The organism is Streptomyces sp. NBC_00846, assembly GCF_045207325.1.
Classification (GTDB): Bacteria; Actinomycetota; Actinomycetes; order Streptomycetales; family Streptomycetaceae; genus Streptomyces.
On the sequence record NZ_CP108846.1, the window covers coordinates 3674882 to 4136254 of the forward strand.

Annotated in this window: 398 protein-coding genes, 18 tRNA genes, 3 rRNA genes, 1 other RNA gene, 26 pseudogenes and 2 riboswitches (1 of these 448 running past the window's edge); of the genes and pseudogenes, 218 read left to right on the top strand and 228 right to left on the bottom strand. The window is 69.2% G+C overall.

Going from position 1 to position 461373, the window contains the following annotated elements; translation table 11 throughout:
- From OG936_RS16900 to OG936_RS16925, 6 genes are all read left to right on the top strand, one after another.
- On the top strand, positions 1 to 427 hold the 3' portion of the coding sequence (locus OG936_RS16900) for an FHA domain-containing protein (RefSeq protein WP_266747285.1). 89 nt of this gene lie to the left of the window's left edge; only the last 427 of its 516 coding nucleotides appear in the window; its start codon lies beyond the left edge, outside the window; it ends in the stop codon at positions 425 to 427.
- A gap of 129 nt (positions 428 to 556) precedes the next feature.
- Complete coding sequence (locus OG936_RS16905) at positions 557 to 2053, top strand: Stp1/IreP family PP2C-type Ser/Thr phosphatase (protein ID WP_406495668.1); 1497 nt, start codon at positions 557 to 559, stop codon at positions 2051 to 2053.
- A gap of 23 nt (positions 2054 to 2076) precedes the next feature.
- Positions 2077 to 3477 (top strand): FtsW/RodA/SpoVE family cell cycle protein, encoded by a 1401-nt coding sequence (locus OG936_RS16910; protein ID WP_406495670.1) that lies wholly within the window; start codon positions 2077 to 2079, stop codon positions 3475 to 3477.
- Positions 3474 to 4931, top strand: a complete 1458-nt coding sequence (locus OG936_RS16915) for a penicillin-binding transpeptidase domain-containing protein (RefSeq protein WP_406495672.1) — start codon at positions 3474 to 3476, stop codon at positions 4929 to 4931. Before OG936_RS16910 ends, OG936_RS16915 begins: the two co-directional genes overlap by 4 nt.
- Positions 4932 to 5098: 167 nt before the next feature.
- Positions 5099 to 7087 (top strand): Stk1 family PASTA domain-containing Ser/Thr kinase, encoded by a 1989-nt coding sequence (gene pknB, locus OG936_RS16920; RefSeq protein WP_406495673.1) that lies wholly within the window; start codon positions 5099 to 5101, stop codon positions 7085 to 7087.
- A gap of 616 nt (positions 7088 to 7703) precedes the next feature.
- Positions 7704 to 8333: a restriction endonuclease gene (locus tag OG936_RS16925; RefSeq protein ID WP_406495675.1), complete on the top strand. Its 630-nt coding sequence runs from the start codon at positions 7704 to 7706 to the stop codon at positions 8331 to 8333.
- A gap of 98 nt (positions 8334 to 8431) precedes the next feature.
- Here OG936_RS16925 and OG936_RS16930 read toward each other — a convergent pair whose 3' ends face one another.
- The 6 genes from OG936_RS16930 to OG936_RS16955 are packed head-to-tail and all read right to left on the bottom strand — an operon-like array spanning position 8432 to position 12975.
- Positions 8432 to 9166 (bottom strand): class E sortase, encoded by a 735-nt coding sequence (locus OG936_RS16930; RefSeq protein ID WP_406495677.1) that lies wholly within the window; start codon positions 9164 to 9166, stop codon positions 8432 to 8434.
- A 27-nt stretch (positions 9167 to 9193) separates the two neighbouring features.
- On the bottom strand, positions 9194 to 10594 hold the full coding sequence (locus OG936_RS16935; protein ID WP_406495679.1) for a class E sortase: 1401 nt from the start codon (positions 10592 to 10594) through the stop codon (positions 9194 to 9196).
- Positions 10591 to 11229: an aminodeoxychorismate/anthranilate synthase component II gene (locus OG936_RS16940; protein WP_266747293.1), complete on the bottom strand. Its 639-nt coding sequence runs from the start codon at positions 11227 to 11229 to the stop codon at positions 10591 to 10593. Before OG936_RS16940 ends, OG936_RS16935 begins: the two co-directional genes overlap by 4 nt.
- The gene (locus OG936_RS16945) at positions 11226 to 11408 is read right to left on the bottom strand and encodes a hypothetical protein (protein ID WP_266747294.1); all 183 of its coding nucleotides are present in this window, start codon (positions 11406 to 11408) and stop codon (positions 11226 to 11228) included. The genes OG936_RS16940 and OG936_RS16945 overlap by 4 nt, the downstream gene beginning before the upstream one ends.
- Before the next feature lie 56 nt (positions 11409 to 11464).
- A complete protein-coding gene (locus OG936_RS16950; protein WP_406495681.1) occupies positions 11465 to 12181 on the bottom strand; it encodes a class E sortase in 717 nt (238 codons plus the stop codon).
- A 26-nt stretch (positions 12182 to 12207) separates the two neighbouring features.
- A complete protein-coding gene (locus OG936_RS16955; RefSeq protein ID WP_406495683.1) occupies positions 12208 to 12975 on the bottom strand; it encodes a DUF881 domain-containing protein in 768 nt (255 codons plus the stop codon).
- A 140-nt stretch (positions 12976 to 13115) separates the two neighbouring features.
- Here OG936_RS16955 and crgA point away from each other — a divergent pair, with 140 nt between their 5' ends.
- Positions 13116 to 13370 carry a cell division protein CrgA gene (gene crgA, locus OG936_RS16960; RefSeq protein ID WP_265543105.1) on the top strand — a complete coding sequence of 85 codons (255 nt, stop codon included), beginning with the start codon at positions 13116 to 13118 and terminating at the stop codon, positions 13368 to 13370.
- Positions 13371 to 13671: 301 nt separating this feature from the next.
- On the opposite strand, the gene OG936_RS16965 is transcribed toward crgA, so the two are convergent.
- Together OG936_RS16965 and OG936_RS16970 are read right to left on the bottom strand one after the other, a co-directional pair.
- A complete protein-coding gene (locus tag OG936_RS16965; RefSeq protein WP_406495685.1) occupies positions 13672 to 14571 on the bottom strand; it encodes a rhomboid family intramembrane serine protease in 900 nt (299 codons plus the stop codon).
- Positions 14572 to 14725: 154 nt separating this feature from the next.
- Positions 14726 to 15253 carry a peptidylprolyl isomerase gene (locus OG936_RS16970; protein WP_406495687.1) on the bottom strand — a complete coding sequence of 176 codons (528 nt, stop codon included), beginning with the start codon at positions 15251 to 15253 and terminating at the stop codon, positions 14726 to 14728.
- Positions 15254 to 15753: 500 nt separating this feature from the next.
- On the opposite strand from OG936_RS16970, the gene OG936_RS16975 reads away from it, so the two are divergent.
- Complete coding sequence (locus OG936_RS16975; protein ID WP_406495689.1) at positions 15754 to 16497, top strand: DUF5324 family protein; 744 nt, start codon at positions 15754 to 15756, stop codon at positions 16495 to 16497.
- A gap of 204 nt (positions 16498 to 16701) precedes the next feature.
- Here the strand turns inward: OG936_RS16975 and OG936_RS16980 are convergent, their stop codons facing one another.
- On the bottom strand, positions 16702 to 17475 hold the full coding sequence (locus OG936_RS16980; protein WP_406495690.1) for an IclR family transcriptional regulator: 774 nt from the start codon (positions 17473 to 17475) through the stop codon (positions 16702 to 16704).
- 107 nt (positions 17476 to 17582) lie between these two features.
- On the opposite strand from OG936_RS16980, the gene hutH reads away from it, so the two are divergent.
- On the top strand, positions 17583 to 19118 hold the full coding sequence (hutH, locus tag OG936_RS16985) for a histidine ammonia-lyase (protein WP_266747300.1): 1536 nt from the start codon (positions 17583 to 17585) through the stop codon (positions 19116 to 19118).
- Positions 19119 to 19649: 531 nt separating this feature from the next.
- On the opposite strand, the gene OG936_RS16990 is transcribed toward hutH, so the two are convergent.
- Both OG936_RS16990 and OG936_RS16995 read right to left on the bottom strand, forming a co-directional pair.
- Positions 19650 to 20333: an ABC transporter ATP-binding protein gene (locus OG936_RS16990; protein WP_406495691.1), complete on the bottom strand. Its 684-nt coding sequence runs from the start codon at positions 20331 to 20333 to the stop codon at positions 19650 to 19652.
- The gene (locus OG936_RS16995; protein ID WP_406495692.1) at positions 20330 to 21418 is read right to left on the bottom strand and encodes an ABC transporter permease; all 1089 of its coding nucleotides are present in this window, start codon (positions 21416 to 21418) and stop codon (positions 20330 to 20332) included. Before OG936_RS16995 ends, OG936_RS16990 begins: the two co-directional genes overlap by 4 nt.
- A 238-nt stretch (positions 21419 to 21656) precedes the next feature.
- On the opposite strand from OG936_RS16995, the gene OG936_RS17000 reads away from it, so the two are divergent.
- Both OG936_RS17000 and OG936_RS17005 read left to right on the top strand, forming a co-directional pair.
- Complete coding sequence (locus tag OG936_RS17000; protein WP_406495693.1) at positions 21657 to 22865, top strand: sensor histidine kinase; 1209 nt, start codon at positions 21657 to 21659, stop codon at positions 22863 to 22865.
- Positions 22862 to 23497, top strand: coding sequence for a response regulator (locus OG936_RS17005; protein WP_406495695.1), 636 nt, complete (start codon positions 22862 to 22864; stop codon positions 23495 to 23497). The genes OG936_RS17000 and OG936_RS17005 overlap by 4 nt, the downstream gene beginning before the upstream one ends.
- A gap of 58 nt (positions 23498 to 23555) precedes the next feature.
- Here the strand turns inward: OG936_RS17005 and OG936_RS17010 are convergent, their stop codons facing one another.
- The gene (locus tag OG936_RS17010; protein WP_406495696.1) at positions 23556 to 23789 is read right to left on the bottom strand and encodes a hypothetical protein; all 234 of its coding nucleotides are present in this window, start codon (positions 23787 to 23789) and stop codon (positions 23556 to 23558) included.
- 84 nt (positions 23790 to 23873) lie between these two features.
- A tRNA-Ala gene (locus tag OG936_RS17015) sits at positions 23874 to 23946 on the bottom strand.
- A gap of 171 nt (positions 23947 to 24117) precedes the next feature.
- On the opposite strand from OG936_RS17015, the gene OG936_RS17020 reads away from it, so the two are divergent.
- Together OG936_RS17020 and OG936_RS17025 are read left to right on the top strand one after the other, a co-directional pair.
- The gene (locus OG936_RS17020) at positions 24118 to 24666 is read left to right on the top strand and encodes a DNA-binding protein (protein WP_406495698.1); all 549 of its coding nucleotides are present in this window, start codon (positions 24118 to 24120) and stop codon (positions 24664 to 24666) included.
- An 81-nt stretch (positions 24667 to 24747) separates the two neighbouring features.
- Entirely contained in the window at positions 24748 to 26085 is a 1338-nt protein-coding gene (locus OG936_RS17025; RefSeq protein ID WP_406495699.1) for a serine/threonine-protein kinase, read from the top strand.
- A gap of 53 nt (positions 26086 to 26138) precedes the next feature.
- On the opposite strand, the gene OG936_RS17030 is transcribed toward OG936_RS17025, so the two are convergent.
- The 3 genes and pseudogenes from OG936_RS17030 to OG936_RS17040 form a co-directional block, all read right to left on the bottom strand.
- Complete coding sequence (locus OG936_RS17030) at positions 26139 to 27575, bottom strand: hypothetical protein (RefSeq protein ID WP_406495700.1); 1437 nt, start codon at positions 27573 to 27575, stop codon at positions 26139 to 26141.
- Positions 27576 to 27760: 185 nt separating this feature from the next.
- Positions 27761 to 29087, bottom strand: a pseudogene (locus tag OG936_RS17035) (vWA domain-containing protein); the annotation flags it as partial.
- 235 nt (positions 29088 to 29322) lie between these two features.
- Complete coding sequence (locus OG936_RS17040; RefSeq protein WP_003958712.1) at positions 29323 to 29457, bottom strand: DLW-39 family protein; 135 nt, start codon at positions 29455 to 29457, stop codon at positions 29323 to 29325.
- A gap of 307 nt (positions 29458 to 29764) precedes the next feature.
- Here OG936_RS17040 and OG936_RS17045 point away from each other — a divergent pair, with 307 nt between their 5' ends.
- Positions 29765 to 30136 (top strand): DUF6344 domain-containing protein, encoded by a 372-nt coding sequence (locus tag OG936_RS17045; RefSeq protein ID WP_406495701.1) that lies wholly within the window; start codon positions 29765 to 29767, stop codon positions 30134 to 30136.
- 226 nt (positions 30137 to 30362) lie between these two features.
- On the opposite strand, the gene OG936_RS17050 is transcribed toward OG936_RS17045, so the two are convergent.
- From OG936_RS17050 to dnaA, 9 genes are all read right to left on the bottom strand, one after another.
- Positions 30363 to 30436: transfer RNA gene (locus tag OG936_RS17050), tRNA-Ile, on the bottom strand.
- Between the two features lie 70 nt (positions 30437 to 30506).
- Positions 30507 to 31103 carry a DUF3566 domain-containing protein gene (locus OG936_RS17055; protein WP_406495702.1) on the bottom strand — a complete coding sequence of 199 codons (597 nt, stop codon included), beginning with the start codon at positions 31101 to 31103 and terminating at the stop codon, positions 30507 to 30509.
- 93 nt (positions 31104 to 31196) lie between these two features.
- Positions 31197 to 33821, bottom strand: a complete 2625-nt coding sequence (gene gyrA / locus OG936_RS17060; RefSeq protein ID WP_406495703.1) for a DNA gyrase subunit A — start codon at positions 33819 to 33821, stop codon at positions 31197 to 31199.
- 46 nt (positions 33822 to 33867) lie between these two features.
- The gene (gene gyrB, locus OG936_RS17065; protein ID WP_406495705.1) at positions 33868 to 35973 is read right to left on the bottom strand and encodes a DNA topoisomerase (ATP-hydrolyzing) subunit B; all 2106 of its coding nucleotides are present in this window, start codon (positions 35971 to 35973) and stop codon (positions 33868 to 33870) included.
- A gap of 403 nt (positions 35974 to 36376) precedes the next feature.
- Positions 36377 to 36949: a DUF721 domain-containing protein gene (locus tag OG936_RS17070; protein WP_406500479.1), complete on the bottom strand. Its 573-nt coding sequence runs from the start codon at positions 36947 to 36949 to the stop codon at positions 36377 to 36379.
- 11 nt (positions 36950 to 36960) lie between these two features.
- On the bottom strand, positions 36961 to 38091 hold the full coding sequence (gene recF / locus OG936_RS17075; RefSeq protein WP_406495706.1) for a DNA replication/repair protein RecF: 1131 nt from the start codon (positions 38089 to 38091) through the stop codon (positions 36961 to 36963).
- 141 nt (positions 38092 to 38232) lie between these two features.
- Positions 38233 to 39111 (bottom strand): phosphogluconate dehydrogenase (NAD(+)-dependent, decarboxylating), encoded by an 879-nt coding sequence (gene gnd, locus OG936_RS17080; RefSeq protein ID WP_266747313.1) that lies wholly within the window; start codon positions 39109 to 39111, stop codon positions 38233 to 38235.
- 131 nt (positions 39112 to 39242) lie between these two features.
- Complete coding sequence (dnaN, locus tag OG936_RS17085; RefSeq protein WP_266747314.1) at positions 39243 to 40373, bottom strand: DNA polymerase III subunit beta; 1131 nt, start codon at positions 40371 to 40373, stop codon at positions 39243 to 39245.
- Between the two features lie 1061 nt (positions 40374 to 41434).
- Positions 41435 to 43243: a chromosomal replication initiator protein DnaA gene (gene dnaA / locus OG936_RS17090; protein WP_406495709.1), complete on the bottom strand. Its 1809-nt coding sequence runs from the start codon at positions 43241 to 43243 to the stop codon at positions 41435 to 41437.
- Between the two features lie 381 nt (positions 43244 to 43624).
- On the opposite strand from dnaA, the gene rpmH reads away from it, so the two are divergent.
- From rpmH to OG936_RS17140, 10 genes are all read left to right on the top strand, one after another.
- Entirely contained in the window at positions 43625 to 43762 is a 138-nt protein-coding gene (gene rpmH, locus OG936_RS17095) for a 50S ribosomal protein L34 (protein ID WP_030930485.1), read from the top strand.
- An 18-nt stretch (positions 43763 to 43780) separates the two neighbouring features.
- Positions 43781 to 44152: a ribonuclease P protein component gene (rnpA, locus tag OG936_RS17100; protein ID WP_383751976.1), complete on the top strand. Its 372-nt coding sequence runs from the start codon at positions 43781 to 43783 to the stop codon at positions 44150 to 44152.
- Positions 44149 to 44508, top strand: a complete 360-nt coding sequence (gene yidD / locus OG936_RS17105; protein WP_406495711.1) for a membrane protein insertion efficiency factor YidD — start codon at positions 44149 to 44151, stop codon at positions 44506 to 44508. The genes rnpA and yidD overlap by 4 nt, the downstream gene beginning before the upstream one ends.
- 3 nt (positions 44509 to 44511) lie before the next feature.
- The gene (gene yidC / locus OG936_RS17110; RefSeq protein WP_266747318.1) at positions 44512 to 45771 is read left to right on the top strand and encodes a membrane protein insertase YidC; all 1260 of its coding nucleotides are present in this window, start codon (positions 44512 to 44514) and stop codon (positions 45769 to 45771) included.
- A 14-nt stretch (positions 45772 to 45785) separates the two neighbouring features.
- Positions 45786 to 46295: a R3H domain-containing nucleic acid-binding protein gene (locus OG936_RS17115; RefSeq protein WP_114245516.1), complete on the top strand. Its 510-nt coding sequence runs from the start codon at positions 45786 to 45788 to the stop codon at positions 46293 to 46295.
- Between the two features lie 109 nt (positions 46296 to 46404).
- Positions 46405 to 47121 carry a 16S rRNA (guanine(527)-N(7))-methyltransferase RsmG gene (gene rsmG / locus OG936_RS17120; RefSeq protein ID WP_406495713.1) on the top strand — a complete coding sequence of 239 codons (717 nt, stop codon included), beginning with the start codon at positions 46405 to 46407 and terminating at the stop codon, positions 47119 to 47121.
- 293 nt (positions 47122 to 47414) lie between these two features.
- Positions 47415 to 48491, top strand: a complete 1077-nt coding sequence (locus tag OG936_RS17125) for a ParA family protein (RefSeq protein ID WP_383752465.1) — start codon at positions 47415 to 47417, stop codon at positions 48489 to 48491.
- Positions 48488 to 49588 carry a ParB/RepB/Spo0J family partition protein gene (locus OG936_RS17130; RefSeq protein WP_406495714.1) on the top strand — a complete coding sequence of 367 codons (1101 nt, stop codon included), beginning with the start codon at positions 48488 to 48490 and terminating at the stop codon, positions 49586 to 49588. Before OG936_RS17125 ends, OG936_RS17130 begins: the two co-directional genes overlap by 4 nt.
- A 301-nt stretch (positions 49589 to 49889) precedes the next feature.
- Positions 49890 to 50507 carry a GNAT family N-acetyltransferase gene (locus OG936_RS17135; protein ID WP_406495715.1) on the top strand — a complete coding sequence of 206 codons (618 nt, stop codon included), beginning with the start codon at positions 49890 to 49892 and terminating at the stop codon, positions 50505 to 50507.
- Between the two features lie 179 nt (positions 50508 to 50686).
- Complete coding sequence (locus OG936_RS17140) at positions 50687 to 51820, top strand: IS630 family transposase (protein WP_406495716.1); 1134 nt, start codon at positions 50687 to 50689, stop codon at positions 51818 to 51820.
- A 7-nt stretch (positions 51821 to 51827) separates the two neighbouring features.
- Here the strand turns inward: OG936_RS17140 and trxA are convergent, their stop codons facing one another.
- The 7 genes from trxA to OG936_RS17175 form a co-directional block, all read right to left on the bottom strand.
- Entirely contained in the window at positions 51828 to 52157 is a 330-nt protein-coding gene (trxA, locus tag OG936_RS17145) for a thioredoxin (RefSeq protein ID WP_266747322.1), read from the bottom strand.
- 46 nt (positions 52158 to 52203) lie between these two features.
- Entirely contained in the window at positions 52204 to 53166 is a 963-nt protein-coding gene (gene trxB / locus OG936_RS17150; RefSeq protein ID WP_406495717.1) for a thioredoxin-disulfide reductase, read from the bottom strand.
- Positions 53167 to 53300: 134 nt separating this feature from the next.
- Positions 53301 to 54257 carry a hypothetical protein gene (locus tag OG936_RS17155; RefSeq protein ID WP_406495718.1) on the bottom strand — a complete coding sequence of 319 codons (957 nt, stop codon included), beginning with the start codon at positions 54255 to 54257 and terminating at the stop codon, positions 53301 to 53303.
- Complete coding sequence (gene sigM, locus OG936_RS17160; RefSeq protein ID WP_406495719.1) at positions 54254 to 54961, bottom strand: RNA polymerase sigma factor SigM; 708 nt, start codon at positions 54959 to 54961, stop codon at positions 54254 to 54256. The genes OG936_RS17155 and sigM overlap by 4 nt, the downstream gene beginning before the upstream one ends.
- A 156-nt stretch (positions 54962 to 55117) precedes the next feature.
- Positions 55118 to 56836 (bottom strand): protein kinase family protein, encoded by a 1719-nt coding sequence (locus OG936_RS17165; protein ID WP_406495720.1) that lies wholly within the window; start codon positions 56834 to 56836, stop codon positions 55118 to 55120.
- Positions 56837 to 56962: 126 nt separating this feature from the next.
- Positions 56963 to 59128, bottom strand: coding sequence for a murein biosynthesis integral membrane protein MurJ (gene murJ / locus OG936_RS17170; protein ID WP_406495722.1), 2166 nt, complete (start codon positions 59126 to 59128; stop codon positions 56963 to 56965).
- A 49-nt stretch (positions 59129 to 59177) separates the two neighbouring features.
- A complete protein-coding gene (locus tag OG936_RS17175; RefSeq protein ID WP_406495724.1) occupies positions 59178 to 61475 on the bottom strand; it encodes a DUF6049 family protein in 2298 nt (765 codons plus the stop codon).
- A gap of 183 nt (positions 61476 to 61658) precedes the next feature.
- On the opposite strand from OG936_RS17175, the gene OG936_RS17180 reads away from it, so the two are divergent.
- A complete protein-coding gene (locus OG936_RS17180; protein ID WP_266747329.1) occupies positions 61659 to 63101 on the top strand; it encodes a CCA tRNA nucleotidyltransferase in 1443 nt (480 codons plus the stop codon).
- Between the two features lie 129 nt (positions 63102 to 63230).
- On the opposite strand, the gene OG936_RS17185 is transcribed toward OG936_RS17180, so the two are convergent.
- From OG936_RS17185 to OG936_RS17195, 3 genes are all read right to left on the bottom strand, one after another.
- Positions 63231 to 64508: an MFS transporter gene (locus OG936_RS17185; protein ID WP_406495725.1), complete on the bottom strand. Its 1278-nt coding sequence runs from the start codon at positions 64506 to 64508 to the stop codon at positions 63231 to 63233.
- A 124-nt stretch (positions 64509 to 64632) separates the two neighbouring features.
- Positions 64633 to 65715 (bottom strand): inositol-3-phosphate synthase, encoded by a 1083-nt coding sequence (locus OG936_RS17190; protein ID WP_406495727.1) that lies wholly within the window; start codon positions 65713 to 65715, stop codon positions 64633 to 64635.
- A gap of 61 nt (positions 65716 to 65776) precedes the next feature.
- A complete protein-coding gene (locus OG936_RS17195) occupies positions 65777 to 66484 on the bottom strand; it encodes a helix-turn-helix transcriptional regulator (protein WP_406495728.1) in 708 nt (235 codons plus the stop codon).
- A 389-nt stretch (positions 66485 to 66873) separates the two neighbouring features.
- On the opposite strand from OG936_RS17195, the gene OG936_RS17200 reads away from it, so the two are divergent.
- Together OG936_RS17200 and OG936_RS17205 are read left to right on the top strand one after the other, a co-directional pair.
- Positions 66874 to 69591, top strand: a complete 2718-nt coding sequence (locus OG936_RS17200; protein ID WP_406495729.1) for a transglycosylase domain-containing protein — start codon at positions 66874 to 66876, stop codon at positions 69589 to 69591.
- Between the two features lie 111 nt (positions 69592 to 69702).
- A complete protein-coding gene (locus OG936_RS17205; protein ID WP_406495731.1) occupies positions 69703 to 71196 on the top strand; it encodes a glycosyltransferase family 87 protein in 1494 nt (497 codons plus the stop codon).
- A gap of 57 nt (positions 71197 to 71253) precedes the next feature.
- Here the strand turns inward: OG936_RS17205 and OG936_RS17210 are convergent, their stop codons facing one another.
- The 3 genes from OG936_RS17210 to OG936_RS17220 form a co-directional block, all read right to left on the bottom strand.
- The gene (locus OG936_RS17210; RefSeq protein WP_093895066.1) at positions 71254 to 72285 is read right to left on the bottom strand and encodes an alanine racemase; all 1032 of its coding nucleotides are present in this window, start codon (positions 72283 to 72285) and stop codon (positions 71254 to 71256) included.
- A 104-nt stretch (positions 72286 to 72389) separates the two neighbouring features.
- Positions 72390 to 73508, bottom strand: a complete 1119-nt coding sequence (locus tag OG936_RS17215; RefSeq protein WP_266906057.1) for a peptidoglycan bridge formation glycyltransferase FemA/FemB family protein — start codon at positions 73506 to 73508, stop codon at positions 72390 to 72392.
- A gap of 206 nt (positions 73509 to 73714) precedes the next feature.
- Positions 73715 to 74035 (bottom strand): hypothetical protein, encoded by a 321-nt coding sequence (locus OG936_RS17220; RefSeq protein ID WP_383751933.1) that lies wholly within the window; start codon positions 74033 to 74035, stop codon positions 73715 to 73717.
- A 278-nt stretch (positions 74036 to 74313) separates the two neighbouring features.
- On the opposite strand from OG936_RS17220, the gene rpsF reads away from it, so the two are divergent.
- The 4 genes from rpsF to rplI all read left to right on the top strand — a co-directional run bounded on the left by rpsF (position 74314) and on the right by rplI (position 76026).
- Positions 74314 to 74604 (top strand): 30S ribosomal protein S6, encoded by a 291-nt coding sequence (gene rpsF / locus OG936_RS17225; protein WP_015609864.1) that lies wholly within the window; start codon positions 74314 to 74316, stop codon positions 74602 to 74604.
- A gap of 74 nt (positions 74605 to 74678) precedes the next feature.
- Positions 74679 to 75281, top strand: coding sequence for a single-stranded DNA-binding protein (locus OG936_RS17230; protein WP_384446688.1), 603 nt, complete (start codon positions 74679 to 74681; stop codon positions 75279 to 75281).
- Between the two features lie 43 nt (positions 75282 to 75324).
- On the top strand, positions 75325 to 75561 hold the full coding sequence (gene rpsR / locus OG936_RS17235; RefSeq protein ID WP_003967857.1) for a 30S ribosomal protein S18: 237 nt from the start codon (positions 75325 to 75327) through the stop codon (positions 75559 to 75561).
- Between the two features lie 18 nt (positions 75562 to 75579).
- A complete protein-coding gene (gene rplI, locus OG936_RS17240; protein ID WP_406495732.1) occupies positions 75580 to 76026 on the top strand; it encodes a 50S ribosomal protein L9 in 447 nt (148 codons plus the stop codon).
- A gap of 94 nt (positions 76027 to 76120) precedes the next feature.
- Here rplI and OG936_RS17245 read toward each other — a convergent pair whose 3' ends face one another.
- Positions 76121 to 77458, bottom strand: a complete 1338-nt coding sequence (locus OG936_RS17245) for an MATE family efflux transporter (RefSeq protein ID WP_406495734.1) — start codon at positions 77456 to 77458, stop codon at positions 76121 to 76123.
- A 477-nt stretch (positions 77459 to 77935) separates the two neighbouring features.
- Between OG936_RS17245 and dnaB the strand changes: the two genes are divergently transcribed.
- The 7 genes from dnaB (at position 77936) to OG936_RS17280 (ending at position 87536) form a co-directional block, all read left to right on the top strand.
- On the top strand, positions 77936 to 79396 hold the full coding sequence (gene dnaB, locus OG936_RS17250) for a replicative DNA helicase (protein WP_406500480.1): 1461 nt from the start codon (positions 77936 to 77938) through the stop codon (positions 79394 to 79396).
- 218 nt (positions 79397 to 79614) lie between these two features.
- The gene (locus tag OG936_RS17255; protein ID WP_406495736.1) at positions 79615 to 80319 is read left to right on the top strand and encodes a TnsA-like heteromeric transposase endonuclease subunit; all 705 of its coding nucleotides are present in this window, start codon (positions 79615 to 79617) and stop codon (positions 80317 to 80319) included.
- The gene (locus tag OG936_RS17260; protein ID WP_406495738.1) at positions 80316 to 82451 is read left to right on the top strand and encodes a transposase; all 2136 of its coding nucleotides are present in this window, start codon (positions 80316 to 80318) and stop codon (positions 82449 to 82451) included. Before OG936_RS17255 ends, OG936_RS17260 begins: the two co-directional genes overlap by 4 nt.
- Positions 82448 to 83038 (top strand): AAA family ATPase, encoded by a 591-nt coding sequence (locus tag OG936_RS17265; protein WP_406495740.1) that lies wholly within the window; start codon positions 82448 to 82450, stop codon positions 83036 to 83038. Before OG936_RS17260 ends, OG936_RS17265 begins: the two co-directional genes overlap by 4 nt.
- Before the next feature lie 105 nt (positions 83039 to 83143).
- On the top strand, positions 83144 to 84319 hold the full coding sequence (locus OG936_RS17270; RefSeq protein WP_406495742.1) for a tyrosine-type recombinase/integrase: 1176 nt from the start codon (positions 83144 to 83146) through the stop codon (positions 84317 to 84319).
- Positions 84319 to 86952: a tyrosine-type recombinase/integrase gene (locus tag OG936_RS17275; RefSeq protein ID WP_406495744.1), complete on the top strand. Its 2634-nt coding sequence runs from the start codon at positions 84319 to 84321 to the stop codon at positions 86950 to 86952. Before OG936_RS17270 ends, OG936_RS17275 begins: the two co-directional genes overlap by 1 nt.
- Complete coding sequence (locus OG936_RS17280) at positions 86949 to 87536, top strand: DUF6262 family protein (RefSeq protein WP_406495745.1); 588 nt, start codon at positions 86949 to 86951, stop codon at positions 87534 to 87536. The genes OG936_RS17275 and OG936_RS17280 overlap by 4 nt, the downstream gene beginning before the upstream one ends.
- A gap of 151 nt (positions 87537 to 87687) precedes the next feature.
- On the opposite strand, the gene OG936_RS17285 is transcribed toward OG936_RS17280, so the two are convergent.
- Positions 87688 to 88191, bottom strand: coding sequence for a GNAT family N-acetyltransferase (locus tag OG936_RS17285; RefSeq protein WP_406495746.1), 504 nt, complete (start codon positions 88189 to 88191; stop codon positions 87688 to 87690).
- Positions 88192 to 88240: 49 nt separating this feature from the next.
- Here OG936_RS17285 and OG936_RS17290 point away from each other — a divergent pair, with 49 nt between their 5' ends.
- The 3 genes and pseudogenes from OG936_RS17290 to OG936_RS17300 all read left to right on the top strand — a co-directional run bounded on the left by OG936_RS17290 (position 88241) and on the right by OG936_RS17300 (position 91157).
- On the top strand, positions 88241 to 88879 hold the full coding sequence (locus OG936_RS17290; RefSeq protein WP_406495748.1) for a hypothetical protein: 639 nt from the start codon (positions 88241 to 88243) through the stop codon (positions 88877 to 88879).
- Positions 88880 to 88990: 111 nt separating this feature from the next.
- Positions 88991 to 89269, top strand: a pseudogene (locus OG936_RS17295) (TniQ family protein); the annotation flags it as partial.
- A 1663-nt stretch (positions 89270 to 90932) separates the two neighbouring features.
- The gene (locus OG936_RS17300) at positions 90933 to 91157 is read left to right on the top strand and encodes a LysR family transcriptional regulator (RefSeq protein WP_406495750.1); all 225 of its coding nucleotides are present in this window, start codon (positions 90933 to 90935) and stop codon (positions 91155 to 91157) included.
- A 53-nt stretch (positions 91158 to 91210) separates the two neighbouring features.
- Here the strand turns inward: OG936_RS17300 and OG936_RS17305 are convergent, their stop codons facing one another.
- Positions 91211 to 91930, bottom strand: coding sequence for an MBL fold metallo-hydrolase (locus tag OG936_RS17305; RefSeq protein WP_406495752.1), 720 nt, complete (start codon positions 91928 to 91930; stop codon positions 91211 to 91213).
- A 204-nt stretch (positions 91931 to 92134) separates the two neighbouring features.
- Between OG936_RS17305 and OG936_RS17310 the strand changes: the two genes are divergently transcribed.
- The gene (locus OG936_RS17310; RefSeq protein WP_406495753.1) at positions 92135 to 92446 is read left to right on the top strand and encodes a hypothetical protein; all 312 of its coding nucleotides are present in this window, start codon (positions 92135 to 92137) and stop codon (positions 92444 to 92446) included.
- 345 nt (positions 92447 to 92791) lie between these two features.
- Positions 92792 to 92974: pseudogene (locus OG936_RS17315) on the top strand (hypothetical protein); the annotation flags it as partial.
- A 222-nt stretch (positions 92975 to 93196) separates the two neighbouring features.
- Here OG936_RS17315 and OG936_RS17320 read toward each other — a convergent pair.
- Positions 93197 to 93577, bottom strand: a pseudogene (locus OG936_RS17320) (IS3 family transposase); the annotation flags it as partial.
- 41 nt (positions 93578 to 93618) lie between these two features.
- Here OG936_RS17320 and OG936_RS17325 point away from each other — a divergent pair.
- From OG936_RS17325 to OG936_RS17335, 3 genes are all read left to right on the top strand, one after another.
- A complete protein-coding gene (locus tag OG936_RS17325; RefSeq protein WP_406495755.1) occupies positions 93619 to 94131 on the top strand; it encodes a SigE family RNA polymerase sigma factor in 513 nt (170 codons plus the stop codon).
- Between the two features lie 41 nt (positions 94132 to 94172).
- On the top strand, positions 94173 to 95360 hold the full coding sequence (locus OG936_RS17330; RefSeq protein WP_406495756.1) for a hypothetical protein: 1188 nt from the start codon (positions 94173 to 94175) through the stop codon (positions 95358 to 95360).
- A gap of 192 nt (positions 95361 to 95552) precedes the next feature.
- Entirely contained in the window at positions 95553 to 96935 is a 1383-nt protein-coding gene (locus OG936_RS17335) for a serine hydrolase domain-containing protein (RefSeq protein WP_406495758.1), read from the top strand.
- 94 nt (positions 96936 to 97029) lie between these two features.
- On the opposite strand, the gene OG936_RS17340 is transcribed toward OG936_RS17335, so the two are convergent.
- Positions 97030 to 97482 carry a GNAT family N-acetyltransferase gene (locus OG936_RS17340; protein ID WP_406495760.1) on the bottom strand — a complete coding sequence of 151 codons (453 nt, stop codon included), beginning with the start codon at positions 97480 to 97482 and terminating at the stop codon, positions 97030 to 97032.
- Positions 97479 to 98049 (bottom strand): annotated as a pseudogene (locus OG936_RS17345) (MarR family winged helix-turn-helix transcriptional regulator). Before OG936_RS17345 ends, OG936_RS17340 begins: the two are co-directional and overlap by 4 nt.
- On the opposite strand from OG936_RS17345, the pseudogene OG936_RS17350 reads away from it, so the two are divergent.
- Positions 98014 to 98330 (top strand): annotated as a pseudogene (locus tag OG936_RS17350) (MFS transporter); the annotation flags it as partial. The pseudogenes OG936_RS17345 and OG936_RS17350 overlap by 36 nt on opposite strands.
- 151 nt (positions 98331 to 98481) lie before the next feature.
- Here OG936_RS17350 and OG936_RS17355 read toward each other — a convergent pair.
- Positions 98482 to 99351 carry a GNAT family N-acetyltransferase gene (locus OG936_RS17355; RefSeq protein ID WP_406495761.1) on the bottom strand — a complete coding sequence of 290 codons (870 nt, stop codon included), beginning with the start codon at positions 99349 to 99351 and terminating at the stop codon, positions 98482 to 98484.
- Positions 99352 to 99378: 27 nt separating this feature from the next.
- Here OG936_RS17355 and OG936_RS17360 point away from each other — a divergent pair.
- Positions 99379 to 99819, top strand: a pseudogene (locus OG936_RS17360) (flavohemoprotein); the annotation flags it as partial.
- A gap of 58 nt (positions 99820 to 99877) precedes the next feature.
- Here the strand turns inward: OG936_RS17360 and OG936_RS17365 are convergent.
- Positions 99878 to 100357, bottom strand: coding sequence for an NUDIX domain-containing protein (locus tag OG936_RS17365; protein ID WP_266747346.1), 480 nt, complete (start codon positions 100355 to 100357; stop codon positions 99878 to 99880).
- Between the two features lie 63 nt (positions 100358 to 100420).
- Positions 100421 to 100922, bottom strand: a pseudogene (locus OG936_RS17370) (LysR substrate-binding domain-containing protein); the annotation flags it as partial.
- 124 nt (positions 100923 to 101046) lie between these two features.
- Between OG936_RS17370 and OG936_RS17375 the strand changes: the two are divergent.
- Positions 101047 to 102438: an IS1380 family transposase gene (locus tag OG936_RS17375; RefSeq protein ID WP_406495762.1), complete on the top strand. Its 1392-nt coding sequence runs from the start codon at positions 101047 to 101049 to the stop codon at positions 102436 to 102438.
- A 156-nt stretch (positions 102439 to 102594) separates the two neighbouring features.
- Here the strand turns inward: OG936_RS17375 and OG936_RS17380 are convergent.
- The 3 genes and pseudogenes from OG936_RS17380 to OG936_RS17390 all read right to left on the bottom strand — a co-directional run.
- Positions 102595 to 102987: pseudogene (locus OG936_RS17380) on the bottom strand (LysR family transcriptional regulator); the annotation flags it as partial.
- A gap of 196 nt (positions 102988 to 103183) precedes the next feature.
- Positions 103184 to 104314 (bottom strand): cystathionine gamma-lyase, encoded by a 1131-nt coding sequence (locus OG936_RS17385; protein ID WP_406495764.1) that lies wholly within the window; start codon positions 104312 to 104314, stop codon positions 103184 to 103186.
- A 66-nt stretch (positions 104315 to 104380) separates the two neighbouring features.
- On the bottom strand, positions 104381 to 104758 hold the full coding sequence (locus tag OG936_RS17390; protein ID WP_406495765.1) for a phage holin family protein: 378 nt from the start codon (positions 104756 to 104758) through the stop codon (positions 104381 to 104383).
- Positions 104759 to 104826: 68 nt separating this feature from the next.
- Here OG936_RS17390 and OG936_RS17395 point away from each other — a divergent pair, with 68 nt between their 5' ends.
- The 4 genes from OG936_RS17395 (at position 104827) to OG936_RS17410 (ending at position 107076) form a co-directional block, all read left to right on the top strand.
- Complete coding sequence (locus tag OG936_RS17395; RefSeq protein WP_406495767.1) at positions 104827 to 105144, top strand: cupin domain-containing protein; 318 nt, start codon at positions 104827 to 104829, stop codon at positions 105142 to 105144.
- 166 nt (positions 105145 to 105310) lie between these two features.
- Complete coding sequence (locus OG936_RS17400) at positions 105311 to 105523, top strand: DUF5326 family protein (protein ID WP_114249160.1); 213 nt, start codon at positions 105311 to 105313, stop codon at positions 105521 to 105523.
- A gap of 243 nt (positions 105524 to 105766) precedes the next feature.
- A complete protein-coding gene (locus tag OG936_RS17405; protein ID WP_406495769.1) occupies positions 105767 to 106537 on the top strand; it encodes an IclR family transcriptional regulator in 771 nt (256 codons plus the stop codon).
- Between the two features lie 101 nt (positions 106538 to 106638).
- Positions 106639 to 107076, top strand: coding sequence for an SsgA family sporulation/cell division regulator (locus OG936_RS17410; protein WP_266747352.1), 438 nt, complete (start codon positions 106639 to 106641; stop codon positions 107074 to 107076).
- A gap of 81 nt (positions 107077 to 107157) precedes the next feature.
- Here the strand turns inward: OG936_RS17410 and OG936_RS17415 are convergent, their stop codons facing one another.
- Entirely contained in the window at positions 107158 to 108480 is a 1323-nt protein-coding gene (locus OG936_RS17415; RefSeq protein ID WP_406495771.1) for a YibE/F family protein, read from the bottom strand.
- A gap of 70 nt (positions 108481 to 108550) precedes the next feature.
- A riboswitch (TPP riboswitch) is annotated at positions 108551 to 108684 on the top strand.
- Here OG936_RS17415 and thiC point away from each other — a divergent pair.
- Positions 108677 to 110491, top strand: a complete 1815-nt coding sequence (gene thiC, locus OG936_RS17420) for a phosphomethylpyrimidine synthase ThiC (protein WP_406495772.1) — start codon at positions 108677 to 108679, stop codon at positions 110489 to 110491. (Overlaps the previous riboswitch by 8 nt.)
- A gap of 145 nt (positions 110492 to 110636) precedes the next feature.
- Positions 110637 to 111224 (top strand): GNAT family N-acetyltransferase, encoded by a 588-nt coding sequence (locus OG936_RS17425; RefSeq protein ID WP_406495774.1) that lies wholly within the window; start codon positions 110637 to 110639, stop codon positions 111222 to 111224.
- A 76-nt stretch (positions 111225 to 111300) separates the two neighbouring features.
- Here the strand turns inward: OG936_RS17425 and OG936_RS17430 are convergent, their stop codons facing one another.
- The 3 genes from OG936_RS17430 to OG936_RS17440 all read right to left on the bottom strand — a co-directional run bounded on the left by OG936_RS17430 (position 111301) and on the right by OG936_RS17440 (position 114651).
- Positions 111301 to 112125 (bottom strand): hypothetical protein, encoded by an 825-nt coding sequence (locus OG936_RS17430; RefSeq protein ID WP_406495776.1) that lies wholly within the window; start codon positions 112123 to 112125, stop codon positions 111301 to 111303.
- 181 nt (positions 112126 to 112306) lie between these two features.
- Positions 112307 to 113365 carry a metallophosphoesterase gene (locus OG936_RS17435; RefSeq protein WP_406495778.1) on the bottom strand — a complete coding sequence of 353 codons (1059 nt, stop codon included), beginning with the start codon at positions 113363 to 113365 and terminating at the stop codon, positions 112307 to 112309.
- 173 nt (positions 113366 to 113538) lie between these two features.
- Positions 113539 to 114651: a LacI family DNA-binding transcriptional regulator gene (locus OG936_RS17440; protein WP_406495779.1), complete on the bottom strand. Its 1113-nt coding sequence runs from the start codon at positions 114649 to 114651 to the stop codon at positions 113539 to 113541.
- Between the two features lie 371 nt (positions 114652 to 115022).
- On the opposite strand from OG936_RS17440, the gene hisC reads away from it, so the two are divergent.
- The 5 genes from hisC (at position 115023) to OG936_RS17465 (ending at position 124524) form a co-directional block, all read left to right on the top strand.
- Positions 115023 to 116102, top strand: coding sequence for a histidinol-phosphate transaminase (hisC, locus tag OG936_RS17445; RefSeq protein ID WP_406495781.1), 1080 nt, complete (start codon positions 115023 to 115025; stop codon positions 116100 to 116102).
- 305 nt (positions 116103 to 116407) lie between these two features.
- Positions 116408 to 117916: a cytochrome ubiquinol oxidase subunit I gene (locus OG936_RS17450; RefSeq protein WP_406495782.1), complete on the top strand. Its 1509-nt coding sequence runs from the start codon at positions 116408 to 116410 to the stop codon at positions 117914 to 117916.
- An 18-nt stretch (positions 117917 to 117934) separates the two neighbouring features.
- Entirely contained in the window at positions 117935 to 118936 is a 1002-nt protein-coding gene (gene cydB, locus OG936_RS17455; RefSeq protein ID WP_406495784.1) for a cytochrome d ubiquinol oxidase subunit II, read from the top strand.
- A 190-nt stretch (positions 118937 to 119126) separates the two neighbouring features.
- Positions 119127 to 122645 carry a thiol reductant ABC exporter subunit CydD gene (gene cydD, locus OG936_RS17460; RefSeq protein WP_406495786.1) on the top strand — a complete coding sequence of 1173 codons (3519 nt, stop codon included), beginning with the start codon at positions 119127 to 119129 and terminating at the stop codon, positions 122643 to 122645.
- 172 nt (positions 122646 to 122817) lie between these two features.
- Complete coding sequence (locus OG936_RS17465) at positions 122818 to 124524, top strand: GAF domain-containing sensor histidine kinase (RefSeq protein ID WP_406495788.1); 1707 nt, start codon at positions 122818 to 122820, stop codon at positions 124522 to 124524.
- Positions 124525 to 124630: 106 nt separating this feature from the next.
- Here the strand turns inward: OG936_RS17465 and OG936_RS17470 are convergent, their stop codons facing one another.
- The 5 genes from OG936_RS17470 to OG936_RS17490 form a co-directional block, all read right to left on the bottom strand.
- The gene (locus OG936_RS17470; protein ID WP_406495790.1) at positions 124631 to 125497 is read right to left on the bottom strand and encodes a Cof-type HAD-IIB family hydrolase; all 867 of its coding nucleotides are present in this window, start codon (positions 125495 to 125497) and stop codon (positions 124631 to 124633) included.
- Between the two features lie 248 nt (positions 125498 to 125745).
- Positions 125746 to 126645, bottom strand: coding sequence for an LLM class flavin-dependent oxidoreductase (locus OG936_RS17475; RefSeq protein WP_406495791.1), 900 nt, complete (start codon positions 126643 to 126645; stop codon positions 125746 to 125748).
- Between the two features lie 241 nt (positions 126646 to 126886).
- A complete protein-coding gene (locus OG936_RS17480) occupies positions 126887 to 128119 on the bottom strand; it encodes an SWIM zinc finger family protein (RefSeq protein ID WP_406495793.1) in 1233 nt (410 codons plus the stop codon).
- A complete protein-coding gene (locus OG936_RS17485; protein ID WP_406500481.1) occupies positions 128116 to 130899 on the bottom strand; it encodes a DEAD/DEAH box helicase in 2784 nt (927 codons plus the stop codon). Before OG936_RS17485 ends, OG936_RS17480 begins: the two co-directional genes overlap by 4 nt.
- 184 nt (positions 130900 to 131083) lie before the next feature.
- Positions 131084 to 133327, bottom strand: coding sequence for a plasmid pRiA4b ORF-3 family protein (locus tag OG936_RS17490; RefSeq protein WP_406495794.1), 2244 nt, complete (start codon positions 133325 to 133327; stop codon positions 131084 to 131086).
- 233 nt (positions 133328 to 133560) lie between these two features.
- On the opposite strand from OG936_RS17490, the gene OG936_RS17495 reads away from it, so the two are divergent.
- Together OG936_RS17495 and OG936_RS17500 are read left to right on the top strand one after the other, a co-directional pair.
- Entirely contained in the window at positions 133561 to 133809 is a 249-nt protein-coding gene (locus OG936_RS17495; RefSeq protein WP_406495796.1) for a hypothetical protein, read from the top strand.
- A complete protein-coding gene (locus tag OG936_RS17500) occupies positions 133806 to 134207 on the top strand; it encodes a DNA-binding protein (RefSeq protein ID WP_406495797.1) in 402 nt (133 codons plus the stop codon). Before OG936_RS17495 ends, OG936_RS17500 begins: the two co-directional genes overlap by 4 nt.
- A gap of 41 nt (positions 134208 to 134248) precedes the next feature.
- Here OG936_RS17500 and OG936_RS17505 read toward each other — a convergent pair whose 3' ends face one another.
- The 4 genes from OG936_RS17505 to OG936_RS17520 all read right to left on the bottom strand — a co-directional run bounded on the left by OG936_RS17505 (position 134249) and on the right by OG936_RS17520 (position 138563).
- Complete coding sequence (locus OG936_RS17505) at positions 134249 to 134791, bottom strand: RNA 2'-phosphotransferase (protein WP_406495799.1); 543 nt, start codon at positions 134789 to 134791, stop codon at positions 134249 to 134251.
- A gap of 165 nt (positions 134792 to 134956) precedes the next feature.
- Positions 134957 to 135937 carry a MerR family transcriptional regulator gene (locus OG936_RS17510; RefSeq protein ID WP_406495800.1) on the bottom strand — a complete coding sequence of 327 codons (981 nt, stop codon included), beginning with the start codon at positions 135935 to 135937 and terminating at the stop codon, positions 134957 to 134959.
- Positions 135934 to 137715 (bottom strand): SDR family oxidoreductase, encoded by a 1782-nt coding sequence (locus tag OG936_RS17515; protein WP_406495801.1) that lies wholly within the window; start codon positions 137713 to 137715, stop codon positions 135934 to 135936. The genes OG936_RS17510 and OG936_RS17515 overlap by 4 nt, the downstream gene beginning before the upstream one ends.
- Positions 137712 to 138563: a M24 family metallopeptidase gene (locus OG936_RS17520; protein ID WP_406495802.1), complete on the bottom strand. Its 852-nt coding sequence runs from the start codon at positions 138561 to 138563 to the stop codon at positions 137712 to 137714. Before OG936_RS17520 ends, OG936_RS17515 begins: the two co-directional genes overlap by 4 nt.
- Before the next feature lie 272 nt (positions 138564 to 138835).
- Here OG936_RS17520 and OG936_RS17525 point away from each other — a divergent pair, with 272 nt between their 5' ends.
- The 6 genes and pseudogenes from OG936_RS17525 (at position 138836) to OG936_RS17550 (ending at position 143963) form a co-directional block, all read left to right on the top strand.
- On the top strand, positions 138836 to 139921 hold the full coding sequence (locus OG936_RS17525) for an ABC transporter ATP-binding protein (RefSeq protein WP_406495803.1): 1086 nt from the start codon (positions 138836 to 138838) through the stop codon (positions 139919 to 139921).
- Positions 139921 to 140829 (top strand): ABC transporter permease, encoded by a 909-nt coding sequence (locus OG936_RS17530; RefSeq protein WP_383751849.1) that lies wholly within the window; start codon positions 139921 to 139923, stop codon positions 140827 to 140829. The genes OG936_RS17525 and OG936_RS17530 overlap by 1 nt, the downstream gene beginning before the upstream one ends.
- Complete coding sequence (locus tag OG936_RS17535) at positions 140826 to 141737, top strand: ABC transporter ATP-binding protein (RefSeq protein ID WP_406495805.1); 912 nt, start codon at positions 140826 to 140828, stop codon at positions 141735 to 141737. Before OG936_RS17530 ends, OG936_RS17535 begins: the two co-directional genes overlap by 4 nt.
- A 30-nt stretch (positions 141738 to 141767) precedes the next feature.
- On the top strand, positions 141768 to 142487 hold the full coding sequence (locus tag OG936_RS17540) for an ABC transporter permease (protein ID WP_406495807.1): 720 nt from the start codon (positions 141768 to 141770) through the stop codon (positions 142485 to 142487).
- Positions 142488 to 142872: 385 nt separating this feature from the next.
- Positions 142873 to 143566 (top strand): annotated as a pseudogene (locus tag OG936_RS17545) (hypothetical protein).
- A gap of 309 nt (positions 143567 to 143875) precedes the next feature.
- Positions 143876 to 143963 (top strand) — tRNA-Ser (locus tag OG936_RS17550).
- 67 nt (positions 143964 to 144030) lie between these two features.
- Here OG936_RS17550 and OG936_RS17555 read toward each other — a convergent pair.
- From OG936_RS17555 to OG936_RS17595, 9 genes are all read right to left on the bottom strand, one after another.
- Entirely contained in the window at positions 144031 to 144828 is a 798-nt protein-coding gene (locus OG936_RS17555) for an HAD family hydrolase (protein ID WP_383751842.1), read from the bottom strand.
- Entirely contained in the window at positions 144825 to 146114 is a 1290-nt protein-coding gene (gene serS / locus OG936_RS17560) for a serine--tRNA ligase (protein WP_406495809.1), read from the bottom strand. The genes OG936_RS17555 and serS overlap by 4 nt, the downstream gene beginning before the upstream one ends.
- A gap of 852 nt (positions 146115 to 146966) precedes the next feature.
- Entirely contained in the window at positions 146967 to 147902 is a 936-nt protein-coding gene (gene pheA / locus OG936_RS17565; protein WP_389984272.1) for a prephenate dehydratase, read from the bottom strand.
- 27 nt (positions 147903 to 147929) lie between these two features.
- On the bottom strand, positions 147930 to 149165 hold the full coding sequence (efeB, locus tag OG936_RS17570; protein ID WP_406500482.1) for an iron uptake transporter deferrochelatase/peroxidase subunit: 1236 nt from the start codon (positions 149163 to 149165) through the stop codon (positions 147930 to 147932).
- Positions 149166 to 149314: 149 nt separating this feature from the next.
- The gene (locus OG936_RS17575) at positions 149315 to 151276 is read right to left on the bottom strand and encodes a copper resistance CopC/CopD family protein (RefSeq protein ID WP_406495811.1); all 1962 of its coding nucleotides are present in this window, start codon (positions 151274 to 151276) and stop codon (positions 149315 to 149317) included.
- A 14-nt stretch (positions 151277 to 151290) separates the two neighbouring features.
- A complete protein-coding gene (locus tag OG936_RS17580) occupies positions 151291 to 151740 on the bottom strand; it encodes a copper chaperone PCu(A)C (RefSeq protein ID WP_406495813.1) in 450 nt (149 codons plus the stop codon).
- On the bottom strand, positions 151737 to 152393 hold the full coding sequence (locus tag OG936_RS17585; protein ID WP_406495814.1) for an SCO family protein: 657 nt from the start codon (positions 152391 to 152393) through the stop codon (positions 151737 to 151739). Before OG936_RS17585 ends, OG936_RS17580 begins: the two co-directional genes overlap by 4 nt.
- Positions 152394 to 152481: 88 nt before the next feature.
- Positions 152482 to 153207, bottom strand: a complete 726-nt coding sequence (locus tag OG936_RS17590) for a YcnI family protein (RefSeq protein ID WP_406495815.1) — start codon at positions 153205 to 153207, stop codon at positions 152482 to 152484.
- Between the two features lie 208 nt (positions 153208 to 153415).
- Positions 153416 to 154219 (bottom strand): hypothetical protein, encoded by an 804-nt coding sequence (locus OG936_RS17595; RefSeq protein ID WP_406495816.1) that lies wholly within the window; start codon positions 154217 to 154219, stop codon positions 153416 to 153418.
- A gap of 259 nt (positions 154220 to 154478) precedes the next feature.
- Between OG936_RS17595 and OG936_RS17600 the strand changes: the two genes are divergently transcribed.
- Complete coding sequence (locus OG936_RS17600) at positions 154479 to 155006, top strand: ATP-binding protein (RefSeq protein ID WP_406495818.1); 528 nt, start codon at positions 154479 to 154481, stop codon at positions 155004 to 155006.
- Between the two features lie 64 nt (positions 155007 to 155070).
- On the opposite strand, the gene OG936_RS17605 is transcribed toward OG936_RS17600, so the two are convergent.
- Positions 155071 to 156534: an aminopeptidase P family protein gene (locus OG936_RS17605; protein WP_406495820.1), complete on the bottom strand. Its 1464-nt coding sequence runs from the start codon at positions 156532 to 156534 to the stop codon at positions 155071 to 155073.
- 140 nt (positions 156535 to 156674) lie between these two features.
- Positions 156675 to 158045 (bottom strand): PP2C family protein-serine/threonine phosphatase, encoded by a 1371-nt coding sequence (locus OG936_RS17610; RefSeq protein ID WP_406495822.1) that lies wholly within the window; start codon positions 158043 to 158045, stop codon positions 156675 to 156677.
- 621 nt (positions 158046 to 158666) lie between these two features.
- Here OG936_RS17610 and OG936_RS17615 point away from each other — a divergent pair.
- A complete protein-coding gene (locus OG936_RS17615) occupies positions 158667 to 159395 on the top strand; it encodes a bifunctional DNA primase/polymerase (protein ID WP_406495824.1) in 729 nt (242 codons plus the stop codon).
- A gap of 761 nt (positions 159396 to 160156) precedes the next feature.
- Here the strand turns inward: OG936_RS17615 and OG936_RS17620 are convergent.
- From OG936_RS17620 to OG936_RS17630, 3 genes are all read right to left on the bottom strand, one after another.
- Entirely contained in the window at positions 160157 to 161122 is a 966-nt protein-coding gene (locus OG936_RS17620; protein ID WP_406495826.1) for a DUF5926 family protein, read from the bottom strand.
- A 437-nt stretch (positions 161123 to 161559) separates the two neighbouring features.
- Positions 161560 to 162165 carry an ATP-binding protein gene (locus OG936_RS17625; protein ID WP_383751815.1) on the bottom strand — a complete coding sequence of 202 codons (606 nt, stop codon included), beginning with the start codon at positions 162163 to 162165 and terminating at the stop codon, positions 161560 to 161562.
- Positions 162166 to 162218: 53 nt separating this feature from the next.
- On the bottom strand, positions 162219 to 163052 hold the full coding sequence (locus OG936_RS17630) for a glycerophosphodiester phosphodiesterase (RefSeq protein WP_406495827.1): 834 nt from the start codon (positions 163050 to 163052) through the stop codon (positions 162219 to 162221).
- 219 nt (positions 163053 to 163271) lie between these two features.
- Between OG936_RS17630 and OG936_RS17635 the strand changes: the two genes are divergently transcribed.
- Positions 163272 to 164789, top strand: coding sequence for a S1C family serine protease (locus OG936_RS17635; protein ID WP_406495829.1), 1518 nt, complete (start codon positions 163272 to 163274; stop codon positions 164787 to 164789).
- A gap of 50 nt (positions 164790 to 164839) precedes the next feature.
- A tRNA-Ser gene (locus OG936_RS17640) sits at positions 164840 to 164929 on the top strand.
- Between the two features lie 210 nt (positions 164930 to 165139).
- On the opposite strand, the gene OG936_RS17645 is transcribed toward OG936_RS17640, so the two are convergent.
- The 8 genes and pseudogenes from OG936_RS17645 to OG936_RS17680 form a co-directional block, all read right to left on the bottom strand.
- The gene (locus OG936_RS17645; protein WP_406495830.1) at positions 165140 to 167377 is read right to left on the bottom strand and encodes a restriction endonuclease; all 2238 of its coding nucleotides are present in this window, start codon (positions 167375 to 167377) and stop codon (positions 165140 to 165142) included.
- 180 nt (positions 167378 to 167557) lie between these two features.
- Positions 167558 to 168961 carry a tyrosine-type recombinase/integrase gene (locus OG936_RS17650; RefSeq protein WP_406495832.1) on the bottom strand — a complete coding sequence of 468 codons (1404 nt, stop codon included), beginning with the start codon at positions 168959 to 168961 and terminating at the stop codon, positions 167558 to 167560.
- Positions 168955 to 169152, bottom strand: coding sequence for a helix-turn-helix transcriptional regulator (locus tag OG936_RS17655; protein WP_406495833.1), 198 nt, complete (start codon positions 169150 to 169152; stop codon positions 168955 to 168957). The genes OG936_RS17650 and OG936_RS17655 overlap by 7 nt, the downstream gene beginning before the upstream one ends.
- Positions 169149 to 170544: pseudogene (locus tag OG936_RS17660) on the bottom strand (replication initiator). Before OG936_RS17660 ends, OG936_RS17655 begins: the two are co-directional and overlap by 4 nt.
- A gap of 126 nt (positions 170545 to 170670) precedes the next feature.
- A complete protein-coding gene (locus OG936_RS17665; RefSeq protein ID WP_406495835.1) occupies positions 170671 to 171432 on the bottom strand; it encodes a DUF2637 domain-containing protein in 762 nt (253 codons plus the stop codon).
- Between the two features lie 46 nt (positions 171433 to 171478).
- Positions 171479 to 171631 carry a hypothetical protein gene (locus OG936_RS17670; RefSeq protein ID WP_406495836.1) on the bottom strand — a complete coding sequence of 51 codons (153 nt, stop codon included), beginning with the start codon at positions 171629 to 171631 and terminating at the stop codon, positions 171479 to 171481.
- 33 nt (positions 171632 to 171664) lie between these two features.
- Positions 171665 to 173077: a cell division protein FtsK gene (locus OG936_RS17675; RefSeq protein ID WP_406495837.1), complete on the bottom strand. Its 1413-nt coding sequence runs from the start codon at positions 173075 to 173077 to the stop codon at positions 171665 to 171667.
- Positions 173078 to 173241: 164 nt separating this feature from the next.
- A complete protein-coding gene (locus OG936_RS17680; RefSeq protein WP_406495839.1) occupies positions 173242 to 173628 on the bottom strand; it encodes a hypothetical protein in 387 nt (128 codons plus the stop codon).
- 159 nt (positions 173629 to 173787) lie between these two features.
- On the opposite strand from OG936_RS17680, the gene OG936_RS17685 reads away from it, so the two are divergent.
- On the top strand, positions 173788 to 174231 hold the full coding sequence (locus OG936_RS17685) for a GntR family transcriptional regulator (protein WP_406495840.1): 444 nt from the start codon (positions 173788 to 173790) through the stop codon (positions 174229 to 174231).
- Positions 174232 to 175341: 1110 nt separating this feature from the next.
- On the opposite strand, the gene OG936_RS17690 is transcribed toward OG936_RS17685, so the two are convergent.
- Positions 175342 to 176382 (bottom strand): hypothetical protein, encoded by a 1041-nt coding sequence (locus tag OG936_RS17690; RefSeq protein ID WP_406495842.1) that lies wholly within the window; start codon positions 176380 to 176382, stop codon positions 175342 to 175344.
- Between the two features lie 107 nt (positions 176383 to 176489).
- Here OG936_RS17690 and OG936_RS17695 point away from each other — a divergent pair, with 107 nt between their 5' ends.
- Complete coding sequence (locus tag OG936_RS17695; RefSeq protein WP_406495843.1) at positions 176490 to 176756, top strand: hypothetical protein; 267 nt, start codon at positions 176490 to 176492, stop codon at positions 176754 to 176756.
- 144 nt (positions 176757 to 176900) lie between these two features.
- Here the strand turns inward: OG936_RS17695 and OG936_RS17700 are convergent, their stop codons facing one another.
- The 5 genes from OG936_RS17700 to OG936_RS17720 all read right to left on the bottom strand — a co-directional run bounded on the left by OG936_RS17700 (position 176901) and on the right by OG936_RS17720 (position 179864).
- Positions 176901 to 177767: a GNAT family N-acetyltransferase gene (locus OG936_RS17700; RefSeq protein WP_406495844.1), complete on the bottom strand. Its 867-nt coding sequence runs from the start codon at positions 177765 to 177767 to the stop codon at positions 176901 to 176903.
- Positions 177768 to 177855: 88 nt separating this feature from the next.
- Positions 177856 to 178020 carry a hypothetical protein gene (locus OG936_RS17705; protein WP_406495846.1) on the bottom strand — a complete coding sequence of 55 codons (165 nt, stop codon included), beginning with the start codon at positions 178018 to 178020 and terminating at the stop codon, positions 177856 to 177858.
- Complete coding sequence (locus OG936_RS17710) at positions 178017 to 179141, bottom strand: radical SAM protein (RefSeq protein ID WP_406495848.1); 1125 nt, start codon at positions 179139 to 179141, stop codon at positions 178017 to 178019. The genes OG936_RS17705 and OG936_RS17710 overlap by 4 nt, the downstream gene beginning before the upstream one ends.
- Before the next feature lie 193 nt (positions 179142 to 179334).
- Complete coding sequence (locus OG936_RS17715) at positions 179335 to 179664, bottom strand: hypothetical protein (protein WP_406495849.1); 330 nt, start codon at positions 179662 to 179664, stop codon at positions 179335 to 179337.
- Complete coding sequence (locus OG936_RS17720; protein ID WP_406495850.1) at positions 179664 to 179864, bottom strand: hypothetical protein; 201 nt, start codon at positions 179862 to 179864, stop codon at positions 179664 to 179666. Before OG936_RS17720 ends, OG936_RS17715 begins: the two co-directional genes overlap by 1 nt.
- 123 nt (positions 179865 to 179987) lie before the next feature.
- Here OG936_RS17720 and OG936_RS17725 point away from each other — a divergent pair, with 123 nt between their 5' ends.
- On the top strand, positions 179988 to 181334 hold the full coding sequence (locus OG936_RS17725) for a hypothetical protein (protein WP_406495851.1): 1347 nt from the start codon (positions 179988 to 179990) through the stop codon (positions 181332 to 181334).
- Here the strand turns inward: OG936_RS17725 and OG936_RS17730 are convergent.
- A complete protein-coding gene (locus tag OG936_RS17730) occupies positions 181312 to 181845 on the bottom strand; it encodes an NUDIX hydrolase (protein WP_406495852.1) in 534 nt (177 codons plus the stop codon). The genes OG936_RS17725 and OG936_RS17730 overlap by 23 nt on opposite strands.
- Before the next feature lie 243 nt (positions 181846 to 182088).
- Here OG936_RS17730 and OG936_RS17735 point away from each other — a divergent pair, with 243 nt between their 5' ends.
- Together OG936_RS17735 and OG936_RS17740 are read left to right on the top strand one after the other, a co-directional pair.
- Positions 182089 to 182712, top strand: coding sequence for a hypothetical protein (locus tag OG936_RS17735; protein ID WP_406495854.1), 624 nt, complete (start codon positions 182089 to 182091; stop codon positions 182710 to 182712).
- Positions 182713 to 183017: 305 nt separating this feature from the next.
- A tRNA-Ser gene (locus OG936_RS17740) sits at positions 183018 to 183102 on the top strand.
- A 151-nt stretch (positions 183103 to 183253) separates the two neighbouring features.
- Here OG936_RS17740 and OG936_RS17745 read toward each other — a convergent pair.
- The 4 genes and pseudogenes from OG936_RS17745 to OG936_RS17760 all read right to left on the bottom strand — a co-directional run bounded on the left by OG936_RS17745 (position 183254) and on the right by OG936_RS17760 (position 186970).
- Positions 183254 to 183592 carry a hypothetical protein gene (locus tag OG936_RS17745; protein ID WP_406495856.1) on the bottom strand — a complete coding sequence of 113 codons (339 nt, stop codon included), beginning with the start codon at positions 183590 to 183592 and terminating at the stop codon, positions 183254 to 183256.
- A 47-nt stretch (positions 183593 to 183639) separates the two neighbouring features.
- Positions 183640 to 184271: pseudogene (locus tag OG936_RS17750) on the bottom strand (GntR family transcriptional regulator).
- A 213-nt stretch (positions 184272 to 184484) separates the two neighbouring features.
- On the bottom strand, positions 184485 to 184937 hold the full coding sequence (locus OG936_RS17755; protein WP_406495858.1) for a hypothetical protein: 453 nt from the start codon (positions 184935 to 184937) through the stop codon (positions 184485 to 184487).
- Between the two features lie 1109 nt (positions 184938 to 186046).
- A complete protein-coding gene (locus OG936_RS17760; RefSeq protein ID WP_406495860.1) occupies positions 186047 to 186970 on the bottom strand; it encodes a bifunctional DNA primase/polymerase in 924 nt (307 codons plus the stop codon).
- 319 nt (positions 186971 to 187289) lie between these two features.
- Here OG936_RS17760 and OG936_RS17765 point away from each other — a divergent pair, with 319 nt between their 5' ends.
- The 8 genes from OG936_RS17765 (at position 187290) to OG936_RS17800 (ending at position 195472) form a co-directional block, all read left to right on the top strand.
- Positions 187290 to 187601, top strand: coding sequence for a hypothetical protein (locus OG936_RS17765; RefSeq protein ID WP_383751804.1), 312 nt, complete (start codon positions 187290 to 187292; stop codon positions 187599 to 187601).
- A 234-nt stretch (positions 187602 to 187835) separates the two neighbouring features.
- Complete coding sequence (locus OG936_RS17770) at positions 187836 to 189011, top strand: acyl-CoA dehydrogenase family protein (RefSeq protein WP_406500483.1); 1176 nt, start codon at positions 187836 to 187838, stop codon at positions 189009 to 189011.
- A 5-nt stretch (positions 189012 to 189016) separates the two neighbouring features.
- Complete coding sequence (locus OG936_RS17775; protein WP_406495862.1) at positions 189017 to 189976, top strand: bifunctional MaoC family dehydratase N-terminal/OB-fold nucleic acid binding domain-containing protein; 960 nt, start codon at positions 189017 to 189019, stop codon at positions 189974 to 189976.
- A gap of 1 nt (position 189977) precedes the next feature.
- Positions 189978 to 191180: an acyl-CoA dehydrogenase family protein gene (locus OG936_RS17780; protein WP_406495864.1), complete on the top strand. Its 1203-nt coding sequence runs from the start codon at positions 189978 to 189980 to the stop codon at positions 191178 to 191180.
- Positions 191177 to 191620 (top strand): MaoC family dehydratase, encoded by a 444-nt coding sequence (locus tag OG936_RS17785; RefSeq protein WP_406495865.1) that lies wholly within the window; start codon positions 191177 to 191179, stop codon positions 191618 to 191620. Before OG936_RS17780 ends, OG936_RS17785 begins: the two co-directional genes overlap by 4 nt.
- Positions 191617 to 192783, top strand: a complete 1167-nt coding sequence (locus OG936_RS17790) for a lipid-transfer protein (protein WP_406495867.1) — start codon at positions 191617 to 191619, stop codon at positions 192781 to 192783. The genes OG936_RS17785 and OG936_RS17790 overlap by 4 nt, the downstream gene beginning before the upstream one ends.
- 142 nt (positions 192784 to 192925) lie before the next feature.
- Positions 192926 to 193678 carry a SigE family RNA polymerase sigma factor gene (locus OG936_RS17795; RefSeq protein ID WP_406495868.1) on the top strand — a complete coding sequence of 251 codons (753 nt, stop codon included), beginning with the start codon at positions 192926 to 192928 and terminating at the stop codon, positions 193676 to 193678.
- Between the two features lie 144 nt (positions 193679 to 193822).
- Positions 193823 to 195472, top strand: a complete 1650-nt coding sequence (locus tag OG936_RS17800; RefSeq protein ID WP_406495869.1) for a long-chain fatty acid--CoA ligase — start codon at positions 193823 to 193825, stop codon at positions 195470 to 195472.
- 97 nt (positions 195473 to 195569) lie between these two features.
- Here the strand turns inward: OG936_RS17800 and OG936_RS17805 are convergent, their stop codons facing one another.
- Positions 195570 to 199634 (bottom strand): PAS domain-containing protein, encoded by a 4065-nt coding sequence (locus OG936_RS17805; protein ID WP_406495871.1) that lies wholly within the window; start codon positions 199632 to 199634, stop codon positions 195570 to 195572.
- 181 nt (positions 199635 to 199815) lie between these two features.
- A complete protein-coding gene (locus tag OG936_RS17810) occupies positions 199816 to 200274 on the bottom strand; it encodes an SSI family serine proteinase inhibitor (RefSeq protein ID WP_406495873.1) in 459 nt (152 codons plus the stop codon).
- 198 nt (positions 200275 to 200472) lie between these two features.
- Here OG936_RS17810 and OG936_RS17815 point away from each other — a divergent pair.
- Both OG936_RS17815 and OG936_RS17820 read left to right on the top strand, forming a co-directional pair.
- Positions 200473 to 200563 (top strand) — tRNA-Ser (locus OG936_RS17815).
- Positions 200564 to 200770: 207 nt separating this feature from the next.
- Positions 200771 to 200843, top strand: a tRNA-Arg gene (locus tag OG936_RS17820).
- Positions 200844 to 201105: 262 nt separating this feature from the next.
- Here OG936_RS17820 and OG936_RS17825 read toward each other — a convergent pair.
- Together OG936_RS17825 and sigJ are read right to left on the bottom strand one after the other, a co-directional pair.
- Complete coding sequence (locus tag OG936_RS17825) at positions 201106 to 202302, bottom strand: NAD(P)/FAD-dependent oxidoreductase (protein ID WP_406495874.1); 1197 nt, start codon at positions 202300 to 202302, stop codon at positions 201106 to 201108.
- Positions 202303 to 202395: 93 nt separating this feature from the next.
- Complete coding sequence (gene sigJ / locus OG936_RS17830; protein ID WP_406495876.1) at positions 202396 to 203340, bottom strand: RNA polymerase sigma factor SigJ; 945 nt, start codon at positions 203338 to 203340, stop codon at positions 202396 to 202398.
- Between the two features lie 211 nt (positions 203341 to 203551).
- Between sigJ and OG936_RS17835 the strand changes: the two genes are divergently transcribed.
- From OG936_RS17835 to OG936_RS17850, 4 genes and pseudogenes are all read left to right on the top strand, one after another.
- Positions 203552 to 204433 carry a DUF2797 domain-containing protein gene (locus OG936_RS17835; protein WP_406500484.1) on the top strand — a complete coding sequence of 294 codons (882 nt, stop codon included), beginning with the start codon at positions 203552 to 203554 and terminating at the stop codon, positions 204431 to 204433.
- A 134-nt stretch (positions 204434 to 204567) separates the two neighbouring features.
- Positions 204568 to 205446, top strand: coding sequence for an amidohydrolase family protein (locus OG936_RS17840; protein ID WP_406495877.1), 879 nt, complete (start codon positions 204568 to 204570; stop codon positions 205444 to 205446).
- A gap of 121 nt (positions 205447 to 205567) precedes the next feature.
- A complete protein-coding gene (locus OG936_RS17845) occupies positions 205568 to 206308 on the top strand; it encodes a response regulator transcription factor (protein ID WP_406495879.1) in 741 nt (246 codons plus the stop codon).
- Between the two features lie 46 nt (positions 206309 to 206354).
- Positions 206355 to 206705: pseudogene (locus OG936_RS17850) on the top strand (glycosyl transferase); the annotation flags it as partial.
- 3 nt (positions 206706 to 206708) lie between these two features.
- On the opposite strand, the gene OG936_RS17855 reads toward OG936_RS17850, so the two are convergent.
- Positions 206709 to 207578 (bottom strand): endonuclease/exonuclease/phosphatase family protein, encoded by an 870-nt coding sequence (locus tag OG936_RS17855; RefSeq protein WP_406495881.1) that lies wholly within the window; start codon positions 207576 to 207578, stop codon positions 206709 to 206711.
- 146 nt (positions 207579 to 207724) lie between these two features.
- On the opposite strand from OG936_RS17855, the gene OG936_RS17860 reads away from it, so the two are divergent.
- Together OG936_RS17860 and OG936_RS17865 are read left to right on the top strand one after the other, a co-directional pair.
- On the top strand, positions 207725 to 209254 hold the full coding sequence (locus OG936_RS17860; RefSeq protein WP_406495883.1) for an MFS transporter: 1530 nt from the start codon (positions 207725 to 207727) through the stop codon (positions 209252 to 209254).
- Between the two features lie 162 nt (positions 209255 to 209416).
- Entirely contained in the window at positions 209417 to 210184 is a 768-nt protein-coding gene (locus tag OG936_RS17865) for a TetR/AcrR family transcriptional regulator (RefSeq protein WP_406495885.1), read from the top strand.
- 15 nt (positions 210185 to 210199) lie between these two features.
- Here the strand turns inward: OG936_RS17865 and OG936_RS17870 are convergent, their stop codons facing one another.
- From OG936_RS17870 to OG936_RS17885, 4 genes are all read right to left on the bottom strand, one after another.
- Positions 210200 to 210598 carry a pyridoxamine 5'-phosphate oxidase family protein gene (locus OG936_RS17870; RefSeq protein WP_406495887.1) on the bottom strand — a complete coding sequence of 133 codons (399 nt, stop codon included), beginning with the start codon at positions 210596 to 210598 and terminating at the stop codon, positions 210200 to 210202.
- 39 nt (positions 210599 to 210637) lie between these two features.
- The gene (locus OG936_RS17875) at positions 210638 to 211453 is read right to left on the bottom strand and encodes a YceI family protein (RefSeq protein ID WP_406495889.1); all 816 of its coding nucleotides are present in this window, start codon (positions 211451 to 211453) and stop codon (positions 210638 to 210640) included.
- A gap of 318 nt (positions 211454 to 211771) precedes the next feature.
- A complete protein-coding gene (locus tag OG936_RS17880; protein WP_406495890.1) occupies positions 211772 to 214294 on the bottom strand; it encodes an MFS transporter in 2523 nt (840 codons plus the stop codon).
- 23 nt (positions 214295 to 214317) lie between these two features.
- Positions 214318 to 214839 (bottom strand): MarR family winged helix-turn-helix transcriptional regulator, encoded by a 522-nt coding sequence (locus OG936_RS17885; RefSeq protein WP_406495892.1) that lies wholly within the window; start codon positions 214837 to 214839, stop codon positions 214318 to 214320.
- A gap of 564 nt (positions 214840 to 215403) precedes the next feature.
- Between OG936_RS17885 and OG936_RS17890 the strand changes: the two genes are divergently transcribed.
- Entirely contained in the window at positions 215404 to 215622 is a 219-nt protein-coding gene (locus tag OG936_RS17890; RefSeq protein ID WP_406495893.1) for a hypothetical protein, read from the top strand.
- Positions 215623 to 215663: 41 nt separating this feature from the next.
- Here OG936_RS17890 and OG936_RS17895 read toward each other — a convergent pair whose 3' ends face one another.
- The 9 genes from OG936_RS17895 to OG936_RS17935 form a co-directional block, all read right to left on the bottom strand.
- On the bottom strand, positions 215664 to 216512 hold the full coding sequence (locus OG936_RS17895) for a hypothetical protein (RefSeq protein WP_406495895.1): 849 nt from the start codon (positions 216510 to 216512) through the stop codon (positions 215664 to 215666).
- Between the two features lie 67 nt (positions 216513 to 216579).
- Entirely contained in the window at positions 216580 to 217446 is an 867-nt protein-coding gene (locus OG936_RS17900; RefSeq protein ID WP_266747420.1) for an RNA polymerase sigma factor SigF, read from the bottom strand.
- 236 nt (positions 217447 to 217682) lie between these two features.
- Complete coding sequence (locus OG936_RS17905) at positions 217683 to 218567, bottom strand: RNA polymerase sigma factor SigF (protein ID WP_266906038.1); 885 nt, start codon at positions 218565 to 218567, stop codon at positions 217683 to 217685.
- Between the two features lie 197 nt (positions 218568 to 218764).
- On the bottom strand, positions 218765 to 219058 hold the full coding sequence (locus OG936_RS17910; RefSeq protein WP_406495896.1) for a Dabb family protein: 294 nt from the start codon (positions 219056 to 219058) through the stop codon (positions 218765 to 218767).
- A 9-nt stretch (positions 219059 to 219067) separates the two neighbouring features.
- Complete coding sequence (locus OG936_RS17915; protein ID WP_406495898.1) at positions 219068 to 219232, bottom strand: hypothetical protein; 165 nt, start codon at positions 219230 to 219232, stop codon at positions 219068 to 219070.
- 495 nt (positions 219233 to 219727) lie between these two features.
- Positions 219728 to 219812, bottom strand: a tRNA-Ser gene (locus tag OG936_RS17920).
- Between the two features lie 45 nt (positions 219813 to 219857).
- A complete protein-coding gene (gene tadA / locus OG936_RS17925) occupies positions 219858 to 220286 on the bottom strand; it encodes a tRNA adenosine(34) deaminase TadA (RefSeq protein WP_406495900.1) in 429 nt (142 codons plus the stop codon).
- 177 nt (positions 220287 to 220463) lie between these two features.
- Positions 220464 to 221030 (bottom strand): hypothetical protein, encoded by a 567-nt coding sequence (locus tag OG936_RS17930; RefSeq protein WP_266752317.1) that lies wholly within the window; start codon positions 221028 to 221030, stop codon positions 220464 to 220466.
- 187 nt (positions 221031 to 221217) lie between these two features.
- Positions 221218 to 221436 (bottom strand): hypothetical protein, encoded by a 219-nt coding sequence (locus OG936_RS17935; RefSeq protein WP_383759878.1) that lies wholly within the window; start codon positions 221434 to 221436, stop codon positions 221218 to 221220.
- A 103-nt stretch (positions 221437 to 221539) separates the two neighbouring features.
- Here OG936_RS17935 and upp point away from each other — a divergent pair, with 103 nt between their 5' ends.
- Positions 221540 to 222175, top strand: coding sequence for a uracil phosphoribosyltransferase (gene upp, locus OG936_RS17940; RefSeq protein WP_266747425.1), 636 nt, complete (start codon positions 221540 to 221542; stop codon positions 222173 to 222175).
- 58 nt (positions 222176 to 222233) lie between these two features.
- Here upp and OG936_RS17945 read toward each other — a convergent pair whose 3' ends face one another.
- The 3 genes and pseudogenes from OG936_RS17945 to OG936_RS17955 form a co-directional block, all read right to left on the bottom strand.
- On the bottom strand, positions 222234 to 222827 hold the full coding sequence (locus tag OG936_RS17945; RefSeq protein WP_406500487.1) for a LytR C-terminal domain-containing protein: 594 nt from the start codon (positions 222825 to 222827) through the stop codon (positions 222234 to 222236).
- A 198-nt stretch (positions 222828 to 223025) separates the two neighbouring features.
- The gene (locus OG936_RS17950; protein ID WP_072488263.1) at positions 223026 to 223322 is read right to left on the bottom strand and encodes a type II toxin-antitoxin system VapB family antitoxin; all 297 of its coding nucleotides are present in this window, start codon (positions 223320 to 223322) and stop codon (positions 223026 to 223028) included.
- Positions 223323 to 223582: 260 nt separating this feature from the next.
- Positions 223583 to 223711, bottom strand: a pseudogene (locus OG936_RS17955) (Fe-S cluster assembly protein HesB); the annotation flags it as partial.
- A 230-nt stretch (positions 223712 to 223941) separates the two neighbouring features.
- Between OG936_RS17955 and OG936_RS17960 the strand changes: the two are divergent.
- On the top strand, positions 223942 to 224826 hold the full coding sequence (locus tag OG936_RS17960) for a DUF4157 domain-containing protein (RefSeq protein ID WP_406495902.1): 885 nt from the start codon (positions 223942 to 223944) through the stop codon (positions 224824 to 224826).
- Positions 224827 to 224832: 6 nt separating this feature from the next.
- On the opposite strand, the gene OG936_RS17965 is transcribed toward OG936_RS17960, so the two are convergent.
- Positions 224833 to 226167: a hypothetical protein gene (locus OG936_RS17965; protein ID WP_406495903.1), complete on the bottom strand. Its 1335-nt coding sequence runs from the start codon at positions 226165 to 226167 to the stop codon at positions 224833 to 224835.
- Between the two features lie 211 nt (positions 226168 to 226378).
- Between OG936_RS17965 and OG936_RS17970 the strand changes: the two genes are divergently transcribed.
- The 4 genes from OG936_RS17970 to OG936_RS17985 all read left to right on the top strand — a co-directional run bounded on the left by OG936_RS17970 (position 226379) and on the right by OG936_RS17985 (position 232132).
- The gene (locus tag OG936_RS17970; protein WP_406495904.1) at positions 226379 to 227005 is read left to right on the top strand and encodes a response regulator transcription factor; all 627 of its coding nucleotides are present in this window, start codon (positions 226379 to 226381) and stop codon (positions 227003 to 227005) included.
- A gap of 255 nt (positions 227006 to 227260) precedes the next feature.
- Entirely contained in the window at positions 227261 to 229255 is a 1995-nt protein-coding gene (locus OG936_RS17975) for a VWA domain-containing protein (RefSeq protein WP_406495906.1), read from the top strand.
- 28 nt (positions 229256 to 229283) lie between these two features.
- Positions 229284 to 230090 (top strand): DUF4255 domain-containing protein, encoded by an 807-nt coding sequence (locus OG936_RS17980; RefSeq protein WP_406495908.1) that lies wholly within the window; start codon positions 229284 to 229286, stop codon positions 230088 to 230090.
- Positions 230087 to 232132 carry an ATP-binding protein gene (locus OG936_RS17985; protein WP_406495910.1) on the top strand — a complete coding sequence of 682 codons (2046 nt, stop codon included), beginning with the start codon at positions 230087 to 230089 and terminating at the stop codon, positions 232130 to 232132. Before OG936_RS17980 ends, OG936_RS17985 begins: the two co-directional genes overlap by 4 nt.
- 68 nt (positions 232133 to 232200) lie before the next feature.
- Here the strand turns inward: OG936_RS17985 and OG936_RS17990 are convergent, their stop codons facing one another.
- The 3 genes from OG936_RS17990 to OG936_RS18000 all read right to left on the bottom strand — a co-directional run bounded on the left by OG936_RS17990 (position 232201) and on the right by OG936_RS18000 (position 237210).
- Positions 232201 to 232491, bottom strand: a complete 291-nt coding sequence (locus OG936_RS17990) for a helix-turn-helix domain-containing protein (protein ID WP_406495912.1) — start codon at positions 232489 to 232491, stop codon at positions 232201 to 232203.
- A gap of 115 nt (positions 232492 to 232606) precedes the next feature.
- The gene (locus OG936_RS17995) at positions 232607 to 233305 is read right to left on the bottom strand and encodes a hypothetical protein (protein ID WP_406495913.1); all 699 of its coding nucleotides are present in this window, start codon (positions 233303 to 233305) and stop codon (positions 232607 to 232609) included.
- A 47-nt stretch (positions 233306 to 233352) separates the two neighbouring features.
- Positions 233353 to 237210, bottom strand: a complete 3858-nt coding sequence (locus OG936_RS18000) for a hypothetical protein (RefSeq protein WP_406495914.1) — start codon at positions 237208 to 237210, stop codon at positions 233353 to 233355.
- A 233-nt stretch (positions 237211 to 237443) separates the two neighbouring features.
- Here OG936_RS18000 and OG936_RS18005 point away from each other — a divergent pair, with 233 nt between their 5' ends.
- From OG936_RS18005 to OG936_RS18070, 14 genes are all read left to right on the top strand, one after another.
- A complete protein-coding gene (locus tag OG936_RS18005; RefSeq protein WP_406495915.1) occupies positions 237444 to 238994 on the top strand; it encodes a phage tail sheath family protein in 1551 nt (516 codons plus the stop codon).
- Positions 238995 to 239059: 65 nt separating this feature from the next.
- Positions 239060 to 239503 carry a phage tail protein gene (locus tag OG936_RS18010; protein ID WP_266747442.1) on the top strand — a complete coding sequence of 148 codons (444 nt, stop codon included), beginning with the start codon at positions 239060 to 239062 and terminating at the stop codon, positions 239501 to 239503.
- Entirely contained in the window at positions 239503 to 239973 is a 471-nt protein-coding gene (locus tag OG936_RS18015; RefSeq protein ID WP_406495916.1) for a hypothetical protein, read from the top strand. Before OG936_RS18010 ends, OG936_RS18015 begins: the two co-directional genes overlap by 1 nt.
- Positions 239970 to 240113, top strand: coding sequence for a DUF6760 family protein (locus OG936_RS18020; protein ID WP_266747444.1), 144 nt, complete (start codon positions 239970 to 239972; stop codon positions 240111 to 240113). Before OG936_RS18015 ends, OG936_RS18020 begins: the two co-directional genes overlap by 4 nt.
- Positions 240114 to 240142: 29 nt before the next feature.
- Positions 240143 to 241969, top strand: a complete 1827-nt coding sequence (locus OG936_RS18025; protein WP_406495918.1) for a hypothetical protein — start codon at positions 240143 to 240145, stop codon at positions 241967 to 241969.
- 51 nt (positions 241970 to 242020) lie between these two features.
- Positions 242021 to 242458, top strand: coding sequence for a phage tail protein (locus OG936_RS18030; protein WP_093549687.1), 438 nt, complete (start codon positions 242021 to 242023; stop codon positions 242456 to 242458).
- A 5-nt stretch (positions 242459 to 242463) separates the two neighbouring features.
- Positions 242464 to 243270 carry a LysM peptidoglycan-binding domain-containing protein gene (locus OG936_RS18035; protein WP_406495919.1) on the top strand — a complete coding sequence of 269 codons (807 nt, stop codon included), beginning with the start codon at positions 242464 to 242466 and terminating at the stop codon, positions 243268 to 243270.
- Positions 243270 to 245264 (top strand): VgrG-related protein, encoded by a 1995-nt coding sequence (locus tag OG936_RS18040; protein WP_406495921.1) that lies wholly within the window; start codon positions 243270 to 243272, stop codon positions 245262 to 245264. Before OG936_RS18035 ends, OG936_RS18040 begins: the two co-directional genes overlap by 1 nt.
- A 36-nt stretch (positions 245265 to 245300) precedes the next feature.
- Entirely contained in the window at positions 245301 to 245594 is a 294-nt protein-coding gene (locus OG936_RS18045; RefSeq protein WP_406495923.1) for a PAAR domain-containing protein, read from the top strand.
- Positions 245595 to 245600: 6 nt separating this feature from the next.
- Positions 245601 to 246014, top strand: a complete 414-nt coding sequence (locus OG936_RS18050; RefSeq protein WP_389984076.1) for a GPW/gp25 family protein — start codon at positions 245601 to 245603, stop codon at positions 246012 to 246014.
- Positions 246011 to 247969, top strand: coding sequence for a putative baseplate assembly protein (locus tag OG936_RS18055; RefSeq protein WP_406495924.1), 1959 nt, complete (start codon positions 246011 to 246013; stop codon positions 247967 to 247969). The genes OG936_RS18050 and OG936_RS18055 overlap by 4 nt, the downstream gene beginning before the upstream one ends.
- A 5-nt stretch (positions 247970 to 247974) precedes the next feature.
- On the top strand, positions 247975 to 248508 hold the full coding sequence (locus OG936_RS18060) for a phage tail protein (protein WP_406495925.1): 534 nt from the start codon (positions 247975 to 247977) through the stop codon (positions 248506 to 248508).
- 281 nt (positions 248509 to 248789) lie between these two features.
- Positions 248790 to 249605 (top strand): discoidin domain-containing protein, encoded by an 816-nt coding sequence (locus OG936_RS18065; protein ID WP_406495926.1) that lies wholly within the window; start codon positions 248790 to 248792, stop codon positions 249603 to 249605.
- A gap of 103 nt (positions 249606 to 249708) precedes the next feature.
- A complete protein-coding gene (locus OG936_RS18070; protein WP_406495927.1) occupies positions 249709 to 250503 on the top strand; it encodes an SAM-dependent methyltransferase in 795 nt (264 codons plus the stop codon).
- A 124-nt stretch (positions 250504 to 250627) separates the two neighbouring features.
- Here OG936_RS18070 and OG936_RS18075 read toward each other — a convergent pair whose 3' ends face one another.
- From OG936_RS18075 to OG936_RS18085, 3 genes and pseudogenes are all read right to left on the bottom strand, one after another.
- The gene (locus OG936_RS18075) at positions 250628 to 251971 is read right to left on the bottom strand and encodes a diaminopimelate decarboxylase (RefSeq protein WP_406495928.1); all 1344 of its coding nucleotides are present in this window, start codon (positions 251969 to 251971) and stop codon (positions 250628 to 250630) included.
- A gap of 243 nt (positions 251972 to 252214) precedes the next feature.
- Positions 252215 to 253909, bottom strand: coding sequence for a PucR family transcriptional regulator (locus tag OG936_RS18080; protein WP_406495929.1), 1695 nt, complete (start codon positions 253907 to 253909; stop codon positions 252215 to 252217).
- A gap of 124 nt (positions 253910 to 254033) precedes the next feature.
- Positions 254034 to 254333: pseudogene (locus tag OG936_RS18085) on the bottom strand (FAD-dependent oxidoreductase); the annotation flags it as partial.
- Positions 254334 to 255089: 756 nt separating this feature from the next.
- Here OG936_RS18085 and OG936_RS18090 point away from each other — a divergent pair.
- The gene (locus OG936_RS18090) at positions 255090 to 255374 is read left to right on the top strand and encodes a hypothetical protein (protein ID WP_030973973.1); all 285 of its coding nucleotides are present in this window, start codon (positions 255090 to 255092) and stop codon (positions 255372 to 255374) included.
- Positions 255356 to 255769: a DNA-binding protein gene (locus tag OG936_RS18095; protein ID WP_366133204.1), complete on the top strand. Its 414-nt coding sequence runs from the start codon at positions 255356 to 255358 to the stop codon at positions 255767 to 255769. The genes OG936_RS18090 and OG936_RS18095 overlap by 19 nt, the downstream gene beginning before the upstream one ends.
- 87 nt (positions 255770 to 255856) lie before the next feature.
- Here the strand turns inward: OG936_RS18095 and OG936_RS18100 are convergent.
- The 4 genes and pseudogenes from OG936_RS18100 to OG936_RS18115 all read right to left on the bottom strand — a co-directional run.
- A pseudogene (locus tag OG936_RS18100) lies at positions 255857 to 255991 on the bottom strand (hypothetical protein); the annotation flags it as partial.
- Positions 255992 to 256487: 496 nt separating this feature from the next.
- A complete protein-coding gene (locus OG936_RS18105) occupies positions 256488 to 259922 on the bottom strand; it encodes a hypothetical protein (protein ID WP_406495930.1) in 3435 nt (1144 codons plus the stop codon).
- Positions 259923 to 260084: 162 nt separating this feature from the next.
- Positions 260085 to 260297 carry a hypothetical protein gene (locus OG936_RS18110; protein ID WP_406495931.1) on the bottom strand — a complete coding sequence of 71 codons (213 nt, stop codon included), beginning with the start codon at positions 260295 to 260297 and terminating at the stop codon, positions 260085 to 260087.
- A 79-nt stretch (positions 260298 to 260376) separates the two neighbouring features.
- Positions 260377 to 260625 (bottom strand): annotated as a pseudogene (locus OG936_RS18115) (endonuclease/exonuclease/phosphatase family protein); the annotation flags it as partial.
- Between the two features lie 514 nt (positions 260626 to 261139).
- Between OG936_RS18115 and OG936_RS18120 the strand changes: the two are divergent.
- Positions 261140 to 261601, top strand: a complete 462-nt coding sequence (locus OG936_RS18120; protein WP_406495933.1) for a hypothetical protein — start codon at positions 261140 to 261142, stop codon at positions 261599 to 261601.
- A gap of 404 nt (positions 261602 to 262005) precedes the next feature.
- Here the strand turns inward: OG936_RS18120 and OG936_RS18125 are convergent, their stop codons facing one another.
- From OG936_RS18125 to OG936_RS18140, 4 genes are all read right to left on the bottom strand, one after another.
- A complete protein-coding gene (locus OG936_RS18125) occupies positions 262006 to 262431 on the bottom strand; it encodes a PIN domain-containing protein (protein ID WP_406495934.1) in 426 nt (141 codons plus the stop codon).
- Positions 262428 to 262709 (bottom strand): CopG family transcriptional regulator, encoded by a 282-nt coding sequence (locus tag OG936_RS18130; protein WP_406495936.1) that lies wholly within the window; start codon positions 262707 to 262709, stop codon positions 262428 to 262430. Before OG936_RS18130 ends, OG936_RS18125 begins: the two co-directional genes overlap by 4 nt.
- A 78-nt stretch (positions 262710 to 262787) precedes the next feature.
- Positions 262788 to 263273 (bottom strand): plasmid pRiA4b ORF-3 family protein, encoded by a 486-nt coding sequence (locus tag OG936_RS18135; RefSeq protein ID WP_406495938.1) that lies wholly within the window; start codon positions 263271 to 263273, stop codon positions 262788 to 262790.
- On the bottom strand, positions 263234 to 263950 hold the full coding sequence (locus OG936_RS18140; RefSeq protein ID WP_406495940.1) for a hypothetical protein: 717 nt from the start codon (positions 263948 to 263950) through the stop codon (positions 263234 to 263236). The genes OG936_RS18135 and OG936_RS18140 overlap by 40 nt, the downstream gene beginning before the upstream one ends.
- A 30-nt stretch (positions 263951 to 263980) precedes the next feature.
- On the opposite strand from OG936_RS18140, the gene OG936_RS18145 reads away from it, so the two are divergent.
- The 8 genes from OG936_RS18145 to OG936_RS18180 all read left to right on the top strand — a co-directional run bounded on the left by OG936_RS18145 (position 263981) and on the right by OG936_RS18180 (position 269861).
- On the top strand, positions 263981 to 264703 hold the full coding sequence (locus OG936_RS18145; protein WP_406495942.1) for a hypothetical protein: 723 nt from the start codon (positions 263981 to 263983) through the stop codon (positions 264701 to 264703).
- A gap of 738 nt (positions 264704 to 265441) precedes the next feature.
- Positions 265442 to 265783: an ArsR/SmtB family transcription factor gene (locus OG936_RS18150; protein ID WP_406500489.1), complete on the top strand. Its 342-nt coding sequence runs from the start codon at positions 265442 to 265444 to the stop codon at positions 265781 to 265783.
- Entirely contained in the window at positions 265780 to 267495 is a 1716-nt protein-coding gene (locus OG936_RS18155; RefSeq protein WP_406495944.1) for a SulP family inorganic anion transporter, read from the top strand. The genes OG936_RS18150 and OG936_RS18155 overlap by 4 nt, the downstream gene beginning before the upstream one ends.
- The gene (locus OG936_RS18160) at positions 267492 to 267908 is read left to right on the top strand and encodes a pyridoxamine 5'-phosphate oxidase family protein (protein WP_406495946.1); all 417 of its coding nucleotides are present in this window, start codon (positions 267492 to 267494) and stop codon (positions 267906 to 267908) included. The genes OG936_RS18155 and OG936_RS18160 overlap by 4 nt, the downstream gene beginning before the upstream one ends.
- Complete coding sequence (locus OG936_RS18165; RefSeq protein ID WP_406495948.1) at positions 267905 to 268330, top strand: ATP-binding protein; 426 nt, start codon at positions 267905 to 267907, stop codon at positions 268328 to 268330. The genes OG936_RS18160 and OG936_RS18165 overlap by 4 nt, the downstream gene beginning before the upstream one ends.
- Before the next feature lie 34 nt (positions 268331 to 268364).
- Positions 268365 to 268835, top strand: a complete 471-nt coding sequence (locus tag OG936_RS18170) for an anti-sigma factor antagonist (RefSeq protein WP_406495950.1) — start codon at positions 268365 to 268367, stop codon at positions 268833 to 268835.
- Positions 268836 to 268840: 5 nt separating this feature from the next.
- Positions 268841 to 269194 (top strand): zinc ribbon domain-containing protein YjdM, encoded by a 354-nt coding sequence (locus tag OG936_RS18175; protein WP_406500491.1) that lies wholly within the window; start codon positions 268841 to 268843, stop codon positions 269192 to 269194.
- A 271-nt stretch (positions 269195 to 269465) separates the two neighbouring features.
- Entirely contained in the window at positions 269466 to 269861 is a 396-nt protein-coding gene (locus tag OG936_RS18180) for an ArsR/SmtB family transcription factor (RefSeq protein ID WP_406495952.1), read from the top strand.
- Between the two features lie 131 nt (positions 269862 to 269992).
- On the opposite strand, the gene OG936_RS18185 is transcribed toward OG936_RS18180, so the two are convergent.
- The 4 genes and pseudogenes from OG936_RS18185 to OG936_RS18200 all read right to left on the bottom strand — a co-directional run bounded on the left by OG936_RS18185 (position 269993) and on the right by OG936_RS18200 (position 272914).
- A complete protein-coding gene (locus OG936_RS18185; protein ID WP_331746122.1) occupies positions 269993 to 271384 on the bottom strand; it encodes an IS1380 family transposase in 1392 nt (463 codons plus the stop codon).
- A 283-nt stretch (positions 271385 to 271667) separates the two neighbouring features.
- Positions 271668 to 271907 (bottom strand): DUF6126 family protein, encoded by a 240-nt coding sequence (locus tag OG936_RS18190; RefSeq protein WP_406500493.1) that lies wholly within the window; start codon positions 271905 to 271907, stop codon positions 271668 to 271670.
- 374 nt (positions 271908 to 272281) lie between these two features.
- A pseudogene (locus OG936_RS18195) lies at positions 272282 to 272443 on the bottom strand (peptidoglycan bridge formation protein FemAB); the annotation flags it as partial.
- Between the two features lie 383 nt (positions 272444 to 272826).
- Positions 272827 to 272914 (bottom strand) — tRNA-Ser (locus tag OG936_RS18200).
- Between the two features lie 131 nt (positions 272915 to 273045).
- On the opposite strand from OG936_RS18200, the gene ffs reads away from it, so the two are divergent.
- The 6 genes from ffs (at position 273046) to OG936_RS18230 (ending at position 282125) form a co-directional block, all read left to right on the top strand.
- Positions 273046 to 273142, top strand: an RNA gene (gene ffs / locus OG936_RS18205) — signal recognition particle sRNA small type.
- A 73-nt stretch (positions 273143 to 273215) separates the two neighbouring features.
- On the top strand, positions 273216 to 275408 hold the full coding sequence (locus OG936_RS18210; protein ID WP_406495954.1) for a DNA polymerase III subunit gamma and tau: 2193 nt from the start codon (positions 273216 to 273218) through the stop codon (positions 275406 to 275408).
- Between the two features lie 201 nt (positions 275409 to 275609).
- Complete coding sequence (purD, locus tag OG936_RS18215) at positions 275610 to 276860, top strand: phosphoribosylamine--glycine ligase (protein WP_406495955.1); 1251 nt, start codon at positions 275610 to 275612, stop codon at positions 276858 to 276860.
- Between the two features lie 374 nt (positions 276861 to 277234).
- On the top strand, positions 277235 to 279052 hold the full coding sequence (locus OG936_RS18220; RefSeq protein ID WP_406495957.1) for a hypothetical protein: 1818 nt from the start codon (positions 277235 to 277237) through the stop codon (positions 279050 to 279052).
- A gap of 481 nt (positions 279053 to 279533) precedes the next feature.
- Complete coding sequence (locus OG936_RS18225) at positions 279534 to 280997, top strand: N,N-dimethylformamidase beta subunit family domain-containing protein (RefSeq protein WP_406495958.1); 1464 nt, start codon at positions 279534 to 279536, stop codon at positions 280995 to 280997.
- 213 nt (positions 280998 to 281210) lie between these two features.
- On the top strand, positions 281211 to 282125 hold the full coding sequence (locus tag OG936_RS18230; protein ID WP_406495960.1) for a phosphoribosylaminoimidazolesuccinocarboxamide synthase: 915 nt from the start codon (positions 281211 to 281213) through the stop codon (positions 282123 to 282125).
- A 154-nt stretch (positions 282126 to 282279) separates the two neighbouring features.
- Here OG936_RS18230 and OG936_RS18235 read toward each other — a convergent pair.
- The 8 genes from OG936_RS18235 to OG936_RS18270 all read right to left on the bottom strand — a co-directional run bounded on the left by OG936_RS18235 (position 282280) and on the right by OG936_RS18270 (position 287107).
- A tRNA-Gly gene (locus OG936_RS18235) sits at positions 282280 to 282352 on the bottom strand.
- A gap of 22 nt (positions 282353 to 282374) precedes the next feature.
- Positions 282375 to 282986, bottom strand: coding sequence for a response regulator (locus tag OG936_RS18240; RefSeq protein ID WP_383966148.1), 612 nt, complete (start codon positions 282984 to 282986; stop codon positions 282375 to 282377).
- The gene (locus OG936_RS18245) at positions 282983 to 284281 is read right to left on the bottom strand and encodes a sensor histidine kinase (protein WP_406500495.1); all 1299 of its coding nucleotides are present in this window, start codon (positions 284279 to 284281) and stop codon (positions 282983 to 282985) included. Before OG936_RS18245 ends, OG936_RS18240 begins: the two co-directional genes overlap by 4 nt.
- An 18-nt stretch (positions 284282 to 284299) precedes the next feature.
- Positions 284300 to 285070, bottom strand: coding sequence for an ABC transporter permease (locus tag OG936_RS18250; protein ID WP_406495962.1), 771 nt, complete (start codon positions 285068 to 285070; stop codon positions 284300 to 284302).
- Complete coding sequence (locus OG936_RS18255; protein WP_406500497.1) at positions 285067 to 286053, bottom strand: ABC transporter ATP-binding protein; 987 nt, start codon at positions 286051 to 286053, stop codon at positions 285067 to 285069. The genes OG936_RS18250 and OG936_RS18255 overlap by 4 nt, the downstream gene beginning before the upstream one ends.
- Positions 286054 to 286329: 276 nt before the next feature.
- Positions 286330 to 286402: transfer RNA gene (locus OG936_RS18260), tRNA-Gly, on the bottom strand.
- Between the two features lie 98 nt (positions 286403 to 286500).
- Positions 286501 to 286572: transfer RNA gene (locus OG936_RS18265), tRNA-Gly, on the bottom strand.
- 199 nt (positions 286573 to 286771) lie between these two features.
- Positions 286772 to 287107, bottom strand: coding sequence for an Lsr2 family protein (locus OG936_RS18270; RefSeq protein WP_406495964.1), 336 nt, complete (start codon positions 287105 to 287107; stop codon positions 286772 to 286774).
- Between the two features lie 389 nt (positions 287108 to 287496).
- Between OG936_RS18270 and purS the strand changes: the two genes are divergently transcribed.
- The 3 genes from purS to purL are packed head-to-tail and all read left to right on the top strand — an operon-like array spanning position 287497 to position 290680.
- Positions 287497 to 287757 (top strand): phosphoribosylformylglycinamidine synthase subunit PurS, encoded by a 261-nt coding sequence (gene purS, locus OG936_RS18275; RefSeq protein ID WP_124720043.1) that lies wholly within the window; start codon positions 287497 to 287499, stop codon positions 287755 to 287757.
- A complete protein-coding gene (purQ, locus tag OG936_RS18280) occupies positions 287754 to 288434 on the top strand; it encodes a phosphoribosylformylglycinamidine synthase subunit PurQ (protein ID WP_406495965.1) in 681 nt (226 codons plus the stop codon). Before purS ends, purQ begins: the two co-directional genes overlap by 4 nt.
- Positions 288431 to 290680, top strand: coding sequence for a phosphoribosylformylglycinamidine synthase subunit PurL (gene purL / locus OG936_RS18285; RefSeq protein WP_406495966.1), 2250 nt, complete (start codon positions 288431 to 288433; stop codon positions 290678 to 290680). The genes purQ and purL overlap by 4 nt, the downstream gene beginning before the upstream one ends.
- Positions 290681 to 290800: 120 nt before the next feature.
- Here purL and OG936_RS18290 read toward each other — a convergent pair whose 3' ends face one another.
- Positions 290801 to 290980: a hypothetical protein gene (locus OG936_RS18290; RefSeq protein ID WP_406495968.1), complete on the bottom strand. Its 180-nt coding sequence runs from the start codon at positions 290978 to 290980 to the stop codon at positions 290801 to 290803.
- Positions 290981 to 291100: 120 nt separating this feature from the next.
- Between OG936_RS18290 and OG936_RS18295 the strand changes: the two genes are divergently transcribed.
- Both OG936_RS18295 and OG936_RS18300 read left to right on the top strand, forming a co-directional pair.
- Positions 291101 to 291739, top strand: coding sequence for a TetR/AcrR family transcriptional regulator (locus OG936_RS18295; protein ID WP_406495970.1), 639 nt, complete (start codon positions 291101 to 291103; stop codon positions 291737 to 291739).
- 172 nt (positions 291740 to 291911) lie between these two features.
- Positions 291912 to 292712, top strand: a complete 801-nt coding sequence (locus OG936_RS18300) for a sterol carrier family protein (protein ID WP_406495972.1) — start codon at positions 291912 to 291914, stop codon at positions 292710 to 292712.
- 182 nt (positions 292713 to 292894) lie between these two features.
- Here OG936_RS18300 and OG936_RS18305 read toward each other — a convergent pair whose 3' ends face one another.
- Both OG936_RS18305 and OG936_RS18310 read right to left on the bottom strand, forming a co-directional pair.
- Positions 292895 to 293137: a hypothetical protein gene (locus OG936_RS18305; RefSeq protein WP_406495974.1), complete on the bottom strand. Its 243-nt coding sequence runs from the start codon at positions 293135 to 293137 to the stop codon at positions 292895 to 292897.
- Positions 293138 to 293207: 70 nt separating this feature from the next.
- A complete protein-coding gene (locus OG936_RS18310; protein WP_406495976.1) occupies positions 293208 to 294155 on the bottom strand; it encodes a hypothetical protein in 948 nt (315 codons plus the stop codon).
- 254 nt (positions 294156 to 294409) lie between these two features.
- Here OG936_RS18310 and OG936_RS18315 point away from each other — a divergent pair, with 254 nt between their 5' ends.
- Complete coding sequence (locus tag OG936_RS18315) at positions 294410 to 294598, top strand: hypothetical protein (protein ID WP_406495978.1); 189 nt, start codon at positions 294410 to 294412, stop codon at positions 294596 to 294598.
- A 71-nt stretch (positions 294599 to 294669) separates the two neighbouring features.
- Here OG936_RS18315 and OG936_RS18320 read toward each other — a convergent pair whose 3' ends face one another.
- On the bottom strand, positions 294670 to 296652 hold the full coding sequence (locus OG936_RS18320) for a Tn3 family transposase (protein ID WP_406495980.1): 1983 nt from the start codon (positions 296650 to 296652) through the stop codon (positions 294670 to 294672).
- A gap of 461 nt (positions 296653 to 297113) precedes the next feature.
- Here OG936_RS18320 and purF point away from each other — a divergent pair, with 461 nt between their 5' ends.
- Complete coding sequence (purF, locus tag OG936_RS18325) at positions 297114 to 298640, top strand: amidophosphoribosyltransferase (protein WP_406495982.1); 1527 nt, start codon at positions 297114 to 297116, stop codon at positions 298638 to 298640.
- 60 nt (positions 298641 to 298700) lie between these two features.
- Positions 298701 to 299768: a phosphoribosylformylglycinamidine cyclo-ligase gene (gene purM, locus OG936_RS18330; RefSeq protein ID WP_383759802.1), complete on the top strand. Its 1068-nt coding sequence runs from the start codon at positions 298701 to 298703 to the stop codon at positions 299766 to 299768.
- A 248-nt stretch (positions 299769 to 300016) separates the two neighbouring features.
- Here purM and OG936_RS18335 read toward each other — a convergent pair whose 3' ends face one another.
- Both OG936_RS18335 and OG936_RS18340 read right to left on the bottom strand, forming a co-directional pair.
- Positions 300017 to 300274 (bottom strand): DUF3073 domain-containing protein, encoded by a 258-nt coding sequence (locus OG936_RS18335; protein WP_406495984.1) that lies wholly within the window; start codon positions 300272 to 300274, stop codon positions 300017 to 300019.
- 316 nt (positions 300275 to 300590) lie between these two features.
- The gene (locus tag OG936_RS18340; RefSeq protein ID WP_406495986.1) at positions 300591 to 301688 is read right to left on the bottom strand and encodes a Leu/Phe/Val dehydrogenase; all 1098 of its coding nucleotides are present in this window, start codon (positions 301686 to 301688) and stop codon (positions 300591 to 300593) included.
- Positions 301689 to 301864: 176 nt separating this feature from the next.
- Between OG936_RS18340 and OG936_RS18345 the strand changes: the two genes are divergently transcribed.
- Both OG936_RS18345 and bldC read left to right on the top strand, forming a co-directional pair.
- Positions 301865 to 302710: a hypothetical protein gene (locus OG936_RS18345; RefSeq protein WP_406495988.1), complete on the top strand. Its 846-nt coding sequence runs from the start codon at positions 301865 to 301867 to the stop codon at positions 302708 to 302710.
- 523 nt (positions 302711 to 303233) lie between these two features.
- On the top strand, positions 303234 to 303440 hold the full coding sequence (gene bldC / locus OG936_RS18350; protein ID WP_003949541.1) for a developmental transcriptional regulator BldC: 207 nt from the start codon (positions 303234 to 303236) through the stop codon (positions 303438 to 303440).
- A gap of 476 nt (positions 303441 to 303916) precedes the next feature.
- On the opposite strand, the gene OG936_RS18355 is transcribed toward bldC, so the two are convergent.
- From OG936_RS18355 to hrpA, 3 genes are all read right to left on the bottom strand, one after another.
- Positions 303917 to 304234: a DUF6274 family protein gene (locus OG936_RS18355; protein WP_406495989.1), complete on the bottom strand. Its 318-nt coding sequence runs from the start codon at positions 304232 to 304234 to the stop codon at positions 303917 to 303919.
- A 147-nt stretch (positions 304235 to 304381) separates the two neighbouring features.
- Positions 304382 to 304456: transfer RNA gene (locus OG936_RS18360), tRNA-Asp, on the bottom strand.
- 115 nt (positions 304457 to 304571) lie between these two features.
- Positions 304572 to 308507 (bottom strand): ATP-dependent RNA helicase HrpA, encoded by a 3936-nt coding sequence (gene hrpA, locus OG936_RS18365; RefSeq protein ID WP_406495991.1) that lies wholly within the window; start codon positions 308505 to 308507, stop codon positions 304572 to 304574.
- A gap of 156 nt (positions 308508 to 308663) precedes the next feature.
- On the opposite strand from hrpA, the gene OG936_RS18370 reads away from it, so the two are divergent.
- Genes OG936_RS18370 through OG936_RS18380 form a run of 3 tightly spaced genes read left to right on the top strand, consistent with a single transcriptional unit; the run spans position 308664 to position 310819 of the window.
- Positions 308664 to 309080 carry a hypothetical protein gene (locus OG936_RS18370; protein ID WP_406495993.1) on the top strand — a complete coding sequence of 139 codons (417 nt, stop codon included), beginning with the start codon at positions 308664 to 308666 and terminating at the stop codon, positions 309078 to 309080.
- 57 nt (positions 309081 to 309137) lie between these two features.
- Positions 309138 to 309974, top strand: a complete 837-nt coding sequence (locus tag OG936_RS18375) for a DsbA family protein (RefSeq protein ID WP_406495994.1) — start codon at positions 309138 to 309140, stop codon at positions 309972 to 309974.
- Complete coding sequence (locus OG936_RS18380; protein WP_406495996.1) at positions 309971 to 310819, top strand: cytochrome c biogenesis CcdA family protein; 849 nt, start codon at positions 309971 to 309973, stop codon at positions 310817 to 310819. Before OG936_RS18375 ends, OG936_RS18380 begins: the two co-directional genes overlap by 4 nt.
- A gap of 38 nt (positions 310820 to 310857) precedes the next feature.
- Here the strand turns inward: OG936_RS18380 and OG936_RS18385 are convergent.
- The 3 genes from OG936_RS18385 to OG936_RS18395 form a co-directional block, all read right to left on the bottom strand.
- Positions 310858 to 310934 (bottom strand) — tRNA-Phe (locus OG936_RS18385).
- Between the two features lie 22 nt (positions 310935 to 310956).
- Positions 310957 to 311031: transfer RNA gene (locus OG936_RS18390), tRNA-Asp, on the bottom strand.
- 38 nt (positions 311032 to 311069) lie between these two features.
- A tRNA-Glu gene (locus OG936_RS18395) sits at positions 311070 to 311142 on the bottom strand.
- 330 nt (positions 311143 to 311472) lie between these two features.
- Between OG936_RS18395 and OG936_RS18400 the strand changes: the two genes are divergently transcribed.
- From OG936_RS18400 to OG936_RS18430, 7 genes and pseudogenes are all read left to right on the top strand, one after another.
- Positions 311473 to 311823 carry a metallopeptidase family protein gene (locus tag OG936_RS18400; RefSeq protein ID WP_266747485.1) on the top strand — a complete coding sequence of 117 codons (351 nt, stop codon included), beginning with the start codon at positions 311473 to 311475 and terminating at the stop codon, positions 311821 to 311823.
- 178 nt (positions 311824 to 312001) lie between these two features.
- Positions 312002 to 312592, top strand: coding sequence for a hypothetical protein (locus OG936_RS18405; RefSeq protein ID WP_406495998.1), 591 nt, complete (start codon positions 312002 to 312004; stop codon positions 312590 to 312592).
- Between the two features lie 209 nt (positions 312593 to 312801).
- Positions 312802 to 315054 (top strand): DEAD/DEAH box helicase, encoded by a 2253-nt coding sequence (locus OG936_RS18410; RefSeq protein ID WP_406496000.1) that lies wholly within the window; start codon positions 312802 to 312804, stop codon positions 315052 to 315054.
- 241 nt (positions 315055 to 315295) lie between these two features.
- Complete coding sequence (locus OG936_RS18415) at positions 315296 to 317431, top strand: FG-GAP repeat domain-containing protein (protein WP_406496002.1); 2136 nt, start codon at positions 315296 to 315298, stop codon at positions 317429 to 317431.
- On the top strand, positions 317431 to 319014 hold the full coding sequence (locus tag OG936_RS18420) for an FG-GAP-like repeat-containing protein (RefSeq protein WP_406496004.1): 1584 nt from the start codon (positions 317431 to 317433) through the stop codon (positions 319012 to 319014). Before OG936_RS18415 ends, OG936_RS18420 begins: the two co-directional genes overlap by 1 nt.
- A 247-nt stretch (positions 319015 to 319261) precedes the next feature.
- Positions 319262 to 320790, top strand: a pseudogene (locus OG936_RS18425) (amino acid permease).
- Positions 320791 to 320894: 104 nt separating this feature from the next.
- Positions 320895 to 320967, top strand: a tRNA-Lys gene (locus OG936_RS18430).
- Between the two features lie 34 nt (positions 320968 to 321001).
- Here the strand turns inward: OG936_RS18430 and xerC are convergent.
- A pseudogene (gene xerC / locus OG936_RS18435) lies at positions 321002 to 322388 on the bottom strand (tyrosine recombinase XerC).
- Between xerC and OG936_RS18440 the strand changes: the two are divergent.
- Positions 322293 to 322656: pseudogene (locus OG936_RS18440) on the top strand (transposase); the annotation flags it as partial. The pseudogenes xerC and OG936_RS18440 sit on opposite strands and share 96 nt — an antisense overlap.
- Positions 322657 to 323248: 592 nt before the next feature.
- Here OG936_RS18440 and OG936_RS18445 read toward each other — a convergent pair.
- The 5 genes and pseudogenes from OG936_RS18445 to OG936_RS18465 all read right to left on the bottom strand — a co-directional run bounded on the left by OG936_RS18445 (position 323249) and on the right by OG936_RS18465 (position 325960).
- Positions 323249 to 323641: a hypothetical protein gene (locus OG936_RS18445; RefSeq protein ID WP_406496005.1), complete on the bottom strand. Its 393-nt coding sequence runs from the start codon at positions 323639 to 323641 to the stop codon at positions 323249 to 323251.
- 306 nt (positions 323642 to 323947) lie between these two features.
- Positions 323948 to 324190 (bottom strand): hypothetical protein, encoded by a 243-nt coding sequence (locus OG936_RS18450; RefSeq protein WP_406496007.1) that lies wholly within the window; start codon positions 324188 to 324190, stop codon positions 323948 to 323950.
- Between the two features lie 410 nt (positions 324191 to 324600).
- Positions 324601 to 324831, bottom strand: a pseudogene (locus OG936_RS18455) (adenylyl cyclase); the annotation flags it as partial.
- A 62-nt stretch (positions 324832 to 324893) separates the two neighbouring features.
- Complete coding sequence (locus tag OG936_RS18460; protein ID WP_406496008.1) at positions 324894 to 325310, bottom strand: YeeE/YedE thiosulfate transporter family protein; 417 nt, start codon at positions 325308 to 325310, stop codon at positions 324894 to 324896.
- Positions 325310 to 325960 carry a YeeE/YedE family protein gene (locus tag OG936_RS18465; protein ID WP_406496009.1) on the bottom strand — a complete coding sequence of 217 codons (651 nt, stop codon included), beginning with the start codon at positions 325958 to 325960 and terminating at the stop codon, positions 325310 to 325312. The genes OG936_RS18460 and OG936_RS18465 overlap by 1 nt, the downstream gene beginning before the upstream one ends.
- A gap of 1428 nt (positions 325961 to 327388) precedes the next feature.
- Here OG936_RS18465 and OG936_RS18470 point away from each other — a divergent pair.
- Positions 327389 to 327763, top strand: a complete 375-nt coding sequence (locus OG936_RS18470; protein WP_406496010.1) for a hypothetical protein — start codon at positions 327389 to 327391, stop codon at positions 327761 to 327763.
- Here the strand turns inward: OG936_RS18470 and OG936_RS18475 are convergent.
- Positions 327718 to 328575 (bottom strand): hypothetical protein, encoded by an 858-nt coding sequence (locus OG936_RS18475; protein WP_406496012.1) that lies wholly within the window; start codon positions 328573 to 328575, stop codon positions 327718 to 327720. The two genes, OG936_RS18470 and OG936_RS18475, sit on opposite strands and share 46 nt — an antisense overlap.
- 121 nt (positions 328576 to 328696) lie before the next feature.
- On the bottom strand, positions 328697 to 329110 hold the full coding sequence (locus tag OG936_RS18480) for an SHOCT domain-containing protein (RefSeq protein WP_406496013.1): 414 nt from the start codon (positions 329108 to 329110) through the stop codon (positions 328697 to 328699).
- Positions 329111 to 329383: 273 nt separating this feature from the next.
- Between OG936_RS18480 and OG936_RS18485 the strand changes: the two genes are divergently transcribed.
- The 6 genes from OG936_RS18485 (at position 329384) to OG936_RS18510 (ending at position 335385) form a co-directional block, all read left to right on the top strand.
- Positions 329384 to 329605 (top strand): hypothetical protein, encoded by a 222-nt coding sequence (locus OG936_RS18485; RefSeq protein WP_406496014.1) that lies wholly within the window; start codon positions 329384 to 329386, stop codon positions 329603 to 329605.
- Positions 329606 to 329659: 54 nt separating this feature from the next.
- Entirely contained in the window at positions 329660 to 330859 is a 1200-nt protein-coding gene (locus tag OG936_RS18490) for an SPFH domain-containing protein (protein WP_406496016.1), read from the top strand.
- 209 nt (positions 330860 to 331068) lie between these two features.
- Positions 331069 to 331142: transfer RNA gene (locus tag OG936_RS18495), tRNA-Met, on the top strand.
- Positions 331143 to 331355: 213 nt separating this feature from the next.
- Positions 331356 to 332516, top strand: a complete 1161-nt coding sequence (locus OG936_RS18500; RefSeq protein ID WP_406496017.1) for a PP2C family protein-serine/threonine phosphatase — start codon at positions 331356 to 331358, stop codon at positions 332514 to 332516.
- Between the two features lie 279 nt (positions 332517 to 332795).
- Positions 332796 to 332948: riboswitch (cyclic di-AMP (ydaO/yuaA leader) on the top strand.
- An 11-nt stretch (positions 332949 to 332959) separates the two neighbouring features.
- Complete coding sequence (locus OG936_RS18505; protein WP_406496019.1) at positions 332960 to 334243, top strand: M23 family metallopeptidase; 1284 nt, start codon at positions 332960 to 332962, stop codon at positions 334241 to 334243.
- A gap of 197 nt (positions 334244 to 334440) precedes the next feature.
- Entirely contained in the window at positions 334441 to 335385 is a 945-nt protein-coding gene (locus OG936_RS18510; RefSeq protein ID WP_406496021.1) for an aldo/keto reductase, read from the top strand.
- A 58-nt stretch (positions 335386 to 335443) separates the two neighbouring features.
- On the opposite strand, the gene OG936_RS18515 is transcribed toward OG936_RS18510, so the two are convergent.
- The 4 genes from OG936_RS18515 to OG936_RS18530 all read right to left on the bottom strand — a co-directional run bounded on the left by OG936_RS18515 (position 335444) and on the right by OG936_RS18530 (position 341256).
- Entirely contained in the window at positions 335444 to 336955 is a 1512-nt protein-coding gene (locus OG936_RS18515; protein WP_406500499.1) for a PrsW family intramembrane metalloprotease, read from the bottom strand.
- A gap of 276 nt (positions 336956 to 337231) precedes the next feature.
- On the bottom strand, positions 337232 to 338044 hold the full coding sequence (trmB, locus tag OG936_RS18520) for a tRNA (guanosine(46)-N7)-methyltransferase TrmB (protein ID WP_383759754.1): 813 nt from the start codon (positions 338042 to 338044) through the stop codon (positions 337232 to 337234).
- Positions 338037 to 339293, bottom strand: a complete 1257-nt coding sequence (gene lhgO / locus OG936_RS18525) for an L-2-hydroxyglutarate oxidase (RefSeq protein ID WP_406496023.1) — start codon at positions 339291 to 339293, stop codon at positions 338037 to 338039. Before lhgO ends, trmB begins: the two co-directional genes overlap by 8 nt.
- Before the next feature lie 226 nt (positions 339294 to 339519).
- On the bottom strand, positions 339520 to 341256 hold the full coding sequence (locus tag OG936_RS18530; RefSeq protein ID WP_406496024.1) for a sporulation protein: 1737 nt from the start codon (positions 341254 to 341256) through the stop codon (positions 339520 to 339522).
- 1255 nt (positions 341257 to 342511) lie between these two features.
- Between OG936_RS18530 and OG936_RS18535 the strand changes: the two genes are divergently transcribed.
- Entirely contained in the window at positions 342512 to 344623 is a 2112-nt protein-coding gene (locus tag OG936_RS18535) for an asparagine synthase-related protein (RefSeq protein ID WP_406496025.1), read from the top strand.
- 69 nt (positions 344624 to 344692) lie between these two features.
- Here the strand turns inward: OG936_RS18535 and OG936_RS18540 are convergent, their stop codons facing one another.
- From OG936_RS18540 to OG936_RS18550, 3 genes are all read right to left on the bottom strand, one after another.
- Positions 344693 to 345076, bottom strand: a complete 384-nt coding sequence (locus OG936_RS18540; protein WP_406496026.1) for a hypothetical protein — start codon at positions 345074 to 345076, stop codon at positions 344693 to 344695.
- Positions 345077 to 345133: 57 nt separating this feature from the next.
- Entirely contained in the window at positions 345134 to 347113 is a 1980-nt protein-coding gene (locus OG936_RS18545) for a sigma-70 family RNA polymerase sigma factor (RefSeq protein WP_406496028.1), read from the bottom strand.
- A gap of 741 nt (positions 347114 to 347854) precedes the next feature.
- Positions 347855 to 348844, bottom strand: coding sequence for a TetR/AcrR family transcriptional regulator (locus OG936_RS18550; protein ID WP_406496030.1), 990 nt, complete (start codon positions 348842 to 348844; stop codon positions 347855 to 347857).
- A 340-nt stretch (positions 348845 to 349184) separates the two neighbouring features.
- Here OG936_RS18550 and OG936_RS18555 point away from each other — a divergent pair, with 340 nt between their 5' ends.
- Both OG936_RS18555 and OG936_RS18560 read left to right on the top strand, forming a co-directional pair.
- Positions 349185 to 350609: an NAD(P)/FAD-dependent oxidoreductase gene (locus OG936_RS18555; protein ID WP_406496032.1), complete on the top strand. Its 1425-nt coding sequence runs from the start codon at positions 349185 to 349187 to the stop codon at positions 350607 to 350609.
- A gap of 187 nt (positions 350610 to 350796) precedes the next feature.
- On the top strand, positions 350797 to 352539 hold the full coding sequence (locus OG936_RS18560; RefSeq protein WP_406496033.1) for a SpoIIE family protein phosphatase: 1743 nt from the start codon (positions 350797 to 350799) through the stop codon (positions 352537 to 352539).
- Between the two features lie 43 nt (positions 352540 to 352582).
- Here OG936_RS18560 and OG936_RS18565 read toward each other — a convergent pair whose 3' ends face one another.
- Positions 352583 to 353887: an MFS transporter gene (locus tag OG936_RS18565; protein WP_406500501.1), complete on the bottom strand. Its 1305-nt coding sequence runs from the start codon at positions 353885 to 353887 to the stop codon at positions 352583 to 352585.
- A gap of 154 nt (positions 353888 to 354041) precedes the next feature.
- On the opposite strand from OG936_RS18565, the gene OG936_RS18570 reads away from it, so the two are divergent.
- The 4 genes from OG936_RS18570 to rrf all read left to right on the top strand — a co-directional run bounded on the left by OG936_RS18570 (position 354042) and on the right by rrf (position 360430).
- Complete coding sequence (locus tag OG936_RS18570) at positions 354042 to 354599, top strand: MarR family winged helix-turn-helix transcriptional regulator (protein WP_266747519.1); 558 nt, start codon at positions 354042 to 354044, stop codon at positions 354597 to 354599.
- A gap of 689 nt (positions 354600 to 355288) precedes the next feature.
- Positions 355289 to 356814: ribosomal RNA gene (locus OG936_RS18575) — 16S ribosomal RNA — on the top strand.
- Between the two features lie 297 nt (positions 356815 to 357111).
- Positions 357112 to 360236, top strand: a 23S ribosomal RNA gene (locus OG936_RS18580).
- A 77-nt stretch (positions 360237 to 360313) separates the two neighbouring features.
- Positions 360314 to 360430, top strand: a 5S ribosomal RNA gene (rrf, locus tag OG936_RS18585).
- Together the 16S, 23S and 5S rRNA genes form the textbook arrangement of a ribosomal RNA operon.
- 71 nt (positions 360431 to 360501) lie before the next feature.
- Here rrf and OG936_RS18590 read toward each other — a convergent pair.
- Positions 360502 to 360582, bottom strand: a pseudogene (locus tag OG936_RS18590) (DNA-binding response regulator); the annotation flags it as partial.
- Between the two features lie 107 nt (positions 360583 to 360689).
- On the opposite strand from OG936_RS18590, the gene OG936_RS18595 reads away from it, so the two are divergent.
- Positions 360690 to 361253 carry a GNAT family N-acetyltransferase gene (locus OG936_RS18595; protein WP_406496036.1) on the top strand — a complete coding sequence of 188 codons (564 nt, stop codon included), beginning with the start codon at positions 360690 to 360692 and terminating at the stop codon, positions 361251 to 361253.
- Positions 361254 to 361292: 39 nt separating this feature from the next.
- Here OG936_RS18595 and OG936_RS18600 read toward each other — a convergent pair whose 3' ends face one another.
- The 7 genes from OG936_RS18600 to OG936_RS18630 form a co-directional block, all read right to left on the bottom strand.
- Positions 361293 to 362870 carry a type IV secretory system conjugative DNA transfer family protein gene (locus OG936_RS18600; RefSeq protein ID WP_406496037.1) on the bottom strand — a complete coding sequence of 526 codons (1578 nt, stop codon included), beginning with the start codon at positions 362868 to 362870 and terminating at the stop codon, positions 361293 to 361295.
- Position 362871: 1 nt separating this feature from the next.
- Entirely contained in the window at positions 362872 to 364287 is a 1416-nt protein-coding gene (locus OG936_RS18605) for an ATP-binding protein (RefSeq protein WP_406496039.1), read from the bottom strand.
- A 49-nt stretch (positions 364288 to 364336) separates the two neighbouring features.
- Positions 364337 to 365887, bottom strand: coding sequence for an SCO6880 family protein (locus tag OG936_RS18610; RefSeq protein ID WP_406496041.1), 1551 nt, complete (start codon positions 365885 to 365887; stop codon positions 364337 to 364339).
- A complete protein-coding gene (locus OG936_RS18615) occupies positions 365884 to 367236 on the bottom strand; it encodes a hypothetical protein (RefSeq protein ID WP_406496042.1) in 1353 nt (450 codons plus the stop codon). Before OG936_RS18615 ends, OG936_RS18610 begins: the two co-directional genes overlap by 4 nt.
- Positions 367226 to 368104 (bottom strand): hypothetical protein, encoded by an 879-nt coding sequence (locus tag OG936_RS18620; protein ID WP_406496043.1) that lies wholly within the window; start codon positions 368102 to 368104, stop codon positions 367226 to 367228. The genes OG936_RS18615 and OG936_RS18620 overlap by 11 nt, the downstream gene beginning before the upstream one ends.
- Before the next feature lie 179 nt (positions 368105 to 368283).
- Entirely contained in the window at positions 368284 to 368592 is a 309-nt protein-coding gene (locus OG936_RS18625) for a hypothetical protein (protein ID WP_018101695.1), read from the bottom strand.
- 317 nt (positions 368593 to 368909) lie between these two features.
- On the bottom strand, positions 368910 to 369548 hold the full coding sequence (locus OG936_RS18630; protein ID WP_406500503.1) for a DUF402 domain-containing protein: 639 nt from the start codon (positions 369546 to 369548) through the stop codon (positions 368910 to 368912).
- Positions 369549 to 370054: 506 nt separating this feature from the next.
- Between OG936_RS18630 and OG936_RS18635 the strand changes: the two genes are divergently transcribed.
- Positions 370055 to 371134 (top strand): MarR family transcriptional regulator, encoded by a 1080-nt coding sequence (locus OG936_RS18635; protein WP_406496045.1) that lies wholly within the window; start codon positions 370055 to 370057, stop codon positions 371132 to 371134.
- A 310-nt stretch (positions 371135 to 371444) separates the two neighbouring features.
- On the opposite strand, the pseudogene OG936_RS18640 reads toward OG936_RS18635, so the two are convergent.
- The 5 genes and pseudogenes from OG936_RS18640 to OG936_RS18660 form a co-directional block, all read right to left on the bottom strand.
- Positions 371445 to 371636: pseudogene (locus OG936_RS18640) on the bottom strand (Scr1 family TA system antitoxin-like transcriptional regulator); the annotation flags it as partial.
- Positions 371637 to 371840: 204 nt separating this feature from the next.
- A complete protein-coding gene (locus tag OG936_RS18645; RefSeq protein ID WP_406496047.1) occupies positions 371841 to 373034 on the bottom strand; it encodes an ABC transporter permease in 1194 nt (397 codons plus the stop codon).
- A complete protein-coding gene (locus OG936_RS18650) occupies positions 373031 to 373759 on the bottom strand; it encodes an ABC transporter ATP-binding protein (RefSeq protein ID WP_406496049.1) in 729 nt (242 codons plus the stop codon). The genes OG936_RS18645 and OG936_RS18650 overlap by 4 nt, the downstream gene beginning before the upstream one ends.
- On the bottom strand, positions 373756 to 374892 hold the full coding sequence (locus OG936_RS18655; protein ID WP_406496051.1) for a peptidoglycan-binding protein: 1137 nt from the start codon (positions 374890 to 374892) through the stop codon (positions 373756 to 373758). The genes OG936_RS18650 and OG936_RS18655 overlap by 4 nt, the downstream gene beginning before the upstream one ends.
- A gap of 2 nt (positions 374893 to 374894) precedes the next feature.
- Positions 374895 to 375422 (bottom strand): hypothetical protein, encoded by a 528-nt coding sequence (locus OG936_RS18660; RefSeq protein ID WP_406496053.1) that lies wholly within the window; start codon positions 375420 to 375422, stop codon positions 374895 to 374897.
- A gap of 181 nt (positions 375423 to 375603) precedes the next feature.
- On the opposite strand from OG936_RS18660, the gene OG936_RS18665 reads away from it, so the two are divergent.
- Both OG936_RS18665 and OG936_RS18670 read left to right on the top strand, forming a co-directional pair.
- Positions 375604 to 376260: a response regulator transcription factor gene (locus OG936_RS18665; RefSeq protein ID WP_406496055.1), complete on the top strand. Its 657-nt coding sequence runs from the start codon at positions 375604 to 375606 to the stop codon at positions 376258 to 376260.
- Positions 376257 to 377477, top strand: a complete 1221-nt coding sequence (locus OG936_RS18670) for a sensor histidine kinase (RefSeq protein WP_406496057.1) — start codon at positions 376257 to 376259, stop codon at positions 377475 to 377477. The genes OG936_RS18665 and OG936_RS18670 overlap by 4 nt, the downstream gene beginning before the upstream one ends.
- 7 nt (positions 377478 to 377484) lie before the next feature.
- Here the strand turns inward: OG936_RS18670 and OG936_RS18675 are convergent, their stop codons facing one another.
- Both OG936_RS18675 and OG936_RS18680 read right to left on the bottom strand, forming a co-directional pair.
- Positions 377485 to 377676: a DUF397 domain-containing protein gene (locus OG936_RS18675; protein WP_406496059.1), complete on the bottom strand. Its 192-nt coding sequence runs from the start codon at positions 377674 to 377676 to the stop codon at positions 377485 to 377487.
- 11 nt (positions 377677 to 377687) lie between these two features.
- Positions 377688 to 378533 (bottom strand): helix-turn-helix domain-containing protein, encoded by an 846-nt coding sequence (locus OG936_RS18680; RefSeq protein ID WP_406496061.1) that lies wholly within the window; start codon positions 378531 to 378533, stop codon positions 377688 to 377690.
- A gap of 203 nt (positions 378534 to 378736) precedes the next feature.
- Here OG936_RS18680 and OG936_RS18685 point away from each other — a divergent pair, with 203 nt between their 5' ends.
- The 6 genes from OG936_RS18685 (at position 378737) to OG936_RS18710 (ending at position 385508) form a co-directional block, all read left to right on the top strand.
- Complete coding sequence (locus OG936_RS18685; RefSeq protein ID WP_406496063.1) at positions 378737 to 379219, top strand: ATP-binding protein; 483 nt, start codon at positions 378737 to 378739, stop codon at positions 379217 to 379219.
- 9 nt (positions 379220 to 379228) lie between these two features.
- Positions 379229 to 379600, top strand: a complete 372-nt coding sequence (locus OG936_RS18690; RefSeq protein ID WP_406496065.1) for an iron chaperone — start codon at positions 379229 to 379231, stop codon at positions 379598 to 379600.
- Positions 379601 to 380401: 801 nt separating this feature from the next.
- Positions 380402 to 382705, top strand: a complete 2304-nt coding sequence (locus tag OG936_RS18695) for an alpha/beta hydrolase (protein WP_406496067.1) — start codon at positions 380402 to 380404, stop codon at positions 382703 to 382705.
- Positions 382702 to 383298 carry a hypothetical protein gene (locus OG936_RS18700; protein WP_406496068.1) on the top strand — a complete coding sequence of 199 codons (597 nt, stop codon included), beginning with the start codon at positions 382702 to 382704 and terminating at the stop codon, positions 383296 to 383298. Before OG936_RS18695 ends, OG936_RS18700 begins: the two co-directional genes overlap by 4 nt.
- A 138-nt stretch (positions 383299 to 383436) precedes the next feature.
- Positions 383437 to 384432 (top strand): bifunctional lytic transglycosylase/C40 family peptidase, encoded by a 996-nt coding sequence (locus OG936_RS18705; RefSeq protein ID WP_266752332.1) that lies wholly within the window; start codon positions 383437 to 383439, stop codon positions 384430 to 384432.
- Between the two features lie 344 nt (positions 384433 to 384776).
- The gene (locus tag OG936_RS18710; RefSeq protein ID WP_406500505.1) at positions 384777 to 385508 is read left to right on the top strand and encodes a phosphatase PAP2 family protein; all 732 of its coding nucleotides are present in this window, start codon (positions 384777 to 384779) and stop codon (positions 385506 to 385508) included.
- A gap of 60 nt (positions 385509 to 385568) precedes the next feature.
- Here the strand turns inward: OG936_RS18710 and OG936_RS18715 are convergent, their stop codons facing one another.
- Both OG936_RS18715 and OG936_RS18720 read right to left on the bottom strand, forming a co-directional pair.
- Complete coding sequence (locus OG936_RS18715) at positions 385569 to 387212, bottom strand: FAD-binding oxidoreductase (protein WP_406496070.1); 1644 nt, start codon at positions 387210 to 387212, stop codon at positions 385569 to 385571.
- Positions 387213 to 387355: 143 nt separating this feature from the next.
- Positions 387356 to 387544 (bottom strand): hypothetical protein, encoded by a 189-nt coding sequence (locus OG936_RS18720; protein ID WP_406496071.1) that lies wholly within the window; start codon positions 387542 to 387544, stop codon positions 387356 to 387358.
- Positions 387545 to 387676: 132 nt separating this feature from the next.
- Between OG936_RS18720 and OG936_RS18725 the strand changes: the two genes are divergently transcribed.
- Entirely contained in the window at positions 387677 to 388642 is a 966-nt protein-coding gene (locus OG936_RS18725; protein WP_406496072.1) for a hypothetical protein, read from the top strand.
- A gap of 168 nt (positions 388643 to 388810) precedes the next feature.
- Positions 388811 to 388999: a hypothetical protein gene (locus tag OG936_RS18730; protein WP_266752334.1), complete on the top strand. Its 189-nt coding sequence runs from the start codon at positions 388811 to 388813 to the stop codon at positions 388997 to 388999.
- A 27-nt stretch (positions 389000 to 389026) separates the two neighbouring features.
- Here OG936_RS18730 and OG936_RS18735 read toward each other — a convergent pair whose 3' ends face one another.
- Positions 389027 to 389398, bottom strand: a complete 372-nt coding sequence (locus tag OG936_RS18735) for a metal-sensitive transcriptional regulator (RefSeq protein ID WP_383760182.1) — start codon at positions 389396 to 389398, stop codon at positions 389027 to 389029.
- A gap of 200 nt (positions 389399 to 389598) precedes the next feature.
- Between OG936_RS18735 and OG936_RS18740 the strand changes: the two genes are divergently transcribed.
- Both OG936_RS18740 and OG936_RS18745 read left to right on the top strand, forming a co-directional pair.
- Positions 389599 to 390219 carry a DUF47 domain-containing protein gene (locus tag OG936_RS18740; protein ID WP_266416320.1) on the top strand — a complete coding sequence of 207 codons (621 nt, stop codon included), beginning with the start codon at positions 389599 to 389601 and terminating at the stop codon, positions 390217 to 390219.
- 5 nt (positions 390220 to 390224) lie between these two features.
- Positions 390225 to 391223, top strand: a complete 999-nt coding sequence (locus OG936_RS18745; RefSeq protein ID WP_406496074.1) for an anion permease — start codon at positions 390225 to 390227, stop codon at positions 391221 to 391223.
- A gap of 144 nt (positions 391224 to 391367) precedes the next feature.
- Here OG936_RS18745 and pstB read toward each other — a convergent pair whose 3' ends face one another.
- The 11 genes from pstB to mshD all read right to left on the bottom strand — a co-directional run bounded on the left by pstB (position 391368) and on the right by mshD (position 403226).
- Complete coding sequence (gene pstB / locus OG936_RS18750; protein WP_266747542.1) at positions 391368 to 392144, bottom strand: phosphate ABC transporter ATP-binding protein PstB; 777 nt, start codon at positions 392142 to 392144, stop codon at positions 391368 to 391370.
- A 28-nt stretch (positions 392145 to 392172) separates the two neighbouring features.
- The gene (gene pstA, locus OG936_RS18755; protein ID WP_406496075.1) at positions 392173 to 393258 is read right to left on the bottom strand and encodes a phosphate ABC transporter permease PstA; all 1086 of its coding nucleotides are present in this window, start codon (positions 393256 to 393258) and stop codon (positions 392173 to 392175) included.
- Complete coding sequence (gene pstC, locus OG936_RS18760) at positions 393255 to 394250, bottom strand: phosphate ABC transporter permease subunit PstC (protein ID WP_406496077.1); 996 nt, start codon at positions 394248 to 394250, stop codon at positions 393255 to 393257. The genes pstA and pstC overlap by 4 nt, the downstream gene beginning before the upstream one ends.
- A gap of 259 nt (positions 394251 to 394509) precedes the next feature.
- Complete coding sequence (gene pstS, locus OG936_RS18765) at positions 394510 to 395646, bottom strand: phosphate ABC transporter substrate-binding protein PstS (protein ID WP_406496079.1); 1137 nt, start codon at positions 395644 to 395646, stop codon at positions 394510 to 394512.
- A 222-nt stretch (positions 395647 to 395868) separates the two neighbouring features.
- Positions 395869 to 396315, bottom strand: a complete 447-nt coding sequence (locus OG936_RS18770) for an NUDIX hydrolase (RefSeq protein WP_406496080.1) — start codon at positions 396313 to 396315, stop codon at positions 395869 to 395871.
- Positions 396316 to 396386: 71 nt separating this feature from the next.
- Positions 396387 to 397391: a CHAD domain-containing protein gene (locus OG936_RS18775; RefSeq protein ID WP_406496082.1), complete on the bottom strand. Its 1005-nt coding sequence runs from the start codon at positions 397389 to 397391 to the stop codon at positions 396387 to 396389.
- Complete coding sequence (locus tag OG936_RS18780) at positions 397378 to 399633, bottom strand: RNA degradosome polyphosphate kinase (protein ID WP_406496083.1); 2256 nt, start codon at positions 399631 to 399633, stop codon at positions 397378 to 397380. The genes OG936_RS18775 and OG936_RS18780 overlap by 14 nt, the downstream gene beginning before the upstream one ends.
- 292 nt (positions 399634 to 399925) lie before the next feature.
- Positions 399926 to 400909 carry a hypothetical protein gene (locus tag OG936_RS18785; protein ID WP_406496085.1) on the bottom strand — a complete coding sequence of 328 codons (984 nt, stop codon included), beginning with the start codon at positions 400907 to 400909 and terminating at the stop codon, positions 399926 to 399928.
- Positions 400906 to 401802, bottom strand: a complete 897-nt coding sequence (locus OG936_RS18790; protein WP_383760198.1) for an ABC transporter ATP-binding protein — start codon at positions 401800 to 401802, stop codon at positions 400906 to 400908. The genes OG936_RS18785 and OG936_RS18790 overlap by 4 nt, the downstream gene beginning before the upstream one ends.
- The gene (locus OG936_RS18795; protein WP_406496086.1) at positions 401799 to 402209 is read right to left on the bottom strand and encodes a GntR family transcriptional regulator; all 411 of its coding nucleotides are present in this window, start codon (positions 402207 to 402209) and stop codon (positions 401799 to 401801) included. Before OG936_RS18795 ends, OG936_RS18790 begins: the two co-directional genes overlap by 4 nt.
- A 93-nt stretch (positions 402210 to 402302) precedes the next feature.
- Positions 402303 to 403226, bottom strand: coding sequence for a mycothiol synthase (mshD, locus tag OG936_RS18800; protein ID WP_406496087.1), 924 nt, complete (start codon positions 403224 to 403226; stop codon positions 402303 to 402305).
- Between the two features lie 332 nt (positions 403227 to 403558).
- Here mshD and OG936_RS18805 point away from each other — a divergent pair, with 332 nt between their 5' ends.
- The 3 genes from OG936_RS18805 to OG936_RS18815 all read left to right on the top strand — a co-directional run bounded on the left by OG936_RS18805 (position 403559) and on the right by OG936_RS18815 (position 406157).
- Complete coding sequence (locus OG936_RS18805; protein ID WP_406496088.1) at positions 403559 to 405358, top strand: bifunctional metallophosphatase/5'-nucleotidase; 1800 nt, start codon at positions 403559 to 403561, stop codon at positions 405356 to 405358.
- 164 nt (positions 405359 to 405522) lie between these two features.
- Complete coding sequence (locus tag OG936_RS18810) at positions 405523 to 405780, top strand: hypothetical protein (RefSeq protein WP_406496089.1); 258 nt, start codon at positions 405523 to 405525, stop codon at positions 405778 to 405780.
- Complete coding sequence (locus OG936_RS18815) at positions 405777 to 406157, top strand: hypothetical protein (protein WP_406496091.1); 381 nt, start codon at positions 405777 to 405779, stop codon at positions 406155 to 406157. Before OG936_RS18810 ends, OG936_RS18815 begins: the two co-directional genes overlap by 4 nt.
- Before the next feature lie 6 nt (positions 406158 to 406163).
- Here the strand turns inward: OG936_RS18815 and OG936_RS18820 are convergent, their stop codons facing one another.
- Both OG936_RS18820 and OG936_RS18825 read right to left on the bottom strand, forming a co-directional pair.
- Complete coding sequence (locus OG936_RS18820; RefSeq protein ID WP_406496092.1) at positions 406164 to 406310, bottom strand: hypothetical protein; 147 nt, start codon at positions 406308 to 406310, stop codon at positions 406164 to 406166.
- A complete protein-coding gene (locus OG936_RS18825; protein WP_406496094.1) occupies positions 406307 to 406531 on the bottom strand; it encodes an ATP-binding protein in 225 nt (74 codons plus the stop codon). Before OG936_RS18825 ends, OG936_RS18820 begins: the two co-directional genes overlap by 4 nt.
- A gap of 47 nt (positions 406532 to 406578) precedes the next feature.
- On the opposite strand from OG936_RS18825, the gene OG936_RS18830 reads away from it, so the two are divergent.
- Positions 406579 to 407361 (top strand): MFS transporter, encoded by a 783-nt coding sequence (locus OG936_RS18830; protein ID WP_406496095.1) that lies wholly within the window; start codon positions 406579 to 406581, stop codon positions 407359 to 407361.
- Positions 407362 to 407730: 369 nt separating this feature from the next.
- Complete coding sequence (locus OG936_RS18835) at positions 407731 to 408621, top strand: phosphatidylinositol-specific phospholipase C (protein WP_406496096.1); 891 nt, start codon at positions 407731 to 407733, stop codon at positions 408619 to 408621.
- A gap of 79 nt (positions 408622 to 408700) precedes the next feature.
- Here OG936_RS18835 and OG936_RS18840 read toward each other — a convergent pair whose 3' ends face one another.
- From OG936_RS18840 to OG936_RS18870, 7 genes are all read right to left on the bottom strand, one after another.
- Positions 408701 to 409684, bottom strand: coding sequence for a DUF1963 domain-containing protein (locus tag OG936_RS18840; protein WP_406496097.1), 984 nt, complete (start codon positions 409682 to 409684; stop codon positions 408701 to 408703).
- A 119-nt stretch (positions 409685 to 409803) separates the two neighbouring features.
- The gene (locus tag OG936_RS18845) at positions 409804 to 411231 is read right to left on the bottom strand and encodes a sensor histidine kinase (RefSeq protein WP_406496099.1); all 1428 of its coding nucleotides are present in this window, start codon (positions 411229 to 411231) and stop codon (positions 409804 to 409806) included.
- A complete protein-coding gene (locus tag OG936_RS18850; RefSeq protein WP_406496100.1) occupies positions 411228 to 411956 on the bottom strand; it encodes a response regulator transcription factor in 729 nt (242 codons plus the stop codon). The genes OG936_RS18845 and OG936_RS18850 overlap by 4 nt, the downstream gene beginning before the upstream one ends.
- 60 nt (positions 411957 to 412016) lie before the next feature.
- Positions 412017 to 412205 (bottom strand): hypothetical protein, encoded by a 189-nt coding sequence (locus tag OG936_RS18855; protein WP_406496101.1) that lies wholly within the window; start codon positions 412203 to 412205, stop codon positions 412017 to 412019.
- Positions 412206 to 412215: 10 nt separating this feature from the next.
- On the bottom strand, positions 412216 to 413226 hold the full coding sequence (locus OG936_RS18860) for a S1C family serine protease (RefSeq protein ID WP_406496103.1): 1011 nt from the start codon (positions 413224 to 413226) through the stop codon (positions 412216 to 412218).
- 170 nt (positions 413227 to 413396) lie between these two features.
- Positions 413397 to 414440 (bottom strand): LacI family DNA-binding transcriptional regulator, encoded by a 1044-nt coding sequence (locus tag OG936_RS18865; RefSeq protein ID WP_406496105.1) that lies wholly within the window; start codon positions 414438 to 414440, stop codon positions 413397 to 413399.
- Between the two features lie 24 nt (positions 414441 to 414464).
- Complete coding sequence (locus OG936_RS18870) at positions 414465 to 415268, bottom strand: response regulator transcription factor (protein ID WP_406496106.1); 804 nt, start codon at positions 415266 to 415268, stop codon at positions 414465 to 414467.
- A gap of 323 nt (positions 415269 to 415591) precedes the next feature.
- Here OG936_RS18870 and OG936_RS18875 point away from each other — a divergent pair, with 323 nt between their 5' ends.
- The 8 genes from OG936_RS18875 to OG936_RS18910 all read left to right on the top strand — a co-directional run bounded on the left by OG936_RS18875 (position 415592) and on the right by OG936_RS18910 (position 421314).
- The gene (locus tag OG936_RS18875; protein ID WP_406496108.1) at positions 415592 to 416494 is read left to right on the top strand and encodes an alpha/beta hydrolase family protein; all 903 of its coding nucleotides are present in this window, start codon (positions 415592 to 415594) and stop codon (positions 416492 to 416494) included.
- 41 nt (positions 416495 to 416535) lie between these two features.
- Positions 416536 to 416790, top strand: a complete 255-nt coding sequence (locus tag OG936_RS18880) for a MoaD/ThiS family protein (protein WP_406496110.1) — start codon at positions 416536 to 416538, stop codon at positions 416788 to 416790.
- Between the two features lie 10 nt (positions 416791 to 416800).
- Complete coding sequence (locus tag OG936_RS18885) at positions 416801 to 418294, top strand: hypothetical protein (protein WP_406496112.1); 1494 nt, start codon at positions 416801 to 416803, stop codon at positions 418292 to 418294.
- Positions 418295 to 418441: 147 nt separating this feature from the next.
- On the top strand, positions 418442 to 419131 hold the full coding sequence (locus OG936_RS18890) for a DUF2993 domain-containing protein (RefSeq protein ID WP_406496113.1): 690 nt from the start codon (positions 418442 to 418444) through the stop codon (positions 419129 to 419131).
- Between the two features lie 286 nt (positions 419132 to 419417).
- Complete coding sequence (locus OG936_RS18895) at positions 419418 to 419525, top strand: putative leader peptide (RefSeq protein WP_353962445.1); 108 nt, start codon at positions 419418 to 419420, stop codon at positions 419523 to 419525.
- Between the two features lie 171 nt (positions 419526 to 419696).
- Positions 419697 to 420542: a sulfurtransferase gene (locus tag OG936_RS18900; RefSeq protein WP_406496115.1), complete on the top strand. Its 846-nt coding sequence runs from the start codon at positions 419697 to 419699 to the stop codon at positions 420540 to 420542.
- Between the two features lie 77 nt (positions 420543 to 420619).
- Positions 420620 to 420907 carry a DUF1416 domain-containing protein gene (locus OG936_RS18905; RefSeq protein WP_030925040.1) on the top strand — a complete coding sequence of 96 codons (288 nt, stop codon included), beginning with the start codon at positions 420620 to 420622 and terminating at the stop codon, positions 420905 to 420907.
- 149 nt (positions 420908 to 421056) lie between these two features.
- Positions 421057 to 421314, top strand: a complete 258-nt coding sequence (locus OG936_RS18910) for a DUF3099 domain-containing protein (protein WP_383760227.1) — start codon at positions 421057 to 421059, stop codon at positions 421312 to 421314.
- A gap of 43 nt (positions 421315 to 421357) precedes the next feature.
- On the opposite strand, the gene OG936_RS18915 is transcribed toward OG936_RS18910, so the two are convergent.
- Entirely contained in the window at positions 421358 to 421720 is a 363-nt protein-coding gene (locus tag OG936_RS18915) for a DsrE family protein (RefSeq protein ID WP_266747572.1), read from the bottom strand.
- A gap of 105 nt (positions 421721 to 421825) precedes the next feature.
- Between OG936_RS18915 and OG936_RS18920 the strand changes: the two genes are divergently transcribed.
- From OG936_RS18920 to OG936_RS18945, 6 genes are all read left to right on the top strand, one after another.
- Positions 421826 to 422749, top strand: a complete 924-nt coding sequence (locus tag OG936_RS18920; protein WP_406496117.1) for a hypothetical protein — start codon at positions 421826 to 421828, stop codon at positions 422747 to 422749.
- Positions 422746 to 423555: a hypothetical protein gene (locus tag OG936_RS18925; RefSeq protein ID WP_406496119.1), complete on the top strand. Its 810-nt coding sequence runs from the start codon at positions 422746 to 422748 to the stop codon at positions 423553 to 423555. Before OG936_RS18920 ends, OG936_RS18925 begins: the two co-directional genes overlap by 4 nt.
- On the top strand, positions 423552 to 424586 hold the full coding sequence (locus tag OG936_RS18930) for a hypothetical protein (RefSeq protein ID WP_406496121.1): 1035 nt from the start codon (positions 423552 to 423554) through the stop codon (positions 424584 to 424586). Before OG936_RS18925 ends, OG936_RS18930 begins: the two co-directional genes overlap by 4 nt.
- A 261-nt stretch (positions 424587 to 424847) precedes the next feature.
- Entirely contained in the window at positions 424848 to 425420 is a 573-nt protein-coding gene (locus OG936_RS18935) for an FABP family protein (RefSeq protein WP_406496123.1), read from the top strand.
- A gap of 112 nt (positions 425421 to 425532) precedes the next feature.
- Positions 425533 to 426021: a Fur family transcriptional regulator gene (locus tag OG936_RS18940; RefSeq protein ID WP_406496125.1), complete on the top strand. Its 489-nt coding sequence runs from the start codon at positions 425533 to 425535 to the stop codon at positions 426019 to 426021.
- 43 nt (positions 426022 to 426064) lie between these two features.
- A complete protein-coding gene (locus OG936_RS18945; protein WP_266747576.1) occupies positions 426065 to 427030 on the top strand; it encodes a folate-binding protein YgfZ in 966 nt (321 codons plus the stop codon).
- Positions 427031 to 427151: 121 nt separating this feature from the next.
- Here OG936_RS18945 and dtd read toward each other — a convergent pair whose 3' ends face one another.
- Entirely contained in the window at positions 427152 to 427601 is a 450-nt protein-coding gene (gene dtd, locus OG936_RS18950) for a D-aminoacyl-tRNA deacylase (RefSeq protein WP_406496127.1), read from the bottom strand.
- A 131-nt stretch (positions 427602 to 427732) separates the two neighbouring features.
- Between dtd and OG936_RS18955 the strand changes: the two genes are divergently transcribed.
- From OG936_RS18955 to OG936_RS18965, 3 genes are all read left to right on the top strand, one after another.
- The gene (locus tag OG936_RS18955; RefSeq protein ID WP_406496129.1) at positions 427733 to 428395 is read left to right on the top strand and encodes an ABC transporter substrate-binding protein; all 663 of its coding nucleotides are present in this window, start codon (positions 427733 to 427735) and stop codon (positions 428393 to 428395) included.
- A gap of 46 nt (positions 428396 to 428441) precedes the next feature.
- On the top strand, positions 428442 to 429413 hold the full coding sequence (locus OG936_RS18960; RefSeq protein WP_406496131.1) for an asparaginase: 972 nt from the start codon (positions 428442 to 428444) through the stop codon (positions 429411 to 429413).
- Positions 429414 to 429477: 64 nt separating this feature from the next.
- Positions 429478 to 430728 carry a GNAT family N-acetyltransferase gene (locus OG936_RS18965; protein ID WP_406496132.1) on the top strand — a complete coding sequence of 417 codons (1251 nt, stop codon included), beginning with the start codon at positions 429478 to 429480 and terminating at the stop codon, positions 430726 to 430728.
- Between the two features lie 45 nt (positions 430729 to 430773).
- Here the strand turns inward: OG936_RS18965 and OG936_RS18970 are convergent, their stop codons facing one another.
- Entirely contained in the window at positions 430774 to 430941 is a 168-nt protein-coding gene (locus tag OG936_RS18970) for a hypothetical protein (RefSeq protein ID WP_406496134.1), read from the bottom strand.
- A gap of 272 nt (positions 430942 to 431213) precedes the next feature.
- On the opposite strand from OG936_RS18970, the gene OG936_RS18975 reads away from it, so the two are divergent.
- The 4 genes from OG936_RS18975 (at position 431214) to OG936_RS18990 (ending at position 435306) form a co-directional block, all read left to right on the top strand.
- Complete coding sequence (locus tag OG936_RS18975; protein ID WP_406496135.1) at positions 431214 to 432143, top strand: winged helix-turn-helix domain-containing protein; 930 nt, start codon at positions 431214 to 431216, stop codon at positions 432141 to 432143.
- Positions 432144 to 432253: 110 nt separating this feature from the next.
- Complete coding sequence (locus OG936_RS18980; RefSeq protein ID WP_406496137.1) at positions 432254 to 433009, top strand: HAD family hydrolase; 756 nt, start codon at positions 432254 to 432256, stop codon at positions 433007 to 433009.
- Between the two features lie 158 nt (positions 433010 to 433167).
- Positions 433168 to 434367 (top strand): phosphotransferase family protein, encoded by a 1200-nt coding sequence (locus OG936_RS18985; protein WP_406496138.1) that lies wholly within the window; start codon positions 433168 to 433170, stop codon positions 434365 to 434367.
- 261 nt (positions 434368 to 434628) lie between these two features.
- On the top strand, positions 434629 to 435306 hold the full coding sequence (locus OG936_RS18990; protein ID WP_406496139.1) for a TetR family transcriptional regulator: 678 nt from the start codon (positions 434629 to 434631) through the stop codon (positions 435304 to 435306).
- A 48-nt stretch (positions 435307 to 435354) separates the two neighbouring features.
- Here the strand turns inward: OG936_RS18990 and OG936_RS18995 are convergent, their stop codons facing one another.
- From OG936_RS18995 to OG936_RS19020, 6 genes and pseudogenes are all read right to left on the bottom strand, one after another.
- On the bottom strand, positions 435355 to 435876 hold the full coding sequence (locus OG936_RS18995; RefSeq protein WP_383760244.1) for a DUF2199 domain-containing protein: 522 nt from the start codon (positions 435874 to 435876) through the stop codon (positions 435355 to 435357).
- A gap of 82 nt (positions 435877 to 435958) precedes the next feature.
- Positions 435959 to 436963 carry a UDP-glucose 4-epimerase GalE gene (galE, locus tag OG936_RS19000; protein WP_406496140.1) on the bottom strand — a complete coding sequence of 335 codons (1005 nt, stop codon included), beginning with the start codon at positions 436961 to 436963 and terminating at the stop codon, positions 435959 to 435961.
- 167 nt (positions 436964 to 437130) lie between these two features.
- Positions 437131 to 438027, bottom strand: a complete 897-nt coding sequence (locus OG936_RS19005) for an oxidoreductase (protein WP_406496142.1) — start codon at positions 438025 to 438027, stop codon at positions 437131 to 437133.
- A gap of 49 nt (positions 438028 to 438076) precedes the next feature.
- Positions 438077 to 438373, bottom strand: a pseudogene (locus tag OG936_RS19010) (PP2C family protein-serine/threonine phosphatase); the annotation flags it as partial.
- 114 nt (positions 438374 to 438487) lie between these two features.
- Positions 438488 to 440878: an ATP-binding cassette domain-containing protein gene (locus tag OG936_RS19015; RefSeq protein WP_406496144.1), complete on the bottom strand. Its 2391-nt coding sequence runs from the start codon at positions 440876 to 440878 to the stop codon at positions 438488 to 438490.
- The gene (locus tag OG936_RS19020) at positions 440875 to 441276 is read right to left on the bottom strand and encodes a hypothetical protein (RefSeq protein ID WP_406496145.1); all 402 of its coding nucleotides are present in this window, start codon (positions 441274 to 441276) and stop codon (positions 440875 to 440877) included. Before OG936_RS19020 ends, OG936_RS19015 begins: the two co-directional genes overlap by 4 nt.
- A gap of 287 nt (positions 441277 to 441563) precedes the next feature.
- On the opposite strand from OG936_RS19020, the gene OG936_RS19025 reads away from it, so the two are divergent.
- The gene (locus OG936_RS19025; protein ID WP_406496146.1) at positions 441564 to 442442 is read left to right on the top strand and encodes a GNAT family N-acetyltransferase; all 879 of its coding nucleotides are present in this window, start codon (positions 441564 to 441566) and stop codon (positions 442440 to 442442) included.
- A 346-nt stretch (positions 442443 to 442788) separates the two neighbouring features.
- Here the strand turns inward: OG936_RS19025 and OG936_RS19030 are convergent, their stop codons facing one another.
- Positions 442789 to 443643, bottom strand: a complete 855-nt coding sequence (locus OG936_RS19030) for an alpha/beta hydrolase (RefSeq protein WP_406496147.1) — start codon at positions 443641 to 443643, stop codon at positions 442789 to 442791.
- Positions 443644 to 443787: 144 nt separating this feature from the next.
- On the opposite strand from OG936_RS19030, the gene OG936_RS19035 reads away from it, so the two are divergent.
- Both OG936_RS19035 and OG936_RS19040 read left to right on the top strand, forming a co-directional pair.
- A complete protein-coding gene (locus tag OG936_RS19035) occupies positions 443788 to 444018 on the top strand; it encodes a hypothetical protein (protein ID WP_406496148.1) in 231 nt (76 codons plus the stop codon).
- 260 nt (positions 444019 to 444278) lie between these two features.
- A complete protein-coding gene (locus tag OG936_RS19040) occupies positions 444279 to 445127 on the top strand; it encodes a putative RNA methyltransferase (RefSeq protein WP_406496149.1) in 849 nt (282 codons plus the stop codon).
- A gap of 549 nt (positions 445128 to 445676) precedes the next feature.
- Here the strand turns inward: OG936_RS19040 and OG936_RS19045 are convergent.
- Positions 445677 to 446756 (bottom strand): protein phosphatase 2C domain-containing protein, encoded by a 1080-nt coding sequence (locus tag OG936_RS19045; RefSeq protein WP_326630451.1) that lies wholly within the window; start codon positions 446754 to 446756, stop codon positions 445677 to 445679.
- Positions 446757 to 447286: 530 nt separating this feature from the next.
- Here OG936_RS19045 and OG936_RS19050 point away from each other — a divergent pair.
- From OG936_RS19050 to OG936_RS19060, 3 genes are all read left to right on the top strand, one after another.
- On the top strand, positions 447287 to 447757 hold the full coding sequence (locus tag OG936_RS19050) for a helix-turn-helix domain-containing protein (RefSeq protein WP_406496151.1): 471 nt from the start codon (positions 447287 to 447289) through the stop codon (positions 447755 to 447757).
- A gap of 51 nt (positions 447758 to 447808) precedes the next feature.
- Positions 447809 to 448513: a hypothetical protein gene (locus tag OG936_RS19055; protein WP_406496152.1), complete on the top strand. Its 705-nt coding sequence runs from the start codon at positions 447809 to 447811 to the stop codon at positions 448511 to 448513.
- A 123-nt stretch (positions 448514 to 448636) separates the two neighbouring features.
- Complete coding sequence (locus OG936_RS19060; RefSeq protein ID WP_406496154.1) at positions 448637 to 448969, top strand: DUF2516 family protein; 333 nt, start codon at positions 448637 to 448639, stop codon at positions 448967 to 448969.
- Here OG936_RS19060 and OG936_RS19065 read toward each other — a convergent pair.
- The 3 genes from OG936_RS19065 to OG936_RS19075 form a co-directional block, all read right to left on the bottom strand.
- Positions 448951 to 450348 (bottom strand): PP2C family protein-serine/threonine phosphatase, encoded by a 1398-nt coding sequence (locus tag OG936_RS19065; RefSeq protein ID WP_406496155.1) that lies wholly within the window; start codon positions 450346 to 450348, stop codon positions 448951 to 448953. The genes OG936_RS19060 and OG936_RS19065 overlap by 19 nt on opposite strands.
- Before the next feature lie 423 nt (positions 450349 to 450771).
- Positions 450772 to 451860, bottom strand: coding sequence for an NlpC/P60 family protein (locus OG936_RS19070; RefSeq protein WP_406496157.1), 1089 nt, complete (start codon positions 451858 to 451860; stop codon positions 450772 to 450774).
- A 246-nt stretch (positions 451861 to 452106) separates the two neighbouring features.
- Positions 452107 to 452898 (bottom strand): class I SAM-dependent methyltransferase, encoded by a 792-nt coding sequence (locus OG936_RS19075; protein WP_406496159.1) that lies wholly within the window; start codon positions 452896 to 452898, stop codon positions 452107 to 452109.
- Positions 452899 to 453095: 197 nt separating this feature from the next.
- Between OG936_RS19075 and mshA the strand changes: the two genes are divergently transcribed.
- From mshA to OG936_RS19090, 3 genes and pseudogenes are all read left to right on the top strand, one after another.
- A complete protein-coding gene (mshA, locus tag OG936_RS19080) occupies positions 453096 to 454448 on the top strand; it encodes a D-inositol-3-phosphate glycosyltransferase (RefSeq protein WP_406496161.1) in 1353 nt (450 codons plus the stop codon).
- Positions 454441 to 454983 carry a YbjN domain-containing protein gene (locus tag OG936_RS19085; RefSeq protein WP_266747606.1) on the top strand — a complete coding sequence of 181 codons (543 nt, stop codon included), beginning with the start codon at positions 454441 to 454443 and terminating at the stop codon, positions 454981 to 454983. Before mshA ends, OG936_RS19085 begins: the two co-directional genes overlap by 8 nt.
- A 68-nt stretch (positions 454984 to 455051) precedes the next feature.
- A pseudogene (locus OG936_RS19090) lies at positions 455052 to 455579 on the top strand (hypothetical protein); the annotation flags it as partial.
- A gap of 28 nt (positions 455580 to 455607) precedes the next feature.
- On the opposite strand, the gene OG936_RS19095 reads toward OG936_RS19090, so the two are convergent.
- Positions 455608 to 456657 (bottom strand): phosphotransferase family protein, encoded by a 1050-nt coding sequence (locus OG936_RS19095; RefSeq protein ID WP_406496163.1) that lies wholly within the window; start codon positions 456655 to 456657, stop codon positions 455608 to 455610.
- Between the two features lie 185 nt (positions 456658 to 456842).
- On the opposite strand from OG936_RS19095, the gene OG936_RS19100 reads away from it, so the two are divergent.
- Together OG936_RS19100 and OG936_RS19105 are read left to right on the top strand one after the other, a co-directional pair.
- Positions 456843 to 457637 (top strand): hypothetical protein, encoded by a 795-nt coding sequence (locus tag OG936_RS19100; RefSeq protein ID WP_406496165.1) that lies wholly within the window; start codon positions 456843 to 456845, stop codon positions 457635 to 457637.
- 95 nt (positions 457638 to 457732) lie between these two features.
- On the top strand, positions 457733 to 458053 hold the full coding sequence (locus OG936_RS19105; RefSeq protein WP_406496167.1) for an SCO0607 family lipoprotein: 321 nt from the start codon (positions 457733 to 457735) through the stop codon (positions 458051 to 458053).
- A 48-nt stretch (positions 458054 to 458101) separates the two neighbouring features.
- On the opposite strand, the gene OG936_RS19110 is transcribed toward OG936_RS19105, so the two are convergent.
- From OG936_RS19110 to OG936_RS19120, 3 genes are all read right to left on the bottom strand, one after another.
- A complete protein-coding gene (locus tag OG936_RS19110; RefSeq protein ID WP_383760276.1) occupies positions 458102 to 458344 on the bottom strand; it encodes a hypothetical protein in 243 nt (80 codons plus the stop codon).
- Complete coding sequence (locus tag OG936_RS19115; protein ID WP_114245784.1) at positions 458341 to 458589, bottom strand: hypothetical protein; 249 nt, start codon at positions 458587 to 458589, stop codon at positions 458341 to 458343. Before OG936_RS19115 ends, OG936_RS19110 begins: the two co-directional genes overlap by 4 nt.
- A gap of 369 nt (positions 458590 to 458958) precedes the next feature.
- A complete protein-coding gene (locus tag OG936_RS19120) occupies positions 458959 to 459519 on the bottom strand; it encodes a histidine phosphatase family protein (protein WP_406500507.1) in 561 nt (186 codons plus the stop codon).
- 115 nt (positions 459520 to 459634) lie between these two features.
- Here OG936_RS19120 and OG936_RS19125 point away from each other — a divergent pair, with 115 nt between their 5' ends.
- Positions 459635 to 461026 (top strand): IS1380 family transposase, encoded by a 1392-nt coding sequence (locus OG936_RS19125; RefSeq protein ID WP_331746122.1) that lies wholly within the window; start codon positions 459635 to 459637, stop codon positions 461024 to 461026.
- Positions 461027 to 461373: the final 347 nt, after the last annotated feature.

The window sequence follows — 461373 nt, forward strand, 5'->3', positions numbered from 1 at the left end:
CGACCTGTTCGGTACGCGCGTCACGCAGCGCGGCTCACGCCGCACCGCGAACGACGCACGACCGCCACAGACGCGCCAGAATCCTGCGGCACCGCCGCAGCAACGCCAACAGCCCGGCCGCCAGCGCCGGGGGGCACCCACAAAGCTGGTCGTCTCCGAAGGCACTCTCACCGGCACCACGGTGACGCTCCAGGGACAGACCATCACGCTGGGCCGGGCCCATGACTCAACGATCGTGCTGGACGACGACTACGCGTCCAGCAGGCATGCCAGGATCTACCCCGACCGTGACGGCCAGTGGATCGTCGAGGATCTCGGGTCCACCAACGGCACATATCTCGACCGGACCCGACTCACCACCCCGACGCCTGTTCCGCTGGGCGCGCCGATCCGGATCGGCAAGACCGTCATCGAGCTGCGGAAGTAGTACGACAATGAGCGAACGGAGCGAGCGAGCCGCGACAGCCCGGGCAACGGACCCGGCCCGGCTCCCGACCGGAGGGTGGGCAGTGTGGCTCGAGACCGGCTGTACCCCGAGCCGACGGGTGAGGTGCGCATGAGTCTTTCCCTGCGCTTCGCCGCCGGATCGCACAAGGGCATGATCCGAGAGGGCAACGAGGACTCCGGCTACGCCGGTCCGCGCCTTCTCGCCATCGCCGACGGCATGGGCGGCCAGGCGGCCGGTGAGGTCGCCAGCTCCGAGGTGATCTCCACGCTCGTCCAGCTCGACGACGACGTCCCGGGCTCGGACATCCTCACTTCGCTCGGTACGGCGGTCCAGCGGGCCAATGACCAGCTGCGCATGATGGTCGAGGAGGACCCCCAGCTGGAGGGCATGGGCACCACGCTCACCGCCCTGCTCTGGACCGGCCAGCGCCTCGGCCTCGTCCACGTCGGCGACTCCCGCGCGTACCTGCTGCGTGACGGCGTACTCACCCAGATCACCCAGGACCACACCTGGGTGCAGCGGCTGGTCGATGAGGGCCGGATCACCGAGGAAGAGGCCACCACCCACCCGCAGCGCGCTCTCTTGATGCGTGCGCTGGGCAGTGGCGACCACGTCGAACCCGATCTCTCCATCCGTGAGGTCCGGGCCGGCGACCGCTATCTGATCTGCTCCGACGGTCTCTCCGGCGTCGTCTCCCACCAGACGATGGAAGAGACCCTCGCCAGTTACCAGGGCCCCCAGGAGACCATCCAGGAGCTGATCCAGCTCGCTCTGCGCGGCGGCGGCCCGGACAACATCACCTGCATCGTCGCCGACGTCGTCGACGTCGACAGCAACGACACCCTGGCCGGGCAGCTCAACGACACCCCGGTCATCGTCGGCGCGGTCGCCGAGAACCAGGCCGCCCAGCAGAACGACGGCGGCGCCATGCAGACCCCCGCCGGACGAGCGGCCGGCCTCGGCCGTCCCGTCCCGCCGCCCGCCGGCGGCTTCGGCCCGCCCGGCAGCGGCGACGACGTCGGCTACGGCGGAATGCCGGACGGCTCCTTCGACGCGTACACCGACGACGACTTCGTCAAGCCCCGCGGCGGCCGCAGGTGGCTCAAGCGGTCCTTCTGCACCGTGCTCGCCCTCGCCGTCGTCGGCGGCGGTCTCTACGGCGGCTACCGCTGGACCCAGAACCAGTTCTATGTCGGCGCGAAGAACGAACACGTCGCGCTGTTCCGCGGCATCAGCCAGGACCTGGCGTGGGTCTCGCTCTCGAAGGTCGAGAAGGACCACCCCGAGATCGAACTCAAGTACCTGCCGCCCTACCAGCGCAATAAGGTCGAGGCGACCATCGCCGAGGGCAACCTCACCGCCGCGCGCGAGAAGATCGGCGAACTCTCCGTCCAGGCGTCCGCCTGCAAGAAGGACGCCCAGCGACGCGCGGCCGCGAAGGCCGGCTCCGACGAGGGCCAAGCCAGTGGCACGGACTCCGGCGCCGCCAAGACGTCCGGCACCTCCGACGCCACCAAGACCAAGCCGACCACAGCGACTCCCACTCCTGGTCCCAGCCTCTCGGAGGAAGAGAAAAAGCTGGTCCCGCAGTGCGGTAAGCAGTAAAGCCGTAGGGGGCCTTCAGCACCATGAGCGTTGTCACCAACACGACCACGATCGGCGCTATCGACGCACCGAGCCGTCGCAACACCGAACTGGTTCTGCTTCTCTTCGCCGTCTTCATCTCGGTGTTTGCGTACGCCAACGTGGGCCTCGCCCTCAACGGCGCACTGCCCTCCGGCATGCTCGGATACGGACTCGGGCTCGCCCTGCTCGCAGGCGTCGCACATCTCGCGGTCCGCAGATTTGCCCCCTACGCGGACCCGCTTCTGCTGCCGCTGGCCACCTTGCTCAACGGCCTGGGACTGGCGATCATCTGGCGCCTGGACCAGTCGGAAAGGTTCCAGGCACTGAAGACCTTCGCACCCGCTGCGTCCAAGCAGCTGATGTTCTCCGCTGTCGGCGTCGGACTGCTCGTCGTCGTACTGGTGGCCCTCAAGGATCACCGCATTCTGCAGCGCTACACCTACATCTCCATGCTGGTGGCGCTGTTCCTCCTGATCCTTCCCATGTTCTTCCCCGCCGTGAACGGCGCCAAGATCTGGATCAACATCCCCGGCGTCGGCACGATCCAGCCAGGGGAGTTCGCCAAGATCATCATTTCGGTGTTCTTCGCCGGCTATCTCATGGTCAAGCGCGACGCGCTGGCCCTGGCCAGCCGCCGCTTCATGGGCCTGTATCTGCCGCGGGGCAGGGACCTCGGGCCGATCCTCATGGTCTGGGCCTTCTCGATCCTCATCCTGGTCTTCGAGACCGACCTCGGCTCGTCCCTGCTGTTCTTCGGCATGTTCGTCGTCATGCTGTACGTCGCCACCGAGCGCACCAGCTGGATCGTCTTCGGCCTGCTGATGTCCGCAGCCGGCGCCGTGGGTGTGGCCGCATTCGAACCGCACGTCCAGCAGCGTGTCACCGCCTGGCTCGACCCGTTCGCCGGATGGGGCAAGCTGGACGCCAGCGAGCAGATGGCCAAGTCCCTGATGGCGTTCGGCTCCGGCGGCACGCTCGGCACCGGCCTCGGCCAGGGCAATTCCGACCTGATCGGCTTCGCCGCCAACTCCGACTTCATCCTCGCCACCTTCGGCGAGGAGCTCGGCCTCGCCGGGATGATGGCCATCCTCCTCATCTACGGTCTGATCGTCGAGCGCGGTGTCCGCACCGCGCTCGCTGCCCGCGACCCCTTCGGCAAGCTTCTCGCGATCGGGCTCTCCGGCTCCTTCGCCATTCAGGTCTTCGTCGTCGCCGGCGGTGTCATGGGACTCATTCCGCTGACCGGAATGACCATGCCGTTCCTCGCGCAAGGCGGATCGTCAGTGATCGCCAACTGGGCCCTGATCGGAATCCTGCTCCGTATCAGCGACACCGCGCGGCGGCCCGCGCCGGCCCCAGCCCCATCACCCGACGCCGAGATGACCCAGGTGGTCCGACCGTGAACAAGCCCCTTCGTAGGATCGCGGTCTTCTGCGGGCTGCTCGTCCTCGCTCTCCTGGTCCGTGTCAACTGGCTCCAGTACGTGCGTGCCGACGAACTGAACGCGAACGAGCACAACCGTCGCGTCCAGATCGAGCGGTACGCACACGAGCGCGGCAACATCATCGTCGACGGAAACCCCGTCACCGGGTCCGTCGAGACCAAGGGCAGCGACTTCAAGTACAAGAGGGTCTGGAAGAACGGTCCCATGTGGGCGCCCGTGACCGGCTACTCCTCGCAGGCGTTCGACGCGTCGCAGTTGGAGAACATCGAGGACGGAATCCTCACCGGCAACAGCGACCAGCTGTTCTTCAACCGCACGCTGTCCCTCTTCACCGGTGAGAAGAAGACCGGTGGCAACATCGTCACCACTCTCAACGCCGCCGCCCAGAAGGCCGCCTTCAAGGGACTCGGCGACAAGAAGGGGGCCGTAGCCGCGCTCGACCCGCAGACCGGCGCCATCCTGGCCCTCGTCAGCACCCCTTCGTACGACCCCTCGGTCTTCGCGGGCAATTCCCTCAAGGACGCGGAAGCCCGGCAGCAGCTGCTGAACGACAAGGACAAGCCGATGCTCAACCGGGCATTGCGCGAGACCTACCCGCCGGGCTCGACGTTCAAGGTCGTCACCGCTGCAGCCGCGCTGGAGAACGGGCTGTACACCAGCATCGACGAGGCCACCAGGTCGCCGCTTCCCTACCGGCTCCCGCAGACCACCGGCAACCTGGAGAACGAGGGCAGCATCCCGTGCAAAAACGCCTCGCTCCGGGAAGCGCTGCGGTGGTCCTGCAACACCGTCTTCGGCAAGATCAGCGATGACCTCGGTAACCAGAAGATGATCGACGAGGCCAATAAGTTCGGCTTCAACAAGGAGATCTTCACCCCGGTACGGGCCGACGCCAGCGTCTACCCCAAGGACAACCGGCCGCAGAACGCCATGGCCGGGATCGGCCAGGCGTCCAACCGCGCCACCCCGCTGCAGATGGCGATGGTCGCCGCCGCGGTCGCCAACGACGGCAAGCTGATGCAGCCGTACATGGTCGCCGAGCGCCAGGCCCCCAGCCTGGATCCGATCTACACCCACGAGAAGGAGCAGCTCAGCCAGCCCCTCTCGGGTGAGAACGCCCAGAAGCTCCAGCAGATGATGGAGACCGTCGTCGAGAAAGGCACGGGGCAGAACGCCAAGATCCCGGGCGTCACCGTCGGTGGCAAGACGGGTACGGCCCAGCACGGTCTGAACAACAGCGAGAAGCCGTACGCCTGGTTCATCTCGTACGCCAAGACCGACAGCGGCTCCCCGGTCGCCGTCGCCGTGGTCGTCGAGGACGGCCAGGCCAACCGTGACGACATCTCCGGTGGTGGTCTGGCCGCCCCGATCGCGCAGGCTGTAATGAAGGCGGTCATCGACAGCAGGAAGTGATGCCCATCACATGGGGTGCCATACCTGCACATTGGGATACCGGTCAGATATCAGGTCCGGACTCCGGGCCGATCAGGTAGTGCGCGGCCGGTAGCGTATGCGCGAGCAGCACACCGCCGGACCACACACCGGTGCGGTCGGGACTGACGGAGAGGGCTGGAACAGTTATGGAAGAGCCGCGTCGCCTCGGCGGCCGGTACGAGCTGGGCTCGGTGCTCGGCCGTGGTGGCATGGCCGAGGTCTACCTCGCACACGACACCCGGCTCGGCCGCACCGTAGCTGTGAAGACGCTGCGGGCCGACCTGGCCCGCGATCCGTCCTTCCAGGCCCGGTTCCGCCGTGAGGCCCAGTCCGCCGCCTCGCTCAACCACCCGGCGATCGTCGCGGTCTACGACACCGGCGAGGATTACGTCGACGGGGTCTCCATCCCGTACATCGTCATGGAGTACGTCGACGGATCGACGCTCAGGGAACTTCTGCACTCCGGCCGCAAGCTGCTGCCCGAGCGCACCCTCGAGATGACCGTCGGCATCCTCCAGGCACTGGAGTACTCGCACCGCGCGGGCATCGTCCACCGCGACATCAAGCCGGCGAACGTCATGCTGACGCGCACCGGCCAGGTCAAGGTCATGGACTTCGGCATCGCCCGCGCCATGGGTGACTCCGGCATGACGATGACCCAGACCTCGGCCGTCATCGGCACCGCCCAGTACCTCTCCCCGGAGCAGGCCAAGGGCGAGCAGGTCGACGCGCGTTCCGACCTGTACTCGACCGGCTGCCTGCTCTACGAGCTGCTGACGGTCCGGCCGCCGTTCATCGGGGACTCACCCGTCGCGGTCGCCTACCAGCACGTACGGGAAGAGCCGCAGCCGCCGAGCAACTTCGACCCCGAGATCACACCCGCGATGGACGCGATCGTGTTGAAGGCCCTGACCAAGGACCCCGACTACCGCTACCAGTCGGCCGACGAGATGCGCGCCGACATCGAGGCCTGCCTCGACGGCCAGCCGGTCGCCGCCACCGCGGCGATGGGCGCGCCCGGTTACGGCGGCTACGACGGATACGGCAACGACCAGCCGACCACCGCACTGCGTGCCGCGGACCAGAACGGCGCAGCCACGTCCATGCTGCCCCCGGTCAACCCGGACGACGGCGGCTACGGCTACGACGACCGACCGGACCGCAGGCGCCAGAAGAAGAGCAACATCTCGACGATCCTGCTGATCGTCGCGGGCGTCCTGGTGCTGATCGGCGCGATCCTGATCGGCCGGTCGGTGTTCAGCGAAAACAACAACGACAGCAGCAAGGTCGATGTGCCGAACATGGTCGGCTTGACCGTGCAGCAGGCAGAGAAACGCGCGGAGAACGCCGAGGTCATCCTCAAGGTCGACTCGAACGAACCCTGCGAGGACCAGCCCAAGGGTAAGATCTGCAGCCAGTCCCCGACCCCGACCACCGCGGACGGCAAGATGGCGAAGCAGGACACCGTCACGGTCGTCGTCTCCACCGGCGCGCCGAAGGTCGAGGTCCCGGCCGTCGTGGAGAAGACCGAGGCGACAGCCCGTAAAGAGCTTGAAGACAAGGGCTTCACGGTGAACGTCACCGCGGTCGAGTCCGAAATGACCGAGGGTACCGTCATCAAGCAGGACCCCGACGGCGGCGCCAAGGCCGAGAAGAACTCCGAGGTCACCATCACGGTCGCCAAGCAGGCCCTGCTGGACCTCCCTCCCGTGAAGGGTAGGACGTACGCGGATGCAGAGGCCCAGCTCAGGGGCATCGGGTTCACAAGCATTTCGCGTGTCGACATCGACTCGCCCGAGGCGGTGGACATCGTGGTCGAGCAGTCCCCCGGAGTCGGCAAGCAGGCCAAGGACACGCCGATCGTCCTGAAGGTCTCGAAGGGCCCGCCTCAGCCTGAGCAGACCACGGTTCCCGACCTCCAGGGCCAGACCCTCGGCCAGGCGAAGAACCTGCTGGCCCAGGCGGGCCTGCAGATCCAGGTGCCGGGTTCGAACGACGACAACGCGAAGGTCGTCAGCTTCCAGCCCAACGCGAACCAGCAGGTCGACAAGAACAGCGTGGTCACCGTCTGGACCGTGCAGGACGGTGGAGACGGCAACATCTTCGGCGGCCCGTCCGGCTCACGCCGGCGCTGACCCGAATCGCCCCGACTGCCAAAGAGCCCCGGCACCGCAATGGTGACCGGGGCTCTTTGCTGTGCCCTGCCACGACGCCTCCGGCCCGGCATACCGCACATGCAGCCGTAAACCGATCGTGTCTTCATATGTGCTGATTTGTTGGACAGATGGGGTGACATGGGGATCAGGCCCCACCCCCACTTCGCACCAACATCCGAGACGAGCCGAGAGGACACGAACGTGATCAACGATGCAGTACTGCTGGAGTCAAGGTCTCTACGAGTAAGCATCGTGGCGCGAACGGAAGTGCTGGACAGGGTCAAGGTGCTGTCCCTGCTGCCGGACGGTATGCATGTCACGACTGCGATGGTGGCGGCGTACTTCCAGGTCGGCATCAAAGCGATCGAATCCCTGGTAGTCGACCACCGGCAGGAACTGGAAGCCAACGGCTACCGAGTTTTGACAGGTGCAGAACTGACCTCCTTCAAGGAGGTCAGTGGGATTCAGTCCCGGTCAAGCGCTCTACTCAAGGCGCACCGTCCTCGACGTCACCATGCTCCTCCGGGACAGCGAAGTCGCACGTCAGACACGTACATACCGGCTCGATGTGGAATACGTGGCACGGAATCAGCCTGTGGATAACTCTGTCCACAGGGGACCGGAGTCCCTCGACGACCGCATCGACCGACGCATCACCCACATCCTCGGGACGACCGTCGTCCCCACGTTCAACGCCCTCATCGAGGCCTCCGGTGAGCACCGCAAGGAGCTGATCTTGCTCCGGGACGACGTTGAGAAAGTCGAGCAGAAGCTCTGCAATCACCATCACCGGCTGAGGCACCTTGAGCACGCCCAGGGCCCGCACCCGTACACCGGAATCATGGCGTCCATCGACGCCATGAACTGGCGGGAGTTCGAGCACCACGTCGCCGTACTGCTCCGCCGCGACAGCTGCTCGGACGTCGTGGTGCACGGCGGCCCCGGCGACCGAGGCGTGGATGTCACAGCGGTGACCGCGGACGGCCGCAGCATCGTCATGCAGTGCAAGAGCTTCGCGCCCTACCGTCCGGTGTGGAGCGGAGAGCTGCAGAAGTTCCTCGGCGCCTCTTTCGTCCAGCACGGGGCCGATGTGGCTCTCTTCGTCGCCACGACCTCCTTCACACCCGACGCACGCGCCATCGCCGAGACCTACGGCATCACCCTCGTCGACCGCGCTCACCTCGAAAAGTGGAGCGCCGGGGTGCCGCTTGCGATCCTGATGTAACCGTCACCAGGCAGAGCGGAGGCCCGAAGTCGCAAAGGCAAGTTGCGACTTCGGGCCTTCGCCATCCTAGAACGACTGAGCTCCTCGAAGGAGCTCAGTCACGATTGCCGCAGCTCCGCCGGCTTCGTGCGGTCCTTGTCCACCTTCTCCGTACGCACCAGCTCGCCCCACACGATGTAGCGGTACTTCGACGTGTAGACCGGTGTGCAGGTCGTCAGCGTGATGTAGCGGCCGGGCTTCTTCGCGCCCGATCCCTTCGGCACCGCCTGCAGTACATCGACGTTGTACTTGGACGTCTCGGGAAGCTCCTTGAAGACCTTGTAGACGTACCAGGTGTCCCTGGTCTCGAAGACGACCGCGTCACCCGTCTTCACCTTGTCGATGTTGTGGAACTTGGCACCGTGCCCGTCGCGGTGCGCCGCCAGCGTGAAGTTGCCCTTCTTGTCCCAGGGGAGAGCCGACTTCACCGGGTCCGTGTAGTAACCCGCGATGCCGTTGTTGAGGTTCTCGGTGTCGGTGCCCTTCTTGACGAGCACCTCACCGTTCTTCATCGACGGAACGTACAGGAAGCCGATGCCGTCCTTGGTGTCCAGCGCACCCGGTCCGCCCGCCCAGCGGTCCCGGACGGTGTGACCCTGCTTGGATGCCTCGCGGTCGGCGAGCACGTTCGTCCACCAGAGGGAGTAGGCGACGAAGAGACCCAGCACCAGGCCTGCGGTGATCAGCAGTTCGCCGAAGAAACTGACCGCCGTCGCGACCGGATGGCGTTCTCTGCGCCGCGGCGGGGGCGCGAACTCCCCGATTCGCTCTTCGTGCTCGGTCCTCGCTGCCACCGCACCCGTCCCTGTCGTGATGATGTTTCAGCCGACGAGCGCGTCGGGCTTGCCCTTGCTGCGCGGTCGTTCGTCGACCATCTTGCCCCAGACGATCAGACGGTACGTACTCGTGAATTCCGGCGTACAGGTCGTCAGAGTGACGTACCGCCCCGGGCCGGTGAACCCCGAACCGGGCGGAACCGGACCGATCACCGAAACGTTGGACGGCGAAGTCTGCGGAAGGGTCCTCGTCGCCTCGTACGTGTAGTACGCGTCCTGCGTCTCGACCACGATCAGGTCACCGGGGCGCAGCCTGTTGATGTAGCGGAACGGCTCGCCGTGCGTGTTGCGGTGGCCCGCCAGCGCGAAGTTGCCCTTCTTCGCGGACGGCATCGCGGTGCGCAGCGTGCCCTCGCTGTAGTGGCCGACCATGCCCCGGTCGAGGACCTTTTCCTTGCTGATGCCCTCAGCGATCGGAGCGACCACATCCAGTTTGGGGATGTGGATGATGGCGAATCCCTGCCCCGCCTCGAACGCACCCGGGTTGCGGTCACCCTTCGCCCAGTCGTCCTGGATCTTGTGCGTCTCCTTGCCGGCGTACTGGTCGGCGCGCACATTCGTCCACCACAGCTGGTACGTGACGAACAGCAGCATCAGCACACCGAGCGAGATGAACAGCTCTCCGACGACCCGGCTGGCGACAACGGCGGGGCTGTCCTTGGCCGCGCGCGCCGCGCGCCGTGCCTCGACGCGCGACATCGGTTTGGCGGCCGACACAGATGCTGGGGCCGACGCCGCGGATTCCGGCCGCGGTTCGGCACGTCGGCGGCCACGCCCCTTCGCGGCGCGTCGGCGCTCGGCACGGCCTCCGGTGCGCGGTTCCGGATCGGCCTTCTCGGGTCCCGCGCCCGACTCCGAGCCCAAGCCCGGCTCCGACACCGGCTCCGAAACCGACACCGGCTCCGGTTCCGGCACAAAAACCGGCTGCCGGACCGTCAACGCCTGATCGGCCAGGTGACGCGCGTCCGCAGTCCGCAGTCCGACCGTCTCGTCGTCCGGCGGGAGGGGAACGGGGGCGGGCTGCGCCCGGGGTACCTGCGCGGGCGCCTGCTGCCCGTACCAGTCCCGTTCGAACCCCTCGGGGTCGTACCACTCCCGCGGGGTCTGTTCGGGCGTCTGCGCCCCTTGTGGCGCCTGTGAGTGGGGCAGCCTTTGCGGCTGCGCCAGGGATGGCTGATCCGGCGCCCGGTGCAGTCCCCGCCCCGGCTCCTCCGACGGGATGCCGTCGGAACGGGACCACTGCGAGGCATGCTGCCCGGGCAGCGGATCGTTCAGCGGATCCGCCAGCTGGTCGACCGCCGCCTCGAACGCGCCCGCGGCCTCGTACGCTCCTTGCTCGTACGGGCCGTCCTGTCCGGCGTCGTGTTCGGGACGGAGTGCGGTCACGCGACGGCCTTGCCCACCACCGGCGCGAGCCCCGCCGACCTCGCGACGGCTCCTGTGTCGCCGCACTGCGCCAGCCAGTTGGCCAGCATCAGATGGCCGTGCTCGGTCAGCACCGACTCCGGGTGGAACTGCACGCCCTCCACCGCCAGTTCCCGGTGGCGCAGCCCCATGATGATGCCGTCGGCGGTGCGCGCGGTCACCTCCAGCTCCGCCGGCACCGTGTCGGGTTCGGCGGCGAGCGAGTGGTAGCGGGTCGCGGTGAAGGGGGACGGCAGTCCGGTGAAGACCCCGGTGCCCTCATGGGTCACCAGCGAGGTCTTGCCGTGCAGCAGCTCCGGGGCGCGGTCCACCACACCGCCGTACGCCACGGCCATCGACTGCATCCCGAGGCAGACCCCGAAGACCGGGACGCCCGTGGCCGCGCAGTGGCGGACCATCTCCACGCAGACACCCGCCTGCTCCGGGGTGCCGGGGCCGGGCGACAGCAGCACCCCGTCGAAGCCGTCCTGGGCGTGTGCCGTGGTCACCTCGTCGTTGCGCAGCACTTCGCACTCGGCGCCGAGCTGGTAGAGGTACTGGACGAGGTTGAAGACGAAGCTGTCGTAGTTGTCCACGACGAGGATGCGGGCGCTCACTGGCCGCCCCCCGTTCCGGTCGAGCCGTCCACCGTCACGTCGCCGAACGGAAGCAGCGGCTCCGCCCACGGGAAGACGTATTGGAAAAGCGCGTAGACGACAGCCAGCGCCAGCACGAGCGAGATGAGCGCACGCACCCATGCGTTGCCCGGCAGATGCCGCCAGATCCAGCCGTACATGCTGTCCCCTCCATTCGGTACGGGACCAGACTAAAGGGCCGGGGCACGAGCATGGGTCAGCTGTGGAAAGCCGCCGGCCTGCCGTCGCTCACGGACTGGGTCGCGTCGAGGTGCGCCCAGGCGATCAGCCGGTGGCCGCTGCCCCACTCGGGGTCGCAGGTGGTCAGCGTCAGATAGCGGCCGGGCCCGTCGAAACCGGACTTGCGGGGTACGGGATCGATGACCCCGATGTCGCTCGGCACCGTCCGGTAGGGCTTCTTGTCGATGCGGTACGTGAACCACGTCGTCCCGTCCGTCAGCAGCACCGCGTCGCCCGGGCGCAGCTTCGGGAAGTCCTTGAACGGGTCCCCGTACGTGCGACGGTGTCCGGCCACGGCGAAGTTGCCCGGCGCGCCGAGGCGGGCGGTCCCGCGGTAGTGGCCGAGCCCCTTCTGCAAGGTCCTGACCCCGGTGTTCTCCAGGACGGGCCACTCCCAGCCCTTGCCGAAGCGGGGGATGTACAGCATCGCGAACGGCTTGCCGTCGCGGTACGCCGCGGGGGCGGGCGGCGCCGACGGTGTCGGAGAGGTGCCCCGCGCCGGGGACGCGCCCGGCGCGGGGGCGGACACCGTGCCCCGCGCCCACTGGTTCTGCAGGGTGTCGATCTGTCCCTCGGTCGCGTCGGCGGCCTTCACGCCGGTCCAGAACAGCACGTACACCACAAAGAGCACGATCAGGGCGCCGACGGTGATGCAGAGTTCGCTGAACGTCCTCACGATCAGTCGCACCGACACCGCGTCGGCCTCCCCACAGCTGCTCGCTACTTCGCCGGCTCCGCATAGTGGAGATCCACTGTGCCCGAGTAGCCGGGAAGAGTCACCGCCTCGTGCTCGTCGACTTTCCAGCCGAGCCCATATGCCTTCACGTACAGCAGGTAGTTGCTGATCGCCTGGGAGTCGTCGAGGGCCTGCTTGAGCGCGGCCGGGTCACCCACTGCGGTGATCTTGTACGGCGGGGAGTAGACACGGCCCTGGAGGATCAGGGTGTTGCCGACGCAGCGGACCGCGCTGGTGGAGATGAGCCGCTGGTCCATGACCTGGATGCCCTGGGCACCACCCTGCCAGAGGGCGTTGACGACCGCCTGCAGGTCCTGCTGGTGAATGACCAGGTCGTTGGGTTGCGGGTCGGGGTAGCCGGGGTTCGCGGTGGCGCCCAGCGGTGCATCATTGAGCGTGACGGACACGGACCGGCCGGAGAGCTCTGTGGTGCCCGCGGTACGCGCGAGTTCCTTGAGGCGGGCATCCTCCGCCTCGGTGCTGCCGCGGTCGCGCCGCACGAGGGCGTCGATGTCCCCGCGCGCGGTGGAATTGGTCTCGTCCAGGTGGGCGTTCTTGCCGCTGCGCTGCTGGATGAGGTCGGAGAGCTTCAGCAGCGAAGAGTCCGTGCGGATGTTGGTGCCCTTGGCCGTGTTGGCGCTGGTGACGAAGATCAGCCCGGCAAGGGCGAAGACAGCGGCGGTGAGCACCCGGACCGGGTGCCGGAAGGTGCGCCGGACCGGCCCTCGGGAGGAGTCGGCAGAATTGCTCAACGTACCCTTATCTCCTTCGGCGCCACGGAAGCACTACGCTAACGGACGCCCGGGGGAGGCAGCATTCCCCCTCGCGCCCCGCCCGGCGCCAGCCACAGTTCCCTGCGCGGTCACGCAGCGCATCGACAGGAGAGTTCCTCGTGCCGAAGTCACGTATCCGCAAGAAGGCCGACTTCACGCCCCCTCCGGCGAAGCAGGCAACCAACATTAAGCTGACCAGCCGCAGCTGGGTGGCGCCGGTGATGCTGGCGCTCTTCCTGATCGGTCTGGCCTGGATCGTCGTTTTCTATGTGACCGACGGCGATCTGCCGATCAAGTCGCTGGGGAACTGGAACATCGTCGTCGGCTTCGGCTTCATCGCCGGCGGCTTCGGTGTCTCCACGCAGTGGAAGTAGGGCCGCAGGGCGCCTGATCCCACAGCGGGGTCCGGTTCCGCAACCCTTGCCCCGAGTTACCCACAGAGTTATCCACAGGCAGGGGAAAAGGCCAGACGATCTGTGGATAACTCCCTGACTGTTGACGCCGATGTGACTGCAGCCTCCCTCATCGAGGGATGGCACGCCCCTTGTCCCTGCTGGAAAAACCCAGCTCAGCGACAAGGGGCACAGTTGTTCCCACGGAATGCACAAGATCCGGCACGCGCTGTGGACAACTGACCGGGGGAACGCCCAGGGAGCGCCAGGGAACTGCGTCCGCTCAGGTCAGCGCGGCTGTTCTGGCGACGACGATGGCGACCACAGCCGCCAGGACCAGGGCGCAGGTGCCGTACTGCACCAGTGCGCGCCGCTCGCGGGGTGCGTGCACCATGCCGATCGCGATCAGCGTGCCCGCGATCAGACCGCCGACATGTGCCTGCCAGGCGATTCCGCCCCAGGGGTTGAAGGTGATGACCAGGTTCACCGCGAGAAGTACGAAGACCGGGCGCATGTCGTAATTCAGGCGGCGCATGAGCACGGCGGTGGCGCCCAGCAGGCCGAAGATGGCGCCGGAGGCGCCGAGCGAGGGCTGATTCGGTGCGGCGAGCCAGTAGGTGAGAGCGCTGCCCGCCAGGCCGGACAGCATGTAGAGCGTGAGGTAGCGGGCGCGGCCGAGCGCCGCCTCCAGCGGCCCGCCGAGCCACCAGAGACCCAGCATGTTGAAAACGATGTGCCACACCTCCTGGTGCAGGAACATCGACGTCACCAGCCGGTACCACTGGCCCTCCGCAACACCCTCCGGCGGGCCGCCGTAGTAGAGGTTGGCCCGGCCGAAGAGCGTCAGGTCCTCGAGCAGCGACCCCTTCACGTGCACCACGATGAACACGGCGACATTGAGAGCGAGCAGGATCTTGGTGATGAGCCGGGGGTCCGCCGTGACGGGGGCGCCGGCGACCGTGCGCGGCCGGGCGGCGCCCGGGCCGTGTCCCGTACCGGCTCCCTGCCGGGCGCAGTCCGGGCACTGGAAGCCGACCGAGGCGTTGACCATGCACTCGGGGCAGATCGGGCGGTCGCAGCGGGTGCAGCGGATGTGCGTACCGCGACCGGGGTGGCGGTAGCAGTTCAGCGAGCCGTCCGTGGCGGCGGCCCGGTCCTGGTCTCCCGGCGGCTGCTGGTCCATCGGTCCCATGATCTCCCGGTCCCCTCGGTCCTCGTCGTGGCGGCAGCACGCACGACGCCGCCCTGCTCATCCGCTATGTAACAAGTACGGACGACCAGGGCTGTTGGTTCCCGAAAGGAGAATCAGAACGTGATCACGTGATGACCAATAGTGATCATCGGTTCTCGATGGCGACCGACTCGATCACGACGTCCTGCAGCGGACGGTCGGTGCGGGAGTTGGTCTTGGTGGCCGCGATGGCGTCCACGACCTTCTGGCTGGCGGGATCGACGACCTCGCCGAAGATGGTGTGCTTGCCGGTCAGCCAGGCGGTCGGCGAGACGGTGACGAAGAACTGCGAGCCGTTGGTGCCCGGGCCGGCGTTGGCCATGGCCAGCAGGTACGGCTTGTTGAAGCCGAGGTCGGGGTGGAACTCGTCACCGAACTCGTACCCCGGGCCACCGGTGCCGTTACCCAGCGGGTCGCCGCCCTGGATCATGAAGCCGCTGATGACGCGGTGGAAGACGGTGCCGTCGTACAGCCGGTCCGTGGACTTCTTACCGGTCTCGGGATGCGTCCACTCACGCTCGCCCCGGGCGAGCTCGACGAAGTTCTTGACCGTCTTGGGCGCGTGGTTCGGCAGAAGCCGGATCTCGATGTCGCCCTGATTGGTCTTCAAGGTGGCGTAAAGCTGCTCGGCCACGATCTGCCTTCCGTAAGTCTTCGGTGAGTCTTCGGTGACGTCGGGTCCGCGAGGGATGACGTCAGGTCCGCGGTGACGTTCCACCGATCCTTGCACGGACCTTCCGCTCCGGCGCCCGGCCGCCACCCCGAACGCCCTCCGCTCACCTTCTTGCCCGATAGGGCGCCCGTTCTGCCCGTAGAACCGTCCTGCCCAATCGGGTGCCCGTCGCGCCGAGGCCGTGCCCGCCACCCTCTTCGCCTGCGGCTTCCCCGATGCCCCGTGCGTGCCGCTCCCCGCAGGAACAAATGCGGCCAAGTGCGTGACCAACCGGCGCGGGCTGGACCGAACCGTGGCATTGTCGTCGGCAAGCTCCCCTTGCACCGTATTGCCCGAAAACATCAGCCATGACCCCGGATGACCCGGATGCCTGCCCCGCATGCCGTGCAGGCCCTCGGCGGGCATGATCTCGAAATGGGTGGAAAGGCGGAGTACTACCCGCCACCAAGGAGGAGGATCCCGTGACCCGCATCGACAGCGTGCGCGCCGCAACCGACTCGGCCAAGGACAGCGTGCAGCACGCCGCGGAAGTGGTGGCGCCCTACGCCGACTCGGCCAAGGACCAGGCCGCACATCTCGCGTACGAGGCCCGCACACGGCTCGCGCCGAAGGTGTCGAGGGCAGCCCAGCAGGCCCGAGTGCAATACGGCGCGCATCTCGCGCCACGTATCGAACTGGCCCGTGCCCATGTGCCCCCCAAGGTCGACGAGGTGGCCCAGCGCGCCGCGCTCCGCACCCGACAGGTCGCGCGCAGCGCCGCGGACTACACCGTTCCGCGCGTCGAGCACGCGATGGCCGTCGCCCAGCCCGTGGCGGAGGAGGCCTCGGTCCGCAGCGCCGCCGCGCTGGCGGCACTGCGCGGGCAGGTCACCGCGAAGGAGATCAGGCGGCTCGCCAGGAAGCACGAGCGGCGGGCGAAGGCCGGCCGGTGCTTCAAGGGTTTCGCCGTGGCCGGCATCGTGGCGGCTGCCGCCTACGCCGCCTGGCGGTGGTGGGACAAGCAGGCCAACCCGGACTGGCTGGTCGAGCCGCCCGCTCCCACGGAGGTCTCCGACCGCGCCCCGCTGACCTCGGTCGACGGCAGCGGTCCGTCTTCGCTCGACCCGGAGGCCGAGGCCAGGCAGGCCGACGCGGAGAACAAGAAGAGCAAGGGGACAGACGGTCCGGAGGGTGTCGAAGGCACCGATCGCGACGACCGCCGCTGAGCAGTCCCCGGGCGGCGGAGCGGGCGTCGGAAGGCCTTGAGGTCTTCAGACGCCCGCTTCGCCGTCCGCGGAGTCCGCGGGACGCGGAAGCGACAGCGGAAGCGGAGACGGGACGGGGACGGGGACGGGGACGAGGACGGGGACGGGGACGGCAACGAGGGCGGTAGCGGCACCGGACAGCTCGCGAGGCCGGGTCGCGCGGCGTCATCGGGATGTTTTCGGGGCGCCCCCCACGCGGCGGGTCAGTTCGCGGGCGGTCTGCGCGACGTGCCCCGCGATCTCCAGGCGTTCGGCGGCACTCCCCGGCCGGCTCGGGAACGTGACGCACACGCCGGCGATCGGATGGGCGTGGTGATCGAACACGGGGGCGGCGATGGAGGACAGGCCGACGGTGATTTCGCCCTCCTCGGTGGCGTACTGCCTACGACGCACCTCGGCCAGCAGGGCACGCAGCGCGGTCAACGAGGTGGGCCCCGCGTCGTTGCGCTGGACGAAGGACGACCGGTCCGGGAAGAGCGCCCGCACCTGCGCGGCCGGCAGATGGGCCAGCACCGCCCGGCCGCTGGCGGTCAGCTGGGCCGGCAGCCGCACACCCACCTCACTGACCAGGGGGGTGCGGCCGGGGGCCCGTTCCTCGATGACGTAGATGACCTCGCGGCCGTGCAGCACCGCGAGGTTGGCGTTGTGCCCGGTGCGGTCCACGAGCTTGGCCAGCGGCACCCGGGCCAGCCGCTGGAAGGGCTCCTGGCGCGCGTACCCGGAGGCGAGCTCGAAGGCGCTGACGCCGAGACCGTAGCGCCGCTCCTCGGGCAGGTGGGAGACGAAGCCGTCGGCGGCCAGGGTGTCCAGCAGGTGGTAGGTCGTCGAGCGGGGCAGCCCGACGTCGCGGCTGATGGCCGCCGCGGGCACCGGGGCGGCCTGGGTCGCCAGATAGCGCAGCACGGCCAGGACCTGCGCGGCAGCCGGGACGATGCTCATGCTCCGACGATAGACCCGGCGTCGCGTGGACCCTGTGTCTGGGATCCCAGACACAACCTTGGGGCAGCCCGTCGCGGTGCGGCCCCCGCAACCGGCTTCATGGAGACATGACTGTTGATGTTGGTGTCGGCCCGCTCTCTGCCGACGATGTCGTGTCCGTTGCCCGCCTGGGAACTCCGGTGGCCCTGTCGCCGGAGGCATTGAAGGAGATCGCCCGCAGCCGCGAGGTGATCCGGGGCCTGGCCGACGAGGTGGTGCCGCACTACGGCGTCTCCACCGGTTTCGGGGCGCTGGCCACCCGCCACATCCCCGGCGAGCTGCGCGCGCAGCTCCAGCGCAGCCTGGTGCGCTCGCATGCCGCGGGTTCCGGCCCCGAGGTCGAGCGCGAGGTCGTCCGCGCGCTCATGCTGCTGCGTCTGTCGACACTGGCGACCGGCCGTACCGGTGTGCGCACGGAGACCGCCGAGGCCTATGCCGCGCTGCTCAACGCCGGCATCACCCCCGTTGTCCACGAGTACGGCTCGCTCGGCTGCTCCGGCGACCTGGCCCCGCTCGCCCACTGTGCGCTCGCCGTCATGGGCGAGGGCACGGTCCGCGACGCCGACGGCATGCTCAAGCCGGCCGCCGAGGCGCTCGCCGCCGCCGGGATCACCCCGGTCGTGCTGGAGGAGAAGGAGGGCCTCGCGCTGATCAACGGCACCGACGGCATGCTCGGCATGCTGGTGCTGGCCGCCCACGACCTGCGCCGGCTGCTGCGCACCGCCGACATCGCCGCCGCCATGAGCGTCGAGGGCCAGCTCGGTACGGACGCCGTGTTCGCGGCCGACCTCCAGGCGCTCCGCCCGCACCCGGGCCAGGCCGACAGCGCCGCGAACCTGCGGGCCCTGCTCGCCGACTCGGGCATCGTCGCCAGCCACCGCACGCCGGAGTGCACGCGGGTACAGGACGCGTACTCGCTGCGCTGCTCGCCGCAGGTGCACGGCGCGGTCCGCGACACCCTCGCGCACGCCGAGCTGGTGGCCGCCCGCGAGCTGGCGAGCGCCGTCGACAACCCGGTGGTCACGCTGGACGGCCGGGTGGAGAGCAACGGCAACTTCCACGGTGCGCCGGTCGCCTGTGTGCTGGACTTCCTCGCCATTTCCGTCGCCGACCTGGCCTCGGTCTCCGAGCGTCGTACGGACCGGTTCCTGGACCCGGCCCGCAACCACGGGCTGAACGCCTTCCTGGCGGACGACCCGGGCGTCGACTCCGGCCACATGATCGCCCAGTACACGCAGGCCGCGATCGTCTCCGAACTGAAGCGGCTGGCCACCCCCGCCTCCGTCGACTCCATCCCTTCCAGTGCCATGCAGGAGGACCACGTCTCCATGGGCTGGTCCGCGGCCCGCAAGCTGCGCCGCGCGCTGGACGGCCTCGGGCGCGTCCTCGCGGTGGAGGTCTGCACCGCGGCCCGCGCGCTGGACATGCGCGCCCCGCTGACACCGTCACCCGCCACCGCGGCGGTACGCGACGGCCTGCGCGAAACGGTCGAGGGCCCCGGACCCGACCGCTGGCTCGCTCCCGAGATCGAGGCCACCGTGCAGTACGTCGCCTCCGGCAGTGCGATCGCCGCCGCCGAGTCCGTCACCGGCCCCCTGGCCTGAACCACCTGTGCGCGCTGCCCGGCGAGTAACTCTCCGGGCAGCGCGCACAGGCATCACGGGGGCGTGCACAAGCCCCCGCCGCGGGGGCGGCGCGCCGGTTCGCGAGGTCGCCCACCTCGACGTCGCCTGCGTCCGGCGCGCGCAGCGGTCCCGGCAGCGCCATCGACGCGCGGGCGCGGCGCAGCACGCCCGGACCGGCCGCCGCGCCCCGGCGTCCCTTGTTGCGGCTTACGCCTTCGTCGCTGCGGAAGCCGACGAACGCCGCGTCCCCCCGGTTCGGCCCGGTCGGGGTCGAGGTGGACGGCGCGGTGCCGGCGCAGGTTGTCGGCGCCGGCCCCGTCGTCCCGGCCGGCCATGGCTCGGGGCTGCGGCCCCGGCGGCGGGGGCAGTCCGGCCCAACCGTGCGGAAGGCGGTGCTTCGTCACCCGTCCATCACGTCGTGCCCGGAGCGGCGCCACCATCGGGGAGGTCCGCGCGGGTCCGGGCGCGACCCGCCGGCCGCGCCCGGACCCGCCGTCGGCATCGGTGTGGTCAGCGGGCGGGTGCGGGCAGGGTGAGGCGTCCGTCGTGGACTTCGGCGATCTGGTCGACGGCGGTGAGGTGGGCGCGGTCGTGGGTGACGAGGACGGTGGCGGTGGCCTTTTGGTGGGTGAGCCGGGTGATCAGGTCGATGACGGCGGCACCGCGTTCGTGGTCCAGGGCGCTGGTGGGTTCGTCGACCAGGAGGACGGTGGGGTCGTTCATCAGGGCGCGGGCGATGTTGATGCGCTGGCGCTGGCCGCCGGAGAGCTGGTGGGGACGCCGGCCCGCCTGGTCGGCCAGGCCGACGGCGTCCAGCAGTTCCATCGCGCGCGGGCGGGCCCTGGACGGGGAACGGCCGTCGATCCCGGCCATGACCTGGAGCTGTTCGGCCGCGGTGAGGGAGGGCAGCAGGTTGGGCTGCTGGAAGACGATGCCGATCTTGTGACGGCGCAGGGCCGTCAGTTCGCCGCGGGTCATGCCGGTGGTGCTCACACCGTCGATGGTGACGGTGCCGGCCTCGGGGGTGATGAGGGTGGCGGCGACGGCGAGGAGGCTGGACTTCCCGGAGCCGGAGGGACCGACGACGGCGGTGAGGCTGCCCTTGGGGACGTCGAGGCCGACCCGGTCCAGGGCGGTGAGGCGGCTCTCGCCGTCGGGGTAGGTCAGGGTGATGTCGGTCAGGTTCAGGCTCATCGTGCGCTCCCCAGGGCGGTCAGCGGGTCGACGGAAGTGATGCGGCGGATGGACAGGGCGGCCCCGAGCGCGCCGAGCAGGACCATCACGGCGGCCGGGGCGAGGACGGTTGCCGGGGCGAGGAGGAAGGGCACGGCCGAGCCGGACACGACGGCGCCGACGGCGGCGGCGAGTCCGGTGCCGAGCAGGGTGCCGCCCACCAGGAGGACGACGGCCTGGCCCAGGGCGTCCTTCAACAGGTCGGCGGTGGAGGCCCCCAGGGCCTTCAGGACAGCGACATCACCGCTGCGCTGGATGGTCCACACCGTGAAGAAGGCGCCGATGACCAGCGCGGAGATGGCGAACAGGAAACCGCGCATCAGTTGCAGGGAGCCGTTCTCGGAGGTGTAGGAGCCGATCGCGGACAACGAGTCGTCCTTGGACACCGTCTTCGTGCCCACGGCCTCGTCGGTCGCGTCCACCTCGGCGCCCGACGTGGTCGTGAGGGCGATGACGGTCGCGACGGGGCCGTCGGAGCCGTTGGTGGGCGGGGCGATCCTCTGCCAGGTGGTGAGGCTGGTCCAGACGACGGGGGTGTGACTGAAGGACGCGTCCCCGCTCGTGGCGGCGACGGTCAGCCGCCGGCCGGCGACGGTGACCGTGTCGCCCGGCTCCACACCGAGACCGTCGGCGGCTGCGGTGGACAGCACCACCGAACGGTCGTCGATCTTCCCGCTGTCGGGGGCCAGGCCGGAGCCGGGCCGGACGCCGAAGACGGACACGCCCTCGTTCCGGTCACCCGCGGTGGCCCTGGTGGTGGAGATGCCCAGCGGCTCCGCGCTGCTCACCCCGGGCGCCTCGGCCCACCGCTGCCACTGCTCACGGGTGACCGTGGAATTGGAGTACGACACGTCCTGCCCGCTGCTCGGAGCGGCGAAAGCGATCCGGTCCGCGGACAGGCCCGTGATCGCGGAGATGTTCTGCCGGCCGAGCCCGGCGGTCAGCCCGGACAGCAGCCCGACCAGCAGCGTGATCAGCACGATGACGGTTCCCATCAAGGCGAAGCGCCCCTTGGCGAACCGGAGGTCTCTCCAGGCGACGAACATTTCAGGCCTGTCCTTTCACGCGGCGGAATCGGTACGTCTTCCCCTGTGGATTCGGTACGTCTCCACGTGTGGGATCGGTACATCTCCACGTGTGGGATCGGTACGTCCCCACTCTCGCCGCCGCCCCCGTGCCGCGGCATCGCGCCCAGGATCGGACTTTTGGAATCAAAGGACGGCGCCTGCCCTCCACCTTTTGATTGATGCCCGGTATGAGCCGTTTCCGTAGACTGGGTATCTCATGAGCACCCTCACTCCCACCACCAGGGCCCTGGCCTGGTGCCTGCACCTGCTGGTCATCGGCCTGCTCGCCCTGACCGTGGTCCGGGCCCTGGGCACGGGGGAATCCCGAACGGGCCTCATCGTCGCCGTCTGTACGGCGCTGGGGGTGGCGTACGCCGTGGGCCCGCTGCTGCCCCGTATCAGCGGCTCCCGCCGGGCCGCCGCCCTGTGGCTGGGCGCGGTGGGCGCCGTCTGGCTGGTTCTGCTGGTCCTGACCGCCGACGCGGTGTGGCTGGCGTTCCCGCTGTATTTCCTCCAGCTCCATCTGCTGCCCCGCCGCGGCGGCCTGATTTCGGTCGTCGCCACCGCCGTCGCGGCGATCGTGGCCTTCTCCGCCCACCAGGACACCTTCGCCGCGGCCACCGCGATCGGCCCGGCCCTGGGCGCGGCCGTCGCCGTGGCCGTGGTGTGGGGCTACCAGGCGCTGTACCGGGAGAGCGAACAGCGCCGACGGCTGATCGAGGAACTCACCACCACCCGCGCCGACCTCGCCGCCGCCCAGCACACCGCCGGCGTCCTGGCCGAACGCGAACGCCTCGCCCGCGAGATCCACGACACCCTCGCCCAGGGCCTGTCCAGCATCCAGTTGCTCCTGCGCGCCGCCGAACGCGCCCTGCCCACCCGGCCCGAGGCCGCCGAACGCTACATCGGCCAGGCCCGCCAGACGTCCGTGGACAACCTCGCCGAAGCCCGCCGGTTCGTCGCGGCGCTGACCCCGCCCGCCCTGGAAGGCACCACCCTGGCCGGAGCCCTGGAACGGCTGTGCGCCACGACCAGCACCCAGCACCCCCTCACCGCCCGCTTCCGCCTCACCGGCGAGCCCGTACCCCTGTCCACCGCCCACGAAGTCGCCCTGCTGCGCATCGCGCAGTCCGCGCTGTCCAACACCGTCCGTCACGCACACGCCACCACGGCCGAGGTGACCCTCAGCTACCTCGACGACGAGGTGGCCCTCGATGTCGTCGACGACGGCACCGGCTTCGACCCCACCCGCCTGCCGGCTCCTGATCCGGCCACCGGCGGTTTCGGACTGGCCGCCATGCGCGCCCGCACGCACGCTCTCGGCGGCACCCTCAGCATCGAATCCGCCCCCGGCCGAGGCAGCGCCCTCGCAGCGCAACTCCCCGCCCACCCGGCACCCCGACCCGACGACGAGGCCCAGCCATGACCGACACCCCCATCCGTCTGCTGCTCGCCGACGACCACCCCGTCGTACGGGCCGGACTGCGCGCCGTACTGGAGACCGAACCGGACTTCACGATCGTGGCCGAGGCCGCCACGGCCGAAGACGCGGTCACCCTGGCCGGCGAACTCGACATCGACGTCGTTCTGATGGACCTGCAGTTCGGCCGGGGCATGAACGGCTCCCAGGCCACCGCCGCCATCACCGCCCGCCCCGGCGCACCCCGGGTCCTGGTCGTCACCACCTACGACACCGACGCCGACACACTGCCCGCCATCGAAGCGGGTGCCACCGGTTACCTCCTGAAGGACGCCCCGCCCGAGGAACTGGCCGCCGCCGTACGGACCGCCGCCGCCGGGCGCACCACCCTCGCCCCCACCGTCGCCGACCGGCTCATGAACCGCCTGCGCACCCCCCATACCGCCCTGACCCGCCGCGAGACGGAAATCCTCGGTCTGGTCGCCGACGGCCTGTCCAACCAGCGCATCAGCGACCGGCTCAGCCTCACCCAGGCCACCGTCAAGTCCCACCTGGCCCACATCTACGCCAAGCTCGGCGTCGACTCCCGCACCGCCGCCGTCGCCACCGCCACCGACCTCGGCCTCATCCGCCGCTGACGGCCGGCGCATGACGGCCGGCGCATGACGGCCGTCAGCGGCGGATGAGGCCCCCTGTTCAGCTGTGCAGAGCGAGGTAGGGCGCGAGGGCGAACAGGGTGATGACCAGGGCGTAGTTCAGATCGCGCGTGGGCAGTGCGCGGGCGATCCTCCCTCCCCGCAGCACGCCGGCCGGCTCCGGGACGCCGACCGGAACGGCCAGGGGCCGGTCGATCGCACCCTGGGCGGGACGGCCCGCGGTACCCACGCCGACGCCGGGCGCTCCGCCACCGATGGCCCCCTCACCCGACACGTCATGAACACAAAAAGTGCCCCGAGCCACGCAAAAAGGTCCCCTGGCCGCGTTTCCGCAGTCCAGGGGACCCTTCTATCGATGTGGAGCCTAGGAGATTCGAACTCCTGACATCTGCCTTGCAAAGGCAGCGCTCTACCAACTGAGCTAAGGCCCCGAAAACGGACAGCACCGGACGCTTCAACGTCTCGGCGACCGCCGCAGACCAGAGTACCGGGTACCCCCCGGAATCTTGCAAAAAGACAGGGACTCCCGGTCCGCGACCACGCTCCGTAAGATGCTCGACGAGGTTCGCAGCAGCGAAGCCGCAGCGAAGGGGAGACGCGCCATGGATGCAGCTCAGCAAGAGGCAACAGCAAGAGCCCGGGAACTTCAGCGCAGTTGGTACGGAGAGCCTCTCGGGGCGCTCTTCCGCCGGCTGATCGATGATCTCGGCCTGAACCAGGCCCGGCTCGCCGCGATCCTCGGGCTGTCCGCCCCCATGCTCTCCCAGCTGATGAGCGGCCAGCGGGCGAAGATCGGCAATCCCGCGGTCGTCCAGCGCGTCCAGGCGCTCCAGGAACTGGCCGGTCAGGTGGCCGACGGCAGCATCAGCGCGGGAGAGGCCACCGACCGCATGGAAGAGGTCAAGAAGTCCCAGGGCGGCTCCGTCCTCACCGCCACCAGCCAGACCTCCCACTCCGGCGGCGCCCCGACCGTCCGGCGCGTGGTGCGGGAGATCCAGTCGCTGCTGCGGTCCGTCGCGGCCGCCGGTGACATCATCGATGCCGCCGACTCCCTCGCCCCGACCCACCCGGAGCTGGCAGAGTTCCTCAAGGTGTACGGCGCGGGGCGCACCGCGGACGCGGTGGCGCACTACGAGGGACACCAGAGCTAGGGCCTGCCCGACGGGCCCTGGGGCACTACCCCCGAGAACCGGGCACGAGCCGGAACAGGAACTGGGAGCGGGCGCAGCGCAATGGGTGAGGTCTTCGCCGGTCGGTACGAACTGATCGATCCGATCGGACGTGGTGGGGTCGGCGCCGTCTGGCGCGCCTGGGACCACCGGCGCCGCCGTTATGTGGCGGCCAAGGTCCTCCAGCAGAGCGACGCGCACACGCTGCTGCGCTTCGTCCGCGAGCAGGCGCTGCGGATCGAGCATCCGCATGTCCTCGCCCCGGCCAGCTGGGCCGCGGACGACGACAAGGTCCTGTTCACCATGGATCTGGTGAGCGGCGGGTCGCTGGCCCATGTCATCGGCGACTACGGGCCGTTGCCCCCTCGTTTCGTCTGCACGCTGCTCGACCAGCTGCTGTCCGGGCTGTCGACGGTGCACGCGGAGGGCGTCGTGCACCGGGACATCAAACCCGCCAACATCCTGATGGAGGCCACCGGCACCGGGCGGCCGCATCTGCGGCTGTCCGACTTCGGCATCTCCATGCGCAAGGGCGAGCCGCGCCTCACCGAGACCAACTACGTGGTGGGAACGCCGGGTTACTTCGCGCCCGAGCAGATGATGGGCGCGGAGCCCGACTTCCCCGCGGACCTGTTCGCGGTGGGGCTGGTGGCGCTGTATCTGCTGCAGGGGAAGAAGCCGGACGCGCAGGCAATCGTCGAGCACTTCGCCGCGTACGGAACTCCCAGCGCCCCGGAGGGAATTCCCGAGCCGCTGTGGCAGGTCCTCGCGGGGCTGCTGCAGCCGGACCCCCAGGCCAGGTTCCGTACGGCCACGGGCGCGCGCAAGGCGCTGACGGCCGCGGTCGACATGCTGCCCGAGCTCGGCGCCGACGACGATCCGGTGGAGGTCTTCGACCAACTCGGGCCGCTGCCCACCGGCTTCGGACCCGACGGACCGGTCACGCCCCCCAGAACAGCCGTGCAGGACGCGCACACCGTACAACCCGCACAGCCCGGCGCCGCGGCTCAGCACCCCGTACAGCAGCCCTACACAGCGCCTCCGGTCCCGATGTCGGAGACGGGCAGCTTCCATCTTCCGCCGCCTCCGCAGCAGCCCACGCCGATGCCCCAGCAGGCACAGGCAGCCACGCCTCCCACTCCGCTCCCGGCGCACGCGGCTGCCCCGTTCGCCGCGCACGCACCCGATCCCTCGCAGGCCCCCACCACCCCGGTGCACCACGAGCCGGCACTCACCCGGGCGTACACCGCCGGGCAGCCGCAGGTGCCCGCTCCGGGATCAGAGTTTGCCGCGCACATGCCGCAGAAGCGGCCGGGACCGCCCCCGAAGGTGGCGGTCCCGGTCCTGCTGGTGGCGCTGATCTGTTTCGCCGTGGGTGTCTGGGCGCTGACCCAGAGCTGAGTGCGTCGTCGGCCGGAGCCCCGCCGCCGTACGCGGCAGCGGTTCCGGCCCGGCTACCAGGCCTGCGGCGGGCCTCCGTAAGGCGGTTGTCCGCCCCCGCCCGGACCGCCCGCGGCCGGACCGTTCGAACCGGGCGGAACCGCCGGTCCCGCCGGAGCCTGCGCAGCCGCGAAAGCCTCCGGACCCGCCATGGCCGCCGGATCCATCGGGGCTGGCACCGCGCGGCGCCGTGCCAGCAGCGTCCACACGCCGAGCCCGAGCACCAACACGGCACCCGCGCTGATCCCGGCCGTGCCGACCGCCCTCATGGTGTTGCTCCTGGCGGCCTCGGGATCGCTCCGGCCGCTCTTGGCCATGTCCCTGTCGTTCTGCGTGACCGAGAAGGTCCCCGCGCCCCCCGCGTACGGCGACGTCTCCGCCTTCCCCTCCACCTTGATCTTGAGAACCAGCGGAATCGCCCGGTCACCGTACGACTTCGCGACCTTCGGACTGAGCGTCACCGACAGGTAGTACCAGCCGGCGAACCGCATGGCGCTGACGCTGCTGGTGGACGTGTAGCGGTTCTCGTACGCCACCGGGGGCAGCGGATCCAGCGATACGGACGTGGGCTTGCCGGAGTACGACAGCGGGCTCACGTCGTCGACGTGGCCGTGGGCCGGATTGTCCAGGGACATCGCGAGCGCGTTGCCGATGTACTCGTCCGAGGCGTTGTTGTTGCTCAGGTCGGCCGTGACGAAGATCTGCTGGCCCCAGTCCACCGGCACCCGGTAGAAGCGGGTCTGCCCCGGCGCGATGTCGTCACGCCACTCGCCGGTGTCCAGGCTGGTCGCGTTGTAGTAGCTGGTACCGCCGGAGCGCTTCTGCGGGGCGGCGGTGGGCGGCTCGGGGGAGGCCGACGGCCAGTTCTCCGGTGCCTCGGTCGGCATCGAACCGGCCGATTTCAGCTGCGGTTCCGACTCGTGGCGCAGCTCCAGGTCCCACTCGCCGGGTGACGAGGTCGCCTTGCTCTCCCGCTCGATCAGGACGTTGTACGTGCCCGCTTCCTGACAGGTACTGCTGTCCTTCTCCACGTTCCGGTAGGCGTACGCCGCGATCGGACGCGGGAATTCCGCCGACTCGAACCGGGCGTCCTGCGAACTGCACTGCCGGTCCGTGCTGTCCCTGATACTGACCTTGATGCCGTCCCCGTAGGCGACCTGGCCGCCGTCACTGGGCACGGCCACCGCCGAGACGTACGCGTCCGTCTTCGCATCGAGGTTCAGGCGGTAGTAGAGCTTCTCACCGCGCTTGATCGAGCTCTTGTAGACCGATCCGGGCGTGAGCGCCGACGCCTCGGTACTGACCTCCGCGCCACTGACCGTCTTCGCCCCGGGAGCGAAGGTGTACGCGGTGTCCTCCCCGGCCGCGTACGCCTGCCCCGGCAGCGCCGCCGCCGCGCACATCGCCGCGACGGCGGCCAGCGCCACCCGGCCCCTGTTGCGCTGCCTCATCACGCGCTTCCCCTCGTCGTCTGTGCGGCGCGCCCGCGACGCCCGCGCACGAACACGAACCCCGCGATCACCACCACGGCGCCCGCCCCGGCAGCGGCCGCAATGCCGGTCCATCCTGCCCCGCCCGTACCGCTGCTGTCTCCGACGGCGCTCGAATTGCCTTGCTTGTCCGCCTTCTTGGCCGCGGCAGCGGCATGGTGCTCGGGGCCGGCCGGCTCGTCGCCGAGCACCGACACCCGCAGCACCACTCCGATCCGCGTGTTCTGCGCGATCTCGGCGGGCCCCGCCCCCAGCGTCACCGAGATGGAGAAGTCGCCCCCGGCGTGCACGGGCTGGACGGCGGAGCGGTACTCGTACCGATTGGTCCAGGCGACCGGCACCCCGCCCATCCCGACCGCCGACGGACGGCCGTTGTACAGGGTCCTCGGGGTGACCTCGCGGCCACCGGTGAGCGGGAACCGAGCGGGGGTGAACAGCTGCGTCGCGCCGTACGAGTACGTGGCGACGCCCTCCGCACCGTGGGCTCGTCTCCGAACTCCACGTCGTAGCGCACCTGCTGGCCCCAGCCGGCCGGGACCTTGCACCAGAGGGTCTGCGACGGAAGGATCCGGTCGCGCCAGACACCCGGGCCGAGTTCCTCGGCGTCGTTGAAGCCGTACGCGATGCTGGTGCGCAGCGCGTCGAACGTGTCGACGGCCGCCCCGGGCTGCGGCACCGCCGTCACCGAGAAGTCCGCCGCCGAAACGGCATCCGGACCGACGGCGTAGTACCGCTTCTCACCGGGCCCGATGGTGTCCAGATACTGCCCGGGTACGAGCACGGGCGCCCCCGCACGCGTCACCGCGCCCCTCGACCCGCTCGCCCCGGAACCGGTAGCCGTCCGCGGAGAGCTGGGACGCCCGTTGCAGCTGCCGGGCCGGCGCGGCGGCGTCCGGCGCGTCGTAGTAGTGGCCGTTGCCCGCCACCGCGACGCATTCGAGCTGCTCGCGGTGGCGGGCCCTTCACCTGGAAGCCGACGGTGTCGATCCGCAGCCCGGTCCCCTCCCGGGCCGGCTGCTCGGCGACCTCGCAGGGCCGCGGCGCACCGCAGTTGTCCTCGCCGTCGGAGATCAGCAGGATCGTGCGCGTACCGACGACCCCTCCCGCGGGCCGTGGGAGGTCCTCAAAGGCCCTGCGGAGGGACAGCCCGACAAGGAGTGTCACCCCGGGGCTCCACGGCCGCCACGGCCTGCTTCACGGCCGCCCGGTCGAGCCTGCGGGCCGGCTGTACGGGCCTGGTGTCCGCGCAGCCCCGGGGGCGGTCGGCGCCGTACACCCGCAGCCCGGTCGGATACCCCTCGGGGAGGTTGTCGACGACGAAGCCGACGGCCGTACGGGCACTCTCCATCCGGGTGCGCCCGTACCGTCGTCGTCCGCCATGGAGCCGGACGAGTCGAGCACCATGACCAGGCTGCCGCCCGGACCGGCACCCGCCTCCCGCGAAGTGCCGGGCGTGGCCGCCGCGACCGGCATCGTCCCCGCCACCAGGGCGAGCAGCGCCCCGCCGATCCATGCCCCCCGCAACCGCAGTGCGGCGGCAGTGGTCCTGTGTCCTCACGCGTGCCCCCCGACCGAAAAAACCGACCCTTTTGCTCCAGCAACCCATTGATTTGCTTAGGTGAACTTACAAGCACAGGTGCCACGGTCCCGCAACAGCACGAAGCCCCGGCCGCTCAGCGACCGGGGCCCGCAATCAGGCTGTTCTGTCTCACACACCCGAACCTGCGGGCACGGAGTCAGTCGCCTCCGTCCACAGATCCTGCTCGGCGCGATCCGCCTGGATCTGGCGGTACACGAGGAGCCCGCCGATGGCGGCCAGTGCGACCAGGAGAAGCTTCTTCACCGCGCGACCTCGTCTTTCCTTGACGTAGGGGACTTCTGCCGCCCGACTATACACACCGGCCGATATCGATCGGTGACCTACCTGCGACCCAATTGGCGCCCGGGGAAAAGCGATCACGCGGGGAATCGCTCCGCCGGAGATCACGCCCCCGCCGACCGCCCCGTGCAAGCCCGTCGAGGCCGGTTGCACCAGACGAGTGGTGTTCATCCGAAGATCGGCGGATCCGCGGCGTCGGTCCGCGAATTCCAGGGCCACATCCACATCATCGGAAAGGTAAGCAAACCGGACTACCCGAAAGCGAGGGGCCATGAGCACCTTCAAGGCCAAGCACCTCTGGACCGCCTTCATCACCGCCCTCTTCGCCCTCCTCGCCGCACTGGGGCTCATGAGCACCCCGGCGGCGGCCACGGAGCAGAACACCCCGGAGCCGACCACCACGAACCAGGAGCACACGGCTGCGACCGCGGCAACCGCGACCACTCCGTCGGTCCGCTGGACCCTTCCGCGTGACAGGGCGCTGCCACCCACGACGAAGCAACGCATCCGCGCCGAGGCACACGGCTCCTCACCCGCCGCCCGCCAGCTGTCCGCCGACACGACGGACGCCGCGGAATCCAGGAACACCGCCCACGCCACCCACGGAGCCCCGGCGGGGGACGCGTCCCTCCTCCCCCCGTGAGAGCCGCACAACTGACGTACAGAGCCCCCGGGGTCGGTTCACACCGGACGGGGGCTTCTTCGCGCGCTCCACGCCCCGCCCGGCCCTTCCCGACGCGACGCCTCCACCCGCAACCCGCACTGCCACCCGTACCCGCACCGCCACCCGCACCAGGCGTGTACCGGCACCGATCACACGCAGAAGGCCCGGTGTCTCCGAGGAGATACCGGGCCTTCTGTTGTCACTGTGGGGCTAACAGGATTTGAACCTGTGGCCTCATCCTTATCAGGGATGCGCTCTAACCAACTGAGCTATAGCCCCGCCGCGCTGCGCGCTGACTTCTGAAGATTAGCGCACGTCGGGGCCAGTCCCAAAATCGATACTCCGCGCGCTACTCGTCCTCGGCCAGCGTGAGCTCGACGCCGCCCACGAAGCCCGCCGACAGGTTGTAGATGAAGGAGCCCAGCGTCGCCAGCGCGGTCGCCAGCACCACGTCGATCACCGCGATGACCGAGGTGAAGATGAGGACCCGCGGAAGCGACAGGAACGACTGAAGATCGAAGCCGCCGCTGTCGTTCGAACCGGTGGCCTCGCTGATCGTGCCGCCCACGGTCTCGAAGACGCCCATCGCGTCCATCACCATCCACAGCACCGCCGCCGCCACCACCGTGCAGATACCGAGCGCGATGGAGAGCAGGAAGCTCACCTTCATCACCGACCACGGGTCGGCCTTGGCCACCCGCAGTCGCGCCTTGCGGGTACGCGGAGTCGTCCGCGCCCCCGTCCGCGGCAGCCGGGACGCCTGCGCGGCGCCGGTGCCCTGCGTGCCGTGCGGCCTGCCGCCCTGGGTCCCGCCCGCGGGCGAGGGATACGCCTGCGGCGGGTGGTACGGCCCGCCCACCTGCCCCGCTGCGGGCTCGCGCTCACCGGGCAATGGCCCGGTCGCGTAACCCTCGTACTGGGGCTGAGGCCCCCGGGTGTCCGTCACAGTGCCCCCTTGGGTGCCCGTGGCAGGGCCACGGGCACCGCTCGCTCCAGTTCCGGAAGCGGCCGAACCGGCGCCCGTGGCTCCACTCACGCTCTACTCCTCGTGCTCCCCGGTCGAAGGCGAGGTGCCTTCGACATTGCCCTCGACCGTGCTCTCGGCAGCACCCGCCGCCGCGGCCTCGGTGTCCTCGGACCCCTCGACCTCTTCGGCCTCACGACCGGCTTCGGCGTTGCGTGCGATACCTACGACGGCATCGCGCTTGCCCAGATTGATCAGTTGGACGCCCATGGTGTCACGGCCCGTCTCCCTGACTTCATTGACTCGCGTACGAATCACACCGCCACCGAGCGTGATAGCGAGGATCTCATCCGTCTCCTCGACCACCAGCGCGCCGACCAGCGAGCCCCGGTCCTCCACGATCTTGGCGGCCTTGATGCCCAGGCCACCACGACCCTGAACTCGGTACTCGTCGACGGGAGTCCGCTTCGCGTACCCGCCGTCGGTGGCAGTGAACACGAACGTACCCGGCCGGACAACATTCATCGAGAGCAGCTCGTCGCCTTCGCGGAAACTCATGCCCTTGACGCCCGATGTGGCACGGCCCATGGGGCGCAGCGCATCGTCCGTCGCAGTGAACCTGATCGACTGGGCCTTCTTGCTGATGAGCAGCAGATCGTCCTCGGCCGACACCAGTTCCGCACCGATCAGCTCGTCGTCGGAGCCGTCCGCCGTCTCCCGCAGGTTGATCGCGATGACGCCGCCGGAACGCGGTGAGTCGTAGTCCTTCAGCGCGGTCTTCTTCACGAGACCGCCCTTCGTGGCCAGGATCAGATACGGCGCGGCCTCGTAGTCACGGATCGCCAGGATCTGGGCGATCCGCTCGTCCGGCTGGAAGGCCAGCAGGTTGGCGACGTGCTGACCACGGGCGTCACGGCCGGCGTCCGGGAGCTCGTACGCCTTCGCCCGGTACACCCGGCCCTTGTTCGTGAAGAACAGCAGCCAGTGGTGCGTCGTCGACACGAAGAAGTGGTCGACGATGTCGTCTTCCTTGAGCTTCGTACCACGCACGCCCTTGCCGCCGCGCTTCTGCGAGCGGTAGTCGTCCGTCTTCGTACGCTTCACATAGCCGCCGCGCGAGATCGTGACGACGATGTCCTCCTCGGCGATCAGGTCCTCGATGGACATGTCACCGTCGAAGGGCACCAGCTTGGAACGCCGGTCGTCGCCGAACTTCTCGACGATCGCCGCCAGTTCCTCGCTGACGATCTGCCGCTGCCGCTCCGGCGACACCAGGATCGCGTTGTACTCGTTGATCTTCGCCTGGAGCTCGTCGTGCTCGGCCGTGATCTTCTGGTGCTCCAGCGCGGCCAGCCGGCGCAGCTGCATCTCCAGGATCGCGTTCGCCTGGATCTCGTCGATCTCCAGCAGGCCCATCAGGCCCTCGCGCGCCACCTCGACCGTCTGGCTGCGCCGGATGAGGGCGATGACCTCGTCGATCGCGTCCAGCGCCTTGAGCAGACCACGCAGAATGTGCGCCCGCTCCTCCGCCTTGCGCAGACGGAACTTCGTACGCCGGACGATGACCTCGATCTGGTGCGTCACCCAGTGCCGGATGAACGCGTCGATCGACAGGGTCCGCGGCACACCGTCGACCAGGGCCAGCATGTTGGCGCCGAAATTGGTCTGCAGATCGGTGTGCTTGTACAGGTTGTTCAGAACGACCTTGGCGACCGCGTCCCGCTTCAGCACGACCACCAGACGCTGACCCGTGCGCGACGAGGTCTCGTCACGGACGTCCGCGATCCCGCCGATCTTGCCGTCCTTCACCAGGTCGGCGATCTTCTGCGCCAGGTTGTCCGGGTTGGTCTGGTACGGAAGCTCCGTCACGACCAGGCACTGCCGGTTCTGGATCTCCTCGACCGCGACGACCGCACGCATCGTGATCGAGCCACGGCCGGTGCGGTACGCCTCCTCGATGCCCTTGCGGCCCACGACGAGCGCACCCGTCGGGAAGTCCGGGCCCTTGATCCGTTCGATCAGCGCGTCCAGGAGCTCCTCCTGGGAGGCCTCCGGGTGCTCCAGGTACCACTGCGCACCGTCCGCGACCTCGCGCAGGTTGTGCGGCGGGATGTTGGTCGCCATACCGACCGCGATACCGGCAGAACCATTGACCAGGAGGTTCGGGAAACGCGCCGGCAGGACCGTCGGCTCCTGGTTGCGGCCGTCGTAGTTGTCCTGGAAGTCGACGGTCTCCTCGTCGATGTCCCGAACCATCTCCATGGACAGCGGCATCATCTTGCACTCGGTGTACCGCATGGCGGCGGCCGGGTCGTTGCCCGGAGAACCGAAGTTGCCGTTGGAGTCCACCAGCGGCATCCGCATCGACCACGGCTGCGCCAGTCGCACCAGTGCGTCGTAGATCGACGAGTCACCGTGCGGGTGGTACGTACCCATGACGTCACCGACGACACGGGCACACTTGTAGAAGCCCTTCTCGGGCCGGTAACCGCCGTCGTACATCGCGTACAGCACCCGGCGGTGGACGGGCTTGAGACCGTCCCGCACGTCCGGCAGCGCACGCGAGACGATCACGGACATCGCGTAGTCGAGGTAGGAACGCTGCATCTCCGTCTCGAGCCCCACGGGCTCGACACGCATGCTCACGCCGGCGGCGGCCGGCTCCTCTTCGGGTGTCACAGGGGTGTTCTCGTCGGCCATTGCTGGTCAAAGTCCTTTCGAGCGGCGGCTTGCTGGTACGGCCGACTCAGATGTCGAGGAAGCGGACGTCCTTGGCGTTGCGCTGGATGAACGAGCGCCGCGCCTCGACGTCCTCGCCCATCAGCACCGAGAAGAGGTCGTCGGCCTGCGCCGCGTCGTCCAGCGTGACCTGGCCGAGGACCCGGTGGTCGACGTCCATCGTGGTGACGCGCAGCTCCTCGGCGTTCATCTCGCCGAGACCCTTGAAGCGCTGGATCGAGTCTTCCCTGATCCGCTTGCCGTTCTGCTTGCCCAGCTCCACCAGGGCGTCGCGCTCCCGGTCCGAGTACGCGTACTCGAAGTCGTCCCGGCCCCACTTGATCTTGTACAGCGGGGGGCGCGAGAGGTACACGTGCCCGGCCTCGACCAGCGGACGCATGAAACGGAAGAGGAACGTCAGCAGCAGGGTGTTGATGTGCTGACCGTCGACATCGGCGTCCGCCATCAGAATGATCTTGTGATAGCGGAGCTTCTCGATGTCGAAGTCCTCGTGGACACCGGTGCCGAAGGCCGAAATCAGCGCCTGGACCTCGGTGTTCTGCAGGATCTTGTCGATCCGGGCCTTCTCGACGTTCAGGATCTTGCCCCGGATCGGCAGGATGGCCTGGTACATCGGATTACGGCCCGACTTCGCCGAACCACCGGCGGAGTCACCCTCGACGATGAAGATCTCGCACTTCGTCGGATCGTTGGACTGGCAGTCGCTCAGCTTGCCCGGCAGCGAGGCGCTCTCCAGGAGCCCCTTACGACGGGTCAGATCACGCGCCTTGCGGGCCGCGACACGGGCCGTGGCCGCCGCGATGCCCTTGCGGATGATGTCCGCGGCCTCGTTCGGATTCCGGTCGAACCAGTCCGTCAGCTGCTCGTGGACCACCTTCTGGACGAAGGTCTTCGCCTCGGTGTTGCCCAGCTTGGTCTTCGTCTGCCCCTCGAACTGGGGCTCGCCCAGCTTCACCGAGATGATCGCAGTCAGACCCTCGCGGACATCCTCACCGGTGAGGTTGTCGTCCTTCTCCCGCAGCAGCTTCTTGTCCCGCGCGTACCGGTTGACCAGGGAGGTCATCGCCGCGCGGAAACCCTCCTCGTGGGTGCCGCCCTCATGCGTGTGGATCGTGTTCGCGAAGGAGTAGACACCCTCGCTGTACTGCGTGTTCCACTGCATCGCGATCTCGGCCGAGAGGAGACGCTCCTTGTCCTCGGCCTCGATGTCGATCACCGACTGGTGAATGACGTCGCCCTTGCGGGAGTTGAGGTACTTCACGAAGTCGACGATGCCGCCCTCGTAGTGGTACGTGACCGTACGGACCTGCTCCTCCTCGGCGCTCTCGGCCACCTCGGCGACTTCCGCACCCGCCGTCGCCTTCGCCGACTCACGCTCGTCCGTGAGCCTGATCGTCAGACCCTTGTTGAGGAACGCCATCTCCTGGAAGCGGCGCGACAGGGTCTCGAAGGAGTACTCGGTGGTCTCGAAGATGTCCCCGTCGGCCCAGAACGTGACCGTCGTACCCGTCTCGTCGGTGGCCTCGTTACGGGCCAGCGGAGCGGTGGGCACACCCAGCTTGTAGTCCTGGGTCCAGCGGTAACCGTCCGTCCGGACCTCGACGGAGAGACGCGACGACAGCGCGTTCACCACGGAGACACCGACACCGTGCAGACCACCGGAGACGGCATAACCGCCGCCGCCGAACTTACCGCCGGCGTGCAGGACGGTCAGCACGACCTCGACCGCCGGCTTCTTCTCCGACGGCACGATGCCGACCGGGATACCCCGGCCGTTGTCGATCACGCGGACCCCGCCGTCGGCGAGGATCGTGACGTCGATCGTGTCCGCGTGCCCGGCCATCGCCTCGTCGACCGAGTTGTCGACAACCTCTTGCACGAGGTGGTGGAGGCCTCGCTCACCGGTCGAGCCGATGTACATGCCAGGTCGCTTGCGGACCGCGTCCAGGCCCTCGAGGACGGTGATCGCGCTGGCGTCGTACGAGGGGGTGACCTCGCCGGGAGCGGATGCCTCGGCCGAGGCGATCACCTCGCCGCTCTCACCGGGTGTGGACGGAATGTTCTCGTTGGGGTTGCCGGAATCGGCCACGAAGCGCCCTTTCTGGCACAGCACAGGCCGTTCTCCGGACAGTCGGGAGCGGCTGCGTCGTTCGGCTTGTATCGACGACTCCCGCGACGGTGCGGGATTGTTCACCAGTCTACCGGTAGCGCCGACACGAATGGGGGTTTGCCGGTACCTGAGTACGCATGTGCCGCCCTGGATGAGCGCCTGACGACTCCCCATATTCAGGAAGGGCTCCCAAGAGCCCCACGCGGGCATTAAGCGCTTCGGCCTGTCAACGATTCGCTACCGTGAGGGACGCCCCACTCCCCCCCGTACGCCCTCAACCACCACATACCCGTACAACATGGACGCGACGGACAGCGCCACCGAGAAGACGGCACCGCAATCCGACCGCCTCCGAACACGCCCCCACGCCTCTCAAGGACGCGAAAAACCCCAGCTCAGACGGCCCTCAGCCATACGTATCGCCAGGACCGGTGCTCCCCGGCGCCCGCAGTGGACCGAACCTGCGCTGCGGGCCCCCCGGCCCCAACACCTTGATCATCCGCACCGTGCCGTGCCCCAGATCCGCATTCAGCCGGGCCACCAGCTGCGGCGCCAGCAACCGCAGCTGCGTCGCCCACGCCGTCGAATCGCACTGCACCGTCAGCACCCGCTCGTCCGGATCCTCGTCGTACCGCAACGGCACACAGTGATTCGCCAGATCTTCACCCACGATCTGCGGCCAACGCCCCATCACCCCGCCCACCGCCGCCGGCGTCTCCCAGCCACGCTCAGTGATCAGACGATTGATCGCGGCCCCCAACGGCAACGGATCCCGCCCATCCGCCCGCGCCCCCGAACGCAGCCCACCACCCCGCCTGGCCTGCTTCTTCTGCTGCGCCGCGGCACCACGCGCCCGCGCCTGCTCCTTCGCCGCACGCAACGCCACCCGCGCCAGATCCACCCCCGACGGCTCCGGCTGCTTCCCCTCCACCGGCCGCCCCTGCGACGGCTCCCCAGAAGTCCCGGCGGTCCCGGACACCTCACGGCCGTTCACAGCCGCTCCACCTCACCCGCGGACACCACATACCGCGCCCCCGCCAGAACTCCCGGAACGTCGTCGTCCACCGCCGCCGTCACCAGCACCTGCTCACCCGGAGCCACCAACTCCGCCAACCGCTCACGACGACGCGCATCCAGCTCCGCGAAAACATCGTCCAGCACCAGCACCGGCTCATTGCCCTCGCTGCGCAGCAGATCGTACGAAGCCAGCCGCAGCGCCAACGCGTACGACCAGGACTCACCATGGCTCGCGTACCCCTTGGCCGGCATACCCCGCAGCCCCAGCAGCAGATCATCACGGTGCGGCCCGACCAACGTCACACCCCGCTCGATCTCCTGCTTACGGACCTCCACCAGGGCCGCGATCAGCTGCTCGTACAGCTCCTCACGCGTACGCGCCGAATCCACCCCCGCACCGACCGAACTCCGGTACTCCAACGCCACCGGACCACCGCCCGGCGCCACATCCCCGTACGCCTTGTCGGCCAACGGCTGCAACGTGGCAATCAGATCCAGCCGCTGCGCCAGCAGCTCCGCACCCACCCGGCCCAGATGCTGGTCCCACACATCGAGCGTCGACAGATCCATCGACCGGCCACCGTGCCTGCGTGCCATCGCCGCCGACTTCAGCAAGGTGTTGCGCTGCTTCAGCACCCGCTCGTAGTCCGAACGCACTCCCCCCATCCGCGGCGAACGCGCCGTGATCAGCTCGTCGAGAAAACGCCGACGCTCCCCGGGATCGCCCTTGACCAGCGCCAGATCCTCCGGCGCGAACAGCACCGTACGTACGATCCCCAGCACATCACGCGGCCTGACCTGCGACGACCTATTGATCCGGGCCCGATTGGCCTTGCCCGGATTGAGCTCCAGCTCGATCAGCTGCGAACGCTCGCCCTCTGTGACAGCCGCCCGGACGACAGCCCGGTCCGCTCCCATCCGCACCAGCGGCGCGTCGGAGGAGACCCGATGGCTGCCGAGCGTCGCCAGGTAGCCGACGGCCTCCACCAGATTCGTCTTGCCCTGCCCGTTGGCCCCCACGAAAGCGGTGACGCCCGGATCGAGAGGTACTTCGACCCGGGCGTACGAGCGGAAGTCGGCCAGCGAGAGATGCGTCACATGCATGGTGTACGCCGACCTTCCCGGCTTCCTGCTCCGTGCTCCGTGATGCGGGTCGGACCTGACGGCCCGGCCCGCTCCTCGTCGCGGTTACTTCGTGTTCTGCTTCTTGCCGATCAACTTCTTGTCGACCTGCTTCTCGCCGATCTACTTCTTGTTCTCGACCGCGTGGCCACCGAACTGGTTGCGCAGCGCGGCAATCATCTTCATCTGCGGGGAGTCGTCCTGCCGCGAAGCGAAACGCGCGAAGAGCGACGCCGTGATGGCGGGCAGCGGCACCGCGTTGTCGATCGCGGCCTCCACCGTCCAGCGGCCCTCGCCGGAGTCGGCGGCGAAACCACGGAGCTTGTCGAGGTGCTCGTCGTCGTCCAGCGCGTTGACCGCCAGGTCGAGCAGCCAGGAACGGATGACCGTGCCCTCCTGCCAGGAACGGAAGACCTCGCGCACATCGGTGACGGAGTCGACCTTCTCCAGCAGTTCCCAGCCTTCGGCGTAGGCCTGCATCATGGCGTACTCGATGCCGTTGTGGACCATCTTCGCAAAGTGGCCGGCGCCGACCTTGCCCGCGTGGACGGAACCGAAGTCGCCCTCGGGCTTCAGCGCGTCGAAGACCGGCTGGACCTTCGCCACGTTCTCGGCGTCGCCGCCGTACATCAGCGCGTAGCCGTTCTCCAGGCCCCAGACACCGCCGGAGACGCCGCAGTCCACGAAGCCGATGCCCTTGATGCCCAGCTCGACCGCGTGCTTCTCGTCGTCCGTCCAGCGGGAATTCCCGCCGTCCACGACGATGTCACCGGGCGAGAGGAGGCCGGCCAGCTCGTCGATGGTGGCCTGGGTCGGGGCACCGGCCGGCACCATCACCCAGACGACCCGCGGGCCCTTCAGCTTGCCCACGAGCTCTTCGAGGCTACGGACATCGGAGACGTCCGGGTTGCGGTCGTAACCGATGACGGTGTGGCCTGCGCGGCGGATGCGCTCGCGCATGTTGCCGCCCATCTTGCCGAGGCCGACGAGACCGAGCTCCATCAGAGATTCCTTAAGCGTTGTGCCGATTCGTACCCAAAGCCGAGCCTACGCCCGGCCGGGGACAGACCGACGGGCATGCTCGGCGCTGAGCGTGCCCGTCGGAAACTGTCCATGCGGGACCGATGGCTTGATCAGCCGGAAAGACGGACCGGCATGATCAGGTACTTGTACGCCTCGTCCGCCTCGGCGTCCACGGCCGGGCGGCCGCTGAGCAGCGCGGGCTTGGTGGACGTCGTGAAGGAGAGCTGGGCGGCCGGGGAGTCGATCGCGCTCAGCCCGTCCAGCAGGAAGGTCGGGTTGAAGGCGATCGAGATGTCGTCGCCCTCCAGCACCGCATCGACCCGCTCCACAGCCTGTGCGTCATCACTGGAACCCGCCTCCAGGATCAGCACACCCTGCTCGAAGCTGAGCCGCACCGGTGTGTTCCGCTCGGCGACGAGGGCCACGCGCTTGACGGCCTCGACGAACGGCGCGGTCTCGATGACCGCGACCGAGTTGAACTCGGTGGGGAACAGCGTGCGGTACTTCGGCAGATCGCCTTCCAGCAGTCGTGTGGTCGTGCGCCGGCCCGCTCCCTCGAAACCGATCAGCCCCTCACCGGCACCCGAGCCGGACAGCGCCAGCGTCACCGTGTCACCGCTGGTCAGGGCCTTGGCCGTGTCCAGCAGGGTCTTGGCGGGCACCAGGGCGACAGCCGACGCATCCGGGTTCTCCGGCTTCCAGAGGAACTCGCGGACCGCGAAGCGGTAGCGGTCGGTGGAGGCCAGGGTGACGGTCTCGCCCTCGATCTCGATCCGCACACCGGTCAGGACCGGCAGCGTGTCGTCACGGCCCGCAGCGATGGCGACCTGGGCGGCGGCCGAGGCGAAGACCTCACCGGGGACCGTGCCGGTCGCGGTCGGCATCGCGGGCAGCGCCGGGTACTCCTCCACAGGAAGGGTGTGGAGTGTGAATCGCGAGGAGCCGCAGACCACGGTCGCCCGTACACCGTCTGTGGAAATCTCCACCGGGCGGTTGGGAAGGGCCCGGCAGATGTCGGCAAGCAGCCGGCCGGAGACCAGCACCGTGCCGTCCTCCTCGACCTCCGCGTCCACCGAGACCCGGGCCGAGACCTCGTAGTCGAAGCTGGAGAAGCTGAGGACGCCGTCCTCCGCCTTCAGCAGAAGACCCGCAAGAACGGGCGCCGGCGGACGGGCCGGGAGGCTACGGGCCACCCAGGCCACAGCCTCCGCGAGTACATCGCGCTCCACCCGGATCTTCACCGGAACCGCCTCCTGCTGTTGCTCGCTCGCCCTGCTGGCCTTCGTCGTCCGATCGCGTCTCCCGCCGATGACAGCAGGAGGACGACGGGGACCAGTCTGACGTACGGCACCGACACTCGGTGCTGCTCGGGGTCAAGTCGCGACAACAGGCTCGGAGCGCCCCGGCCCCGAGTTGTGCACAGGCCCCACTTCGAAGCGGATTCCGGGCTAACTATAGGTGGCAGTAGTAGTAGGGCCTGTGGAAACGGTGGATAACGTCGTTTTCGCAGGTCAGGCCCAGTTTTTTGTCCACCGACCCTGTGGGTGGGGCCAGTGGACAACCCGGTGTTTCTGTGGACGGACGAAAGTTCTGCACACCCGGTACACAGGGCAAGGGGGTTTCTCCCCAGGGCTGTCCCCAGCTTTACCCAGGTTCCCCACAGCCCAACCGACCCTCTCGGTGTGACGCCTTTCACTCGGCACAGTGAAAGGCGTCGTCGCGTTGCCGAACAGTGGACAGGGATGTGGAGAAGCCCGATCAAGCTGGGGACAACACAGCCCGCGCTGTGGGCCGCCGGTGGACAACATCATCGACCCCCTGTGGACGAAGATGTTGTCCACAGGCTGTGGATCATTGTTGACCACAAATCCCCAGGCCCTTGACCTGGCCTGATGGAGTATCGGCAGTCGCCCCTGTGGAAGCAATATGGGACAACTTCTGGGTCCCCAGGCTGTGGAGGGGAAAATCTCCCCAGATCTGTGGAGAACGGGCGCCCGACGGCAGGTATTCGAACACCGCGACCGCTGCGGAGCCGCGGAGTCCGGCGTGGGAGGGGCTTCCGAGCGGGTTTCGCAACGGTCTCGGAGGGGGTGGAGTGACTCCGGAGTGGGCTTCGGCGGCTTCGGAGTCACTTTGGAGGGGCTCGGACGGGGCTTCGCAGGGGCTCCGGAAGGACTCGGAGGGGCTTCGGAGGGACTGCGGCGCGGGGCTCCGGACAACAAGAAGGGCGCCTGCGGAACCCGGTGAAGGTTCCGCAGGCGCCCTTCCGGCGCGTACGGGGCGTATGCGTGCCGGCGGCCCGTCAGCCGTTCTTGATGCGGTTGGTGAGCTCGGTGACCTGGTTGTAGATGGAGCGTCGCTCCGCCATCAGCGCGCGGATCTTCCGGTCCGCGTGCATCACCGTCGTATGGTCGCGGCCGCCGAACTGCGCCCCGATCTTGGGCAGCGAAAGATCGGTCAGCTCCCGGCAGAGGTACATCGCGATCTGTCGGGCCGTCACCAGCACGCGGCTGCGCGAGGTTCCGCAGAGATCATCCACCGTCAGACCGAAGTAATCCGCGGTCGCCGCCATGATGGCCGTGGCCGTGATCTCAGGGGCCGAGTCCTCGCCACCGGGAATCAGATCCTTCAGCACGTGCTCGGTCAGCCCGAGATCGACCGGCTGGCGATTGAGGCTCGCGAAGGCCGTGACCCGGATCAGTGCCCCCTCCAACTCCCTGATGTTCCGGGAGATACGGGAGGCGATGAACTCCAGTACCTCCGGCGGGGCGTTGAGCTGCTCCTGCACCGCCTTCTTACGGAGGATCGCGATCCGCGTCTCCAGCTCCGGCGGCTGGACATCGGTGGTCAGACCCCACTCGAAACGGTTCCGCAGCCGGTCCTCCAGGGTCACCAGCTGCTTGGGCGGCCGGTCCGAGGACAGCACGATCTGCTTGTTGGCGTTGTGGAGCGTATTGAAGGTGTGGAAGAACTCCTCCTGCGTCGACTCCTTGCTCGCCAGGAACTGGATGTCGTCGACCAGCAGGATGTCCACATCGCGGTAGCGCTTGCGGAAGGTGTCGCCCTTGCCGTCGCGGATCGAGTTGATGAACTCGTTGGTGAACTCCTCGGAGCTCACGTACCGCACCCGGGTGCCCGGGTAGAGGCTGCGCGCATAGTGCCCGATGGCGTGCAGCAGATGGGTCTTGCCGAGTCCCGACTCCCCATAGATGAAGAGCGGGTTGTACGCCTTGGCGGGCGCTTCGGCGACCGCGACCGCCGCGGCGTGCGCGAACCGGTTGGACGCGCCGATGACGAACGTGTCGAAGAGGTACTTCGGATTCAGCCGGGCCGCCGGCTCACCGGCGCCGGGCGCGGCGGCGGTCTGCGCGCCCATCGGCCCGGTGGCGCCGCCGGGCCGTCCGGTGCCGGCGCCGCCCTGCCGGTGCTGGGTCTGGGGGTCCTGCATGTCGTGGCGCTCGGGGCGCTGCTGCTCGTAACCCTGACGCTCGGACGGCTGCGGCCGGTAGTCGTGCTGCGGCTGCTGGGGACGGCCGCCGGCGTACGGCTCCCGCCACTGCTCCGCCGAGGTGTCGCGGTCCTGGAATCCGCCGAGCCGGGGCTGCTGCCAGGAGAGGTCCTCCTGGGTGCGCGGCCACGCACCGGGGTCGCGGCGCTGCTGCTGGTAGTCGGGGTAGGCGGGCCGGGCGGTCGGCATGCCGTCGTCCGAGGGCCGGTGCCCGTATCCGTCGTACGCGTCATTGTGCTGACGCTCATCGTGCTGCGGTCCCGGGTAGCGGTGCTGCTGAGGCTGCGGGGACTGGTGCATCGGGGGCGCGGGCGGGTTCGGAGGTTCGCCCGCGGAGTCGTCGACGGTGATCGCGATGCGGATCGGGCGGCCGCATTCGCGGCTCAGCGTCTCGCTGATGAGCGGCGCGAGCCGGCCTTCCAGTACGCGCTTGCCCCATTCGTTGGGGACGGCGAGCAGCGCGGTGTCGGCGACCAGTGCGAGCGGCTGGCAGCGCTCGATCCACTGCTTGTCCTTCGGCTCGATGCCCTGCTGGCCCTCCCCGAGGAGTTGCTCCAGCACTCGTGGCCACACTGCGGCAAGATCGGCAGGTACATCAGCCACAAGGCACGCTCTCTCGCTGGTCCCACGAATGTGTGGTTCTCGGGACGGGATGGTTCGGGATGGGTGAGGACCGGCAGGCAGGAAGAAAAAGAACCGGGGTTCAGCCACGGTAGTCAGGCGGACCCGCGTGGTTCAAGTTGTTGTCCACAGCCTGTGCATAGTGCGGGGTGCGCTAGAGCCGGTTTGACCGGGCGGCGTGGCCGCGCGTACCGTGGCCAGGTCGAGTTGTCGATGGCTGCTGCCGCCTGCCTCCGATGGGCAAAGATCACGATCTGTGATCGTGAAGCGGTGCACTAGAGCGTTTACGCGAGTCTCTCGTGGGCGCACGGTGACAGCCAGGCGATGTCCCGCCAACACACGAGTCATTTCTGGAGCCCCCGAGTGAGCAAGCGCACCTTCCAGCCGAACAACCGTCGTCGCGCGAAGACCCACGGCTTCCGGCTGCGGATGCGCACCCGTGCCGGCCGCGCGATTCTCGCGTCCCGCCGTGGCAAGGGTCGCGCCAACCTGTCCGCCTGATCGCTTACAGGTCATGACGTGCTGCCTACCGAGAATCGGCTGAGGCGGCGCGAGGACTTCGCGACCGCAGTACGTCGAGGACGCCGGGCCGGCCGCCCGCTACTCGTCGTTCATCTACGCAGCGGTGCAACGGACCCGCACGTGACTGGGGAGAGTGCTCCCCCGCCGCGTGCGGGTTTCGTTGTCAGCAAAGCTGTGGGTGGAGCGGTCGTACGCACAGCGGTGAAGCGCAGGCTTCGCCACTTGGTCCGCGAACGACTGGCCCTGCTGCCCCCCGGTAGCCTGGTTGTCGTACGAGCGTTGCCCGGAGCGGGTGACGCCGACCATGAACAGCTGGCCCGAGACCTGGATGCCGCTCTTCAGCGGCTGCTGGGAGGGGGCGTGCGATGAAGTACCCGCTGCTGGCTCTTATCAAGTTGTACCAGTGGACGATCAGCCCACTTCTCGGGCCTGTCTGCCGTTACTACCCGTCGTGTTCCCACTATGGATATACGGCGATCGACCGGCACGGAGCGATCAAGGGAACTGCGCTGACGGCCTGGCGCATCCTGCGGTGCAATCCGTGGTCACCCGGTGGCGTGGACCATGTTCCACCACGCAAACGTCCGCGTTGGCACGAACTGCTGCGTACTGCCATACGCGGTGGCAAGGGCGGGGACTCCGCCGCTGATGTGCCTCCCGGGGGGTCGGTTTCCGATTCCCCGAGCCCGGCCGCAGAGACCTCGCCCAATGCTCAAGGAGCTTGATTAGTGGACACGATTGCCAGTCTGTTCAGCTTTATCACCTGGCCCGTTTCATGGGTCATCGTCCAGTTCCACAAGTTGTACGGAGCGATCTTCGGCGATGACACGGGCTGGGCCTGGGGCCTGTCCATCGTGTCCCTGGTGGTACTGATCCGGATCTGCCTGATCCCGCTTTTCGTTAAGCAGATCAAGTCGACCCGGAACATGCAGGTGCTCCAGCCGAAGATGAAGGCGATCCAGGAGCGCTACAAGAGCGACAAGCAGCGTCAGTCCGAAGAGATGATGAAGCTGTACAAGGAGACGGGCACCAACCCGCTCTCCTCGTGCCTTCCCATCCTGGCGCAGTCGCCGTTCTTCTTCGCCCTGTATCACGTGCTCTCGGCCATCGCCTCGGGCAAGACGATCGGTGTCATCGACCAGCCGCTGCTCGACAGCGCCCGTAAGGCACACATCTTCGGTGCTCCGCTCGCTGCCAAGTTCATGGACAGCGCGTCGGACGTCAGCGCTCTCGGTGCCTCTTTGCTCGACGTCCGGGTCGTCACCGCGGTCATGATTGTGATGATGTCGGCGTCGCAGTTCTTCACCCAGCGCCAGCTGATGACGAAGAACGTCGACCTGACGGTCAAGACGCCGTACATGCAGCAGCAGAAGATGCTGATGTACATCTTCCCGCTGATCTTCGCCGTCATGGGCATCAACTTCCCCGTCGGTGTCCTCGTCTACTGGCTGACCACCAACGTCTGGACCATGGGTCAGCAGATGTACGTGATCAACCAGAACCCGACCCCGGGCAGCAAGGCGCAGGACCAGTACCTGGGACGTCTGCTGAAGAGCGTCACCGCTCACGGTGAGGTGCGTGGCAGGACCAAGCGCAATACGGTCAAGCGGATCGTGTCCAAGGGTCCGGACCGTAACGACATCGAGCGGAAGTTCATCACGGGACTGGCCAAGCTGGGCCTCGCCGCCCAGGAGGACGGCACGGTGATCAAGAGCGACACGGCTGTTGCCGAGGCCGAGGGCGGAGCCGCGCAGCGGCGTCAGCAGCCCAAGCGGCAGACCAAGGCCCAGCGCCAGACCGCCGCCCAGCAGGCCAAGGAGGCCGGTTCTGCCGAGCCGGAGTCCAAGACCTCCCTGGACAAGCGGGACGCATCACAGGACGACGACAAGCCCAAGCCGGCGGGCAAGCCCGCGTCCGGCTCCTCACGCCAAGCCAAGTCCGGACAGCGCAAGGGTCCGCAGCGGCCCAAGCACCCGTCCAAGAAGTAAGAAGGAGTCCATCCGTGACGGAAGGCACCACCTCCACGGCCGCTGAGGGCAGCGACACCTTGACCCGCCTCGAGCAGGAGGGTGAGATCGCAGCGGATTACCTCGAGGGTCTGCTCGACATCGCCGATCTCGACGGCGACATCGACATGGACGTCGAGGCGGACCGGGCCGCGGTCTCGATCATCAGTGACTCGGCACGTGATCTGCAGAAGCTCGTGGGCCGCGACGGTGAGGTGCTGGAGGCGCTCCAGGAGCTGACGCGGCTTGCTGTGCACCGGGAGACCGGTGACCGCAGTCGTCTGATGCTGGACATCGCCGGGTTCCGGGCCAAGAAGCGGGCCGAGCTCGCCGAGCTGGGTGCCAAGGCCGCGGACGAGGTCAAGAGCACCGGTGAGCCGGTGAAGCTGGACCCGATGACGCCGTTCGAACGCAAGGTTGTGCACGATGCGGTTGCGGCCGCCGGTCTGCGCAGCGAGTCCGAGGGCGAGGAGCCGCAGCGCTTCGTCGTCGTTCTCCCGGCCTGACCAGACCCTTGTTCTGTCGGCCCCGTCTGTTCGCAGGCGGGGCCGATCTTTGTCAGCCTGATAGTCAGCCACCCACAGTGCGGTAGTGCGGTATGGAAGGACGGTTCCCGTGACGGCGGAAGTAGAGCTTCCCCAGGCGCCTGAAGGCGCGCAGGCGGTTTTCGGCGAGTTCTTCCCGGAGGCTGTCCGGTACGCGGAACTGCTGGCGGATGCCGGAGTGAAACGGGGACTGATCGGTCCACGTGAGGTGCCGCGGCTTTGGGAGCGGCATCTGCTGAACTGTGCCGTGCTCTCCGAGGTCGTGCCCGAGGGCGTCACGGTCTGCGATGTGGGCTCCGGCGCGGGCCTCCCGGGTATTCCGCTCGCACTGGTGCGTCCGGACCTCAAGATCACCTTGTTGGAGCCCTTGCTGCGGCGGACGAATTTCCTTCAGGAGGTCGTCGAACTGTTGGGGCTGAGCCACGTGACGGTTGTGCGCGGTCGGGCCGAGGAGGTTCTGGGGACCCTTCAACCGGTTCACGTCGTTACGGCTCGGGCTGTGGCACCGCTCGACCGGCTGGCCGGCTGGGGCGTTCCGCTGCTGCGTCCGTACGGAGAGATGCTGGCGCTCAAGGGGGACACCGCCGAGGAGGAGATCATCGGTGCGCGGGCGGCCTTGAGCAAGCTCGGTGTGGTGGAGACCGAGGTGCTGCATGTCGGCGAGGGCATCGTCGATCCGATGTCCACGGTGGTGCGAGTGGTGGTCGGGGAGAGTCCGGGCGGTGTGAGGTTCGCCGCAAAGAGGGCCAAGGCCGCGAGGACGAGTCGTACGAGGCGCCGTCGCTGACACGCTCCGGCCACGTTGCGGAATCAGCCGTTACATGCAGTTTGCTCCGCCTGTTGGTGATGCTCCGGGTAAGCAGTCGTACGTGCCCCACGCGGAGTGTCGTGCCCCTGTAGCTACGCTGCGGGGGCATCGTGTTTCACGTGAAACGTCGCTCTCTGCTGCATGGGATCATCAGCCGCGGTCGTGCGGCTGCCGCGCCGCGGCATCGCAAGCCCGTTAGAGCTATGGAATTGTCCACAGAAGTGGATTCATCCACAGAAGAGCGGGCCTCGCTGGTTCACGACCCCGAAAGCATGGCAGGCTCTGTGCATTGTGAGCCTGAAGTCGAGGAGAGTGAATCCTTGCGGTCCGACGCCAACATCGCGGGACCGATGACCGACCCGGTCCCCGGTCCCCGAACCGAATCGGCGGGGGAGGGTGTTTCACGTGAAACACCGCCGCCGATGGATGACACACCCATCGGTCGCGCGGCCCAGCTGGCGGTCGAGGCCCTAGGCCGCGCCGGCGAGGGCCTGCCCCGTCCTGACCGGACGCGCGTCATGGTGGTGGCCAATCAGAAGGGTGGAGTGGGCAAGACGACCACGACGGTCAACCTTGCAGCTTCGCTCGCGCTTCACGGCGCACGTGTTCTGGTGGTGGACCTCGACCCGCAGGGGAATGCCTCTACGGCTCTGGGTATCGATCACCATGCCGAAGTTCCCTCCATCTATGACGTCCTGGTGGAGAGCCGGCCGCTCTCCGAGGTGGTTCAGCCTGTTCCGGACGTCGAAGGTCTCTTCTGCGCCCCCGCCACGATCGATCTCGCCGGTGCGGAGATCGAGCTGGTGTCGCTGGTGGCGCGGGAGAGTCGACTGCAGCGGGCGATCCAGGCGTATGAGCAGCCGCTGGACTACATTCTGATCGACTGCCCGCCTTCGCTCGGCCTGCTGACGGTCAATGCCCTGGTCGCCGGCGCCGAGGTACTGATCCCCATTCAGTGTGAGTACTACGCGCTGGAGGGGCTGGGGCAGCTGCTGCGGAATGTGGACCTGGTGCGGGGGCATCTCAACCCCGACCTTCATGTGTCCACGATTCTGCTCACCATGTATGACGGCAGGACCAGGCTCGCTTCGCAGGTCGCGGAGGAGGTGCGCAGTCACTTCGGTAAGGAGGTGCTGCGGACGAACATTCCGCGGTCGGTGCGGATTTCGGAGGCACCGAGCTATGGGCAGACCGTGCTGACCTATGACCCGGGTTCGAGCGGGTCGCTTTCGTACCTCGAAGCGGCGCGTGAGATCGCGTTGCGGGGTGTCGGGGTGCAGTACGAGGCCCAGCATGCCCACACGGGCAGCGGGAACAGCCAGCAGAGCATTTCGGAGGGGATCCAGTGAGTGAGCGCCGAAGAGGGTTGGGGCGTGGGCTAGGTGCCCTGATCCCCGCCGCTCCGCAGGAGAAGCAGGTGCCGTCTGCGGGGGCGGGATCGGCCTCTCCCGGGGCGGGGCCGGTGATGACGGCAGAGCGGGGGATGGCCGCTGCGAAGGTGGCCACTCTTGCGTCCGCTCCGGTTGTGCCGGAGCCGAGTGCGCAGGTTTCGGAGCCCGAGGCGTCCGCAGCATCGGTGGGAGCCGCAGGGGCGTACTTTGCCGAGGTTCCTCTCGGCTCCATCACCCCTAATCCGCGTCAGCCCCGTGAGGTGTTCGACGAGGACGCCCTTGCCGAATTGGTCACCTCCATCAAGGAGGTGGGTCTTCTCCAGCCCGTTGTCGTGCGGAAGACGGGTCCGGAGCGCTATGAGCTCATCATGGGCGAGCGGCGCTGGAGGGCGTGCCGGGAGGCGGGTCTGGAGCGGATCCCGGCGATCGTCCGGGCCACGGAGGACGAGAAGCTGCTCCTGGACGCACTTCTGGAGAACCTTCACCGGGCTCAGCTGAATCCGTTGGAGGAGGCGGCTGCCTATGACCAGTTGCTCAAGGACTTCAAGTGCACGCATGACCAGCTGGCGGACCGGATCGGGCGTTCCCGTCCGCAGGTGTCCAACACACTGCGTCTGCTCAGGCTTTCGCCTCCGGTGCAGCGCAGGGTCGCGGCCGGGGTCTTGTCGGCGGGGCATGCGCGGGCACTGTTGTCCGTGGACGACTCGGAGGAGCAGGACAGGCTGGCGCATCGCATTGTGGCCGAGGGGCTCTCTGTGCGGGCGATCGAAGAGATCGTGACCCTCATGGGGTCCAGGCCGACGAGTCCTGCCAAGTCCAAGGGGCCGCGGGCCGGTGGACGGGTGTCGCCGGCGCTGTCCGATCTTGCTTCCCGGCTCTCGGACCGCTTCGAGACCAGAGTGAAGGTCGACCTCGGGCAGAAGAAGGGAAAGATCGTCGTCGAGTTCGCGTCGATGGAGGATCTGGACCGCATTCTCGGCAGTCTGGCACCGGGCGAGGGGCGGGTGCTGGACCGGGAACCGTCTGAGGACCCTGCCGGGGACGACGAGGGCTGATCTCTGCCGGATGAGTGTTGGGGTGGGCTGTGTTCCGATGGATACCGGAACACAGCCCACCCTTTGCTTTCTCTCGGTGTCGGCTTGACCCCTGGGTGGATACGATGCGTTCTGGTATGGCACATCCGTTCTGAGCCACCTCGGTGGGGGGCCATGCGATCAGTGACCCACTGCCGACGGGTGGCAGTGGGGTTGGGCCTGGGGGTCGCTGTCGGAGGGTTCGCCGGCAGTCTGCTCCTGGAACGGAGTGCACTGACTGCCGCACACGATGCGGCGGGCGAAGGAAGCGAGGAGCAGCTTCATGGGGCGCCGGCTCGTACCGCTCACACTGGACAATCTTTCCGATCTCCCGAAGCGCTGCCGCTCGTGTGTCTTCTGGGAGCTTGATCCGGTCAGCGGCGAAGCTGCAGTAAAGGCGGGAACGCCCGAGCTGGAGAAAGAGTCGTGGATTTCGGCTGTTCTGCTGGAGTGGGGTTCGTGCGGTCGCGTTGTCCATGTCGACGATGTGCCGGTGGGCTTCGTTCTCTACGCACCACCGGCCTATGTACCGCGTTCGACTGCCTTTCCTACGAGCCCCGTCTCCCCCGATGCCGTGCAGCTGATGACTGCCTGGATCATGCCGGGGTACCAGGGGCAGGGGCTGGGCCGGGTCATGGTGCAGACCGTCGCCAAGGACCTGCTGCGTCGGGGATTCAAGGCGATCGAGGTTTTCGGCGATGCCCGGTGGAAGGAGCCTGCCTGCATGCTTCCCGCGGATCATCTCCTCGCGGTCGGCTTCAAGACCGTACGGCCGCATCCTGTCCATCCGCGGCTGAGACTCGAACTGCGGACGACGCTCTCCTGGAAGGAAGACGTCGAGCTGGCACTGGATCGATTGCTGGGTGCTGTCCAGAAGGAACCGGCGCTGCGGCCGCTGTGATCCGAACGAACATGACCATGAGTAACGGGTCCATCCCCTGCCAGGGGATGGACCCGTTTCACGTGAAACATCGAACCACGGCTCTTCTAGTGCCGTAGCAGACAACGTTTGCCCTGTTGTTATGTGACGCGCCGTCCGGGGTGCTGTGCCGGGCGGCACGTGGCCGTCACCCTGGCTGGGTGGCGGAACGAGTACATGTACGCGAGATCGACGATGACGAGGGCAGACGGCTCCTACGGATCATCCGCAGGGGCACTGGGTCGGTGGTGACCTGGCGGCGGGCCCAGATGGTGCTGCTGTCCGCGCAGGGCATGCCGGTCGCGAAGATCGCCGAGGTGTCGTTCACCAGCAATGACCGGGTCCGGGACGTGATCCACAACTTCAACACCGACGGCTTCGAGTCGCTGTATCCGAAGTACAAGGGCGGTCGTCCCAGGACGTTCACGCTGCCCGAGCGGCGCGAGATCAAGAAGATCGCGAAGTCCAAGCCGACCGAGCACGACCTGCCGTTCTCGACCTGGAGCCTGACCAAGCTGGCGGACTTCCTGGTTGCCGAGGGGGTGGTCGACGACATCAGCCACGAGGGCCTGCGCATCCTGCTCCGCGAGGAAGGCGTCTCGTTTCAACGCCTGAAGACTTGGAAGACCTCCGGCGATCCGGACTACGCGGCCAAGAAGGCCCGCGTCGAACACCTCTACGCGATCGCCGACGGCGAGGTCATACCCGAGGACGGCGAGCCCGAAGTCATCTTCTGTCTGGACGAGTTCGGGCCGCTCAACCTGATGCCTCACCCGGGTCGGCAATGGGCCGAGCGCGGCGGCAAGCACAAGGACTCCGACCGTGAACCACGCCGGCGACGGCGGGCGACCTACAACCGCTACGGCGGAGTGCGGCACCTGTTCGCCGCCCTGGACCTGGCCAAGGACAAGCTCTACGGCCACATCAAGCCGGTCAAGAAGCGGACGCAGTTCCTGGAGTTCTGCCGCTACCTGCGCACCCTCTACCCGCCGACGGTGCGGATCGCGATCGTCTGCGACAACTTTTCCCCGCATCTGACCACGAAGAGGTGCCAACGGGTCGGCACCTGGGCGGCGGCGAACAACGTCGAGATCGCCTACACCCCGACGAACTCCTCCTGGCTCAACCGCATCGAGGCACAGTTCACCGCCCTGCGCTACTTCACCCTTGACGGCACCGACCACGCCACCCACAAGGAACAGGGCAGCATGATCCGCCGCTACATCATCTGGCGAAACCGCCATGCCAGCGACCGGCACCTACGCGCCATCGTAGACAGGGCAAACGTTGCTTGATGCGGCACTAGCTGATGAAGCCTTCGAGGTCCCGGAGGAGCGCGGCCTTCGGCTTGGCTCCGACGATGGTCTTGGCAACCTCGCCGTCCTTGTAGACGTTCAGGGTCGGGATGGACATGACGCCGTACTTGGCGGCCGTGGCCGGGTTCTCGTCGATGTTGAGCTTGACGATCTCGATCTCGTCGCCGTGCTCGGCAGCGATGGCTTCCAGGGAGGGCGCGATCTGGCGGCACGGACCGCACCAGGCGGCCCAGAAGTCCACCAGTACCGGCTTCTCGCTCTTCAGGACCACCTCGTCGAAGGAGTCGTCGGTCACGTTCTTCAGGTCGCCGGCCACGGCGGCCTCCTAACTTCTTAGGGGTGTGTGGGGTGAGAGGCGCGGGTCAGACGGTGGCCGCGGCGGCCTTCTCGTCGTCGGCGAGCGCAGCGAGGAAGCGCTCGGCGTCGAGAGCGGCCGAGCAGCCGGTGCCGGCAGCGGTGATGGCCTGTCGGTAGGTGTGGTCGACGACATCACCGGCGCCGAAGACGCCGGTCACGTTGGTGCGCGTCGAGGGGACGTCGACCCTGAGGTAGCCCTCGTCGTCGAGTTCGAGCTGCCCCTTGAAGAGCTCGGTGCGCGGGTCGTGGCCCACTGCGATGAACAGACCGGTCACCGCGAGCTCGGATGTCGCTGCGGTCTTGGTGTTCCGAAGGGTCAGACCGGACAGCTTCTGCTCGCCCTGGATTCCCGCGACCTCGCTGTCCCAGGCGAACTTGATCTTCGGGTCGGCGAAGGCGCGGTCCTGCATGGCCTTGGAGGCACGCAGCGAGTCACGGCGGTGGACGATGGTGACGGACTTGGCGAAGCGGGAGAGGAAGGTTGCCTCCTCCATCGCGGTGTCGCCGCCGCCGACCACTGCGATGTCCTGGTCCTTGAAGAAGAATCCGTCACAGGTCGCGCACCAGGAGACGCCGCGGCCGGAGAGGGCGTCCTCGTTGGGCAGGCCCAGCTTGCGGTGCTGGGAGCCGGTCGTCACGATGACGGCCTTGGCGCGGTGCACCGTGCCGGCGGTGTCGGTGACCGTCTTGATGTCGCCGGTGAGGTCCACGGAGACGACATCGTCGGGGACGAGCTCGGCGCCGAAGCGCTCGGCCTGGGCGCGCATGTTGTCCATGAGCTCAGGGCCCATGATCCCGTCCTGGAAGCCCGGGAAGTTCTCCACGTCGGTGGTGTTCATCAGAGCGCCGCCGGCGGTGACGGCGCCCTCGAACACCAGCGGCTTCAGCGAGGCGCGTGCGGTGTAAAGGGCGGCCGTGTAGCCCGCGGGGCCGGAGCCGATGATGATCACATTACGGACGTCGCTCACGGGTTTCTTCCTCGTCTCTGCAGACTGCCTACTGTCCACGCCTGATGGGGTCGGTTCAACGACTCTCACCCCACCCAACGGATCCTACGGGGGATGCATTCCCGACGTGCCGGGGCGGCGTTCCGGCCGGATTCTCAGGGGCGCGCGTAGGCGTGGGTCAGCAGTAGTTTCGCTTTGGCAGCGGGCTCTTCCCGGACGCAGGCAGCGTCGACGACATACGCCTGGACGCGGGTCACGTCGGAGGGGTGCGGCAGGACGACGAGGAAGGCGTCTGCGCCCTCGTAGGTGCCTTCTTCGACGGCGAGGGCCGCGGTCTTCCGCCCGATGCCCTGCTCCACACAGAGCGGGACGGACACGACGGGCGCGCGCAACGGCGTTCGGGGCGACTCGGATCCGGGAGGGTCGTTCCTGGGCGTCGACTGGATGTCGACGGAAGGTGGTGCCTGCTTCTCGGGGTCGGTACCGTCCGGACCCGATGATTTTGTGCCGGCACTCAGAAGAAGTGTCTGGACCTGGCCTTCGAGGGTGGACGCCGTGAAGGTTCCTGTGCGCTTTGCCATGGAGCTGGAGCCGTGGTCCGCAGCCTTGAGGCTGGCATCATCCTGGGACGACTGGACGTTCTGCAGCATGAAGACGCTCATGCCGACCACGGCTGCGCCGAGGGCGGTGCCAAGCACGGCGGTGCGGCGGCGGCGCCGGGCCGACCGGCGACCGGGGCCGGTGCTCGCCCGGGGATGCCCGGCAGGGCGGTCCGAGAGACTGGGCTCCGCTTCTGGCTTCTGCGCGACGGAAGTCTTTGTTTCACGTGAAACATGCGGTGCTGCGCCGACAGGCGCCGTGGTGCTGAAAGCCTCGGCGGCGAGCGCGGTGTTGAGGCGGTCCACGACATCGTCGGGCATGTGCTGGGGCACGGGCACGGTGCCGAGCAGCTCGCGGATCTCCACGAGTGAGGCATGGACATCGCCGCAGAGCTCGCAGCCGTCCACATGGCCGCGTACCTCTGCCGCACGTGACGTCGGGAGCAGCCCCTCCGTGAGATCGGAGATCTCCGAGACATCAGGGTGCTGGGTCGTTTCGGTCGTTGATGTCATGCGCGCCCACCTCCGCCCTTCACTGCAGCAGGATCGTCGCTTGTCCCCGCGTCCCTCGGCCCCGATGCGGATGGGACGGATGCGCGCGGCGTCCGGTTCCTTCCCACGGCGGGTTCCTCGGCTTCTGCGCCCTCACCGCGTAGGTGGGTGAGCAGAGGAGCCAGCCGGGCTCTGCCCCGCGCGCAGCGGCTCTTCACGGTGCCTATCGGTACGTCGAGGATGCGTGCCGCCTCCGCCACGGGGTAGCCCTGCATGTCCACGAGGACCAGGGCGGCGCGCTGCTCCGCGGGGAGAGTGGCGAGTGCGGCCAGGAGCTCGCGGTGCAGGTCCCGGCGCTCCGCCGGGGCCTCCGCGGACTCGTGCGGTTCGAGGAGCTGGTCGAACCGTTCGGTGTCATCGACCGGCGAGGTCTTGCGGGTGGCCGCCTTGCGGACCCGGTCGAGGCAGGCATTGACGGTGATGCGGTGCAGCCAGGTGGTGACGGCGGACTGGCCACGGAAGGTGTGGGCGGCCCGGAAAGCGGAGACCAGCGCGTCCTGGACGGCGTCAGCGGCTTCCTCGCGATCGCCCAGGGTCCGCAGCGCCACGGCCCACAGCCGGTCGCGGTGGCGTCGTACGAGCTCGCCGAAGGCGTCGGGTTCACCGGCCACATGGCGAGCGAGGAGGTCTGAGTCGCTGAGTGGTTCCGACGGCTCGGCGGCCACCTCCCCCTCCCTCCCTCTCTGCGTCAAGGTGCGTCTGTCTATCACGATTCGAGTGGGCAGGGGCAGAGGGCGGAAGCCGAACAGTACGAGATCGACAGGCCGGCCCGGACGGTGCGCGAAAGGCCGGTGGGAGCGGGCTCCCACCGGCCTTTCGCGTCAGCCGAGTACCGAGATCTCCGAGATTCCGCCACGGAAGCCGTCGGACGTCCCGTCCGACGGCAGCTCCGTGATGTGAATCAGCACGTAGCGGGTCCGTACAGGCTTGGCGAGGGACTCCTTCAGTTCGCTCCCCACCGTCGCGAGCTTGGTGAGGCGCTGAGGGAAGTCCGAGAGGGACGACGGGGCCGATGCGTTCGCATCGGCCGCGAGTACTTCGGCCTTCTGCCCGCTGCGGAACATCTCGACCTTGATGTCCTTGACGTCCTGGACACTGCCCAGATCGACGACTATGCCGCTGCCATCCTTACGGGGCGCGAGATTGCCGAAATTCGCGTAGCCCCGGTAGCGGCGGGTGATCCAGGCGGTACTCGCACTGCCATCGATGGCGTTCGGCGCGTCCTCCGGCTTCATCCCCGAACCACTGGGCATGAACTCCGTCGCACCGGCTATCCGCAGCGGCTTGAGCGGGGCGGGAGGCTTGTTGTCGTCGTTCTCCGGGGTCGTCTGCGTGGTGTCGTCGTTTCCCGAGTCCTTGCTGTGGTCGAGGAGCGTCTCGGCGAGCTGCCAGCTGCCGAGGCCCAGTGCGGCGATGAGCAGCGCGGATACCGTCCACTTGAGGACCTTGCCGGTGCGGCTCTGGAGCGGGGCCGGGGGCACGGCGATCACCGGCTGCGTAGTGACACCGGGGCCGGCGGGCGGGCGCCCGTAGGTGCCCTGCTGGTAGGTCGTGCGCTGGTACTCCGGGGGCGCAGTGAAGGTGGGCTCCGGAGGGCGGATGCGGGGCATCGCAGCGACGGCCTTGGCCAGTTCGTCCGGGGTGGTGCACGGCTGCTCCTGCCGGGAGGCAGTGGCGCCGTCATTGACGAGTGCGCGCATGGCGATCTCGGACAGTCCACGGTGGACACCGGCCCGTACCTGGTCCGGCGCGATCAGCCCCACACCCTTGGGCAGGCCGGACAGACCGTAGGCATCGGTCTCGTACGGCCAGCGCTGGGTCAGTGCGGCGTAGAGCAGGGCGCCGATCGCCTCGGTGTCCGCGCGCTGCGGGCCGTCGGCGGTGATACCCCTCAGCGCGGCGTTCACCGCGAGACCGCGGATCCGGTACTGCCCGGTCGAGCTCCGCAGCACCGCGCCCGGGGTCAGCCTCAGATGCGCGAGACCCTCGCGGTGCGCGGCAGCCATGGCCTGGGAGACCTGGCTGACGAGCTGGTACGCGTCGTGCGCCTCCATCGGTCCCGCGGCCAGCAGCGAGGTGAGCTCGGTGGCGTCGGGAAGCCACTCGTGGACGACGTAGACGAGGTCGTCCTCCTCGACCGCGTCGAGCACCTGCACGAAGCGCGGATCGCCGAGCAGCGCGGAGGAGCGGGCCGCGGCCAGCACCGAACGGGCTCGGGGGTGGTCGGCGGGCAGCAGATGGACGCCGACCGCGCGGCGCAGTTTCTCATCGACAGCGCGCCAGCTGCTGAACCCGTCCAGACGGGTGACGCACTCTTCGAGCCGGTAACGTCTGGCCAGTTTGTGCCCGCTGTGCAGATCAGGGGTCGGCAGAGTGGCCTCGGGGCTGATGCGCTCACCGTCCGTGTCCTGAGGCTTGTTGCCCGTTGTGTCCTGAGCTTTCGCCGTCCCGTCGGTCGTGGCCTCGTCCGCCTTGGCGGCCAGCGGTTTATCACCGCTGTTGTCGGCCACGTCGACGGCAGCCGTGCTACGTTCCGCCACCGTCGTTCCTGCCTCCCCATCCGTTGCGCGATGCCAGCCAGCCCTGCACAGTCACGCCAATTGTGCCCACACTCCGGCGTTATGCACGACACGCAAGGGGCGGTGATGGTTGTGCGGCTGTGATCCTCAGCGCCCGAGCCGCCCTCGGACCATGCCGACCATGCCGTTGATCTCTTCGATCCGCATCCGCTTGGCGGCGACGAAGAAGACGCCCAGCAGAACGGCCCCACCGCAGATCAGCGCGACGAGTGAGCCGAAGGCGCTTTCGCCGAGGCCCATGAGAACAGCGAAGCCGACGCCGCCGCCGAGCGCCGCTGCCGGGATGGCGGCCAGACACAGGCGGGCGTAGGTGCGGACGACGTGTGCGCCGTCCAGATCGCCGCCCAGCCGGTTGCGCAGCCGTCGCCACGCGATGCCCACGCCGACGGCGTAGGCGAGTCCGTACGCGGCAGCCATGCCGACCACGGCCCACTGGGCCGGCAGGATCACGTAGCAGAGAGCCGAGGCGGCCGCGTTGACCGCGGCGACGATGACCGTGTTGTAGAAGGGCGTCCGGGTGTCCTCGTAGGCGTAGAAGCCTCGCAGCACCACGTACTGCACGGAGTACGGGATCAGGCCGAGACCGAATGCCATGAGGATGAAGCCCATGGACCGGGCCGCTTCGGTACCCGCGGAGGCATACAGCAGGGTGCACATCGGCAGGCCGAGGGCGAGGAACATGAAGGCCACCGGCACGATCGCCACGGCCGAGTTCCGCAGTCCCTGGGAGATGTCGTCGCGGACGGCGCCCGGGTCGTCGTCGTGGGCGGCGCGGGAGATGCGGGGCAGCAGGGCCGCCATGACCGACACGGTGATGATCGCCTGCGGCATGCCCCAGATGAGCTGGGCGTTGGAGTACGCGAGGATGCCGGTGCCGTCCTTGCCGGACAGTTTGCCCGCCGAGGTCGCGAGCTGGGTGACGACGAGCACGCCTGCCTGGTTGGCCAGCACGAACAGGACGGTCCACTTGGCCAGCTTGACCGTCTTGCCGAGCCCGTGTCCCTTCCAGTCGAAGCGCGGCCGGAAGCGGAAGCCGGCCTCGCGCAGGTACGGGATCATGGCCAGGGCCTGGACGACCAGGCCGAGCAGCGTGCCGATGCCCAGCAGCCGGACGCCCTCCGGCGGGATCGTCTGGACCCCCATCTGGGATTCGGCGGAGGTGCCGTAGACCCAGATGAACATGCCGAACGTGAAGATCATGACGATATTGTTGAGGACCGGGGTCCACATCATCGCGCCGAACCTGCCGCGGGCGTTGAGGATCTGGCCCATCACGACATGCACGCCCATGAAGAAGATGGTGGGCAGGCAGTAGCGGGCGAACGTCACGGCGACGCTGTTGGCGGCCACGTCCCCGGCGATCGTGGGCGACATCATGTGGATCAGCCACGGAGCGGCGAAGACCGCGAGCGCGACGATCACACCGAGCGCGACCATCACCAGCGTCAGCAGACGGTTGGCGTAGGCCTCGCCGCCGTCCTCGTCGTCCTTCATGGAACGGACGAGCTGGGGAACGAAGACCGAGTTCAGCCCGCCGCCCACGGTGAGGATGTAGATCATCGTCGGCAAGGTGTAGGCGATGGTGAAGCTGTCGCCGAGCAGTGCCGCACCGAGCGCGGCGGTGATCACGAGGCTGCGGACGAATCCGGTGAGCCGGGACACGAGCGTGCCGGCCGCCATCAGCGCGCTGGACTTCAGCACGCCGGAGGCGCGGCCACCGGACTTGGGCGGTGCGGACGCCGGGGCCGGGGCAGGCTCGGGCTCGTCCGGGACGGGGGAGGGGCCTGCCGGGCCCTCCTGGTCCCGGAACAGGTGGGCGAAGGCGTCAGGCTGTTCACGGTCGTGGGATGCCTGGCTGACGAGATCGTCGACCCCGACGAACTGGGTGGTCGCCGGGTTGTCGCCGTACGGCAGGTGCCGCGACGGTCCGTCGGGCTCGGGGGGTGGGGTCTGTGCCCAGATACGCGGGTCGGGCGGGTACTGCGCCGCGGGCGGCTGCTGGTAGAGCGGCTGGGGCTGCTGGTAGGTGCCAGGGGGCGGCGGCGGGTGCGCGGCGCGGTCGTACAGCGCCTCGGTCACCGGATCCTGGACGGACAGGTCCTGGGCCCGGTAGGGATCGTAGGCGTACGCGGACTGCAGGTACGGATCGCGCGTCGGCGGAACCTGGTCCGGTGCGGGAGGGGCCGGAGGCCCACCGGAAGACCCGGCTCCGCCCGCACCCTGACCGCGGTCATCGTCGTACGGCGCGTTCATCGAAACCCCACCTCATCGTCCCCGGCCGACCGGCCACGACAGACATCGCTCAACGTTCCACTTTCTCACCCGGGCCCGAAGGTGCCCCGCTTTCCGGACCGGTGTCCGGCGTCGGGTCACTCGGCTGCTCGGGATCGCTGCCGTCGCCGCCGGCCGCCCCACCGGCGTTGGCCCGCTTGCGCCGGGTGTACATCTTGATGCCTGCGAGGACCAGCAGCAGCAGCCCGCCGGCGATCACCAGCAGCACGGTCGGGGTGAGCTCGGAGACCTTCACGGTGAAGGTCATCTCTCCGCCGTACGGCGTGCCGTCCTCGGTGTAGAGCTGTGCGGTCATCTGCACCTGACCGTTGATGTTGGCCGCGGCGTCGAACTTCACGGACTGGCTGTGCCCGCCGGCGATCCGGATCGGCTGCTCCGCCACGGCCCCGCCGTTGTTCAGCTTGAGCCGCGTCGCGTTCTCCGACTTCAGCCGGAGGACCAGGTGGTCCACGCCCTGCAACAGCCTGTTCTGCACGGTCACCGGGATCGTGGCGCTGCGGCCGGACAGAGTGACGTCCGACTTCGAGATGAGCTGGACCTCGTTGATCAGGCCCTGCAGGTAGGTGCGTACCGAGTCCCGGTACTGCTGGGCCTCCAGCGGCCGGCCGCGCCACGACGTCGACATGGACCGGTTGACTGCGTTGCCGAAGGGGGTCACCACGCGCTCCGGCCGGGCAAGGATGACCTGGAAGTTGTTGAGCGAGGCCTGGGTGGACTTGATGTCCTGGAACGCCTGGGTGGGCAGCTCCTGGCTGCGGAGCCGCTTCGGGTACTTGGAGGAGCCGGGGACGCTGGTCGTCGCGTCCGCGTCGGGCTTCGCCTCGGCCGCGTCGACGAGCCCGAGGGGCTGGGTCCAGCGTTCGTCGTCGAGGGAGTGCAGAGCAGCGGCCATCGACTGGGCCTGGGCGACCGTCGGCATCCGCTGCGGCGCGACGACGATGCTCCGTTCCTCGTCCGTGTCCTGCTCGGTCAGGGCGAGGGTCTGCGCGAGGAACTTCTGTACGGCGAGGGTGGACTTCCCCGCTTTCGACATATCGCCCTGGAAGGCCGTGGAGAGCCGGTCGTCGGCGACGACGGCGGTGGTACCACCGCCGATGGGACGGGCCGAGGTCGGCGTGTACGGGAGGCTGCCGGTCTCCTGGAGGCTGTCGCTGCGGGCGATCACGTTGTGCGCGCCGGCGGAGGTGGCCACGTCGACGATCGACGGATCCACCGCCCCGTCGACGGGCCACGCGAAGTCGGTCGACGGCTTCACATGCAGGATGGTCTGCACCGTCGTCCCGGCCACATCCGTGGCGGTCTGCAGGTGGCTGAGGGTGCCCGACACGTTCTTGCCACGGTGTGCGAGGGACGCCAGATCGGGATCGGCGAACGGCAGCGCGACGACCTTTCCGTCCGACACCGCGGCTTCCAGCGAGGTGAGCCACTTCTTCGCGACGGCCTGGTTCTTCCCGGCGACGGTGGTGTCGCCGGACTTCACGCGGTAGTTCCGTGCCATCGCGTCGACGCTGGCCAGCAGATCCGGGTCGATGACCCATGTCACAGGCAGCTGGCTGCCCAGCGAGACCAGCTGTTCCAGGCGCCCGCCCGGCGCGAGTTCGGCGGCCAGGTCGTCATTCGCGAACACGGGTGTCTGCTGGTCGTCGGAGCCGGTTTCGGCGGTGACGTGGGGCGACGCGATGAGCGGCCAGAGATAGGTGACCTTCGTCCTGGAGTCACGCTCCTCCTCCTGCCAGGGCAGGAAGGTGCGCTGGATCCCCAGCACGTGGTCGTACCGGGCCCGGGAGGTCTGCCCCGACAGCGAGACACCGAGCTGGTAGACGCCGTCGTCGCCGAGCCCCAGCTTGTCGACCGGGACGGACAGCGTGAAGTCCTGACTGATTCCGGAAGAGAGCTTCGCGAACTTCACCGTGTACTTGCCGCCGAGCGGGGCGGGGTCGCTGCCGGGGACGTAGCCGGTGCGCTTGGCCGCGGTGTCGATCGACATCCTGCCGTAGAGCCTTGGCCCCACTCGCAGGTCGACCTCCGCCTGCGTGATCGTCTCCTTGCCCCTGTTGGTCACGGTGCCGGAGACAGTCAGCGTGTCCCCCTTCACCGGTGCGCTCGGAGCGAGAGTGTCCAGGGACACATCGACCATCTCGGAGCCGGTGGGGGCCTTGGCGGTCCCGCCGGCCTGCGCGGCGGACGCGGTCGGTCCGGCCAGCAGCACGGCGACGAGCGGCGCCCCGATGACCGTGGCGGCTGTGCGCCGCAGCCACCGGCGGGCAGGAGAGGGACCGATCCCCTGAATGTCTGCCGCCTCGGCCACGCGCCTACCCGTCCCTCGTCGTCGTCAGCTGGTGTCGATGGTTGTCGGTTGCTGCGTCCCCGCATGGTAACGATGTGCGCGGGTGCCAAGCGCTGGGGAGTCCGCTACATGATCGGAAGAGTCTTGCAGGGCGCGACGAAACCAGGACGACCGGGCCGGTCCGGGCACGTACCCTTTTCTGTTGTGTCGAACGCCAATGAAGACAGCTCCCGTGCCCTGACCCAGGTGCAGCACCGCGCAGTCAGCGAACTACTGCGGGTGTCACCGGTCGCCGACGATCTCGCACGCCGTTTCCAGGATGCCGGATTCACTCTCGCTCTGGTCGGCGGCTCGGTCCGGGACGCGCTTCTCGGCAGGCTCGGGAACGACCTGGACTTCACGACGGACGCCCGGCCCGAGGCCGTACTGAAGATCGTCCGGCCGTGGGCCGACTCGGTGTGGGAGGTCGGGATCGCCTTCGGCACCGTGGGTGCCCAGAAGGATGGCTACCAGATCGAAGTCACCACATACAGGTCGGAGGCGTACGACAGGACCTCACGCAAGCCCGAGGTGTCCTACGGCGACTCCATCGAGGAAGACCTCGTCCGCCGTGACTTCACGGTCAATGCCATGGCCGTCGCGCTGCCGCAGAAGGACTTCGTTGATCCTCATGGCGGTCTTGAGGACCTGGCCCGCCGCGTGCTGCGCACCCCCGGAACGCCGGAGGAATCCTTCTCCGACGATCCGTTGCGCATGCTGCGTGCTGCTCGCTTCGCCGCGCAGCTGGACTTCGACGTCGCCCCCGACGTGGTCACGGCGATGACGGAAATGGCCGGGCGTCTCGAGATCGTCTCCGCCGAGCGGGTCAGGGAGGAGCTCAATAAGCTGCTGCTCTCCGCCAACCCTCGCAAGGGTCTGGCACTGCTCGTCGGTACGGGTCTGGCACAGCAGGTACTGCCGGAGCTCCCCGCACTGCGTCTGGAAAGTGACGAGCATCACCGGCACAAGGATGTCTACGAGCACTCGCTGACCGTCCTGGAGCAGGCGATCGACCTGGAGGAGGACGGGCCCGATCTGGTTCTGCGCCTTGCCGCTCTCCTTCACGACATCGGCAAGCCGAGGACGCGGCGCTTCGAGAAGGATGGGCGCGTCTCGTTCCATCACCACGAGGTGGTGGGCGCCAAGATGACCAAGAAGCGGCTGACCGCGCTCAAGTACTCCAACGACACGGTCAAGGACGTCTCGAAGCTCGTGGAGCTTCACCTGCGTTTCCATGGTTACGGCGACGGCGAGTGGACCGACTCCGCGGTGCGCCGCTATGTGCGTGATGCGGGCCCGCTGCTGGAGCGGCTGCACAAGCTGACCCGCTCGGACTGCACCACGCGGAACAAGCGCAAGGCCGCCGCCCTCTCGCGGACCTATGACGGGCTCGAGGAGCGCATTGCGCAGCTGCGGGAGCAGGAGGAGCTGGATGCCGTCCGGCCCGACCTGGACGGCAACGAGATCATGAAGACGTTGGGTGTCGGTCCCGGGCCGGTGATCGGCAAGGCCTACGCGTTCCTGCTGGAGCTGCGGCTGGAGCACGGGCCGATGGAACACGATGTGGCGGTCGAGAAGCTCAAAACGTGGTGGGCCGCGCAGGGCTGAGGCGGCTGAAGGCCTGATCGGTCGGAGATCGGAAACGGGTGCGGTCATGTTTCACGTGAAACATGACCGCACCCGTTTCGGTGGGGGGCGCTGTTTCACGTGAAACAGCGCCCCTCGCCACAGCGCTTCTCACGTATGCCGGAGCGCCCTCTCGGCGCGGCTCCACCGGAACAGCGGCACGGCGACGACCGCATAGAGCACGGCCACTCCGATCACCACTGCGAACGACTGCCCGTCAGGAGGCAGCATCAGGGCGGAGACTGCGGCAGCGCCCACGAACGCCACGTTGAACAGCACGTCGTAGAGGGAGAAGACCCGGCCGCGGAAGGCGTCGTCCACCGAGGTCTGCACCACCGTGTCCGTCGCGATCTTCGCCCCCTGAGTGATGAGTCCGAGGACGAATGCCGCGACGAGTATCGGCGCGGGAACGAACCACAGCCCCAGCGCGGGTTCGAGGACGGCGGCCGCTGCCGCGCACACCGCCATCCAGCGGAACCGCCCGAGCCACCCCACCGCCCACGGTGTCACCACGGCCGCCGCGAAGAAGCCCGCACCCGATATCCCCACAGCCAACGCGAGGAGGGCCAGGCCTTCGGACTCGCTGTCGGACCAGGCATACCGGCACAGCATCAGCACCATCACGGTCAGTGCCCCGTAGCAGAAGCGGATCACGGTCATGGCGACCAGCGCGCGGGTGGCCTGCTTTCGCTCCGCCAGATGGCGCAGCCCGGCGGCGAGCCCCCGAGCTGTAATGGCCAGAGCCTTTCGCAGCCGGATGCGGCTCCCGTCCTGATCCGGTCCGAGGAGTCCGGTGGCCAGACTCAGGGAGGCCAGTGCCGAAGCGAGGTAGAGCGCCGCGCCCAGCAGCACCACCGCAGCGTCGGAGTCGGCGAGCAGTAGCCGCACGACGAACGCGAGGCCGCCACCGGCCGTGGCGGCGAGCGTGCCCGCGGTCGGCGAGAGCGAGTTGGCCAGCACCAGCCGGTCGCTGTCGACGACACGCGGCAGCGCGGCCGAGAGCCCGGCCAGCACAAAACGGTTGACCGCGGTGACGCACAGCGCCGAGACGTAGAAGAGCCAGTCGGGTGCGGCGCCGAGGATCAGGAATGCGGTGCAGCAGGCGAGTGCGGCGCGCAGCAGGTTGCCGTACAGAAAGACCTGCCGGCGTGGCCAGCGGTCCAGCAGGACGCCGGCGAAGGGGCCGATGAGCGAGTACGGCAGGAGCAGCACGGCCATGGCGGAGGCGATGGCCCCCGCCGATGCCTGTTTCTCGGGGGAGAAGACGACATGCGCCGCCAGCGCGACCTGGTAGACGCCGTCCGCCGACTGGGAGAGAAGCCGTACGGCGAGCAGGCGACGGAAGTTCCGAAGGCGCAGGAGTACGCGCAGATCACCGACGACTGGCATGTGATCAAGGGTCACATACGTTGAGGGTCCCCGGGCGGATGACCCGGGGACCCTCAACGGTGCGGAAAGGAAGGAGCGTTGCCGCTCGTCACCGAGCCGCGTCGACGCGCCGTGTCCGGTCGCGTCAGTTGGCGATCTCGCCCTTGATGAACTTCTCGACGTTCTCGCGGGCCTCGTCGTCGAAGTACTGGACCGGCGGGGACTTCATGAAGTACGAGGACGCGGAGAGGATCGGGCCACCAATGCCGCGGTCCTTGGCGATCTTCGCGGCGCGGACGGCGTCGATGATGACACCGGCGGAGTTCGGGGAGTCCCACACCTCGAGCTTGTACTCCAGGTTCAGCGGAACGTCACCGAAGGCACGGCCCTCGAGGCGCACATAGGCCCACTTGCGGTCGTCCAGCCAGGCCACGTAGTCCGACGGACCGATGTGGACGTTGTCCGCACCGAGCTCGCGGTCACGGATCTGGGAGGTGACGGCCTGCGTCTTGGAGATCTTCTTGGACTCCAGGCGCTCACGCTCGAGCATGTTCTTGAAGTCCATGTTGCCGCCGACGTTCAGCTGCATCGTGCGGTCCAGGATGACGCCCCGGTCCTCGAAGAGCTTCGCCATCACGCGGTGCGTGATGGTGGCGCCGACCTGCGACTTGATGTCGTCGCCGACGATCGGGACACCGGCCTCGGTGAACTTGTCCGCCCACTCCTTGGTGCCGGCGATGAAGACCGGGAGAGCGTTGACGAACGCGACCTTGGCGTCGATGGCGCACTGCGCGTAGAACTTCGCGGCGACCTCGGACCCGACGGGCAGGTAACAGACGAGGACGTCGACCTTGCGGTCCTTCAGGATCTGGACGACGTCGACCGGGGCCTCGGCCGACTCCTCGATGGTCTCGCGGTAGTACTTGCCCAGGCCGTCGTGGGTGTGGCCGCGCTGGACCGTCACGCCGGTGCTGGGAACGTCGGCGATCTTGATGGTGTTGTTCTCGCTCGCACCGATGGCGTCCGCGAGGTCGAGGCCGACCTTCTTCGCGTCGACGTCGAAGGCGGCGACGAACTCGACGTCCCGAACGTGGTAGTCGCCGAACTGGACGTGCATCAGGCCGGGCACCTTGCCGGCCGGATCGGCGTCCTTGTAGTACTCGACGCCCTGGACCAGCGAGGCGGCGCAGTTGCCCACGCCGACGATGGCTACGCGAACCGAACCCATTCCGGTTGCTCCCTGTGTGTAATGGATGTTCCCGATGAAGTCCCGCAGATCTGCGGGGACCTCACTTTGAGGTGTCGTCGGACGGATCCGGCAGGGTGTCACCCCGGTGCCGGGGCAGGCCGTCCGTCTCTCCTGCTGTGTTCTGCTGAGCTTCGCCCCCGGGCGAGGATCGTCGCTGATCCCGCCCCGACCGCTCGCTCTCGATGAGCTCGTTCAGCCAGCGCACTTCGCGCTCCACGGACTCCATGCCGTGTCGCTGCAGCTCAAGTGTGTAGTCGTCGAGGCGCTCGCGGGTGCGGGCCAGAGAGGCCCGCATCTTCTCCAGGCGCTCCTCCAGCCGGCTGCGCCGGCCTTCCAGCACCCGCATCCGCACCTCGTGCTCCGTCTGCCCGAAGAAGGCGAAACGGGCTGCGAAGTGCTCGTCCTCCCAGGAGTCGGGGCCGGTGTGCGAAAGCAGCTCCTCGAAGTGCTCCTTACCTTCCACCGTCAGCCGGTAGACGATCTTGGCGCGGCGCCCGGCCAGTGAGGAGGCGGGGGCGACCGCACGGCCGGCGGCGGGCGGAAGGACGGCCGGGGCTGTTCCCGGCTCCTCGATCAACCAGCCGTTGGCGACCAGCGTCTTGAGGCAGGGGTAGAGGGTGCCGTAGCTGAAGGCGCGGAAGATCCCCAGCGACGTGTTGAGGCGTTTGCGCAACTCGTACCCGTGCATCGGGGACTCGCGGAGCAGACCGAGAACGGCGAATTCGAGGATGCCGGAGCGTCTGCTCAACTTCGTCTCCTCCTTCTCCGAGTGCTCTCGCGGGGCCCTGTGCCGAGCTGATGTACCGAGCTGATGTATCGACTCGATACATCATGACGATAGATCGGTCGTCGCCCTGGGACAAGAGGGGGCTTCGTGAACGGCGTCACATCGCGAATTCATAGGCACCGACTTGCGTTGTTTGGGGTGAAGTTCGGCCCTAGGAGGGTTTTGACCGTGCGTAGTCTGTGCGGCATGCAGACCACCGGGAACCGCGAGACGGCCGCGCGCGTCAGTCTTCGCGGACCAGTCGGAGGTACTGCGGATGAGCCTGTCGCAGGGCTGGGCCGTCATTCGGGGGGACCGGATCTCAGCCGCCGCTTCCAGGCGTTCTTGCCTGCCCGAGGAGTAGTCGTTCCATGAGCGAGCACCGTCGCAAATCGCCCCAACCGCAAGGTGGCGGGCGGGCAGCGGCCAGACGAGCCGCCCAGCAGTCCTCCGGACGCCGAGCCGCTCCGTCACGCGGAGTAAGTTCCGAGTCACCGTCCGAGTCGCCCTCCGGTTCGCGGGGCGGGGACAGCCCGTACGGCGGGCGCGCGGCGGCCAGACGGGCCGCCCAGCGCGGCGGCCGTGACGGCGGTGGTGGAGGCGGCGGTCGTCGTCGCGGTGGTGGCGGTGACAGCGGACACGAGGGCCCGGGACGGGGGCGTGGCCGCGGTGGCCAGGGTCCCGTCAAGAAGCGCTTCATCGACTACCCGCGCGCCGGGAAGTACGGCGCGCGGCGCTGGGTGCCGTCCTGGAAGCTCGTCTCCAGCCTCTGCATCGGCTTCCTCGGCCTGCTCATGGGCGTGGCCGGCATCTCGTACGCATTGGTCGGCACCCCCGATGTGAACGACACCGCGAAAGCGCAGAACAACGTCTATTACTGGGACGACGGCAAGCAGATGGTCGCCACGGGTGGTGAGGTCAACCGTCAGATCATCGGTTACGAGCAGATCCCCGAAGCCATGCGGAACGCGGTCATCTCGGCCGAGAACAAGTCCTTCGAGCACGACAGGGGCATCGACCCCATGGGCATCGCCCGTGCTCTGTACAACATGGCGACCGGCGGCCAGACCCAGGGTGGATCGACGATCACCCAGCAGTACGTGAAGAACTCGCGTCTGTCTCAGGAACAGACCCTGAGCCGGAAGTTCCAGGAAATCTTCATCACGCTCAAGGTCACCAACGAGATGGACAAGAACAGGATCATCACCGACTACCTCAACATCTCGTACTACGGGCGAGGTGCGTCGGGGATCCAGGCGGCGGCCCGTACGTACTACGGCAAGGACGCCACGGAGCTGAACCCGAGCGAGTGTGCGTTCCTGGCCACGCTGCTCAAGGGCGCCACCTACTATGATCCGGCGGGCGCCGCCGAGGTCGATTCCAAGCAGGCCACCAAGGCGAAGAACACCGCACGGGCCAAGAAGCGGTGGAAGTGGATCCTTGACGAAGAGGTCAAGGACAAACGCCTCTCGCAGGCGGAGCGCGACAAGTACACCAAGTTCCCGATGCCCCTCCCGCCGAAGAAGAACGCCCAGCTGGGCGGTCAGATCGGTTACCTGGTCGACCTCGCCAAGACGTACGCCATCAGCAACGTCAAAAACATGACGGCGGAAAAGCTCGCCCAGGGCGGCTACGAGATCCACACCACGTTCAACCACACGAAGGTCGACGATCTCAACGCCGCGGTCAAGAAGGTCTACGACAGCAAGATCAAGCCGAAGGAACGCCCCGACACGGACACACACGTCGAGTTCGGCGGCGGGTCGGTGAATCCCAAGACCGGTGCCATCGAGGCGATCTACGGTGGTCAGGACGCGACCAAGCACTACACCAACAACGCCAACCCCACCGGTGCGCAGGTCGGCTCGACCTTCAAGCCGTTCGTGCTGGCGGCAGCGATGGAGTACGGCAGACGCGACCCCTTGAAGGGGGAGGACCAGGGTCTGTCGGACCGCGAGAAGGTCTCGCCACTGAGCATCTACAACGCCGACGACAAGTTGAAGATCAAGAAGTACAACGGCGAGATCTGGACCGACGAGAAGGGCGAGGAGTGGCTGCAGACCAACGACGGTCATGAGTCGAAGGGCAACATCACCCTTCGCGAGGCGATGCAGCACTCCGCCAACTCCCCGTACGTACAGCTCGGCATGGACGTCGGCACCGACAAGGTGAAGGCCGTCGCCATGGCCGCCGGGCTCAAGGACGACGACACCATGGCGGATTCACACGTACCGTCGTTCTCCATCGGTACGTCCTCGGCGAGTGCGATCCGTATGGCCGGTGCGTACGCGACCTTCGCCGCCAGCGGTATGCAGCGTGATCCCTACTCGGTCACCGAAGTGAAGTACGAGGGCGATGTCGTCTACCGGCACAAGGGTGTCCCCAAGCGCGCGTTCGAAGCCAATATCGCCGACAACGTCACCGACGTCCTGAAGAACGTCGTCGAGCACGGAACCGGTACCCCCGCGCAGCTTCCCGGCCGCGACGTAGCGGGCAAGACGGGTACGACGGACGGCAACAGGTCGGCCTGGTTCGTCGGCTACACCCCGCAGCTGTCGACGGCCATCAGCATGTACCGGCTGGACGACGACGAGAAGAACACCCACCGTGAGTTCGAGAAGATGTTCGGTACGGGTGGCGAGGAGAAGATCCACGGTGCCTCGTTCCCGGCTCAGATCTGGCATGACTACATGGCGGATGCGCTGAAGGGCGAGAAGGCCCTGAGCTTCCCGACGCCGACGCCGATCGGTGACAAGGTCTACGGCGGCGGTGCGCAGAGCCCCAGGCCCACGCCCACCGCCGTGGAGTCGCCCTCGCCGTCCGCCTCGGCGTCCGAGTCGCCCTCGATGACCCCGTCCCCGCCCGCTCCCGACCCCAGCGAAACCTGTCGCCCATGGGACAGGAACTGCCAGAACAGCAACGGCGGGACCAGTTCCGGTGCTGCGAACGGCGGAGACGTCGGCGGTCCCAGCACCGACCCGTCGACGTCCGCCTCTCCACCGGACGGCGGAAATGGCAACGGAAATGGCAACGGCAACGGGAACGGCAACGGGAACAATGGCGGGATCTTCGGAGGTCCGGGCGGCTGACGCCCGTCCGCCCGCAGAGACCGGCGACCCGGTCCGGTCATGAGGGCCGCCGCACCACACGGTGCGGCGGCCCTCGTCGTTCCCGCAGTCCCGTACGGCAGGATGAGCGGCATGCCAAGCGCAGAAGAGACGAGTGTGCACGAGGAACGGCCCGTCGTACGGCCCACGCACCAGGACGAGATCGCCGAGGCCGGCAGCGAGCTGATCGGCGGGCGGTCGGGGCGCTGGACACGGCTCGGCAGCACGGCACTCACGCCCGTGGGCGTCATCGCGCTGGTGGCCCTCGGGATGTTCGCGCTGGGCATGGTGCAGAAGCTGCCCTGCTACAACTGGGCGTGGTTCAGGGGCGCCGGCTCGCAGTACACGCACGCCTGCTACTCGGACATTCCGCATCTCTACGTGGCACGTGGCTTCTCCGAGGGCCTCGTACCGTACTTCGACCGGCTGCCCGGCGACATGCAGTACCTGGAGTACCCCGTTCTGACGGGCGTGTTCATGCAGATCGCGTCCTGGCTGACGCCGGGCGGATCAATTCAGCACCGTGAGCAGATGTACTGGATGGTCAACGCGGGCATGCTGATGATCTGCGCCGTGATCATCGCCGTCTGTGTTGCCCGTACGCACCGGCGCCGCCCCTGGGACGGGCTGCTCGTCGCCCTCGCGCCGGCCTTCGCGCTCACCGCGACGATCAACTGGGACCTGCTGGCTGTCGCGCTGACGGCCGCGGCGGTGCTCATGTGGGCCCGGGGACGGGCAGTGGCGTTCGGCATCCTCATCGGGCTCGCCACGGCTGCCAAGCTCTATCCCGTGCTGCTGCTGGGGCCGCTCTTCGTGCTGTGCTGGCGGGCGGGCAAATGGCGGGAGCTCGGCCTGGCGGCGCTCGGGACGGCGGCGTCCTGGCTGGTGGTGAACCTGCCCGTGATGGCCTTCGCGCCCGAGGGGTGGAACAAGTTCTACACGTTCAGTGAGGAACGGGGCATCGACTTCGGTTCCTTCTGGCTGATCATCACCCAGCGCACCGGCATCACGATCGAGGTCTCGACCGTCAACGACCTGTCGATCCTGCTGATGCTCGCGCTGTGCGCGGCCATCGGCGCGCTGACGCTGACGGCGCCGCGCAGGCCGCGCTTCGCACAGCTCGCCTTTCTCGTCGTCGCCGCGTTCATCCTCGTCAACAAGGTCTACTCGCCGCAGTACGTGCTGTGGCTGATCCCCCTCGCCGCCCTCGCGAGGCCGCGCTGGCGCGACTTCCTGATCTGGCAGGCGTGCGAGGTCATGTACTTCCTGGGTATCTGGATGTACCTCGCATACACGACAAGCGGGGACAAACACCAGGGGCTCCCCACGGAGGGATACCAGCTGGCGATCATCCTGCATCTGCTGGGCACGCTGTACCTCTGCGCCGTCGTCGTACGCGACATCCTCATGCCGGAGCGGGACGTCGTGCGACGCGACGGGTCGGACGATCCGTCCGGCGGGGTGCTCGACGGCGCCCGGGACGTGTTCGTACTGCGGCGGGCGGCGCATCCGCCACGCCATGCCGTGCCCGCCGTGGAGGGGCCGCGGGTGGACTGGGGCGAGGCGCACGGTCCGGTCGCGGACTGAGACGGGGCGCTCTCCGGAGTCCCGGACAGCGCCCCGGCGTGATCCGGACGAGCGGCCCTATCGGTCGACGAGGCGGTCGAACTGGGTGGTCGTGTGGCGCAGGTGGGCCACCAACTCGTCGCCCACCTTCGGTTCCTGCGCGTCCGAGGGAACGAACAGGATCGACACCTGCATGTGCGGCGGTTCGGCGAACCAGCGCTGCTTGCCCGCCCAGACGAACGGGGACAGGTTGCGGTTGACGGTGGCCAGGCCCGCGCGGGCGACACCCTTGGCGCGCGGCATCACGCCGTGCAGGGCCTTCGGGGCCTCCAGGCCCACACCGTGCGACGTCCCGCCCGCGACGACCACCAGCCAGCCGTCCGAGGCGGCCTTCTGCTGGCGGTAGCCGAAACGGTCGCCCTTGACGACGCGTGTGACGTCCAGAACGGCGCCGCGGTACTCCGTCGCCTCGTGGTCGCCGAGCCACAGCCGGGTCCCGATGCGGGCGCGGAAACGGGTCTGCGGGAACTGCTGCTGGAGCCGGCCCAGTTCCTCGGCGCGCAGATGGCTGACGAACATGGTGTGCAGCGGCAGCCGGGCCGCGCGCAGCCGGTCCATCCAGCCGATGACCTCCTCGACCGCGTCCGAGCCGTCCGTACGGTCCAGCGGCAGATGGAGGGCGAAGCCTTCGAGGCGTACGTCCTCGATGGCGGCGTGCAGCTGCCCCAGTTCCTCCTCCTTGACCCCGTGGCGCTTCATCGAGCTCATGCACTCGATGACGACCCGCGCGCCCACCAGGGCGTGCACGCCGTCCACGGAGGAGACGGACCGGATGACCCGGTCGGGCAGCGGCACCGGCTCCTCGCCCCGGCGGAACGGGGTAAGGACCAGCAGGTCGCCGCTGAACCAGTCCTTGATGCGCGCCGCCTCATAGGTGGTGCCGACGGCGAGCATGTCGGAGCCGAAGCGGATGGCCTCGTCGGCGAGGCGCTCGTGACCGAAGCCGTATCCGTTGCCCTTGCAGACCGGGACGAGGCCGGGGAACTGGTCGAGGACGGATTTCTGGTGCGCCCGCCAGCGCGCGGTGTCGACGTAGAGGGAGAGCGCCATGGCCGGTCCGGAACCCTTCTGGTGGCTGCGGTGTGTGGGAGGTGTACGGAGTCGAAGTCCCATTGAAACCAATGAAGCAGGTTTCGTCAGTGGGGCGATGCGTATCAGCGGCGCGACATGTAGATGTCGAGCGCCTTGTGCAGCAGCTTGTTGAGCGGGAAGTCCCACTCGCCGAGGTACTCGGCAGCCTGCCCGCCGGTGCCGACCTTGAACTGGATCAGGCCGAAGAGGTGGTCGGTCTCGTCGAGTGAGTCGGAGATGCCGCGCAGGTCGTAGACGGTGGCCCCCATGGCGTACGCGTCGCGCAGCATCCGCCACTGCATCGCGTTCGAGGGCCTGACCTCGCGCTTGTGGTTGGCGGACGCGCCGTACGAGTACCAGACGTGCCCACCGACGATCAGCATGGTCGCGGCCGCGACGTTCTCACCCTCGTGCCGGGCGAAGTACAGCCGCATCCGGTTGGGATCCTCGTTGTTGAGTGCCGTCCACATGCGCTCGAAGTAGCCCAGCGGACGCGGCCGGAAGTGGTCGCGTTCCGCCGTGATCTCGTACAGCCGCTGCCACTCGGCGAGCTCCGCGTAGCTGCCCTGGACGACCTCGACGCCGGCCTTCTCGGCCTTCTTGATGTTGCGTCGCCACAGCTGGTTGAAGCCCTTGTGGACGTCTTCGAGCGACCGGTTCGCCAGCGGTACCTGGAAGACGTAGCGGGGCTGTACGTCACCGAAACCGGCGCCGCCGTCCTCGCCCTGCTGCCAGCCCATCTTCCGCAGCCGGTCCGCGACTTCGAAGGCACGCGGCTCGATGTGGGTGGCCTCTACGTCGCGCAGCCGCTTCACGTCCGGGTCCTGGATGCCCGACTTGATGGCGGCCGCGTCCCAGCGACGGATGATGACCGGCGGGCCCATCTTCACGGAGAAGGCGCCCTGCTGCTTGAGATGCGCCAGCATCGGCTGCAGCCAGTCGCTCAGGTTCGGGGCGTACCAGTTGATGACCGGGCCCTCGGGCAGGTAGGCCAGATAGCGCTTGATCTTGGGCAACTGCCGGTAGAGCACCAGGCCGGCGCCAACGAGCTGTCCGTTCTTGTCGAACCAGCCCAGGCTCTCCGAGCGCCACTCGGCCTTCACGTCTGCCCATGCCGGGACCTGCATGTGACTCGCCGCAGGCAGATTCTGGATGTATGCCAGATGCTGCTCTCGGCTGATGGTCCTCAGGGTCAGGCTCATGCGGGGCGCTCCTCGGCAGGTGTGTCCCCATCGGTCAGGGGCTCCGGCTCTCGCGCCGAAGCCTACTGTGACCGGGGAGCGCCCCGTCTGGCCCTATGAGGCCTGCCCGTCCGGCCTGGACTGGAAGGGACGGACCGGCAAGGCCCCGTCCCTTCCGGGCGCCGGGCCTCGCGGTACCGGCTGTATTCGGTTGTGTCCGTCGCGGATCAGCCCACCACGCCGCCGAAGAGGCCGCCGTGGGCCATGCCCAGGAAGAACCCGATGGCGGACGCGCCCATACCGATGATCAGGGGGAACCGCTCCCGCGTGGTCACCGAGATGTACTGCCCGTACGCACCCGTCAGGATTCCGGCGAGTCCGGCCCACGAACTGACCAGATGCAGGTTGTGGAACATCGCCGTCACGAAGGCGAGCGCCCCGAGGACGAGCGTCACCGCGACCAGGGTTGTCTGGAGCGGATGGGGCCTGCCGTCCGTGGCGAGAAGAGAAACCCGGGGACGGGGACGGGATCGTGTGACCTGTGCCATGGAGACCTCCTGGGCCGGAAGGTGGCGCGATGTGGCGCCACTCACACCCGATGTATCCAGATTGCGTCTCTTGGGCACCGGATTTCAACCGGAAGCCGGTGTGCGGGTACTCTGTATGGTCTGCACCGGTGTCTGCCCAGGCCAGCATGTCAGCCCCCTCTCGATGGAGGGTGTTGTCAGTGGCGGCTGTTTTACTCGGAGACATCGATGCTTACGCATCACGACCCTCCTGCCACGGAACGACCGTGGCCGCTGAGTCCAAAGGAGGTGGGTTCCACATGCGTCACTACGAGGTGATGGTCATCCTCGACCCCGATCTCGAGGAGCGCGCTGTCTCCCCGCTGATCGAGAACTTCCTCTCCGTCGTCCGTGAGGGCAACGGAAAGGTTGAGAAGGTCGACACCTGGGGCCGTCGTCGTCTCGCTTACGAGATCAAGAAGAAGCCCGAGGGCATCTACTCGGTCATCGACCTGCAGGCCGAGCCTGCGGTCGTCAAGGAGCTCGACCGCCAGATGAACCTGAACGAGTCGGTCCTCCGGACCAAGGTCCTCCGTCCCGAGATCCACTGAGCATCTAGCTCAGCGGTCATCGGGTTCGAGTAGCAGCAAGCAGCCAGAAGCAATCCCCGCCGAGAGGTTCACCCATGGCAGGCGAGACCGTCATCACGGTCGTCGGCAATCTCGTCGACGACCCCGAGCTGCGCTTCACCCCGTCCGGTGCGGCGGTCGCGAAGTTCCGTGTCGCGTCCACTCCCCGCATCTTCGACCGGCAGACCAATGAGTGGAAGGACGGCGAAGGCCTGTTCCTCACCTGCTCGGTCTGGCGGCAGGCGGCGGAGAACGTCGCCGAGTCGCTCCAGCGAGGCATGCGCGTTGTCGTGCAGGGCCGGTTGAAGCAGCGGTCCTACGAGGACCGCGAGGGCGTCAAGCGCACGGTCTACGAGCTGGATGTCGAGGAAGTCGGCCCCAGCCTCAAGAACGCCACGGCCAAGGTCACCAAGACCACCGGTCGCGGTGGTCAGGGCGGCCAGGGTGGATACGGCGGTGGCCAGCAGGGCGGCGGCAACTGGGGCGGCGGTCCCGGTGGCGGTGGCCAGCAGGGTGGCGGCGGCGCTCCCGCCGACGACCCGTGGGCCACGAGCGCGCCGTCCGGCGGTCAGCAGGGCGGGGGCCAACAAGGCGGAGGCGGTTGGGGCGGAAGCTCCGGCGGTTCCGGCGGCGGCTACTCGGACGAGCCTCCCTTCTAGGGCGGCTCGTACCCCCACTTCTTGATCACACAGGAGAAACACCATGGCGAAGCCGCCTGTGCGCAAGCCTAAGAAGAAGGTCTGCGCGTTCTGCAAGGACAAGACCCAGTACGTGGACTACAAGGACACGAACATGCTGCGGAAGTTCATTTCCGACCGCGGCAAGATCCGTGCCCGCCGCGTGACCGGCAACTGCACGCAGCACCAGCGTGACGTCGCCACGGCAGTCAAGAACAGCCGTGAGATGGCGCTGCTGCCCTACACGTCCACCGCGCGATAAGGGAAGGGTGACCGAATCATGAAGATCATCCTCACCCACGAGGTCTCCGGCCTCGGTACTGCGGGCGACGTCGTCGACGTCAAGGACGGGTACGCCCGTAACTACCTGGTTCCGCGGGGCTTTGCCATCCGCTGGACCAAGGGTGGCGAGAAGGACGTGGCGCAGATCCGCCGCGCCCGCAAGATCCACGAGATCGCCACGATCGAGCAGGCCAACGAGATCAAGACCAAGCTCGAGGCCGTGAAGGTCCGCCTGGCCGTTCGCTCCGGCGACGCCGGCCGCCTCTTCGGCTCCGTGACCCCGGCCGACATCGCCTCGGCGATCAAGGCTGCCGGTGGCCCCGACGTCGACAAGCGTCGCGTCGAGCTCGGCTCGCCGATCAAGACGCTCGGCGGACACCAGGTGTCCGTGCGTCTGCACCCCGAGGTCGCTGCTCAGCTCGGCATCGAGGTCGTTGCTGCCTGATTTAGGGCACAGCTCACCAGAGCAGGTGAAGGGCCGTACCCCGTGGGGTACGGCCCTTCACTGTTTCACGTGAAACGGGGCGTCGCCCGGGGGCTCAGCGGGTGGCGCCAGTGACGATCCACCGGCCCGACCGGGTGCGCAGCCAGAGTGTGGCCATGCGGACGGTCATCATCAGGGCCATCGCCCACCACAGTGCGGTCAGGCCGCCGCCGAATACCGGCACCAGCAGAGCCACCGGGGCGAAGACCGCCAGCGTGACGAGCATGGCCCAGGCCAGATACCGCCCGTCTCCGGCACCCATCAGTACTCCGTCCAGGACGAAGACCACGCCCGCGATCGGCTGGGACAGTGCCACCACCAGCAATGCCGGGAGCAGTGTGTCCTGTACGGACCGGTCGCCGGTGAACAGGGGAACGAACAGTGGCCGGGCAAGGACGATCAGTGCCCCGAACACCACCCCGGAAGCGATGCCCCACTGCACCATGCGGCGGCATGCCTCGCGTGCACCCTTGGCGTCCTCGGCTCCCAGGTAGCGGCCGATGATGGCCTGCCCCGCGATGGCGATGGCGTCGAGCGCGAAGGCCATCAGGCTCCAGAGCGAGAGGATGATCTGGTGCGCGGCGATCTCGGTGTCGCCGAGTCGGGCGGCGACGGCTGTGGCGATCAACAAGACGGCGCGGAGCGACAGCGTACGGACCAGCAGCGGAACGCCCGCCTGGGCGCTGGCTCTGATGCCTGCGGCGTCGGGACGAAGCGAGGCGCCGTGCCGGCGTGCCCCTCGCACCACCACGATCAGGTAGGCGGCGGCCATGGAGACCTGTGCGATGACGGTGCCCCAGGCCGACCCGGCGATGCCGAGGCCGGCGCCGTAGACGAGTCCCGCGTTGAGGGCTCCGTTGGCTGCGAAACCTCCGACGGCGACATAGAGCGGGGTTCTGGTGTCCTGCAGTCCGCGGAGTACGCCGGTCGCGGCCATCACGATGAGCATGGCCGGTATGCCGAGGCTGGAGATCCTGAGATACGTGGTGGCGTAAGGGGCCGCTGTGTCGGAGGCGCCGAAGATGTCCACGAGCCAGGGTGCTGCGGGGAGCGTGAGGGCGATGACGGCGATGCCGAGCAGGAGGGCAAGCCAGATGCCGTCCATGCCCTGGCGGATCGCGGAGGCCAGATCGCCCGCACCGACTCGTCGCGCCACTGCCGCGGTGGTGGCGTACGCGAGAAAGACGAAGACGCTGACGGCGGTGGTCAGCAGGGCGGCGGCGACGGCCAGACCGGCCAGCTGCGGTGTGCCGAGATGGCCGACGATGGCGCTGTCGACCATCACGAAGAGCGGCTCGGCGACGAGTGCGCCGAAGGCAGGGACGGCAAGCGAGATGATCTCGCGGTCGTGCCGTCGGCGGCTGGGCGGAGAGGTTGCCGGGGCCTGGATCATGGGGGTCAATCTAATCTTCCACAGGTAATAGATGCAATGACTATGCGGCCCTTACATTTACTCACGGTCGGCGTTCTCTCGTGCGCTGTTTGTCGTGATCTTGTGCCGACTTGGAAAGTTTTTCTCCCCCACAGCCCGTGGATGGAGAAAGCCCAGGTCAGGGCCCTGCTGATGAGGGTGCTATGAGTTTGTCCACAGTGCTGTCCCCCGCTCCGTGCACAGGTTCTGCGGGGTTCTCCACAGCATCTGGTCGGTCGTCCACATGCCCTGTGGATAACCAGATTGGCTGACGGTGCTGAGCGGCCTACCGTGGTCCGGCGCCCGCACCCCGTTCCGGCCCTGGAACCCCGCAGAACTCGACGCGCCGGAACCGGAGTCGGGCGTCTTGTTTGTCGGTGCTGTGCCGTAAGAAAGAGTGGCATGGCGAGGTCCGCAGAGCGGACGGGAGGAGGCGGCCCGGTGAGCATTCCCGAGCCTTTGGACGACCCCTGGGCCGACACCGGTCCCAGCGACCGTCTGCCTGTCACCCGCCAGCGCCGTGGCGAACGCGGGGACCGCGCGGAACAGCACGAGCGCGGCCGGGAGAGCGGCGGATGGGAGGGCGGCTCCTCCGGTTTCGAGCGGGTGCCGCCCCAGGACCTCGATGCCGAACAGTCGGTCCTCGGCGGCATGCTGCTGTCCAAGGACGCCATCGCCGATGTCGTGGAGATCATCAAGGGGCACGACTTCTACCGCCCCGCCCACGAGACCGTCTACCAGGCGATCCTCGACCTCTACGCCAAGGGCGAGCCGGCCGACCCGATCACGGTGGCCGCCGAGCTGGTCAAGCGCGGTGAGATCACCAAGGTGGGCGGAGCTCCGTATCTGCACACCCTCGTCCAGTCCGTGCCGACCGCGGCCAACGCCTCGTACTACGCGGAGATCGTCCACGAACGCGCCGTCCTGAGACGGCTCGTCGAAGCCGGGACGAAGATCACGCAGATGGGATACGCGGCCGACGGCGATGTCGACGACATCGTGAACTCCGCGCAGGCCGAGATCTACGCCGTCACCGAGCAGCGCACCAGTGAGGACTACCTGCCGCTCGGCGACATCATGGAGGGCGCTCTCGACGAGATCGAGGCGATCGGTTCGCGCAGCGGCGAGATGACCGGGGTCCCGACCGGCTTCACCGACCTCGACGCCCTGACGAACGGCCTGCACCCGGGCCAGATGGTTGTTATCGCGGCCCGCCCGGCCATGGGTAAGTCCACGCTGGCGCTGGACTTCGCACGGGCCTGTTCGATCAAGAGCAACCTGCCCAGCGTGATCTTCTCCCTCGAAATGGGCCGCAATGAGATCGCGATGCGACTGCTCTCGGCCGAGGCGCGGGTGGCGCTGCACCACATGCGTTCCGGCACCATGACCGACGAGGACTGGACGCGGCTGGCCCGCCGGATGCCGGATGTCTCGGCCGCCCCCCTCTACATCGACGACTCCCCGAACCTCTCCATGATGGAGATCCGGGCGAAGTGCCGTCGCCTCAAGCAGCGCAACGACCTCAAGCTCGTGGTCATCGACTATCTGCAGCTGATGCAGTCCGGCGGCTCGAAGCGCGCCGAGAGCCGCCAGCAGGAGGTCTCGGACATGTCCCGAAACCTCAAGCTGCTCGCGAAGGAACTGCAGCTCCCGGTCATCGCGCTCTCCCAGCTGAACCGTGGCCCCGAGCAGCGCACGGACAAGAAGCCCATGGTCTCCGACCTGCGTGAGTCCGGATCCATCGAGCAGGACGCCGACATGGTGATCCTGCTGCACCGCGAGGACGCCTACGAGAAGGAGTCCCCCCGCGCCGGCGAGGCCGACCTGATCGTGGCCAAGCACCGTAACGGCCCGACGGCGACGATCACCGTGGCCTTCCAGGGCCACTACTCGCGCTTCGTGGACATGGCACAGACCTGAGCGCGGCCTGTGTAGGGTCTCAAATTTCGCGGCACAATCTCAGCTCCGATGGCACATCGGCGGCACTTATGCCGTCTCCGTGAGACTTGCTGGTCGAGGCCGTCACCTTTTCGAGTGACGGAGGCTCTGGAGCATTCCGCCCGATGATGCGGCGCTGACACCCTTGGCAACATGGGCTATTGCCCGTGGGCTGGGGGTGCGGGGTGGACAGTGCGGCTGTGACGGTGAGCGTTCGTCGGCCAGATGGCCCTCCCGCCGAGGACGAAGAGTGGGACTTGGCGCCCATCGGCCTCCTGCAGTCGGCTCAGCCCTGGCGGACGTTCCGCTGGTACAAGGGCCAGAAGCACTACTCGGGCACGTACTGGTCGGCGACGATGCGCGATCACGTGATCTACGAGTCGCGACTGGAGCTGTCGCGGTTGCTCTTCGCTGATTTCGATCGGTCCGTACGCGGCATCGTGGCCCAGCCCTTCTTGCTGAAGACGGTGCTGGAGGGGAAGGTCCGGAAGCACATCCCGGACTATCTCCTGCTCACCGGGCAGGTCCCGATGGTCGTCGACGTCAAGCCGCTGCACCGGTTGTCCAAGCCGGAGGTGGAGTTCACCTTTGGCTGGACTCGGCGGGCGGTGGAGTCACGGGGGTGGAAGTACGAGGTCTGGAGCGAGCGTCCGACCGTGGAGCTGGAAAACATCCGGTTCCTGGCGGGCTATCGAAGGGACTGGTTGTTCAGCCCCGAGGTTCTGGATGAGCTTCGGGGAGCTGACCTCGATGGTGTCTCTTTGGGGCAGGCTACGTGCTGTCTGCCGGATCGTCCGGAGCCTCAAGTGCGTTCTGCCGTCCATCATTTGCTCTGGACGCAGTCTCTCGTTACCGATCTCGATCGACCGCTCAGCCCTTCGCATGTTCTGAGGTGGGTGGCATGAGCAGGGCGGGGGCTCGGGTCGGGGTCGGTACGCGCTTCCGCTACGACGGAGAGACCGTCGAGGTGGTGGAGATGGCTGCGACCACGGCGGGCAATGAAGTGGTCTTGAAGGATGGACGGGGGAGGCTTCTGCGGCTGTCGCTTAAGGAACTGCTCTTCTCTGACCGTGCGGCCATCAGCCCTGATTACCCGGGGCCATCGGCGGACGACGAAGGCGAGATCGCTTCCGTGGTCCTGGGGCAACTCGATTCGGCAGAGAAGCAGAAGGTCCTTGAACGTGCTGAGCATGTCCGCGAGGTGCTGACGGGCTACCGGTCCGGCAGCCCAGAACTCGCACGTGACGACGAGCCTCGTCCCGAGTACTCGCCGGAGATGCCGTTGGAGGCCAGATACGCGGCGAAGATTGCCGAACTCGGAATGGGCCTGCGCACCTTGAAGCGGTGGGTCGCCGAGTTTCAGGCGCGTGGAGAGGCTGGGCTTGCCCCCAAGAAAGGACCGGCCCGGAAGTCTGAGATTGCGGCCGATGAGCGGTGGGTGGAGACCGCGCTGGAGGTGATGGCTGAGCGCACCGATCAGTCGAAGCCATCACGCACGTTGGTTATCGAGCGGACGCGGGCCCGAGTGATCGCCCGATTCGGACCGGATGTGGTGAAGCTACCGAGCCGGGCGACGGCCTTTCGGCTGATGGAGGAGTTGGAGCGGCGGCATCCGCTGTTTCGGCTGAGTACGAAGCGGAACAGGGATATCGCCGATCGGCCGAAGGGTCCGTACGGGAAGTTGCGGCCGACGCGGCCGGGTGAGTACTTGCTGATGGATACCACTCGGCTGGATGTGTTCGGATTCGATCCGTTCACGCTGAAGTGGGTGCAGGCCGAGCTGAGCGTTGGGATGGATTGGTACACCCGCTGCATCACCGGAATCCGGGTCACGCCGGTCTCCACGAAGGCGGTGGACGTCAGCGCGGTGCTCTTTCAGTCGTTCCGGCCGAGGCCGGCGGGGCGGGACTGGCCCCGGCACGCGGTCTGGCCCGAGCACGGCATCCCCCGCACCGTCCTGGTCGACGTCGATGCGGCCGAAGGCCCGGGGCTCGCGTCTCCTCCGTTGGTGCCGGAGACACTGGTCGTCGATCACGGCAAGGTCTACGTCTCGGAACATCTGACCAGCGTCTGCCGCCGGATGGGCATCTCGATCCAGCCCGCCCGGCTGCGAACGGGCCGGGACAAAGGGCCTGTTGAGCGCTATTTCCGGACCCTGCGTGAGGGGCTGTTGCAGGTCCTGCCCGGCTACAAGGGCCCTGACATCCGTTCCCGGGGCGAGAGTCCGGAAGATGACGCGTTCTTCTTCCTCGACGAGCTGGAGGCGATCGTCCGGGAGTGGACCGCGACGGTCTACCACTGCCGGCCGCATGCGAGCCTGGTCGACCCGGGGCTGCCGGGGCTGCGGATGTCCCCGGCGAAGATGTTCGAGCACGGCATGGCCAGGGCCGGTTACATCGAGGCACCCCGGGACCGCGATCTTGGCTTTGAGTTCCTGCAGACGAAGTGGCGCACGATCCAGCACTACGGCGTTGAGATCGACCGCCGCCGCTACAGCGGGGAGGGCCTGCCGGAGGCGGGTATCCGCAGTCCCTACGACGGTCCGGTGAAGAACGGCTGGCCGTTCCAGGTGGACCCCGACGACATCACCCGGATCTACTTCCGCAACCCCACGACCCGCGAGTGGCACACCCTGACCTGGGAACACGCACCGTCGGCGCGGATGCCGCTGAGCGAGGACGCGCTGGTCTTCGCCCGGCAGCTGGCCGCGGCGAAATACCGCTACCCCGACGACCGGCTCGCCGTCGCTGATCTGCTGGAGCGGTGGAACCTCGGGCTGGGCACCACTTTGGCGGAGCGGCGCATGGTCCTGCGGCTCTCGCGCGAGCAGGCCGCCATCGAACTTCCCCAGACCGAGGAGGAGACCGTCGTCTCCCTTCCCTCCGTACGCAAAGCCCTGGGGCAGGCCAAGGACCCGGAGGTGCCTGCTGAAGGGCCGCTGGCGGAGGGCGTCGAGATGGGTGATGACGACGAGGCCGATCTGGAGGATCTCGCCGCCGAGGACGACTTCTACGCGGACGCTCTGGAGGACGTGTGAGTACGGCAAGTCCGACGGGGCTGGGCAATCTGGCGCTGTCGCGGAAGGAGGACTGGAAAGCGTTCGCCGAGACCCCGCGCCGGATCCAGCCCGAACAGTTGAGCCGCCGCCAGGTGAAGGCTCTGGGCGAGGAGGCGAGAGGCGAGCGCGATCGGCTGCTGCGGGAATGGCACGCCAACTTGGGGCCGATCAAGACGCCTCAGCTGGCGGAACTGCACGAGGACTTGTGGGACATCGTCGACAGCAACGTGCAGGACGGCGACAAAGCGAAAGGCGCCGTGGCGGTCGACGCATTCCCCGGGCTGGGGAAGACCACCTCGGTGCTGGCCTTCCTCGGTGAGTTCCATCGCAGGGAGATCGCCGAGCGGGGCGCGTTCACCGACCAGGGACATGAGCGTCTCCCGGTCTGCCGGGTCGGGCTGACCGGCAATTCCGGGATGAAGGATCTCAACCGGTCCCTGCTGGAGTTCTTCGGCCACCCTGGGCGCAACCGCGGGACTACCGCCCAGTTCGGTCAGCGGGCCCTGGACTGCGTGGTGTCCTGCGAGGTCCGCCTGCTCGCACTTGACTTTACCGACCGCAGGTAGTCCTGCCCGTGATGTCCGTCTGGGACTGTGACCAGCATGTCCCGGGCTTGTTTACCGACCGTGTCCGGGATGTCTGTCATGTTCTGGAGTCGGTACGGAGGACGAGTGGCACGGCGCGTGGTGGTCGGGGACCTGAGGGTCCAGCAGATCGAACGGAAGGACGGGCGGCGGTCGTGGACGATTGTGTGGCCCGAGGGGACGGTCCACACGGAGGCGGAGCGGTTCCTGCGGCAGCATGAAGGCTCGGGGACGCAGAGGACGTACGCGTATCTGCTGGTGGACCATCTGCGGTGGCTGGAGCGGGAGTGCCTGACCTTCGGCAAGGTTCAACTGCGGGACCTTGAGCGGTACATGGGCATCGTGGGTGCCGAGGTCCGCATGCCGCTCGGCGAGCCGTGGCGGGTGGGCAAGCGACCCTACGGCCAGTCCGCGCTGTCGACTACGGCGGCTTGCCTGAAGGGCTTCTACCTGCACCAATCCTCCCTCGGCGTGAACGGGGGGCTCGGCAAGAAGCTCGACACGTCCCGGCTGCCGTCGCGGGTGGACCGGCGCCGCTCCTTCCTCGGGCACGTGAAATCATCGCTGCCCACCAACCCGCTCGCGCCGAAGGGCCCGCACCGCAGGCATCCGAAGATGCTCCCGGACGGCGCGAGGGAGAAGCTGCTGGCCGCTGTGAAAGCGGCCCGGGACCGGCTGGTGGTGACCTGGCTCGCGGACGGCGGCCTGCGGATCGGCGAACTCTGCGGGCTGCACCTGGCGGACCTGCACCTGCGCGAGAACGCGGCCTGCGGCGAGTGCCGCACCCCGCACCTGCACGTCTGCCACCGTCCGGGAAACCCCAACCGGGCCGAGGCGAAGACCAAGCATCCCTGGCGGGTCGAGCACGGCATTGTGACCGGCGGGCTGATCAAGCGGGTCAGCCCGGCGATGGTGCACACCTACTTCGAGTACGTCACCACCGAGTACCCGCGCGGCGCCGACCACGGCATGCTCCTGGTCCAGCTGCACGGCACCGACACCGGTCAGCCGTGGGCGCCGGTCGGGGCCCGGCGGATGCTCGGCCGGGCCGGGAAACGCGCTGGTCTCGGCATCGTGAAGCCCCATGCCTTCCGGCATTCGTTTACTTCCGCGGTTCTCGACGCGGCGGACGGCAACCTGCTGATCGCCCGGGACGCGGGTGGCTGGGCGTCGGCCGCGATGGTCGACGAGGTCTACGGGCATGTCGACGTCCACGATCCGGCGTTCGACGCCGCACTGCGCGCGGTCTGGGGTGAGGCGTGATGCGACGGCAGGAGTACCTTCGACCGCTGTTCGCCGAGCGTGAGGACCGGGTCGGCCGCGACCGGCTGGAGATCCTTACCGCGCTGATCGGCGGGCCGTCCTTCGACCCGATCTTCCGGCCGGACGTGATCGAGATCCCACCCGGCCACGCGGTCTACCGGTGGGCATGCGTCGTCGACCAGTGTGAACGCAGCCGGACGGGCGGGGCGGATCTTTGCTCGGAGCATCAGCGGCAGTGGGTCCAGGACAGCGAGCGCGGGGTGGGCAGGGCGGCCTTCGTGGCGGCCGCCCAGGGTCTGGATCGGCGCGTCGGGGCGGCGGAGACCATCTGTCAGATCTGCCCTGAACGGCCTGCGGCCCGCAACGATCTGCGGTTGTGTCAGCGGCATCTGAGCCGGTGGGCCGTGCGCAAGAACGAGGGAGACGACAGCGAGGCGTTCGCCGCTTGGGTGAGCGGCGAACAGGCGCGCCCCGGCTACGGGCTCTGCGGCGTGGTCGTCTGCCCGAATCTGGCCGACTCCCCGCTGGGGTTGTGCTCGTGGCACGGCACCCGCTACCGCCGTGACTGCGAGCCGGGTGGCGCCGCGATGCCGGCCAGCTGGTGGCAGCGATACGAGCAGTTCGGGAAGGCGGTCCCGATCGAGTGCGACGACCAGGCGGCGTTCCGGCGGTGGTGCGCTACCGTTCCCGCGCAACCGTGGCCGGGGCAGATCAACTTGCGTGGCCTGCGGCCCCTGGTGCGGGCCGAGATCCAGTGGGGACTGTTCGTCCATACTCAACGAGCCCGCCCGACCCGCTGGGACCTGGGCTGGATCCGGTCGCTGGTGACCACCTGCCGCACGCTGGAGGTGAACTCGCTGGTCGACTTCGAGTTCGGCTCCGGTGGTTCCGCGGCGTTCACCGGGGCGATCGCGAAGGAGATCCTGCACGAGCTGCGGCTGGTCTACTTCACCCCTGAGCAGGCCAAGGACGCTGGCTTCCTGGAGACCGAGCACTACGGGGTGCTGTTCCCACACCGGATGAGCCACGTCGACTTGACCGGCATCCCGCAGCGCTGGCTGCGGGATCTGACGTGGGACTACCTGGCCGATCTGCTGAGGTCACCGCGTTGCCCGCGCTCGGCCGGACCGATCGACGACCTTCGCAGGGCCGCCGTCGAGCTGGGAGTCTTCCTGGAGATCGAGGCTCCTGGCAGTGGCCATGACCCGGCGGTTCTCCGGGAAGAGCACGCCCAGCGGTTCGTCGCCGACCAGCGCCACCGCGAGCGCGAAGGGCTCCCCTCGCTGGCCGTCAAGCGGCCGGACGGGACCGCGAGCATCGTCACCACCGTCACCCGGTCGGTTGTGTTCAACGCCGTCCGCAAGCTGATGCGCGAGGCACTCGACACCGGTGCCGCGGAACGGCTGGGCCTGGAAAGGGAGTTCATCATCGTGTTCCCGACCGCCGGCGCGACCACCGGCCGGACCGCGCGTCGGCCCTTCCCCGACGAAGTCGCCCGGGCGCTGGCGGACGAGACGAATCTGGCCGAACTCGCCGCCACCTACGACGTCAACGACAACGGTGTCCGCGACATCTGGGAGACCACCGTCACCACCGGACGCCGCATCGGCGAGGTGCTCAAGGTGCGGTGGGACTGCATCGGCCGCTACGGCGGCCTGGCGATGTTCTGGCACGACCAGACCAAGGTCGGCAACTACGACGCCGCGATCCGCATACCCGAACGCCTTTACGGGATCCTCGCCGAGCGCCAACGCAAGACCCTGGACCGCTTCACCGCCCGCTACGGCTACCGGCCGACCGGAGCCCAACGCGCCGGGCTGGCCCTGTTCCCCACTACCTACCGCAGCAACGACGGGACGGTGCCGCTGACCCACCAGTGGTTCTACAGCCGGTTCCGACCCTGGGTGGACGCCATGGACCTCGGCCACTATGTCCCCCACCAGGCCCGCCATACTCTGGCCACCAGCCTGTTGCGCCACGGCGCCACCCTGACCCACATCCGCCGATACCTCGGACAGGTCAGCGATCGGATGGCGGAGCACTACGTCCACCTGACCAGCTCAGATCTGGAGAACGTCCTCCAGCACGTCTGGGTCGCCGGCCCCGGCACGGCCCAGCCCGGCGAACTCCTTGCCGGGGACTCCGCCCCGCTCACCCGCCAGCAGGCCCAGGCTCTGGCGATCGACCTGTCACGCCGCAGCACGCCGGCCGAGGGAGGGTTCTGCACCTTCCAGCCCGTCGTCGACGGCGGCGCCTGCCCCTGGAACCTGGACTGCCACAACTGCGACAAGTTCGTCCTGTCCGGCGCCGACCTGCTGTATTGGCGGCGCAAGCGTGAACAGTGGCGGCTGCTGGCTGAAGGTGCCCCCGACGACGCCACCGCCGACTACCTCCACCGCTACTTCGAACCCACCGCCCGCGCCATCGACGGCCTGGAGAAGGCCCTGGCCGGCCTCGGCCTCCTCGACGACGCCCTCGCCCTGGACCTGCGCAAACCCCAGGACTACTTCCACCGGGTGTGGTCCACCGCCTTCCGCGCCACCGACCTCGCCGACGCGGCCAACGACGAGCAGGGCGAGTACAGCGATACGTGCTCAGCCGACGGCGACGACCCCGAACAGGAAGCTGCATGAACACCTCCACCGTCCCAGAACCCCGCACTGCGGCGGCCCAGGCCGCCCGCCGCCGCAAGACCGAGAGCGCTCTCCAGCGCGTCCACGACGCCATCGCCCGGATCCGACGCGAGAAGGCCCAGGTCAGCGTCGCCGCCGTCGCCCGCCGAGCAGACGTCTCGCGCACCTTCCTCTACGACAACACCGAGGCCAGAGCCACGGTCGCTGCGGCGATTGCTCATGCCGGCGAACGCCGGACCCAGATGCTCGCCGACCAGGACGAGGAGCGCGAGGCGACCTGGCGAGAGCGGGCCCTGAACGCCGAGGACGCCCTCAAGGCCGCCCATACCGAGATCCTCGCCCAGCGCACCCGCATCGGTGAACTCCTCGGCCAGGTCCGCGACTTGGAAGCTGAATGGACTCAGGAAGCCGTCCAGCGGATCACCTCCGAGAACACCACCCTCAAGCAGCGCGTCCGCCAGCTCACCGCCGACAACCGGTCCTTCGACGAACGACTGCAGGCCGCCCGCTCCAACCTGCGGTTCCAAGACCGCCGCATCGCCGATCTCGAAGCGCACATCACCGATCCGGGAACAGCGAGGTAATCACGACCCGCTGACAAACCCACGGCGCGTCCACCGGGACGGTGGACGCGCCGTGGGTCGGATCGGAGAGACCGGACGCAAACGCCCAGGTGGGCAGTGACGGCTCTGCCGCCCCACCCCAAGGCATGACCTGCCTGCACGGATGTTGGCCTCAGCCTTGCCCGGTGGCCACGAGGTCCACCCACGCTGTGACAGAGTCGCCTTCGCGGACGAGGTCGACACCCATGGCCGCGAGTAGTCGTTGGCTGGCAGTGTTGTCGGGCTTCGTGCTAACGAACAAGGAATCGAATCCGTCGGCGCGGGCGAGGACCAGCAGGTGGCGGAGTACCGCACTGCCGACACCGCTACCGCGGTGGGAGCGTCCGATCCACACCCCCGCTTCGACCGCATGCTCCGCGCCCTCCAGAGGGCACAGCCGGGCAGCCCCCACCACGGCGTCCCCCACGACGATGGCATAGGTGGTCTCCGCCGGCTCTGCTGACAGAGACCTCGACTGATGGAACCGCGAGAACGCCGTCCGACGCTCGTCGGTCCACCCGGCAGGCCCGGCAACCGGGGGCATCACCTCATGGGGGTCCGCATCGACCACGGCCACATCCAGCAGGTCTTGAAGCAGACCCTCATCGAGCCGCCGCAGAGTGACGTCAGAGCGCATGCCCGCATCCTGCCATCGCGACCGCGTCATTCCCCAACGGTTTTCGGGAATGGCGCTGAACCACCGTCACGGACATGTAGTCTATGAATCATCGCAGTTCAGAGCCGGTATCCGAGCTCCTGCGGTCGGTAAACTGGACGATCTGCACTTCCTGAAATGGCGCAAGACCAGCGGCATCGAAGTCAGCAACCATCTCAAATGGATCGCCAACGAGTTCCCCGTCACCCTGCTGATGATCGGCGTCGGACTCGCCGACAAGGGCTTGTTCAGCGAGGGCGGCGCCACCGGTGACGCGGCCCTGGCCCAGACCGGCCGCCGCACCACCCGGCTGGGGGTGCGGCCCTTCACGATCACGGATGAACAGGGACGCCGGGAATGGCGGCAGATGCTGCTGGCCCTCGAACAGCGCATCGTCCTGGCAGACAAACACCCCGGCATGCTCGCGGATGACCTGTCCGACTACCTCTTCGCCCGCAGCACCGGACACATCGGCTCGCTGATGACGCTGATCAACCGCGGCTGCCAGCGGGCCGTCCGTGGCGGCGGCGAACGCCTCAGCCGCGACCTGCTGGACGGCGTGAAGAACGACGAGGCATCAGAGAAGGCCCGCGCGGAACTCGAAGCTGCCCTGGAGACACGGCGGCTGACCAGCCGCCCCCGGCCGTCCGGCCGAAAGAAGGCCGCGTGACGCAAGTCCCGAGGACTCTCCCGATCCGGCTGCGGCCTCTCCCCGGTGAGGCCCTCGACTCCTGGCTGGAGGCCCTGGCCGAGCGGCTGCACACGCCCCTGGGTCGAGGTGATGCGGCACTTCGGGCTCCCTGCCAAGGGCAGATCAGGGAATCATCTGCGAGGTATTCCTCCGGACTGGACGATCCTGCTGGGTGAGCAGGAGACCGCGGCCATCGCGCACGCGAGCGGACTGGACGTTCACACGGTCACGTGTCTGACACTGGCCCACTACGATCAGCGGGCCCTGCGGATCAACTTCGAGCGCCGGTACGTCAACCGATGGGTGCTCTGGGGCCGCGGCTGCGGCTCCCGTTTCTGCCCGGACTGCCTGAAAACCAGCGGCGGCCGCTGGCAGTTGGCCTGGCGTCTGGGCTGGGCCTTCGCCTGCCCGATGCACCATCGGCTGCTGGCGGACTGCTGCCCGAACTGCGGGCGCGTCCAGCGGCAGCGGCCCCGATCTGGCATCGCCATCCCCCGCCTTGGAATCTGCGGCAATCCGCCTTCCCGCCCGGACGGAGCCCCTTCAGGCGGCTGTGGCTTCGATCTCACCCAGACCCGCACGCTCACGCTGCCCACGGGCCATCCGGCGCTGACGGCCCAGGACCGGCTACTGGAGATCATCGATTCCGGGACCGCGTCCTTCGGTGCCTACGAGCTCAGCCCGCAACCAGCCCAGAGCGCCCTGACAGACATCCGCGCCATCGGTGGACGTGTCCTGGCAGACCTTCCAGACCACATCATCACGAGCCTGGCCCCATCGGATCTCACCGACCGGCACTTCACACCCGAGCCCGGATCCCGGCTCGCGGCTTTGGCCACCGAGCGGCCCGGCTTCATGGCCCCACCGAGGGTTGTGAGCACAGCCGTCGCCGCGATCATGGCGCTGCGGATTCTCGAGCACCGCGACATCCACCAGGGCGGAGAGATGATGCGCGGCTTGCTGGACGTGATGCGCGACGAGCTCTACCAGATCAGCGCCACCAGCCTCGACAGCTGGGGACGCGGCTTGAGCCCCGTCCTGAATGCGGTGCACCTGGCCGCCCTGGCCCCGTCATTCCGCCCCAGCGAACAGCTCCGATACCGCACCGCCACCGACATGCCCAGCCGCCCGAAGACGTCAGGCCGGGCGGTTGCACATCGGGCACGGAAGATCCCAAGCATGTTCTGGCCCTCCTGGACAGTACGGCTTGCCCCTTCCGAAGGTGTCTATCCCCGGGTCCTCGCTCTCGTCCTGGCCAGCTCACTGCTGATTATCGGCAGCAGGACCACTCTCGATGCCGCTGCCGGACACCTCGGGTCGTTCACCGACGGCCCGGACATCTCCCGCATCCTGCAACGGCTCGATGACCAGCCGCACTGGAAGGACACGGTCGTCGCCCTGGCCCGGCTGGCCGACTACCTCGACGCCCACGACATTCCAATCGACTACCAGCGGCGCCGCCGCCTCGACTACAGCCACCTGCTCCCGCACGAGCGCTGGCTGGACATCTGCCGTCGCACCGGCTCACCGGCCGGCACCGGCCGCCGCGAGCAGATCGTCCGCTGCCAGCTGTTCCAACGCATCAGCGGTCTGCCCGCCGAAGCCGCCCCCGGACATCGCACCGTCGCCGAAGCACACTTCCGGGTCGAGACAGCCCGCTTCGCGACCTTCCAAACACCCGAACTCGCTGCGGCGCTGACCGCTGAGGCTTACGACTTCATCGCCAACCGTCACATCCACGATGAGCCGGTGACCTGGAAGCCGCCCGCCTTTCTGCTCGACGGGCTCGACCTGCCCGGCCCCGATCCCGCTCTCATCGACATTCCACGCTTGCACCGGCTTGTCCGCCAGGACGAGAAGTCCGTTCAACGCATGGCTGAGATCCTCGGCACCAGCATCGAAGCGGTGCGGCAGGCCCTGACCGAACACCCCGCCCCCGCACTCCCACCGTCCGAAACCGCGGAGGGCCCTCACCAGCCCATACGCATGGCAGCGGCTCGAGCGCTTCACCGCTGCCGCTGCCTACCCCACGATGCGAGAGGCCGCCCAAGCCCTCGGTATCAACCAGCCCACGCTGGTGATCCAGATCAACCGGTTGGAGAAAGATCTGGGACAGCCCCTGCTCGAGCGCGCCGAACGCGGCCGAACCATGAGGCTGACCCCCTTCGGGAAGCGCGTGGCTGCCGCGGCCAAGACGATTCTCGAGAAAGAGTCGTATGACGCGGGCGGCGACTCATCACCCTGGTTTCGACAGTGAAAGGATCCCAGATCGGAGAGGGCTGATCCGAAATCAGTACAACGATCCTCGTTTCACACCCAGTCACCCTCCGGAGCAGCCGCCCGGAGCACCGCGCCCGCGTCTTCCATCAACGGCTCGCCGTGGGGCACGCACACTGTCTCCACCTCCAGCGCGGCCAACCGTCGGAAGGAAGCGATGGCCTCCTCTCTGTCCACGTTGAACGGACCGAGGATCGCCCGGTCATCCGCCGTGGCGACGATGTCACCTGGGAACAACACGCCGCTGGACGCGAGATGGAGCGCGATGCCTCCCGGAGTGTGACCTGGAACATGCAGGACGCGGACGGCCTCGGCCCAGCCGTCGAGGGTGTCGCCGTCGCGCAGCTCAATGTCCACCGGCACATGCTTCACAGGAGGCACATCCGCGTCGGCGAATCCAGCCGTGATCTGCTCATGAAGGGCGCGTTCCGAGGCAGTGAATACCGGCTCGGGTTCGGGGGCGGTGCCGCGGATGAACGGGGTGTCCAGCGCACCGGCCAAGACTCGGGCGCCCGTGGCCGCGACGAGATCCGCAGCCGAGCCCATATGGTCGAGGTGGGAGTGGGTCAGAACGATCTGCCGCACGTCTTGAGGACGGCCGCCGAGCTGATCGAGGGCCTCCAGGATCGCCGGGGCGGACCCCGGCACACCGGTATCGATCAGGGCGTATCCGTCCGGCAGACGCACGACGTGAACGTGCCCGACGGGGAAGGGCAACTGCCAGACGGCAGGGGTGATCTGGATGAGTTCCATGGCGCGACGCTAACGGGCGGCCGAGGAGCGGCCGGTCCCTTTGCGCTGCGGGCGAATTATGCGCAGCGTGAACGGCAGGCCACGGAACGCTGATGGCTTCTGGGGGCTGAAGGTCCCGTCGGCGGCGGACTTCCTCGCTCGGTACGACCGTCGGCTCGACCACGTGATCGGCGGGCAGGCCACAGGTTTGGGGGATCACAGACGATGCAATGGTTTCGCTGCTACTGGGACGAAGAGGACACCTGGTTCTACTTCGAAGTCGACGCTGAGGGCTGGGTCACCCGGCAGATCGAGCTCCAAGGTCCCGCGCTCACCCCTCTTGCCGCGGCATCCCTCGACGAATGGCAGCGGGCGCGAGATGCCGATCGCCTTGCCGACTACGAAGCGAAGTTCGGGGTCACCGCCGAGCTGCCCGTCTCACAGTGGGAAGGGCATGATCCCGAGTGGCTGACATCCGCACAGTTCGAGGAAGTATGGGACGGCACCCGACAGAAGATCGCTGTCCGTCCCGGCTGACCTGCGGCGCTGGCCGTGAAGAAATGCCACGGAACTGAGACACGAGTGCGGGGACATCGTCTGAGAGAACGGGGAAAACGGCTGGTCAGAGCGACGTCCTATGACACGGACGGTGAGAACCTACAGCCCCAGCTGTGGGGTCTCGCGATCCGTGGCGGAATCTTGTGGATCTAGGCGGATGCCCGGCGGATCGCGAGAAGCCCCAGGTCAGAAACTCGGGCTGGTCCGGTCGACGTGAGGAACTGTCATCATCGCGAGACGGCGGACGTCCGCCACGGCCTGAGACAGCGGACAACGTTCCTGTTCAGGGCCTCGGCGTCCGCCATCGGCGGCGAGACCCTACAGCTCGTCCACCGGCTCAGCCACCGTCCCGAACTGTCGCCACAGTCGAGGTGCCGGCTGCTGCTGACCGTCAGGATCGGCGAGCAGATCCGGGACCTGCTCGACGTCCTCCCCGACACCTTCGACAAGCTTTCGGAGACCTTGGACGTGGCGTCCAAGAAGGACATCGTCAGCCAGCTGGAGTGAATCGTTCCGGGTTCGATCGAGACTCCAGGTTCTGACTGTGACCTGGGGTTTCGCGGTAGTAGCTGGTCTCGTATTCGGCGGGCGGGATGTGCCCTGTCTCACCGTGGAGTCGGCGGTGGCAGTAACAGTCGGAGCGGTGGTGGCGAAGTCGCGGTCCACGAGGTCCGGGGCTCGTTCCACGCTCGCGTCCGGCACCGTGGTGATCACCTGTTTGCCGCGGACCGCGCCGGCCAGCCCGAGCCCGCGCATGAGCCGCTCGACGGTGCACCGGGCCACCGTGTGGCCCTGCCGGTGCAGCTCGCGCCAGACCTTCTCGTCCCGTAGACACGAAAGTTGGCCTGATGGACACCGCTGATCAGCTCCTTGAGCGCGGCGTCGCAACTGCCGGGCCGAGGGCCTGGCCAGGCGCTTCCCGGCCGCGTAATACGTGGAGGGGGCGATCTTGCAGGCGTGTTCGGTGAAGACCCTGCAGATCTCAAACGCGGTCTGAGCGCTGGAGGGGACCGGCACCTCGGTGGTCGCAGGACTGCGGGAACTACTCGCCGATGAGTTCGCGGAGAGAGAAAGCAACTCGGGTGAAACATCCCGCCGCCCCCACCGCATCTAAATGGTGTAGGCGACTGGCCAAGGGGGGAGGGCGGCGGATGAGACGGTCCCAGGAGAGCGCCTTCCGGGAGTTCGCGGCGGCCCGCATGGGGCATCTCTTCCGTTCGGCGTGCCTGTTGACCAGCGGCGACACCTATCTCGCCGAGGATCTGGTGCAGGAGACGCTGGGGCGGATGTATGTGGTGTGGGGTAGGTCGTCGAAGCTCGGCAATCCGGCGGCGTACGCGCAGACCGTTCTTGTGCGTGTCTTTCTGGCGCACCAGCGGCGGCGTTCGGCGGGAGAGCGGCCGAGCGACGAGATTCCCGAGGTCTCGGAGACGGCCGCGCAGGGTGACACCTCGCTTCGGCTCATGCTCTTGGACGCGCTGCGGAAGCTGCCGGCGAAGGACCGGGCGGTGGTCGTGCTGCGGTACTGGGAGGACCGGTCCGTCACGGAGACTGCGGACGTCCTCAACGTCAGCTCCGCAGCCGTACGCACCCGCAGCACCCGTGCACTCGCCCGGCTGAGGGTGCAACTGGGCGGCAGTATCGGAGAGTTCGCCGCGCACTGATCAGCCCGACTGACTATGACGAGAAATGGTGGTGGTTTGGCATGTCTGGAACGCAGGAGGACCTGGACGCGTTCGAAGGCGGGCTCGGTGACGCGCTACGCCGCACCGGGGAGGTCTTCTCCGTGGAGGGGCGCCCGCTGGTGGACGGCGGCGTCGTGCGCGGCCGGCGGGGGTTGCGGCGCAGGCGGGTCGCGGCCGTGACCGGCAGCGTCGCGGCGCTCGCCGTCGTGGGGTTCGGGGCGTCGTACGCCACAGGGGCGTTCGGCGGCGGCTCGGGGCAGGGCGGGGCGGGCGTGGCCGCGCAGCCGAAGGTGCAGGAGACCGGCCCTTCGACGAAGTCGTCGCCCGGCAAGGGGCCGCAGCTCTCGGCGCAGCAGGTGATCGAGAGGTTGGAGGGGCTGCTTCCGGAGGGGAAGGTCAGCGGGCGGGCGGGGCGCGGTACGGCCGACCGGTTCGGGCCATCGGCGCAGCTCGTCTTCGACGATGGCGAGGGCAAAGCTGCGATCGGCGTGAGCGTCGGCGCCATCGACCCGGACGGCACGGAGGCGGAGCAGCAGCTCGAATGCCCCGACAAGACCTTCGTGCCGTACGACTCCTGCCGGAATGAGACGCTTGACGACGGTTCGCGCCTGATGGTGTTGCGCGGGTACGAATACCCTGACAAGCGCGTGGACACCAAGTGGTGGCACGCCTATCTCGTGACCCCCGACGGATACACGGTCGATGCCAGCGAGTGGAACGCGCCCGCAGAGAAGGGCGCCGCCGTTTCACGGGCCGAGCCCCCGCTCACTGTTGGGCAGTTGAAGGGACTCGTCATCTCCGACGAGTGGCGGCCCGTGATGAACGCTCTGGGAAAGGCGGCCCCGGAGCCGGTACGGCAGCCGTCGGCGCGGGGGCAGGACGGCCGGGCGATCCTGAGAAAGCTCAAGTCGCTGCTGCCTGTGTCCGCGAAGGTAGCCTCCGAGCGCGGTGACGACGGATACGTGTACGTCGTGAATGATGGCAAGGGCGCGAGCCTGGTGCAGATCAACGTGCAGCCGAACATGTCGGACATGGAGGGGGAGCTGTTCGGGGCCGGGGCGGAGGTGCTGCCGGACGGGACGAAGGTCGTCACGCGTCAGGCCCCGGACAGGATGGCCGGCGCGGGCGTGGTGATGTGGACCGCCGACACCATCCGTACGGACGGCCTCCGGGTCGTGGTGTCCGCGTTCAACTCTGCCGGAAAGTAGGGCCGTGGGCAACGCGCCTGCTTGCGGTAGTTCGGGAGGCGGATCACCCTTCGGGGTCGCCGCCTCCCGCTTCGTGTTGTGTAGGTGAGCGTTGCGCGACGGTCGGGCGGCGACGACGGCGGTGGCGGGGCGTGGCTCAGGTGCTGTGAAATGCGTTCGCCACAGCTCGGGTTCTGCGGGTAGTTGTTGAACATGACCACCCCATCTGAACAGTTGCTCCCCGGTACGCAGCGCGCTCTGCTGCACCGCATCGCCACCGCGCAGTCGGAAGGCCGCGCGCCCTCGCTCGTCGCCGCGGTGCAGAGGCAGGAGCAGACCGTCTGGAGTGGCTCCCGCAGCTGCGTGGACGACCACGCCCCCGACGCCGACACACAGTTCAGGATCGGCTCGATCACCAAGACGTTCACCGCGGTGCTGGTCCTGCGGCTGCGCGACGAGGGGCTTCTGGACCTGGACGACCCGCTGGAGAAGCATCTGCCCGGCACGGGCGTCGGCGGAGTCACTGTTCACCAACTCCTGGGCCACAGCGCGGGACTGGGCGCCGAGTCGCCCGCCCCCTGGTGGGAGAGGACCCCCGGCGCCCTGCGACCCGAGCTCGCGGACGTACTCGGTGAGCGGACGAGGACGCACGCCCCGGGCCGCCGGCACCACTACTCGAACCCCGGCTATACCTTGCTGGGCGCGCTGGTCGAGAAGGTGCGCGGGGCGGGCTGGGCGGACGTGCTGCGACACGAGATCCTGGAACCGCTCGGCATGCACCGCACGAGCCACCAGCCGCATGCACCGCACGAGGGCGGCTGGGCCGTGCATCCCTGGGCCGATGTCATGCTGCCCGAACCGACCGAGGATCTCGGGCTGATGGCCGCGGCCGGTCAGCTCTGGTCCACCACCGGCGACCTTCTCCGCTTCGCGGCCTTTCTTGCCGAAGGAGACGACCGGGTGCTCTGCGCCGCCTCCGTGGAGCAGATGCGTGAACCGTCCGCGCCGATCGAGTCCGGCGACTGGGATTCGCATTACGGCCTGGGTCTTCAGCTCGTACGGAGGGACGGCCGCACGCTTTTCGGGCACACGGGCTCGCTGCCCGGCTTCCTGGCCGCGTTGTGGTTCAGCGTCGAGGACGATGTGACGGCCGTCGTCCTCACCAACACCACGTCCGGGCCGATGATCGGGGATGTCGCCGCAGACCTCGTGAAGATCGTCGCCGAGGCCGAGCCCCGCATTCCGGACCCCTGGTGCCCCCTGCCCGAGGCGGACGCGGAGCTTCTCGCGCTGACCGGCCCCTGGTACTGGGGCACGCGCGCGAACGTCCTGCGACTGACCTCGGACGGTGGGATGGAGTTTCAGCCCCTGCGAGGCAAGGGCCGAGGTGCCCGTTTCACCGCGCGGCCCGACGGCACTTGGGTCGGTCTCAACGGCTATTACGCAGGGGAGACGCTGCGCGTCGTCCGGAACGGCGACGGCAGCGTGAACCATCTCGATCTGGGTTCGTTCGTCTTCACGCGCGAGCCGTACGACCCCGCGGCGGCCATTCCCGGCGGTGTGGACGAAGGCGGCTGGCGAGGACTCGGAGCCTGAGAGCCACGCCACTTGAGAACGCCTCGTTGCCTGCGCACCACGCAGCCGGCCCCTGCCGTTTCACGTGAAACGGCAGGGGCCGGTCCGGCCCCGGTCACAGCGCGAGCTTGAAGCCCACGTGGCTGGCAGTGAAGCCGAGCCGCTCGTAGAAGCGATGAGCATCGGTCCGGGCTGCATCGGATGTCAACTGGACCAACTGGCAGCGCAGGCGCCGTGATTCGTCCACGGCCCATTCGATCAGCCGGGTGCCGAGACCGCTGCCGCGTTCGGCGGCATGGACGCGGACGCCCTCGATGACCGAGCGGGTCGAGCCGCGCCGGGAGAGTCCGGGGATCACGGTCAGCTGCAGAGTTCCGACGACGCGGTCCCCGCGCACGGCGACCACCAGGTACTGGTTCGGGTCGTCCGCCAGCCGCTGGAACGCGGCGTGGTACGGGGCGAGGTCGTCCGGTGACTCACGCTGTGCACCGAGTGGATCGTCGGCGAGCATGGCCACGATCGCGGGGATGTCGGTGCGGGCCGCGGGGCGTATTTCCAGATCGCTCATGATCGGCACCCTACGCAGTCCATGCGCATGGCGGATGATTTCCCGGCCTGTGCGGGGACCGGCCACGGTTGCGGGGCGACTCGTGCGACCGGTACGGGGGACTTGAGCTCTTCGACCGCCCGGACGAGCGGGGCCAGCTCGGGGTTCCTGGCGGCTTCGTCGAGTGCGGCGCGCAGCGCGGTGTCATTGGTCGACCGGGCATCTGCGAGCAGGGCGAGACCGGCCTCGGTGACGTCGGTGCAGATGCCCCGGCGATCGGTGTCGCAGAGGTACCGGGTCAGCAGTCCGCGGTCCTCGAGCCGGGTGACCAGGCGGGTGGTGGCGCTCTGGCTGAGAACGACGGCGACCGGCGACCTGCTTCATCTGAAGATGGCCGCCTGGGCCGCTGTGCTGCCTGCTCAGGACGTCGAGGAGGGGGTACTCCCGCACGCTGAGCCCGTGCCCGCTCTGCAGAGCCCGCTCGATACGGGCCTCGATCCTCCCGTGGAGCAAGGAGAGCGCGCACCAGCCCTGGGACAGGGCGGTCAGTGCGGGGGACTGGGCTTCGCCATCGTGCCGCCGCTGCAGAAGCGGGTGCTCGACCAGACCTCCGGTGCTCCGACTCTCGCATCCGCCGTCACCATCGGTGCCTTCAACCTGGGTAACGCGCTGTCGGCCCGGCTCGGCGGTCTCGTCATCGCAGCGGGCCTCGGCTCACCGCGCCCAACGGGGTCGGCGCCGTTCCGGCCGCTTCCGCCCTGGTTCTCGCGTTCGTCTCCAGTGCTCTGGAACATCGCACGGTCCCCCGGAGCCGACTTGTCGCCCGGCACAGTCCGGAACCGCTCGCGGCACCCACGGCCCACCACTGACGCTCTCACACCCACCAGGCACCGCATCGCGCCGCACCATGAAGTCACCCCATGAGCACCCTCACTGTCTGCGCCGCCCGCTGACGTTCCCGGACGCGGAAGTGCTCATCTCGGCGGCCCGCAGCGCCGCCGATTCGCCGAGCCGGGTACGTCAGCCCATCGCCACGGTCAGCGGAGCGTAGCGACGGGTCCAGTCGCCCGGCAGGTCCGAAGTCCCATACGTCATCACCGTGGTTCCGGAGCCCGCCCGCAGACCGCACTCCTTGAACCAGGTGAGCAGGTCCGCATGGCGTGCGTCGATGTCCGCGCGCAACGGCAGATCCGTCGCCTCGGCGAGCGAGGTGACGAGGGCCTGAGCCGTGGCCGTGTCGGGCGCGACCAGCGGGCCGACCACATGCGTACGGTCGCTCGGCCAGGTCGTCGCGTAACCGACGAGCTTTCCGCCGGCCTCCGCGATCCGGATGTGGTCGGCATACGCGGGAAGCCGGGCGAGGACATGTGTCCGGTCCGTGCCGAAGACGTCCGCGTCCAGCCGGACGATGGCTTGCAGGTCCAATGCCGTGGCCGGACGTACGGCCGCGGTAATCACCGCGTCCCCGGCCGGCCGGAAGAACCCGGTGACCCGCTGGACGCGGCCCAGGACCGAGAACCCGAGCTGTTCGTAGAGAGGTCGACCCGCAGATGTCGCGTACAGGCTGAGAGGCGTGTCCGCGGCCTCGTCCATGACATGACGCATCAGCTGCCGGGCCACTCCCTGCCTCGCGTACCGTTCGGCGACGAGCAGCATGCCGATGGCAGCCAGTCGCGGTCCGTAGGAGGTCACCACACAAGCGGCCATCAGGCCCTTGGCGCCGGGGTCGTCCAGGCCGTAGCCGGTTCCTGCGGAGAGGAGCAGGCCCCACCGGTGCTCATCGCGTGGCCAGCCGCGGTTCTCGCAGAGGTCGGCGCAGGCGACCAGGTCGCCCGGGCTGAGACGCCGGACAGGCAATGCGGCGAGCGGACGCGACTGTGGGACGGTCATGAAGGTCAGGCTGTCCGACGCGTTGATCGCTCGTCCACTCCTTTACCTGATCCGGTATCGGATCAGGCTTCCCACAGTGGTCTGCTCTGCCTGGGCGGTGGCACGGGCATCGCGCCCATCAAGGCGCTCATCGAGGATGTCGCCGAGCACGGCGACCGGTGACCTGTGGAGGTGTTCTACGGGGCGCGTACCGATCGCGATCTGTACGACATCGACACGATGATTCGGCTCCAGAAGACCTATCCCTGGCTCGCGGTCGGGCCGGTGGTCTCCACGGGCCCGGGAACGGCGGGCGGTCCGAAGGGGCTGCTGCCCGAGGCGGTGCGCGCGTACGGGCCGTGGCACGAGTACGACGCCTGTCTCTCCGGCCCGCCCGGCGTGATCCGCAGCAGTGTGGACGTGCTCAAGGGCATCGGCATGCCGGCCGAGCGCATCCGGCACGACGCAGTCGAGGAACTGGCGGCCACGGCCCCGCCTGACTCGAGGAGCAGCAGCCCACCGGCCACGCCCCACGAGCGGCAGCCGGTCAGCCCAGGTCAGGGGCATGCATCGCTCGTACGCCCTCGATATTGCCGTCCAGGTAGTGCCGCAGCGACAGTGGCACGAGATGAACCGCGGCGATCCCCATCCGGCTGAACGGCACCCGTACGACGTCGTACTCCCCGCAGGGGTCGTCGATCTCCGGGCCGTGGCGCCGGGACAGGTCCATGGACTCCAGCCGGCAGACGAAGAAGTGCTGGACCTTCACGCCCTTCACCCCGCCGCCCTCGATGTGCTCCACGGTGTCGACGAAGCAGGGAACCACATCGGTGATCTTGGCGCCGAGCTCCTCGTCCAGTTCGCGGTGCAGGGCGTCGACGACGGTCGCGTCCTCGGGCTCGACCCCGCCGCCCGGTGTGAGCCAGTACGGATCCACCCCGGGCTTGGTGCGCTTGATGAGGATGAGGTCGTTGCCGTCGAGCAGGATGGCGCGTGCGGTGCGCTTGACCACGGGACGTTCGGTCATGGCAAGAGCGTGGCCCACGGAACGGGTTCTGAAACACCTGACCCGTGCCGGGCCGCCCTGCGCTCACCAGTCGGCGGCGGCACGCAGCAGCCACTCGTGTGTCCGCGCGATGTGCGGCACTGGGAGCGTGCCGGTCCGCACGGCCAGGAAGTAGGTGCGCAGCGGGGGCACGGGGGGATCGAGGAGCGCCACCACCTCGCCGCGTTCCAGCGCCCCCTCGCACAGATAGCGCGACGGCGAGCCCGGCACCCGCCGCCGCGCATTCGAGGACCGCCCGGAGATCCGGTGCGATGACGGTTCCCGCGACGGCGGGCCGGCTGTCGAACACGGCGGCCCAGTATCGGGAGACGAGCGGCAGGCTCTCGTGCACCTCCACGATCGGCAGCTGGTCCAGCACCACGGGCCCTTTGTGCCGCAGCGTCCCAGGTCCCAGCCGCCCGGCCCAGCGCGGCGCCGCGATCAGTACATGCTCCTCGTCGCACAGCGGCGTCGCGGTGAGCAGCTCACCGCGCGGACGGGCCGTGGCAATGGCCAGGTCATGGTGCCCGGCGGCCAGCCCCTCTAACGCATTGATCCACCGATCTGGTGGCTGTGGATGACTCTTCGGGAAACAAGGAAGTGCCTTGTGACCTGCGATGATGGGAGTTCTTGAGGCTTCCAGCACGCACGATCGGCAAGGCACTTCCGAGATGCAAGTTTCCCATACTCCAGCGGCGGTCTCCGCCGCGTTCGATGACCCGAATCTGGTCGCGCATGCCGGGCTGGTTGCGGTGATGCGGCTGGCCGAACGGTGTGGACTGTCGGGCCTGGTGACGCAGAAGGTGAAGCTGACCGGGACGACGAACGGCGCGGGGGCGTCGGCGGACGCCAAGGTCAGCAGCATCGTGGCCGGCATGGCCGCAGGGTCAGACAGCATCGACGACCTCCACGTGCTGCGGCACGGCGCGATGCGGACCCTGTTCCGAGGGGTCCGTGCCCCGTCCACACTGGGTACCTTCCTCCGTTCGTTCACCCACGGTCACGCTCTCCAACTCCACGCTGTCCACCGCAGGTTCCTTGGCGAACTGGCCGCGCACACGCCGCTGCTTCCCGGCTCCGGCACGACGGCGTTCATTGATGTCGACTCCACCCACAAGCGGGTCTACGGCCGGACCAAGCAGGGCGCCGAGTACGGCCGGTTCAAGGGCATCCGCACCCTGCACCCCCTGCTCGCCACGATCTGCACCCCGCATTCCCGGCCGGTGATCGCCACAGTACGGATGCGCCGCGGCAAGGCAGCCGATTCCCGTGGGGCCCCGAAATTCGTGAGTGAGGCGCTGGCCACCGCCGTCGAGGCGGGCTGCACCGGCACCCGGATCCTGCGAGCGGACTCGCAGTTCTACAACGCCGGGGTGATCGCCGCCTGCCGCCGGTCCGGAGCCCACTTCTCGATCACCTGCGGCATGAACCCCTCCATCAAACGGGCCGTCCACAGCATTCCCGACGACGCCTGGCAGCAGATCACGTACCCGACCGCGGTGCCCGATCCCGAGACCGGTGAACTCATCTCGGACGCCGAAGTGGCCGAGATACCCCAGTACACCGCCTTCGCGAGCCGCACGAAAGCGGAACGGGTCACCGCGCGGCTGATCGTGCGCCGGGTCCGTGACCTGGCCAAACCCGCCGTTGTGGGTGAGCAGGGCGAGTTGTTTCCCGTCTGGCGCTACCACCCGTTCTTCACCGACCAGCCCGCACAAACCCTCCAGGCCGAACGCGAACACCGTCACCACGCGGTCATCGAGAAGGTCATCGCCGACAGCAAAGCCTCCGCCCTGGCCCACCTGCCCTCCGCACACTTCAACGCCAACGCCGCATGGCTCACCCTGTGGGCGATGACCTACAACCTGCTGCGGGCCACCGGCGCACAAGCCTCCGCCTTCCACGCCAGGGCCACTACCGCCACGATCCGCACCCACCTGGTCCACGTTCCGGCCCGGATCGCCCGCTCCGCCCGCCGCATCACCCTGCACCTTCCGCACAACTGGCCCTGGCAGCACGCCTGGACACACCTGTTCTCCACCGCCCACGGACCGTCCGGCTGATACGAACAGCCCCTGCCCACCCCGCCCGCAAGGGCCCGACCCGAACCGAACCGTGGAAATGCTGGGCAGACCAGCGGACACAACCTGCCCTCACCCGGCCACCCGACCCGAAGCCGATCAAAACCCGACTCTCAAACCACCTCGGTGGATCAAGGCTAACGTCTCCCCGGCGTCGGCGAAGAACGAACTGCGCAAGGCCAGACCCTGGGCGATGAGCGGGGTGAGTGCCGGCAGGGCGCGCGACGACGTGAACTCGGGCGGTCCGGCCAGATGCAGGGTCCGTACGCCCGACTCCTCGGCGAGCTCGGTCTCGGCGATCTCGATCAGCGCGTCCAGACGGGGCGCTGCCCGGTGCGCGAGTTCGTCGCCGATGGTCGTCGGGGTCACGCCGCGGGCCCGGCGCAGGAAGAGCGGGCGGCCCAGCTGCCGCTCCAGGGTGCGGATCTGCGAGGTGACCGCGGGCTGGGAGAGGCCGAGCAGGGCGGCGGCCCTGGTGAAGGAGCCGGCTCGGTGCACCGTGACGAATGTGCGCAGCAGGGCCAGGTCCATGTCCTGCCCCTCCCGTCCTCGCGACGCTTCGGTTCCGTACAACCATAAATATGTCGATAGGCCGCTGTCGCTACTGCGATTGGACACTGACGGAGAGTCAATTAGCCTTGTTCAGGTGGTTCTTCGCATGGAGAACCAGGACGGTCCGAGCCACGAGGGGGGGGAGGCTCGGACCGTCCGTACCGCCGGTGCCGGCTCAGCTCCCGCCGAGCGCCGCGTCCAGTGCCCGCTCCACGTCGGCCACCAGGTCGTCCGGGCTCTCGGCGCCGACCGAGAAGCGGATGAAGCCCTCCGGTACGGCGTCACCGCCCCAGCGCGCCCGTCGTTCCGCGGTGGAGCGCACGCCGCCGAAGCTCGTGGCGTCGTCGACCAGATGCAGCTCGGCCAGGAAGCGCTCGGCCCGTTCGCGGTCGGGCAGCACGAACGACACCACGGAGCCGAAGCGCCGCATCTGCCGTACGGCGTTTGGATACGAAGGGTCGGTGGGCAGCCCGGGATACCGCAGACCGGTCACTCCCCCGCGCTTGCCCAGCGCCTCGGCCAGGGTCAGGGCGGTGGCGCACTGCCGGTCGATCCGCAGCTCCAGCGTGGCCAGCGAACGGTGTGCGAGCCAGGCCTCCATCGGACCCGGGATCGCGCCGACGACCTTGCGCCATCGCCGTACCCCCGCTGCCAGCTCGGGATCGCGGCAGGTCACATGGCCGAGCAGGATGTCTCCGTGCCCGGTCATGCCCTTGGTGTCACTGGCCACGGAGAAGTCGGCCCCCAGTTCCAGCGGGCGCTGGCCGAGCGGTGTGGCGAGGGTGTTGTCGACGGCCACCAGCGTGCCGGCCGCGTGCGCGGCCCCGACGAGCCGGCGTACGTCGCAGACATCGAGCCCCGGATTGGACGGGGTCTCGATCCATAGCAGCTTGGCGCCGTCGAGGACTGCCAACTGGGCGTTGCCGCCGGTTGGTGCGGTCCGTACCTCGACGCCGTACGCCTCCAGCTGCTCACGCACCAGCGGCAGCGCCTGATATCCGTCGTCGGGCAGCACGACCACGTCGCCGGAGCGCGCCTGGGACAGCAGCACGGCCGAGACCGCCGCCATTCCGGAGGCGAAGACGGTCGTCTCGACCGGCTCGCCCGGCGCCTCCAGCTCGCCGATGGCGTGCTCCAGGTGGGTCCACGTCGGATTGGTGTCCCGGCCGTAGGTGTACGGGCCGACCGGTTCACCGGAGAGATGGAAGTGTGCGGCGAAGGCGGGACCGGGCAGCGTCGGCTCGAACTGCTGCGGTTCGGGCAGCCCGGCCCGTACCGCCCGGGTTCCGTCACCCATGGTGCTCATACCGTTCCTCACTTCTCTCCCCGGCGCGCCACCGGTCCGGACTGCACTGTCTCAAGAGGCGTCGGGTCAGTCCTCGTCGGGCAGGACCACGTTCAGTGCCCACGACACGATCGAGATGATCAGGCCGCCGAGTACGGCGGTCCAGAAACCGTGGACGTGGAAGCTCAGGTTGAACTGCCCGGCCAGCCAGGAGGTCAGCAGCAGCATGAGCGCGTTGACCACCAGGGTGATCAGACCCAGCGTGAGGATGAAGAGCGGCAGGGTGAGCAGTTTCACTATCGGCTTGACCACGAAGTTCACCAGGCCGAAGAGCAGGGCGACCACGATCAGCGTGAGTGTCTTGCGCCCGGTGCTGCCGCCGCTCAGCGTGATGTCCTGGAGCAGCCAGATGGCCACGGCCAGCGCACCCGCGTTGGCGATCGTCTTGACTACGAAATTCTTCATGTGTCTGATCGTGGCAGACAGGATCGGTGGCGGACACCGGCGGGACAGAGGCAAGGGGCGGACGGGCCATGAAGGCATTCAGACTGGACGAGCTGGAGGCGGAACGGGCCGCGAACGACGGCGCGTATCTGCAGTTCGTGAAGGAACGGAACATGTCCGTCGGCCTGTATGCACTGGACGCCGGCGACCTTGACCCGCAGCAGCCGCACAAGGAGGACGAGGTCTACTTCATCGTCAGCGGCCGCGCCTCGATCACGGTCGGCGTGGAAACCACCCAGGTGGGAAGAGGGAGCGTGGTGTACGTCCCGGCCGGGGTGGCTCACAAGTTCCACCACATCACCGAGGACCTGCGGGTCATGGTGGTCTTCTCGCCGCCGGAGAGCTGAGCCGCGCTTCCCGGAGGGCCGGGCTCCGGTATCAGGGATCCCTAGGGGGTCGATCAGGGGACTTCAAGGGCTGCGAGCCCCCCGCCGACCCCCTCCGCGCGTCTAGCATCGAAGTATCGGAGCAGCGGAATCAGGAACTCACAGAGACGAGGCAAGGACGATGGCCGTGCGGGAGATATTCGCGGGGATGCCCTGGTGGGTGAAGTGGATCGCGGTGCCGGTCATCGCGATCGTCGTGTTCGGCGGTCTGATCGCCAGCGTGGTCGGGTTCGTGATCGGTCTGCTCTTCAAGGTTCTCGTCTTCGTGATCCTGGTCGGCGGACTCGTCTTCGTCGTACGCAAGTTCATGTCGTCGTCCTCCTCGCGTGGTGACTGGTAGGACGATCGGAAGGCGGCCGGGGCGATTAGCCCAGCTGAGCTAAGCAGAAGACGAAACGACCCCCCTCGCGGATGCTGCCGATATGGTGGCAGTCCGCCGCCACGGCCTGGGATTAGCTGTCCGCCACCACCCTGACCAGTGGTTTGTGCGGCATTCGGTCTGCGAACCCCAGTCATGCGGCGGTCTGTGGGGGCGGCCCCCACAGGCGGGCTGACCGCCCGTCACCATGCCTGGGGGTGACCGTTGACCACGGCATCGAGCACTGCTGTCCCGACGTTGATCGGTTCGGTTCAGCGAGCGCTGAGGCTGCTGGAAGCCGTGGGTGCCCATCGAGACGGGGCGCCCGCGAAGCAGTTGGCCAGGGAAGCGGGCCTTCCCCTTCCCACCGCCTACCATCTGCTGCGCACCCTGGCCCATGAGGGCTATCTGCGCAGGGAGAACGGCGTTTTCCTCTTCGGAACCGCCGCTGAACGCCTGGTCGGTGAAGGTTCCCTGCAGAATCGTCGCAGCAGAATGGCGGAGTTGCTGAGCCGCTGGCGCGACGTCATCGGCGCACCGGTGTACTGCGCCGTCTACCGCGAGGGCGAGATCGAACTCGTCGCCGTCGCCGACACCCCGGTCATCCCCGCGGTGGACGAGTGGGCGTCCTTCAGGGAGACCGGGCACGCCCATGCGATCGGTCAGTGTCTGCTGAGCCGGCTCGACGAGAAGGCTCGTGAGGACCATCTGGACCGGCACCCGGTACGGCCGCTGACCCGTTACTCGGTGAGGGACCGCGCGGCGCTCCTCGAGCGGCTGCGGTCGCTGGAACGAATGGAACCTGTCATCGAACGACAGGAGTACGCCTTGGGGACGGTCTGCGCGGCCATCCCGATCACTGCCGGATTCACCGCCGCCGCGATGGCCATTTCGGTACCCCTGGAGCAGGAAGACCGGTTGCTCCCCGCAGTCGAACAACTACGTGGCGAAGTGGCCAACCTCTTGCGTTCGTTCGTGTTCTCTATCAGTATCTGAAAAATCACTCCTTGTGATCTGCTATCGCGTGCACCACGATGGCGTCAATAGGGCCATGGGGGATCATTCCTGGCCAGATTCATCTACTGCGGGGTTGAACGATGCGCGAGTCGGTTCAAGCTGAGGTCATGATGAGCTTCCTCGTTTCCGAGGAGCTCTCTTTCCGGATCCCGGTGGAGCTCCGGTACGAAGTGTGTGATCCGTATGCGATCCGGATGACCTTCCATCTGCCCGGCGACGCCCCCGTCACCTGGGCATTCGGTCGTGAGCTGCTGCTCGACGGCCTCAACAGCCCCAGTGGCGACGGCGATGTGCACATCGGACCCACGGAGCCCGAGGGGCTTTCCGATGTACATATCCGGCTCCAGGTCGGCGAGGACCGCGCCCTCTTTCGGGCCGGTACCGCGCCACTTGTGGCCTTTCTCGACCGGACGGACAAACTCGTGCCGCTCGGGCAGGAGTGCACGCTGGGTGACTTCGAGGGCAATCTGGAAGAGGCCCTGGGCCGGATCCTCGCCGAGGAACAGAACGCCGGCTGAAGAGCACGGGGTCTCAGACCGGCCCGCCGGTCGAACGCGACACCTGCCGAATGGGTGAATCGCTCTCCGTGATGGAGGCGTTCAAGACTTCGCCCTACGACGGCGGCCTCTCCCGGCCCGTACGGGTGCTGGAGCCCCGGCTTCCGCGCCGAGCCCTGTGCGGTCCGCGGAGACGACCAGCGCGGCGAGCGCCGTCGTCACCGGCACCGAGGCGACCAGTCCGATCGAGCCGACCAGCGTTCGTACGATCTCCTCCGCCACCAGCTCGCTGTTGGCCACCGTCCCCACACTGCTCCGGGCGATCGAGAACAGCAGCAGCAGCGGCAGCGCGGCGCCCGCGTAGGCGAGCACCAGCGTATTGACGACCGAGGCGATGTGGTCGCGCCCGATCCTGATCCCCGCCTTGTAGAGCCCCCGCGCACCCATCATCGGGTTCGCCTGGTGCAACTCCCAGACCGCGGATGTCTGGGTGACCGTCACATCGTCGAGGACCCCGAGCGAACCGATGATGACACCGGCCAGCAGCAGGCCGCTCATGTCGATGTGCGGGTACAGGCCGTGGATGAGACCGGTGCTGTCGTCGGTGTTGCCCGTCAGGCTCGCCCAGCCGATGAAGAGTGATCCGAGCAGCCCGATCAGCAGGAGCGAGATCAGTGTGCCGATCACCGCGACCGAGGTGCGGGCCGTCAAGCCGTGGCACATGTAGAGCGCGATCAGCATGATCGCACTGGCCCCGATCACCGCGACGAGCAGGGGATTCGAGCCCTGAAGGACGGCCGGGAGGATGAACAGGGTCAGTACCGCGAACGACACGGCGAGCGCGACCAGTGCCATCACCCCGCGCATCCTGCCCACCGCGACCACGACCAGGGCGAAGACCCCGGCCAGCAGCGCCATCGGGAACTTCCGGTTCACATCCGTCACCGAGTACTGCAGATCATGGGGCGCGTCGGGGGCGTACGCCACGACCACGCCCTGACCCCGGCGCAACTGACGCGGTGCGTCGGGATGGACGATCTCGACGAAGGTCCGGCCCCTGTCGTGGCCGGTCGTCACCTCGACGGTGGCCTTCTCGCACAGCCCCGGCCCGCTCCCCGACGGCGGGGTGGTCTCGCCGCTGACGGGCATCTGGGAGGCGTTCACGTCCTTGCAGTCCACCTTGTCGACCTTCACCACCTTCGCCTGCTGGGTCTGCCGGTCGAAACCGACACCGGTCCGATCGTGCGGGGGCGCGCCACCCGGCCAGAGCACCACCAGGCCGACGACGACCGCGGTGGCGAACGGGATGAGCACGGCCGTGATGACCTTGCGCAGATGCTTCGAGACGGGCGCTGCGGGGCCATGGCTGTGCGAGTGGCCGTGCTGATGGCCTCGCGGTTCGGAGTCGATTTGGGGGGACGTCACCGGCCGATCATCGCAAGAAGAGAGGGGCCCTCTGTTCATTGCGCCGGACGGGGCGCTAGCGTTGAGGGACCTTTGCACACGCGGGAGCTCGGAGCACCGGGCTGAGAGGGCGCTGATATCCGTACATCCGTACGGGACAGGCTGCGCCGACCGCCGAACCTGTTACCGGGTAATGCCGGCGTAGGGAGTAGGTCTCATGACCACAGCGGACGCACACACGCCTGCCTCGAACCAGAGCGCCGAGGCCGGGAAGTCCATCGGCTGGCACAAGGGATACGTCCAGGGCTCACGCCCGGACCTCCGGGTGCCGGTCCGTCAGGTGCACCTCACCAACGGCAAGGACGTGACGCTGTACGACACGTCGGGGCCGTACACCGATGCCACCACCGAGACCGATGTCCGTCGCGGACTCGCACCGCTTCGGGAGAACTGGATCATCGCGCGCGGCGACACCGAGGAGTACCCGGGCCGCCCCGCACGCCCCGAGGACGACGGGCTCAAGCACACCTCGCCGCGGACGGGGTCTCCCCTGCTCGAGCGAAGCCGAGAGCTCGGGGAAGGACTGCGCAACCTCGACGCGGTCTTCCCCGGCCGGCCCCGGCTGCCCCGCCGCAGCCGGGACGGGCAGCCGGTGACCCAGCTCGCGTATGCCCGCCGGGGTGAGATCACCCCGGAGATGGAGTACGTGGCGATCCGGGAGAACGTCGAGCCGGAGGTGGTGCGCGAGGAGATCGCTGCAGGCCGGGCCGTACTGCCGGCCAACGTCAACCACCCCGAGATCGAACCGATGATCATCGGGAAGCGGTTTTTGGTGAAGGTCAATGCCAACATCGGCAACTCCGCGGTGACGTCCTCCATCGAGGAGGAGGTGGAGAAGATGACGTGGGCGACGCGCTGGGGCGCCGACACCGTCATGGATCTGTCCACCGGCCGCAACATTCACACCACCCGTGAGTGGGTACTGCGCAATTCCCCCGTGCCGATCGGCACCGTTCCCCTCTACCAGGCGCTCGAAAAGGTCGACGGCCGGGCCGAGGAGCTGACCTGGGAGATCTACAAGGACACCGTCATCGAGCAGGCCGAGCAGGGCGTCGACTACATGACGGTCCACGCCGGCGTGCGCCTGCCGTACGTCCCGTTGACCGCCCGACGCAAGACCGGCATCGTCTCCCGCGGCGGTTCGATCATGGCGGCGTGGTGTCTCGCGCACCACAAGGAGTCGTTCCTGTACGAGCACTTCGAGGAGCTCTGCGAGATCCTCGCTACGTACGACGTGACGTACTCGCTGGGCGACGGTCTGCGCCCCGGCTCGATCGCCGACGCCAACGACGAGGCCCAGTTCGCCGAACTGCGCACACTCGGCGAACTGAACACGATCGCCAAGCGGCACGGTGTCCAGACCATGATCGAGGGCCCGGGCCATGTCCCGATGCACAAGATCAAGGAGAACATCGACCTCCAGCAGGAGATCTGCGAGGAGGCGCCGTTCTACACGCTCGGCCCGCTGACCACCGATGTCGCTCCGGCGTACGACCACATCACCTCGGGCATCGGCGCGGCGATGATCGCGTGGTGGGGCACGGCGATGCTCTGTTATGTCACGCCCAAGGAGCACCTCGGCCTGCCCAACCGTGACGACGTGAAGACCGGCGTCATCACGTACAAGATCGCGGCCCATGCGGCAGACCTCGCCAAGGGGCACCCGGGGGCGCAGGACTGGGACGACGCGCTCTCCGACGCCCGTTTCGAATTCCGCTGGGAGGACCAGTTCAATCTGGCTCTCGACCCGGTCACGGCACGGGAGTTCCACGACGAGACGCTGCCCGCCGAACCGGCGAAGACCGCGCACTTCTGCTCGATGTGCGGGCCGAAATTCTGTTCGATGAAGATCTCCCAGGACATCCGTCGCGAACACGGCGGTTCGCAGGCGGAGATCGAGGCGGGCATGGCGGACAAGTCCAAGGAGTTCGCGGCAGCCGGCAACCGGGTCTATCTGCCGATCGCGGACTGATCCGTTTGACGCGTGGCCGAGGGGCGAAGACCGCAGCAGATCTTCGCCACTCAGCCGCGGCTCTCCGCGTTCGCGCGGCAGGCTCCGGACGCTCGGTGCCGAAAAGCAGGTGATCAGGGCGGTTGCGTGTCCGTAGGATCCGCACATGAGCGATAGCGTGGCGGAGGCGAACGAGGCGGGCCGGAAGCCGTGTTGGCGAGGGCGGAAAGTCGCCTTCGTTCCCGTGGAAGTCGATGACGCCGAACTGCTGCAGGAGTGGCGGTCCGATCCGGCAACCGCTCATGCGATGGGTATCTGGCCACGTTCGCTCACGTCGCTGCGGGAACGCATCGAGCGCTACCACGACGACCAGGACCGTGACGACTTCGTCGTCGTGCTTCCCGACGGCACGCCTGTCGGCCACGTGGCCCTGACCGAACAGGATGTCGCCGACGGTACGGCCGAGGTCGAGCTGATGCTGGCGCCGCAGCACCGCGGTCGCGGATACGGCACGGACGCAGTCGACGCGCTGACGGACCTGGCGTTCGGCGAGTTGCCCATGTACCGCCTTCAGGCGGTCACCCACACGGACAACGCGGCCGCGCTCGCCGTTCTCGTCAGGTCGGGGTTCGTCCAGGAGGGGATACGGCGATCCGCGTGTCTGCACCGGGGGCGCCGCCATGACGTCGCGGTGCTCTCACTGCTCCGCCCCGAGTGGGAGGCGCTGGCGCGCCCGAAGCCATGGGACCGCTGACCCACGCTGGTCCCGGCGCGCGGGCGCGTTGGCCGACGCGGTGTTCCTGGCGGGGGTACGTGTTACCCGGATCCGGTCAGTCCGGTTCATGCTCCGGGCCGCCGAAGTCGGGACTGGTGAAGTCCGGGCTGGTGAAGGTCGGGCGGGGGCCCGCCGCCGGGCCGTCGTCGGGGCTGGTGAAGTCCGGCCGGCTGTAGCCGATCTTCGGGATGCGGTGCTCCGAGCGGTGCGGGGTGCGTGCCGCGGGGCCGGCCGCGGGGTCGGCGAGCGCGTCTCTGAGGAATGGCAGAATGCCGCGCTCCAGCAGTGCGTGGCGCCACGCCTCCCTGGCACGCGCCACATCCTCCGGAAGCTCGCTCCCGGGATCTTCGGCGGGCTGCGACGTCGATCCGTTGCGCAGTGCGGTGACGAGCAGTCCGACGGCGGCGGCCAGGATGGCGGCGGCCATGACCGCCGCGAAGAACCAGCCCGCGGCGACCATGGTGGAGGCGAAGGACGGAGGCGGGCTGAGCAGTTTCAGCAGATAGCCGGCCAGCAGGAATATGAACGCGGCGGTGCCGGCGAGCACGGGGGCCAGAACCGTGACGACAGCTCCTATGCCGGCGCCCGACTGGCTCTGAGGGTTCATGCCGGACCCGGGACCGGCATCCTCGTCCATTTCCTCGTCGGGTCCGCGCAGCTCTTCGCGGGCCTTCACATAGTGCTCGTACTCGGTGGCGGCCGTTGCGGTGATCAGCGCCGTGGCGTCCAGCGCCATGGTGCGCAGCTGCACGGCGTTGAGCCGCTCGCCGACCGCGGCCAGATCCTGTCGTTCATGGGCATGGCGCAGTGCGTCGTCGAGGATCCGCTCGTACTCGGGGCGGTCCTCGGCCAGCAGGTGCGGAGCGCTGTTCATGTGCATCCCCCGATGCTCCGTTGGGCCTGAATGCCCGCGTGGACCGGGCAGTTGGGCGGAAACGGAGGAGAGCCTGCTACTGATACGCCGATGGTAGAGCGCCCACGGCACGGGGTGACAGGGGATTTCCGTAAATAGGCCCGGTGGTCGGCGCGGTCAGGTCGTGAAGCGTCTTCCCGGATGGACGTCAGTCATGCAGGGGCAGTTGGACGACCAGTAGCTTTCCGGCCATGGTCACTCCGCCGTCCATGGCGATGGCGAGCCCGTCCGCGTACACGTGCGGGCCGTCGACCACGGGACCGGAACCGTCCTCTCCGTCCTCCGAGCCGACCTCGCCGAGTAGGTACGGAATGGGGCTGTGACCGTGGACGATGCGCTGTCCGCCGTAGGCCGACAGCAGCTCCCGTACGGCCTGCGGCCCCGACTCGTCGCGGAAGGCGAACCGCTTCGTGAGCTTCCGGAAGAGGTCCCAGCACTCATCGGCGTCGTTACGCGTGAGAATGGCGTGCACGGTGTCGTTGACGTCCTCGATGGTACTGCCGTAGTCGAGGTATGCCGTTGTGTCGGAGTGGGTCAGCAGATGCCCGTCCTCCTCGACGATCGCGTCGAGCCGGGACATCCACTGGAGGTGGACGTCCTGGAGCCGCTCCATGTCGTTCTTCTGGCCGCCGTTGAGCAGCCAGGCGGCCTGGAAGGTGGCGGTGCCGGCGCCGGAGTTGACCGGGGTGTCGCCGAACCGCTTGGCGCCGATGAGTAGCAGTTCGTGATTGCCCATCAGGGCCTTGCAATAACCGCCCGCGGCCGCGGCCTCGGCGGAGAGGCGCATCACCAGGTCGATGACGCCGATGCCGTCGGGTCCCCGGTCGGTGAAGTCGCCCAGGAACCAGAGTCGGGCATTGCCCGCGGACCAGTTGCCCTCGGCGTCGATGAGGCCCTGCTCGGCGAGGGCGGCGTGGAGCTCGGCCAGATAGCCGTGGACATCGCCGACGACGTACAGCGGTCCGAGCCCCGGCTCCGGGGCGGGCCGCGGGTCGGGGACGGCCCGCACCTGGACGGTGTCACCGCGGTTGATCACCGGAAGGTCGCGTGCGGTGGGGGTGTACCCCTCCGGCAGCTCGCCTCCCGGAACGGCGTTGCCCGGATGCGGCGGTGAAGGCGGCACCGCAGTCTGCGCATAGGGCGGTACGCGGAAGTCACGCAACGTCGCAGTCCGCACCACGGGTTCCTGACCGGCCCCCTGTGTCATCGACCCCTCCACCACCGTCGCGCCGCCGTACACCTGACGGGCCCTGCTGGTCGGGGCGGTCCGCGGTGTCGTGCGCCCATCATAGGAATGCGAATCGTGCTCTGTGACGCACCAGGGGTGGTGAATCCCGGCGCACGTCAGGTTCACCGGCCGATTGGTCCGAAATCGCCTGATCAATCCCCGGCGGGGGAGCGGGGCGCACTGACCGTGGTGCGGGGTGGACGGCGTTGCGAGGACGTCCGGACGATGAGCTCCGTCGGTATGACCTGCTCCACCGGCCCGTCGTGTTGCACGCCTTCGATGGCGTCGATCAGGAGCTGGACGACCGCCGTGCCGATCCTGCGCGGCTTGAGCGAGAGGGTGGTGATGGGGGGCTCGGTCGTCGCGTACACGGTGGACTCGCTGCAGCAGACCAGCAGCAGGTCCTCGGGGACGCGCAGGCCGTATCGGCGGGCGGCGGCCAGCAGATCGGTGCCGTTGGGGTCGAAGAGCCCGTAGACGGCATCGGGCCGGTCCGGGCGGGCGAGAAGCCGGTCGGCGGCGACTGCGCCCGCGCACGGGTCGTGGGCGGGGTAGGACTCGTACACCGGGTCCTGGCCCACGCGCTCGCACCAGTGGAGGTACGCGGTGGTGGAGAGACGGGTGTACGTGTCGGTGGTGGTGCCGGTGAGCAGGCCGATGCGGCGCGCTCCGGCGGCGGCGAGATGGTCGAGGAGGTCGAGCACGGCGGCCCGGTGGTCGTTGTCGACCCAGGCGGTGACCGGGAGGGTGCCGGCCGGACGGCCGTCCGAGACGACGGGCAGCCCCTGGCGTACGAGTTCCGTGACGACCGGGTCCTGGTCGGAGGGGTCGATCACGACGGTGCCGTCGAGAGCGACGTTCGACCAGACGTCGTGGCGTGAGGTGGCGGGCAGGATGACGAGGGCGTAGCCGCGCGCGAGCGCGGCGGAGGTGGCCGCTCTGGCCATCTCGGCGAAATAGGCGAATTCTGTGAAGGTGAAGGGTTCGTCTCCGTAGGTCGTCACGGTCAGGCCGATGAGGCCGGACTTGCCGGTACGGAGGGTTCGGGCCGCGGCGGAAGGGCGGTAGCCCAGGCGCTCTGCGACCTCGCGGACATGGCGGCGGGTGGCGTCCGGGAGCCTGCCCTTGCCGTTGAGCGCGTCGGAGACGGTCGTGATGGAGACCCCGGCGGCGGCGGCCACATCCCGGATTCCCGCTCGTCCTTGCCGGCCGCTGCGCCGGGGTGTCTCCGACCGGCTCACCTGGTGCTTTCCTGCTGCTGTCATGGCGAGCCGATAGTAGGGCTCGGAAGGGAGGTTGACCCGGCCGCATATTCACTCATTGACAGGCACGTTTCTGCATGATCATTGCATATCAAATGCCTTGAAAAGCAAGGGCATTGGCGAGGTTGACCGTAGTGTGTCATGCGTCGAACCCGATGGGCCTACTAAATGGTCGATGTTTCGAAGAGGTCTCATCTCACCTCTTCGGGGGACGCGCGCCACGGAGTGAGCCACCGGCGCGCGTCAGAGAGGGAAGCGCTCCCCCCGTCCCCGGCCGCGCGGGGCGTTCGGGACGCTCCGGCCATTCGCAGCGGAGCCCAATCCTCATAAGGTGAGCAGTATTGATGTGTACAGACGGTCTAGGAGGACCTGCGGTGAGCGAGACGAGCCCCAAGCTGCGCGCCGAGCTGGACGGCGTCCCCGCCTATGTGCCGGGCAAGCCGGCTGCTGCCGGTGGACCGGTTGCGTTCAAGCTGTCCTCCAACGAGAACCCCTATCCCCCGCTGCCCGGGGTGATGGAGACCGCCCTGGCGGCGGCCGCGAACTTCAACCGCTACCCGGACATGGCCTGCACCGGTCTGATGAACGAGCTGGCCGACCGCTTCGGTGTGCCCGTCTCGCACCTCGCCACCGGAACCGGCTCGGTCGGTGTGGCGCAGCAGCTGCTCCAGGCCACCTCGGGTCCGGGGGACGAGGTCATCTACGCCTGGCGTTCCTTCGAGGCGTACCCGATCATCACGCAGGTCAGCGGTGCGACCTCGGTGAAGGTCCCGCTGACCGAGGGTGACGTGCACGACCTCGACGCGATGGCGGACGCGATCACGGACCGCACCCGGATGATCTTCGTCTGCAATCCCAACAACCCGACCGGCACCGTGGTGCGCCGGGCCGAGCTGGAGCGGTTCCTGGACCGGGTGCCGGGCGATGTCCTGGTGGTCCTCGACGAGGCGTACCGGGAGTTCATCCGCGATGCCGAGGTGCCGGACGGCATCGAGATCTACCGGGACCGGCCCAACGTGGCCGTGCTGCGGACGTTCTCCAAGGCGTACGGTCTGGCGGGTCTGCGGGTCGGTTTCGCCGTGGCCCACGAGCCGGTGGCGGCCGCGCTGCGCAAGACGGCGGTGCCCTTCGGGGTCAGCCAGCTGGCACAGGACGCGGCGGTCGCCTCGCTGCGTGCCGAGGACGAACTTCTGGGACGGGTCGGCTCCCTGGTGTGCGAGCGGAACCGGGTGCAGCGGGCGCTGGCGGACCAGGGGTGGACCGTTCCTCCGTCCCAGGCGAACTTCGTCTGGTTGCGGCTCGGGGACCGTACCGCCGACTTCGCCGCGGTGTGCGAGCGGGCCGGTGTGGTGATCAGGCCGTTCGCGGGCGAGGGGGTGCGGGTCTCGATCGGGGAGGACGAGGCGAACGACCTGTTCCTGAAGGCCGCGGAGTCGTACCGCAGGGAGCTGTAGAGCGGCGCAGGCAGCCTGCGCGCACCGGAAGGCCCAGGGCCCCGTACCTCGTTCGGCGAGGTACGGGGCCTTCGCGTTCGGGGCCGGGAGGTGCCAGGACCGGGGTGTTCCGGGAGTGTCTGCTTCGGGGTGATTGATCGGAACATCCCAAGAGGGGTACCCCGCCCGAACGTCCCGAAAGTCCGTGCGTCATAATTGCTTGTGAATGTGAACGCGTTCACAAGCGTGTCCTGTTCCTCCCGTGATTAGTCGGATTTAAGGGGCAGACTGCCGCTGTGACTACGGCGACGTAAGGAGACGACGACGTGGAGCTAGCTCTGGCGCCGGAAACCCTGGCGCGATGGCAGTTCGGTATCACCACCGTCTACCACTTCCTGTTCGTCCCTCTGACGATCTCTCTCGCCGCGCTCACCGCCGGCTTGCAGACCGCCTGGGTGCGGACGAACAACGAGAAGTACCTCAGAGCCACGAAGTTCTGGGGGAAGCTCTTCCTCATCAACATCGCCATGGGCGTCGTCACCGGCATCGTCCAGGAGTTCCAGTTCGGTATGAACTGGTCCGACTACTCGCGGTTCGTCGGCGACATCTTCGGTGCCCCGCTCGCGTTCGAGGCATTGATCGCCTTCTTCTTCGAGTCCACGTTCATCGGACTGTGGATCTTCGGCTGGGACAAGCTGCCGAAGAAGATTCATCTCGCTTGCATCTGGATGGTCTCCATCGGGACTGTCCTGTCCGCCTACTTCATCCTGGCGGCCAACTCCTGGATGCAGCACCCGGTCGGCTACCGGATCAACAAGGAGCGTGGCCGGGCCGAGCTCACCGACTTCTGGCACGTACTCACCCAGAACACCGCGCTTGCCCAGTTCTTCCACACCATCACCGCCGCCTTCCTGGTCGGAGGCGCGTTCATGGTCGGCATCGCCGCCTTCCATCTGGCGCGCAAGAAGCACATCCCGGTGATGCGGACCTCGCTGCGGCTCGGACTGGTCACGGTCGTGATCGCCGGACTTCTCACCGCCATCAGCGGTGACCAGCTCGGCAAGGTCATGTTCAAGCAGCAGCCGATGAAGATGGCCGCCGCCGAGGCGCTCTGGGAGGGGCAGAACTCGGCCCCCTTCTCGATCTTCGCGGTCGGCGATGTGGCCAAGGGGCACAACACGGTGGAGATCTCCATCCCGGGGGTACTGTCCTTCCTCGCGGATGACAGCTTCACCTCGTACGTCCCCGGCATCAACGACATCAACAAGGCCCAGCAGGAGAAATTCGGCCCCGGCGACTACCGGCCCAACATCCCGGTCGCCTTCTGGAGCTTCCGCTGGATGATCGGCTTCGGGATGGCGTCCTTCGCCCTCGGCATCCTCGGACTGTGGCTGACGCGACGGAAGTTCATGCTGCCGCCGGCGATGCGGACCGGTGAGGACGAGGTTCCCCATCTGGTCCTCTTCAAGAACAAGGCCCTCAGTCCGAAACTCGCCAGGTGCTACTGGATCCTCGCGCTCTGGACGATGCTCTTCCCGTTGATCGCCAACTCCTGGGGCTGGATCTTCACCGAGATGGGCCGTCAGCCCTGGGTCGTCTTCGGTGTGCTCCAGACCCGCGACGCGGTCTCCCCCGGCGTCTCGCAGGGCGAGGTGCTCACCTCGATGATCGGCTTCACCCTGCTCTACGCCGCGCTCGCAGTGATCGAGGTCAAGCTGCTCGTGAAGTACATCAAGGCCGGACCGCCGGAGCTCACGGAGGCCGACCTCAACCCGCCCACCAAGATCGGCGGCGACCATGACGATGCCGACCGGCCGATGGCCTTCTCCTACTGAGAGCAGAGGAGCTGAGAAATGGAACTCCACGACGTCTGGTTCGTACTCATCGCCGTCCTCTGGATCGGCTACTTCTTCCTGGAGGGATTCGACTTCGGGATCGGTGTCCTCACCAAGCTGCTGGCCCGCGACCGCAAGGAGCGGCGGGTTCTGATCAATACGATCGGACCCGTCTGGGACGGCAACGAGGTGTGGCTGCTCACCGCGGGCGGTGCGACCTTCGCCGCCTTTCCCGAGTGGTACGCCACTCTGTTCTCCGGCTTCTACCTGCCGCTGCTGATCATCCTGGTCTGCCTGATCGTGCGGGGTGTCGCCTTCGAGTACCGCGCGAAGCGGCCCGAGGAGAAGTGGCAGGCCAACTGGGAACACGCGATCTTCTGGACCTCGCTCATCCCGGCGCTGCTCTGGGGCGTGGCCTTCGGAAACATCGTGCGCGGCGTCAAGATCGGTGCCGACATGGAGTACGTGGGTAACTTCTGGGATCTGCTCAACCCGTACGCCATCCTCGGCGGACTGGTCACGCTCACCCTCTTCACCTTCCACGGTGCCGTGTTCGCGGGGCTCAAGACGGTCGGGGACATCCGGGAGCGGGCGCGCAAGCTGGCGCTGAAGCTGGGGCCGGTCACCGCGGTGCTCGCGCTCGGCTTCCTGATCTGGACCCAGATCGACAACGGCGACGGCTGGAGCCTGCTGGCGCTGATCATCGCCGCCGTCGCACTGATCGCCGCGATCGGCGCGACCGCGGCGGGACGCGAGGGCTGGGCGTTCGCGCTCTCCGGCGTGACGGTTGCGGCCGCGGTCGCCATGCTCTTCCTGGCGCTCTTCCCGAACGTCATGCCGTCCTCGCTGAACGACGCCTGGAGCCTCACGGTCACCAACGCCTCGTCCACTCCGTACACGCTGAAGATCATGACCTGGTGTGCGGGGATCTTCACCCCCGTCGTCCTGCTCTACCAGGGCTGGACGTACTGGGTGTTCCGCAAGCGCATCGGCACGCAGCACATCGCCGAAGCGCACTGAACGCACCCGGGGCCTGTCCGGTGCCGATCCGCCGGGCAGGCATCCCGGACCTGTCCGGCCTCGAACCGCCGGGCACGTATCCGGGGCCTGTCCTCGCCCGAACCGCCGGGCACGTATCCGGGGCCTGTCGGGACCCGGAGCGGCGGACAGGCCCCGGCCCATCGACCGAGTTCGCTAGGGGCTGTTTCACGTGAAACCGATCGACCCGCGCCTGCTCCGCTACGCGCGCGCCACCCGCCTCTTCCTGGCCGCCGTGGTGGCGCTCGGAGTCGTCGGGGCGGCACTGGTCATCGCCCGGGCCATGCTCATCGCCGACGTGGTGGTGGGCGGGTTCGAGGACGGGCTGACCGTCTCCGGACTGCGGACCCCGCTGATCCTGCTCGCGGCGGTGGCGCTCGGCCGCGCCCTGGTCTCCTGGCTGACCGAACTGGCCGCGTACCGGGCCAGCGCCGCGGTCAAATCCGAACTCCGCGGCCGGCTGCTGGACCGGGCCGCGGAACTCGGGCCCGGCATGCTGAGCGACCGGCGCACCGGTTCCCTGGTGACGCTCGCCACCCGGGGCGTCGACGCGCTCGACGACTACTTCGCACGCTATCTGCCCCAGCTCGGACTCGCGGTGGTCGTGCCGGTGGCGGTCCTGGCCAGGATCGTCACCGAGGACTGGGTCTCGGCAGCGATCATCGTGGTCACGCTGCCGCTCATTCCGCTCTTCATGATTCTCATCGGCTGGGCCACCCAGTCGCGGATGGACCGCCAGTGGCGGCTGCTCTCCCGGCTCTCCGGACACTTCCTCGACGTGGTCGCCGGACTCCCGACGCTGAAGGTGTTCGGCCGTGCCAAGGCGCAGGCCGAATCCATCCGCGCCATCACCTCGCAGTACCGGCGGGCCACGCTGCGGACCTTGCGGATCGCGTTCCTGTCGTCCTTCGCCCTGGAGCTCCTGGCGACCCTGTCGGTGGCCCTCGTCGCCGTCACCATCGGCATGAGGCTCGTGCACGGCGAACTCGACCTCTACACCGGTCTGGTGGTGCTGATCCTGGCCCCCGAGGCCTATCTGCCGATCCGCCAGGTCGGAGCGCAGTACCACGCGGCCGCCGAGGGGCTCTCGGCCGCGGAGGAGATCTTCTCGGTCCTGGAGACCGAGCCCCGGAGGGGTGGCACGGCAGACGTGCCGGAGTCGCTGAGGCTGGAGCTGGAGGGTGTGACCGTACGGCACGAGGGCCGCGGCGAGCCTTCGTTGGACCATGCCTCGCTGGTGGTGGACGAGGGCGAGACCGTTGCCCTGGTCGGCCCGAGCGGCGTCGGGAAGTCCACCCTTCTCGATGTGGTGCTGGGCTTCACGGCGCCCGACGAGGGGCGGGTACGGGTCGGCGGCGTCGATCTGGCGACCCTGGCCCCGGAACGCTGGCGGGAACGGATCGCCTGGGTCCCGCAGCGCCCGCACCTCTTCGCGGGCACGATCGCGGAGAACGTACGGCTGGCCCGGCCGGACGCCGACGACGGCGCGGTGACGGCGGCGCTGCGGGACGCCGGGGCGTACGACTTCGTGGCGGAACTGCCGGACGGCGCACAGACGCTCCTCGGCGAGGACGGTGCGGGCCTCTCCGCCGGTCAGCGCCAGCGGCTCGCTCTCGCGCGCGCCTTCCTCGCCGACCGCCCGCTGCTGCTGCTCGACGAGCCGACCGCGAGCCTGGACGGCGAGACGGAAGCGGGGATCGTCGAGGCGGTACGGAGACTGGCGCAGGGGCGGACCGTGCTGCTGGTCGTGCACCGCCCGGCGCTGCTTCCGCTGGCCGACCGGGTGGTGAGACTGGAACCTGGAGCGACACTCCGGCCGGAGAAGCCCGAGGGGTCCGTCGCCGTGCCACGTCCTGCGGACGCACCCGCCGCAGGACGTGCCGCGGCGCCGGAGCCCGAGACGCTGCGGGACACCGCGGCCCGCCCCGGACGGGTCCTCGCCCGGATCCGGGAAGCCGCCGGGGCGCAGCGCGGACAGCTGGCACTCGCGCTGCTGCTGGGAAGCCTCGCCCTCGCCTCGGCCGTCGGGCTCATGGCCGTCTCCGGCTGGCTGATCTCCCGCGCCTCCGAAGAGCCTCCGGTCCTCTATCTGATGGTCGCCGTGACCGCGACCCGCGCCTTCGGCCTCGGACGGGCCGTCTTCCGCTACGCCGAGCGCCTGGTGTCGCACGACGCGGTACTCAAGATGCTCGCCGAGTTGCGCGTCGCGGTCTACCGCGGGCTGGAACGCATCGCGCCGGCCGGCCTGCGCCGGAGCCGGCGCGGGGACCTGCTCTCCCGGCTCGTCGCCGATGTCGACGCCCTGCAGGACTACTGGCTGCGCTGGCTGCTTCCCGCCGGGACCGCCGTCGTCGTGGGAGCGGCGACTGCCGGGTTCATCGGCTGGCTGCTGCCGGCGGCAGGCATCGTGCTGGCCACCGGACTGCTGCTCGCCGGAGCGGGGGTTCCCCTGGTCAGCGGCGCCTGCTCCCGCCACGCGGAACGCCAACTGGCCCCCGCACGTGCCGATCTGGCCACCCGGATCACCGATCTGCTCGGCGGGACCGCCGAACTGACTGTCGCGGGTGCCCTGCCCGCCCGCAAGGCGCGGACCCGGGAGGCCGATGGCGTTCTGACCCGCATTGCCGCCCGCGCGGCGACCGCCACCGCGCTCGGTGGTGGCCTCATCGCCCTGATCGGCGGCCTCACCGTCGTCGCCACCGCACTCGTCGCCCTTCCCGCCGTGCACGATGGGCGGCTCGCGGGTGTGGAGCTCGCGGTCGTGGTGCTCACGCCGCTGGCCGCTTTCGAGGCCGTGACCGGTCTGCCGCTCGCCGTGCAGTACCGGCAGCGGGTCAAGCGCAGCGCGGAGCGGGTGTACGAGGTGCTGGACGCCCCGCCGCCCGTGCGTGAACCGGACAGCCCGGCCGGGACGCCCGGATCGCCCTTCCCGCTGGAGGTACGGGGGCTGTCCGCCCGTTACGCGGGAGCGGAAAGGGACGCCCTGGACTCCGTCGACCTGCGCCTGACGGCCGGTCGGCGGATCGCGGTGGTCGGGCCTTCCGGCTCCGGGAAGACGACCCTCGCGCAGGTCCTGCTCCGCTTCCTGGATGCACGGGAGGGGACGTACCGGATCGGCGGCGTCGACGCCTGCGCGCTGGAGGGCGACACGGTGCGGGGGTTCGTCGGGCTGTGTGCCCAGGACGCCCACATCTTCGACAGTTCCATCCGGGAGAACCTGCGGCTGGCCCGTACCGGCGCGTCGGACGAGGAACTGCGGGCCGCCCTCGACAGGGCACGGCTGCTCGACTGGGCCGAAGCGCTGCCCGACGGGCTCGACACCCTCGTCGGCGAACACGGCGCACGCCTCTCCGGCGGCCAGCGCCAGCGCCTCGCCCTGTCCCGTGCGATCCTCGCCGACTTCCCCGTACTCGTTCTGGACGAGCCCGCGGAGCACCTCGACCTGGCGACCGCGGACGCCCTGACCGCGGACCTGCTGGCCGCCACCCGGGGGCGTACGACGGTACTGATCACCCACCGCCTGCAAGGACTCGAAGCCGTCGACGAGGTGGTGGTGCTGGAGGCCGGCCGGGTCGTGCAGCGGGGCCCGTACGCCGATCTCGCCGCCGAGGAAGGCCCATTGCGCCGGATGCTGGAGCGCGAGCGGGAGACCGAAGGGGTGGCCGAGGAGGCGATGGGCGTACGGGTGTGAGCGGGAGAGCGCAGGGCTTCGGGGGAAGCCGTCGGCGCGTGGGTGTGAGCGGGATCGCGCAGAGGTTTTGAGGGGGCCGTCGGTGTGCGGGTGTGAGCGGGGCGGCACGAAAGCCGACTTTCCTCATCAATGCTTACTTTCCTCACTAATAGGTACTAACTAGTCTCGGGGTATGCCGGAGCCGGACCCGAAGGACTCACTCGAAGCCGCGACCCGGGCGACCCGCAGCCTGCAGGACCTGTCCACCGAACTCACCGCCCGGGTACCGCAGCTGCTGGAAGCCATGCGTTCCGTCGGCACGGGCCTCGAACTGCACTCCACCCTCGACCGGATCTGCCAGACGGCGGCCGAACTCGCCCACTCCCGCTACGCCGCCATCGGCGTCGTCGACGAGGAGGGCGAGGGGCTCTCCGATTTCGTCACCTACGGAGTGCCGGACGAGGTGGCGCACGAGATCGGCCGCCGCCCCGACGGGCACCACGGACTGCTCGCCGCGCTGATCCACGACCCTGTCCCGGTGCGGCTCGCCGATCTGACGGCCGATTCCCGGTTCGCCGGATTCCCGCCCGGCCATCCCCCGATGCGGACCTTCCTCGGCGTCCCGATCCGGTTCCAGGGGGAGATCTTCGGAAATCTCTATCTGGCGGAGAAGAACGGCGGGGGCGAGTTCAGCGACTACGACCTGCACATGCTGCGGGTGCTCGCCACGGAGGCCGGAATCGCCATCGGCAACGCCCGGCTGTACGAGGCGGCACGCCGGCGTGAGCGGTGGATCGACGGGTCTGTGGCGGTGACCACCGCCCTGCTCTCCGGCGGTGACGCCGATGACGCGCTCTCCGTCGTCGCCGAACAGGCCCGCCACCTCGCCGAGTCCGCCGCCGGGATCGTGCTTTTGCCGGCCGAGGGGGGCGGCTTGGAGATCGTCGCCGTCTCCGCGGAAGACTCCTGCGCCCCGCTGGGGGTGATCATCGGGCCGGAGAGCCCGGTGGTGGCGAGGCTGCTGAGCGGCGAGGCGGTCTTCATCGACGACTCGGCCACCGATCCCCGCATGATCACCAGGTCGGCCCAGCACTTCGGCCCGAGCATGCTGCTGCCCCTGCGCAGTGGAGGGCGGGTGCTGGGCGCGCTCGCCACCCCTCGCGCCCGGGGCGACCGGCCGTTCACGGAGACGGAACGGACCCTCGCCACCCAGTTCGCCTCGCAGGCCGCGCTCGCGTTGATGATGGCCGAGGCGCAGCGGGACCGGGAGCGGCTCGCGGTGTACGAGGACCGTGACCGGATCGCCCGTGATCTGCACGACCTGGTCATCCAGCGGCTGTTCGCCACCGGAATGATGCTGGAGAGCGCCCAGCGCCGGTCGGTCGTGCCCGAGGTGCAGACGGGTGTCGGCCGGGCGGTCGATGAACTGGACGTGACCATTCAGGAGATCCGTACCGCGATCTTCGCGCTGCAGCAGGAACCGGCCGAGGTGCCGTCCGGGCTGCGCACCCGCGTGCTGCGCGAGATCAACATGGCGGCGGTCCCGCTGGGGTTCAAACCCTCGCACCGTTTCCTCGGCCCGGTCGACTCGCTGGTCGGCGAGCTGACCGGCAAGAACTTGATCGCGGCGCTGCGCGAGGCGCTCTCCAACGCCTTCCGGCACGCGGAGGCCTCGTCGATCGATGTGGTCGTCGACGCGACCGTCGCACTGCCCGACGGGAGGGACGCGGTGCGGCTGTCGGTCGCCGACGACGGGGTGGGCATCCCGGAGGGCGGCCGGCGCAGCGGCCTGCGGAATCTGGCACGCCGGGCGGAAGCGCTCGGTGGCGCGAGTTGGTTCGGACCCGGCATCGGGGAGGACGGGGGCGGCACGACGGTGGTGTGGGAAGCGCCGATCTGAGGCCGCCGGGAGCTCCGGGGCCCGGCCCCGCAGGGGTGTCGGGGCGTGTCGGGGCGTGGGTTCCAGCGGTGCGCGTCGGCGTGGAGTATCGGGAGCGGTGTGCGCCTCAGTGCGGGGCGTCGGACGTCCGGTGCTCGGCGAGGATGCGCTCGATGACGACCGCGACGCCGTCGTCGCCGTTGGTGGCGGTCCGGCCGGACGCGGCGGCGAGCGCGGCCGGGTGGGCATTGCCCATCGCGTACGAGGTGCCCGCCCAGCTGAGCATCTCCACGTCGTTGGGCATGTCGCCGAAGGCGACGACCTCGGCGGGCGAGATGCCGCGCTCGGCGCAGCAGAGCGCCAGGGTGCTGGCCTTGGAGACCCCCGGGCCGCTGACTTCCAGCAGGGCCGTGGGGCTGGACCGGGTGAAGGAGGCCCGGTCGCCGGCTGCCGTACGGGCCAGGGCGAGGAAGTCGTCCGGAGCCAGTTCGGCGTGGTGGGCGAGGAGCTTCAGCGCGGGGGCGCCGGCGCCCGGTGTCTCCTCGTGGAGCAGTTTCTCGGCGACGGCGACGGTGGCACCCGGGTCCAGGTGGAAGGGCGGGTAGGCCGGCTCGTAGTGGATGCCGGTGGTCAGCTCGACGGCGAAGGAGGTGCCGGGGGCGGCGGCACGCAGGGTGTGCACGACGTCGAGGGCGATGTGGCGTGCCAGCGGGCGGACCTTGACCAGCTTGCCGTCCGCGTGCAGATCGGCCACCGCGGCGCCGTTCGCGCAGATCGCCAGGCCGTGGCCGTGGACATGGTCGCTGACGACATCCATCCAGCGCGCCGGGCGTCCGGTGACGAAGAAGACCTCGATCCCGGCCTCCTCGGCGGCGGCGAGCGCGGCGACCGTACGGTCCGAGACGGTCTTGTCGTCGCGCAGCAGGGTGCCGTCCAGGTCGGTGGCGATCAGCCGGGGAGCGGCAGGCGAAGGCGAGTCGGTAGCTGAGGTCACGGGCCCATTCTCGCGTACGACGGTGCACGGGCGTGCAGAGGGGCGCGCACATGAGGATGCGCGCCCCTGACCGGGGAGCATGCCTGACGCATATGCCAACAGGTCGGGTCGGGCCACGAGGTCCGGGCCGACCGGTCCGGTGCGAGCCGACCGGTCCGGTGCGGTCCGGTGCGAGCCGGCCCGTACTGGGTCCGCGGGCCGGCCCGCCCGGGCCCGTCCGAGCAGTTCGTGCTGGTCCGGGTGTCCGGTCAGCGGCCGAGCTGGGACAGGCCCTCGGTGGCGATGCGCTCGAAGATCTTCTCGTCCGCGGCGAAGTCGGAGTCGGGGACCGGCCAGTGAAGGACGATCTCCGTGAAGCCCAGCGCGAAGTGGGTGCCCGCGAAGTCCACGAAGGCGTCGAAGGACTTCAGCGGACGGTCCGGTGTGAAACCGGTGAGAAGAATCTTGTCCAGCTCGGCGACATCCCGGCCGCTGGACTCGCAGGCCGCGCCCAGCTTGGTGAGCTGCCCGCGCATGGCCTCCACGGACTGCTCCGGGGTGCCCGCTTCGTACAGCTTCGGGTCGCCCGTGGTGACCCATGCCTGGCCGTACCGCGCGGCGAGCTTCATCCCGCGCGGCCCGGTGGCGGCCACCGCGAAGGGCAGCCGCGGCCGCTGCACACAGCCGGGGATGTTCCGGGCCTCGTTCGCAGCGTAGAACCGGCCTTCGTACGTCACCGAGGGCTCCCGCAGCAGCTGGTCGAGCAGCGGTACGAACTCGTCGAAGTGATCAGCCCGTTCGCGCGGCGTCCAGGCCTCCTCGTCGCTCCGGCGCAGCGTCGTGGCATCGAATCCGTTGCCGCCGGCGCCGATGCCGAGGGTGACGCGTCCGCGGGAGACGTCGTCCAGCGTGATGAGGTCCTTGGCCAGCGTGACGGGGTGCCGGAAGTTGGGTGACGTCACGAGCGTTCCCAAACGGATACGCTCGGTTGATGCGGCGGCAGCGGTAAGGGTGGGTATGGCACCGAACCAGGGCTGGTCGCGGAAACTCCGCCACGACAGGTGGTCATAGGTGTAGGCGGCGTGGAAGTCGAGTTCCTCGGCTCGCTGCCACACTTTCTTCCCCTTGGCCCAGGGGTAGATCGGAAGGATCACGGTACTCAGACGCATGGGCAGAGCCTACGCGGCGGCCGAAGGTCGCCATCCTCACGTCCGGCGTCGACGAATTGTCCCGGTTGCGCGGCAGCAAGGTCCGGCTCATCGGCCTCTGACCGCAGCACTGTCCCGAAGTCGGTCACCGGAGTCGGCAAGAGCAGGGTGCCGGTCGGGTGCGCAGGTCAGCGCATGATGCATGAACGAGGCGCGATTGACGTGGACTTGTGCCCCACCGCCCAGGGGCCTGTCGTTCGTGTCACGCCTCGGTCTGCTGCCAGACCGCGGTGAGCGCTGCGATCGGGTCGGTATCGGCCGGTGCCGCGGGCCACCATTCGCCGTCGTCACCCCGGAGGTAGGGATACCAGCAGGTGTCGGGGCCCAGGCGCAGCTGGATGCCGTGGTCGGTGAGGGTGAGGCGGTTGCGCCAGGTCCGGAGAGGGCCGGGTGTGGTGGTCATCTCGGTGAGGGCTGTGGTCAGAGTGGCACGGGCGGCCGACATCGTCGCCGTGGTTGGGGCGTGGGGTTGTTCGGCGACGGTGAGGCCCGTCGTGCCGCCGTGGCGCCAGGCGCGGGTGAGGCGGGCGAACTCGGTCGGTCTGGTGCCGGTGTTCTCGATCAGGTGGTGGAACCACTCGGGGCCGGGGCTGCATGCGGCGATCCGTACCGCGTCCTGGTGCTGGGTCAGGTGCAGGTCGGCGGTGTCACCCGCGAGGAGCCGTACGGCGCGTGCGGCGGTGTCGGCTACGAGGTGCTCCAGGTCCGTGGAGGTGAGGCCGCTGCCGGGTGGTGGGGCTACGGGCAGTGTCGCGGTGTGGGCGGCCGGTGCGGGGAGTTCTGGCAGCCCGGGGGCGTGTTGGGCCCAGTCGGCGTACGCGGCGGAGGCCGGGACGCCGGTCGGCGGCGGGCTCGCTGCCTGCCGGGGCACCGTACGGCGCGCGCGCAGCTGGGCGAGAACCTCCTCACGGCCCCGGCCGCGCAGCGCGAAGAGCACGAACGGGTCGGTGTCGATGGCGGCGGCGATGGCGTAGCAGAGCGCGGCGGCGTGTTTGCAGGGGAATCCCCAGTCGGGGCAGGAGCAGTCTGGTTCGAGTTCGGTGGGCTGAGGGAGAAGGGGGACGCCCGCCAGGCGGGAGTCGTCGACGAGTTCGGCGGGCATCTCGCCGTCGAGGAGCGCCGCCAGATGCCCGGCACGGGCCGCGACGGTGTCGAGCAGGGTGTCCCACTGGGCGTCGGTGAGGACGGGCAGACGGACCGAGGAGCGGTACGGGCTCGGCCGGCTGCCCTGGACGGCGGCCTTCACCCGGCCCGGGGCGACATCGGCTGGGCCGACCTTGCCCTGACGGGCGTAGGTACGTCCGCGGGACAGGCGTCCGGCGTCCAGAGTGGAGTCCTCCAGGGCCGTCACCCATGCCTGGCCCCACCAGGTCGTGGCGAAGGCGCGCTTGCCGCGGGCGGGTGCGCGGCGCTGGCCGGGGAGTGAGCGGGTCATGACTGCCTTCCCAGGGCGACGAGTTCGGCGAGGTCGGCGTCGGACAGTTCGGTCAGGGCGGCCTCGCCGGAGCCGACGACGGCGTCGGCGAGCGCGCGCTTGGACTCCAGCAGCTGCGCCACCTTGTCCTCCACGGTGCCCTCCGCGATGAGCTTGTGCACCTGGACGGGCCTGTCCTGGCCGATGCGGTAGGCGCGGTCGGTGGCCTGGTCCTCGACCGCAGGGTTCCACCAGCGGTCGTAGTGCACGACGTGGGTGGCGCGGGTGAGGTTGAGCCCCGTTCCCGCCGCCTTCAGCGACAGCAGGAACACCGGTACCTCACCACGCTGGAAGCGCTCCACCATCTCCTCGCGCCGCACGACGGGAGTGCCGCCGTGCAGAAAGAGGGTGGGGGTGCCGCGTTCGGTGAGATGTTTCTCCAGGAGGGTCGCCATCTGCTTGTACTGGGTGAAGACCAGCACCGACTCGCCCTCGGCGGTGATGGTGCCGAGCAGCTCGTCGAGCAGGTCGAGCTTGCCGGAACGGCCGCCGAGCGGCGTGGACTGGCGCAGGTACTGGGCGGGGTGGTTGCAGATCTGTTTCAGCCCGGTCAGCAGCTTGAGCACCAGACCGCGGCGGGCGATGCCCTCGGATTCCGCGATCTTCGCCATGGTCTCGCGGACCACCGCCTCGTAGAGGCCCGCCTGTTCGGCCGTCAGCGCCACGACCCGCTCGGTCTCGGTCTTGGCCGGCAGCTCGGGCGCAATTCCCGGGTCGGACTTCCTGCGGCGCAGCAGGAAAGGGCGCACGAGACGGGACAGGCGTTCGGCGGCCTCGGGGTCCTCGCCCGACTCGATGGCGCGGGCGTGCCGGTCTCGGAAGGCAGCGAGGGTGCCGAGGAGCCCCGGAGTGGTCCAGTCGAGGAGCGCCCACAGCTCGGAGAGGTTGTTCTCCACGGGCGTGCCGGTGAGGGCGACGCGGGCGCGGGCGGGCAGGGCGCGCAGCTCGCGGGCGGTGACGGCATAGGGGTTCTTGACGTGCTGCGCCTCGTCCGCGGCGATCAGCGACCAGTCGGTCCCGGCGAGGGCTTCGCGGTCGCGGCGCAGCACCCCGTAGGTGACCAGGACGATCTCGTCGCCGGCCAGGTCGTCGAGGTGGCGCTCGCCGCCGTGGTAGCGGCGCACGGGAGTGGACGGCGCGAACCGGGCCGCCTCGCGTTCCCAGTTGCCGAGCAGGGAGGCCGGGCAGACGACGAGGGTGGGGCCGGCGGTCGCGGGGTCGGTCTGGCGGTGCAGATGCAGGGCGAGAAGGGTGATGGTCTTGCCCAGGCCCATGTCGTCGGCGAGGCAGCCGCCGAGGCCGAGCTCGCACATCTCGGCCAGCCAGGCGAGGCCCCGCTTCTGGTAGTCGCGCAACAGGGCCTTGAGCGCGGCGGGCTGCGGGGCGGGAGTACGTGACTCGGGATCGCGGATACGGGCGACGAGGTCGCCGAGCGCGCCGACCGCCTCACAGGGGATCTGCTCGCCGTCCCTTTCCACCTCACCGGTCAGCGTGGCACTCAGCGCCTCCATGGGCGTGAGCGGTTCCATCCGGCGGTGCCTGGCGCGGGCCACCAGCTTCGGGTCGGCGACCACCCACTGGTCACGCAGCCGGACCAGAGGGCGGCGCGTCTCGGCGAGGGCGTCCATCTCGGCCTCGGTGAGCGGCTCGCCGCCGAGCGAGATCTGCCAGCGGAAGTCGAGGAGTGCGTCGGCGTCGAGGAGCCCGCCCGCACTGGAGCCGGGGGCGGTGCGCTGCCCGATCCCCGCGGTCGCGGTGAGCGCCTTGACCAGCTCGCGCGGCCAGTGCACGTCGATGCCGGCCGAACGCAGTGTGTCGGTGGCGTCGCCCAGCAGGTCGAGGGCCTCGTCGTCGGACAGGCGGAGTTCGTCGGGAGCGGCGTCCCTCAGCAGCCGCTGAAGCGGAGGCCAGGCGCGGGCTCCGCGGCGCAGCGCCAGCAGCGTCTCGGTCTCGGCGCGCGGGCCGAGCAGCCGTTCCACCTCGTCCGGTTCGCTCCACAACCGGGCGGCCTCGACGACGAGCCCCGGATCCGCCGCGGTGTGCAGCTGCGGCACGGCCCGGAACACTCGGCGCCGTCCCTCCGGGGGGTCGACGCGCAAGGAGACGCCGACATCGGCGGTGAACGCGGCGGCGGTCTCCTCGGCCCACTCGCGCAGGGCGGGTACGGCACGCGTCTCGCGCCAGGCGTACGGCAGCGCCCCCATGGCGAGCGGTGCGGCCGGGGTGCGGACCAGGTCGTCGGCGACCGCGTCGCAGAACTGGCGTACCAGCGCGGCGGGTTCGGCGATCCGCACCGGAGGGGGGCCGGGCTCGGGCAGACAGTGGGCGTGGGGCGGGAACGCGGCGGCGAGGGCGTCCAGTGTCTGACGCTGGGCGGCGGTGAAAGGCCCCGCCTGCCAGGTGTCGTAGCCGGCGGGGGTGAGGGCGGGGTGGAGGCGGCCGTCGGCGAGCAGCCGGAGCGCGAGGCGGGCGGCGGCCTGCCAGGCGGCGGCGGACGGATTCAGCGGCCGCGCCCCGGTCAGGGCGGCGACGGCGAGGGCGGCGGGCAGCGCGTGGCCCGTCACCTTGCGCCGCCTGACCGAGCGGCCGTGCGGCAGCACCAGTTCCGCCGTGTCGGTCTCGACGCCGGTGGGTGCCGTGCCCTCGGCGGCGGCCGCCCCGGCCGGCTGCCACAGCAGCAGCCGGCCGAGGCGGGCGGGCTCGCCGGGCAGGAACACCGCCGCCCAGCCGTTGTCGAGCAGGCCCCGCGCCCAGGAGGCCGACTCCGGTGCCGCCAGCGGCAGCACACTCCTGCGGCCCGTGCCCGGCTCCCGTACGACGACTCGTGCCACCTTCCTCAACTCCATCCTTCTGTGAGCGAGCCGCACCGTGCGGCGCTCATCACCACGTACCCGTCGTGCTCCGGTGAGTTCCGCCGCCCCGCCGTCACCGGCGGGAGCGCGCCTTGTTCGCCGCGGTACGGATGCGTTTGGCCAGCCGCTTGTCGACGTCGCGCAGGCTCTCGCCCAGCTCGGCAAGCACCTGGGCGGTGGCCGGGTGCTCCACTCGCCAAAGGTCGTCCACCCGCTGTTCGAGCACCTCTGGTGCCACGTTCGGGTTCTCCTGGAATCCCAGGAGCAGTTCCTCGTCCTCCTGGGCACCGACGAAGAGCGAGAGACCGTCGATGAACAGCCACAACCGGGCCTGCTCCGCGCGCGCCGCATCCGCGTACGCGTCTGCCTCAGGGCGTGCGCCCAGGGCCGCGGCGGCCACCTGGCGGCATCCCTCGACGTCGGAGTCCGCTGCCTTGCGCAGCACGCGCAGTGCTCGCGAGTCGTCGAGTACGGCCAGCACCGGCTGGACCACGGCGCGTCTGGCCGCGATGTCGGGGCCGTCGCCCGCACAGGCGTCGAGCAGTCCCACCGCGGCATCGGCCCCGGAACGGTGCTTCAGCCACCCTTCGACCTCTTGGCGCGTCTCCTCGGGGGAGTAGCCCAGAAGGCCCTGGAGGAGGGTGTCGGCGTCGGCTTCGGCGTACTCGCCGAGCAGCGGTGCGAGCGCACCGCATTCCATCAGGTAGGCGCGCAGTCCGTGGCGGCCGAGCGGGGTGAGCCGCATGCGGTCCCCGTTCTCGTGGTCCCACGAACGGCCCGACGCGTCCGACCAGGCATCCGAACCGGCGAGCCCGCGCCCGTTGACGGCGTTCAGGGGCGTGGCCAGGACATCCTCGGTCGCGACATCCCGGTCACCGGGCACGAACTCCACCGCGCCCAGGTAGGCGAGCTCTGCCGCCAGGTCCCGGAAGGCCGTCGCGAACAAGGCCAGGAGGAAATCGAGCTCGGGCCCTTCAGTACCCGCCTCTCGGGCTTTCGCCCGCAGGTCGTCGATCTCCACCCAGGTGCCGTCCGGAGCGTCGTACAGCTGCCCGATCAGCGCGTCGGCGATCTCGGCCGACAGCTCGCCCAGCTCGCCGAGCGGTTCGTCCAGTACGCCCGTCTCGCCGATCTCCTCCAGCAGGTCGCCCAGGGTGACGGACCAGAGCTCCAGAAGATTCTCGTCGGCGAAGTCGGCCGTCTCGCCGCCCCAGGCGCGGCCCCCGCTGATCGTGATCAGCCCGCGGTTCACGGCGAAACTCCACGGCTCGTCGAGAACGTCCACGTCCCTGGCGCTGCGCAGCGCCTTCAACGCACGGGCCCGGGCGGCGGCCTCGGCGTACGGCGAGTCCTCGTCGGCGAACTCCCATAGGCGGAGCTCCTCGACGGCCTCACGGGCGAGCGTGGGCCGCAGCACCCGGCCTGCGGTGACCTGCCGTCCCTCGCGACACCAGGTGGTGAGCCGCAGCGCCGAATCGAAGAGCGGGACATCCCGCACAGCCGCCGCGAGGTCCTCCCACGGAGCCAGGGTCACCGGGCGCAGCACGGGCATACTCGCGACCGGTCCGTCGACTCCGGCGTCGACCGGGCCGCCCGATCCTCGGCAGCGCCCGCAGGCGCACGATGCCGTGCCCTCGGCAGCCGGCTGTCCCCCACCGCCGCGCCCGGCCCGGGTACCGGCCGGCGGTTTCGCCGTGCCGGGCACCGTGTCCGGCGTCAAACGGGCCAGCCGCTCAGCGATCCCGTCCCGGGGGAAGACTGCCGGGTCGTAGCCTGCCGACCGCAACTCGGCGACCAGCTCGTCGTACGGGCCGTCTCCCGCCCCGTCCGGTACTTCGAGGTGTGCCAGTACCTCGCCCAGGCCCCACACCCCGCCGATGTCCTCGGCCGGTACGTCGGCACGACGGCCACCGACGCAGCGCACCGCTCGCTCCGCGCCGACCGGTCGCGGCAGTGTCTTCTCCCGCGTGATCCGGTGCTCCCAGTCATCGCCGAAGTCGTAGACATAGCGCAGCCGCGCCCCGTCCTCGGGCAGAACATCACCGAGCGCGGTGGCGTGCTGGTCGCTGCGGCCGGGGCCGAAGCCGAGATCGATGCCGGTGAGCCGGGCCGCGTCGCCGTACACCCGGCCGGACTCGTCGGTGAAGAGGTGCAGATGGCCACCCTGCCAGCCGAAGGCCGCCTGGACGGCGTCGTGCAGGGTGCGAAGGGAGGTGTCGGACGGCAGTATGAGGCGCCGCCACAGGGGCGGCTGGGTGCCGTTCAGCGCGATCTTCAGCTGTAGATCGGTCGGGGCCGTCCCCGTGTCTCGTCGCATCCTTCGTCTTCCACCCGTCCGAGGCCGCTTGAATAGCCCCAGCATGACGGTCGCGTGTGTCCCGGCCCAAACCGGATTACTTCGGCTGCGGCCACTTCGGCCATGGGAGCCCGTATATCGCTCGCAGCGGATACCCTGCGTCCGCGCACCGACCTCGCGGCCCCGCCATTCGCGGACGCATACCTGGCGGGACGGCAGCCGTGGGGGTGCGCATATCGCAGCATGCTCGCGTCATGGCGGATACGACGCGCATCACGGTGACACTGCCGACCGAGCAGGTCGCCGAACTGAGGAAGCTCACCGACAACGTTTCCGGTTATGTCGCCGAGGCGGTGGCGCGGCAGTTGCGGCACCAGCTTCTGGGGGCGGACCTGCCGCGCCACCAGGAAGAACACGGGGCCTTCACCGAGGAGGAGCTGACGGAGGCCCGTTCCAGGATCTCCGGGACGGCGAACGCCGACGGGTCGGCGAGCACGGCGTGAACGATCACGTCGAGACCGTGGTCCTGGACTCCCAAGGGCTCTCCGCCTGGATCGCGCAGGACCGCAAGATTCTTTCCATGTTCCAGGTGTTCCGCGCCATGGGGGCCGATTTCGTCATCGGCGCCAACACCATGGTGGAAGTCCGCCATGCACGCGTGAACATGCCTCGGCTGCGGTGGGCGCTGTCCCGCGTCAAGGTGGAGCCGGTGACCGAGGGCGCGGCGAAAGCGTCCGCGGAACTGCTCAAGGCCATGGGCCTGCACGGCCACAAGTACGCGATCGACGCGACAGTCGCCGAGGTGACACTGCGCCAGCCGGGGCCGGTGGTCGTACTGACGTCCGACATCGACGACATGACGCGGCTGTGTGGGGGCCGCGTCCGGCTCATCGGCATCTGAGCGGACGGGCGCAGGTGTCCGTGCGCGTACCCGTCGCCGGATCAGTCGCGGGAGCGCAGGAATGCGGGCGGCACGGCAGCGGTGAGCCAGACTCCGTTGGCGCTGACGTAGAAGGTGTGGCCCGCGCGGTGCAGGGCGCCCGCGTCCACGGACAGGACCACGGGGCGGCCGCGCCGGGCCCCGACCCTGGTCGCGGTCTCACGGTCGGGCGAGAGGTGGACATGCGTGCGGTTCATGGGGCGCAGCCCCTCCCTGCGGATGGCGTCCAGCGCGCTGCCCACGGTGCCGTGGTAGAGGTACGCGGGTGGCTCGGCCGGCGGGAGGGCGAGGTCCACCGGGACGGTGTGGCCCTGGCTGGCGCGAATACGGCCGTTCTCGACGGCGAAGCGCTGTTTGTCGTTGACGGCGACTACATGGTCGAGCTCGCTCCGGGTGATCGGGAAGTTGTTGCGGGCCGTGGCGCGCAGCAGTTCGCCGATCGGCACCCAGCCGTTGGCGTCGAGCGTGATGCCGATCCGCTCCGGCTGGTGCCGCAGGTGTTTGGAGAGGTACTTGGACACCTTGACGGTGCGTCTTTCGTCCATTCCGTCAGAGTGCCCGTGGAGCTCGCTCACGCACATCCGGATTTCACCTCGATTCACTACAGTAATTTTATTCGCTGTAGCAATTTCCGTCCACAGGTTTGATCCACAGCCAACTCAGGTTATCCACAGTCGAATTGACGATTCTGTGGACAAGTGACGGAGGAATCAACCGTTTTGAGTAATACGCTTTACTTCGTCATTAGATGAGGTAAGTGTTTCCAATGTCCTTGATTGCACCTCGCGTTCTGCCGCAGCTGCGACGAAGGCGGACACGTTCTCCGGTCCAACCAGGCGTTGTACAGACCGAATTGTCTCCGGTGGCAGACCCACCGGGTACGTAGCGGATGGCGAGGTCGCCGAGGTGAGCGGCCTGTCCGCGCCGAGGCGGTGTTGCAGATGCCGGGTGGCGAACACCCGCATCGCACGGGCCAGTTCGGCGTCCACCGTCTGCTGGGCGAGCGGGCGCAGCTTGCGCACCATCGTGGCCGCTTCCGCCGCGTCCGAGTCCGTCGGTGGGCGATGGCCGAGGTGCCGCGCGAAGACGTGCTCGGTGGTGAACTCCAGGAAGCGTGAGGCGATGTGCTCGACCTGGCCGCGAAGCTCCCTCAGATGGCCGGAGATTGCGCTGAGAGGTACGCCGGCGGCGTGCAACTCGATTGCTACGGCCAGCTCTTGCGGGCTCGGGACCAGGAACTCGTCATCCCGCCCCGGTATGCGTTCGAGCACGCCGAGGTCCACCGCCTCGGCGACCGCCTCGTCGTCCGGATTGCCGCCGAACCTGGCGTTCAGCTCGGCCCGGGTGATCCGGTCGGCCTGCTCGTCCGTCCAGGGGCCGTGCACCTCGGCGACGAGCCCGAGCACCCCGCCCAGGCCGCGACCCGTGTCCCATGCCTCCAGGAGTTCCTTGATGCTGGCCAGGGTGTAGCCGCGATCCAGCAGATCGGCGATCTGCCGGAGCCGGGAGAGGTGGGCGTCGCGGTACACGTTGGCCCGGCCGCGCCGTTCCGACGTCGGCAGCAGGCCCCGGTCCTGGTAGGCGCGGATCGTCCGGACCGTGGCGCCGCTCACATGCGCCAGGTCCTCGATCCGGTACTCGGCGGCGGCGGACCGGCCGGCCGCCGCCGACGAGTACCCGCGGCCGCTCACAGCGGCGGCTTCAGCCGGGCGATCCCGCGCAGCGCACCGGGGCTGAAACGGGACAGGAACCGGGCGCCGCGGGCCTCCGCGGTCACCGGCACGACGGCCTGGTTGTGCACCACCGCTTTGAGGATCGCGTCGGCGACCCTCTCCGGCGGATAGTTGCGGAGCCCGTACAAGCGGCTGGTCCGCTTCCGCAGCCGCTTCTCCTCCTCGGCGTCGGCACCGGCGAAGTGCGTCGTCGCGGTGATGTTCGTGTTGACGATGCCGGGGCAGATCGCGCTGACTCCGATCGACCGGTCGGCGAGCTCGGCCCGCAGACACTCGCTGAGCATCAGTACGGCGGCCTTGGAGGTGCTGTAGGCGGGCAGCGCCCGGGAGGGCTGATAGGCGGCGGCGGAAGCCGTGTTGACGATGTGGCCGCCCTGACCGCGCTCGGCCATCTGCCTGCCGAAGATCCGGCAGCCGTGGATGACCCCCCACAGATTGACGTCGAGGACGTTCTTCCAGTCCTCGCTCGTCGTCTCCAGAAAGGAGCCGGACAGGCCGATCCCGGCGTTGTTGACCAGGACGTCGACGATGCCGTACTCGCCGGCGACCTTCTCGGCGAGCTTCTCCATCGCCTGTTCGTCGCTGACGTCGACCGCTTCGCCCCAGGCCGCCGGGGAGCCGATCAACCGGGCCATCTCCGCCGTCCTGGCCGCGCCCTCCGCGTCCCGGTCCACGGCCACCACCCGGGCACCCGCCTCGGCGAAGGCGAAAGCGGTGGCCCGGCCGATGCCCCCGGCCGCGCCCGTCACGAGGACCAGTTGTCCGCCGAACCGGTCCGCGTACGCCCCGGTCGGCGCGGTGTCCTGCACCGGTCGGCCCTCGGCCCGCGCCGACTCGTTGGCGACGATGAACTCGCTGATCCAGGAGGCGATCCGGTCCGGCCTGGTGCGCGGCACCCAGTGCTTTGCGGGCAGCGAACGGCGTACCAACTGAGGTGCCCACAGCTCCAGGTGGTCGTACAGCTTCTCCGACAGGAAGATGTCGCCGGTCGGTGTGATCAGCTGGACCGGTACATGCGCATAGGCGTCGGTACGCGGTCGGCGCAGCCGGGTTCGGACGTTGTCGCGGTAGAGCCAGGCGCCGTGCGCCGCGTCGCTGGGCAGGGAGGACGTCGGATAGTCGCCCGGGGGCACCTTCTCCAGCCGCTGGAGGATCCGCGGCCACTGCCTGCCGAGCGGGCCGCGCCAGGCGAGCTCGGGCAGGACCGGCGTATGCAGCATGTAGACGTACCAGGACTTGGCGCCCTGTCCCAGCAGTTGGCCGACGCGGCGCGGCGTGGGCCGGGCCATCCGTTGCTTGATCCAGTGGCCGAAGTGGTCCAGGGAGGGCCCGGACATCGAGGTGAACGAGGCGATCCGGCCCTCGGTCCGCTTGACCGTGGCGAACTCCCAGGACTGGACCGACCCCCAGTCGTGCCCGACCAGGTGCACCGGCCGGTCCGGGCTCACCGCATCGACGACGGCCAGGAAGTCATCGGTGAGCTTCTCCAGGGTGAAGCCCCCGCGCAGCGGCTTCGGCGCCGTGGACCGGCCGTGCCCGCGTACGTCGTACAGCACGACGTGCCACTGATCGGCCAGCTGCCTCGCCACGTCCGACCAGACTTCCTTGCTGTCCGGGTAGCCGTGGACGAGCACGACCGTCGGCCGTGACTCGTCGCCCAACTCGGCGACGCACAAATCGATTCCGCCTGTACGGACCCGGCGCTCGCGCGCCCCCGGCAGACTCTGCGGACTCATGCCGCCACCCTCTCCTCGGCCCAGCGCCGTACATGCGGCAGATCGTTGTCCAGCCAGAAGGCGCTCTGTTCGGGGTCCTTGGAGTCGGTGACCACCAGGATCTCCTCGAACTTGGCGCCCGTACCCCGGAATCCGAGGTGGGGTTCGACCGCCCACAGCCCGGGCTGCGGCGGATGGTCGGAGAAGCGGTACGGACTCCACAGCGGCGACCAGCCGTCCCGGTGTCCGTGCAGTGCGTCGCTCACAAGCCCCTTGAGCGACTGGGTGCCGAAGCCGAACACATGCGGGGACCAGCGGCGTTCGGTGACGCGGTCGACCTTGTGCGCGATGACGCCGAAGGGATACGCGCGATGTCTGTTGGCGTACCCCTGCTTGATCATCAGGCGTTCGACGTCCTCGTAGATCTCACGCAGCGGGCGCCGCTCCCGCACCTCGCGCAGAATCAGCTCGCGGTGGACTTCCAGATCGGCCAGGAGCTTGTCGTGCAGCGGGCTGAGACCGAGGCAGCCGGAATAGCCGATGTCCGCCGTGAACCCCTTGTACACCGGGGCCATGTCGAGGATGAACGGCATCCCCGGCTCCAGCTTCCGATGGGTCGGGAAAAACTGCAGGGGCACCTTGAAGCCGGCGAAGGCCGTGCGGTCCCCGAACCAGGCGAAGGGGAGGTGGAACCAGTCCCGCACCCCGCGCTCGCGCAGCCAGTCGCGCTGCATCCGGGCCGCCTCGCGCTCGGTCACCCCCGGCCGGAGCCGGGCGGCGACCGCCTCCGCGCAGTCGTACGCGAGACGCTGCACCTCTCTGAACCCCCGCAGCTCCGGGGCCTGTTCGTCCTTCACTGCCGAGGCCATGCCACCGTCCGTTCCCTGCTGTGTGCAGTACGTGTCCGTAACGTGACACTGATGAATGTGACAATGTCCGGCGACTACGTCAAGGGGTGTGCGAAGACCTGTGGACAACTCCGGCCCTCCCCCTCGCCCCCGGCCCCGGCCCCGACATCGGCCTCTGCCCTCGGCTCCGGCCGGCGCCCCGACGTCGGTCCTTACCCCGGCTCCGGCCCGCCGCCGACTCCGGAACTCCTCCCTTGTGGTGGCCCCCTACGGGTCCGTACGCCTGGAGTCTGATGCGGATCCAGCCGCCTGGGCTGACGCCCGCTGTGGCCCGCGCCACTATCTTCGAAGACGTGACTGTGATCGCGACCGAAAGCCTGAGCAAGCGGTTCCCCCGGGTGACCGCGCTTGACCGGCTCTCCTTGGACATCGGACCCGGTGTGACCGGCCTGGTGGGTTCCAACGGGGCCGGCAAGTCCACATTGATCAAGATCCTGCTGGGTCTGTCCCCCGCCACCGAAGGCCGGGCCGCGGTGCTTGGGCTCGACGTCGCCACCAGTGGCGCCGCCATCCGGGAGCGCGTCGGCTACATGCCCGAGCACGACTGCCTGCCACCGGACGTCTCGGCCACCGAGTTCGTCGTCCACATGGCGCGGATGTCCGGACTGCCACCGACGGCGGCGCGCGAGCGGACCGCCGACACCCTGCGCCACGTCGGTCTGTACGAAGAGCGCTACCGCCCCATCGGCGGCTACTCGACCGGCATGAAGCAGCGCGTGAAACTGGCCCAGGCACTGGTCCACGACCCGCAGCTGGTGCTGCTCGACGAGCCGACCAACGGCCTGGACCCGGTCGGCCGCGACGAGATGCTGGGGCTGATCCGCCGCGTATACACGGACTTCGGCATCTCGGTCCTGGTCACCTCGCACCTCCTGGGCGAGCTCGAACGCACCTGTGACCACGTCGTCGTCATCGACGGCGGCACACTGCTGCGCTCCAGTTCCACCAGCGACTTCACCCAGACCACCACGACCCTCGCGGTCGAGGTCACCGACAGCGACACCCACCCGGACGGCACCGACGCGCTGCGCCAGGCCCTCACCGGGGCCGGCGTCAAGCTCGTGGGCCACGACGGTCTCGATGGGCAGGGGCTGCCCGGTGCGGGCCACATCCTGCTGATCGAGGCAACCGGCGAGGAGACGTACGACATCGTGCGAGACAGCGTCGCCGCGCTCGGACTCGGTCTCGTACGGATGGAGCAGCGGCGCCATCACATCGCCGAGGTCTTCCGTGCCGAAGGGGAACCGCAGGCCGCAGCCGTGGCACACACCGCACCCGCGGTCGTCGGGGCCGTACAGCAGAAGGGGAGCGGTCGGTGATGAGCACTGAGACCGGGGCCGTGAGCGGGAGCGAGACCTCCCGGATCCACAACATCGGGTACCGCTCCTACGACGGCGCGCGGCTGGGCCGCGGCTATGCGCGGCGCTCGCTCTACTCGCAGTCCCTGCGAGGTTCTTTCGGACTGGGGCGGTCCGCCAAGTCCAAGGTGCTGCCGATGCTGCTCTTCGGTGTGATGTGCATGATTGCGGCGATCATCGTCGCCGTCGCCATCGCCACCCCGGGAAGCACCGCCCTGCCGATCAAGTACACGGCGTACGCGATCTATCTGCAGGCCGTCATCGGCCTCTTCCTTGCCGCGCAGGCACCCCAGTCGGTCTCCCGGGACTTGCGTTTCAAGAGCGTGCCGCTGTATTTTTCACGGCCGATCGAGCGGGTCGACTATGTCGTCGCGAAGCTGACGGCCATGGCGTCCGCGCTCTTCATCCTCACCGGGGCGCCGCTCGTCATCCTCTATGCGGGCGCGCTGCTCGGGAAGTTCGACTTCGTCGAACAGACCAAGGGATTCGGACAGGGAATGGTGTCGGTGGGGCTGCTCTCCGTACTCTTCGCAGGTCTGGGGCTGGTGATGGCCGCGCTGACACCACGCCGCGGTTTTGGTGTCGCCGCCGTGATCGCCGTGCTGACCATCTCCTACGGCGCGGTCTCCACGGTCCAGGCCATCGCCTGGCAGACGGACTCCGCCGGGGCCATCGAGTGGCTGGGGCTCTTCTCCCCCATCACGCTGATCGACGGTGTGCAGACCGCGTTCCTCGGGGCCAATTCGGCCTTCCCCGGAGGGGAAGGCCCGGGGGCCGCGGCCGGCGTGGTCTATCTGATCGCTGTTCTCGCGCTCGTCGCCGGCTCGTACGCCGTACTGATGCGCCGCTACCGGAGGGTCGGGCTGTGACCACCATCGAGATCGACCACACCTCGCGCTGGTTCGGCAATGTGGTCGCCGTCAACGACGTGAGCATGACGGTGGGCCCGGGCGTCACCGGGCTGCTCGGCCCCAACGGCGCGGGGAAGTCCACGCTGATCAACATGATGGCCGGCTTCCTCGCCCCGTCGACGGGCACCGTCACGCTCGACGGGCAGACGATCTGGCGCAACGAAGCGGTGTACAAGGAGATCGGGATCGTGCCCGAGCGGGAAGGGATGTACGACTTCCTGACCGGCCGCGAATTCGTCGTCGCCAATGCCGAATTGCATGGGCTGGGTGACTCGGAGGCGCAGAAGGCGCTGGCCACGGTCGAGATGGAGTACGCGCAGGACCGCAAGATCTCGACGTACAGCAAGGGCATGCGCCAGCGCGTGAAGATGGCGTCCGCCCTGGTCCACGAACCGTCGGTACTGCTGCTCGACGAGCCGTTCAACGGGATGGACCCGCGCCAGCGGATGCAGCTGATGGAACTGCTGCGACGGATGGGGGCCGAGGGCCGTACGGTGCTCTTCTCCTCCCACATCCTCGAAGAGGTCGAACAACTCGCCTCGCACATCGAGGTGATCGTGGCGGGACGGCACGCGGCATCCGGTGACTTCCGGAAGATCCGCCGGCTGATGACGGACCGCCCGCACCGCTATCTCGTACGCTCCAGCGACGACCGCGCCCTTGCTGCCGCGCTCATCGCCGACCCGTCCACGGCCGGCATCGAGGTGGACCTGGGAGAACGGGCCCTGCGTATCCAGGCGGTCGACTTCGGACGTTTCACCGAGCTACTGCCGAAGGTCGCACGTGAACACGGAATTCGCCTTCTGACCGTTTCGCCGTCCGACGAGTCCCTCGAATCGGTCTTTTCCTATCTCGTAGCGGCCTGAGTAGTGGCCTGAAAGGAGCTGTGAAGCGTCATGTACGACCCCACAGTCGCCCGGCTCACCTACCGGGCCCTGCTCGGCCGGCGCCGGGCCGCCATCCTCTTCGTCCTGCCGGCCCTGCTGGTGATCATCGCCGTCGCGGTACGGATGTTCGCGGGAGCCGATGACCAGGTCGCCTCGGATGTGCTGGGCGGCTTCGCCATCGCCACGATGGTGCCGCTGATCGGCGTGATCGCCGGTACCGGAGCCATCGGTCCCGAGATCGACGACGGATCGATCGTCTATCTGCTGGCCAAGCCGGTGAAGCGGCCGACGATCATCTTCACCAAGCTGATCGTGGCCATCGCCGTCACGATGGTCTTCTCCGCGCTGCCCACGCTGATCGCGGGACTGATCCTCAACGGCAACGGCCAGCAGATCGCGGTGGCGTACACCATCGCCGCACTGGTCGCCTCGATCGCGTACAGCTCACTGTTCCTGCTGCTGGGCACGGTCAGCAGGCACGCCGTCGTCTTCGGCCTCGTCTACGCCCTGGTGTGGGAGGCCCTGTTCGGCACTCTGGTGCCGGGGGCGCGCACGCTCAGCGTGCAGCAGTGGTCTCTCGCGGTCGCCGAGAAGGTCGGCGGCGCGGGCACGATCACCTCCGACGTCGGGCTGCCGGTCGCGACCGTCCTGCTGGCGGCGGTCACGGTCGTGGCGACCTGGTACGCAGGGCAGAAGCTGCGCGCGCTGAAGCTGGCCGGGGAAGAGTGAAGGGGAAGACCGACCGGGTAGGAGCGACCGGGGGAGAGTGACCCGGGGGCACCCTCCGGAGATTTTCCTTCTGACACCTCGCTCTGTGTTCCGTCTCTGATCACAACCGCACTCATCACTCATCAACCCTCGCCTTCAGGGCGGGGGTTGATGCATTTCGGACAGTAGTACGCGTAACTGTACGGTTATCGGTTCGTTGGGCAGGGTGCGTGGAGGCAACTGGAATCCGTGGCGTCGTAGCTTTCGTGAAACAGGGATTGCCGATGCCGGCGAGGGAGTACCCGTCGAGTCGGTCATTGAGTGAGTGGCAACCGTGAGCGTCCTCTGCCCCTCATGCCCGGGACAGGGCTGTCCGAAGTCGGTTTCACGAGCGGAAGGCATACCCATGCCCACGGAAGCAGCCCTACTCGAATCGCGTGCGCTGCGCGTCGAACAGATGGGGCGCGTCGATGTCCTCGACAAGGTCAAGAGCCTTGTCATGCTCCCGGACGGAATTCACCTTCGCACAGAGGATGTGGCTCGTTACTACGAAGTATCCACAGAGGTCGCAAAAAGGTGACCCAGCTCGAGTCGAGGTTGCAGAGAATGGGCTCACGCTTCTGCGCGGCTCTGAGCTGCGGGAATTCCATAGGGACATGTTGTCCCTATGGGGCGGAGGGGAGGGCGAAAGTTATCCACAGGCCGCCACTCGGCTCACCCTCTACACCCGCAGGACCGTGCTCAACGTCGCGATGCTTCTTCGCGACAGCGACATCGCCCGATGCGTCCGTACGTATCTGCTCGACGTCGAGCAGGACCTGCGCGCGGGCTACGCCTCGCTCGAACACCGCGCCACCCGGGTCGAGAGCTGCCTCGCCGGAGTGGGCAGCGCGCTTCAGGAGCTCGGCCCTGTCCTCAATCGGATGTCGCTCCGGCTCGACAGCCTCGACCGGAGGCTGGACGTCACACATCAGGTCGTCGGAGCCACGAGCGTGCGGCTGGGGAACGTGTCCGAGGACCTCGTCCGTATCGACGGCAGGATGGATGATCTCGTCCGCCACCTGAAGGATCTGAGCCGCCGAGGCAACAAGCAGCGCTGATCCGACGGGCGTGCGCGGCCCTTCGGCGCTGCCCGGAAATTGGGTGGCACCGAAAGGTCGCGCCGGGCACAGTAGTTGGTGCGGCACATGCCGAAGGCGGTGCAGAACGCCCCGACAGGATCGTCCACAGGCCGACATGCACTCCACAGGCCGGGAGAGGAGCGCGACGATGACCGAGAGTCCGAGTCCGTCGAGTTCCCAGCAGGGCGGGCCCGAGCCGGCACCGGAGTAGTCACCGACGACTCCGCCGTGCCGATCGGAGCAGGACGCCCGGGGCGGTTTCTCTGCGCATCGCGCGGCCGCCCTCCCGGAGGATTGGCCGAGTGGTAAGGCAGCGGCTTGCTAAGCCGTCGTCGGGGCGGTGAACCCCGCGCGCGTTCGATCCGCGCATCCTCCGCAGCAGCAGCGCCGTCGAGTACGACCAGCCGTACGGGTACGGGTAACCCGTACCCGTACCCGTACGGCTACAGCAGTTGCTCCAGCACCACAGCTATGCCGTCGTCCTCGTTGGACGCGGTGATCTCCTGGGCCACGGCCTTCAGATCCGCATGCGCGTTGGCCATCGCGACACCCCGCTGCGCCCAGGCGAACATCGGGATGTCGTTCGGCATGTCGCCGAAGGCCAGGGTGTCCGCGGCCGTCACACCCAGCCTGCGCGCGGCCAGCGAGAGGCCGGTCGCCTTACTCAGCCCCAGAGGCAGGATCTCCACCACGCCCGGACCGGCCATGACCACGTCCACCAGATTCCCGACAGCCGCTCGCGCGGCCTTCGCCAGTGCGTCGTCGTCGAGATCGGGATGCTGGATGTACACCTTGTTCAGGGGGGCCGACCACAACTCGGCCGGGTCCTCGGCGAAGACGGCCGGAAGGGGACCTTCCTGTACGCGGTAGCCGGGACCGACCAGCACATCGCCGTCGAGCCCGTCGCGGCTCGCCGCCAGTGCCAACGGGCCGACCTCGGCCTCGACCTTGGACAGCGCGAGACCGGCGAGCTGCCGGTCCAGCGTCAGCGAGGTCAGCAGCTTGCGTTCGCCCGCGTGGTAGACCTGCGCGCCCTGGCCGCAGACCGCGAGCCCCTCGTAGTGCAGGTCGTCCAGGATGTGCCGGGTCCACGGAACCGCGCGGCCGGTGACGATGATGTGTGCGGCACCGGCCGCGGTGACCGCGGACAGCGCCGCACGGGTGCGTTCGGAGACCGTCTCGTCGTTACGCAGCAGCGTGCCGTCGAGATCGGTCGCGATGAGCTTGTACGGAAAGGTCACTTGGCGACCGGTTCCAGAACCTCGCGCCCGCCCAGGTACGGCCGGAGCACCTCCGGCACCCGCACCGATCCGTCGGCCAGCTGGTGGTTCTCCAGGATCGCCACGATCGTGCGCGGTACGGCGCAGAGCGTGCCGTTCAGTGTGGCCAGCGGCTGGAGGACCTTTTTGCCGTCGCGGGTTTCGCGCATCCGGACGGACAGCCGGCGCGCCTGGAAGCTGTCGCAGTTCGATGCCGACGTCAACTCGCGGTACTTGCCCTGCGTCGGGATCCACGCCTCGCAGTCGAATTTCCGGGAGGCCGAGGCCCCCAGATCGCCGGTGGCGACATCGATCACCTGGAAGGGCAGCTCAAGAGCGGTGAGCCACTGCTTCTCCCAGTCCAGGAGCCTGCGGTGCTCGGCCTCGGCGTCCGCCGGGTCGACGTACGAGAACATCTCGACCTTGTCGAACTGGTGGACGCGGAAGATGCCTCGGGTGTCCTTGCCATACGTACCGGCCTCGCGGCGAAAGCACGGCGAGAAGCCCGCGTACCGCAGCGGCAGCTTGTCGGCCTCGATGATCTCGTCCATGTGGTACGCGGCGAGCGGGACCTCGGAGGTGCCGACCAGGTAGTAGTCGTCCTTCTCCAGGTGGTACACGTTCTCCGCGGCCTGGCCGAGGAAACCGGTGCCTTCCATGGCGCGCGGGCGGACCAGCGCCGGCGTCAGCATCGGGACGAATCCGGCCTCGGTGGCCTGCGCGATCGCCGCGTTGACGAGGGCGAGCTCCAGCAGCGCGCCGACACCCGTCAGGTAGTAGAAGCGCGAACCGGAGACCTTGGCGCCGCGTTCCATGTCGATGGCGCCGAGCATCTCGCCGAGCTCGAGGTGGTCCTTGGGCCCGAAGCCCTCGGCCCCGAAGTCACGGATCGTGCCGTGTGTCTCCAGGACGACGAAGTCCTCCTCGCCGCCGATCGGCACGTCCTCGTGGACGATGTTGCCGAGCTGGAGCAGAAGGCGCTTGGCCTCTGCGTCGGCCTCGTCCTGTGCCGAGTCGGCCGCTTTGACGTCGGCCTTCAGCTGCTCGGCCTTCTTCAGGAGCTCGGTGCGCTCTTCGGGTGAAGCCTTGGGGATGAGCTTGCCGAGCGCCTTCTGCTCGGAGCGGAGTTCGTCGAAGCGGACACCGGACGACCTGCGCCGCTCGTCGGCGGAGAGAAGGGCGTCGACGAGCGCGACGTCCTCTCCACGGGCGCGCTGGGAGGCGCGAACACGGTCGGGGTCCTCACGGAGCAGGCGAAGGTCAATCACCCCTCCAGGCTACCGGTGTGTGCTTCTCCAGCTCGAACCGATATTACCAAGCGTGTCATTTTGCCCGAATTGACCGAATTGGCAATGCTGGCAGGTGGGGCATTGGCTGAACTTGATCCCGATCGAGCGCAGCTGATCCCAACTGTTCTCGGCTGTCAATAAAAAAGAGCTTATTCCCCTAAAAGGGGGTGGAAGGTGTCGGCCGCCTTGACGTATCTCCCTTGCCTGGAAGGGCAGTTGGCGCCTACTTGTCCACAGGTGTAGCTGCTTCTCAAAGTTATCCACAGGCTGTGAAGAAGAGTTGTGGATATCGGAGGAGATCGTTCCGAAAGTCGCTTCAGGGCTCACGGATTACCCGCTCAAACCCGCTTCGGACGCTCGTTCGGGTGGGAATTCTCCATCCTGAAGAGTTGATCAACGGAATTAGTGCGATACGGAGCTTTCGGCGCGACCTGTCGGCCTGTGGATGCATCTGGGGTGGCTGGAGCGATATGTCGACCATGTCGCATTGGGATGCTGGTGAGTGTCGACTTGTCCCCAGGTCGAGAACCGTCCCTGTGGATAACTCTGTGGATGCCGAGAATCGGCAGAACGGATCGGCGGATTCTCGGATCGGCAGATGGTCACTGGTGGCTGTGCGGACGCGCCGCGGTACCGGTGGTGCGTACGGGCCGACATCCGTGGCGGCCCGTACCACTGGATCCGCCCTGCCCTGCCCCGCGCTTCCCCGCCCACGACCGCCGATCCGCGTACGTCGGCCTATGAACGCCGGCCCCGGACCGCCGGCCCCGGACCGCCGGTCTATGTACGCCGGTCCCTGACCACCGGTCCCTGACCATCGGCCCCGGACCGTCAGCCCCGCCCGTCCAGATTGCGGGCCAGCCAGTCGGAGGCCTCCGTGAACTCCGCGTCCGACGTACCCGCCCGCAGCGGCCGTACGTCCTCCCGCGCCACCCCGGCCCGTGGGTACGACCCTAGGAACCGCACCTTCGGACAGATCCGCTTCAGTCCCATCAACGCCTCGCCGACCCGGCGGTCCGCGATGTGCCCCTCGGCGTCCACCGCGAAGCAGTAGTTCCCGATTCCAGCCCCCGTCGGCCGCGACTGGATCAGCATCAGGTTCACCCCGCGCACCGCGAACTCCTGGAGCAGTTCGAGCAGCGCGCCGGGGTGGTCCTCGCCCAGCCAGATGACCACCGACGTCTTGTCCGCACCCGTCGGCGCCGCCGGCCGGGCCGGACGGCCCACCAGGACGAACCGGGTCTGCGCGTTCACCGCGTCATGGATCTCGGTCACCAGCGGTTCGAGCCCGTAGGTCGCCGCCGCGAACTCACCGGCGAAGGCGGCGTCGTACCGGCCCTCCTGCACCAGCCGGGCGCCATCGGCGTTGGAGGCCGCGGACTCCCACACAGCGTCCGGGAGATGGGCGGCCATCCAGTTGCGCACCTGCGGCTGCGCGGCCGGATGCGCGGTGACCGACTTGATGTCCGACAGCTTGGTGCCGGGCCGCACCAGCAGCGCGAAGGTGATGGAGAGCAGCACCTCGCGGTAGATCATCAGCGGTTCGCCGGTGGTCAGCTCGTCGAGCGTCGCGGTGATGCCGCCTTCCACCGAGTTCTCGATCGGTACGAGTGCTGCCGCGGCCTCGCCGTTGCGCACCGCGTCCAGAGCCACCGGTACGGAGACCATCGGGACGAGTTCGCGGGTGGCGGCTTCCGGGAGCGTACGGAGGGCGACCTCGGTGAAGGTGCCTTCGGGGCCGAGATATGCGTAGCGCGTGGCGGACATACCGTCACCCTAATGCGCCCCGGTCGCTCAGGACTCCAGGAGCCGCTGCCCCACGTACTCGCCGTCCGCCGCACCGCCCGGCACCGCGAACAGGCCGCTGGCCTCGTGCCGGATGAACGGCGACAGGGCATCGCCCCGGTCGAGCTTGCGCTGCACCGGAACGAACCCCCGCAGCGGATCCGCCTGCCAGCAGATGAACAGCAGCCCCGCGTCCGGCGTGCCGTCCGCCGCGATGCCGTCGTGGTACGAGAAGGGGCGCCGCAGCATGGCCGCGCCGCTGTTCTTCTCGGGGGAGGAGATCCGGGCGTGGGCGTTGTCCGGGATCAGGAGCTTGCCGTCGGGGCCCGCCTTGTCGAGGTCCATCGCGGTGGTCTCGGTGCCGCCGCTCAGCGGAGATCCGTCCTTCTTGCGGCGCCCTATGACCTGTTCCTGCCGTTCGACCGGGAGCTTCTCCCAGTCGTCGAGCAGCATCCTGATCCGGCGTACGACGGCGTACGAGCCGCCGGCCAGCCAGTCGTACTTCTTGTCCGTCCCGTCCGTGACGAAGATGCGCCGGTCGAAGTCGCTCTCGGCGGGCTCGGGGTTGTTGGTGCCGTCGATCTGGCCCATCAGGTTGCGGGCGGTCATCGGCCGCGCGGTGGCGCCGGGGCTGCGGTTGAAGCCGTTCATCTGCCAGCGGACCCTGGCGGCCGGGGCGGCCTCCTTCTGCACGGCACGCAGCGCGTGGAAGGCGACGAGTGCGTCGTCGGCGCCGATCTGTACCCAGAGGTCACCGTCGGAGCGCTTGGCGTCGATGTGGTCGGAGGAGAACGGCGGCAGCGGGTCGAGTCCCGGTGGCCGGTGGCCGACCAGGCCCGTGCGTTCGAAGAAGGTGCGGCCGAATCCGAAGGTGACGGTCAGCGAGGACGGTCCGGCATCCAGCGCGATCCCGGTGTCATGGCCAGCGCCGTCCGCAGCACCGCTGTCGGCGGGTTCACCGGCCATCAGCCGGCCGGCCACGGCCGACCACCGGCGCATCAGGGCAGCAGCTTCCTTCCGTCCCGCGCCGGGTACCAGATCGAAGGCGATGAGATGGCCGCGTGCCTGAAGCGGAGTGATGATCCCCGGTTGATGTTTCCCGTGAAACATCAACCGGGTGGAGCCGACCGCGGTCAGCGCGGTCGGCTCGTCGGGCCGGGTCGCGGCATAGCCGGTAGCACCGCCTGCCACGCCCAGGACCAGCCCGGTCGCACCGGCGCTGCTGAGCAGCCGCCGCCGGGAGATGGCACCGCTGCCGGGGGCTTCGCCGTCCCTGCTGCCTGCGGAGGTCTTGCCATTGCCGGGGGAGGTCCTGCGGCTTTTCGCGTCGGACCCGCCGGACCTGCTGGTTCCGCCGGTTCCGCTGATTGCGCTGTTTCCACTCACGATGCTGCTCAGCCGATCTTCACGTTCTTGTCGATGGTCGTCTGATCGATGTCCGACGTACGTACGGTCACCGCGACCTTCCAGGTGCCCGCCATCGGGATCTGGACGCCGCTCGCGGTCCAGTGGCCCTCGGTGAGCCGGACCGGGGTGACGGGAAGCGGGCCGATGTCCTTGGACTCCAGAGTGAAGGCGAGCTTCAGTTCGGGGACGTCCATGGCCTTGCCGTCGGTGCTGTCGACCCAGATGTGGATCTCATTGGCGCCGGTACGGGCGGGCTCGACGTCCATCCGTACCGTTCCCTTGCCGTTCTGGCCGCCCGTGTCGAAGGGAAGCGTCAGATTGACCGGGCCTTCGGCTGCCGGGGCGGCTGCCGCCGTCGAGCCGCGGGCCGCTTCCTCCTCGGTACGTCCCGGCTCGGTCGAGGTCAGTACGGTCGTCACGGCCAACAGCGCCACGGCGACCCCGACTTCCGCCAGCACCGAGCGGCGCAGCCCGGACCGGTCGGGGTCGGCATCGCGGACCCGCTTCTTCTCGGCGGTGGCGACGGCGGCCCGCTGCCGGGCGAGCTGAGCCGCCCGCGCGGGGTCCTCGACGGCGGACGACGGTGTGGCCGGGATCCGGGACTCCTCGACCGCAACGTCGGTCCCGGCCCCGGCCTCCGCCTCCGCTGCCACCGCGTCGGCGCTGCTCGTGACCAGCCGTGCGGTCCAGCGGCGCGAGATCCAGGCGATCCCGATCAGGACGGCGACGAGCCCCACCTTCACGAGCAGCAGTTGTCCGTAGCCGGTGCCGCTCAGCGCGGACCAGGTGCCGACCTGGCGCCAGGACTGGTAGATCCCGGTGGCGGCGAGTACGAGCACGCTGCCGAACGCGATCCGGGAGAAGCGTCGTACGGCCGCCGCTCCGATGTCCGGCGTCCGGTACAGCGCGACCAGCAGGGCCGTCAGACCGCCCAGCCAGGCGGCGACGGCCAGCAGGTGGAGCACGTCGACCGGCATGGCGATGCCGGGCTGGATCCCGGTCGAGGCATGTTCGGCGAGCGCCCAGGTCCCGGCGATCCCGGCGGCGATCACGGTGCCGCCGATGGCCAGTCCGAAGGTGAGGTCCTTCTTCTCGCGCTCGTCCTCGCGCTTCGCGTACGCCCCGAACAACACGGCGATGAAGAGCGCGGAAGCGCCGAGCAGCAGCAGCCGGGATACGAGCGCCGCCCCGGGCTTGGTGTCGAGCACGGCCTTCAGGCCGTCGAGGTCGAAGGCGTCCGCCAGATTCCCGGAGCCGGTGTACGGGTTGCGCAGGAGCAGCATGGCCAGGGTGGCCACGGTGAGGGTCATCCAGCCGCGTACGACCAGGCGTTGCAGCGGGCGTGCGCCCGCGCCGGGCTGCCAGCAGGCCAGCACGAAGGCCGCGCCACCGGCCAGCAGGATGAAACCCGCGTACGCGGCGTAGCGCGCGATGCCGTAGAGGGTGCCGACGAGGCCGCCCCCGGCCTCGCTCGTGGGGAGGTCGACGGTGGTCTTGGAGGGGGCTCCGATGGAGAAGGTGAAGGCGCCCGAGACGGGGTGGCTGTCCGCGGAGACGGCCTGCCAGGCGACGGTGTACGTGCCGTCGGGCAGTCCGCTGTGCAGCGGGACGCTGAACTTCGTGGTGGAGCCGCACTGCAGATTGCGCGGTGCGGCGCCGGTGTCGGCTCGATTGCCGCTGGGGTCCAGGACTCTGATGGAGTCGTCGGCGAGGGCGACCCCTTCGGAGAAGGTGAGCTTGACGTCCTGGGGAGCGGTGTCGACCACCGCCCCGTCCTGCGGATCGCTTCCGGTGAGTGCGGCATGCGCGGACGCGGGGCCCGCGCCGCCGAGAAGCAGGCCGAACACCATGCCGACGAGGGTGGCGAGGAGTACGGCCGCGGCAAGCGGGCGGCGCCATGCGGGAGTGGCCGGGGGCGGTCCGAAGTGCGGGGCGGTGGCGGCTGTCATAGCGAGTCAGTCCCTCACTGCTTCTTCGGGTTGTAGGTGGTCTCCTTCACGGGAAGGTCGACCTTTATCGGGTCGGCCTTCTCGAAGTGCAGCTCCACGGGCACGCTCTCGCCCCGCTTGGGCTGCTGCTTGAGCTTCATGAACATGATGTGGCGTCCACCGCGTTCCAGATCCAGCTTGCCGCCGGCGGGTACGTCGAAGGACGTCACCATGCGCATCGTCTGGTTCTTCGTCTCGTGGATCGTGACGTCGTCCGAGAGAGGGCTGGTGACCGAGATGAGCCGGTCGGATGTGTCGCTGCTGTTCTTTACGACGAGGAATCCGGCTGCCATGTCGCTGACGGGCTGCGGCATGAACGCGCCGGTCACCTTCAGTTCGGGTTTGCTGTCCGAGGACGAGCACCCGGCCAGCGTCAGTCCGGTGGCGAGGGCGACGACGCCGACGAGGGTGGTGCGGCGGTTCACGGAGTCTCCCCCTTGATGATCTTGGGGAGGTCCTTGGTGTAGTCGTCGGGCGAGGTGTCCTCGCTGTACACGAGGTATCCCTGGTCGGTCTTCGGGGAGAACGCGATGACCTGGGAGCCGTGCATCGAGACGACCGTGCCGTCCTTCTCCTTCTTCGGGGCGTCGATGCCGATGCCGATCTGGCGTGCGCCCGCCTGGATGGTCGGGAAGTCGCCGGTGAGGCCGATGAAGGAGGCGTCCTGGGACTTGAGCCAGCTGCCGAGCGAGGACGGGGTGTCCCGTTCGGGGTCGGTCGTCACGAAGACGACCCGGAGCTTTTCCTGGTCGGCCTCGGGGAGCAACTTCTTGGCGATGGCGATGTTGCTCATGATGAGCGGGCAGACGTCGGGGCAGTTGGTGTAGCCGAAGTAGATCAGCGTCGGCTTGCCCTTGGTCTGCGCGCGGAGGTCGTACTTCTTGCCGTGGGTGTCGGTGAGGACGAGGTCGGGCTTGGTGAACGGTTGGTCGAGCGCCGTCGCGGCCTTGGTCTTGGGCTGGACGGACACATCGGCGATGGGCTTCTTCGCGCCGCTGTCGTCGCTGCCGCCGCAGGCGGACAGGGTGAGCGCGGCCGCGGCGACGAACGCCGCGGCCAGCACAGTTTTCTTACGCATGGAGCACTGATTCCTGATGGGTCGGTAGGGCTGTGGGACTGGTGGAGATCCGGGGAGCTAGGCGCTGCGTGGGACTGGTGGGCGTTGGTCAGGCGACGCGGCGTCGGCCTGCGAGGACGCCGAAGGCGACACCCACGACGCCGATGACGATGCCGACGACGCCGAGGACGCGGGCCGTGGTGTCGCTGGAGGACGCGGCCGCCGCGGCCGTCGTCTGCTTGTCCGCGGTCTGCGCGGTGGCGTCGGCACCGCTCTTGTCGCCGGCGGTCGCCGCGGTCAGCTTGAGGACCGGTGCCGGGCTCTCGGGCTCCTCGGCCCCGTCCTTCTGCTCCTCGATCCAGCGGACGACTTCCTTGTTGTCGTACGTCTGGATGGCCTTGAACACCAACTGGTCGGTGTCCTCGGGGAGCTGGCCGATGGAGAGCGGGAACTGCTGGAAGTCGCCCGGGCGGATGCCGCGGTCGTTCTTGTCGCCCGTGGCGGTCCAGGTGACCTTGGAAACGGCCTCGTTGATCTTCTGGCCGTGCATGTCCAGCGGCTTGGCCAGCTTGCTCCTGGTGACCTGGATGTCCCAGCCGGGCACGGCCTGCGGCATGACGGAGGCCAGCGGGTGGTCGGTCGGGAAGTTGACCTCGACCTTGGTCGTCGAGGCGTTGTCGCGCTCGTTGGGGACCTTGAAGTTGACGGTGGCGTAGCCGCCCTTGGCGGCCTCGCCCTGCGGCTGCACGCTGACGTGCGCGGAGGCCGTACCGGCGAAGATCAGGACGGTGGACGCGGCGACGCCGCCGGCGAGGGCGATGCGGGAAACGTTCATGACAGGGATCACTCCACAAAAGCACGAAGAAAAGGTGGTCCGGCGCGCGGGTGCGCGACGGCATCGCGACACCTCTTCCCCACATGCGGTGTACGTGCACGACGTGTACGGCACCGACTTGTGCGACACCGGCTCGAACGCGCCGGGTGGTCCGTGCGTCGAGTGGTGCGTACGTCGGTGGTGCGTGCATCGGGCGGAGGGTGTCGCGTCAGGCTGCGAGTGCGTATGTGGGTGGCGGCCCGCGCCTGATCACCAAGTGCTGCAACGGGTCCCCGGTAGCGGGAGCCGGGGCGTCGGCCGCGGTACGGAGGGTGCGCGGCCCGGTCGCCGGGCCGCTGGGAAGCCCGGCGCGCAGGGCGTTCACGAGCGCGAGCGCGGCGCGCAGCGCACGCAGCCGGGCCCCGGCGGCGACCTGTTGGGCGCCGTGTGCGGAGAGCCGGGCCAGCTGGAACAGGGCGATCTCGCCGCGCCGCAGCAGCCAGCCGCTGGTCACGGCGGCCAGCAGGTGGCCGAGCAGCATGGGCAGGCTGGGCAGCAGACCGGCGACGCCGGCCGGGTCCGAGACGGCTGCGGAGGCCATGTGCTGGTGGCCCCGGGCCACCACCGACGCCGGGTCGATGCCCGCGGTGGTGACGATGCGGTGCGCTTCGGCGGCGTTCAACTGCGCCGGGCCCATGCCGCACACGAGGCCGGCCGCGAACCGGATCAGTGGGTCCTCGCCCGTCGCGGTGTCCGTCGGGGCGGGGTGCGTCCCCACGCCGAAGAGGGTGTGCAGGGCGACCTGTCCGCCGGCCAGTGCGGCGACGATGGACGGCAGCGAGCGCTCGCGCCCGGCGAGCGGTGCCACCACCGCGAAGACCACCAGGAATCCGGCGAGCAGGGTCCACCAGGGAACGGCAGCGCAGGAAGCCAGGGAGTGGCCTGCCGCGGACAGCGCGATGCAGACCGCGGTGAACACCGCGGCCCTCAGAAGCCGCAGACCGGCTCCGGCGCGTGCGACAGGCATAGACATGGCGGGGCCATCATCGCACCGCGCCCCGGTTCTCGGTACGGCAGGTCCGGAAGGTCACTTTCCATCCGATGGGGTGCGGCCGGGGCCGCTGCGGCCGGGTTCGGGCACCGGGCGGTGAGATCAGCCGGGCTCGGCATACACGGGTGTACGGAGTGCTGGTATCCGCCGAATGAGCGGTCTCACATCCGGTCTGTGCTTACGAACGCCCCTGCGCGGCAATACGTATCGGTATGTCGAGCCGCAGCCAGGAGGCTGGAGCATGAGCATCTGGTGGTCCCTCCATTTGCGGCGCGAGGCTGCGAGCGTTCCGCTCGCCCGGCGTTTCCTGCTGGGCACGATGGAGACCGCGGGCGTGGATCCGGAGATCTCCTTCGACCTGTCGGTCGCGCTCACCGAGGCCTGTGCGAACGCTGTTGAGCACGGCGGCGACCACAGGGTCCAGGATGAGCAGAGCGACGACCGGGATCCGTGGGACGTATGGGACGAGCTGCCCGGGACGGCCTCCGGGCAGTACCGGGTCACCGCCTATCTGGACGGCGAGAAGTGCCGTATCGAAGTCGCCGATTCGGGGCCGGGTTTCCCCGCCAGGCGGACGCTGCGCACGTCCGCGCAGCAGCGCGATCCCCTGCAGTACCCGCCGCTCGGCGCGGAGGACGGCCGGGGGCTCTGTCTGATCGAGCAGCTCGCCGACCATGTGCACTTCGGCAACCGTCCCGGCTGCGGAGCCGTGGTGAGCTTCGACAAGGTCCTGAAATGGCGGAAGGACGCCCTGCTCATGGTGTCCTGAGCGGGGCGCCCTTCGACGCGTGGAACCCGTGACCGGGCCTGCCGGGCAGGCCGGCCCGTTCGGATCAGCCCTTGAGCTGCGCCATCCACGCCTCGACCTCGTCGGCCCGGCGCGGCAGCTTGTCGGAGAGGTTCCGGTTGCCGTCCTCGGTGACGAGGATGTCGTCCTCGATCCGGACACCGATGCCCCGGTACTCCTCGGGCACGGTCAGGTCGTCGGCCTGGAAGTACAGACCGGGTTCGACCGTGAGGCAGATGCCGGGCTCCAGCGTGGCGTTGACGTACGTCTCAGTGCGCGCGGCGGCGCAGTCGTGGACGTCCATGCCGAGCATGTGGCCGGTGCCGTGGAGCGTCCAGCGGCGCTGGAGGCCCAGCTCCAGGACCTTGTCCACGGACAGGTCGCCCAGCAGGCCCCACTCGACGAGCTTCTCGGCGAGTACGCGCTGTGCCGCGTCGTGGAAGTCGCGGTAGTCGGCGCCGGGCTTGACTGCCGCGATGCCGGCCTCCTGCGCCTCGTACACGGCGTCGTAGATCTTCCGCTGCAGCGGCGTGAACATGCCGTTGATCGGAAGGGTGCGCGTCACGTCGGCGGTGTAGAGGTTGTTGGTCTCCACACCGGCGTCGAGCAGCAGCAGCTCGCCGGAGCGCACCGGGCCGTCGTTGCGCACCCAGTGCAGGGTGGTGGCGTGCGGGCCGGCCGCACAGATCGAGCCGTAGCCGATGTCGTTGCCCTCGATGCGGGCGCGCAGGAAGAAGGTGCCCTCGATGTAGCGCTCGCTGGTGGCCTCGGCCTTGTCGAGGACCTTCACGACGTCCTCGAAGCCGCGTGCGGTGGCGTCGCAGGCCTTCTGCAGCTCGGCGATCTCGAAGGCGTCCTTGACCAGTCGGGCCTCGGAGAGGAAGACGCGCAGTTCCTCGTCGCGCTCGGCGGTGACCTTGTCGGTCAGCGCGGCTTCGATGCCGGCGTCGTGGCCGCGGACGTTACGGACGGGGCCGGTGGCCTCGGTCAGCGCGGCCGGCAGCTCGCGCACGTCCTTCGCCGGGATGCCCAGCAGCTGCTCGGCCTCGGCGAGGGAGTGACGGCGGCCCACCCACAGCTCGCCCTGCCCGTCGAGCCAGAACTCGCCGTTCTCGCGGTTGGAGCGCGGCAGCAGGTGGATGGTCGCCTCGTGCCCGTCCTCGGTCGGCTCCAGGACGAGGACGCCGTCCTGGGTCCGGTCGCCGGTGAGGTACGCGTACTCGGTGGAGGCGCGGAAGGCGTACTCGGTGTCATTGGAGCGGGTCTTCAGGTTGCCCGCGGGAATGACCAGACGCTCACCGGGGAAACGCGCGGAGAGCGCGGCGCGGCGGGCGGCGGTGTGCTCGGCCTGGGCGATCGGTTCGAGGCCGTGGAGTTCCGTATCGGCCCAACCGGACTTCATGTTCGCGGCGAGTTCATCGGAAACGGCCGGGTACAGGCCGTTCTTCCGCTGCTTGACCGTTTCTTCTTCCTCGGTCTCCGGGGTCTCCGGGGTGAGCTCCTCAGCCACGACTTGTTTCTCCTTGATACGACACTGGACCCCGTCCATCGTACGGGCGTATGGAAGGGGGCACAGGGCCGGAAGACCTGTTACACCGAGCCCGGCCGGGAGCGGGCCGTACGAGTCGGCCGGGGCGGGCCGTTGCGCTGTCATTCGAAGCGCGCGGCCAGAACGACCACGTCCTCGGCGCTGTCGTCCTGGTCGAGCCCGTCGGGCAGGACGGTCCGCAGTACGTGGTCGGCGACGGATCCGGCGTCGTCACGCAGCGCCTTCGGTACGCGCGCCGCCGCGGAGTGGAGCCGTGCGAACGCCCGGTCCATCGAGTCGCCGGTCCGGCGCAGCAGCCCGTCGGTGTAGAGGAGTACGGTCTCGCCGGGCGCCGGGATGATCTCCACGCTGGGCGCCTCCCAGCAGGCGAGCATGCCCAGCGGCGCGGAGACCGAGGTCTCGATGAACTCGGTGCGCCGGTCACCGATCACGAGCGGCGGGGTGTGGCCGGCGCCGGCCAGCAGGATCGTGCGGCGGGCGGGTTCGCAGTAGGCGAACAGGGCGGTCGCGGAACGGGCGGGTTCGGTCAGCCGCAGCAGCAGCTCCAGGTCGGAGAGCACGGCGACCGGATCCTCTCCCTCCATCACGGCGTACGCCCGCAGGCCGGCGCGGAGCCGCCCCATGGCGGCCAGGGCGCTCGGCCCGGAGCCGTTGACCGAGCCCACGGCGAGACCGAGTGCGCCTTCCGGCAGTGCCAGCGCGTCGTACCAGTCGCCGCCGCCCTGCGGTGCCGTGTGATGGCGGGCGGCCAGCTGTACGCCGGGGACCCGGGGCAGCCGGGTGGGCAGCAGCTCCTCCGTGATGGTGGCGACATCGGCTCTGGCCCGCTCCAGTTCCAGCAGCCTGGCCAGATGCTCGCCCGCGTGTCCGGCGTAGAGGCCGAGGAGATGGCGTTGGCGTTCCAGCGGTTTGGCGGGTTCGTCGTACAACCAGACGGCGGCACCGAGCCTGCCGGTCGCTTCGGCGGTGAGCGGCAGGGCGTGGCTGGCGGCGTATCCGAGCCGGGCGGCGACCTCGCGGCGGTGGGGGTCGAGGCTGCTGTCGCCGAGCAGATCGGGGGTGGTCAGGGCGCTTTCAGCGTTCGGGAGGTCTTCCAGGATCCGGCCGTAGGAGGTGGCGCTGCGCGGCACTGTCTCGAGGTGTCCGAGCTCTGCGTGGGCGAGGCCGAGGCCGATGGTGCTGACGGGGCCCCGGCGGTCGGACGGTTCGAACACGACCAGTCCGCGACGGGCGCCGACCAGGGCGGCTCCGGCGTCCAGCAGTTCGTGCAGGGCGTCGTCGAGCGTGCTGGTTCTGGCCAGTCGCTCGGTGAGTTCGTGGAGCGTGGTGAGATCGGAGATCCAGGCGGCGAGCCGGTCCTGGATGAAGCCTCCGGGGGCGGCCGACACTCCGGACAGGGAATCGGCAGTGTGCGCTGAAACAGGAACCACGGGATCGATTCCAGCCACTTTTGGCAGGTGCGGGGCGCTCATGGCAGTCGGCTTTCCCGCCCGTGCGATTCGTTGAATAGCATCGCAAACCCCCATGTCATTCTGCGCCGCTATCAGTGCATCCACGTGTACACGTAGCATCCACATGTACACGTACAAGTAACGCGATGTCCAGCATTGTCCCTGCGGGATTTATGGTGTCCGAGCTACTGTCAAGTTGGCCGGAAAACGCCACCTGTGGCGGCTATTTGCGGTCGACTGGGTGTGCTCGACAAGGGGTGTTCTCTGGGTGAAGTCCCGGAGGAAGCGTCATTCCGGGCATGCTGGGTACGTAGTCGATGATGACCAGGGGCAGTTCCGATCGCCCCGGAACCCGGCAGCGGGCCCGGACGTCCTCTCTTGTGACGGCCGCGCCCCACCCTTGAGTGGCGGGGTCTGCACCGTGGGACGACAGGCGCGATGCGTGCGCCGCTCCTCGCCATGATCGTATCCGGATCCGTCTCGCCCCTGCTCGACCAGGCTCGGCCCATGCTCGGTACCGACGACCCACCCGTACCGCAGATTTGAAGAGCATGTACGCACAGTGAATTGACGAACGCGTGTTGTGACGTGCACGTGGTGTGATGTGGACCCTCGGCGTTCAACGGAAAGGAACGAGCGCTCATGCGCGAGATCCTCGGTAGGCGACGCAGGCTCCGGCTCCGGCGCAGGGGAAGGCCCGCCCAGCTCGACGCGGTCCTGACCTGTGCCACCGCATGGCAGTGGCCCGTGCTCCCCGGAGTGGGACCGGAGGCGGCCGGTGGCCGCGGTGACCGCGGCCGTGGCTGCGCCTGTCCCGATCCTGAGTGCGTCGTACCCGGCGCACACCCCTTCGATCCCGGTCTCCTCGCGGCGACCACCGACGAACGGATGGTGCGCTGGTGGTGGACGAACCGCCCCACCGCTCCGATCGTGCTGGCCACCGGCGGTCGTGCCCCGTGCGCGCTGAGCCTGCCGGCCGTGGCCGCCGCCCGGGCGCTGGCCGAGCTGGACCGGATGGGCGCGCGGCTCGGCCCCGTGGTGGCGACGCCGACCCGGTGGTCGCTGCTGGTCGCCCCGTACACCCTCGAACGGCTCGGTGAACTGCTGCACGCCCAGGACTGGGTGCCCAGTTCGCTGCGGTTCCATGGCGAGGGCGGCTATCTCGTTCTCCCGCCGTCCGAGGTGGGCGCGGGGCAGGTGCGCTGGGAGCGGGCTCCCGCGGCGGGCCCCCGGCCGGGCTCGAGCCGGGGAGCCTCCGTCCCCGTCCTCGGGCCCGCCGCGCCGTGGCTGCCGGATGTGGGTGCGGTGCTCGACGCGCTCGTCGAGGCGAGCAACGGAGCGCCGGACGGCGGCAGTCGGCTCGCCTACTGACGCGCGGGACACGCGGTCGGCTCACTCGTTCGGGTGTGAGTCGACCGGAGTCACCGTAACAAAAGGGGCGTGCGAGGCCGGGACGTTCATATTCCGTAGATATCCCCGTCAGGTCATCAGGAATTCGCGGAACCGATACCTGTCGTCAGTGGCGGCAGGTATCCACGGGTCAATGGGGGCGACGGGTGTCTGCGGATGAGGCCGTGAGACTTTTCCGGAGCCTCTCTCCGCCCCGGTTCTCTCACCCTCGTTCTCTTACTCGGCCCATACAAAGTCTGCCGCTGCAAAGTGGGCCGGTGCAGGGATTTCTGATGGATCTTCCGAATCCCCCGAGGGATTCCTCGAAAACCTATTCGAATAACTCTGCGGGAGGCTATGTGTGAAGCATTTCCGGGTGTGCGGCCGCTGTGCAGGGTGGGTGTGCCGTCAATCCGGGCTCTGGCGTGCCGGGTTGACGGCGGCGCGCAGGTGCTGTGGAGCCGCGGCGGTCGTGGACGGAGAGGCTCGGTGGCCCCCGGGGGCGTACCGGCGAGAGGGGGATGTGCGCGGGCTCGTGCGCCGCGTCGTGCGCTGTGCGCCGTATCCGGAAATGAGGATGCCCGGTCGCTGGCGACGGGGGATGCACCAGCGACCGGGCTTCTAGAACGGTAACAAGAGATCTGCCGTTCGCAAATTCGATCTCATGTATTCGGACAGCGATTTACCTGCGAGTGCGGGGAGTTGTGACGTGCATCACCGCATGGCCCCGGGAATCGTCACTGTCAGCTGAGTGTCACTTGGCGGTTGGTGAGCCCGCCGCGGGCCCGCCGCTCCTCGGCGGTGAGCGGAGCGTCCGAAGCGAGCGCCGCGGTCAGCCGCTCGGCGAGTTCGGCCGCGGGCTTCTCGCACTCCGCGGCCCCCATCGCACTCGGCAGATCCCAGACCGGGACCATCAGCCCGTGCGCCCGGAAGGAGCCGACCAGCCGCGTCCCCTCGCCCAGCGACGAGGTGCCGGCGGCATGCAGCCGGGCGAGTGCGTCGAGGAGCTGCTCCTCGGGGTGGGGCATGACCCAGCGCAGGTGGTTCTTCTCCGGAGTCTCGCACCAGTACGCGGCGTCCACGCCGGAGAGTCGCGATGTCGGGATCGCCGCCTCGTTCGCCCGCTCCAGGGACGCGGACACCTCGGGCGTGGCGTTCTCCGCGTCCGGAACCCAGAACTCGAAGCCGGAGTGGACCACGGGTTCGAACGTCGCCCCGGGGTCGAGCAGGTCCTGCAGCCGCGGACCTTCCGCCGGTGCGCGCCGGGCGGCCACGGGCGAACCGGGATCGGCGACCAGCGCCCGCTGCAGCGTGTCCGCGAGGTCACGGCTGAGGTCACCGGACGGGGTGTCGTTCTGCAGGGCGAGCAGCACCGAACCGTCGTCGCGGCGGAGCGCCGGCCATGCCATGGGGAGGACGGTCGCGAGCGTCACCGAGGGCACGCCCTCGGGCAGTCCGCCCTTCAGTGTCAGCTCGACCGTGGCGGCAGGCACCAGCTCGCGCAGAGCGACCCAGTCGCACTCACCGGCCAGCTCCTCGAAGGGCCGGTGGACGAGCTCGGTCACGGCCTGGGCGGCGGCGCGGCCGTGGCACGCCTTGTAGCGGCGGCCCGAACCGCACGGGCAGGGCTCGCGAGCTCCCACCACCGGGATCTCGCCATCCTTGAGCTGCTGCTTCCCGGCCTTGGTCTGAGGGCGCTTCTTGGCCATGGTGGGCTTTCTCCCGATTGCGACAGTGCGGTCTGGGCCGCGAGCCTAGCGGCCCGTGTCGCGTCCGGGGCACATGCGCCCGCCCGTCCGGCGGTTGCGGAGGTACGGAACGCCCGCGTGCATGCCCGCCGGCCTGGGTGCCAGTACGTCCGCCCACCGATCCGCCCACCGATCCGTGTGCCGGTGCGGGTGTGCCGGTGCGTGTGCTGCGTACCGCAGCCGTCGCACACTCCCGTACCCGTGCTCGTACCGCAGCCGTCGCACACTCCCGTACCCGTGCTCGTACCGCAGCCGTCGCACACTCCCGTACCCGTGCTCGTACCGCAGCCGTCGCACACTCCCGTACCCGTGCTCGTACCGCAGCCGTCGCACACTCCCGTACCCGTGCTCGTACCGCAGCCGTCGCACACTCTCGTGTCCGCGCCTGGGCGGGAACGTCAGCCCACGTCGTCGAAGGCGTCCGCGAAGCCCAGCCCGTCGAGGCCCGGTACACCCGGTACTTCCGACACCCGCCCGTGCCCCTCGCTGACGAGGACCCACACGGTGACTTCGCCGGAAACGCTGTCGCGTACGCCCCATTCCTCGGCGAGCGCGCTGATGATGTTGAGCCCGCGGCCGCCGCGCGCCGTCACCGACGGTGTGGCAGGAATCGGTCGGGTCGGACCGCCTCCGTCCGTCACTTCGACGGTCAGCCCGCCCGTTCGGTCCATGCGCCACGCGGCGCGGATGTCGCCTTCACCCACATCGGTGTGTCGCCCCAGTGGCCTGCCGTGCCGGCAGGCGTTGCTGAGTAGTTCGGAAAGGATCAATACAGCATCGTCGACGACCGAATCCGGCACCCCGTAGTTGCGCAATTGCTCACGCATCCGGTGCCGCGCCTGACCCACGCCCGCAGGACCATGGGGTACGGCCATGCTCGACGACGTGGGCACTTCCTGTGCCACCACCAACGCCACCCCCGAGACCTCCTTTGCCCCACGCCACGGAGTGGATGCCCCCCTGGGCTGGACCGGAAACCGGCCAATCGCCTGCCAGTGACGCACTCGTAACGATCGAATACGGTTCGAATGCGCCGGTGTACTCCGTGTAACTGATGTTAAGAGCGTCTCAGTTGTGACAGAACCTGCTTCGGGCGGTTCGTGATGATGGCCTCGACTCCGAGGTCGATGCAGAGCTCCACGTCCTCAGGTTCGTCGACCGTCCAGACGTGTGCGCGATGGCCCGCACGGTGCAGGCGCTCGATGTAGCCGGGGTGACTGCGTACGATCCGCATCCCCGGACCGGCGATCCGCGCCCCCGCCGGCAACCGCCCGTCACGCAGACGTGGCGAGACGAACTGCATCAGATAGACGGTGGGCAGGGTGGGGGAGGCGACCTGGATGCGGTGCAGGGAGCGTGCCGAGAAGCTCATGATCCGCACCGGTGACGGGCCGTCGGCCGACGGTGCGTCGAGTTCGAAGCGCTTCAGCAGGTGCAGCAGCCGCTCCTCGACCTGGCCCGCCCAGCGGGTGGGGTGCTTGGTCTCGATGGCCAGCTGGAGCGGGCGCCCGGCGGCCCGCGTCTCGGTGACCAGTTCGAGCAGCCGTTCCAGGGTGAGTACGGACGTGAGCTCCCCCGGCACCGGGTCCCAGTCCGGGGACTCCGACTCCTCGCGGTCCTTCCAGGAACCGAAGTCGAGGGCGGCGAGCTCGGAGAGCTCCAGTGCGGAGACGGCGCCGCGGCCGTTGGAGGTGCGGTTCACCCGGCGGTCGTGTACGCAGACGAGGTGACCGTCGGCTGTGAGGCGTACATCACACTCCAGGGCATCGGCACCGTCCTCGATCGCCTTCCGGTAGGCGGCCAGGGTGTGCTCGGGGGCGTCGTTGGACGCGCCCCGGTGGGCGATGACCTGGATGGGAGGGTGCGTGGATTGCTGCCGTGCGTGGGTCACTGCGTCATGGTGTCACCGAGGAGGGAGTGCTGGGTACAGCTCGCGCCGCGACCCCGCGTGCCTCACGCCGGGGGTCCGTTTTACCGGATGTAAAGATTGGCGTGCGGATGCACAGGTCCTGCTTACAGTGGCCTGACGTGTCTTGGGAAAAGCTGTCCCGGGACACGTACACAGCGGATCTCTTGCCGAAAATGATGTGGAACCGAGGAGTAAAGAGCTGTGAGCACAGAGAACGAGGGCAACGAGGGCACTGCGGGCGAGGTTGTTCCGTCCGTTCCGTCCGTACCTCCAGTGCCGGCCGACGCTCCTCGTCAGGAGCCGCCCGGGAGCACGCCCGTGTCCCCACAGGGACCCGCGCCCGCCCCGGCGCACCCGGAGGCGCCGGACGCGGCGACCGCGCGGCAGCCGTTCGCCCCGATGGGCGAACCGGCCGACGCGACCGCGCACACGGCTCCCCTTCCGGCCGCGCCCACCCCTCCCCCCGGGTTCCAGTCGGCCGCCGAAGCCAACTGGCCCCCGCCCCCTCCCGCCGTTCCCGCGTACGCGCACCACGGTGCGGACGGCGGCGGTCCGGTCTGGGGTGCCCCGGCTCAGCTCCACTCCCCGGAAGGCCCGCGCAAGCGGGGCACGGGCGGCGCCCTGGTGGCGGCGGTGGCGGCGGCGGCGCTGGTCGCCGGCGGTATCGGCGGCGCCCTCGGCTACTGGGCGGCCGACCGGAACGGTGGTTCCAACGGCTCGACCACGGTCTCGGCGTCGGTCGATCCGCAGGACCTCAAGCGCGACCCTGGCACGGTCGCGGGTGTGGCGGCCAAGGCGCTGCCCAGCGTGGTCACCATCGATGCGCAGGGCGGTGACGGCGGGGGCGGTACGGGGACCGGCTTCGTGTACGACAAGGAGGGCCACATCCTCACGAACAACCACGTGGTGGCCTCCGCGGCGGACAGCGGCCAGCTCACGGCGACGTTCTCCAACGGCAAGAAGTACGACGCCGAGGTGGTCGGCCGGGCGCAGGGCTACGACGTCGCCGTTCTGAAGCTGAAGAACCCGCCGTCGGGGCTCACCCCGCTGTCCCTCGGCAACTCCGACCGGGTCGCGGTCGGCGATTCGACGATCGCGATCGGTGCCCCTTTCGGTCTGTCCAACACGGTGACCACGGGCATCATCAGCGCCAAGAACCGGCCGGTCGCCTCCGGTGACGGTTCCGGTGGCAGCAACTCGTACATGAGCGCCCTGCAGACCGACGCCTCGATCAACCCGGGCAACTCCGGCGGCCCGCTGCTCGATTCGCGCGGCGCGGTCATCGGCATCAACTCCGCCATCCAGTCGGCCGGCAGTAGCGTCGGTCAGACCCAGGCGGGCTCCATCGGCCTCGGCTTCGCGATCCCGATCAACCAGGCGACGAACGTTGCCCAGCAGCTGATCAAGACCGGTCAGCCGGTCTACCCGTTGATCGGTGCCACGGTCATGATGGACGACAAGACCGGCGGCGCGGTCATCTCCGACCAGGGCGCGGGCGGCACGTCAGCCGTGTCGAAGGACGGCCCCGCGGCCAGGGCCGGCCTTCAGGCGGGCGATGTCATCACGAAGTTCAACGACACCGTGATCGACAGTGGTCCGACCCTGATCGGCGAGATCTGGACCCACAAGCCCGGCGACCGGGTGACCGTGACCTATAAGCGAGACGGCAGGACGGCAACGACCGAAGTCACCCTGGGGGAGCGCAAGGGCGACAACTGACCGGCTAGGCTGTTCTCGCATCAACCCCGGTCCATGGACCGATGACGCGAGGTGGGTTGCCCGAGCGGCCTAAGGGAACGGTCTTGAAAACCGTCGTGGCAGCGATGTCACCGTGGGTTCAAATCCCACACCCACCGCCAGCTCAGCGAACGCGCTGATCAGAAGGGGTGTCCCAACCAGGGGCACCCCTTCCTCATGGGTCCTGTCTCACCATGCTCCGCCCGTGTGTCACTTTGGATCATGGTGTGTGGACCAGGCGTGGACCACATCCCGCCTACTGCGGTGCGTTGGCACGCTACCCACTATTGGCCATGGGCTGCATCACTACCTCACAGTGCCTGTGAATGCGACTACTCGTCCAGGCGGCCGAACAGGCTTGCCATGTAGTCGTCAGATCCCGGTTCTTCACCGAAGGATGCCTCTGAGCGCTCGTAAGAATCGTGATCAGGTTCGCGTTCTGCTTCTTCTTTTGCCATGACTACCTTCCGCGAAAGATCAATCAGCCCGAAAGCATCGGCCATGGACTCCATGTCATCTAGGTCGAGCTCGTGTGCTGCGCACATGTCCAACTCGCTCAAGACGTGGCTTTCGAATTCGGCAGCAAGGGCCTTGTTGGATTTGTAGTCCAAATTGCAATATCCGCCGAGGTGGTCTACGTATCGCCGCCAGTCGTCTTGATCTTCGAGGGTGGATCGAAGCCAGTCGTGGTAGGCGTCATGAAGCTCGTCAATAAAGTCTTCTGACGACCAGTGAGTGGAAATCATGTCGAAGACACGTTCGGCATCTTCCTTGCTGCCCCGCCCCCCTTCCCAATAGGAAGCCAACCGGGATGAAACTATTTTCAGCTGGTGGGTATCAATATCGAACTCGCTGTCTACGCGGAACCAGAAATGCGCTCGCCTTTCGACCGCCCCCTTTGTGCCCCGCATTACCTTACCCTCAGAGAACCAGATCCCATTCTCCTCAGGTGACTCCGAGTCATGCGTACGGCGCATGGCCGCAGTGAAGGCATCCTTGTCCCTCCGCAGTGCAGCCTTAAGTGCGGTGTTTCCACCGCGTCTGAAAATGTCGCCAGCACCGTGATCGTATAGACGGATGAGTTGCTCAAAGAATTTTGCAGACTCGATTATCGCCTTTAGGATCTCGCGGTCTTCTGCGATGCGGTGAAGAGTGAACTCTGTAACGGATGGATTGGAATGTCGGACGAGGGTGGCCCCGTTGCCATCTTTTTCGATTGCAATTAGAAACCCTTCGAGGACCTCAAGGCACTCGCGGAAGCTTGTCTCCGTGCTCACCACGCCCATGCGCATCGAAAGTTCCTTATGGGCCTCCTGGAGCTTGCTTATATCCACCCCTCGCGGCAGGGTGCTGAGCGACATGGTCAGAAAACGCTGTTCGGGAGTCAGGTGCCTCTCGAATGCGGTGCGCCACATCCGTTCTGGATTATCGAGCGTCTCCTTGAAGCGCTTCGGGTAGCCGGGGGACTGCGTGTCGAAGCCTACGCCCGTGCAGTACTCGATGACGCGCGGGCTATAGCTAGGATGATCGACAATTTTCTTGTATCCGCCCCTCGCTATCTCTCGGAGACACTCGATGGCCACATCTGAATTCCAGAGGTGGTTGTAGAGAATCCGGGCCCGGTCGCTTCTGCGGTATGAGTCCAGTTCGAGCACGAATTGGTATCTGTTATCGAGTTCTGTCAGTCTTTCATACGCCCGCTTCGCATCGCGCAAGATATATTCGCGCGTAGTCATCACGAGCTTCTTGTTGGTAGATCCTGATATGCGCTGGATCAGGTCAGATATGCGCTTGTCTTCGTTCTTTGACAATCGCTCGGAGAAGGAGATCTGCCCCAGGAAGTCGTCGTACAAGAATATCTGCTTGGTTCCGCGGCTCAAGGACGTCCAGGCCTCGCTGATGTCAGCGGACACCTCGATTGGTTCGTATCCATCGGTAATATTCTCTGCCATAAGCATTTGGGCGAGAGTTGTCTTTCCGATCCCCGGGGGTCCAGAGACTAGGCAGACGTTATTTTGTGCCAGAAGTTCTCGTGCGCGTTCGTAGGCGGGGTGAACTACGTGGCGCGGAATCATTTTTTCGATGCGAGTCTTGAGGGCGTCAGCGCGGTTGGCGATGTCCGAGTGGAGGTGCCAAAAGAGCTCCGTTCCTGTTGTCACCCAGAGTTTCGGGTGGCGCCTTTCAACGCTTGAGTGACGTGTCAGCATGGCGTCGATATCTCGGAATCCAAATACGTCGCCAGGCCCTCGCATCCAGGGTGTAAAAAGATCGTAGATTTTCCCTTTCTGTGCTACGGAGAGATCGAATGAGGTTGCGATGTAGTATCTTGCCGGATTGATTCGTTCAACTTTTGGAATTTCCTTACGTGCCGATGCTAGCAACTGAGAGAATGTGGAGTTTTTGTAATGCTTGCACTGGGCGACATGCGTCCCGTCGCCCTGCCAGCGCAGGTCGATCCCACCATCGGCTCCGGGTGAAAATCTTTCCACGTGTACTTGATTATCGGCGGCCAGCAAGTCACCTACGAGTTCTTCAAACTCGACATCAGACAGAACGGAGAAGTCGCGCATGCGAGATTCTTAGCATGCTTTCGTCCGTCGGTGGGCGATATTCCCCACAGTGCATGTTAGTGACTTATGCCTATTGGTCGAAATCTACCTAAATTTCGTATTTGGGTAGCTTGGTGTCCTGGTGGTTGGTCCGGATACGCGGCGGGGGCACCCTTCCTAGGACGCCCCCGCTACTCATGTCTACTTGGTTGCTGTTGCCTCAGCAGCTTCAAGTGCTAGCTCGATCTGTTGGTTTGCGTGTTGCTGGCTGCGGTGAATGGCCTTGGCGTAGAAGCGGAACAGTACGGCGATGCTGTGGCCGGCCCGGCGGGCGACTTCGGCCGGGGAGACGCCGGACTCCAGCCACAGGGAGACGCACGCGGCGCGGAGTCCATAGGGCACCTCGGCTAGTGGCGTATTGACTTCCTGCTTTGTGAGGACGACCTGGCGAGCAGACTTCCAGATGTCGCCGTACTCCTTGCTCAGGAGGCCGCCGCCGCGAGCAGCGCGGAAGAGTCGGCCGTCCTCGGCCGTGTCGAATTCCGAGACGTGGTCCTGGATCAAACGGACCAGGACTGGTGGGATCGGTACCTCGCGGGTGGCCTTCCGGGCACGCTTCTTGAGGCCGCGGGAGTCGTATGACTCGCCCGAGTCGGTCCAGCCGGAGCCGACGCGCGCCGAGCTGGAGGACAGGACGACTTGACCCCAACCCTCCTCAGGCAGGGTGAAGTCCGACGCCCGGAGGGTCACAGCCTCACTGGGGCGGGTTGCCGCGTAATAGATGCACCCGAAGAACGCCTTGAGGTGCCTCCCGCGATCACCCTGCGCGCCCACCGCATCGATCAGCTTCCTGGCGAGTGCCGGACCGGGCACGTATCGGAAGTCGATCTCGTCATCTGTCTCGGGTGGCGTCCAGTCCACCTTGGTCAGGGGCAGCGACGGCAGGCGTGACAACTCGACTGCGTAGCGCAGGAAGTTGCTGAACACAGGGACCTTGCGGTTCACCGTGTTGTCCGCAGCAGCGGTGCCGTCCACCTTGCGGGCCAGCGCATCCAGGGCGGAGCGTACGACAGCCGGTGTGTTCAAGGCTGAGATGTCTATGGACTTGCGTCCGATCCAGTCGAGGGCCGCCACGATGGGTTCCGGTGCTCCCTCGGCGTCCACGCGGGCCACGAAGTCGCCGTCCTGGTCGAGGACGAGGCGGAAGGCCCAGGAGTAGAGCGCGGCGCGGAGGACCCGGGGGTCGGGGGCACCGCGGTTGTCCTTGACGAGGCGAGGGGTGACGGTGGCCAGGGCGTCCGCGATGCTCGCACGGTGCTTGGCTGAGGCGTTCGGCCACTTCATTACTACGTACTCCCGGGCGTGGGCGAACCAAGTCGGGGACTGGGCCGCCAGCACCTCCGAGGCCGGCAGGCCAGTCTCGGTGTCGAACTGCTCGCGGTTGCGCAGCGCGGTGAGGAGTTCGGCGCGGCGGCCGTCGGCCTGGGCCTTGAGCTTGTAGCTCTTGGAGAACGGCTGGACGCCGACCCGCCACCGGAGCTGGTAGGTGGCGGCGCGGTTGGGGCGCTTGCGGATGCCCCAGATCTTTACGTCGTACGTCAGCACGTCGGCACCTCGCAGCCCTCGAACCAGGCGTCGAGGTCGGCCCGGCGGATACGGATCTGCCCGTTGGGGAGCTTGAGGCAGCGGGGCGCGTTTCCACGAGCGCGGAGCCGGTAGAAGGCGGCCCGCGACATGCGCAGCTCGGTCAGCGCCTCTACGAGGGTCAGCATGCGGGTGGTCGGTGCGGTGGTCACTGCCAGACCTCCCCTTCGGTCTTGGCGCGTCCCTTGTCGTCGCGGGCCTGGTTGATGTCGTGGCGGGTCTGATTGGCGAGGAGTTCTTCGCCAGGGCGGTAGCCGGAGAAGAGGTAGGCCCAGGAGGACTCGGTGACGAGCACGGTGTCCGGGGCGGGTACGGGGTGGCCGGCGCGGACGCGGGCAGCGTCGGCCTGGGCGAGGCGCCAGGCGCGGCGGACGTCGCGGAGGGCGCCGAGGGTGGTGGAGTAGGCGCGGGACTTGGTGGAGAAGTGGCCGCGGAAGCCGAGCATGTGGGCCCACTTTATGAGCTTGAGGTCCGCGAACTCGGGCAGGCCACCGAGGTCCCAGGCGGTGCGGATCATCTGCCGCACGTGCTGGTGGACGGGCAGGTTCCGCAGAGGTTCGGCCTGATGGGTGCCTTCGCAGTCGAGGCACGACTCCCGGATTCGGCCGCCGACCGTGCCACGGCCGGAGCAGGTCTGGCAGACCAGCGAACGGTTCGCCGTCGCTGAGCGCGGTGATCTCGTCCACCTTGAACCTCTTGCCCCAGCCGATTTCGCGGTCCCCCACGGTGTCGGAGACAACGGTCAGGGTGGTCCGCTTCAGCGCGGGCTTGATCGCGCGGAGGAGGTGGTCTGTGCTGGCCCAGGCCGGCGGGGGGCTGGTGTGGCCGTCAGGGCCGTCGAAGCGGATGACGGCGTGGAAGTGGGCCAGGCCGCGCTGCTGGTACTCGGCGACCTTCGCGAAGGAGATCCGCAGGGCTGCATTCATGTCTTTTTGCGTGATGCCGAAGTTCGCGGCGAGGGTGCGGCGGAGGTTGAGGGTGAAGCGTGCCCAAAGAGCGCTTGCGTGCGCGTTCCAGAGCACGGCGCCGGTGTAGTCGTCCGTCTTCGGGCTCAGAGGGGTGCCGAGTTCGGGGGCGCTGTCGGGGTGTCGGGCGCCGCAGCGGCAGGGCTGGGGCTTGCCGTCCTTGGTGGTGGGTCGGTTGTGGACAGGGCCAAAGGAGGGCGCGGTGAGGGTCAGGAAGATCCTGGGGTGGGTGCGGATGGTTTCGGGGACGTTCTTGCCGCCGGAGAGTCCGGCGCGGATGAGGTGGTAGATGTCGGCGGCGTAGAGTCGGGAGCAGGTGGGGCAGCGGGAGGCGCGACGGTTGCCGCAGGTGGTCAGGAGACGTCCGGTGGGCTCGTCGCTGGTGGAGTACGAGCGGATCGTTTCGCCGGTGGTGTGGTCGCGGGTGGTGGTGTGGCCGACGAGGTTGATCGGGCGGGTGCAGCCGCGCAGGCGGGTGATCTGCTCGCGGGTGCGGTCGAAGTCGCCGAGGTTGGCCAGTTCGATCAGGTCCCGGACAGCGGGGCTGATCACGTGCCGCAGGTCGAGGTCGCGGGGCATCGGCAGGGGGATCCTTTCCGCTGATGGAGGCCCCGGGCAGCACCGAGACGGAGCCAGGTGCTGCCCGAGGGCATGACGGGTCAGGCCCAGGAGGCCAGGAGGAGATGCCGGAAGGCCGGCGGAGGGTCAGGCCGTCAGTGCCGCGTATGCGGCGGTGGCCAGGGGGAGGCTGACGCCGAGACGGGCCTTGAGTTGCGGCAGCGTGATGGGCTGGCCGGTAGCGGCGCGGTGGGCGTCGGCGATCTCGCGGGCGGCGTCCAGCAGAGCCGGGGCCACCTTGACGGCCGGATGCGGCACAGCGACATGAGCGGGGGCCGGGGGCGCCGCAGGTTCGGACACGGCAACCGGTTCAGGAGCAGGCTCCGGGATGAGGGCGGCTCCGACGCCGGCTGGAGCGTCCTTCGGTACGGATTCCGGGTTCGACGCCGAGTCGACCACGGGAGCCGGGGCCGGGAGCACAGCCGGTGCGGTGGCGGGGTCCGCGGTGGTGACGGCGTGGAAGTGGCGCAGGAGCTCGGGGCCGACGGCACCCCAGCCGAGGAGGAGCAGCGGTGCCACGGAGTCGACGCAGGCGCGGCCGTAGTGCCCGGCAATGACGGGCTCGGCGATGTTGAGGGCGAGGGTGAAGAAGCCGGAGGTGTGCATCAGCCGGTTGGCAGCCTTGAGGTCGTCGGCGGGGACGCCGCGCAGGGACAGGTACCGCAGGGCGACCAGGAGGCCGAGGACGGACAGGTCCACCATCGGAGCGATCAGGGGTGCGATTGGGTCGGGGATGCCCAGGCGCAGGGCCAGGTTCCAGACGTTGCCGAAGGAGAACACGAAGGCCAGCAGGGCGATGACCGCCATGACCACGGTCACGGTGTGCTGAGTGATCCGGTCTTCTGACATGAGGGGTTTCACCTCCTTCCGGGGAGGTTGGAGCCGGGCCGGTGGGTCAGCTCTCGGGGACGAGTCCGCCCCTGTGGGCGACGTTCGGACCGAGGTAGGTCTGCAGGACACGGCGTTCGTGGGTGTTGGCCATGCGGTACGCGGCGATGCCTATCCGCGCGGCGCGGTCGAGGTCTCCGGCGGTGATGGCCTTACGCATGTGACGGATGTAGATCCGCATGGAGGGGCGCATTCAGGCCGCTTCCGCCGAGGGCTCGGGGTTCTCCTTGTTGAGGTCCACTCCTGTGCGGTGGAGCAGGTATTCCAAGAGCTGGGCCGGGTGGCGAACGAGGTGGGTGGTCTGTTCGGCGACGCGGGCGGCGTCCTCGTCGGACACGTAGGGGGTGCGGATGCGGATGAAGCCGGGACGCCCGTGCTGGGACATGACCGCGACGCCGACGTAGGCAGGGTCCTGGAGGGTGACCGGGCTGGCGTCGGGCCACTCGCGGATGTCATCGCCGAGCGCGGCCACGGCGGCGTCGGCGGTCTTCTGCGCGAAAGACAGCCCGACCGGGCACACGTCGCGGATGAAGGTGGGGATCGCGTCTCCGGTGGTCTTCTGCGTGGTCAGGAAGGTCAGGAAGCCGACCGAACGGCCCTTCTTCACCAGGTCCTCCACCAGGTGGGCGTTCTCCGCCGCGAGTGCGGCCAGCCTCTTGGTGGCCGGGTCGGAGCCCTTGTGGTCGCGGAAGTAGGTGTGGGCCTCGTCGATGACGACGACGACCAGCGGCCAGTCCGCCGAGGGACCGACGTGCCACATGTTCTTCACGCCCAGCACGCGGCGGATGGACGCGGAGCGGGCGCGGCGCAGCTGCACCAGTTCCTTCAGCTTCTTGTTTGCCTCCTCCAGATCGTCCCCGCAGAACTCGAACGCGCGCTGCACGAGGTCGGCGTAGTCGCCCTCGTAGGCGTGGGAGACCTTTCCGTCGAAGAAGACGAACTGGATGGCCGGCGAGGGCGCCCAGTCACACACCAGCCGGTTCACGCATGACGTCTTCCCGAAGCCCGGCAACCCGCCCATGGCCACCCCGGGAACCTCCTTCAGGGGCACGACCACGGGCAAGCCGAACTCGTCCACCCCCAGCTCCCACACGGCGTACTCCTCCGGCGGGCGGCCGTTGGGCTCGTGAACGGTCGGTGTGAGCAGCGGATCCACCCGCACCCCGCGCAGCGTGACCTGTCCGGGCTTGTCACCCGGCAACACGGACACGCGGGCCATGCGCCAGGCATCCGCCAGATAGGGAGCGGCCTTCTGGAACTCCGCCAGACCCACCTTCGGCAAGCAGGTCGCCCCCGCCATCACCCCGAAGGCGTCCGGGGTGACCTTCAGAGCCGGGACCAGGACGCGGGGCTTGGGTTCCTTGCCGTCCGAGGTCGCGAGCGCGACCAGGGCGGTCGGCATCTTGTCTGTGACCGACAGCCCGCACATCCGCGCCAGCCGCTTCCAGCCCCAACGGATCCGTATCGCCTGCCGGATGCTGATCCGCTTCATCGGCGACGCCCGCAGGTAGCGGATCACCCAGGCTACGGCCCACAGGGCGAGCAGCCCGAGCCCGAGCCACACCGCTGCACGGAGCCAGCCGAAAGCTTCGTTGAGTTCGTACACCGGTCTTCCTTCGTTCCGTTCAAGAAATCACGCCGAACCAGACGCGTGGGGAAAGGCAAGGGCAGGGGGCGCAGCGCCCCAGAACGGCGGCCGCCTCGTAGCCGAAGATCACGAGCGGATGGCGGTCGCTATCCGGGACACACCCCGGCGCGCGGGGAGCGTCGTCACGCCGCAGCACTCTCGGGCCCGGTCGTCTCCTGCGGCATGGCAGGGGTGTCGACCAGTTCCAGTGCCGCGCAGCGGTAGGCCACGCCCTCCTGAAGCTGGTCGTTGAAGATCCGTGCCCACGGGCTCGCGAAGAGGTCCACCGGGCGGACGAACCGGCCCGGGGGCAGACCGTTGGGCAGGCCGGTCTGCGGAACGGTCACCTTCAGCGCCTCAGCGCGCTCGCCCTCCATCACGAAGAGCGTCAGGGTGCACAGCGGCGCACCGGTCTCGAAGTCCACCGCGCGGACGCCGTTCTCCTGGTCCTTCCACTTCGGCACTGCCGGCGTGCCGGTCATGACGTTCGTGGTGGGGAGCAGATGTACACGGATAACGGTCCTGGCCATGGCGAATAAGCCCTTTCAGTCGGGTCCGTGACCAGTGATCCGGCCACACCCAGAGGTAACCACAACGCCTGGGTGTGCTGCAACACCTATGCGTTGGAGGGGTGCTGCTATCCATGCGTTCCATGGGTATGGCAGAGGCTACGGCCGTATCCTGCGGGTATGACGCTGCCCCTCGAAGACGACTCCCGCCCGCCCTATGTCCAGGTGGCCGACTATCTGCGGCGCCAGATCCAGAGCGGCGAGCTGGGGCCTGGCGACAAGGTGCCGTCCTCGCGGGAGCTGCAAGAGAAGTTCGGACTCGCCAGCGCCACGGTGCAGAACGCGTTCCGGCTGCTCAAGAACGAAGGGTTGATCTACAGCGTCCAGGGGCGAGGCAGCTTCATTCGCCGCCCCGCCCCTGAGCCCGATGCGGCTGCGGAGGGGGCAGCGGGTACCTCCCTGGCTGGCGGCACTGCCGGTTCAGCCGCCGATGCGCGGTATGTCCGTCTCTCTGAAGAGGTCGCAGACCTCCGCCGTGACGTCGCTTCCATGCGTGAAACGCTTGTCGAAGCGCTTGAACTCATTCAGTGGCTGAAAGATCAAACGCTTGGCGAAGACGCTTAATTTCGCGCGTCACTTGTCGCATGAGTGCGGCGACGTCGGCCACTTCGGTCGCGAGGAGTGTCACGTCCGCGTCCAGCGCCGATATTTCCGACTCGTTCACTGTTCCCCGCCCATCGCCGCGCCGTTCATTCGTTCCGTCCCGCAGAGCCTCTCGGTGGCCCGCCTTGATGAAGCGCGCGTGCACCACCCGGCCCCTTCTCTGGAAGCCTGCTGGGATCGGGCATCTGGCCACAACCCCGCGAACCGCCGGGCGGGACGGGTTGCCAAATTCCCTTGCCGCGTCCCGTCACGCGGGCGGCAGTGTCGCAGAGTGATTCCGCCTCCCGGGAAGCCGTCAGTCGCTGTGAAGGTCCCGCAATCGGATCCCGCATGACCGCGGATGCATGTGGCGTGGGTCACGGTTCTCGTTCTCTGTATGCATAGGCCTCGGAGCCTCCGGTGCGAGCCGCACGCAATCAGCGAAAGCGGACACCCCTTCAGAACGCGCATTCCCGCACCTCTCCAGCGGCCCCGCTCGGCTGCATTCCTGTGGACAACTTCCAGCAGGAACATCAGACAGCCGGGAGCCTGTGGATAGATTCTGGCGATCCCGAGAGCAGACCGTAGCGAAACGTTCCACTCTCTACCGGCCGAGGCCGTCGGATGGGTGAGCTGTCCAAAGTTTCTTTACTGGATCAAGGCGGCCCGCTGGCGCGGGCCGCGCGGCGCGGCGGCCCCAGGCCGCCGCCGGCTCCTTGTCTCCGCCACCGCCCGCGACGGCCCCCGCCCGCTCGCGCCGCAAAAGCCCGAGAAGCGGGCAGCCGGAACCGCGAGGAATCCCGACAGCTGCCCCACGGTGAGCACGGCCAGCAGGAGCAGGGCGCTCTCCAAGTTCGCATCGGTCACTGCGGATTGCCGTTCAACCAGCCGTTCCCGGTGGCTGGCCTCCTGACCATCCCTCAGGCGGGGCTGATGGCAGCGCTCAGGCTGCAACGTGGCCGAGACCGTGACGGGTTGGGGAAGCGTGGCTGGGGCCGGGGGTGGTTGCTGGAGACACACGTGGCGGGTGCTTGTTCGGCGCACCCGCCGTCGTGGCTGACTTTCTGTGGCTGAGGTCGCCAACAGCACGGGTCAGCTGTAGGGGCTTGCGCTTCGTGGCACACGCCGGGCAGTAGCGGTCCTCCGGTGCAGTCGAGCGCGGCCTTCCGCAGAACCTTCCGGGGTGCGACTGGGGCCCGGTTCGACGCCGCGAGCAGTCCGCTCCGGGGGCTGTCCCATCGCCTGGGCGCTGACCGTGGCCGTGACCTTCGCCCCGGGATAGCGCCCCTCCAGCTCCTTGACCAGGCTCAGAACCCGGCGGGGGGTCTCTCTCGGGCTGACGCCCCGCAGCACGGGAAGTGGCGGCGATTCCTCGCCGTTGGACCAGGACCCCTCGATGACCAGGTCAGGTCCGATCATCCGGGATCCTCGTTCCCGGGCTTCTTGGGCTGCCCAGTCCGGCGGCGCCGTTCTCGATACCCTCACGGTCAGGACGTGCCCGGCATACGGTCCCTCGCGGACGGGCTCGGGAATTGCTGGCTGTGCGCGGCGCGGCTCCAGTGGGTGTCCGCGGCCGATCGGCCACAGCCTGGGGGCGTGAAGCTCGCCGATGTAGGGCTGGAGGTACGGCCTGCCGGTTTCTGGGTTGATGGTCTTACGGGCCTGCTTGATCCAGCGCTCGAATTTGCGGGAGGGCTGCGCGCGCTCACTCCCGGCTTCTACCAGAGGGAGGTCGTAGACCTCCGAGATGGCGCGCTTCGGGGAGAGTCCGAGCTTGAGCGCGTAGTTGTACATCGTGGCGATGGTGGCGGCTCGCAGCTGCACGCCGTCCGTCTTCTTCTTGTGCGGCGTGGGAAGAGCCAGGGAGACCACCCAAATCGAGCTGCGGGGGACTTCCTTGGCTGCCTCAGCTGCCCTTCTTATGCGCCGGACCAGTTCGGGGTCGTCGGTCGGTCGCCGGGCGTTGCTCCGGGTTCGAGGGGGCGGGACGTCCCGGACGGTGCGCGCGCTCCAGGTCGGCCAGTCGATGTCGACCTCTACCACCCAGCCCGGCCACCCGTAGAGATTCCGCAGGGTGACGCCGGTCTCGGTGAGGTCCATCTCGATCTCACCGAACCGCATCCCGAATGCCATACGGCCACTATCTCGCAAGCCCGCGTTCCGCACCGTCGGGGTCGTCCGTAGAACACCCCTGATTTTGTGGGGCAGGAATTTTTGGCGATTGCGACGACGCTCGTGCCATGACCAACAGCAGCTCCACCCAGACGCCTTCCGCCCAGCCCCAGCAGTCCTACCCGGCTTCCGCGGGCCCGGTTGCCGCGGCCTTGCTCTCTCTCCTGATCCTGCTCTTCGTCCTCGTCATCCTCATCATCGGAGCCGGCCTGCTCTACGTGACTATCGCGCATCCTTCGCTCGCGACCCCGCTCACAGTCGCGGTCGTCGGCGTGACTCTTGTCGTCACGATCGCGGGTGCGATCGCCGCCTTCCTCGCCATCGCCAGGAGGTAGATTCCCGGCGCACAAACGGTGTGTTCTCACCACCACAGCAAACGAGCGAGCCTGGGACCGTGAACCGGTCCGAGGCTCGCTTCTGCTGCTTCGCCATCAGAGCGCCTCCTTCTCGCCGACCAGAGAGGGTGGCGCGGCCCGGAGCTATGCGGACGTGGTGTGCGTGAAGCCGAGGGAGGTGAGTCCTTCGGCCTGACACAGCCGGTCTGAGGGGCCGTTGACCTTGGTCTGGAGGAGCTGGTAGGCGGCGCCGTGGCTCTGGCCCCAGTGCATGGCGGCCCGCCACAGGACGCGTCCGAGGCCCTGGCCCCGGGTTTCGGGCAGGACGGCGAAGTACTGGGGGAGGAGCTGGGGGCGTCCGATGGCGTCGGGTCGGATCTCCATGGGGCCGATCGCGCCCACGATGCGGTCCTCGACGGCGCTGGCGAGCACCGGGCCGCACCGGCCAGCCTGCATCCGGGCGTGGAGGAAGGCCAGGCCATCGACGGCCATGGCTTCGGCGAAGGGGGCGAAGGTCTCCTGCACGGAGGCGGGCCAGTCGGTGACGGGCCGGACCGGGCCGTCGGGGTCGGGGCAGGGGCCGGTGGTGAAGTCCTTCAGATGGATGCGGGTGCCGTGCGGGTGTGCGGACTCGGGACCGAGGGGGCGTATGACTCGGGCGTTGACCACGTCGAGCGTGGCGGCGAGCTTCGCGGCCAGCTCGGCGGCCTCCTCCACGACACTGTCGCGGAGCCCGTAGGCGAAGACCTTCACAGTGCCGCGTCCGCGCCTGGTCAGCGTGGGAATGAGAGTGTGCTCGGGCTGGTGAACCACGTCCTCGCGGAGGACTTTCTCGTCCTTCTCACCTCCCCAACGCCGGTCCTTGTCGTAGGGCAGGAAGTCCCCGGTGTCGGCCGCTCGCAGGATGTCCTCGAACATGCTGACGGTCAGGGCATCGGGGTGGACGGGCCCGAGGGTCGGCACGATAGGCGCGGTCAATACGGGCCGGAGCCAGTCCCAGCGGAAGAACATGAGCGGCACCCTAGCGGTGGGACGGGCAGGGCTCAGGCCCCGACGCGAGTACGCCGGGGCCTGAACGGAGTTGACCGGATCGTGTCGGTCAGTGGGGGTTGTCGTCGCCGGCGTCGCAGGAGCACTCCGCGCTCTCCACGATCACGTCGAGGTCCTGGACGGGGGTGATCGACGCGGTCGCGACGGGCGGGGCCGCGCGGCGGGCCGAGGCCGGCGGGCCGGGCAGGATGGTCACCGGTACGGGCGGGGTCATGAGGCGTGCTCCTTGTCTCCGTGCTGGCAGTAGCTGTGCAGCGGCGCCTTCGCCTCCTGGTAGTGCTTGGCCAGGGGGCGGCAGACCCGACAGGTGCCGGACAGGGCGCAGCCCTCGCACCCACCGGTGCGAAGCATGAGGCGGTCGGCGATGGCGCCGAGCCGGGTGAGGCCGTCGATGCCTTCGGCCATGAGGTCGATCTGGTCGTCGCGGCCGACCTTGCAGATCGAGACCTTGGCGTGGGGGTCGGCGTGGAAGAAGGTGTGTCCCGCGTTGCAGCCGGCGAACGGCTTGCGCTGTCGCAGGTGGGCGGCGGACTGGGCGAGCAGCGGCTCTCCGCCGCCGTAGATCGTGGGTGTCATGTTCGTGTACGCGTGGTTCTCGACGTTCCACTCGTCGGCGAGGGCGGCCATCTCGTCGGCCTCGGAGGCGTTGTCCTCGGTCACCACGACGTTGATGCGCAGAGGAAGACCCGCTTCGCGGGCGGCGTCGATGCCGCGCCGGAACGCCTTCCACGCCCCGCGGCGCTGGGTGAGCGTGTCGAAGGACTCCTCGCTCGCCCCGTACATGCTGACCACCAGCCGGTAGGGCGGGCAGTCCCGGAAGAGCTTGAGGAGGTCCGGCCGCCAGAGCAGCGAGCCGTTGGTGGAGATGGTGAGCATCATCCCGGCCTGCCAGGCGTACCGGTAAGCACCCTGGAAGTCCGGGTCCATGGTGGGCTCGCCGCCGGTGATCTGGAGCCAGAGGACACCGGCCTCGCGCATGATGTCCAGCAGCCGCACCTTGTCCTCCCAGCCGAGGCCGGAGAAGGGCCGCTCGCCGAGGTAGCAGTGCTTGCAGCCGAAGTTGCAGCCGAGGTTGATCTCCCAGGACGCCCGGCAGTAGCCGTACGAAGACGGCTCGCGCACCAGCACCGTGCCGTGCGCGGTCCGGCCACCCAGGTCCAGGCCCCACACATCGGCGGCGGTCTGCACCGCCCAGGCGGGAAGCGACTCACCGTCGACGCCGGCCTGACGCAGGCCCTCGAAGTGGTCGGCGGAGATTCGCGCGCCTGCCCGTGCTCCCGGCTTGAGGAGAAGGTGTCCGTCGAGGAACGGGGAGGCGATCAGCGCGTGGGCCATCGGTGGCCTTCCTTTCGGATCACGGAGCGGGACAGCACACGGGACTCCTGGCGGCAGGCGCGGCAGTGGATCTCGCCCAGGCCGTTACAGGTGCCGCAGTTCTTTCCGGACGAGTTGGCGCCGCTACCACCGCAGTCCCCGCACTGTTCGTTGCGAGGCGAGCGAGGGCGCCGGGTCTTGTGCGGACTCGCAATCAGCCGGTGCACGAGACCTCCTCCAGGGCGTCTTCCCAGGTGTGCTGCTTGGCGTGGTTGGCGAACAGACAGCAGCCCTCACCGTCGGGCCCCGGGGCGACCACCGGGCAGTCCGACAGCACGACAAGTTCCGCCTCGTCCGTCCCGTGCCAGCGGAGCCACAGCGCAGTCCCGTACGCCCCGGCGTCGGCGAGGAGACCGAAGTGCTTACCTTCGTCGTGCGCGGACAGCTGGCACTGCAGGGCCCTGTCGATGTACGGGGCGGCCGACTTCTCCCGCGCTTCCCGCGCCAGGTCGAGGGGCACCCCGCGCCAGTGCACGCACCGCATCACGACACCATCCGGAAAGATGCGACGGCGTTCCGGGCATGCTGCGCGCATCGGGGGCAGACACACGGCGGGTAGCGGCCCGGGTTCTCCGGGACCACCGGGTCCTCGCCCACGCGTACCTCGGTGCGAGGCCCCCACGTCTGGCCGGAGTCGCGGGAGACCCGCAACGTCATCCGTACGTCTTCATGTCCGTTCGCCATGGTCAGGAGCATCGCGATCCACGGACCCGGCCAGAAAGGCCAAGCGGATTACCCAACTTGGGTAACATCACCCTTGGTTGGCCAAGTGCAGCGATCCGTAGTCCTCACGCCGGAGCGTGCCCGATGCCCGAGCCATCTCGCTCGAAGGAACTCCCGGTCAGCCTGCTTACGGACCCAGTGATGATCGAGGCATGCCAGGCCAGAGACTTCGGCCGCATCTTTCAGCTGGTCAAGGCACGAGCAGGCATTTATCCGTCCATGATCGCGCGCCGCTGCGACCTGACCCCGAGCCGCGTGGGCGAGGTGATCGCCGGACGGCGGCAGTTGCTGCACATGGACGTGATCGAACGCATCTCTGACGGGCTACGCATCCCCGGACACATGCTCGGACTTGCCCGACGCTCCTGGGAGACGCCGCCCACCCTGACGGTCACGCCCCGCGAACCGGCCGAGGCACCGACCTCAGCCGTCGAACCACTGGCCGCCGGACTACCGGGGGCGGACGTCGACAGCATCCTCGCCCTTGCTGCCGAGCGGGATCTCAGCGCGTCGACGCTTGACGCGCTGCACTCATCGATCGCGGACTACTGGCGTCGGGACGACGAGCACGGCGGCGAGACCTTACGGCCGGCGGTCGTCGGCCAGCTCCGCTACGTCGTCGACCTCCTCAAGGAGCAGCGTCCGGCTCCTTTACGGGACGGCCTGCACAGCATCGCGGCCGAGCTGGCCCGGCTCACCGGATGGACCTACTTCGACGCCCGCCAGTACAACCAGGCACGCGCCTACTTCACCGAATCCCTCGGCCTGGCCAAGGCCATCGACGACCGCCAGTTCATGGCCAACGTCCTCGCCTGCATGAGCCTCCAGGCCACCTACCAGGACAAGCCCGGCGACGCCCTCGCACTCGTCACGGCCGCCCAGGACCAGGCCCGAACGGCCGCGGGGACGACACCGCGCGTGCTGGCCATGCTCGCGATGCGCGAAGCCTTCGCCCACGCCACCCTCGGCAACCACGGCGCGACTCACACCGCGCTCTCGGAAGCCCACACCCACTTCGGACGGATCAGCACCGATGATCCGGACCCGGCCTGGGTCGCCTACTTCGACGAACCGAAGCTCATCGTGGACACCGGCATCGCGCACGGCCGCCTGGGCGAAGCCGCTCTCGCCGAACCCCTCATCGCGGACGCTCTCCGTCGAGAACACCAGTCGAACCACCGAGGCCGCGCCTTCCACGCCTTCTGGCTCGCCCGCATCCAGCTTCAGCGCGGCAAACTCGACGAGGCGTGCCACACGGCCATGGACGCCCTGGCCCCGGCGGCGGCCGTCAGCTCGCAACGAGTCGCCGGTCACCTCCGGGAGTTCTACGAGCAGTTGGGGCCCTTCCGCCGGGAACCGGCTGCGGTTGCGTTCGAGTCCCGGCTCCGGGAAGCGTTGCCTCGTCAGGTCAGCGGATTGCCTCGTCCATGAGCACGTAGAGCAGTCCGACCAGGGAGCCACTGCTGACGATCTCGCGCCGGTCGATCAAGCCCCGCACGTCGGCCAGCGGGATCCACTCGATGCGGTCCGACTCATTCTTCTCGGTCGGCGGGCCTTCGTACGTCGCCGCGTCGGCGCGGAAGATGTGGTGCTGGGAGTCGGTGATGCCGTTGGCCGGCTCGGCATAGATCAGCGGCGTGATCGGACCGGGCCTCCAGCCGGTCTCCTCCAACACCTCACGGGCCGCCGCTTCGGCCGGGGTCTCGCCCTCCTCGACCAACCCCATGGGCAACTCCCACGCCCACGCGTTCGTGATGAACCGGTGTCGCCACATCATCAGCACTTCGCGCCGCTCGTTGACGACAGCGGCCACCGCCAGGTGCCGGAGCTTGACGACGTGGTGCTCCCAGCGGTTCCCGTCCGGCGTCTCGACGTCGGTGAGCCACAGGTTCACCCAGCTGTTCTCGTAGATCGGACGTTCCCCGTGGATCTTCCACTGCATCGCTGCGGCCCCTCTCGATCGGCTTCCAGCATCGCAGAGTCGGGTGTGACTGCAGTCAGGTTCGGCAAATTTACGTCACAGTGACGAATAGGGTGACGTCGCTACGGTCTCGCGGCGGGAGTCTGCTTGGATCCGGCCCTGGGCTGACGACCCGATTGGGGCGGCGCTTGCTGATTTCTCCGCCGGAAGCTCCCCTCGTGCTTGTACCGTACGGGCGGCGCATGTCGTAGGAGGGGGAGGCGCGTGTCTGAAATGAGTCCAGAGGGGTTCGCGATCGATGGAATCACGCATTCCTGGCAGATGGGGAGGATGCCTGAAACCGAGCAGGACTGGATCACTGAGTATCGACTCATGGTCAAGAGTGACGTATCGTCAACCCGCTTGTGGAGTGCGCAGCGTCAGGAAAATGAGACGCTTACCCAACAAGTAGCTGACCTTACGGAAGAGAAGCAGCAGATCGCGGCGCAGCAGCGGCAGCCTACATTTCACCTCGGTAAGCGCCCAGAGACTCCTGAGGAGATCGACGCTGAAGTTCGTCTTCGCGAGATCGAGCGGCACTGGGAAGTGGAACTCGCAGATCGTAAGCACCGGGCGGATCTGTCCTTCGAGCAGTCCGGTCTCGTCCGGCGTGCGGAAGGTGTTCGTGGCTGGGCGCTTGTTGCTGTGGTATTTGCGATCATCGCGTCCCCTTGGGTGGCCATGATTGCCGGGATTGCCGCGAAGGACTTCAGCCTCTATGTCACCCCGGTTACAGGGATCGCTGGTGCCATCATCGGTTACTGGTTTGGCCAAGGGCAGCAGAATGAGCTTCGACCGCCGACAATCGCCAACTCACCGACCTTCACGCCCCGAACAGAGTCGTCTTAGCTGCGGTTGCTGCCTGGCAGCACGGCAGCCCGGCATCTCCCGAGGCGTCAGTTCGACATCAGTTTCTGCTTATGGGGCAGGATTACAGACGACGCTCGGCCACGGCCCAGTCAGGGCCTGTTGCCGGCGGGCGAGGGCACCGCGTCAGACTTTCCCGCGCTGGCGTGGGACGGAGAACCGGGCGCTGTGCGGCGGCATTGGTGAGTGGCACACGGGGCGAGTGGACCCCGTGTGGACCACGGTCCTCGTGTGAGGTCGGTGGCCGGTACGTTGCATCCGCTCCACCCCAGGTGGAGCGGGGCGAAGGTGGATTGCCCGAGCGGCCTAAGGGAACGGTCTTGAAAACCGTCGTGGCGCGAGTCACCGTGGGTTCAAATCCCACACCCACCGCATGTGAACGGCCCCTGACCAGTACGTATGGTCGGGGGCCGTTGCCATGCCCGCTGCCTGTCAGGCACCGCCCGTCCCCGTGGTTTCCCGCCCGATCGGGCACACAAGGGGCACGCCGGGGGGCACGGCGGTAGACGCTGGCGCCTGCGCATCAGTCGCCCGCGAACCATACGTAGCTGCCCCGGGTGGCCGCGCACTGTTCAAGTACCGCCGCGAGATCATCCAGTGCCGCGCGTTGTCGCTCGTCCGCGCACTGCTCGCGCATTCCGGGCAACTCGCTGAGGGCTGCTGCGGCTTCCTGCTCGTTCATCACCGTGTCCTCGTAGAGATCGACGACGGGAAGCCGACCGCGGACGCCGAGATAGTGAAGCGAGCCGAGTGCGTTGGCCAACGTGTCTCCGTGGTCGTAGCACCCACGCAGGAATGTCCGGCGCGCCTTCTTCCAGTCACGCGCCGGCCGAGCCGAGTGCAGTTCCACGTCGATGCCCACACACGTCATGACGCCTGTTGCAGCGCGTTCCGTGTGAGGGTGAACAATCAGCGATTGATCGGGATCTCGTAGACGATCTCGCAGTGTGCGGCGGGCACGACGATGTCCGCCGTCTCCACGGGCCGGCCTTCGTCGCTGTAGTACGTCCGCCGGATGTGCGTGACGAGCGCGGCCTTCTGGATGCCGACAATGACGCCTCTTCGGCGGTCGCCTGCCGCGGCTCTGGCTGCTCCACGGGGTGGCTGACGGTGACGCCGATCGCGGCCATGCGGTTCACAACGCCCGCCCCCGCGTGGGGGCCTCCCTCGGGGAGGACGACGAGAGTGCCGGCGGTGAGGTCGTACGGTTCCCAACTCGTCGACAACTGCACCGGCCTGCCGTCTGCCAGGAACTCGTACGTCGTCCGCACGCAGAGCTCGCCCTCGGCAGTCCCGAGCCGCGCGGCGATCTCCGCCGGGGCCGGCACTTTCGCGTCGGTCCGACTCTCCCAGTCGCCCTGCCTGCCAAGGGCCTTCATGTCCTCGCGGAACGGACACCCGCTGGGCTGCTCGCACGCCGAGGACCGGACGACCCGCACCCGCTGCCGGGACTCGGCGACGTACGTGCCCGATCCGGCCCGACCCTCCAACACTCCCTGGAAGATCAGCAACTCTGCCGCAGATACGTACCTCGTGGTGATCGACGCGCTGCGGTCAGGGGCTGCCCCTCCCTGAGCGGGGTCCGCGGCCCTGGCCGCTCGACATCCGGCGAGGACTTCACCGTGGCCGCACTACGGGTCAGCGAGGACTTCTACCCAGCCGAGGACGATGGCGAAAGTCTGCCCCTCTGAGATCACACCGCACACTGCTGGGCCGAAGGATCCGCACCCGCCGCCATTCCAGTCGGGTGAGGGTTACTTGCACTCGTTCAGGTCGGTGGCGGGGATCGGATCCGTACTCACAATCCTCGCCGGAACATTGCCCCAAGGCTCGTCCTTGGCCTTGAATTCCACCCAGTACCAGATCTCGTCGTCTTTACCCTTCCCCCAGCACACAAAGAGACTCTCGGGACCGAGTGGCCAGGCAGCGCGGGACGCGCGGTTGCGATCGCTGTACGTCTTGACCCCTGCCGTACCTGTGCAGTAAAGGTCGTCGTCAAAGCGGATCTCGCACTCGGGGGACTGGGCGGACGGGCTGGGGTCCGGAGCGTCCGGCTTGTCATCAGTCGTGTTGTGTACGGAAGGTGTATGGACAGGATCAGCCTTCTGCAGCGTTCCATCGCTGGCCTGGTTACCCTTGCCGCCGCCCAACGCAGAAGTAGCGGCGCTGACGACGCCGAACGCCCCTCCACCGGCGGTCGTGATCACAGCTGTGACGAGAGCGACTTTGCCGGCCTCACTCAGACCGCCGAACCACTCCCGTGCCCGGTGCATGCGCGATCGCTGTCGGGGTGAAGGCGCTGGTCCGGAGCCCGAGTCAGGGGTTGGGTTCGGGTCGCTACTTGGAGAGGGCGGTGCCGAGGACAACGAAGCCTCCTGGACTTTCCGTTGGCTGGTCGGGCTCAAGACAGTAAAGGATTCGAGTGGCCAAGGCCACAAAGTGAGGTCAGGGCACGTAACGCCTGTTGACGACGACCAGCCGACGCCGCCTCATGGGAATTCCAGCTACCAGTGAGACGGAATGCGTGAGACCCCGGCCGTCCGCTTCGAAAGGTGAGCGGACAGCCGGGGCCGTTTCTCAGACGGGCCAGGACTGACCCGATGCGGCCCACCCGGCTCTCCAGGTTCGAGCCGACCGCATCGGGTGTTGGTTCCCGCTCTGGTCACGCGGGGAGAGCCGTTGAGCCCCACCCCGCCGGGTAACGGGGTCTTCCTGGGGGCTCCCGCGACCAGAGCGGGGGCTTAGTAGGGGTGCGCGAGCGTCGCACCGAGCACAAAGCCGCACGATCCGCTGATCGAGATGATCAGTACGGGGCCGGCGGCCCGACAGACGTAGGCCGTCAACTGCCTCACCAGCAACTGACCGGTCCGTGCAGCGCCGAGACCCCGAGCTGAGCCAGTGGGCCAGGCGTGGACCACGATCGGCCGGAAGGCTCCCGAGAGCAGGGATAAGGCCAGCTCAAGGGTCATCAGGGCACTTCATGCAGCACCCTCTTGAATACCGTCGTGGCAGCGATGTCACCGTGGGTTCAAATCCCACACCCACCGCCACACGTCGGCGAGCACGCTGACCAGAAGGGGCGCCCCTCATCAGGGGTGCCCTTTTCCCGTGGGGCCGGGCGTTCTGGGCCGGTGGTCCACGAGCCGTTCGGCCACTGCGCCTGCGGGGCACTCCGAACGGTCCAGCGACGGTGCTGTGCTCGTGGTGTTCTCCATGAGTGCCCCCGTACATATTCGGCCCGGCGTCCGGGTGGGGACCGTCAAGTACGTCTGTGCCCGCTCGACGAGAGACCAGGTGCAGTCGATCTCGTTGCCTGTCACGTCGTCGGGCTCGATGGACCGAACGGGGCGGTTCCGGGCCCGTTCTCGGTCTCGTCCTCGTGGCTCGTGGTGAGGCGGGCCGCCGAGGCGATGGTGGCGCGGGCCTCGCGTTCGGTGAGGCCGGTGCGGACGGCGGCGTGGGTGAGGGCGTCCGCCAGGGCGTCGCCGAAGCCGTGTTCGTAGGCGCGGCAGGCTGCCCAGAAGAGCCGTGTGTTGCGCTGGCCCTCGTGGGCCGCGAGGACGAACCGGACCAGTCCCCGGCCCTGTTCGGGCCGGGCCGTGGGGTGGTGAGGGCGTGCGGGGGGCTTGAGCAGGTGCAGGAGTGCGCGGGGGCAGGGGGCCGGCGGGAGATCGGCGGTGCCCGGGGCGAGCCGGTACGTGCCATGGGCGGTGACCGAGCCGGGGCCCGCCAGGTAGCCGCCGGCGCCCCGGACGTCGATGCCGGGGGCGAGGCGGCTCGCGGAGTTCGGTACGCGGACGCCGGGCGGGCCGGTCAGCCAGATGTGGCGGCCGCCGCTGGGCGTGAGCACGATGACGGTCGGCGGGATGGTGAACAGGTGGTGCAGGGCGAGCTGCTGGAGCGATGCGGCGGAGTCGTTTCTGCCGGTGGTGTCGATGTCCAGGTCGATGCCGATGAGGTGGTGCGGGGGCCGGCCGCACGCGATGCCGTAGCCGGTGGCCCAGGGGGCGGCGGCGAAGAGGGCCCGGACGGTGGCGGGGTTCGTGGTGGCGTCGTGGACGCCGTGTCCGGGAAGGCCGCAGGCGCCCCGGCAGGTGACCGGCCGGTCCTCGTTGCGGTGCGGAGAGGGCAGGGCGGGGAGCTTTCCGGCGGAGAGCGGGATGACGGGGAGCCCGCGCTCGGCGGCGGAGAGCGCGTGGGCCAGGGCCAGGGTGGCGGTCTGCCGGTCGATGGTGGCCATGGCTTTATGTTCGTACAGATGTTCGAAGAAGGGAAGAGGTGGAGGTGTCGGTCGACTGGGGCGCCGGAACGCTTCTTCTCTTGCGGGGTACGGGATCGGGTGGAGCTGCTGGAGGGGGTGCGGGAGGGTGTGAGCTGGGGCTTTGGCGGCGCGAGTGGGTTTATTGGATGTTCCTCACACTTGCGGGGGAATCGGATCACGTGGGTGGTTCGCCGGTGATCAGGTGGGCAACTCTGCTGTCGCGACGTCGTGACCAAGCCGGGGCGGTCGGCCAGCTGCCCCGGAACAAGCAGTACTTTCGGTTCCTGGAGGAATTGACATGGCAAGCATCCGTACCGCTCGTGCTTTCGCCGCCGTTGCAGCCCTGCCTCTCGCCGCCGCGCTCTTCAGTGGCGTGGCTCAGGCCGACAGCGGCTCGTTCGCGAACGACGGATCGAACGCGGCTGTTGCCACGGTCGTCGGCAGCGGCGTCGGCGGCAACAACTCCGGCAATTCGTCCACGTCGCAGCAGCAGGCCGTCGGCTCCGGCGCGTCGAACCAGAGCAACTCAGCGCAGGTGAACGGCTCGGGGTTCACCGTGGTTGACCAGCGCAACACGAATCTCGCGGTGAACTTCACCAAGCTCTGGTGAGCCGGCGCCCGGCCATGAGCCGGTCGGGGGGACGGGTCGCGGCTGGTTGAACGGCGGCCTGCGCGAGGGCACTTGGGTGCACTCGCGCAGGCCGCTTCGCGTTGGGCCGACGATCGGGTCGGAGCGTCGCCGACCTTGACAGGGTGAGTGAATCTGACGGACAGTCAGAAACTTGAGTGCGTGCCCGAGTCCGTACGTCCGTATCCGCACGCCTGTGTCCGGGAGGCAACTGTCGTGCACCTTGCCCAGACGGAGCGTCAGCAACAGCTGCGCGCCGAACTCCGTACGTACTTCCGCAAGGTGATGCCCAGGAGGGACGCGAGGACGGCGCCCGCGGTCGAGGACCCGGCCGGACAGCGCCGGCTGCTGCGCCGGATCGGTACGGACGGGATGCTCGGGCTCGGCTGGCCCGTCGAGTACGGCGGCCAGGGCCGCGGACCCGACGAGCAGTTCGTCTTCTTCGACGAGGCATACCGGGCGGGGGCGCCCGTCTCGATGGTCACCCTCAATACCGTCGGACCGACGCTGATGAAATATGGGACCGCCGAGCAGAAGGCGTACTTCTTGCCCAGGATCCTCCGCGGCGATCTCGTTTTCGCCATCGGCTACAGCGAGCCGGAGGCCGGTACGGACCTCGCGGCGCTGCGCACCAGGGCGGTGCGGGACGGTGACTCCTGGGTGATCGACGGGCAGAAGATCTTCACCAGCAACGCGCAGAACGCGGACTGGATCTGGCTCGCCTGCCGTACGGACCCGGATGCGCCGAAGCACCGCGGCATCTCGATCATTCTGGTTCCGACGGACGCCCCCGGGTTCTCCTGGACGCCGATCGAGACCGTGGGCGGGCTGACCACGACGTCCACCTACTACGACGGGATACGGGTGCCCGCCACCCATCTGGTCGGCGCGGAGAACGACGGCTGGGGGCTGATCACCAACCAGCTGAACCATGAACGGGTGGCCCTCGCCGCCATCGGAATGCAGGCCGAGGACTGCTACGAGGCGGCGCTCGCCTTCGCCCGTACCCCCGATCCGGTCACGGGCCGGCGTCCGGCCGACGAGCCGTGGGTGCGGACCCGGCTGGCCGAGGCGTACGCCCGGCTGGCGGCGACGCGCCTGCTCAACTGGCGTCTGGTGGGTGATGTCGGCGCGGATTCCCTGGCCCCCGGCGACGCGAGCGGCGTGAAGTTCGCGGGAACCGAGAGCGCGGTCGAGGTGTACCGGATCTGCCAGGAGATCACGGGCGAGACCGGGATGATCCGGGGCGGTTCGCCCGGCGCCTTCGGGGACGGGGAGCTGGAGCGGATGAACAGGGCGGCGCAGATCAACACCTTTGGGGGTGGAGTGAGCGAGGTGCAGCGGGAGATCGTCGCGACCATGCGGCTCGGCATGAAGAGGGGCAAGCGGTGACGGGCGTGCGGGAACGACGGGAGGAGCGGGGGGAACGGGACGGGCCGGACCGGTTGTACGAACGGCTCAAGGAGTTCGAGGGGCGGGCCGCCGCGACCGCGGGCGTCGGCAAGGACCCGGTCAACGAGCCGATGATCAGGCACTGGTGCGAGGCGATGGGGGACGCCGGCCCCGCCTACACGGGACCGGACGCGATCGCCCCGCCGACGATGCTCCAGGCGTGGACGATGGGCGGTCTCTCGGGGCACGCCGACCGCTCCGAGGCGTACGAGGAACTGTTCGGGCTGCTCGACGGCGCGGGCTGCACCTCGGTGGTCGCGACCGACTGCGACCAGGAGTATCTGCGGCCGCTGCGGCCCGGCGACCGCATCACGTTCGACGCGGTGATCGAGTCCGTCTCGGAGCGCAAGACGACCAAGCTGGGGACGGGGTACTTCGTGACGACGCGGATGGACGTCCGGGCAGAGGGAGAGCTCGCCGGGACGCACCGCTTCCGGATCCTCAAGTACGCGCCGGCCGCGGCGAAGCGGGCGGCGCGTCCGGGCGGCCGGAGCCCGCGGCCGAGGCCGGTGATCAACCGGGACAACGCCGGGTTCTGGCAGGGCGTCGCCGAGCACCGGCTGCTGATCCAGCGGTGCGGCGCGTGCGCCACGCTGCGCTTCCCCTGGCTGCCCGGCTGCAACGCGTGCGGCTGCCAGGAATGGGACACGGTCGAGGCGAGTGGCGACGGCACCGTTTTCAGCCATGTCGTGATGCACCACCCGCCCTTCCCCGCCTTCAGCGCCTCGGACGGGGGCGGACCGTACGCGGTGGCGCTGATAGAGCTGGCGGAGGGGATACGGATGGTCAGCAATGTGATCGGGGTGCCGTACGACAAGGTGCGGACGGGGATGCCGGTGCGGCTGGAATTCCTCCGCGCAGACCCGGAGTTGGAGCTTCCGGTCTTCCGGGGAGGCGAGGGGTGACATGGACTTCGTACCCACCGAGGAACAGACCGCGGCGCAGGGGCTGGCGGCGCGGATCTTCGGGGATCTGTCGACGCACGAACGCCTGGCCGGGGCCGGCACGGGGACGGACGCCGAGCTGTGGAAGGAGCTCTGCGCGGCCGGACTGACCGCGGCGGTCGAGGAGGTCGGGCTGCTCGGCCTGGTGCTGCTGCTGGAGGAGCAGGGCCGGACGACGGCGCAGGTGCCGTTCGCGGCGAGCTGTGTGTACGGGCTGCTCGCCGTCGCCTCGCACGGCACCGACGAACAACGGGACCGGCTGCTGCCCCCGCTGCGGGACGGCACGGCCGTCGCCACCGGGGCGTTCCCGGCATGCGGCGGGATGCGGGCGGACGGCGAGGGGCGGCTGAGCGGCAGCGTGCCGTACGTGCCGTGGCTGCGCGACGCGTCCCTCGTCCTCGTCGCGGACTCGGACCGGGGGCTGTGGATCGTACGTACCGGTGATCCGGGTGTGGCGACGGAGCCGGTCGAGACGACGGCACCGTGGTCGGCCGCGCGGCTCGTCCTGGACCGGGCGTACGGGGAGCGGCTCGGTGGTGAAAGAGCGCACGGGGAGGGGCTCGGTGGTGAAAGAGCGCACGGGGAGGGGCTCGGTGGTGAAGGGGCGTACGGGGAGGGGCTCGGTGGAGACCAGGCGCATGAGGGGCGGCTCAGGGGAGCCGGGGCGTACGGGGAACCGCTCGGGCACGTCGACAACGTCAGTCTCTCCGGAGCGTACGAACACGTGCTGGCTGCAAGCCGGATCGCGTTCGCCGGGCTGCAGGCCGGGGTGTGCGCCGGTTCGCTGTCCCGGGCCGTCGCCCACACCAACACCCGGGAGCAGTTCGGGCGTCCGCTCTCCACCAAGCAGGCGGTTCTGCTGCGGGCCGCCGATGCCCATATGGACACCGAGGCGATACGCGTCACCGCGTACGAGGCGGCATGGCGCCATGACACGGGGCTGCCGTACGGGACGCAGGCGCTGAGCGCCGCCTGGTGGGCGTCGGAGGCCGGGACACGGGTCGTGCACGCCGGACAGCATCTGCACGGCGGAACGGGCGCGGACCTCGACCACCCCGTACACCGCCACTTTCTCTGGGGCCGTCAGCTCGACGCCTATCTGGGATGCGGCAGCGAAGTACTTCAGGAACTCGGCCAGTCACTGGTGAAGGAGGGACCGGAGTGAAGGTCGGCGAGAAGCTGGCACCGCTGGAGATCGTGGTGACCCGCACTCTGATCGTGGCGGGCGCCCTCGCCTCCCGCGACTACCAGGACGTGCACCACGACGCGGAACTCGCCCGGGAGAAGGGCTCCCCGGACATCTTCATGAATATCCTGACGACCAACGGCCTGGTCGGCCGGTACGTCACCGACCGCTTCGGCCCGTCGGCCGTGCTCCGCAAGGTCGCCATCAGACTGGGCGCGCCCAATTACCCGGGGGACACCATGGTCCTGAGCGGCACGGTCACCGCCCTCGGGAACGACGGGACGGCCGAGGTGTCGGTCGTCGGAACCAACGGTCTCGGCAGGCATGTCACGGGCACGGTGACGCTGACGGTGACCACGCCTGCGCATAAGCCTGCGCCTGCGACCATGACCGGCAGCGCTTCTCAGGGGGTCGCATGAGCCTGCGCGGAGCCGACTCGCTCGGTGGCAGAGCGGCGGTCGTGGGGATCGGGGCGACCGAGTTCTCCAAGGACTCCGGTCGCAGCGAACTCAAACTGGCCGTCGAGGCGGTGCGGGCCGCCCTCGACGATGCCGGGCTGACCCCCGCCGACGTCGACGGTCTGGTCACCTTCACCATGGACACCAGCCCCGAGATCACTGTCGCCCAGGCGGCCGGCATCGGTGAGCTGTCGTTCTTCTCCCGCATCCACTACGGCGGCGGGGCGGCCTGCGCCACCGTCCAGCAGGCGGCGATGGCCGTGGCGAGCGGAGTGGCCGACGTCGTGGTCTGCTACCGCGCGTTCAACGAACGGTCCGGGCGCAGATTCGGCTCCGGCGTACAGCAGCGGGAGCCCACCGCGGAGGGCACGGCGCTCGGCTGGAACCTCCCCTTCGGGCTGCTCACGCCCGCCTCCTGGGTCGCCATGGCCGCCCAGCGCTATCTGCACACGTACAACCTGACGCCGGAGGCCTTCGGCCATGTCGCGGTCACCGACCGGCGCCATGCCGCCCGCAACCCCGCGGCGCACTTCTACGGGAAGCCGATCACCCTGGCCGATCACGCCGCGTCGCGGTGGATCGTCGAACCCCTGCGGCTGCTCGACTGCTGTCAGGAGACCGACGGCGGGCAGGCGATCGTCGTCACCAGCGCGGAACGGGCCCGGGACCTGCCGCAGCCGCCCGCCGTGATCGTCGCCGCCGCACAGGGGGCCGGGCGGGCGCAGGAACAGATGACCAGCTTCTACCGTGACGATCTGACCGGGCTGCCGGAGACGAGGGTGGTCGCCCGGCAGCTGTGGCGGAGCTCCGGCCTCTCCCCGGCCGACATCGATGTGGGCATCCTCTACGACCACTTCACGCCGTTCGTCCTGATGCAGCTGGAGGAGTTCGGCTTCTGCGCACCGGGCGAGGCGGCCGACTTCGTCGCGGCCGACGCGCTGCCCCTGAACACGCACGGCGGCCAACTGGGGGAGGCGTACCTGCACGGGATGAACGGCATCGCGGAGGCGGTCCGGCAGATCCGGGGCTCGTCGGTGAACCAGCTGTCCGGGGCGGCCCGCACCCTGGTCACGGCAGGCACCGGCGTACCCACCTCCGCGCTGATACTGGGTGCGGACGAATGACTGGGGGGCCGACCCTGACCCCCGAAGGCGACGGCTCCACCTACAGGAGGTCGGGCAGGCCCCACCCCTACACCCTGAGGCGGACGCCGTTTCGGGACCTGGGGCCGATCCCCGGGGCGGCGCCCGCTCCTAGCGTGGAGCCATGACCACGTCAGTCTGCACGGGCACCTCCGGGGGAGCTGCCATCACCGGACACATCCCGCACGGCTCGTACACGACGCACGGAGCGCACACCGCGAACGCGCCGCACACCGCGAACGCGCCGCACACCGCGAACGCGCCGCACACCGCGAACGCGACGCACGGAGCGCACACGACGCACGGAGCGCACACGCCGTACACCGCGCACACGCCGTTCGCCTCGCGCGCTTCGTCGTACGCCTCACGGGCTCCGTACGCCCCGTATCCGTCGTTCTCCTCGTTCGTACGGGCACGGGGGCCCGTACTGCTGCGCGCCGCCCGCTCGCTCACCGCGAACCCGAGCGATGCCGAGGATCTGCTGCAGACCGCTCTCACCAAGACGTATGTCGCCTGGGAACGGATCGAGGACCACCGGGCGCTCGATGGCTATGTCCGCCGGGCGCTGCTGAACACCCGGACCTCGCAGTGGCGCAAGCGCAAGGTCGACGAGTACGCCTGCGACGAACTGCCCGAGCAGGAGACCCCGGGGGCCCCCGACCCGGCGGAGCACCAGACGCTGCACGACGCGATGTGGCGTGCCGTGCTGAAGCTCCCGGACCGGCAGCGCGCGATGGTGGTCCTGCGGTACTACGAGGATCTGAGCGAGGCCCAGACGGCCGAGGTGCTCGGGGTGTCCGTCGGCACGGTGAAGAGCGCGGTGTCGCGGGCGCTGGGCAAGCTCAGGGAGGACCCGGAGCTGGCCCCGGTCCGCTGACCCCGGGCGACGACGGCGCCCCGGGCGGACCCGGTTCTGCCGGACGACACCGATTCGTACTCCCGGGACTAGTGACATACCGACTGGTATGTGAGCAGAATCAGCGGAACCTTACTGCCGCGTAGCGCCCACCGGGAGGACGCCGTGCTGAGCACCATGCAGGACGTACCGCTGACTGTCACCCGCATTCTCCGACACGGGATGACCATTTACGGGAAGTCGCAGGTCACGACCTGGACCGGCGAGCCCGAGGCGCAGCGGCGCAGCTTCGCCGAGATCGGCCGACGGGCCACCCAGCTGGCGAACGCGCTGCGCGACGAGCTCGGTGTCGACGGCGACCAGCGCATAGGCACCCTCATGTGGAACAACGCCGAACACATCGAGGCGTATCTCGCGGTCCCCTCGATGGGCGCCGTCCTCCACACCCTCAACCTCCGTCTCCCCGCCGAGCAGCTGATCTGGATCGTCGAGCACGCCGACGACAAGGTCGTCATAGTCAACGGCTCCCTGCTGCCGCTGCTCGCGCCGCTCCTTCCCCATCTGACGTCGATCGAGCACGTGATCGTCACGGGGCCGGGCGACCGTTCCGTCCTGGACGGCGCGGCGCCCCGGGTGCATGAGTACGAGGAGCTGATCGCCGGCCGCCCGACCAGCTACGACTGGCCCGAGCTCGACGAACGCCAGGCCGCCGCCATGTGTTACACCTCCGGCACCACCGGCGACCCCAAGGGCGTTGTCTACTCCCACCGCTCCCTCTACCTGCACTCCATGCAGGTCAACATGGCGGAGTCGATGGGGCTGACCGACAGGGACACCACGCTGGTGGTCGTCCCCCAGTTCCATGTGAACGCCTGGGGGCTGCCGTACGCGACGTTCATGTCCGGCATCAACATGCTCATGCCGGACCGGTTCCTGCAGCCCGCCCCGCTGGCCGACATGATCGAGCGCGAGAGGCCGACCCACGCCGCGGCCGTCCCCACCATCTGGCAGGGGCTGCTCGCCGAGGTCCTCGCCAACCCGCGCGACCTCACTTCCATGGCCCGCGTCACCATCGGTGGCGCCGCCTGCCCGCCGTCTCTCATGGAGGCGTACGACAAGCTCGGCATCCGGATCTGCCACGCCTGGGGCATGACGGAGACGTCACCGCTCGGCACCATGGCCAACCCGCCCGCCGGGCTGACCGAGGAAGAGGAGTGGCCCTACCGCGTCACCCAGGGCCGCTTCCCGGCCGGCGTCGAGGCGCGCCTGGCCGGCCCCGGCGGCGAGCTGCTGCCGTGGGACAACGAGTCGGCCGGTGAGCTGGAGGTACGCGGCCCCTGGATCGCCGGGGCCTACTACGGGGGCGTGGACGGCGAGGACCTGCGCCCCGAGGACAAGTTCAGCGAGGACGGCTGGCTGAAGACCGGTGACGTCGGTGTGATCAGCGACGACGGCTTCCTCACCCTGACCGACCGGGCCAAGGACGTGATCAAGTCCGGCGGCGAATGGATCTCCAGTGTCGAGTTGGAGAATGCGCTCATGGCGCACCCGGACGTGGCCGAGGCTGCGGTCGTCGCCGTCCCGGACGAGAAGTGGGGCGAGCGCCCGCTCGCCACGGTCGTGCTCAAGGACGGCGCCGCCGCCGATTACGAGGCGCTGAAGAGGTTCCTCGCCGAGTCCGGCATCGCCAAGTGGCAACTGCCGGAGCGCTGGACGGTCATTCCGGCGGTGCCGAAGACGAGCGTCGGCAAGTTCGACAAGAAGGTGATCCGCAAACAGTACGCGGAGGGCGGGCTGGACATCACCCGGCTCTGACCGGGCCCGGTCAGAGCCGGGGCCCGGACGGGGTGTATGACGAGGGCGGTACGGAAGAACCCGTACCGCCCTCGTCGTGATCCCGGCTGACCGCCGGTCAGTTCGTGCCGATCTTCGCGAGCAGGTCGACGATGCGCGACTGCACCTCGTCGCTCGTGGAACGTTCGGCCAGGAAGAGTACGGTCTCGCCCGAGCTGAGCTTCGGCAGCTCGGACCCGGTCATGTCGGCGGAGGTGTAGACGACCAGCGGGGTGCGGTTCAACTGGCCGTTGGCGCGCAGCCAGTCGACGATCCCGGCCCGACGACGGCGTACCTGCATCAGGTCCATCACCACCAGGTTGGGCCGCATCCGGGTGGCGAGCGTCACCGCCTCGTTGTCGGTGGAGGCCCGCGCGACCTGCATGCCGCGCCGCTCCAGCGTGTCCGTCAGCGCCAGCGCGATCTCCTCGTGCTCCTCGATCAAGAGCACCCGCGGCGGATGCTGTTCGCTGTCGCGCGGGGCGAGCGCCTTGAGGAGTACGGCCGGGTCGGCACCGTACGCCGCCTCCCGCGTCGCCTGCCCCAGACCGGCCGTCACCAGGACCGGGACCTCGGCAGCCACGGCGGCCTGACGCAGTGACTGCAGCGCCTTGCGGGTGATGGGACCGGTGAGCGGGTCGACGAAGAGCGCGGCGGGGAACGCCGCGATCTGGGCGTCGACCTCCTCGCGGGAATGCACGATCACCGGCCGGTAGCCGCGGTCGCTCAGCGCCTGCTGGGTGGAGACATCGGGCGCGGGCCAGACGAGCAGCCGGCGCGGGTTGTCCAGCGGCTCCGGGGGCAGCTCGTCGTCGACCGGCTGCGGCGACGGACGATTGGCGACCTCGACCGCGCCACCCGGACCGTCCAGCGGCTCCGGCCCCTCGGCGCCCTCGTCGGGTGCACCTATGGCATACGCGCGTCCCTCGGCCTCCGCAGGAGCCGACAGCAGCTGCCCCGAACCCGGGTTCGGGACCTGTACGGCGCCGGACGGAGCGGCCGGGGCCGCAGCGGGCTGCGACGCGGCCGCCGGGGAGGGAACGGCCGGGGCTGGCGCGGCCTGCGGCAGTGCGGCCTGCGGGGTGTGCTCGTCCTCCGGCGGGGCGGCGAGCTTACGGCGCCGTCCGGCACCGCCGAGCGTCTGGTTCTGCTGGTGCGCGATGTGCTGGGCGAAGGGCACGCCCTGCCCGAGCGTCCGCACGCTGAACGCGCGCCCCTGCGTCGAGTCCGACGAGTCACCGGGCATCGGAGCCTCCGCGGGCGGCGGTTGCCTGCGCGCGTCCGGCACGGGCGCGATGTTCCGGGGACGGCTCTCCGTGACGGGCGTGGTGCCGGTGGTGTGCGTGGTGTGTCCGGCCGTGGGCCACTCCGGATCGCCGCCGGGGTGGCTGTCGGGCCGGTCGTCGGTCTGCGCGGGCTGCTGGGCCTGCGCGGGCTGCTGGACCTGCTGGGGCGCGTCGGCGTGACGTGCCCGGCGCCGCCCGGTCGGTACGGGGTGTGCCTGGGGCGGGGTGTGCTCCTCGTCCGGCGCGATGCGTACGGCGTCGTGGCGTCCGGGCAGCGAGGCGTCCGCGTCGACGGCCGCGGGCGGGGTCCGGTCGGCATCCGCGGGCGGCAGAGCGAACGCGGTACGGGGCCCGGCCGGCTCGGCCTGGGCGGACCGCTCCTGGGCGGCCGCCAACGCCCGCCGCGCCCGCCGCCCGGTCGGCTGAGACGCCGATGCGTGCACAGCCCCGTCCCCGCCCGGTGAGAGGTCTTCGCCCTGTGAGAGGCCTTCCGATGCGGAAGCGGAATCGGAGGAGACAGCGGAATCGGAGGAGACAGCGGGAGCGGAGGAGACAGCGGGAGCGGAGGAGACAGCGGGAGCGGGAACGGAAGCGGGTGCGGGAGCCGGCAGAGCCAACTGGTTCTCGCCGCCCTGGTGCGCCCGGTGGCCACCCGCCGACACCGGAACACCCTGCGGCGGCACCGTCCGGCCACGCTGCGGACGGCCACCGCCACCCTGCGCGCCCTCGGCCGCCGTCACCACCGCCCCTTCGGACGGCGCGGAGGCGGCCGGAGGCAGCGCCAACGCCTGCCCCGTCCCGGCCCCCTGTTGGTCGTCAGCGGGCTCCCCGGGCCGCCGGCCCTGCTCGGGCGGCTGAGCCGGAAGCGCGTGCTGAGTACCGGTCTCGGACGGGCTCGGCCGCCCCCGCCTGCGCCCCGACCCCTCGCCCTGCTGGACGGGAATCATGTCGTGCGCGCCCTGGGTCTCCTGCGCCGCGGGTTCACGACGCGCCCGCCGCCGCCCCGTCGGCTCGGCTGCCGCGGTATCACCGGAACCGGAACCGGACTCGCCGCCCGCCCCGGAACCACCCACAGGGCTCTCCAGGAACGCGTCCGTGGAGGCCCGCCGCGCCCGCCGCCGTCCACCGCCCGCCGCACCCTGACCGGCCATCGACTCGGCCCCCGCCTCGGAGCCCGGCTCAGGCGCAGAACCCGCCTCCGGCTCGGGCGACGGTGGCATCACCGTTCCCGAGCCCTTGCCCAGCGGCACTTCGAGTACGTACGCGCTGCCGCTCATCCCCGGCACCTCGTGCGTCTGGAGCACGCCGCCGTGCGCCCGTACGATCCCGCGCACGATCGGCTCGTGCACCGGGTCTCCCCCGGCGAACGGTCCGCGCACCTCGATCCGTACGACCTCACCGCGCTGCGCCGCCGCGACGACGACCGTCGAGTCGACGTAGCCGCCGCCCGGCACCACGCGGGCCTTGCCGGTCGAGTCGACCCCGGCGACATCCGCGACCAGATGGGCGAGCGCGGTCACCAGCCGGGCCGCGTCCACCTCGGCCTCGATCGGCGGCGCGTGCACCGCGAACTGGGCCCGCCCGGGACCGATCAGCTCGACGGCCGCGTCGATACCGGCCGTCACGACCGAGTCGAGCAGCACGTTCGCCTTGACCAGGTCCTCCGAGCCGGCGTCCAGGCGCTGGTAGCCGAGCACGTTGTCGACGAGCGTGGTCATCCGGGCGTAGCCCGCGGCCAGGTGGTGCAGGATCTGGTTGGCCTCCGGCCACAGCTGGCCGGCCGGGTCGGCGGCGAGCGTGGAGAGTTCGCCGCGCAGCTCCTCCAGCGGCCCGCGCAGCGACTCGCCGAGCACGGCGGTGAGCTGGGTGTGCCGGGCGGTCAGCGCGGCCAGCTGTTCGGTCTGCGCTTCCAGCTCGGCGGAGTACCGCTCGGACCGGTCGGCCTGTTCCGCGCTGTGCCGTTCCGTCAGGGCGGTGACCTCGGCGGTGTGGCTCGCGGTCAGTTCGTCGACCTCGGCCCGGTGCTGCTCGGCGAGCTCCTCGTACGGCCGGCGGTCGGTGAACGTCATGACCGCACCGACCAGCTGGTCCCCGTCCCGGACCGGCGCCGTGGTCAGGTCGACCGGCACCTGCGCACCGCTCTTGGACCACAGCACCTGCCCGCGCACCCGGTGCTTGCGGCCGGACCTGAGAGTGTCGGCGAGCGGCGACTCCTCGTACGGGAACTGCTCGCCTTCCGCCCGCGAGTGCAGGATCAGCGGATGCAGCTCCTGGCCGCCCAGGTCGCTGGCGCGGAAGCCGAGGATCTGCGCGGCGGCGGGGTTGACCAGGACGACCCGGCCGTCCGTGTCCGTACCGACGACACCCTCGGCCGCGGCCCGCAGGATCATCTCGGTCTGCCGCTGCGAACGGGCCAGTTCGGCCTCGGTGTCGACGGTGCCCGACAGATCCCGTACGACGAGCATCAGCAGCTCGTCCCCCGTGTAGCTGCCGCTGTACGTGCTCTGGAAGTCGCTGTACGCGGCCTGCCCGTCCTCCAGGCTGGCGCTGGTGACCTCGACCGGGTACTCGGTGCCGTCGGTCCGCCGTGCGGTCATCCGCGTCGGCTTCGTACGGCCCCGGTCATCGGCGGACTCGGGGCGGCGCATCGACCCCGGGATCAGCGTGGAGTCGAACTCCGGCAGCAGATCGAGGAGCCCACGCCCGACGAGTGCCGTGCCCGGCGTCTCGAACATTTCCAGCGCGATGGTGTTGGCGTTGACGACCGTGCCGTTGCAGTTGACGAGCAGCAGCCCGTCAGGAAGTGCATCGAGTATGGCTGCGAGGCGAGCAGCGCCTCGGGATGGCCTGCTGCTCACGACGACGCTTCCTCCCTGGTTACCGCACCTTGCCGACAGCGGGCCCCATCTTGCCCCTCGGGCCGCAGGCTGTCACGGAAGGAGTCTAAAGGCAGGGAAGGGGCGCAGGTCGGCGGATGAGGGGGAGCTCTCACCAAGGTTGTGTGCACGGGGTACTGCGGAAAAGCGTACAGACCGCCGCTCATCGGATGCTGGGGAGCACGGGCCGCAGATTGTTCCAGCGCGAGATCTCGCAGCCGTTGCCCCGCGTCAAGACGGTGTCGATGCTCCGCCCGCGCCAGGTCCCGGTGACCCGCGCGGTGGCCGGTCCCCCGAATTGCTGCGTGCACATCGCGTCCCGGGGCACCGGTGCGAACGGGGCCGCGCCCTCGTCCGCCAGCTCGTCCAGCCGGTTGCAGGCATGCTGAGCCGCCGGGTGGCTGCCACCCGCCGGTCCGCACTCCAGCTCGAAGACGCCGTCGGCCGCGGGGTCCCCCGAATCCGAGACCGTCACCGTCAGCCGGGTACGGGCATCGTCCCCGTGGAGCAGCGGGAGCGGCAGGGGCAGGGGCAGGGGCCCGGTGGCCGCGGTCGCGGCCGGCACGGCGGCGGACAGCGCGGCGAGGGACGCGACGGCGGTGAGGGCGAGACGGCGCAACATGCGGACTCCTGTGCTCGTGCACTTCGACGGGGGCGAACGGCCTCCACCCCCACTAACGCTCCGCACGCCACGGCGTTGCGCAACCGCAGGCGCTTTGCCCTCGTGCCCGACTGCCTAGTACCGTAGGCACCGGTTGGTGACGCAGCGCTCAGCTGTGTCATTATCTGACGCACCACTCGCGCTCGCGCGAGGTGTGCTGGAGGCGTCGCCTAGTCCGGTCTATGGCGCCGCACTGCTAATGCGGTTTGGGTCTTAAAGCCCATCGAGGGTTCAAATCCCTCCGCCTCCGCCCCATCATCGAAGCCCCGTGCCACTGGCACGGGGCTTCGGTCGTATCCGGACCGGGGCGGCGTACGGCGGGCGCCGCCCGGCACCACCAAAACGGAGTGTTTTCGCAGGTCGGAGGTGGTGTGGCTTAAGGATTTCGCGCTACGGCGCAGGTCATGTAATGTTGTTCTCGCAACGCCGACCAGGCAGAAAAGCCCGGAACGCACAAGCACTCGTAGCTTAACGGATAGAGCATCTGACTACGGATCAGAAGGTTGCAGGTTCGAATCCTGCCGAGTGCACAGCAGCCGAGAGGCCCCAGGAGAAATGCCGGGGGCCTCTCGCTTTTGCGTTGACGGCAGTCTTGACGGGCCGTGGAACAGAAGTGGGTCGAGGCCGGGCGGCCGGGGCGAGCGCCCGGTTCGGCTCGGCGAGCCGGAATTCGTGGTGCCCCTTCGCGAGTGCCGGCCGCCCCGTTGCCGGGGCGGCCGGCCTGCGTGCCTTCACCTACCTGTTCGGGCCGGGGCCCGAGTCGTCGTTCATGCACGCAGAAGACCGGCCGGGTCAGGCCGACGCCTTGACGGCCGAGGCCGCCCGGGCCCGATCCTGCACGACGCGGCGGCGCCGGGTCGGCATCCCGAGCGTCGGGTTGGCGACGCCCCAGGCCGCGCCTTTGCAGACCAGCTCCTTGTAGACGGCGGCGAGCCGTCCGGTCAGGGCCGCCCGGACGGCGCGGTCGTCGGCGGTGACGTACTGGATCACGCCTTCCTTGCGGCCCAGTGAGATGCACTGGTTGAAGTAGCGGAGCGGGGTGTTCGGGAGCTTTCCGCCGGTCAGGCGTGCCGAGATGGCGTCGGCGGCCTGCCACGCGGTGGGGCCGCCCGAGGCGCACGACATCCGCAGCGGCTTGTCGCCGGGGCCCATCACCATGGCCGCGTCGCCGATGGCGTACACGTCCGGGTGCGAGACCGAGCGCATGGTCCCGTCGACCACGATCTGGCCTGTGCCGGTGACCTGCAGAGCGGTGGCCTTCGCGATCGGGTGGACCGCGAAGCCGGTGGTCCACACGGTGACCGCGGCCGGGACGGACGTGCCGTCGGCGGTGGCGACGCGGTCGGCCTCCACGCCGGTGACGGCGGTGTGCTCGTGCACGGTGACGCCGAGCTTGTCGAAGACCTTCCGCAGGTGTCGGCGGCCCTTGGGCGAGAGCCAGTCGCCGAGCCCGCCGCGGGCGGCGAGGGCGACGTCGAGGTCCGGGCGGGCCTCGGCGATCTCGGTCGCGGCCTCCAGGCCGGTGAGGCCGCCGCCGACGACGACCACGGACTGTCCGGCGTCCAGGCCGGCCAGCCGCTCGCGCAGCCGGAGCGCTCCGGGGCGGCCGGCGATCTCGTGGGCGTGCTCGGCGGTGCCGGGGACGCCTTGGGTGTTCCAGCCGCTGCCGAGGGCGTACACGAGGCTGTCGTACTCCAGCTCCTCGGTGCCGTTCGCGTCGAGGGCGGTGACGGTCCTGCGGTCGACGTCGACGCCGGTGACCTCTCCGAGCTTCAGTTCGACGCCGGTGCCTGCGAACATCTCGCTGAAGGGCCGGGGTTCGAGGTCCTGGCCGACCGCCAGCTGGTGCATCCGGACGCGCTCGACGAAGTCGGGCTCGGCGTTGACGAGGGTGATGGCGACGTCCTCGCGGCGCAGCCGCTTGGCGAGGCGCCCGGCGGCGAAGGCTCCGGTGTATCCGGCTCCGATGACGATGATGCGGTGCTGCATTTCCTGGCTCCTGTCTCGCGCGGGTTCGCCACTTGAACCGGGCAGCTCGCCGTTTCCTGACAGGAACACGATATGAGGCACCTCACATCGGGGTCAGAAGGCGTGGAACAGGGGTTCCCCGTGGTCGGCGGCCGCCCATCGCCGGGTCGCGCGTTCGAGCTTGTCGGGATTGACCTGGTTGCGGAACGCGGCGATGCCGTCGGCGGTGACCTCCAGGCACATGACGCCGATGACCCGGCCGTCGACGACCGCCACGACGGCGGGGGCGCCGTTGGCGGTCGTGGCGTAGATCTCGGGGGAGCCGCCGGCGATGGCGCGCTTGGCCTTGCCGGGTTTGAACAGGCCCCGCATGAACTTCGCGACCGCGAGGGCGCCCTCGAACGCCTTGGCACGGGCCGGGACCTTCCCGCCGCCGTCGCCGATCGAGAGGGCGTCTTCGGTGAGCAGCCGCACGAGCGGCTCGGTCCGGCCGCTGGTGGCGGCCGCGAGGAACTCCTCGACGATCCGCCGGGCGGCGGCCTCGTCGATCTCGGTGCGGGTCTTGCCGTCCGCGACGTGCTTCTTGGCGCGGTGGAAGATCTGCTGGCCGGCGGCCTCGGTGATGTCGAGGATCTCCGCGATCTTCCGGTGCGGGTAGTCGAAGGCCTCCCGCAGCACGTACACCACCCGCTCGTTGGGGGAGAGGCGCTCCATGAGGGCGAGGACGGCGTACGAGACCGATTCGCGCTGCTCGGCGGTGTCGGCAGGGCCGAGCATCGGGTCCCCGGCGAGCAGCGGCTCGGGCAGCCATTGGCCCACATAGGTCTCGCGCCGGGCGCGGGCCGAGGTGAGCTGGTTGAGGCACAGGTTGGTGAGGACCTTCGTCAGCCAGGCCTCGGGGACCTCGATGCGGTCGATGTCGGCGGCCTGCCAGCGCAGGAACGTGTCCTGCACGGCGTCCTCGGCATCGCTCGCGGAGCCGAGGAGGCGGTAGGCGATGGCCTCCAGGCGGGGCATGGAGGCCTCGAACCGGTCCATGTGGTTCACGGTCGGAGCCATGGCCCGGATTCTAGTGCCCCTCCCGGCAAGCTTTGCCCCGTCGCGGCACTAGCTCTCACGGCGCGCGACAGGCATGGGCTGCGGCTCTGCGCCATTCGGTTCGAATCCTGCCGAGTGCATAGTGGTATGGGCTCCTCGTATCCGCCGTCGGCCGGGGGCCTCTTGGCTTTCCCCGCAGGCATCGGAATCCGGGAGTTCACGCATGGGGTGCATGGGGTGGCAGTGCACCGGGCTGCGGTGGCCGGATGCGCAGGGGGTGCCCGTGCTGGGGTGGCGGCGGGGCGGGGGCGTGCGGGTGAGTGCGCCGGCGTACGGGACGGAGCTCGGGTTCCGGGCCGTCGGGCGGCGGCACTGTGTCGGGGCGCGCGGGAACGCGTGTCCGGTGGCGGCCGTGGTGGCGGGGCGGAGCACGGGGGCGCGGTGCCCGGACTGTGCGCGGCTGGACCGGGCGCATTCGGTGGCCGCCGACACGATCGCCGACGACCCCCGGACGTACCGCGTATATCTCGCCTGGTTCGGGCCGGGGATGGTGAAGGTCGGGATCACCGCCGAGGAGCGGGAGGCGGCGCGGTTGCGGGAGCAGGGGGCCGTGGTGTTCAGCTGGCTGGGACGGGGGCCGTTGATGGCGGCGCGGCGGACCGAGGAGCTGCTGCGGTCGGCCCTCGGGGTGCCGGACCGGATTCCGTACGCCAGGAAGCGGGCCGTGCGCGCGGCGCTGCCGGGGGCGGCGGAGCGGCGTGCCGAGGTTGCGGAGCTCTACGCGCGGGCTGCGGCGCTGGAGGGGGCCGGGTGGCCGGAGTCATTGGAGCGGTTGCCGTTCGAGGCGGTCGATCACGCCGGGGTGTTCGGGCTGGACGGCGCGGTCGAGGTGGCCTGGGCGGTCACCGAGTTGGTGGACGGGGGTGTGGTCGCGGGACGGCTGGTGGCGGCGGCCGGGCCCGATCTGCATCTGGAGACGGCGACGCACGGGGTCGTGGTGCTGGACACCCGGCTGATGACCGGCTGGGAACTGGCGGGCGCCGACGCGCGGGCCCAAGTGGGCGTGCCGGTGGCCGGCATCGGGGGCGGCGGCGTGCAGGGCGGGCTGTTCTGAGATCGTCGGGCCGGATGGTTGGAATCTTCAGGGTGGAATCGTCGGGCCGGATGGTCGGAATCGTCGGGCCGGACATCGGAATCGTCGGGACGGACGCGGGAATCGTCGGGGCCGGGCGGTGAAAGGGGCGCGTGATGAGTGGTGACGCGGACGACGTCGTGCGGTTCCGGGAACAGCTGGGGCTGCCCGGGATCATTGATGTCCATACGCACTTCATGCCGGATCGGGTGCTGCGCAAGGTCTGGGCGTACTTCGACTCCGCAGGGCCGCTGACCGGAATGGAGTGGCCGATCGAGTACCGGCACGACGAGGACGAACGCCTCGCGCTGCTGCGCTCGTTCGGCGTGCTCCGGTTCACCTCGATGCTCTACCCGCACAAGGCGGGGATGGCGGCCTGGCTGAACGGCTGGGCGGCCGACTTCGCGCACCGGGTGCCGGACTGCCTGCACACCGCGACGTTCTTCCCGGAGGAGGGCGTGGAGCGGTACGTGCGCGAGGCCGTGGAGGCGGGGGCGCGGGTCTTCAAGTCGCACGTCCAGGTGGGCGCGTACGACGCCAACGACCCGCTGCTGGAGCCGGTGTGGGGGCTGCTCGCGGAGGCCGGGGTGCCGGTGGTGATGCACTGCGGCTCGGGGCCGGCGCCCGGCAAGCACACGGGGCCCGAACCGGTCGGCCGGCTGCTCGCCCGGCATCCGCGGCTGCGGCTGATCGTGGCGCACATGGGGATGCCGGAGTACGCGGAGTTCCTGGCGCTGGCGGAGACGTACCCGGAGGTACGGCTCGATACGACGATGGCCTTCACCGACTTCACGGAGGACTTCATGCCGTTTCCGGTGGCCGAGCGGGGGCGGCTCGCGGCGCTCGGGGACCGGATTCTGCTGGGTACGGACTTTCCGAACATTCCGTATCCGTATGCGCATCAGCTGCACGCCCTGGAACGGCTGGAGTTGGGGGACGACTGGCTGCGGGCGGTCTGTCACGGCAACGCGAGCGTGTTGTTCGACGTGAGGTGAAGGGGGACTGGAGGGGCTGGAGGGCGCCGGCGGGTGGTGGAAGGCCGCGGAGGGGCGTTTTCTCAGGGAATTCACAGAATCGGGAAAGAGCCCTCTCAGAGGAGCCTCACAGGGTGGGGCCATGACGACGACGACCTCGCCCCAGGGGCGTACCGAACTGCTGAGGGCAAACCGCACCCCCGTCCGTGTGCTCGTGGTGGACGACGAGGCTCCGCTCGCCGAGCTGCTCTCCATGGCGTTGCGTTACGAGGGCTGGGAGGTGCGCAGCGCCGGGGACGGGGCCGGTGCCGTACGCATGGCGCGCGACTTCCGGCCCGACGTGGTGATCCTCGATGTGATGCTGCCCGACACGGACGGGGTCGCCGTGCTCGGCAGGCTGCGGCGGGAGCTGTCCGAGGTCCCGGTGCTGTTCCTGACCGCGCGTGACGCGGTGGAGGACCGGATCGCGGGGCTCACGGCGGGCGGCGACGACTACGTCACCAAGCCGTTCAGCCTGGAGGAGGTCGTGGCGCGGCTGCGCGGGCTGATCCGGCGCTCCGCTACGGCGGCCGTACACAGCGAGTCGACGCTCGTCGTCGGCGATCTGGCGCTGGACGAGGACAGCCACGAGGTCAGCCGGGGCGGTACGTCCATCCACCTCACCGCGACCGAGTTCGAGTTGCTGCGCTTCCTGATGCGCAATCCGCGGCGGGTGCTGAGCAAGGCGCAGATCCTCGACCGGGTGTGGAACTACGACTTCGGCGGGCAGGCGAACGTCGTCGAGCTGTACATCTCGTATCTGCGCAAGAAGATCGACGCCGGACGGTCGCCGATGATTCACACCCGGCGCGGGGCGGGGTATCTCATCAAGCCCGGTGAATAGCCCGGTGAATAGCCCGGTGGATGGGCCGGTGAACGAGCCGGTGAATTCGTCCGTCGGCACCGAGGGCAGGAAGCTCCTGGAGAAGAACGCCGGGGACTGCACCTGGGCCGCCGCCGCCATCGGTTCGCAGAACGCCGCGAGCTGCCAACTCGCCACCGGAGACACGGTGATGGCGATCTGCGGCTTCAAAGGAAGCGGCCCGTCCCCGACGCTCTCCCCGTTCCAGAAGTACGTCGAGGACGGCAGGATCCACTCCTTCGTCGCGGGCGCAAGGGGCGGGGGCGGCGCCAACAGCGGCACCTCCTCGCAGATCTCCTCCTGGGTGGAGGACTACTTCGAGAAGGTCATGGCCGGCAGCGCCACCTTCTACGACCTGACCCGGCCGAAGACCGGCTGAGGCTCAGCGCCGCTGCAGCAGATCCGCGACAACCGGGCGGTGGTCCGAGGCGAGCGTCTCGGCCACCGCCGCGTCGCGTACCCGTACGGAATCCTTCGAGACCGCCACGTAGTCGATCCGCTGCACCGGATCCTGCGCCGGGTACGTCGGCCCGCCGGGCTCGATGTCCGTCAGTTCCTTCCACAGCGGGGCGAGTTCGGGAGCGGCCGGTGCCGCGTTGAAGTCGCCGAGCAGGATCTGCCGCACCTGCTGCCGCGCCGCCCCGGCTCCCGGTGCCGCGTCCTGCGCCATGATCCGGCGGGTGTCGGCGACCTGGGCGGCCCGTACGGACGGGTCGGCGCGGTAGTCGAGATGCGTCACATACACATGCACGGGCAGCCCCTTCACCCGCAGGACCACCTCGCCGAAGCCGGGCGCGAGGGCCGGTACCGGGTTCGGGTCCTGGGTGGAGAGCCGGGTGATCTCGTGGTTCTCGGCGCTCACGATCCGGTGCCTGGACAGCACCGCGACCCCGAATTCGCGCCGGGGCGCACCGGGTTCCGTCGGATCGAGGCTGTAGATCGGGGCGAACGAGACGTACATGTGCAGCCGCTCGGCCAGCTCACCCGCCAGATCGCGCCACTCGCTGCGGGTGCCCCAGTGGACGTCGACCTCCTGGAGCCCGATCACATCGGCGTCCAGCGCGCGCAGTTCGGCCGTCTGCCGGTCGAGATCGAAGACGTTGTCCATGCCGGCGCCCGCATGGATGTTGTACGTGACCACGCGCAGCGGCACCGCGGGTCCCTGCCCGGCGGCCGATGCGGGAGGTGCGAGGGCGGCCCCCGAGAGGCCCGCTGCGATGAGAGCGACCACCGTACGACGACGCAGTGACATACCACTCCAGCCTTTGTCGGATCAGCTGTCGGATCAGCGGCGAGCACGGTACCGCGCGAAAATGAGTTGTACACCGTATGAGGCGAGCTATACGGTGTATGTCTTGCGCCTGTACACCGTATAAGAACCCAGGATCAGGAGTCCGCATGACGGCGACCGCCGCCGAGCAGCACCGCCTCTCGCCGCCGAGCCACCCGCAACGCTGGCTGATTCTCGGCGTCATCTGCCTCGCCCAGCTCACCGTGCTGCTCGACAACACCGTGCTCAACGTGGCGATCCCCTCCCTCACCCGGGAGCTGGACGCCTCCACCGCCGACGTGCAGTGGATGATCAGTGCCTATTCGCTGGTCCAGTCGGGTCTGCTGCTCACGGCCGGCAGTTCCGCCGACCGCTACGGCCGCAAGAAGATGCTCATCGCGGGGCTCGCCCTGTTCGGCATCGGTTCGCTGGTGGCCGGACTCGCCCAGTCGTCCGCGCAGCTGATCGCCGCCCGCGCGGGCATGGGCATCGGCGGTGCGCTGCTGCTGACGACGACCCTGGCCGTCGTCGTGCAGATCTTCGACGACTCCGAGCGGGTCAAGGCGATCGGCATCTGGTCGACCGTCAGCTCGCTCGGCTTCGCAGTCGGTCCGCTGATCGGTGGCGTGATGCTCGATCACTTCTGGTGGGGCGCGATCTTCCTGATCAACATCCCGGTCGCGGTCATCGGCCTGGTCGCCGTGGCCCGCCTCGTCCCGGAGTTCAAGACCCCCAGCAGTGAGCGCCCCGACCTGCTGGGCGCGCTGCTCTCCACCATCGGCATGGCGTCCGTCGTCTACGCGATCATCTCCGGTCCGGAGCACGGCTGGGCGTCGGGCCAGGTGCTGCTGACCGCCTTCGTCGGGGTCGCCGTACTGACCGGGTTCGTGCTGTGGGAGCTGCACATCCCGTACCCGATGCTGGACATGCACTTCTTCCGGAACCAGAAGTTCATCGGCGCGGTCGCAGGCGCGATCCTGGTCGCCTTCGGGATGGGCGGCTCGCTGTTCCTGCTCACCCAGCAGCTCCAGTTCGTCCTCGGCTTCGGGCCGCTGGAGGCCGGTCTGCGTACGGCTCCGCTGGCGCTGAGCGTCGTCGCCCTGAACCTCACCGGACTGGGCGCCAGGCTGGTGCCCAGGCTTGGCACGCCCGTCACCATCGCGGCCGGCATGAGCCTGCTGGCCGCCGGACTCGCCGCGATCGCGCTGCTCGGCGGCAACGGCTACGGCGGCATGCTGCTCGGCCTGGTCGTGATGGGCGCGGGCATCGCGCTCGCCATGCCCGCGATGGCCAACGCGATCATGAGCGCCATTCCGCCGGAGAAGGCGGGCGTGGGCGCCGGGGTCAACGGCACGCTCGCCGAGTTCGGAAACGGGCTCGGGGTCGCCGTGCTCGGCGCGGTGCTGAACTCCCGGTTCGCGGCGCTCGTGCCGGCGGTAGTCGGGGCCGCCTCGCTGCCCGCCGCACTGGCCTCGGCCACCGATGCCGGCGAGCGGGCGCGGATCACGGACGCCTTCGCCTCGGGACTGGAGACCAGCCAGCTAGTCGGGGCGGTGGCGGTACTGGCGGGCGGCCTGCTGGCCGCGGCGCTCCTGCGCCGTGCGGAGCAGGGGGAATCCGCCCGGGCGGAATCGGCCGGGGCCGAGACGGCGGCATAGCATCGAGGCGGGGCGCATCGGACCGTACGAATCCGCGTCGGGTGCGCAGGTACGCAACCGGGCCGTACGGGCAGGTACACAGCTGGTCGTGCGCGCGAAGGGCGCGCGGAAGCTACGTATCCGATCCGATCCGCCCCGGTGGCAAGACGAGGAGAGTGCGCCATGGTGTCCGCGGCCGACCGTGTGAAGAACCCTGCCAGGACCAGCGTGTGGCTGGAACAGCGGACACCGTCGCGCGCCCGTAAACCGGACCAGCCGGCCGGCCTCGACCGGGAGAAGATCACGGCGGCTTCGGTCCGGCTGCTGGACGCCGAGGGCCTCGCCAAGTTCTCCATGCGCCGGCTCGCTGCCGAGTTGGATGTCACCGCGATGTCCCTCTACTGGTACGTGGACACCAAGGACGATCTGCTGGAGCTGGCCCTCGACTCGGTCTACCGCGAGATCGCGCCCCCTCGCGAGGACGCGCACTGGCACGACCGGCTGCGCGAACTTGCCGTCTCCTACCGGGAACTGCTGGTCCGCCATGTCTGGGCGTCACCGCTCGCCGGTCATTTCCTCAACATGGGCCCGTACTCGATGCTGTTCTCGCACGCCATCCAGGACGTGATCCGGGCGACCGGGCTGCCGTTGCACCAGCAGACCGGCGCGCTCTCCGCGGTCTTCCAGTTCGTCTACGGATTCGGCACCATCGAGGCCCACTTCGTGCAGCGCAGCGCGGAAACGGGTCTCAGCCAGGACGAGTTCTTCCAGCAGGCGCTGGGCGCCATCCGGAGCCAGCCGCAGCTCAGCCGGATCGTCGAGGACTCGCAGGACCTGATGGACGCCCGCGGCGGCGACACGGTCGAGGAGATGCGCGACCGGGACTTCACCTTCGCCCTGGACCTGCTGATCGCGGGCATCGAGGCGATGCGGGACCGCGAGAGCCACTGAGGCCTCGCTCGTCCCTCAGTACCCGCGCCCCACGTCCACGGCCGTGTCCGGCACCTGCCGCGCCGCCATCGCCTCCCAGCACGCCGCGAAGTCCATGACGATGTCCTCGTCCGCCGTGATGCCCGCGGAGTGCGAGGTGATCACCGTACGGGGCAGCTGCCGGCACCGGTCACCGCGCGAGCAGGCCCGGCGCCGGAACACGTGGTCGTCGGACAGCACGATCACGCTGGCCCTGGGGTCCCGTTTCGCGTTGCGGGCCCTGGCCCTTTCGGGGTGGGCCGGGACGAAGATCCGGCCCGCGCCGTCGACGCCGCAGGTCAGCGGCGAGCCCTGGGGGCGGCCGTCGGACCGGGTGGTCAGCGGGATCGCCCGGTGCCTGGGCCGTACGAAAGCCGGCAACGCGTTGAGTTCCACGGCGGTGTTCGTAGCGATGCGGGGTGCCGTGTCCGCGGACTACGACGGCAGGGACTCGCCCTGCACGGCCTGGATGTCGAGCTCCACCCGCAGCGTCGTGCCGATCGCGGAGATGCCCGCCTGCACCACCTGGTTGTAGTTCATGGCGAAGTCCCCGCGGCGCAGCTCCGCCGTCGCGTGGAACGCCGCGCGCACCCCGCCCCACGGGTCCGGGCCCGTCCCGAGGTAGCTCAGGTTCAGGTCGACGGGGCGCACGATGCCGTGCATCGTCAGCTCGCCGTGGACCAGCCAGCGGTCGGGGCCCGCCGGGGTCAGCCCGCTCGAGCGGTACGTGATCTCCGGGAAGCGGTCCGTGTCCAGGAAGTCCGGCGAGCGCAGGTGCTTGTCGCGCATGCCGTTGCCGGTGTCGATGCTGGCCGCGCTGATGACGGCGTCGACCCGTGACTGCGGTACGTCCTCGGCGATCTCGATCCGGCCGCCGAACTCGGTGAACCGGCCGCGCACGCTGGAGATCCCCAGGTGCTGCGCGACCGCGCCCACCGAGCAGTGCGCCGGGTCCAGCGACCAGGCGCCCGGCGGCGGCAGCTCCACGCCGCCCTGGCGGGCCAGCACCACCGTGCCGGCCTCGACCCGCCCGCTCGCCGTGACGAGGGCGGTGGAGGCGGCGGGGGCGTACCCGACCGCCGTGACGATCACCGTGTACGCGCCGGCCTGCAGCGGGGTGTCGGTCCGCACCGCCCCGTCCTCGTCGGCGGCGGCCCGCAGCACCTGCGTGCCGGTCATGTCGGTGACCGTCACGACCGCGTGCTGGACCGCCCAGCCGTCCCGCGTACGTACCTGTGCGCGAAGTCCCATCCCGTTTTCTCTCCTTGCTCAATGACTCAATGAGTCGGGCCCCGGGGCGGGGACGGCAGGCCGTCCCCTGCCTGCCGTCCCCACCACCGGGGCCCATTTCCACCGGCCGGTACAGCGTCTCCGCTCGATACGCCGACCCGCCAGGGGTCTGTGGTTACGACCTTGCCCACGATTGTCAGCGGCGTCGCGGTGTCTGGGACCTCCGCCTCCGGCGTTGTCGTCAGTCGCCGACGCTCCGCGTCGACTCCCTCCTCCGCCTTGGATTCGAAGGCCTCGGACACCGCTCCTTCTCCCCCTGCCAATCGTGGGCGAGATCGTTTACTCGCCGGGGTGGGCGAGCTCGATGTCGTGGCCGTCGACCCCGCGACCGGCCACGGTCAGTGCGCCGGCCATCGGCGGGTAGCCGGTCGCGATGACCGAGTACTCGCCCGCGTCCAGGTCGGTGAAGGCGTACGCCCCGTCCTCCCCGGTCGTCGAGGTGGCGACCGCATTGCCCGCCGCGTCGACGAGTGTGACCCGCGCGTCCGGCAGCGGCCGTCGGCCGGAACCGGCCCGTACGACACCCTGCACCAGCGCACCGGACCGCAGCGCGGCCTCGATCCGGGTGACGCCTTGGCTGCCGATCTCCACCGGCAGTGCCAGCGGACGGAACCCGGCGGCGTTCACCGCGACGGTCACCGAACCGGGGATCAGCTCACCGAAGGCGAACTCGCCCGTCCCACCGGACTTGCCGGTGGCCAGCACGTCGCCGCGCACATCGGTCACGATGACCATGGCACCCTCGACGGGCGCGGCGGTCTCGGCGGTCCGCACGATCCCGGCCAGGCCGCTCGTACCGGAGAGCAGGATGTCGTACGAGAGCGGCGCGTCACCGACGACCACGGTGGACGCCTGCGGCTGGAAGCCGTCGGCGGACGCGATCAGGACGTAGGAGCCGGAGCCCGGCGCGTCCAGACCGTAGCTGCCGTCGGCCTGGGCGATGGAGCGCCCCAGCTGCCGGCCGGCCAGCGAGATCAGCGTGACGGCGGCCCGAGCGACGGGTGCACCCTCGGCGCCGCGCACCACACCGTGCACGGCGGTGCCCTGCAGGGTGGCGACGGGGGCTTCCAGGGTGGCGACGGGGGCTTCCAGGGTGGCGACGGGGGCTTCCAGGGTGGAGACCGATGCGGCCTGGGACACCACCGGGGAGGACGGAACGGTGGCCGGGGCCTCGACCGTCTCCGCGACGGGGGCCTCGGCCGTGGCCGGGGCGTCGCTCACGGCGGTCGTCTTCAGCGCGACCTCCTTGATGAAGATCGTGATCAGGAAGGCGATCAGCGCGGCCGGGGCGGCGTAGAGGAAGACATCGCCGACACCGTGCCCGTAGGCGCTCTCCACGACCGTACGGAACGGTTCGGGCAGCGCGTGCACGTCGGGGATGCCCCCGCCGCCGGTGCCACCGTGGCCCATGGCCTCGCCCTTGGGGCCGAGCTCCGCGAGACCGTCCTTGACGTAGTGGGTGACGCGGTTCGCCATGACGGCGCCCAGCGCCGAGACGCCGATCGCACCACCGAGGGAACGGAAGAAGGTGACGACGGAGCTGGCCGAGCCGAGGTCGGACGGAGCGACCTGGTTCTGCGTGGCGAGCACCAGGTTCTGCATCATCATGCCGATGCCGAGGCCCATGACGGCCATGAAGACCGCGATGTGCCAGTACGTGGTGTCGTACCGGATGGTGCCCAGCAGTCCGAGCCCGGCGGTGACCAGGAAGCCACCGCTGACCAGCCAGGCCTTCCAGCGGCCGGTCCTGGTGATGATCTGGCCCGAGACCGTCGAGGAGACGAACAGACCCGCGATCATCGGGATCGTCATGACACCGGACATCGTCGGCGACTTGCCGCGCGCCAGCTGGAAGTACTGGCTGAAGAAGACGGTGCCCGCGAACATCGCGATACCGACGAACAGCGAGGCCAGCGAGGCCAGCGTGATGGTGCGGTTACGGAAGAGGCGCAGCGGGATGATCGGCTCGCTGGCCTTGGACTCGACGACGATGAAGAGCAGTGCCAGAGCGGCGGAACCGATGAGCATCAGGCCGCTCTGCCAGGACAGCCAGTCGTACTTGTCGCCCGCGAAGGTGACCCAGAGGAGCAGCAGCGACACGGCGGCGCTGATGAAGAACGCGCCGGTCCAGTCGACCTTGACCTCACGCTTCACGACCGGGAGCTTCAGGGTCTTCTGGAGCACGATCAGCGCGATGACGGCGAACGGCACACCGACGTAGAAGCACCAGCGCCAGCCCATCCAGCTGGTGTCGGTGATGACACCGCCGAGCAGCGGACCACCGACGGTGGCGACGGCGAACACCGCACCGATGTATCCGCTGTAGCGACCGCGCTCACGCGGGGCGATCATCGCGGCCATCACGATCTGCGCGAGGGCGGAGAGACCGCCGACGCCGATGCCCTGGACGACACGGCAGGCGATCAGCATGCCGCTGCTGGTCGAGAGACCGGCGACGACCGAGCCCGCGACGTAGATGAGGAGCGCTATCTGGACCAGCAGCTTCTTGCTGAACAGGTCGGAGAGCTTGCCCCACAAGGGGGTGGTGGCGGTCATGGCCAGCAGCGAGGCCGTGACGACCCACGTGTAGGCGCTCTGGCCGCCGCCGAGGTCGGAGATGATCTCCGGGAGGGCGTTGGAGACGACCGTCGACGACAGGATCGCGACAAACATACCGAGCATCAGCCCGGCCAGCGCTTCCATGATCTGACGGTGTGTCATCGGCACGCCGGACGGGGTGTCGGACGATCCCCCGTGCTTGGCGTGGCCGCCCCGCACACCGGCTGGTGTGGTCGTAGCCATTGAGTTCCTTGTCTTTGCTTCTGTTACACAGGTGTACGGGTGTGCAGGTCGTTGTCGCTGTCGGCGGGCCGCGGACGGCAGTCGCCGATGTGCTTTCCGGGGGCGCACCCCCCGGGGCCGCGGCAGGCGAAACTGGTGCGCAGCCGGGCGAGCAGCGTGTTGAGCTGTCCGACTTCGTCGTCGGACCAGTCGGAGAGGTTGTGGACGAACAGTTCCGTGACCCGCTGGTTCAGATCGATGAGGAGGTCGCGTCCGGCAGGGGTCAGCCGCAGGATGCGGGACCGCTTGTCCGCCGGGTCCGAGGACCGCTCGATCCAGCCGCGCTCTGCCACATGGGCGACATGGCGACTGGTCACGGACATATCGATGGACATCAGCTCGGCCAGCCTGCTGATCCGCATTTCGCCGTGGTCGCGGAGGAGAGCCAGTACGGCGGCGGAGCCGGCGGGGCATTCGGGGGGCAATATGCGGGCGAGACCCCGCTTGACGGCTCCGACGGCGCTGAGGTGCCGGGCCAGTTCTTCGTACTGACCTCGTACGGCCACGGGCCCCCCAGACATCCCATAGTTCATCTTGTTGCTTAGGGCAACCATAGAAGCCGTTGGTTGCTGAAGGCAAACGAAAAAGGGCTTGCAGAAGTAAAGGAAGGCAAAAGGCTGCGTAGGGCTCGGGTCAAACGCCCAGCGTGTGGGGGGCCGGTGTGGCGGGTGTGTCTCGTGCCACACCGGAGGCGTGGACGGTGGCCCCGAAACGGCAGTAGGCCCGAGTGTTGCTCGAGGCCGGGCCGTCGCCCTGTAGGGCACGAGGTGCCGCCGGACCGCTAGGGTCCTGACCCATGGCACACAACCGTTCCTTGGCGCCCGGCGCGAGGAGCTGTGCGTCTGGCGGGCCATCCCGAACGGTCTTGGATGACCTGGTTCTCCGCTTTCGCACCGCGGTGGCGTCACGCGCCACGCGTGTGATCCAGCCCGCGGCGGGCAGAGTCCCTGGTGCGAGAGGGGTCGAGCGTTGGCCGCAGGACCCTCTCGCACGTGACGACGCTACAGTTCCACAGGCTTCATATCGCAGTATCCGACGAGCACTTCACCCGATCGAGTGGGAACGTATCCATGCGTAATCAGCCGCCGGTAAATGGCAACCCCCAGGGCCCCGAGGGCAACAACGACCCTGCGGGCAGCACTCAGATGTTCCGCGCCTTCGTCGACGAGGGCGAGCCGCAGCGACGGCAGCAGCCGGCCGCTTCGTCCGGACCGAGGACCGGAGTGATCGCCGTGGTCGTCGCGGTGGTCGTCGTCCTCGGAGCGGTCGCCTGGCTCGCGCTCGGCTGACCGGCGCACCGGTTTCCCCGTAGCGCTTCCGTTTCCACCCGTCACTTCCATACGGCGGTGACGTCCCGGGTCTCGACATGCATTCCCAGGGGCACCCGCCAGGCGTCCACGCAGACGGTGTACGTCTTCGTCCGTGCGGCTCCCGCGTCGATCGGCGCGGGCAGCGGCGCGGACGACTCGACGGTCGCCCAGTCGATCCCCAGCCCGCCGATGACATGCGTGGCGAAGGTGACCGTCCCCGACCGCGCCGGTGATCCTCCGGTGTTACGGAACCCCACCGTCACCTTCTCGCACCAGCGCTCGTCCGTGGCCGCCCGTTCCGGGGCACCCACCACCAGCACGGCAGGCCCCGCGGGCGTGGTGGAGCCGGGTGCGGGTACGTATGGGGGCGCGGGGTCCGTGGAGCCGCTTCCCGTACCGCCTGAGCCGCCGGTACTGCCGCTTCCGCTTCCGCCGCTCGTACCGCCGGTACTGCCCGCATCGCCCGTACCGGCTGTGCCAGGAGCCCCCGGCGTTTGGCCGGCTTTGCCGTCCACGGCGCCCGTACCCCCGTCGGGGGAGGCGTCGGCGGAGGTGTCCGGCGAGGGCCCGCCGTCACCGTCGGCCCGGCCCCCGGCACTCCGGCTACCCTTGTCGCCCTTGCTGTCCTTGGTATCCCCGCCGGCCTTGCCGCCCCTGTCCAGTGGCACCAGCGTCACCTTCCCGGACGGCGCCACCGCCCCGGCAAGCGGTCTTTCCGGGCCCGTGCCCGCCGCGCCGACCGCCACGTAGCCTTCGTTCGCCGTACCGCCGCCGCAGGCGGCCAGCGTGCCGCCCAGACACAGCACGGCCGCCGAGGCGACGATCACGGTGCCCCGGCGGCCGGTCGAGTCGCGTATATGGCGTCGCATCGCGCCAGTGTGGCTGACGGTCCGTCAAATCGGAAGTCTCGCGCCGCGGTGTGGCAGCCCGCGGCGGTCAGTCGGCGATGAGTCCTTCCCTGAGCTGGGCGAGCGTACGGGTCAGCAGGCGCGAGACGTGCATCTGCGAGATGCCGACCTCCTCGCCGATCTGCGACTGGGTCATGTTGGCGAAGAACCGCAGCATGATGATCTGGCGCTCGCGCGGCGGGAGCTTGGCCAGCAGCGGCTTGAGCGATTCGCGGTACTCGACGCCCTCCAGTGCCGAGTCCTCGTACCCCAGCCGGTCCGCCAGGGAGCCCTCGCCGCCGTCGTCCTCGGGCGAGGGCGAGTCCAGCGAGGAGGCGGTGTACGCGTTGCCGACGGCCAGGCCGTCGACCACGTCCTCCTCGGAGACGCCGAGCGCCTTGGCCAGCTCCGGCACGGTCGGCGAACGGTCGAGCTTCTGGGCGAGCTCGTCGCTGGTCTTGGTCAGCGCGAGGCGCAGCTCCTGGAGCCGGCGCGGGACGCGCACGGACCACGAGGTGTCGCGGAAGAAGCGTTTGATCTCGCCGACGACGGTCGGCATCGCGAACGTCGGGAATTCCACGCCGCGTTCGCAGTCGAACCGGTCGATCGCCTTGATCAGGCCGATCGTGCCGACCTGGACGATGTCCTCCATCGGCTCGTTGCGGCTGCGGAACCGCGCCGCGGCGTACCGCACCAGCGGGAGGTTGAGCTCGATGAGCGTGTCCCGTACATAGGCACGCTCCGGGCTGTCCGTCCCATCGGGGCCCGGTGCGGGCCCCAGCGCGGCGAGCCGCAGGAACAGCGAGCGGGACAGAGTGCGGGTGTCGATGGCTTCCGGCGAGCTGGTGAGCACAACGGGTGCGGGTGCGCTCTTCGTGAGCGTGAGCACCTTCGAGCTGCCCTGTTCTGCGGACATGCCACCCCCTTGAGGTCGCGGACGGTCGCGTGGAGCCGCGACCTTCGGAGGAACGCAGCCTCCACCTGAATACCGGAGGCGGGGCCACGGCAAACGCGGTTTCCGCAGAATGTCACATGTCGGCAACACGCTGTAGTGACATGTCGACAAGTCTTTGTGGCATCTGTGCAGTTAACGGGGGGTGTGACGCAATTCCGGCCATCCGAACCGGACTTCGAGTGCTCTACCCGAACCGGTTAGGCCTCGATCCTGTTTGCGGATCGAAGTCGGGCGAAGCTGCGGGCCAGCAGTCTTGACACATGCATCTGGGAGACCCCCAGTTCCGCGCTGATCTGTGATTGCGTCAAGTTGCTGTAGTAGCGCAGCAGCAGGATGCGCTGCTCGCGTTCGGGCAGCTGTACGAGCAGGTGCCGGACCAGGTCGCGGTGCTCGACCCCGGCGAGGGCCGGGTCCTCGTATCCGAGCCGGTCCAGCAGTCCGGGCAGGCCGTCGCCCTCCTGGGCGGCCTCCAGTGAGGTCGCGTGGTAGGAGCGCCCCGCCTCGATACAGGCCAGCACCTCGTCCTCGGAGATCCTCAGCCGCTCGGCGATCTCCGCGGTGGTGGGCGAGCGGCCGTGGGCGGTCGTCAGGTCCTCGGTGGCGCCGGTGACCTGGACCCAGAGCTCGTGCAGCCTGCGCGGGACGTGGACGGTGCGTACGTTGTCCCGGAAGTACCGCTTGATCTCGCCCACGACGGTCGGCATCGCGAAGGTCGGGAACTGGACGCCGCGTTCCGGGTCGAACCGGTCGATGGCGTTGATCAGACCGATCGTGCCGACCTGGACGACGTCCTCCATCGGCTCGTTGCGGCTCCGGAAGCGCGCGGCGGCGTACCGCACGAGGGGCAGGTTCGCCTCGATCAGTGCGGCCCGTACCCGGCCGTGTTCCGGAGTCCCCGGCTCCAGGTTCTTGAGCTGGCCGAAGAGGACCTGGGTGAGTGCCCTGGTGTCCGCGCCCCTGGTCCTGCCGGGCGTCGTCGCGGTGCTGTCGGGGGTCTCGGTCTGGACCGTCTGCGCTGCTTGGACCGTCTGGACGGTCTGGACGGTCTGGGGAGGCACTTGAGGCGCTGTACTGGCCGGCACGATGACGCCACCCCTTTGCGGTCAACTTCGGTCAATTCATCCGTCAAAAGCGGTCATAGCATCACAAGACATGTCCACTGTGTGCAAGCACCGTACGACGTCGTGTTGGGGTCAACTTGGTTTAAACACTAAAAAAAGCCCCTCACCGCAATGGTGAGGGGCTCGGGGGACCGGCTACGGCAGGCGGAGCGGGCGGATCAGAACGGATAGTCGGCAATCACCCAGGTGGCGAACGCGCGCCACTGGCCGGCGGCGGCCTGATGGGCCGGATGCTCGATGTAGCGCTTCAGGGCGTCCTCGTCGGCGACCGCGGAGTTGATGGCGAAGTCGTACGCGATCGGCCGGTCGGTGATGTTCCAGGCGCACTCCCAGAACTCCAGCTCGGGGACCTGCCCCTCCAGATCCCGGAAGGCCTGCGCCCCGGCGACGACCCGCGGGTCGTCCTGCTCGACGCCGTCCTTCAGCTTGAAGAGGACCAGATGGCGGATCACGGGGTACTCCTAGTTCACAAGCGCGGACATGAAGTCCCCGACGCTCTGCGCGGCACTCGAAACGCCCTCGAACCCTACCTGGACGAGATCCGCCGCCCGCTCCGGGGACGCGATGATCGTGTACATAACGAAGACGATTACCACGATGAGAGCTATCTTCTTCGCTTGCACCATCAACCCCTGCTTCCCCTTCGATCCCCTGTGCAGTCGGGCGATTCTATCCGCACAGATGGCCGTATCCCTCTGTTGTTTGCGACCACTCACGCGGCCTTTAAGGACCAAGGGCCCGGTCATCGGGGCCCTTTGCCCTCTCCTGAGGCCTCTGTGAGGCCACAGGATGGAGGGTGAGCCCCGCGGATCCGACAGGAATTCCGAGGGGTGAGGGACAGGACGTCACTGTGGGGTCCTCGCCGCGAGCTTTCCCCTGACCGCTGCGAGGGCCTGAACGGCCTGTTCTCCCTCGGGGGAAGCGGCTTGTCCCCCCGATGCCGCTTCCCCCGACCAGGACTTCCCGGACCGGCTGTGGTCCCGGTTGCGACGACCGTCGCGCCCGGGACCACAGCCGGTCCGCGTGCGTATGGCGCGTCGGTACGCGTCGGCGCGAGGCGATGTGAGGCGGTGCGGGAAACTCGAAGGGCCCGACGCGATGCGCCGGGCCCTTCACAAGAGCGGTAGCGGAGGGATTTGAACCCTCGGTGAGTTTCCCCACACTCGCTTTCGAGGCGAGCTCCTTCGGCCGCTCGGACACGCTACCGAGAGAGAGCTTAGACCATCCCGGGGCGTGGACAGAAATCCAATGTCAGAGGTTGCGGAAGAACGCTGTCAGCCGGTCGGCGCAGCTGTCCTCCAGCACTCCGTGGATCACCTCCGGACGGTGGTTGAGCCGGCGGTCGCGTACGACGTCCCAGAGCGAGCCCGCCGCCCCCGCCTTCTCATCGCGCGCCCCGTAGACCACCCGGTCCACGCGGGCCTGGACCAGCGCGCCCGCGCACATCGTGCAGGGCTCCAGGGTGACCACCAGGGTGCATCCGGACAGCCGCCACCGGCCGAGCGCCGCGGCGGCGCGGCGGAGGGCGAGGATCTCGGCGTGCGCGGTCGGGTCGCCGGTCGCCTCGCGTTCGTTGTGCCCCGTGGCGAGCAGGGCGCCGTCCGGGCCGAGCAGGACGGCGCCGACCGGCACATCGCCGGCCCGCGCCGCCAGGTCGGCCTCGGCCAGGGCGTGGCGCATGTGCGCCCGCCACGGCTCTCTTACGGGATCGTGCGGATCTTCTACGGGGTCGTGCGGGCCTCTTGTGGGATCGCACGGTTCGCATGGCTCACGCGGTTCACATGGTTCGCGCGGTTCGCGTGGTTCACGCGGTGCCGGTGGTCCTTGCGGGTGCGGTGGTTCGCTCACCCGCGGACCCTAACGGACGGCCTCCATGACCTCGGCCGCACCCAGCGCGTCCGCGATCTCCACCAGTGCGTCCGTACGCAGCATCAGCAGCTCCGCCTCGGGGAGCCCGAGGTCGGCCAGGACCCCGGTGTCACCGAGCGGGCCCGCCGGTACGGCGTCGGCATCGAGTCCGTCGTCGTCATCGTCGTTGGTGTCGTCGTTGTCGTTGTCGGGGGTGATGTCCGGTTCGTCGTCCTCAGTACCGTCGAGGCCGACGAGCTCTTCGAGGGCGGCAATGGTGTCGTCGGCCCCGGGTTCGCGGCCGAGCAGTTCATCGGTGAGCAGGATCTCCCCGTACGAGGAGCGGGCGGCGGCGGTGGCATCGGAGACGAAGATACGGGGGTCTTCCTCACCATCCACCCGGACGACGCCGAACCAGGCGTCCTCCTGCTCGATGAAGACGAGCACCGTGTCCTCGTCCACCGAGGCCGCGCGGGCCAGATCCGTCAGGTCGGACAGGGTCTCCACATCGTCGAGTTCCGTGTCGCTCGCTTCCCACCCGTCTTCGGTGCGCGCGAGCAGTGCGGCGAAGTACACCGTGACTCTCCCACTGGTCATAGGGGTGTCGGTCCGGCGGGAGGGCAGTCGGTGGTCCGGCTGTCCTGCGTCCCGCCCATCGGAATCGTGGCAGAAACAAGGCCATTGCGAGAGGAGTTCGGCCGTTGCGTCGGCCATCAGTTCTCCTGGACGCCGCCACCAGGGGGACGCCGGGCCGCCGTCCGACCTACCAACGGAAGGTTCGCATCCGCATGGCCTGGCGCATTCGGGCGGCTCGCGCCCGGCGTGGCTGGACCCGGTCGCGGAGCGCCTTCGCCTCATGAAGCTCGCGCAGGAACTGGGCGCGCCGCCTGCGGCGCGCCGTCTCGGTCTCCCGCGGGTCTTCGGCGTTCTGCGGGACCGGCGTGTCCGGCTGGTCCCGCTCCCGCTGTTCCCCGTCCGGCATCGGCTCATCACCCCAAGGCTGGGTCCGTATGCCACCACCTTCCCTCCGAACATGCGGTTGATGCCAGCGCACGGGTGCGAGAGGCCCGGTTACTGTTGAGCCCATGCGGATCCACGTCGTCGACCACCCACTGGTCGCGCACAAACTCACCACCCTGCGCGACAGGCGCACCGACTCCCCGACCTTCCGGCGGCTCGCCGACGAACTGGTCACCCTGCTCGCCTACGAGGCCACCCGGGATGTGCGCACCGAACAGGTCGACATCGAGACACCGGTCACACCGACGACCGGTGTGAAGCTGTCGCACCCGCGGCCGCTGGTCGTACCGATCCTGCGGGCCGGTCTCGGCATGCTCGACGGCATGGTGCGGCTGCTGCCGACCGCCGAGGTGGGCTTCCTGGGCATGATCCGGGACGAGGAGACGCTCCAGGCGTCCACGTACGCGACGCGGATGCCGGAGGACCTCTCGGGCCGCCAGGTGTACGTCCTGGACCCGATGCTGGCCACCGGAGGCACGCTGGTCGCGGCCATTCAGGAGCTGATCAAGCGCGGCGCGGACGATGTCACCGCGGTCGTGCTCCTCGCGGCGCCCGAGGGCGTCGAGGTGATGGAGCGCGAGCTGGCGGGTACACCGGTGACCGTGGTCACCGCCTCGGTCGACGAGCGGCTCAACGAGAACGGCTACATCGTCCCGGGTCTCGGTGACGCGGGCGACCGGATGTACGGCACGGTCGGCTAGGACCGTCGTCCGGATCGGGCCCGAGCGGGTCGGGTACGGCTGCCGGGCCCGGCAGCCGTCAGCAGGACGGCGCCGGGGACGGATTCGTCAGGGCCGTGAGCGCGTCGGCGGCCGACTGGGGCGTGCTGAACGCCGTGAACTTCGTACCGAGAATCAGATCGACGTCCGCCGTTCTGCGGGCGTCGGTCTTGAGGACGGCCCCCTGCAACTGCGTACCGAGGACCGGGAACGAGCCGTTCGTGGCCGACGGAGCGCCGAGCAGCACCCCCGGGCCGGCGACCTTCTTGTCGTACGCGGCCGGGGCGTTTCCCACCTCGCCGATGGTGAAGCCGCGCTTCTTCAGCTCGTCGGCGGCCTTCTTGGCGAGGCCGCTGCGCGGTGTAGCGTTGTAGACGTTGACGGTGATCTTCGCGGGCTTCGGCAACGCCTTCGCGGGTGTGGACGGCTTGGCCGACGAGCAGTCCGTCTTGTGGTCGGCGGCGTTGGCCTGCCTGTTGCCGCCCGTGAAGACGTCGATGAGCTGCAGCGTGCCCCATCCGGCCAGCCCGAGGGTGACCACGGAAGCGGTGGCAGCGAGGATCAGTTTGCCGCGACGCCTGGGGCGGCTCATGCGCGGGTACTTGTCGCCCGTGATGCGGTACTTTCCGCCCATGCCGGGGGGAGTGAGCATGCTCATGGGCGCAGCGTAGTGCGGTCCGGTGATGATGCCTACTAAATGATCAATGGATCGCACCCGTCCGGGTGTGAAAGCACCCGAACGAACCCGGCGCGAGCCGTCCGAAGGGCCTACGGGTCCGTACGGGAATCCGCAGGGTGTCCGCGGATCGCCCGGATCGCCCGAGAGCCTTCGTCAGCCGAGTTCGAGTACCCGGGCGTGGAGTACCTGGCGCTGCTGAAGCGCGGCGCGGACCGCGCGGTGCAGTCCGTCCTCCAGGTAGAGGTCGCCCTGCCACTTCACGACGTGCGCGAAGAGGTCGCCGTAGAACGTCGAGTCCTCGGCCAGGAGGGTCTCCAGGTCCAGGTTGCCCTTGGTGGTCACCAACTGATCGAGGCGGACCGGCCGCGGCGCGACGTCCGCCCACTGCCGGGTGCTTTCCCGGCCGTGGTCGGGATAAGGCCGCCCATTTCCGATGCGCTTGAAGATCACACGGAAAGCCTACCGGGCAAGAGCCTCCGGGCGCAGCCATGGGGCAGGACTGCGATGCTGGCGATAACGCCATAAACCCAGGCATTCCGGAATAGGGGCCGTGATGAGTGACAGCGCCAGCACGGGTGGAGGCGCGGGTTCGGACACCGGCGGCGCCGGAGTGTCGCCGGCGCAGGCGCGGGAGATCGCCGACGGGTACGCCGTCTGCGTGGTGTCGTCGACTCGGTGTCGTCGGCCTGGTGTTGCCCAGTCGGTGTCGTCTACTTGTCGGCTGCGCGTTCGGCCGCCCTGGCCGCCTGTTTGGCCTGCTGCTTGTACGCGCGGACCTCGGCGAGTGATTCCGGGCCGGTGATGTCGGCGACCGACCGGTGCGAACCCGCCTCGCCGTACGGCCAGGGTGTACGGGCCGGAGAAGGCCCATTCCATCGGTACCTGCTGGTCCATCAGCATGCCGACCAGAGCGGCGAGCTGGGCCACCCGGAGAGCCCGGGTGCCCGAAGGGGCAGCGGCGGCTGCCCCCGGCCGGCGGGATCCGGGCTGGACGAGGCACCGGCACGTCGTGAAGGTGGAGTGGTGGGGCCATCACGACGCGCCTTCGACCGGGGCGCGGTCAGGGGAGATGACGATGCACGCACCGGAATGGGACCAGGAACACGACCACGAGCGTGACCACGGGCACGGCCAGGAGCAGGTGCACGACGACACCCAGCGCGAGTCGAGGGCGGCCGAGAGCCGGGACGCGGCGGACACCCCGCACCTCTACCGTGCGGCGGCCGCCGGGCGGGCCGACGTGGTCGGGACCGGCGGCATGAGCGTGCTCCAACGGGCGGTCGGCAACAGCGCCGTGGGATCGATGCTCCAGAGGCAGGAGGAGGACGAGCGCTCCCCCGTGCACAACGTGATCTCGTCCGGCGGCGGGCAGCCTCTGGACACCGATACCCGCACCGACCTGGAGGGGCGGATGGGCGCGGACTTCTCCGATGTGCGCATCCACACCGACTCCGCCGCGCATGAGTCGGCGAAGGGCGTGGGCGCCCACGCGTACACGGTCGGCAACAACGTCGTCTTCCAGCGTGACGCGTACGATCCGTCCTCGACACAGGGCCGTACCACGCTCGCCCATGAGCTCACCCATGTGATCCAGCAGCGCAACGGCCCGGTGGAGGGCACGGAGGCGCCGGGCGGTATCCGGGTGAGCGACCCGTCAGACCGCTTCGAGCGGGAGGCCGTCGCGAACGCCGACCGGGTGCTGTCGGACCCGGCTCCGGCATCGGATTCGGCATTGGATTCGGTATCGGATTCGGCGTCTGGTCCGGCGTCGGATTCGGCTCAGGCGGCTGCGACCGGCGCGGTCGGGCATGACGTGTCCCCCGCCGCGTCGTCCCCCGCTGTGCAGCGGGAGGCGACGGAGGACGAGGACGAGCAACCCGCCGACGTACAGGGTTCCTTCGTCCAACGGGCGGAGGAAGGGGCCGAGGAGGAGGAAGAGGCCCCGCCCGCCTGACCGGAGTCAGCCCGCGGTGTCCGTCCGCATCGTGCCGCCGAGGAACAGCGACTCCGCACACCGCGAAGGCGTCGGCGCGTTCACCGGCTTGCCCACCTTCCGGCAGTCGACGGTCATCGTGACCTTGCCACCGGCGGGCACCAGGATCGGCGTGACGAAGTGGTAGTCGGAGTCGCGGAAGTTCTCCATCGCGAGCCGGAGCACGGGCGCGTCCCGCCCGGAGGAGACCACGAGCGTGCCCGCGTCGCCCTGCGGGTTCTGGACCACGATGTCGGTCAGCTGGAAGGTGTGCCCGGCGGGCACCTGCAGGGCCGCCGAGGTGTTCGACCCCCCGCCCACCGAGTCCCTGACCTGCACCTGCGCACTGGTCGGGGCGGCGGCCGCCGAGCCGTCGGAGGTGCCGTCGGACGCGCCGGGGTTCGGCGAGGTACTCGGCTTCGGTGAGGCGCCGTTCGCACCGGAGGAGTCGCCGCCGCCCGAATCCGCCCCGGCCGTGGGGCCGGGGCTCGGGGCGTTGCTCTTGTCGGCCGCGGCGGCGGACCGTACCGCTTCCGGCGTGACCGCCTCCCGGGCCGCCGACTTCACGGCCGGTCGCAGCAGCGCGTACCAGAGCCCGACCAGCGCGATCAGCAGTACAGCCGCGGTGATGAGGGCCCGGGGAAGCCAGCGCGGCAGGATCGGATCCTGCTGGTACGAACCGTCCAGGACCACCGGCGCGACCGGATCCTGCCCCTCCGCTACATCCGGCGTGGCGACGACCTGGAACGGATGCGTGACCGGCGTGCCGCGCCACACGCGCTTCGCCGGCCGGATCCGCAGCTTTCCGAACTCCGCCCGGCCGGGCGCGATCTGCAGCGTGTCCGTCGCGAACGTGACCCGGGTCCGCTCCGTACCCGACTGGGCCCCCAACCGTACGGTCGCGGGCGTGTTTCCCCGGTTGTCGACGGCGAGTTGGTGCCGGCCGCGCCACGCGCCGTGCGAGCTGCGCGGTACCAGCTCGGCGGTCGTCTCGGTGAACGGGAGTACGGTCACCCGCCCTTCGGGCACCACTGTGTCGCCCTGCTCGCTGGTGGGCACCACCCGGATCCCGAAGGGCGTCTCCCCCGCGGGTACGGTCGAGTCGCGGGGCGGACGCAGGACGAGAGAGACGGCCTGGGTGTCGCCCGGATACAGCGACAGGCTCGCCGGCTCCACCGTCGACCAGGCGGCACAGGCACCGACCACCTCGAAGCGGTATTCCTCGACGGTGCTGCCGGAGTTGAGGATCCGCAGGGGGAGGACCGTCTCCTCGCCCGGTGCGGCAGTGACGGACGAATCGTCGAGGCTTGCCGTGAGACTCATAGGGCGCACCGTAGGGTCGGCGCCGAACGCCGACATCGGCCGTGAAGGAACACTTCCGGGCAGATTCTGTGCCCGGATCGGCTTTTTTGTTTCCCTGTAGGTATACGCGGGAATCGTTTGACCGCCTCAAGACGAATGAGGCACACAAGAACAGCCGTGATGGTTGTGTTCAGTGTGATGCCATCGGCTGTTGCCCAGGGGGAGCATTGCCATGGAGCGCACCACTGTCGCATTACGGGCCCAGGATCCGATCTCGCAGGCGGGCGTGGCCAGTCAGTTGCGAACCCGGCCGGAGGTCAGCGTGACGGACTGGGGGGAGGGTGACTCCTCGCCCCAGATCGTGGTCGTCGTCGTGGACGCGGTCGATGACGAGGTGCTGACGATGCTGCGCAACATCCAGCGCACCAGCACCTCGCGCACCGTCCTCGTCACCACGGACATCGACGAGCAGAAGCTGGTGAGCGCCGCGGAGTGCGGTGTCGCCGGTGTGGTCAGGCGTTCCGAGTCGACTCCGGAACATCTGGTCCAGGTCATAAGAACGGTGGCGCGGGGCGAAGGCCATCTCCCGTCCGACCTGCTGGGCAGGCTGCTGGAGGAGGTCGGACGTCTCCAGGGGCAGGTGCTCGGTCCGCGTGGACTGCACTTCACCGGTCTCGCGGCGCGGGAGGTGGATGTGCTGCGCCTGGTCGCGGAGGGGTACGACACCGCCGACATCGCGACGAAGCTGGCCTATTCCGAGCGCACGATCAAGAACGTGCTGCATTCGGTGATGACCCGGCTGCAACTGCGGAACCGGTCGCATGCGGTGGCGTACGCGATGCGGCAAGGGCTGATCTGAGCGGTCCGTACGCCCGTGTCCGGCGGATGAGGTGGCTGCCCGAAAGGGCAGTGGGGGCTTCCCGAGGGTGTGACTTCCGTACCGCTGCGGGTCGGCCGTGCGTAGGGGACCGTGACCCGGTACACCGATCGGCCGAGGGTGGGGAGGACTTCCGTGCGCTGGTTCCAGCCGCTTCAGCGGGTACCGCGGTCACGGACGGGTCCGGTCGCCCGGCCCCGGTCCTCCGCTTCGCGCAGGACTCTCAGGACTCTCGCGATGCTCCGTGTTCCGGCGCTTGCCCTTCTCCTCGTGGCCACCGGCATCGCCCCCGGCTCGGCCGTAACCGCCGAGGCGCCGGCAGTGGCGGTGCCCGAGCCCTGGGTCACCCCTGCCGAGTTCACCGACGCGGTCGACCCCGGTGGTTCCACCGGTGTGGCGAAGCAGGTGCGTACGCCCGCGATTCCGCCGAAGCCGGATGTGGTGCTGTTGGTGGACGGCACCGGGAGCATGAAAGTCCCGATCGGCGATGTGCAGAAGGGCTTGAAGTCCATCACGGCGAAGGTCCGTGAACAGCAGCAGGATTCGCGCTTTGCGGTGGCCACCTATGGCGACGAGAAGGATGACCCGACAGCGGAGTTCGCTGTCCTCCAAGGACTGACGACAAACCTGGACAACGTACAGAAGGAGGGTGTCGACAAGCTGAACACCTTACGTGGCTACAGGAGCAAGGGGCCGTCCGAGGACTGGATTTACGCGCTGTGGAAGGTGGCCAACGGAGCGGACGGCGAAACTGTCTTCCGGGACGGCGCCAGCCCTGTGGTCGTCCTGGTCGGTGACGCGTCGAGCCACAACCCCAGCAACAAGATCCCGTATGAGGAAGCGGTGTTCGCGCTCCAGGACAAGGGCGTTCGCGTCATCGCCGTCGACGTGACGACCGAGAACGGTGACGGACTCAATGGCGACGGATATAGCAGCCCCACCTACCAGGACCCGTACCACGAGCCCGACCAGGCCAAACGGATCACTGCAGCCACCAACGGTCGCATGCTCAACGGAATTCCCGGGGACGGAGTGACCGAAGCCATCATCGAGGGCTTCAATAACCTCCCCACCTCCGTCGGCTACCGCCTCGACAACTGCGACCCTCACCTGTCCGTCAGCCTCGACCCGCCCACCCAGCAGGTCACCAGCGGGAACACCGCGCACTTCGCGGAGAACATCGACGTCTCCGCGGACGCTCCCCAGGGCACCCGGCTGACCTGCACCGTCCAGTTCCTGATGGGCACCCAGCCCCCGGGCACGGAAACGATCGGGCCGGCCGCGGTGGTCGATCCGGACTTCCAGGAGCAGATCAACATCGATGTGAACGACATCGACGCGCCCGTCGTCACCGTGGACGATCTGACCGTCCGGGCCAAGGACAAGAAGGGCGCGCGCGTGACGTACGGCGCGACCGCCCAGGACGCCACCGACGGCACGCTCCCGGTGACCTGCACCCCGCCCTCCGGCTCGCTCTTCCCGGTCGGCCGCACCACGGTGACCTGCTCGGCGACCGACTCGGCGGGCAATACGGGGACGGACACGGCGGAGATCGAGGTCCTTCAGGCCCCTGTCCCGCCCTCTGCGGATGTGGCGATGAAGGTCGACGTCAGCCCGGACCGTACGTACACCGGCCGCCCGGCCGGCGCCCGCTTCACCATTACCAACGCGGGTCCGGACGCGGCGACGGGCGTGGTCATCGGTTCCACCTGGCCGAAACCGTCCAGGGCGAAGGACCGCAGGCTGCCCGCCCTGACCCGCTGCACGGCGGCCGAACCGTGCACCATCCCGGCCGGTGGCCGTATCGAGGTGACCCAGACGGCGAGGTACCGGGCCGCGGTCACCGGAGACGTACGGGCCACGGTGCGCGGCACCCTGCCCGACCGCCGGAAAGCCAACAACCAGGACACCGACCGACTGCGCGTCCTGAAGCCCTCGCTGACCGTCACGCCGCAGGTCGCCAAACCGGGCCAAGTGGTTCTGGCACGTGGCAAGGACTATCCGCCGGGGCAGACCGTACGTTTCACGTGGAACAACGGGATCACTGCGGAGATGTCCGGTGTGGTCGTGGGCCGCGACGGCACCTTCGAGGTCCAGGTCCCGGTCCTACGCAAGGACAAACTCGGCCCCCGGAAGCTCCGGGTGGACACCGGCGACATCGACCGGTTGCAGAAACCGGTCCTGGTGGTCCAGCGGAATCTCCAGCCACCGGACTTCGCGGGCCGCGCATGAGCGCCGGCGGCCGTACGGGAGCGATCGGGTGATCCACGAGGTCGACGACGTACTGCGGGCCCTGATCAGGGCGGAGGTGCTCGAAGGCGGCCAGATCGCGGTGGTCTTCGACGCCCCGACCCGGGAGTGGGCGGCGAAGGTCAACGCCCCCATGGTCAACCTCTACCTCTACGACATCCGCGAGGACATGCGCAGGCGCGAGCGGGGGCTGCACAACGACTACGACGAGCGGGGCACGATCGTCGCGCGCCGCCGCCCACCCCGGTTCTTCAAGCTGTCGTACCTGATCACGGCATGGACGAAGCGCCCGGAGGACGAGCACCGGCTGCTCTCCTCGCTGCTCGGCTGTCTGCTGCGTTACGAGGCGCTGCCGCCGGAGCGGCTGGCGGGCACCCTGGCCGAGATCGGGGCGCCCGTACCGATGTCTATCGCGCTGCCGCCGCCGGAGGACCGTTCGTTCGCCGATGTGTGGAGCGCGCTGGGAGGGGAGTTGAAGCCCTCGCTCGACCTGGTCGTCAGCGTGCCGGTGACGGCGTCTCCGAGCTATGTGGTCGGCCCGCCGGTGGGGGACGAGGGGTTGCAGGCCCGCTTCGGGGACGTACCCGAGGAAGCCGAGCCGTTGTCGGAACCGATGCCGGGGCGCGGCGGGCTTCCGGTGTACGGAGGCCGACCGGGGCGGCCGGGCCGGGGCGTTCCCCGTACCCCCGACGCGGGACGGCGGCGCGGCCTGTCCCTCCGCATCACCGAGACCCGCAAGGCGGCCGGTGCCTCGGAGGGCATGCGGGGCGGCACGGCAGACCACGCCGAGGACAACACGGGGGACGGCGCCGAATGACCACCGCGGGTGACCCGAATCTGCGTCATCTCCTCGCCCGCGCCGTAGCGGTGGAGCAGCGCATCCGCCGAGCGGTCGAGGCCCGGCAGCGCACGGACCCGGACCCGGACGACGCCTTCCGCGGCCTCTACCTCACGGACGAGAACATCGCCCGCCTGCTGGACGAGGAGGAGGCCCGCGCCTTCCCGTACCCGGTTCCGTTCTCCGTTCCCGATGACGACGACACGTCGGCCGAGCGCTCCAGGCTCACCTCCCTGACAGGGGAGTTCGGTCTCACCACGCTCGACATCGAGATCCTCCTCATCGCGCTCGTACCGGATCTCGACGACCGCTTCGAGGCGTTCTACGGCTACCTGAACGACGACGTCACCCGCCGCCGCCCGTCCATCGGTCTGGCCCTGGGGCTCTGCGGGCTGTCCCCCGCCGACCAGGTGGCGCGCGGCCGGCTGTCGGCCCGCGCGCCGCTCCGCGAGGGCCGTCTCCTCCTCGCCGAGGACCTGGACCGCCCGTTCCTGAGCCGTGCGCTCCGCGTCCCCGACCGGGTCACCGCGCACCTCCTGGGCGACGACACCCCCGACCCGCGCCTGGCGGAACTCCTCGCTCCCTGGCACGCCGTACCGGGCGTCGGTGACCCGGCCCCGCTCGCCGCGGCCCTCGCCCGGGGCGCCCCGCTCGCCTACCTCCGGGAGGACCAGGGCGGCGCCGGCACGGCGCTCGCGGCCTCCGCGCTGACCCACGCGGGCCACCGGGTCCTGGGCCTGGACCTGGCGCGACTGGCCGAGGATCCGGCCCCCGCCGAGGCCGTCCGCTCCCTGGTCCGCGATGCCCGGCTGACCGGCGCCGGCCTTGTCTGCGCACCGCTCGACGCGGTCTGCCGTGAACACCCGGAGCTCCTCCGGCTCCTCACCGGCACCCCGGTCCCCACGATCCTGGTGGGCCGGGCCCCCTGGGACGCGGCCTGGTCCGCCGCCCCGCCGCTCCTCCTGCATGCCCCCCGCGTGGAACCCTCGACCCGGGCCGCCCTCTGGACCGATGCGTACGACGCCCCCGTCCCCGAAACCATCGACGTGGACCGCCTGCTCTCGCCGTTCCTCCTCACCCCGGAACAGATCACCCGCGCCGCCCGGGGCGCCGCCCAGACCACCCACCTGGACGGCGGCATCCTCACCCCCGACCACGTCCGCCAGGGCGCCCGCGCCCAGAACGCGGCGGGGCTGGACCGCCTGGCCCGCCGCATCGAACCCACCGTCAGCTGGAACGACCTGGTCCTCCCCCCGGACACCCACGCCCAACTCCGCGAACTGACCGCCCGCGCGCGCCACCGCGACCGGGTCCTGGGGGAGTGGGGCATGCGCCCCGGCGGCGGCAGGGGCCGGGGCGTGTCGGCCCTGTTCGCGGGGGATTCCGGCACCGGAAAGACGATGTCCGCCGAGGTCATAGCCGCGGACCTGGGCCTGGACCTCTACACGGTCGATCTGGCGACGGTGATCGACAAATACGTGGGCGAGACGGAGAAGAACCTGGAACGGATCTTCTCCGAGGCGGCGGGCGTGAACGGAGTCCTCCTCTTCGACGAGGCGGACGCCATCTTCGGTAAACGCTCGGACGTGAAGGACGCCCACGACCGCTACGCGAACGTCGAGAGCGCGTACCTGCTCCAGCGCATGGAGTCCTTCGACGGCCTGGCCATCCTCGCCACCAACCTACGGGCCAACCTGGACGACGCCTTCACCCGCCGCCTGGACCTGGTCATCGACTTCCCGGTCCCGGACCCCGAACAGCGCCTCGTCCTCTGGGAGCGCTGCCTCGGCCCGGTACTTCCCCGGGGCACGGACCTGGACCTCCCCTTCTGCGCGGAGAACTTCGAGCTGGCGGGCGGCAACATCCGCTCGATCGCGGTGACGGCCGCGTACCTGGCGGCGGACACGGGCGAATCGGTGACGATGCCGACACTGATCCACGCGATCCAGCGCGAGTACCAGAAGCTCGGCCGGCTGACGCTGGCGTCGGAGTTCGGGCCGTATCTGGGGCTGCTGGCCTGAGCGCCCGACATCTGTCGACCGCCTGGAGATCCGCTTGCTGTGTCCGGACGAGCCGGTCGGGCACAGCGTCAGGCGATCACGACACGGGAGCCATTGCAGTTGGCAACGATCTCCAACTGCCCACCGAGCGCGGCAATGTACGCGGCGATTGTTCCAACCTCCGTGGCTGTTGTCTTCCCACGTTCAATGGCCGACACCCGCTCCTGCCGCACGTGCATACGATCAGCGATCTCGCTCTGGGGCAGACCCAGCTGTTTCCGCATTTCGACCAGTCGATGCGCTCGCGCCTCGGCCACCATGCGATGGGCTCCGCGCTCGATCTTCTCAAGATCCTCGACATCGAAGACCTCATTCTTCACTTCGTCCCAGAATGGAAAATACTCAGTTCGACGTGCCCTTCTGCCGCTGAGTCATGTGTGCCAACCACACCCGACTCCACGTCACCCCTGGAGCCCCAGGGTGCGGTTGCTGAGCTTACGAACCCTGGTTGGCGACTCGCGTACGCTCCGCCAGTCTGTCACGGAGCTCCGACAGGTCGTCATCGGGGAATTCACGTGCGAGAAATTCCAGTCCGTCGCGCAAGTAGGGCAGTGACACGCACATTCCATAGTTGTCTGCGTCCGGCTCTGCGAAGAGGTACTGCCAGTCGTAGAGACCCCTCGTGCGCAACATGACGTCGAGGTAGTCGCTGTAGCTGATGTGGAGCCGAGTAGGACCCTGCCGGATGTCGAAATACCAGATCTCCGGCGAGTCCTGATTATGAGTGAACCTCAGTGCGGAGTATGTCCCCGTCCCTCCCACCGGGTGGGTCTCGAAGATCCTGAACTCCTCGACAAGTCTCCCTATTTCGGAGGTCGCCGGGTCAAAAGCCGAGGGCTGAGGTCCGCGTACCACGGCCTCGGCAAGGTGCACAATGTGAAATTCTCCTGCAATTTTGTCAAATGGCTCCAGGGCGCGCCAGGAGAAAAGGAGGTTCGAGTAGCGATGAAAATTCCTGGTTAATTCGACAGGTAACGGCATGTCCTGGACCAGTCGCATGATCTTAAATGCATCTTCGGCTCGCTCCATGTAAATAGCCACAGGTCCGCGGTCGTAGTTCTCCGTGTGGATGGACGTGCACGCCTGGACTTGTTCCACCGTCTTGCGAAGCCTGCATTCAAATTCGGTTTCCATGTCATCCTCCGATTCCCTTTTTGTGCGGCAGTTCCGTCGAGCGGATATCAGTCGAACCTGAGTCGTTGTGTCGCATCGGCGTTTGTGAGCTGTGTCGTGAGGTGTGGAAATTTACTGATGGCGTCGGAGAGGCGGGTGAGGGTTGTGCTCTCTACTAGTTTTTTTATCGCCTTCGCGTCGGCTCTCCCGATGTTGAGGGAACTGAAAGTGGCGTACTTCTCTGTCGGTACATTGATTCGAAGTACATGATGTGGCGCCACTCCGAACCTGAGCCGTTGTGCTGCATGGGCGTTTGTGAGTTGTGTCGTGAGGCGTGGAAATTTGCTGATGGCGTCAGCGAGGTCGATGAGTGGGGTCTTTTTCACGAACTTTTTTATTTCGTCCGCATCTGCTCTTCCGATGCCAAGGGAATCGTAAACGATGTACTTCACTCCTGACAGGTTGATGCGAAGCACGTCGTTGGTCAGTGGCGCAGGTGGGTCCTGTGTATCGGCGAAAGAGCTGGGGCCGTTGCCTGGCCGAGGTGAGCGCTCGGTCCACGTTCCACCAGAGTGTTCATAGCCACCCCACTCGACCTCTATTCTCTCGGGGAAGCCGGGGTGTGTCGCGTAGTAGCTGACGTTTACGTTGTACCAAACCATGCGTTCGAGTGCTGTGCTGGTGGCCCCCTTGTTGAGGGACTTCGTGGCCGGGTTCTCCACAGCCCAGAGGAAAAGCGGATTATTGACGAAACCCCTCGCCGGGACCAGGTTGGAGTCCTTTGCGTCGCCTCCAAGGAATGCGGGGAGCAAGTGCATCTTCACCCATGCGTTATTGTCGGCTGCCGTGTTGTAGGTCTCGGCTACGTTCCATCCTGTCAGGGTTGCACCGTTATATGTTCCTGCCTCGCTACCGTGCTTGATGTCCTTGTTGATGTAGCTGGACTTGAACGGCCGGGCGAGGACGCCGTTTTCGAATGGCGGGAGCACTGGAGGCGGCAGAGGGGGAGCGGCGCCCGGCCTGCGGGCCAGTACCTGGGCCAATTTGGAAAGGGCTGCCAGGAGGGCTTCGTAAGCATCCTGCTTGGCTTGCGATCCCATGGGCTGGGAAAAGAAAGCGCGATTCAGTGACTTGACTTTTGCCTCATTCTTTTTGACGTCAGAAAGTGCGGCGCGAGACCCGCTTTCGGCATCCGGGCCTGCGGCGTCCAATTCGGTTTTCCAGTCCCGCATGTACTTTTGGATATCTTGTGGGGTGCTGTGCACGACAAGATCGGCGTCCGCGTTTTCCCCGTTGAGCTGGACTTTGTGGCCCTCCTTGTCGAGCGACTCGAAGTTTTTCTTGGGGGGTGGGTAGGATGAAGGGCCCTTTTCGTTGATCTTCCCCGTCTCTTGCGTGTTTCGTTTCTTGCGGTCAGACTTTTCCCTGAGTTTCTTCCACAGTGCCTTGCCCTTCTTCGCGATGAAATCCACGATCTTGTCGATCGCCCGGTTCACCGGGCGGGCCACCGAGTGGAACACGCTCTTGACCTTGGTGGCCAGGCTGCCGATGCCGAGCAAGGAGGCCAGGAAGCCGATCAATAGCGGGACGCTCGCCGCGAGCGCCGTTTCGACCATCTTCGGGACGCCCGCCTTGCCGCCATTGGCTATCGCCACCACCGCGTCCAGTACCGAATTGACGAACTCCACGATCTGGGCGCCCTGGTTCACGATGAACGTGACGATGTCGATGATGCCTTTGACGGCGCGGACGAAGGCGGAGGCGGGGTTGAGGAGGGAGATGATCCAGGTGATGCCCGCGATGATGACGGTGGGGATGAGGTAGCTGGTGAGTTTTTCGAGGATGGTGGCTTTGAGGTCGCCGGCTTCCTCGGTGATTTCCTTGACGGCGCCTGCGGGGCCTTCGGCGGCGAGTTTCTTGGCGACGGGGACGGACTGTTCGACGGCGCTCATGGCCTGGTCGGGGATGCCCTTGCGGGTGATGCGGGTGCGGATGTTGGCCCAGGTCAGGCCGAGGAGGGCGCCGATGAGCTGGATGATGCCCTTGAGATCGAACTTCTGAGGGAGTTCGAGGCCCGCCTTGACCGCGGTTCCGAGCAGCCAGGAGACGACCCCGGTCTTCAGGTGCTCGGCGATGTTCGTGATGAAGAGGTTCAGGCCCGCGCCGACTGCCGACACCAGGTTGCCCAGGAAGCCGATGGGGTCCTTGATGATCTTCATGATCGCGCCGGCGGCCTTGGCGAGGATGCCGAGGAGGAGGTTCTTCAGTTCGTTGATCGTCTTGATGACGCCGACGATCGCGTCCTTCGCCTTGTCGACGAGGCCTTTGTTGGCTTCCTGGAGCTTCTTGATCTCCTCGTCGACCTTGTTCAGGGCGGCGGTGTATTTGTTGGCGAGGTCCTGGACGAGTTGTTCGGACTTCTCGTTGACGGTGGCTTCGAGGTCGTCGAACTTCCCCGCGAAGTCCTTCGCGGCGTCCTCGCCGAACTGGCGCAGGTCGGCGGGGAGTTTGTCGACCTCGGCCTTCAACTCCGCACGGCCCTTGGCGATGCGGGCCTTCGCCTTGCCGAGCTCGGCGCCGATGATGTCGGCGACCGAGGAGATGACCGTCTGCATCTGGGCGACGTAGAGCTTGCGTGCTTCCTGGAAGAGGTCGTTGGCCTCCTTCGGCATGCCCATCAGCTTGTCCTTGGCCCACTTCGCCGGGCCGAACATCCCTGAGTAGCGTTTGTCCTTGTACTTCTTCATGCGGCGCTTGTGGTCGGCGGTGAACGCGTCCCGGGCCGCTTTCTCTCCTTGGGTGAACGCCGTGTCGACCTTTTTGTCCAGGTCGGAGAGCGTTCCCTCGACGTCCTTCTTCGTGCCGTCGTAGACCTTCTGCAGTTTTGCCGTGACTTCGGCGCGCTTCTTCTCGTCCTTCGACTTCGTCCCGCCCTTGCCTCCGTCGACCTGCTTGCCCGCCGAAGCGCGGGTCGCGGTCAGGGCGGTCATGGCCTGTGCCCCGGAGGCCGCAGCCCCGGCCTTCGCCGTGTTCAGCTGCTGGGCCTCGGCCGCCTTCCCCTTGGCGGGGGCCTTCGCCGAGTCCGTTTCCGCCGTCTTCTTCGCGGAGAGAGCCTCGTTGAACTCCGGTTCGTTGCTCTTGGCGAGCTGGTCCTCGGTGACCTCGGCGTCCGCCATCGCCTTGTCGTTCTCGGCGGGGCCCTGGGAGAAGTCCGTCACGGAGGCGGGTTGTTGGGCGGGGATGGCGTCCGTGGCGGAGGGGGCGCCCGGATTGGCGGGCGGCTGGTCCGGGGTCATCGGGGTGACCGGCTTGTCCTTGGCCGCCGACGTGTCCGGTGGGGCCTTGGTTGCGGTGTCGATGTCCTTGGCGGAGGACTCTTTGCCGTCCGAGACCTTGCCGTCGACCTCTTCCTTGATCTTGTCGGCCTTGCCCGACTTGGAGAACTTGTCGGCCTGGTCGAGGTTCTTCGGCGCCTGGGCGTCGATGGCCTTGTTCACGGCGTCGATGAACGCCTGCTTGTTGAACTCGCCCGGCTTGGCGGCATTCATCTTCTCCGCGTTCGCCGCCTTGCCCTGCGCCTCCTTGTCATCGGGGGGCGCGACCGCCGCGTCCTGTGCCGATTTCGACTCGGTGGCGGCAGGGGCGTGGTGGGCCAGACGGACCCTCTTCGCCGCCACATCCGCCTTGACCTTGTGGAAACCGGGGGCCTGGGCGGGGGAGGGTTTGACCGGGGCGGTGTAGCGCTGGGCGACCAGGCGGGAGACGGCCGCGTTGCCCGCCGCGCGTTGCAGACGCTGCAGGCTGCGGGGGTCGGGGGCGGGGCGGTCAGCCAGTGGGCGCTCCGGCGCCGTCGTCGTACGCGAGACATCCGTACGCGAGACATCCGTACGAGCAGAGGCGGGATCCTTCTCCGGAACCGCCTTCATCCGCCCTCCCGACCGTACATGTGCCCTGCCGCCGTCCCAGGGTGCGGGGGCGGTGGATCGCGTACGCAGCACGCCGGGACGAGGCCGGGGGCAGCGCCCGCTGGGCCGGACAGCGCGGAAACGTTGCCTGATCGGGCAGCGGCCGGTGCACGGGCGGGCGGCCGTGTGTCCGTTCCCGGTGATCGCGGCTGTCGCGAGAATTGCGGGCGTTCCCCGGCCAAGGAGAGACTCACATGCCGTCGTACCTGTCCCCGGGCGTCTACGTCGAAGAGATTGAGTCCGGATCCCGGCCGATCGAAGGGGTGGGCACCTCGGTCGCCGCTTTCGTCGGCTTCGCGCAGAAGGGCCCGTTCGACGAGCCGACGCTGATCACGAACTGGAGCCAGTTCGCCGGCACGTTCGGTGACTTCGTCGACGGCACGTACCTCGCCTCCGCCGTCTACGGCTTCTTCGCCAACGGCGGCGGCGTCTGTTACGTGGTGCGCATCGGTGACGGTACGGAGCCCCCGGCGGAGGACGGGAACCACGGGGCCGACGGGCAGCTGCCCGCCGGATCGGAGACGCAGCTCGGGCCGTACGCGGTGAAGCCCCGCCCCGGTGCGGCCGGTGAGATCACCGTCGAAGTGACCGAGGTGGAGGGGGACGATCCGCCTTCCGACGTATTCCAGCTGATCGTGAAGCGGGACGGGCAGGTCGCGGAGACGTACCCGGGCGTCACGACCAAGCGCAGCAAGGAGAACGTCGCCACCCGGGTCAACGCCAAGTCGGAGCTCATCGAGATACGGGAGTCCGGGCGAGGCGCCGCGCCCGCCAGGCCGGAGCCGCAGACCGTCACCCTGGCCCCCGCGGCGCCCGCGTCCCCCGGAGCCGGGGCGCTGACCCCCGAGGTGTACGTCGGCGATCCCGACCGCCGGACCGGGCTCGGCGGGCTCGAAGCCGTCGAAGAGGTCACCACGATCGCCGTGCCGGACCTGATGAGCGCGTACGAACGCGGGCTGCTGGACCTGGAGTCGGTCGTCGCCGTGCAGCAGGGGCTGATCAGCCACTGCGAGCTGATGGGCGACCGCGTCGCCATCCTCGATCCGCCGCCCGGGCTCAGCCCGCAGCAGATCCGCGCCTGGCGCACCGACCGCGCCAACTTCGACTCCAAGTACGCCACTCTCTACTACCCCTGGATCAGGGTCGCCGACCCCTCCTCGGGGCGCGCGCAGCTCGTCCCGCCGAGCGGTCACATCGCCGGGGTCTGGGCACGCAACGACGAGTCCCGCGGCGTGCACAAGGCCCCCGCCAACGAGGTCGTACGAGGGGCGGTCGCCCTGCAGACCCAGCTGACCAAGGGCGAACACGACCTGCTCAACCCGATCGGGCTGAACTGCATCCGGTCCTTCCCCGGACGCGGCATCCGGGTCTGGGGAGCGCGCACGCTGGCCTCGGACCCGGCCTGGCGCTACCTGAACGTCCGGCGCCTCTTCAACTACCTGGAGGAGTCGATCCTCGCCGGGACGCAGTGGGTCGTCTTCGAACCGAACGACGACGCCCTGTGGGCCCGTATCCGGCGCACGGTCTCGGCGTTCCTGGTCAACGAGTGGCGCAAGGGAGCCCTGTTCGGGCTCACGCCGGAAGAGGCTTTCTACGTCAAGTGCGACCGTGAGACCAACCCGTCGGAAAGCATCGACGCGGGTCAGGTCATCTGCGAGATCGGGGTGGCACCGGTCAGGCCGGCCGAGTTCGTCGTCTTCCGCCTTTCCCAGCTGACCGGGGGTACCGGAGGCGTCGACGAATGACCGCCGGAAGCCGGGCCGAGCCGTGCGGACGAACTGTGGTCCGCTGAGCCGTAAAGGAGTCTGTTGTGCCACTTCCCGATCTCGACAGCACCGTCGGGGCCTCCTTCGGCCTCGAATTCGACAGCGTCGTCATCAAGCAGATCACCGAGGTCAGCGGTCTGAAGATGGAACAGGACGTCATCGAGCTGAAGCAGAACACGGCCGACGGCCGCTACGCCATCAAGAAGCTCCCGGGCCGGCCGAAGGCCGGTGAGGTGACCGTGACCCGGGGTCTCACCGAGGACAACAGCTTCGAACGGTGGATCAAGGACTCCCGGTTCGGCCGGATGACGGCGGCCCGCCGCAACGGCGCCGTCATCGTGTACGACCACGAAGGCGTCGCCATCAAACGCTACAAACTCATCAACGCCTGGCCGAAGTCGCTGGAGATCGGCACCCTGAAGGCCGGTGACACCTCGGTCCTGACGGAAAAGCTCGCGATCACCTACGAGAGCATGGAAGTCGACTGATGCGACGTACGGCACCGGCACCGGCTCCGGCCGAGGCCCTTGAACGGCCGGACGGGCAGCTGTCGGCCGGTGGTGGCGGGCGGCCCGGCCAACGGGACACTCTGCGTACGGAGTTCTCCTTCGAGCTGCCGCGCGGGTACGTCGACGAGACGGGCGCCGTGCACCGTACCGGAGTCATGCGGCTCGCGACCGCGCGCGACGAACTCGTGCCGTTGCGGGACGACCGGGTGCGCGAGAACTCCGCGTATCTGTCGGTCGTGCTCATCGCCAGGGTCGTCACCCGGATCGGCACGATCGACGACATCCATCCCGGCATCATCGAGGACCTCTTCGCCTCCGACCTGGCCTTTCTGCAGGACTTCTACCGGCGGATCAACGCCGAGGGACATACCCGCGCCGCCGTCACCTGTCCGTCCTGCCAGGAGGAGTTCGCGGTGGATCTCGCCGGTGGCCGCCTGGGGGAATCGTGACGTACGCGGCCGACCTGCTCTACGAGGAGGTCGCGTACCTCGCCTACCACTTCCACTGGCCGCTCGATGAGCTGCTGGACCTGGAGCACCAGGAACGTCTGAGGTTCGTCGCACAGATCGCTCGCCTCAACGGGCAGTAGCGAAGAGCGCAGGGAGGGCGGGAGAATCCATGGGCCTGATGTCCTGGCTGCGCGGTGGCGGGCGCACGGAGACGGGTACGGGCGGGGCCACGGGTGCGGGTGGGGCCACGGGTGCGGTCGCGGGTATGGAGACCGGCGGCGCCGGTGCCGCTCCGGCGGCCGTGCCGCGTGAACGGTTGGATCTGGCCGAACTGCCGCCCATCCAGCGGACCCTGGGCACTCAGGACCTGGTCATCGACCCTGCCGGATTCCAGGGATCGCTCTCCACCCGGCAGGACGCCTCACTCGGGACCCCCCTCGGACATCTCGTCAGCCCGGACGCGCCCACCGGGCTGGTGCACGGGATCACCGCCCCGGCCACCGTGGACCGCCCGTCGCCGGTGCAGCGGTCCGTGGAGCGTCCGGTGGAACTGCCGCCGGCCCGTGCCAGGTCCGTTCCCCTGTCCGTTCCCCTGTCCGTTCCCCCGTCCGTGCCCGTGCAGCGCGCTGCCGCGGGCGGTGCGCCCGCGATGACGTCGGCCGGGGAGTCGGCCGTGGCGGAATTGCCGGTACGCCAACTGGTGGGCGAGCAGCCTCTTGTACCGACATCCGAGGCGGCCGCGCCCGATTCCTCGACCCCGCCCACGCCCGTACACTCGCCCCCGTTCCCGCCCCCGCCTGTACAGCGGTCGGTGATGCCGCCGACTGCGGGCCCACCCCGGCGGGCGCCCGGTCTCGGCGCGCCGATGTCCGCGCTGCCGCCCACGGCGCAGCGACAGGCTGCCCACGCCGGACCGGACACGGAGGGGGTGGCCGGAGCGGTTCCGGTTGCCCGGAGTGCGGCGGACGGTGGTGCAGGTGGGGTCCCCGAGGTTCCTCGGGCGCCCGCAGCCCCGGAGCCGGCGCCCGACTCCGACGGGCCCACCGCGCCGCTGCTCGGCGACCATCCGCTGCTCGCCGCCCCGCCGGAGTCCGTACCCACGCCCGCTCCCGTCTCCTCGTCCGGTTCGGCGGTGCAGCGGACTCCCGCCGTGCCGTCGCGGGCTCCCCTGTCTCCGCCCCCGGCCACCGCTCCGGTCGCGCCGCTGCTCGCCGACCGGCCCTTGACGCTCCAGTCCGGGCGGAGCGGTGGGCCGGACGCCGTACAGCGTTCCGCCGTGGCCGGAGTGGCAGCGTCTCCGCCGGCCGGTGCGGGGCCGGTGCCGGGCCCGGGGCCGACTCCCCTGCCCGATGCCGTTCCGGTGCGCTGGACGTCCGGCGGACCGGGGGCGCCGTCGACGGCGGCGACACCATCCGTACCGGCGGCGCTGCAACGTACCCCCACGACTCCGGGGCAGGCGGCGGGTGCGCCTTCCCCGCTGCTTTCCGCCCTGCAGCGGCAGGCAGCCGGGGGGCCGCCGGTGCCTCGTTCGTTGCCGGGTTCCGGTAGCCGTACCGCACCGTCCGCCACCCACGCGCCCTCCGCGCCGTCCGCGCCCTCCGCGCCGTCCGCCCCCTCCGCGCCCTCCTTCACCTCGGCCGGTTCGGTCGCCGTGGCCGCCGGGGTGGCGCAGCGGATGGCCGACGGCAGTGTCGTCTTCGGGTCGCCGCCCCCGCCGTACGCGCCCCCCGTCGTCCAGCGCGAGACGGAGACCGAGGAGCCACCGCCACCGGAGCCGCGCCAGGAGCCCGCGCCCGAACCCGATCCGGAATCCCGACCGGAACCGGAACCCGGGCCTGCGACCGGGGCCCACGTCGCACCGGGAGCCCCCGGCGGGGCGCCCGTCGTCACCGACGAGCTGGTACGCGCCCTGTACGCGCCGCTCAGCAGGCTCTTCAAGGCGGATCTGCGGCTGGAACGGGAGCGAGCGGGGTTCCTCATCAACACCCGGCACTGAGGAACGGCGATGAACAGCAGCGAAACCACAGGGAATTGAGAGGTACGTGCCATGGCCACCGCCCAGGACAACGATCCCGCCGTCAGCGTCTGCTTCGTCGTCACGATCGACGACATCGAACTCGGGTCGTTCAACACGTGTGACGGGCTGGGCTGTGAAGTGGTGCTCGAAACACGCGAGGAGGGCGGAAACAACGGGCATCTGTGGCAGCTGCCGACCCGCCTGAAGTACTCCAACGTGAAGCTGTCCAGGCCGCTGACGAAGGAGACCGAGAAGGTGGCCCGCTGGTTCGCCACCATGACGACCGGGTTCAGCCGCAAGACCGCGCACATCGAGGCGCGGACCGGAGACGGGCAGAAGGTGGCCCAGTGGGGGCTGCTGGAGGTCGTGCCCGTCCGCTGGACCGGCCCCTCCTTCACCCCCGAATCGCCGAAGGTCGCGATGGAGACGATCGAGATCGCCCATCACGGCTACGTGATGGAGGGCTGACCGCCGTGAGTGGTGCGGGTCCCATCGCGTTCAGCGCCGCCGGTACGTCCGGGGCGTCGGCGGGGGCGAAGGCGGGGAAGGGAGGTTCGGCCCGGCCCAAGCTGGAGCACGCCTACCTGGAGCTGCGGACGCCGCCGACCGGCGGCGGCCTCACGCCCGGCGGCCCGTGCGGACGGATCGGCTTCCAGTTCAACCCCAAGGAGCTGAGCCTCACCAAGGCCGCCTCCTGGAAGCGGAGTCCGGCCAAGGGCGCCAAGAGTTCGGGTCCGCCGGAGTACCAGGGTTCGCAGCCCAGCAAGCTCACCGTGGAGATGTTCTTCGACGCCAGCGACACCCAGGACACCCGCGTGGTGACCTCGGTGGAGCAGCTCTTCGCATGCTGCGTACCGACGAACGAGACCCGTCAGCAGCAGCGTTCGTCGCCGCCGTGGGTGGTGTTCCACTGGGGCGGGCTGACCGGGTTCCCCGGCTACGTCAGCCAAGTGCAGGCGAAATACACCCTGTTCACCACGTCGGGTGTGCCGATCCGGGCGGTCTGCCAGGTGACGATGGAGGAGATCAGCGGCGACACCCCCGGTCAGAACCCGACGTCGGGCGCTCTCGCGGCCCGCCGGGTGCACCGGCTGGGCGCCGGGGACTCGCTGCCCTCGCTCGCCCAGCGCGAGTACGGCGACCCGGCCGCCTGGCGGGTGATCGCGGAGGCGAACGGGATCGACGACCCGATGCGGCTGGCCCCGGGACAGCAGCTGCTGCTCCCCGCGCTCGACGAGATGTCCCGGCTCGAAGAGACCCGGGACAGGGGGCGGTCCTGATGGCGCAGCCGGGCGTCGCGACGGCGCTGGTGGTGGAGTTCGGCGGCCGGCCACTGCCGCCCAAGTTCGTGAACACGCTGGTCGAGGGGTACGTCGACGACAGCCGGACCCTTCCCGACCTGTTTCTCCTGCGCTTCCGTGACCCGGACCGGGTGCTGCTGGAACAGACCGGGCTGAAGATCGGCAGCGAGGCCCGGCTGCTGGCCCGCGCGGGCGGCGACACGGCACCGAAACCGCTGCTGAACGGGGTGGTCACCGCCCTGGAGGTGGAGCTCGACGACACCGGTACCTTCACCGTCGTACGCGGGCTCGACGAGTCGCACCGGCTGTTCCGGGGACGCCGGGTGGCCAGCTACCAGAACATGACGCTCGCCGACATCTGCGCCCAGGTCGCCCAGCGCGCCGGACTGAAGCCGGGAACGGTCGACGTGGCCGGGCCCGTACTCGAACACATCGCGCAGCCCAACGTCACCGACTGGGAGTTCATGCGCGACCTCGCGGAGGAGGCGGGCGCGCAGGCGTACGTACTCGACGGGCAGCTGCACATCACCCGCCCCGCGGAAGCGTCCGGCGCGCCGGACGGCTCGGCGCGGGCCGACCGGAATCCGCTGGTGCTGGAGATGGGCAGCAATCTGCTGCGCTGCCGGGCCGGGGTGTCGTCCGCGGAACAGGTCTCCGAGGTCGAGGTGCGGGGCTGGGACGTCAAGACCAAGCAGCCGCTCGTCGGGCGGGCGCCCGCGGGGAAGTCGGCGACGCTGGAGCTGGGGGTGAGCGCGGCCGAGGTGTCCGCGCCGTTCGGCGAGGCGCGTTTCGTGGTCACGGACGCGGCGTACGGGGCGCAGGCGCAGGTGGACCAGGCGGCGAAGGCCCTGGCGGAGCGGATCGCCGGATCGTTCGCCGAGCTGGAGGCGGTGATCCGGGGGAATCCGGAGGTGCGGGCGGGCAGTGCGGTGGCGCTCAACGCGGTGGGGGCGCCCTTCGAGGGGCGGTACACGGTCACGTCGTCGCGGCACGTCTTCGACCCGGTGCGCGGGTACGAGACCTGGCTCACGGTCTCCGGGCAGCAGGAGCGTTCGTTGTTCGGGCTGACCGGCGGAGGGCCGGGTTCCGGCGGATCCGGGGCAGGGTCCGGTGGCGGGTCGCGGTGTGCCGGGCTGGTCAGCGGGACGGTCACGGACACCCACGATCCGGAGGGCTCGGGCCGGGTCAAGGTGCGGTTTCCGTGGCTGTCGGACGAGTACGCGAGCGACTGGGCGCGTACGGCGCAGTCGGGCGGGACGAGCGGCGGCGAGGCGTTCATCCCCGAGGTCGGGGACGAGGTCCTGGTGGGGTTCGAGCACGGACATCTGGACCGTCCGTACGTTCTCGCCGGTCTGTACAACGGGAAGGACCGGCCGTCACAGGGCAGCGGTGGTGGTGGCGGGAGCGGCGGCGGGGGCGGTCAGGGCGGCGGACCGGCCGCCGCGGTGGCCGGTGCCGTGGCCGGCGACCCGGCCACATCGGCCGCCACCTCCGAATCCGCCCTGGGAACCCCGCTGGTCGACCCGACCAGCGGGGCCGTCAACCGGCGTTCGATCGCCTCCAAGAGCGGGAACCAGCTGGAACTCCTGGACGGTGCCAACGGACCGCAGGGCGTACGCCTGCTCACCGGCGACGGAAAGCTGAGGATCGATCTCGACCGCAGGGGCACCGTGATCGTGATCAACAGCGACGGCAGCGTGAACATCGAGGCCAAGCAGCAGGTGTCCATCAAGGCGGCCCGCGGCATCGCGCTGGACGGCGGTCAAGGAACGCTCGAACTGAGCGGCGAAAGCGTCACGTTGACGTCCCGCAGCGGCGTGAAAGTCGACGGCGGGAACGGCGAGTTGAAGCTCTCCACCGGCGGCACGGTGAACGTCCAGGGCGCCCGGGTGGCGGTCGACGGAACACAGCGGACCGACATCAAGGGCGGCGGTTCCCTGGCCATCAACGCACCCCTGGTGAAGATCAATTGACGGCGCGGACGCGCTGAGCGAGAGGAACGGACTGCCATGTCAGCAGCCGCGGCGGCAGCCGCACGGGTCGGCGACCCCACCGGACACCCGGGCACGGTCGGGCCGCCCGGTGTCCCGTCCGTGCTCATCGGCGGCCTCCCCGCCGCGACGGTCGGCACCCCGCACGTGTGCGCGTCGCCGCCGCCCGCGGTGCACCCGCCGTCCGCGCTCGCGCCGCCCGGCAGCACCTCGGTGCTGATCGGCGGGCAGCCCGCCGCCCGCGTCGGGGACCTGGCCGCCTGCGGCTCACCCGTCGTGTCGGGCTGCCCGACGGTGCTGATCGGAGGCTGAGCGTCCATGGGCCAGCAGTTCATCGGCGCGGGCTGGGCCTTCCCGCCGCGTACGGACGCCACCGGCTCCATCGCCCTGGTGCGCGGCGAGCACGAGCTGGAGGAGTCGATCCGGCTGATCCTCGCGACCTCACCGGGTGAGCGGCCCATGCGGCCGGAGTTCGGCTGCGCCATCAACGACTACGTGTTCGCCCCGGCGGACGCGGGTACGGCCGGTCAGCTCGCGTACGAGGTTCGGCTGGCGCTGGACCGGTGGGAGCCCCGGATCGAGGTCACGGAGGTCGTCGTCCGCTTCGACGAGGCCGACAACGGGGTCCTGTACATCGACATCGGCTACACCGTACGGGGCGCCAACGACCCCCGGAACCTCGTCTTCCCGTTCTATGTGATCCCGCAGCACGAGGAGGTGGACGGCGCGTGACGCTGCCCAGCCCGCATCTGGACGACCGCCACTTCCAGGGCCTGGTCGACGAGGCGAAACGGCTCGTCCAGCAGCGCTGCCCCGAGTGGACCGACCACAACGTGTCCGACCCCGGCGTGACCCTCATCGAGGCCTTCGCGACCATGGTCGACCAGCTCGTCTACCGGGTGAACCGGGTGCCGGAGAAGAGCTACCTGACCTTCCTCGACCTGATCGGGGTCCGGCTGCACCCGCCCACGGCCGCCCACACCGATGTGACGTTCCGGCTCTCCGCGCCGCAGCCCGAACCGGTGCGGGTGCGGGCCGGTACGGAGGTGGCCACCGTCCGTACGGAGACCGACGAAGCGGTCGTGTTCACCACCGTCCGCGAACTGTCCGTCGTGCCGTGCGAGTTCGCCCACCTCGCCACCTGGCCGACGTCCGGTGACGCCGCCGACCGTACGGAGGAACTCACGCTCGGCCGGGCCGTCCCCTGCTTCGACACGACGCCCACGCCCGGCGACGCCCTCTACCTGGGCCTGTCGGCCGCCGTTCCGTCGGGCGTCGTCGTGCTGCGGCTGGACTGCGCGGTCGAGGGCGTCGGCGTGGACCCGCTGCGGCCGCCGCTGCTCTGGGAGGCATGGGACGGCAGTGCCTGGACGGTCTGCGAGGTCGAGAAGGACGACACCGGCGGCTTCAACCGGTCCGGGGAGCTGATCCTGCACCTTCCGGAGGGCCACACGCCGGCCGTCGTCGTGCGCCGGACCGGCGGCTGGCTGCGCTGCCGGCTGGTGGAGGCCGCCCCCGGGCAGCCCACCTACATGGCGTCCCCAGTGGTGCGCCGGATCACGGCGTTCACGATCGGCGCGACCATCGGGGCCGTTCACGCCGAGACCGTCACCGACGAGGTGCTCGGCCCGGCCGAGGGCGTACCCGGGCAGACCTTCACGGTGAGCCGCCCACCGGTCGTCCCCGGCGAGTTCGTCGTCGAGGTCGCGGATCCGGCGGGGGGCCCGCAGGGCACGGAATGGACCCGCGTCGACGACTTCGCGCACTCCGGCCCCGACGACCGGCACATCACGCTCGACCCGAACTCGGGGCGGGTCGAATTCGGTCCGGCGGTACGGGAGCGGGACGGCTCCGTCCGCCACTACGGCGCGGTGCCGCCGAAGGGCGCCACCGTACGCGTGCGTTCGTACCGTACGGGCGGTGGCCTGCGCGGCAACGTCGCCCGCTCCACGCTCCGGGTGCTGCGCAGCGCCATCCCGTACGTGGCCCGGGTGGAGAACCGGCGGCCCGCGCTCGGCGGCGTCGACGGCGAGACGGTGGACAGCGCACGGGTGCGCGGGCCCATGACACTGCGGACCCTGCACCGGGCCGTCGTACCGCACGACTACGAACTGCTGGCCCGCGAGGTCGCCCCCGACGCGTCCCGGGTCCAGTGCATCCCGGCCGGCGGGGAGTCGGACGTCGAGGCGGGCGGGGTGCGGCTGCTGGTCGTGCCGGCCGGGCGCAGCGACGAGCAGGGCCGGATCCAGTTCGACGAACTCGTCCCGCCGCAGCACACCCTCGCCCTGATCGCGGGCCATCTGGACGAACGGCGGCCCATCGGCGCCCGGTTGGTGGTCGAACCGCCCTACTACCAGGGCGTCACCGTGGTCGCCTCGGTCCAGGCCCGCCGGGGCGTCGTGCTGGAACGGGTACGCGAGGAGGCGCTGGCGGCCCTGTACGGCTACTTCAACCCGCTGAGCGGCGGACCGGGCGGCGAGGGCTGGCCGTTCGGCCGGCCGATCCAGTCGGGCGAGGCGTTCGCCGTCCTGCAACAGGTGCCGGGCGTGGACCTGGTGGAGGACGTACGGCTCTTCCCCGCGGACCCCGTGACCGGGCAGCGCGGCGAACCGACCACGAAGATCGCGCTGGACCGGCACGCACTGGTCTTCAGCTACGAGCACCAGCTCCGGGTACAGGAGGCCTGACCGTCATGCGTACAGCCGTGAACGGTCTGCCGACGCCGCACCCGCTGATCGAACAGCTCCCGGCGGTCTATCTGGAGCAGGACTTCCTGCGACGGTTCCTCGCGGCGCTCGACGAGGTGCTCGCCCCGGTCCTGCTCTCCATCGACAATCTGCCCGCCCACCTCGATCCGCGCAGCGCGCCCGAGGACTTCCTCGCCTGGCTGGCCCAGTGGGTGGCCGTCGACATCCGCCCGGACCAACCGGCCGAGCAGCGGCGCGCGACGGTGCGCGGCGCGGTCGAGCGGCACAGCAGGCGCGGCACCCGGCGCGGTCTCGCGGAGGCGGTGTTCCTGGAGACCGGGATCGAGCCGGACATCGTGGAGAGCGGCGGTACGGCGTGGTCGTCGACGCCGCACACCCAGTTCCCGGGCGGCCCGCGGCCGTGGGTGACGGTCCGGGTTCGGGCCGCACAGCCGTACCAGGTCGACCGGGTGCGGCTGGAGGAGCTGATCCGTACGGAGATTCCGGCGCACGTGGGCTTCGACCTGGAGGTCTCGTGATCTGCGAGGCGTGCGGACAGAGCAATGCGCCGGGGACACAGTTCTGCACGTCGTGCCAGGTGTTCCTGGAGTGGGAGGGGACGGGGGACGGGGCTCGTCCTGCGGCCCCTGTTACGCCAGTTGCGCCGGCCGCGCCTGTTACGCCGGATCCGCCCGTCTCCACGCCCGAGCCACCACCGGGACCACAACCGACCCCTCAGCCCCCCGTCGTGCCGACCCCTCCAACCCCTCCAACCCCTCCGGCCGCCCCGCGTCGTCCCGGAGACGAGCCGGACGAGCCGGTGCCCGGCCCTGAGGCGCTGCCCGACGTACCCCCGGACCCCCCGCACGCACCCCCGGGCCCGCCTCCCGTCACCCCCGTCCGCTGCCCCAACTGCCGTACGGAGAACGACCCGGACCGCGCCCTGTGCATCCGCTGCGCGCTCCTCCTCGACCCCGGTGCGCCGCCCGAGGTCCGGCCTCCGTGGTGGCGCCGGATCCTCCGCAGGCGACCGCGCCAGGCGCCCACCGCCGGTACGCGGCCGCGGCGCAGGCTGTGGCGCCGCCCCCGGCTGACGCTTCCGATCCTGCTGATCGTGGTGGCGTGCGGCGTCTGGTTCGCTCTTCCGCATCTGTCCGGCTGGTTCGGCTTCGCCAAGGACGAGACCGGAACGCCGGAGGCGGTGCCGCCCACCCGGTTCCGGGCCTCCAGCACGGCGCCGGGCCACCCGGCGGGTGCGGCGTTCGACGGTTTCAACAACCGTTACTGGGCGCCGTCGGCCGCGGGCCCCGAAACGGGCGTGGGCCAGTACCTGGAGTGCGACTTCGAGCAGCCGGTACGGGTGCTGAAGCTGGTGGTCTTCTCCGGTACGTCGACCAAGATGGACGAGTTTCTCACCCAGGCCCGCCCGGCCAGGATCACCGTCCAGCTCACCTCCGCCGACGGAACCCGGATCAGCAAGAAGCTGAGGGTCAAGGACCAGCCCGGTCAGCAGACGTTCGACCTGCGCGGCTCGGATATCGTCCGGGCCAGGCTCACCACCGACACCGCCTACGGAGCGGGCAAGGACCGCCGACTTGCCGTCGCCGAGGTCGAGTTCTTCGGCCGAAGGCCGTGAAGTGCTCTTCGCGTCCTCCTAGAATGCGCGTACGCCTCTGCCCCTCCTCGCGGGTACGGCCGTACGGCCTGCTCGGCGGTGTTCCCCGTGATCGGAGTCCTTCATGACCGCAGGTTCGGATACGCCCGTGTCCCGGATCGACACCAGCAGGCCGCACCCGGCACGGGTGTACGACTACCTCCTGGGTGGCAAGGACAACTACCTCGTCGACCAGGAGGTCGGCGAGAAGCTCCCCGAAGTGGCCCGGCGGGCCTGCCGGTTGAACCGGGCGTTCATGCACCGCGCATCGGCCTGGGTGGCCGGGACGGGCGTCGACCAGTTCCTCGACATAGGCACCGGCATCCCCACCGAGCCGAACCTGCACCAGGTCGTCCAGGCGGTCAATCCGGCGGCCAGGGTCGTGTACACCGACAACGATCCGATCGTCCTGCGGCACGCGGAGGCCCTGCTGACCAGCACACCGGAGGGCGCCGCCTCGTACATCGAGGCGGACGTCCGCGATCCGGAGGCGATCCTCGGACACGCCCGCGGGATCCTGGACTTCAGCAGGCCCGTCGCGCTGTCCCTCATCGCGCTGATGCACTTCATGGCGGACGAGGAGGACCCGTACGGCATCACCCGGTACCTGGTCGACGCCCTGCCGTCCGGCAGCTACCTGATGCTCTCGCACGGCACCGCGGACTTCGTGCCGGCCGAGCTGTCGGACCGGATCAGCGGCACGTACCGGGCGGGCGGCATGACGCTGCTCCCCCGTAACCGCGCCCAGGTCGAGCGGTTCTTCGAGGGGCTCGAATTCGTGGCCCCCGGACTGGTGTCGGGCCCCGAGTGGTACAAGGACACGGAGGCTCCGGAGTACGAGCCCAATGGCGTGTACGTCGGGGTGGCGCGGGTCCGCTGACCCGGGCGACGCCACGGGAGCCGGCCCCACGCCACGGGAGCCGGCCCCACGCCACGGGAGCCGGCCCCACGCCACGGGAGCCGGCCCGGCGCCGGGACCCGGCCTTGCTCCGGGCTTTCGGGCGTCAATCCGTACCCAGGCCCACCAGCGCGTCCGCGTGGGCGAGACCGCTCTCCTCGACGACCTCGCGCACACTCTGCGCCTCCCGCACGAGCGCGAACCGCACCCGTCCGTCGGCCCCGGTCCGATAGCCGTAAACAGCGGGCCGGGGCAGCGAGTTGTACGAGAAGTGCGACGAGAAGTAGTACGCCCCGGTGTCGTACAGCGCCACCACGTCGCCGGGCTCGATGACGGGAAGCTCGCGCGCGGCCGCGGTGAGGTCCCCGGCGAAGCAGCAGGGACCCGCGATGTCGACGATCTCGGTCGGGCCCTGCTTGGGGCGGCCCGCGGCGTCGAAGACCCCGACGCGCAGCGGCCAGGATTCGGGCATGAACACGGTACGGGCGGCGACCTGGGCGCCCGCGTGCGTGACCGCGATCTGCCGTCCCCCGGCGGACTTGGTGTATTCGACGACGGTTCCGATCGTTCCGCTCTTGGCGAGCAGGGAGCGTCCGAACTCCGTGACCAGGGTGTAGCGGCCGTCGAACAGCCCGGGTACGGCGTCACGGAGTTCGGCGACGTAGTCGGCGTACGTCGGCCGGTCGCCCTCGCCCGCGAAGTTCACGGGCAGGCCGCCGCCGATGTCGAGCCCGGTGATCCGGGGGTGGCCCAACTCGGTGTTGATGCGTTCGGCCAGTTCGTAGGCGGCGCCGATGCCCTGGGCGATGAGCGGCAGCGGGCAGCCCTGGGAACCGACGTGCGCGTGCAGCCGGTTGAGCCAGGGCCGGCGCGCGAAGGCGTCGATCACCGCGTCGACGGCCCCCGGATCGCGCAGCGCGACACCGAACTTCGAGGTCGCCGTCGCGGTGCTCATCGCGCCGATGGCACCCGCCCCCACCTGCGGGTTGACCCGCAGCCCGATCGGTCCGGCGGGTTCCCGCCCGGCCAGCAGGCGGTCCACCCGGGCCAGCTCCTGGAAGTTGTCCAGGTTGATCGCGATGCCATGGGTGAGGGCCGTCTCCAGCTCCTCGACCGTCTTCGCGGGGCTGTCGAAGACCAGCCGGTCGTACGGGAATCCGGCCGCCAGGGCCTGTTCCAGCTCACCGGGCGAGGCCACCTCGCAGCCCATCCCCGCATCCGCGAGCAGCCGGAGCACCGGCACCAGTCCGCACGCCTTGGCGGCGAACGTGTGGTGCACGGTCGCCGGACCGTCGAACGCCTCGTTCAGCGCGCTCACCGCGGCCAGCACGGCGTCGACGTCAAGAAGGCCGACGAGGGGGGCGCCGGGGCCGAGCAGCCCGTCCTCGACGGCACGCGCCAGCGCCGCCGCACGGGCGCTGCCGCGCTGATGGGCCGAACCGGAAGTCACGTGAACCACACTCCGTAGGTCGGTCGTGCACTGCGTCCGCCGGGCGGCAGGCCGGCCCGCACGGCTTCGGTGCGGGAGCGGCAGACCGTCCCGCACAGCGTCGGCGCGGGAACGGCATACCGTCCTGCACAGCTTCGGTGCGCGAGGCCCGGTATGTCTTCGTCCCGGGCGACCATGGCGAACCGGTTCGGCTGTGCCATCCGACAGCAGAACGATCACCATGATCGCCCGGCCGGCCCGTCCTCAGCCGGCCCGCCGGGCGAGCCGCAGACCGATGTCCGCCAGCAGCCGCACGGTGGGGTCGGCCAGATCCACGCCGAACAGGTCCCGGGCCCGGCGCAGCCGGTACCGCAAGGTGTTGGGGTGCACGTTGAGGCGTTGCGCGGCCCTGGCCGTGTCGCCGAACGCGTCGAGGTGGGCGGCGACCGAATCGCCGTACTGCGAGCCGTGCACCCGATCGTGCTCCACCATCGCGTGCACCGGCCCCGCCAGCGACTCCCACAACGGCTCCACCCCGTCGAGTAACCGCAGCAGCGCCGCGTCGGCACCCACCTCCGCGTATCCCGCGACCGCCGACACCACCTCGGCGGCGGGCAGCGTGGCGGCCCGCTCCCGCAGCACCCGCACCACCAGTTCCGCGGCCTCGCGCGACGCGGGCAGCCCCGACAGGTCCGCCACCACCGGTCCGACTCCCGCGAACACCGCACTGCGCGGCACCGAGCGGACCGTCGCCAGCAGGGCCCGCGCCGGATCGGCCTCCCCGTCCCCGGCGGGCACCAGGACGTACAGCCGCCGCCCGGACCGCGCGGTCACGCATCCGGGCCGGTACGCGGCGGCCCGCAGCGCGAGTACGTCCAGCACCCGCTGCCCGGCAGCGAAGGCCGCACCGGAATCCTCGCTGTCGTGCGCCTCGGCGACCAGCACCGCGTACGGGCGGCCCGGTGCGACGCCGACGTCGTGCGCGGCCCGGACGCTCCCCTTCAGGAGCGCGTGCACCGCCTCCTCGCGCGCTCCGGCCGCGGCCCGGCCCCACGTCCGGTGGTGGAAGAGGTGGGGCACGGCGGCCCGGGCCGCCGTGCGCAGCGCCGCCACCGCGTCCTCGGCGAGCGGCCGGCCGTCGGCGGCGGCCCAGAGGGACCCGAGCACCTCGGATCCGTGGCGCACCGCGATGGCCAGCCGCTCGGCGGACCGCTCGTCGGCGGGGCGCCGCACCACGTCGTCGGTGCCCCAGAGCGCCTGGAAGAAGCCGCTCTCGCGGAGTTCGACGACCCGCCAGCGAGGGACCTCCTGACCCAGGATCGTCAGCCGCCGCATCGGATCGGGCTCATGGTCCATGCGCGAGTACGCCAGCACCCTCGACTGCGGATCCTCGATCGTGATCGCACCGCCGACCAGGTCCGCCACGGTATTGGCCAGTCCCGAAAGGTCGCCGAGCCGCAGCCCGTACGTCCCGGCTGCCCCGTACGCCCCGGCGGAGTCCACCCCGGCGGTTCCGTCCGCCCCGGCGCACATGGCGGGGGCGCTGTGCACCAGAGCCGTCCGCAACTGTCCGAGCACCTCCGCCCACCGCTGCTCCGGCCGCCGGGTCAGCAACGCCGTACGGCCCCGGCCGGCCGCCTCCACCAGCGCCGTCCGCGGCCCGCGACCGCCCCGTCGCAGCACCACAGCCGCGGCCCCGGCCCGCTCCGCGTCGCGCAGCACGTCGATCGCGTCGGGCGAGGCGACCTCCACCCCGACAGCGAGGAGGACGGCCCCGGGCGCCGCCCAGGCATCGTCGTCGTCCCGTTCCTCGCCGGGATCGTGCAGCACCACGTCGGTCACCGGCACACCGGTGCCACGCGGGGCGACGACGACATCGAGCATCCCGGGCGCGATCAGCCCGAGAAGCTGCTCCAACGAGGGCCACGCGTCGGGCCGGTCCGGTTCATGCGCAGGCATCCACCCATCATGGGCGGCGGTCCCCGACGGGAGCCACTACGGGGCGCGGAGCCCGTCGAACGCGATATTCAGGTGGCGGGGGCCGCGCAGCACGGCGTTCTGCCGGTCCGGGGGCGGATCCTCCCCGGCATCCGGCGTCGCAGGCGATCCCGCGTGGACCGGCGGCGAGTCCGGACCCGGCCAGCCACTGGGTGTTCCGCGACGCGCCGAGCGAGACCACGGCGACATCCGCGTCGACGGCGGTGCCGTCGGACGGATGGGCTCGCCGCAGCCGTCCCGCCGGGTCGCCCTCCAGGCCCGTGACCATGACCCCCCGGCGCAGGTCCACACCGTGCCGACCAGCCCGCGCGCGCAGGAGGGCGGAACATTTATCAGAAAAGGATGAAAAACCCCTTGACCTGGCTCGAATAGTGAGGAAAATCATCAATACACCAGAAAACCAGAGCGAGCCGCACCATCGGTGAAGACGTTCACCGGTACGCGTGACTAACTCGTGGCTCTGGCCAGGCCCCCGGCACGTCCTCTCGATCCCGGAGTTTTCAGCGACGGCTGAAATTCACGGAACCCCGAAGGACTACCGGGGACTGCATGTGTGTGGACCGTTTCGCGCGAGGGCGAACCCGCCGCGGCACGGTCGGTGGCCGGGGCCGGGCGGGGGCTGCCGTGGAAGACCTGGCTGGTATGTCAGCAGCGGTGCGCCGCGGCGACGGGGCGGACCCCGGGTCGAGCGCTGGTGAGCGCACCGCCCGCGAGCGCTAGGACGTGGTCGCGGGCGGCCATGTTCTGCGGCGTGTGCCCTGAGCTCTTGAACGGTCGGTGGGCGACGGCGGCCTGCCGACGGCAACTGCAACCAAAACTGCAACCACCAACGTCGAAGGCCCCCGCTGCGAGCAGCGGGGGCCTTCGACGTATTGCCCGGTGAGAGCAATGGCGGAGGATACGAGATTCGAACTCGTGAGGGGTTGCCCCCAACACGCTTTCCACATGTTCGTTTGGGGGTTCGGGGAGGGCCATGGGCGTCCTGACCCGGGGCGGAGTGGACTGTTCGGCGGCGTCCGGACGCGGCTGAATGTAGGCGAATGAGACCAGAACTGAGACCACGAGGTGCCGGATGGGTGGCTCGCGTCGTTCGGCGGATGCTGCGCGGTGAAATTCCTACTTGTTTGATAATGTCGGTTCCATGAGCGAAATTCCTTACAGCGTCGGCGAAGGACCGGCCACCAGGGTCAGTCTCTCCCTCCCCGAGGGGACGGCGGAGGCGATTCGCCGACGGGTCGGCAAGCGTGAGTTCTCCGCGTTCATCACCGAAGCGGTGGAGCGCGAGCTGCGCGGTCAGATCTTGGATGAGTACCTGGCCGACTACGAACGCCGTCAGGGGCCGATCTCCGAGCACGAGCAGGAGCGGGCACGCCGGGTCTTCGACGAGGTGTTCGCCGAGGAGGGGCAGTGGCCCGCCGCAAGCTGAGCCACGAAGGCACCCTCGTTCTCGACTGCGAGGGCCTGTCGAAGTTTGTCAGTGATCACGAGCCCGTCGTCGCCCTCATCGCCGAAGCCCGCAAGCGGGGCATGGAGGTGGTCATCAGCGCACTCACCATCATCGAAGCGGTGCATCGCCGGACAGACAAGGCGCGGCTCGCCTGGGTCCTGTCCGGCGTTCGCATCGTGCACATCGGCGACGAGGAGGCCAAGGCCGCCTCAGCCATGCTGATCAACGCTGGGCTGCATGGTCACAAATACGCCATCGACGCTGCCGTGGCCGAGACAGCGCTGCGTCAGCGCCGCCCGGTCGTCATGCTCACCTCGGACATCGACGACATGACGAAGCTCTGCGGCGACAGAGTGCGCCTGGTCGCCGTGTAGTCGACGCCCAGGACTCGAACGCCGGGGACTGGGGGTCGGCCCGTAGTTCTGCCGGCCCATCGCGGCCTGGATCACGGAGTGAAGCCGGTCCAGGCGGATCGAGGCGGGCACCAGCAGCTGCCGCCAGACCCGGGGTCGTCCACGTCGGCGAGCTCGACGAGGATCCGCAGCACCGCGTCGCCGGGCTCGGGCTCGCCGCGCATCCGGGCTGTCCCGGTGCATCCGTCCGCCGTCAACTCGGCGGTTTCCTCCGAGAGATGGACAGCGTCCAGGGAGGCGAGGGCCTTCAGGACCCGTTGGACGTCGTGGTCGTTGGCGGTGCGCAGATGCCCCAGACGGTCGGGGGACAGGTTGTCGAGCACGTACAGCGGGCTGACCGCTTGCCACACCACCTCGTACAGGTCACTGAGTGGCACCGGGGCAGTGCTCGCGTACAGCCGCTGCAAGCGAAGCCGGGTGCGCCGACGGTGTGCTGACCACGCGCGGACGGGCCGCGCTTACCCGGCCACCGGACGCTTGGACCGCGCGCATGTCGGCGTGTGCGCACGCTCCGCCGGGCTTCGCGGCGGCCCCGCACGCCCCGCAGCCCCTATACGGCGTGAAGACCTCTTTCAGCCGGCGGACGGCTCCGTCATCACTTACGTGAACACGGGAACGGGAAAGGCCCCGGGCACGATCGCCCGTGCCCGGGGCCCTGGCGGCGCTCATCGCCCGTGCGTCAGGCGACGACCACGGCCGTCGCTTTGCTGTACGCGTAGCCGCTGGAGTGGCCCGTGCGGAGGGCGGTCACCTTGACGGTGATCCGCAGACCGCGCTGCGCCCGGGTGAGGACGAACGTGGACTTCGTCGCGCCCGTGACGGCCTTGCCGTTGGCGTACCACTGGTAGCCGTACGACGTCGGCGTGGGCGTCCACTTGCCGCGGTTCGCGGTGAGCGTTCGGCCCACCTTCGCCGTGCCGGAGACCGACGGCAGCGTGGTCGCCTTCGGGGCGACACCACGGGCCACGACGATCGCCGTCGTCCCGGCCGCGCCGCTGGCGTGGCCGGTGCGGTTGGCCTTCACCGTGACCGACAGCTTCTTGCCGAGCTGGGAGGCCGTCGGGACGTACGAGGAGGCGGTGGCGCCCGCGATGGCGACGCCGTCGAGCCTCCACTGGTAGGTGTACGACGTCGGCGTCGGCGTCCAGACGCCGGCCTTGGCGGACACCCGGGTGCCGACCTTGGGGGTCGCGCCGAGCGCCGGCGGTGTCGTGGCCTTCGGCGCGACGCCCGGGGCGACCGTGGTGGCCGCCGAGGTCGCGGTGCGGGACGGGGCCCTGGTGAGGTGCGCGGTGACGGCGACGGACAGCTTCTTGCCCAGCTGGGCGGCGGTCGGGACGTACGAGGAGGCGGTGGCGCCCGGGATGGCGACGCCGTCGAGCTTCCACTGGTAGGTGTACGACGTCGGCGTCGGCGTCCACGTGCCGCTCCGGGCGACCAGACCGGTACCGACCCGGACCGTGCCCGCGATGGTGGGGGCGGCGGTGTTGGCCGGCGGCTGGGGCGCGGTGACCGTGAACCGACCGCTGAAGTACTGCCATCCGTTGGTCGTGATGACGCCGAGCGCCCACGAGCCCGTGGCCGCGTTCGTCAGGTCGAGCGTGGCCGTGAGGGTCCGGCGGTCGGGCGCCACCGAGACGGTGGTCGACTCGATCGTCGTGCCGCCGGAGCTGATCCGGACCTTGTCGCCCTCGTGCAGGGCCGAGCCCGACACGTTGACGGTCACCTTGGTGCCGGTGACGCCCGTGGTCGGGGTGACGCCGGTGACGCCGTACTCCTCGGGGCCACAGGTCGTCGAGCAGACCAGCTCCGCCTTGTAGGACGTCTGGGACGCCTTCTCGGGCAGGCCGAGGACGAAGAGGCTCGGGACGACCTGGGTGCTGTACGACCCGTGCAGACTGCAGCGGCTCTCGCCGCCGGACGCGGCGGCGCAGGCGTTGTCCAGGTCGGTCTCGTACAGGGCGGGCACGGCGGTAGTGGCCGCGCCGTTCGTGTCGCTCACCTTGACGGCGAAGGTGTCGTGGTACGAGGTGGGCAGCTGGGCGCAGAACGCCGTGTGCTGCTCGTCCAGCGTGCCGGAGAACGGCCCGTATCCGTACGTGATGTTCGGGACCTTCACGCACTCCGGCGACGGGCCGGCGGCCGTGGCGATGCGCAGGGCGTCGAGCCGGTACGAGTCGGCGGCCTTCTGGGACGACGGGACGGTCAGCAGCACCTGGTACCGGGTTGAGCCGGTGACCGCGCAGCTCCTGTTCCGGTTGGTGCACGTGGTGACGGCGCCGTCGGCGCCGTGCGCCAGGATGTTGGTGGTGCCGAGCGCGTCGCGCACATCGAGGTGCAGGACGTCGGCCGGGTCGGCCGTGGTGACCTGGTGGCACACCAGGGTGCCCGGCTCCCCGGGGACGCCCGGCGTCGCGGGGCCGTTGACGGTGGTCGCCCGAGTGGGCGTGCAGCCCTTGGCGGTCCCGGTGACGTCACGGCGGACCAGGGTGTGTTCGGCGGTGGCGTCACGGCCCCGGAAGAGCGCGGTGTACGCGGCCCCGGGGGTGAGGCGGCAAGTGGTCCAGGTCGTGGGGGCCGAAGCGGCCGAAGCGTTCATGGAGCAGGCCTGCTTGCCCGCGGCGTCGAGGACCCAGAACATGGCGCCGTTCGTTTTGGCGACGGTCCGCATCTGGAAGTTCTCGACGGCGCTGTGCCCGTCCGCGGGGATGGCCAGGCAGTACGAGAACCCGTCGGCGCCGGCGCCCGTGCGCAGCCGCGCGGACACGGTCGCGGCGGTGAAGTCACCTGCGGGGAAGACCTGGCAGCCGCTCCCGGCCGGGTCCGTACGGTGGAACGCGACGCGGTACGTCTTGTTTCCCGTGTTGCCGCTGCCGTGGGACACGAGGGCGCGGTACGGGGCCGGTCCGGTGAGGGCGCACGCGAGGCTGGAGCCGGAGCACAGGGTGTCGCCGTCGGCGTTGACGACGGTGACGTCCGGGGTCGCCGCGAAACCGGTGTACGCCGTGAGAGCGGCCATGCGGGCGCCCTGGGGCAGAGGCAGTGTCAGGCAGTCCACCGCGGCGCCCGAGACCCACGCTCCGTCGTTGACGCCGAGGCGCGCGGGCCGGCAGCCGGCGGTGGACCTCCGGTCGAGGACGAGCGTCGTCTCGTCGGTCAGGATCGTGTAGTCACCGTCGGCCGGAACGGTGCAGGTGTTCCCCCGGCAGACCGTGCGCCCGGCGCTGTCGTACAGGAGCATGCCGGACCGGTAGCCGTTCGGCCCCACGCCGTACACGTCGTAGCGGCCGGCCGTCGAGGCCCTGAAGACCTTGCAGTCGACGGCCGGGTCCACGACGGTCGCAGCGGAACCGTAGGCGTTGACGGGCACGGTGGCGCAGCCGGCCGGATCCGACAGCCTGCGCGCCCCGCGGGCATACGCGGCGGGGTAGCCCTGCGGCGACTTCGCGACACGCACCAGCACCCGGTACGGGCCGTCACCGCGCAGGACGCAGCCCGGATTGTCGTCCCCGCGGAAGGCCGGGCAGAGCGGGGCGCCGCTCTCGTCGGTGATCCACGCTTCGACGGCCGTGTCGTACGTCTGAGGATCGAGGCGGATCCGTTCACCGGCCCTGGCCACGAGGCCGTGGCACCGGACCGTGAACGGGTCGGGAACGGTACCCGTGACGTCGGGCGAGGTGAAGAGCGTGTGGATCGTTTCCCCGGCGCAGTCGGCGGTGGCGGCGCCGAGGGGCACGACGGCGAGGGTGTTCGCCTGGTCCTGGTCCCAGTAGTTGGGGATCCGGATCGTGTACGCGCCCGTCCGGGGCAGGTCGCACCAGCCGCTGTAGTACGGGACCGTCTGGTCCTCGCACTGGACTTCCTGCGCACCGTCGTAGACGTGCGCGTACGTCCGGTCGTTGCCGGTGAGGACGCGGTGCATACCGGGCTGCTGGACATCGACGGTGAAGCAGACGGACCCATTGGCCGGAACCGTCGCCTTGCCCATGGCCTCTTCCCCGGTGCCGCCGATGGAGGCGAGCGGGAGAGGTGCGCATTCCTCGGTTCCGGCGGCCCACGCGGTGCCGACGCCGACCGGCACCAGCAGCGAGAGCAGGATGGCCAGCGTGGCCATCAGAGCGGTGGCGTGCGGCCATCCGGTTCCGGATCTGCCTTCCGCACGCGGGTGGTACGACATGAAACCCCCAGGAGATCACAGGTTCGGGGTGCGTGACCGCCACGAGGCCCAGATGGTTGTATGACACATGGCGTAGGCCGACCAATCCGTGACCGGAGGTCACCGGCGAAGGCCCGTCAGGCCGTCGGGCGCCGCCGACACCTGATATCCGTAGCGGTCCAGCACCATCCCGACGGACCTGCGGATCGCCTCATCGTCCTCGACCAGCAGTACGTGGACGGAGGCGGAGGCGGAGGCGGGGGTGGGGGCAGGGGTGGGGCCGGTGGGGCTGCCGTCCTGCTGTCCCGCCGCGTCACGGTCGTGCTGTTGCATCACGTCACCTGAAGGTCGATCGGTAACGAAATGCCCGAGAGTATCCCGCTGTGCAAGGAGGTGGCCACCCCCCGCCCCCTCACAGGCGCAGAGCGGCCGCGACCGGCAGGTGGTCGCTCCCGGTGGGCGGCAGGATCCGGGACGAGACCGGTGTGACGCCCTTCACCAGGATCTGGTCGATCCGGGCCACTGGGAACGACGCGGGCCAGCCGAAGCCGTCACCGGCCTCGTCCTGGGCCGACCGTAGCTGAGAGGTCACCGGTCGCAGCGCGCGGTCGTCGGTCGTGCCGTTGAAGTCGCCCACCACCACGACCCGGACAGGAGCCGGACGGGAGTCATGGGGCCGGTCCGCTGATCGAGGGATCCAGGCCCGGAGCGGCGGCCGTTTTGCGCTGCTGCCCACTCCCCGAGCCGCCAACACGACGGCCGGCGACGCCTGGCTTGCAGAGCACGACGGTTTTCAAGACCGGTCCCCGTATCGCCGCTACGCGTCTTTGACCTGGGCATACGGGTCCGGCAAGACTCGCATGCGCATTTCCTGGCCGGAGGTTGGCCGACCGCTCCCGTCAGCGACTCCTTCGGGCCGCCCGCCACCACACTCGCGGTAGTCGGTCGGACTGGCTGGTACTACAGGGACACATCCGGTTGCGACCTGAGGCGATGCGTAAGGCCGCTGCCTCCTGGCCCCTCCCCGTGTGGCCAGGCGGATGTGTCCCCGTAGTACTGGATCCATGCCCGGGAGGCGGGCACGTCCGCTGGGGGGACTGTTGGACTCCCGCTCTGCGCCTGCCGCTAGAGTGCGATGCTTGTTCGATTCGCCGCGAGGTGGAGGGGGAGGGGTTGTGAGCGCACAACTGAGAGACACCGCAGGGGAGTTGGCGGAGATATTGTGGCGGGAACACACCGTGTACCGGGAGCGGTCCGGCGGTGTGGTCATCCGGGGTGAGCATGTACGGCGGTGGATCAGCCTCGCTCCGGCGGGCGGCCGGGACGAGGCCCTCGTACGCGCGGGGCGCATCCTGGACGGCGGCACCACCGCTCCGGCGCGTTCGGAGGCCGTGGTGCCCCTCTCCGCCGGTACAGGCGTGCTCGCCGCGACCTGCCGTCGCCTGCTCGCCGAGGCGGCGGCCGATGTGGCGCCGGTCGCGCCGGGACGGGCAGCGCCCGGGCGGTCCAATCGGTCCGGGAAGGCCGCGCGGCCCAAAGGCGGTGGGAAACACACCAGTTTCGGTTCATGGGTGATCCTCGCCTGCGTCGCCGGTGTGATCGCCCTGTACGTCTACAGCACCGCGATGCACGGCTAACCAGTACTTGCGCCGCCGCGGCATCACACACCATTCCGGAGAAGAGAGACCAGCAAGCCAACAGGGTCCGCCGCGGACGCGGCGGCGGACGGCCACGACGCTGACGGCAGCGGCGCGGAGGGCTCCGAAGAGTCTCGTTGAGACTGCAGATGAGACTACGAACGTCGAAGGGCCCCGCTGCAAGCAGCGGGGCCCTTCGACGTATTGCCCGGTGAGAGCAATGGCGGAGAATACGAGATTCGAACTCGTGAGGGGGTTGCCCCCAACACGCTTTCCACATGTTCGTCCGGGGGTCCGGGGAGGGCCGGGTCTGTCCTGACCTGGGGTCTCGCGAGTCGTCGGGTGGGTGCTGGACGGCGCTGAACGCGGGTGAATGAGACCAGAACTGAGACCAGAGCGCCGGGTCACACCTTCTTGACGACGATCGAGTCTGGAACCAGCCTCTCCAGGTCGTCCACGTCCGAGGTGAAGACGGTGACCTGCCCCTTCTGCTGCCGCGCGATGACGGCGAGGACCGCGTCGATCGCGTACTTGTGGCCGTGCAGCTTGGCGTCGGCCAGGAGCCGGCGGGCCTGGCGGGCTTCGTCCTTTCCGATGTCGGCGACCTTGAGCCGGGAGAGTACCCAGTCCCAACGCTGCTCGGTGGTTCTGCCGTCGTACGCCTCGACCAGCGTCATCGGTGACGTCACCACCTCGGCCTCGCCCTGGGCTGCGAGGTCGAGCCAGGCGATCATCTTCCGGTCGCCGCGCACGGCCAGGGACAGGGCTTCGCAGTCGAGTACGAAGATGCGCAGCGGCCGCTGCCCGTGCTCACCGGCCCGCTTCTTCACGCGGCCTCTCCGGCGCTGTGCTTTCCGGTGGCGCGGCGACGCTTGTGTTCGGCGTCGAGGTCCTCCAGCTCCCCGAACGCTGCCGCGCGCTCGTCTTCGGTGACGGGGCCGTGTTCCTCCTGCAGCCAGTCCGCCAGTTCCCGCAGCCGATCCCGGTCGCGCTTGAAGCGCAGCGCCTCGGCGACGTACGCCGACAGGCCCCGTTCCGCCGCCTCTGCGCGGATCTCGTCAAGGAGATCCTCGGGGATCGTCACCGTTACCTTCTTGGTCGTCGCCATACAAGAGACCATACTCTCGGTATTGACCCCCTTACCAGCGCGTGCCGCGAACGGTGGCGTGGCCGGACGGCTCGTCCTTCATGGTGCCGTGAGGCGCGGCAGCCGCGCGTTGGCCTCGTCCGGCGCGAAACGGTCCGGGGCGAATTCCGTGGCGGACCGAAGTCCGAGCCACACCAGCATGGCGTGGTGTTCCTCATGTGCCGGGTCGGCGAGGATCACTTTGAGATCGCTGTAGCCGGGGGTGCCGCCGCAGTCCTCGGGCGGGCACGTCCCGGCACCGTCCATGCAGTACGGATAGTGAAGCCCGGCTGAGGCTGTCTGGACCTGTTCCACGGTGATGAGGTGCTCCCAGGAGTCCCCGAAGTCGTACGTGTACACGAAGTGGGCGCGCGGTTTGAGCAGGGTGGCAAGTGTGGCGGTGCGCTCGTCGCGGAATCCGAGTTCGCCGCTGGGACGGCCGTACTGGACGCCGTCGATGGTGAACGCGTGCATGTGGCAGTTCTGCCAGCCCATCGCGTCCTGGATCACGGAATGAAGCCGGTCCAGGCGGATCGCGGCGGGCACCAGCAACTGCCGCCAAACCGGGGGTCGTCTACGTCGGCGAGTTCGACGAGGATCCGCAACACCGCGTCGCCGGGCTCGGGCTCGCCGCGCATCCGGGCCGTCTCGGTACGGCCGTGCGCCGTCAACTCGGCGCATTCATCGGTGAGATGGACAGCGCCCAGGGAGACCAGGGCCTTCAGGACCCGTTGGATGTCGTGGTCGTTGGCGGTACGCAGATGCCCCAGACGGTCGGGAGACAGGTCGTCGAGCACGTACAGCGGGCTGACCGCCTGCCACACCACCTCGTACAGGTCGCTGAGTGGCACCGGGACGGTGGTCGCGTACAGCCACTGCAGCAACGCCCGCAGACCCCGGCCGTACTCGTGCGAGATTGGGGATTCCAGCCAGCCGGAGACCGTCACGGCCGGGCCGATGCGCGGCAGTGCGGCGAACAGCGCGCCACGCAGCTCGTCGGGGCGGTCCAGCAGCCTGGCGTTCTTCTTCACCGGCAGCAGGCGCCCGCCCGCGGTCCGCAGCAGTCGTGCCGCCTTCGCCCACTCGACCAGCAGTGTGAGGTGGTACAGCTCCTCGCTGGATTTCGTCTTGACCGTACGGTCCCCGATCACCGGGTCAATCCGGTCGCCGGTGTCCAGAACCTCCACCAGTGCTCGCGCGTCGGCGCACCTTGTGCTTCGCATGGGGCGACATGTAAGTGGCAGACTGTGACAGTGACAACGCGCGACGAGGAACTGCTGGCCCGGGTCCGGGAGATGAGGGAGCGCGGCAGCGCGCCGAAGCAGATCGCGAAGGCGCTGGGGCTACGCCCGGCTCAGGCGACCGCGCTGGTCAGACGGGTTGCCGAGGCGGCACTGGGGAACATCGCGCCGAATGAGCGGCCGGTGGTGGGCTGCTGGGTCAACGCGGGCTGGAGCGCGGGACTGGACATGGCCAAAGCCCCGGACTGGGCGGCGGCCGACCCCCTCGGCCAGGAGCCGGACCCGGGCACGGGCGGCTTCGCCCAGATTCTCCTGGCCCGCCAGGAACGTGCCAGCAGGGTGACCGTCACCGGGTTCCTGGTGGACGTCTGCTGCCTGGGAGTCAAGAACGTCACCGACCCCGAGGTGATGGGGTCCGGATCCCTGACCACTTACGTACCGATGTACTACTCGGCCTTCGATCATCGGCCGCTGCCGATCGGCGTAGAGCAGGCGCAGACGATCGTGCACGATGCGGTCGCCTACGCCCGCGGTCTTGGCTTCGAGCCCGCGGGCGGCTTCGCCGACGCAGCAGTGCACCTGGGTGCCCCGCCCGGCGACCGGCCCGTCATCGGCTTCGGCAGGGACGGCAAGCCGTTCTACTTCTCCGGCCCCTACGACAACCCGCGCAAGGTGGTCCAGATCCTCGAGCGCACCTGCGGTCCGGGCAACTACGACTACGTTGCTCATCTGTAGGAACGGGACGCGAGCGGCACGAAGCGGGAAACACGAGCAGTGATACCGCTCGTACAGCAACAGGAGCCCACCGGCGCTCCACGGGTCCGGCGCACCGAGCACGAGGCGCCGGTCAATCTGCTGACGGTGCTGCGCCTGTGTATGACGCAGAAGCTGCGGTGCAGCGAAAAGACCAGCCGCCCCAGCACGGGCGACCCAATACGTCGAAGGCCCCCGCTGCAAGCAGCGGGGGCCTTCGACGTATTGCCCGGTGAGAGCAATGGCGGAGGATACGAGATTCGAACTCGTGAGGGGTTGCCCCCAACACGCTTTCCAAATGTTCGTACGCCCGCCGTCCGTCGGAGGTCGTACCCGTCCTGACCTGCGGTGGAATGGTTTGGATGCCTCCGTCCGAACGGGCCGGGACGGAGGCGAATGCAACCAGAACTGCAACCACGCGTGCAAAGGTCCGGCGACCCCGCCCGGCTCGGATCGAGAGCGCGGTCAGGTCGGGCGAGCTCGGTAAACAGGGCGTCCTGAGGCTGGAGCTTCGGCATGCCCGGTTCCTTCAGGTACGACACGCTGCGTGGCGCTACACCAGCGGTCCCTTCCTCGCGTAGTCGAGCTCTCCCAATGAATCCATGAATTGCTAAATTAAGCAATTCACTACATGCTGTGTTTGCTGTGTCGGTAGGTAGCCGTGGGCGCAGCGCCGAGCGAAGCCCCGGGCTGTCGGGGTGGCGAAGGGGGTCCGTGACCGTGGCGGTTCCGCTGTATCAGGCCAAGGCCGAGTTCTTCCGGATGCTCGGGCACCCCGTGCGGATACGGGTTCTGGAGCTGTTGCAGGACGGCCCGATGCCGGTCCGTGACTTGCTGGCGGCGATCGAGGTGGAGCCTTCGGCACTGTCTCAGCAGCTGGCGGTGCTGCGCCGCTCGGGCATCGTCTCCTCCGCGCGGGAGGGTTCGACGGTGGTGTACGAGCTGGCAGGCGGGGACGTGGCGGAGCTGATGCGGGCGGCGCGGCGGATCTTGACCGAGATGCTGGCCGGGCAGAACGAACTTCTCGTGGAGCTGCGGGAAGCCGAGGGTTCGGCGAGGTGAGCGTGTCGCTTGCCCGGTCGTGGGACCGGGTGCGGTCTCTGCTGCCCGCCCGTGCGGACTTCGCCGTCATGGCCCGCAATCCGCGCCGTGACCTGCTCGCCGGCCTCACCGTGGCGATCGTGGCGTTGCCGCTCGCGCTCGGCTTCGGGGTCTCCTCCGGCCTGGGCGCCGAGGCCGGACTGGCCACCGCCGTCGTCGCCGGTGCGCTCGCAGCGCTGTTCGGCGGCTCCAACCTCCAGGTATCCGGGCCGACCGGCGCGATGACGGTGGTGCTGGTGCCGATCGTTGCCCAGTACGGGCCGGGCGGGGTGCTGACGGTCGGGCTGATGGCCGGCGTGCTGCTGATCGCGCTGGCCCTGCTGAAGGCCGGCCGGTACATGCGGTACATCCCGGCGCCGGTGGTGGAGGGCTTCACCCTCGGCATCGCCTGCGTGATCGGCTTGCAGCAGGTCCCGAACGCCCTCGGGGTCGCCGCACCCGACGGCGACACGGTCCTGGTGGTGACCTGGCGGGCCGTGGAGGAGTTCGTGCGCACCCCGAACTGGACCGCGGCTGCCCTGGCCCTCGCTGTGGCCGCCGTGATGCTGCTCGGTGCCCGGTGGCGGCCCACCATCCCGTTCTCGATCGTCGGCGTCGTCGCCGCGACGCTGGCCGCCCAGCTCTTCCACCTGGACGCGGCGGCTCCGATCGGCGACCTGCCGTCCGGGCTGCCCGCGCCGTCGCTGGCCTTCCTCGATCTGTCCGCACTGGGCTCGCTGCTCGCCCCGGCCGTAGCGGTCGCCGCGCTCGCAGCGCTGGAGTCGCTGCTGTCGGCCACGGTCGCGGACGGCATGACGGTGGGCCAGAAGCACGACCCGGACAAGGAACTCTTCGGGCAGGGCATCGCGAACCTGGCCGCCCCGCTGTTCGGCGGCGTGCCCGCCACCGCGGCGATCGCCCGTACCGCCGTCAACGTCCGTAGCGGCGCGGGCTCCCGCCTCGCCGCCCTGACCCACGCCGCCGTCCTCGCGGTGATCGTGTTCGCCGCCGCCCCGCTCGTCTCCAAGATCCCGCTGGCCGCACTCGCCGGGGTGCTGCTGGCCACCGCGATCCGCATGGTCGAGGTCGGCGCACTGCGGGCGATGGTCCGGGCGACGCGCTCGGACGCGATCGTGCTGGTGCTGACCGCCGTGGCCACGCTTGCCCTGGACCTCGTCTACGCGGTCATCATCGGCCTGGTCGTCGCGGGCGCCCTGGCGCTGAGGGCGGTTGCCAACCAGGCCCGGATGGACCAGGTCGACTTCACGGCTGATCTGCCGGGCGAGCACAGCGAGGAAGAACACGCACTGCTGGCCGAGCACATCGTCGCCTACCGCATCGACGGGCCGGTGTTCTTCGCCGGTGCCCACCGCTTCCTCCTGGAGCTCTCCGAGGTCGCCGACGTCCGCGTAGTGATCCTGCGGATGTCGCGGATCACGACGATGGACGCCACCGGGGCCCTGGTCCTCAAGGACGCCGTGGAGAAGCTGAACCGGCGCGGCATCGCCGTACTGACCTCCGGTATACGTCCCGGCCAGCGACGCGCCCTCGAATCAGTCGGCGCGCTGGACCTGCTGCGCCTGGAGGGCCGTGAGTACGCCACCACACCGGAGGCGATCGCCGGGGCCCGCGCCCACCTGCACCAGGCCGGGCTCCTGCCCACCGCACCCGTCACCGAAGGGGCTCCCCGATGATCACCCCCGTCTCCCGCCGCATGATCGAGCTGCCCGGTACCGAGGCACTGTGGCTGCTCGAAAGCGCGGCCCAGGGACAGCTGGTATACGTCCGGGACGAGGTTCCCGTGCTCCGCCCGGCCGTCCACGTCCTTGAGTACGGGCGTCTGATCGTCCGCACGCCCGCTCAGGCAGCGGCCCTGGCCTCCCGTTCGTCGCTCACCTATCACGCACACGAGACCAAGGTGGCAGGCGGCATCGGCTGGACGGTGACCGTGACCGGCCCGGCCGAGGTCATCACCGATCCGGACGAGGCCGGCCACTACCGCCGCACTCTGCATGGCTGGGCGCACGGGCCGCACGACACCCTGGTACGCATCCGCCCGCAGACCGTCGCAGGGTTCCGCCTGGCCCACGCCGAGGCCGCCCGGTGAGTGGTCAGCTCGAAGCTCTCCCGTTGCGGCATGTACTGACCCTGCCCACGATGGGCTCCGCGGTGCGGATCGCGCGTGAGACCACCGAACAGGTCCTGATCGAGTGGGGCGTCAGCAGACGTCACCCCACGGTCGATCCGGCGCTGCTGATCCTGTCCGAGCTGGTCACCAACAGCGTCCAGCACGCCGCCGTGCTGTCCCCGACCGTCACCGTGATCTACGCGGCCGGTCCGGACACGTTTGCGTTTGCCGTGCACGACCGGCACCCCTACCAGCCCCCGCTCTTCTCGACGATCACCAATACGAGCAGCGGCGGGCTGGGAACCGTCATGGAACTCACCCTCGGCCTTGGCGGCACCGCCGTCATCAAGGGCGACGCGGACGGCAGGGGCAAAAGCATCTGGATCACCCTCCCGCTATGAAAGATCCCCACACGAAAGACCGAGGCAGTAGCGGATGACCATAGAGTGGCGCTACACCACCCACCCCGACCTGGGCGTTCTCTCCCTGGCTGGATACCTCGGCCCCGAGGCCGTCGCCCGGTTCACCGGCGCGGTCGGCTGGGTACTGGCCCGTGGCACCGGTCCTGTCATCCTGGACCTGACCGAACTGCGCGGCTGGTCGACGGGCGGACAGTTGGCAGTCGCCCAGGCCGCCTGTCAGCTCGCCGACGCGGGCCGGAGCCTGGAGCTCGCCGCGATTCCCGCAGACGGCTCCCTCGTCCCCGACCCCGCGCAGCCGCCCATCCCCGTGCACGCAGACCTGCACGCTGCCCTCACCGTTCACCGTTCACCGTTCACCGCTCACCAGACGGCGGCGGGGCGCAGTGGCAGTGGCGCAGCAACGAGTGGCCCAGCGCGCAGTCCGGCACCCCAGGGGCCTGATGTAAGAGATGTACAGGAACGATCAAGCAAGGAATCACCATGAGCGATGTGACCGAGACGCTGCCGCCGTGCCCCCAGTGCTCCAGCGTGTACACCTACGAGATGGGGGCGCTCCTGGTCTGTCCCGAATGCGGCCATGAGTGGTCACCCGCGTCCGCCGAACCCGCAGGCGGCACCGAGGACGGGACGATCAGGGACGCGGTCGGCAACGTACTCGCCGACGGCGACACGGTAACGGTGACCAAGACCTTGAAGGTCAAGGGCAGCCCGAGCGGAATCAAGGCCGGCACCAAAGTACGCAACATTCGCCTGGTGGACGGTGTGGACGGCCACGACATCGACTGCAGGATCGACGGGTTCGGCCCCATGCAGCTCAAGTCCAGCGTGGTCAAGAAAGCCTAGGGCGCCTCGGCACGCGGCGGCGGACAAGCGATGCGCCGCCGCGCTGCTCCGTGGGATCCGGGCAGCCCGGAGCCGGGCACCGAACCTCCCTTTCGCGCCTTTCGGCATTGCTAATCTTGGCAACTCCCGAGGTCATGACCTCGGCATGAGGGCGCGAGGATGTCCCCATGGCGGAGAGTTCTGAGGTGGATGCGATGCGCGGTACTCGCACGACAGTGACCGTCCGGCCGCCCGGCCGTCCGGCGGCCCGATGTGGAGCGGGGTCCGGTCGGTGAGTGCGCCGCTGTACCAGCTGAAGGCGGAGTTCTTCAAAACCCTTGGACACCCGGTGCGCATTCGCGTGCTGGAACTCCTCAGTCGGCGCGAGCACGCGGTCTCCGAGATGCTGTCCGAGATCGGTGTAGAGGCGGCCCACCTCTCCCAGCAGTTGGCCGTCCTGCGCCGGGCCAACCTGGTCGTCCCGCGTCGCGAGGGCTCCGCCGTCTACTACTCGCTGACCAACCCGCAGGTGGCGGAGCTGTTGCGGGTGGCGCGAACCATCCTGTCCGGTGTGCTGATGGGCCAGGCCGAACTGCTGGCGGACCTCAAGGCCGCCGAACCTGACACCGTGCCCCAGCGGCGCAGGTCAGCGCCTCAGCCTGGATCCACCGGGTGGATTTCGGGGTGAGGGTTTCGGCGGATTTTTGGTCCTCGCGGAGTTGACCGGTGGTTTCGGGTGTCGGGTGTCCGCTGGTCTGCCCAGCTTTTCCACGTGTCTGCAGGTATCGGGCCCTCTCGGGCGGGTCGTTTCAGGGAGCGTCAGCCGACTGGTGGTGGCGCGTGCGTGGCGGTGAACAGCTGGATGAACTCGCTTTCCCAGGGCCAGTGTTGGGGCAGGTGGAGGGTGAGGTGGCGTGCTGAGCGGGCCAGACGTGCGGGGACGTTGATCAGGTGGTCGCGGATCGTCGCGGTGGTCGCGCGGGCATGGAACGCGCAGGCCAGGGCCCCGGCGGCGCGGGTCAGGTTGTGGGCGAGGGCGGCGAGCGTGAGCCAGGCGGCGTTCGCCTGGAAGTGCCCGGAGGGGGCGTGCGCGAAGGCGCTGTTCTTGACGTCCGCGATCACCTGCTCCACCACGGCGTGCCGTCGGTGATCACGCTCGGCGTCGATCAGGGTGAGCGGGGAGTCGGTGAACGCGGCGTGGTAGCGCCAGGTATCGAAGAGCGTGCCCTGTCCCTCGGGCAGGGCCGCGGGGTTGAGCCGCTTCACCCTGCGCACGATCAATCGGGCGGTGACCTGCTGTTTCTTTGGCTTGGAGGTGAAGGCGGTGTAGGTGGTCTCGGCTATCTCCGCGTCCGAGATCCAGCACTGTCCCTCCTCGTCCCAGACCGCCTTGGGGTACTTGATCGCCGTCCACGCGCTCTCGCCGATGGCCGCGATGGCGGTCTTGACCGAGGCGTTCATCCGCGCCGTGACGGAGAACCGGGCGTCCGCGGCCCGGCAGGCGTTCACCACGTCAGCGCCGTAGAACGCGGAGTCGGCACGCACGATCAGCAGGCCGCCGGCCCCGCAGGTGCGGGCGGCGCGGATGGTCTCGGCAACGAACCCGGCCGCACCGCGTGCCGAGTTCGTGGGCCCCTTGCGCAGGCGGGTGGCAGCGATCACCGGTGCGGCGAGCGGGGTGGAGATGATCCCGAGCAGCGCGTTCAGGCCCTTGACCTTGCTGTATCCGTAACCGGCACCCTGCTTGGCATAGCCGTAGGTACGGCGGATCGTGTCGTCAATGTCCACATAAGCCACCGCCTGCGCGCCGGGCAGCAGCCCGGTGTGCGCGGCCAGGGCGGGTAGGAACCGCCGGGCCACGGCATGCAGTTGCTTCACATGACCGTGGGTGAAGGAACGCAGGAACGAGCCCAGCGTGGACGGCGCCCGCACCCCGGTGAACAGCCGGGACAGTCCGCCGTGCCGCAACCGGTCCATGTCATCGAAGCTGTCCGCACCCGCGACCATGCCGCCGACCAGCGACATCACCTTCGCCGCCGGGAAAGAACCCGTGCCGTCCCTCGAGACCGGCAGCTTCACCAGGCCCTCGACCAGCGCGGGCAGTCCGCACCGCTCGGCCAGACGCGCCACCGGCTCAAGCCCGCCGTACGCGACGAGATTCGGGTCATCGAACCGTGCGGAGACCATCGCGGCGGCATGGGAAGATTGCATCTCGGAAGTGCCTTGTCGATCGTGCCTGATGTGGTCCTAGAGAAACCCCATCATCGCAGGTCACAAGGCACTTCCTCGTTTCCGTGAGAGTCATCCACAGACGTCAAGCCGGTGGATCCAGGCTCAGTGAACGGCGGCCGGAATCTTCTTCCGCGCTCTGGGCGGCGGGGAGACGGCCGCCCCCTGCCGCGCCCGGTGAGTTACAGGAGCCAGTCGTCCCGCCAGGCGGGGTGGAGTGTGCAGGGCAGGGCTGTCCTTTTGATCAACTCCAGTGTCGCAGCGCTCACTTGTTGGCGTGCTGGCCCACATGGAACAGCAGCCAGATTAATCCCGCGAACAGGTGTGTGCCGAAGATATAGAAGAACGCCCGCAGGGCGACGCCCTTCTCTTTCCACGCCTCGATGTCCCGCCCATCCTCCTGCGGGGCGGCCTGATGCCGTGCTGCGGGCCAGCCGCAGCGCGTCCTCCAGCTCGTCCTCGGCCATCGCGACCTCGTAGGCGTCGTCGGCCTCCAAGGCAGCATCAAGCCGCGTCCGCGCCACACGGACGCGCTCCAGCGCCGCCTCAGTGAACCCGCCCACGACCGCTCCCCGCTCGACCAGCTTGGCCAACTCGATAACTAACAAATTGCAGAACTCGTCAAGTCTAGAGATGAAGCGCCTCGCCGGATACAGCCCTCCCAGTTCTGCACTTGAGGTGATGCCGACCGGCCTCTGATCGGTGCGGCATCGTCTCCCAGGCACACTGACGCCGCCGATCGCCTGATAGCAGCTCTGCTAGTTATAGCTCTCTGACCAGGGATCTAGCGGTCCAGCAGCCGCTCCGGGGCCCTGCCGCAGGCCCGTGGGCGCGTCGGGTGAGCTGGCGCCCGTCGGGAGAGCCTGGGTGGTTTCGAACTCAGCGGCGGGCCATGTAGAGGTCGAGGGCGTTGTGGGGGAACTTGTTGAGTGGAAAGTCCCATTCGTCGAGGTATTCGAGGGCCTGGCCCCCGGTGCCGACCTTGAAACGGAGCAGGCCCAGCAGGTGGTTGCTCTCGTCCAGGGTGTCCGTGATGCATCGACCGAAACTGCCGGGCCGGTGAGGAGGGTTGGTTCGTCAGCGACGCGCGGCCCATCCGAGACCTGGGGCAGCCGACCGGCGGCTTCACCCTGCCTCGGATGTCGGCACAGCGGTCGCGGAACCCCATGCTGATCTTGCCCGTCGAGCGGGCTGCCGCCTCTGTGGCGCTGGGCTGTCCGCCGTGGGAGCTGGGGCCGTGCGCCGAGTGCAGCCAGCTGATGCGCCGGTACGGACGCGACGCGGCCATGTTCTGCGGCGTGTGCCGTGAGGTCTTGAACGATCGGTAGGCGACGGCGGCCTGCTAGTGAAAACAGCAACCACCAACGTCGAAGGCCCCCGCTGCAAGCAGCGGGGGCCTTCGACGTATTGCCCGGTGAGAGCAATGGCGGAGGATACGAGATTCGAACTCGTGAGGGGTTGCCCCCAACACGCTTTCCAAGCGTGCGCCCTAGGCCACTAGGCGAATCCTCCGCGGCAAACAATACAAGACGTTGAGGAGTGCTCGCGAACCACTTCCCGTCGGGCATCCGCTCGGGCTCGTCCGGGGTGGTTCGGGAGGGTGGGGAGTGGACCGGCAGGGGTGGGGATCGGTTAAGGTGGGCGTCAGCCCCTCACGTGGCGCTATCTGACTGAACTCCCCCAGGGCCGGAAGGCAGCAAGGGTAGGTCGGCTCTGGCGGGTGCGTGGGGGGCCCTTGTGTTTCCTGGGGTGCGGGGCTGCGCTTCGTCCGGTCCGGGGCCGGTTGTCGGTCCGCCCGGATAACCTCGTATGTGTGTCGTCCCTTGCGCTGTACCGCCGCTATCGCCCCGAGTCGTTCGCCGAGGTCATCGGGCAGGAGCATGTCACTGACCCGCTGCAGCAGGCCCTGCGGAACAACCGGGTCAATCACGCGTACCTGTTCAGCGGTCCGCGCGGCTGCGGCAAGACGACCAGCGCGCGCATCCTGGCCCGCTGCCTGAACTGCGAGCAGGGTCCGACGCCCACGCCGTGCGGGGAGTGCCAGTCCTGCCAGGACCTCGCGCGCAACGGGCCGGGGTCGATCGACGTGATCGAGATCGACGCCGCATCGCACGGTGGCGTGGACGACGCCCGTGATCTGCGGGAGAAGGCGTTCTTCGGGCCCGCGTCGAGTCGTTACAAGATCTACATCATCGACGAGGCGCACATGGTCACTTCGGCGGGGTTCAACGCCCTGCTGAAGGTGGTCGAGGAGCCGCCGGAGCACCTCAAGTTCATCTTCGCGACCACCGAGCCCGAGAAGGTCATCGGCACGATCCGGTCGCGTACGCACCACTACCCGTTCCGCCTGGTTCCTCCGGGCACGCTGCGCGACTACCTCGTAGAGGTCTGTGCCAAGGAGAACACCCCTGTCGAGGACGGCGTGCTGCCGCTCGTCGTGCGGGCCGGGGCCGGGTCCGTGCGTGACTCGATGTCGGTGATGGACCAGCTGCTGGCCAGTGCGGGCGACGACGGTGTGACATATGCCATGGCGACCTCGCTGCTCGGTTATACGGACGGCTCGCTGCTCGACTCCATCGTGGACGCCTTCGCGGCGGGCGACGGAGCGGCGGCGTTCGAGGTCGTGGACCGCGTGATCGAGGGCGGCAACGACCCGCGCCGCTTCGTCGCCGACCTCCTGGAGCGGCTGCGTGACCTGGTGATCCTCGCGGCCGTACCGGATGCCGGGGAAAAGGGCCTCATCGACGCCCCCGCCGATGTCGTCGAGCGGATGCAGGCCCAGGCGTCCGTCTTCGGTGCCGCCGAGCTGAGCCGCGCCGCAGACCTGGTCAACGAGGGGCTGACGGAGATGCGCGGGGCGACTTCGCCGCGCCTCCAGGTCGAGCTGATCTGCGCCCGGGTGCTGCTGCCCGCTGCCTTCGACGACGAGCGTTCACTGCAGGCCCGGCTCGACCGGCTGGAGCGCGGCGCGTCCTTCGCGACCACGGGACCGGGGCCCGCCATGGGGTACGTGCCCGGGCCGGAGGCCCTGGCCCATGCCCCCGCCCCCGCCCCCGCCCCCGTCGCACCGGCCGTGCAGCCCGGCGCCGGACCCGCTGCCGCGCGTGCGGCGGCACTGGGGGAGGCGCCCGCCCCCGCGGCACCGTCCGCCCCCGTCACGCCCCCAGCACCCGCGCAGCCCGCCGCACCCGCCGTCCCCGCCGCTCCGCAGCCGCCTGCCGAGGCCCCGGCCGCGGCTTCCGCGGGCGGGCAGCGTCCCGGTGCCTGGCCCACCGCCGCCGCGCCGGATTCCGGCCGCCGTCCCGGTGGCTGGCCGACCGCTTCCGCCCCCGGCCAGTCGCCGGTCCCGCAGGCCTCCGCCGCCCCGGTACAGCCGCCCCCCGCGGTACCGGGGCCCGCCGCCACGCCTTCGGGACCCGGAACGATGCAGGGCGCCGGCCAGGTACGGAACATGTGGCCGGACATCCTGGAGGCCGTGAAGAACCGTCGCCGGTTCACCTGGATCCTGCTCAGCCAGAATGCCCAGGTCACCGGCTTCGACGGCGCCACCCTCCAGATCGGCTTCCTGAACGCGGGCGCGCGCGACAATTTCGCGAGCAGCGGCAGCGAGGACGTGCTGAAGCAGGCCCTCGCCGAGCGGTTCAACGCCCAGTGGAAGATCGAGGCGATCGTCGATCCGTCGGGCGGCGCGGGCACGCCCCCGCAGACCGGTGGTGGTCGCCCCTCTGCCGCCGCCCCGCCGCCGTCACAGCGTCCGGCCCCCGCGCCCCAGCAGAATGACGAACCCCGGCCGGCCCCCGCCCCGCACCAGCAGCCGGGCGCCGCACCCGCCGCCGAGCCCGCACCGCAGTCGTACTCCGCGCCCGAGCCCCCGCGATCCGTCGCTCCCGAGGACGACACCCCGGAGGCCGACGACCCGGACCTCGTCGACTCGGCGCTCTCCGGGCACGACCTCATCGTCCGCGAGCTCGGCGCCACGGTCGTGGAGGAATTCACCAACGAGTAGCGACGAATGAACGAATGAATGAACGAATGACGAGTGCGTTCCGGGCCGCGTAGCAACGAATGACGGGCTGCGTTCCGCGCGTAGCAACGAACGGCGGGGTGCGTTCGGGCCTGCTCGCGTCGCCTCGGCGGTGTGCCCGGAGGTGTCCACGGAGCGGCCGTCCGTCAAGGCCGCCGCGGCCCGGCGGCTAGGCTGCACCCCGTGAAGGTCCTCGTCATCGGCGGCGGCGCCCGCGAACACGCCCTGTGCCGCTCTCTCTCCCTCGACCCCGACGTCACCGCTCTGTACTGCGCTCCCGGCAATGCCGGTATCGCGGAGGTGGCCGAACTGCACCCGGTCGACGCACTCGACGGCGATGCCGTCGCGCGCCTCGCCACCGACCTGGGCGCCGAACTGGTGGTCGTCGGCCCGGAGGCGCCGCTCGTCGCCGGTGTCGCCGACGCCGTGCGTGCCGCGGGCATCCCCTGCTTCGGCCCCTCCGGTGAGGCGGCCCAGCTGGAGGGCTCCAAGGCGTTCGCCAAGGACGTGATGGCCGGGGCCGGCGTCCCGACCGCCCGCAGCTACGTCTGCACCACCCCCGCCGAGATCGACGCCGCCCTCGATGCCTTCGGCGCCCCGTACGTCGTCAAGGACGACGGTCTCGCCGCGGGCAAGGGAGTCGTCGTCACCGACGACGTCGAGGAGGCCCGCGCCCACGCGCTGGCCTGCGACCGCGTGGTCATCGAAGAGTTCCTCGACGGCCCCGAGGTCAGCCTCTTCGCGATCACGGACGGCACCACCGTGCTGCCGCTCCAGCCCGCGCAGGACTTCAAGCGTGCCCTGGACGGCGACGAGGGCCCCAACACCGGTGGCATGGGCGCGTACTCCCCGCTCCCGTGGGCCGACCCCAAGCTGGTCGACGAGGTCATGCAGTCGGTGCTCCAGCCGACCGTCGACGAGCTCCGCCGCCGCGGCACCCCGTTCTCCGGGCTGCTGTACGCGGGCCTCGCGATCACGTCGCGCGGCGTCCGGGTGATCGAGTTCAACGCCCGTTTCGGTGACCCCGAGACCCAGGTGGTCCTGGCCCGGCTGAAGACCCCGCTGGCCGGTGTCCTGCTTGGCTCCGCCAACGGCTCCCTCGACGAGCTGCCCCCGCTCACGTGGAGCGACGAGGCCGCCGTCACCGTGGTCATCGCCTCGCACAACTACCCGGGCACGCCGCGGACGGGCGACCCGATCGAAGGGCTCGACGACGTGGCGGCGCAGGATGCCCCGCATGCGTACGTCCTGCACGCCGGGACCAGGCGGGACGGCGACACGATCGTCAGCGCGGGCGGCCGGGTGCTGTCCGTAACCGCGACCGGCAAGGATCTCGCCGCCGCACGCGAGCGGGCCTACACAGCGCTGTCCCGGATCCGCCTCGACGGTTCGCAGTTCCGTACGGACATTGCCCGGAAGGCCGCAGAGGCCTGAGACCGGACGGTCCGGGCACGGCCTGCCGCAGAAGTCCGGGCAGGACTGCGGAGCAGCCTGAGCAGAGCTGCGGAGCAGCCTGAGCACGGCTGCCGAGAAGCCTGAGCACGGTCGCGGAAGCCTGAGACCGGACGACCACGCCACGCCCGCTGATGCGCCGCTGCCCCAAGAACAGCGGCGCGTCAGCACCTTTACCCAAAGCCATTCCATCGAGTGACGGCTCAGCCATCCGGATGACGCCCGCCGAACGCCCAACTAGGGTGCGGCGCAAGCATTCCGGCACTTGGCCCACTGGCATTGCGATGTCAGTGACGGGTGCCACAGTGGGGGAGTGAACAACACCGCCGCGGGGGCAGAGGGGGTGACGTCCGGCCGTGTCCGGTACCGGAACAAGTGAGGAGTTGGGTGCGCAGAGCGCGCGCGCCCGAGCCCTCGCTCTGCTGCGCATCCGCAGCAGAGCAACAGCCGCCGCCATCCTGCCCGCGGCGGCCGCCGTCGTGCTGCTCGTCGCCGGTGCCCAGGGCCTTGCCGTCGGCAGCGGCTGGGACACAGCGCGCTGGGCCGTGACGGCCTGCGCGGTCGTCGTGCTCCTGCTCGCCGCGGCGGTCGCGCTCGCGGTCGTACGGGCGAGGCCGGCGGTCAGCCCGACCGTTCCGCTCGCCGAGGAGGCCGCCCCCGATCTCTACCGCCTGGTCAGGGACCTCGCCGAACGGCTCGGGGTCCCCGCGCCCTCGGCGATAGCCCTCACACCCGACTGCGACAGCTGGCTGGAGGACCGTACGCACCCCGCGGTGCAGCCCGCGGCTGGCCCCGGAGCGGATCGCGGGGCGGATCCAGTGGCACGTCCGGCGGGCCGGACCCGTCGCCGGGTCCAGGCGGCTCCGGTGCTGGTCATCGGTTCGCCGTTCCTGTGGTGGATGCGGGTCGCGGAGCTACGGGCGGTGCTCGCCCCGGTCGTCGCGGGGACGGGCCCCTTCGCGCATCCCGACATAGCCGCGGCGCGCCGTTTCGTACGGGGGCTGGACGGAGCGATCGCCAACGCCGCCGTGCCCGTTCCCGGGCCGTTGTCCGGGGTCCGCGGGGTGCCGCGCGTTTTCGTCGGCTGGATCGCCCGGCTGCTGCTGCGCAGTTGTCGCGGTCATGCCGCAGAGATGGAGCGGGGCGTCGCCGCCGCCGCGTCGGTTCGGGCACAGGCTGTGGATTACGGTCTGCGGATCGTCGCCCAGGAGCAGGTCGGCCTCGCCTACGCGGGCTGGGACCGGCTGCTCACCCGGGTCGCGCTGCCCGCCTGGCAGATGGGCCGCTGGCCGTCCCGACTGGACGCGGGCGTCGTATCCGCACTCACCGAGCTCTCCCGGCGCGACCGGCTCGCCGACGGATTCACCTCGCGCCTCGGCGAACGTCCCGCCTGTGACCTCCTGGAGGAGCCGGGCGCGGCCGACGAGGCCGCGTCGCTGCTCGCGGCCCGGCTCTTCCACGGCGGCCCGGCGGAGTCCGGTCCCGACTGGTCGCCCGTCGACTGGCAGCAGTATCCGGAGGAGGTGGTCGACCGGAAGTGGCGCACCGAGGCCGCACGCCTGCACCGAGTCCTCGACTCGATGGGCATGGCGCCCGCACCGGCCGCCGACAGTCACGGCCCCGGCCCCTGCGTCGACTCCCACCGTCCCGCGTTCCCCATGGACATCGGCGCCACCGATATCAACGCCGGAGTGCCCACGCTGGCGCGTGTCGTCGAGCATCTGGCGGGCCGCAGCGGGAGCGGGGACGAGCTCGCGGCCGGGATCAGCGCCGCGTTGGCCCGCGAGGAGGCCGCGGCCCAACGGCCCCCGGCCGGCGGCACAGCGGGCCTGGCGGGCGTTTCCGGTGGTGTTCACGTTCACGCGGGCGGGGACGCCCCGGACATCTGGGGCCCCGCCTCCCTCCCCCTCTTCCGCCTCCAGCCGCCCCGTACGGATAGGGAGCTGCTCGCCGACCATGTCGCGGCGATGGTCTGCTGCGCCGCTGTCGACACGGCGGGTGCCGCGCCGGGACTCGACTGGCTCGACGGTCCCGCGCTGCTGGTCGACGGAGAGCGCCGGTCGGATCTGGGCGTCGCCGTCCTCAGCCTGGTCGAGGACGGCGACGCGGAACCACTGCATTCCTGGCTCGCGTCGGTCGGCGTACGCACCGACAAACCCGTCCGTCTCGTCTGAACCACGGATCTCGCCCACGGGCTCGACAGCGGAGCCGGACTCCCCGACGGCCTCGCCGACGGACCCGGCCGCGACAACAAAACCGGCCTCGCCTACGGGCCCGCACCACGACGACGGGCCCGCACCACGACGACAGACCCGCACCACGACGACAGACCCGGCCGTGACGACAAAACCGGACACGACAACAAGCCGGACCAAAGCGGCCCCACCCCCCTCACAAGCAACACCGCAGGCGCCATGGCACCCCCAATACCCGGAAGGATAGGTTCCGTTCACGTTTATTCGCGACGAACGGTGACGGACTGCGTGCGTTATGTGATGTGCTGGGGATCGACGCTGACAGTCGGCGCATCACTGTTGGCGCACCGATGGCGCACGGCCGGAGGCGGTCACCGGTGACATCGCCGTCGGTCGTCACCGGTGACGAGCGGCCGGTGTCTCACCGTTGTTGTCCGGGGGACCGAGGGAGGGAAGCGATATGGGGGCGGAGCAGATTCGCCGATGGGAGTCGGGTGCCCTCGCACATGCCGTCTCCGATCCCTTCGGTCAGGGCCCCCTCCCCTGGCTGCGCGGCAGTGAGAACTACTTCGACGACACCGGCCATGTCGTCCCCTGGTACGCGGACCCCACGCTGGCCCGCGGCTCGACCGACGGCGGTACGCACACCGCCGACGACGTGCACCGTCAGATCAAGGGCTTCATCTCCACGGGCGCCGCGGCCCCCGGCGAGGCGATCGACTTCCACGTCACGGTCGACCCGCCCCAGCAGTTCTCGGTGGACGTCTACCGCATTGGTCACTACGGGGGCGACGGCGCCGCCCAGATCACCACGAGTCCCCGGCTCTCCGGCATCGTCCAGCCGGCCCCGCTCACTGCCGACCGCACGGTCTCCTGCCACCACTGGTGGCAGTCCTGGCGGCTGCAGATCCCCTCGTACTGGTCGATCGGCGCCTACGTCGCGGTGCTCACGACGGTCGATGGATACCGCTCCCACATCCCGTTCACCGTCCGCGACGCGCACCCGGCCGATCTGCTGCTGGTCCTGCCCGACATCACCTGGCAGGCGTACAACCTCTACCCGGAGGACGGCCGCACCGGTGCCAGCCTCTACCACGCCTGGGACGAGCAGGGCCGCCTCCTGGGCGAGGAGGACGCGGCGGTCACGGTCTCCTTCGACCGTCCGTACGCGGGCGCCGGCCTGCCGCTCCACGTCGGTCATGCCTATGACTTCATCCGCTGGGCCGAGCGTTACGGCTATGACATCGCGTACGCCGACACCCGCGATCTGCACGCGGGCCGGATCGACCCGAGCCGCTACCGGGGCCTCGTCTTCCCCGGCCACGACGAGTACTGGTCGGTGCCCATGCGCCGTACCGCCGAACTCGCCCGCGACAGCGGCACCTCGCTCGTCTTCCTCTCCGCCAACACCATGTACTGGCAGGTCAGCCTCTCCCCGTCGCCGTCCGGCGTCCCGGACCGGCTGCTCACCTGCCGCAAGCGACGCGGCCCGGGAAAGCCCGCGCTCTGGCGCGAGATCGACCGCCCCGAGCAGCAACTCCTCGGCATCCAGTACGCGGGCCGGGTCCCCGATCCGCACCCACTGGTCGTACGGAACGCCGAACACTGGCTGTGGGACGCGACGGGCGCCGGCGAGGGCGACGAGATCGACGGCCTGGTCGCGGGCGAGGCCGACCGCTACTTCCCGCGCACCGCGCTCCCCGAGCACGAGAACCGCATCCTGCTCGCCCACTCCCCGTACCTCGACAGCGAAGGAGTCAAGCGCCACCAGGAAACGTCCCTGTACCGGGCCCCGTCCGGCGCCCTCGTCTTCGCCTCCGGGACTTTCGCCTGGTCTCCGGCCCTGGACCGCCCCGGCCATGTGGACCCCCGCATCCAGCGCGCCACCGCCAACCTCCTCGACCGCATCTGCAAGCGCGACTGAAACGCCTCCGCGGCCCATGCCCGGAACATCTCCGCGGCCCGGCTCCGGAACGCCTCCTCGGCCCACGCCCGGCACCTCTCCGAGGCCGTGGCACGCACCGCACCCGGCGTCACGGACGCGGCACGGACGCTCCACGGACGCCCCGCTCCACCCCACCGCACCCCGATACGGGAGAATCGGAACCACTCCTGGATCAACCTACGCGGAGGCAGCGTGTCCGGATTTGTAGAAAAGCCCGAGCCAGTGCAGGTCCCGGGGCTCACCCACCTCCACACCGGCAAGGTGCGCGACCTGTACCGGAACGAGGCCGGTGACCTCGTCATGGTCGCCAGCGACCGCATGTCCGCGTACGACTGGGTCCTGCCCACCGAGATCCCGGACAAGGGCCGGGTGCTCACCCGGCTCTCGCTGTGGTGGTTCGACCAGCTCAGCGATCTCGTACCGAACCACGTCCTGTCCACGGAGCTCCCCGCCGGAGCCCCCGCGGACTGGGCCGGCCGCACCCTGATCTGCAAGTCGCTGCGGATGGTTCCGGTCGAGTGCGTCGCCCGCGGCTACCTCACCGGTTCGGGCCTCGCGGAGTACAACGAGTCCCGCACCGTCTGCGGCCTCGCGCTGCCCGAGGGCCTCGTCGACGGCTCCGAGCTCCCGGCGCCGATCTTCACCCCCGCCACCAAGGCGGCCGTCGGAGACCACGACGAGAACGTGAGCTACCAGGAGGTGGCCCGCCAGGTCGGCGAGGAGACCGCTGACCGGCTGCGCGGCACCACGCTGGACGTGTACAGCAGGGCCCGTGACATCGCACGTGAGCGCGGGATCATCCTCGCCGACACGAAGTTCGAGTTCGGTTTCGCCCCCACCGCCGACGGCGGCGAGGAGCTGATCATCGCGGACGAGGTGCTGACCCCGGACTCCTCGCGCTTCTGGCCCGCTGCCACCTGGCAGCCGGGCAGGGCCCAGCCCAGTTACGACAAGCAGTTCGTGCGCGACTGGCTGACCTCACCGGCCTCCGGCTGGGACCGCCGGAGCGAGCAGCCGCCCCCGGCGCTGCCCCAGGAGATCGTGGACGCGACCCGGGCGAAGTACCTGGAGGCGTACGAACACCTCACCGGCACGCCCTGGCAGTAACGACCTCACCCGCGCTGGAGAGCGGGCTCCCGACGCCGTGCTGCTCCGCTCTCTATCGCGGTGAGGTCGTAAGCGGCTCGGGAAACCTGAGAAGCAGCGGCTCGGCGAACGAAGAAGCCCCCAGCCGAAAGGCCGGGGGCTTCTTGCTGAACCGAGCGGACGACCAGGTTCGAACTGGCGACCTCAACCTTGGCAAGGTTGCGCTCTACCAACTGAGCTACGTCCGCAAGCGCCGAAGCGCGAGAACCACTATACCCATCCCCGCTCGCGTGCGAGACGCACCGCCGCATGTCTGTTCTCCGCCCCGAGCTTCGAGGCGGCCGCCGAGAGGTAGTTCCGTACGGTTCCCTGCGACAGTGACGCCCGCTCCGCGATCTCCGCGACCGGCGCCCCGTCGGCCGCCAGCTCCAGCACCTCCGCCTCGCGCGCGGTCAGCGGCGAGTCCCCGGCGGAGATCGCGTCGGCCGCCAACTCCGGGTCCACATAACGGTTTCCGGCATGAACGGTACGGATGATCCCGGCCAGCTGCCGGGCGCTGACGGTCTTCGGCACGAAGGCCCGCACGCCCGCCGCGAGTGCCCGTTTCAGATGGCCCGGCCGACCGTGACTCGTCACGATCATCGTCCGGCAGCCGGGCAGTTCCGCACGCAGGGATGTGGCGACACTCACACCGTCGGCGCCCGGCATCTCCAGATCGAGGACCGCCACATCGGGGCGGTGGGCCCGCGCCATGGCCAGCGCCTCCGGGCCGGTCGCCGCCTCCGCGACCACCACGAGGTCGTCCTCCAGGGCGAGCAGCGCGGCCAGCGCGCCGCGGATCAGATGCTCGTCGTCGGCGAGCAGCACCCGTACAGCCGTCATCGCGTCTCCTCCAGGGGCGCCGGGGCGGACCGGAACGCGGGACGAACCGGACGCGTACCCGGCAGCGGGACGGTGGCCGTCAGCCTGAACCATCCGTTTCCGGCCGAGTCCGTCTCCAGCGCGCCGTCCAGCGCGCCGTCCAGTACGTCGAGCCGCTCCCGGAGGCCGGCCAGACCCGAGCCGGGCGGGGCGCCGGTCGGCGCGGCGTCCGCCCGCGGCGCCCCGTCGTTCGCCACGTCCAGCACCACCGCGTCCGCCGAGGTGCGGAGCCGGATCGTGCACCGCCGCGGATCGCCGTGGCGCAGCACATTGGTCGCCGCCTCCCGCACCACCCAGCCGAGCGCCGACTGGACGGGCGCGGGCAACGCGTCGCCGCCGTCGCCCGCCACCTCGCACTCGATCCCGGCCGCCCGCAACACCCCCTGCGCGCCCAGGAGTTCGGTACGCAGATCGGCCTCCCGGTATCCCCGTACGACATCGCGCACCTCCTGCTGGGAGGTGCGGGCGATGCGCATCACCTCGACCATCTGGTCCACCGCCGCCGGTTTGCCGCGCTGGGCCAGCTCCACCGCCAGCTCGCTCTTCAGCGCGATCACGGCCAGATTCCGGCCCAGTACGTCGTGCATGTCGCGGCCGAACCGCAGCCGCTCCTCGGCGACCGCCAGCCGGGCCTGCAGGTCCCGGGCCTCCTCGGCCTGCCACATCACGCTCAGACTCCAGACACTGGGCCGTACGGAGATCAGCACCAGCAGACACCCGAACAATGTGGTCGGCACCACTCCGGCCAGTGTGCCGCCCCGCACCCCCACCGCGGCGAGGACGCCGGTGGTCAGCGCGGTGAGGGCCAGCGACCGGACCAGGAAGGCGCGGACCGGGACGAGCAGAACCTGCGTGATCACGAACGGTATCGGCGCGTTCATGGCCATCAGGAGCAGCCCGTCGCCGGTGACCCCGTCCACGCCGGCCAGGGTCGCCAGCAGCCCCAGACCCAGCAGCATCAGCACCAGGGGTGCCAGCAGCCGCCGTGGGGGAAAGACGGAGGCGCCGAGGTAGTGCGTGTACGACGGCTGCACGTTCCGGTTGCTCAGCACACACTGCGCGAGGCCGACCAGGAGCAGTGCCGAGCCCAGCGCCAGCGGAAGCGGCGCGTGGCGGATGTCCGTGCCGAAGGGCGCCAGATCCCACGACAGGGTGAAGATCCAGGGGATCATCGAGACGGTAAGCCGCGAATAGAGGTCGATCCGCTCCAGTTTGCTGCGTTCCTGCCAGCCGCGGCGCCAGCCCCGTACCCGCACCCACACGGCACATCCCCCTCAGCGTCGAGGTTCCCAGCGGAACCACCGCTGCACAGCAAACACCGCGAGCACCGTCCAGGCCAGCGCGGTCAGTCCGGCCCCGATCAGGCCGTGCGCGTCGGCCCCGCCGAGCCAGCCCGCCCGTACGAGCGTCATCACCCCGGTCACCGGCAGCAGTTCGCACACGGACGCCACCCGGTCCGGCAGGATCTCCAGCGGTACGAAGAGCCCCGAGCCCATCATCGAGACGAGGAACAGCGGCAGTGTGGTGATCTGTGCCGTCTGTACGGTCCGGGTCACCGCGGAGGTGGCCGCGGCCAGCGCCGTCAGCAGCACCACACCCAACAGCAGCCCCGCGACGAGCAGTTCGGGCCGTTCGGGCGCACCGAGGCCGAACACGGCCCCGCCGGCCAGCACCACCAGCACGGTCTGCGCCAGCGCCAGCGCGACCGACGGCAGCGCGGTCCCGGCGAGGATCTCCCGGTCGGTGATCTCTCCGGTACGCAGCCGCTTCAGGACCAGGTCCTCGCGCCGCGCCACATACGCGGCGACCAGGTTCATGTACACGACCTGCATCAGCACCATGCCGATGCCGCCGCTGAGCGCGGCCCCGGCCACGGTCAGCCCGGTCCCGCCCAGATCGACCTGCTCCAGCGTCGATTTCATCGCCACGACCATCGCCAGGGGCACCAGCAGCGCGACGAAGACCGCGGTCCTGTTCCGGGCGAGCAGGGTCAGTTCGGCCCGTCCGAGAGCGTTCAGCCGCCCGGGCATCGTTGTGCTCGTCATGCGACAGCCACCCTCCCGGACTCGGGCGCCGACTCCGGCCCGGGCGCCGACTCCGGCTCCGACGCGCTCTGCGCGATATCGAGAAACGCCTCTTCGAGCGAGGCCGACCGGGCATCGAGCCCGAGCAGCGTCACGTCCGACTCCCGTGCCCAGAACAGCAGCTCACCCAGCGACTCCTGCAGGTGGTGGGTACGGATCTCGACGCCGCGACCCTCGGCGGCCGCCCGCAGCGACAGCGGAAGCCGCGCCGCCGGGACCCCTTCGGGCAGCTCGAACCGGATGCGGGCGGGGCGGGCCGCCGTCACCTCGGCGGTGGTGCCCGCCGTCACGATCCGCCCCCGGTGCATGATCGCCAGCCGGTCGGCGAGCGTCTCGGCCTCCTCCAGGTAGTGCGTGGTGAGCAGGACGGTGATGCCGTCGTCGCGCAGCTCCCGTACCAACTCCCAGGTGTCGCGCCGTCCTTCGGCGTCGAGTCCGGTGGTCGGCTCGTCGAGGAACAGCACCTCGGGCCGGCCGAGCAGGGCCAGCGCGAGGTCGAGGCGGCGCCGCTCGCCGCCGGAGAGCTGCTTGACCCGTACGCGCGCCCGATGGGAGAGCCCGACCAGGTCCAGCGCCTCACCGGTCGGCCGGGCGCCACTCGTGCACCCCGCCCACATGCGTACGGTCTCGGTGACGGTCAGCTCGGACGGGAAGCCGCCCTCCTGGAGCATCACCCCGATCCGGGGTCGGACGGCGGCACGCGCGCGGTACGGGTCGTGTCCGAGCACCCGCACCGTGCCGGCGTCGGGCCGCGCCAGGCCCTCCAGCAGTTCGACGGTGGAGGTCTTTCCGGCGCCGTTCGTACCGAGCAGGGCGAAGAGTTCACCGCGCGCCACCGAGAAGGAGACGCCGGCCACGGCCTCGAAGCCACCGGCATAGCGCCGCCGAACCCCGTCGGCCTCGATCACGGGGTCCATCACGGAATCCATCACGGAATCGGCCATGGAATCGGCCACGGCGGGGGGCACGGAGGGAGTGGCCGCGGAATCCGGGGTCATGAAGCCGGCTGTGATGTCCGCCGTGGCGCCGCCCGCACGGTTGCTGGGAATGTCGTCGCTCGTCATGCCTACAGATTTCCGTCGGATCGTCGCCGCGAGCAGTGCGAGCTGTCACCACTGCTCATGACAAACGTCATGGGTCATGAGGCCGAGCCACGAACCAGGGAATACGACGAAGGCCCTGGTCGATATCGACCAGGGCCTTCGAACAAAACGATCAAGAGCGGACGACGAGATTCGAACTCGCGACCCTCACCTTGGCAAGGTGATGCTCTACCAACTGAGCCACGTCCGCATTGCTGCCGCCGATTGTACTCCCTGTAAGGGGATCTTTCGAGCGGTGCGAGCACCACTCTACCCGATTCACCGGAGTGGTCGATAAGAGCGATGCAGAGCGGGTGACAGGAATTGCACACTGCGCCTTCCCCCTGGAAGGGGGATGTTCTACTACTGAACTACACCCGCACGCTGCGTGAGGTTCGGCTTTGCGGCCTTGCCCCTCGGCGTGCTCCAGACTTTAGCCGACCTGCGGGGGTGTAGCGCAAGTCGGTGGCCGCGCGGTGTCGTCGAGGGGTGCGCGGGAGCGCCCGAAGATCGTCCCGGTGCCCGGTCGTGGCGACCCGCGCGGGGGACTGTCCGAGCGGCCTGCCCCGGGGGCGGGGCCTCAACTGGCTTCGTTGAACGCCTCGTAGACCTTCTTGGGGATCCGGCCGCGGGCCGGCACCTCCATCCCGTGCGAGCGGGCCCAGGCGCGCACGGCCGCCGGGTCGGGCGCGAGCGAGGTGTGCCGGTACGAGGCGGGAGTCCTGCCATGCTTACTGGCATTTGTCTGCTTTCGGCCCGCCGTGATGTACGGCGCCAGAATCTTGCGCAGTTTCTTTGCGTTGGACTGGCTGAGGTCGATCTCGTACGACTTCCCGTCCAGGGAGAAGGTGACCGTTTCCGTCGCTGCTCCCCCATCGATGTCGTCGAAGAGGGTGACCACCACGCGCTGAGCCACGGATATCGGTCCTTTCCTACGGCATCGGCGCGTCTGACATGCGCTGATGCCGGCCTTCCGGCTGTCGGGCGGATGTGGGGGATGCGGGTCGGCCGGCGTCGACCGATTAGGGTAATTCTGCATTCCCCGGTAATCATTTGTACAGCGGTGGGTGCCGCATTGTGAAGTCCATCCAATTAACTCCGCGTGTCAGTCTCTATGTGTGTCATCGGTGAGGATTTTTTTGCAGGACTTTCCCCATGTGTTGTCACGTCGATATCCGGGCGTGAGTGACGGTTCTCCATATCTACCCGCGTAGAAATTCTGGCCAGGTAGGCTGAGGGGGACCTGCGGGGGTCTGGGGAGCCCCCCGGAGAAACAGCCGCACCACACCACCACCGGGAGTGCCAGTGGCACGCGTCGTAGTCGACGTCATGCTCAAGCCCGAGATCCTCGACCCGCAGGGACAGGCGGTGCAGCGCGCACTGCCCCGTCTCGGCTTCGAGGGAATCGCGGACGTACGTCAGGGAAAGCGTTTCGAGCTGGAGGTCGAGGGTCCGGTCGACGACGCCGCCCTCGGTCGTATTCACGAGATGGCCGAGACTTTCCTCGCCAACACCGTCATCGAGGACTTCACCGTGAAGGTGGAGAAGGCCGAGGAGCCGAAGTGACCGCTCGTATCGGAGTCGTCACCTTTCCCGGCACGCTCGACGACAGGGACAGTCTGAGGGCCGTACGGGTCGCGGGCGCCGAACCCGTATCGCTGTGGCACCGCGACAAGGACCTGCACCAGGTCGACGCGGTCATCCTGGCGGGCGGCTTCTCCTACGGCGACTATCTGCGGGCCGGAGCCATCTCCCGCTTCTCGCCGGTCATGGAGACGATCATTGAGAACGCGCGGGCGGGGATGCCGGTCCTCGGCATCTGCAACGGCTTCCAGATCCTGACCGAGGCGCACCTGCTGCCCGGCGCGATGCTGCAGAACAACCACCTGCACTTCATCTGCCGCGACCAGAAGCTCCGCGTCGAGAACGCGGAGACCGCCTGGACCTCGGACTACTCCGCCGGCCAGGAGATCTCCGTACCGCTCAAGAACATGGACGGGCGTTACGTCGCCGACGAGCGCGTCCTCGACGAGCTGGAGGCGGAGGGCCGCGTCGCCTTCCGCTACCTGGACGTGAACCCCAACGGCTCGCTCCGCGACATCGCCGGCATCACCAACGCCGCGGGCAACGTCGTCGGTCTGATGCCGCACCCGGAGCACGCCGTCGAGCCGCTGATCGGAACCGGTCGCACCGACGGTCTCGGTTTCTTCACCTCGATCATCAAGAAGCTGGTCAACGCATGAGCCTGGATACGGTCAAGCACGCGGCCGAGACCCCGGATGTCGAGCAGCCCTGGAAGGAGCTCGGCCTCAAGGAGGACGAGTACACCCGGATCCGCGAGATCCTGGGCCGCCGTCCCACCGGCGCCGAGCTCGCCATGTACTCCGTGATGTGGTCCGAGCACTGCTCGTACAAGAGCAGCAAGGTCCACCTCAAGCAGTTCGGCGAGAAGGTTCCCGCCAACGACGCGATGCTCGTCGGCATCGGCGAGAACGCCGGTGTGGTCGACGTCGGTCAGGGTTACGCGGTCACCTTCAAGGTCGAGTCGCACAACCACCCCTCGTACATCGAGCCCTACCAGGGCGCGGCGACCGGCGTCGGCGGCATCGTCCGCGACATCCTCGCCATGGGTGCCCGCCCGGTCGCGGTCGTCGACCCGTTGCGCTTCGGCGCGGCCGACCACCCCGACACCAAGCGGGTCCTGCCCGGCGTCGTCGCGGGCATCGGTGGTTACGGCAACTGCCTGGGCCTGCCGAACATCGGCGGCGAGGTCGTCTTCGACGCCTGCTACCAGGGCAACCCGCTGGTCAACGCCGGCTGCATCGGCGTGATGAAGCACGAGGACATCCACCTGGCCAAGGCCTCCGGCCCCGGCAACAAGGTGATCCTTTACGGCGCCCGCACCGGCGGCGACGGCATCGGCGGCGTCTCGGTGCTGGCCTCGGAGACCTTCGAGTCGACCGGTCCCGCGAAGCGTCCGGCCGTCCAGGTGGGCGACCCGTTCCAGGAGAAGCTCCTCATCGAGTGCACCCTGGAGATCTTCAAGGAGAAGCTCGTCGCGGGCATCCAGGACCTCGGTGGTGCGGGCCTGTCCTGCGCCACGTCCGAGCTGGCCTCCGCGGGCTCCGGCGGTATGCGCGTCGAGCTGGACACCGTGCCGCTGCGCGACTCCTCCCTCTCGCCCGAGGAAATCCTCATGAGCGAGTCGCAGGAGCGCATGTGCGCGATCGTCGAGCCGCAGCACGTCGGGCGCTTCCTGGAGATCTGCGAGAAGTGGGACGTCATCGCCACCGTCATCGGTGAGGTGACCGAGGGCTCCCAGCTGGAGATCTTCTGGCACGGCGAGCAGATCGTGGACGTACCGCCGCGGTCCGTCGCGCACGAGGGCCCGACGTACCACCGCCCGTTCGCCCGCCCGTCCTGGCAGGACGCGCTGCAGGCCGACGACGCGGGCAAGCTGGCCCGCCCGGCGAACGGCGCCGAGCTGCGTGAGCAGGTCCTCCAGCTGGTCGCCTCGCCGAACCAGGCGTCGAAGTCCTGGATCACGGACCAGTACGACCGGTTCGTGCAGGGCAACACCGTGCTCGCGATGCCGGAGGACGCCGGCATGGTCCGGATCGACGAGAAGTCGAACCTGGGCGTGGCCATGGCGACCGACGGCAACGGCCGGTACGCCAAGCTCGACCCGTACACCGGTGCGCAGCTCGCGCTGGCGGAGTCGTACCGCAATGTCGCCGCCTCCGGCGCCAAGCCGCTCGCGATCTCGGACTGCCTGAACTTCGGTTCGCCCGAGGACCCGGACGTCATGTGGCAGTTCGCCGAGGCCACCCGTGGCCTGGCGGACGGCTGCCTGGAGCTGGGCACCCCGGTCACCGGCGGCAATGTGTCGCTGTACAACCAGACCGGTGAGACGGCGATCCACCCGACCCCGGTCGTGGCCGTGCTCGGTGTGATCGACGATGTCACCCGGCGTACGCCGGTCGCCTTCGCGGAAGAGGGCCAGCTCCTCTACCTGCTGGGCGACACGCGTGAGGAGTTCGGCGGCTCGGCCTGGTCCGAGGTCGTTCACGGCCACCTGGGGGGCATGCCGCCCAAGGTCGACCTGGGCCGCGAGAAGCTGCTCGGCGAGATCCTGATCTCGGCCTCCCGCGACGGCATGATCGACGCGGCGCACGACCTCTCCGACGGCGGCCTGATCCAGGCGGTCACCGAGTCCTGCCTGCGCGGCGGGAAGGGTGCCCGGCTGGTCGTGCCGGACGGTCTGGACGCGTTCACCTTCCTCTTCTCCGAGTCGGCGGGGCGCGCGGTCGTCTCCGTTCCGCGGAGTGAGGAGCTTCGCTTCAACGACATGTGCGGGGCGCGGGGTCTGCCCGTCACCCGCATCGGTGTCGTGGACGGCGAAGAGATCGAGATCCAGGGCGAGTTCAGCATTGCGCTGAGCGAGCTGCGCGCGGCGCACGAGGCGACCATTCCGGCTCTGCTGGCCTGACGCACCGGTCCCTGACGAGGACGGCCCCGCCCGGTTCATTTTCCCGGGCGGGGCCGTCCTCGTTCGGGAGCCGCATGCGCGTGTATTTCCGGCTGATGGCTGATGGCTGATGGCTGATGGCTAGTGGCCGGTGGCCAGGAGTATCACTCCGGTCGCGGACCAGAAGGCGACGTCCGTCGAGGCGACGAAGGCATCCATCGCCGACGAAGCGATGTTCGTGTCGAGCACGGCCAGCAGGATCGTGGCGATGCGGAGCACGAAGCCGATGACGCGCTGACGGTCGGTCATGGCTGTGGGCATCACGGGCCTCCCCTCCCGAGCGGCGTGGTGCCGCTGTGGTGGGGCACCACCATGACCCAATAACATGTAGTGAGTCAAAAAATAGGCTTGGATCAACATTCATCCTGGTACAGTGATATCATGATTGAGGGGATGAGTCTGCGCGAGCGCAAGAAGCTCCAGACGCGAGGCCGTCTGCTGGCCGCGGCCACCGAGCTCTTCGCCGAGCGAGGCTTCGACAAGGTCTCGGTCGCCGAGATCGCCGAGGCGGCCGAAGTCTCGAAGATGACTGTCTTCAACTACTTCGCCGGCAAGGAGGACCTGGTCCTCGCTCCGATGGAGGAGCACGTCGGCGATGTCGCGCGGGTGGTACGGGACAGGGCCTCCGGACAGTCCGTCCTGGCCGCCGTCCGCGCTCAGTTCCTGGCCGCCGTCGAAAGCCGTGACCCCTCGGTCGGAATGAGCGACGTGCCGGTGGTGCTCGGGGTGTGCCGGCTGATCCAGGAGACCCCGGCGCTGCTGACCCGGGCCCACGCGTTCTCCATGCGCTCCTTCGACCTGCTCGCCGAAGCCCTGGTCGAGGAGGGGGAGGAGCCGTTTATTGCCCGGATCGCCGCCGCTCAGCTGATCTGTACCCGCAACGCCCTCATCCACGCGAACCAGCTGCGGCTGCTGGCGGGGGAGCCGGCGGGCGCGATCGCGCCGGATGCCGTCGCGCTCGCCGAGCGCGGCTTCGGCCTGCTCACCAACGGGCTGGGCGACTTCGCGACCCGATCCTGAGAGGCCGCCGGGCGGGCCGGACCCGGCGCCTGTCCGTCCGGCCCGGACAGGCCAGAGGGGCCTTGACCCGCCGGACGGGCCTCGGGCCCCCCGACGGGCTTCGGGCTCCCGGACAGGACCGGCATCCCCGTCAGGCCCCGGGCCCCCTGGGACAGGCCGTAGGCTCCCGGGCATGCCGCCGTCCCAGAAACGTGCCCGCCGCTACGACCCGGTCAGGACCCGCAGCGCGGTCCTTGCACAGTTCGCCCATGTCCGGGAAGCCGTCCGCACTCTGACGCCCGGACAGCTCGCGCTGCCGACCCGGCTCGGGGAATGGACCGTGCGCGAACTGGCCGCACATCTGACCATGGCGCTCTCGACCGTCACCCGGAACCTGGAACTGCCGGAACCCGTCTCGGCGAAGCCGGATCTGACGCTCCTGGAGTGGCCGTTCTCGACCGCGGGCCGGGCGGCGCGCATCGCGGACGACACCAGGGCGCTCGCCGCGGACCGCCCCGACCTGGACGCGCTGTACGGGGAGGTGGCCGGACGGTTCGACGAACTGGTGTCCGGCGCCGGTGCCGAACGGCTGCTGCCGACGCGGGTCGGGGTGATGCGGCTGGCCGACTTCCTCGTCACCCGTACCGTCGAACTCGTCGTGCACACCGACGATCTGAACGAGGCGGCCGGCCTCGACATCTCGTACGACCGGCAGGCACTCGCCGCCTGCACCCGGCTGCTCGCCGACGCCCTCGCGGAGAAGGCGCCGGGCGGCTCGGTCGAGGTGCGCGTCCCGCCGTTCGCCGTCGTCCAGTGCGTGCAGGGCCCCAAACACACCCGCGGTACGCCACCCAATGTCGTCGAGACCGATCCGCTCACCTGGATCCGGCTCGCCACCGGGCGTACCGGGTGGGCGCAGGCGCTCGACGCCGCGAAGGTCGACGCCAGCGGAGAGCGGGCCGATCTCGCCGCTCTGCTGCCCCTCATGGGCTGAGGGGGAACCGGACGGCCGCCCGGACCGTCGCAGGGCCATGCGGAATCAGCGTATGGCCGTAGGAGCCGTCCGTGGCCCTCCTCGCTCCGACCACTTGCGGTACGGACCCGGTGACTCCGTCGCCGTCACGGGGTCCCAGTAGTTCTCGCCGAAAAAAACAACGCTAAGGACTGAGTCGCAGGTCAGGCCGTGGGCTCCAGAGGGGCCGTGGCTGTCTGCTCGTCGTGCTCGCGCAGCATGCGCATGACGGTGGCCGGGGCTGGGTGCTGGCACCGGGGCCGGGAACGGTCGTTGTACTCCGTGGCGCCCGGCCGGCCGGTACGGGCCGGCCGGGGAGGACGCCAGAACTGGTAGGCCAAAAGGGACCGTGAGATGATCTCGAAGCTCTGAAAACCCGGCCGGACCTGCCACTCCGCCTCCGCCATGTCGGAGCAGTAACACCACACGCGGTCCGGATGGCTTCTGAACGGGTCGGTCTCAGGGCGGGCCGGGTTGTCAGCCCGTCTGGGCCGTTCGGGCGCGGTCGGAGAGGAGTCGGGTGAGGCTTTCGAGGTCTGCGCTGCTGTAGCTGCGGCTCTCGTTGTCGTTGCCGACGACGCTGGTGAGGACCGTTCCGGTGCGGACCACGGTGCTGCGGGTGGTGTGGGTGACGTAGGCGTCTCCCTGGCTCGTCGAGATCGAGAACGCTGCGACCTGGTCCCCGATCTGCGCCATGGTCAGTGAACTCGCTCCTTCCTTCCGCGCCTTGGAGGTTAGCGCGTCGAAGGCCGTCTGTGCCGTGTCCTCGTTCGGGTAGGAGCGAACCAGGAACTGGGTCTCCATGCTGTAGCGCCCCAGATACTCGGCCTCGCCTTCGAAGGTGGAGCCGTCACCCTGCGAGGAGACGTCTGCGGTGGGTGCTGAGCTCTCGGTCCAGCCCGACGGCAGGCTTGTCGCGTCCGGCAGTACGTTGCGGACGGCCTCTGCATCGGCGAGTGGCATCGCGCGGTCCGCATTGCCGATGCCTGCTGTGTCGTTGCCCGTTTCGTTGCTGTCGGTCCCGGTCTTCTGTTGACCCTGCCCCGGCTCCGACCCGCCTCTGGCCTGGGAGCCTGGAGAGTCACCGTCCAGGGCTTGGATACTGCCGTAGACCAAGAGCGCCACCAAGGTCGCCAGCGCGACGCAGATCGCACCGAAGGCGGTGCGTCCCGCAGGAGTGTTGTTGAAGGTCACCGGCCCGAGCGAAATGGTGTTGCCGCGCACCCGCGACCCACCGTCGATCACCACACTGTTCTGGATGGTCTGCATGGGCGGCTCCTCGGGCAGCGGCCCGGCAAGGACCGGAGCAAGGGCCGCAGTCAACGCGGCGGCAAAGTCCTGGTCGGCCGCGACCCCGGCGTTGAGCTCGTTGTGCAGCCCTGCGACGGCAGCCGGGTCATCAGGCTGCGCGTCCACAGCTGCCAAGGCCGCCTGTCCCGATGGCGTACCGCTGAGCCGCTGCCGTACGAGGTCGGAAACGGCCTGCCCGACTCCGGTGGCCGCCGCGGTGGCTGCGCCCCCGGCAAACTCTGTTACTACTCGCACGGTCTGTGACACGAGCTCCGTTGGATCCATCGTTTCCCCCATGAGTCGGCTGTGTACATGCTAAGACCGGAGGCGGCCTCCTCTAAGTCAACTTACTGAGAAGCAAGGCGAGTTAGCTGAATCGAGCCCCTGGAATGCGTTGCCCCAGATCCTCGCGGACACCGAGCGAGCACAGATTCCACGTCTGGCTCGCCAACGACTACGACCCGGCCAGCTACCCCGCCGCCCTGCGCAAGCCGGTCCCGCCGGTGCGCTGGCGAGGGCCGGTCACCGAGATGACCGACCTGGTCCTCTCCCGCGTCGATGCCGAACAGCTGACGTGAGGAGAAGCAGCCCGCCGGCTCCACGGGCTCTCGCTGGTGACCGCCTTCGGCCTGCCCTCGCGAGCGGGCCGCTACAGTCCGGCTCCGGGATCGTCCGTGCCTGCGGTCCGCAGCGGACGGTGGCCCTGGTCGTCGAGCTGGGCCAGTTCGTGCTCGTAGTCGACGGTGATGGAGCCGTAGTAGTTGACCACCGAGCTGCGGGCTGGAGAGATGTGCGCCAGGACATCGGCGTCCACTTCGCGGCCGGCGCCGCGCAGTTCGCCGACGGCCAGGCCCATGTACTCGGTGTGCCAGCAGATGACCGCGTTCGTCACGACGGTCAGACACCATGCCTGCTCGTTCTGCTGCTCGGGCTGACGACGGGTGACCTTGCCCTCGCGGGCGTAGTGGAGCTGGCGGCGCAGGGCGTGCAGGGACTCGCCCTTGTTCAGCTGCCGGGCGATTTTGCGCCGGTAGCTCTCGTCCGACAGGTACTTCGCCGCGTAGATCGTCCTCCTGATCGCCCCGTACTCCTTGAGCGCGGCGGCCAGCGCGTTCTGCCGGGAGGAGGCGGAGAGCTTGCCGACGATCAGGGAGGCGGTGGCGTGCCCGTATTTCAGCGACCCGGCCAGGCGGAGCAGGTCGTCCCAGTGGTCGGCGACCAGGTCGAGGTTGGCCTTCTTCGTCAGCAGCGGTCCCGCCTTCGGGAACCGCTCCTCGTAGTCGGCCTTGGCGCCCATCCGGTACAGGGTGATCTTGCCCAGGTCGCGGATGCGAGGGGAGAGCTGCTTGCCGACCAGGTCGAACAGGCCGAAGTTGACCAGGGTGACGCCGTGCGTGTCGGTGGCGTGCTCGGTGATCGGCAGGTCGGTGGCGTTGCCCAGGATCTCGTCCAGCACATAGTGGGCCTCGCGGTGCGTGGCCACGATGACCTTGGTGCCGAACGTGGAGTGCTGGTCGGAGACGTGGGTGCAGGTGGAGATGCCCTCGGACACGAAGTACTTGTTCAGGTGCCGGGCGGTGATCGACTTGCCCCGGGTGGGGAACCGCTGTCCGTCGGAAGAGGACAGGGTGCCGGAGCCGAACATGGCCGTCACCGGCAGTTTGTGGTGGTAGTTGGCCAGGCAGATGTTTGCCTCGCGCAGCGTCTCCTCGCGGATGTACCACTCCGCCGTCCACGCCAGCACGTCGTAGGGGATGCCGCAGGACGCGGCCATCCCGTGCAGCCCGAGATTCGTGGAGAGCCCGATCAGGCAGGCGATCAGATTCCTTTTGAGCTGTGGGGAACGGGCCTGCTTGCCGCCGGCGTGGACGAAGCAGTCCAGGAAACCGGTGTGCCGGTCCATCTCCACCAGCAGTGAGGCGATCGGCACGTTCGGCAGCATCCGCTCCAGCTCGGCGTGCAGGTCCTCGGCCTCGGTGGGGATGTCCTCCACCGTCAGTGGGGAGATGACCAGCTCCCCGTCGTCGTTCAGCCGGACCGGCCCGTCGCCGCGCCCCAGGACTTCCTCCAGGTCGGTGAGGGCCTCATCCAGTTCGTCGATCACCAGCGGCAGGGCCTGTGAGGCGTCTGTGCTCTTGCCGACCAGGCGGCAGAACTCGGCCCGGTGCGTCTCCCACTGGGCGGGCTTGAACAGGTAGACGGCCGGGTTGTCGTAGCGGCGCGAGCCCGGCACGAACACGTCGCCCGAGCGCAGGCCGTCGCGCAGTGCGAGCAGGGTGCACAGCTCCCAGTAGTGCCGGTACGCGGTCGCGTCGCCCTTGGCCGCGGCCTCGTCGAGGTAGCCCTGCCACCGGGTCGGCACGAACAGCGTCGGCGCGTTACTGGGCACGTTTCGGGTGCCGGTGGCGTTCAGCTCCCGCAGGATCTCCAGGGCCTCGATCAGCGGCTTCGCCTCGGTGCCGCCTTTGAACCGCACCGCCTGAAGCGCCTTCGGCGCGAACTGGCGGATGTAGGTGTAGGAGCCTTCCAGGAGTGCCAGGTGCCCGTGGTCCTTGGGCAGCCGCACGGTGGCCCCGGCGTGCGCGGCCCGCAGCCGGGACATGCCGATCTTCCCGCGCAGCAGAGTCCCCACCTCGGATGCGCTGCCCGGCCGGAAGGCCGACGGGTGGCCCCGCCGACGGGTCGACGGGTGGTGGCCTCCCGAACCGGCCCGGCGGCGGCATTGCGGAGCGCCCGGAGAAGCCGCATACCGGGCTCCCCGGTGTGAGGCTCACCACGAAACGGACGTTCGGCCGGACTCCGCGTCGGGACGCCGACCGGTTCACCGAGCGCCACCACAGGACCCCGGCGACCGCCGCGCCCCGAGTGGCCGGAACCCATCGGTATGTGGCCGCTGGCCCGGGCGTCGACCGCCCTGTGGCCGTTCCGCACCCCGTGCCGTGTCCCGTCCCGAGCCTCGCCACACCCCGGAAGTGATCACTCCGAGTGACCGTCCGGAACGGTCCCCGAACCACTCGTGGGAGCGCTTCCCCGGCGCTCGGGCCCGGTATCCCGAATTCGGACCAGTGGTCGATCTCGCCTACACTCGGTGGCGTGCCCCGTGGTGATGGACGACTCAACCACGACCTGCTCCCCGGAGAGAAAGGCCCCCAGGACGCTTGCGGCGTCTTCGGTGTCTGGGCTCCGGGTGAAGAGGTCGCCAAGCTCACCTATTTCGGACTGTATGCCCTGCAGCACCGTGGACAGGAGTCCGCGGGTATTGCTGTGAGCAATGGGTCCCAGATCCTGGTCTTCAAGGACATGGGACTGGTCTCGCAAGTCTTCGACGAAACGTCTCTGGGATCTCTCCAGGGCCATATCGCGGTCGGTCATGCCCGCTACTCCACCACCGGTGCCTCGGTGTGGGAGAACGCGCAGCCGACGTTCCGTGCGACCGCGCACGGCTCGATCGCCCTGGGTCACAACGGCAACCTGGTCAATACGGCCCAGCTCGCCGAGATGGTCGCCGACCTTCCCCGCAAGGACGGCCGCGCAACCCAGGCCGCCGCGACGAACGACACCGATCTGGTGACCGCGCTGCTCGCCGGCCAGACCGATGACGACGGCAAGCCGCTCACCATCGAGGAGGCCGCCACTAAGGTGCTTCCCGATGTGAAAGGCGCCTTCTCGCTGGTCTTCATGGACGAGCACACCCTTTACGCCGCCCGTGACCCGCAGGGCATCCGGCCGCTGGTCCTCGGCCGGCTGGAGCGTGGCTGGGTGGTGGCCTCCGAGTCCGCCGCCCTCGACATCTGCGGTGCCAGCTTCGTCCGCGAGATCGAGCCGGGCGAACTCGTCGCCATCGACGAGAACGGCCTGCGCACCTCGCGCTTCGCGGAAGCTAAGCCCAAGGGATGTGTCTTCGAGTACGTCTATCTGGCCCGCCCCGACACCGACATCGCCGGGCGCAACGTCTACCTCTCCCGGGTGGAGATGGGCCGCAAGCTGGCCGCCGAGGCCCCCGTCGAGGCCGATCTGGTCATAGCGACACCGGAATCCGGCACCCCCGCCGCCATCGGTTACGCGGAGGCCAGCGGCATCCCGTTCGGCGCCGGCCTGGTGAAGAACGCCTACGTCGGCCGGACCTTCATCCAGCCGTCCCAGACCATCCGCCAGCTGGGCATCCGCCTCAAGCTGAACCCGCTCAAGGAAGTCATCAAGGGCAAGCGCCTGGTGGTCGTCGACGACTCGATCGTCCGCGGCAACACCCAGCGCGCACTGGTCCGGATGCTCCGCGAGGCCGGGGCCGCCGAGATCCACATCCGGATCTCGTCCCCGCCGGTGAAGTGGCCCTGCTTCTTCGGCATCGACTTCGCGACCCGCGCCGAGCTGATCGCCAACGGCATGTCGGTCGACGAGATCTGTACGTCGATGGGCGCCGACTCGCTCGCGTACATCTCGCTCGACGCGATGATCGAGGCGACGACGATCGCCAAGCCGAACCTGTGCCGGGCCTGCTTCGACGGCGAGTATCCGATGGAGCTGCCGGACCCGGAGCTGCTCGGCAAGCAGTTGCTGGAGACCGAGCTGGCGGCAGGCCCCGCGGCGACCGCGGCGTCCGACGCACTGCGTCGTCCGTGACGGTCCAGCCGTACCCCCCTGGCCACCAGCCCCGTATTTCCACACGAAAGATCCCAGGCAATGTCTGAGACAACAGGTGCTTCCTACGCTGCAGCGGGCGTCGACATCGAGGCCGGCGACCGTGCTGTCGAGCTGATGAAGGAGTGGGTGAAGAAGACGCGTCGCCCCGAGGTCCTCGGTGGCCTGGGCGGTTTCGCCGGACTCTTCGACGCCTCGGCACTCAAGCGTTACGAGCGTCCGCTGCTCGCCTCCGCCACCGACGGCGTCGGCACGAAGGTGGACCTCGCCCGGAAGATGGGCGTGTACGACACGATCGGCCACGACCTCGTCGGCATGGTCGTCGACGACCTGGTCGTCTGCGGGGCCGAGCCGCTCTTCATGACGGACTACATCTGCGTCGGCAAGGTGCACCCCGAGCGTGTCGCGGCCATCGTGAAGGGCATCGCCGAAGGCTGTGTCCTCGCGGGCTGCGCCCTGGTCGGCGGCGAGACCGCCGAGCACCCGGGCCTCCTCGGGCCGGACGACTTCGATGTCGCGGGCGCCGGTACGGGCGTGGTCGAAGCCGACCACCTGCTCGGCCCGGAACGTATCCGTAAGGGTGACGCGGTGATCGCCATGGCGTCGTCCGGTCTTCACTCCAACGGGTACTCGCTCGTCCGGCACGTGGTCTTCGACCGGGCCGGCTGGGCGCTGGACCGCGAGGTCGAGGAGTTCGGCCGGACGCTCGGCGAGGAGCTCCTGGAGCCCACCAAGATCTACTCGCTGGACTGCCTGGCCCTGATCCGTACGACCGAGGTGCACGGCTTCAGCCATGTCACCGGCGGCGGCCTGGCCAACAACCTGGCCCGGGTCATCCCGGACGGGCTGCACGCCCGGGTCGACCGTTCCACCTGGACGCCCGGCGCGGTCTTCGACCTGGTCGGCAAGGCCGGTCAGGTCGAGCAGCTGGAGCTGGAGAAGACGCTCAACATGGGCGTCGGCATGATCGCGATCGTTCCGGCCGAGTCCGTGGACGTGGCCTTGACGACGCTGGCCGACCGTGGGGTCGACTCCTGGGTCGCGGGCGAGATCACGGAGCGCGGTGCACACACCGCGGGCGCGGAGCTGGTGGGCGGATACGCGCGATAGTCACGGGGCCACCGGGGACGCCCGGTGGCCGTTCCGTACTCTCCGTACCCGAGCGAGGTATCCGGGAGATATCCTTCAGGCCCTGCCCTCATTCGTCGGACGGCTCGGGTCCTGCCGCACGGCATACGCCGGAAACCCAGCTCGGCCCATAACCAAAGCGGACCGGAGCAGTACGGAAGAACCGGATCGGGGTAGCACAGAACCCGGTCCGGGACGGGCCCGGACCGGGTTGATGTGTCAGCGCGAGGTCAAGCGCCGCGGCGCTTGGACGACGGACCGGACCTGTCGTCCTCGTCCTCGTCCTCGTCGTCGTTGTACAGATCCGCGTACTGTGCGTACGGGTCATCTTCCTCGTCGTCGTCCTCGAACGGCTCTGCGTTCGGTGGCTGACTCGAAGGCGATGCGCCCAGCTCATTGGCCAGACGCGACAGGTCAGTCCCGCCGGTGCTGTACTTCAGCTGACGGGCGACCTTGGTCTGCTTGGCCTTTGCCCGGCCGCGCCCCATGGCTCGACCCCCTCGGTGACGGGGCTCGACGGCCCCAGAGTCTTGACACGCGTTCATGTTTCAGGACGGACTCTCGGTAGAGAGACCGTGCCCGTAGGGCTTTAACGGTACCTGCTTCCGCGGCCATACGGTACGCCGCCCTCATCACGCACCCCGCAAGAGGACCGGCGAGAAGCCCTGTCCTCGCTGGTCAACTGCGATTTTAACCTCTTCCCGGCGTGCGACCCGCCGACCGACGTGAGTCTTGTCTCGTCGGCCGGCGAGCGGACGGGCCGCCGACCGGCGAGGACGCCGAGTGAGGCTCCGCAACCGTCGGTTACGACGCGTTGCGGCGAGCTTCGGCCATGCGCTGCTCGGCGATCCGGTCGGCTGCGGCCGCTGGCGGAATGCCGTCTTCCTTCGCACGTGCGAATATGGCCAGCGTGGTGTCGAAGATCTTCGACGCCTTGGCCTTGCACCGGTCGAAGTCGAAGCCGTGCAGCTCGTCGGCGACCTGGATGACACCGCCCGCGTTCACCACGTAGTCGGGTGCGTACAGGATCGACCGGTCCGCGAGGTCCTTCTCGATGCCGGGGTGCGCGAGCTGGTTGTTGGCCGCGCCGCACACCACCTTGGCGGTGAGTACCGACACGGAATCGTCGTTCAGGGCGCCGCCGAGCGCGCACGGGGCGTAGATGTCGAGGCCCTCGGTACGGATCAGCGCGTCGGTGTCCGCGGCGACGGCGACCTCGGGGTGCAGCCCGGTGACGCGGCGCACGGACTCGTCCCGCACATCCGTGATCACGACCTCGGCACCGTCCGAGAGCAGATGCTCGACCAGGTGGTGACCGACCTTGCCGACTCCGGCGACCGCCACTTTTCGGCCACGCAGTGTCGGATCGCCCCAGAGGTGCTGGGCGGAGGCCCGCATGCCCTGGAAGACACCGAACGCGGTGAGGACCGAGGAGTCGCCGGCACCGCCGTTCTCGGGGGAGCGGCCGGTGGTCCAGCGGCACTCGCGGGCGACGACGTCCATGTCGGCGACATAGGTGCCGACGTCGCAGGCCGTGACGTAGCGGCCGCCGAGCGAGGCCACGCACCGGCCGTAGGCCAGCAGCAGTTCCGTTCGTCGGTCGCCCTCGATCTGCGCCGAGTCGCCGATGATCACGGCCTTGCCGCCGCCGTGGTCGAGACCGGCCATGGCGTTCTTGTACGACATACCGCGCGACAGGTTCAGCGCGTCCGCGACGGCCTCCTCCTCGGAGGCGTACGGGTAGAAGCGGGTACCGCCGAGGGCCGGGCCCAGGGCGGTGGAGTGGATGGCGATGACGGCCTTGAGTCCGCTGGCACGGTCCTGGCAGAGCACGACTTGCTCGTGCCCCCCCTGATCCGAGTGGAACAGGGTGTGCAGGATGCCGTCGGTCACATCGGTCACTGTGGTGACTCCCAAGTACGAAGCGGCGGAGGACCCTCCTGAAGGTGGGGAGGGTCGCGGACCGGCCGGCACGGCCGGTCCGACTGGGCACGAGCGTAAGTCCTACGCGAACGTAGATCTGTTCCAGTGCCGAGGATCACCCCCCGGCGGAGTACGGGCATGACACGATTTGCTGCATGTCGGTGGTCTCTTCGGTGCTCGTCCCTTACGCGTCCTACCTCCGGGTGTACGAGCCGCTGGCCGCCTTCCCGGAGTCCGAACGCGCCCACTGGGCCCGCTATGCCGGGCGCTCGCACATCCCCACGGCCCAGGACGAACTGCGCCGCTCGCTGGCCGACTTGGTGGCCACGCCGCCGGTCGTCGTGCCGGTGCACGAGAGCGGGGACGCGTTCGTCGCCGAGGCCGACGGTGTGGTGTGCGTCTGTCCGTGGCGGACCAGGCTGCGCGGCTGGCTGGCGCTGGACGAGCTGATGGACATGTTCCCGGGGCCGGTGCTGGACGTGGTGCTGCCGCCGGTGGTGCGCGGGCAGGCGGTCGCGGACCACGAGCGGTGGGCGGAGCGCAATCCGGACGCCAGGCCCTGGATCCTCTCCTCGGTGTGGCAGGTCCCGGTGCGCTGGTTCGTGCTCTTCTCCGACGAGGAGCGGGAGTACGCGGCGGCGGGCGAGGACGGTGTGCCGCCCGTGCTGCGTTACCGGACGCCGATGGTCCAGGCCCGGCGCCGGCTGGCCAGGACGCTGAAGACGCTGCGCGAGACCGTGGACGAGGGTCCGCTGACCGAGGGGCTCGTGGACGTGGGGCGCTGGCTGGAGGAGTTCCATCCGCGCGCACTGGTCGAACTGGACTACGGCGGTCTGGTGCACGCACTGCCGGCGGAGCAGCTCGCCGGGGACCGGTCGGCCGCCGATGTGGCCGAGGGCATCGCAGCGCTGCGGGCCGGCGACGCCGAAGGGGCGAGTGAGGCGTACGGACGGCTGGCGGAGCGCTGGCGAGCGGTGAAAGACCGTCAATTCGCGAACTGACAGGGTCTCGTCCGCATCTGAACCTGCGCGCCGTGTGACACGTGAGGCTGAAGAGGCAGGAGCCTACCTCGGTGGTCGTAGGACCTACGTCCTGAACCGGGCCTTTGCCTCAAGCGTGACGGATAGCACTAACGGGGCTCTTGCGCCCTTCCCTACTCCTCGTGCCAAAATAGGACAAGGAGTCCGGGGAGGGCTCCATCCGTCCAACTATGGGCGGATCGCTCTGCATTGCACACTATGGGGGGTCTGGTGACTCCTGATCGTCCTGTGACTGATCGTCACAGTGGTGTGACTGTCCGCTATGGCATGGTCCATCGGCTTCCGTCGCTGATGAACACCTGGGAGGGCAATTCCATCGGTTTGGCCGACGTGGCTGGACGGATGGTGTAGTTGTAGTGCCGAGGACAAGCCGTTCGTCCTATAACCGACTCGGCCCGCGTCCGCCATTTCGGGCAACGTGGGTCAAGGTGCAGAATTTAGAGGAAAGAACCGAGATGGTTCGGTTCTCCCGAGGAGGCCGCTCATGACCGCTCGCACCCCTGATGCCGAGCCGCTGCTGACCCCGGCTGAGGTTGCCACGATGTTCCGCGTGGACCCGAAGACGGTTACACGCTGGGCCAAGGCAGGCAAGCTCACGTCCATCCGCACGCTCGGTGGACATCGCCGGTACCGCGAGGCAGAGGTCCGCGCACTGCTTGCGGGTATTCCGCAGCAGCGCAGCGAGGCCTGACACACCCCTGTCGCCGCGTCACAACTGGGAGTTCGGGTCCCCCAACCCGCACTGCCCACCCATAGCCCCAAATGACGGGCGCCCGCCCCAACGGGCGCCATACCTGTGCCCTGGGTGCGTCATTCGATCGCGCTGGACTCCGCCGGGTCCAGCGCGATCTTTTTTGTGCGCTCGCGGTCCTGGGATTCCCGTGATCGTCCCCGGGGCCGCCGACGGTCCCGCGGCCCTCGCCGTCCGTGCCCTCCGAGGCGGTTCCGGCGCCGTTGGAAACCGGGCGTCCGGTTGGCTCCGGCGGGGAGCCGGGCGGGGTGCCGTGCGAGCTTGCGCGGGTCTGTGCGGGAGTGTTCCCGGCCGCCCCCTGGAAGCCGGGATGTGACGGTCCGGAAGGTCCCATGACGCTTCCATCCCCGGAGTGCAATTGCACATATTAAATTCGCTAGTTGTAGGACGGGCGTAAAGTCCCCCCTTCCTGAAACTTATTCAGTGACTCCCGTCACACTGCATGAGTCTTGCCAAGTGCGAGCCCGCCGCCTTCGGGAAGCGGGTTGCCCCGCCCTTGGTCGCTCGGTCGAGGGGCTTTGGTTCCAGGTCCCCGAGGCCCCGTCCTGGCGCCGGGCGTGCCGGTCCGGCGGCTTGGACGGGAGAGCGGCCCGAGAGGCCGCCACAGGCCCCGTGGTGAGCCGCAGGGGCCGATGGCGGGCCGGGTGGTGGCGAGCGAGGTGACGGAAGCCGGAAGCGGCGGCCGGATGGGCGTGCGGGAGCGCGCGGATCTCGTGCCCGACGGACGCCGGCATACGCCCCACCTCCCGGCGGACCGCCGCCCCGCGCGCAGGAGCGCGGGGGAACAGGGGCGGCTCTTGCTGTCTGACTACTCGCCGGCGGTTGTCGGAGTCAAGACGCGCGAAAGCCCGGATCCAGAAGGATCCGGGCTTTCGTTACTGCGGTCCTGACGGGATTTGAACCCGCGGCCTCCACCTTGACAGGGTGGCGAGCACTCCAAACTGCTCCACAGGACCAGGTTTTCGCGGCTGCCTTGCGGCTGGCTGCGAAGACAGACTGTACAGCAGGTCAGAGGGTCCGGTCGACCTCACCGAAGGTGGTGACTCCGTTACGGGCCCGGACGGGGCGCGCTCACGGTGCCGCCGCGTCGATCGCCTTCACGATCCGCTTGTCGGAGACGGGGTAGGCCGTCCCGAGGGCGTGCGCGAAATAGCTGACCCGGAGCTCCTCGATCATCCAGCGGATGTCCAGGACCTCCTGCGGCACGGGCCTGCCCTGCGGCAGCTGTTCGAGCAGCCAGGCGTACTCGTCCTGCATCTCGTGGACCTTCGCCATGCGCGTGGTGTCACGCTGGACGGCCGTCGGCATCTGCTGGAGCCGGCGGTCCGCGGCGACCAGATAGCGCATCAGGTCGGGCAGCCTGCGCAGCCCGGTCGCGGTGACGAAGCCCGGTGGTACGAGGGTCGCGAGCTGGTCCCGCACATCGGTGACGTTGTCGGCGAGGACCAGGCTGTTGGTGGCCTTCAGGCGCCGCTCGCAGGACTGCCAGGCGGCCAGCACCTGCTGGACCTGCTTGACCGTGTGCTCGGTCAGGGCGACGAGGTCGGCGCGCACCTTGTCGTACAGCTTCCGGAACGACTCCTCGTCCCACGCCGGGCCGCCGTGCGCGCCGATCAGCCGGTCGGCGGCCGCCGTCGCGCAGTCCTCGAAGAGCGCCTGGATGGAGCCGTGCGGATTGCGGGACAGCGCCAGCTTCTGCTGGTTCGTCAGCTTGTCCGAGGCGAACTTCGCCGGATTCACCGGCACGTTCAGCATGATCAGCCTGCGGGTGCCGAGCCACATCGCCCGCTGCTGCTCGGCCTCGGTGTCGAAGAGCCGCACGGCCACTGTCCCGCCCTGGTCGACGAGCGCCGGATACGCCTTGACCGGCTGCCCGGCCCTTCGGGTCTCGAAGACGCGGTTCAGCGTGCCGATCGTCCAGTCCGTGAGGCCCGAACGCTCGATGGACTCGCCCGTGGGCCCCGCGGTGGCCGCGGCGGCCTTGGAGAGGGCCTGACGGGCCTTGGGGCGCAGCTGGAGCTTCAGCGCGTCCAGGTCCTTGTCCTCGGCCACCTTGCGGCGCCGCTCGTCGACGATCCGGAACGTGATCTTCAGGTGGTCCGGGACGCGGGTCAGGTCGAAGTCGTCGGCCGTGACCGGGACGCCGACCATGAGCTGGAGCTCACGGGCGAGCGTGACCGGAAGCGGCTCCTGCAGCGGAACGGCCCGGTCGAGGAATTTGTCCGCGTAGTTCGGCGCGGGGACGTAGTGCCGGCGGATCGGCTTGGGCAGCGAGCGGATCAGCTCGGTGACCACTTCCTCGCGCAGGCCCGGGATCTGCCAGTCGAAGCCCTCGGCGGTGACCTGGTTGAGCACCTGGAGCGGCACGTGGACGGTCACACCGTCGGCGTCCGCGCCGGGCTCGAACTGGTACGTGACACGGAACTTGAGCTTCCCCTGCCGCCAGGAGTCCGGGTAGTCGTCCTTGGTGACGGCCCCGGCCTTCTCGTTGATGAGCATCGAGCGCTCGAAGTCCAGCGCGTCCGGCTCGTCGCGGCGCTTGTGCTTCCACCAGGAGTCGAAGTGCGCCCCGGAGACCACGTGCTCGGGGATGCGCTGGTCGTAGAAGTCGAAGAGCGTCTCGTCGTCCACGAGGATGTCGCGGCGCCGGGCGCGGTGCTCCAGCTCCTCGACCTCGCCGAGGAGTTTGCGGTTGTCGTGGAAGAACTGGTGGTGCGTCCGCCAGTCGCCCTCGACCAGAGCGTTGCGGATGAACAGCTCGCGGGACGCCTCGGCGTCGATACGGCCGAAATTGATCTTGCGCTGAGCGACGATCGGCACCCCGTACAGCGTGACCCGCTCGTACGCCATCACCGCCGCCTGGTCCTTCTCCCAGTGCGGCTCGCTGTACGTGCGCTTCAGCAGATGCTGGGCCAGCGGCTCGATCCACTCCGGCTCGACCCTGGCGTTGACCCGCGCCCACAGCCGGGACGTCTCGACCAGCTCGGCCGACATCACGAACCGCGGCTGCTTCTTGAAGAGCGCCGAGCCGGGGAAGATCGCGAACTTGGCGCTGCGGGCCCCGAGGTACTCGTTCTTCTCGGTGTCCTTCAGTCCGATGTGCGAGAGCAGCCCGGCCAGCAGCGAGGTGTGCACCGACTGCTCGGGCGCGTCCTCCTCATTGAGGTGGATGCCCATCTGCTTGGCGACCGTACGCAGCTGCGCGTAGATGTCCTGCCATTCGCGGATGCGCAGGAAGTTCAGATACTCCTGCTTGCACATCCGGCGGAAGCTGGACGAGCCGCGCTCCTTCTGCTGCTCGCGGATGTACCGCCACAGATTCAGGAACGCCAGGAAGTCGGAGGTCTCGTCCTTGAAGCGGGCGTGCTGCTGATCGGCCTGCGTCTGCTTCTCCGAGGGCCGCTCGCGCGGGTCCTGGATGGAGAGTGCGGCCGCGATCACCATGACCTCGCGGGCACAGCCGTTGCGCTCGGCCTCGATGACCATGCGGGCCAGACGCGGGTCGACGGGCAGCTGCGAGAGCTTCCGGCCGAGCTGGGTGAGCCGCTGCCCCTTCTTTCCCTCCCGGGGGGACTTCTCCTCCAGGTCCAGCGCGCCGAGCTCCTGGAGGAGCTGGATGCCGTCGCGGATGTTGCGGTGGTCCGGCGGATCGATGAAGGGGAACTTCTCGATGTCGCCGAGGCCGGCCGCGGTCATCTGCAGGATGACGGAGGCGAGGTTCGTCCGCAGGATCTCGGGGTCGGTGAACTCCGGACGGGTCAGGAAGTCGTCCTCGGAATACAGCCGGATGCAGATGCCGTCCGACGTACGGCCGCAGCGGCCCTTGCGCTGGTTGGCGCTGGCCTGCGAGATCCGCTCGATCGGCAGCCGCTGGACCTTGGTGCGGTGGCTGTAGCGGGAGATCCGGGCATTGCCCGGGTCGATCACGTACTTGATGCCGGGAACGGTCAGCGATGTCTCGGCGACGTTGGTCGCCAGCACGATCCTGCGTCCCGTGTGGCGCTGGAAGACCCGGTGCTGCTCGGCGTGCGAGAGGCGGGCGTAGAGGGGGAGGACCTCGGTGTGGCGGAGGTTCTTCTTGTTCAGCGCGTCCGCGGTGTCGCGGATCTCGCGCTCACCGGAGAGGAAGACCAGGACATCGCCCGGACCCTCCGACTGGAGCTCGTCGACGGCGTCGCAGATCGCGGTGATCTGGTCGCGGTCGGAGTCGTCGCCCTCCTCTTCGAGCAGGGGGCGATAACGGACCTCCACGGGGTACGTACGTCCGCTGACCTCGACGATCGGCGCCTCGCCGAAGTGGCGCGCGAACCGCTCGGGGTCGATCGTCGCCGACGTGATGACGATCTTCAGGTCCGGGCGCTCGGGCAGCAGCCTGGCCAGATAGCCGAGCAGGAAGTCGATGTTCAGCGACCGCTCGTGGGCCTCGTCGATGATGATCGTGTCGTACGCGCGCAGCTCGCGGTCCGTCTGGATCTCGGCGAGCAGGATGCCGTCCGTCATCAGCTTGACGAACGTCGCGTCGGGGTTCACCTGGTCGGTGAAGCGGACCTTCCAGCCGACCGCCTCGCCCAGCGGGGTCTTCAGCTCGTCGGCGATGCGCTCGGCGACCGTACGGGCCGCGATCCGGCGCGGCTGGGTGTGCCCGATCATGCCCCGGACCCCACGCCCCAGCTCCATACAGATCTTCGGGATCTGCGTGGTCTTGCCCGAGCCGGTCTCCCCGGCGACGATCACGACCTGGTGGTCGCGTATCGCCTCCAGGATCTCGTCCTTCTTCTGACTGACCGGGAGCTGTTCCGGGTAGGACACGACGGGCATGCGCTCGGCGCGCAGCGCGGTCCGCCCGGCTGCCTTTGCGGCCTCGGTGGCGATTTCGTCCAGCACGGACTGGCGGGCCTCGGGCTTACGGATACGGCGCGCCCCTTCGAGACGGCGGCCGAGCCGGTGCGCATCGCGGAGCGAGAGCTGCCCGAGCTGTGACTGGAGATCAGCGAAGGAAGTAGACATACGGGTCCCAGGATCGCACCCGGGCCCGATGAACGGCGAACGCATTTTGTGCGTTCCTGGTCACCGGACCGGCACTGCGCGGAGGCGAGGGATCACAGCACGTACCATTTCGGGCAGCTGATCAACCGTTGCCTCTGCCCGGAAAGGCCGGTCGCCGTGTCCGTGTCCCGTACGCAGTGGTGCTGCCTGGTGGCGGTGTTCGCGGTCGTACTGGGGCTGTTCTGCGGACCGGCGACGGCCGTCGTGGGTGCCGAGGCCGGCGGCGGAAGGCCGGTGGTCTCGGACGGCCCCGTCAAGGGCGCCGTTCCGGACGGTCCCGGGGCGGTCGTCGCGTCGGCCCCGGACAGGCACGGGACTCCGGGGTGCGGCAAGAGCCGGAAGCGCGACGAGGGCGGCGAGCCGGCTCTGCCGGGCCGGTCCCGTGCGGCGCACGACCAGGCGCCCGGCCTCGCCGTGTGGGGCCTGCCCGCCGCCACCGGACCTGGACCGGCCCACCCACCCGTACGGATAGGGCCGCGCGGTCCCGTGTCCGCCGCGCCCTCTCCGGTCGAGCTCTCCGTACTGCGGGTGTAGATGGCCCCTCCCGCCCGGCCGTTCCTCATCCCCCGCATCGCCAGCACGGAGTCCCGCATGCCCAAGCCCGCATCCACACCCTCGTCCTCGTCCTCACGTGCGACGGCGTCACGTACAGCGGCGTCGTCGTCCAAGAAGCCGCTGATCTACGGCGCCGGAGTCGTCCTCGCCGCTTCGCTGCTCGGCCTCGTGTCCTACTGGGCCACGGCCCCCGGCCACTCCGGTTCGTCCGCTCCCTCCTCCTCGTCGGTCGCCGATGCCACCACCGACCCGGACGCCGGCGTCTATCCGGAGCTGGCCGGGCTCGCCCGGCGTGACGCCGGTGACAAGCTCGCGCAGGGCCGGGTGGACGCGCCTGTCGTCCTCATCGAGTACGCCGACTTCAAGTGCGGCTACTGCGCCAAGTTCGCCCGCGACACCGAACCCGCCCTGGTGAAGAAGTACGTCGGCGACGGCACCCTGCGCATCGAGTGGCGCAACTTCCCGATCTTCGGTGCCGAGTCCGAGGCCGCCGCCCGGGCCGCCTGGGCCGCCGGACAGCAGGGCCGCTTCTGGCAGTTCCACCGTGCCGCGTACGCCGAGGGGGTCAAGGAGAAGGGATTCGGCAAGGACCGGCTGAAGGCGCTGGCTCAGCAGGCGGGCGTGCCGGATCTCGACCGGTTCGCGCGCGACGCGGACAGCTCCGCCGCCTCCGCCGCGGTGGGCAAGGACCAGGAACAGGGATACGGGATCGGGGTGGCCTCCACCCCGTCGTTCCTGATCAACGGCCGCCCGATCGCCGGAGCCCAGCCGATGGAGGCCTTCGCCCAGGTCATCGAGGCGGCCGCAGAGAAGGCCCGCGGCACGGCGGACGCCAAGACCGGTGGCCGGGGCACCGAGGGCGGCGCGGAATGACGGCTGACATCGGCTACTTCGCGGCCTTCCTCGGCGGACTGCTCGCCCTGGTCAGCCCGTGCAGCGCCTTGCTGCTGCCGGCCTTCTTCGCGTACTCCATCGACTCCACCTCGCGGCTCCTGGCCCGCACCGGCATCTTCTACACCGGTCTGGCCACCACCCTGGTCCCGCTCGGTGCCGCGGGCTCGTACGCGGGACGCCTCTTCTACAGCCACCGCGACGCGCTCGTCCTCGGTGCCGGGTGGCTGATCATCGTGCTCGGCATCGCGCAGATCGTGGGTCTGGGCTTCGCCTCGCGCCGGATCGCCGCGCTGAGCGGCCGGATCCGCCCGACGACCGCCGTATCCGTCTACGCGCTGGGGGCCGTATACGGACTGGCCGGTTTCTGCGCGGGACCGATCCTCGGCAGCGTCCTCACCGTCGCGGCGGTCAGCGGCAGCCCGGTCTACGGCGGGCTGCTGCTCGCCGTCTACGCCCTGGGCATGGCCGTCCCGCTCTTTCTGCTCGCCCTGCTCTGGGAACGCTTCGACCTGGGCCGCCGGGCCTGGCTGCGCGGCCGTACTTTCCGGCTCGGCCGTTTCGAGCTGCACACCACGACGCTGCTGTCGGGGCTCTTCTTCATCGGGCTCGGCGCGTTGTTCCTCGCGTACGACGGGACGACCGCGCTGCCCGGGCTGCTGAATGTGGACGATTCGTTCGCCGTCGAGCAGTGGGCCCAGCGCATCGGCGAGCACGTGCCGGACGCCATGGCGCTGGTGGCCGTGGTCGCGGTGGTGCTGCTGGTGCTGGCGGTACGGGCGTGGCGCGGCCGGAGCGTGAACTCGACGGACCGGGAAGAGGCCTGACACGGCGAAGGCCCCGTCCACGGGACGGGGCCTTCGGGTGGTGGCTGGGGCCGGGATCGAACCGGCGACCTATCGCTTTTCAGGCGATCGCTCGTACCAACTGAGCTACCCAGCCACGCAGCTCAAAAGGGCTGCAGCGGTCCTGACGGGATTTGAACCCGCGGCCTCCACCTTGACAGGGTGGCGAGCACTCCAAACTGCTCCACAGGACCAAGCTGTTGTGCGACTAAGTGTCGCACAAGGTTGTGCGTGCCCCCAACGGGATTCGAACCCGTGCTACCGCCTTGAAAGGGCGGCGTCCTGGGCCACTAGACGATGAGGGCAGAACTGCTTGTGCTGCTGCTTCTGTGTCTGTCGCCCCGGAGGACGTCAGAAGCGTCTGAGCTCCGCTTCCCCTCAAGAGGTTCCACTTTTCCTTCAACCTCTGGGGTCTCAGAACGGTCAAGCCCTGACCGGCGCCCTTGGGCACGTCGGAGACTGTACTACGGCGTTTCGGCGTCAGCCAAACCGAATAGGCGAAGGGGTCGCTCCGGCCGGGGTTTCCCCCCGCGGACGACGGCTGACCTGGGCCGCCGCCCGTGTCGGGCCGGGGCGGCACGCGGTGTGCGGTGCGGTCCGGGGCTGGCCGATCGGGCGTACGGGACAATGGCCGGGTGCTGGAGATGACGCGCGAAGAGTTCGAGGAACTGGTCGCCGAGGCGCTGGACCGGATCCCGCCGGAGCTGACGCGGCTGATGGACAACGTCGCGGTGTTCGTCGAGGACGAACCGGACCCGGGTGATCCGCAGCTGCTCGGGCTGTACGAGGGCACGCCGCTGACCGATCGCGGCGAGTGGTACGCGGGGGTGCTGCCGGACCGGATCACCATTTACCGCGGGCCGACGCTGCGGATGTGCGAGTCGCGCGAGGACGTCGTGGCCGAGACCGAGATCACGGTCGTTCACGAGATCGCCCACCACTTCGGCATCGATGACGAGAGGCTGCACGCGCTCGGCTACGGCTGAGGGTGCGGGCGCCGCGTGGGTGGCGTGCGGGGGCCGAGGGCGCCGTGCGGGAGGTGTGCGGGAGGTGTGCGGGCCGGCAGCGGGGCGTGTCCCCGGCGGGGCTAAGGGAGTTGGGCACGGCGTCCCCACTGTTTCCCGTACCGCCCCGCCCCCTCTTCGTCCCCCGGAGGTGCCTCCCGTGCGCCAGTTCTCCGCCCCCGTCCGGTGGGCGTCCGTCATCGCAGTGACGGTCGCCGCGTCCACAGGTTGCGTGAGTGTCGGCGACGACGGAGGGAAACCGTCGCCGTCGCGGTCGTCCGACTCGAAGGGCGGCGGGGTCGAGCCGGACGGCGGCACCGTGGCGGGCACGGGCAGCGCCCGCACCGGTGGTGGCCGTGCCGAGGCGCACTCCGAGCGTGAGGCGGCCGAGTCCCCGGAGCCGAGCGGCTCCGCCGAGCCGTCGGGCGAGCCCGGCGGCGTACGCCCCGGCGCGGAGCCCGGTGAGCCGGGGGGTTCGGGGGCGGCGCCGGGTGGTGGGCTGCCCGCGCCCTCGGCCTCGCAGCCGGGGCACGGCGTGCCGCAGCGGCCCGAATCCCCGCCGCCGTCCCGGCCCGCCACCCCCGAGCCGTCCGCTTCCCCGGAGCCGGACCCGGACCCGGAGCCCTCGGAACCGTCGCCGCAGCCTTCCGCTTCGTCGGGGGCTCAGCTCCGTAACGACGCGATGAGTGCGTCGGCGGAGCCGTCGCAGCTGCGGACGCCGGACGTATCGCCGCAGGTGGAGCCGGTGTAGCGGGGGGCCGGAGGAGGGCGGTTTGCGCGATGTGGGGGGGAGTGCGTATGGTAGTAGATCGTTTGATCCCATTGCCCGGCGCCGAAACAGAAGCGCGCCGTGTGGCGCGTACTCTCCCTTGCCGTGGCTGGACCGCATTGAGGCGGTCGAAATTGCGAATCACGGAGTTACGGGCGCGTGCCGAGACTCCGGAAGGTTTCGCATTTCGCATGTCAATTTCCAGTTCTGACCACACCGTCATGCCCGAGGACGTCGAGAACATCGACAACGTCAAGAACGACGAGCTCATCGAGGCCGCAGAAGCCGTCGTCGCAGAGGCCGTCGCCTCCGTCGAGGCCGACGCACCCCAGGCCGAGGAAGCCGGTACCGACTCCGCCGTCGACGCGGTCGACGCCGAGCCGACCGTCACCTTCGGGGACCTGGGCCTGCCCGAGGGCATCGTCCGCAAGCTCGCGCAGAACGGTGTGACCGCGCCCTTCCCGATCCAGGCCGCGACCATCCCGGACGCCCTGGCCGGCAAGGACATCCTGGGCCGCGGCCGTACCGGCTCCGGCAAGACCCTCTCCTTCGGTCTGCCGACCCTGGCCACGCTGGCCGGCGGCCACACCGAGAAGAAGAAGCCCCGCGCGGTCATTCTCACCCCGACCCGTGAGCTCGCGATGCAGGTCGCGGATGCGCTGCAGCCGTACGGCGACGTGCTCGGCCTGAAGATGAAGGTCGTCTGCGGCGGTACGTCGATGGGCAACCAGATCTACGCGCTGGAGCGCGGTGTCGACATCCTCGTCGCCACCCCGGGCCGGCTGCGCGACATCATCAACCGGGGTGCCTGCTCCCTGGAGAACGTCCAGGTCGCCGTCCTCGACGAGGCCGACCAGATGTCCGACCTGGGCTTCCTGCCCGAGGTCACCGAGCTGCTCGACCAGGTTCCGGTCGGCGGTCAGCGCATGCTCTTCTCCGCCACGATGGAGAACGAGATCGGCACGCTGGTCAAGCGCTACCTGAACAACCCGGTGAGCCACGAGGTCGACAGCGCCCAGGGCAACGTCACGACCATGTCGCACCACGTCCTCGTCGTGAAGCCGAAGGACAAGGCGCCCGTCACCTCCGCCATCGCCGCCCGCAAGGGCCGCACGATCATCTTCGTCCGTACCCAGCTGGGAGCGGACCGCATCGCCGAGCAGCTCATCGAGTCGGGTGTGAAGGCGGACGCGCTGCACGGCGGCATGACGCAGGGCGCCCGTACCCGCGTTCTTGAGGACTTCAAGAAGGGTTACGTCAACGCGCTCGTCGCGACCGACGTCGCCGCCCGCGGTATCCACGTCGACGGCATCGACCTGGTCCTGAACGTGGACCCGGCCGGTGACCACAAGGACTACCTGCACCGCTCGGGCCGTACCGCCCGGGCCGGCAAGTCCGGTGTCGTCGTCTCGCTGGCGCTGCCGCACCAGCGCCGCCAGATCTTCCGCCTGATGGAGGACGCGGGCGTCGACGCCTCCCGTCACATCGTGCAGGGCGCGGGCGTCTTCGAGCCGGAGGTCGCCGAGATCACCGGTGCCCGTTCGCTGACCGAGGTCCAGGCCGACTCCGCGAGCAACGCCGCGAAGCAGGCCGAGCGCGAGGTCGCCGACCTGACCAAGCAGCTGGAGCGCGTCCAGCGCCGCGCCGGTGAGCTGCGCGAGGAGGCCGACCGCCTCGTCGCCCGTGCCGCGCGTGAGCGGGGCGACGATCCGGAGACGGCGGTGGCCGAGGCCGCCGCCGAGGCGGAGGCCGCGATCGAGGCCGCCGTCTCCGTACCGGAGCAGCCCTCCGCCCGTGACGACCGCCGTGACGACCGCGGCAACTTCGACCGCCGGGACAGCCGTGGCGGCGACCGCGGCGGCTACCGCGGTGGTAACGACCGTCGGGACGACCGCGGTGGCGACCGTGGTTTCCAGCGTCGTGACGACCGTTCGTCGGGTGGCTTCCGCTCCGGTGGCAGCGACCGTCCGTCGTTCAACCGCGACCGTCGTGACGACCGTCCGTCGGGCGGCTTCCGCTCCGGTGGCAGCGACCGTCGGGACGACCGTGGTGGCCGTTCCTTCGAGCGCCGTGACAACGACCGTCCGTCGTTCAACCGCGACCGTCGTGACGACCGCCCCTCGGGCGGCTTCCGCTCCGGTGGCAGCGACCGTCGGGACGACCGTGGTGGCCGTTCCTTCGAGCGCCGTGACAACGACCGTCCGTCGTTCAACCGCGACCGTCGTGACGACCGCCCCTCGGGCGGCTTCCGCTCCGGCGGCAGCGACCGTCCGTTCAACCGCGACCGTCGTGACGACCGTCCGTCGGGCGGCTTCCGCTCCGGCGGCAGCGACCGCCCGACCGGCCGCCGTGACGACCACCGTGGTGCCGGCACCGGCACCGGCACCAACACCGGTTCCTTCGGCCGCCGCGACGACAAGCCGCGCTGGAAGCGCAACGGCTGAAACCCGGTGAGGACCTGCTGAAGGTCCGCCGAAGGTCCTTGGAAAGCGGGCCCGCTCTTCATGAGTGGGCCCGCTTTTCTTTTTGCTTTCCTCACATGAGTGACCACTGCTAGCATCCGGCCACTTGCACAGGGGCGGGGCCGGGGGGCTTTGCGAGCTCTACGTGATTCCTTTGCGGCGGGTCGCCGTCGATCGCCTGTGCCCTTCATGCCTTCGGGCATTCCGGGGAGGACTGACCCTTTTGGCTCGCCTTGCTTTTCCACGCGGTCGTGGCGCCCGGCGCCGTGTTGCCGCGCTGGCCGCTCTCACCGTGGTCGCGGCCGGTCTCGGCACGGTGCCGGGCGCCGTCGCCGCGGATGCGCCGGCACCCATCCCGACGAACGGTGTCTGGGGCATCGACTTCGCCGGTGGAGTGCTGAACACGGTGGAAGTCGCCCCGAGCGGCCCGCAGTTCGCGTTCGCCCGTCAGGTCTCCCCGGGCGGGGCGACGGTGGGCGCTCCCACCTCGATGGGATACGTGGACACCTTCGCCACCGGTGCGCATGCGAAGCGTGTGCCGTGCGACGCAGGTTCCTGCGTACTCCTGCGTGCCACCGGCAACGGCCATATGGGCCGCTTCTTCGTCGACAACGGCCGGGAAACCGCCCAGATCTGGCTGACGGGGAACAGCTACCACAGCTCCGACGAACCCGCTGTGACCGGTGGTCAGTTCGTGGACGCGACCGGACGCTACTTCGTCTACAACGCGGCATCGACCGGCAAGCAGTACATCGACGACGTCGGGGTCCGCAGGTCGGATGTGCGGATGACCCGGTCCATCACCGCCGCCTCGGTATGGGGATCGGGGCTGTGGACGGCGAGTTCCACCACCGGAGCCGTCACCGCGATCGACCTCGAACAGAAGAAGGTCGTCCAGACCGTCGCCACCGGCGCCCCGTGCGTGATCAAGGAACTCCAGACCGTCAGCCGCTGGATCTACTGGAACTGCGGCCCGAGCGGTGCCGCCGGGGTGTACGACCGTACGGCGAAGAAGAGCGTCACCGTGCCGTCCGGCCCCGCGCTCGTCGGCGACGGCTATCTCGTCCGGCACGACCGGACCGCCGGGAAACTGCTGCTCACCGACTTCCACACCGGGAAGGCCGCACCGCCCCGGGAGATCGCGGACCTGCCCGCGGGCGGCACCGCCGACCAGCGCCGGCTGACCTGGGCCGTGGACAAGTTCGGCGGCGACATCGCGTATGTCGGCCCGGACAAGTCGATCCGGATCGTGGAGAGCGGGGTGCCCGCGCAGCCGCTCGCGAAGATCGAGTCGGATCTCAACGCCGGGTACATCGATCTCAAGAACAGCGGCGGCGGCCAGAACTGGGAGAGCACCTGGCAGCTCAACGCGCCCGCGACCTGGACCTTCGTGGTCAAGGACATCCGCGGGCGGGCGATCCGTACCCTCTCCGGCGGTCCCGGTGCCGAGGTCGGGGTCAACTGGGACGGCCGGACGGACAAGGGCGGCTACCCGACCAACGGGGTCCACACCTGGACGCTGACCGCCAGGGCCGCCAAGGGCGGCGGCACGTACACCACGAGCGGGAAGATCTCGGTCTCCGGCGGTGTCCAGGGCCATCACGACCAGGGCGGCTACGACTTCGGCGAGCTGGTCACACTCAACTCCGCAGGCGCCCTGACCCTCCACTACACCGAAGGCAAGGGCAAGTTCGACTGGAAGCGCTCCGGCTCCGGCTGGCCCAAGGGCACCGTGGCCGTCCCGTTCGGGGACATGGGCAGCGACCGGTGCTCCGAGATGCTCGTACGGATGCCGAACGGGGAGCTGCGCCGGTACGCCGGAAAGTGCGGCGCCCCGTACACGCCGAACAGCAGCCACACCTCGCTGGGCACGGGCTGGAACGCGTACAACGTCCTGACCGCGCCCGGCGATCTGACCGGTGACGGACGCACCGATCTGCTCGCGCGCAAGGCGTCGACCGGCGACATCTACCTCTTCGCCAACGACGGCCACGGCAAGCTGAAGGCCGGCGTGAAGATCCGTTCGGCCTGGACCGCCTACACGAAGATCGTGGGCGCCGGAGACCTCAACGGCGACGGGTACGGCGATGTGCTGGCCCGTCACAAGGACGGCACGCTCTACCGCTACGACGGCACCGCCACCGGGAAGCTGAAGGAACGGGTGAAGGTCTTCTCCGCGTGGGGCGCCTCGTACAACACCATCGTCGGGGTGGGAGACATCACCGGTGACGGGAAGGCCGACCTCGTCGAGCGGGACAGCTCCGGCAATCTCTACCGCAACAACGGCAACGGAAAGGGGTCGTTCGGCTCGCGTACGAAGGTCGCCACCGGGTGGCAGGGCTACAAGGGGATTTTCTGATGGGAAACAGACTTCTCACGGCGTGCCGGACGGCTCCGCGGCTCCGGACGCGCCCTGCGGTGGGCCGGGCGCTCACCACCGTGACGGCGGCCGGTGCCGTACTCGCCGGGCTGCTGGGCTCCACGCCACAGGCCCAGGCGGCCACGACGGTTCCCTCGTGGCTCATACCGCTCCACTACTCCGACGACGCGGACGGCTCCCACCGGGCCTGCACGGGCATCACCCTGTCCAAGACCCGGACGCTGGCCACGCCCGACTGTTTCACCGGCCGCAGCCACGCGGACATGGAGTGGGACCACGACCTGAAGAGCGGCCTGCTGCGGGGAGGTAGCAGCGATCCGCGCTACCGGAGCCATCCGACGTACGACGCCGCCACGCGGCGGGGCGCGGTCTCGGTGGCGATCCGGGCGACGCCGGCCTCGTACGGCAAGCCGGTGATGGCCTCGCCGAGCGACACGGCGTTGTACGCCACGGGCGCCAAGGCGACGTTCTACTCGTGGTCCGGCCTGGACCTGGACGACGCCCCGCGGGTCCGTCACACCGAGCAGGTCGTGCTCAAGTCGGCCGCGACCTGCGCCACCTTGCTCGGCCGCACGCTGCCGGGCGGCACGCTCTGCACCGTACCGGCGCCCGGCGCTCCCCCCGTCGCGGACGAGGACCAGTGCTTCGGCGACGCGGGCGGAGCGCTCGTCGGCGGTGGCAAGCTCATCGCCATATCGGCCACCAGGGCCACCGGCTGTGTCGCGGGCGGGGTACGTCTCTACACCCGGATCTCCTCCTACCGGTCCACGATCACCGACTGGGCCCGTGACGTCGACCTCGACGAACGGATCAGCGGCTCGGTCCTGGCGCGGGAACCCAGCGACCTCATTGACCTCTGCACCACGAACCAGCAGGGCAAGCTGGACGGTTGTCACGTCGACAGAATGGGCTCGATGCTCGACTGGGACGACGATTTCGACTTCCTGACGCAACTGGGCGATCTGGGCGGCGACGGCAAGGGCGACCTGCTCGCCCGTACGCCGGGCGGCACGCTCTACCGCATTCCCAACCCGCTCGCGTACGGCGAGGTCGGCGACGCCCCGAAGGTGAAACTGGGCACCGGCTGGTCCAAGTACAACAAGATCGTCGCTGCCCGCGACCTCAGCGGCGACGGCCTTCCCGACATCCTCGCCCGTGACACCTCGGGTGTGGTCTGGCTCCACCGCGGCAGGAGCGACGGCTCCCTGGCCGGCCGTACGAAGGTCACCACCTGGAAGAGCTACACCGCCATCGCGGGACGCGGGGACCTGTCGGGCGACGGCCGCGCGGACATCGTGACGCGGGACGGCGCCGGGGTGCTCTGGCTCTACCGCGGCAACGGCAAGGGCGGTTTCTCCCCACGTACGAAGATCGGATCGGGCTGGGGCAAGTACAACGCGATCGTCGGCAGCGGCGACATGGACCACAACGGGCGTCAGGACATCCTCGCGCGGACGCCCGCGGGCGCGGTGTACCTCTACAACGCGAACCACACGGGGGGCTTCTCGGCGCCGAAGAAGCTGGCCGACACGCGCTGGAAGAAGTACACGCGGATCAGCTGAGGCGCAGGACGCACGGATCAGCTGAGGCGCAGGACGCACGGATCGGCTTAGGCGTGGGACGCACGGATCAGCCGATCCGGCGAGAGCCGAAGAAGAGGCGGTGGGAGCTCAGGAAGGGCGCGGCCTGCGGGTCGCGCCCTTCCTGTTGCCGTGAGGTCCGTCGCGGGGCATGTCTGCCGGTGGTGTTTTCCCAGTCGTGACCACGGCGACCGCATGTGTTCTCCGCAGCGGGGGCATCGCTGGGGGCATGACAAAAGACACCGGCGAGGACAGGCCGCCCACGGGCGTCTCCGACGAGGAGCGTCTTGCACAGCTCGGGTACACGCAGACGCTGGCCCGGCGTATGTCGGCATTCTCCAACTACGCCGTCTCGTTCACGATCATCTCGGTGCTCTCCGGCTGCCTGACGCTGTATCTGTTCGGCATGAACACCGGCGGTCCCGCCGTCATCACCTGGGGCTGGGTCGGCGTCGGCCTGATGACGCTGTTCGTCGGCCTGGCGATGGCCGAGATCTGTTCGGCGTACCCGACCTCCGCCGGCCTCTACTTCTGGGCCCACCGGCTGGCCCCGCCGCGCTCGGCGGCGGCCTGGGCCTGGTTCACGGGCTGGTTCAACGTCCTCGCCAGGTCGCCGTCACCGCCGGGATCGACTTCGGAGCGGCGTCGTTCCTCGGCGCGTATCTGAACCTTCAGTTCGACTTCGAGGTCACTCCCACCCGTACGATCCTGCTCTTCGCCGCGATCCTGCTGCTGCACGGCCTGCTCAACACCTTCGGCGTCCGCATCGTCGCGATCCTGAACAGCGTGAGCGTGTGGTGGCATGTGATCGGTGTCGCCGTCATCGTCGGCGCGCTGACCTTCGTGCCGGACTCGCACCAGTCGGCGTCGTTCGTCTTCACCGAGTTCGTGAACAACACCGGCTGGGGCAGCGGCTTCTACGTCGTGATGATCGGTCTGCTGATGGCGCAGTACACCTTCACCGGCTACGACGCCTCCGCCCATATGACGGAGGAGACGCACGACGCGGCGACGGCGGGCCCGCGCGGCATCGTCCAGTCGATCTGGACCTCATGGATCGCGGGTTTCGTCCTCCTCCTCGGCTTCACGTTCGCCATCCAGTCGTACGACGGAGCGCTGAGCTCCCCGACCGGCGCCCCGCCCGCCCAGATCCTCCTGGACGCCCTCGGCGCCACCACCGGCAAGCTCCTGTTGCTGGTCGTGATCGGCGCGCAGCTCTTCTGCGGGATGGCGTCCGTGACCGCCAACAGCCGCATGATCTATGCCTTCTCCCGGGACGGGGCCCTGCCCTTCTCCCGCGTCTGGCACACGGTCAGCCCCCGCACCCGCACCCCCGTGGCCGCGGTCTGGCTCGCCGCCCTCGGCGCCCTGGCCCTGGGCCTCCCGTACCTGATCAACGTCACGGCGTACGCGGCGGTGACCTCGATCGCCGTGATCGGCCTGTACATCGCCTACGTCATCCCCACCCTGCTCCGCCTGCTCCGGGGCGACGACTTCACCCCTGGCCCCTGGCACTTGGGCCGCTGGTCCCGTCCGATCGGCATCATCGCGGTGACCTGGGTCGTGATCATCACGGTGCTCTTCATGCTGCCGCAGGTCTCACCGGTCACCTGGGAGACGTTCAACTACGCCCCCATCGCGGTCCTGGTGGTCCTCGGCTTCGCGACGACGTGGTGGCTGGCGTCGGCCCGGCACTGGTTCCTCACTCTGGATCACAAACGCACAACCACCCCTGAGACCCCAGCCCGTACCCCGTGAGCCCCCCCCAGGTACCCCGCAGATCCCACCGTGACAGGGCCCGGTAACCGATACCCGATCGGCGGCCGGGCCTCGGCGGGCTATGCTCAGGGGTGATTCGCCGGGGGCCGTTAGCTCAATTGGCAGAGCAGCGGACTTTTAATCCGTTGGTTGTGGGTTCGAGTCCCACACGGCCTACGCGATGCAGGGAGGGAAAACCCCATCTGACCTGCTACTTAGCGCCTCGACTGGCTTCATCCGGTCGGGGCGCTTCGTCGTTCCGGGCCTCTTGCGTGAGCGATGCGTGAGCGGACGGTCCGACAGCAGGTGCTACGGAGGAAGCCTTGCCGGCACGTGGCACCAGAGCGGCGGCGGCTTCGGCGGCAGCCTTGTCGACCTCGGGCAACAGGCTCGTGTACGTGTCAGAGGTCAGCGTGATCGTGGAGTGGCGCAGAGTCTCCTTGATCGTGTGCAGATCGCCACCCCCGCCATGAGTGAGAGTGGCCGCGACGTGACGCAGGTCGCGCAGAGTGATCGGCGGCAGGTCGGTGGCGGCGAGAATGCGGCGGAACGTCTCGGAAACCGTCTCCGGGTGCAGCCAGGAGCCGTCCTCGCGAGTGAAGACCTTGCCGGTTTCGTTCCAGGCGTCCCCCCACTCCTCCCGAGCGCTCAGCATGGCCTTGTGGTGCTCTCGCAGGAGAGCGACGTTGACGCTGTCCAGGGCGATCGTCCCGGCGCTGCCGTCCGTCTTGGGGCGGATTCGTACGGATCCCAGCCGTCGACCACGATCTCTTTGGCTGGTGTTATAAGGCCGGCGTCCAGGTCGACATCGGTCCAGTTCTGGCCAACCGCCTCGCCCCTGCGAAGACCGCGGGTACCCACGAGGTGGAAGAGCACGTAGAGCCGGTCGGATTCGGCTGCGTCCAGGAACGTTCCGAACTGTGCCGCGTCCAGACCATCACTGGCGAAGGCAGCTCACTCGTGGCACGCCAGCGCTCCACTCGCTGCGTAGTCCAGAGGAGCGGCTTCGGGCGCTTGCCGGACTCCAGCTCGACGTGGGAGGCCGGGTTGAAGGTGATGTACTGCTGGGCGATCGCCGCGTTCAGAGCCGCTCGCAGCGTGCGCCGGATGCTCTGCTGCGTGGCTGGGCCGGTGATCTTCCGGAACGGCTTCATCTCGGCGAGCTTTTCCCGCTCGACGGCGAGCCGCGCCCGTTCGGCTGCGATGGGGCGGCCGGGCTTGCTGGGCTTGCACCTGGCGATCTGCTCGCGTCGTTCGAGGTTCTCCGCCTGGATCACCTCGTTGGCGTCGGCTATGCCGTCGTACATCTCCACCAGGTGGCCGACATTGAGACGGTCGAGGCGGACATGGCCGATGCGCGGCTTCAGGTGCACGCGGATGTGCGAGGCGTACCCGTTGAGCGTCGTCTTGCGTGACTTCTTCGCAAGAAGCCACTGGTCGAGCCATTCGCCCACGGTTCGTCGGCCGATCAGGTCCAGGCCCGCCCTGAAGCGCCTGCGGGGCTGCCGGAGCGTTACGGGCCGTGGCAGACGGTCTATGAGCGGTTCGCCCGCTGGGAGTTGGACGGCACTTGGGCCCGGCTGCTGGAGCAGGTCCAGGTCCGTGACGACTCGGTCGGGGCCGTGGGGTGGACCGTTTCGGTCGACTCCGTGGTCAGCCGGGCTCACCAGCACGCCGCCGGTGCCCGCAAAAGGGGCGGCGGCGGGAGACGAAACGGAAGATCCGGCACACGCGGCGGCTCGCCAGGCGCTGGGCTGGTCCCGCGGCGGGCTGACCACGAAGGTTCATCTTGCCTGCGACGGCCGGCGCCTGCCCCTGGCTGTCGTCGTCACGCCGGGCAACGTCAACGACTCCACCGTTTTCGGCGCGTTCGGCCAGTTCCTTCCGAACCGCCGAGATGCCGAGGAAAGAGTTTACTCCGAGCCTGCAAGACTCGGGTCTTGCTCGAGCAGCAGGGGGCGGAGGTGGCCGAAGGCTCAGGTGTCGACGGCGCCGGGGGTAGCCGTTGATCCAGTCCGTCGGCGGCAGTTCGTGCGGCTCCGCCAGACCGTGGCACCACTGCGAGATGACGTTGTCGCCGAGCGCGAGATCCGTCACCGCAGCGCGCAGCTTGACGGCGTGCTGATGGATACGGTCGCTGCTCACGGACCAGATGTCGCCGATCGAGGCGCCTTCGTGGGCGATCCAGTTCCGGGACTGCCTGGCCTTGTGCAGGGTGTCCAGGTCCATCGTCTGGCCCATCGCGTGGGCGGCCAGGCTGTGCAGGGTGCCGCCCAGCAGCTTCTCAGCAGCTCCGCGTAGTTCTGGATAGGTGACCCCCTGATGCCCCCTCGGCCCCAGTGAGGTTGTAAGGCCCATTGCCGCCATGGAATGCCGGTGCGCTTGACCGTTCGCCCGTATGGCGAAGGTCCCGTCCGCACGGACGGGACCTTCGTGGCTTTCGTGGGGCCGGGTCGGGTCAGAGCACGGCGACGTAGAACGTGGTGGCTGCGCCGCCGGCGTCGGCGTTGTAGGTGGCTACCTGAACGCCCTTCCCGTTCGCGCAGCCGCCCGCGATGGCGCGGAGGGTGTAGCCGATGCCGTCGCGGGGGGTGGCCGTCACGACGGCGCGGGACAGGTCGATGTCCTCGTTGCTGATCTCCACGCAGTAGACGTGGCCCGACTTGGTTACTTCCGAGACGCCCTTGGAGTGCACGACGGATCCGTCTGCCTTGACCAGCGCCCCGGCCTGGGCGTACGGGGCCTGGGAGCCCGAGGTGGCTGCGATCGCCATCCCGCCGGCCACGGCCAGGCCCGTCACGCATAGCCCTGCGACCGTGAGTCCGGCCGCCCGCATCTTCTTCGCACGCATGGTTGTGTCCCTCTCCAGAGATGTCCACAAATTGAACGAAGCAAACGTAGCAATAGAAGTCATCCATAAGGCATATGACGCAGTATTAGGGCATAACTCGCATCTTATGTAAGTCATGCAGGAAGCCTGGAATGTGTGCGCTTTCCGAGATACGGAGCGAGGTGGGGTCTGGTGTCGCTACGCGGAGTGCTGCCCAAGCGTGACTCATAGCAACTGAGGCAGGGAGGTTTCGTACGGCGTCCTTTCATTCCGGCCGCTCCCGGTCGGGAACCCGAAGACGGCGAGCTTGCCGCCGAGGACATCACGTCATTCCGGACTGGGTTGTCGGGGCTTCTTCATCCAGTTGTCGGTGCGGGGGCCCTTGCGGGTGAGACGCCTGGTCATGAGGGTGATGAAGGCCCGGTTCAGGTGGGCTTCTGAGTGCTGGGGCAGACACTCGTAGTCCCTCACGCTGCGGCGAGCGTTCGTGATCCAGCCGATGGGCCGCTCGACCTTCCAGCGGCGGGGCAGCACGATGAAGCCCTTGATGTCCCGGGGCTCCCGGATCATGGTTGGCAAGGGGGAAGCCATTCCGGGCCCGGAGGCCGGGAGCCCCGTTGCGGGCCCACCAAAAACGTAATGCGTGAGCGATGCGTGAGCGGATGTGCTGGCACGACGCGCTCAGATCTGGACCGGACGTCAAGAACAGGTCTCCGACCAGGAATTTCTGGACCACCGGAGTACCCAGCGGAAGTCCCGGCAGGACCCTGCCGGGACTTTTAATCCGTTGGTTGTGGGGTCGAGTCCCACACGGCCTACCGATCACAGGTCGAGGAGGAATCCTCTGACCTGCGGCTCAGCGCCTCGGGTGGCTTCGGCCGACCGAGGCGCTTCGCCATACCTGGCCTCTTGCGTGAGCGGATGGTTCCGCAGCAGGTGCTGTGGACGCCCCGCCGCCCTCCCCGTCCGGGTGGCGAGTCCTCGGCGAGGATGTCGCGGCCGGCCTCGCTCTTGTAGATCTCGTCGACGCTGCCGAACCGGGCCTCGGAGTAGTCGAGTTCCAGGAGGGCGGCGGCCTGCCGTACCGACGTCTCGTCGGGCCCCTCGATCTCCAGGAACGCGGGGAGGTCGGGCCGGGTGTCGAAGTTGAAGGCGACCTCGTCCAGGCGTCGCTCCTCGCGGTAGTTCTCCTGGTAGCGGACCTCGGTGAGGCAGGGGGATCGTCCAAGCGAGAGCCCCTACCTCCACGGCCCGTGTCGGTGGACGTCCCTGGTTACAGCCCGCAGGAGCCGCGGTCGAGGTGGAAGTATCGGGCGTTGGCCCAGCGGCACAGCCGGATACCGACGATGACGCCGACGATTGTGACCAGGGCGGGCAGGTATCCGCTGGCGACCTGGACGATCGGGATTGCAGGGCACCCACCTGAGATCGCCCAGCCCGTACCGAACAACACCGCGCCGGGGATCACGCCCCTGTGGATGCGCCCTGGGGTGCGGCGGACCCGCAGCAGAGCGAATGCGCACACGATGATCACCACGGCGCCGGCGAAGGAGAGGAGCATGCGCAGGTCCTGGAAGGTGAACATGCGGTTCAGCTCGGCGTAGTCGCCGAAGCCGATGTTGGTGACGGTATAACCGAGGGCCAGTCCGGTGATGATGTTGGCCAGCAGAATCGCGCCCCGGGTACGCATCAGATCACCTTCCACAGGAGGAACGACACCACGATGGCGGTGCCGAAGAACACGGCGGTCGCGACGATGCTGACCGGGCGTAGACGGCCGCAGCCGCTGAGACCGTGGCCGGAGCTGCACCCACCGGCCAGCCGAGTGCCAAAGCCGACCAGCACGCCTCCCACGAACAGCAGGGCGATCATGGTGGTCGGATTGGCGGTGACCAGGTTCCGAAAACCCGGGCCCATGTCGTAGCGGAGGTGGAACCGCCCGGAGGTGACCGCGGCGATCAATCCGCCGAGGAAGATCGATATCAGCAGGGCAGCCTGGGTGGCCAGCGGGGCCGGGCGCAGGCTCGTGGCCGCGGGGCTCTCGCCCGCCGCTGGTTCGGTATCCGCTTCGAGTGGCTGTGAATTCCCGTGCGGAACCTGCGTCAGGGTGGACGCGCCGGTGCCGAAGTGCTCCGCCGTAGCTGCGGCGAGCGCCTCAACGAGAGCTTGATCGTCGGCGAACTCCTCGTCCATCTCCTCGAGGTGGCGTTCGCGGCGCCAGTGCAACACGCGATCCCACGCGGACGACACCCCGAAAGACCGATCGGTGATGAGGGTGTAGTTGATGGTGACCAGAGCGAGCCCGATAGCGCCCGCCCACCAGGGCCAGTAGGTACTCATGCGGGTCCTCGCATCCAATCGGCAAATCGAGCCAACCAGCCGCGCTTCGAGCTGGGAGCTTGCCGCGCTCGTCGAGCGAGGCTGTTTGAAGGTTCGGGAATTTGTGGGGGCGGTGACGGTTGGTGATGCCAGGCAGGTGCTGGCGGAGATGTCGCCCCGAAGTGTGCCGTGGCCCCCGGTGTCACGGTTCCGGTTTCTGACTGCTCATATGGGCGGGGCGGCGCTGGCTGGGACCAGGGCGCGGCCTCCGGTGACCACGGATCGGGCTGTGGTGGCGGGGCCTGCCGGGGTACCGGTACCTCCCCCGGGTTGGCGGCGCCGGACCGGTCCGCCTCGGCGACGTCTTCGAGGTGTCGCGCGCGGGCTCCGTTGGGCAGCAAGCTGATTGGCACGCGCTCGCCGGTGAGTGACACCTGGTAGCGCGCACAGTCGAGCCACCGATCGTCGCTGTCGCAGTAATATTCGCGCCAACCTCGCAAGCTCGCCCTAAGTAGGGGGAAAAGGGGGCATCCTGCGGCGTGTGAGCAACTCACGTTGCTCCCTCCTGATCGGCGCACACCACCCATTCGGGGAGAGCGGTTGCCGTTCTCGATTCTTGCCCTCGCCGCGCTCGGTCGACGATCTGCAAAGCAACGCGGTGACGGGCAGTGTCAATAAGGCTCTGTGCCTCCATTCCGCGACCGGGCGTGATGCAATCACTGTTTCGATGTCCCGAGCAAATTCAGGGTATTTTTCAATCGGACGACTTGACACTACTTGGTGAGATATTCCGCGCGCAACGGATATGTGGCTTCTATCCCTCATGTCAGGATACTTACAACCGGCAATTAGGTCATTTGGGTCACTATTCGACCCCATGGCCGCGGCCCGTACTGATGTAATTCAGCTGTTCGCGGAGAGGGTGAAAATGCTGGAGCCCCTTGTGATGGTGGCGTGGATATCGTGGATCTCAAATGAAGAGCTAATGGAGAAGAATTATGTGCCAGCGTGCTGTCTGTCGGTCGTGCCGGAAGATGACCTACGAGGGCTGCGGGAGGCATGTGCACCAAGTGCTCATGGGCGTGCCGACAGCTCAGCGGTGCATCTGTGAGTCTGCGGAGCGCAGGGGTGCGCGCGCAGTGGAGGCGGCGACTCGATCGGAATCGGTGCCGCTTCGACAGGGCGAGTCGCCGCGACACGCAGAGGTCCCTCGGCGCCCAGAGAGTTCACCAAGTCGGTCGAGGGGTGGCTGGTGGGCCCGGCTCATCAATTGGGCGAAAAGTCCGGCATGAGAAAATCAGTCGACTGTGCGCGCTTCGAGCTCTATGGGTCGAAGGCATTGGTTTTTGCACCATGAAAAACCCGGATTTCGAACTCCAGGGTGCAAGCGATGCCGAGCCCGAAGCCTGCAGCGACACCGCGTCTTGCGACGGACGTCATCGGCACTGGTTGCCGAACTGCACGGCACGTGCACGACAGCGTGAGACCGGTGGGACGTTCGTCGCCGCGGTGATCCTCGCGGCGGCGAACGTACTGGCACGCAGCCCGCGACGGCCACCTCGGCTCGTGCTGCTGCCCGGGTTCTTCACCCTGACGGTGGGCTCGCTCGGCATGCGCGGGCTGACGGCGCTGTCGGGCTGTTACGTCGTGGACGGGTTCAGCGACTTGCTGAAGATGGTCACGACCGTCACCGTCGTCGCCGCCGGCATGCTCCTGGGAGTCGCCCTCACGGAAGAGGCTGCCGGGGCACGAGGACGCGCGGGTGAGGCCCGACGTGGTTACGACGGCTGGGCGGTGTTCCTGTGCTCCTGCACGTTGGCGTAGGCCATGAGGCCGAGGAGGACGACCAGGAGCACGGCCGAAGAGCCCAATGTGCCGAGATCGAGGCCGCCCTTGGCGGCAGGCTTCGTGAGGAAGTCACCGGCGGTGGCGCCCAGGGGCCGGGTGAGGACGAAGGCGATCCAGAACAGTACGACGTTCGGGACGGCCGGCACCCGCATCAGGACGGCCAGTACGGCCAGCAGAGCCGTGACGAGGAGGGCGCCGCCGGCATAGCCGAGGCCGGAACTGTCGGAGAGGAAATCGCCCATGGACGTGCCGAGTGTGTTCGACACCAGGATCGCGGACCAGAAGAGGGCCTCGCCGCGGAAGGTGACGATGTCTTGGATGGCGAAGGTCTGTCCGGTGAGCTTCCAGACGGTGAAGATGGCGATCAGCAGGGAGATCAGGATCGCGGCGCCCGCGGGGTACCCCAGGCCCAGGCCCTGCGGGCCCCGGCCCAGCGAGGACGTGCCCGCCGTGAGGTACTCGGCACTGGCGTCCCGGTTCATGAAGTCCGACATCGTGGTGCCGGCCATGCTCGTGGCCAGGATGACCGTCCAGTAGAAGAACGGGTTGTAGCGCCGGGACCGCAGTTGCACCACCAGCGTCAGTACGAACACCAGGAACAGCGCGATCGTGGTGAGGAAGTAGCCCAGCCGCAGCGTCTGGGAGAACAGGTCCCCGGCCGTCTCACCGAGGGTGGTGGCGGCGATCTTCATGACCCAGAAGGCCAGAGTGACCTCGGGGAGCTTCTTCATCACGGAATGGCGCTCACTGGCCACATCCACCGAGGTGAGGAATTCCGACTGTCCCAAAACGCACTCCTGGTCACGAGCGCGCCTGCGCGCCGGCCTGTTGCCGCATTCTTGCGTCTACGCAAGGTAGGGCGTCTACACGGATGTAGACGGTCCGACACTCCGGCGGGGTGCGCTCCGCTCAGACGAGGAGCTTCGTCTTCGCTCGCTGGTACTCCTCCTCGGTGATGGCGCCCCGGTCCTTGAGCTCGGCGAGTTTCGCCAGGTCGTCGACGTGCTTGCCCTCTCTCGGGGCCTTCGCGTCGGAGCCGCCGGCGGCGGCCTCCCGTACGTACGCCTTGAAGGCGGCGTCGCGTTCCTGCGCTTCCTTGAGGTCCCGCTTCCCCATGGATCCACCGCGCACGATCACGTACACCAGGGCGCCGATGTACGGCAGCAGCAGCGCCAGGATGAGCCAGCCGGCCTTGCCCCAGCCGCCGAGGTCGTCGCTGCGGAAGATGTCCGCGATGACCTTGAAGAGCAGGAACAGCCACATGATCCAGAGGAAGAACCAGAGCATGGTCCAGAAGAGGTCGAGCAGGGGGTAATGGTCCACGGTCGGCTCCCTGGTCATCGCGAGTTCGTTGCGTCGACTGGCTGAACGGTAAATCAGTCATATCACCGCATATTCGAACTTGCCTCCCGGCGTTCTCCGGGCTCCTCTCCGGCCGTCCTTCGGACGGTCCTCCGTCGCGGGTGCGGAGTACCGTGGAGATGTCGAGGGAGGCTCGGGACGCCCAGGCCTCCAGGAGGCGGGGTCGCCTCGTGTTCATGAAGCGGCGTGAGAAGCGGCGTGAGCAGGCGAACGCGTGGACGCTCGCGAGGGCGCATGCACACGGCAGATGAGTCCGCCCGGAGCCCGGTCGGGGCGATCGGCCGTGTCACCGTGCCGATTCCGTCCGATGGCCCGGGCGAAGTACTGGTGGCCGTACGGGGCGGGTCAGAGGCCTACACCGCATGGTCGGCGACGTCGATCGACAGGGACGTGCGCGTCGTTGTCGTCGACTCGGTCTCGGCGCGCGGTGTGATCGTGGAACGCCTGCCGCCCTGAGCCGAAGCAGCGGTGCACCCACTCCGAGCAGAGACGCACGGCAGGAGTCTTCCGATGTTCTTCTGGCACGTTCCCGCCCCCAACGAGGCGATGCTCATATCCGGTTCCAAAGGACAGACGCTGGACACCCAGTTCCGGATCGTCACCGGTCACGGCAGTTTCGTGCTCCCGGTGAAACAGAAGGCGCGCATGCTCTCCCTGGCGCTGCGCGAGGCGGAGATCACCGAGGACTGCGTGACGCAGCAGGGCATCCGCCTCAACGTTCGGGCCGTCGCCGTCTTCAAGGTCGGTGACGACGCCGTGTCCATCGCCAACGCGGCGCGCCGCTTCCTGACCGAGCAGGAACAGATGGAGGAGCTCGCCGGCCGGATCTTCGCGGGCCACCTGCGTTCCATCGTCGGCGGACTGACCGTGGAGCAGATCATCCGCGAGCGCAACCGGGTCTCCCAGGAGGTCATCGCGGGCAGCCACGGCGAGATGGAGAAGCTCGGCATCGTGGTGGACGCCCTCCAGATCCAGGAGATCGACGACGCCACCGGCTACATCAAGAACCTCGCCGCCCCGCACGCCGCCGCGGTCGCCAGCCAGGCCCGGATCGCCGAGGCCAAGGCCGACCAGGAGGCCAGCCAGCGCGAACAGCAGGCCGCCGCGCTCAAGGCGGAGTACGAACGCGACACCGCGATCAAGCGGGCCGGCTTCCTCGCCGAGACCGAGCAGTACAACGCCCGCGCCGCGCAGGCCGGACCGCTCGCCCAGGCCAGGGCTTCGCACGAGGTCATCGAGGAGCAGACCGCACTGGCCGAGCGGCAGGCCGCACTCGCCGCGCAACGGCTCGAAGGGGAGGTACGGCGCCCGGCGGACGCCGAGGCGTACCGCCAGCGCACCCTCGCGGAGGCGGCCCGGGACCGGGTGAAGTTCGAGGCCGACGGCAACGCGTACGCCGAACGGACCGTCGCCCAGGCGCAGGCCGACGCCAACAGTGCGCGCGCCGCTTCGCTGCGCGACGGCAACCAGGAGCTGATCGCGGCCAACCGCATCGTCGAGAACCTGCCCGCCCTGGCCGACGCGGCCGCCCGGGGCATGTCGGGTGCGGACCTGACCGTTCTGAACGGCACCGACGGCGTCAATGAGATGGCGGCGGGCGTGGTCGGCCAGGGGCTGGCGATTCTCCGCTCCCTGCAGCGCGGTGCGAATCCGATGAAGCCCCCGGCGGTCAACGGGAAGGCCGCTCCCCGTATCACCGACACGAATTGAGGCGGCGGGGTGCGGGGGCGCGGGCTGGTCGCCGGGCGCATGGCCGGAGTACCGAGCGAGCGGCGGACGGGTGCCGAGCGGTCGGTGATTCGCTCAGCGGTTCACTCAGTGGCTCAGCGGTTCGCCCAGTGATTCGTCCGGTGATTCGCTCGGTGATTCGCTCAGTGGTCATGAGCCCGCCGCGCATGCCGTACAGTTGTGTTTACCGACGCGGGGTGGAGCAGCTCGGTAGCTCGCTGGGCTCATAACCCAGAGGTCGCAGGTTCAAATCCTGTCCCCGCTACTGAAGAACCAGGCCCGGCACGCATACAGCGTGCCGGGCCTGGTTCGTTCCCGCCATGGCCCGCCGAAGGAGCAGGTCCGGGCGGTGTATGAGCTGTGCCACGTACGTACCCCATCGGCCGACGAGGAGTCGCCGCGTGACTCCGCTCCGGCGAGCCTGGGGTGGGGCGCGGTACCGTCCGCAGCCGCGCGCGTACCGGGCAGGAGACCATAGGTGTGGAAGCGGCTGAAGGGGCGCGGCAGGCATGCCGAGGGCGGCACCCGTACCCGGCGGTTCGTCCGCGCGATGCCCGCCGTGATGATTCTCGGCGGGCTGGTGTTCGACTTCCTCACCCCGCCGACCTTCACCGCCATTCCGCTGTTCGTGGCGGCGCCGCTGATCGCCGCGCCGTTCTTCTCGCTGTCCAGGACCATCTGCACCGGCATCGCCTCGATGCTGGCCGTTGTCGTGCTGCGGCTGTACAGCAACACGCTGCCGGACATCGTGCCGCTGATCGAGCTGCTCACCCTGGCCACCGTCTCGGTCCTCGCGGTCGTGATCAACGGGGTCGTGCGGCGCGGCAGTGAGCAGCTGGCGTCCGCGCGAGTCATCGCGGAGACCGCCATGCGGGCGGTGCTGCCGAAGCCGTCCGACCGGATCGGCGGGCTGCATGTGGCGGCGCGGTACGTGGCGGCGCAGGCGGACGAGTTCGTCGGTGGTGACCTGTTCGCCGTGACGGACTCCCCGTACGGGGTGCGGTTGGTGGTCGGGGACGTGCGGGGGAAGGGACTCGACGCCGTGGAGTCGGTGGCGGTGATCATCGGGGCGTTCCGGGAGGCGGCCGAGCAGGAGCGTTCGCTGGAAGGCGTGGCGCAGCGGCTGGAGCGGGCGCTGGCGCGGGAGGGGCCGCGGCGGGGCGGGCTCGACGCGGTCGAGGGCTTCATCACCGCCGTGCTGGCCGAGATCCCGGCCGGGCTGCCCCGGGTGCGGGTCGTCAACCGCGGCCACCCCGAGCCGATCCTGCTGCACCCGGACGGGGCGCTGGAGGTGCTGGGGCCCACGGTGCCCGCGCTGCCGCTCGGGATGGACTTGGGGGCGTGGCCCGACCGGTCGGACGAGTGGGATCTGCCGGCGGGGACGACTCTGCTCCTGTACACGGACGGGCTCTCGGAGGCGCGGAATGCCGACGGGGTCTTCTATGACCCGGCGGCCCGGCTGCGCGGGCGGGTCTTCCCGGGGCCCGAGGAGCTGCTGTCCGCACTGACCGATGACGTACGGCTGCACACGGGGGGTGAGACGACCGACGACATGGCGCTGCTCGCGGTCGTACGTCCCGCGGAGGGGCAGCCGGACCGGCGCAGGACCGTGAAGATCGTCGGTCGCGAAGGGGTGTGACGGGTGGGGCGGGGGCTTCGTGCGAGCCGGGTCGGCCTTGGGCGCGGGATACCACCGTACGTAACCGAAGCACGTCGCTCCGCATAACATTTGACGCAACGTCAGAAACCGGGTGGCCGCTGAGGGTCGATCAACTCGTCCCATTCCACCCGGTTGTGCACCGTAAAGTCCAGGCCAAGGACGTGAACGATCAGTGGGAACAGCTTGGAATCAGGCCCCGGTGTCTATTAACGTTCGATAACGCAGCGCGGTCGTCCCAGCCGTCGTCAGTGGCGGCACCGTGCGCGAGCGCCGAATTCCGCAAGGGAACCGGGGAACCACCTACATGGGGTGAATCGGACACCTGTGTCTCGTGAGAGGCAGAGGGGTCCGTAGGAGACCTTCCTGCTCCGAACCCGTCAGCTAACCCGGTAGGCGAGAAGGAAGGAAAGGAGTGCGCCCCCGTGGCGTCCAACAAGCCTGCCCCCGAGGCCCCCTCTCGGTTCAACCCTGACTTCGGTTCCGACTTCGGCGCCGAGTTCGGATCCGGTTCCAACTCCGGCTTCGCTTCCGACTCCCCCTTCGCTTCCGACTCCGGCTTCGGCACCGAATTCGGTTCCGGCCCCGGCTCCGGCTTCGGCACCGACTTCGGTTCCGGCCCCGATCACAGGACCGGGGGGACGGGAACGGCGTACGGCACCGAGCCGGGCGGTGACTTCACCGGTGACTTCGGTGGCGAATTCCGCGTCAACGGTGACGGTGAGCCCGAACGCGGCTGGGGCGAGTGGAACCCCACCGAGGAGTCCGTCCGCCCCGTACGCGGCAAGCACCGCGTCGCCAAGCAGCGCAACGGACTTGCCCGTAGCTCCACGGTGCTCGGGGTCGGTGTCATCGCGGCGGTCGGTGCGGGGGGCATGGCCACCGCGCAGAGCAAGCCGCCGGTCTCCATCTCCCTTCCCGAGTCCATCGCGAACAAGCTTCCCGACGCCAAGTCCCTTCCGGGCGTCGGTTCTCTGTTCTCCGGGGAGTCCGAAGCCGACAACGCCGCTGTCGCCGCCGCTGCCGCACCGCTCACCACCGCCGGCCTCACGACCACCGATGCCGAGCAGGGCACGGCGGACGCGGGCGAGGCGCTCCGGGCGCGCATCCTCCAGCAGGCGGAGCAGCAGCAGGACGCCGCCGACACCGAGGCCAAGGCGGCCCAGGAGAAGGAAGCCGCGGAGAAGGCCGCCGCCGAGGCCAAGAAGCAGCAGGACGCGGCCGAGGCCAAGGCCGCCGCCGAAAAGAAGAAGGCGGAGGAAGAGGCCAAGAAGAAGGCCGAGGCCCTGCGGCTCGCCAAGCTCGCCGCCAGCTACGCCATCCCGACCTCCTCGTACACGATCACCTCGACCTTCGGCGAAGCCGGCTCGATGTGGTCTTCCGGTTACCACACCGGCCTCGACTTCGCGGCGCCGACGGGTACGCCGATCAAGGCCATACACGGCGGCACCATCAAGTCGGCCGGCTGGTCAGGTTCGTACGGCTACCGCACGGTGCTGGAGCTCGACGACGGTACGGAGCTGTGGTTCTGCCACCAGTCCTCGATCGGTGTGAGCGTCGGCCAGCAGGTCACCACCGGTGAGACCATCGGCCGGGTCGGCGCGACGGGCAACGTGACGGGCCCGCACCTCCACCTGGAGGTCCACACCCCCTCCGGTGCGGGCATCGACCCGATGGCCTGGCTGCGCGACAAGGGCCTCAACCCCTGATCCGCAGGCCGCCCTCCCGGTTCTTCCGGTTCTTCCAGTTCTTCCGGTCCGTGTGACCGGAGCGCTCCGCTGCTCCGAGTGATCCCGTGGTCCGGTGGACCCGCCGCTGAACTCCGGCAGTCCTGACGCTCACCCCCCGACGTCAGGGCTGCCGGTCCGTCGGAATAGCGGGCGTGCCGGAATCCGTTGATCCATTTATGACTTCTCTTCGTAAGCTGGGCTCTTCCGACCTTCAGGTCTTTCCGCTCGCCCTCGGCGGCAACGTCTTCGGCTGGACCGCCGATGAGGCGCAGTCGTTCGCCGTGCTGGACGCTTACGCCGCGGCGGGCGGCAATTTCATCGACACCGCCGACGCCTACTCCGCCTGGATCCCGGGCAATGAGGGCGGCGAGTCGGAGACCGTCATCGGAAAGTGGCTCGCGGCCCGCTCCAACCGTTCCGACATCGTCGTCGCGACCAAGGTCGGCGCCCACCCCTCGTACAAGGGGCTCTCCGCCACGAACATCAAGGCCGCGGCCGAGGAGTCGCTGCGCCGGCTCGGCACCGACCACATCGATCTGTACTACACGCACTTCGATGACGAGACCGTCCCGGTCGAGGAGATCATCACCGCCCTCGACGAACTCGTGAAGGAAGGCAAGGTCCGGGAGATCGCCGCCTCCAACATCGGCCCCGAGCGGCTCCAGGCGTCCCTGGACTTCTCGGAGCGCGAGGGGCTGGCCCGGTACGTCGCCCTTCAGCCGCACTACAACCTGGTCTCGCGGGACACGTACGAGGGTGAGCTCCAGGACACGGCCGCCCGGGCCGGGCTCGCCGCCGTCCCGTACTTCGCCCTGGCCTCCGGTTTCCTCACCGGCAAGTACCGTCCGGGGGCTTCGGTGGAGAGCGCCCGCGCCGAGAAGGCCGGTGAGTACCTGGCGTCGGAGCGGGGGCAGAAGGTCCTGGCCGCACTCGACAAGGTAGCCAAGGAGCACGACGCGGAGGTCGCGACCGTCGCCCTGGCCTGGCTTGCGTCCCGGCCGACGGTCGCCGCGCCGATCGCCTCGGCCCGTACGGTCGAGCAGCTGCCCGCGCTGCTGGCCGTCGCCGACCTCCGGCTGACCGAGCAGGAACTGGCGGAGCTCACCGAGGCATCCGCCTGACGGACGCGGTGCGTCGGAGCCCTGGTGCCCCGGTGCTGAACCGGCCCGTCCGTACCGGCTACCGCGGCGGTAGCCGGTACGGATTGTGGTCCCTGTCGTAGGGCTGGTACAGCGGTGGAGCCCCCGGGACCGGGGAGATGTACGGGGGACGCAGGCGGCCTGTCGCCTGCGCGGCGTACGTCAGGGCGGGGGCGGCCACGTCCCTGCGTTGCCAGAGGTGGTGCAGCAGCTCCAGTTCGCGTTCGGCGAAGTCCGGGCCCGATGCCCCACGGCGGGCCTGCAGGCGCAGCGAGGCCAGTGAGGTCGCGAACGATTCGTACTCGGCGACGGTGCGGGCAGCAGCCCTGCCATGGGCCTTGGCCTGTGCTGTGGCATGGGCCCTGACCTGCGCCGCCGGCCCGCGCCTCGGGGTACGCGCCGACGTGTATCCGGGCGCGTATGCGGGAGCGTATCCCGGTCCGGGGCCCGGCCCTGGCGCGTATCCGGGGCCGTACGGCGGCCTGTACCCGGGCCCGTGTCCGGGGCCGTACGTCGACCCGTGTCCCGGGGCGTACGGCGGTGGCCAGGATGCCGGTCCGTACGGGCTGCTCCAGCTTCCCCCGGACGCGGCGGCGTGCCGCTGGCGTGCCGCGTCGCGGGCCATGCCGCGGGCCCGCATCGAGGAGAGGGCGAACGGTTCGGCCGGGGTCAGCCAGCCGGCCGCCGCATAGGCGGGCAACTCGGCGGAGAGCGTACGCAGCTCCCGCTGGCGCGACCAGATCGCCAGCCAGGTGACCAGGCCGAAGACCGGGACCATGAACACCCCGTACACGGCGTAGAAGCCGTACGGGCCGAAGGACGCCGACCCGTTCCACAGGGCGTGCATGCCCATGGCGAGGACGAGACCGAGCAGTGGCAGCGCGACGCGCCGGAACCGGCGGCGCCGCGCGCTGACCGCGGCGAGCCCGAAGCCTATGCCCGTCAGCACCGTGAAGAGCGGGTGCGCGAACGGCGACATCACCGCCCGTACGAAGAACGTCGCGGCGGTCACCGAGACGACGCCCGAGGTACCGATCTGCTGGTCCTCACCGAAGGCGTTGCCCAGGTACAGGATGTTCTCGGTGAACGCGAAGCCGCTCGCGGTGAAGCCGGCGACGACGATGCCGTCGACGATCCCGTTGAACTCCCGTTTTCGGAAAAGGAAGATGAGCAGGACGGCCGCGGCCTTGGCGCTCTCCTCGATGACCGGTGCTATGACCGTGGCTCCGAGAGTGTCGGCGTTCGACGGGTCGGCGGTGGCCGTGGCTATCCAGCGGGTCGCGAACGAATTCGCCAGGATCGCGACGAGGGCGGCTGCGAACGCGCCCCAGGCGAAGGCGAACAGCAGATTCCGCCACGGCGCCGGTACGACCCGGTCCAGCCAGCGGAACGCCGCTATGAGGAGCGGGACGGGCAGCACGGCGAGCCCCAGCCCGACGAGAAATCCCTCGCTGCCCGTCTGATCGCGGACCAGGGCCAGGATCGCCAGTCCGCACAGTGCGAGCACCGTGCACACGGTCGCGATGCGGAACGTCCTGCTGCGCCACACCATGCCGACGCGGCGCGGCCGGTAACGCCAGTGCCTGCGCTCCGGCACGGCAGCCAGGATCTCGCCGATCCGCTGCTCCTCAAGAAGCGGGACGGCCGGCTGTGAGTGCCGCTGCTGGACAGACCCGTCGGAGACCACCCAATGACCCTAACGAGCAGCACTGACACTGGCCATGGGGCACCGGGGCCGGGGAAGGTTCCGGCACCGGGCCCGGTCCGGGCCCCGGTTCCTTCCTCCGGCTCCGGTTCCGGCTCCGTACGTGGGTCTCGGCGGCGGGTCTCAGCGGCGGGCGAAGAGCAGGTCGTGCACGACGTGGCCCTTGTCGAGACCTTGTCCCTCGAACCGGGTCAGCGGCCGGAACGCCGGTCGCGGCGCATAGCCGCCGTCCGCCTGGGTGTTCTCGAACAGCGGGTGCGCGGTCAGCACCTCCAGCATCTGCTCGGCGTACGGCTCCCAGTCGGTGGCGCAGTGGATCACGGCCCCCGGCTTCAGCCGCTGCGCCGCCAGATCGAGGAACTCCGGCTGGATCAGCCGCCGCTTGTGGTGGCGCTTCTTGGGCCAGGGGTCGGGGAAGTACACCCGCAGCCCGTCCAACGAGTCCGGCTTCAGCATCTCGCGCAGCAGGATGATCGCGTCACCATTGGCGACCCGGATGTTGGACAGTCCGTTCCGGTCCGCGAGTCCGAGCAGATTGCCCTGGCCGGGAGTGTGCACATCCACGGCGAGAATGCCCGTGCCCGGGTCGTCGGCCGCCATCTGCGCGGTGGCCTCTCCCATGCCGAAACCGATCTCCAGCACGACCGGGAGCCCGTCGAACAGCTCGGGCAGATCGAGGACGCGCTGCCCGTCGATGTCCAGGCCCCACTGCGGCCAGAGCCGCAGCAGCGCGTCCTCCTGGCCGGGCGTGACGCGGCTGCGGCGCGGCTGGAAGCTGCGGATCCGGCGTTCGTGGTGCGATCCGGCCGGATCGATTGCGGGTCCGCCGGGGAAGCGCGGCTCCTGGCGCAGCCTGCGCTGCCGCTCGAAGGAGGCGGCGCGCAGATCGTCCGGAATCCCGGCAGCCGACGAGGAGGGGTTCAAGGGCTCAGACACAATGCCCCGATTCTACGGCGGGCGGCTTCCACCCCGTCCCCCCTGCCCGGAGCAGCGCCCTGCGTGCCACCTCCCGCCCGATGGGCAGGGAAGCCGTCGCGGCGGGCGACGGAGCGTTCAGTACGTGGACGGTGTGCGGCGCCTCGCGGATCAGGAAGTCGTCGACCAGGGTGCCGTCCCGGAGTACGGCCTGGGCCCTGACCCCTGCCGGGGCCGGCCGCAGATCGGCCTCCGTGACCTCGGGCAGCAGTCGCTGCACGGCTGTCGTGAACGCGTGCTTCGACAGCGACCGGTGCACCTCGCCCGCCCCGTACCGCCAGTGTCTGCGCGCGATCCGCCAGGTGCCCGGCCAGGTCAGAGTGTCCGCCAGCTCACGGGGGCGTACGACGGGCCAGCCGTACCCCTCGCGGGCCAGCGCCGGCACCGCGTTCGGCCCGATGTGGACGCTGCCGTCGTGGCCCCGGGTCAGATGCACGCCGAGGAAGGGGAACGCCGGATCGGGCACCGGATAGACCAGGCCGCGCACCAGCTCCGGCCGTGCCAGCTCGTAGTACTCCCCCCGGAAGGGCACGATCCGCACCCCCGGGACGTCGCCCGCGAGCCGCGCCACCCGGTCGCAGTGCAGCCCCGCGCAGTTGACCAGGACCCGGGCCCGCACCACCGGGCCGTCCGCCGTACGCACCGCCACGCCCCAGGGGCGGCGGTCGATCGCCGTGACCTCCGCCCCGTAACGGATCACCCCGCCCGCCCCGCTCACCTCGGCGGCGAACCGTGCCGCGACCGCCCCGAAGTCGCACACCCCGGTCGTCCCGACGCGGATCGCGGCGAGCCCGCGCACCTGCGGCTCGTACTCCGCGATCTGGGCGGGCCCCAGCTCGCGCACGGGCAGCCCGTGCTGCCGGCCGCGCTGGACCAGGGCGTGCAGCCGGGGCAGCTCGGACCGCTCGGTCGCGACGATCAGCTTGCCGGTCACCGCGTGCGCGATGCCGTGCTCGGCGCAGAAGTCGACCATTTCCGCGGCGCCGCGCACGGCGTAGCGGGCCTTGAGCGAACCCGGGCGGTAGTAGATTCCGCTGTGGATCACTCCGCTGTTGCGCCCGGTCTGGTGACGGGCGGGGCCGGACTCCTTCTCCAGTACCGTCACCCGGGTGCCCGGAGCCGTGCGTGTGATCGCATACGCCGTCGACAGGCCGACGATCCCGCCGCCGATCACCAGCACATCGCAGTCGTACGCCGCGCGCGTCATCATCACGCCACCTCCCACCCCGATAGTGCACTGACCCACTGACAACGCACTCAAACCAGCGCGGCCCAGCGTGGCGCCGGATCTTTTACGCCCGGCGGCGACAGGGAGCGCGCCGGATGCCGCCCGGACACCGTTCGGATGCCGCGAGGACATCCACGATGCCGCCAGGACATCCGCGAGGACATCCTGGCGACGCTGTGCGGAGGCCCGGTCGTCCCGGTGGGTAGGGCTACACAGGCGCCACCAGCAGCGGTCGTGCCCGCTCGCGGAGCTCGGCGACGCGCGGCTCGTGCCCGTACGGTTCGAGCCGGTGCAGCAGGTCCCGTACGTACTCCGTGGTCCGCGCCGAAGAGATGCGGCCCGCCACCTCCACCGCCCGGGTGCCCGCCGCGCAGGCCGCGTCCAGATTCCCGGACTCCAGCTCGGCCACCGCCGACACCACGAGCCGCAGCCCGTGCGAACGGACGAACTCCTCGGTGGGTCTGGACAGGGCCTGCTCGGTGAAGCGCCGCACCTGCCGGGGCGCCTTCAGATCGAGGTGGCACTCCGCGGCATCCGCCGCGAATCTGTCGTACGAGTAGAAGCCCAGCCACGACGGGTCCGCGTCGCCGTTCCGGGAACGCTCCAGCCAGCCCTCGGCGGCCTTCAGCGCGGCCCCCGCGGCCGCTGCGTCGCTCGCCTTTGCATGGGCGCGCGCCTCCACCAGACGGAAGAAGCTCATGGTGCGGGCCGTGGCGAGCCCCCGGTTGCGCTCGACCGCGGCCTGCGCGAGGTCGACCCCCTCGTCGGCGAAACCGCGGTAGGTCGCCTGCAGCGACATCGAGGCGAGGACGTAGCCGCCGAGCGGTACGTCGGCCGCGGCCCGCGCGAGTCTCAGCGCCTGGATGTAGTAACGCTGTGCGGCTTCCTGCTGGCCGGTGTCGAAGGCCATCCACCCGGCGAGTCTGGTCAGTTCGGCCGCCGCGCCGAAGAGCGCCCGGCCCACCTCGTCGCTGTACGAGCCGAGCAGCAGCGGTGCGGCGTCGACCCGTAAGCACTCCGGGACCATGGAGGAACGCCAGTCCCCGCCGCCGTACTTGGAGTCCCAGCGGCGGGCGTCCTGGGCGGCCTCGCGCAGTTTGGAGACATCGCTGTGGCCGACCCGCAGTGGTGAGATGTCGCTCGTGACCGGGCCGACCGGTGCGGCGGGGGAGGCGGCGGCGGGGGACGCGAAGGGCGGCGTGGACGTGGATTCCGGGCCGGGCTGGGCGGGGATGGACGGTGTCTGCTTCGTCCCCGTCGCTCCCCGGTTTCCCAGTGCCGCTTGAGCCGCCCGTGCGTTCGGCGCTGTGGGGGCGCCCGCCATGCCGGGCACGGCTGTGGTGCCGGGAATGCAGGGTTCCGCCTCCGTGCTCTCTCCTGTCGCGGCCGGTGTCCTCTGCGCCCCTGCGCTGGTACGTGCGCCTCTTGTACCCGGGGTGCCGAGGACGGCTGCCTCGGCGGCTGTCGAGTCGCGTTCCACCGACGGGTCGGCGGGGGATATCAGCCAGCGGGACGCGGGCGTCGCGTACGCGCTCACCGAGAACGAGCCCGCCAGCGACTGCCAGATCCCGCCGCTGCCGGCCCGCCGCCCGGCCAGATCCAGTCGGTACAGCTCGGTCGCCGAGCGGACCGCCTCAGCCACATCGCGCGGAAACGCCAGCCCGACCTCCGGTGCCGGATCGGCATCCGCGAGCCCGATCTCGTGCAGCGGGACCGGCCGGCCGAGTTTGGCGCCGATCGCCGCCGCGATGAGATGGGGCGCGGCGCCCTGCGGCACCATGCCCTTGGAGACCCACCGGGCCACCGAGGTCTTGTCGTACCGAAGTGTCAGTCCGCGCTGCGCCCCGAGGTCGTTGACCCGCCGGGCGAGCCCGGCGTTGCTGATTCCCGCGAGGGCGAGAACGGTTCCGAGCTTCTCGTTCGGTCCGCGTTGCTCCCTGGACATGCGCCACCCCTCGACACACAGACGGCCGCCGCGTCACCGTTGCGGCGCGCGGCATTCGTACCGTGTCCTCCCCAGGGACGAGCCCCGGCACTCGGCCGCACACGCATATGGCCGAGCCCCGAGGAATATGCCTCCTGCCGAGAACCTCAGTAAACACAGGGTAGTTCGCCGCATCCCTACCGTTAAGGGGCAGACGTCCGTATGGCGGGATTGTTGTCCGTGCGTTCGCGGTCGGCTGCGGGGCGTCGCTCCGGTCGCCGGCGCGGTGCCGCTCCGTCGTCGCGCGGAGGGGCCCGGACCCGGCACGGCCCCTGCCCGGACCTGGTCGGCGACCCGGCTTCGAACCCCGTGCGACGGGCCGCTCGGACGGGATGGCGGCGCCCGCCCGCCGGGCTCCGTACGTGCTCCTGGTGTGTGGCCGTGCGCCCGGCCGTGCGCTCTCGTCCGGCCGATTCGGAGGCGCTTCCATGGTTGCTGCGTGGGTCGGCCCACTGCATTGGACTCAGTGGGCTGGGGGACACTGCCGCCTCATTCCCCGCAGGCGGCGGACCGGTCCGGGAGGTGAACCGCGCCTCCCGGACTGAGTATCGGACGGTGCATCGGACGGTGCGCCGGGCTGTGCGTCGAAGCCGGCACGTGACCCGCACACGGCCCGGACGCGACCGGCAGGCGATCGGCGCCCGGCCGACATCGGGCCGCCCCGAGTCCACGAAGCGGGGAGTGGGCGGGGATTGAAGTAGGGCGAAAGGGGACGTCTGGTGCGGCGAGGTCCCTGCCGTCGCGTTGCCCCGCACTCGGAGAATGGCCGAATATCATCGGTCGACCGAGGTTGGGGCGGCCGATTCGCGGACATCTCGTCGACCGTCCGGTGATCGTCCGTCATCGGTTCGTCGCTGACGGCATCCGTCCGTGGGTGGTTCGGGGCGTGGCCGGATTTCGCCCGGTGGATCTCGCTCGTACGGGTGCGCAACACGCCCGACGCATAAGCGCGTTGGCGCCTGACCCGCCTCGCGCACGCCGGGTGCCGGTCGTTCCCGCGGGAGCCCTGGCGCAGGTTGCCGCCCGACGTGCGCCCGTAGGCGCCCGGCCCGGTCCGGTCTTTGCCAGGGGCGCATGCCCTTCCGGCGTGCGCCGTCCGTAGCCCCTCCTGCGCGCGTTTGTCGTGGCAGCATGTTCGCAACGGCGCCGCAGGCCGGCGGAGTTCTCCCGATAATGTCCTGCTGCGCCGATTTGTCCACAGCCTGTGGAGGCGGCGATGCGTTGGTTGGTGGGGTGGAGCAGTATCGCCGCGCGCTTCGGCACGGCCGGCGCCGTCGGCGACGCCGACGAGGGGCGCACGATGCACCCCGTCGGATCCCAACTCCTCTGGGGCGACCCGGATCCGCTCTGGGCCGTCGGCGACTGGCGCCCCGACGAGATCCGTACGAGCAAGGTCGAGACCGCCGAAGGCGCGCCCACCGCCCGGCTCGCCGTCCTCGGCTGCTGCAGTGCAACCGACGAACAGCTGCGCGTCGGGCTCCTCGCCGCCCGCGGCGGAGCCCTGCGCCACCTCACCTCCTGGCCCGGCAGCTACACGGCCGTCGTCCAGGTCGGCCGCCGCATCACCGTCATCGGAGACCTCGCCGGAGCTCGCCCGGTCTTCTACACCCCCTGGGCCGGCGGCACGGCGTACGCCACCGCCGCACTCCCGCTCGCCGACCTCATCGAAGCCCAGCTCGACATCGGTCATCTGGCCGCCCTGCTCGCCTGCCCCGAAACCCCGGAGTCGCTGCGCGACGGCACCCCGTACGAGGGAGTGAAGCGCATCCCGCCGGGACACGCACTCATCCTCCGCGAGGGCTCGCGCGAGATCACCGGGTACGAGGCGGTGGCCTCCCTCGCCGTAGCCGCGCCCCAACTCGACCCCGTCAGCGCCGTCGACGGGGTGCGCGACGCGCTGGTCGAGGCCGTACGCGCCAGGCTCACGGCCCCGCGCCACGCCCCCGAAACCCTGCCGCCCGACCCCGGGCCGGTCCCCGGCATGGGGCCCGCCGAACGGCGCGCCGCCCGCGGCGCCCCCGTACCCGGCATCGGTGCCGACCTCTCCGGAGGCAGCTCCTCCGCCACCCTCGCCCTCCTGGCCGCCGGCCTGCCCGGCCTGCCCGGCACCCTCCTCGGCCACGGCACGGAAGCGGGGGAGCGGCTGCTCGCCGTCACCTTCAACGACCTCACCGCACACGGGCACGAGGACGAACTCGAACGCGCCCGCGTCATCGCCGCCAACCCGCGCCTGCACCATGTCGTCGTCGCCGCCGGGGAAGAGGCCCTGCCCTACGCCGACCTGGGCGGCGGCCCGCTCACCGATGAACCCGCCCCGTCCCTCGTCGTCGCCGAGCGCCACCGCCGCCGCCTCGCCTCGGGCAGCGCCGACCACTTCGTCGGCGGTGGCGCCCGGCAGGTGCTCGACGCCCATCCGGCCCGCCTCGCCGACCTGCTGATGGACCGGCGCCGACGCCATCTGCTGCGCCCCGTCGCCGCTCTGGCCAAGGCCGAAGGCCCGACCGCGCACTCCCTCTTCGTCCCGCTGACCGTCTACCGGGCGGCCCGCCGCCTGTCCCGTACGTCGTACCGCAGCGGCCTCGAAGCGGCGGCCGACCGGCTGCCGGACGCCAACCGCCATGCCCCCGACCTCGACACGCCCGCCGACGCGTCGCTCGCCGCCCTCGCCTGGTCACGGCCGGGACCCGCCGCGCGCTGGCTGACCGGGGAGGCGCTCGCCGAGGTGGCGTTCCGTCTGCAGGAGGCGGCGATCCGTCCCGCCTCCGTCCCGCGCCCCGGCGAGGCCCGCGCCCGGGCGGCCCTCGCCCGGTTCGCCGCCGACCACCGGATCCTGGAGCAGGCCGCGGAGAACCGCAGCCAGCGGCTGCACGCCCCGTTCCTCGACAATCAGGTCGTACGCGCCGCCCGTGCGCTCCCCGAATCGCTCCGCGTCCAGCCGGGCGCCCGCGCCGCGATCCTGCGCCGGGTGCTCGCGGGCGCGGGCATCCACGAGCTGCCGCCAGGCTGGGGCACCCCGTCCCTCGCCACTGCGAACGCCACCGCCCGCACCGGCCTGCGCGCCGCGCTCCCCGACCTGATCGCCCTCTTCGACGCACCGCTGCTCGCCGACGCGGGGCTGATCGAGGCCCGCGTCGTACGAAAGGCCCTGCGCGCGGCCTCGGAGGGCGAACCGCTCCCGCTGGACGGACTGGCGCATCTGGCGTCCATGGAACTGTGGCTCCGCCGACTCGTGTCACGGCGCGGCACCTGCTGGACGGGCACGGCGGCGCCGCGCCAGCGCGCGGTCGCGGGCGGAATCGTTCCGGCGAGGCGCACGCTGCAGCCGTAGACGAGGGCGGGGTGGGGCGGTGCCGTCGGGGACCTTCGGCGGGGCCTCGCACCCGCCGACGGGTGCGCGCTACCGGGTGTGCGGTGTTGCTGTCGTCGTCGGGCGCCCGCTACCGGGCGCGCCGTGTGGTTCGCGAGCCGTACCACCGCCGAGGCGCACGGGATGGCCGAGGCGGCCGTCGCCAACGCCCGTATCCACGGCGGCGCCTGGGAGTACGCCGACGCGCTGGTGTTCCGTACCCACATGACCGTGAACATGCAGGGCGGCATGCCCGGGGTCGACGAGGATGCGCGGATCTCCGTGTACGAGCCGGGGCCCGGGGGCGGTCCGGCGGCCGGGGTACGCGGCCTGACGTCGGCACTTCGCGGGGCGCGGGACGCCCGGTGCGCCGAGTTCGTCACCGGACATCCGGCGGACGGCGTCGGGGCGGTGCTGCCGAAGGTGGGACGCCATGGCGAAGCCGTACGGATTCTGCCGGCGGGGGCAGCCGGCGCCTCACCGCTCGTCGTCTCACCGGCAGCTGATGGTCGAATCCGCCCAGTCGGCAAGTGTCGCACCGCCGCCGGGGCGTGCCCGCTCGACGACGAGCCGGATCTTTTTCTGACCGGCGATGCCGACCCCGACGGGAACGGCCGGGTCGTTGCCGTTCATCACCGGGGACTGCCACAGCCGTGTCCCGTCACCGTTGAAGACGGAGAAGCGCACGGAGCCCAGCCCCATGGTCATGTCGTCGACCCCGGCCATGGCCTCGTAACGCGTGCACTGCCGGTTCAGCCGGATGGTGACCGAGGACTTGCCGTGGACGGTGACCCCGTGCGCGTACTGCGTGCCGCCGATCGACAGACCGGAACGCTGCCAGATCCAGTTGCTCTCGTTGATCACCACCTCCGGCCCGGTGTGGTCACCCAGCATCGAGTAGCTCAGCTCGCTGAGCCGATACGCGGTCGGTGCGGGCGGCGGGGGCGGCGTGGGTGTTGTCGGCTCGGGAGTGGGCGTGGGGATCGGAGTGGGTGTGGGTGTGGGGGGCGGAGTGGGCGTGGGAGTTGGAGCTGATGTCGGTGTCGGTGCAGGAGTGGGCGTTGGTGTCGGCTTGGGTTCGGGCTTCGACGCGGGCAGCGGCGCGGGCGCCGGCGGTGGGGGCGGAGTGGGTTTCGGCGGCGGTGTCGGTTTCGGGGACGTCGGCGTGGGTGCGGCGGGCGCCACGACAGCGGGCTCGGCCCGCTGTTCGGCCTCGGGCTTCGGCTGGTCGTCGCCGGCCAGCGCCCAGGCCATTCCGGCCGCCACCGCCACGGCAACCGCCGCCGCGATACCGGCCTTCGCCGGGGCCCCGAGCCCTTCCGAGACCGCGGCACCACCGGCGGCGCCCCCGGAAGAACTCCCACCGGTCGCCGCCGCGGCGGCACCCGCACCCGCGGCTCCCGCCGCGCCACCGGCGACGATTCCGGCAGCCTTGAGCGCGTACCCGGCGGCGAACCAGCCGATGACCGCGACCGGCAGCAGCGCAGGAATCCCCGCGTTGACATGGGCCAGTTCGCCCGCGGCGAGCCGGCACTTCGCGCACTCGTCCAGATGCCCCCGCAGCCCGCGCTCGGCCCGCATCCGGAGCCCACCCCGGGCATACGCGCCGAGGCGGTCGGCGTACCGCGCACAGTCGCCGCCCGAGGTGAGCGCCTGGCTCACATGCGCCTGCAGGTAGGCCTGCTTGAGCCCTTCGCGGGCCCGACTCGCCAGGACCGCCGTGGCATTGGCGGTCAGCCCGAACAGCGGGGCGATCTCGCTGGGCGACTCCTCCTCGACGGTGGTGTGCCACAGCACCGCCTGCCAGCGCTCCGGCAGACTGCGGAACGCCTGCATCGCCATCGACTGCTCGGCGTCGTGCATTGCGAGCACATCCGCACCGAGGTCGAGCGTGTCCGCGTCCGACACCTGAGAGGCCTGGGACGCCTGCGCGGCGAACAGTGCGAAGTCGTCGACCAGTTGCTCCCGCTTCGCGGTCTTGGTCCAGGCGGCTCCGACGTGCCGGACAGCCGTCATGAGGTAGGCCCGTACCGCCTGCTCGGGCCCCTTGCCCCTGCGTACTGCCTGCAGCGTGCGGGCGAAGACCTCGGCCGTCAGATCGTCGGCGGTGTGCGCGTCCCGGCAGCAGGTCCGCGCGTAGCGGCGCACCGCGTCCGCGTGCCGCCGGAACAGTTCCTCGTACGCGAGACCGTCGCCGTCCCGCATCTGTGCGATCAGCTCGGCGTCGGAGAACGCGGCGGGGGCGCTGGTGTTGCCGCCCTCCCGCTGCATCGGCACCGCGGCGTCGGCCTCGACACCGGCGGATGCCGGCCACGGACCGGGCAGGACGGTGCCACCCACGACGTCACCGACCGACCGCTCGGGCCCGGCCTGGCTCGGTACCTGCCGCGAGGGCAGCCCACCGGCCTCCGTCACACCGCCCGTGGCGGAGACGTCGTCGAACGACTTTTCCTGCTGCCCGTCACCGCTCATCGCGGAAGCCCCCGTTTGCGCTGTCGGACCCGAACACCGGGCAAGGGTGCCACATGGCGCAATCACGCCGACCCTTCAGCCCCTGCAACCACTCATCCGGGGCGTTTTCCCGAATATGAGAACTAGTGATCACCCATTCGGGGAAGGGTCATTGAGCTCTTTTGTACGGGTGGACCGCAGGCAACGGGCGACAGCTCCACCGACGAGGGCCGCGGGGAGTCGACGCACCGCCGACCAAGCGCCGACCAGACACCGGACCGACACCGATCAGGAGCCGTGGAGCGCCCGGGCCTGTGGGCTGGGTGCGGATGCGGGTACAGGAGCCGGAGCCGAGAAGGACAGTCACGGAAGCCGGGCCCATAAGCCGGACATAGAGACCGGACATATAAGCCGAATGGGTGAGCGGACGAGCGATATTGAGCCGCCGAGCCCGACTCGCCGAAACGCCCACGCGAACCCCGGGTTGCGAACCACCGAACGCAGCAACCTGTTCACGCCGGCCATTCACGCCGGCCATTCACGCCGGCCATTCACGCCGGTCATTCACGTCAGTCATTCACGCCGGCCATTCACGTCAGCCGATTCGCACCGGCTATTCACCCCGACCGCACACACCGGCAACCGGACCGGACCGCGCACCCCGGCCGTCCGCCTCGGAGAGGGAGAGGTGGTGCGCGCACGCACCCCGTCCGCGCACCACCCCACCCACACACGCCCCGCGAGAAATACTCGGCTCACGGCTCACGGCTCACGGCTCACGGCAACGCCCCGCGAACGCAGCCCCTCCAGCAGGATGTCCAGCAACCGGCTCGAAGCTGCGGCCTGCTGAGCCGCATCGGGGAGCGAAGGCGCCGCCGTCGCGATGACCAGCAGCACATCCGCCACCGTCACGTCACGGCGGAGCTCACCGGCTGCCCGCGCCCGTTCCACCAGGCGGCCGACGACCTCCAGCAGCTCACCGGCTCCCGTGCCGTCGTCGAGGCCGGTCTCCACGGCGGAACGCTCGTTGTCCGGCCGGGGACCGGCGTGGCCCGCGCACTGCCTCTGCTGAGGCACCCGCGCCTCGTCCCGAACGCTGCCCGGGCCTGATTCCGGTACGGAGGCCACCACGTCCCCCGACTCCTCGACCACGGCCGAGGCGGCGCCGGAGGCAGAAACGGCGGCAGCGGCCGTGGAATCGACAGGGTCGAAGTCGACATCCACTTCGACCCGCAGCACCTGGGGCGGCAGCAGCCGCCCCGCGCCCGAGGCCACGGACGTCCGCAGGAAGCGCGACAGCGCCGACCACGGTTCGTCCTCCTGGCCCAGCGCCGTCCGCGCCTGGTCCGTCAGCCGGGAGGTCTCCTCCTCGGCTATCCGCCGCACCAGCACGTCCTTGCTCGGGAACCGCCGGTACACCGTGCCGACTCCGACTCTGGCGCGACGCGCCACGTCCTCCATCGGAGCCCCGTATCCCAGCTCGCCGAACACTTCGCGTGCGGCTCGCAGCACATGTTCCAGATTGCGCTGCGCGTCTACGCGCAGCGGACCCGAGCGGCCGTTGGCCGCAATCGCTCCGCCCGCCCCGACCGTCGCGGCCGACGCGCCCGTCCCGCCTGTTCCGGTCGCCGGGACCGCGCCGACCGGACCCACCGTGTCCACCGTCCCCACTGCGCCGTTTCGCCCGGTTCCGCCGGACGAATGGGACGTAACCGCCGCAGCGGTCTGCCAATGAGAATCCTGAATGTGCATAACTGTTCCCCCGGTTATGACGTCTCCCCCCGGAGACTTCCCGCCGTTTGAGCCGGAGCGCGGATCATGGTCTCCACCCGGCACCCCGACGACATATGAACATAGTTGAGCCCGGGTCAATTCAGAAGGGGGTAGTTCCGCACGGAGCGCCCCCCGATCGGAGCAAGGACCGCTTGGTCACTGATTCGCCCCCGGCCGACCACCCCCACCCCAACCCCTGACCTGCGCAGCTTCCGTATCCCCACGGCGATCAGCAGCAGTGGCCTGTCGAGAACCTCCGGTCACACAATTTGCCGGGGCTGTGGACAAACCCTTGAGCACGTTGCGTCATGGGGTGGTGATGGCTTCAGATTCCGGGGGAACACCCCCCGGCCCCCCTCCGAGTGTGCGCATTCTCGTCGTCGGCGGCGGCTACGTCGGGATGTACACCGCACTGCGTCTCCAGCGGAAGCTGAAGCAGAGACTCAGAAGCGGTGAGGCCGAGATCGTCGTCGTCACCCCCGAGCCTTATATGACGTATCAGCCGTTCCTGCCCGAAGCGGCCGCCGGTTCGATCTCGCCGCGCCATGTCGTCGTGCCGCTTCGCCGGGTCCTGACGGACTGCACGATCGTGATCGGTCAGGCAGAACGCATCGACCACGCCAAACGCACGGCGACCGTCACCACCCTCGCCACCGGGGAGGACGGCACCGGCGCCGTCGAGATCCCGTACGACGAACTCGTCCTCGCACCCGGCTCCGTCTCGCGCACCCTCCCGATCCCCGGCCTCGCCGAACACGGCATCGGCTTCAAGACGATCGAGGAGGCCATCGGCCTGCGCAACCACGTCATCGAGCAGATGGACATCGCCTCCGCCACCCGCGACCCGGCCATCCGCGACGCCGCCCTCACCTTCGTCTTCGTCGGCGGCGGCTACGCGGGCGTCGAGGCCCTCGCCGAGCTGGAGGACATGGCCCGCTACACCTCGCGGTACTACCACAACATCAAGGCGGACGACCTGAAGTGGATCCTCGTCGAGGCGTCGGGCCGCATCCTTCCCGAGGTCGGTGAGGCGATGGGCGGCTACGCGATCCGTGAGCTGCGCGGCCGCAATATCGACGTACGCCTGGACACCAGGCTGGAGTCCTGCGAGGACCGGATCGCCGTCCTGAGCGACGGTTCCCGCTTCCCGACCCGCACCGTCGTGTGGACCGCGGGCGTCAAACCCGCGCCGGTCCTCGCCGCCACCGACCTGCCGCTCAACGAGCGTGGCAGGCTCAGATGCACGGCAGAGCTCACCGTGGAAGGGGCCGAGCACGCCTGGGCCGCCGGGGACGCCGCGGCCGTACCCAATCTGGCCGCCGCGGAAACGGGCAAGGAGACCGCGTCCAACGCCCAGCACGCCGTACGCCAGGCCAAGGCCCTCGCCGACAACATCCTCGCGTCGATCAACGGCGAACCCCTCACGGAGTACCGGCACAGCTACGCGGGCTCCGTCGCCTCACTCGGCCTCCACAAGGGCGTCGCCCACGTCTACGGTCGCAAGCTCAAGGGATACCCGGCCTGGCTGATGCACCGTACGTATCACCTCAGCCGGGTTCCGACGTTCAACCGGAAGGCCCGCGTCCTCGCCGAATGGACCCTCGCCGGGCTCTTCAAGCGCGAGATCGTCTCGCTCGGCTCGCTGGAACACCCGCGCGCCGAATTCGAACTCGCCGCAGGAGGTAAACGCCCCGGGCCGGACCACCCGCCGGCCTCCGACGGCCCGCCGGGCGGCGGCGGCTGACTGCCCGTCGGCCCGCGACGTCACCCGACCGGGGCCGGACCGTACCGACGACTGTCAGTACGGTCCGCCACACTGGACGTGTGACCATAGGTGGGCCCACATCTGCACAGAGTGACCCGGCCGGCAGTGACCGACAGCGAGCAGCCCGCCCCAGCGGACCAGACCGACACACGAGGCCAGAAATTCCGTGAACTTCACGCGTTGGAGCGCCCGCCTCCCCGGAACGCAGCGTCGCGCCGCCGCACGGGACGAGCACAGTTCCGTGCCCTCGGCCCGCGCCGAGTACGCACGGCCCGGGACCGGGCCCTGCCCACCGGACGGCGGCGCGCGGGGCGACACGCACGGCAATCCTCCCGGGGACCGGGACCCCGCCCTGGAGGATCTCTCCGCCGAGGACATCCTCGGCCAGCTGCCGGCCCTGGTGGCTCTGGTGTACGGCCCCGACCACCGGATCGCGTACGTCAACGACGCCTACGCCGCCGCCTTCGGCCCCCGCCCGGCCGGCGCCTCCGCCGCCGAGGCCATGCCCGAGCTCGCCGAGCTCAGCCTGCTGCCCCTCATGGACCAGGTCCTGCGCAGTGGCACACCCCGTACGGTCAAGTCCCGCAAGGCCCGCAGCGGCAATTCGTACACCGTGACCTGCACCCCGGTACACCGGGACAGCGATGCCGAAACCGACGGCGAAGGGGCCAGGGGCAACAAACAGACCAAGAACAAGGACAAGAGCAAGAGAGGCACCGAGGCCGGAGTGCTCGTGTACGCCGCCGACGTCACCGACCACGCCGAAGCGGCCGAACGGCTCCGCGCCAGCGAGCGCCGCCACCGCGAAACGGCCGTCACCCTCCAGCGCTCCCTGCTTCCGCAGGAGCTGGAGCAGCCCGACGACCTGCGGATCGCCGCCACCTACCAGCCCGGTGGCACGGACGCCGCGGTCGGCGGCGACTGGTACGACGTCATCACCATCGGCGCGGGCCGCACCGCCCTGGTCATCGGCGACGTGATGGGACGTGGGGTGCGGGCCGCCGCCGTCATGGGCCAGCTCCGCACGGCCGTGCGCGCCTACGCCCGCCTCGACCTCCCGCCCCACGAGGTGCTCCAGCTCCTCGACGGTCTCGCCGCCGAGATCGACGCCAGCCAGATCGCCACCTGCGCCTACGCGGTCCACGATCCGAACGAGGGCCGGCTCGTCTACGCCTCCGCCGGGCACCTCCCGATCCTGGTGTGCCACGAGGACGGTACGGTCCACCGCGCCGAGGACCCGACAGGACCGCCGCTCGGCACCGGCGGCTGGATCCACACATCGGGCACGATCGCGCTGCCGCCCGGTTCCACCGCGGTCCTCTATACGGACGGCCTGGTGGAGCGCCGCAGCGAGGACATCGACGAGGGTGTCGCCGCCCTGGAGCGCGCTCTTTCCGGAGCGAAGGGTTCACCCCAGGTGGTCTGCGACCGGCTGATCCGCTCCCTCGGCGTCACCGCGGAGCACGACGACGACGTGGCGGTGCTGGTGGTCCAGCACCCCGCCCGTACCGGGGCGGATGCGGAGCTGTTCCACAACGCCTCGCTCGAACTCCTCGGCGGCGTGGAGGCGGCCCCGCGCGCCCGCGCGTTCGCGACCGGCGTCCTGACGTCGTGGCGATTCCCGGTCGAGCTCTGCGACCTGGGCGTCCTGGCCGCGGGCGAACTCGTCGCGAACTCCCTCAAGCACGGCACCCCGCCGATGCGCCTGGGCCTGCGCCGCACCGATCGCCGCCTGATCATCGAGGTGACCGACGGCGACGACCACCTGCCACGCCGCCGCCGCGCCGATCCGGCGGACGAAGCAGGCCGCGGCATCTCCATCGTCGCGACGATCGCCACGTCCTGGGGCAGCCGCCGCACACCGGGCGGCGGCAAGGCGGTCTGGTGCGAATTCGCCCTGCCGCGGTAGGGGCCCCTGTCACAGCAGGTCCCCTACCGCCTCGGACCCGTACTCAGTGAGTGGCGACGGCGGAGGCGGCGGTCACCGGCTCGGCCTCCGGCAGTGACGCGGCCACCACCCTGGACGGCGCCGCCTCGATCGAAGGCTGATCCTGTACGGGCGTGAGCCGTCGGCCGAGCCGCAGCGCCAGCACCGTGATGCCCAGCGAGAACAGCACGAACGTCACGATGTACGGCCCGTGCAGCGTCGCCCCCATCGGGCCGCCCACGGCCGGACCGACCGCGAGTGCGAGCTGCTTGCACAGGGCGAAGGCGGAGTTGTACTGCCCGACCATCGACTCCGGCGCCAGATCGGCGACCAGCGGCGCCACGGTCGGCGACAGCATCGACTCACCGAGTCCGAACAGCGCGTACGTGGAGATCATCGCGGCCGTCGCCATGGTCTGGCTGCCGTGTCCGAGCCCCGCGTACCCCGCCACGATCCAGGCGAACGCCCAGATCAGACCGACCGAGGCGATGACCCGGCTGCGCCTGCGCCGCTCCACCAGACGCAGCACGACGAACTGCGCCACGACGATGACGGCGGTGTTGGCGGCCAGCGCGATACCGAGCGTCGAGGGCTGGATCCCGGCGGCCTCGGTGCCGTACGCCGCGAGCCCGGACTCGAACTGTCCGTAGCAGGCGAAGAACAGCACGAAGCCCAGCACGCACAACTGCACCATGGCCCGGTGCGAGAGCAGCGTCCGCAGCCCGCCCGGCGCCTTGGACCCGTCCGTGGGCCTGGCGCCGGAGAGGGACGGCGTACGGGACAGTCGCACCGTGGCGGTGATGACACCGAGCACGATGAACATCGCGGCCTCGATGAGGAACAGCAGGGTGAAGGTCTCCGGCCGGCTGGTGTCGACGATCTGTCCCCCGACCAGCCCACCGACGCCGAGCCCGAGGTTCTGCAGGAAGAACTGCATGGCGAAGGCGCGCGTACGGGTGGCGGTGCCGGAGCACCACACGAGCATGGTGGCGAGCGCCGGTTGCATGACCGCCGTACCGGCCCCGAGGACCGCGGCCGACAGTACGGTGGCGGTCACGCCCGACGACAGGCCGAGGGCGATCGAGCCCAGGGAAGCGACGACCGAGGCGACGACGAGCACGGGCAGCGGCCCGCGCCGGTCGATGACACGCCCCGTGAACGGCAGAACGGCCAGCGCCGCCATGGCGAAGACCGCCAGCACGACTCCCGCGGTGCCGGCACCCAGATCCCGTACCTGTGCCACATAGACGTACAGATACGGAACGGTGAACCCCAGCCCGAACGCGCTCAGCGCGCTCCCCAGCTGGATCCGCCGCAGTGCTGCACCCATCTCCCTGGTCACACTCACCTACCTCAAGGTCTCGAAGCGACTTGCCGAGCCGCCAAACGACTCGAACCCGAAGACTTTAGCACTAAAGTTAGATGCTCAACAATTCAAGCCGAAGGACTTCGACGGCTTTGGAGGGCATGCCATACTGCCCGCCATGTCCGACACCACCGAGCAGCCCGGCCCGCAGGAGCCGAGCCTCGACGAGCAGATCGCCGCCTACCAGCGCGAGTTCCGGGACCTGGACCCCCAGGTCGAGCAGGTCGTCTCGGCCCTGGGCCGGCTGAACCGCCGGATGAACGTGGCGTACGGCCGCCAGGTCGCCGCCCTCGGCATCAGCAACGCCGAGTGGGAGGTCCTCAAGACCCTGGTCCTGGCCGGCTCCCCATACCGCCTGGGCCCGGGAGAGCTGGCCAAGCGCCTGGGTCTCACCCCGGCTGCGATGACCCACCGCATCGACCGCATGGCGGGCGAGGGCCTGGTCACCCGCGACCGGGACGAGAACAACCGGGTGCGGGTGATCGTCGAGCTGACCGATGAGGGCCGTACGAAGTGGCTGGAGGCGATGCGCATGGCCACCGCCTTCGAGGAGGACCTTCTCCAGGATCTCTCCGGCGACGAACGTGGAGTCCTCGGCGACATGCTGATCCGCCTCCTGCGCCGCGTGGAGCACGCCCAGCCGGACGCCGGCGGCCGCCTCACCGACCTGGACTGAACCCGTGCCGGACACGCAGGAAAACGGCTTGACCTGGCCGGGTTGACACCCCCCTCCACGACCCGTAAAGTTCTTCGAGTTGTCACCGAGCCGGAACGGTTCTGCGACAATCGATCCCGCCGCGAATGCGGCAACCAAAACTCAGCACGATCTCCCACTCGGGACAATTTCGGCATGCCGAAATTAATTTCGAAGGCTCGATTATGAGTCGCCGGGAAAATCCGCTAGAGTTTGGACGTCGGAACGGCCCAACGGCCGGGAAGACGAACCCCGCTGACTGGGAATCAGGCCCGAAAGGATCTGATAGAGTCGGACTCGCCGGAAAGGGAAACGCGAAAGCGAAGAACTGGAAAGCGAACCCGCTTCGACCGGGAATCGGACACGAAAGAGTCTGATAGAGTCGGAAACGCAAGACCGAAGGGAAAGCCCGGAGGAAAGCCTCAGAGAATGTTCTGCGGGTGAGTACAAAGGAAGCGTCCGTTCCTTGAGAACTCAACAGCGTGCCAAAAGTCAACGCCAGATATGTTGATACCCCGGCCTGCTTCGGCAGGTTGGTGGTTCCTTTGAAAGTCCTGCCGGGCCTCACGGTTCCGGTAGGCAATTACACAGCGAGGACGCTGTGAACGATCGGTCTTATTCCGGCTGATCGTTCCGCTCTCGTGTTGTGTTGTCCCGATTACGGGAAAACATTCACGGAGAGTTTGATCCTGGCTCAGGACGAACGCTGGCGGCGTGCTTAACACATGCAAGTCGAACGATGAAGCCCTTCGGGGTGGATTAGTGGCGAACGGGTGAGTAACACGTGGGCAATCTGCCCTTCACTCTGGGACAAGCCCTGGAAACGGGGTCTAATACCGGATGACACTCTGTCCCGCATGGGACGGGGTTGAAAGCTCCGGCGGTGAAGGATGAGCCCGCGGCCTATCAGCTTGTTGGTGGGGTGATGGCCTACCAAGGCGACGACGGGTAGCCGGCCTGAGAGGGCGACCGGCCACACTGGGACTGAGACACGGCCCAGACTCCTACGGGAGGCAGCAGTGGGGAATATTGCACAATGGGCGAAAGCCTGATGCAGCGACGCCGCGTGAGGGATGACGGCCTTCGGGTTGTAAACCTCTTTCAGCAGGGAAGAAGCGAAAGTGACGGTACCTGCAGAAGAAGCGCCGGCTAACTACGTGCCAGCAGCCGCGGTAATACGTAGGGCGCAAGCGTTGTCCGGAATTATTGGGCGTAAAGAGCTCGTAGGCGGCTTGTTGCGTCGGTTGTGAAAGCCCGGGGCTTAACCCCGGGTCTGCAGTCGATACGGGCAGGCTAGAGTGTGGTAGGGGAGATCGGAATTCCTGGTGTAGCGGTGAAATGCGCAGATATCAGGAGGAACACCGGTGGCGAAGGCGGATCTCTGGGCCATTACTGACGCTGAGGAGCGAAAGCGTGGGGAGCGAACAGGATTAGATACCCTGGTAGTCCACGCCGTAAACGTTGGGAACTAGGTGTTGGCGACATTCCACGTCGTCGGTGCCGCAGCTAACGCATTAAGTTCCCCGCCTGGGGAGTACGGCCGCAAGGCTAAAACTCAAAGGAATTGACGGGGGCCCGCACAAGCAGCGGAGCATGTGGCTTAATTCGACGCAACGCGAAGAACCTTACCAAGGCTTGACATACACCGGAAAGCATCAGAGATGGTGCCCCCCTTGTGGTCGGTGTACAGGTGGTGCATGGCTGTCGTCAGCTCGTGTCGTGAGATGTTGGGTTAAGTCCCGCAACGAGCGCAACCCTTGTTCTGTGTTGCCAGCATGCCCTTCGGGGTGATGGGGACTCACAGGAGACTGCCGGGGTCAACTCGGAGGAAGGTGGGGACGACGTCAAGTCATCATGCCCCTTATGTCTTGGGCTGCACACGTGCTACAATGGCCGGTACAATGAGCTGCGATGCCGCGAGGCGGAGCGAATCTCAAAAAGCCGGTCTCAGTTCGGATTGGGGTCTGCAACTCGACCCCATGAAGTCGGAGTTGCTAGTAATCGCAGATCAGCATTGCTGCGGTGAATACGTTCCCGGGCCTTGTACACACCGCCCGTCACGTCACGAAAGTCGGTAACACCCGAAGCCGGTGGCCCAACCCCTTGTGGGAGGGAGCTGTCGAAGGTGGGACTGGCGATTGGGACGAAGTCGTAACAAGGTAGCCGTACCGGAAGGTGCGGCTGGATCACCTCCTTTCTAAGGAGCACTTCTTACCGGGCTTGCCTGGTCAGAGGCCACTACGTCGGCAAATGTTCGACGGTGGTTGCTCATGGGTGGAACGTTGACTATTCGGCACGACAGGTTGTTGTTCACTAGTACTGCTTCGGCGTGGAACGTGGGGATGACCGGTCGGGTCGGGCACGTTGTTGGGTATCTGAGGGTACGGCCGTGAGGTCGCCTTCAGTTGCCGGCCCCAGTGAACCTGTTCTTCGGAGCGGGGTGATGGGTGGCTGGTCGTTGTTTGAGAACTGCACAGTGGACGCGAGCATCTGTGGCCAAGTTTTTAAGGGCGCACGGTGGATGCCTTGGCACCAGGAACCGATGAAGGACGTGGGAGGCCACGATAGGCCCCGGGGAGCTGTCAACCGAGCTTTGATCCGGGGGTGTCCGAATGGGGAAACCCGGCAGTCGTCATGGGCTGTCACCCGCTGCTGAACACATAGGCAGTGTGGAGGGAACGAGGGGAAGTGAAACATCTCAGTACCCTCAGGAAGAGAAAACAACCGTGATTCCGGGAGTAGTGGCGAGCGAAACTGGATGAGGCCAAACCGTATGCGTGTGATACCCGGCAGGGGTTGCGCATGCGGGGTTGCGGGAGTTCTCTTGATCAATCTGCCGATTGGTCGACGAGTCAGAAACCGTTGATGTAGGCGAAGGACATGCGAAAGGTCCGGCGTAGAGGGTAAGACCCCCGTAGCTGAAACATCAACGGCTCGTTTGAGAATTTCCCAAGTAGCACGGGGCCCGAGAAATCCCGTGTGAATCTGGCGGGACCACCCGCTAAGCCTAAATATTCCCTGGTGACCGATAGCGGATAGTACCGTGAGGGAATGGTGAAAAGTACCGCGGGAGCGGAGTGAAATAGTACCTGAAACCGTGTGCCTACAAGCCGTGGGAGCGTCGCTGTATGTGCTTGCACATGCAGTCGTGACTGCGTGCCTTTTGAAGAATGAGCCTGCGAGTTTGCGGTGTGTTGCGAGGTTAACCCGTGTGGGGAAGCCGTAGCGAAAGCGAGTCCGAATAGGGCGTTTTAGTAGCACGCTCAAGACCCGAAGCGGAGTGATCTAGCCATGGGCAGGTTGAAGCGGAGGTAAGACTTCGTGGAGGACCGAACCCACCAGGGTTGAAAACCTGGGGGATGACCTGTGGTTAGGGGTGAAAGGCCAATCAAACTCCGTGATAGCTGGTTCTCCCCGAAATGCATTTAGGTGCAGCGTCGTGTGTTTCTTGCCGGAGGTAGAGCACTGGATAGGCGATGGGCCCTACCGGGTTACTGACCTTAGCCAAACTCCGAATGCCGGTAAGTGAGAGCACGGCAGTGAGACTGTGGGGGATAAGCTCCATGGTCGAGAGGGAAACAGCCCAGAGCATCGACTAAGGCCCCTAAGCGTACGCTAAGTGGGAAAGGATGTGGAGTCGCAGAGACAACCAGGAGGTTGGCTTAGAAGCAGCCACCCTTGAAAGAGTGCGTAATAGCTCACTGGTCAAGTGATTCCGCGCCGACAATGTAGCGGGGCTCAAGCGTACCGCCGAAGTCGTGTCATTCCAGCGTATAGGGCCAACGCCTGCTGGGATGGGTAGGGGAGCGTCGTGTGCCGGGTGAAGCAGCCGCGGAAGCGAGTTGTGGACGGTTCACGAGTGAGAATGCAGGCATGAGTAGCGATACACACGTGAGAAACGTGTGCGCCGATTGACTAAGGGTTCCTGGGTCAAGCTGATCTGCCCAGGGTAAGTCGGGACCTAAGGCGAGGCCGACAGGCGTAGTCGATGGACAACCGGTTGATATTCCGGTACCCGCTTTGAAACGCCCAATACTGAATCAGGCGATGCTAAGTCCGTGAAGCCGGCCCGATCTCTTCGGAGTTGAGGGTAGTGGTGGAGCCGACGAACCAGACTTGTACTAGGTAAGCGATGGGGTGACGCAGGAAGGTAGTCCAGCCCGGGCGGTGGTAGTCCCGGGGTAAGGGTGTAGGCCGTGTGGTAGGTAAATCCGTCACACGTTAAGGCTGAGACCTGATGCCGAGCCGATTGTGGTGAAGTGGATGATCCTATGCTGTCGAGAAAAGCCTCTAGCGAGTTTCATGGCGGCCCGTACCCTAAACCGACTCAGGTAGTCAGGTAGAGAATACCGAGGCGTTCGGGTGAACTATGGTTAAGGAACTCGGCAAAATGCCCCCGTAACTTCGGGAGAAGGGGGGCCATCACTGGTGAGGAGACTTGCTCTCCGAGCTGGGGGTGGCCGCAGAGACCAGCGAGAAGCGACTGTTTACTAAAAACACAGGTCCGTGCGAAGCCGTAAGGCGATGTATACGGACTGACGCCTGCCCGGTGCTGGAACGTTAAGGGGACCGGTTAGCCGACTTTCGGGTCGGCGAAGCTGAGAACTTAAGCGCCAGTAAACGGCGGTGGTAACTATAACCATCCTAAGGTAGCGAAATTCCTTGTCGGGTAAGTTCCGACCTGCACGAATGGCGTAACGACTTCTCGACTGTCTCAACCATAGGCCCGGTGAAATTGCACTACGAGTAAAGATGCTCGTTTCGCGCAGCAGGACGGAAAGACCCCGGGACCTTTACTATAGTTTGATATTGGTGTTCGGTTCGGCTTGTGTAGGATAGGTGGGAGACTTTGAAGCGGCCACGCCAGTGGTTGTGGAGTCGTCGTTGAAATACCACTCTGGTCGTGCTGGATGTCTAACCTGGGTCCGTGATCCGGATCAGGGACAGTGTCTGATGGGTAGTTTAACTGGGGCGGTTGCCTCCTAAAGAGTAACGGAGGCGCCCAAAGGTTCCCTCAGCCTGGTTGGCAATCAGGTGTTGAGTGTAAGTGCACAAGGGAGCTTGACTGTGAGACCGACGGGTCGAGCAGGGACGAAAGTCGGGACTAGTGATCCGGCAGTGGCTTGTGGAAGCGCTGTCGCTCAACGGATAAAAGGTACCCCGGGGATAACAGGCTGATCTTCCCCAAGAGTCCATATCGACGGGATGGTTTGGCACCTCGATGTCGGCTCGTCGCATCCTGGGGCTGGAGTCGGTCCCAAGGGTTGGGCTGTTCGCCCATTAAAGCGGTACGCGAGCTGGGTTTAGAACGTCGTGAGACAGTTCGGTCCCTATCCGCTGTGCGCGTAGGAATATTGAGAAGGGCTGTCCCTAGTACGAGAGGACCGGGACGGACGAACCTCTGGTGTGCCAGTTGTTCTGCCAAGGGCATGGCTGGTTGGCTACGTTCGGAAAGGATAACCGCTGAAAGCATCTAAGCGGGAAGCCTGCTTCGAGATGAGTATTCCCACCAACTTGATTGGTTAAGGCTCCCAGTAGACGACTGGGTTGATAGGCCAGATGTGGAAGCCCGGTAACGGGTGGAGCTGACTGGTACTAATAGGCCGAGGGCTTGTCCTCAGTTGCTCGCGTCCACTGTGTTTGTTCTGAAATAACGAACGGCCGTGTTGTTCCGGTGTTGGTTAATTTCATAGTGTTTCGGTGGTCATTGCGTTAGGGAAACGCCCGGTTACATTCCGAACCCGGAAGCTAAGCCTTTCAGCGCCGATGGTACTGCAGGGGGGACCCTGTGGGAGAGTAGGACGCCGCCGAACTCCTTTTACGGGAAAGCCCCGTGCCCTTGTGGCACGGGGCTTTTCTGCGTTTACCCCTTTTTGCTGTCATCGGCGATTTCCGTGTTGATCCAGCCCCGGCCGATGACCGTGAGGATTTCCCTCTCCCGTTCGGTGAGGGCCGCGATGCGCCGTCCAGGGTGGCGGTGCCGCCGGGAACGGTTGGGTAGGACGGCGTCTCGGTGGTCGTGGGCCGTGAAAGTGGTTTGCGCGGGTCGGGCGGGCGGGACAGGATCGGCGGATGGAACATGTGATCCGATTCGTTCGCGCCGATGAATGGCCCCTGGTCAAGGAGTTGCGGCTGGCCGCACTGCGGGACCCGGTGGCGCCGGTGGCCTTTCTGGAGACGCACGCGCAGGCCGCGGCCCGGTCCGACGAGTTCTGGCAGGACCGGGCGCTCGGCGCTTCCGAGGACGGGAGTGGTGAGGTGCGGCAATTCGTCGCCGTCGCGCCCGACGGTCGGTGGGACGGCAGCGTCACGGTGCTGATCGAGCGGCCGGACGCGGAGGTGCGGTTCGGGGAGGCGACCGATGTCCACCAGGCGCATGTGGTCGGCGTGTTCGTACGGCCCGAGGCGCGGGGCGAGGGCCTGGCCGAGGCGTTGTTCCGGGCCGCGACGGACTGGGCGTGGTCGTTGGGGGAGCCGCGGATCGAGCGGGTGCGGCTGTATGTGCACGAGAGCAACGCGCGAGCTGCGGCGCTCTATCGGCGGATCGGGTTCGTGGCCACCGGGCAGTCGGTGCCCATGCCGGGCGACCCGTCCGCTCGGGAGCTGGAGTACGCGGTGGAGCGGCCGGCGATGTAGGTGCGGGCGGCGCAGGCGCGGGCGGTGGGGCGCGCGCGGTCAGTGTGGGCCGGTGGTGAGGTCCTGGGACCAGCGGGCGCGGGCCTGTTCCTGGGAGCGGAGGAGGGCGAGCGTCGGCAGGCCCTGGGCCTGGCCGGTCGACAGCAGCTCCGGGAGCCGGGGCAGCGGCGCCACCGCGGCGACGTCGTCGAGCACGAGCGTCATTGGTGGGTCGAGCCGACCGTCGGTTGACCGTGCGGCCATGCGGCGGCCGTGCTCGACCACGTGCGATGCGAGTGCCGTGAGCAGGGGCATTGCTCCGGGGCCCGAGCGGGGATCCTCGATCGGTTCGCCCACCACATAGAGAGTGCCCCCCTCGCGCGCGAAAGATTCCAGCGCGAGCGAATCGGCCCGGTTGGGTGTGCACGCCTCGCGGATGTGGACCGAGGAGAGCGCGGCGAAGGCCCGTACCGTCAACTCCTGTGCCACCTCCCGGCGTTCGGGGTAGGCGGTGAGCGCGGACTCCAGCAGGCCGGCGAGTCCGGAGGCCGCCTTGGGGTGGGTACGGAGCAGCCGCACCGGTTCGTGGGCGCTGCCGCCGATGGCCCAGCGGTGGACCTGGCGGAAGGGCCTGCCATCGATCGCGGCGGCGTGCAGCCAGCACTTCAGGAGCGTTTCCGCGGTGTCGGCCGTCGCCGCGTCGATACGGGCCTGGGGCCGGACCGGGGCGAGGAGTGCGGCGGCTCGGGCAGCGGCCGTATCGGGCTGCTCGCAGCCGGCCGTGGGGGACCAGTGGAGGCGGGCCGGGGTGTCGCAGAGGTGGCCCGGATCGTAGACGAGGACCGGGCCGAGCTTGGCGCGGGCGTCCTTGGTCTCGCTCCAGACGGTGGGGTCGGAGGTGACGACGAGCACGGGCCCGTCGGCCTCCTGGATCGCCTGGACGACGGTGGGGCGGCGGGTGGCGGCCGGTCCGTAGACGACGAGGGGGGTACGGGGGGACGGGAGCGTGGGGAGAGCGGGGAGGAGAGTTGTCGCGGATGTGGTGTGCTCGACGGGGGCGGGCATGGGCGCGGGTGCGGTGGGTTCCGGGTGCGGGTGCGGCTGCGCGCCTGGTTGCGGGTGTGGGTGTGGCTCCGGGGTTGGTTGTGGCTGCCGTTGCTGTGGGGTGTGGGCCTCGGGGCGGGGCTGGGGATTGTGGTCCTGGGACCGTACGGGCGAGCCGTTCTCGTCCTCGTACCTGTACCCGTCCGCTTCCCCGTACCGTTCGCTGCGCCGCCGTGCTCGTAGCGTCCGCCAGCGGGCCACCACGCCCAGCACGAACACCGTCAGCACCAGCAGCACCATCAGTTCGCCTATGAACAGGCCCCAGAACAGTCCGTACCCGGAGAGTTCGTCCGCCGGGGTGTTCGGCCAGGCGGCCGGGATGTCGTGCGGCGTGGTGACGAGTTGTCGCATCGCCAGGGGCGTCTCGGCGAGGGTGACCCCCTCCGGCCAGGCCCCGTGCGTGAACAGTCCGGCCAGGCCGGTGGCCGTCCACGCCAGCAGCGTCAGCCCGAGCAGGAAGGCCAGCAGGCCGATCAGCAGGCCGTCCGGGATGCCTCCGGTGCCTCCGGTACGTTCCTCGCCGCGCCCTGCCATGTCATGCCACCGTTGACTCGGACGACTCGTTCAGTCGTTGTTGGTGCTCGATCCGTGCCGCGCGCTGCTCCGCCTCCAGCTCGGCGGCGCGTACGTCCTCCGGGAGTTCGGCCGCGGAGGACTCGGTCATCGCGCGGTCGGTGAAGACCAGGGGGCGTTCCGCCTCGGTGATCAGGTGTTTGACCACCTGGACGTTGCCGTTGACGTCCCAGACCGCGATGCCGGGGGTGAGGGTCGGGATGATCTCGACCGCCCATCGGGGGAGGCCGAGCACGCGTCCGGTGGCTCTGGCCTCGTCGGCCTTCTGGGCGTAGATCGTGCGGGTGGAGGCCATCTTGAGGATCGCGGCGGCCTCCCGGGCCGCCGCTCCGTCGACGACGTCGCTGAGGTGGTGGACGACGGCCACGAACGACAGCCCCAGCCGTCGCCCGAACTTCAGCAGGCGCTGGAAGAGCTGAGCCACGAACGGGGAGTTGATGATGTGCCAGGCCTCTTCGACCAGGAAGATGCGTTTCTTCCGGTCGGGCCTGATCCAGGTGTGCTCCAGCCAGACACCGACGATCGCCATCAGGATCGGCATCGCGATCGAGTTTCGGTCGATGTGCGAGAGGTCGAAGACGATCAGCGGGGCGTCGAGGTCGATGCCGAAGCTCGTCGGTCCGTCGAACATGCCGCGCAGGTCACCGTCGACCAGCCGGTCCAGGACGAGGGCGACATCCAGGCCCCAGGCCCGTACATCGTCTATGTCGACGTTCATCGCTTCGGCGGACTCGGGCTCGGGGTGGCGCAGTTGGTCGACGATGTCGGTCAGGACCGGCTGCCGGTCGCTGATCGTTTCGGTGACGTACGCGTGGGCGACCTTCAGCGCGAAGCCGGACCGTTCGTCCAGGCCGTGTCCCATCGCGACTTCGATGATCGTACGGAGCAGGGCGAGCTGGCCGGTCGTGGTGATCGCGGGGTCGAGCGGGTTGAGCCGGATGCCGCCGTTGAGCGCGGAGGTCGGGTCGAGGCGGATCGGGGTGAGGCCGAGCTCCTGCGCGATGAGGTTCCACTCGCCGACGCCGTCCTCGCCCTGGGCGTCCAGGACGACGACCTGGCGGTCGCGGAAGCGGAGCTGGCGGAGCACGTACGTCTTCTCCAGCGCGGACTTGCCGTTGCCGGACTCGCCGAGCACCAGCCAGTGCGGGGCGGGGAGCTGCTGCCCGTACAGCTGGAAGGGGTCGTAGATGTAGCCCTTGCCGGAGTACACCTCACGGCCGATGATCACGCCGGAGTCGCCGAGGCCGGGGGCCGCGGTGGGCAGGTAGACGGCTTGGGCCTGTCCCGTCGACGTACGGACGGGCAGCCTCGTCGTCTCCACCTTCCCGAAGAGGAAGGCGGTGAAGGCGTCCGACAGCGCGGACAGCGGATCTCGCATGGCGTGACCGACCTCCCTCTCGATTCTCTCGGTTGTCTGCCGAGTGTGGTCAGCGACGGATGCCGGTGGCGAACGGCAGGGTGTTCACGAAGGCGCGGTGGTGCTCGCGGTCGCACCACTCCAGCTTGAGATACGACTTGCCGGCCGAGGCCCGGATCGTCCGCTTGTCGCGGGCGAGGGACTCGGGCGAACGCGAGGACACGGTGATGTACCCGACCAGGTTCACTCCGGCCGCGCCGCTCGCGAGATCTTCACCGCGCTGGTCGAGACGGCCGTGGGCGGCGATGTCGCGCGGGTCGACGGTGCGGTTCATCTTGGCCTGGCGGCTGGCTTCCGCGTCGTCGTTCGTCTTCTCGGTGAGCATCCGCTCGATGGCGATCTCGGTGGGTTCGAGGTCCATGCAGACCGCGACCGTACGGATCACATCGGGTGTGTGGACGAGGAGCGGGGCCAGGAAGTTGACGCCGACGGGTGTCATCGGCCATTCCTTCACCCAGGCAGTGGAGTGGCACCAGGGCGCGCGGGTGGCCGACTCGCGGGTCTTGGCCTGGAGGAACGTCGGCTCGACCGCGTCCAGTTCGGCCGGCCAGGCGTTGCGTTTCGTCATGGCCTGGATGTGGTCGATGGGGTGGTCGGGGTCGTACATGGAGTGCACGAGGGAGGCGAGCCGGCTCTGGCCGAGCGGCTGGCGCACCCGGATGTCCGCCTCGGCGAGGCGGGCGCAGATGTCGGTGAGTTCGCGCGCCATGACGACGGCGAGGCCCGCGTCCCGGTCGAGCTTGCGGCCGGCCTGGGGGCGGGCGGCGCGGGCCATGGCGTTGGCCTCGGCGGCCAGCTCGCGGGTGTAGTGCATGCAGGCGACGAGGTAGGCGCGGTGCTGCTCGCTGGAGGTGGAGACCATGGACTGGAGCTGGTCGTACGACTCCTGCAGCCAGCCCGGGGACGTCTTGTCGCCGCGCTGGGCGACATCCTTGGCGTGGGCGTCGGGGTCGGCGGGGAGGGTGCGGGCCAGCATCTGGATGCGGGTCACGAAGCCGTCGCCGTTGGCGACGTGCTTCAGCAGCGTGCCGAACCGGTCGACGAGCGCTTCCTGGTCCTCGCTGTCGCGGAGGCCGACACCGGGGCCCTCGATCTCGATCGCGGCGGTGACGGTGCGGCGGTCGGCGTGCAGGAGCACGGCGATCTCGTCCGGGCCGAAGGGGGCGGCGAGCCAGTTGATCCGGCCGATGCCGGGCGGCGGTCCGATCTCGACCTCACGCCCGTCGGCGCTGACGCCGGCTTCCATGGCGGCGGAGCGGTAGGTCGTACCGCGGCGCAGGGTGCGCTTGTAGCTGCGGTTGATTTCAAACCATTTGTAGAAGGTGCGGTGCTTGTACGGGAGGTACACGATCGCCAGGGCGAGGATGGGGAAGCCCACGAGCAGCACGATCCGCGGGCCGAGGTAGGGGACGGCCAGTCCGCTCATCATGCCGAGGAACGCCCCGGCGATGATCAGCGCGATCTCGCCGGTCTCGCGGTTCTTGCCGACGATCGCGTTCGGCCTGGCGCGGCCGATGAGATACGTACGGCGGGGCGTGATCGTGTGGGACGGAGTCGTCAACGCCCTCCACCTCCCGTGCTCTTGTTGCCTGAACTGCCTGATCCGCCGCCTCGGGGGGAGCGGCTGCCGTGCGGGGTACCGGAGGTCGGGCCCGAGCCGCTGCGGGGCGGGGGTGCGGCGGGGGCTGCGCCGCCGCTGCCGGAGTTGCGGGAGCTGTGCGCGGCGACACCGCCGCTGACCGGGTTGGCGGGCCGGGCGCCGCCGCTGCCACTGTCGCCGGAGTTCTGGCCGCTGCGGCTGCTGTGGGTCTTGATGCCCTGGGAGACGAGAGCGGCGGGGGAGCTGATCATCGCGGCGGCCTGGGATCCGTCGGTGGCCTGCTTGCGGTTGGTGCGGGCGCCCTGGATCTCGTCACCGAAGCCGGGGACGAAGCGGTAGATCATCGCGGAGGCGAAGATCGCGAGCAGGATGATGGCGAGGCCGGAGACGACGGAGGAGAACGCGTTGGGCCCGCCGTCGGTGGAGAGGGCGCCGGCCAGTCCGAGGACGATGACGATGACCGGTTTCACCATGATCACCGCGATCATGATGCCTGCCCAGCGGCGGACGTGGCCCCACATGTTCTTGTCGACGAGGCCCGCGTAGACGACAACGCCGAGGAGGGCGCCGACGTAGAGCAGGGCTGCCCGGATGACGAGCTCCAGGTAGAGGACGCCCGCGGCGAGGGTGGACACCAGCGAGACGATGATCAGCATGATCGGCCCGCCGCCGATGTCTTTGCCGCCCTTGAGCGCTTCGGCGAACGATCCGAAGAAGAGGTCGGCCTTGTTTCCGGTGGCCGAGGCGATCACATCGCTGACGCCATCGGTGGCGGATACGACCACGTACAGGATGAGCGGGGTGAAGGCCGAGGCGATGACGGTCAGCCAGAGGAACCCGACGGCTTCGGAGATCGCGGTGGTGAGCGGGACACCACGAATGGCGCGCTTGGCGACGGCGAACAGCCACAGGACGAGCGTGAGGATGGCGGAGGCCGCGAACACGATCGCGTACTGCTGGCGGAAGGTCGGGTTGGTGAAGTCGACGTTCGCGGTGTTCTTCACGGCGTCGCTGAGCTTGTTGATGATCCAGGCGGCGGCGTCGGCGCAGCCGCGGGCGAGGGAGGAGAGGGGGTCCTGGGAGTTGTCGAGGGTGGAGGAGGTGCCGGCTTTGCCGGTGCCGGCGTCGCCTTCTTCGCAGTACTGCTTGGCGGGGCCGATCAGCAGATCGCAGGCGTTGTCGCTCGGGCTAGGGGACGGAGACGGGCTGGGAGCGGCGAACGCGCGAGCCGAGAAGAGCACAAGGGATGTTTGAGCCGCCGTCAGTACGCTGACGACGGAGAGGGCTCGAAGGCGCGGACTACCTGGCATAGGTGAAGCCTCCGTACTCCTCAACAGCCTTGCTGATCTCGTCCGAGCTGGAGGCGGCGACATCGCCCGGGACCGGAGCCGGCCCGTCCTTCTGAGTGTCGCTGACAGCCCTCCAGCCATCACTTGTCCAACTGAGCTGGACGGTCCAGGTCTTCCACGAGGTCCTGACGGGATCGGTGGACTCCGGTCCGGACATGCCGATCAACCCCGTGTACCAGACCGAGACCTTGGCCGTATCGCCCTCGAAAGCTTCCAATTTCGTTCCCACAGGGATGGTGCGCGAGATGAACGTGCTGCCTTGCGGCGCATTTCCATCGGGATCCAAGCCGAGCTTGCCGAGGAAGTCGGAGGAGTACGCCCCGTCCTGCGGCCCTCTGAGCTTTGCCGCTGCCGCCGCGGTGTAAATCGCGTTCACGATCTCGTGGCGGGTGTCCGTCTTGAACATCCCGGCAGAGCCCAGCGCCACCGCGAAGTTGGACGCCGCGCTCTGCGCCCCCTGCTCGTCATGGGCGAAGCCCGAAGGGATCGAGCCGTTCTTCCCCGTTACCGGCTTCGTCCCGGTGGCCGCCGTGGACGACGAGTCCGGCTTGTTTCCCGCGCTTCCCGAGCCGCCGCCGTTGTCATTACCGTTTCCGCCGCCTCCGCCCATGTTCGCGAACGCGATAGCCGCGATCAGGAGGACCACCACGCCGACCACCGTGACGAGGGAGCGGGAGTTACGGGCCGGGCGGCGGGGGGTGGTGTAGCCGTCGCCGCCCTCGCCGTCGGGGAAGCGGGTACGGGTCTGGCGCGTACCGCCGATGGTGCTGTATCCATCGTCCGTACGGCCCGGGCCGCTGCCGTAGTCGTTCTCGTCGCCGAGGCTCATGCCGCGTACGCCCCCTCAACCGTTTCCTGAACCGGGTAGTACGACGGTAGCCGTGCGGGTTCCCGCTCGGGCGCGGTGTGGTGACTCGACATCAGGGAGACGCAACCTCTGCCGGTGGGCACGACGGACGGATGGTGTGGGAGTGGGCGGGACTGCCCCTGGCGTGGGATGACAGCCGGTCAGACGGCCATCCCGTAGACGATGGTGAACAGGGTTCCCAGCGATCCGATGATGAACACACCGGTCAGGCCGGCAACGATCAGCCCCTTGCCCTGCTCCGCGCTGAACGTGTCGCGCAGCGCCGTGGCCCCGATACGCTGCTTCGCCGCGCCCCAGACCGCGATGCCGAGGCAGAGCAGGATGGCGATGGCCATCACGACCTCGATCATTACGCGGGCCTCGTTGCCCAAGGTCCCGAACGGCCCCCAATTCGGGGCGATTCCGCCGATGATGGTGGTGATGTCGCCTTTTTCAGCTGCCAGGATCATGTAAGTCACCGCCCCTGTTGGGTAGTTCATTGCCCCTGCCACACGACATGGGTCGCTCTCTATCTTCGCTGATGAAACTGCTTCCATACGACGCCTTGACGGCTCTCTTTACCCGGATCTCGCACGTTTGACCGGTCCGACTGTCCTGACCTGCGGTTCGAATCGGCGTATGACCGAATATGTATGGTTACTCTGTGTATCACGGGGTGTGACCCCGGGCAATGACTGCCATCCCGCCACCCTGGCCGAGACTCTCGCGCGGGGTCTGGTCGGCGCACGCCCTGGTCGGGGAGGGGGGTGGTCGGAGCGGTGGGGGCTCAGAGCAGTGGGTGACGCGGGACGGGCGGGCGGGGTGGCGTCTTCCAGGTCGGTGGCGGCCGGAAATCGCACCAGGTGCCGTCGAAGGGAAACGTTCCGGCCTCGGCGAGTCGTGCGACCGACGCGCCCTCGCTCCTGATGGCTGACGCTTCGTCGGCCGTCCAGTAGGCCGGGTCACCGGTTTTCTCGGCGAAGGACTTCTCGTCCTTCCATCGCCAGCTCCGGTCCGGCGCCACATTGATGTCGAGCTCGTGGTCGGTGATGTCGATGTCGTCGCCGTGGTGGACCCGGCGCTCCAGGTTTACGTACCAGCCACGGAACTTCTGTCTGCGGCCGAAGAGCCAGAGCACCGAGTGTGCTGCGCCGGTCGGCTGGTAGAAGAGTGCGCTGCCCATCGGCCACCGGTCGGCGACCAGGGGGTACCCGCCGGCCGGGCGCTCGTGCGGGGCGATGTCCCGCAGGTGTGCGCCGCGCGGAAGCTTTGTACGCCACATCGGCGTGCCGGTCTCCATCCACACCAGCTGGCCCGCCTCGGTGCGTTCGACGAGGCGTACGGGCACCGAGGCGCTGAGGTGTCCGCCGATGAAGAAGTTCCAGCGGAGTATCCGGCCCGGGTCGTCGTCCATGCCGTTGATCATGCCCGCGTTGGCGCGGGCGGACACGTGGCCGGATGCGTGGTCCGCTGCGTGGCCGGCTGCGTGCCCGGACGCGTCTCCATGACCGGAAGCGTGTATCGGCGCGCGAAGTATCTGGCTCGGAGGGCGCCCGGTCGGCGTCCATGGCTGTCTTGGGGCTCGGGGTTCGGGCTCGGGTCTTGAGTCTCGGGGGTCGAGCGCCGGGAGTGGCTGGTTCACTCGTTCGCGGGAACGGAGGACGCGCTGCGGCCCGAAGCTTGAGTTTCGGGATTCGGGTGCCGGGAGCCGGGCTTCGGGAGTCGAGTGCCTTCGGTATCCGGTAGGGAAAACAGGGTGGTTGGGTAAACCTTCCCGGCCTACCTACCCCGTCACGGCCAGCAAGTGTGACTATTCGTGACCGGCTTGCGGCGCGCTGTTGCGACTGCTTACGTTGCCCCAACGAAACGACCCCGACGCGGTGTTAACGCACCGGGCCGGGGTCTTACCCCAAGATCGAAAGAGGCGATCTCGTGGCTACCGAGAACCTTAGCCCTGCCCTGCACGCGCCCGCATCCTCGCGCCCGTACGCGAAAGCCAAACCCGGTTACGGGAAACGATGCGCACCGGACCAGCGCCCGCCCCGCAACGACGACTTCGCGTTGCTGCCGGAGCGGGAGCGGTATATCGCCGGGTACGTGGACCGTCTGCCCGACGGCGCGGCCATGGACATCAAGTCGCTGGCCAAGAACCTTCCCCTGTACGGGCAGATGGCCGTCGCCGGCGCGCTGAAGGCCCTGGGAGTGGCCGGTCACCTGCGCCACGTACGGTGCCTGGCGGGCGGAGGCGATCAAATCCGCTGGGTCACACGTACCTTCTGGTCCCGGACCGCCCATGACAACGAATGGTGGGACGCTTTCCTCACCGCCGAGGGCAGCGGCTCGGCTCCGGAGGCGGTAGCCATCGCGTCGGCGGCGGTGGCATCCGCGTCGTCGGCCGAGGCGGAGACTCCGTCTCCCTCTCTCTCCCCGTCTCCGTCCGGGTCCCTGGCCCCGTCCACGGCCCCGCCCGAATCAGCCCCCGCCGCCCCCGCTGACCTCGCCGTACCGCAGCAGCGAACCCCGGAATCGGCGCAGGAGCAGCACTCACCCGCGTATCTCGCCCTGGCCCAACTCGGCCGCAGTGAGCCACGATTGACTCTCTCCGCTACCGACTGCGCCGTGCTCGAAGGGCTGGCCGGTGCGTGGCTCGCACGTGGCGTGAACACCGACTACCTCACCCACGCCCTCACCTCCGGCCTCCCCGACCGGGTCGACACGCCCGTCGGATTCATCAGGCGTCGGCTCGTCGACAAGATCCCGCCCCGCCTGCCCGCCGCCCCGACCCCGTCCGCACCCGGCATCCACGGCCGCCGCCTCATGGTGGAATGCACCGAATGCGGCGCACCCGGCCGACCCGAAGCACTCCCCGACGGCCTCTGCCTGCCCTGCCGTACGCCCGCCCCGGAGATCGATTCGGACACCGCCCCGAATTCGGCCCTCGGTGAACCGCTCGCCGAGCGCGACATCCGTGCACTCGTCGGCAACCTCCGCGACCTGCTCAGGGTGGACTGACGGTTCCTGATCCGGAGGCGGGATGGTCGGCCCAGAGGTACCCCCTGTGTTTGAACGTGACGGTCGACCCTTGATGTGTCACGTTTTCGAGAGGGGGTGGGGCTGTCAGCTCTGGGGGAGGCCCACCTTGACGGCGCGTACGAGAGCCGCCCAGGCGGTGGAGGTGGTGTGGAGTATCGCTCTCCGGTCGGGTCGCCGCTCTCGGTCAGTTCTCTTGCTCCGGTCCGGGCCGCGGCTACGTGCGCGCAGGCTTCGCCCGGCGCGCAGTAGGGCGGCCTCTGCCAGGTGTGTGCGGACGTCGTGGTTCCTTTCACAGGCACTGGGCGACCTTGTGGATGAGTTCTCGGGACCGCTCGACATCCAGGGCCGCGTGGTCGAGTCGTTCGAGCACCAGGCGGTACTGGGCCAACTGGGCCTCCGCGTCGATGAACACGGGCCCGTGCGACTGGTCGAGCTGTGCCGTATCGAGTGCGGTAGAGGCGGCCCTGCCTGACATGTCGAACTCTCCCTTGGGAGCGCCTGAGTTGGACTGTCACTCACACGACTGGTTCAGCTCAGGGGTTTCGGTCGACTGATGCAAGCAGTCCTTGCAGACAGGCCGGGGAGGGGCCGGGCGGACGGGACGGGTGTGGCGGGCGTCGGTGAATCCGCCCGGACCGGTTGCCGCCGCGTGTTCAGGCCCGGCCGGCGGCTCCGGCGCCGTCGGTCAGGCCGAGCGCAGGGCGTCTGTCGGGGACACCTTGGCTGCGCGCAGTGCCGGGTAGATTCCGGCGACGGCTGCCACCAGTACCGACACCATCGGTCCGGCGATGACGGTGTAGAGCGGGATGGAGGCGGGCCAGCCCTGTGCGAGGGCGTAGCCGTAGACCGCGAGGCCGCCCACGAACAGCCCGCCGACTCCTCCGATGAGGCCCATCAGTACGGCCTCGATCAGGAACTGAACGGCGATCTGGCCGCCTCGGGCGCCCAGCGCGCGGCGCAGTCCGACCTCGCCGCGGCGTTCCATCACTCCCACCACCATGGTGTTGGCGATGCCGACGCCGCCCACGAGTAGGGCGACCGCAGCGAGGGCGAGGACCAGTCCGGTGAGGGAGTTCTTGGTCTCGGCCCGTGCCGTGTACAGGTCGGAAGGGCGGCTGACGGCGACCGTGCTCGGGTTGGCGGGGTCGGCGGTGGCTCCGGCAACGGTCTGTACGTCAGGGACGCGTTCGGGGTAGGCCCTGAGGTAGACCATGGCGGCGGTGCCGTCCGCGCCCAGGTGGGTGGTGGCCTCGGGCCAGCCGACCAGGGCGGCGGTGCCGAGCTCGGGTGCGAGCTCGTTCGGGGCCAGGATTCCGGTGACGACGAACCACTGTCCGCCCAGCCAGACCCGCTCACCCGGCGCGGTCACCCCGAGCCGGAGCGCAGCCTGGTCGCCGAGCACGGTCACCGGGAGGTTCTCGCTCGCCTTGTCCAGCCAGCGCCCGCTCTGCAGGGTGGCGTGCAGGACGTCGAGCAGGTTGAGCCGCGTGGCCAGCACGGTGAGGCTGTTGGTCTGCTGTGCCGGGACCAGGTCGTTGCGGTAGACCTGGGCTTTGGTGGCCCCGGTCGCGGTGACCTGTTGCACGGGGGCGATGTTGGCCAGCATCTTCTCGGCCGTGGGCGGCAGCGGCACCGGCTTCTGGTCGGCGCCGTTGCCGGGAGCGACGGTGATCAGGTTGGAGCCGAGCCGGTCCAGGCGCTCCAGCAGGTGCGCCTGGTTGGAGGCGGAGATCCCGGTTACGGCGATGACGGCGGCGATGCCCAGGGAGATGCCGAGCGCGGACAGGGCGGAGCGCATCTTGCGGGTGCGTGGTCCGATCATGCCGAGGCGCAGCATGTCCGTCGGGCGCAGCCGGGTGCGTCGCAGGGGTGGCGTCATCGGACAGCTCCTGCGGGGTGCGGGCCGCGTTCGTCGAAGTCGATGCGGCCGTCGTGGAGGGCGATTCGCCGGGGGAAGGAGGCGGCCAGCTCGCGGTCGTGGGTGATGACGACGACCGTGGTGCCGTTGGCGTTCAGGGTGCGCAGCAGTTCGACGACGGCGGCGCCGGAGACACTGTCCAGGGCCCCGGTGGGTTCGTCGGCGAGCAGCAGTGCGGGGCGGCCGACGAGGGCGCGGGCGATGGCGACGCGCTGCTTCTCGCCACCGGATAGCTGGTCGGGGTGGTGGCGGAGACGGTGCCCGAGGCCCACCTCGCTCAGGGCTTCGGCAGCTCTGGCGCGCCGGAGTGAGGCGGGGACGCCGCTGTAGAGGAGGCCGGTGGCGACGTTCTCGACCGTGGTGAGCCCGGACAGCAGGAAGAACTGCTGGAAGACGAAGCCGATCCGGTGGGCGCGCAGGGCGGCCAGTTCGGGGTCGGAGAGCGCGGACAGGTCGCGTCCTTCGAAGCACAGCTTCCCCGCAGTGGGCCGGTCGAGGGAGCCGAGCAGCGCGAGGAGGGTGGACTTGCCGGAGCCGGAGGGGCCGACGACGGCGAGGAGTTCTCCGGCTTCGACGGTGAGATCGATGCCGTGCAGGATGCGCAGCGGCGGCGATCCCGGATACTCCTTGGTGATGCCGGAGAGTTCCAGCACGGGTGCCCTGCCGGTGGGCTGATGGGGCGTCACTTCGGGATCACCACCTGGGCTCCGGCTTGGACGTCCCCGGTGATCTGCGCCTTGGCGTCGGCGACCAGTCCCAGCTGGATCCTGACAAGCCGGGTGGTGGTGCCGGAGACGACCTGGACTCCGTAGCCGCCGCCGTCCAGGGCGAGCAGCGCGGTGACGGGGACGATGAGCGCGTCGCTGATGGTCTCGCCGACGACGGTGACGGTCACGGAGGAGGGCCCGGCCTGCTTGGCCTGCCGCTGGTGGTCCAGCGCGATGGTGACGGTGGTTTTGTCCGCGCCATCGGAGCCGTCCGAGCCGTTGTCCCCGCCGTTGCCGGAACCGCCGCGGACCAGTGAGCGAATGCGTCCGTCGATGGTGCTGCCGTCGGCCAGCTTCACCGTCACCCGGCCGTTGGGCTTGAACTGGGAGAGCTGGTTGTCGGCGGGCTTCGCGGTGGCGACCAGGTCGGTGCCGGTCACGGTCATGACCGCGGTGGCCCCGAGGGCCGAGCCGAGCTGTGCGCCGAGCTGCTGCACCCGCACGGCCGCCTGTGGCAGCATGACGACGCTGCCGAGCGTGACCGTTCCCGTCTGTTTCTCACCGAGGGCCTTCTGCCAGCGCTTGACGGCGGTGACGGTGGCACGGGTGAACTTCTGGTCGGCCGTCAGGCCGAGTCCGTCGGCGTAGCCGAGCTTGATCAGGTTGCGTTTGAGCTGTTCGACGTCGGGTCCGTCACTGATTTCGGGGCCGAGGTCGCGCCACATCGGCCGGTCCCCGGTGAGCAGCACCACGGGCCGTCCGTCGACCTCGTAGAGCTTCGCTCCCGCCTTGACGACGGCGCCGATGGCGGGCAGGGCGGTGATGGTTCCGTGGCCGGAGGCGATGACGGGAGTCGGGGTGTTGTAGCTGAGCGCGCCGCCGACCTGGATGCCGGTGGACAGCGAGCCCTTCTGCACCCCGACGGTGCCGTGGCTGACGGACGGCTGCGGGGAGGCGGTGCCGTGGTGCTCCCAGGGGCGCATCGTGGCGAGCACACCCGAGCCGCCGAGCGCGGCGACCAGGACGAGCGCGACGACGACCTTACGGCGCTTCTTTCGCACCGGGGCGGGCGAGTTATCGGCCGGGGCGGTGGTTTCAACAGTGCGGCTCATGATCACTGACCGATCGAGTAGCCGGGCATCGGGAGCTTGCCGCAGGCCGGGGCGATGGCGTCCCACGCGGCTGAGTCGAACGATTTCGCCGGGAAATTGAGGATGCCGTTCTTGGGGTCAGGGTCAGGGATGTCCGCGTAGCCGTTCTTCCGCGCGCACGCGACAAAGGCGCGCGCCTGTTCGACGAACTTCTCGTTGCCCTTCTGCTGGACCTGGTGGATGCCGGGGACCTTGGCGTCGCAGACCTTGCTCGCCGCGTCGAAGCCGTTGGCCGAGCTGGGACTGTCGACACCGGCGGCCGGGAAGGTGATGTTGCCGTCCTTGTCCTGCTCGACGCTGGTCTGCCCCTGCTTGTGCATGCAGTCCACCCAGGCCCGCCGGACCGCGTTGTCGTCCTGCGGCTTGCTCTTTTCCGTGCCGTCGCCCCCGGCCACGCTGGGCGCCGTGTCCTGTGAGGAGCAGCCGGTTATCACCAGCGCCGCCGTCACGGCGGTTGCCGCCAGTACGGTCCGTACGGTCTTGGTACGCATTTCCTGTTCTCCCTGCTGGACGTCGACAATGACCTCCGCCATTCCTACGGACCGACGAGTTATGCACGGGTGAGTGTGTGCCTAACCGCTGGCTAACGCCTGCCGAGGCATCGTTGACCAGGGCAAGACAGGGCCGGACAGGGCAGGACGGAGCGCAGCGAGTGGAGTGGAGTGGAACAGAATGCGAGTGCTGATCGTCGAGGACGAGGTGGACCTGGCCGCGATGCTCGCTGAAGGCCTGCGTGCCGAGGGCATGGTCTGCGAGGTCGCCCACGACGGCGCCCGCGCGCTCGAAATGACGGCCGCCGCCGAGTACGACGTACTGCTCCTGGACCGGAACCTGCCCAACCTGAGCGGGGACGCCGTCTGCCGGGCCCTGAACACGGCCGGCTACCCGGCCAGAATCCTGATGCTCACCGCCGCCGGCGCCCTCGCCGACCTGGTCGACGGCCTCGGTCAGGGCGCCGACGACTACCTGGCCAAACCCTTCTCGTACCTGGAGCTGATCGCCCGGCTGCGCGCGCTGGGCCGCCGCTCCCCTGCCGGCAGCAGTGCCACCGTGCTGAGCAGGCACGGCGTCAACCTGGACACCGTACGCAGGATCGCCGAACGCGACGGCCGGCCACTGAAGCTGACCCCCAAGGAGCTCGGAGTGCTGGAACTACTACTGGCAGCGGACGGCGCCCCGGTCCCCACCGAGCAGCTACGGGACAGCCTGTGGGACGCGGCGCTGGACCCGGCCACCACCGCCGTCCGGGTCACCGTCCACTCGCTGCGCCGCAAGCTCGGCGACCCGCCACTGATCACCACCGACCCCGGCTACGGGTACCGGCTGTGACCCGAGGCCGGACCGGTCGCCGCCTCTCGCTGCACGAGCTGCCCCTGCGCGGACGCCTCACCCTGATGACCACGACGGTCTTCGCAGTCCTGGGCAGCGGACTGCTCGTGCTGAACTGGCTGAGCGCCCGCCAACTCCTGAAGGACAACCGCCACCTCGTCGACCCCGCGAGCGTGACGGCTCCCGCCCAGGCGGAGCCGAGCCCCATCGCCGCGCCGCAAGGTTCCTCGGCGCCCGCCGCGGTCGTCAGTCCCGCCCAGCGCTTCGAGGACTTTCAGTACACCGTCCTCAGTGATCTGCTGCTGCGCTCCCTGCTGTTGCTCGCCATCTTCACCGCACTCGCCGCGCTGCTCGCCTGGTGGGGCAGCAGCCGCTCACTGCACCGCCTCAGCCAGGTCACCGCCGCGGCCCGGCGGATCGGCACCGGCAGCACCCTGGACGAACGGCTCGGCCTGACCGGCCCGCACGACGAGGTCCGCGAACTCGGCGACACCTTCGACGCCATGCTCGACCGCCTCGACCGCAGCTTCACCGCCCAGCGCCGCTTCACCTCCCACGCCTCGCACGAGCTGCGCACCCCGCTCACCCTTCAGCGCACCGCCCTGGAGATCCCACTCGCTCAAGGCCGGGTCCCGGCCGACCTGAGACCCGCCGTCCAGCGCGCGCTGGACGCCAACGCCCGCAGCGAACGCCTGATCGCGGCACTGCTGACACTGGCACGTGGCGAGAGCGGACAGCTGACGCCGCATCCGGTCGACCTCGAGGACGCCGCCAGGGACGCCTTGGCGGACCTGGCCGACGAGGCCCGGACGGCGGGCATCCGGATCACCGCCGATCCGGGGCCCGCCCCGGTCGCGGGCGACCCCTCACTGCTGCGGCAGATCGCGCTGAACCTGCTGGCCAACGCGGTGCGGCACAACCACCGTGACGGCGCGGCGACGGTGACCACCGGCACCGTCGGCGGCCTTGCCTTCATCGAGGTCGGCAACACCGGCCCGGTGCTGGACCCGGACGAACTCCCCACCCTCTTCGAACCGTTCCAGCGTGGTCGGGAACACCGCAGCGACGGCTCAGGGCTGGGACTGGCCGTGGTCCGGGCGATCACCCTGACCCACCACGGCGAGCTCACTGCCACCCCCCGCCCCGACGGCGGCCTCACCGTCCGAGTCGAACTGCCCACCGCATCTGGAACAAGTCCCCCGGGCTCAGGCACCTGAGGGAGCGTCAGTCACGGTGGCCGCTCTCCTTGAGGGTGCTTACGAGGGCGGCCCAGGCGGCGGGTGTGGTGCGGAGTATCGCGCCGGTGGGGTCGCCGGACTCGGTGAGGCAGACCGTGTCGGGGACGGATGCGGCTACGTGTATGCAGGAATTGCCCTGGGCGCAGTAGGAGGATTTCTGCCAGGCGGGAGCGGGCATGGTGGGTTCCTTCACAGGTCGCGGGCGATGTTGTGGATGAAGTTCCTGGACTTGTCGCGGCCCAGCGCGGTGGCTTCCATGCGGCCGAGCAGTACGCGGTACTTCTCCAACTGCGGCTCTGCGTCCAGGAAAACGGGACCGTGGGACTGGTCCAGATTGACGGTGTCGAGCTGCGGAACCGGTCCGAGGAAGTAGTAGATCGACTGGCCCGACCCGGCAAAGGTTCCCGCGGAGAACGGGATCACCTGGAGAGTGATGTGCTCACGTTCGCTCATGTCGAGAAGATGTTGAAGCTGCTTACGGGTCACCGCCGGACCGCCGAACTGCATTCGCAGTGCGGCCTCGTGAACAACGGCCTGGTGTGGTGTCGGTGATTCCCTGAAGAGCACGGCCTGCCGTTTGATGCGGAACGAGATGCGGTGCTCGATGTCGGGAGGCGGCAGTTCCGGCACGTCCTGGCGGAAGACTTCGCGCGCGTATTCCGCAGTCTGGAAGAGGCCGGGGATATGAACGGTGACGGCCGTCCGCAGCCGACGGGCGTGGTGCTCGATCTCCGCCAGGTCGAGGAGCGGTGCGGGCAGAATCTCTCGGTACTCCTCCCACCAGCCGCGTGTGCGGTCGGAGGTCATGTTGCCCAGCGCGGCGACCATGTCCTTGTCCGCGCAGTCGTATTGGCCGGCCAGAGCGCGCAGGCGCGCCAGGCTCACGCCGATACGTCCGGCCTCCATGTTGCTGATCTGGTTCTGCTTCACGCCAAGAAGCTGACCGGCCTGGGTCGCAGTGAGTCCTGCGCGCTCACGGAGTTTGCGTAGCTCGCCGCCGAACCGAAGTTGACGACCCGTTGGATGGTGTCTCACGGGCTTGTTCGCCTCCTTGAGTGGCTGGTCACCCACAAGGGTGGCAGTTTACTGATTCACCAGGAATCGGTTAACACGTTAGCTGTTGGTCGCTACCTTGGATGTCAGGCCACCGCCCGGAAGTACCCCGCTCGACGGAGCGGCCTCGTCACCGGGTAACCGCAAACCCATGATTCAACTTCCCTCCGTGAACGGAGACTTCCATGGTCAGTGCCACGGTAACCCCGCCCTGGACCTACACCCTTCAACTTCCGCAGGATCCCCGCGCCCCCGGCGTGGCCCGTGCAACCCTCCGCACCATCCTGCGCGTGCACGGCATGCGCGAACTCACCGAGACCGCCGAACTGCTGGCGAGCGAACTGGTCACCAACGCCTACCTGCACTCCTCGGGGGCGTACTCCCTGCGCCTGCGCGATGCCGGGCGCAGTCGTATCCGGCTCAGCGTCTGGGACACCAATCCGCACATCCCCGCCCCGTTCCAATGGAGCGCCGAGGCCCCGGCGGAGCTGGCCGAGCGGGGGCGGGGGCTGTACCTCGTCACTCTCTACGCGGAGAGCTGGGGCGCGTACCCCATGCGTGGCGGGCTGCCGGGGCAGGGCGGGAAGCTGCTCTGGGTGGAGTGCACGGCCAAGGGGGAGGGCGAGGGGGAGGGCGGGCCGGGCGACAGATGTACGGGACGGGCATAGCCTCGTTGCATGGTGCGGAGCGAGGCGAAGGACGTGGCCGGATATCTGGCCGAGGTGCCCGAGGAGCGCAGGGACGCCCTGACGAGGCTGCGGGAGCTGTGCCGGGCGGAGCTGGCCGGGTTCGACGAGGTCATGGCGTACGGGATGCCCGCGTACGAGCGGGACGGCACTGCGGAGATCGCGTTCGCCTCGCAGAAGCAGTACATCTCCTTCTACCTGATGCGCAGCGACGTACGTGAGGCCTTCGCGGAGCGGCTGGCCGGGCAGGACATGGGGAAGGGCTGCCTGCGCTTCCGTAAGGCGGAGGCCATCGACTACGACCTGGTGCGGGATCTGCTCCGGGCGACGGCCACGGCGGCGGGGCCGGGCGCGGTCTGCTGAGCGGACGCGGTACTCCTGTGACCGGCGGAAATTCGCCGACGGTGGGCCGGGTGGCCGCGTAGGAAGGAGTCGTGAGCACCTCTACCCCGTAACCTCGGTCGCTGCCCGAGGGCACGCTGCGCCAGTCCCACCGCTACGGCGACGGGGCGTACCACGACGAGCACCTGCACGCCCGCCTGGCCGCCGATCCGGAACCGGCCGACGTCGCGGGGCCTGATGGACGCGCGAACAGGGCCGGTATGGGCCGTTCGCGTTCGGCAGCTGGGCTCATACGGCCCGCTGGGGCCTGCCCCGTGGCTCAGCGGTCGGAGACGCCGTGGTCCTCGGCCCGGTGCGTGAAGACGGCCAGGTCCTTGTCGAAGGCGACCACAAGCCGTTCGTCGATCAAGGCCGGCGTGATGCAACGGTGTGGGTAGCGGATCCGACTGCCAAACCCAACGGACCGAGCTACGCGGACTCCGAGATCACCCCCGCCCCAACGCCCGCTCCGACTTCTGGTCCGCCCGAGCCCCTGACGTCGCGTCCGCGTCACCAATGGCCTATATCAGGCCAGTCGTTGGCGGTAAGGGACGCGCTGGCCACCTGGGACTTTGAGTCTTGCATTGGGTCCTGGGGCCCATGCCCCGCCCGGTGTTGGTGTGGTCGCATACAGAGACCGGTTGAACTGTCACTGCGCCCACTCACCAAGCTGGGAGACCCGTCGTGTCTGGCATACGAGAATTAGCGATTCCGGGTGGCGCTGACATGAGTGCCGCCGAGCCCCGTTCGGGCAGACGGTCGTTGTCGCGTCCTCTGCAGGCGGTGCTGATTCTCGTCCGGCTGCTCTTCGTCGTCACCGTCGGCGGTGTGCTCGACGCGCTCGTCGTGGCCTCGTCCGTCGACGCGGTGGACGGACGGCTGCTGGGCATGTTGCTGTACGCGGCGCTGCCGGGTGTCACCGGGTTCGTGCTGTCGCTGTACGTGCGGACCGGCGGCGTCTGGATCTGGCGCGGGCTCCTTGCCGTACACGCCTGGCTCACCGTCGGCGCCCTGGCGACGCTGGGCGACGGCACCGGCGGGCAGGGGGTGGCGCAGCTGGTGATGCCGGTCGCCGTTGTCGTGCTGCTGTTCCGGTCCGGCTCCCGTGAATGGTTCCGGCTCAGCCCCGAACAGCGCGTCGAGCACCGGCCGTTCAGCATCGCGCGGTTGATCAAGTGGCGTCGGGACGCCGGTCAGACCGCGATGGAGTACCTGGGCATGGTCCTCGTGGTCGTGGCCCTCATCGGCGGGCTCGTGGCGACGGGGATCGGTGGGCAGCTGACCGGAGAGATCCGGAACGCCATCTGCCAACTCACCGGTAGCGCCTGCCCGGCACCCGACGTCGAAGCGGTCGCCGGTAAGGGCGAGGATGCCGGTGGTGGTGCCGGCTCCGAGGGCTCCACCGTGACCGGCGGCACGGGCTCCGGCGGATCGGAGACGTCCGGCGGCGGTACGGACTCGGGCGGCTCGACGGCTTCCGGAGGATCCGACGCTTCCGGAGGGTCCACCACATCCGGAGGGTCCGACGCGTCCGGTGGTTCCGGAGCATCCGGCGGCTCCGGCTCCGGCGGAACAGGCTCCTCCGGCGGTTCCAGCGGCTCGACCGGCGGTGATTCGTCTACGCAGGTCGACGCGGGTAGACAAGAGCCGGAGTCGAGCTCCTCCCGCCCCTCGGACGGCGACTTCATCTCCGGCGTCATCGGTGACGGCGGCCTGTGGGGCGACGTCAGCGGCGCCGTCGACACCGTCATCCACCCCGTCGACACCGCCAAGGGCATCGTCGACCAGTACGCCCAGGCCGCACACGGTGCCGGCGACAAGTGGAACAAGGGCAAGTACGTAGCCGCCGTCTGGGACATGACCAAGGCGTCCGGCGGGGGCGGTGGCGCGGTCGCCGGACTGCCCGGCTCCGGTTCGCGCGTCGAGGCGGCGGTACGGGACAAGGAACGCGAGTACCTCAACGACCGTATCCCGGGCAATGCCACCGCGGCCCAGCGCAAGGACTGGTGGAACGGGCTGACGCAGCAGCAGCGCGATCAGTACCTCGACCTCTCCCCGGACCGGATCGGCAGTCTGGACGGCATCCCGGTGGCGGACAGGGACGCGGCCAACCGGAAGAATCTCCCGGACCTGATCTCGAAGCTGGAGGGGAAGACCGACTCCAAGTCGAAGGACCAGCTGGCGGGGTTGCGGGAGATCGACCGGCAGCTGAAGGAGGGGAGCCAGCCGCCGATGTACCTGATCGGCATCAGCGACGAGGGCAACGGCCGGGCCATCGTCTCCTACGGGAACCCCGACACCTCGAAGAACGTGTCGGCGTACGTGCCGGGGCTCAACACCTCCCTGGACGAGGAGTTCGCGAAGAACGACCTCAAGCGGGCCCGTGACACGGCGATCGGCTCCCAGGGGTACGACCCGTCCACCGCGTCGATCGTCTGGCTCGGATACGACGCACCGCAGACACCGGACGGGCTGCACAGCCTGGCCGTCGCGGGCACCGGCCGGGCGGAGAAGGGCGGCGTGGCCTACAGCGAGTTCATGGGGGGTATCGCGGCCACCAACCAGAACGCGGACCCGCACATCACGGCCATCGGGCACTCCTACGGTTCACGTACCGTGGGCGCGGCGACGCAGCGCGACGGCGGTATCCCGGGGGTGGACGACATCATCCTGGTCGGCAGTCCGGGGGTGGGGGTGGACCGTGCCGTGGACCTCGGCGTCGGCAGCGGACACGTCTTCGTCGGTGCCGCGGCCAACGACCCGGTGACCAAGCTTCCGTCCAAGACACAGGCCGCCGCGGGCGTGATAGGGATGATTCTGGGCGGCCCGGCCGGCGCGTACCTCGCCGGAGACCTGGCCGATCCGGGCGACGACGACCTCTGGTTCGGCAAGGACCCGGCGAGCAAGGCCTTCGGAGCCAAGCGGTTCCCGGTGGCCCCCGGCCAGCCCCTGATCAGCACGAGCGGGGTGAGCTTCGACGCGCACTCCAACTACTTCGATCCGGTACGAGACGCTATGTCGGCGGACAGCATCGCTCTGATCGTGTCGGGACACTCCGACAGGCTCAAGATGGAGGAACAGCGATGAAGCGAAGGTTCCAGATCGTTGCGGTGGCCCTGGCTTTCGGCTTCGCACTGTCCGGCTGCGGCAACGACAGCGGACAATCGAACGGCAGCGGAAGCGCCGGGAGCACCAAGAGCAGCACGAGCGGCAAGGAGCGCGGTATGAACATGCAGGAGGCCGCCGAACGGTCCGACGCGATGCTCGACGCCGTACTGAAGGAGATCAACCCCGAGGTCCAGTGGGCGCACGGCCCGACCACGACGGGCAGTTGCGATGTGACGCGCAGGCGCACCGTGATGACCATCGTGTCGGCGGAGCGCCGGCAGAACTTCCTGGACCAGGTCGAGAAGTTCTGGCGCGGGAGCGACTACCGCATCAAGGCGAAGAACAACGACAAGGAGTTCCCGGCGGTCTACGCGCAGACGAAGACCGGCTTCGGTATCAGCGTGAGCTTCCGGGGCAAGGGCCAGGCGTTCTTCGAAGCGGACAGCCCCTGCGTGAAGGAGTCCAAGGTCGCCGACCCCGCCTCCAAGCCGAACGGCCCGGCGTACGAGGGGGTCTACCCCCTCCCGCGTCCCAACGTGCACTCCGACTACTGGTCCGCCGGGGCATCGTGAGGGGCAGTCAGCGCACGCGACTCGTCGGCCGGCGCACAGAACTGGCCGGTCCGCGACCCCGGTGATTCGTACACACCCGCGAAACCACCCATGAACCCGGCTCCGATGGGGGAAGGTTGAGGGGTGCGTAAATTCTGGATGATCGGTGGCATCGGCGTCGGCATGGCCATGTGCTTCGTGGCTCTGCTCGTCGTCGGTACGTACTCCGCCGCTGCCGGACTCGTCAGTTCCGGCAGGAGCGGGGCCGTCGGGCTGGCGAAGGGGGCCGTGCCCGCGAAGTACCAGCCCCTGGTGGAGGAGTGGGGCAACCTCTGCCCCGCCATCAACCCGGCTCTCCTGGCCGCCCAGCTGTACCAGGAGAGCGGGTGGAACCCCCGCGCCGAGAGTCCCGCCGCGGCGCAGGGCATCGCGCAGTTCATCCCGAGCACCTGGGCCGGACACGGAATCGACGGGGACAAGGACGGGGTCCGGGACGTATGGAACCCGGCCGACGCGATTCCGTCCGCCGCCTCGTACGACTGCGAACTGGCCGGGTACGTGAAGAAGGTGCCGGGGGATCAGACGGACAACATGCTGGCCGCGTACAACGCCGGTGCGTACCGGGTGATCCGGGCGGGCGGGGTGCCGAACATCGCGGAGACGCAGAACTACGTCACCATCATCCGGTCCCTGGAGAAGAGTTTCGCCCGGCCCGTCGGACGGGTGCAGCCCTCGGAGCAGGCGGCGGGAGCGATCTACTTCGCGCAGAAGAAGCTCGGTACGAAGTACCTGTGGGGCGGCAACGGCACGGCCGAGCAGGGCGGACGGTTCGATTGTTCGGGGCTGACCCAGGCCGCGTACCGCACCGTGGACATCGAACTGCCCCGGGTGGCGAACGACCAGTACAACGCCGGGCCGCACCCCTCGCGCGAGGAACTGCTCCCCGGCGACCTGGTGTTCTTTTCGGACGATCTGAACAACTCGCGGGCCATCCATCACGTGGGGCTGTACGTTGGCGGCGGGTACATGATCAACGCGCCGTACACCGGGGCCGTGATCCGGTTCGACAAGATCGACACGCCCGACTACTTCGGTGCGACACGGGTGACCAAGGACGGGGCCGCGGCCCTTCCGACCGCCCGTCCGGCGGCATGAGGCAGGGGCGGCGGTGGCCGGAACTATCCGTGAAGCCTGGGCCCTGAGCAGCGACGATGAGTCACTCTTCGATAACGTCATGGTGATCATTCGGTGGAGAGTGGAACGCACGCACGGAGCGCGTCGTTCCCTGGTGGGCGGGATCGACCGGGACAGCGGTGCTCTGACCGCGCGGCGCCGACCGGGGAAGCCCTCACGGGCGGAGCGCCCGCGCAGTACTGATCCACGCAGTACGGATCCATGCAATACGGATCCACGCAGTGATCGAATCGATACGGGGGTTCGTCAAGGCGGTGCACATGGGCGTGCCCCGCGGCAGCAGACAAGGCAAGGGGCCGCAGCAGATGGCTGGACTCGCACTGGATGGGTCGAACCCCGATGTCAGCCTGCTCTACGACATCAACGGGCTCGCGAAGTCGGCTCCCAGCTGGTTCGACCGGGTCATGGAGTTCGTCGGCGAGTACGGGATCATGCTCGGGATGGTCCTGGTCATCCTGTGGTGCTGGTGGAGCGCGCGCCGGCGCGGCACGGCCGACGATTCGGTGACGGCCGTCTCCGGGATCGTCTGGGCACCGCTCGCCGCCGGGATCGCGCTGCTCATCAACATCCCGATCCGTGACTTCGTGCAGCGACCGCGCCCGTTCAGGGACCACCAGGGGCTGGACGTCCTGGTGGCGGGGAAGAACGACTTCTCCTTCGTGAGCGACCACGCCACGATGGCGATGGCCCTGGCCGTCGGGCTCTTCGTGGCCAACCGGAAGTTCGGCGTCGCGGCGATCGCCCTCGCCCTGCTGGAAGGGTTCTGCAGGATCTACATGGGCGTCCATTACCCGACCGATGTCATCGGCGGGTTCGCGCTCGGCACCGCGGCCGCCCTGCTGCTCGCCCCGCTGGCGATGATGCTGCTGACCCCGTTGACGGGGGCCGTCTCCCGTTCGGACCGGCTCGGGTGGCTCGTACGGTCGCGTCGGCCGGCGCCGTCGGTGGCGTCCGGCGGACGGACCGGCGCCGTCGGGATTCCGGAACCGCGGCCGGGCACGGGCGGCGGGGACGGCGAGAAGGACCTGGCCGCGTAGGAATCGGCCGGGAGACGCGTGCGGGCAGGGGGAGAGGAAGTCCTCCGCGGCGCGGTGATGTCAGAGTGCTTGCGGGAAGGCGAAGAGGCGCCCGGGGTCGTACTGCTGCTTAAGGCGGGTGAGCCGGTCGGCCGCCGAGCCGTAATAGGCCCGGCGCCAGTCGGTCAGCGTCGGGTCCGTGTAGTTCTGGTACGCCGCTCCGGACGCGTACCGGCGCATCGCTGCATGAGTGTCCTTCAGCCAGTCCTGTTGCGCGCTGCCCGCCGTGCCGGCGCGCCAGGCACCGATGTACTGGGCGAGCACGCGTGAGCGGCGGTGGACGAAGGCCGTCGCGTCCGGAGAGACGCGGTTGATCGCCCCGCCGAGTGCGGTGAGCGTGACGGAACCACCGCCTCCGCTCTGGGTCACGGGAATCCGGGTGAACGCCTCGGCCCGGTCGAGCAGGGTCTGCACGCCCGCCGGCGACAGGGAGCGGTCGTAGAAGTCGGAAGCGGCGGCGTACGTCTCGCGCTGGAGCGTGCCCTGCGGGGTGCGGCCGGGCGTCGTACCCGGCAGGTGGCACTGGGCGTCGGTGATGCCCGAGCAGCCCGCGTACACGAGCATCGACTCCTGGTAGCTGCGGCGGCGCAGCGATACGGAGGAGGCCGAAGCGCCGATCCGGTCGGCGAGGCGGTCGACGGCGTTCTGCAGGTCGCCGTACGTACCGAGGCCGAACGCGGCCACCGAGACGGTCGGGTTGACGCCGCCCGGGCCCGCGTCGAGATGCGCGGAGGACCAGATCTCGTCGGGCTGGGACGGTCCCCACTCCTGCCAGGCCGTGACGACGGAGCGGGCGCGCGACCAGGGCCAGGACATGTACGCGGCGACGGTCTGCGGGACCGGGCGGGTACGGAACCTCAGCTCGGTGACCACGCCGAAGTTGCCGTTGCCCGCGCCGCGCAGCGCCCAGAACAGGTCCGGGTGGTGCTTGGCGTCCACGGTGAGGGTCTTGCCGTCGGCCGTGACGACGGTGGCCGCGGTGAGGCTGTCGCAGGTCAGGCCGTACGCGCGGGACGCGACGCCGTGACCGCCGCCGAGCGTGAGGCCGGAGATGCCGACCGTGGGGCAGGAGCCGCCGGGGATCGTCAGGCCGTGCCCGGCGAGGCCCTGGTAGACGTCGATGAGCTTGGCGCCCGCGCCGATCGTGCCGCTCGCCTCGACGCGGGACAGTGACGAGACATCGACGACGAGGCGTCCGTCGCCGCTGGACCAGCCCGCGTAGGAATGGCCGCCGCTGCGGATGGACACGGGGGTGGCGGTGCGGCGGGCGAAGGCCAGGCACTCGCGGATGTCCGCCTCGTGCCTGACGTAGGCGACGGCGGCGGGCTTCAGGCTGTCGAAACGGGTGTTGTAGAGCTGACGGGCGGTCGAATAGGCCGCGTCCTGGGGGCGAACGAGGGCGCCGTCGAGGCTCCTGGCCAGGGCGGACCAGTCCGCGGGGCCGGACGGCGCGGAATTCGACGGGACCGGTGAGGCCGTTGAGGTGGGAGTGGCATCCGCGGTGCCCGTGGTGCCCGCTGCGCCCGTGGCGCCCGACGGGTTGCTGCCGGAGTCGGAACCCGAGCCGGATGCGCCGCTGCAAGCGGTCGCGGTGGCGCCGGTGAGGGCTGCCGCGGCCCCCGCGAGGAGCAGGGTGCGCCGGCCGGGCAGGGGCAGCGGGTTCATCGGACCTCCGGGTCGGGCGCTCATGGGCCGGTCGGTGGGGGGACACCGGGAGAAGACGGATCAGAGGGGAGGAGGGGACGGATCGGAAGGGAGAGGGGGTGACGGATCGGAAGGGGGAGAGGGACAGGCGTCGGGGAGCGGGGTCAGGGCGCGGCGCGGTGTTCTGCGGCGTCCGTGCGGGCCCGGTCCCGGGAGCGGCGGGCCGGCCCGGACCAGCCGCAACGGCAGCGGGCGGTGCAGAACGAGCCGCGTTCCACGGTCGCGGGATCGTGCCCGGCGGACGCGGTGGTGGGGGGAGTCTGCGGGGCCTCTTCGGTGCGTTGGTCGTACACCCGTCCACGGTACTGGGCACGGCCACCCGGCGGTGTGGCGTACGGGAGCGGCGTGACGGGGGACACGGGCCGTCGTTATGCGGAACGGATGGGGGCTCGGGCAAACGGTACGTCGTTGGGGGTTGGCAGGCGATGGTGGTGCAGCAGCACAGGTCCGGAGGCGGGGCACGCGCTGTCTGCGCCCTCGCCGTGGTGGGCGTGATGGCGGCGACCGCCGGGTGCGGTGGCGGCGGTGGCGGCGGCGACCGTGCCATGGCCGACGAGCGGGGCGGGGCCGACTCCCTCGACGCGGTCCACCGTGCTGCCGCGGTGCTCGCGGGAACGGCGACGGTGACCGGTACCGGAACAGCGACGGTGGCCGGGGCCGCCCACGGTGCCGAGGCCGGGGCCGCCCACGGTGTCGAGGTTGGTGCCGGAGGCCGAGGCCGGGTCGTCGCCGGAAGCGCCGAGGTGCGTACGTCGATGGAGACCGCGGCGGGTGGGACGCGGGTGACGATCAGGGGCCGGGGGACGTACGACTTCCGGCACCGGACGGGCCGGCTCACGGTCGTGCTGCCCAAGGACGCCGCGGGCGAGGACGAGCACCGCCCCATCATCGAGCTGCTGGCCCCCGGCGCGCTCTACATGATGAACCGCGGTGCCGGAGTGCCGGAGGACAAGTGGGTCAGGGTCGACACGACGACCCTGGAGGACGGCAACCTGGTCACCGGCGGTGTGACGGATCCGATGGCCGCCGCCGAACTGCTGCTGGGGGCGCGGCAGGTGACGTACGTGGAGAGGACCGAGCTCGCCGGGGTGACCGTGCGGCACTACCGGGGTGTTTCGGACATCGGGCGGGCGGCGCGCGAGGTCTCGCCGGAATCACGCGGGGCACTGGCCGCCGCGGCGAAGGGCGTCCGTACGCACACGGTGCCGTTCGACGCGTACATCGACGAACAGGGGCGGCTGCGCAAGGTGCGCCACCGCTTCAGCTTCGCCAACGAGGGGCCGGCGGTGGAGGTGGTGTCGACGACGCTGCTGTACGGATTCGGAGTGCCGGTCTCCGTACGGCTGCCGGACGACAGCGACATCTACACCGGGAAGATCCGGCAGAGATAGGCAGAGATGGGCAGAAACAGCAGGACGGGGAGTGGGGAGTGGGGCGGGGGCGGCGCGGCGTAGGCAGGGCGGCGGGTGGGAAATGGTCCGTCCGTGCCATGCGCGGGGTGTGGTTCGCTCCCTACGCTAGGAAGCCCGTGACGGCGGCGAGAGGTGAGTGACGCGGTGATGCTCGGCACGCGGACCGTATCCGACCATGTGGCCCTCGCCGAGATCGAGCTCTGCGGTGAGCTGATGATCGCCGCTTCGGCCGCGCACGGGGAACGGCTCAGCGCGGACCGTATCGACGAGGTGCTGAACGTCCGGGTGATCGCGGAACGAGCCACCGTCCCCCGGCAGGCCGACCACCGGGGGTGAGGACGGGGCCGGGCACGGGGCCCCGCATCAGGTGCGGAGCAGCCGGGCGATGGCCTTCGTGGCTTCCTCGACCTTCGCATCGATCTCCGCGCCGCCCTTGACCGACGCGTCGGCGACGCAGTGCCGCAGATGCTCCTCCAGCAGTTGGAGGGCGAAGGACTGGAGCGCCTTCGTGGACGCCGAGACCTGCGTGAGTATGTCGATGCAGTAGACGTCCTCGTCGACCATGCGCTGCAGGCCGCGGATCTGGCCCTCGATCCGGCGCAGCCGCTTGAGGTGCTCGGCCTTCTGGTGGTGATAGCCGTGTACACCCCGGTCGTGGTCGGTGACGACCGGTTCCGCGACCGATTCCGTCGCCGCGCCGGCGGCGGTGGTCCCGGCAGCCTCGGTAGTGGTCATTTCTGCCTCCCGCTTTCCCTTTACCCTGCCGTTTGTATACCCCTGGTGGGTATATCTTAACGAATTCTGCCGAAACGTGACCGGGGGCCCGTGCTGATCACTGTGCCCGATGCGCGACACTGAAGAACGCCGGTTAGCCGTGGCCGGATGATGCACCTAGCATCAGCCTGACCGAATCCAAAGCACCCCGAGGACCCCACGTGCGCTTTCGTCTGACCCCCAGGGAGACGAGCTTCTACGACATGTTCTCCGCATCCGCGGACAACATCGTCACGGGCTCGAAACTCCTGATGGAACTGCTCGGGGCGGATTCTGCCTCCCGAGTCGAGATCGCGGAGCGCATGCGGGCAGCGGAGCACGCGGGGGACGATGCCACCCACGCGATCTTCCACCAGCTGAACTCCTCTTTCATTACGCCCTTCGACCGCGAGGACATTTACAACCTCGCTTCTTCGCTCGACGACATCATGGACTTCATGGAGGAGGCCGTCGACCTGGTCGTGCTGTATCAGGTCGAGGAACTTCCCAAGGGCGTCGCCCAGCAGGTCGAGGTGCTGGCCCGCGCGGCCGAGCTGACCGCCGAGGCGATGCCGGGTCTGCGCACGATGGACAACCTCACCGAGTACTGGATCGAGGTCAATCGTCTGGAGAACCAGGCCGACCAGATCCACCGCAAACTGCTCGCCCACCTCTTCAATGGCAAGTACGACGCCATAGAGGTGCTGAAGCTCAAGCAGATCGTGGACGTACTGGAAGAGGCGGCCGACGCTTTCGAGCACGTCGCCAACACGGTGGAGACCATCGCGGTCAAGGAGTCCTGAACCACGTGGACACCTTTGCGCTGATCGTGACCATCGGTGTCGCGCTCGGCTTCACCTATACGAACGGCTTCCACGACTCGGCGAATGCCATCGCCACGTCCGTCTCCACCCGTGCGCTCACCCCGCGTGCGGCACTCGCGATGGCCGCGGTGATGAACCTGGCCGGCGCGTTCCTCGGCAGCGGTGTCGCCAAGACCGTGAGCGAGGGGCTGATCGCGACCCCCGAGGGCCACAAGGGGATGGGAATCCTCTTCGCCGCGCTGGTCGGCGCGATCATCTGGAACCTTGTCACCTGGTATTTCGGGCTGCCCTCCTCTTCCTCGCACGCGCTGTTCGGCGGCATGGTCGGTGCGGCGCTCGCCGGCGGAACGCTGGTGCACTGGGACGGGGTGCTCGACAAGGTCGTCATCCCCATGTTCCTCTCGCCGATCATCGGCCTCGTCGCCGGCTATCTCGTGATGGTCGCGATCATGTGGTTGTTCCGGAAAGCCAATCCGCACAAGGCCAAGCGCGGCTTCCGGATCGCCCAGACGGTCTCGGCCGCGGGCATGGCGCTCGGTCACGGTCTGCAGGACGCGCAGAAGACGATGGGTGTCGTCGTGATGGCCCTGGTCATCGCCGATGTCGAGAGCCCGAGCGACCCGATTCCGGTCTGGGTGAAGCTCGTCTGCGCGCTGATGCTCTCGCTGGGTACGTACGCGGGCGGCTGGCGCATCATGCGGACGCTCGGCCGGAAGATCATCGAGCTGGACCCGCCGCAGGGGTTCGCCGCGGAGACGACGGGTGCGTCGATCATGTTCGGCTCGGCGTTCATGTTCCACGCGCCGATCTCCACGACGCACGTGATCACCTCGGCGATCATGGGTGTGGGCGCCACGAAGCGGGTGAACGCCGTGCGCTGGGGGGTTGCCAAGAACATCATCCTGGGGTGGTTCATCACGATGCCGGCCGCGGCGCTGGTCGCCGCCGCGAGCTACGGGGTCGTGGTGCTGCTCTTCGGGTGACGAAGCGGGGTTGCCGGGGTCGTCCGGCAGCGACGCGGCGGTATGGAGACGGGTCCGCCCCGCTTCCCTGTGAAGGGGAGCGGGGCGGACCCTTTGCCTTACGGGTGGCACCGCCATGCAGCACCCAAAGGCGTTCATGGGGGTCTATCCGAAGCGGCCCGAGATGTAGTCCTCGGTGGCCTGGACGGACGGGTTGGAGAAGATGCGCTCCGTCTCGTCGATCTCCACGAGCTTGCCGGGCTTGCCGACCGCCGCGAGGTTGAAGAACGCCGTGCGGTCCGAGACGCGGGCCGCCTGCTGCATGTTGTGCGTCACGATGACGATCGTGAAGCGCTCCTTCAGCTCGCCGATCAGGTCCTCGATGGCAAGGGTGGAGATCGGGTCAAGGGCGGAGCACGGCTCGTCCATCAGCAGCACGTCGGGCTCGACGGCGATCGCGCGGGCGATGCACAGGCGCTGCTGCTGGCCGCCGGAGAGTCCGGAGCCGGGCTTGTTCAGCCGGTCCTTGACCTCGTTCCAGAGGTTGGCGCCGCGCAGGGACTTCTCGACGATGTCCGACAGCTGGTTCTTCTTGTACGAGCCGTTCAGCTTGAGGCCCGCCGCGACGTTGTCGAAGATCGACATGGTCGGGAACGGGTTCGGGCGCTGGAAGACCATGCCGACCGTGCGGCGCACGGTGACCGGGTCGACGTTCGGCCCGTACAGGTTCTCGTCGTCCAGCAGCACCTTGCCCTCGACGCGGCCGCCGGGGGTGACCTCGTGCATGCGGTTCAGGGTGCGCAGGAAGGTGGACTTGCCGCAGCCGGACGGGCCGATGAAGGCGGTCACGGAGCGGGGCTCCACGGTCATCGAGATGTCCTCGATGGCGAGGTGGGAGCCGTAGTAGGCGGACAGGCCGCTGACGTCGATGCGCTTGGCCATCTGAATCACTGCTTCTTTCGTGCCGCGGTCAGCGGCCGGTCTTCGGGGCCTTCCAGCGGGCGATGCCGCGGGCCACCAGATTGAGGATCATGACGAAGGCGATCAGGACCAGAGCCGCGGCCCAGGCACGGTCGTACGACTGGTCGGTGCCGACCTTGTACTGCTCCCAGATGTAGAAGGGGAGCGAGGACTGTGCGCCCTGGAAGGGGTTGGCGTTGATCAACTGGCTGCCGAAGACCAGCAGCATGATCGGCGCCGTCTCACCGGCGATGCGGGCGATCGCGAGCATCACCCCCGTGGTGATGCCGCCGATCGCGGTCGGGAGGACCACCTTCAGGATGGTGCGCCACTTCGGGATGCCGAGCGCGAGCGATGCCTCGCGGAGCTCGTTCGGGACGAGCTTGAGCATCTCCTCGGTGGAGCGGACCACGACCGGGATCATCAGGATCGTGAGCGCCAGCGCGCCCATCAGACCGGACGGGGCGGTCTTCGTCATCAGCATGATCGAGAGGATGAAGAGACCGGCGACGATGGACGGGATGCCCGTCATGACGTCGACGAAGAAGGTCACGGTCTTCGCCAGGGCACCCTTGCCGTACTCCACCAGGTAGACGGCGGTCAGCATGCCGATGGGGGCGGAGATCAGGGTGGCGATGCCGACCTGCTCCAGCGTGCCGATCAGTGCGTGATAGACACCGCCGGTCGGCTCGGAGCCGAGCACGCCGGCCATCGAGTGGGTCAGGAAGTACCCGTCCAGGCGCGCCGCGCCCCGGCTGATCGTCGTCCACAGGAGCGAAGCGAGCGGCACGACGGCCAGCAGGAAGCACACCCAGACGACGCTGGTGACGAGCCGGTCCTTGGCCTGGCGCTGGTTCTCGACGACCGTCGTCGTGACGTACGAGATGACGACGAAGAGCAGGGCGGAGAACAGCCCCCACTGGGTGTGGCTGCGCCAGCCCGCCGCCGCGCCGATGCCCACGCCCAGCGCGAGCGCGACGGCCGCGAAGCCGAAGGGGGCCCAGCGGGGAAGGGCCCGGCTGCTGAGGCTCGTCCCGCGTGCGGGCGCCGTCGGAGTGGGGCGTTCCTGGATGCCGGTGTTGGCTGCCTGGCTCATGCGTTGGCCCCCGAGTACTCCTTGCGGCGGGCGATGATGAGCCGGGCCGCGCCGTTGACCAGCAGGGTGAGGACGAAGAGGACGAGGCCGGAGGCGATCAGGGCGTCCCGCCCGAACTGATCGGCCTCGTCGAACTTCGCGGCGATGTTCTGGGCGAACGTTCCGCCGCCCGGATTGAGCAGATGCCCGGAGATGATGAAGCTCGGCGACAGGACCGTGGCGACGGCCATCGTCTCGCCGAGCGCCCGGCCCAGGCCCAGCATCGACGCGGAGATCACGCCGGAGCGGCCGAAGGGGAGCACCGAGAGGCGGATGACCTCCCAGCGGGTGGCGCCGAGGGCGAGGGCGGCCTCCTCGTTCGTCTTCGGGACCTGGAGGAAGACTTCGCGGCTGACACTGGTCACGATCGGCAGGATCATGATCGCGAGCAGGATGCCGACGGTGAAGAGCGAGCGGGCGACGCCGACCTCGGTCTTCTCGAAGAGGTACGTCCAGCCGAAGAACTGGTCGAGCCAGAGGTTCAGGCCCTCCAGGTACGGGACGAGGAAGAGGGCGCCCCAGATGCCGTACACGATGCTCGGCACTGCGGCGAGCAGATCGACGACGTAGGCGAGGGGCGCGGCCAGCTTGCGCGGCGCGTAGTGCGAGATGAACAGCGCGATGCCGACAGCGACCGGGACGGCGATGGCCATCGCGATGAGCGAGCTGACGACCGTGCCGAAGAGGAGGACCGCGATGCCGAAGACCGGCGGATCACCGGCCGGGTTCCAGTCGAAGGTGGTGAAGAAGTTGCCCTGGTCCTTGGAGACGGCGAGCGCGGCGCGGTAGGTGAGGAACGCGGCGATGGACGCCATGATCACGAGCAGCAGAATGCCCGAGCCCCTGGAGAGGCTCAGGAAGATCTTGTCGCCCGCGCGCCCGGTCCTGGGCCTGTCGCGGTTTCGCACGGCCGGTGGCGGCGGTGGCGTGTCTATCGGTGTGGTGGAAGCCATGGTCTTTCCGGTCTGTGTGGGGGAGCGGCGTGGCTCCCCTGGCGGCGGTGCACCGGATGGGTGGTCGCGGGCCGGCCCGGAGGGGTGCGCCGGACCGGCCTGCTGGGTGACGCGGATGTAGCTGGTGTTGCTTGCGTTGGTGCCTGTGGTGCCTGTGGTGCCTGTGGTGCCTGTGGTGCCTGTGGTGCCTGTGGTGCTGTGTGCTTACGTGCTTCGGGCTGCGTGTCCCCCGATCACGCGGCCCGGTCCGGCGTGCTGGTTACGAGAGGGAGGCGATGGTCTCGCGGACCTTGCTGTTGATCTCGGTCGGGATCGGCGCGTAACCGGCCTCGGTGAGGAGCTTCTGGCCCTCGTCACTGGCGGTGTAGTTCAGGAAGGACTTGACCGTGGGCAGGGTCTCGGCCTTGTTGCCCGTGTCGCAGACGACCTCGTACGTCACCAGGACGATCGGGTACGCGCCCTCGGCCTTGGTGGTGTAGTCGAGGTCGAGCGCCAGGTCCTTGCCGGTGCCCTTGATCTTGGCGGCGGCGATGGCCTTGGAGGCGTTCTCCGGGGTGGCCTTGACCGGGGCGGAGCCACCGGTGTTGATGTCGATGGTGGGGATCGACTGCGAGGTGGCGTAGCTGAGCTCGAAGTAGCCGATCGCGCCGTCGACCTGCTTCACCTGGGCGGCGACACCGGAAGAGTTGGACGCGGCCTGGCCACCGGGGGCCGGCCACTTCTTCTCGGCCTCGTACTTCCAGTCCTTCGGGGCGGCGGCGCCCAGGTACTTGCCGAGGTTCTGGGTGGTGCCGGAGTCCTCGGAGCGGTGGAAGGGCTGGATGGCCTTGTCCGGAAGCTTGACCCCGCTGTTGAGCTTGGCGATCGCCGGGTCGTTCCACTTCTTGATCTTCGTGTCGAAGATCTTGGCGAGGGTGGGGGCGTCCAGCGTGAGGCTGTCGACGCCTTCCAGGTGGTAGCCGATGGCGATCGGTCCGCCGACCATCGGGAGGTCGATGCCCTGGCCGGTCTTGCAGATCTTCTTCGAGTCGGCGACCTCTTCGGGCTTCAGCGCCGAGTCGGAACCGGCGAAGCCGACCGTGCCCTGGTTGAAGGCGATGATGCCCTCACCGGAGGAGGACGACTTGTAGTTGATCTCGACGCCCGAGCAGCCGGCCATGTAGTTCTTGGCCCAGAGGTCCATGGCGTTCTTCTGCGCGCTGGAGCCGGAGGCGAGCAGCTGGCCCTTGGCGTCGTCGCACTTGATGTCCGACGCGGCGCTCGTCTTGCCGCCGTCGCCACCGGTGGTGCCGCCGCTGTTGTTGTCCGAACCGCACGCCGTGAGGACCAGGGCGCTGGAGACGGCGAGGGCACCGAGCGCGGTGGCACGAAGCCGGTTCTTGCGCTGAAGCTTCACTTTCGGGTGTTCCTTCCAGGAGCCGCCGAGGTGTCTTCGTTCTACGACGGCGTGCGTTGTGGTGGGTGCTCCGGCATTGGCGCCGTGCACCGTGCACTGCCGAAGTTAGGCAGAACAGGTGAAGCGGTTTACGGGGGCGGGTGAACGGAAGGTGAACCGTGCTGGGCGGCGCGGTTCTGCTGCGCGGGTTCGGGGTGCGGTTCGGGGTGCGGTTCTTCGTCCTCAATCACCGGACGGGCTCGATGGTGTGCCCGGCAGGCGGGCGAGCAGGGCGTCCAGCACGTCCCGGTCGTGGGCCCGGGTGAGGAGGGTCCGGGCCGCCGCCGGGGAGAGCCAGCTCACCCGGTCGACCTCCGCGTTCGGTACGAAGGCGCCGCCGGTCGCCTCGGCCGCCCAGTAGGCGACCTCCTTGGGGCGCCCGTTCACGGTGTACCGGATCGTGGGGAGCGCGGCGCCGGGCGCGCAGTGGTGGCCGGTCTCCTCCAGTACCTCGCGCCGGGCGCAGTCCAGCGCGGACTCGCCGCGCTTCAGCTTGCCCTTCGGATGCGACCAGTCGTCGTAACGAGGCCTGTGGACCAGGCAGATCTCCAGCTCGCCGGAGTACGCGGCCCGGCGCCACAGCACACACCCCGCGGCGAGCACGGGACCCGGGGCGGGCTCGCCGCTCATGGTGCGATCACCGCCCGGTTCGCGTACGGCCAGCTCATGGTGCGATCACCGCCCGGTTCGCGTACGGCAGCTCATGGCGCGACCACCGGCGCGTTCGCGTACGGCCAGCTCTCCCGGAACCCGTTGCGCGCCGCCTCCACCGCGTGCCGCTGATCGGCGTGGAGCATCCCCAGGGCGTACGCGGTCGCGGGCGCGATCCGGGGGGTGCGGGCCGCCGACGCCGCCGCCGCGGCCGCCTCCGACGCGTCCCGGTGCAGATCGAGAGCGTGCCCCGGCGCGGCCAGGACCGGATCGGGAGCGCCCCGCACCACCTCGTGGGCGTACCGGTGCAGGCGCAGCAGCAGCCGGGTCCGGTGCCAGGGCGCGTCCTGCGCCTCGTTGTACGGCTCGACCGCCCGGTCCGACGGGAGCGCGGCCACCGCGCCGAGCAGCTGTTGTTCGGCCCGGTCGGCGGGGCCGTGCAGCATCTCCTCGGCCGGGGCCGTGGCCGCCGCGGCGAGCGGGACCTCGGAGGCGAGCAGCGCGACCGCGTCGGCCACCGCGTGGAAGCGGGAGGAGCCGAGCGCCTGGAGCGCCGCCGAGTGGGCGCGGGTCCGGGCGAGGGTCAGCTGCCGCTCAAGCAGCGCGCCGGCCCGGGCCGCGCCGACGCCGAGGACGGCGCGCTCCTTGTCACCGGCGGAGCCGGTACCGGACCCCGATGCCGTGCGGGCGGCGGGCAGCGAGGTGCCGGACAGGTGGTGCAGCGCTTCGAGGAGCCGGTTCAGCCGGGTCGCGTAGGCGTGTTCCCGGGCCAGGGTGCCCGAGAGCCAGGCCAGTTCGGTGCGGAGCTGCTCGGCCCAGGCCGTGTCCAGGGCCGCCCGGAAGGTGTGCAGCGTGCCGCCGATCCGGCGGGACGAGCGGCGCAGCGCACCGGCGGCCTCCTCGGCGGCGTGGCTCCCGGCGTCCGTGGGGGCGCTGTTCTCGCGGTGCAGGCGCAGGCTGCGCAGGAATTCGGCGGCCTGTTCCTGCAGGTAGGGCGCGAGCACCGCCCCTGCCGTAAGGTCCGCCTGCGTCGTCTGGTGGTCATGGCGTCGCACGCCGGCGCCTCCGGGCGTCAATGAGCATTTCCTGTACGTTCCGCAGCGGTTGGCCGTCCGCGTCCGTGGCGTGCCGGGTCCAGTTCCCGTCGGGGCCCAGGTGCCAGGAGGAGGTGGTGTCGGCCATGCCGGTCTCCAGGAGACGGCTGAGCGCGACGCGATGGGCGGGGTCGGTGACGCGGACCAGCGCCTCGATCCGGCGGTCGAGGTTGCGGTGCATCATGTCGGCGCTACCGAACCACACTTCGGGCTCGCCGCCGTTGCCGAACACGAAGACCCGCGAGTGTTCGAGGAAGCGGCCCAGTATCGAGCGGACCCGGACGTTTTCGGAGAGGCCCGCGACGCCGGGGCGGATCGCGCAGATGCCGCGTACCCAGATGTCCACCGGCACGCCCGCCATCGCGGCCCGGTAGCAGGCGTCGATGATCGCCTCGTCGACCATCGAGTTGACCTTGATGCGGACGTAGGCGGCCCGCCCGGCCCGCTGGTGCGTGACCTCCTTGTTGATCCGGGCGATCAGCCCGTCGCGCAGGGACTTCGGGGCGACCAGGAGGCGGCGGTAGGTCTCGCGGCGGGAGTAGCCGGAGAGCCGGTTGAAGAGGTCGGAGAGGTCCGCGCCGACCTGCGGGTCGGCGGTCAGCAGGCCGAGGTCCTCGTACAGCCGGGCCGTCTTGGGGTGGTAGTTGCCGGTGCCGACGTGCGAGTAGCGGCGCAGCGTGTCGCCTTCCTGGCGGACGACGAGCGAGAGCTTGCAGTGGGTCTTGAGGCCGACGAGGCCGTAGACCACATGGCAGCCGGACTCCTCCAGCTTGCGCGCCCACTTGATGTTGGCCTGCTCGTCGAAGCGCGCCTTGATCTCGACGAGTACGAGGACCTGCTTGCCGGATTCGGCGGCGTCGACCAGCGCTTCCACGATCGGGGATTCGCCCGAAGTCCGGTACAGGGTCTGCTTGATGGCGAGGACGTCGGGGTCGGCGGCGGCCTGCTCCAGGAACGCCTGTACGGAGGTGGAGAACGAGTCGTACGGGTGGTGCAGGAGTACGTCGCGTTCGCGCAGCGCGGCGAAGATGTCGGGCGCGGCGGCGGATTCGACCTCGGCGAGATCGCGGTGGGTGCCCGCGATGAACTTGGGGTACTTCAGCTCGGGCCGGTCCAGGGACGCTATGCCGAAGAGCCCGGTGAGGTCGAGCGGTCCGGGCAGCGGGTAGACCTCGGCGTCGGACACCTTGAGTTCACGTACCAGCAGGTCCAGCACGTACGGGTCGATCGACTCCTCGACCTCCAGGCGGACCGGCGGGCCGAAGCGGCGCCGCATGAGTTCCTTCTCCAGGGCCTGGAGAAGGTTCTCGGCGTCGTCCTCCTCGACCTCCAGGTCCTCGTTCCTGGTGACCCGGAACGTGTGGTGGGCGAGGACCTCCATGCCCGGGAAGAGCTCTTCGAGGTGGGCGGCGATGACGTCCTCTATGGGCACGTACCGCTGCGGCGACGCCTCCAGGAAGCGGGTCAGCAGCGGCGGCACCTTGACCCGGGCGAAGTGGCGGTGGCCGCTGACCGGGTTGCGTACGACGACGGCGAGGTTGAGCGAGAGGCCCGAGATGTACGGGAAGGGGTGCGCCGGGTCGACGGCGAGGGGGGTCAGCACGGGGAAGACGCGCTGCCGGAAGAAGGTGAACAGGCGGGCCTGCTCCTTCTCGGTCAGTTCGGGCCAGCGGATCAGCTGGATGCCCTCGTCGGACAGGGCTGGGGCGATGTCCTGCTGGTAGCAGGCGGCGTGCCGGGCCATGAGCTCGCGCGAGCGGGTCCAGATCAGGTCGAGGACTTCGCGGGGCTGGAGCCCGGAGGCGGAGCGGGTGGCGACCCCGGTGGCGATACGGCGCTTCAGCCCGGCCACCCGGACCATGAAGAACTCGTCCAGGTTGGAGGCGAAGATGGCGAGGAAATTAGCCCGTTCGAGGAGGGGGGTCGCCGGATCCTCGGCCAGTTCGAGCACTCGTTCGTTGAATGCGAGCCAACTGCGTTCCCGGTCCAGGAAGCGGCCGCGCGGCAGCTCGTCGCCTTCGGCGTCGGGTTCGTACGCGTCGACGTCGGCGTCGATGTCGGGATCGAGGTCGGCTCGGGTCGATAGCGCCGCGCTGTTGGCCGCCGCCGCGGCGACGGCGTGCGGCCGCTGGGCGGCGAGCGAGCCCACGGACGGCTGCGCGGGGGACTGGGCCGGGACCTCGGAGCTGGGCTGCTGGCTCATGAACCCATTCTTCCGCGTCCGGGGCTCCGAGGGCGCGCCGGAGGGCACGGAGATCGCGGGAAACGCGCGGTCCGTGGGGTTACCGCGGCCTCCGCGGCCCTTGTCGTCTCCACCGGGATCTCTCCCGTTGCGGGGGGTCGGCACGACTGGCTGCATCCTGAGAGGGTCGCAAGCCCTTCTGAATGGCCGGTAACGGCGACATGACGTGCAGGAAGCGGTGTGCGGGTGCGCGGACCGGTCCTGCGGGCGGTGTCCGGGCCCACGGCAGGGGCCCGGACACCGCCGGGAGGGTTCAGCCGTGCCGGCGGCCCAGCACCCGGAAGGCGACGGTGACGGCGAGCGCGGCGAGGACGAGCAGGATGCCGGTCTCGACGAGCTGGAGCGGCCAGAAGTGCGAGGCCGGGTGGTAATCGATGTAGCTACGGGTGATGTCGTGGTCGGCCAGGCACTTGCCGAGGTCGGCGGACGCGTCCAGGCACACGTCGGACGGGGCGGGCAGCAGCCTGGTGCCCCCGCTGGTCAGCCAGCCCTGTCCGACTTCGGCGGCCGCGTCGGGGAACCGGTAGTCGCCCACCGGGAAGGTGGCCGTTCGGACCGGCCACAGATGGTCGCGTACGTTGTTCAGGGCGACGACCAGCACGCCGTACCCGACCACGGTCGCGATCATCGCGGCGACGGTGCGCCGCAGCAGCAGCCCGGCGAGCGCGCCGAAGGCGAGCATGAGGAGGGCGTAGCCCACGGGGACCGTGCCCATCGCGCCGTAGACCTGCCGTTCGTACCAGTCGCCTGTCGGGTAGTGCGTCCCGGCTGTTCGCGACCTGGCCCAGGCGGAGACGGCGGACAGTACGGAGACCCCGGCGAGTGTCAGCACGGCGGGTACGGCGAGCTTGGCGGCGAGCCAGCGCGCGGGCGACACCGACTGGGACCAGAACAGCTTGTACGTGCCGCTCTCCAGCTCCCTGCCGATCAGCGGACCCGCGACGAACATGCCGACGAAGGCCGGCAGGAGCATCATCACCAGGTCCGCGTAATCGACGGCGCGGCCGAAACGGAGTTCGGCGTCGAGGAAGTGCCGGACGGTGTCACCGCACCCCCGGACCGTGTTCTCCACCGAGCAGCCGCTGTTCGCGAACGTGTCGGAGGCGGACGCCATCCACAGGTAGGCGACGACCACGGCGGCGATCCCCGCGAGCGCGAGGACGCCGACGGTCCACAGCGTCCAACGGTGCTGACGAATGACGACCCGTTCCGGGCCGCGCAAGGCGATCGTGCTCATACGGCCGCCACCTCCAGGCCGGCCCCGGCGCTCGGCGTCAGCAGGGCAGGGGCCTGCGGCGCGCGCAGATGTGCCAGCAGCAGCTCCTCCAGCGAGGGCTCGGCGGTTTCCCAGACGGTGGTGTCCACGGGGCCCTGCCTCCGTACGAGTGCGGTCTGCAGACGCCCCGCCGTGCGGGACTCGACGACGGTGTGCGGCGCGGTGTCCCGTACGGGACCGGTGAGCAGGGCGTGCGCGGCGAGCAGGTCGTCCGTCTCGCCGCCCAGGCGGACCCGGCCGCCGTCGACGAGCAGGAGGTAGTCGCAGGCGCCCTCCAGCTCGGTGAGGATGTGCGAGGACATCACGATCGTCGTGGAGTGCTCGGCGGCCTCGGCCATCAGCGCGCCCATCAGCTGGTGGCGGGCGAGCGGGTCGAGATCGGCCATCGGCTCGTCCAGCAGGAGCAGTTCGGGCCGCTTGCCGAGGGCGAGGGCCAGCGCGAGCCGGGTGCGCTGGCCGCCCGAGAGGGTGCGGACCGAGGCGTCGCGCGGGAGCTCCCCGGCGATGCGTTCGGCCGTGTCCTGGTCCCAGGTGCCCGGGTTCAGCTCGGCGCCCGCCCAGAGGGTCCCGGCGACCGTCAACTGCGGGTACAGCGGCTTGTCCTGGGCCACGAAGGCCATCCGGGCCCGCGCCCCGCCGGGCGCCGTGCCCAGCACCCGTACCGTTCCCTCCGCCGGCCGCAGGAAGCCCGCCGCGAGGGCGAGCAGGGTGGACTTGCCGGCACCGTTGGGGCCGACGAGAGCGCACACGCGCCCGGTGGGCAGCCGGAACGAACAGTCGCGCAGCGCCCAGCTCCCGCCTCTGCTCCGGTACTTCATGCCGAGGCCGACGGCCTCGATCGCAGCGCCTGTCATCCGGCGTGATCCCCCTCGAAAGTCTTGTCCAGTACGGCGGTGAAGAGCGCGCTCACGTCGTCCTTCTCCAGCCCGGCCGTGCGGGCCCGGCGGGCCCAGTCGGCGAGCTCGGCGCGCAGCGGCGAGTCGTCGACGGCCGCCGCGCCGCCGAGGGTCCGCGTGACGAAGGTGCCGAGCCCGCGCCGGGCCTCGACGAGGCCCTCGCGCTCCAGCTCGCGGTACGCCTTGAGCACGGTGTTCGGGTTGATGGCGGTGGCCTCGACGACCTCGCGTGCGGTGGGCAGCCGGTCGCCGGGCTCCAGCAGGCCCAGGCGGAGGGCCTGTTTGGTCTGCTGGACGATCTGGAGGTACGTGGCGACGCCGCTGCGCCGGTCGATGTGGTACTCGACCGCTGCGGACTCTGCCATGCTCACACCCCTTTCACTAATTAAGTAGTGAAAGGGTGCCGCAAAGCAGGGGCGGCGTCAAGAGACACCGCCCCTGGTGGGAGTCGTGGCCGCTCAGGACTCCGTGCGGTACATCAGGTCCACCTCGTGCGTCACGAAGCCCATCCGCTCGTAGACGGCCAGCGCGGCCTTGTTGTCCGCGTCGACGTAGAGCATCGCGGTCGGCAGCCCCTCGGCGGCCAGGTGGCGCAGCCCGATCGCGGTGAGCGCCTTGCCGAGGCCGCCGCCCTGCGCGTCGGGCCGGATGCCGACGACGTACACCTCGCCGAGCTGTTCCTCGGCGTGCACCTTCGTCCAGTGGAAGCCGATCAGCTCGCCGTCGCGCTCGGCCAGGAAGAACCCCTTCGGGTCGAACCACGGCTCCGCCTTGCGGTCGTCCAGGTCGCGCTGGGTGAGCGAGCCCTGCTCGGGGTGGTGGGCGAAGGCGGCCCGGTTCACGGCGAGCCAGGCGGCGTCGTCCTCGCCGGACACGAAGGTGCGGACGGTGACGCCGGGCGGCAGGACCGGCTCCGCGATGTCCGACGCGCCCAACGGGCGGCGCAGCTGGCGCAGTTCGCGGAAGAGGGAGAGACCGAGGACCTGCGAGAGATGCCGGGCCGCGGCCTTCCCGCCGTGCGCCCACACCCGCAGTCGCTTCCCGGTCAGGGCGAGCAGCGCCGCCCCCAGCGCCCGCCCGTGCCCCTGCCCGCGGTACGCCGGATGCACGACCAGCTCGGTGGCCGGCGCCTCGACGGGGTCGGTGTCCTCCAGCTGCGCGTATCCCACCAGGGTGGCCCCGCTGGTGAGCAGCAGATGCCGCACCCCCTCGCGCCGCCCGCCCCGCAACTGCAACCGCCCCTGCTCGGACACGGCCTGCCTGCCATCGGACCGGGCCGCCTCGGCGAGCAGCCCGGACACGGCCTCGGCCTGCTCGGGAGAGAGGACGTCGAGCGTCTGGATCTCACGTCCGGGGGCGGGGAGGGGTACGTCAGTCGTCATGTGTACGAGCGTACGGGGGCGGGGCGGGGATGTGGGCGCCGCGAGGGTACGGAATCGTCCTGCGGCCCGTTGGGCCGGTACGTCGGCCTTTGCCGTGAATTCGTTCTCCATGACGCGCACGCTTCCGGCAGTCGTGCGGGCCGTGACGTTTCTGCCTGCATATGTGAGCCATGCGGGTGATAGGCGACAGTTGGCCCCGATTCGGACCGCATGGCAACCAGTTCGTAACCCCGGACACCTGTCGCGCTACGCGCGTTGACCCTAGGCTGCGGCACGAAGTCTCCAGACTCGCCATCACCCTCAAACCTCCCGTAGAAATCACAAGGGGACCGATGTCAGCGACACCGCAGAAGAACCGCGCATCCCGGCGGGTGCTCGCCGCCGCGGCCGGGCTCGCCACCGTCGGCGCGCTCGTCGCCGCGATGCCGGCCAGCGCCCAGGGCAACGGGCAGGGCAACGGGCAGCACAAGCAGGCCAACACCGTCGACGTACAGCTGCTGTCCTTCAACGACCTGCACGGGAACCTGGAGCCGCCGGCCAGCTCCGCGGGCACGATCCCGGCCGGTGGCGTCGAGTACCTTGCGTCCTCGCTGCGCACCGCGCGCAAGGGGCACCCGTACTCGATCACCGCGGCCGGTGGCGACATGGTGGGCGCGAGCCCGCTGCTGTCCGGTCTCTTCCACGACGAGCCGACCATCGAGGCGCTCAACAAGATCGACCTCGATGTGACGACCGTCGGCAACCACGAGTTCGACGAGGGCGCCACCGAGCTGGCCCGTCTGCAGAACGGCGGCTGCCACCCGGTCGAGGGGTGCTACGAGAAGGGCAAGAAGTTCAAGGGAGCCGACTTCCCGTACCTCGCCGCCAACGTGACGGACGAGAAGACCGGCAAGCCGATCCTCAAGCCGTACACGGTGTGGAAGAAGAACGGCATCAAGATCGGCTTCATCGGCGTGACCCTGGAGGGCACGCCGAACATCGTCACGGCCAACGGCGTCAAGGGCCTCAAGTTCCACAACGAGGTCGAGACGATCAACAAGTACGCCGCCGAGCTGGACCGGCAGGGCGTGAAGTCCATCGTCGCGCTGATCCACGAGGGCGGGGCGCCGGCCTCCACCTCGTACAACTACGACTGCGACACCTCCGGCGCCGGTGACGGCATCTCCGGGCCGATCGTCGACATCGCCAAGGGGATCTCGCCCAAGGTCGACGCGCTGGTCACGGGCCACACCCACCAGGCGTACGTCTGCACGATCCCGGACCCGGCGGGCAACCCGCGCCTGGTCACCTCGGCGTCGTCGTTCGGCAAGGTCTACACCGACACGACCCTCACCTACGACCGCGGCACCAAGGACATCGTCCGTACGTCGGTGAAGTCGGCCAGTGCCTCGAACCCGAAGTCGGTGAACCACATCGTCAGCCGGGACCAGCGCAGGGCCAGGGACATGACGGACCTGATCGCCCGCTGGAACGCCCTCGCGGCGCCCATCGCGAACAAGCCGCAGGGCTACATCACCGCCGACATCGTCGGCCGCGGCTCCACGGCCCCCGAGAAGCCGCTCGGCAACCTGATCGCGGACGCCCAGCTGGAGGGCCTGGCCCCGGCGGACAAGGGCGGGGCGGTCGTCGCCTTCATGAACCCGGGCGGCATCCGGGGGGACCTGGTGTACGCGTCGGCCGACGGCAAGTCCGACGGGGTCGTGACGTACGGGGAGTCCTTCACCGTGCAGCCCTTCACCAACATGATGAACGTCGTCGACCTGACCGGCGCCCAGCTGATCACCGCACTCCAGCAGCAGGTCAGCGGCTCCAACGAGGCCAGCCCGAAGATCCTCCAGATCTCCAAGGGCCTCACGTACACCCTCGACATGACGAAGACGGGCGCGGCCCGCGTGGTCACCGACACCATCAAGCTGAACGGTGCGGCGATCGACCCGGCGAAGACCTACCGCGTCGCGATGAACGAGTTCCTGGCGGGCGGCGGCGACGGCTTCGCGGCGCTCGGCCAGGGCACCAACAAGCTGGTCGGCGCGTCCGACCTGGACCTGTTCAACGCCTACCTGGCGGCCCACTCGACGGCCGCCGCGCCGCTGGCCCCGCCGGCGACGGACCGGATCACGGTCATCCAGTAACTCCCGTACGCGGGTGAAGTGGGGCGGTGGGCCGGCGGGCTCACCGCCCCACTGCGTTTGACGGGGGGTTTCGGACACGGCCGACTTTGTTCGAAAGCGCAGGGAGTACGGGTACGGGTACGTACCCGTACCCGTACTCTGGGGGGATGGGAAGGAGTACCACGATGTCCGATGCCAATGTCCGTATCCCCGAAGAGGCCAAGGACCGGCTCGCCGCTATAGCAGCCGCTGAGGGCCTGTCGCTGCGCGCCTATCTCGCTCGCCTGGCCGAGACCCTGCTGACCCCGGCCGAGCGCGCCGAGCGTGCCGAGATGGCCCTCGCCGCTCTGAAGGAGTGGAACGGCTACGCCCCGACCGCGGCCGAACAGCACGACCTGGACAGTGAACTGGACCGGCGGCTGTCCCGGGTGAGCAGCCAGTGACCGACTCCCTGCACATCGTCCTGGACGACACGGCGATGGCCGCGGCCGGGCAGGGCAACGTCCTCGCCTCCCGCCTCATTCACCGGGCCCACGCCGAATCCGGCTGGTTCCTCTACGCCCCGACGTGCGCGCTCGTCGAGGCCGACCGCGCCCGTCCCGGAACCGCCGAGCACCTGGCCGCGCTGCCAGGTATCACTGTCCTGGACCTGGACCTGCCTGCCGCCCTGGATCTCGCCCGTCACGAAACATGGGCGGCTGCGCACAGCCGGTACGCCGCCCAGCCCACACCGGACCGGCCCGACGGGGCGATCATCGCCACCACCGTCCCGACACGGTGGGAGGGTGAGCCGGTCCGCGTACTGGACCTCAATGCCTGACCCACCTCAAGTGTTCTCATTGGAGGGCGGCGGGGGCGCAGGGCAGGTGTCGTTCCGCTCGGTCAGTGCCGGGCCCGGTGTCGGCGCGAGCACCAGCCCTGCGGCGAGTGCGCCGAGCGCGATGGCGATCAGGACCGGGCCCCACGCGCTCACGGCGTCGACTCCGGCCTGCCGAGGGTGAACCAGACGACCTTGCGACTGGGCGAGCGGCCCCCGAAGATGTTCGCCCCCCAGGCCAGAGCGAGGCTGTCCACCAGGACAAGCCCCCGCCCGTGTTCGCCTTCGGGCCCTGCGGGCAGTACGCCGAGCACCGCCGGCACGGTGGGGTCGTCGTCCGCGACCGCGACGGTGACGCGCCTGCGATTGAGTGTCACATGAACGCAGATCAGGTGCGTACAGGTGTGCCGGTGCGCGTTGCCTGGTGCCGGCCGACGGGCCACGGGTCCGCGCCGCGCGCCTCGATCTGCCCGGCGCCGCGCTACTGACGGCGGGCCCGCTCAGCCTGGTGTACGGAGTACTGGAGTCGGCGCCGTTGGCGATCGCGGCAGGTGTGCTGCTGCTGGCCGCCTTCGTGGCCGTCGAGGCGCGCACGCGGCATCCGCTCGTGCCGCTCTCCTTCTTCGCCCACCGTACGCGGGCCGTGGCCAATGCCGCGACCGTACTGCTGAGCGCGGCGCTCTCCACTGCGTTCTTCCTCCTCACGCTGTATATGCAGGACGTGATCGGGCTTGGTCCGCTTCAGGCGGGGCTGGCCTTTCTGCCGTTCTGCGCGGCACTGTTTCTGGCCATCTCCCAGGTGACCAGACTTATCGGCGCCCTCGGCGTGAAATACACCGCGCTGGTGGGCCTGGCGCTCACGGCGGTGGGCCTTGCCTGGCTGGCTCGGCTCCCCGACCAGGGTGCTTACGCCGTCGATGTGCTGCCGGGCATGGTGGGCGTCGCTGCTGGTATGGGCATCGGTCTGCTCGCCTTGCAGAACGCCGCGCTGCACGGCGTCACCGAGGACGACGCGGGAACGGCGGCCGGCGTTCAGCGTTCGGTGGACCAGCTGGGCGGCTCGCTCGGGCTTGCGGTGCTGGTGGGAGTCACGGCCGGCGCTGCGGGCGTCGGCGGCTTCCGTACCGCCTTCCTCTACGCACTGATCGGAGTGATCGCAGCGGCTGCCGGGCTGGGACTCGCGGCGCGTGACGGAGTGACGGAGTGACAGAGTGACGGAGTGACGGAGTGACGGAGTGACGGAGTGACGGAGTGACGGAGTGACAGAAGAATAGGAACCGCGGTACGCCACGGGGGCTGCACCGCTTGGCAACTACCGTGCAGCTCCCGTCGCGACCGCAGACGTCCACTCCTGCTGGAACAGCCGCTCCGCTCCACGGCGGTCGAGTTCCATGTGCTGGGACGGGGACGAGACGCCGTGCGCTGATTCCAGTGCCAAGTCATAGTCGATTTCGGCGCCATGGTCGGAGTGCGGGCCCTTGCAGCCTCGTTTGTGGCGCGTCGCCCTGTTCCGGTAGTGACGTGCACCCGTCATAATCTGACGGCTGACCCCCACAGCAGACGGAGGCACCCCCGTATGAGCCCGTACACCGGTACGCGTCGGAACTTCCTGGTCGGCGCCCTCGCCGCCACCACCGTCCTCGTTGGCGCGGCCTCCGCCACCGCCGCGTCCCGGCAAGTCCTCACCACCCAGGACTGGATGGGCGCCATCCCCGACGCCACCGCGTTGCAACGCCTCACGGTCCCCGGCTCGCACGACTCCGGCGCCCGCTACGGCGGACCCTGGACCGAGTGCCAGAACACCACCATCGCCGAGCAGTTGAACAGCGGCATCCGCTTCCTCGACGTACGGTGCCGGATCACCGGCGGCTCCTTCGCGATCCACCACGGGGCCTCGTACCAGAACCTGATGTTCGGCGACGTGCTCGGCGCCTGCTGGGACTTCCTGGCGGCTCACCCCACCGAGACCGTGCTGATGCGGGTCAAGCAGGAGTACTCGGAGGAGAGCGACGCGGCGTTCCGGGCGGTCTTCGACGACTACCTCGACGGCAGGGGGTGGCGTCCACTGTTCCGCATCGACCCGGCGCTGCCCTCGCTGGGCGGGGCGCGGGGCAAGGTCGTGCTGCTGGCCGACAACGGCGGGCTGCCCGGTGTCCGGTACGCCGACTCGGAACTCTTCGACATCCAGGACGACTACATGGCGGAGCCGTTCGCCAAGTACCCGAAGATCGAGGCCCAGTTCCGCAAGGCCGCCCAGCAGCCCGGGAAGCTGTACATGAACTACGTCAGCACGGCCGCCCTGATGCCCCCGCGCTGGAACGCGGACCGGCTCAACCCGCAGGTGCAGTCGTTCCTGGACGGCTCGGAGGCGGCGGGCTGGACCGGCCTCGGCATCGTCCCGCTGGACTTCCCCGCCACCCGGTCCGGCCTGGTGGAGTCACTGATCCGGCACAACCCGGGGGTCTGAAACGGCCCGTCGGCCGCCCGCCTCCCTTCGCGCGAAGTGTTGGACCTGGTGCCCCTCCCGGCACTGGACGGGCCCGGGATCAGCAGAAGTAGGTCTGCCGGACGCGGTCAAAACGGTGCGCCAGCAGGTCGTCACGGGGGATGGCCCAGCCCACTTCTCCGTCGCCATCGTAGAAGAGCCGGCTCGCGCCGAACTCCAGGAGGTTCAGCCACGCTCCTTCGGGCCCCTCCTTGAGGGCCTTGTCATACAGGTCGTCGAACCTTCCCGGCTCGGACCTGCATATGACCACGGCTTCCTCACACTTCTTCTGGAACTCCTCTTTGTAGTAGTTGCTGTGGTACTCCGGGTTCAGCTTCACCCCTCGCAATCCGCAGTCCCGGTTCACGAGCGGGACGGCCCCGACCTGCTCGGCATACTCCGTGACCGCCTCCAGGAGCGGCCGAAGCTGTTCCCTGGCTTCCTCGCGCACGTCCTCGATGTCCGGCATCTTGGCTGCTGGATACGGATGACAGTCGGTGTTGTCGATGTCCCACATCCAGTCGAGGACATCCCACGCCGTACCGGGGCGGCAGACCAGCGCCTGTCGTTCGAGGACCTCTGGCCCCTCCATTTCGCCGAAAACCTCGTATACAGGTGCGGGGCGTTCGGCCGTCTCGGTCCCCGGCGGTATGTAGAGCACCGGTGCGAGTCCATCCTGTTGGTATTCCAAACTCGTGAAGAACAGCAGGTGCCCCTCGCGGGGGAGCCCAAGGTCCAGTGGCTGCTCCGGTATCGCGGCCAGGTCGAGATCGGCGACGAAGGCACCTTCTTCCCACGGGACGTCGGCAGGCATCTGCGGCAGTCCGCCGATGTGACCCACCACGTGATCTTCGGGGCCGACCGCGGACAGAGCGCGCATGGACAGATGGACGGATGGCTGCAAGTTCCACATGATGCGGGTGATGGCCTCGTCGGAGACTCCGTACCGACGGGCGAAGGTCCGGAACTCATCTGTATATGACATGCCGTCATTTTGCTGTGCACCACTGACAATCCACTCGTCCAGCGGCTCTGCCTCGCGCATCGGAAGCGAGCCGGTGGACCACGGGGCGCAGCAGCTCGGGTATCGGAGTGCGGTGCCTGTCCACGTCAGCGCTTCTTCCGTGGACCATGGGTTCCACAGTCGCAGTGCACCGCCCCTGCTCACAGCCCCGGCGGCGGTGTCGGCGCCCCCGGCAGCCGGATCGAGGCGACCGTGCCCTTGCCGTCCGCCGCCGGGCGCAGGGTCACTTCGCCGCCCGACTGCTGGACCGTGCGGGCGACGATCGACAGGCCCAGGCCCGAGCCGGGGAGCTGGCGGGCGGACGGGGAACGCCAGAAGCGTTCGAAGACGTGGGGGAGTTCTTCGGCGGGGATGCCGGGGCCGTGGTCCCGTACGGTCAGTTCGCCGTCGCGCAGTGCGACCTCGATCGTGCCGCGGGGCGGGCTGAACTTGACCGCGTTGTCCAGGACGTTGACCACCGCCCGCTCCAGCCCGGCCGGCTCGGCCCGTACGTACCAAGGCGTCAGGTCCGCCCTGATCGTCAGCTCGGGGCCGCGCAGGCGGGCGCGTTCCAGGGCCGTGTCCGCGATGTCGTGCAGGGCGACGACCTGGAGCGGGCCGGGATTCGCCGCGTCGGGGCGGGCCAGTTCCTGGAGGTCGCCGATGAGCGAGGCCAGTTCGGTCATCTGCGCCTTGACCGAGTTCATCAGGGCCCTGCGGTCGTCCGGCGGGATGGCCCGGCCGGTGTCGTCGCTGCGGGCGAGGAGTTCGATGTTGGTGCGGAGCGAGGTCAGCGGCGTCCGCAGTTCGTGGCCGGCGTCCGCGATCAGCTGGGCCTGGCGGTCGCGGGAGCTGGCGAGGGAAGCGGTCATCGAGTTGAAGGAGCGGGACAGCCGGGCGATCTCGTCCTCGCCCTCGACCGGGATGCGGACGGTGAGGTCCTCGGTGCGGGCGACATGCTCGACCGCCTCGGTGAGCTCGTCGACGGGGCGCAGACCGGTGCGGGCGACCCAGAGACCGGCCGCGCCGGCGCCGATCACGCCGACGCCGGAGACGACCAGGAGGACCCAGGCGAGGGTGGAGAGCGGCTTGTCGATCTCGCTCATCGGGCGGGCGACGGAGACCGCGAAGCTGCTGGGCAGCAGGCCCGGCACCGGGGTGCGGGTCTCGTACGTGTAGGTGTAGACGCGCATCTTCTTGCCGTTCTCGGCCCTGGCCGTGTGCAGGGCGTTGTCCCGCAGGCCGGCGGCCACGGCGATGTCGTCGGTGGTCACACCGATCGGTGACGCCTTGGGAGCGGTGCAGGTGTTCCCGGACACGGTGACGAGCTGCACGACGTATGCCCCGCCGAGCTGCGGTGCGGCCGCCTGGCCGGGGCGCGTACAGGCGGCGACCAGGGCCTGCACGTAGTCGTTGTCGACCTTGACGTTGCGCAGCGAGGAGTCCAGCTGGTTCTCCAGCTGCGCCCTCGTCACGACCCAGCAGGACGCCGCGACCGCAGCCACCGCGACCGCCACCGCCGTCGCCACCAGCATCGCGAGCCGGGTCCGCAGCGGCAGGGCGCGGAGCCGGTGCAGGGTCCCGGTCATCCGTCACCGCCGCCGGAGCGGAGCGCGTAACCGACCCCCCGCACCGTGTGCACGAGCCGCGGTTCGCCGCCCGCTTCCGTCTTGCGGCGCAGGTACATCACGTACACGTCCAGGGAGTTGGAGCTCGGCTCGAAGTCGAAGCCCCACACCGCCTTGAGGATCTGCTCGCGGGTCAGCACCTGCCGCGGGTGCGCCAGGAACATCTCCAGCAGGGTGAACTCGGTACGGGTCAGCTCGACCCGGCGCGTGCCCCGGGTGACCTCGCGGGTGGCGAGGTTCATCCGCAGGTCGGCGAAGGCCAGCACATTGTCGTCGGGGACGCCGCCTGCCGCGGCCGCGTACGAGCTGCGGCGCAGCAGGGCCCGGATGCGGGCGAAGAGCTCGTCCAGTTCGAAGGGCTTGACCAGGTAGTCGTCGGCCCCGGCGTCGAGCCCGGTGACGCGGTCGCCGACGGTGTCGCGGGCGGTGAGCATCAGGATGGGCGTGGTGGTGCCGGTGGCACGCAGGCGGCGGGCGGCGGTCAGACCGTCCATCCGCGGCATCTGGATGTCGAGGACGATCAGATCGGGGGCGTACGACTCGGCCCTGGCGAGGGCGTCGAGACCGTCGACGGCGACTTCGGTGTCGTACCCCTCGAACGCGAGGCTGCGCTGCAGGGCCTCACGCACCGCGGGCTCGTCGTCGACGATCAGGATGCGCTGCGGATCGTCTTCGGCGGGGCTCATCGCTCGTTGTCCTCTTCTCGTTCCGGGCTGCCGGGGCGGGCCGCGTGGCCTGCCGTGCCCTCAGCCTCGCACGGCCGCGGCACGTCGTCGCGCGGCCCGGCGCTTGCGGCCCGCGGCGGTACGGACCTCCGGGGCGCGCCGGGGCCCGGAGGTGCGGCGCGCGGCCGGTTCCGTGGCGAGTTCCGCTACGAGGGCGAGGGGCAGGGCCAGGTCGGCCGGGCCGGTGGGGGTGTGCGTGGGGTGGTGCATGACTGTCTCCTCAGGAGCTGTTGCCGGCCCGCAGGGTGCCGAGGTCGGCCTTGAGTGTGTTCACCGGGATCGCGAAGCCGAGGCCCACGCTGCCCGCGCCGGCGCTGCTGGATCCGTCGGACGAACTCGCCGAATACATCGCGGAGTTGATGCCGATGATCTCGCCGTTCATATTGATGAGCGCGCCACCGGAGTTACCGGGGTTGAGCGAGGCGTCGGTCTGGATGGCCTTGTACGTGGTGGTGGAGTTGCCGGTGTCGCCGTTGAACTGCTGACCGCCGAACTCGAACGGCCACTGCCGGCCGCCGCCCTGCCAGCCCTGGCCCTGCCCGCTGCTGTCGTCCTTGGCGACCGTGACATCGCGGTCGAGCGCGGAGACGATGCCACTGGTGACGGTGCCGGTGAGGCCCTCCGGCGAGCCGATCGCGACGACCTGGTCGCCGACCGCGACCGCCGAGGAGTCGCCCAGCGTGGCCGTCTTCAGCCCGCTCGCACCCCGGAGCTTGATGAGTGCGAGGTCCTTGTCCGGGTCGGTGCCGACGACCCTCGCGTTGTACGTCTTGCCGGTGCTGAGCGTCACCTTGATCGACGAGGCGCCGGAGATGACGTGGTTGTTGGTGACGACCTCGCCGTCGGACGTGATGACCACTCCGGAGCCCGTGGACTCGCCCGCGGTCGAGGTCGCGTTGACCTCGACGATCATCGGCGAGACGGCCTGGGCGACACCGGCGACGGTGCCCTTGCTGCTCTGCGACACGGTGGTGCCGGGGACGACGCCGCTGCTCGTGCTGTTCGTGTCGTTGCCGGTGAGCTGTTCGACGAAGGCGGCGGTGCCGCCGCCGACGACGCCCGCCGCGATGGCCACGGCCGCCAGGAGGGCCACCGGCCGCCTGGCCCGGCGCCGGTGCGCGGCCGGCTCGGGGGCGGGCGGGTAGGACGGCGGCGGCGGGTAGGACGCGTCACCGTTGCCGTACGAGGGGTACATCGGGTACTCGCCGCTCGGGCGCTGGCTCTCTGTCATGTAAAAGAGCGTGACGGCCGAAGATGAGAGAAGCCTGAGCACGCGCTGAGAAGCCCGGCAGAACCTCGTATGCCCGATATAAGGGAGTACGGCTTCCGTTTGGCTGTGGGGGAGGGCGACAGGGAGTACGACCGGGGCGTGGCCGACCAGGGCCGACGCCGCCCGCCCGCCTAACGCACCCCGCCCGCGGGCTCCCCGCAGCCGCACGACCGTCGTACCACCAGCGCCGACGGGAACTGCTTCAGCCGCTCCCGCCGCGACCCCGACACCCGCAACGAGTCGTCGAGCACCAGGTCCACGGCGGCCCGCGCCATCGCCGGGCGGTCCGAGAAGACCGTCGTCAGCGGCGGATCGGTCAGACCGGCTTCCTTCACGTCGTCGAAGCCCGCCACCGCGAGCTCCCCGGGCACATCGATCCGCAGCTCGCGCGCGGCCCGCAGCACACCGATGGCCTGGTCGTCCGTCGAGCAGAAGATCGCCGGCGGCCTGTCCGGCCCCGCGAGCAGCTTCAGCGCCACCTGGTAGGCGTCGTAACGGTTGTACGGGGCCTGGAAGAGCCGGCCCTCCGTCGAGCGCCCCGACTCGTGCATCGCGCGGCGCCAGCCCTCGACGTGGTCGGCGACCGGGTCACCGACCGACGGGGTCGACTCCACGCCGCCGACGCACGCCACGTACTCGTTGCCGTGCTCCAGCAGGTGCCGGGTGGCGAGCTGGGCGCCGCCGACGTCGTCCGTGACGACCGCGACGTCGTCGATCGCCTCGGGCCGCTCGTGCAGCAGCACGACCCGCGCGTCCCACGCCTCGATCTCCGCTGCCGCCCGCTCGCTGGGGCCCTGGCTGACCAGGATCAGCCCGGAGACCCGCATGCCGAGGAAGGCCCGCAGATAGTGGACCTCGCGCTCGTCGCGGTAGTCGGAGTTGCCGACGAGCACCATCTTTCCGCGCTCGGCGGCGGCCTGTTCGACCGCGTGCGCCATCTCCGCGAAGAACGGCTGCCGGGCGTCCGGCACGATCATCCCTATGAGGTCGGTCCGCCGCGAGGCCATGGCCTGGGCAACCCGGTCGGGCCGGTAGCCCAGCTCCTTGATCGCGGCGAGCACCCGCTCGCGCGTGGCCGGGGCAACCGGCCTGGGTCCGTTGTTGATGACGTAGCTGACGACCGCGGTCGACGTACCCGCCAGTCTCGCCACATCGTCCCGCGTCACCTTGGCCACGCGCGGCAGTCTACGCGGATATACCTACCTGTTGGCAGGCCGGACCGGGGCTTCTCCCGGGGCCTCGGCCATGCTCTGCTGCTCCGAACGGGTCATGGGTTCGGCGGCCCGCTCCGTCGCGGCCCGGGCCTTGGCCCCCTCGGCCGCGCGTTCCGCCTTCTCCGGTGCGACGAACCGGTAGCCGACGTTACGGACCGTGCCGATCAGCGACTCGTGCTCCGGGCCGAGCTTGGCGCGCAGCCGGCGCACATGGACGTCGACCGTCCGCGTACCGCCGAAATAGTCGTATCCCCAGACCTCCTGGAGCAGCTGGGCGCGGGTGAAGACCCGGCCCGGGTGCTGCGCCAGATATTTCAGCAGTTCGAATTCCTTGAAGGTCAGGTCCAGGACCCGGCCCTTCAGTTTCGCGCTGTACGCCGCCTCGTCGACCGACAGATCGCCGCTGCGGATCTCCATCGGGGAGTCGTCGGAGCCGATCTGCTGTCGGCCGGTGGCCAGCCGCAGCCGGGCCTCGACCTCGGCCGGGCCCGCCGTGTCCAGCAGCACGTCGTCCATGCCCCAGTCGGCGGTGACGGCCGCGAGACCGCCCTCCGTCACGACGAGGATCAGCGGACAGCCCGGTCCGGTGGACCGCAGCAGCTGGCACAGCGACCGCACCTGCGGCAGGTCGCGGCGGCCGTCGATCAGGATGACGTCGGCGCCGGGGGTGTCGACGAGGGCCGGGCCTTCGGCCGGCGCCACCCGCACGCTGTGCAGCAGGAGACCGAGGGCCGGAAGCACCTCCGTCGACGGTTGAAGGGCATTTGTCAGAAGCAGCAGTGAACTCATCGCCGCCCACCTGCCTGGGTCGTCGGTCGATGATCGTGCACGGTTCGCTCGCCCATTACGTCGGTCCTCCTCGTTCCCTGCGAGAGGGGCACTCCCGGGCTCGGCCCGGGGGAGTATGCGGCACTTCTTCGTACGGTTCGTGCCGGCTCCATCACTGCTTGCCGTACGACGTTCTTCTTCGTCCGTCATACGTTTTCTACGGATGCGGCCCCGCGCCCCGGGACCGCTGAGCTTGTGGAAACGTCGCCGTAACAACGCCCGGAAAGCACTAAAGGACCCGGGGGCTGCTTTGCCCGGATCCTCTTCCCAGCAGAATAGCCCACATGAGTTCTGTGTCCGAGGGGCGATTTCGGAGTTCCTCTGTTCCTTTGATCACGCCCGGACATCCGCGCACCCCATTGCGGACCACGTTGAGGACCGATGACGGGGTCCGTATCGAGGCGGTGTACGAGCCGTGTACGGCAGATGCCGGGGCCGCTGCGGAAACATCCTTCGACGGTACTGCGGTCGTGGTCGCGCACGGGTTCACCGGATCGGTGGACCGGCCCGCGGTACGGCGTGCCGCGGGGGTTCTCGGCCGGCGCGCGGCCGTGGTCACGTTCTCGTTCCGGGGGCACGGCGGGTCCGGCGGACGGTCGACGGTGGGTGATCGCGAGGTGCTGGATCTGGCGGCGGCAGTGCGGTGGGCGCGGGCGCTCGGACACCGGAGGGTCGTGACCGTCGGGTTCTCGATGGGCGGCTCCGTGGTGCTGCGGCACGGGGCGCTGTGCAAAGGGCGAGCCGGGGTGAGCGCAGAGCGCGGGGGGCGCATCGAAGCGTACGAGGGGGTGCACGCGGATGCGCGCGCCGATGCGGTGGTGGCCGTGAGCGCCCCCGCCCGCTGGTACTACCGGGGCACGGCCCCGATGCGCCGCCTGCACTGGGTGGTCACCCGTCCCGTCGGCCGGCTGGTCGGCCGCTACGGTTTCCGCACCCGGATCGACCACAACGACTGGGACCCGGTCCCGCTCTCCCCGGTCGGGGCGGCGCGGCTGATCGCCCCGGCCCCGCTGCTGATCGTGCACGGCGACCAGGACCCGTACTTCCCGCTGGACCACCCCCGGATGCTGGCCGAAGCGGCGGGCGACGGCGCCGAGCTGTGGCTGGAGCACGGCATGGGCCATGCCGAGAACGCCGCGGACGAGAGCCTGCTCAGCCGCATCGGCGACTGGGTGGCGGCGCGGTGATTCATGATGGACAGCTGATGCGAGACGAGAGGAGCTTCGCCATGTCTGCCGGAACGATCCGCTACTGGGCGGCCGCGAAGGCCGCCGCCGGGATCGCGGAGGAGCCGTATACCGCTGCGACGCTCGCCGAGGCGCTCGACGGGGTGCGCGAACGGCACCCCGGCGAGCTCACCCGAGTGCTGCAACGGTGCTCGTTCCTCGTCGACGGCGACCCCGTGGGGACCCGCAGTCATGAGACCGTACGTCTCGCCGAGGGCGGCACGGTCGAGGTGCTCCCGCCGTTCGCAGGAGGGTGAACCGCAGAACATGAGCAGCAACGATCAACAGCATCCGTACGGACAGGACCCGGGGCACGGCTACGGGTACGAGCCCGGCCAGGAGCCGCAGCCGCAGCCGTACGGGGAGCAGGCGTACGGACAGCAGCCGTACGGTCAGCAGGCGTACGGGGAGCAGGCGTACGGGGAGCAGCCGTACGGGGAACAGGCGTACGGGCAGCAGCCCTACGGTCAGCAGGTGTACGGCGACCGGACCCATGGGGATCAGTCGCACGGGGACCAGTCGTACGGGGACCAGTCGTACGGCGGCCAGTCGTACGGTCAGCAGGCGTCGTACGGAGCCCCGCAGCCGGCCGGACCGGTGTCCGCATGGCCGACCGGCCATCTGCCGGAGTCCGGCGTACCGGCGGCGCACGGGCCGCAGGATCCCGGTGTCGCGCAGACCTGGGAGGGCCAGACCTGGGACACCCAGTACCAGCCGACCATCCAGCCCGCACAGCCTGTGCAACAAGCACAGCCCGTGCAGCCTGCCCAGTCCATGCAGCCCGCACAGCCTGTGCAGCAGCCCGTTCCGGCTGTCGCCGAGACCGCCTGTCCGTCGCCTTCGCATCCGCGGCGCGCCGCCGGCTCCTACCCGCTGCCACCCGAGGCCCCGGCCGAGCCGGTCCGGGCGGACGTACCGGCGGACCAGCCTTCCGCCGCCACCGCGTCCGCGCTCGACGCCGCCGGATACAGCGTCCCCACCACCCTGGGCAACAGCCGGATCACCGACGCCCAGCGCGCCCGCGCCGAAGGCCGCTCGCCGATCATCGCGCCGGGTACGCAGCCCGCCGCCATCACCGCGGGACTCGGGCTGCTCCTTGCCCTCGGTGCCGCGATCGGGCCGTACGCCCTGGCCGTACCGCTGGTGCTGCTCCAGGCCGTGACCGCAGCCGGGTGGTTCCGGCTCAACGGCATGTGGCCGGCCCGGCAGGGCATCGCGCTCGCGTTCGCCGGCGGTCTCGTCGCCGACATCGCGCTGCTCGCCGCGGGCCGCGAGAACGGACCGGCCGCCATCCTCGGCACCCTCGGCATCTGGATGCTGCTCACCGTGGTCCTCCAGTTGCGCAGCCACGCGAGCGCCGACGAGCGGATGCAGGGGCTGATGGCCACCGTCGCCTCGGCCGCGCTCTCGGTCCTGGCCGCCGGACACCTTGCGGCGGTCCCGGCAGCGGTGACGGTGGGCGGGGTGGCCGTCGCGGTCGCCGTCCTCGTCCGCGCGCTGCCGCTGCCGCTGCCCGGACCGGCCTCGGTCGTGGTGGCGCTGCTCGCCGCCGCGGGTGCCGGTGCCGCGGCGGGGGCGTTCACCGATTTCGGCACGAAGGGTGCGCTGCTCGGCCTCGCGGCGGGCGGTTGCGCGCTGATCGGGCTGCGGGTGGCGAGTTACGACTACCCGTCGCGGTTCGTCCACATGACGGCCGGTGTGGCACTGCCGCTCACCGCCGCCGCCCCCGCCGTCTATCTGCTCGGCCGCGCGATCTCGTAGCACGCACCGCCGCCGCCCCCTTCGGGAACCGGACGGGAACCGAAGAGGGGTGTCCGCTCGTCGATCACCCCGGGCGTGCCGTGCATCCGTACCGGACGCACGGGCGCCGGGGGTCCGGCCGGATGCAGGGTGGGGGAAAGAGCGGGCATGCGCGCACTGCGAATACTGCTGGTCATCGTGGTGGTTCTGGGCGGGATCTTCGTCGTCGTCGACCGGGCTGCGGTGTATTTCGCCGAGTCGGAGGCCGAGAGCCGGGTCCACGTCACCGGTGCCACGATCGGCTCCACGGACGTCTCCATCAAGGGATTTCCGTTCCTGACCCAGCTCGCCGGTTCGCGGCTCGACGAGGTCGACGTCGAGATCACCGGCATCGAGACCGACGCCAACGGCCGCCGGATCCGGATCAGCAGGATGAACGCCGCGCTGCACGAGGTGAAGCTGGCCGACGGCTACGCCGGCGCCACCGCCGCCCGCGCCACCGGTACCGCCGTCATCTCGTACGAGGACCTGACCAAGGCAGCCGGCGACGGCGTCGTCGTCGAGTACGGCGGCAACGGCAAGGTGAAGGTGACCGGCACGGTCGACATCCTCGGCCGCCCACTGTCGCGCAGTGTGCTCTCCACCGTCACCCTCGTCGACGGCCACATCCTCAAGGTGCGCGCCGACAAGGTGCCGGGCGGGGGCATCCCGGGGCTGGAGGGCCTGGTGCGCCGGAAGACCGACTTCGAGCGGGAGGTCGGCGGGCTGCCCAGCGGCCTGAAGCTGCGGAAGATCCAGCCGACCGCCGACGGCCTGGAGATCTCGGTGACGGGCACGGACGTACAGCTCGACGGCTGACCGCCGCCGGGTCCGGGCAGCGTCCTCGACCGCGTCCTCGGCCTCGACCGCGTCCTCGACCGCGTCCTCGGCCTCGACCTCGGCCTCGACCTCGGCCGAGCAGGGCACTTCGGGCCACATATTGAGACGGCTGTGTCCGATCCGCAGATGGCCGACGAGCGCGGACGGCGCGGGAACCGCACGGGAGGTGGCGCCGTCCAGACGGTGTCTCGTATCGCGGACGATCGAGTCTCAGGATGCGACACGACGGTGACATGTCCGGCCGTACCTCCCTACGATCGGTCCCATGCAGTGCTCTATAGGCGGTCTCCCACAGTGGGGACGGGCGGATCTCACGAAGCGGCGGGCAGTGGACCTGTGCCGCGTCGCCGCCATGCTCTGTCGCACTGTCTGAGCGGGAGCCTTCGGCGCCCCGCATTCCCCCGGCCCTTCGACCGATTCAGGGCCCGTCCCGATCGCATGTCGCACGTGCGCCGCACCCTGCGCCGCCGTACAGCCGCATCACGCATCCGCATCACGCACCGTCTCGCACATCTCGCCGCAGACTGCCCCGGAGGAGAACAGAATGAGCCGCAGTGACGTCCTGGTAGACGCCGACTGGGTCGAGGCCCACATCGAGGACCCGAAGATCGCCCTCGTCGAGGTCGACGAGGACACCTCCGCGTACGAGAAGAACCACATCAAGAACGCGATCCGGATCGACTGGACCAAGGACCTCCAGGACCCGGTCCGCCGGGACTTCATCGACCAGGCGGGCTTCGAGAAGCTGCTGTCCGAGAAGGGCATCGGCAACGACACCACGGTCGTCCTGTACGGCGGCAACAACAACTGGTTCGCGTCCTACGCGTTCTGGTACTTCAAGCTCTACGGTCACCAGGACGTCCGCCTGCTCGACGGCGGCCGCAAGAAGTGGGAGCTCGACTCCCGCGACCTGGTCGACGGCGACCAGATCCCGTCCCGTCCGGCCACCGCGTACAAGGCCCAGCCGCAGGACGAGTCGATCCGCGCCTACCGCGACGACGTCGTGAAGGCGATCGGCAGCCAGAACCTGGTCGACGTGCGGTCGCCCGACGAGTTCAGCGGCAAGCTGCTCGCCCCGGCGCACCTCCCGCAGGAGCAGTCCCAGCGCCCCGGCCACGTGCCGACCGCCCGCAACATCCCGTGGTCGAAGAACGCCAACGACGATGGCACCTTCAAGTCGGACGACGAGCTCAAGGCCCTCTACGAGGACGAGCAGGTCGACCTCGCGAAGGACACCATCGCGTACTGCCGCATCGGCGAGCGCTCCGCGCTCACCTGGTTCGTGCTGCACGAGCTGCTCGGCCAGGAGAACGTCAAGAACTACGACGGTTCGTGGACCGAGTACGGCTCCCTCGTGGGCGTGCCGATCGAGCTCGGCGCCAACAAGTAACCACCAAGCAACTCCGCACGACCCGGACCGGCACCACCCGGACCAGGACGCCCCCCGACCCAGAAGGACAGAACACCATGTGTGGAGCAAAGGCCGGCGGCCCCGACGCTTCGACCATCAAGCCCGGTGAGACCACCATCCAGGGCAGCGTGACCCGCGACGGCGAGCCCGTCACCGGCTACGTGCGCCTGCTGGACTCGACCGGCGAGTTCACCGCGGAGGTCCCGACCTCGGCGACCGGACAGTTCCGCTTCTACGCGGCCGAGGGCACGTGGACGGTCCGCGCCCTCGTCCCGGGCGGCAGCGCCGACCGCACGGTCGTGGCGCAGACCGGTGGCCTCTCCGAGGTCGCCATTGCCGTCTAGTTGACCGGTCCGGCGGGCCCCCGACGCCTCACCGGCCGAAGGGCCGTACCCCAGGGGTTTGGACGCTCTTCTGAAGCGGGGTACGGCCCTTCGTGCCGTTCGCGTGGGCGCGTGGGCGCGTGGGCGGACAACGGGCCTACGCTGGACTCATGTACGCCCGACGCCGTCGCGGCTATTTCCTGATGATGGGCGGCTGCATCGTCCTCTTCGTATCGGCCTGGGCATTCGTCCGGCTGTGGTCGATGCCCGCCGCGATAGCGATGTGTCTCGTCGCCATGGTCATCCCGCCCGTCGCGGCCATGATCGCCAACCGCCGGGGCCCGGAGGACCGCTGGTGGGACGATCCGTCCGGCGACCCGAAGTCCGACGAGTGGTGGGACGAACTCGACGGCAAGAAACGGCACTGATGGGGGCGGGGCGGGGGCGCGTGCCCGTGATGCGCGTGGCGCGTCAGTAGACGAGGGCCTGGACGCCCTCGGCCATGATCTCGCTGACGAAGACCTGGGCGCCCGCGATCCGTACGCCCTCCAGGACGTCCTGCTCGGTGATGTCGCGCCGGGCCGCGCACTGCGTGCAGAGGGTGATCTGCCCGCCCGCCTGGATCGACTCGATCAGATCCGGCAGCGGCGCGGCATGTGGCAGTTCGAACTCCGCGGCGCGGCCCGGTAGAGCGAACCAGGAGGATTCCCCGGTCAGCCAGAGGGAGACCTCCACGCCACTGGCGACGGCGACCGCGGCCACCGTGAACGCCTGCGAGCAGCGCTCGGCTGAGTCGGCACCGGCAGTCACCTTGATCACGAGCTTCTTCGGCATATGCCGAACTGTAATCGTCGGGTGGGCAACCTCATGTCCCCGGTGGCAGTCAGGTGTGTGCGCGGATAACGGAATCAGCGCTTCTGGTCTCATGGGGGGACCCAATTGGAACCGAAAGACACCATTCCTGATGGGCAGGCCGGGCCGCTCGCCGAGAAGGAGATACCGCTCGGTGCGACGAAGCCACCCGCGCCGGAGCCGGTGGCCGTGCCGGATTCGGTGGCCGGGCCTGTGGTCGAGCCCGGGGCTGCGCCCGCGACCGCGGTTGAGCCCGTGCCCGCTCCCGCAGCCGTCGCGAGGCGCCCGCGCGGGCGTACGGCTCTGCTGATCGCCGCTGCCGCGGTGCTCGGTATCGCCGGTGGCACAGCGGTGGGCTACGACGTCCAGGCCGGACGCGCCCCGACGCCGCTGCCCGCCCTGTCGCAGCCCGATCTGGCGTACCCGGCGAAGGCGCTGCCTGCGGACAAGATCCCGGACCCGCTGCCCGCGTCCGAGGACCGGCAGGTCAAGACGGGCGGCGACCTGCGCAAGCTGCTTGCCGACAGGCCCGCGGGCTGGAGCGACGACAGGTCTGCGCCGGGCCTCGGCGACGGATGGCTGGGCGTGGACCACTACGCCCGCTTCTTCGAGGACGAGGGCCCCATGTACGAGTACTTCCTGGAGCTCGACATACGCCGGATCGCGGGCGCCGCCTGGAAGCGCGGGCAGTACCGCACCGCCGAGACGTACCTCGTGCAGTTCGGCTCGGGAACCGTCCAGGGGGCCCAGGACTTCGCCGAGGGCCAGCTTGCGTACATGTCCGGAACCGAGGTCGGTGCGGGCAACGACGGCGATGCGATCAAGGGCAGCGGCAACGGCCGTTACTACCTCTTCGAGGTCGAGCGGAAGCCGGGCTATCTGCCGTCGTACCACGCCAGGGCCACCGTGTACCGCGGAGACATCGCGGCCGACATCCACATCTTCGACACCGTACCGATCAGCAAGAAGGACATCCGGACGCTGGCCGAGCGACAGCTGGAGCGCCTGTGAACGACGTGACCACGCAGGTGACCACGCCCGGCGAGAACGCCGACGCTTCCGGGACCGCCGCCTCCGGCCGGGCACGCCGGGTGATCCGCGCGGCGCTTCCCGTCGTGCTGGTGATCGCCGCGGTCGGGGGCGCGGCCGCGTACACCAAGAACGTAGTGGACGACGCCGACCGCAGCGCCAGGACCGCCCTCTGGGAGAAGCCCGCGCACAAGCCGGGCAAGGACCCGGCCGGTGACGTGGCCCGGGGCAGGGCCTCCACCGAACTCAGCAAGCTGCTGCTGCCGGTCCCGAGCGGCTACCGGCTCGGCCCCGACAACGGCGAGCTGGGCAACGACGGCGAGCAGAGCGGCAAGAAGGCGACCGCCGCCATGAAGGAGAGCGCCCACGGTCTCGCGGGCAAGGAGCGCCGGGCCTACGAGAAGCGGATCGACAAGCTCCGTGTCGAGGGCATCGCCGTCCGTTCCTATGCCGAGGACGACAACAACCTGGTGATCCGCACCGAGATCACGCGGATGAAGGACAAGAAGGCCGTCCGGGACCTCTACACCTTCGAGACGGGCCTCCTGGAGTCCCTCGGCATCTTCCGCCAGGAGCCGAAGGTCAAGGGGCACACGAGGAACGCCAAGTGCTACGTCCTGCGCAAGGGCAGCAAGGACTCCATCAAGTCGATGAACTGCCTGGCGTTCGACGGCGAGCTGAGCATCAGCCTCTCGGCGTCCGGCACCAAGCCGTTCGACCGGACGGCCGTCGCCGAACTGCTGAAGGACCAGCTCAACCACATCACGTCTCCGGGGGAGTACATATGACCGAGCAGACGACGGAAACACCGGACGCACCCGACCCGGCACCCACCGACCCGGCATCCACTGGCCCGGCACCCGCCAACCCCGCACCCGCCAACCCCGCACCCGCCAACCCCGCACCCGCCAACCCCGCACCCGCCAACCCCGCACCCGCCAACCCCGCACCCGCCAACCCCGCACCCGCCAACCCCGCACCCGCCGAAGCGGCCCCCGTACCGCAGACGCCCGAGCCGCCCCTGTTTGCGCCTTCGCCCTTCCCGTCGCTGCCGCCCAAGCCGCCGCGGCGTGTCCTGCGGGCCGTCGCCCGGTGGACGGCGGCCGTTCTGGTGTGCGGCGGTTTCGGTGCCGGCGCGGCCGCCGAAATCACCTCGATGGAGCGCACCGACGTGCCCGGTCTGGCCACCGGGAGCGATGGCCGCTGGGACTATCCCGAGCTCAGCCTGCCCGCGCTTCCGGCTGGTTCGCCCCGCCCGTACAGCGACGGCAATGTCGCCGAGATCCACCACGCCGACCTGCGGAGTCTGCTGCTGCCCGCCCCGGCCGGAGCGACCGTGGACAAGAAGCTCGACGGCGGCTGGGTGAGTACGGAGCAGTACCTCTCCGAGTACGTGAAGGGCAAGCGCTCCGACATCACGCAGACATTGAAGGACTTCGCTCCGCGGCACGTCGCCGCTCGCGGCTGGACCATGCCGGACGGCACGTCGACCCGGATCTATCTCGTCCGGTTCAACTCGACGGTTTTCGCCCAGGACTTCATGGACTCGATCATCGGAAGAAGCGGATCCGGGGTGCCGCTCGTCGGGGCGCCCGAGACGGTTCTCGACGAAGGCTGGAGCGGCTACGGCAAGGTGAACGGCACCACGTCGTACGTGTACGACGAGGCGAAACCGTACGGCGAGGCGCAGGTCCGTCAGGGATACGTGGTCGCCGGTGACACGCTCGCCCTCGTCGTCCAGGCCCGCAGGGGCAGGGAGGGGACGGAGAGCGTTCCGTTCCACCAGACGCTGATCCTGCAGAACCAGCTGCTGGGCTGACCCGTTCCCCGGCGGACCCCACACAAAGCCCCGAACCGACGGGCCGGGCCCCAACCCATTAGGCTGGGGCCCGGCCCGTACTGCTGGCCTACCGCTCGTTCCAAGGAGTTCCCGTGCTTGAGGCATTCTTCTCCGCGCTGCTGGTGCTGGTCTGCGTCGGCGTTCTCGCCTTCGCCGGCCTGACCGTGAAGAAGCTCTACCAGGGTCAGCGCTGACCTTCCCCGTCCCCACCCCCTCCCTCACAGATCGTCTGAGCCGCTCATGATCGAGATCCCGTCCGACCTCCACCCGGACCTCGTCCCGCTGGCCTTCCTCCTCGGCAACTGGGCGGGCGCGGGTGTCTCCGACTTCCCCGGCGCCGAGCAGTGCAACTTCGGCCAGGAGGTCTCCTTCAGCCACGACGGCCGGGACTTCCTGGAGTACACGTCGCACACCTGGGTGCTCGACTCCGAGGGCAAGAAGGTCAAGCCGCTGGAGTCCGAGTCGGGCTACTGGCGCATCGACAAGGATCGCAAGGTCGAGGTCGTCATGGTCCGCGACCAGGGCGTCATCGAGATCTGGTACGGGGAGCTGGCCGACCGGAAGCCGCAGATCGACCTCGTCACCGACGCGGTGGCGCGCACCGCGGCCTCCGGCCCGTACAGCGGTGGCAAGCGGCTCTACGGCTATGTGAAGAGCGACCTGATGTGGGTCGGCGAGAAGGCCACCCCGGAGGTGGAGCTGCGCCCGTACATGTCGGCGCACCTGAAGAAGGTCGTCACCCCGGAAGAGGTCGAGGCGATGGCGAAGAGCCTCGGCGACCTCCCGGACGACGGCATCGCCTTCTTCAAGTAGTTCGAGAAGCCGGTCAAGAAGCCCTTCGGGGCCTGGTCCACGCCGGAACAGTTCACGGAATCCTCCCGGACACTGCTGTGGCCAGGCGTGCACCCGGTCCTACACTGGGCCTGTGGTGAGCACCGACTGGAAGACCGATCTCCGGCAGCGCGGCTATCGGCTGACGCCGCAGCGGCAGCTTGTCCTGGAAGCCGTCGACACGCTGGAACACGCGACGCCCGACGACATCCTCGCCGAGGTGCGCAGGACTGCGGCGGGCGTGAACATCTCCACCGTCTACCGGACGCTCGAACTCCTTGAGGAGCTGGAGCTGGTCAGCCACGCCCATCTGGGGCACGGGGCGCCGACGTACCACCTGGCCGACCGCCACCACCACATCCACCTGGTCTGCCGCGACTGTACGAACGTCATCGAGGCCGATGTCGGGGTCGTCGCCGAGTTCACCGCGAAGCTGCAGGACAGCTTCGGGTTCGAGACGGACATGAAGCACTTCGCGATCTTCGGCCGCTGCGCCGACTGCGCGGCGAAGGCGGCGTCCGGCGACGCGGCACGGACGGCCGACGCGGCACGGACGGCCGACGCGGCCGGACCCAAGGCGTAGGACCGCCCCTCCCGAGCTGTAAATCGCGTCGTACGCTGGTCGCATGAAGAGCCCTCTGCTGTCCCTGCCCGGCGCGGTTCCCGCCGAAGGCCGCGACGAAGGCGTCGCCGCGCACTACGGCGACCTGTTCCGCGAGCAGCGCGCCCTCGCCGACGGCTCCGGCCTCGTCGACCTCTCGCACCGCGCCGTCATCACCGTCACCGGCAGCGACCGGTTGGCCTGGCTGCATCTGCTGCTCACCCAACACGTCAGCGAACTCGCCCCGGGGCAGGCCACCGAGGCCCTGATCCTCACCGCGCACGGACACATCGAGCACGCCCTCTATCTCGTCGATGACGGCGAGACCGTGTGGATGCACGCCGAACCGGGCACGCAGGGCGACCTCGTCGCCTACCTGGAGTCCATGAAGTTCTTCTACCGGGTCGAAGTCGCCGACCGCACCGAGGACTTCGCTGTCGTGTACCTGCCGGCCGGCTCCATCGCGGAGGTCCCGGACGGGGTGACGGTACGGGAGACGGCGTACGGCCGGGACCTGTTCCTGCCCCGCGCCGACCTGGAGGCATACGCGGCCGCACACGGCCCGGTGGCCGGCATTCTGGCGTACGAGGCGCTGCGCGTCGAGGCGCACCGCCCGCGCCTCGGTTTCGAGACCGACCACCGCACCATCCCGCACGAGCTGGGCTGGATCGGTACCGCCGTCCATCTCCAGAAGGGCTGCTACCGGGGCCAGGAGACCGTGGCCCGGGTGCAGAACCTGGGCAAGCCGCCGCGGCGGCTGGTCTTCCTGCACCTCGACGGCAGCGAGGTCGTGCTGCCCGGACACGGCACCCCCGTACGGCTCGCCGCGGACGGCGCCGAGGGCCGGCAGCTGGGCTTCATCACGACGTCCGCCCGCCACCACGAGCTGGGGCCGATCGCGCTGGCCCTGGTCAAGCGGAACGTGGCAGTGGACGCGGAACTGCTCGCGGGGGATACGGCCGCTGCCCAGGAGACGGTCGTGGAGCCGTAATCGCACGCAGATTCTCTACGCGTGAGCGTCTGCGGTGTCTGCGGTTGCTGCGGCGTCCGTACCGATGAACCGACCGCACGGCCCGGCCTCTGTCCTGTCCGCGGTCGGGCCGTGGGCCGGTTCAGACCTCGACGACGACGGTGAACGGGCCGTGGTTCGTGAGCGAGACCCGCATGTCCGCGCCGAACCGGCCGGTCTCCACCTGCGCGCCCAGCGCCCTCAGCTGCGCCACCACCTCGTCGACCAGCGGTTCGGCGACCTCGCCGGGCGCCGCGGCGTTCCAGGTGGGCCTGCGCCCCTTCCGGGCATCCCCGTAGAGGGTGAACTGGGAAATCACCAGAAGCGGCGCATTTACGTCGGAGCAGGACTTCTCGCCCTCCAGAATGCGGACCGACCAGAGCTTGCGGGCGAGCTGCGCCGCCTTCTCCGGGGTGTCCCCATGGGTGACCCCGACCAGCACACACAGCCCTTCACCGACGATTTCGCCGACGACCTCGGGCCCGACCGACGCGCCCGTGCCGTCGGCCACCGTGACGCTCGCACCGTCCACCCTCTGCACCACTGCACGCATATGGACCAACCTATCCTGGCCAACCTGTCTTGGGCTGAACGGGTACAGAGCATCCACATATGCCCTACTGGAGTGGCACCATGCTGGGAAGGCGGTGTGCCGACGCACCGGTCGAGGGGATGGACACCAGGATGAGTACCTATGGAACCGGGCAGTCCCCCGGCGCCGTGCCGGTCACATGTACCGGCACCAGTACCAGTACGAGTACCGGCACCAGCACCAGTACCGGCATCAGGACGAGTGCCAGTACCAGCACCTTGCGCCCACCCGTCCAGCGAACCGGTCACGGACACCTGGACGGCCCGTCCGCGGGACCGCCGGCGGAGCTGGGTGGCCTGCGTCTGCCGGAGCTGCGCACCCTGCGCCGCGACTCGCAGCGCGACGAGGCCGACCTCAGCTATGTGCGGCGACTGATCCAGGGCCGTATCGACATCCTGCGGGCCGAGCTGGCCCGCAGACGGGATCCGGAGACACCGGTCGTGGACCGGCTCTCGGAGATCCTCGCCGACACCCCGTCCCAGCACCGCTCCTCCGCCCGGCACGTCACGCTCACCACGCCGCGCAGCGACGAGTACCGCCGGCTGGCGGCCGAGACGCTCGCCGAGGTCGAACTCTCCGACCTCGACGCCCGTACGGACGACGAGCTGCACATCGCGATGGGGCGCCTGGTCCGCTACGAGCAGCAGGTCTCCCGCCGCCGTCACCAACTGCAACGCACCGCTGACGATTGCAGTGCCGAGATCGCCCGCAGGTACCGTGACGGTGAAGCACAAGTAGACGACCTGCTCGCCTGAAGCGACCCTTCCGGGGGCGGGTTCCGCCCGTCTCCGGAAGGCCACCATGACCTCCAGCGCCGCAACCGCCGCCCCCTCCGCCCACCCCGTCCTGGCCGAGGTCGTACGGTCCGGCTTCGTAGAGGGCCGGCACCGGGGCTCGCTGGTCCTCCTGGCCGCCGACGGCAGCGTGGAAGGGATCCTGGGCGATCCGACGGCGCCGGTCTTTCCCCGTTCGTCCAACAAGCCGATGCAGGCCGCGGCCGTGCTGCGGGCCGGGCTCGACCTGTCCGGGGAGCGGCTGGCACTGGCCGCCGCGAGCCACTCCGGCGAGGGCTTCCACCTCGAACTCGTACGCAGGATGCTCGCCGAGCACGGACTCACCCCCGGTGATCTGCAGACCCCGCCCGATCTGCCGCTGGACCCGGCGGAGGCGGAGACGTATCTCGCCGCCGGCCGCGTCCGGGAGCGGATCACCATGAACTGTTCCGGCAAGCACGCGGCGATGCTCGCGGCGTGCGCGCTGAACGGCTGGGACCGGGCGTCCTACCTCGACCCGTCGCACCCGCTCCAGCAGCTGGTCCACCAGGTGGTCGAGGAGGCGGCCGGCGAGCCGGTCGCGGAGGTCGGTACGGACGGGTGCGGGGCGCCGCTGATGGCGATAAGCCTGGTGGGTCTGGCGCGGGCCTTCCGCACGTTCGTGCTGGCCGAGCCGGGGACGGCCGAGCGCCGGGTCGGCGACGCGATGCGGGCCCACCCCGAGTACGTGGCGGGAACGCGCCGCCCCGACACCTGGCTGATGCGGGAGGTGCCGGGCACGCTCTCCAAGATGGGCGCGGAGGCGGTGCAGGCGGTGGCGCTGGCCGACGGCCGGGCCCTGGCCTTCAAGATCGACGACGGCGCGACGCGGGCGCTCGGCCCGGTGCTGGCCCGGTCGCTGCGCCTGCTCGGCATCGACGCCCCGGTGGTCTCCCGGATCGGACGCACGCCGCTGCTGGGCGGCGGCGGTGAGGTCGGCGAGATCAGGGCGGCGTTCTGACCGGGTTCCGCGGTCCCGGAAAACCGGGCGACAACCCGGGAGCCGGGTGCCTAGCGTGGATCACATGGCTCCTGACGTCCGTACGATCACCGCTGCCGAGTTCCCCGACTGGCTGCGCGCCAAGCACACCGGCTTTCTGCAGCCGCCGACGGGAACGGAAGAAGAGGCCGAACGGCGGCTCCCGTACACGGACCTCGCCCGCACGCAGGGCGCCTTCGACAGCGGGCGGTGCGTGGCCACGTTCCGTTCGTTCGCGCAGGAGCTCACGGTCGTCGGCGGTGCCGTGGTGCCGGCCGACGCGATCTCCAACGTCACGGTGTCGCCCACGCACCGCCGTCGCGGACTGCTCAGCCGGATGATGGCCACGGACCTGGCGGCGGCGAAGGAGCGCGGCGACGTGGTCGCCACCCTGATCGCCGCCGAGTACCCGATCTACGGGCGGTACGGCTTCGGTCCGGCGACGTGGACCACCAAGTGGGAGATCGACGTACCGAGGGCGGGCCTGGACCCGCGCTGGTCGGGCCCCTCCGCGCAGGACGGCGGCCGGATCGACCTGGTGAGCGGTGCCGACGTACGCAAGCTGGGCCCGGCCCTCCACGGCCGGCTGCGCGCCCAGCAGCACGGTGTGGTCGACCGCGACGCCCGCTGGTGGCAAGTGAAAACCGGCGAGGTCCCGTCCGGTCCCGAGGCATGGAAGGAACCGTTCTACGCGGTCTACAGCAACGCGGCCGGTGAGCCGGACGGTCTGATCGTCTTCCACGCCGACGACACCTGGGGCGATGCCAAGCAGCCGCTGAACCGGGCCACGGTGCTCGGGCAGATCGCCGTCACCCCGGCCGCGGACCGCGCGCTGTGGCACTTCGTCTGCTCGGTCGACTGGATCATCACGGTCCACACCGGCTACCGCGCCCCCGACGACCTGCTGCCCCTCCTGCTCCCTAACCCGCGCGCGGCCCGCATCGTGACCCACGCGGACTGGCTGTGGGTGCGGGTCCTGGACGTCGTACGCGCCCTGGAGGCCCGGACGTACGCGGTGCCCGGCACGCTGACCCTGGACGTCCACGACACCACGGGCCTGACCGCCGGCCGCTACCGCCTGGACGCCTCCCCGTCCGGCGCGAGTTGCACCCCCACCTCGACTGAAGCCGATCTCGCCCTGGACATAAGGGAGTTGGGAACGCTCTACCTGGGCGACGAGTCGCCGGTCCGGCTGGCGGCACTGGACCGCATCGAGGAACGCACGCCGGGAGCGGTGGCGCTGGCGGAGGGGATGTTCCGGGCGGCGCGGCGCGCCTGGTGCCCGGACTCCTTCTAGGACCGCCCCCGGCCTGCCGCCGACGGCAGGCCGCGCCACCGGACGCTAACTGTCGGTGGGGACGACGAGCAGGGCCAGGATCAGGGCTCCTGCGCAGGCGCAGTTGGGGCTTCCCGCCTTGAGTCCGAAGGTGAGCAGAGCCAGGCCCACCGTCCCCATGAAGCCGTACTTCCACTGGACGATCTGTTCGAGTCCCAGCGTGATGAATGGCATGGCGATCACTCCTCCGGTGGTGAAGGGGCGTCGGCGCTCGCACTCCGTTGTGCCGCTCGGACGCTACCTGCGACTCTCGGCAACCAATCAACTCACTCTGTAATTTGACCGGTTGACTTGAGTTCAGTCTTCCCTACGGGCGAGTAGTCGTAAACTTGTCTGGTTGTACGGCTGGTTGGTGTCGACCCGATGACGATTAGAGCGGTTGTCGGCGCCATCTCCTCAGTCTGGACCCGAAGTTGTATGGTTGACAGGTGACAAATCGTGAGTCCGTGACACCTGACGGTAAGCGTCAGTACCAGCGAGTCGCCGATCAGCTGCTGAAGGGCATCAACAGCGAAAAGTGGAGGCCGGGCGACCGGCTCCCGACGCAGGAGCAGCTGGCCGAGCAGTTCGGTGTCTCCCGCGCCACGATCAACGAAGCGCTGCGGGTGCTCCGGGAGAAGCGTCTGATCGTCACCCGGCAGGGCAGCGGGACGTTCGTCCGGGGCGGGCCGCAGGAGGGTGCCGCCCCGTCCCGCTCCGGCGCCCCGGTCGAGGTCGGGCACGAGGACGACGACGTGTGGGCCGTCGTTTCGGAGAGCATCCCCCCGGTGCTGTTGAAGCCTTATCTGGAAGAGGCGTTCGAGGCCACCGAGGTGCGGCTCGATGTGTTCTCGATGACCACCGAGTCGCTGGCCGCGCGGGTGTCCGACCAGAAGAACCGCATCATGACCGGGGTCATCCAGCCGCCCCGGAGCATCAGGGCCCGTCTCATGCTCCCCGACTGCGACTCCCCGCACCTGGCGATCCCGCGGCCCGTGGACGGCTCGGACGATCCCCGGGTGCGGCGGCGGCTGAAGGGGATCCTGCAGAGTCACGCGACGATGCTCAGGGAGGCCCTCTTCGAGCTGCGCTACCAGGGGTTCGTGCCCGAGGTCGAGGTCGAGGTGCGGTTGGTGCCTTTCTCGCCCCAGATGAAGCTGTACATTCTGAACCGCCGACTGGCGCTCCAGGGCCTCTACGTGACGGAAGAGGGCACCATCCCGCTCCCTCCCGACCGAGAGGAAGTCGAGATCTTCGACGCCTACGGCACGGGAGCGACCCTCTTCCCGTACCGTGCCTCGGCCGACGCCACACCCGATCAGGTCGGCATTGTGCGCACGTTTCAGGCGTTCTTCGATTCGAACTGGGACAACCTAGCCGCAAGGGCGGACTTCTGATCGTGTCGCATGCGACGGCCACCCCCGCACCCCCGGACACCGCGTCTTCGGACACCGCATCTCCGGACGCCGCGTCTTCGGACACCGCATCCGTTCGGGAGGTGCGGGGCATGCTCTCCCGTGCCCGATGCGTCGTACTCGACTTCGACGGACCCATTGCCCGGCTCTTCGCCGGCGGGCACCGAAGCCAGGAGAGCGTGGCGGGCGACATCGCCGAGGAGCTGCTGAGGATCGCGGCATCGCACCGCCTCGACCTGGCCGGACCCAGAGGCAGCAAGGACCCGCACGAGGTCTTCAGTACGTACGCGCGGGCCGCGGCCGACCGCGACGGCGCGCATCCGTGGCGCATCGCCGTCGACGAGATGCAGAGCGCTCTGACCACCTGGGAGCTCAAGTCGGCCGAGTACGCGGAGCCGACGCCCGGCGCCGCGGCCTTCATCCGCGCCTGGAGCGGGTCGGCCGGGTGCAGGCCGGCGGGTGCGCCTCTGCCGGAGCACAAGCGGCTGGCGGTGGCGTCCAACAACCATCAGGGAGCCATCACGCGCTACCTCGAACGTGAGGAGCTGCTGGGGTTCTTCGACGGCCCGGTCATCGGCCGGAGCGAGGCCGATGTGCGGCTCATGAAGCCGAACCCCTGGGTTCTGCACGAGGTCGTGCGGGCGTCGGGGGCCGACGCGTCGGAGCACCTGCTGATCGGTGACTCGCTCTCGGACCGGCAGGCCGCGCGGAGTGCGGGGATGCCCTTTCTCGGCTATCACCGCAAACCCGGGAAGCGGCAGGCGCTGCGGGCCCCGGGGCCGGACGGCCACCAGGTGCCGGTGATCGCGGCCATGCAGGTGCTGGCCGACGCCGTCGGCGCTCCGTGAGGCGTACAAGTGCGGTAGATCGGCTGCGAGTTGTACCTTCCTTATATGGATCGCGACGAGGTGGCCGGACCGGCCCGTGAGCCCGGTTGCCGCCCGGGCGTCCCGGGCCGCCCGGTTCATGCGGTGTGTGGCCGCGTCGCCGTGGGCCGGACCTGCCTGTGACGGCGCTCCCGGCACCCGCCGTCGTGGCGCCCGCGGCCGGTGCGAAGCCCAAAGCGGCGTCCGGACCCCGGGCGGCGGGGACGGCGTCCGAGGCCCGGACGCGCGCGGCCGCGCTGGTGCCGGACGAGAGCCTGCTGGTGGGGCCGCTGAACGGGTACCACCACGAGACGTACGCGTTCCCGCTGCCGGCCGATGACGGTTCCGGGGCGCAGACCTGGTGGAAGTGCCGGTATCCACGGGCGGGGCTGCTCCGGTTCGATCTGCGCCGGTTCGCTTCGGAGGAGGCGCTCCTGGGCGCTCTGCAGGGCCGCGTCACCCGCATACCCGTACTCGTCGAGCGCAGGGGGATCTCGCTCTACTCGTTCATCGAGGGGCGGACGCTCGGCGAGGTCTGCCCCCTCGGGACTCCGCTGTCGCGACGTCACCTGAACCAGCTCGGCGGACTCTTCCGTGAGCTGACCTCGGTCGACGTCGACGAGACCGGCTTCGCGGGCAGCGCGGGGGCGGGTGGCCTGTCTGCCGGTCGGGAAGACGATCCGGCCGCCTTCCTGACGCGGTTGATCGGTTTCACCGAGTATCACGTCTACCGCCGCCACTTGCCGCGTTACGGCTCGCTCTTCGCGGAACTCGGCGTACACGGCGCCGCCCTGGACCGCCTGCGGCGCGAGGCGGCGAGGCTGACGCCTCGCCCCTTCACTCTGGTCCACGGCGACCTGCACCGGGAGAACTTCATCGTCGACGCCGACGGTGACCTCTGGACCATCGACTGGGAACTGGCCATGGTCGGTGACCCTCTCTACGACCTGGCGACGCATCTCCATCTGATGGGCTACCCACAGAAGGAGAGCGAACGGGTCACCGGACTGTGGTGCGAAGCGGTCGAGAGTGCCCGGCCCGGCGCCTCTGCCGGGTGGGAACGGGATCTTCCGGTGTTGCTGAAGTACAAGCAGGTGCAGTCCGTCTACACGGATGTGATCCGTACGGCGCTCGCCCCGGGACAGGGTCAGGGACAGGGGCGGGGGCCGGGTCCGAGGCTGCCGGCTCGGGCCCCCGGACGCATTCGTGAGGTCCTGGCAGCGGCAGCGATACCGCTGGAACTGGCCCGGGTTCCGACGTCCCGGCAGGTCCGCACCGCGTACGAGAACTGGTTCATGTCGCAGGCGCCCACTACCACTTCCCCTGCTACCGCCCCCTGACTTCTCCCGGACGCTGGAGTCAGGAGCGCTGGCGACGCGGGGCGATCCCGACCACGAGTTCAGGTTCGGTCTCGAACGGGTGCTGGACGGGACCGGGTCCCTGGTGGAGGCCGCGGGCGCGGGACTGAGGGGGCGGGGCGGCGAGGCGATGACCCTGCGGTCCGTCCCCACCCGGCGCTTCCGGCTGTCGGCGTCCGGCCCGCCCGTCGCCCGTGCGACCGCTCGGACGTCAAGTCCGGTTGAGGTCAAGGCGTACGCTTCATGGTCATGAGCGGAGAGACACCCGAGCCGCCCGCGACGGCGTCGGAGCGTGCGGCCCCCGCGCCACATGCGCCGATGAGCCTGCGTGAGCGCAAGAAGCAGCTGACGTACCAGGCGATCTCCGATGCCGCGATCGCGATGTTCGTGGAGCGGGGCTTCGACAAGGTCTCGGTGGCGGAGGTGGCGGCCGCCGCGGACATTTCCAAGCCGACGCTGTTCCGGTACTTCCCGGCCAAGGAGGACCTGGCCCTGCACCGGTTCGCCGACCACGAGGACGAGTCCGCCCGCGTGGTCGCCGCCCGCGCGGACGACGAGGCCCCGCTGGACGCCCTGCGCCGCAACTACCTGGACGGTCTGGAGCGACGCGACCCGGTGACCGGGCTCTGCGATGTGCCGCAGGTGCTGGCGTATCAGCGGATGCTGTACGGGACGCCGTCCCTGGTCGCCCGCATGTACACCTACCAGGGCCGCTCGGAGGCGGCGCTCGCCCGCGCGCTGGGCGACCGGGTGCGGGACAGGCTGGCCGCGGGCCAGATCATCGCCGTACTGCGCATCCTGGCCCTGGAGAACTGGCGGCGGATCGAAGCGGGGGAGAGCGCGGACCAGGTGTACGACGGCGCGGTCGAAGCGGCCGAACTCGCCTTCGTGCAACTGCGGTCGGGACTCGGCGCGCAGTAGCGGCCGACGCGGTGCGCGGCCTCGGCCGTCCGCCGGGCACGGGGCCGCTCAGGCGGGGACGTCGTCGGCGTGCACCACCGCTTCGGCGATCTCGCGCACCCGGTCGAGCGTGATGCCGGTGCGCTGTTCCACGGCGAGGGGATGGTCGGTGGGTTCCAGCTCGATCCGGGGACGCAGGCCGATCGGCCGGGTGTGGGCGTTCGTCTTGAGGTTGGTCGTGCGGGGCGAGTACAGCCCCAACTCGGTGCTCAGCCACCCGAAGTACGGCTGCTCGGACTCCCGGCCGGGCGTCTCCCACACGTCGAGGGCCCGCCCGAAGTTCTCCCGGCTGAGCGAGACCCAGACACCCCAGGAGAACGGCTCCTCGCTGCCGAGGACGGGTATCTCGATCAGGCCCTTGATGAAGTAGTGCTCGTGTCTGACGATGCACTGGTCCGAGGAGAGCATGCTGTCGGGATCGTTCTCCAGGCTCGCGTCCCAGAGGTCGGGTGCCATGGTCGAGTACCCCATCGGGAGTTCCGCGTGGTGTTCGCCGCAGCAGGAGCAGGTGTAGCCGGGGTCGATAGCCATGGGCGGGATCCTAGGCCGTGTGGTTCCGGGGGCGGGCGTACGAGGTCCGTTCCCTTCCCCTGCGTACACCCGCCCTGCGCGCCTACACGGAACGGCCGAGCATGTCCTCCCGTACGTCGGCCCACTCCAGGGAGTGGCGGATGCCCTCCGCCAGCGAGTACCGCGGCTGCCAGCCCAGCAGCCGCTTCGCCCGGTCGCTCCGGGTGTACGCCCCCGCGACATCGCCCGGCCGGGCTTCGGCGTCGACCGCGGGCACGGGTGCCTCGACCACGCTGTTGAAGGCGTCGAGGAGCTCGCGCACGGTGGTGCCCGTGCCGGAGCCCAGGTTGATGACGGTGGAGGTGGCCACCGGCCCGGACCCCGCGACCGGCAGGACGGCGTCGAAGGCGCGGAGCGCGGCCACATGCGCGGCGGCGAGGTCCCAGACGTGGACGTAGTCGCGGATGCCCGAACAGTCGCGCGTCGGGTAGCCGGTTCCGGTGACCTGGAACGCGGTGCCCTCCTCCTGCGCCTGGATCATCTTGCCCAGGGCGTGGCTCGGGCGACGCAGCTGAAGTCCCGTACGCATCTTCGGATCTGCGCCGATCGGGTTGAAGTAGCGCAGGGACAGCACACGCAGAGGCTGCGTGGCGGCGATGTCGGTGAACATCGCCTCGCACACCGCTTTGGTGCGCGCGTACGGGCTCTGCGGGGCGACGGGGGAGTCCTCGTCGACCGTCAGATCGGCGTCCGCGCCGTAGATGGAGGCGGACGAGCTGAAGATCATGCGGGTACAGCCGTTGCGCAGGAGGTGGCCGGCGAACTCCAGGCTCTTGGCCACGTTCGCCCGGTAGTAGCCGACCGAGTCCGGGACCACGATCAGGGCCGCGCAGTGGACGACGGCGTCGATGTCCGGGTGCTCGGCGAAGACCCGGTCGATCAGCGGGCCGTCCGCGATGTCGCCCTCGTGGAAGACCCGCCCCGTCGTGAACTCCTGTCTGCCCGTGACCAGGTTGTCGAGGACGACCGGAGTGATCCCCGCGTCCGCACAGGCGGACGCGACCGTGCTGCCGATGTAGCCCGCGCCTCCGGCTATCAGGACCTTCATGCCGTGCCTGCCTCTCTGTGGCTTTCCGCGTTGCCGCCTCCGGCCGGTGGGGGTGCGCGACGCCGCAGGGCCGGGCCGGCGGGCGGAGGCGGAGCTGCTGAGGCGATCTTAGGCGAGCGCGGTCGGCCGCCCGGCCGTATCCGGCACCGTTCCATGCAGCCGTCCCGCTAGTCGCGAGATCCGAGCAGCGCCATGTCGTCCTCGTCGAGCGTCAGCCGGCCGGCGGCCATGTTCTCCTCCAGGTGGGCGAGCGAAGCGGTGCCGGGGATCTGGACGATCGAGGGCGAGCGGGCCAGCCCCCACGCGAGGGCGACCTGGCGCACCGTCGCGCCGTGCCGTTCCGCGACCTTCCGGATGTTCTCGCCGCCGAGCTCGGTGTGGCCGCCGCCGAGTGCGAAGAACGGCATGTACGCGATACCGGCGTCCGCGCACGCGTCGACGAGCGCGGCATCCGCCTGGTCGAGCACGCCGAACCGGTTCTGCACGGCGGCGACCGGCGCGACGGACCGTGCCTCCGCGAGCTGCTCGCGCGTCACATTGCTGACGCCGAGCTGCCGGATCAGCCCTTCCTCGCGCAGCGCGGCCAGCACCTCGAATCGTTCGCCCAGCGACTCGGCGGTCCCCGAAACCAGCCGTCCCACCCTGAGGTTCACCAGGTCGAGGGTCTCGACCCCGAGGTCCTCCAGATTCCGTTCCACCTCCCCGCGCAGCTGATCGGGGCGGGCCTCGGCGTACATCTCGCCGGTCTCGTCCCGCAGCGGGCCGACCTTGGTGGCGATGGTGACGTCGGCGGGGTACGGGTACAGGGCCTCGCGCAGGAGGTCGTTGGCGCGGTGGGTGGGGGAGAAGTAGAACGCGGCGGTGTCGATGTGCCGCGCCCCGAGTTCGACGGCGCGCCGGACCACGGCCACCGCGGTCGCGGTGTCACCGGCGGGCCCGCTCCACCGCCCCGGCAACTGCATCGCGCCGAAGCCGATCCGCGGGACGGAGACGGCGCCGCCCAGCTCGAAGGTGCCGGGGCCCGGGGCGGAGGGGGAGGGTGCGTTGTCCGGTGAGGAAGCCATGAAGGCAGCTTGCCCGTCGAAGGGCCGGATCCGCACACGGGCGCCGGGATCAGTGGCCCGAACGGAGTTCCATGACGTCGGCGACCACGCAGCTGACGTTGTCGGGGCCACCGGAGCGGTTGGCAAGGGCGATGAGTTCGCGCACCGCCTGCTCGGGATCGCCGATCGCGGCGAGTGCCCGGTGAATCCCTTCGTCCGGCACGACGCCCGACAGGCCGTCGGAGCAGAGCAGATAGCGGTCGCCCTGCCGCGCGTCGTGCAGGCGCATGTCGGGTGTGGCTTCGGCGTCCCCGGCCAGGGCCCGGATCAGCAGCGATCGCTGAGGGTGGGAGGCGGCCTCCTCCGGCCCCGGACCCGGTCGGCCGGACAGCGGCGGCGCGCTGTCCGGCCGACCCGTGCCCCGCCGCGGTCCGGGCACGCCGGCTCCGTGCGCGAGAACCCGCCCCGCGGGCCGGCCCGGTCAGGCGCCGACGTAGGCCGCGAGGTGCTCGCCGGTGAGGGTGGAGCGGGCGGTGACGAGGTCGGCGGGCGTGCCCTCGAAGACGATCCGGCCGCCGTCGTGACCGGCGCCGGGGCCGAGGTCGATGATCCAGTCGGCGTGCGCCATGACCGCCTGGTGGTGCTCGACGACGATGACCGACTTGCCGGAGTCGACGAGCCGGTCGAGCAGGCCGAGGAGCTGCTCGACATCGGCGAGGTGCAGGCCGGTGGTCGGCTCGTCGAGGACGTAGACACCGCCCTTGTCGGCCATGTGGGTGGCCAGCTTCAGCCGCTGCCGCTCGCCGCCGGACAGTGTGGTGAGCGGCTGGCCGAGGCTGAGGTAGCCGAGCCCGACGTCGGCGAGCCGTTCGAGGATCCGGTGCGCGGCCGGTGTGCGCGCCTCACCGTCGCCGAAGAACTCCTCGGCCTCGGCCACCGACATCGCCAGCACCTCACTGATGTCGCGCCCGCCGAGGTGGTACTCCAGCACCGACGCCTGGTACCGCTTCCCCTCGCACTCCTCGCAGGGGGTGGCGACGCCGGCCATCATCGCCAGGTCGGTGTAGACGACGCCGATGCCGTTGCACGTGGGGCAGGCACCCTCGGAGTTGGCGCTGAACAGGGCCGGCTTCACGCCGTTGGCCTTCGCGAACGCCTTGCGGATCGGGTCGAGCAGTCCGGTGTACGTCGCCGGGTTGCTCCGTCGCGAGCCCTTGATCGGGCTCTGGTCGACCGACACCACGCCCTCACCGGCGGGGACCGACCCGTGCACGAGCGAACTCTTGCCGGAGCCGGCTACGCCGGTGACGACGGCGAGCACCCCGAGCGGGATGTCCACGTCGACGCCCTGCAGGTTGTTCGCCGTCGCGCCGCGGATCTCCAGCGCGCCGGTCGGCTTGCGTACCGTCTCCTTGACGGCGGCCCGGTCGTCGAGATGGCGGCCGGTGACGGTGTCACCGGCCCGCAGCTCCTCGACGGTGCCCTCGAAGCAGACGGCGCCGCCCGCCGTACCGGCGCCGGGACCGAGGTCGACGACGTGGTCGGCGATCGCGATCAGCTCCGGTTTGTGCTCGACGACGAGCACCGTGTTGCCCTTGTCCCGCAGCCGCAGCAGCAGGTCGTTCATCCGCTGGATGTCATGGGGGTGCAGGCCCGCGGTGGGCTCGTCGAAGACGTACGTGACATCGGTGAGCGAGGAACCGAGGTGGCGGATCATCTTGACGCGCTGCGCCTCGCCGCCCGACAGCGTGCCCGCCGGCCGGTCGAGCGCGAGGTAGCCGAGGCCGATCTCCACGAACGAGTCGAGGGTCTCCTGCAGCGCGGTGAGCAGCGGCGCCACCGAGGGCTCCTCCAGGCCGCGGATCCATTCGGCGAGGTCGCGGATCTCCATCGCGCAGGCGTCGGCGATGTTGATCCGCTCGATCTTCGACGACCGGGCCCCCTCGCTCAGCCGCGTCCCGTCGCACTCGGGGCAGGTGGCGAAGGTGACCGCCCGCTCCACGAACGCCCGGATGTGCGGCTGCAGCGACTCCTTGTCCTTGGACAGGAACGACTTCTGGATCTTGGGAATCAGCCCCTCGTAGGTGAGGTTCACGCCCTCGACCTTCACCTTGGTCGGTTCCCGGTACAGGAAGTCCTGCATCTCCTTCTTCGTGTACTTGCGGATCGGCTTGTCCGGGTCGAGGAGGCCCGACTCGGCGTAGACCCGGACCGTCCAGAAGCTGTCGGACTTCCAGCCGGGGATGGTGAACGCGCCCTCGGCGAGCGACTTGGAGTCGTCGTAGAGCTGGGTGAGGTCGATGTCGGAGACCGTGCCCCGGCCTTCGCAGTGCGTGCACATGCCGCCGGTGCGGGAGAAGGTCGCCTTCACCGCCTTCTTGGCACCGCGCTCGACGGTGATCGCGCCGCTCGCCCGGACCGAGGCGGTGTTGAAGGAGTACGCGCTGGGCGGGCCGATGTGCGGCTTCCCGAGCCGGCTGAAGAGGATGCGCAGCATCGCGTTGGCGTCGGTGGCGGTGCCGACCGTGGAGCGGGGGTCGCCGCCCATCCGCTGCTGGTCGACGGCGATGGCGGTCGTCAGCCCTTCGAGTACGTCGACCTCGGGACGCGCCAGTGTCGGCATGAAGCCCTGCACGAAGGCGCTGTACGTCTCGTTGATCAGCCGCTGCGACTCGGCGGCGATCGTGTTGAACACCAGCGAACTCTTGCCCGAGCCGGAGACGCCGGTGAACACCGTCAGGCGGCGCTTCGGGATCTCGATGCTGACGTCCTTGAGGTTGTTCTCGCGCGCGCCGTGCACGCGGATCAGATCGTGGCTGTCGGCAGTGTGCGGCGCGGACGACTGCGTGTCCGTCCTCGGGGCCATGCTCATCGTGTCTCCATCTGTCGGGCGGGGGCCGCTTTCGCGGTCCCCGTCGGCGTCGCTCGGCTCGATCTGCTCGGCTGCGGGCCGTACGCCTGGTTCTCCTTCGATCCGGCCGCTCCGCCCGCTCCGCCCGCTTCGGCCCGTGAAACCTCCGGGCCCCGGCCACGCGGCGTGCCCAGCCGAGGGAAGCGTCGACCGGTCGGCGGCCGTCGTGCAACGGCCCGCGGCCGGGCGTCCCGGTCGCCCCTCGTGCCGGGCCTGCCGCGGCGCGGGGAGAAGCGGAACCAGCGGTACGGGGTGGGGGCGCACGGGTCGAAGCCGGTGCGCGGGGCGCACCGGTCGCCCCGCTCCTGCGGCAGCGCGTCGACCTCGTGGGCCTCGGCTGCCCCCGCGATCATGGACACGCCGCGGGTGTGGGCCCGGCCCCGGTCGAGGATAGCGGCAGGGCGGCGCTAAGGCTTCGGCCATGGCTGAGGACGGTAGCCCCGGCCCCTCGTCGCGCGTGGGCGTATTCCTGCCGGCAGGTCTTTTACCGGCCACCACTCGGCGGTGACCAGGCGTGACGACCGCCGAACCGGGGGGCGTCCGGTACCTCGGATCGGCCGAGACTCCCGAGTCCCCGAACCCGCACCACGTCGGCCAGTCGGAAACCGGGTGCGGACTGTCGGTGCGGTGGTGTGTGATCGAGGGCATGGCGATTGTGTTGCGCAAGCCGGGAGTCGACGGGCTGAGCGAGGCTGTGGGCGTGCTGCGGGAGTGGCAGTACGACGGGGCGCCGATGCAACTGCATCCGGGGGACCTGGGCTGGTTCTGGCGGTTGAGTGCCGAAGCGACCGCTGCGGCGGTCAGGATGTGGAGCCGGGACGGACGGATTCTCGCCGTCGGGCTGCTGGACGGCCCCCGGTTGTTGCGGCTGACGATCGCGCCGGACGCTCAGCGGGAGGAGGCGCTGGCGCAGCGGTTGGTCGATGACGTGACCGAGCCGGAGCGCGGTGTGCTGCCCGAGGGGAGGGCGGACATCGAGGCGCCGATGGGTGCACTGGTCCAAGATCTGCTGTTCGAGGACGGCTGGAACGCCGACGAGCCGTGGACACCGCTGTGCCGCGACCTCACGGAGCCGGTGAATGACCCAGGCGTGCGGATCGAGGTGGTCGGGCCGGAGCGGGCGCACGTGTATGCCGCCGTACATCGGGCAGCGTTCGACGGGTCGAGGTTCACGGAAGAGCGCTGGCACGCGATGGCGGGCGGATTGCCGTACGCCGATGCCCGGTGTCTGGTCGCGTACGACGACCAGGGCAACGCGGTGGCGGCGGTGACGGTGTGGTCGGCCGGTCCGGATAGGCCCGGGTTGCTCGAACCGATGGGCGTGCACCGGGAACATCGCCGTCACGGCTACGGCGAGGCGATCACCGTCGCCGCGGCGGCCGCACTCCAGGAGCTGGGCTCGTCGAGCGCGATCGTCTGCACCCCGAGTTCCAATGTCGGCGCCGTCGCCACCTACAAGTCAGCCGGCTTCCAGCAACGCCCCGAGGTCCGGGACCGACACCGGGACGCAGAGCAGGTTCGCTGAGACGCGGGCCCGGATCGGATCGGCTTTGGTGAGATGGGAGCGGGCCGCTCGAGACGGGACACGAGGACGACAGTGTCCTGTCCCGGATAACTGTGGGCATGGTGGGGTCCTGACCTGTGGTGCTTACGGTTGAGTGGGCCGAGCCGGCTCCTCCTGTCCCGCTCAACCGTAGGCAGCCGCCTCTGGGGGTGTGCATCGCGAAGTCCACCGATGGCCCTGGCGTTCCTGGTGGGGTGAGCCTGCGGGATCCCACTGGGCCCGGGTGTGCCGGTGCGCCGGCCTGAGCCTGCTCATGCGATTCGGCCCGGCGCACCTGCGGCAGCACCCCCGAGCGCCTGGCGGAGTGTCAGCGCGCTGCGAGGTTTGCGAGCAGCTCGGCGGCGGGCTTCGGGCGGGCGAGCCAGCGCAGGTGGCTCCCTTCGAGTGTCCGAACCTCAAAGGGGTTGTCGGGTGTGAGCGCGTCGGCTTCGCGGATCATTCGATCCTGCATGGCGAGCGGAATGCTGGCATCGTTGGCCAGGCGCACGTAGGTCTTGGGAATCCGGCCCCAGGTCGTGGCCTGTGCCCGGTCGGCAGACGTACCGATATCCAGGTTCTCATCGGGCTGGAAGGTGTTCAGGAACGTCCGGAACTCATCGTCGGTGAGGTCGGCGGAGAAGGCTTGCCTGAACGCGGCGAGCGCCGCCGGGTCAGCGGTTCGGAAGTTGGTCCGGATCAGACCGAGCTCGGTCGGGTTCCCGACGACCGCCGGAGCGAAGGCGCCCAGGTCGACTTCCGCCATCTCCGGCTCGGCGTTGTAGTCATTGACGTCCAGGTCGACAGGACACCAGGCGGAGACGTAAGCGATCCGGTCGATCAGCTCAGGCCGGGAGTTGCCGACCGCGGTGATCGTGATGCCACCCCTGCTGTGGCCGACGAGGATGGTGGGCCCGTGCCGCTTCGCCCGTTCGAGGACTTCGATCACGTGGGCGGCATTGTCGGCGAGTGTGACTCCCTTGATGCTCCCCGGTTCCGTGGCGAGCGCGTTCAGATCCTGAGGAGCCTGGTAGGCCGCGGGGAATGTCGCCTTGAACCCGTGCCCCGGAAGGTCGACCGCAACCGAGCGGTGCCCGAGTAAGGCGAGCTCGGCCTGCAGCGGAGCGAACGAGAACGAATTCGCGAAGGCCCCATGAACAAAAACGAATGTCGGCAGATTCTGCATGCCTCAGCCTCCAACAGAACGATCTCCGGAGCAAGATCCAGGGTTCAGGAGGGCTTCGATATGTCTCGCTGCGGTCTCGATGGTGGTGGTGCTGATCCATGTGCGGCTGGTGCCTTGAAGGGGTGCCTGCATCGGGAAGCGGGGGTGGAATTCGGCGATGGCCTGCGTGACAAGGAGAAGGCCGTGGCGGAGCTCGGCGCGATGGGTGAGCTGGTAGTGGCGGTGAGCGAGGCAGGACCAGAGCCGACCAGTGGCGTCCGCACAGATGTTGATCACTGCCGGGCCGTATCGCCGTACGGGACCAAACCCCTCGTCCGGGTGATTACGCAGTCCGGCGCGATCCCCCACGGCCGGGCCGCGTCTCTTGACTGCTGAGGCGAGGTGACGGGCTTTTGGTAAGGCTCGTAAGGTGTAGGCATGTGGACCCAGCACATCCAGGCTCTGTAATCACGAGGCGTTGAGGGCGATGCCGTAGGGCGTCGCCCTCGTTGGCGTGCCTGTTTACGTGATCCATCTCCCTTGTGCCGTCCACACCGAGGCGGCGAGGTGCCGGGGCCTCGTTCTTCTTGAGACGGCGGCTTTTGAGAGCGCGTGCAGGCACGGTCCCTTCCCTTCACCGTCGCCTGGAGTGCCTCGTGCCTGCGTTGCTTCCCCCTGCCCTCGAACCGTTTATCGACTTGCTGCGCTGCCCGGTGTGTCGCGCCCGTCTCCGACCCGACCGTGGCTCACTGCGCTGCCCGGAGGGCCACACTTTCGACATCGCCCGTCAGGGCTACGTCAGCCTGCTGACGGGCATCCGCGCCACCAGCGGTGACGACGCAGCCATGGTTCAGGCCCGAAACCGGTTCCTGTCCACCGGCAGGTACGCCCCTATCCACCAGACCCTGACTCGTATGACAGCCGACGCCCTGCCTGGTCAAGGCACGGTCGTAGACGTCGGATGCGGCACCGGCTACTACCTGGGCGGCGTACTCGATCAACTGCCCGGCATCCGCGGCCTGGGGCTGGACACGTCAGCACGCGCCCTGCGCTCAGCAGCCCGAGCCCATCCGCGAGCTGCTGCGGCGAGCTGGGACGTCTTCCGCCCCTTCCCCTTGGTTGACCAGGGGGTCGACGTCGTGCTGGACGTGTTCGCCCCGCGCAACCCGTCCGAGTTCCACCGAGTGCTCCGTCCGACCGGCCGGTTGATCGTGGTGCGCCCCATCGAGCGGCACCTGGCCGAGCTACGGGGCCAGATCCCAGCGATGGTCACGATCGACCCGGACAAGGAACAGCGCCTGCAACAGGCGTTGGACCCCTACTTCCAGGCCGCCGGTACCCAGCACGTTGAATACACCACGCCCCTGACCAGGCAAGAAGCCATCGACCTGGTGGGGATGACACCGAGCGCACGCCACCTGACCCACGCGGACCTGAGCGGCCACGGCTCCCTACCCAGTCAGGTGACCGTCTCCGTGCTGGCCACCTCCTACCAGCCTCGGTAACCACGAGCGGGCGGATACGCCTGCTGCACCGACGAACCAATGGGTGCGCCTGACGCCCCACCTTCCCGGCAATTCGGGCAAGGTGGGGCGTCTGTCCGCTGGCCGTCGTGATCTCCCAGGCCACCCGACAGCCGGAGCGGTGGGCACTGCCCTCGCGGGCAGGTGGCTCTGGTGGGCTGGTCGCTGCGCAGGTCGTCCGGGACCCGTTCACTTCACACTGCAGACTCGGCGGGAAATCGCAGATATACCGGGAACGGACACTGTCCTGTCCCAGATAACTGTGGGCAGGGTGAGGCTCTGACCTGCGGTGCCTACGGTTGTGCGGGACGGGTTGGCGGTTGGTGTCCCGCTCAACTGTAGGCAGCGTGGTTGTTCACCCGCGGAGCCAGGCCAGCAGGCGCCGTGGAGTCGGTCGCGAGGTGCTGGCTGCCATGACTTGGGGAGCCGGCTTGGCTCTCCTGGCTTGTTGGGCGAGTCGGTACTCGTCGGCTTCACGGATGAGTTTCTGAGAGCGGATCTGGTGTAACTCGAAGTGCATGCCGCTCCCTCCTACTGCTGGAGCTCCATGACGTCGGCGACCACGCAGCTGACGTTGTCGGGGCCGCCGGAGCCGTTGGCGAGGGCGATGAGTTCGCGGACCGCCTGCTCGGGTTCACTGATCTCGGAGAGCACCCGGTGGATCTCTTCGGTCGGCACGACGGTCGACAGGCCGTCGGAGCAGAGCAGGTAGCGGTCTTCCCGCTGGGCGTCGTGCAGACGCATGTCGGGGGTGCCATCGGCTCCTTGGCCCAGGGCTCGTAGCAACAGGGACCGCTGGGGGTGGGAGGCGGCTTCCTCCGGGGTGAGGCGTCCTTCGTCGACCATCGACTGCACCATGGTGTGATCGTGGGTGATCTGGAACAGCTCTCCGTCGCGCAGGAGGTAGACGCGGGAGTCGCCGATGTGGACGAGGGCCAGCTGTGAGCCGGTCCAGAGCATCGCGGTGAGTGTGGTGCCGGCCTCTTCGGGCGATGAGGCGGGTCCGGCGACGCCGTTGACGGCCTGTTTGGCCTGTTCGATGGCGTCCTCGAGGAGGTTGAGGAGATCGCCTGCCGGGATGCTGTCGGTTTCGAGGCGCTTGAGCGCGTCGACGGCGGCGGCACTTGCGGGGGCTCCTCCGCTGCCGAAGCCGTCGGCGACTGCGAGCAGGCGGGACCCTGCGTAGGCGGTGTCCTGGTTGCTCTCACGGACAAGGCCCGTGTCGGAAAGAGCGGCGTAACGGATTCCCAGGGGCTTAGCGGTCGGAGACATAGCGGGGTCCTTCCAGGACAGATGGCCGATGAGGAAGGAAGCGAGGTCTCGCCGCGCGGCGGTGTCGGCCTCGACCTGGGCCCAGAACGCGCGGACCTCCCGGGCTGCCGGGCCTGCCTCCAGCGTGCAGACGTGCTGGATGCGGGCCAGGGGCATCCCCAGGCGCCGGAGCCAGGCGACCAGCCGGGCTTGCTCCAGCTGTTCCGGGGCGTAGAGACGGTAGCCGGTCACCGGGTCGACGCGAGCGGGAGTTAGCAGACCGAGCTCGTCGTAGAGACGCAGCGCCTTCGGTGACAGCCGGGATGCCTTCGCGAACGTCCCGATAGTCAGCAACCCCATGCCCGCTCTCCTCCTCATGCCGAGCATGTCGCCCGGCCTCACCGATGCTGTGGCCTCCCCCAAGGTGAAGGTCAACCAGGGGTCCTGTTCGGCTCGGTCAGATGGTCTCCCACTCGCTCGGGGGCTGAGTGATCAGTCGAGGACGCCGATCTGTCGATGGGCCTCGATGTCTCATCTGGCCGTGGACGCGGGTTGTGTCTCTCGGAGGGTTCAGGAGGGCCTCGATCTGTCTTGCTGTGGCCTCGGTGGTCGTGCTGAGCCATGTGCGGCTGGTGCCTCGGAGGGGCGCCTGCACCGGGAAGCAGCGGTGGAATTCGGCGATGGCCTGTGTGACGACGTGGAGGTCGTCGCTGTGCCTACACATGACCGAGACAGAGCCGTACACGCCTACAGAAAAGCGGGACTGCCTACACCTCACAGAGACAGGACAGACACCTATTGTCCGTTCCCAAAGGGCCGTGCGGGTGGCGTGGCGCACTTTTGCAAGCGGGTGCTTGCAATAGTTAGCAAGGCGGGTGCACTATCGAGGTATGGCATCACTCAACGTCGGCAATCTCGGTGAATACCTGCGCGAGCAGCGGCGCAACGCGCAACTGTCGCTGCGGCAGCTCGCCGATGCCGCGGGGGTGTCCAATCCCTACCTCAGCCAGATCGAGCGCGGGCTGCGCAAGCCGAGCGCCGAGGTGTTGCAGCAGGTCGCCAAGGCGCTGCGGATCTCCGCCGAGACCCTCTATGTGCGGGCCGGGATTCTGGATGAGCGGGAGCGGGAGGAGCTGGAGACGCGGGCGGTGATTCTGGCCGACCCGTCCATAAACGAGCGGCAGAAGAGCGTTCTGCTGCAGATCTACGAGTCCTTCCGCAAGGAGAACGGGTTCGAGTCCGGACCGGAATCCGGCGTCGGAGCCGGATCGGAGACCGGCGGCGGGTCCGGAGCGGGTGCTGGTGCCGACGGCCCCCACAAGGCCGGCGGCAGCGATGCCGACGCGGCTTCCAAGCCTTGAAAGTCTTCAAAACCCTCACACTGAGTCTGATGATCCGGGAGGACCACAGTCATGGCCATCACCGATGACCTGCGCAAGACCCTCACCGACCCGACCCCCCTCTACTTCGCCGCCGGTACGGCCGACATCGCCGTCGAGCAGGCGCGCAAGGTCCCGGCTCTGATCGAGCAGCTGCGCGCGGAGGCGCCGGAGCGTATCGAGGCGGTACGCAACACCGACCCCAAGGCCGTGCAGGAGAAGGTCGCCTCGCAGGCCAAGGAGGCGCAGGCCACCGTGCAGGCCAAGGTCACCGAGGTGATCGGGTCGTTCGACAGTGACCTGCGGAAGCTGGGCGAGAACGCCCAGGACCTGGCGCTGCGGGGTCTGGGCGTGGCCGCGGAGTACGCGGTGCGGGCCCGGGAGACGTACGAGAAGGTCGCCGAGCGCGGTGAGCAGACCGTGAAGAACTGGCGTGGCGAGACGGCCGACGAGATCGTCGAGATCGCTGTCGTCGTCGAACCGCGCAAGGAGTCCCGGCCGACGGGCACCGCGAAGTCGCAGCCGACCGCCAAGCACGGTTCGGCCGCGAAGCCCGGTCCGGCCGCGAAGCCCGGTCCGGCCGCGAAGCCCGGTCCTGCCGCCAAGCCGGGGCCGGCCAAGGCCGCGCCCGCCCCGAAGGCCGTCCGGCCGGAGAGCAAGGCTCAGGCCGCGCCCGCCAAGAAGGAGCCCGCGCGCAAGCCCACCGCGAAGAAGACCACTCCGCCGACCACGAAGTAGGACCTCGACGCCCCGGCCGGACGGTGTGCCGGGGCACGGGATGGGCACCTTCGGGGGTGCCCGGCTCGTTGTCCCGGTACCTTGGCCGCGAGGCGCTCATCCACTTATTAGGCGGTGCACACCATGTTGCTCACAGGATTCAGCACACTCGTCTGGCTGCTCTACATGGTCATGCTCGTCCTGGCCGTGGTCGCACTGATCATGGCCGCCACGGCCCGTGAGGACGCCTACCGGGCCGCGGACAAGCAGAAGAAGTCCTTCTGGCTGATCATCCTCGGCATCACCGTAGCCGTGAATCTCTTCGTGCCGATACTGTTCCTGCAGCTTGCCGGAGCCGTCGCGTCCATCGTCTTCCTGGTGGACGTGCGACCCGCGCTGCAGGCGGTCTCGGGCGGTGGCCGGCGCGGTGGCTCCAGCAGCGACGGGCCGTACGGCCCCTACAACGGCGGGCGTTGACCGCTCGCGGCGGTTGTGGCGCCCGCGGTGCTCGCGGAGGACGTGGGTGGTGTCGGTGCGGGGCGGGGGCGCGGGATGCTCCGGCCCCGTTCGCCGTTCGCGCCCCACCGGCGGCTGTGCTCCTGGTCGCGGTCGAGCAGCAGGACCGCGACGTCGTCGGTCAGCTCGCCGCCGTTCAGCTCCCGCGCCTCGGTGACCGCCGCCTCCAGGAGGGCCTCGCCGGCGAACCCCTCCGCCAGCCGGCGGTTGATCATCGCGACCATGCCGTCCTGGCCGAGCCGCTGAGTACCGTCCGGTCCCACGCGCCCCTCGATCAGTCCGTCCGTGTACATCATCAGGCTCCAGGTGCCGCCGAGGTCCACCTGCCGGCGCGGCCACCGGGCGCGCGGCAGCAGGCCGAGGGCCGGGCCGCCGTCCTCGTACGGGAGAAGGCGCGCGGCCTGTCCGCGCCGGGCGATCAGCGGGGCGGGGTGGCCCGCCAGGCAGAGCCCGGCGCGCCTGCCCTCGGGCGCGATGTCGACGGTGCAGAGCGTCGCGAAGATCTCCTCGCTCTCCCGCTCGTGCTCCAGGACCTGCTGGAGCGTGGAGAGCAGTTCGTCCCCGCAGAGCCCGGCCAGGGTCAACGCCCGCCACGCTATGCGCAGTTCCACGCCGAGCGCCGCCTCGTCGGGGCCGTGCCCGCAGACGTCGCCGATCATCGCGTGGACGGTGCCGTCGGGCGTACGGACCGTGTCGTAGAAGTCCCCGCCGAGCAGCGCGCGGCTGCGGCCGGGGCGGTAGCGGGCCGCGAAGCGCAGATCGGAGCCTTCGAGCAGCGGGGTGGGGAGCAGGCCGCGTTCGAGACGGGCGTTCTCCTGGGCGCGGAGCCGGGACTCGGTGAGCTGGTGCTGGGCGGTGTCGGCGCGTTTGCGTTCGACGGCGTAACGGATGGCGCGGCTGAGGAGCAGTCCGTCGAGTTCGCCGCGGAAGAGGTAGTCCTGGGCGCCGACCCGTACCGCCTCGGCGCCCAGTTCGGCGTCGTCCTCCGCTGTGAGGGCGAGGACGGCGTGTCGCGGGGCGATCCGCAGAACGTGCGTGAGGGTGGCGAGCCCGTCGGCCCGCTCGGCGCCCTCGGGCGCGGTCGAGCGCGTCTCGTTGCCGGTGGGCAGGGCCAGGTCCAGCAGGATGCAGTCCACGTCGTCGGTGAGGAGCCGGCCCGCCTCGGTCAGGTTGCGGGCGGTGCGGATGCGGACCCGCGTGCCGGCCACGGCCGGGAGCTCCGGAACGGTGAACGTGCCTGCCGGGTCGTCCTCGATCAGCAGGAGGGTGAGGTGGGCGCCGTGGGAGGTCTCCGCAGCGGGAACGGTGTGCTGTTGTTGCTGCGGTACGGGTACGGGCATCGGTTTCGGGTTTCCTTCCCTCCCCCCGAGGGCGCGGCGGAACGTCGATCGACGACCCGCCAGACGGGGACGATAGCGTTCCGCGGCGGGGGAACGGAATGGCGTTCCGCGATCGGCCTCTGTCATATGCACCGCCATAAGCCGCGTCAGGTCACGGATCCGGCGAGATGCGCGGGCATGGGGGCGGATATCAGGGCATGACAAAGGTCACGCGAGGTGGTGGGGGCCGGTGGCGCGGGTCACTCCCACGAGAGGGCGGGTCACCCCCACGAGGGGCGGAGAGGCTTCGCCAGGGTGTCGGGGCCGCTTCGTCCTCGATCGCGGGCCGCGCCCGACGCGGCCCGCGCCCCGGCGTCCGGTCCGTGTCCCGGCGTCCGGTCCGCGCCCCGCGTCCGGCCGCGCCTGCGGATCCGGCCGGTTTCCCTACTTGTCCGGGCGTACGACTCCGAGGATCTGCATCGAGCCCGCGCCCGCCAGGGTGACGTTGCGGCCGGGGCGGGGGGCGTGGACGATCGCCCCGTCGCCGATGTACATGCCCACGTGGCTGGCGTCGCCGTGGTAGATGATCAGGTCGCCGGGGCGCATGTCCTTGACGGCGATGTGCGGCAGCAGCCGCCACTGCTCCTGCGAGGTGCGCGGGATCGGCCGGCCCGCCGCCGCCCAGGCCTGTGACGTCAGCCCCGAGCAGTCGTACGAACGGGGGCCCTCGGCCCCCCAGACGTACGGCTTGCCGATCTGCGCGGTCGCGAAGGCCACCGCCTTCTTGCCGCCGGCGCTCGCCTCGCGGTTGATGTCCTTCAGGGCGCCGGAGCTGAGCCAGGCCGTCTGCTGCTTGTACTCCGCCTCCTGCTCCAGCTTCAGCAGGCGGGCCCGCTCCTCCTTCTTCAGCTGGGATTCCAGCTTCTTCGCCGCGGCGATCTGCGCGTTGATCTTCCTCTTGGTCTCGGCCTGTTTGAGGCGGCTCGCTTCGAGCTTCTCCCAGTTGATGCTCGCGTCCTGGGTGTACGTCTCCAAGTCCTGCTGGGTCCTGGTCAGTTCGCCGAGGACGCCCTGCGCGGCCTGCTGACCCTCCCTGACCCGGGTCACGCCGTCCAGGAACAGCTGCGGGTCGTCGCTGAGCATCAGCTGGGCGCCGGGCGGCAGTCCGCCGGAGCGGTACTGCTCGCGGGCCTGGGCGCCCGCCTGGCTCCTGAGTTCGGCGATCTTCGCCTGGCCCGTGACTATGGCCCGGGCCAGCCTGACGATCTCGCCGGACTGCTTCTCGGCCTTCTCCTCGGCGAGGTTGTACGCGTCGGTGGCCGCCCCGGCCTTGCGGTAGAGGGCGTCGATCTCCTTGCGCACCTCTTCGAGGGTCTTCTTCGGCTTCGCCGCCTCGGACCCGGAAGGGGGCCGCGACGCGGCGGCGGAGGGGGGCGGGGGCTCGGGCGCGGCGAATGCCTGGACCGGCGCGGTGAGTACGGTCAGCGCGCAGGCCAGAGTGATCGCGGCTGCGGCACAGTGACGTCGGTTCACGAGATCCCCCTCCGAACAAACCCGATGAAACCTGTGGAACCGGTAGATCAACTGAATCTGATTTACCGTCAGTAACTTTGGTCGATGACGAGATCGTGCCATGCCGTACCGAAAAGCAACAGAGGCACATGGGCGCTTCCGCCGTCCTGGCGGCCCCGTGATCGCTGTCGCTTCCCTTCATCTGGACGAACGATGCCCCGCCCGTGTTCCCGCCCGCTTCCCCGTACGCGCGTTCGCCGGTCCTGTTCAGCGTGTGTTGGGCTGTCGGCCGGGCCGGACGGCGTCCCATTTCACTGTGACTTCGCCCTGGCGCCAGCGCCGCACCCCGTCCGCCAGCGGCCAGTCGGCCGACAGCGACCGCACCGCGGTGATCCAGCGCTGCCGGGCACCCAGCGAGGCGTACGGGGCGGCCGCGGCCCAGGCCCGGTCGAAGTCCCGCAGGAAGGCGTGGACCGGTTCGCCCGGCACATTGCGGTGGATCAGCGCCTTGGGCAGGCGTTCCGCGAGGTCGGAAGGGCGTTCCAGGGAGCCGAGCCGGGTCGCGAACGTCACCGTGCGCGGGCCCTCCGGGCCGAGCGCCACCCAGACGTGCCGGCGCCCGATCTCGTCGCACGTCCCTTCCACCAGCAGCCCGCCCGGCGCGAGGCGGCCGCACAGTCGTTGCCAGACCGCGGCGACCTCGTCCTCGTCGTACTGGCGCAGCACGTTCGCCGCCCTGATGAGGTCGGGGCGGGTGGGGAGCGGGATCTCGAAGCCGCCGTGCAGGAAGGTGAGGCCCTCGCGTGCGTACGGTTTCGCCGCCGCGACGCGCTCCGGGTCGATCTCGATGCCGGTCACCGTCGTGCGCGGCTCGGCGGTGCGCAGGCGCTGGAGCAGCTCGACGGCGGTCCAGGGCGCGGCACCGTACCCGAGGTCGACGGCGACGGGGGCGTCGGCGCGGCGCAGGGCCGGGCCGTGGGTGGCGGCGATCCAGCGGTCCATGCGGCGGAGCCGGTTCGGGTTGGTGGTCCCGCGGGTCGCGGTGCCGATGGGGCGCATGACAGCGAGCGTAACGATTCCGCGGGGCCGGCAGGTGGCGCGGGGCCCGGCCCCGCTTCCCGGCCCCGGCGCGCGGCTCCCGCACCGTAATGATTTGGTAAAGCGGAAATGAAAGATGGCATTCCACTGTTGCAGCCCCTGCGCGAGGGGCTCGAGTCCCCGCTCCGCCATGCCCTGAGTGAGGAGGACCGGACGACGTGAGTCAGTACGTCTCCCGGCTCGGCAGCAGCCGTGTCGCACCGCGCCTCAGGTTCCCCACCGCTTTCCCCGGCGGCCACCGCAAACCTCGCCGTGTCGCGATGCTCTCGGTGCACACCTCGCCGCTGCACCAGCCGGGCACGGGTGACGCGGGCGGCATGAACGTCTACATCGTGGAGCTGGCCAGGCGCCTCGCCGCGATCAACATCGAGGTCGAGATCTTCACCCGGTCCACCGCCGGGGGGCTGCCCCCGGCGGTCGAGCTGGCGCCCGGTGTCCTGGTCCGGCACGTCGACGCGGGACCGTACGAGGGTCTGGCCAAGGAGGAGCTGCCCGCCCAGCTCTGCGCCTTCACGCACGGCGTGATGCAGGCGTGGGCCGGTCAGCGCCCCGGCTACTACGACCTGGTCCACTCCCACTACTGGCTCTCCGGTCATGTCGGCTGGCTCGCTGCCCAGCGCTGGGGCGTCCCGCTCGTCCACGCCATGCACACCATGGCCAAGGTCAAGAACGCGTCGCTCGCCGCGGGCGACACCCCCGAGCCGGCCGCCCGCGTCATCGGCGAGACCCAGATCGTCAGCGCGGCCGACCGGCTGATCGCGAACACCGCCGGGGAGGCGGACGAGCTCGTCCGCTTCTACGAGGCCGATCCCGGGGCCGTCGCCGTCGTCCACCCCGGGGTCAACCTGGACCGCTTCCGCCCGGCCGACGGGCGGGCGGCGGCGCGTGCGCGCCTCGGACTGCCGCGGGACGCCCTGATCCCGCTCTTCGCGGGGCGCATCCAGCCGCTGAAGGCCCCGGACGTGCTGCTGCGGGCCGTCGCCGCCCTGCTGGACCGCGATCCCTCGTTGCGTACCCGGATGGTCGTACCGGTCGTGGGCGGCCCCAGCGGCAGCGGGCTCGCCAAGCCGGCGGGGCTGCAGAAGCTGGCCGCCCGGCTCGGCATCGCGGACGTCGTACGGTTCCACCCGCCGGTCGGGCAGGACCAGCTCGCCGACTGGTTCCGGGCCGCGTCCGTGCTGGTCATGCCCTCGTACAGCGAGTCCTTCGGCCTGGTCGCGATAGAGGCCCAGGCGGCGGGCACCCCGGTCGTCGCGGCGGCCGTCGGCGGGCTCCCGGTGGCGGTGCGGGACGGGGTCAGCGGTTTCCTGATACCGGGGCACGACCCGCAGGCGTACGCCCAGGCGCTGGGCCGGTTCGCCGAAGCGCCGGAGCTGGTCGCCCGGATGGGCGCGGCCGCCGCCGCGCACGCCCAGGGCTTCGGCTGGGACACCGCCGCGTCCGCGACCGCCGACGTGTACACGGCCGCGATGCACGAACACCGCCGTCGCGTACGCTCGCACCATGGCTGACGTACCCGACGAAGCGGCAACGGCCGTGGCGGCGACGACGCAGGCCGCGCAGGTCGCGCAGGTCATCGAGGCGACCTTGGAGGACGCAGGGCTCGCCTGGGAGAGCCCCGAACCCGGTGGCTACGTCGTCACACTGCCCGGCACCCGCAAGCTGTCCACCACCTGTTCGCTGCGCGTCGGCAGGCACTCGCTCTCCCTCAACGCCTTCGTCGTCCGCCATCCGGACGAGAACGACGCGGCGGTGCACCGCTGGCTGCTGGAGCGCAACCTCCGCCTCTTCGGCGTGAGTTACGCGATCGACCCGCTCGGCGACATCTATCTCGTCGGCAAGCTGCCGCTCTCCGTCGTCACCCCGCAGGAGCTGGACCGGCTGCTCGGCACGGTCCTGGAAGCGGCCGACGGCTCGTTCAACACCCTGCTGGAGCTGGGTTTCGCGAGCGCGATCCGCAAGGAGTACGAGTGGCGGGTGTCGCGCGGTGAATCTACGCGGAACCTCGACGCGTTCACGCATCTGACCCAGCGCCCGGCCGGCTGACCGTCGGCAGCGGTTCGGCGTCCCGGCCCGCCGGCCTCCGTCAACCATCCCGGCCCATCGGCCTCCGCCGGGTCGCGGGGCGCGGCTCGCACCACCCGTACTACTGCCGCGAGGGCTTGCACGACAACCTGATCGAGGACTTCACGATCGAGCAGCGCTCCGTACCGGCGCCCGCCGGGACGCAGCTGCACGGCATCGACGCCGAGGGCCTGTCCAGCCACAACGTGTGGTCGCGCGGCGTGATGGAGACGAGGACGTTCGACTCCCACCTGGGCATGCCGTTCGCCGATGTCCGTACGGACATCACGGTGAACAACAACGGGCGTCACGGCGGCGACGCGAGCGCGGGGCCGCTCTTCGGCGCCCGCTTCACCCACTGGAACATCCGGGTCGCCAACGACCGGGCCGGCCTGATGCGGATCGACGGGCCCGCCCCGTACAGCGCGACGGTCGGGGTCGGCGAGGTGACGGAGTTCGGCCAGATCGACGTCCCCGGCTTCACCGGCGATCTGCACACCCGGCTGGAGGCGTACGGAACACCGGAAGCGGTGCGGCCGCCGAACCTCCACGACGCCCAGCGGGCCGTCCGCCCCTGAACCGGGTGGGCGCTGCGGGCCGGCGGGGTCAGCCCGTTGCCCGCAGCGCCGACTCCACGTCCTCCAGCGCCGCTACGAGCTGCGGGGAGACCTCCGTCCAGGCCCAGTCCAGGTGCTCCCGCGGAACGCGGCGCGGGACGGTCTCCACCAGCATGATCAGGTAGAGGTAGCAGCGATACAGCGCGAGCCGCAGCCGCACGGACGCGTCGAACACGACCGGGCGTCCGGCGCCCTGCGCGTACCCGGCGAGGAAGTCCGCGTCGTCCTCCATGTCCGCGAACAGCGCAAGCGATACGAAGTCGGCGACCGGGTCGCCCCAGAACATCCGCTCACCGTCGATGATCCCGCCGATGGTGCGCGCGCCGGGCTCCCCGTCGACGAGCAGGTTGCCCTGCCACAGGTCGAAGTGGACCAGGGCAGGCCGGGTGACGTCGTCGAGTGCGGGGGACGCGGCGGCGAACAGCGCACGGATACCGGCCGTCGAGCGCGGCAGCCGGGCGCGGTAGGCGTCGGCGTCGGTGAGGACGGCGTCGGTCATCGCGGTGAAGGCCTGCCGCCAGGTCGGCGACAGCGGCCCCAACGCCTGTCCCGGGTAGCCGAATCCGGCGGGGCCCGTGACGGAGTGCAGGCGGGCGACGATCCGTCCCAGCTCGTTCCTGAGCCGGCGCTCCTCCGCGTCGGACATGGCGCCGGGGGCGATCTCGTTCCAGGGCCGGCCCGGGCACGCCGACATGATCAGGTAGGGGCCGGTCGGGGACGCGGGAGACGTGGGTGACTCCGGGAACTGCGTGGATCGTGGGGCGAGTTCGCTGTGCAGGACGTGGGGGCTAACTGCTGTCGACGCACCCGCGCGACCGTAGAACTCGATCTCGTTGACCAGCAGGTTGCGCTCATAGCTCATGAGGGTTCCGGCGACGGCGGGCGGCGGTATCTTCACCACCCAGTCGCTGCCGTCGGTGAGAGCGACCCGGGTCACGGCGTTGAACGTGCCTCCGGCAAGGGGAGTGCATGTGGCGATCTGTTCCCCCGTCACGCCAACAGTCCGGAGAACGCGCGAAGTTGTCTCATCCCTCTGCATGGTTCGAAATGCCCCTCTGTGTCAGAAATCGTTAGGGCTTGCGGTGATGGGCTGTGTCTTCACCGGATGATCACGGCCCCGTCACGATCGCATGCTGTGCCCTCCTTTGCTGATCAACAAACCAACTCCCGCTCTTAGAGTGGGCAAAACCTGAATACCCCAGCTCAGAGAGACGGACCGGACCCATGCGATCCACCGCCATACGCCGTACCGCCGTTGCCGCCGCCGCGGCGTCCCTGGCCCTGCTCGCCGCCGGTTGCGGCGGTGGCTCGGACTCCGATTCCGTTTCCGGCGGCAAGGGTACGGATGCCAAGGGCAAGGAGTCCGCGGCCGCGAAGCCGGCGGCCAAGGCGCTGACCGCAGCCGAGTTGGAGAAGGTCGCGCTCGCCCAGGGTGACGTCAAGGGGCACAAGATTTCCGCGGCCGCGGCCAAGGATGTGGTCTCCGTCGACGACATCAAGGTCGCGAAGGAGGTCTGCGCCCCGCTCGTGCACGCACTGATGGGCGCGGAGGTCGGCGCGCCCGGCGCGTTCGCCAAGCGGACCGTCGTCAGTGAGCCCAAGAAGGGCAGCATGGACAAGGACGGCGCGGACGCCGAAGAGGCGTTCACGGCGGCCTTCGACATCACGACGACGCAGCTGGCCCTCGGCTCGTACGACGGCAAGGGCGCGGAGGAGTCGGTCGCCTCTCTGCGTACCGCGGCCACCGAATGCGCGGGCGGGTTCGACTTCACGGCGGCCGGTGAGAAGCAGAAGCTCAGCAAGATCACCGAGGAGCAGATCAAGGGCGGCGAGGAAGCGGTCGCCTGGACGGTGCAGCTGGAACAGGGCGGGGAAAAGGCTAAGTTGAAGCTGGTGGCCCTGCGTCAGGGCGCCACGTTCGCCTCGTTCTCCTCGATGAACCTGGCCTCGATGGGCGGGGGCGGGGACTTCGAACTGCCGACCGCGGTGGTCCAGGCTCAGGCCGCGAAGCTGGCGTAGGGTTCCTGTACGGACATAAGTGAGTATGCGTACTCATGATCGATGTCTCGCTCTCCGGGCAGGCTGGTCCGCCAGCCGCCCCGAAGGAGGCAGATATGCACGGAAGTGAGCGACACGGCCGCGCGGGCCGGTTCGCGGTCGGCATCGCCCTGGTCTCCGTGACCGCGGCGGCGCTGACCGCCGGCTGCTCGCTGCAGGACGCGATCTGCGGCGGCGGCGAATACCCGGTCATGACGGTCGGGAGCACCGGATCGGCGTGCGTGCCCAATGGCGAGGATCCGCCGAAGGGATACGTCAGGTATCCGAAGGGCAAGGTTCCCGAGCACGTGGGCGACAAGTGGGACACGTACTGGGAGACCCACTCCGTGGACGAGAACGGCAGGATCATCGACGTTTCATCGGACTCCGGAGAGTGAGCAGGCCCCGCGCGTGGGCGCCGGGGCCTGCGCCCGGCACCGGTTTGTTCAGGGCAGCGGAACGAGTCTCACCACGGTGACGGTCAGGACCGACCCGGAGACGTAATAGAGCACGATCGCCCCGGCGACCGTCGCCTCGCGCCGGTCGCGTTCGCTCTTGACGGCCGACGACCCGTGTCCGTAAGGGGCGAGGCCCAGGGTGCGTGCCATCTCGTCGCGGAAGGTCTCGCCTTCGCGCATCTTGGCCAGGGTGTCGTCGGCGGGCGGGGCGTAGGAGATGCGGAAGCTCAAGCGACGGTCCGCCTCTCGGCCTCGTCCTGCGCCAGCCGGTCCAGGATCTTCTCGGCCTCCGGATCGGGCACGGCCTCCAGCATCCAGTGCCGCATGACCGCCTGGATCTCGCTCACGCCGGCGTCGTTGATGGCGCGGTCGAACTCCTCGCGCCTCTCCTCGGGAAGGGTCGCCCGGATGTCCGGGATGCTGTTGGGCACGTCGACTTCGGCGCCGCCGACGAAGGTTTTCAGGGGCTCGCCCATGATTGGTCTCCCCGCTCTCCTTGCTCTCTCCGCACGGCCCGCCCGGTCGGCTCCGCCCTTGCGCGGGCCAGTACTTGGGTCACGTTAGCGCCAGGTCCGGAGGTGAGGGCGGAGCCCACGCGATACGTTTCCGCCGGGACCGGATCATCATGGGACATACCGCTGCTCGACGGAGCGTCAGGTGGTGGCCGGAGAGCCGGGCGGTCCGCTAATTGGCCGCTGACGCGGAGGGGCTCGTGGCCGATTTCGACGAAGTGGTGAGCGCCGTCGAGGCCGTGACGACGGCGGAACGCCACCCCGGCCGGGATCGCCGCGGCGCTCATTTACTTCCGGCGCCTCTCGCGGCAGGCATGAGGCAGCGGGCTGCCGTTACGGGACGTTCCAGGCGGCGACGAAGGGCTGCTCGTCCTCGGTGGCCAGGAAGCTGAGCGTGCCTGGATGCGGGTGGCCGAGCAGTCGGCCGGCGGACGCGTCGAGGCCGAGCCAGCGCACGGTGAGCACGCGCGCCAGATGACCGTGGGCGACGATGGCGACGTCGCCATCGTCCAACAGTGGCCGGATCCGGTCCAGCACCGCGTCCGTGCGCGCGGCCACCTGTTGGAGCACCTCGCCAGGATGGGCTGCGTCGCCGGGAATCACGCCGTTCCGCCACAGGTCCCAACCCGGCGTTGTCTCCTGGATCTGCGCTGCGGTCAGGCCCTCATACCCTCCGTAGTCCCACTCCACCAGGTCGGGATCGGGCTGGACGCCGGTCAGGCCGGCCAACTCGGCCGTCCGCATGGCGCGGCTCAGCGGGCTGCTGAACACGGCGACCAGATGGCGTTGGGCAAGCCTCGGAGCGAGCGACTTGGCCGCGGCCTCGCCCGCGTCGGTCAGCGGGATGTCGGTGCGGCCGGCATATTGGCCCGACAGGCTCCATTCAGCCTGGATCCACCGGCTTGACGTCTGTGGATGACTCTCACGGAAACGAGGAAGTGCCTTGTGACCTGCGATGATGGGGTTTCTCTAGGACCACATCAGGCACGATCGACAAGGCACTTCCGAGATGCAATCTTCCCATGCCGCCGCGATGGTCTCCGCACGGTTCGATGACCCGAATCTCGTCGCGTACGGCGGGCTTGAGCCGGTGGCGCGTCTGGCCGAGCGGTGCGGACTGCCCGCGCTGGTCGAGGGCCTGGTGAAGCTGCCGGTCTCGAGGGACGGCACGGGTTCTTTCCCGGCGGCGAAGGTGATGTCGCTGGTCGGCGGCATGGTCGCGGGTGCGGACAGCTTCGATGACATGGACCGGTTGCGGCACGGCGGACTGTCCCGGCTGTTCACCGGGGTGCGGGCGCCGTCCACGCTGGGCTCGTTCCTGCGTTCCTTCACCCACGGTCATGTGAAGCAACTGCATGCCGTGGCCCGGCGGTTCCTACCCGCCCTGGCCGCGCACACCGGGCTGCTGCCCGGCGCGCAGGCGGTGGCTTATGTGGACATTGACGACACGATCCGCCGTACCTACGGCTATGCCAAGCAGGGTGCCGGTTACGGATACAGCAAGGTCAAGGGCCTGAACGCGCTGCTCGGGATCATCTCCACCCCGCTCGCCGCACCGGTGATCGCTGCCACCCGCCTGCGCAAGGGGCCCACGAACTCGGCACGCGGTGCGGCCGGGTTCGTTGCCGAGACCATCCGCGCCGCCCGCACCTGCGGGGCCGGCGGCCTGCTGATCGTGCGTGCCGACTCCGCGTTCTACGGCGCTGACGTGGTGAACGCCTGCCGGGCCGCGGACGCCCGGTTCTCCGTCACGGCGCGGATGAACGCCTCGGTCAAGACCGCCATCGCGGCCATCGGCGAGAGCGCGTGGACGGCGATCAAGTACCCCAAGGCGGTCTGGGACGAGGAGGGACAGTGCTGGATCTCGGACGCGGAGATAGCCGAGACCACCTACACCGCCTTCACCTCCAAGCCAAAGAAACAGCAGGTCACCGCCCGATTGATCGTGCGCAGGGTGAAGCGGCTCAACCCCGCGGCCCTGCCCGAGGGACAGGGCACGCTCTTCGATACCTGGCGCTACCACGCCGCGTTCACCGACTCCCCGCTCACCCTGATCGACGCCGAGCGTGATCACCGACGGCACGCCGTGGTGGAGCAGGTGATCGCGGACGTCAAGAACAGCGCCTTCGCGCACGCCCCCTCCGGGCACTTCCAGGCGAACGCCGCCTGGCTCACGCTCGCCGCCCTCGCCCACAACCTGACCCGCGCCGCCGGGGCCCTGGCCTGCGCGTTCCATGCCCGCGCGACCACCGCGACGATCCGCGACCACCTGATCAACGTCCCCGCACGTCTGGCCCGCTCAGCACGCCACCTCACCCTCCACCTGCCCCAACACTGGCCCTGGGAAAGCGAGTTCATCCAGCTGTTCACCGCCACGCACGCGCCACCACCAGTCGGCTGACGCTCCCTGAAACGACCCGCCCGAGAGGGCCCGATACCTGCAGACACGTGGAAAAGCTGGGCAGACCAGCGGACACCCGACACCCGAAACCACCGGTCAACTCCGCGAGGACCAAAAATCCGCCGAAACCCTCACCCCGAAATCCACCCGGTGGATCCAGGTTCAGTCTGACCATGCCTGATCAATATCAGTTCACCCATGGCTGCGCACGATATCTGATCACGCGAAACCGCCGAACCCTTCCTCGCTGTCATCGGCTGCACCCTCATCTACTACAGCCGACGCACCAGTGAGATGACTTCTCATCCGACGGCATTCCCGGGACCGCACAGCTCGCCATCGAGCCG

Excerpts from the sequence above, each read along its gene's own strand:
- OG936_RS16905 (WP_406495668.1), top strand. The coding sequence starts at position 557 with ATGAGTCTTTCCCTGCGCTTCGCCGCCGGATCGCACAAGGGCATGATC.
- OG936_RS16910 (WP_406495670.1), top strand. The coding sequence starts at position 2,077 with ATGAGCGTTGTCACCAACACGACCACGATCGGCGCTATCGACGCACCG.
- pknB (WP_406495673.1), top strand. The coding sequence starts at position 5,099 with ATGGAAGAGCCGCGTCGCCTCGGCGGCCGGTACGAGCTGGGCTCGGTG.
- OG936_RS16945 (WP_266747294.1), bottom strand. The coding sequence starts at position 11,408 with ATGTACGGCTGGATCTGGCGGCATCTGCCGGGCAACGCATGGGTGCGT.
- OG936_RS16965 (WP_406495685.1), bottom strand. The coding sequence starts at position 14,571 with ATGGACCAGCAGCCGCCGGGAGACCAGGACCGGGCCGCCGCCACGGAC.
- OG936_RS16980 (WP_406495690.1), bottom strand. The coding sequence starts at position 17,475 with ATGAGCATCGTCCCGGCTGCCGCGCAGGTCCTGGCCGTGCTGCGCTAT.
- hutH (WP_266747300.1), top strand. The coding sequence starts at position 17,583 with ATGACTGTTGATGTTGGTGTCGGCCCGCTCTCTGCCGACGATGTCGTG.
- OG936_RS16990 (WP_406495691.1), bottom strand. The coding sequence starts at position 20,333 with ATGAGCCTGAACCTGACCGACATCACCCTGACCTACCCCGACGGCGAG.
- OG936_RS16995 (WP_406495692.1), bottom strand. The coding sequence starts at position 21,418 with ATGTTCGTCGCCTGGAGAGACCTCCGGTTCGCCAAGGGGCGCTTCGCC.
- OG936_RS17000 (WP_406495693.1), top strand. The coding sequence starts at position 21,657 with ATGAGCACCCTCACTCCCACCACCAGGGCCCTGGCCTGGTGCCTGCAC.
- OG936_RS17005 (WP_406495695.1), top strand. The coding sequence starts at position 22,862 with ATGACCGACACCCCCATCCGTCTGCTGCTCGCCGACGACCACCCCGTC.
- OG936_RS17020 (WP_406495698.1), top strand. The coding sequence starts at position 24,118 with ATGGATGCAGCTCAGCAAGAGGCAACAGCAAGAGCCCGGGAACTTCAG.
- OG936_RS17025 (WP_406495699.1), top strand. The coding sequence starts at position 24,748 with ATGGGTGAGGTCTTCGCCGGTCGGTACGAACTGATCGATCCGATCGGA.
- OG936_RS17030 (WP_406495700.1), bottom strand. The coding sequence starts at position 27,575 with ATGAGGCAGCGCAACAGGGGCCGGGTGGCGCTGGCCGCCGTCGCGGCG.
- OG936_RS17045 (WP_406495701.1), top strand. The coding sequence starts at position 29,765 with ATGAGCACCTTCAAGGCCAAGCACCTCTGGACCGCCTTCATCACCGCC.
- gyrA (WP_406495703.1), bottom strand. The coding sequence starts at position 33,821 with ATGGCCGACGAGAACACCCCTGTGACACCCGAAGAGGAGCCGGCCGCC.
- recF (WP_406495706.1), bottom strand. The coding sequence starts at position 38,091 with ATGCATGTGACGCATCTCTCGCTGGCCGACTTCCGCTCGTACGCCCGG.
- gnd (WP_266747313.1), bottom strand. The coding sequence starts at position 39,111 with ATGGAGCTCGGTCTCGTCGGCCTCGGCAAGATGGGCGGCAACATGCGC.
- yidD (WP_406495711.1), top strand. The coding sequence starts at position 44,149 with ATGAAGTACCCGCTGCTGGCTCTTATCAAGTTGTACCAGTGGACGATC.
- OG936_RS17125 (WP_383752465.1), top strand. The coding sequence starts at position 47,415 with ATGGCAGGCTCTGTGCATTGTGAGCCTGAAGTCGAGGAGAGTGAATCC.
- OG936_RS17135 (WP_406495715.1), top strand. The coding sequence starts at position 49,890 with ATGGGGCGCCGGCTCGTACCGCTCACACTGGACAATCTTTCCGATCTC.
- OG936_RS17155 (WP_406495718.1), bottom strand. The coding sequence starts at position 54,257 with ATGACATCAACGACCGAAACGACCCAGCACCCTGATGTCTCGGAGATC.
- murJ (WP_406495722.1), bottom strand. The coding sequence starts at position 59,128 with ATGAACGCGCCGTACGACGATGACCGCGGTCAGGGTGCGGGCGGAGCC.
- OG936_RS17185 (WP_406495725.1), bottom strand. The coding sequence starts at position 64,508 with ATGCCAGTCGTCGGTGATCTGCGCGTACTCCTGCGCCTTCGGAACTTC.
- OG936_RS17190 (WP_406495727.1), bottom strand. The coding sequence starts at position 65,715 with ATGGGTTCGGTTCGCGTAGCCATCGTCGGCGTGGGCAACTGCGCCGCC.
- OG936_RS17200 (WP_406495729.1), top strand. The coding sequence starts at position 66,874 with ATGAGCGAGCACCGTCGCAAATCGCCCCAACCGCAAGGTGGCGGGCGG.
- OG936_RS17205 (WP_406495731.1), top strand. The coding sequence starts at position 69,703 with ATGCCAAGCGCAGAAGAGACGAGTGTGCACGAGGAACGGCCCGTCGTA.
- OG936_RS17210 (WP_093895066.1), bottom strand. The coding sequence starts at position 72,285 with ATGGCGCTCTCCCTCTACGTCGACACCGCGCGCTGGCGGGCGCACCAG.
- OG936_RS17215 (WP_266906057.1), bottom strand. The coding sequence starts at position 73,508 with ATGAGCCTGACCCTGAGGACCATCAGCCGAGAGCAGCATCTGGCATAC.
- OG936_RS17220 (WP_383751933.1), bottom strand. The coding sequence starts at position 74,035 with ATGGCACAGGTCACACGATCCCGTCCCCGTCCCCGGGTTTCTCTTCTC.
- rpsF (WP_015609864.1), top strand. The coding sequence starts at position 74,314 with ATGCGTCACTACGAGGTGATGGTCATCCTCGACCCCGATCTCGAGGAG.
- OG936_RS17230 (WP_384446688.1), top strand. The coding sequence starts at position 74,679 with ATGGCAGGCGAGACCGTCATCACGGTCGTCGGCAATCTCGTCGACGAC.
- rpsR (WP_003967857.1), top strand. The coding sequence starts at position 75,325 with ATGGCGAAGCCGCCTGTGCGCAAGCCTAAGAAGAAGGTCTGCGCGTTC.
- rplI (WP_406495732.1), top strand. The coding sequence starts at position 75,580 with ATGAAGATCATCCTCACCCACGAGGTCTCCGGCCTCGGTACTGCGGGC.
- OG936_RS17245 (WP_406495734.1), bottom strand. The coding sequence starts at position 77,458 with ATGATCCAGGCCCCGGCAACCTCTCCGCCCAGCCGCCGACGGCACGAC.
- OG936_RS17260 (WP_406495738.1), top strand. The coding sequence starts at position 80,316 with ATGAGCAGGGCGGGGGCTCGGGTCGGGGTCGGTACGCGCTTCCGCTAC.
- OG936_RS17275 (WP_406495744.1), top strand. The coding sequence starts at position 84,319 with ATGCGACGGCAGGAGTACCTTCGACCGCTGTTCGCCGAGCGTGAGGAC.
- OG936_RS17280 (WP_406495745.1), top strand. The coding sequence starts at position 86,949 with ATGAACACCTCCACCGTCCCAGAACCCCGCACTGCGGCGGCCCAGGCC.
- OG936_RS17285 (WP_406495746.1), bottom strand. The coding sequence starts at position 88,191 with ATGCGCTCTGACGTCACTCTGCGGCGGCTCGATGAGGGTCTGCTTCAA.
- OG936_RS17290 (WP_406495748.1), top strand. The coding sequence starts at position 88,241 with ATGGCGCTGAACCACCGTCACGGACATGTAGTCTATGAATCATCGCAG.
- OG936_RS17300 (WP_406495750.1), top strand. The coding sequence starts at position 90,933 with ATGCGAGAGGCCGCCCAAGCCCTCGGTATCAACCAGCCCACGCTGGTG.
- OG936_RS17305 (WP_406495752.1), bottom strand. The coding sequence starts at position 91,930 with ATGGAACTCATCCAGATCACCCCTGCCGTCTGGCAGTTGCCCTTCCCC.
- OG936_RS17310 (WP_406495753.1), top strand. The coding sequence starts at position 92,135 with ATGCAATGGTTTCGCTGCTACTGGGACGAAGAGGACACCTGGTTCTAC.
- OG936_RS17325 (WP_406495755.1), top strand. The coding sequence starts at position 93,619 with ATGAGACGGTCCCAGGAGAGCGCCTTCCGGGAGTTCGCGGCGGCCCGC.
- OG936_RS17330 (WP_406495756.1), top strand. The coding sequence starts at position 94,173 with ATGTCTGGAACGCAGGAGGACCTGGACGCGTTCGAAGGCGGGCTCGGT.
- OG936_RS17335 (WP_406495758.1), top strand. The coding sequence starts at position 95,553 with ATGACCACCCCATCTGAACAGTTGCTCCCCGGTACGCAGCGCGCTCTG.
- OG936_RS17340 (WP_406495760.1), bottom strand. The coding sequence starts at position 97,482 with ATGAGCGATCTGGAAATACGCCCCGCGGCCCGCACCGACATCCCCGCG.
- OG936_RS17355 (WP_406495761.1), bottom strand. The coding sequence starts at position 99,351 with ATGACCGTCCCACAGTCGCGTCCGCTCGCCGCATTGCCTGTCCGGCGT.
- OG936_RS17365 (WP_266747346.1), bottom strand. The coding sequence starts at position 100,357 with ATGACCGAACGTCCCGTGGTCAAGCGCACCGCACGCGCCATCCTGCTC.
- OG936_RS17375 (WP_406495762.1), top strand. The coding sequence starts at position 101,047 with ATGCAAGTTTCCCATACTCCAGCGGCGGTCTCCGCCGCGTTCGATGAC.
- OG936_RS17385 (WP_406495764.1), bottom strand. The coding sequence starts at position 104,314 with ATGAGCACCATGGGTGACGGAACCCGGGCGGTACGGGCCGGGCTGCCC.
- OG936_RS17390 (WP_406495765.1), bottom strand. The coding sequence starts at position 104,758 with ATGAAGAATTTCGTAGTCAAGACGATCGCCAACGCGGGTGCGCTGGCC.
- OG936_RS17395 (WP_406495767.1), top strand. The coding sequence starts at position 104,827 with ATGAAGGCATTCAGACTGGACGAGCTGGAGGCGGAACGGGCCGCGAAC.
- OG936_RS17410 (WP_266747352.1), top strand. The coding sequence starts at position 106,639 with ATGCGCGAGTCGGTTCAAGCTGAGGTCATGATGAGCTTCCTCGTTTCC.
- thiC (WP_406495772.1), top strand. The coding sequence starts at position 108,677 with ATGACCACAGCGGACGCACACACGCCTGCCTCGAACCAGAGCGCCGAG.
- OG936_RS17425 (WP_406495774.1), top strand. The coding sequence starts at position 110,637 with ATGAGCGATAGCGTGGCGGAGGCGAACGAGGCGGGCCGGAAGCCGTGT.
- OG936_RS17430 (WP_406495776.1), bottom strand. The coding sequence starts at position 112,125 with ATGCACATGAACAGCGCTCCGCACCTGCTGGCCGAGGACCGCCCCGAG.
- OG936_RS17435 (WP_406495778.1), bottom strand. The coding sequence starts at position 113,365 with ATGACACAGGGGGCCGGTCAGGAACCCGTGGTGCGGACTGCGACGTTG.
- OG936_RS17440 (WP_406495779.1), bottom strand. The coding sequence starts at position 114,651 with ATGACAGCAGCAGGAAAGCACCAGGTGAGCCGGTCGGAGACACCCCGG.
- cydB (WP_406495784.1), top strand. The coding sequence starts at position 117,935 with ATGGAACTCCACGACGTCTGGTTCGTACTCATCGCCGTCCTCTGGATC.
- OG936_RS17465 (WP_406495788.1), top strand. The coding sequence starts at position 122,818 with ATGCCGGAGCCGGACCCGAAGGACTCACTCGAAGCCGCGACCCGGGCG.
- OG936_RS17475 (WP_406495791.1), bottom strand. The coding sequence starts at position 126,645 with ATGCGTCTGAGTACCGTGATCCTTCCGATCTACCCCTGGGCCAAGGGG.
- OG936_RS17480 (WP_406495793.1), bottom strand. The coding sequence starts at position 128,119 with ATGACCCGCTCACTCCCCGGCCAGCGCCGCGCACCCGCCCGCGGCAAG.
- OG936_RS17490 (WP_406495794.1), bottom strand. The coding sequence starts at position 133,327 with ATGCGACGAGACACGGGGACGGCCCCGACCGATCTACAGCTGAAGATC.
- OG936_RS17495 (WP_406495796.1), top strand. The coding sequence starts at position 133,561 with ATGGCGGATACGACGCGCATCACGGTGACACTGCCGACCGAGCAGGTC.
- OG936_RS17505 (WP_406495799.1), bottom strand. The coding sequence starts at position 134,791 with ATGGACGAAAGACGCACCGTCAAGGTGTCCAAGTACCTCTCCAAACAC.
- OG936_RS17515 (WP_406495801.1), bottom strand. The coding sequence starts at position 137,715 with ATGAGTCCGCAGAGTCTGCCGGGGGCGCGCGAGCGCCGGGTCCGTACA.
- OG936_RS17520 (WP_406495802.1), bottom strand. The coding sequence starts at position 138,563 with ATGGCCTCGGCAGTGAAGGACGAACAGGCCCCGGAGCTGCGGGGGTTC.
- OG936_RS17525 (WP_406495803.1), top strand. The coding sequence starts at position 138,836 with ATGCGGATCCAGCCGCCTGGGCTGACGCCCGCTGTGGCCCGCGCCACT.
- OG936_RS17530 (WP_383751849.1), top strand. The coding sequence starts at position 139,921 with ATGAGCACTGAGACCGGGGCCGTGAGCGGGAGCGAGACCTCCCGGATC.
- OG936_RS17540 (WP_406495807.1), top strand. The coding sequence starts at position 141,768 with ATGTACGACCCCACAGTCGCCCGGCTCACCTACCGGGCCCTGCTCGGC.
- pheA (WP_389984272.1), bottom strand. The coding sequence starts at position 147,902 with ATGTCCGCCACGCGCTACGCATATCTCGGCCCCGAAGGCACCTTCACC.
- OG936_RS17575 (WP_406495811.1), bottom strand. The coding sequence starts at position 151,276 with ATGACAGCCGCCACCGCCCCGCACTTCGGACCGCCCCCGGCCACTCCC.
- OG936_RS17585 (WP_406495814.1), bottom strand. The coding sequence starts at position 152,393 with ATGCGTAAGAAAACTGTGCTGGCCGCGGCGTTCGTCGCCGCGGCCGCG.
- OG936_RS17590 (WP_406495815.1), bottom strand. The coding sequence starts at position 153,207 with ATGAACGTTTCCCGCATCGCCCTCGCCGGCGGCGTCGCCGCGTCCACC.
- OG936_RS17595 (WP_406495816.1), bottom strand. The coding sequence starts at position 154,219 with ATGTCTATGCCTGTCGCACGCGCCGGAGCCGGTCTGCGGCTTCTGAGG.
- OG936_RS17600 (WP_406495818.1), top strand. The coding sequence starts at position 154,479 with ATGAGCATCTGGTGGTCCCTCCATTTGCGGCGCGAGGCTGCGAGCGTT.
- OG936_RS17610 (WP_406495822.1), bottom strand. The coding sequence starts at position 158,045 with ATGAGCGCCCCGCACCTGCCAAAAGTGGCTGGAATCGATCCCGTGGTT.
- OG936_RS17615 (WP_406495824.1), top strand. The coding sequence starts at position 158,667 with ATGCGCGAGATCCTCGGTAGGCGACGCAGGCTCCGGCTCCGGCGCAGG.
- OG936_RS17620 (WP_406495826.1), bottom strand. The coding sequence starts at position 161,122 with ATGGCCAAGAAGCGCCCTCAGACCAAGGCCGGGAAGCAGCAGCTCAAG.
- OG936_RS17645 (WP_406495830.1), bottom strand. The coding sequence starts at position 167,377 with ATGCGCGACTTCTCCGTTCTGTCTGATGTCGAGTTTGAAGAACTCGTA.
- OG936_RS17665 (WP_406495835.1), bottom strand. The coding sequence starts at position 171,432 with ATGTCAGAAGACCGGATCACTCAGCACACCGTGACCGTGGTCATGGCG.
- OG936_RS17670 (WP_406495836.1), bottom strand. The coding sequence starts at position 171,631 with ATGCGTAAGGCCATCACCGCCGGAGACCTCGACCGCGCCGCGCGGATA.
- OG936_RS17680 (WP_406495839.1), bottom strand. The coding sequence starts at position 173,628 with ATGGCCAGGACCGTTATCCGTGTACATCTGCTCCCCACCACGAACGTC.
- OG936_RS17685 (WP_406495840.1), top strand. The coding sequence starts at position 173,788 with ATGACGCTGCCCCTCGAAGACGACTCCCGCCCGCCCTATGTCCAGGTG.
- OG936_RS17690 (WP_406495842.1), bottom strand. The coding sequence starts at position 176,382 with ATGGCATTCGGGATGCGGTTCGGTGAGATCGAGATGGACCTCACCGAG.
- OG936_RS17695 (WP_406495843.1), top strand. The coding sequence starts at position 176,490 with ATGACCAACAGCAGCTCCACCCAGACGCCTTCCGCCCAGCCCCAGCAG.
- OG936_RS17700 (WP_406495844.1), bottom strand. The coding sequence starts at position 177,767 with ATGTTCTTCCGCTGGGACTGGCTCCGGCCCGTATTGACCGCGCCTATC.
- OG936_RS17705 (WP_406495846.1), bottom strand. The coding sequence starts at position 178,020 with ATGACCCCGCCCGTACCGGTGACCATCCTGCCCGGCCCGCCGGCCTCG.
- OG936_RS17710 (WP_406495848.1), bottom strand. The coding sequence starts at position 179,141 with ATGGCCCACGCGCTGATCGCCTCCCCGTTCCTCGACGGACACCTTCTC.
- OG936_RS17715 (WP_406495849.1), bottom strand. The coding sequence starts at position 179,664 with ATGCGGTGCGTGCACTGGCGCGGGGTGCCCCTCGACCTGGCGCGGGAA.
- OG936_RS17720 (WP_406495850.1), bottom strand. The coding sequence starts at position 179,864 with ATGGCGAACGGACATGAAGACGTACGGATGACGTTGCGGGTCTCCCGC.
- OG936_RS17725 (WP_406495851.1), top strand. The coding sequence starts at position 179,988 with ATGCCCGAGCCATCTCGCTCGAAGGAACTCCCGGTCAGCCTGCTTACG.
- OG936_RS17730 (WP_406495852.1), bottom strand. The coding sequence starts at position 181,845 with ATGCAGTGGAAGATCCACGGGGAACGTCCGATCTACGAGAACAGCTGG.
- OG936_RS17760 (WP_406495860.1), bottom strand. The coding sequence starts at position 186,970 with ATGGCCACCATCGACCGGCAGACCGCCACCCTGGCCCTGGCCCACGCG.
- OG936_RS17765 (WP_383751804.1), top strand. The coding sequence starts at position 187,290 with ATGGCAAGCATCCGTACCGCTCGTGCTTTCGCCGCCGTTGCAGCCCTG.
- OG936_RS17780 (WP_406495864.1), top strand. The coding sequence starts at position 189,978 with ATGGACTTCGTACCCACCGAGGAACAGACCGCGGCGCAGGGGCTGGCG.
- OG936_RS17790 (WP_406495867.1), top strand. The coding sequence starts at position 191,617 with ATGAGCCTGCGCGGAGCCGACTCGCTCGGTGGCAGAGCGGCGGTCGTG.
- OG936_RS17795 (WP_406495868.1), top strand. The coding sequence starts at position 192,926 with ATGACCACGTCAGTCTGCACGGGCACCTCCGGGGGAGCTGCCATCACC.
- OG936_RS17810 (WP_406495873.1), bottom strand. The coding sequence starts at position 200,274 with ATGTTGCGCCGTCTCGCCCTCACCGCCGTCGCGTCCCTCGCCGCGCTG.
- OG936_RS17825 (WP_406495874.1), bottom strand. The coding sequence starts at position 202,302 with ATGCAGCACCGCATCATCGTCATCGGAGCCGGATACACCGGAGCCTTC.
- sigJ (WP_406495876.1), bottom strand. The coding sequence starts at position 203,340 with ATGGCTCCGACCGTGAACCACATGGACCGGTTCGAGGCCTCCATGCCC.
- OG936_RS17835 (WP_406500484.1), top strand. The coding sequence starts at position 203,552 with ATGGGGTGGCAGTGCACCGGGCTGCGGTGGCCGGATGCGCAGGGGGTG.
- OG936_RS17840 (WP_406495877.1), top strand. The coding sequence starts at position 204,568 with ATGAGTGGTGACGCGGACGACGTCGTGCGGTTCCGGGAACAGCTGGGG.
- OG936_RS17845 (WP_406495879.1), top strand. The coding sequence starts at position 205,568 with ATGACGACGACGACCTCGCCCCAGGGGCGTACCGAACTGCTGAGGGCA.
- OG936_RS17855 (WP_406495881.1), bottom strand. The coding sequence starts at position 207,578 with ATGTCACTGCGTCGTCGTACGGTGGTCGCTCTCATCGCAGCGGGCCTC.
- OG936_RS17860 (WP_406495883.1), top strand. The coding sequence starts at position 207,725 with ATGACGGCGACCGCCGCCGAGCAGCACCGCCTCTCGCCGCCGAGCCAC.
- OG936_RS17865 (WP_406495885.1), top strand. The coding sequence starts at position 209,417 with ATGGTGTCCGCGGCCGACCGTGTGAAGAACCCTGCCAGGACCAGCGTG.
- OG936_RS17875 (WP_406495889.1), bottom strand. The coding sequence starts at position 211,453 with ATGGGACTTCGCGCACAGGTACGTACGCGGGACGGCTGGGCGGTCCAG.
- OG936_RS17880 (WP_406495890.1), bottom strand. The coding sequence starts at position 214,294 with ATGGCTACGACCACACCAGCCGGTGTGCGGGGCGGCCACGCCAAGCAC.
- OG936_RS17890 (WP_406495893.1), top strand. The coding sequence starts at position 215,404 with ATGCGTAATCAGCCGCCGGTAAATGGCAACCCCCAGGGCCCCGAGGGC.
- OG936_RS17895 (WP_406495895.1), bottom strand. The coding sequence starts at position 216,512 with ATGCGACGCCATATACGCGACTCGACCGGCCGCCGGGGCACCGTGATC.
- OG936_RS17900 (WP_266747420.1), bottom strand. The coding sequence starts at position 217,446 with ATGTCCGCAGAACAGGGCAGCTCGAAGGTGCTCACGCTCACGAAGAGC.
- OG936_RS17915 (WP_406495898.1), bottom strand. The coding sequence starts at position 219,232 with ATGGTGCAAGCGAAGAAGATAGCTCTCATCGTGGTAATCGTCTTCGTT.
- tadA (WP_406495900.1), bottom strand. The coding sequence starts at position 220,286 with ATGCGCCACGCCCTGGCCGAGGCCGACCTGGCGGCGCGGGCCGGCGAT.
- OG936_RS17935 (WP_383759878.1), bottom strand. The coding sequence starts at position 221,436 with ATGCCGGACGGGGAACAGCGGGAGCGGGACCAGCCGGACACGCCGGTC.
- upp (WP_266747425.1), top strand. The coding sequence starts at position 221,540 with ATGCGGATCCACGTCGTCGACCACCCACTGGTCGCGCACAAACTCACC.
- OG936_RS17945 (WP_406500487.1), bottom strand. The coding sequence starts at position 222,827 with ATGGGCGGAAAGTACCGCATCACGGGCGACAAGTACCCGCGCATGAGC.
- OG936_RS17960 (WP_406495902.1), top strand. The coding sequence starts at position 223,942 with ATGACGATGCACGCACCGGAATGGGACCAGGAACACGACCACGAGCGT.
- OG936_RS17965 (WP_406495903.1), bottom strand. The coding sequence starts at position 226,167 with ATGAGTCTCACGGCAAGCCTCGACGATTCGTCCGTCACTGCCGCACCG.
- OG936_RS17970 (WP_406495904.1), top strand. The coding sequence starts at position 226,379 with ATGGAGCGCACCACTGTCGCATTACGGGCCCAGGATCCGATCTCGCAG.
- OG936_RS17975 (WP_406495906.1), top strand. The coding sequence starts at position 227,261 with ATGCTCCGTGTTCCGGCGCTTGCCCTTCTCCTCGTGGCCACCGGCATC.
- OG936_RS17985 (WP_406495910.1), top strand. The coding sequence starts at position 230,087 with ATGACCACCGCGGGTGACCCGAATCTGCGTCATCTCCTCGCCCGCGCC.
- OG936_RS17995 (WP_406495913.1), bottom strand. The coding sequence starts at position 233,305 with ATGGAAACCGAATTTGAATGCAGGCTTCGCAAGACGGTGGAACAAGTC.
- OG936_RS18000 (WP_406495914.1), bottom strand. The coding sequence starts at position 237,210 with ATGAAGGCGGTTCCGGAGAAGGATCCCGCCTCTGCTCGTACGGATGTC.
- OG936_RS18005 (WP_406495915.1), top strand. The coding sequence starts at position 237,444 with ATGCCGTCGTACCTGTCCCCGGGCGTCTACGTCGAAGAGATTGAGTCC.
- OG936_RS18015 (WP_406495916.1), top strand. The coding sequence starts at position 239,503 with ATGCGACGTACGGCACCGGCACCGGCTCCGGCCGAGGCCCTTGAACGG.
- OG936_RS18025 (WP_406495918.1), top strand. The coding sequence starts at position 240,143 with ATGGGCCTGATGTCCTGGCTGCGCGGTGGCGGGCGCACGGAGACGGGT.
- OG936_RS18030 (WP_093549687.1), top strand. The coding sequence starts at position 242,021 with ATGGCCACCGCCCAGGACAACGATCCCGCCGTCAGCGTCTGCTTCGTC.
- OG936_RS18040 (WP_406495921.1), top strand. The coding sequence starts at position 243,270 with ATGGCGCAGCCGGGCGTCGCGACGGCGCTGGTGGTGGAGTTCGGCGGC.
- OG936_RS18045 (WP_406495923.1), top strand. The coding sequence starts at position 245,301 with ATGTCAGCAGCCGCGGCGGCAGCCGCACGGGTCGGCGACCCCACCGGA.
- OG936_RS18050 (WP_389984076.1), top strand. The coding sequence starts at position 245,601 with ATGGGCCAGCAGTTCATCGGCGCGGGCTGGGCCTTCCCGCCGCGTACG.
- OG936_RS18060 (WP_406495925.1), top strand. The coding sequence starts at position 247,975 with ATGCGTACAGCCGTGAACGGTCTGCCGACGCCGCACCCGCTGATCGAA.
- OG936_RS18070 (WP_406495927.1), top strand. The coding sequence starts at position 249,709 with ATGACCGCAGGTTCGGATACGCCCGTGTCCCGGATCGACACCAGCAGG.
- OG936_RS18080 (WP_406495929.1), bottom strand. The coding sequence starts at position 253,909 with ATGCCTGCGCATGAACCGGACCGGCCCGACGCGTGGCCCTCGTTGGAG.
- OG936_RS18090 (WP_030973973.1), top strand. The coding sequence starts at position 255,090 with ATGAGCGAAATTCCTTACAGCGTCGGCGAAGGACCGGCCACCAGGGTC.
- OG936_RS18105 (WP_406495930.1), bottom strand. The coding sequence starts at position 259,922 with ATGGCCACGCTGGCCATCCTGCTCTCGCTGCTGGTGCCGGTCGGCGTC.
- OG936_RS18110 (WP_406495931.1), bottom strand. The coding sequence starts at position 260,297 with ATGCAACAGCACGACCGTGACGCGGCGGGACAGCAGGACGGCAGCCCC.
- OG936_RS18130 (WP_406495936.1), bottom strand. The coding sequence starts at position 262,709 with ATGGCGACGACCAAGAAGGTAACGGTGACGATCCCCGAGGATCTCCTT.
- OG936_RS18140 (WP_406495940.1), bottom strand. The coding sequence starts at position 263,950 with ATGCGAAGCACAAGGTGCGCCGACGCGCGAGCACTGGTGGAGGTTCTG.
- OG936_RS18160 (WP_406495946.1), top strand. The coding sequence starts at position 267,492 with ATGATCACCCCCGTCTCCCGCCGCATGATCGAGCTGCCCGGTACCGAG.
- OG936_RS18170 (WP_406495950.1), top strand. The coding sequence starts at position 268,365 with ATGACCATAGAGTGGCGCTACACCACCCACCCCGACCTGGGCGTTCTC.
- OG936_RS18185 (WP_331746122.1), bottom strand. The coding sequence starts at position 271,384 with ATGCAATCTTCCCATGCCGCCGCGATGGTCTCCGCACGGTTCGATGAC.
- OG936_RS18190 (WP_406500493.1), bottom strand. The coding sequence starts at position 271,907 with ATGCTGCCTTGGAGGCCGACGACGCCTACGAGGTCGCGATGGCCGAGG.
- OG936_RS18225 (WP_406495958.1), top strand. The coding sequence starts at position 279,534 with ATGGGGGCGGAGCAGATTCGCCGATGGGAGTCGGGTGCCCTCGCACAT.
- OG936_RS18240 (WP_383966148.1), bottom strand. The coding sequence starts at position 282,986 with ATGACGGCTGTACGGGTGCTGCTCGCCGACGACGAGCATCTGATCCGC.
- OG936_RS18250 (WP_406495962.1), bottom strand. The coding sequence starts at position 285,070 with ATGACGAGCACAACGATGCCCGGGCGGCTGAACGCTCTCGGACGGGCC.
- OG936_RS18255 (WP_406500497.1), bottom strand. The coding sequence starts at position 286,053 with ATGGCCGATTCCGTGATGGATTCCGTGATGGACCCCGTGATCGAGGCC.
- purL (WP_406495966.1), top strand. The coding sequence starts at position 288,431 with ATGAGCCTGGATACGGTCAAGCACGCGGCCGAGACCCCGGATGTCGAG.
- OG936_RS18290 (WP_406495968.1), bottom strand. The coding sequence starts at position 290,980 with ATGCCCACAGCCATGACCGACCGTCAGCGCGTCATCGGCTTCGTGCTC.
- OG936_RS18295 (WP_406495970.1), top strand. The coding sequence starts at position 291,101 with ATGATTGAGGGGATGAGTCTGCGCGAGCGCAAGAAGCTCCAGACGCGA.
- OG936_RS18300 (WP_406495972.1), top strand. The coding sequence starts at position 291,912 with ATGCCGCCGTCCCAGAAACGTGCCCGCCGCTACGACCCGGTCAGGACC.
- OG936_RS18305 (WP_406495974.1), bottom strand. The coding sequence starts at position 293,137 with ATGGCGGAGGCGGAGTGGCAGGTCCGGCCGGGTTTTCAGAGCTTCGAG.
- OG936_RS18315 (WP_406495978.1), top strand. The coding sequence starts at position 294,410 with ATGCGTTGCCCCAGATCCTCGCGGACACCGAGCGAGCACAGATTCCAC.
- purM (WP_383759802.1), top strand. The coding sequence starts at position 298,701 with ATGTCTGAGACAACAGGTGCTTCCTACGCTGCAGCGGGCGTCGACATC.
- OG936_RS18335 (WP_406495984.1), bottom strand. The coding sequence starts at position 300,274 with ATGGGGCGCGGCCGGGCAAAGGCCAAGCAGACCAAGGTCGCCCGTCAG.
- OG936_RS18345 (WP_406495988.1), top strand. The coding sequence starts at position 301,865 with ATGTCGGTGGTCTCTTCGGTGCTCGTCCCTTACGCGTCCTACCTCCGG.
- bldC (WP_003949541.1), top strand. The coding sequence starts at position 303,234 with ATGACCGCTCGCACCCCTGATGCCGAGCCGCTGCTGACCCCGGCTGAG.
- OG936_RS18355 (WP_406495989.1), bottom strand. The coding sequence starts at position 304,234 with ATGCCGGCGTCCGTCGGGCACGAGATCCGCGCGCTCCCGCACGCCCAT.
- hrpA (WP_406495991.1), bottom strand. The coding sequence starts at position 308,507 with ATGTCTACTTCCTTCGCTGATCTCCAGTCACAGCTCGGGCAGCTCTCG.
- OG936_RS18375 (WP_406495994.1), top strand. The coding sequence starts at position 309,138 with ATGCCCAAGCCCGCATCCACACCCTCGTCCTCGTCCTCACGTGCGACG.
- OG936_RS18380 (WP_406495996.1), top strand. The coding sequence starts at position 309,971 with ATGACGGCTGACATCGGCTACTTCGCGGCCTTCCTCGGCGGACTGCTC.
- OG936_RS18410 (WP_406496000.1), top strand. The coding sequence starts at position 312,802 with ATGTCAATTTCCAGTTCTGACCACACCGTCATGCCCGAGGACGTCGAG.
- OG936_RS18420 (WP_406496004.1), top strand. The coding sequence starts at position 317,431 with ATGGGAAACAGACTTCTCACGGCGTGCCGGACGGCTCCGCGGCTCCGG.
- OG936_RS18445 (WP_406496005.1), bottom strand. The coding sequence starts at position 323,641 with ATGCGTGCGAAGAAGATGCGGGCGGCCGGACTCACGGTCGCAGGGCTA.
- OG936_RS18450 (WP_406496007.1), bottom strand. The coding sequence starts at position 324,190 with ATGATCCGGGAGCCCCGGGACATCAAGGGCTTCATCGTGCTGCCCCGC.
- OG936_RS18460 (WP_406496008.1), bottom strand. The coding sequence starts at position 325,310 with ATGCGTACCCGGGGCGCGATTCTGCTGGCCAACATCATCACCGGACTG.
- OG936_RS18465 (WP_406496009.1), bottom strand. The coding sequence starts at position 325,960 with ATGAGTACCTACTGGCCCTGGTGGGCGGGCGCTATCGGGCTCGCTCTG.
- OG936_RS18485 (WP_406496014.1), top strand. The coding sequence starts at position 329,384 with ATGCACACGGCAGATGAGTCCGCCCGGAGCCCGGTCGGGGCGATCGGC.
- OG936_RS18490 (WP_406496016.1), top strand. The coding sequence starts at position 329,660 with ATGTTCTTCTGGCACGTTCCCGCCCCCAACGAGGCGATGCTCATATCC.
- OG936_RS18510 (WP_406496021.1), top strand. The coding sequence starts at position 334,441 with ATGACTTCTCTTCGTAAGCTGGGCTCTTCCGACCTTCAGGTCTTTCCG.
- OG936_RS18515 (WP_406500499.1), bottom strand. The coding sequence starts at position 336,955 with ATGGTGTGGCGCAGCAGGACGTTCCGCATCGCGACCGTGTGCACGGTG.
- lhgO (WP_406496023.1), bottom strand. The coding sequence starts at position 339,293 with ATGATGACGCGCGCGGCGTACGACTGCGATGTGCTGGTGATCGGCGGC.
- OG936_RS18530 (WP_406496024.1), bottom strand. The coding sequence starts at position 341,256 with ATGTCCAGGGAGCAACGCGGACCGAACGAGAAGCTCGGAACCGTTCTC.
- OG936_RS18535 (WP_406496025.1), top strand. The coding sequence starts at position 342,512 with ATGCGTTGGTTGGTGGGGTGGAGCAGTATCGCCGCGCGCTTCGGCACG.
- OG936_RS18540 (WP_406496026.1), bottom strand. The coding sequence starts at position 345,076 with ATGGCGTCCCACCTTCGGCAGCACCGCCCCGACGCCGTCCGCCGGATG.
- OG936_RS18545 (WP_406496028.1), bottom strand. The coding sequence starts at position 347,113 with ATGAGCGGTGACGGGCAGCAGGAAAAGTCGTTCGACGACGTCTCCGCC.
- OG936_RS18550 (WP_406496030.1), bottom strand. The coding sequence starts at position 348,844 with ATGCACATTCAGGATTCTCATTGGCAGACCGCTGCGGCGGTTACGTCC.
- OG936_RS18555 (WP_406496032.1), top strand. The coding sequence starts at position 349,185 with ATGGCTTCAGATTCCGGGGGAACACCCCCCGGCCCCCCTCCGAGTGTG.
- OG936_RS18565 (WP_406500501.1), bottom strand. The coding sequence starts at position 353,887 with ATGGGTGCAGCACTGCGGCGGATCCAGCTGGGGAGCGCGCTGAGCGCG.
- OG936_RS18570 (WP_266747519.1), top strand. The coding sequence starts at position 354,042 with ATGTCCGACACCACCGAGCAGCCCGGCCCGCAGGAGCCGAGCCTCGAC.
- OG936_RS18595 (WP_406496036.1), top strand. The coding sequence starts at position 360,690 with ATGGAACATGTGATCCGATTCGTTCGCGCCGATGAATGGCCCCTGGTC.
- OG936_RS18600 (WP_406496037.1), bottom strand. The coding sequence starts at position 362,870 with ATGGCAGGGCGCGGCGAGGAACGTACCGGAGGCACCGGAGGCATCCCG.
- OG936_RS18605 (WP_406496039.1), bottom strand. The coding sequence starts at position 364,287 with ATGCGAGATCCGCTGTCCGCGCTGTCGGACGCCTTCACCGCCTTCCTC.
- OG936_RS18615 (WP_406496042.1), bottom strand. The coding sequence starts at position 367,236 with ATGCCAGGTAGTCCGCGCCTTCGAGCCCTCTCCGTCGTCAGCGTACTG.
- OG936_RS18620 (WP_406496043.1), bottom strand. The coding sequence starts at position 368,104 with ATGAGCCTCGGCGACGAGAACGACTACGGCAGCGGCCCGGGCCGTACG.
- OG936_RS18625 (WP_018101695.1), bottom strand. The coding sequence starts at position 368,592 with ATGATCCTGGCAGCTGAAAAAGGCGACATCACCACCATCATCGGCGGA.
- OG936_RS18630 (WP_406500503.1), bottom strand. The coding sequence starts at position 369,548 with ATGATCAACGGCATGGACGACGACCCGGGCCGGATACTCCGCTGGAAC.
- OG936_RS18645 (WP_406496047.1), bottom strand. The coding sequence starts at position 373,034 with ATGACGCCACCCCTGCGACGCACCCGGCTGCGCCCGACGGACATGCTG.
- OG936_RS18655 (WP_406496051.1), bottom strand. The coding sequence starts at position 374,892 with ATGAGCCGCACTGTTGAAACCACCGCCCCGGCCGATAACTCGCCCGCC.
- OG936_RS18660 (WP_406496053.1), bottom strand. The coding sequence starts at position 375,422 with ATGCGTACCAAGACCGTACGGACCGTACTGGCGGCAACCGCCGTGACG.
- OG936_RS18665 (WP_406496055.1), top strand. The coding sequence starts at position 375,604 with ATGCGAGTGCTGATCGTCGAGGACGAGGTGGACCTGGCCGCGATGCTC.
- OG936_RS18675 (WP_406496059.1), bottom strand. The coding sequence starts at position 377,676 with ATGCCCGCTCCCGCCTGGCAGAAATCCTCCTACTGCGCCCAGGGCAAT.
- OG936_RS18685 (WP_406496063.1), top strand. The coding sequence starts at position 378,737 with ATGGTCAGTGCCACGGTAACCCCGCCCTGGACCTACACCCTTCAACTT.
- OG936_RS18690 (WP_406496065.1), top strand. The coding sequence starts at position 379,229 with ATGGTGCGGAGCGAGGCGAAGGACGTGGCCGGATATCTGGCCGAGGTG.
- OG936_RS18700 (WP_406496068.1), top strand. The coding sequence starts at position 382,702 with ATGAAGCGAAGGTTCCAGATCGTTGCGGTGGCCCTGGCTTTCGGCTTC.
- OG936_RS18705 (WP_266752332.1), top strand. The coding sequence starts at position 383,437 with ATGATCGGTGGCATCGGCGTCGGCATGGCCATGTGCTTCGTGGCTCTG.
- OG936_RS18710 (WP_406500505.1), top strand. The coding sequence starts at position 384,777 with ATGGCTGGACTCGCACTGGATGGGTCGAACCCCGATGTCAGCCTGCTC.
- OG936_RS18715 (WP_406496070.1), bottom strand. The coding sequence starts at position 387,212 with ATGAACCCGCTGCCCCTGCCCGGCCGGCGCACCCTGCTCCTCGCGGGG.
- OG936_RS18725 (WP_406496072.1), top strand. The coding sequence starts at position 387,677 with ATGGTGGTGCAGCAGCACAGGTCCGGAGGCGGGGCACGCGCTGTCTGC.
- OG936_RS18730 (WP_266752334.1), top strand. The coding sequence starts at position 388,811 with ATGCTCGGCACGCGGACCGTATCCGACCATGTGGCCCTCGCCGAGATC.
- OG936_RS18735 (WP_383760182.1), bottom strand. The coding sequence starts at position 389,398 with ATGACCACTACCGAGGCTGCCGGGACCACCGCCGCCGGCGCGGCGACG.
- pstB (WP_266747542.1), bottom strand. The coding sequence starts at position 392,144 with ATGGCCAAGCGCATCGACGTCAGCGGCCTGTCCGCCTACTACGGCTCC.
- pstA (WP_406496075.1), bottom strand. The coding sequence starts at position 393,258 with ATGAGCCAGGCAGCCAACACCGGCATCCAGGAACGCCCCACTCCGACG.
- pstC (WP_406496077.1), bottom strand. The coding sequence starts at position 394,250 with ATGGCTTCCACCACACCGATAGACACGCCACCGCCGCCACCGGCCGTG.
- OG936_RS18770 (WP_406496080.1), bottom strand. The coding sequence starts at position 396,315 with ATGAGCGGCGAGCCCGCCCCGGGTCCCGTGCTCGCCGCGGGGTGTGTG.
- OG936_RS18780 (WP_406496083.1), bottom strand. The coding sequence starts at position 399,633 with ATGAGCCAGCAGCCCAGCTCCGAGGTCCCGGCCCAGTCCCCCGCGCAG.
- OG936_RS18785 (WP_406496085.1), bottom strand. The coding sequence starts at position 400,909 with ATGAGCACGATCGCCTTGCGCGGCCCGGAACGGGTCGTCATTCGTCAG.
- OG936_RS18790 (WP_383760198.1), bottom strand. The coding sequence starts at position 401,802 with ATGACAGGCGCTGCGATCGAGGCCGTCGGCCTCGGCATGAAGTACCGG.
- OG936_RS18795 (WP_406496086.1), bottom strand. The coding sequence starts at position 402,209 with ATGGCAGAGTCCGCAGCGGTCGAGTACCACATCGACCGGCGCAGCGGC.
- mshD (WP_406496087.1), bottom strand. The coding sequence starts at position 403,226 with ATGACGACTGACGTACCCCTCCCCGCCCCCGGACGTGAGATCCAGACG.
- OG936_RS18805 (WP_406496088.1), top strand. The coding sequence starts at position 403,559 with ATGTCAGCGACACCGCAGAAGAACCGCGCATCCCGGCGGGTGCTCGCC.
- OG936_RS18810 (WP_406496089.1), top strand. The coding sequence starts at position 405,523 with ATGTCCGATGCCAATGTCCGTATCCCCGAAGAGGCCAAGGACCGGCTC.
- OG936_RS18835 (WP_406496096.1), top strand. The coding sequence starts at position 407,731 with ATGAGCCCGTACACCGGTACGCGTCGGAACTTCCTGGTCGGCGCCCTC.
- OG936_RS18840 (WP_406496097.1), bottom strand. The coding sequence starts at position 409,684 with ATGCGCGAGGCAGAGCCGCTGGACGAGTGGATTGTCAGTGGTGCACAG.
- OG936_RS18845 (WP_406496099.1), bottom strand. The coding sequence starts at position 411,231 with ATGACCGGGACCCTGCACCGGCTCCGCGCCCTGCCGCTGCGGACCCGG.
- OG936_RS18850 (WP_406496100.1), bottom strand. The coding sequence starts at position 411,956 with ATGAGCCCCGCCGAAGACGATCCGCAGCGCATCCTGATCGTCGACGAC.
- OG936_RS18855 (WP_406496101.1), bottom strand. The coding sequence starts at position 412,205 with ATGCACCACCCCACGCACACCCCCACCGGCCCGGCCGACCTGGCCCTG.
- OG936_RS18860 (WP_406496103.1), bottom strand. The coding sequence starts at position 413,226 with ATGACAGAGAGCCAGCGCCCGAGCGGCGAGTACCCGATGTACCCCTCG.
- OG936_RS18870 (WP_406496106.1), bottom strand. The coding sequence starts at position 415,268 with ATGAGTTCACTGCTGCTTCTGACAAATGCCCTTCAACCGTCGACGGAG.
- OG936_RS18875 (WP_406496108.1), top strand. The coding sequence starts at position 415,592 with ATGAGTTCTGTGTCCGAGGGGCGATTTCGGAGTTCCTCTGTTCCTTTG.
- OG936_RS18880 (WP_406496110.1), top strand. The coding sequence starts at position 416,536 with ATGTCTGCCGGAACGATCCGCTACTGGGCGGCCGCGAAGGCCGCCGCC.
- OG936_RS18885 (WP_406496112.1), top strand. The coding sequence starts at position 416,801 with ATGAGCAGCAACGATCAACAGCATCCGTACGGACAGGACCCGGGGCAC.
- OG936_RS18890 (WP_406496113.1), top strand. The coding sequence starts at position 418,442 with ATGCGCGCACTGCGAATACTGCTGGTCATCGTGGTGGTTCTGGGCGGG.
- OG936_RS18895 (WP_353962445.1), top strand. The coding sequence starts at position 419,418 with ATGCAGTGCTCTATAGGCGGTCTCCCACAGTGGGGACGGGCGGATCTC.
- OG936_RS18900 (WP_406496115.1), top strand. The coding sequence starts at position 419,697 with ATGAGCCGCAGTGACGTCCTGGTAGACGCCGACTGGGTCGAGGCCCAC.
- OG936_RS18905 (WP_030925040.1), top strand. The coding sequence starts at position 420,620 with ATGTGTGGAGCAAAGGCCGGCGGCCCCGACGCTTCGACCATCAAGCCC.
- OG936_RS18910 (WP_383760227.1), top strand. The coding sequence starts at position 421,057 with ATGTACGCCCGACGCCGTCGCGGCTATTTCCTGATGATGGGCGGCTGC.
- OG936_RS18915 (WP_266747572.1), bottom strand. The coding sequence starts at position 421,720 with ATGCCGAAGAAGCTCGTGATCAAGGTGACTGCCGGTGCCGACTCAGCC.
- OG936_RS18930 (WP_406496121.1), top strand. The coding sequence starts at position 423,552 with ATGACCGAGCAGACGACGGAAACACCGGACGCACCCGACCCGGCACCC.
- OG936_RS18935 (WP_406496123.1), top strand. The coding sequence starts at position 424,848 with ATGATCGAGATCCCGTCCGACCTCCACCCGGACCTCGTCCCGCTGGCC.
- OG936_RS18945 (WP_266747576.1), top strand. The coding sequence starts at position 426,065 with ATGAAGAGCCCTCTGCTGTCCCTGCCCGGCGCGGTTCCCGCCGAAGGC.
- dtd (WP_406496127.1), bottom strand. The coding sequence starts at position 427,601 with ATGCGTGCAGTGGTGCAGAGGGTGGACGGTGCGAGCGTCACGGTGGCC.
- OG936_RS18955 (WP_406496129.1), top strand. The coding sequence starts at position 427,733 with ATGAGTACCTATGGAACCGGGCAGTCCCCCGGCGCCGTGCCGGTCACA.
- OG936_RS18960 (WP_406496131.1), top strand. The coding sequence starts at position 428,442 with ATGACCTCCAGCGCCGCAACCGCCGCCCCCTCCGCCCACCCCGTCCTG.
- OG936_RS18965 (WP_406496132.1), top strand. The coding sequence starts at position 429,478 with ATGGCTCCTGACGTCCGTACGATCACCGCTGCCGAGTTCCCCGACTGG.
- OG936_RS18970 (WP_406496134.1), bottom strand. The coding sequence starts at position 430,941 with ATGCCATTCATCACGCTGGGACTCGAACAGATCGTCCAGTGGAAGTAC.
- OG936_RS18980 (WP_406496137.1), top strand. The coding sequence starts at position 432,254 with ATGCTCTCCCGTGCCCGATGCGTCGTACTCGACTTCGACGGACCCATT.
- OG936_RS18990 (WP_406496139.1), top strand. The coding sequence starts at position 434,629 with ATGGTCATGAGCGGAGAGACACCCGAGCCGCCCGCGACGGCGTCGGAG.
- OG936_RS18995 (WP_383760244.1), bottom strand. The coding sequence starts at position 435,876 with ATGGCTATCGACCCCGGCTACACCTGCTCCTGCTGCGGCGAACACCAC.
- galE (WP_406496140.1), bottom strand. The coding sequence starts at position 436,963 with ATGAAGGTCCTGATAGCCGGAGGCGCGGGCTACATCGGCAGCACGGTC.
- OG936_RS19005 (WP_406496142.1), bottom strand. The coding sequence starts at position 438,027 with ATGGCTTCCTCACCGGACAACGCACCCTCCCCCTCCGCCCCGGGCCCC.
- OG936_RS19015 (WP_406496144.1), bottom strand. The coding sequence starts at position 440,878 with ATGAGCATGGCCCCGAGGACGGACACGCAGTCGTCCGCGCCGCACACT.
- OG936_RS19025 (WP_406496146.1), top strand. The coding sequence starts at position 441,564 with ATGGCGATTGTGTTGCGCAAGCCGGGAGTCGACGGGCTGAGCGAGGCT.
- OG936_RS19030 (WP_406496147.1), bottom strand. The coding sequence starts at position 443,643 with ATGCAGAATCTGCCGACATTCGTTTTTGTTCATGGGGCCTTCGCGAAT.
- OG936_RS19045 (WP_326630451.1), bottom strand. The coding sequence starts at position 446,756 with ATGGGGTTGCTGACTATCGGGACGTTCGCGAAGGCATCCCGGCTGTCA.
- OG936_RS19050 (WP_406496151.1), top strand. The coding sequence starts at position 447,287 with ATGGCATCACTCAACGTCGGCAATCTCGGTGAATACCTGCGCGAGCAG.
- OG936_RS19055 (WP_406496152.1), top strand. The coding sequence starts at position 447,809 with ATGGCCATCACCGATGACCTGCGCAAGACCCTCACCGACCCGACCCCC.
- OG936_RS19060 (WP_406496154.1), top strand. The coding sequence starts at position 448,637 with ATGTTGCTCACAGGATTCAGCACACTCGTCTGGCTGCTCTACATGGTC.
- OG936_RS19065 (WP_406496155.1), bottom strand. The coding sequence starts at position 450,348 with ATGCCCGTACCCGTACCGCAGCAACAACAGCACACCGTTCCCGCTGCG.
- OG936_RS19075 (WP_406496159.1), bottom strand. The coding sequence starts at position 452,898 with ATGCGCCCCATCGGCACCGCGACCCGCGGGACCACCAACCCGAACCGG.
- OG936_RS19085 (WP_266747606.1), top strand. The coding sequence starts at position 454,441 with ATGGCTGACGTACCCGACGAAGCGGCAACGGCCGTGGCGGCGACGACG.
- OG936_RS19095 (WP_406496163.1), bottom strand. The coding sequence starts at position 456,657 with ATGCAGAGGGATGAGACAACTTCGCGCGTTCTCCGGACTGTTGGCGTG.
- OG936_RS19100 (WP_406496165.1), top strand. The coding sequence starts at position 456,843 with ATGCGATCCACCGCCATACGCCGTACCGCCGTTGCCGCCGCCGCGGCG.
- OG936_RS19105 (WP_406496167.1), top strand. The coding sequence starts at position 457,733 with ATGCACGGAAGTGAGCGACACGGCCGCGCGGGCCGGTTCGCGGTCGGC.
- OG936_RS19115 (WP_114245784.1), bottom strand. The coding sequence starts at position 458,589 with ATGGGCGAGCCCCTGAAAACCTTCGTCGGCGGCGCCGAAGTCGACGTG.
- OG936_RS19125 (WP_331746122.1), top strand. The coding sequence starts at position 459,635 with ATGCAATCTTCCCATGCCGCCGCGATGGTCTCCGCACGGTTCGATGAC.